General features: G+C 64.1%; 417 protein-coding genes, 5 tRNA genes, 7 pseudogenes and 1 riboswitch (2 of these 430 running past the window's edge). Of the genes and pseudogenes, 194 read left to right on the top strand and 235 right to left on the bottom strand.

Going from position 1 to position 451,442, the window contains the following annotated elements:
* The 4 genes from ACNJX8_RS21935 to ACNJX8_RS21920 form a co-directional block, all read left to right on the top strand.
* Positions 1 to 781: the 3' portion of an ArnT family glycosyltransferase gene (locus ACNJX8_RS21935; protein WP_439356729.1), read on the top strand. The gene continues 962 nt to the left of window position 1, outside the view; only the last 781 of its 1,743 coding nucleotides appear in the window; its start codon lies off the left edge, out of view; the stop codon is at positions 779 to 781.
* A gap of 1 nt (position 782) precedes the next feature.
* On the top strand, positions 783 to 1,628 hold the full coding sequence (locus ACNJX8_RS21930; RefSeq protein WP_439356728.1) for a phosphatase PAP2 family protein: 846 nt from the start codon (positions 783 to 785) through the stop codon (positions 1,626 to 1,628).
* A gap of 64 nt (positions 1,629 to 1,692) precedes the next feature.
* Positions 1,693 to 2,430, top strand: a complete 738-nt coding sequence (locus ACNJX8_RS21925) for a glycosyltransferase family 2 protein (protein WP_438108461.1) — start codon at positions 1,693 to 1,695, stop codon at positions 2,428 to 2,430.
* Positions 2,427 to 2,765 carry a lipid-A-disaccharide synthase N-terminal domain-containing protein gene (locus tag ACNJX8_RS21920; protein ID WP_439356727.1) on the top strand — a complete coding sequence of 113 codons (339 nt, stop codon included), beginning with the start codon at positions 2,427 to 2,429 and terminating at the stop codon, positions 2,763 to 2,765. The genes ACNJX8_RS21925 and ACNJX8_RS21920 overlap by 4 nt, the downstream gene beginning before the upstream one ends.
* Positions 2,766 to 2,775: 10 nt before the next feature.
* On the opposite strand, the gene ACNJX8_RS21915 is transcribed toward ACNJX8_RS21920, so the two are convergent.
* A complete protein-coding gene (locus tag ACNJX8_RS21915; RefSeq protein WP_439356726.1) occupies positions 2,776 to 4,467 on the bottom strand; it encodes a Na/Pi cotransporter family protein in 1,692 nt (563 codons plus the stop codon).
* A gap of 175 nt (positions 4,468 to 4,642) precedes the next feature.
* Positions 4,643 to 5,827, bottom strand: a complete 1,185-nt coding sequence (gene metC, locus ACNJX8_RS21910; RefSeq protein WP_439356725.1) for a cystathionine beta-lyase — start codon at positions 5,825 to 5,827, stop codon at positions 4,643 to 4,645.
* A 397-nt stretch (positions 5,828 to 6,224) separates the two neighbouring features.
* Between metC and ACNJX8_RS21905 the strand changes: the two genes are divergently transcribed.
* The 6 genes from ACNJX8_RS21905 to ACNJX8_RS21880 all read left to right on the top strand — a co-directional run bounded on the left by ACNJX8_RS21905 (position 6,225) and on the right by ACNJX8_RS21880 (position 15,422).
* Positions 6,225 to 7,241: an amino acid ABC transporter substrate-binding protein gene (locus ACNJX8_RS21905; protein ID WP_091894838.1), complete on the top strand. Its 1,017-nt coding sequence runs from the start codon at positions 6,225 to 6,227 to the stop codon at positions 7,239 to 7,241.
* A 24-nt stretch (positions 7,242 to 7,265) separates the two neighbouring features.
* Positions 7,266 to 8,471 (top strand): amino acid ABC transporter permease, encoded by a 1,206-nt coding sequence (locus ACNJX8_RS21900; RefSeq protein ID WP_439356724.1) that lies wholly within the window; start codon positions 7,266 to 7,268, stop codon positions 8,469 to 8,471.
* Positions 8,468 to 9,988, top strand: a complete 1,521-nt coding sequence (locus ACNJX8_RS21895) for an amino acid ABC transporter permease (RefSeq protein WP_439356723.1) — start codon at positions 8,468 to 8,470, stop codon at positions 9,986 to 9,988. The genes ACNJX8_RS21900 and ACNJX8_RS21895 overlap by 4 nt, the downstream gene beginning before the upstream one ends.
* Before the next feature lie 11 nt (positions 9,989 to 9,999).
* On the top strand, positions 10,000 to 10,737 hold the full coding sequence (locus ACNJX8_RS21890) for an amino acid ABC transporter ATP-binding protein (protein WP_091894905.1): 738 nt from the start codon (positions 10,000 to 10,002) through the stop codon (positions 10,735 to 10,737).
* Positions 10,738 to 10,836: 99 nt separating this feature from the next.
* Positions 10,837 to 13,077, top strand: a complete 2,241-nt coding sequence (locus ACNJX8_RS21885; RefSeq protein WP_439356722.1) for an O-linked N-acetylglucosamine transferase family protein — start codon at positions 10,837 to 10,839, stop codon at positions 13,075 to 13,077.
* 101 nt (positions 13,078 to 13,178) lie between these two features.
* Positions 13,179 to 15,422, top strand: a complete 2,244-nt coding sequence (locus tag ACNJX8_RS21880) for an O-linked N-acetylglucosamine transferase family protein (RefSeq protein ID WP_439356721.1) — start codon at positions 13,179 to 13,181, stop codon at positions 15,420 to 15,422.
* A gap of 61 nt (positions 15,423 to 15,483) precedes the next feature.
* Here the strand turns inward: ACNJX8_RS21880 and ACNJX8_RS21875 are convergent, their stop codons facing one another.
* Entirely contained in the window at positions 15,484 to 16,518 is a 1,035-nt protein-coding gene (locus tag ACNJX8_RS21875; protein WP_130214075.1) for a cysteine synthase A, read from the bottom strand.
* A 740-nt stretch (positions 16,519 to 17,258) separates the two neighbouring features.
* On the opposite strand from ACNJX8_RS21875, the gene ACNJX8_RS21870 reads away from it, so the two are divergent.
* From ACNJX8_RS21870 to ACNJX8_RS21840, 7 genes are all read left to right on the top strand, one after another.
* Entirely contained in the window at positions 17,259 to 18,743 is a 1,485-nt protein-coding gene (locus tag ACNJX8_RS21870; RefSeq protein ID WP_439356720.1) for an efflux transporter outer membrane subunit, read from the top strand.
* The gene (locus tag ACNJX8_RS21865; protein ID WP_439356719.1) at positions 18,733 to 20,124 is read left to right on the top strand and encodes an efflux RND transporter periplasmic adaptor subunit; all 1,392 of its coding nucleotides are present in this window, start codon (positions 18,733 to 18,735) and stop codon (positions 20,122 to 20,124) included. The genes ACNJX8_RS21870 and ACNJX8_RS21865 overlap by 11 nt, the downstream gene beginning before the upstream one ends.
* Before the next feature lie 37 nt (positions 20,125 to 20,161).
* Positions 20,162 to 23,311 carry an efflux RND transporter permease subunit gene (locus tag ACNJX8_RS21860; RefSeq protein ID WP_439356718.1) on the top strand — a complete coding sequence of 1,050 codons (3,150 nt, stop codon included), beginning with the start codon at positions 20,162 to 20,164 and terminating at the stop codon, positions 23,309 to 23,311.
* Positions 23,311 to 26,415 (top strand): efflux RND transporter permease subunit, encoded by a 3,105-nt coding sequence (locus ACNJX8_RS21855; RefSeq protein ID WP_439356717.1) that lies wholly within the window; start codon positions 23,311 to 23,313, stop codon positions 26,413 to 26,415. Before ACNJX8_RS21860 ends, ACNJX8_RS21855 begins: the two co-directional genes overlap by 1 nt.
* A gap of 36 nt (positions 26,416 to 26,451) precedes the next feature.
* Entirely contained in the window at positions 26,452 to 27,192 is a 741-nt protein-coding gene (locus ACNJX8_RS21850) for a tRNA-uridine aminocarboxypropyltransferase (RefSeq protein ID WP_439356716.1), read from the top strand.
* A gap of 118 nt (positions 27,193 to 27,310) precedes the next feature.
* Positions 27,311 to 27,384 (top strand) — tRNA-Cys (locus ACNJX8_RS21845).
* Between the two features lie 174 nt (positions 27,385 to 27,558).
* Complete coding sequence (locus ACNJX8_RS21840) at positions 27,559 to 27,705, top strand: hypothetical protein (protein WP_439356715.1); 147 nt, start codon at positions 27,559 to 27,561, stop codon at positions 27,703 to 27,705.
* Between the two features lie 81 nt (positions 27,706 to 27,786).
* Here the strand turns inward: ACNJX8_RS21840 and ACNJX8_RS21835 are convergent, their stop codons facing one another.
* Positions 27,787 to 27,981, bottom strand: coding sequence for a hypothetical protein (locus ACNJX8_RS21835; RefSeq protein WP_128955982.1), 195 nt, complete (start codon positions 27,979 to 27,981; stop codon positions 27,787 to 27,789).
* A gap of 256 nt (positions 27,982 to 28,237) precedes the next feature.
* Between ACNJX8_RS21835 and ACNJX8_RS21830 the strand changes: the two genes are divergently transcribed.
* The 11 genes from ACNJX8_RS21830 to ACNJX8_RS21780 all read left to right on the top strand — a co-directional run bounded on the left by ACNJX8_RS21830 (position 28,238) and on the right by ACNJX8_RS21780 (position 40,456).
* On the top strand, positions 28,238 to 28,498 hold the full coding sequence (locus ACNJX8_RS21830; RefSeq protein WP_439356714.1) for a hypothetical protein: 261 nt from the start codon (positions 28,238 to 28,240) through the stop codon (positions 28,496 to 28,498).
* A gap of 753 nt (positions 28,499 to 29,251) precedes the next feature.
* A complete protein-coding gene (locus tag ACNJX8_RS21825; RefSeq protein ID WP_439356713.1) occupies positions 29,252 to 30,415 on the top strand; it encodes a PspA/IM30 family protein in 1,164 nt (387 codons plus the stop codon).
* 10 nt (positions 30,416 to 30,425) lie between these two features.
* Complete coding sequence (locus tag ACNJX8_RS21820; protein WP_439356712.1) at positions 30,426 to 31,085, top strand: OB-fold-containig protein; 660 nt, start codon at positions 30,426 to 30,428, stop codon at positions 31,083 to 31,085.
* Positions 31,086 to 31,107: 22 nt separating this feature from the next.
* Positions 31,108 to 32,811 (top strand): flotillin family protein, encoded by a 1,704-nt coding sequence (locus ACNJX8_RS21815; RefSeq protein ID WP_128944212.1) that lies wholly within the window; start codon positions 31,108 to 31,110, stop codon positions 32,809 to 32,811.
* Positions 32,812 to 33,022: 211 nt separating this feature from the next.
* Positions 33,023 to 33,391 carry a hypothetical protein gene (locus ACNJX8_RS21810; RefSeq protein ID WP_439356711.1) on the top strand — a complete coding sequence of 123 codons (369 nt, stop codon included), beginning with the start codon at positions 33,023 to 33,025 and terminating at the stop codon, positions 33,389 to 33,391.
* 136 nt (positions 33,392 to 33,527) lie between these two features.
* A tRNA-Asn gene (locus ACNJX8_RS21805) sits at positions 33,528 to 33,602 on the top strand.
* Between the two features lie 212 nt (positions 33,603 to 33,814).
* Positions 33,815 to 33,994: a hypothetical protein gene (locus ACNJX8_RS21800; protein ID WP_128933926.1), complete on the top strand. Its 180-nt coding sequence runs from the start codon at positions 33,815 to 33,817 to the stop codon at positions 33,992 to 33,994.
* 142 nt (positions 33,995 to 34,136) lie between these two features.
* Positions 34,137 to 34,799, top strand: coding sequence for a protein-L-isoaspartate O-methyltransferase family protein (locus ACNJX8_RS21795; RefSeq protein WP_164935016.1), 663 nt, complete (start codon positions 34,137 to 34,139; stop codon positions 34,797 to 34,799).
* Between the two features lie 204 nt (positions 34,800 to 35,003).
* Positions 35,004 to 36,389, top strand: a complete 1,386-nt coding sequence (locus tag ACNJX8_RS21790; protein WP_091894806.1) for a TolC family outer membrane protein — start codon at positions 35,004 to 35,006, stop codon at positions 36,387 to 36,389.
* A 303-nt stretch (positions 36,390 to 36,692) separates the two neighbouring features.
* A complete protein-coding gene (locus ACNJX8_RS21785) occupies positions 36,693 to 37,454 on the top strand; it encodes a PopZ family protein (protein ID WP_439356710.1) in 762 nt (253 codons plus the stop codon).
* A 125-nt stretch (positions 37,455 to 37,579) separates the two neighbouring features.
* Positions 37,580 to 40,456 carry a valine--tRNA ligase gene (locus ACNJX8_RS21780; RefSeq protein ID WP_439356709.1) on the top strand — a complete coding sequence of 959 codons (2,877 nt, stop codon included), beginning with the start codon at positions 37,580 to 37,582 and terminating at the stop codon, positions 40,454 to 40,456.
* A gap of 2 nt (positions 40,457 to 40,458) precedes the next feature.
* Here ACNJX8_RS21780 and ACNJX8_RS21775 read toward each other — a convergent pair whose 3' ends face one another.
* On the bottom strand, positions 40,459 to 41,061 hold the full coding sequence (locus ACNJX8_RS21775) for a DNA-3-methyladenine glycosylase (protein ID WP_439356708.1): 603 nt from the start codon (positions 41,059 to 41,061) through the stop codon (positions 40,459 to 40,461).
* Positions 41,062 to 41,191: 130 nt separating this feature from the next.
* Here ACNJX8_RS21775 and lipA point away from each other — a divergent pair, with 130 nt between their 5' ends.
* The gene (gene lipA / locus ACNJX8_RS21770; RefSeq protein WP_439356707.1) at positions 41,192 to 42,148 is read left to right on the top strand and encodes a lipoyl synthase; all 957 of its coding nucleotides are present in this window, start codon (positions 41,192 to 41,194) and stop codon (positions 42,146 to 42,148) included.
* A gap of 6 nt (positions 42,149 to 42,154) precedes the next feature.
* Positions 42,155 to 42,625 carry a type II toxin-antitoxin system RatA family toxin gene (locus tag ACNJX8_RS21765; protein ID WP_128944206.1) on the top strand — a complete coding sequence of 157 codons (471 nt, stop codon included), beginning with the start codon at positions 42,155 to 42,157 and terminating at the stop codon, positions 42,623 to 42,625.
* A 120-nt stretch (positions 42,626 to 42,745) separates the two neighbouring features.
* Here ACNJX8_RS21765 and ACNJX8_RS21760 read toward each other — a convergent pair whose 3' ends face one another.
* Entirely contained in the window at positions 42,746 to 42,904 is a 159-nt protein-coding gene (locus ACNJX8_RS21760; protein ID WP_439356706.1) for a hypothetical protein, read from the bottom strand.
* A gap of 330 nt (positions 42,905 to 43,234) precedes the next feature.
* On the opposite strand from ACNJX8_RS21760, the gene ACNJX8_RS21755 reads away from it, so the two are divergent.
* Positions 43,235 to 44,011, top strand: a complete 777-nt coding sequence (locus tag ACNJX8_RS21755; RefSeq protein WP_128941666.1) for a mechanosensitive ion channel family protein — start codon at positions 43,235 to 43,237, stop codon at positions 44,009 to 44,011.
* A gap of 8 nt (positions 44,012 to 44,019) precedes the next feature.
* Here the strand turns inward: ACNJX8_RS21755 and ACNJX8_RS21750 are convergent, their stop codons facing one another.
* Complete coding sequence (locus tag ACNJX8_RS21750) at positions 44,020 to 44,628, bottom strand: CinA family protein (protein WP_128933917.1); 609 nt, start codon at positions 44,626 to 44,628, stop codon at positions 44,020 to 44,022.
* 4 nt (positions 44,629 to 44,632) lie between these two features.
* Positions 44,633 to 45,814, bottom strand: coding sequence for a bifunctional 2-C-methyl-D-erythritol 4-phosphate cytidylyltransferase/2-C-methyl-D-erythritol 2,4-cyclodiphosphate synthase (locus tag ACNJX8_RS21745; RefSeq protein WP_249761445.1), 1,182 nt, complete (start codon positions 45,812 to 45,814; stop codon positions 44,633 to 44,635).
* 282 nt (positions 45,815 to 46,096) lie between these two features.
* Here ACNJX8_RS21745 and dusB point away from each other — a divergent pair, with 282 nt between their 5' ends.
* The 3 genes from dusB to ntrC are packed head-to-tail and all read left to right on the top strand — an operon-like array spanning position 46,097 to position 49,716.
* Positions 46,097 to 47,098, top strand: coding sequence for a tRNA dihydrouridine synthase DusB (gene dusB / locus ACNJX8_RS21740; protein WP_439361953.1), 1,002 nt, complete (start codon positions 46,097 to 46,099; stop codon positions 47,096 to 47,098).
* Complete coding sequence (locus tag ACNJX8_RS21735; protein WP_128933915.1) at positions 47,095 to 48,264, top strand: two-component system sensor histidine kinase NtrB; 1,170 nt, start codon at positions 47,095 to 47,097, stop codon at positions 48,262 to 48,264. Before dusB ends, ACNJX8_RS21735 begins: the two co-directional genes overlap by 4 nt.
* A gap of 9 nt (positions 48,265 to 48,273) precedes the next feature.
* The gene (gene ntrC, locus ACNJX8_RS21730; RefSeq protein ID WP_439356705.1) at positions 48,274 to 49,716 is read left to right on the top strand and encodes a nitrogen regulation protein NR(I); all 1,443 of its coding nucleotides are present in this window, start codon (positions 48,274 to 48,276) and stop codon (positions 49,714 to 49,716) included.
* Between the two features lie 168 nt (positions 49,717 to 49,884).
* Here the strand turns inward: ntrC and ACNJX8_RS21725 are convergent, their stop codons facing one another.
* The gene (locus ACNJX8_RS21725; RefSeq protein WP_164935018.1) at positions 49,885 to 50,031 is read right to left on the bottom strand and encodes a hypothetical protein; all 147 of its coding nucleotides are present in this window, start codon (positions 50,029 to 50,031) and stop codon (positions 49,885 to 49,887) included.
* Positions 50,032 to 50,205: 174 nt separating this feature from the next.
* Between ACNJX8_RS21725 and ACNJX8_RS21720 the strand changes: the two genes are divergently transcribed.
* The 4 genes from ACNJX8_RS21720 (at position 50,206) to hflX (ending at position 55,981) form a co-directional block, all read left to right on the top strand.
* Positions 50,206 to 52,623 (top strand): ATP-binding protein, encoded by a 2,418-nt coding sequence (locus ACNJX8_RS21720; protein WP_439356704.1) that lies wholly within the window; start codon positions 50,206 to 50,208, stop codon positions 52,621 to 52,623.
* A gap of 17 nt (positions 52,624 to 52,640) precedes the next feature.
* Entirely contained in the window at positions 52,641 to 54,011 is a 1,371-nt protein-coding gene (ntrX, locus tag ACNJX8_RS21715) for a nitrogen assimilation response regulator NtrX (protein ID WP_027558046.1), read from the top strand.
* A 312-nt stretch (positions 54,012 to 54,323) separates the two neighbouring features.
* A complete protein-coding gene (gene hfq / locus ACNJX8_RS21710; RefSeq protein WP_007591126.1) occupies positions 54,324 to 54,572 on the top strand; it encodes an RNA chaperone Hfq in 249 nt (82 codons plus the stop codon).
* An 11-nt stretch (positions 54,573 to 54,583) separates the two neighbouring features.
* Positions 54,584 to 55,981 carry a GTPase HflX gene (hflX, locus tag ACNJX8_RS21705; protein WP_439356703.1) on the top strand — a complete coding sequence of 466 codons (1,398 nt, stop codon included), beginning with the start codon at positions 54,584 to 54,586 and terminating at the stop codon, positions 55,979 to 55,981.
* Between the two features lie 131 nt (positions 55,982 to 56,112).
* Here hflX and mazG read toward each other — a convergent pair whose 3' ends face one another.
* From mazG to ACNJX8_RS21690, 3 genes and pseudogenes are all read right to left on the bottom strand, one after another.
* Positions 56,113 to 56,961: a nucleoside triphosphate pyrophosphohydrolase gene (gene mazG / locus ACNJX8_RS21700; protein ID WP_439356702.1), complete on the bottom strand. Its 849-nt coding sequence runs from the start codon at positions 56,959 to 56,961 to the stop codon at positions 56,113 to 56,115.
* Between the two features lie 159 nt (positions 56,962 to 57,120).
* Positions 57,121 to 57,462 carry a hypothetical protein gene (locus ACNJX8_RS21695; protein ID WP_439356701.1) on the bottom strand — a complete coding sequence of 114 codons (342 nt, stop codon included), beginning with the start codon at positions 57,460 to 57,462 and terminating at the stop codon, positions 57,121 to 57,123.
* A gap of 89 nt (positions 57,463 to 57,551) precedes the next feature.
* Positions 57,552 to 57,647: pseudogene (locus ACNJX8_RS21690) on the bottom strand (nucleoside triphosphate pyrophosphohydrolase); the annotation flags it as partial.
* Between the two features lie 127 nt (positions 57,648 to 57,774).
* On the opposite strand from ACNJX8_RS21690, the gene queC reads away from it, so the two are divergent.
* The gene (gene queC / locus ACNJX8_RS21685; RefSeq protein WP_439356700.1) at positions 57,775 to 58,488 is read left to right on the top strand and encodes a 7-cyano-7-deazaguanine synthase QueC; all 714 of its coding nucleotides are present in this window, start codon (positions 57,775 to 57,777) and stop codon (positions 58,486 to 58,488) included.
* Between the two features lie 241 nt (positions 58,489 to 58,729).
* On the opposite strand, the gene ACNJX8_RS21680 is transcribed toward queC, so the two are convergent.
* The 3 genes from ACNJX8_RS21680 to nthA are packed head-to-tail and all read right to left on the bottom strand — an operon-like array spanning position 58,730 to position 60,392.
* Positions 58,730 to 59,107: a nitrile hydratase accessory protein gene (locus tag ACNJX8_RS21680; RefSeq protein ID WP_439356699.1), complete on the bottom strand. Its 378-nt coding sequence runs from the start codon at positions 59,105 to 59,107 to the stop codon at positions 58,730 to 58,732.
* The gene (nthB, locus tag ACNJX8_RS21675; protein WP_439356698.1) at positions 59,107 to 59,766 is read right to left on the bottom strand and encodes a nitrile hydratase subunit beta; all 660 of its coding nucleotides are present in this window, start codon (positions 59,764 to 59,766) and stop codon (positions 59,107 to 59,109) included. Before nthB ends, ACNJX8_RS21680 begins: the two co-directional genes overlap by 1 nt.
* Complete coding sequence (gene nthA / locus ACNJX8_RS21670) at positions 59,763 to 60,392, bottom strand: nitrile hydratase subunit alpha (protein WP_439356697.1); 630 nt, start codon at positions 60,390 to 60,392, stop codon at positions 59,763 to 59,765. Before nthA ends, nthB begins: the two co-directional genes overlap by 4 nt.
* A gap of 240 nt (positions 60,393 to 60,632) precedes the next feature.
* On the opposite strand from nthA, the pseudogene ACNJX8_RS21665 reads away from it, so the two are divergent.
* From ACNJX8_RS21665 to ACNJX8_RS21655, 3 genes and pseudogenes are all read left to right on the top strand, one after another.
* Positions 60,633 to 62,104, top strand: a pseudogene (locus ACNJX8_RS21665) (DASS family sodium-coupled anion symporter).
* A 229-nt stretch (positions 62,105 to 62,333) separates the two neighbouring features.
* Positions 62,334 to 63,485 (top strand): methionine ABC transporter ATP-binding protein, encoded by a 1,152-nt coding sequence (locus tag ACNJX8_RS21660; RefSeq protein WP_439356695.1) that lies wholly within the window; start codon positions 62,334 to 62,336, stop codon positions 63,483 to 63,485.
* The gene (locus tag ACNJX8_RS21655) at positions 63,475 to 64,140 is read left to right on the top strand and encodes a methionine ABC transporter permease (protein WP_128944195.1); all 666 of its coding nucleotides are present in this window, start codon (positions 63,475 to 63,477) and stop codon (positions 64,138 to 64,140) included. Before ACNJX8_RS21660 ends, ACNJX8_RS21655 begins: the two co-directional genes overlap by 11 nt.
* Before the next feature lie 151 nt (positions 64,141 to 64,291).
* On the opposite strand, the gene ACNJX8_RS21650 is transcribed toward ACNJX8_RS21655, so the two are convergent.
* Positions 64,292 to 64,510, bottom strand: a complete 219-nt coding sequence (locus ACNJX8_RS21650) for a hypothetical protein (RefSeq protein ID WP_164940832.1) — start codon at positions 64,508 to 64,510, stop codon at positions 64,292 to 64,294.
* A 144-nt stretch (positions 64,511 to 64,654) separates the two neighbouring features.
* Between ACNJX8_RS21650 and ACNJX8_RS21645 the strand changes: the two genes are divergently transcribed.
* From ACNJX8_RS21645 to ACNJX8_RS21605, 9 genes and pseudogenes are all read left to right on the top strand, one after another.
* Complete coding sequence (locus tag ACNJX8_RS21645) at positions 64,655 to 66,643, top strand: TonB-dependent siderophore receptor (protein WP_439356694.1); 1,989 nt, start codon at positions 64,655 to 64,657, stop codon at positions 66,641 to 66,643.
* Between the two features lie 59 nt (positions 66,644 to 66,702).
* Positions 66,703 to 67,995: a siderophore utilization protein FsrB gene (fsrB, locus tag ACNJX8_RS21640; protein ID WP_439356693.1), complete on the top strand. Its 1,293-nt coding sequence runs from the start codon at positions 66,703 to 66,705 to the stop codon at positions 67,993 to 67,995.
* 891 nt (positions 67,996 to 68,886) lie between these two features.
* Positions 68,887 to 70,623: a GAF domain-containing sensor histidine kinase gene (locus ACNJX8_RS21635; RefSeq protein ID WP_439356692.1), complete on the top strand. Its 1,737-nt coding sequence runs from the start codon at positions 68,887 to 68,889 to the stop codon at positions 70,621 to 70,623.
* Positions 70,568 to 70,903 carry a DUF4145 domain-containing protein gene (locus ACNJX8_RS21630; RefSeq protein ID WP_439356691.1) on the top strand — a complete coding sequence of 112 codons (336 nt, stop codon included), beginning with the start codon at positions 70,568 to 70,570 and terminating at the stop codon, positions 70,901 to 70,903. Before ACNJX8_RS21635 ends, ACNJX8_RS21630 begins: the two co-directional genes overlap by 56 nt.
* 222 nt (positions 70,904 to 71,125) lie before the next feature.
* A complete protein-coding gene (locus ACNJX8_RS21625; RefSeq protein WP_439356690.1) occupies positions 71,126 to 71,296 on the top strand; it encodes a Sir2 family NAD-dependent protein deacetylase in 171 nt (56 codons plus the stop codon).
* Positions 71,283 to 71,462, top strand: a pseudogene (locus ACNJX8_RS21620) (Sir2 family NAD-dependent protein deacetylase); the annotation flags it as partial. The gene ACNJX8_RS21625 and the pseudogene ACNJX8_RS21620, both read left to right, overlap by 14 nt.
* Before the next feature lie 860 nt (positions 71,463 to 72,322).
* Positions 72,323 to 73,342: a TRAP transporter substrate-binding protein gene (locus ACNJX8_RS21615; RefSeq protein WP_091895472.1), complete on the top strand. Its 1,020-nt coding sequence runs from the start codon at positions 72,323 to 72,325 to the stop codon at positions 73,340 to 73,342.
* A 15-nt stretch (positions 73,343 to 73,357) separates the two neighbouring features.
* Positions 73,358 to 75,247 (top strand): TRAP transporter large permease, encoded by a 1,890-nt coding sequence (locus ACNJX8_RS21610; protein ID WP_439356689.1) that lies wholly within the window; start codon positions 73,358 to 73,360, stop codon positions 75,245 to 75,247.
* Between the two features lie 20 nt (positions 75,248 to 75,267).
* A complete protein-coding gene (locus ACNJX8_RS21605; RefSeq protein WP_439356688.1) occupies positions 75,268 to 76,917 on the top strand; it encodes an acyl-CoA synthetase in 1,650 nt (549 codons plus the stop codon).
* A gap of 61 nt (positions 76,918 to 76,978) precedes the next feature.
* Here the strand turns inward: ACNJX8_RS21605 and ACNJX8_RS21600 are convergent, their stop codons facing one another.
* The 9 genes from ACNJX8_RS21600 to ACNJX8_RS21560 all read right to left on the bottom strand — a co-directional run bounded on the left by ACNJX8_RS21600 (position 76,979) and on the right by ACNJX8_RS21560 (position 86,725).
* Entirely contained in the window at positions 76,979 to 77,956 is a 978-nt protein-coding gene (locus ACNJX8_RS21600) for a TRAP transporter substrate-binding protein (RefSeq protein WP_439356687.1), read from the bottom strand.
* Positions 77,957 to 77,993: 37 nt separating this feature from the next.
* A complete protein-coding gene (locus ACNJX8_RS21595; RefSeq protein WP_439356686.1) occupies positions 77,994 to 79,307 on the bottom strand; it encodes a TRAP transporter large permease in 1,314 nt (437 codons plus the stop codon).
* 2 nt (positions 79,308 to 79,309) lie between these two features.
* Positions 79,310 to 79,858, bottom strand: a complete 549-nt coding sequence (locus tag ACNJX8_RS21590; RefSeq protein ID WP_245473404.1) for a TRAP transporter small permease — start codon at positions 79,856 to 79,858, stop codon at positions 79,310 to 79,312.
* A 209-nt stretch (positions 79,859 to 80,067) separates the two neighbouring features.
* Positions 80,068 to 80,865, bottom strand: a complete 798-nt coding sequence (locus tag ACNJX8_RS21585; RefSeq protein WP_128941686.1) for an MBL fold metallo-hydrolase — start codon at positions 80,863 to 80,865, stop codon at positions 80,068 to 80,070.
* Complete coding sequence (locus tag ACNJX8_RS21580) at positions 80,862 to 81,650, bottom strand: TatD family hydrolase (protein WP_439356685.1); 789 nt, start codon at positions 81,648 to 81,650, stop codon at positions 80,862 to 80,864. The genes ACNJX8_RS21585 and ACNJX8_RS21580 overlap by 4 nt, the downstream gene beginning before the upstream one ends.
* 13 nt (positions 81,651 to 81,663) lie before the next feature.
* A complete protein-coding gene (gene metG, locus ACNJX8_RS21575) occupies positions 81,664 to 83,631 on the bottom strand; it encodes a methionine--tRNA ligase (protein WP_439356684.1) in 1,968 nt (655 codons plus the stop codon).
* A 99-nt stretch (positions 83,632 to 83,730) separates the two neighbouring features.
* Entirely contained in the window at positions 83,731 to 84,777 is a 1,047-nt protein-coding gene (locus tag ACNJX8_RS21570; protein ID WP_128933890.1) for a DNA polymerase III subunit delta', read from the bottom strand.
* The gene (tmk, locus tag ACNJX8_RS21565; RefSeq protein WP_439356683.1) at positions 84,774 to 85,460 is read right to left on the bottom strand and encodes a dTMP kinase; all 687 of its coding nucleotides are present in this window, start codon (positions 85,458 to 85,460) and stop codon (positions 84,774 to 84,776) included. Before tmk ends, ACNJX8_RS21570 begins: the two co-directional genes overlap by 4 nt.
* A 2-nt stretch (positions 85,461 to 85,462) precedes the next feature.
* Positions 85,463 to 86,725, bottom strand: a complete 1,263-nt coding sequence (locus tag ACNJX8_RS21560) for a D-alanyl-D-alanine carboxypeptidase family protein (protein ID WP_439356682.1) — start codon at positions 86,723 to 86,725, stop codon at positions 85,463 to 85,465.
* Positions 86,726 to 86,879: 154 nt separating this feature from the next.
* On the opposite strand from ACNJX8_RS21560, the gene ACNJX8_RS21555 reads away from it, so the two are divergent.
* Positions 86,880 to 87,836: an alpha/beta fold hydrolase gene (locus ACNJX8_RS21555; protein WP_439356681.1), complete on the top strand. Its 957-nt coding sequence runs from the start codon at positions 86,880 to 86,882 to the stop codon at positions 87,834 to 87,836.
* On the opposite strand, the gene ACNJX8_RS21550 is transcribed toward ACNJX8_RS21555, so the two are convergent.
* Positions 87,830 to 88,768, bottom strand: coding sequence for a septal ring lytic transglycosylase RlpA family protein (locus ACNJX8_RS21550; protein ID WP_439356680.1), 939 nt, complete (start codon positions 88,766 to 88,768; stop codon positions 87,830 to 87,832). The genes ACNJX8_RS21555 and ACNJX8_RS21550 overlap by 7 nt on opposite strands.
* 807 nt (positions 88,769 to 89,575) lie before the next feature.
* On the opposite strand from ACNJX8_RS21550, the gene ACNJX8_RS21545 reads away from it, so the two are divergent.
* Positions 89,576 to 89,704, top strand: coding sequence for a hypothetical protein (locus tag ACNJX8_RS21545; RefSeq protein WP_283810976.1), 129 nt, complete (start codon positions 89,576 to 89,578; stop codon positions 89,702 to 89,704).
* Positions 89,705 to 89,737: 33 nt separating this feature from the next.
* Here the strand turns inward: ACNJX8_RS21545 and ACNJX8_RS21540 are convergent, their stop codons facing one another.
* Complete coding sequence (locus tag ACNJX8_RS21540) at positions 89,738 to 89,971, bottom strand: hypothetical protein (protein ID WP_244551318.1); 234 nt, start codon at positions 89,969 to 89,971, stop codon at positions 89,738 to 89,740.
* Positions 89,972 to 90,193: 222 nt separating this feature from the next.
* On the opposite strand from ACNJX8_RS21540, the gene ACNJX8_RS21535 reads away from it, so the two are divergent.
* On the top strand, positions 90,194 to 90,784 hold the full coding sequence (locus tag ACNJX8_RS21535; protein WP_439356679.1) for a TIGR00645 family protein: 591 nt from the start codon (positions 90,194 to 90,196) through the stop codon (positions 90,782 to 90,784).
* Between the two features lie 19 nt (positions 90,785 to 90,803).
* Here the strand turns inward: ACNJX8_RS21535 and ACNJX8_RS21530 are convergent, their stop codons facing one another.
* From ACNJX8_RS21530 to ACNJX8_RS21515, 4 genes are all read right to left on the bottom strand, one after another.
* On the bottom strand, positions 90,804 to 91,121 hold the full coding sequence (locus tag ACNJX8_RS21530) for a DUF1476 domain-containing protein (RefSeq protein ID WP_164939255.1): 318 nt from the start codon (positions 91,119 to 91,121) through the stop codon (positions 90,804 to 90,806).
* Positions 91,122 to 91,370: 249 nt separating this feature from the next.
* Positions 91,371 to 91,562 carry a hypothetical protein gene (locus ACNJX8_RS21525; RefSeq protein WP_439356678.1) on the bottom strand — a complete coding sequence of 64 codons (192 nt, stop codon included), beginning with the start codon at positions 91,560 to 91,562 and terminating at the stop codon, positions 91,371 to 91,373.
* A gap of 420 nt (positions 91,563 to 91,982) precedes the next feature.
* Positions 91,983 to 92,810, bottom strand: a complete 828-nt coding sequence (locus ACNJX8_RS21520) for a hypothetical protein (RefSeq protein ID WP_128941727.1) — start codon at positions 92,808 to 92,810, stop codon at positions 91,983 to 91,985.
* 91 nt (positions 92,811 to 92,901) lie between these two features.
* Positions 92,902 to 93,948: a helix-turn-helix transcriptional regulator gene (locus tag ACNJX8_RS21515; RefSeq protein WP_128941694.1), complete on the bottom strand. Its 1,047-nt coding sequence runs from the start codon at positions 93,946 to 93,948 to the stop codon at positions 92,902 to 92,904.
* Positions 93,949 to 94,138: 190 nt separating this feature from the next.
* On the opposite strand from ACNJX8_RS21515, the gene ACNJX8_RS21510 reads away from it, so the two are divergent.
* The 5 genes from ACNJX8_RS21510 to ACNJX8_RS21490 all read left to right on the top strand — a co-directional run bounded on the left by ACNJX8_RS21510 (position 94,139) and on the right by ACNJX8_RS21490 (position 98,486).
* Positions 94,139 to 94,534 carry a helix-turn-helix domain-containing protein gene (locus ACNJX8_RS21510; RefSeq protein ID WP_439356677.1) on the top strand — a complete coding sequence of 132 codons (396 nt, stop codon included), beginning with the start codon at positions 94,139 to 94,141 and terminating at the stop codon, positions 94,532 to 94,534.
* A 136-nt stretch (positions 94,535 to 94,670) separates the two neighbouring features.
* Entirely contained in the window at positions 94,671 to 95,339 is a 669-nt protein-coding gene (locus ACNJX8_RS21505) for a hypothetical protein (protein WP_439356676.1), read from the top strand.
* A gap of 146 nt (positions 95,340 to 95,485) precedes the next feature.
* Complete coding sequence (locus ACNJX8_RS21500) at positions 95,486 to 96,916, top strand: DUF1254 domain-containing protein (protein ID WP_439356675.1); 1,431 nt, start codon at positions 95,486 to 95,488, stop codon at positions 96,914 to 96,916.
* A gap of 109 nt (positions 96,917 to 97,025) precedes the next feature.
* Positions 97,026 to 97,310, top strand: coding sequence for a hypothetical protein (locus ACNJX8_RS21495; protein WP_439356674.1), 285 nt, complete (start codon positions 97,026 to 97,028; stop codon positions 97,308 to 97,310).
* Between the two features lie 174 nt (positions 97,311 to 97,484).
* A complete protein-coding gene (locus tag ACNJX8_RS21490; protein WP_439361952.1) occupies positions 97,485 to 98,486 on the top strand; it encodes a SphA family protein in 1,002 nt (333 codons plus the stop codon).
* A gap of 75 nt (positions 98,487 to 98,561) precedes the next feature.
* Here ACNJX8_RS21490 and ACNJX8_RS21485 read toward each other — a convergent pair whose 3' ends face one another.
* Genes ACNJX8_RS21485 through ACNJX8_RS21475 form a run of 3 tightly spaced genes read right to left on the bottom strand, consistent with a single transcriptional unit; the run spans position 98,562 to position 101,268 of the window.
* Positions 98,562 to 99,236, bottom strand: a complete 675-nt coding sequence (locus ACNJX8_RS21485) for an endonuclease/exonuclease/phosphatase family protein (RefSeq protein WP_128941697.1) — start codon at positions 99,234 to 99,236, stop codon at positions 98,562 to 98,564.
* On the bottom strand, positions 99,236 to 100,672 hold the full coding sequence (locus ACNJX8_RS21480; RefSeq protein ID WP_439410282.1) for a VTT domain-containing protein: 1,437 nt from the start codon (positions 100,670 to 100,672) through the stop codon (positions 99,236 to 99,238). The genes ACNJX8_RS21485 and ACNJX8_RS21480 overlap by 1 nt, the downstream gene beginning before the upstream one ends.
* Entirely contained in the window at positions 100,624 to 101,268 is a 645-nt protein-coding gene (locus ACNJX8_RS21475) for a hypothetical protein (RefSeq protein ID WP_439410281.1), read from the bottom strand. The genes ACNJX8_RS21480 and ACNJX8_RS21475 overlap by 49 nt, the downstream gene beginning before the upstream one ends.
* A 462-nt stretch (positions 101,269 to 101,730) precedes the next feature.
* Here ACNJX8_RS21475 and ACNJX8_RS21470 point away from each other — a divergent pair, with 462 nt between their 5' ends.
* Together ACNJX8_RS21470 and ACNJX8_RS21465 are read left to right on the top strand one after the other, a co-directional pair.
* On the top strand, positions 101,731 to 101,937 hold the full coding sequence (locus ACNJX8_RS21470) for a hypothetical protein (RefSeq protein ID WP_091895531.1): 207 nt from the start codon (positions 101,731 to 101,733) through the stop codon (positions 101,935 to 101,937).
* Positions 101,938 to 102,643: 706 nt separating this feature from the next.
* Positions 102,644 to 102,862 carry a DUF6894 family protein gene (locus ACNJX8_RS21465; protein ID WP_091894579.1) on the top strand — a complete coding sequence of 73 codons (219 nt, stop codon included), beginning with the start codon at positions 102,644 to 102,646 and terminating at the stop codon, positions 102,860 to 102,862.
* 866 nt (positions 102,863 to 103,728) lie between these two features.
* Here the strand turns inward: ACNJX8_RS21465 and ACNJX8_RS21460 are convergent.
* The 16 genes from ACNJX8_RS21460 to pncA all read right to left on the bottom strand — a co-directional run bounded on the left by ACNJX8_RS21460 (position 103,729) and on the right by pncA (position 119,538).
* On the bottom strand, positions 103,729 to 103,935 hold the full coding sequence (locus tag ACNJX8_RS21460; protein ID WP_439356672.1) for a hypothetical protein: 207 nt from the start codon (positions 103,933 to 103,935) through the stop codon (positions 103,729 to 103,731).
* Between the two features lie 312 nt (positions 103,936 to 104,247).
* Positions 104,248 to 104,337 (bottom strand) — tRNA-Ser (locus ACNJX8_RS21455).
* Between the two features lie 315 nt (positions 104,338 to 104,652).
* Positions 104,653 to 104,976 (bottom strand): hypothetical protein, encoded by a 324-nt coding sequence (locus tag ACNJX8_RS21450; RefSeq protein ID WP_439361951.1) that lies wholly within the window; start codon positions 104,974 to 104,976, stop codon positions 104,653 to 104,655.
* Positions 104,977 to 105,314: 338 nt separating this feature from the next.
* On the bottom strand, positions 105,315 to 105,632 hold the full coding sequence (locus ACNJX8_RS21445; protein WP_091895569.1) for a hypothetical protein: 318 nt from the start codon (positions 105,630 to 105,632) through the stop codon (positions 105,315 to 105,317).
* A gap of 397 nt (positions 105,633 to 106,029) precedes the next feature.
* Positions 106,030 to 107,880 (bottom strand): dihydroxy-acid dehydratase, encoded by a 1,851-nt coding sequence (ilvD, locus tag ACNJX8_RS21440; RefSeq protein ID WP_128941702.1) that lies wholly within the window; start codon positions 107,878 to 107,880, stop codon positions 106,030 to 106,032.
* Positions 107,881 to 108,231: 351 nt separating this feature from the next.
* The gene (locus ACNJX8_RS21435) at positions 108,232 to 109,194 is read right to left on the bottom strand and encodes an ABC transporter permease (RefSeq protein WP_439356671.1); all 963 of its coding nucleotides are present in this window, start codon (positions 109,192 to 109,194) and stop codon (positions 108,232 to 108,234) included.
* Complete coding sequence (locus ACNJX8_RS21430; RefSeq protein WP_439356670.1) at positions 109,191 to 110,120, bottom strand: ABC transporter permease; 930 nt, start codon at positions 110,118 to 110,120, stop codon at positions 109,191 to 109,193. The genes ACNJX8_RS21435 and ACNJX8_RS21430 overlap by 4 nt, the downstream gene beginning before the upstream one ends.
* Positions 110,120 to 111,106 carry an ABC transporter ATP-binding protein gene (locus tag ACNJX8_RS21425; protein WP_439356669.1) on the bottom strand — a complete coding sequence of 329 codons (987 nt, stop codon included), beginning with the start codon at positions 111,104 to 111,106 and terminating at the stop codon, positions 110,120 to 110,122. The genes ACNJX8_RS21430 and ACNJX8_RS21425 overlap by 1 nt, the downstream gene beginning before the upstream one ends.
* On the bottom strand, positions 111,103 to 112,086 hold the full coding sequence (locus ACNJX8_RS21420; protein WP_439356668.1) for an ABC transporter ATP-binding protein: 984 nt from the start codon (positions 112,084 to 112,086) through the stop codon (positions 111,103 to 111,105). Before ACNJX8_RS21420 ends, ACNJX8_RS21425 begins: the two co-directional genes overlap by 4 nt.
* Before the next feature lies 1 nt (position 112,087).
* The gene (locus ACNJX8_RS21415) at positions 112,088 to 113,725 is read right to left on the bottom strand and encodes an ABC transporter substrate-binding protein (RefSeq protein WP_439356667.1); all 1,638 of its coding nucleotides are present in this window, start codon (positions 113,723 to 113,725) and stop codon (positions 112,088 to 112,090) included.
* 30 nt (positions 113,726 to 113,755) lie between these two features.
* The gene (locus ACNJX8_RS21410; RefSeq protein WP_439356666.1) at positions 113,756 to 114,571 is read right to left on the bottom strand and encodes a sugar phosphate isomerase/epimerase family protein; all 816 of its coding nucleotides are present in this window, start codon (positions 114,569 to 114,571) and stop codon (positions 113,756 to 113,758) included.
* A 38-nt stretch (positions 114,572 to 114,609) separates the two neighbouring features.
* The gene (locus ACNJX8_RS21405) at positions 114,610 to 114,750 is read right to left on the bottom strand and encodes a hypothetical protein (protein ID WP_164935027.1); all 141 of its coding nucleotides are present in this window, start codon (positions 114,748 to 114,750) and stop codon (positions 114,610 to 114,612) included.
* Between the two features lie 411 nt (positions 114,751 to 115,161).
* Entirely contained in the window at positions 115,162 to 115,545 is a 384-nt protein-coding gene (locus ACNJX8_RS21400; protein ID WP_439356665.1) for a GrlR family regulatory protein, read from the bottom strand.
* Positions 115,546 to 115,580: 35 nt separating this feature from the next.
* Positions 115,581 to 117,614, bottom strand: a complete 2,034-nt coding sequence (locus tag ACNJX8_RS21395; protein ID WP_439361950.1) for an NAD(+) synthase — start codon at positions 117,612 to 117,614, stop codon at positions 115,581 to 115,583.
* Positions 117,615 to 117,767: 153 nt separating this feature from the next.
* Entirely contained in the window at positions 117,768 to 118,883 is a 1,116-nt protein-coding gene (locus ACNJX8_RS21390) for an alpha/beta fold hydrolase (RefSeq protein WP_128933869.1), read from the bottom strand.
* A 16-nt stretch (positions 118,884 to 118,899) separates the two neighbouring features.
* The gene (gene pncA / locus ACNJX8_RS21385) at positions 118,900 to 119,538 is read right to left on the bottom strand and encodes a bifunctional nicotinamidase/pyrazinamidase (protein WP_439356664.1); all 639 of its coding nucleotides are present in this window, start codon (positions 119,536 to 119,538) and stop codon (positions 118,900 to 118,902) included.
* A gap of 261 nt (positions 119,539 to 119,799) precedes the next feature.
* On the opposite strand from pncA, the gene glk reads away from it, so the two are divergent.
* From glk to ACNJX8_RS21370, 3 genes are all read left to right on the top strand, one after another.
* A complete protein-coding gene (gene glk / locus ACNJX8_RS21380) occupies positions 119,800 to 120,786 on the top strand; it encodes a glucokinase (RefSeq protein WP_439361949.1) in 987 nt (328 codons plus the stop codon).
* 142 nt (positions 120,787 to 120,928) lie between these two features.
* On the top strand, positions 120,929 to 121,132 hold the full coding sequence (locus ACNJX8_RS21375) for a hypothetical protein (RefSeq protein WP_091894535.1): 204 nt from the start codon (positions 120,929 to 120,931) through the stop codon (positions 121,130 to 121,132).
* Positions 121,133 to 121,276: 144 nt separating this feature from the next.
* Positions 121,277 to 121,432 (top strand): hypothetical protein, encoded by a 156-nt coding sequence (locus ACNJX8_RS21370; protein ID WP_249761480.1) that lies wholly within the window; start codon positions 121,277 to 121,279, stop codon positions 121,430 to 121,432.
* A gap of 107 nt (positions 121,433 to 121,539) precedes the next feature.
* Here ACNJX8_RS21370 and ACNJX8_RS21365 read toward each other — a convergent pair whose 3' ends face one another.
* Both ACNJX8_RS21365 and ACNJX8_RS21360 read right to left on the bottom strand, forming a co-directional pair.
* Positions 121,540 to 121,917 (bottom strand): response regulator, encoded by a 378-nt coding sequence (locus tag ACNJX8_RS21365; RefSeq protein WP_128933867.1) that lies wholly within the window; start codon positions 121,915 to 121,917, stop codon positions 121,540 to 121,542.
* 112 nt (positions 121,918 to 122,029) lie between these two features.
* Positions 122,030 to 122,827, bottom strand: a complete 798-nt coding sequence (locus ACNJX8_RS21360; protein WP_128933866.1) for a Spy/CpxP family protein refolding chaperone — start codon at positions 122,825 to 122,827, stop codon at positions 122,030 to 122,032.
* A gap of 492 nt (positions 122,828 to 123,319) precedes the next feature.
* Between ACNJX8_RS21360 and ACNJX8_RS21355 the strand changes: the two genes are divergently transcribed.
* The 6 genes from ACNJX8_RS21355 (at position 123,320) to ACNJX8_RS21330 (ending at position 129,422) form a co-directional block, all read left to right on the top strand.
* Complete coding sequence (locus ACNJX8_RS21355; protein WP_439356663.1) at positions 123,320 to 124,660, top strand: ABC transporter substrate-binding protein; 1,341 nt, start codon at positions 123,320 to 123,322, stop codon at positions 124,658 to 124,660.
* A gap of 137 nt (positions 124,661 to 124,797) precedes the next feature.
* Entirely contained in the window at positions 124,798 to 125,736 is a 939-nt protein-coding gene (locus ACNJX8_RS21350; RefSeq protein WP_439356662.1) for a carbohydrate ABC transporter permease, read from the top strand.
* Complete coding sequence (locus ACNJX8_RS21345; RefSeq protein ID WP_128941712.1) at positions 125,736 to 126,647, top strand: carbohydrate ABC transporter permease; 912 nt, start codon at positions 125,736 to 125,738, stop codon at positions 126,645 to 126,647. Before ACNJX8_RS21350 ends, ACNJX8_RS21345 begins: the two co-directional genes overlap by 1 nt.
* Positions 126,648 to 126,653: 6 nt before the next feature.
* The gene (locus ACNJX8_RS21340; protein ID WP_128944167.1) at positions 126,654 to 127,754 is read left to right on the top strand and encodes an ABC transporter ATP-binding protein; all 1,101 of its coding nucleotides are present in this window, start codon (positions 126,654 to 126,656) and stop codon (positions 127,752 to 127,754) included.
* A gap of 34 nt (positions 127,755 to 127,788) precedes the next feature.
* Positions 127,789 to 128,778, top strand: a complete 990-nt coding sequence (locus ACNJX8_RS21335; RefSeq protein WP_439356661.1) for a hydroxyacid dehydrogenase — start codon at positions 127,789 to 127,791, stop codon at positions 128,776 to 128,778.
* Between the two features lie 170 nt (positions 128,779 to 128,948).
* Positions 128,949 to 129,422: a hypothetical protein gene (locus ACNJX8_RS21330; protein ID WP_164935029.1), complete on the top strand. Its 474-nt coding sequence runs from the start codon at positions 128,949 to 128,951 to the stop codon at positions 129,420 to 129,422.
* Positions 129,423 to 129,480: 58 nt separating this feature from the next.
* Here ACNJX8_RS21330 and ACNJX8_RS21325 read toward each other — a convergent pair whose 3' ends face one another.
* A complete protein-coding gene (locus tag ACNJX8_RS21325) occupies positions 129,481 to 129,978 on the bottom strand; it encodes a DUF1993 domain-containing protein (protein ID WP_164935033.1) in 498 nt (165 codons plus the stop codon).
* 114 nt (positions 129,979 to 130,092) lie between these two features.
* Here ACNJX8_RS21325 and ACNJX8_RS21320 point away from each other — a divergent pair, with 114 nt between their 5' ends.
* The 3 genes from ACNJX8_RS21320 to ACNJX8_RS21310 all read left to right on the top strand — a co-directional run bounded on the left by ACNJX8_RS21320 (position 130,093) and on the right by ACNJX8_RS21310 (position 132,460).
* A complete protein-coding gene (locus ACNJX8_RS21320; protein WP_128933859.1) occupies positions 130,093 to 130,872 on the top strand; it encodes a transporter substrate-binding domain-containing protein in 780 nt (259 codons plus the stop codon).
* Between the two features lie 171 nt (positions 130,873 to 131,043).
* Positions 131,044 to 131,922: a DUF2147 domain-containing protein gene (locus ACNJX8_RS21315; RefSeq protein ID WP_439356660.1), complete on the top strand. Its 879-nt coding sequence runs from the start codon at positions 131,044 to 131,046 to the stop codon at positions 131,920 to 131,922.
* A gap of 181 nt (positions 131,923 to 132,103) precedes the next feature.
* Positions 132,104 to 132,460: a hypothetical protein gene (locus ACNJX8_RS21310; RefSeq protein WP_439356659.1), complete on the top strand. Its 357-nt coding sequence runs from the start codon at positions 132,104 to 132,106 to the stop codon at positions 132,458 to 132,460.
* A 138-nt stretch (positions 132,461 to 132,598) separates the two neighbouring features.
* Here the strand turns inward: ACNJX8_RS21310 and ACNJX8_RS21305 are convergent, their stop codons facing one another.
* Positions 132,599 to 133,003, bottom strand: coding sequence for a (R)-mandelonitrile lyase (locus ACNJX8_RS21305; protein WP_128933856.1), 405 nt, complete (start codon positions 133,001 to 133,003; stop codon positions 132,599 to 132,601).
* A gap of 24 nt (positions 133,004 to 133,027) precedes the next feature.
* Positions 133,028 to 133,726 carry a ribonuclease activity regulator RraA gene (locus ACNJX8_RS21300; protein WP_027550912.1) on the bottom strand — a complete coding sequence of 233 codons (699 nt, stop codon included), beginning with the start codon at positions 133,724 to 133,726 and terminating at the stop codon, positions 133,028 to 133,030.
* Between the two features lie 249 nt (positions 133,727 to 133,975).
* Here ACNJX8_RS21300 and pxpB point away from each other — a divergent pair, with 249 nt between their 5' ends.
* The 3 genes from pxpB to ACNJX8_RS21285 are packed head-to-tail and all read left to right on the top strand — an operon-like array spanning position 133,976 to position 136,544.
* A complete protein-coding gene (gene pxpB, locus ACNJX8_RS21295; protein WP_439356658.1) occupies positions 133,976 to 134,707 on the top strand; it encodes a 5-oxoprolinase subunit PxpB in 732 nt (243 codons plus the stop codon).
* Positions 134,704 to 135,741: a biotin-dependent carboxyltransferase family protein gene (locus ACNJX8_RS21290; RefSeq protein WP_128933853.1), complete on the top strand. Its 1,038-nt coding sequence runs from the start codon at positions 134,704 to 134,706 to the stop codon at positions 135,739 to 135,741. Before pxpB ends, ACNJX8_RS21290 begins: the two co-directional genes overlap by 4 nt.
* Before the next feature lie 32 nt (positions 135,742 to 135,773).
* Complete coding sequence (locus ACNJX8_RS21285) at positions 135,774 to 136,544, top strand: LamB/YcsF family protein (RefSeq protein ID WP_439356657.1); 771 nt, start codon at positions 135,774 to 135,776, stop codon at positions 136,542 to 136,544.
* A 24-nt stretch (positions 136,545 to 136,568) separates the two neighbouring features.
* Here ACNJX8_RS21285 and ACNJX8_RS21280 read toward each other — a convergent pair whose 3' ends face one another.
* The 6 genes from ACNJX8_RS21280 to ACNJX8_RS21255 all read right to left on the bottom strand — a co-directional run bounded on the left by ACNJX8_RS21280 (position 136,569) and on the right by ACNJX8_RS21255 (position 143,662).
* Entirely contained in the window at positions 136,569 to 137,522 is a 954-nt protein-coding gene (locus tag ACNJX8_RS21280; protein ID WP_439356656.1) for an IS110 family transposase, read from the bottom strand.
* Positions 137,523 to 137,825: 303 nt separating this feature from the next.
* Complete coding sequence (locus tag ACNJX8_RS21275) at positions 137,826 to 137,978, bottom strand: hypothetical protein (protein WP_164934924.1); 153 nt, start codon at positions 137,976 to 137,978, stop codon at positions 137,826 to 137,828.
* A 205-nt stretch (positions 137,979 to 138,183) separates the two neighbouring features.
* The gene (locus ACNJX8_RS21270) at positions 138,184 to 139,794 is read right to left on the bottom strand and encodes a sulfite reductase subunit alpha (protein ID WP_439356655.1); all 1,611 of its coding nucleotides are present in this window, start codon (positions 139,792 to 139,794) and stop codon (positions 138,184 to 138,186) included.
* The gene (locus ACNJX8_RS21265) at positions 139,791 to 141,575 is read right to left on the bottom strand and encodes a NirA family protein (protein WP_439356654.1); all 1,785 of its coding nucleotides are present in this window, start codon (positions 141,573 to 141,575) and stop codon (positions 139,791 to 139,793) included. Before ACNJX8_RS21265 ends, ACNJX8_RS21270 begins: the two co-directional genes overlap by 4 nt.
* 336 nt (positions 141,576 to 141,911) lie before the next feature.
* Entirely contained in the window at positions 141,912 to 143,075 is a 1,164-nt protein-coding gene (locus ACNJX8_RS21260) for a CmpA/NrtA family ABC transporter substrate-binding protein (protein WP_439356653.1), read from the bottom strand.
* Entirely contained in the window at positions 143,072 to 143,662 is a 591-nt protein-coding gene (locus tag ACNJX8_RS21255) for an ANTAR domain-containing response regulator (RefSeq protein ID WP_008564898.1), read from the bottom strand. Before ACNJX8_RS21255 ends, ACNJX8_RS21260 begins: the two co-directional genes overlap by 4 nt.
* A gap of 110 nt (positions 143,663 to 143,772) precedes the next feature.
* On the opposite strand from ACNJX8_RS21255, the gene rimO reads away from it, so the two are divergent.
* On the top strand, positions 143,773 to 145,098 hold the full coding sequence (gene rimO / locus ACNJX8_RS21250; protein ID WP_439356652.1) for a 30S ribosomal protein S12 methylthiotransferase RimO: 1,326 nt from the start codon (positions 143,773 to 143,775) through the stop codon (positions 145,096 to 145,098).
* Between the two features lie 186 nt (positions 145,099 to 145,284).
* Here the strand turns inward: rimO and ACNJX8_RS21245 are convergent, their stop codons facing one another.
* Positions 145,285 to 146,226 (bottom strand): hypothetical protein, encoded by a 942-nt coding sequence (locus ACNJX8_RS21245; protein WP_439356651.1) that lies wholly within the window; start codon positions 146,224 to 146,226, stop codon positions 145,285 to 145,287.
* Positions 146,227 to 146,654: 428 nt separating this feature from the next.
* Here ACNJX8_RS21245 and ACNJX8_RS21240 point away from each other — a divergent pair, with 428 nt between their 5' ends.
* The gene (locus ACNJX8_RS21240) at positions 146,655 to 147,851 is read left to right on the top strand and encodes an acetylornithine transaminase (RefSeq protein WP_439356650.1); all 1,197 of its coding nucleotides are present in this window, start codon (positions 146,655 to 146,657) and stop codon (positions 147,849 to 147,851) included.
* A 170-nt stretch (positions 147,852 to 148,021) separates the two neighbouring features.
* Here the strand turns inward: ACNJX8_RS21240 and ACNJX8_RS21235 are convergent, their stop codons facing one another.
* The 3 genes from ACNJX8_RS21235 to pcsA form a co-directional block, all read right to left on the bottom strand.
* Positions 148,022 to 148,996 (bottom strand): quinone oxidoreductase family protein, encoded by a 975-nt coding sequence (locus ACNJX8_RS21235; protein WP_128933844.1) that lies wholly within the window; start codon positions 148,994 to 148,996, stop codon positions 148,022 to 148,024.
* Positions 148,997 to 149,088: 92 nt separating this feature from the next.
* Positions 149,089 to 149,823 carry a TerC family protein gene (locus tag ACNJX8_RS21230; RefSeq protein ID WP_128941187.1) on the bottom strand — a complete coding sequence of 245 codons (735 nt, stop codon included), beginning with the start codon at positions 149,821 to 149,823 and terminating at the stop codon, positions 149,089 to 149,091.
* The gene (gene pcsA, locus ACNJX8_RS21225) at positions 149,820 to 150,587 is read right to left on the bottom strand and encodes a phosphatidylcholine synthase (RefSeq protein WP_439356649.1); all 768 of its coding nucleotides are present in this window, start codon (positions 150,585 to 150,587) and stop codon (positions 149,820 to 149,822) included. The genes ACNJX8_RS21230 and pcsA overlap by 4 nt, the downstream gene beginning before the upstream one ends.
* 86 nt (positions 150,588 to 150,673) lie before the next feature.
* On the opposite strand from pcsA, the gene ACNJX8_RS21220 reads away from it, so the two are divergent.
* On the top strand, positions 150,674 to 151,858 hold the full coding sequence (locus ACNJX8_RS21220) for a UbiH/UbiF family hydroxylase (RefSeq protein WP_439356648.1): 1,185 nt from the start codon (positions 150,674 to 150,676) through the stop codon (positions 151,856 to 151,858).
* 225 nt (positions 151,859 to 152,083) lie between these two features.
* Here ACNJX8_RS21220 and ACNJX8_RS21215 read toward each other — a convergent pair whose 3' ends face one another.
* Positions 152,084 to 153,037, bottom strand: a complete 954-nt coding sequence (locus tag ACNJX8_RS21215) for an AEC family transporter (RefSeq protein ID WP_128933840.1) — start codon at positions 153,035 to 153,037, stop codon at positions 152,084 to 152,086.
* A 106-nt stretch (positions 153,038 to 153,143) separates the two neighbouring features.
* Between ACNJX8_RS21215 and hspQ the strand changes: the two genes are divergently transcribed.
* The gene (gene hspQ, locus ACNJX8_RS21210) at positions 153,144 to 153,476 is read left to right on the top strand and encodes a heat shock protein HspQ (RefSeq protein ID WP_091894475.1); all 333 of its coding nucleotides are present in this window, start codon (positions 153,144 to 153,146) and stop codon (positions 153,474 to 153,476) included.
* A gap of 77 nt (positions 153,477 to 153,553) precedes the next feature.
* On the opposite strand, the gene ACNJX8_RS21205 is transcribed toward hspQ, so the two are convergent.
* Positions 153,554 to 154,372: an invasion associated locus B family protein gene (locus ACNJX8_RS21205; RefSeq protein ID WP_439356647.1), complete on the bottom strand. Its 819-nt coding sequence runs from the start codon at positions 154,370 to 154,372 to the stop codon at positions 153,554 to 153,556.
* A 260-nt stretch (positions 154,373 to 154,632) separates the two neighbouring features.
* On the opposite strand from ACNJX8_RS21205, the gene ACNJX8_RS21200 reads away from it, so the two are divergent.
* The 3 genes from ACNJX8_RS21200 to ACNJX8_RS21190 all read left to right on the top strand — a co-directional run bounded on the left by ACNJX8_RS21200 (position 154,633) and on the right by ACNJX8_RS21190 (position 159,304).
* Positions 154,633 to 156,489: an extracellular solute-binding protein gene (locus ACNJX8_RS21200; RefSeq protein ID WP_439361948.1), complete on the top strand. Its 1,857-nt coding sequence runs from the start codon at positions 154,633 to 154,635 to the stop codon at positions 156,487 to 156,489.
* A 4-nt stretch (positions 156,490 to 156,493) separates the two neighbouring features.
* Positions 156,494 to 157,996, top strand: coding sequence for an AMP-binding protein (locus tag ACNJX8_RS21195; RefSeq protein WP_439356646.1), 1,503 nt, complete (start codon positions 156,494 to 156,496; stop codon positions 157,994 to 157,996).
* Between the two features lie 84 nt (positions 157,997 to 158,080).
* Positions 158,081 to 159,304 carry a GGDEF domain-containing protein gene (locus ACNJX8_RS21190; protein ID WP_439356645.1) on the top strand — a complete coding sequence of 408 codons (1,224 nt, stop codon included), beginning with the start codon at positions 158,081 to 158,083 and terminating at the stop codon, positions 159,302 to 159,304.
* Between the two features lie 131 nt (positions 159,305 to 159,435).
* Here the strand turns inward: ACNJX8_RS21190 and mfd are convergent, their stop codons facing one another.
* Both mfd and ACNJX8_RS21180 read right to left on the bottom strand, forming a co-directional pair.
* Complete coding sequence (mfd, locus tag ACNJX8_RS21185) at positions 159,436 to 162,954, bottom strand: transcription-repair coupling factor (protein ID WP_439356644.1); 3,519 nt, start codon at positions 162,952 to 162,954, stop codon at positions 159,436 to 159,438.
* On the bottom strand, positions 162,951 to 163,241 hold the full coding sequence (locus tag ACNJX8_RS21180) for a succinate dehydrogenase assembly factor 2 (RefSeq protein WP_128933833.1): 291 nt from the start codon (positions 163,239 to 163,241) through the stop codon (positions 162,951 to 162,953). Before ACNJX8_RS21180 ends, mfd begins: the two co-directional genes overlap by 4 nt.
* Before the next feature lie 199 nt (positions 163,242 to 163,440).
* Between ACNJX8_RS21180 and recG the strand changes: the two genes are divergently transcribed.
* Complete coding sequence (recG, locus tag ACNJX8_RS21175) at positions 163,441 to 165,549, top strand: ATP-dependent DNA helicase RecG (RefSeq protein WP_439356643.1); 2,109 nt, start codon at positions 163,441 to 163,443, stop codon at positions 165,547 to 165,549.
* A gap of 589 nt (positions 165,550 to 166,138) precedes the next feature.
* The gene (locus ACNJX8_RS21170) at positions 166,139 to 166,567 is read left to right on the top strand and encodes a DUF1236 domain-containing protein (protein ID WP_439356642.1); all 429 of its coding nucleotides are present in this window, start codon (positions 166,139 to 166,141) and stop codon (positions 166,565 to 166,567) included.
* 50 nt (positions 166,568 to 166,617) lie between these two features.
* Here ACNJX8_RS21170 and ACNJX8_RS21165 read toward each other — a convergent pair whose 3' ends face one another.
* From ACNJX8_RS21165 to glmS, 3 genes are all read right to left on the bottom strand, one after another.
* Positions 166,618 to 167,472, bottom strand: a complete 855-nt coding sequence (locus ACNJX8_RS21165) for a DUF1932 domain-containing protein (protein WP_439356641.1) — start codon at positions 167,470 to 167,472, stop codon at positions 166,618 to 166,620.
* A gap of 104 nt (positions 167,473 to 167,576) precedes the next feature.
* Positions 167,577 to 168,350: a DUF502 domain-containing protein gene (locus ACNJX8_RS21160; protein WP_439356640.1), complete on the bottom strand. Its 774-nt coding sequence runs from the start codon at positions 168,348 to 168,350 to the stop codon at positions 167,577 to 167,579.
* 84 nt (positions 168,351 to 168,434) lie between these two features.
* Complete coding sequence (glmS, locus tag ACNJX8_RS21155; RefSeq protein WP_439356639.1) at positions 168,435 to 170,261, bottom strand: glutamine--fructose-6-phosphate transaminase (isomerizing); 1,827 nt, start codon at positions 170,259 to 170,261, stop codon at positions 168,435 to 168,437.
* Between the two features lie 218 nt (positions 170,262 to 170,479).
* Between glmS and ACNJX8_RS21150 the strand changes: the two genes are divergently transcribed.
* A complete protein-coding gene (locus ACNJX8_RS21150) occupies positions 170,480 to 170,695 on the top strand; it encodes a hypothetical protein (protein ID WP_128941160.1) in 216 nt (71 codons plus the stop codon).
* Between the two features lie 6 nt (positions 170,696 to 170,701).
* Here ACNJX8_RS21150 and glmU read toward each other — a convergent pair whose 3' ends face one another.
* Positions 170,702 to 172,069 (bottom strand): bifunctional UDP-N-acetylglucosamine diphosphorylase/glucosamine-1-phosphate N-acetyltransferase GlmU, encoded by a 1,368-nt coding sequence (glmU, locus tag ACNJX8_RS21145; RefSeq protein WP_439356638.1) that lies wholly within the window; start codon positions 172,067 to 172,069, stop codon positions 170,702 to 170,704.
* A gap of 172 nt (positions 172,070 to 172,241) precedes the next feature.
* Between glmU and ACNJX8_RS21140 the strand changes: the two genes are divergently transcribed.
* From ACNJX8_RS21140 to ACNJX8_RS21130, 3 genes are all read left to right on the top strand, one after another.
* Positions 172,242 to 173,612 (top strand): hypothetical protein, encoded by a 1,371-nt coding sequence (locus ACNJX8_RS21140; protein ID WP_439356637.1) that lies wholly within the window; start codon positions 172,242 to 172,244, stop codon positions 173,610 to 173,612.
* A 184-nt stretch (positions 173,613 to 173,796) separates the two neighbouring features.
* Positions 173,797 to 174,054, top strand: a complete 258-nt coding sequence (locus ACNJX8_RS21135; RefSeq protein WP_091894444.1) for a hypothetical protein — start codon at positions 173,797 to 173,799, stop codon at positions 174,052 to 174,054.
* Positions 174,055 to 174,482: 428 nt separating this feature from the next.
* The gene (locus tag ACNJX8_RS21130) at positions 174,483 to 174,863 is read left to right on the top strand and encodes a hypothetical protein (protein ID WP_091894442.1); all 381 of its coding nucleotides are present in this window, start codon (positions 174,483 to 174,485) and stop codon (positions 174,861 to 174,863) included.
* Here the strand turns inward: ACNJX8_RS21130 and ACNJX8_RS21125 are convergent.
* Positions 174,823 to 176,382, bottom strand: a complete 1,560-nt coding sequence (locus ACNJX8_RS21125; RefSeq protein ID WP_164934921.1) for a glycoside hydrolase family 17 protein — start codon at positions 176,380 to 176,382, stop codon at positions 174,823 to 174,825. The genes ACNJX8_RS21130 and ACNJX8_RS21125 overlap by 41 nt on opposite strands.
* A 329-nt stretch (positions 176,383 to 176,711) precedes the next feature.
* Between ACNJX8_RS21125 and ACNJX8_RS21120 the strand changes: the two genes are divergently transcribed.
* The 4 genes from ACNJX8_RS21120 to ACNJX8_RS21105 all read left to right on the top strand — a co-directional run bounded on the left by ACNJX8_RS21120 (position 176,712) and on the right by ACNJX8_RS21105 (position 183,084).
* The gene (locus tag ACNJX8_RS21120; protein WP_128937403.1) at positions 176,712 to 177,299 is read left to right on the top strand and encodes a beta-1-3, beta-1-6-glucan biosynthesis protein; all 588 of its coding nucleotides are present in this window, start codon (positions 176,712 to 176,714) and stop codon (positions 177,297 to 177,299) included.
* A gap of 216 nt (positions 177,300 to 177,515) precedes the next feature.
* Positions 177,516 to 180,176 (top strand): glycosyltransferase, encoded by a 2,661-nt coding sequence (locus ACNJX8_RS21115; protein ID WP_439356636.1) that lies wholly within the window; start codon positions 177,516 to 177,518, stop codon positions 180,174 to 180,176.
* A gap of 314 nt (positions 180,177 to 180,490) precedes the next feature.
* Positions 180,491 to 180,566, top strand: a tRNA-Lys gene (locus ACNJX8_RS21110).
* Positions 180,567 to 181,953: 1,387 nt separating this feature from the next.
* Positions 181,954 to 183,084, top strand: coding sequence for an acyltransferase family protein (locus ACNJX8_RS21105; protein WP_439356635.1), 1,131 nt, complete (start codon positions 181,954 to 181,956; stop codon positions 183,082 to 183,084).
* A gap of 157 nt (positions 183,085 to 183,241) precedes the next feature.
* On the opposite strand, the gene ACNJX8_RS21100 is transcribed toward ACNJX8_RS21105, so the two are convergent.
* Complete coding sequence (locus ACNJX8_RS21100) at positions 183,242 to 183,517, bottom strand: hypothetical protein (protein WP_128933669.1); 276 nt, start codon at positions 183,515 to 183,517, stop codon at positions 183,242 to 183,244.
* A 1,116-nt stretch (positions 183,518 to 184,633) separates the two neighbouring features.
* Between ACNJX8_RS21100 and ACNJX8_RS21095 the strand changes: the two genes are divergently transcribed.
* Positions 184,634 to 184,792 (top strand): hypothetical protein, encoded by a 159-nt coding sequence (locus tag ACNJX8_RS21095; RefSeq protein ID WP_164934919.1) that lies wholly within the window; start codon positions 184,634 to 184,636, stop codon positions 184,790 to 184,792.
* A 185-nt stretch (positions 184,793 to 184,977) separates the two neighbouring features.
* On the opposite strand, the gene ACNJX8_RS21090 is transcribed toward ACNJX8_RS21095, so the two are convergent.
* Entirely contained in the window at positions 184,978 to 185,217 is a 240-nt protein-coding gene (locus ACNJX8_RS21090; protein WP_439356634.1) for a hypothetical protein, read from the bottom strand.
* 283 nt (positions 185,218 to 185,500) lie between these two features.
* Between ACNJX8_RS21090 and ACNJX8_RS21085 the strand changes: the two genes are divergently transcribed.
* Positions 185,501 to 185,698: a hypothetical protein gene (locus ACNJX8_RS21085; protein WP_128941150.1), complete on the top strand. Its 198-nt coding sequence runs from the start codon at positions 185,501 to 185,503 to the stop codon at positions 185,696 to 185,698.
* A 116-nt stretch (positions 185,699 to 185,814) separates the two neighbouring features.
* Here ACNJX8_RS21085 and ACNJX8_RS21080 read toward each other — a convergent pair whose 3' ends face one another.
* The 4 genes from ACNJX8_RS21080 to ACNJX8_RS21065 all read right to left on the bottom strand — a co-directional run bounded on the left by ACNJX8_RS21080 (position 185,815) and on the right by ACNJX8_RS21065 (position 192,955).
* Positions 185,815 to 186,483: a hypothetical protein gene (locus tag ACNJX8_RS21080; RefSeq protein ID WP_439361947.1), complete on the bottom strand. Its 669-nt coding sequence runs from the start codon at positions 186,481 to 186,483 to the stop codon at positions 185,815 to 185,817.
* Positions 186,484 to 187,210: 727 nt separating this feature from the next.
* Positions 187,211 to 190,318, bottom strand: a complete 3,108-nt coding sequence (locus tag ACNJX8_RS21075) for a DEAD/DEAH box helicase (RefSeq protein WP_439356633.1) — start codon at positions 190,316 to 190,318, stop codon at positions 187,211 to 187,213.
* Between the two features lie 1,021 nt (positions 190,319 to 191,339).
* Entirely contained in the window at positions 191,340 to 191,729 is a 390-nt protein-coding gene (locus ACNJX8_RS21070) for an NUDIX hydrolase (protein ID WP_439356632.1), read from the bottom strand.
* A 146-nt stretch (positions 191,730 to 191,875) separates the two neighbouring features.
* Entirely contained in the window at positions 191,876 to 192,955 is a 1,080-nt protein-coding gene (locus ACNJX8_RS21065) for an AI-2E family transporter (protein ID WP_439356631.1), read from the bottom strand.
* A gap of 457 nt (positions 192,956 to 193,412) precedes the next feature.
* Between ACNJX8_RS21065 and ACNJX8_RS21060 the strand changes: the two genes are divergently transcribed.
* Positions 193,413 to 193,640 (top strand): hypothetical protein, encoded by a 228-nt coding sequence (locus ACNJX8_RS21060; protein ID WP_128933662.1) that lies wholly within the window; start codon positions 193,413 to 193,415, stop codon positions 193,638 to 193,640.
* 85 nt (positions 193,641 to 193,725) lie between these two features.
* On the opposite strand, the gene ACNJX8_RS21055 is transcribed toward ACNJX8_RS21060, so the two are convergent.
* Positions 193,726 to 193,938, bottom strand: a complete 213-nt coding sequence (locus ACNJX8_RS21055; protein WP_128933661.1) for a hypothetical protein — start codon at positions 193,936 to 193,938, stop codon at positions 193,726 to 193,728.
* Positions 193,939 to 194,127: 189 nt separating this feature from the next.
* Between ACNJX8_RS21055 and ACNJX8_RS21050 the strand changes: the two genes are divergently transcribed.
* On the top strand, positions 194,128 to 194,430 hold the full coding sequence (locus ACNJX8_RS21050; protein ID WP_439356630.1) for a hypothetical protein: 303 nt from the start codon (positions 194,128 to 194,130) through the stop codon (positions 194,428 to 194,430).
* Positions 194,431 to 194,435: 5 nt separating this feature from the next.
* Here the strand turns inward: ACNJX8_RS21050 and ACNJX8_RS21045 are convergent, their stop codons facing one another.
* Complete coding sequence (locus ACNJX8_RS21045) at positions 194,436 to 194,669, bottom strand: hypothetical protein (RefSeq protein WP_128933659.1); 234 nt, start codon at positions 194,667 to 194,669, stop codon at positions 194,436 to 194,438.
* 251 nt (positions 194,670 to 194,920) lie between these two features.
* Between ACNJX8_RS21045 and ACNJX8_RS21040 the strand changes: the two genes are divergently transcribed.
* The 3 genes from ACNJX8_RS21040 to ACNJX8_RS21030 all read left to right on the top strand — a co-directional run bounded on the left by ACNJX8_RS21040 (position 194,921) and on the right by ACNJX8_RS21030 (position 196,521).
* Positions 194,921 to 195,508, top strand: coding sequence for a formyltransferase family protein (locus ACNJX8_RS21040; RefSeq protein ID WP_439356629.1), 588 nt, complete (start codon positions 194,921 to 194,923; stop codon positions 195,506 to 195,508).
* A 172-nt stretch (positions 195,509 to 195,680) separates the two neighbouring features.
* Complete coding sequence (locus tag ACNJX8_RS21035; RefSeq protein ID WP_091897812.1) at positions 195,681 to 196,031, top strand: hypothetical protein; 351 nt, start codon at positions 195,681 to 195,683, stop codon at positions 196,029 to 196,031.
* Positions 195,976 to 196,521, top strand: coding sequence for a hypothetical protein (locus ACNJX8_RS21030; RefSeq protein WP_439356628.1), 546 nt, complete (start codon positions 195,976 to 195,978; stop codon positions 196,519 to 196,521). Before ACNJX8_RS21035 ends, ACNJX8_RS21030 begins: the two co-directional genes overlap by 56 nt.
* Before the next feature lie 49 nt (positions 196,522 to 196,570).
* Here the strand turns inward: ACNJX8_RS21030 and ACNJX8_RS21025 are convergent, their stop codons facing one another.
* Complete coding sequence (locus tag ACNJX8_RS21025; RefSeq protein ID WP_128933656.1) at positions 196,571 to 196,969, bottom strand: RidA family protein; 399 nt, start codon at positions 196,967 to 196,969, stop codon at positions 196,571 to 196,573.
* 149 nt (positions 196,970 to 197,118) lie between these two features.
* Between ACNJX8_RS21025 and ACNJX8_RS21020 the strand changes: the two genes are divergently transcribed.
* Together ACNJX8_RS21020 and ACNJX8_RS21015 are read left to right on the top strand one after the other, a co-directional pair.
* Positions 197,119 to 197,994, top strand: coding sequence for a DMT family transporter (locus tag ACNJX8_RS21020; RefSeq protein WP_439356627.1), 876 nt, complete (start codon positions 197,119 to 197,121; stop codon positions 197,992 to 197,994).
* 202 nt (positions 197,995 to 198,196) lie between these two features.
* On the top strand, positions 198,197 to 199,627 hold the full coding sequence (locus ACNJX8_RS21015; protein ID WP_439356626.1) for a caspase family protein: 1,431 nt from the start codon (positions 198,197 to 198,199) through the stop codon (positions 199,625 to 199,627).
* Positions 199,628 to 199,833: 206 nt separating this feature from the next.
* Here the strand turns inward: ACNJX8_RS21015 and ACNJX8_RS21010 are convergent, their stop codons facing one another.
* Positions 199,834 to 200,076, bottom strand: a complete 243-nt coding sequence (locus ACNJX8_RS21010) for a BrnA antitoxin family protein (RefSeq protein WP_091897797.1) — start codon at positions 200,074 to 200,076, stop codon at positions 199,834 to 199,836.
* 3 nt (positions 200,077 to 200,079) lie between these two features.
* Entirely contained in the window at positions 200,080 to 201,057 is a 978-nt protein-coding gene (gene cysK / locus ACNJX8_RS21005; protein WP_439356625.1) for a cysteine synthase A, read from the bottom strand.
* A gap of 219 nt (positions 201,058 to 201,276) precedes the next feature.
* On the opposite strand from cysK, the gene ACNJX8_RS21000 reads away from it, so the two are divergent.
* A complete protein-coding gene (locus tag ACNJX8_RS21000) occupies positions 201,277 to 201,495 on the top strand; it encodes a hypothetical protein (protein ID WP_128933652.1) in 219 nt (72 codons plus the stop codon).
* Between the two features lie 3 nt (positions 201,496 to 201,498).
* On the opposite strand, the gene tgt is transcribed toward ACNJX8_RS21000, so the two are convergent.
* Complete coding sequence (tgt, locus tag ACNJX8_RS20995) at positions 201,499 to 202,644, bottom strand: tRNA guanosine(34) transglycosylase Tgt (RefSeq protein ID WP_439356624.1); 1,146 nt, start codon at positions 202,642 to 202,644, stop codon at positions 201,499 to 201,501.
* A gap of 215 nt (positions 202,645 to 202,859) precedes the next feature.
* On the opposite strand from tgt, the gene ACNJX8_RS20990 reads away from it, so the two are divergent.
* The 4 genes from ACNJX8_RS20990 (at position 202,860) to ACNJX8_RS20975 (ending at position 207,039) form a co-directional block, all read left to right on the top strand.
* A complete protein-coding gene (locus tag ACNJX8_RS20990; RefSeq protein ID WP_439356623.1) occupies positions 202,860 to 204,038 on the top strand; it encodes a patatin-like phospholipase family protein in 1,179 nt (392 codons plus the stop codon).
* A 135-nt stretch (positions 204,039 to 204,173) separates the two neighbouring features.
* Complete coding sequence (locus ACNJX8_RS20985) at positions 204,174 to 204,917, top strand: TetR/AcrR family transcriptional regulator (RefSeq protein WP_439361946.1); 744 nt, start codon at positions 204,174 to 204,176, stop codon at positions 204,915 to 204,917.
* Between the two features lie 252 nt (positions 204,918 to 205,169).
* Entirely contained in the window at positions 205,170 to 205,772 is a 603-nt protein-coding gene (locus ACNJX8_RS20980) for a PepSY domain-containing protein (RefSeq protein ID WP_249761516.1), read from the top strand.
* Positions 205,773 to 206,001: 229 nt separating this feature from the next.
* The gene (locus ACNJX8_RS20975) at positions 206,002 to 207,039 is read left to right on the top strand and encodes an aspartate-semialdehyde dehydrogenase (protein ID WP_439356622.1); all 1,038 of its coding nucleotides are present in this window, start codon (positions 206,002 to 206,004) and stop codon (positions 207,037 to 207,039) included.
* Between the two features lie 104 nt (positions 207,040 to 207,143).
* Here ACNJX8_RS20975 and queA read toward each other — a convergent pair whose 3' ends face one another.
* From queA to coaD, 5 genes are all read right to left on the bottom strand, one after another.
* Positions 207,144 to 208,217: a tRNA preQ1(34) S-adenosylmethionine ribosyltransferase-isomerase QueA gene (gene queA / locus ACNJX8_RS20970; protein WP_439356621.1), complete on the bottom strand. Its 1,074-nt coding sequence runs from the start codon at positions 208,215 to 208,217 to the stop codon at positions 207,144 to 207,146.
* Between the two features lie 121 nt (positions 208,218 to 208,338).
* Positions 208,339 to 208,803, bottom strand: coding sequence for a peptidylprolyl isomerase (locus ACNJX8_RS20965; RefSeq protein WP_008563933.1), 465 nt, complete (start codon positions 208,801 to 208,803; stop codon positions 208,339 to 208,341).
* Positions 208,800 to 209,210, bottom strand: a complete 411-nt coding sequence (locus tag ACNJX8_RS20960; protein ID WP_128947062.1) for a hypothetical protein — start codon at positions 209,208 to 209,210, stop codon at positions 208,800 to 208,802. Before ACNJX8_RS20960 ends, ACNJX8_RS20965 begins: the two co-directional genes overlap by 4 nt.
* A 9-nt stretch (positions 209,211 to 209,219) precedes the next feature.
* Complete coding sequence (locus ACNJX8_RS20955; protein ID WP_249761519.1) at positions 209,220 to 209,783, bottom strand: peptidylprolyl isomerase; 564 nt, start codon at positions 209,781 to 209,783, stop codon at positions 209,220 to 209,222.
* 38 nt (positions 209,784 to 209,821) lie between these two features.
* Positions 209,822 to 210,316, bottom strand: a complete 495-nt coding sequence (coaD, locus tag ACNJX8_RS20950; RefSeq protein ID WP_091897761.1) for a pantetheine-phosphate adenylyltransferase — start codon at positions 210,314 to 210,316, stop codon at positions 209,822 to 209,824.
* Positions 210,317 to 210,563: 247 nt separating this feature from the next.
* Between coaD and ACNJX8_RS20945 the strand changes: the two genes are divergently transcribed.
* The 6 genes from ACNJX8_RS20945 (at position 210,564) to ACNJX8_RS20920 (ending at position 217,164) form a co-directional block, all read left to right on the top strand.
* Positions 210,564 to 210,821, top strand: coding sequence for a hypothetical protein (locus tag ACNJX8_RS20945; RefSeq protein ID WP_128933644.1), 258 nt, complete (start codon positions 210,564 to 210,566; stop codon positions 210,819 to 210,821).
* A 199-nt stretch (positions 210,822 to 211,020) separates the two neighbouring features.
* Positions 211,021 to 212,874: a potassium transporter Kup gene (locus ACNJX8_RS20940; RefSeq protein ID WP_128937391.1), complete on the top strand. Its 1,854-nt coding sequence runs from the start codon at positions 211,021 to 211,023 to the stop codon at positions 212,872 to 212,874.
* A gap of 86 nt (positions 212,875 to 212,960) precedes the next feature.
* Positions 212,961 to 214,310 (top strand): acyltransferase family protein, encoded by a 1,350-nt coding sequence (locus ACNJX8_RS20935; protein ID WP_439356620.1) that lies wholly within the window; start codon positions 212,961 to 212,963, stop codon positions 214,308 to 214,310.
* Positions 214,311 to 214,320: 10 nt separating this feature from the next.
* Positions 214,321 to 215,454, top strand: coding sequence for an ABC transporter permease (locus ACNJX8_RS20930; RefSeq protein ID WP_128947064.1), 1,134 nt, complete (start codon positions 214,321 to 214,323; stop codon positions 215,452 to 215,454).
* A gap of 59 nt (positions 215,455 to 215,513) precedes the next feature.
* Positions 215,514 to 216,185 (top strand): ABC transporter ATP-binding protein, encoded by a 672-nt coding sequence (locus tag ACNJX8_RS20925; RefSeq protein ID WP_338075881.1) that lies wholly within the window; start codon positions 215,514 to 215,516, stop codon positions 216,183 to 216,185.
* A 31-nt stretch (positions 216,186 to 216,216) separates the two neighbouring features.
* The gene (locus ACNJX8_RS20920) at positions 216,217 to 217,164 is read left to right on the top strand and encodes an alpha/beta hydrolase (protein WP_439356619.1); all 948 of its coding nucleotides are present in this window, start codon (positions 216,217 to 216,219) and stop codon (positions 217,162 to 217,164) included.
* A 70-nt stretch (positions 217,165 to 217,234) separates the two neighbouring features.
* Here the strand turns inward: ACNJX8_RS20920 and gyrA are convergent, their stop codons facing one another.
* Together gyrA and ACNJX8_RS20910 are read right to left on the bottom strand one after the other, a co-directional pair.
* On the bottom strand, positions 217,235 to 219,979 hold the full coding sequence (gyrA, locus tag ACNJX8_RS20915; protein WP_128933639.1) for a DNA gyrase subunit A: 2,745 nt from the start codon (positions 219,977 to 219,979) through the stop codon (positions 217,235 to 217,237).
* A 358-nt stretch (positions 219,980 to 220,337) separates the two neighbouring features.
* On the bottom strand, positions 220,338 to 220,832 hold the full coding sequence (locus tag ACNJX8_RS20910) for a single-stranded DNA-binding protein (protein WP_091897737.1): 495 nt from the start codon (positions 220,830 to 220,832) through the stop codon (positions 220,338 to 220,340).
* Positions 220,833 to 221,282: 450 nt separating this feature from the next.
* Here ACNJX8_RS20910 and ACNJX8_RS20905 point away from each other — a divergent pair, with 450 nt between their 5' ends.
* The 3 genes from ACNJX8_RS20905 (at position 221,283) to uvrA (ending at position 226,226) form a co-directional block, all read left to right on the top strand.
* Positions 221,283 to 222,053 carry an outer membrane protein gene (locus ACNJX8_RS20905; protein WP_128947068.1) on the top strand — a complete coding sequence of 257 codons (771 nt, stop codon included), beginning with the start codon at positions 221,283 to 221,285 and terminating at the stop codon, positions 222,051 to 222,053.
* A gap of 233 nt (positions 222,054 to 222,286) precedes the next feature.
* Positions 222,287 to 222,958, top strand: a complete 672-nt coding sequence (locus ACNJX8_RS20900; protein WP_091897853.1) for an outer membrane protein — start codon at positions 222,287 to 222,289, stop codon at positions 222,956 to 222,958.
* Between the two features lie 286 nt (positions 222,959 to 223,244).
* The gene (gene uvrA / locus ACNJX8_RS20895) at positions 223,245 to 226,226 is read left to right on the top strand and encodes an excinuclease ABC subunit UvrA (protein WP_439356618.1); all 2,982 of its coding nucleotides are present in this window, start codon (positions 223,245 to 223,247) and stop codon (positions 226,224 to 226,226) included.
* Positions 226,227 to 226,250: 24 nt separating this feature from the next.
* Here uvrA and ACNJX8_RS20890 read toward each other — a convergent pair.
* Positions 226,251 to 226,625 (bottom strand): annotated as a pseudogene (locus tag ACNJX8_RS20890) (RNA 2'-phosphotransferase).
* A gap of 51 nt (positions 226,626 to 226,676) precedes the next feature.
* Between ACNJX8_RS20890 and ACNJX8_RS20885 the strand changes: the two are divergent.
* On the top strand, positions 226,677 to 227,021 hold the full coding sequence (locus tag ACNJX8_RS20885) for a hypothetical protein (protein WP_439356617.1): 345 nt from the start codon (positions 226,677 to 226,679) through the stop codon (positions 227,019 to 227,021).
* Positions 227,022 to 227,074: 53 nt separating this feature from the next.
* Here the strand turns inward: ACNJX8_RS20885 and ACNJX8_RS20880 are convergent, their stop codons facing one another.
* Both ACNJX8_RS20880 and ACNJX8_RS20875 read right to left on the bottom strand, forming a co-directional pair.
* A complete protein-coding gene (locus ACNJX8_RS20880) occupies positions 227,075 to 227,263 on the bottom strand; it encodes a DUF5615 family PIN-like protein (protein ID WP_439356616.1) in 189 nt (62 codons plus the stop codon).
* A 122-nt stretch (positions 227,264 to 227,385) separates the two neighbouring features.
* The gene (locus ACNJX8_RS20875; protein WP_439356615.1) at positions 227,386 to 227,607 is read right to left on the bottom strand and encodes a DUF433 domain-containing protein; all 222 of its coding nucleotides are present in this window, start codon (positions 227,605 to 227,607) and stop codon (positions 227,386 to 227,388) included.
* A gap of 70 nt (positions 227,608 to 227,677) precedes the next feature.
* Here ACNJX8_RS20875 and ACNJX8_RS20870 point away from each other — a divergent pair.
* Positions 227,678 to 228,298 (top strand): annotated as a pseudogene (locus tag ACNJX8_RS20870) (HAD family hydrolase); the annotation flags it as partial.
* A 123-nt stretch (positions 228,299 to 228,421) separates the two neighbouring features.
* Here the strand turns inward: ACNJX8_RS20870 and ACNJX8_RS20865 are convergent.
* The 8 genes and pseudogenes from ACNJX8_RS20865 to ACNJX8_RS20830 form a co-directional block, all read right to left on the bottom strand.
* Positions 228,422 to 228,850 (bottom strand): annotated as a pseudogene (locus tag ACNJX8_RS20865) (transposase); the annotation flags it as partial.
* Positions 228,851 to 228,865: 15 nt separating this feature from the next.
* Entirely contained in the window at positions 228,866 to 229,834 is a 969-nt protein-coding gene (locus tag ACNJX8_RS20860) for a cytochrome D1 domain-containing protein (protein ID WP_439356614.1), read from the bottom strand.
* A gap of 2 nt (positions 229,835 to 229,836) precedes the next feature.
* On the bottom strand, positions 229,837 to 230,400 hold the full coding sequence (locus ACNJX8_RS20855) for an SRPBCC family protein (RefSeq protein ID WP_439356613.1): 564 nt from the start codon (positions 230,398 to 230,400) through the stop codon (positions 229,837 to 229,839).
* A gap of 1,086 nt (positions 230,401 to 231,486) precedes the next feature.
* Complete coding sequence (locus ACNJX8_RS20850) at positions 231,487 to 232,284, bottom strand: AAA family ATPase (protein WP_091885450.1); 798 nt, start codon at positions 232,282 to 232,284, stop codon at positions 231,487 to 231,489.
* 117 nt (positions 232,285 to 232,401) lie between these two features.
* On the bottom strand, positions 232,402 to 233,262 hold the full coding sequence (locus tag ACNJX8_RS20845; protein WP_439356612.1) for a PCC domain-containing protein: 861 nt from the start codon (positions 233,260 to 233,262) through the stop codon (positions 232,402 to 232,404).
* Between the two features lie 9 nt (positions 233,263 to 233,271).
* Positions 233,272 to 234,879, bottom strand: coding sequence for an acyl-CoA synthetase (locus ACNJX8_RS20840; RefSeq protein WP_439356611.1), 1,608 nt, complete (start codon positions 234,877 to 234,879; stop codon positions 233,272 to 233,274).
* 105 nt (positions 234,880 to 234,984) lie between these two features.
* A complete protein-coding gene (locus ACNJX8_RS20835) occupies positions 234,985 to 235,200 on the bottom strand; it encodes a hypothetical protein (RefSeq protein ID WP_439356610.1) in 216 nt (71 codons plus the stop codon).
* Entirely contained in the window at positions 235,197 to 235,508 is a 312-nt protein-coding gene (locus ACNJX8_RS20830) for a hypothetical protein (protein WP_439356609.1), read from the bottom strand. Before ACNJX8_RS20830 ends, ACNJX8_RS20835 begins: the two co-directional genes overlap by 4 nt.
* A gap of 67 nt (positions 235,509 to 235,575) precedes the next feature.
* Between ACNJX8_RS20830 and ACNJX8_RS20825 the strand changes: the two genes are divergently transcribed.
* Positions 235,576 to 235,935, top strand: coding sequence for a hypothetical protein (locus ACNJX8_RS20825; RefSeq protein WP_439356608.1), 360 nt, complete (start codon positions 235,576 to 235,578; stop codon positions 235,933 to 235,935).
* 109 nt (positions 235,936 to 236,044) lie between these two features.
* On the opposite strand, the gene ACNJX8_RS20820 is transcribed toward ACNJX8_RS20825, so the two are convergent.
* Complete coding sequence (locus ACNJX8_RS20820; RefSeq protein WP_128933624.1) at positions 236,045 to 236,440, bottom strand: SPW repeat domain-containing protein; 396 nt, start codon at positions 236,438 to 236,440, stop codon at positions 236,045 to 236,047.
* A 318-nt stretch (positions 236,441 to 236,758) separates the two neighbouring features.
* On the opposite strand from ACNJX8_RS20820, the gene ACNJX8_RS20815 reads away from it, so the two are divergent.
* The gene (locus ACNJX8_RS20815; protein WP_128933623.1) at positions 236,759 to 237,034 is read left to right on the top strand and encodes a GNAT family N-acetyltransferase; all 276 of its coding nucleotides are present in this window, start codon (positions 236,759 to 236,761) and stop codon (positions 237,032 to 237,034) included.
* Positions 237,035 to 237,087: 53 nt separating this feature from the next.
* Here the strand turns inward: ACNJX8_RS20815 and ACNJX8_RS20810 are convergent, their stop codons facing one another.
* The gene (locus tag ACNJX8_RS20810; protein ID WP_164934912.1) at positions 237,088 to 237,474 is read right to left on the bottom strand and encodes a DUF3597 domain-containing protein; all 387 of its coding nucleotides are present in this window, start codon (positions 237,472 to 237,474) and stop codon (positions 237,088 to 237,090) included.
* Between the two features lie 316 nt (positions 237,475 to 237,790).
* Between ACNJX8_RS20810 and ACNJX8_RS20805 the strand changes: the two genes are divergently transcribed.
* The 6 genes from ACNJX8_RS20805 (at position 237,791) to ACNJX8_RS20780 (ending at position 243,500) form a co-directional block, all read left to right on the top strand.
* A complete protein-coding gene (locus ACNJX8_RS20805; protein ID WP_439356607.1) occupies positions 237,791 to 238,699 on the top strand; it encodes a DUF2189 domain-containing protein in 909 nt (302 codons plus the stop codon).
* A 126-nt stretch (positions 238,700 to 238,825) separates the two neighbouring features.
* Entirely contained in the window at positions 238,826 to 239,650 is an 825-nt protein-coding gene (locus tag ACNJX8_RS20800) for a lytic murein transglycosylase (RefSeq protein WP_091885472.1), read from the top strand.
* Between the two features lie 402 nt (positions 239,651 to 240,052).
* Entirely contained in the window at positions 240,053 to 240,205 is a 153-nt protein-coding gene (locus ACNJX8_RS20795) for a DUF1127 domain-containing protein (protein ID WP_007590701.1), read from the top strand.
* Positions 240,206 to 240,331: 126 nt separating this feature from the next.
* Positions 240,332 to 241,759 (top strand): methylenetetrahydrofolate--tRNA-(uracil(54)-C(5))-methyltransferase (FADH(2)-oxidizing) TrmFO, encoded by a 1,428-nt coding sequence (gene trmFO / locus ACNJX8_RS20790; RefSeq protein ID WP_439356606.1) that lies wholly within the window; start codon positions 240,332 to 240,334, stop codon positions 241,757 to 241,759.
* A 7-nt stretch (positions 241,760 to 241,766) separates the two neighbouring features.
* Positions 241,767 to 242,861, top strand: coding sequence for a serine/threonine protein kinase (locus ACNJX8_RS20785; protein ID WP_439356605.1), 1,095 nt, complete (start codon positions 241,767 to 241,769; stop codon positions 242,859 to 242,861).
* Positions 242,862 to 242,951: 90 nt separating this feature from the next.
* Positions 242,952 to 243,500, top strand: coding sequence for a CAP domain-containing protein (locus ACNJX8_RS20780; protein WP_439356604.1), 549 nt, complete (start codon positions 242,952 to 242,954; stop codon positions 243,498 to 243,500).
* A 12-nt stretch (positions 243,501 to 243,512) separates the two neighbouring features.
* Here ACNJX8_RS20780 and ACNJX8_RS20775 read toward each other — a convergent pair whose 3' ends face one another.
* Positions 243,513 to 243,986, bottom strand: a complete 474-nt coding sequence (locus ACNJX8_RS20775) for a VOC family protein (RefSeq protein WP_439356603.1) — start codon at positions 243,984 to 243,986, stop codon at positions 243,513 to 243,515.
* Between the two features lie 148 nt (positions 243,987 to 244,134).
* On the opposite strand from ACNJX8_RS20775, the gene ACNJX8_RS20770 reads away from it, so the two are divergent.
* Positions 244,135 to 245,313 carry an aminotransferase class V-fold PLP-dependent enzyme gene (locus tag ACNJX8_RS20770; protein ID WP_439356602.1) on the top strand — a complete coding sequence of 393 codons (1,179 nt, stop codon included), beginning with the start codon at positions 244,135 to 244,137 and terminating at the stop codon, positions 245,311 to 245,313.
* Between the two features lie 7 nt (positions 245,314 to 245,320).
* Here the strand turns inward: ACNJX8_RS20770 and ACNJX8_RS20765 are convergent, their stop codons facing one another.
* The 6 genes from ACNJX8_RS20765 to yajC all read right to left on the bottom strand — a co-directional run bounded on the left by ACNJX8_RS20765 (position 245,321) and on the right by yajC (position 250,966).
* Entirely contained in the window at positions 245,321 to 246,565 is a 1,245-nt protein-coding gene (locus ACNJX8_RS20765) for a threonine ammonia-lyase (protein WP_091885488.1), read from the bottom strand.
* Between the two features lie 45 nt (positions 246,566 to 246,610).
* On the bottom strand, positions 246,611 to 247,474 hold the full coding sequence (locus tag ACNJX8_RS20760) for a phytoene/squalene synthase family protein (RefSeq protein WP_439356601.1): 864 nt from the start codon (positions 247,472 to 247,474) through the stop codon (positions 246,611 to 246,613).
* Positions 247,471 to 247,854: an Mth938-like domain-containing protein gene (locus ACNJX8_RS20755; RefSeq protein ID WP_091885494.1), complete on the bottom strand. Its 384-nt coding sequence runs from the start codon at positions 247,852 to 247,854 to the stop codon at positions 247,471 to 247,473. Before ACNJX8_RS20755 ends, ACNJX8_RS20760 begins: the two co-directional genes overlap by 4 nt.
* Positions 247,855 to 247,904: 50 nt before the next feature.
* Positions 247,905 to 248,924 carry a protein translocase subunit SecF gene (gene secF, locus ACNJX8_RS20750; RefSeq protein ID WP_128933614.1) on the bottom strand — a complete coding sequence of 340 codons (1,020 nt, stop codon included), beginning with the start codon at positions 248,922 to 248,924 and terminating at the stop codon, positions 247,905 to 247,907.
* Positions 248,925 to 248,934: 10 nt separating this feature from the next.
* The gene (secD, locus tag ACNJX8_RS20745; RefSeq protein ID WP_091885500.1) at positions 248,935 to 250,539 is read right to left on the bottom strand and encodes a protein translocase subunit SecD; all 1,605 of its coding nucleotides are present in this window, start codon (positions 250,537 to 250,539) and stop codon (positions 248,935 to 248,937) included.
* A gap of 61 nt (positions 250,540 to 250,600) precedes the next feature.
* On the bottom strand, positions 250,601 to 250,966 hold the full coding sequence (gene yajC, locus ACNJX8_RS20740; protein ID WP_128933613.1) for a preprotein translocase subunit YajC: 366 nt from the start codon (positions 250,964 to 250,966) through the stop codon (positions 250,601 to 250,603).
* Between the two features lie 182 nt (positions 250,967 to 251,148).
* On the opposite strand from yajC, the gene ACNJX8_RS20735 reads away from it, so the two are divergent.
* Positions 251,149 to 252,132, top strand: a complete 984-nt coding sequence (locus ACNJX8_RS20735) for an ATP-binding protein (RefSeq protein ID WP_439356600.1) — start codon at positions 251,149 to 251,151, stop codon at positions 252,130 to 252,132.
* 156 nt (positions 252,133 to 252,288) lie between these two features.
* On the opposite strand, the gene ACNJX8_RS20730 is transcribed toward ACNJX8_RS20735, so the two are convergent.
* The 3 genes from ACNJX8_RS20730 to ACNJX8_RS20720 form a co-directional block, all read right to left on the bottom strand.
* A complete protein-coding gene (locus ACNJX8_RS20730) occupies positions 252,289 to 253,674 on the bottom strand; it encodes a peptidoglycan DD-metalloendopeptidase family protein (RefSeq protein WP_439356599.1) in 1,386 nt (461 codons plus the stop codon).
* A gap of 109 nt (positions 253,675 to 253,783) precedes the next feature.
* Entirely contained in the window at positions 253,784 to 254,434 is a 651-nt protein-coding gene (locus ACNJX8_RS20725) for a protein-L-isoaspartate(D-aspartate) O-methyltransferase (protein WP_439356598.1), read from the bottom strand.
* The gene (locus tag ACNJX8_RS20720) at positions 254,431 to 254,619 is read right to left on the bottom strand and encodes a hypothetical protein (protein WP_128933609.1); all 189 of its coding nucleotides are present in this window, start codon (positions 254,617 to 254,619) and stop codon (positions 254,431 to 254,433) included. Before ACNJX8_RS20720 ends, ACNJX8_RS20725 begins: the two co-directional genes overlap by 4 nt.
* Positions 254,620 to 254,660: 41 nt before the next feature.
* On the opposite strand from ACNJX8_RS20720, the gene ACNJX8_RS20715 reads away from it, so the two are divergent.
* From ACNJX8_RS20715 to ACNJX8_RS20705, 3 genes are all read left to right on the top strand, one after another.
* Positions 254,661 to 255,032, top strand: coding sequence for a response regulator (locus ACNJX8_RS20715; RefSeq protein ID WP_091886060.1), 372 nt, complete (start codon positions 254,661 to 254,663; stop codon positions 255,030 to 255,032).
* Between the two features lie 73 nt (positions 255,033 to 255,105).
* Positions 255,106 to 256,212, top strand: coding sequence for an IS5 family transposase (locus ACNJX8_RS20710; protein ID WP_128937143.1), 1,107 nt, complete (start codon positions 255,106 to 255,108; stop codon positions 256,210 to 256,212).
* Positions 256,209 to 256,523, top strand: coding sequence for a hypothetical protein (locus ACNJX8_RS20705; RefSeq protein ID WP_128931407.1), 315 nt, complete (start codon positions 256,209 to 256,211; stop codon positions 256,521 to 256,523). The genes ACNJX8_RS20710 and ACNJX8_RS20705 overlap by 4 nt, the downstream gene beginning before the upstream one ends.
* A 55-nt stretch (positions 256,524 to 256,578) precedes the next feature.
* Here the strand turns inward: ACNJX8_RS20705 and surE are convergent, their stop codons facing one another.
* The 12 genes from surE to ACNJX8_RS20645 all read right to left on the bottom strand — a co-directional run bounded on the left by surE (position 256,579) and on the right by ACNJX8_RS20645 (position 268,656).
* On the bottom strand, positions 256,579 to 257,346 hold the full coding sequence (gene surE, locus ACNJX8_RS20700; protein WP_128933608.1) for a 5'/3'-nucleotidase SurE: 768 nt from the start codon (positions 257,344 to 257,346) through the stop codon (positions 256,579 to 256,581).
* Between the two features lie 109 nt (positions 257,347 to 257,455).
* Positions 257,456 to 257,818 carry a hypothetical protein gene (locus ACNJX8_RS20695; RefSeq protein ID WP_439356597.1) on the bottom strand — a complete coding sequence of 121 codons (363 nt, stop codon included), beginning with the start codon at positions 257,816 to 257,818 and terminating at the stop codon, positions 257,456 to 257,458.
* A gap of 59 nt (positions 257,819 to 257,877) precedes the next feature.
* Positions 257,878 to 259,209 (bottom strand): serine--tRNA ligase, encoded by a 1,332-nt coding sequence (serS, locus tag ACNJX8_RS20690; protein WP_439356596.1) that lies wholly within the window; start codon positions 259,207 to 259,209, stop codon positions 257,878 to 257,880.
* A gap of 200 nt (positions 259,210 to 259,409) precedes the next feature.
* A complete protein-coding gene (tatC, locus tag ACNJX8_RS20685) occupies positions 259,410 to 260,219 on the bottom strand; it encodes a twin-arginine translocase subunit TatC (protein ID WP_439356595.1) in 810 nt (269 codons plus the stop codon).
* Positions 260,216 to 260,752: a Sec-independent protein translocase protein TatB gene (gene tatB / locus ACNJX8_RS20680; protein WP_439356594.1), complete on the bottom strand. Its 537-nt coding sequence runs from the start codon at positions 260,750 to 260,752 to the stop codon at positions 260,216 to 260,218. Before tatB ends, tatC begins: the two co-directional genes overlap by 4 nt.
* Before the next feature lie 85 nt (positions 260,753 to 260,837).
* Positions 260,838 to 261,074, bottom strand: coding sequence for a twin-arginine translocase TatA/TatE family subunit (locus tag ACNJX8_RS20675; protein WP_091885538.1), 237 nt, complete (start codon positions 261,072 to 261,074; stop codon positions 260,838 to 260,840).
* A 164-nt stretch (positions 261,075 to 261,238) separates the two neighbouring features.
* Entirely contained in the window at positions 261,239 to 261,991 is a 753-nt protein-coding gene (scpB, locus tag ACNJX8_RS20670; RefSeq protein WP_164934908.1) for an SMC-Scp complex subunit ScpB, read from the bottom strand.
* Between the two features lie 21 nt (positions 261,992 to 262,012).
* Positions 262,013 to 262,852: a segregation and condensation protein A gene (locus tag ACNJX8_RS20665; protein ID WP_128933604.1), complete on the bottom strand. Its 840-nt coding sequence runs from the start codon at positions 262,850 to 262,852 to the stop codon at positions 262,013 to 262,015.
* A complete protein-coding gene (gene nagZ, locus ACNJX8_RS20660) occupies positions 262,849 to 263,877 on the bottom strand; it encodes a beta-N-acetylhexosaminidase (protein ID WP_439356593.1) in 1,029 nt (342 codons plus the stop codon). The genes ACNJX8_RS20665 and nagZ overlap by 4 nt, the downstream gene beginning before the upstream one ends.
* 46 nt (positions 263,878 to 263,923) lie before the next feature.
* A complete protein-coding gene (locus ACNJX8_RS20655) occupies positions 263,924 to 265,507 on the bottom strand; it encodes an SPOR domain-containing protein (protein WP_439361945.1) in 1,584 nt (527 codons plus the stop codon).
* Positions 265,508 to 265,647: 140 nt separating this feature from the next.
* The gene (gene argS, locus ACNJX8_RS20650; protein ID WP_439356592.1) at positions 265,648 to 267,438 is read right to left on the bottom strand and encodes an arginine--tRNA ligase; all 1,791 of its coding nucleotides are present in this window, start codon (positions 267,436 to 267,438) and stop codon (positions 265,648 to 265,650) included.
* Positions 267,439 to 267,447: 9 nt separating this feature from the next.
* Positions 267,448 to 268,656, bottom strand: a complete 1,209-nt coding sequence (locus ACNJX8_RS20645; protein ID WP_439356591.1) for a deoxyguanosinetriphosphate triphosphohydrolase — start codon at positions 268,654 to 268,656, stop codon at positions 267,448 to 267,450.
* Positions 268,657 to 268,780: 124 nt separating this feature from the next.
* Here ACNJX8_RS20645 and erpA point away from each other — a divergent pair, with 124 nt between their 5' ends.
* The gene (gene erpA, locus ACNJX8_RS20640; RefSeq protein WP_024342679.1) at positions 268,781 to 269,110 is read left to right on the top strand and encodes an iron-sulfur cluster insertion protein ErpA; all 330 of its coding nucleotides are present in this window, start codon (positions 268,781 to 268,783) and stop codon (positions 269,108 to 269,110) included.
* Positions 269,111 to 269,168: 58 nt separating this feature from the next.
* Here erpA and ACNJX8_RS20635 read toward each other — a convergent pair whose 3' ends face one another.
* Together ACNJX8_RS20635 and ACNJX8_RS20630 are read right to left on the bottom strand one after the other, a co-directional pair.
* The gene (locus tag ACNJX8_RS20635; RefSeq protein ID WP_439356590.1) at positions 269,169 to 269,816 is read right to left on the bottom strand and encodes a DUF4272 domain-containing protein; all 648 of its coding nucleotides are present in this window, start codon (positions 269,814 to 269,816) and stop codon (positions 269,169 to 269,171) included.
* A gap of 302 nt (positions 269,817 to 270,118) precedes the next feature.
* Positions 270,119 to 272,428, bottom strand: a complete 2,310-nt coding sequence (locus ACNJX8_RS20630) for an ATP-binding protein (RefSeq protein WP_439356589.1) — start codon at positions 272,426 to 272,428, stop codon at positions 270,119 to 270,121.
* Positions 272,429 to 272,581: 153 nt separating this feature from the next.
* Between ACNJX8_RS20630 and xth the strand changes: the two genes are divergently transcribed.
* Positions 272,582 to 273,379 (top strand): exodeoxyribonuclease III, encoded by a 798-nt coding sequence (gene xth, locus ACNJX8_RS20625; protein ID WP_128945869.1) that lies wholly within the window; start codon positions 272,582 to 272,584, stop codon positions 273,377 to 273,379.
* A 53-nt stretch (positions 273,380 to 273,432) separates the two neighbouring features.
* On the opposite strand, the gene ACNJX8_RS20620 is transcribed toward xth, so the two are convergent.
* The 9 genes from ACNJX8_RS20620 to ACNJX8_RS20580 form a co-directional block, all read right to left on the bottom strand.
* Positions 273,433 to 274,257 (bottom strand): tetratricopeptide repeat protein, encoded by an 825-nt coding sequence (locus ACNJX8_RS20620; protein ID WP_091885564.1) that lies wholly within the window; start codon positions 274,255 to 274,257, stop codon positions 273,433 to 273,435.
* Positions 274,244 to 275,965: a dihydroxy-acid dehydratase gene (ilvD, locus tag ACNJX8_RS20615; RefSeq protein WP_128933595.1), complete on the bottom strand. Its 1,722-nt coding sequence runs from the start codon at positions 275,963 to 275,965 to the stop codon at positions 274,244 to 274,246. Before ilvD (ACNJX8_RS20615) ends, ACNJX8_RS20620 begins: the two co-directional genes overlap by 14 nt.
* Before the next feature lie 757 nt (positions 275,966 to 276,722).
* Positions 276,723 to 278,084 carry an IS30 family transposase gene (locus tag ACNJX8_RS20610; RefSeq protein WP_439359333.1) on the bottom strand — a complete coding sequence of 454 codons (1,362 nt, stop codon included), beginning with the start codon at positions 278,082 to 278,084 and terminating at the stop codon, positions 276,723 to 276,725.
* A 939-nt stretch (positions 278,085 to 279,023) separates the two neighbouring features.
* The gene (locus tag ACNJX8_RS20605) at positions 279,024 to 279,605 is read right to left on the bottom strand and encodes a hypothetical protein (RefSeq protein WP_439356588.1); all 582 of its coding nucleotides are present in this window, start codon (positions 279,603 to 279,605) and stop codon (positions 279,024 to 279,026) included.
* Positions 279,606 to 279,666: 61 nt separating this feature from the next.
* Positions 279,667 to 281,817 carry a TonB-dependent receptor gene (locus ACNJX8_RS20600; RefSeq protein WP_439361944.1) on the bottom strand — a complete coding sequence of 717 codons (2,151 nt, stop codon included), beginning with the start codon at positions 281,815 to 281,817 and terminating at the stop codon, positions 279,667 to 279,669.
* A 200-nt stretch (positions 281,818 to 282,017) separates the two neighbouring features.
* Positions 282,018 to 282,232, bottom strand: a riboswitch (cobalamin riboswitch).
* An 89-nt stretch (positions 282,233 to 282,321) separates the two neighbouring features.
* Positions 282,322 to 282,579: a hypothetical protein gene (locus tag ACNJX8_RS20595; RefSeq protein ID WP_128933557.1), complete on the bottom strand. Its 258-nt coding sequence runs from the start codon at positions 282,577 to 282,579 to the stop codon at positions 282,322 to 282,324.
* Between the two features lie 132 nt (positions 282,580 to 282,711).
* Entirely contained in the window at positions 282,712 to 282,921 is a 210-nt protein-coding gene (locus tag ACNJX8_RS20590) for a hypothetical protein (RefSeq protein WP_091885589.1), read from the bottom strand.
* A gap of 150 nt (positions 282,922 to 283,071) precedes the next feature.
* On the bottom strand, positions 283,072 to 283,248 hold the full coding sequence (locus ACNJX8_RS20585) for a hypothetical protein (protein ID WP_164934897.1): 177 nt from the start codon (positions 283,246 to 283,248) through the stop codon (positions 283,072 to 283,074).
* A 122-nt stretch (positions 283,249 to 283,370) separates the two neighbouring features.
* A complete protein-coding gene (locus ACNJX8_RS20580) occupies positions 283,371 to 285,107 on the bottom strand; it encodes an adenylate/guanylate cyclase domain-containing protein (RefSeq protein WP_439356587.1) in 1,737 nt (578 codons plus the stop codon).
* A gap of 322 nt (positions 285,108 to 285,429) precedes the next feature.
* On the opposite strand from ACNJX8_RS20580, the gene ACNJX8_RS20575 reads away from it, so the two are divergent.
* Positions 285,430 to 287,619, top strand: coding sequence for a transglycosylase SLT domain-containing protein (locus ACNJX8_RS20575; RefSeq protein WP_439356586.1), 2,190 nt, complete (start codon positions 285,430 to 285,432; stop codon positions 287,617 to 287,619).
* 82 nt (positions 287,620 to 287,701) lie between these two features.
* Here the strand turns inward: ACNJX8_RS20575 and ACNJX8_RS20570 are convergent, their stop codons facing one another.
* From ACNJX8_RS20570 to ACNJX8_RS20560, 3 genes are read right to left on the bottom strand one after another with little or no spacing between them, the layout of a single operon-like run.
* The gene (locus ACNJX8_RS20570; RefSeq protein WP_439356585.1) at positions 287,702 to 288,055 is read right to left on the bottom strand and encodes a hypothetical protein; all 354 of its coding nucleotides are present in this window, start codon (positions 288,053 to 288,055) and stop codon (positions 287,702 to 287,704) included.
* Positions 288,052 to 288,240, bottom strand: coding sequence for a hypothetical protein (locus ACNJX8_RS20565; protein ID WP_128933553.1), 189 nt, complete (start codon positions 288,238 to 288,240; stop codon positions 288,052 to 288,054). Before ACNJX8_RS20565 ends, ACNJX8_RS20570 begins: the two co-directional genes overlap by 4 nt.
* Positions 288,237 to 288,629, bottom strand: a complete 393-nt coding sequence (locus ACNJX8_RS20560; protein ID WP_439356584.1) for a hypothetical protein — start codon at positions 288,627 to 288,629, stop codon at positions 288,237 to 288,239. Before ACNJX8_RS20560 ends, ACNJX8_RS20565 begins: the two co-directional genes overlap by 4 nt.
* A gap of 808 nt (positions 288,630 to 289,437) precedes the next feature.
* Between ACNJX8_RS20560 and ACNJX8_RS20555 the strand changes: the two genes are divergently transcribed.
* The 3 genes from ACNJX8_RS20555 to ACNJX8_RS20545 all read left to right on the top strand — a co-directional run bounded on the left by ACNJX8_RS20555 (position 289,438) and on the right by ACNJX8_RS20545 (position 292,570).
* Positions 289,438 to 291,423, top strand: coding sequence for a PAS domain-containing sensor histidine kinase (locus ACNJX8_RS20555; protein WP_439356583.1), 1,986 nt, complete (start codon positions 289,438 to 289,440; stop codon positions 291,421 to 291,423).
* The gene (locus ACNJX8_RS20550; protein ID WP_439356582.1) at positions 291,420 to 292,088 is read left to right on the top strand and encodes a response regulator transcription factor; all 669 of its coding nucleotides are present in this window, start codon (positions 291,420 to 291,422) and stop codon (positions 292,086 to 292,088) included. Before ACNJX8_RS20555 ends, ACNJX8_RS20550 begins: the two co-directional genes overlap by 4 nt.
* A 95-nt stretch (positions 292,089 to 292,183) precedes the next feature.
* On the top strand, positions 292,184 to 292,570 hold the full coding sequence (locus tag ACNJX8_RS20545; protein WP_164934895.1) for a response regulator transcription factor: 387 nt from the start codon (positions 292,184 to 292,186) through the stop codon (positions 292,568 to 292,570).
* Between the two features lie 48 nt (positions 292,571 to 292,618).
* Here the strand turns inward: ACNJX8_RS20545 and ACNJX8_RS20540 are convergent, their stop codons facing one another.
* From ACNJX8_RS20540 to ACNJX8_RS20470, 15 genes are all read right to left on the bottom strand, one after another.
* A complete protein-coding gene (locus ACNJX8_RS20540; RefSeq protein WP_439356581.1) occupies positions 292,619 to 293,587 on the bottom strand; it encodes a tripartite tricarboxylate transporter substrate binding protein BugD in 969 nt (322 codons plus the stop codon).
* 194 nt (positions 293,588 to 293,781) lie between these two features.
* Positions 293,782 to 295,023, bottom strand: coding sequence for a threonine synthase (locus ACNJX8_RS20535; RefSeq protein WP_128933546.1), 1,242 nt, complete (start codon positions 295,021 to 295,023; stop codon positions 293,782 to 293,784).
* Between the two features lie 219 nt (positions 295,024 to 295,242).
* Positions 295,243 to 296,664: a dihydrolipoyl dehydrogenase gene (gene lpdA, locus ACNJX8_RS20530; RefSeq protein ID WP_439356580.1), complete on the bottom strand. Its 1,422-nt coding sequence runs from the start codon at positions 296,662 to 296,664 to the stop codon at positions 295,243 to 295,245.
* A 17-nt stretch (positions 296,665 to 296,681) separates the two neighbouring features.
* Positions 296,682 to 296,915: a hypothetical protein gene (locus ACNJX8_RS20525; RefSeq protein ID WP_128941005.1), complete on the bottom strand. Its 234-nt coding sequence runs from the start codon at positions 296,913 to 296,915 to the stop codon at positions 296,682 to 296,684.
* Between the two features lie 22 nt (positions 296,916 to 296,937).
* Positions 296,938 to 298,281 carry a pyruvate dehydrogenase complex dihydrolipoamide acetyltransferase gene (locus ACNJX8_RS20520; RefSeq protein ID WP_439356579.1) on the bottom strand — a complete coding sequence of 448 codons (1,344 nt, stop codon included), beginning with the start codon at positions 298,279 to 298,281 and terminating at the stop codon, positions 296,938 to 296,940.
* A 62-nt stretch (positions 298,282 to 298,343) separates the two neighbouring features.
* Positions 298,344 to 298,796: a nucleoside deaminase gene (locus ACNJX8_RS20515; RefSeq protein WP_128945880.1), complete on the bottom strand. Its 453-nt coding sequence runs from the start codon at positions 298,794 to 298,796 to the stop codon at positions 298,344 to 298,346.
* Position 298,797: 1 nt separating this feature from the next.
* A complete protein-coding gene (locus ACNJX8_RS20510) occupies positions 298,798 to 299,100 on the bottom strand; it encodes a DUF5076 domain-containing protein (RefSeq protein WP_027559362.1) in 303 nt (100 codons plus the stop codon).
* A 3-nt stretch (positions 299,101 to 299,103) separates the two neighbouring features.
* Positions 299,104 to 300,495: a pyruvate dehydrogenase complex E1 component subunit beta gene (locus ACNJX8_RS20505; protein WP_439356578.1), complete on the bottom strand. Its 1,392-nt coding sequence runs from the start codon at positions 300,493 to 300,495 to the stop codon at positions 299,104 to 299,106.
* A 29-nt stretch (positions 300,496 to 300,524) separates the two neighbouring features.
* Positions 300,525 to 301,547 (bottom strand): pyruvate dehydrogenase (acetyl-transferring) E1 component subunit alpha, encoded by a 1,023-nt coding sequence (gene pdhA, locus ACNJX8_RS20500; protein ID WP_439356577.1) that lies wholly within the window; start codon positions 301,545 to 301,547, stop codon positions 300,525 to 300,527.
* A gap of 269 nt (positions 301,548 to 301,816) precedes the next feature.
* Positions 301,817 to 303,334: an aldehyde dehydrogenase gene (adh, locus tag ACNJX8_RS20495; RefSeq protein WP_439356576.1), complete on the bottom strand. Its 1,518-nt coding sequence runs from the start codon at positions 303,332 to 303,334 to the stop codon at positions 301,817 to 301,819.
* Between the two features lie 267 nt (positions 303,335 to 303,601).
* Positions 303,602 to 304,561 (bottom strand): GAF domain-containing protein, encoded by a 960-nt coding sequence (locus ACNJX8_RS20490; protein WP_164934893.1) that lies wholly within the window; start codon positions 304,559 to 304,561, stop codon positions 303,602 to 303,604.
* Positions 304,562 to 304,774: 213 nt separating this feature from the next.
* Positions 304,775 to 305,092 carry an FtsB family cell division protein gene (locus ACNJX8_RS20485; RefSeq protein WP_008567889.1) on the bottom strand — a complete coding sequence of 106 codons (318 nt, stop codon included), beginning with the start codon at positions 305,090 to 305,092 and terminating at the stop codon, positions 304,775 to 304,777.
* A gap of 207 nt (positions 305,093 to 305,299) precedes the next feature.
* Complete coding sequence (locus ACNJX8_RS20480; RefSeq protein ID WP_439356575.1) at positions 305,300 to 305,851, bottom strand: NADPH-dependent FMN reductase; 552 nt, start codon at positions 305,849 to 305,851, stop codon at positions 305,300 to 305,302.
* 215 nt (positions 305,852 to 306,066) lie between these two features.
* Positions 306,067 to 307,065, bottom strand: coding sequence for an MBL fold metallo-hydrolase (locus ACNJX8_RS20475; protein ID WP_439356574.1), 999 nt, complete (start codon positions 307,063 to 307,065; stop codon positions 306,067 to 306,069).
* Between the two features lie 114 nt (positions 307,066 to 307,179).
* Positions 307,180 to 308,148 (bottom strand): AraC family transcriptional regulator, encoded by a 969-nt coding sequence (locus ACNJX8_RS20470; RefSeq protein WP_439356573.1) that lies wholly within the window; start codon positions 308,146 to 308,148, stop codon positions 307,180 to 307,182.
* Between the two features lie 98 nt (positions 308,149 to 308,246).
* Here ACNJX8_RS20470 and ACNJX8_RS20465 point away from each other — a divergent pair, with 98 nt between their 5' ends.
* Complete coding sequence (locus ACNJX8_RS20465; protein ID WP_439356572.1) at positions 308,247 to 308,984, top strand: SDR family oxidoreductase; 738 nt, start codon at positions 308,247 to 308,249, stop codon at positions 308,982 to 308,984.
* A 29-nt stretch (positions 308,985 to 309,013) separates the two neighbouring features.
* Here ACNJX8_RS20465 and ACNJX8_RS20460 read toward each other — a convergent pair whose 3' ends face one another.
* Both ACNJX8_RS20460 and eno read right to left on the bottom strand, forming a co-directional pair.
* Entirely contained in the window at positions 309,014 to 310,150 is a 1,137-nt protein-coding gene (locus ACNJX8_RS20460; protein ID WP_439356571.1) for a zinc-binding dehydrogenase, read from the bottom strand.
* A gap of 43 nt (positions 310,151 to 310,193) precedes the next feature.
* Entirely contained in the window at positions 310,194 to 311,477 is a 1,284-nt protein-coding gene (gene eno / locus ACNJX8_RS20455) for a phosphopyruvate hydratase (RefSeq protein ID WP_128945889.1), read from the bottom strand.
* 174 nt (positions 311,478 to 311,651) lie between these two features.
* Here eno and ACNJX8_RS20450 point away from each other — a divergent pair, with 174 nt between their 5' ends.
* Together ACNJX8_RS20450 and queF are read left to right on the top strand one after the other, a co-directional pair.
* Positions 311,652 to 312,629 carry a Vgb family protein gene (locus ACNJX8_RS20450; RefSeq protein ID WP_439356570.1) on the top strand — a complete coding sequence of 326 codons (978 nt, stop codon included), beginning with the start codon at positions 311,652 to 311,654 and terminating at the stop codon, positions 312,627 to 312,629.
* Positions 312,630 to 312,680: 51 nt separating this feature from the next.
* Positions 312,681 to 313,133, top strand: a complete 453-nt coding sequence (queF, locus tag ACNJX8_RS20445; RefSeq protein WP_164940410.1) for a preQ(1) synthase — start codon at positions 312,681 to 312,683, stop codon at positions 313,131 to 313,133.
* Between the two features lie 40 nt (positions 313,134 to 313,173).
* Here queF and ACNJX8_RS20440 read toward each other — a convergent pair whose 3' ends face one another.
* The 3 genes from ACNJX8_RS20440 to ACNJX8_RS20430 all read right to left on the bottom strand — a co-directional run bounded on the left by ACNJX8_RS20440 (position 313,174) and on the right by ACNJX8_RS20430 (position 315,674).
* The gene (locus tag ACNJX8_RS20440) at positions 313,174 to 314,382 is read right to left on the bottom strand and encodes an MFS transporter (RefSeq protein WP_439356569.1); all 1,209 of its coding nucleotides are present in this window, start codon (positions 314,380 to 314,382) and stop codon (positions 313,174 to 313,176) included.
* Positions 314,382 to 315,230 carry a 3-deoxy-8-phosphooctulonate synthase gene (kdsA, locus tag ACNJX8_RS20435; RefSeq protein ID WP_439356568.1) on the bottom strand — a complete coding sequence of 283 codons (849 nt, stop codon included), beginning with the start codon at positions 315,228 to 315,230 and terminating at the stop codon, positions 314,382 to 314,384. Before kdsA ends, ACNJX8_RS20440 begins: the two co-directional genes overlap by 1 nt.
* A 117-nt stretch (positions 315,231 to 315,347) precedes the next feature.
* The gene (locus ACNJX8_RS20430; RefSeq protein WP_128940991.1) at positions 315,348 to 315,674 is read right to left on the bottom strand and encodes an NIPSNAP family protein; all 327 of its coding nucleotides are present in this window, start codon (positions 315,672 to 315,674) and stop codon (positions 315,348 to 315,350) included.
* Positions 315,675 to 315,870: 196 nt separating this feature from the next.
* On the opposite strand from ACNJX8_RS20430, the gene ACNJX8_RS20425 reads away from it, so the two are divergent.
* From ACNJX8_RS20425 to ACNJX8_RS20415, 3 genes are all read left to right on the top strand, one after another.
* The gene (locus tag ACNJX8_RS20425; protein WP_439356567.1) at positions 315,871 to 316,545 is read left to right on the top strand and encodes a response regulator transcription factor; all 675 of its coding nucleotides are present in this window, start codon (positions 315,871 to 315,873) and stop codon (positions 316,543 to 316,545) included.
* Positions 316,542 to 317,918, top strand: coding sequence for a sensor histidine kinase (locus ACNJX8_RS20420; protein WP_439361794.1), 1,377 nt, complete (start codon positions 316,542 to 316,544; stop codon positions 317,916 to 317,918). The genes ACNJX8_RS20425 and ACNJX8_RS20420 overlap by 4 nt, the downstream gene beginning before the upstream one ends.
* A 101-nt stretch (positions 317,919 to 318,019) precedes the next feature.
* Positions 318,020 to 318,682 carry a class I SAM-dependent methyltransferase gene (locus ACNJX8_RS20415; protein WP_439361793.1) on the top strand — a complete coding sequence of 221 codons (663 nt, stop codon included), beginning with the start codon at positions 318,020 to 318,022 and terminating at the stop codon, positions 318,680 to 318,682.
* On the opposite strand, the gene ACNJX8_RS20410 is transcribed toward ACNJX8_RS20415, so the two are convergent.
* The 3 genes from ACNJX8_RS20410 to tpiA all read right to left on the bottom strand — a co-directional run bounded on the left by ACNJX8_RS20410 (position 318,649) and on the right by tpiA (position 321,743).
* Positions 318,649 to 320,280 carry a CTP synthase gene (locus tag ACNJX8_RS20410; RefSeq protein ID WP_439361792.1) on the bottom strand — a complete coding sequence of 544 codons (1,632 nt, stop codon included), beginning with the start codon at positions 320,278 to 320,280 and terminating at the stop codon, positions 318,649 to 318,651. The genes ACNJX8_RS20415 and ACNJX8_RS20410 overlap by 34 nt on opposite strands.
* 166 nt (positions 320,281 to 320,446) lie before the next feature.
* Entirely contained in the window at positions 320,447 to 320,830 is a 384-nt protein-coding gene (gene secG, locus ACNJX8_RS20405) for a preprotein translocase subunit SecG (protein WP_128933523.1), read from the bottom strand.
* Positions 320,831 to 320,987: 157 nt separating this feature from the next.
* The gene (gene tpiA / locus ACNJX8_RS20400; protein WP_439361791.1) at positions 320,988 to 321,743 is read right to left on the bottom strand and encodes a triose-phosphate isomerase; all 756 of its coding nucleotides are present in this window, start codon (positions 321,741 to 321,743) and stop codon (positions 320,988 to 320,990) included.
* 222 nt (positions 321,744 to 321,965) lie between these two features.
* Between tpiA and ACNJX8_RS20395 the strand changes: the two genes are divergently transcribed.
* The 5 genes from ACNJX8_RS20395 (at position 321,966) to ACNJX8_RS20375 (ending at position 329,122) form a co-directional block, all read left to right on the top strand.
* Complete coding sequence (locus ACNJX8_RS20395) at positions 321,966 to 323,864, top strand: SurA N-terminal domain-containing protein (RefSeq protein WP_439361790.1); 1,899 nt, start codon at positions 321,966 to 321,968, stop codon at positions 323,862 to 323,864.
* Between the two features lie 14 nt (positions 323,865 to 323,878).
* Complete coding sequence (trpD, locus tag ACNJX8_RS20390) at positions 323,879 to 324,892, top strand: anthranilate phosphoribosyltransferase (protein WP_128933520.1); 1,014 nt, start codon at positions 323,879 to 323,881, stop codon at positions 324,890 to 324,892.
* 7 nt (positions 324,893 to 324,899) lie between these two features.
* Positions 324,900 to 325,721 carry an indole-3-glycerol phosphate synthase TrpC gene (gene trpC / locus ACNJX8_RS20385; RefSeq protein WP_439361789.1) on the top strand — a complete coding sequence of 274 codons (822 nt, stop codon included), beginning with the start codon at positions 324,900 to 324,902 and terminating at the stop codon, positions 325,719 to 325,721.
* A gap of 1 nt (position 325,722) precedes the next feature.
* Complete coding sequence (gene moaC / locus ACNJX8_RS20380) at positions 325,723 to 326,226, top strand: cyclic pyranopterin monophosphate synthase MoaC (protein ID WP_439361788.1); 504 nt, start codon at positions 325,723 to 325,725, stop codon at positions 326,224 to 326,226.
* A gap of 175 nt (positions 326,227 to 326,401) precedes the next feature.
* Positions 326,402 to 329,122, top strand: a complete 2,721-nt coding sequence (locus ACNJX8_RS20375; protein WP_439361787.1) for a bifunctional diguanylate cyclase/phosphodiesterase — start codon at positions 326,402 to 326,404, stop codon at positions 329,120 to 329,122.
* Between the two features lie 213 nt (positions 329,123 to 329,335).
* On the opposite strand, the gene ACNJX8_RS20370 is transcribed toward ACNJX8_RS20375, so the two are convergent.
* A complete protein-coding gene (locus ACNJX8_RS20370; RefSeq protein WP_128933516.1) occupies positions 329,336 to 330,673 on the bottom strand; it encodes a S41 family peptidase in 1,338 nt (445 codons plus the stop codon).
* 319 nt (positions 330,674 to 330,992) lie between these two features.
* Between ACNJX8_RS20370 and ACNJX8_RS20365 the strand changes: the two genes are divergently transcribed.
* From ACNJX8_RS20365 to ACNJX8_RS20340, 6 genes are all read left to right on the top strand, one after another.
* The gene (locus ACNJX8_RS20365; protein ID WP_128940982.1) at positions 330,993 to 332,126 is read left to right on the top strand and encodes an alpha-hydroxy acid oxidase; all 1,134 of its coding nucleotides are present in this window, start codon (positions 330,993 to 330,995) and stop codon (positions 332,124 to 332,126) included.
* A gap of 14 nt (positions 332,127 to 332,140) precedes the next feature.
* The gene (locus ACNJX8_RS20360) at positions 332,141 to 332,764 is read left to right on the top strand and encodes an HAD family hydrolase (RefSeq protein WP_128940981.1); all 624 of its coding nucleotides are present in this window, start codon (positions 332,141 to 332,143) and stop codon (positions 332,762 to 332,764) included.
* A gap of 161 nt (positions 332,765 to 332,925) precedes the next feature.
* Positions 332,926 to 333,132 (top strand): hypothetical protein, encoded by a 207-nt coding sequence (locus tag ACNJX8_RS20355; protein WP_128933513.1) that lies wholly within the window; start codon positions 332,926 to 332,928, stop codon positions 333,130 to 333,132.
* A 222-nt stretch (positions 333,133 to 333,354) separates the two neighbouring features.
* Positions 333,355 to 334,566, top strand: coding sequence for a molybdopterin molybdotransferase MoeA (locus ACNJX8_RS20350; RefSeq protein ID WP_128933512.1), 1,212 nt, complete (start codon positions 333,355 to 333,357; stop codon positions 334,564 to 334,566).
* 177 nt (positions 334,567 to 334,743) lie between these two features.
* Complete coding sequence (lexA, locus tag ACNJX8_RS20345; protein ID WP_091886069.1) at positions 334,744 to 335,445, top strand: transcriptional repressor LexA; 702 nt, start codon at positions 334,744 to 334,746, stop codon at positions 335,443 to 335,445.
* 578 nt (positions 335,446 to 336,023) lie between these two features.
* On the top strand, positions 336,024 to 336,458 hold the full coding sequence (locus tag ACNJX8_RS20340; protein ID WP_164940408.1) for a hypothetical protein: 435 nt from the start codon (positions 336,024 to 336,026) through the stop codon (positions 336,456 to 336,458).
* A 138-nt stretch (positions 336,459 to 336,596) separates the two neighbouring features.
* Here the strand turns inward: ACNJX8_RS20340 and ACNJX8_RS20335 are convergent, their stop codons facing one another.
* The gene (locus tag ACNJX8_RS20335; RefSeq protein WP_439361786.1) at positions 336,597 to 338,876 is read right to left on the bottom strand and encodes a ComEC/Rec2 family competence protein; all 2,280 of its coding nucleotides are present in this window, start codon (positions 338,874 to 338,876) and stop codon (positions 336,597 to 336,599) included.
* Positions 338,877 to 339,385: 509 nt separating this feature from the next.
* Between ACNJX8_RS20335 and ACNJX8_RS20330 the strand changes: the two genes are divergently transcribed.
* On the top strand, positions 339,386 to 340,708 hold the full coding sequence (locus ACNJX8_RS20330) for an MFS transporter (protein ID WP_439361785.1): 1,323 nt from the start codon (positions 339,386 to 339,388) through the stop codon (positions 340,706 to 340,708).
* Between the two features lie 161 nt (positions 340,709 to 340,869).
* Here the strand turns inward: ACNJX8_RS20330 and ACNJX8_RS20325 are convergent, their stop codons facing one another.
* Complete coding sequence (locus ACNJX8_RS20325; RefSeq protein WP_164935205.1) at positions 340,870 to 341,232, bottom strand: SPW repeat domain-containing protein; 363 nt, start codon at positions 341,230 to 341,232, stop codon at positions 340,870 to 340,872.
* A gap of 238 nt (positions 341,233 to 341,470) precedes the next feature.
* Here ACNJX8_RS20325 and ACNJX8_RS20320 point away from each other — a divergent pair, with 238 nt between their 5' ends.
* From ACNJX8_RS20320 to ACNJX8_RS20295, 6 genes are all read left to right on the top strand, one after another.
* On the top strand, positions 341,471 to 341,653 hold the full coding sequence (locus ACNJX8_RS20320) for a hypothetical protein (RefSeq protein ID WP_164935201.1): 183 nt from the start codon (positions 341,471 to 341,473) through the stop codon (positions 341,651 to 341,653).
* Between the two features lie 168 nt (positions 341,654 to 341,821).
* On the top strand, positions 341,822 to 343,252 hold the full coding sequence (gene glnA / locus ACNJX8_RS20315; protein ID WP_439361784.1) for a type I glutamate--ammonia ligase: 1,431 nt from the start codon (positions 341,822 to 341,824) through the stop codon (positions 343,250 to 343,252).
* Positions 343,253 to 343,402: 150 nt separating this feature from the next.
* Positions 343,403 to 344,419, top strand: a complete 1,017-nt coding sequence (locus tag ACNJX8_RS20310) for a ribonuclease Z (protein ID WP_439361783.1) — start codon at positions 343,403 to 343,405, stop codon at positions 344,417 to 344,419.
* A 24-nt stretch (positions 344,420 to 344,443) separates the two neighbouring features.
* Entirely contained in the window at positions 344,444 to 345,592 is a 1,149-nt protein-coding gene (locus tag ACNJX8_RS20305) for a CapA family protein (RefSeq protein ID WP_439361782.1), read from the top strand.
* A gap of 173 nt (positions 345,593 to 345,765) precedes the next feature.
* A complete protein-coding gene (locus ACNJX8_RS20300) occupies positions 345,766 to 346,431 on the top strand; it encodes a phosphoribosylanthranilate isomerase (protein WP_439361781.1) in 666 nt (221 codons plus the stop codon).
* Between the two features lie 477 nt (positions 346,432 to 346,908).
* Positions 346,909 to 347,394, top strand: a complete 486-nt coding sequence (locus ACNJX8_RS20295) for an adenosine-specific kinase (protein WP_128933503.1) — start codon at positions 346,909 to 346,911, stop codon at positions 347,392 to 347,394.
* A gap of 41 nt (positions 347,395 to 347,435) precedes the next feature.
* Here the strand turns inward: ACNJX8_RS20295 and ACNJX8_RS20290 are convergent, their stop codons facing one another.
* Together ACNJX8_RS20290 and ACNJX8_RS20285 are read right to left on the bottom strand one after the other, a co-directional pair.
* Positions 347,436 to 347,822 (bottom strand): nuclear transport factor 2 family protein, encoded by a 387-nt coding sequence (locus ACNJX8_RS20290; protein ID WP_128933502.1) that lies wholly within the window; start codon positions 347,820 to 347,822, stop codon positions 347,436 to 347,438.
* Between the two features lie 8 nt (positions 347,823 to 347,830).
* Positions 347,831 to 349,507: a glutamine--tRNA ligase/YqeY domain fusion protein gene (locus ACNJX8_RS20285; RefSeq protein WP_439361780.1), complete on the bottom strand. Its 1,677-nt coding sequence runs from the start codon at positions 349,505 to 349,507 to the stop codon at positions 347,831 to 347,833.
* 143 nt (positions 349,508 to 349,650) lie between these two features.
* Between ACNJX8_RS20285 and gltX the strand changes: the two genes are divergently transcribed.
* From gltX to ACNJX8_RS20245, 8 genes are all read left to right on the top strand, one after another.
* Complete coding sequence (gltX, locus tag ACNJX8_RS20280) at positions 349,651 to 351,078, top strand: glutamate--tRNA ligase (RefSeq protein ID WP_128942754.1); 1,428 nt, start codon at positions 349,651 to 349,653, stop codon at positions 351,076 to 351,078.
* Positions 351,079 to 351,226: 148 nt separating this feature from the next.
* Positions 351,227 to 352,528 carry a citrate synthase gene (gltA, locus tag ACNJX8_RS20275; RefSeq protein WP_128933499.1) on the top strand — a complete coding sequence of 434 codons (1,302 nt, stop codon included), beginning with the start codon at positions 351,227 to 351,229 and terminating at the stop codon, positions 352,526 to 352,528.
* Positions 352,529 to 352,882: 354 nt separating this feature from the next.
* A complete protein-coding gene (locus tag ACNJX8_RS20270) occupies positions 352,883 to 354,061 on the top strand; it encodes an ROK family transcriptional regulator (protein WP_439361943.1) in 1,179 nt (392 codons plus the stop codon).
* Positions 354,062 to 354,118: 57 nt separating this feature from the next.
* A complete protein-coding gene (locus ACNJX8_RS20265) occupies positions 354,119 to 355,405 on the top strand; it encodes an ABC transporter substrate-binding protein (RefSeq protein ID WP_439361779.1) in 1,287 nt (428 codons plus the stop codon).
* Positions 355,402 to 356,325 (top strand): carbohydrate ABC transporter permease, encoded by a 924-nt coding sequence (locus ACNJX8_RS20260; protein ID WP_439361778.1) that lies wholly within the window; start codon positions 355,402 to 355,404, stop codon positions 356,323 to 356,325. The genes ACNJX8_RS20265 and ACNJX8_RS20260 overlap by 4 nt, the downstream gene beginning before the upstream one ends.
* Positions 356,318 to 357,175 (top strand): carbohydrate ABC transporter permease, encoded by an 858-nt coding sequence (locus ACNJX8_RS20255; RefSeq protein WP_439361777.1) that lies wholly within the window; start codon positions 356,318 to 356,320, stop codon positions 357,173 to 357,175. Before ACNJX8_RS20260 ends, ACNJX8_RS20255 begins: the two co-directional genes overlap by 8 nt.
* A 10-nt stretch (positions 357,176 to 357,185) precedes the next feature.
* Positions 357,186 to 358,295: an ABC transporter ATP-binding protein gene (locus ACNJX8_RS20250; protein ID WP_439361776.1), complete on the top strand. Its 1,110-nt coding sequence runs from the start codon at positions 357,186 to 357,188 to the stop codon at positions 358,293 to 358,295.
* Complete coding sequence (locus tag ACNJX8_RS20245) at positions 358,292 to 359,059, top strand: SDR family NAD(P)-dependent oxidoreductase (RefSeq protein WP_439361775.1); 768 nt, start codon at positions 358,292 to 358,294, stop codon at positions 359,057 to 359,059. The genes ACNJX8_RS20250 and ACNJX8_RS20245 overlap by 4 nt, the downstream gene beginning before the upstream one ends.
* 103 nt (positions 359,060 to 359,162) lie before the next feature.
* Here ACNJX8_RS20245 and lpxB read toward each other — a convergent pair whose 3' ends face one another.
* The 3 genes from lpxB to lpxA are packed head-to-tail and all read right to left on the bottom strand — an operon-like array spanning position 359,163 to position 362,006.
* Positions 359,163 to 360,341: a lipid-A-disaccharide synthase gene (lpxB, locus tag ACNJX8_RS20240; RefSeq protein ID WP_439361774.1), complete on the bottom strand. Its 1,179-nt coding sequence runs from the start codon at positions 360,339 to 360,341 to the stop codon at positions 359,163 to 359,165.
* Positions 360,338 to 361,195 carry an LpxI family protein gene (locus ACNJX8_RS20235; RefSeq protein ID WP_439361773.1) on the bottom strand — a complete coding sequence of 286 codons (858 nt, stop codon included), beginning with the start codon at positions 361,193 to 361,195 and terminating at the stop codon, positions 360,338 to 360,340. The genes lpxB and ACNJX8_RS20235 overlap by 4 nt, the downstream gene beginning before the upstream one ends.
* 19 nt (positions 361,196 to 361,214) lie before the next feature.
* Positions 361,215 to 362,006: an acyl-ACP--UDP-N-acetylglucosamine O-acyltransferase gene (gene lpxA / locus ACNJX8_RS20230; RefSeq protein ID WP_439361772.1), complete on the bottom strand. Its 792-nt coding sequence runs from the start codon at positions 362,004 to 362,006 to the stop codon at positions 361,215 to 361,217.
* A gap of 177 nt (positions 362,007 to 362,183) precedes the next feature.
* Here lpxA and ACNJX8_RS20225 point away from each other — a divergent pair, with 177 nt between their 5' ends.
* Positions 362,184 to 362,528 (top strand): KTSC domain-containing protein, encoded by a 345-nt coding sequence (locus ACNJX8_RS20225; protein WP_249761808.1) that lies wholly within the window; start codon positions 362,184 to 362,186, stop codon positions 362,526 to 362,528.
* 6 nt (positions 362,529 to 362,534) lie between these two features.
* On the opposite strand, the gene fabZ is transcribed toward ACNJX8_RS20225, so the two are convergent.
* The 15 genes from fabZ to ACNJX8_RS20150 form a co-directional block, all read right to left on the bottom strand.
* Positions 362,535 to 362,996, bottom strand: coding sequence for a 3-hydroxyacyl-ACP dehydratase FabZ (fabZ, locus tag ACNJX8_RS20220; RefSeq protein ID WP_091885814.1), 462 nt, complete (start codon positions 362,994 to 362,996; stop codon positions 362,535 to 362,537).
* On the bottom strand, positions 362,993 to 364,060 hold the full coding sequence (lpxD, locus tag ACNJX8_RS20215) for a UDP-3-O-(3-hydroxymyristoyl)glucosamine N-acyltransferase (RefSeq protein ID WP_439361770.1): 1,068 nt from the start codon (positions 364,058 to 364,060) through the stop codon (positions 362,993 to 362,995). The genes fabZ and lpxD overlap by 4 nt, the downstream gene beginning before the upstream one ends.
* Before the next feature lie 119 nt (positions 364,061 to 364,179).
* Positions 364,180 to 366,702 carry an outer membrane protein assembly factor BamA gene (gene bamA, locus ACNJX8_RS20210; protein ID WP_128933488.1) on the bottom strand — a complete coding sequence of 841 codons (2,523 nt, stop codon included), beginning with the start codon at positions 366,700 to 366,702 and terminating at the stop codon, positions 364,180 to 364,182.
* A 178-nt stretch (positions 366,703 to 366,880) separates the two neighbouring features.
* Positions 366,881 to 368,032 (bottom strand): RIP metalloprotease RseP, encoded by a 1,152-nt coding sequence (rseP, locus tag ACNJX8_RS20205; RefSeq protein WP_128945923.1) that lies wholly within the window; start codon positions 368,030 to 368,032, stop codon positions 366,881 to 366,883.
* A gap of 44 nt (positions 368,033 to 368,076) precedes the next feature.
* Complete coding sequence (gene dxr, locus ACNJX8_RS20200) at positions 368,077 to 369,300, bottom strand: 1-deoxy-D-xylulose-5-phosphate reductoisomerase (protein ID WP_128933486.1); 1,224 nt, start codon at positions 369,298 to 369,300, stop codon at positions 368,077 to 368,079.
* A 4-nt stretch (positions 369,301 to 369,304) separates the two neighbouring features.
* On the bottom strand, positions 369,305 to 370,147 hold the full coding sequence (locus ACNJX8_RS20195) for a phosphatidate cytidylyltransferase (protein WP_128933485.1): 843 nt from the start codon (positions 370,145 to 370,147) through the stop codon (positions 369,305 to 369,307).
* The gene (locus ACNJX8_RS20190) at positions 370,144 to 370,902 is read right to left on the bottom strand and encodes an isoprenyl transferase (protein ID WP_439361768.1); all 759 of its coding nucleotides are present in this window, start codon (positions 370,900 to 370,902) and stop codon (positions 370,144 to 370,146) included. The genes ACNJX8_RS20195 and ACNJX8_RS20190 overlap by 4 nt, the downstream gene beginning before the upstream one ends.
* A gap of 12 nt (positions 370,903 to 370,914) precedes the next feature.
* Positions 370,915 to 371,478, bottom strand: coding sequence for a ribosome recycling factor (frr, locus tag ACNJX8_RS20185; protein ID WP_091885834.1), 564 nt, complete (start codon positions 371,476 to 371,478; stop codon positions 370,915 to 370,917).
* A 66-nt stretch (positions 371,479 to 371,544) separates the two neighbouring features.
* Positions 371,545 to 372,261, bottom strand: coding sequence for a UMP kinase (pyrH, locus tag ACNJX8_RS20180; RefSeq protein WP_370990083.1), 717 nt, complete (start codon positions 372,259 to 372,261; stop codon positions 371,545 to 371,547).
* Positions 372,262 to 372,322: 61 nt separating this feature from the next.
* On the bottom strand, positions 372,323 to 373,246 hold the full coding sequence (gene tsf, locus ACNJX8_RS20175; protein ID WP_438108035.1) for a translation elongation factor Ts: 924 nt from the start codon (positions 373,244 to 373,246) through the stop codon (positions 372,323 to 372,325).
* A 133-nt stretch (positions 373,247 to 373,379) separates the two neighbouring features.
* Positions 373,380 to 374,375: a 30S ribosomal protein S2 gene (locus tag ACNJX8_RS20170; protein ID WP_128933482.1), complete on the bottom strand. Its 996-nt coding sequence runs from the start codon at positions 374,373 to 374,375 to the stop codon at positions 373,380 to 373,382.
* 214 nt (positions 374,376 to 374,589) lie between these two features.
* The gene (locus ACNJX8_RS20165; protein WP_439361767.1) at positions 374,590 to 377,142 is read right to left on the bottom strand and encodes a caspase family protein; all 2,553 of its coding nucleotides are present in this window, start codon (positions 377,140 to 377,142) and stop codon (positions 374,590 to 374,592) included.
* A gap of 222 nt (positions 377,143 to 377,364) precedes the next feature.
* Positions 377,365 to 377,892 (bottom strand): DUF2846 domain-containing protein, encoded by a 528-nt coding sequence (locus ACNJX8_RS20160; protein WP_164940814.1) that lies wholly within the window; start codon positions 377,890 to 377,892, stop codon positions 377,365 to 377,367.
* Between the two features lie 99 nt (positions 377,893 to 377,991).
* A complete protein-coding gene (gene dnaE / locus ACNJX8_RS20155) occupies positions 377,992 to 381,495 on the bottom strand; it encodes a DNA polymerase III subunit alpha (RefSeq protein ID WP_439361766.1) in 3,504 nt (1,167 codons plus the stop codon).
* Positions 381,496 to 381,935: 440 nt separating this feature from the next.
* A complete protein-coding gene (locus tag ACNJX8_RS20150; RefSeq protein WP_091885854.1) occupies positions 381,936 to 382,658 on the bottom strand; it encodes an outer membrane protein in 723 nt (240 codons plus the stop codon).
* Positions 382,659 to 382,910: 252 nt separating this feature from the next.
* Between ACNJX8_RS20150 and ACNJX8_RS20145 the strand changes: the two genes are divergently transcribed.
* Positions 382,911 to 383,231, top strand: coding sequence for a DUF3551 domain-containing protein (locus tag ACNJX8_RS20145; protein ID WP_128956472.1), 321 nt, complete (start codon positions 382,911 to 382,913; stop codon positions 383,229 to 383,231).
* A gap of 1 nt (position 383,232) precedes the next feature.
* A complete protein-coding gene (locus ACNJX8_RS20140) occupies positions 383,233 to 383,490 on the top strand; it encodes a DUF3551 domain-containing protein (RefSeq protein WP_439361765.1) in 258 nt (85 codons plus the stop codon).
* Positions 383,491 to 383,519: 29 nt separating this feature from the next.
* On the opposite strand, the gene ACNJX8_RS20135 is transcribed toward ACNJX8_RS20140, so the two are convergent.
* Positions 383,520 to 384,158, bottom strand: coding sequence for an HD domain-containing protein (locus ACNJX8_RS20135; RefSeq protein WP_249761656.1), 639 nt, complete (start codon positions 384,156 to 384,158; stop codon positions 383,520 to 383,522).
* 43 nt (positions 384,159 to 384,201) lie between these two features.
* Positions 384,202 to 384,663 carry a carboxymuconolactone decarboxylase family protein gene (locus ACNJX8_RS20130; RefSeq protein ID WP_439361764.1) on the bottom strand — a complete coding sequence of 154 codons (462 nt, stop codon included), beginning with the start codon at positions 384,661 to 384,663 and terminating at the stop codon, positions 384,202 to 384,204.
* Positions 384,664 to 384,770: 107 nt separating this feature from the next.
* On the opposite strand from ACNJX8_RS20130, the gene ACNJX8_RS20125 reads away from it, so the two are divergent.
* Positions 384,771 to 386,177: a PLP-dependent aminotransferase family protein gene (locus tag ACNJX8_RS20125; RefSeq protein WP_439361763.1), complete on the top strand. Its 1,407-nt coding sequence runs from the start codon at positions 384,771 to 384,773 to the stop codon at positions 386,175 to 386,177.
* Positions 386,178 to 386,352: 175 nt separating this feature from the next.
* On the opposite strand, the gene ACNJX8_RS20120 is transcribed toward ACNJX8_RS20125, so the two are convergent.
* Together ACNJX8_RS20120 and ACNJX8_RS20115 are read right to left on the bottom strand one after the other, a co-directional pair.
* Positions 386,353 to 387,225, bottom strand: a complete 873-nt coding sequence (locus ACNJX8_RS20120) for a GNAT family N-acetyltransferase (protein ID WP_439361762.1) — start codon at positions 387,223 to 387,225, stop codon at positions 386,353 to 386,355.
* 140 nt (positions 387,226 to 387,365) lie between these two features.
* Positions 387,366 to 388,742, bottom strand: a complete 1,377-nt coding sequence (locus tag ACNJX8_RS20115; protein WP_439361761.1) for an FAD-binding oxidoreductase — start codon at positions 388,740 to 388,742, stop codon at positions 387,366 to 387,368.
* A 107-nt stretch (positions 388,743 to 388,849) separates the two neighbouring features.
* Between ACNJX8_RS20115 and ACNJX8_RS20110 the strand changes: the two genes are divergently transcribed.
* Entirely contained in the window at positions 388,850 to 389,758 is a 909-nt protein-coding gene (locus ACNJX8_RS20110; protein ID WP_128956478.1) for a LysR substrate-binding domain-containing protein, read from the top strand.
* Between the two features lie 101 nt (positions 389,759 to 389,859).
* Here the strand turns inward: ACNJX8_RS20110 and ACNJX8_RS20105 are convergent, their stop codons facing one another.
* On the bottom strand, positions 389,860 to 390,633 hold the full coding sequence (locus ACNJX8_RS20105) for a helix-turn-helix transcriptional regulator (protein WP_439361760.1): 774 nt from the start codon (positions 390,631 to 390,633) through the stop codon (positions 389,860 to 389,862).
* 109 nt (positions 390,634 to 390,742) lie between these two features.
* On the opposite strand from ACNJX8_RS20105, the gene ACNJX8_RS20100 reads away from it, so the two are divergent.
* Positions 390,743 to 391,822 (top strand): zinc-binding dehydrogenase, encoded by a 1,080-nt coding sequence (locus ACNJX8_RS20100; RefSeq protein ID WP_439361942.1) that lies wholly within the window; start codon positions 390,743 to 390,745, stop codon positions 391,820 to 391,822.
* Positions 391,823 to 391,949: 127 nt separating this feature from the next.
* Here the strand turns inward: ACNJX8_RS20100 and ACNJX8_RS20095 are convergent, their stop codons facing one another.
* From ACNJX8_RS20095 to ACNJX8_RS20060, 8 genes are all read right to left on the bottom strand, one after another.
* A complete protein-coding gene (locus ACNJX8_RS20095; RefSeq protein ID WP_128933470.1) occupies positions 391,950 to 392,654 on the bottom strand; it encodes an ABC transporter ATP-binding protein in 705 nt (234 codons plus the stop codon).
* A gap of 7 nt (positions 392,655 to 392,661) precedes the next feature.
* Complete coding sequence (locus ACNJX8_RS20090; protein ID WP_091885894.1) at positions 392,662 to 393,942, bottom strand: lipoprotein-releasing ABC transporter permease subunit; 1,281 nt, start codon at positions 393,940 to 393,942, stop codon at positions 392,662 to 392,664.
* A 90-nt stretch (positions 393,943 to 394,032) separates the two neighbouring features.
* On the bottom strand, positions 394,033 to 395,352 hold the full coding sequence (gene proS / locus ACNJX8_RS20085; RefSeq protein WP_439361759.1) for a proline--tRNA ligase: 1,320 nt from the start codon (positions 395,350 to 395,352) through the stop codon (positions 394,033 to 394,035).
* Between the two features lie 165 nt (positions 395,353 to 395,517).
* On the bottom strand, positions 395,518 to 397,077 hold the full coding sequence (locus tag ACNJX8_RS20080) for a copper resistance CopC/CopD family protein (protein WP_439361758.1): 1,560 nt from the start codon (positions 397,075 to 397,077) through the stop codon (positions 395,518 to 395,520).
* Positions 397,077 to 397,595 carry a YcnI family protein gene (locus tag ACNJX8_RS20075; RefSeq protein WP_439361757.1) on the bottom strand — a complete coding sequence of 173 codons (519 nt, stop codon included), beginning with the start codon at positions 397,593 to 397,595 and terminating at the stop codon, positions 397,077 to 397,079. Before ACNJX8_RS20075 ends, ACNJX8_RS20080 begins: the two co-directional genes overlap by 1 nt.
* A 31-nt stretch (positions 397,596 to 397,626) precedes the next feature.
* Entirely contained in the window at positions 397,627 to 398,160 is a 534-nt protein-coding gene (locus ACNJX8_RS20070; protein ID WP_128933466.1) for a copper chaperone PCu(A)C, read from the bottom strand.
* A gap of 38 nt (positions 398,161 to 398,198) precedes the next feature.
* Positions 398,199 to 400,676 carry a TonB-dependent receptor gene (locus tag ACNJX8_RS20065; RefSeq protein WP_439361756.1) on the bottom strand — a complete coding sequence of 826 codons (2,478 nt, stop codon included), beginning with the start codon at positions 400,674 to 400,676 and terminating at the stop codon, positions 398,199 to 398,201.
* A gap of 84 nt (positions 400,677 to 400,760) precedes the next feature.
* Entirely contained in the window at positions 400,761 to 401,147 is a 387-nt protein-coding gene (locus ACNJX8_RS20060) for a DUF2946 family protein (RefSeq protein WP_128933464.1), read from the bottom strand.
* 471 nt (positions 401,148 to 401,618) lie between these two features.
* Between ACNJX8_RS20060 and ACNJX8_RS20055 the strand changes: the two are divergent.
* From ACNJX8_RS20055 to ACNJX8_RS20040, 4 genes and pseudogenes are all read left to right on the top strand, one after another.
* A pseudogene (locus ACNJX8_RS20055) lies at positions 401,619 to 402,035 on the top strand (globin).
* 142 nt (positions 402,036 to 402,177) lie between these two features.
* The gene (locus ACNJX8_RS20050) at positions 402,178 to 403,200 is read left to right on the top strand and encodes a sugar ABC transporter substrate-binding protein (RefSeq protein WP_091885915.1); all 1,023 of its coding nucleotides are present in this window, start codon (positions 402,178 to 402,180) and stop codon (positions 403,198 to 403,200) included.
* 6 nt (positions 403,201 to 403,206) lie between these two features.
* Positions 403,207 to 404,709 carry a sugar ABC transporter ATP-binding protein gene (locus tag ACNJX8_RS20045; RefSeq protein ID WP_439361755.1) on the top strand — a complete coding sequence of 501 codons (1,503 nt, stop codon included), beginning with the start codon at positions 403,207 to 403,209 and terminating at the stop codon, positions 404,707 to 404,709.
* A 12-nt stretch (positions 404,710 to 404,721) separates the two neighbouring features.
* The gene (locus ACNJX8_RS20040; protein WP_091885921.1) at positions 404,722 to 405,750 is read left to right on the top strand and encodes an ABC transporter permease; all 1,029 of its coding nucleotides are present in this window, start codon (positions 404,722 to 404,724) and stop codon (positions 405,748 to 405,750) included.
* 649 nt (positions 405,751 to 406,399) lie between these two features.
* Here the strand turns inward: ACNJX8_RS20040 and ACNJX8_RS20035 are convergent.
* Complete coding sequence (locus tag ACNJX8_RS20035; RefSeq protein ID WP_439361754.1) at positions 406,400 to 406,786, bottom strand: RidA family protein; 387 nt, start codon at positions 406,784 to 406,786, stop codon at positions 406,400 to 406,402.
* Positions 406,787 to 406,926: 140 nt separating this feature from the next.
* Between ACNJX8_RS20035 and ACNJX8_RS20030 the strand changes: the two genes are divergently transcribed.
* Positions 406,927 to 407,556: a LysR family transcriptional regulator gene (locus ACNJX8_RS20030; protein WP_439361753.1), complete on the top strand. Its 630-nt coding sequence runs from the start codon at positions 406,927 to 406,929 to the stop codon at positions 407,554 to 407,556.
* Here the strand turns inward: ACNJX8_RS20030 and ACNJX8_RS20025 are convergent.
* The 31 genes from ACNJX8_RS20025 to ACNJX8_RS19875 all read right to left on the bottom strand — a co-directional run bounded on the left by ACNJX8_RS20025 (position 407,543) and on the right by ACNJX8_RS19875 (position 438,584).
* Positions 407,543 to 408,586 (bottom strand): ABC transporter ATP-binding protein, encoded by a 1,044-nt coding sequence (locus tag ACNJX8_RS20025; protein WP_439361752.1) that lies wholly within the window; start codon positions 408,584 to 408,586, stop codon positions 407,543 to 407,545. The genes ACNJX8_RS20030 and ACNJX8_RS20025 overlap by 14 nt on opposite strands.
* Positions 408,579 to 409,559, bottom strand: coding sequence for an ABC transporter ATP-binding protein (locus tag ACNJX8_RS20020; protein ID WP_439361751.1), 981 nt, complete (start codon positions 409,557 to 409,559; stop codon positions 408,579 to 408,581). Before ACNJX8_RS20020 ends, ACNJX8_RS20025 begins: the two co-directional genes overlap by 8 nt.
* Positions 409,556 to 410,377, bottom strand: a complete 822-nt coding sequence (locus tag ACNJX8_RS20015; protein WP_439361750.1) for an ABC transporter permease — start codon at positions 410,375 to 410,377, stop codon at positions 409,556 to 409,558. The genes ACNJX8_RS20020 and ACNJX8_RS20015 overlap by 4 nt, the downstream gene beginning before the upstream one ends.
* Complete coding sequence (locus tag ACNJX8_RS20010) at positions 410,374 to 411,309, bottom strand: ABC transporter permease (protein WP_439361749.1); 936 nt, start codon at positions 411,307 to 411,309, stop codon at positions 410,374 to 410,376. The genes ACNJX8_RS20015 and ACNJX8_RS20010 overlap by 4 nt, the downstream gene beginning before the upstream one ends.
* A gap of 60 nt (positions 411,310 to 411,369) precedes the next feature.
* Positions 411,370 to 412,959: an ABC transporter substrate-binding protein gene (locus ACNJX8_RS20005; RefSeq protein WP_439361748.1), complete on the bottom strand. Its 1,590-nt coding sequence runs from the start codon at positions 412,957 to 412,959 to the stop codon at positions 411,370 to 411,372.
* Positions 412,960 to 412,999: 40 nt separating this feature from the next.
* The gene (locus ACNJX8_RS20000; protein WP_439361747.1) at positions 413,000 to 413,185 is read right to left on the bottom strand and encodes a hypothetical protein; all 186 of its coding nucleotides are present in this window, start codon (positions 413,183 to 413,185) and stop codon (positions 413,000 to 413,002) included.
* Between the two features lie 256 nt (positions 413,186 to 413,441).
* Entirely contained in the window at positions 413,442 to 414,728 is a 1,287-nt protein-coding gene (gene mtnK / locus ACNJX8_RS19995) for an S-methyl-5-thioribose kinase (protein ID WP_439361746.1), read from the bottom strand.
* Positions 414,729 to 414,848: 120 nt separating this feature from the next.
* A complete protein-coding gene (locus ACNJX8_RS19990; protein WP_128933454.1) occupies positions 414,849 to 415,196 on the bottom strand; it encodes a hypothetical protein in 348 nt (115 codons plus the stop codon).
* A 35-nt stretch (positions 415,197 to 415,231) separates the two neighbouring features.
* Positions 415,232 to 415,507 (bottom strand): DUF1467 family protein, encoded by a 276-nt coding sequence (locus ACNJX8_RS19985; protein WP_128933453.1) that lies wholly within the window; start codon positions 415,505 to 415,507, stop codon positions 415,232 to 415,234.
* A gap of 10 nt (positions 415,508 to 415,517) precedes the next feature.
* Positions 415,518 to 415,922, bottom strand: a complete 405-nt coding sequence (gene mce / locus ACNJX8_RS19980) for a methylmalonyl-CoA epimerase (protein WP_011087668.1) — start codon at positions 415,920 to 415,922, stop codon at positions 415,518 to 415,520.
* Between the two features lie 42 nt (positions 415,923 to 415,964).
* Positions 415,965 to 417,635 carry a ribonuclease J gene (locus tag ACNJX8_RS19975; RefSeq protein WP_439361745.1) on the bottom strand — a complete coding sequence of 557 codons (1,671 nt, stop codon included), beginning with the start codon at positions 417,633 to 417,635 and terminating at the stop codon, positions 415,965 to 415,967.
* Complete coding sequence (locus ACNJX8_RS19970; RefSeq protein ID WP_439361744.1) at positions 417,635 to 418,441, bottom strand: biotin--[acetyl-CoA-carboxylase] ligase; 807 nt, start codon at positions 418,439 to 418,441, stop codon at positions 417,635 to 417,637. Before ACNJX8_RS19970 ends, ACNJX8_RS19975 begins: the two co-directional genes overlap by 1 nt.
* Position 418,442: 1 nt before the next feature.
* Complete coding sequence (nuoN, locus tag ACNJX8_RS19965; RefSeq protein WP_128933450.1) at positions 418,443 to 419,879, bottom strand: NADH-quinone oxidoreductase subunit NuoN; 1,437 nt, start codon at positions 419,877 to 419,879, stop codon at positions 418,443 to 418,445.
* A gap of 22 nt (positions 419,880 to 419,901) precedes the next feature.
* A complete protein-coding gene (locus ACNJX8_RS19960) occupies positions 419,902 to 421,407 on the bottom strand; it encodes an NADH-quinone oxidoreductase subunit M (protein ID WP_091885968.1) in 1,506 nt (501 codons plus the stop codon).
* On the bottom strand, positions 421,408 to 423,495 hold the full coding sequence (gene nuoL / locus ACNJX8_RS19955) for an NADH-quinone oxidoreductase subunit L (protein ID WP_128933449.1): 2,088 nt from the start codon (positions 423,493 to 423,495) through the stop codon (positions 421,408 to 421,410). It lies immediately after the preceding gene.
* Positions 423,496 to 423,503: 8 nt separating this feature from the next.
* Positions 423,504 to 423,812, bottom strand: a complete 309-nt coding sequence (nuoK, locus tag ACNJX8_RS19950) for an NADH-quinone oxidoreductase subunit NuoK (RefSeq protein ID WP_008547737.1) — start codon at positions 423,810 to 423,812, stop codon at positions 423,504 to 423,506.
* Positions 423,809 to 424,447: an NADH-quinone oxidoreductase subunit J gene (locus tag ACNJX8_RS19945; protein WP_128933448.1), complete on the bottom strand. Its 639-nt coding sequence runs from the start codon at positions 424,445 to 424,447 to the stop codon at positions 423,809 to 423,811. The genes nuoK and ACNJX8_RS19945 overlap by 4 nt, the downstream gene beginning before the upstream one ends.
* Positions 424,448 to 424,456: 9 nt before the next feature.
* Positions 424,457 to 424,951 carry an NADH-quinone oxidoreductase subunit NuoI gene (gene nuoI / locus ACNJX8_RS19940; protein WP_210342510.1) on the bottom strand — a complete coding sequence of 165 codons (495 nt, stop codon included), beginning with the start codon at positions 424,949 to 424,951 and terminating at the stop codon, positions 424,457 to 424,459.
* Positions 424,952 to 424,959: 8 nt separating this feature from the next.
* On the bottom strand, positions 424,960 to 426,027 hold the full coding sequence (gene nuoH / locus ACNJX8_RS19935) for an NADH-quinone oxidoreductase subunit NuoH (protein ID WP_091885977.1): 1,068 nt from the start codon (positions 426,025 to 426,027) through the stop codon (positions 424,960 to 424,962).
* A 10-nt stretch (positions 426,028 to 426,037) separates the two neighbouring features.
* Complete coding sequence (nuoG, locus tag ACNJX8_RS19930; protein ID WP_439361743.1) at positions 426,038 to 428,113, bottom strand: NADH-quinone oxidoreductase subunit NuoG; 2,076 nt, start codon at positions 428,111 to 428,113, stop codon at positions 426,038 to 426,040.
* Positions 428,114 to 428,118: 5 nt separating this feature from the next.
* The gene (nuoF, locus tag ACNJX8_RS19925) at positions 428,119 to 429,444 is read right to left on the bottom strand and encodes an NADH-quinone oxidoreductase subunit NuoF (protein WP_439361742.1); all 1,326 of its coding nucleotides are present in this window, start codon (positions 429,442 to 429,444) and stop codon (positions 428,119 to 428,121) included.
* A 15-nt stretch (positions 429,445 to 429,459) separates the two neighbouring features.
* Positions 429,460 to 429,666 (bottom strand): hypothetical protein, encoded by a 207-nt coding sequence (locus ACNJX8_RS19920; RefSeq protein WP_128933445.1) that lies wholly within the window; start codon positions 429,664 to 429,666, stop codon positions 429,460 to 429,462.
* A complete protein-coding gene (gene nuoE / locus ACNJX8_RS19915) occupies positions 429,666 to 430,277 on the bottom strand; it encodes an NADH-quinone oxidoreductase subunit NuoE (RefSeq protein WP_091885987.1) in 612 nt (203 codons plus the stop codon). The genes ACNJX8_RS19920 and nuoE overlap by 1 nt, the downstream gene beginning before the upstream one ends.
* Before the next feature lie 12 nt (positions 430,278 to 430,289).
* Positions 430,290 to 431,267: an FkbM family methyltransferase gene (locus ACNJX8_RS19910; RefSeq protein WP_164935040.1), complete on the bottom strand. Its 978-nt coding sequence runs from the start codon at positions 431,265 to 431,267 to the stop codon at positions 430,290 to 430,292.
* Positions 431,267 to 432,463 (bottom strand): NADH-quinone oxidoreductase subunit D, encoded by a 1,197-nt coding sequence (locus ACNJX8_RS19905; RefSeq protein ID WP_128946169.1) that lies wholly within the window; start codon positions 432,461 to 432,463, stop codon positions 431,267 to 431,269. The genes ACNJX8_RS19910 and ACNJX8_RS19905 overlap by 1 nt, the downstream gene beginning before the upstream one ends.
* 2 nt (positions 432,464 to 432,465) lie before the next feature.
* A complete protein-coding gene (locus ACNJX8_RS19900; RefSeq protein WP_091885996.1) occupies positions 432,466 to 433,077 on the bottom strand; it encodes an NADH-quinone oxidoreductase subunit C in 612 nt (203 codons plus the stop codon).
* Between the two features lie 11 nt (positions 433,078 to 433,088).
* Complete coding sequence (locus tag ACNJX8_RS19895) at positions 433,089 to 433,679, bottom strand: NuoB/complex I 20 kDa subunit family protein (RefSeq protein WP_164935041.1); 591 nt, start codon at positions 433,677 to 433,679, stop codon at positions 433,089 to 433,091.
* Positions 433,670 to 434,035, bottom strand: coding sequence for an NADH-quinone oxidoreductase subunit A (locus tag ACNJX8_RS19890; protein ID WP_091886001.1), 366 nt, complete (start codon positions 434,033 to 434,035; stop codon positions 433,670 to 433,672). Before ACNJX8_RS19890 ends, ACNJX8_RS19895 begins: the two co-directional genes overlap by 10 nt.
* Before the next feature lie 442 nt (positions 434,036 to 434,477).
* Positions 434,478 to 435,614, bottom strand: coding sequence for a PepSY-associated TM helix domain-containing protein (locus tag ACNJX8_RS19885; RefSeq protein ID WP_439361741.1), 1,137 nt, complete (start codon positions 435,612 to 435,614; stop codon positions 434,478 to 434,480).
* A 22-nt stretch (positions 435,615 to 435,636) separates the two neighbouring features.
* The gene (locus ACNJX8_RS19880) at positions 435,637 to 437,892 is read right to left on the bottom strand and encodes a TonB-dependent siderophore receptor (protein WP_439361740.1); all 2,256 of its coding nucleotides are present in this window, start codon (positions 437,890 to 437,892) and stop codon (positions 435,637 to 435,639) included.
* A 176-nt stretch (positions 437,893 to 438,068) separates the two neighbouring features.
* The gene (locus tag ACNJX8_RS19875; RefSeq protein ID WP_128933439.1) at positions 438,069 to 438,584 is read right to left on the bottom strand and encodes a MarR family winged helix-turn-helix transcriptional regulator; all 516 of its coding nucleotides are present in this window, start codon (positions 438,582 to 438,584) and stop codon (positions 438,069 to 438,071) included.
* Between the two features lie 364 nt (positions 438,585 to 438,948).
* Between ACNJX8_RS19875 and ACNJX8_RS19870 the strand changes: the two genes are divergently transcribed.
* Positions 438,949 to 439,152 (top strand): hypothetical protein, encoded by a 204-nt coding sequence (locus ACNJX8_RS19870; RefSeq protein WP_439361739.1) that lies wholly within the window; start codon positions 438,949 to 438,951, stop codon positions 439,150 to 439,152.
* Positions 439,153 to 439,278: 126 nt separating this feature from the next.
* Here ACNJX8_RS19870 and ACNJX8_RS19865 read toward each other — a convergent pair.
* Positions 439,279 to 439,355, bottom strand: a tRNA-Asp gene (locus tag ACNJX8_RS19865).
* 240 nt (positions 439,356 to 439,595) lie between these two features.
* On the opposite strand from ACNJX8_RS19865, the gene ACNJX8_RS19860 reads away from it, so the two are divergent.
* The 11 genes from ACNJX8_RS19860 to ACNJX8_RS19810 all read left to right on the top strand — a co-directional run bounded on the left by ACNJX8_RS19860 (position 439,596) and on the right by ACNJX8_RS19810 (position 449,425).
* A complete protein-coding gene (locus tag ACNJX8_RS19860; RefSeq protein ID WP_128933437.1) occupies positions 439,596 to 439,895 on the top strand; it encodes an HU family DNA-binding protein in 300 nt (99 codons plus the stop codon).
* Between the two features lie 103 nt (positions 439,896 to 439,998).
* A complete protein-coding gene (gene pepT / locus ACNJX8_RS19855) occupies positions 439,999 to 441,249 on the top strand; it encodes a peptidase T (protein WP_128933436.1) in 1,251 nt (416 codons plus the stop codon).
* A 66-nt stretch (positions 441,250 to 441,315) separates the two neighbouring features.
* On the top strand, positions 441,316 to 441,933 hold the full coding sequence (locus ACNJX8_RS19850; RefSeq protein WP_091886025.1) for a class I SAM-dependent methyltransferase: 618 nt from the start codon (positions 441,316 to 441,318) through the stop codon (positions 441,931 to 441,933).
* Between the two features lie 146 nt (positions 441,934 to 442,079).
* A complete protein-coding gene (locus tag ACNJX8_RS19845; RefSeq protein ID WP_128933435.1) occupies positions 442,080 to 442,307 on the top strand; it encodes a hypothetical protein in 228 nt (75 codons plus the stop codon).
* Between the two features lie 141 nt (positions 442,308 to 442,448).
* Positions 442,449 to 442,823 (top strand): hypothetical protein, encoded by a 375-nt coding sequence (locus ACNJX8_RS19840; RefSeq protein WP_128933434.1) that lies wholly within the window; start codon positions 442,449 to 442,451, stop codon positions 442,821 to 442,823.
* Between the two features lie 132 nt (positions 442,824 to 442,955).
* Positions 442,956 to 443,354, top strand: a complete 399-nt coding sequence (locus ACNJX8_RS19835) for a FixH family protein (RefSeq protein ID WP_128933433.1) — start codon at positions 442,956 to 442,958, stop codon at positions 443,352 to 443,354.
* Positions 443,351 to 444,793, top strand: coding sequence for an efflux RND transporter periplasmic adaptor subunit (locus ACNJX8_RS19830; protein WP_439361738.1), 1,443 nt, complete (start codon positions 443,351 to 443,353; stop codon positions 444,791 to 444,793). The genes ACNJX8_RS19835 and ACNJX8_RS19830 overlap by 4 nt, the downstream gene beginning before the upstream one ends.
* Positions 444,790 to 447,975: an efflux RND transporter permease subunit gene (locus tag ACNJX8_RS19825; protein WP_439361737.1), complete on the top strand. Its 3,186-nt coding sequence runs from the start codon at positions 444,790 to 444,792 to the stop codon at positions 447,973 to 447,975. Before ACNJX8_RS19830 ends, ACNJX8_RS19825 begins: the two co-directional genes overlap by 4 nt.
* Before the next feature lie 8 nt (positions 447,976 to 447,983).
* Entirely contained in the window at positions 447,984 to 448,112 is a 129-nt protein-coding gene (locus ACNJX8_RS19820) for a hypothetical protein (RefSeq protein WP_256477617.1), read from the top strand.
* 2 nt (positions 448,113 to 448,114) lie between these two features.
* A complete protein-coding gene (locus tag ACNJX8_RS19815; RefSeq protein ID WP_128937376.1) occupies positions 448,115 to 448,828 on the top strand; it encodes a c-type cytochrome in 714 nt (237 codons plus the stop codon).
* A 66-nt stretch (positions 448,829 to 448,894) separates the two neighbouring features.
* Positions 448,895 to 449,425, top strand: a complete 531-nt coding sequence (locus ACNJX8_RS19810) for a Spy/CpxP family protein refolding chaperone (protein ID WP_128946177.1) — start codon at positions 448,895 to 448,897, stop codon at positions 449,423 to 449,425.
* Positions 449,426 to 449,484: 59 nt separating this feature from the next.
* Here ACNJX8_RS19810 and ACNJX8_RS19805 read toward each other — a convergent pair whose 3' ends face one another.
* Positions 449,485 to 450,114 (bottom strand): cation transporter, encoded by a 630-nt coding sequence (locus ACNJX8_RS19805; protein WP_439361736.1) that lies wholly within the window; start codon positions 450,112 to 450,114, stop codon positions 449,485 to 449,487.
* Positions 450,115 to 450,320: 206 nt separating this feature from the next.
* On the opposite strand from ACNJX8_RS19805, the gene ACNJX8_RS19800 reads away from it, so the two are divergent.
* Both ACNJX8_RS19800 and ihpA read left to right on the top strand, forming a co-directional pair.
* The gene (locus ACNJX8_RS19800; RefSeq protein WP_128941788.1) at positions 450,321 to 450,626 is read left to right on the top strand and encodes a hypothetical protein; all 306 of its coding nucleotides are present in this window, start codon (positions 450,321 to 450,323) and stop codon (positions 450,624 to 450,626) included.
* Between the two features lie 54 nt (positions 450,627 to 450,680).
* Positions 450,681 to 451,442 carry the 5' portion of a divalent metal ion exporter subunit IhpA gene (ihpA, locus tag ACNJX8_RS19795; RefSeq protein ID WP_439361735.1) on the top strand. 513 nt of this gene lie beyond the right edge of the window, so 762 of the gene's 1,275 nt are visible here — the first part of the coding sequence; it begins with the start codon at positions 450,681 to 450,683; its stop codon lies off the right edge, out of view.

Below are 451,442 nucleotides of genomic sequence, written 5' to 3'. Positions count from 1 at the left end.
CGCGGCTATGGCGGCGCCCGCGGTCTTGCGGGCGCGGCGCGAACCTGGCGCGCAATTCCTGCTGGCCTGGCTGGTCCCGTCGTGGATCGTGTTCGAAGCCGTGCTGACCAAGCTGCCGCACTATGTGCTGCCGTTGTACCCCGCGATCGCGATCCTCACCGCGGGGGCGGTGGAGCGGCGTGTGCTGTCGCGGTCCTGGCTGATGCGCGGCTCGGCCTGGTGGTTCGCGATCCCCGCGGCCGCCTCGATCATCGCGGTGGTCGGCGCGGTGATGCTGACGCGCCAGCCGGCCTTCGTGGCCTGGCCGTTCATCGCGGCATCGCTGATCTTCGGCCTGTTCGCCTGGTGGCTCTACGACAACAATCGCGCCGAGCGCTCGCTGCTGAACGCGCTGGTCGCTGCGCTGATGCTGGCGGTGACGGTCTACGGCATCGTGCTGCCGTCGCTGACCCCGCTGTTTCCGAGCATCGAGATCGCGCGCGCGCTTCGCAACGTCACGTGCGTCGGACCGAAGGCGGCTGCTGCCGGCTATCACGAACCGAGCCTCGTCTTCCTGACGGGCACGCAAACGCTGCTCACCGACGGCTCGGGCGCGGCCGACTTCCTGCGGCAGGGCAGCTGTCGCTTCGCGCTGATCGAGCAACGCTCCGAGCGTAGCTTCGTGCAGCGCGCCGAGGCGATCGGGCTGCGCTACAAGGTCGGTACGCGCATCGAGGGCTATAATTTCTCGCAAGGGCGCGCGATCGCGATCTCGATCTTCCGCTCGGAAGGCACCGAATAGGATGCGGGCCCCGAACGACATTGGGCCGCCTGCAGGCTATCCCGCGCAAGTGCTCGCCGTGTCCTGGCATGCGCTGGCGCAACTCGTGCGCACGCCTTCGCATTCGCGCCGCGCCGAGGCCGCCCGAAAGCTGGCGCGGCATTCGCTCTGGATCAGTGCAGCGGGCGCAGCCCTGGTCATCGTGCTGATGGTCGCGTTCGATCTGACCGAGATCCAGCTGATGCCGGCGCGGGGCACGCCAGGCCTGTGGCCAATCCGCATCCTCACCGATTTCGGCAAGGACGAGTATGTGCTGTCGGTGCTGGGTGCTGCGCTTGTGGCTGTGGCGTTCGTTGCGGCAGGGCTGCACGGGACTCGCCGTGCGCTGCTGCTTGGCCTCGGCACGCGGCTGCAATTCATGTTTCTGTCGGTTGCCGTGTCAGCGTTGGTCGCCGAGATCCTGAAATATCTCATCGGACGCGGACGTCCGTTCGTCGGCGGACAGGCCAATCCGTTCAACTTCATCCCATTCGAGGGAACGGGGGCTTACGCCAGCCTGCCGTCGGGCCACGCAGTGGCAGCGTTCGCCTTGGCGTTTGCTGTATCAGCATTGTGGCCGCGCCTGCGCGTGTTCATGTTCACTTACGCAATCGTGATCCTTTTGACGCGTTTGGTGCTGCTCGCGCACCACCCGAGCGACGTCGTGGCCGGCGCCATGGTCGGCACGGTCGGCGCCTTGGCCGTCCGCTATTGGTTCGCGGCTCGAAGGCTGGGCTTTGCCATCCGCGCGGACGGCACGATCGTGCCGCTTCCCGGGGCGGTATCGAGCCGTCTCAAAAGGGTTGCCCACGGTGCATCCGCCCCATAAAAGCGGCTGCCTGCCGGGGCGCCGGTTCCTTGGAGGCAGGCCAATTCCAACCACGAGCCTTGATTTGTCGACGTCCCAGCCATCGGTTTCCATCGTCGTTCCCGTGCGCAACGAAGCCGACAACATCGCGCCCTTGATCGAGGAGATCACGGCGGCGCTCGATGGCCGCTGGGCCTACGAGATCATCTACGTCAACGACGGCTCGACGGATGCGACCGGCGAGCGGCTTGCCGGCATCATGAAGCAGCGGGACAATCTGCGTCAGCTCCGCCATGCGAGATCGGGCGGCCAATCGGCAGCCGTGCGCAGCGGTGTGCGTGCGGCGCGCGGGGTGATCGTTGCCACGCTCGACGGCGACGGCCAGAACAATCCTGCATTCCTGCCGGACCTGATCGCGGCGGTCGAGAAGGGAGCAGGGCGCGTCGGGCTCGCCGCCGGCCAGCGCATCGGGCGCAAGGACACCGGCTTCAAGAAGTTACAGTCGCGCGTGGCGAACGGCGTTCGCAACGCGATCCTGAAGGATGGCACGCGCGACACCGGCTGCGGCCTGAAGGCGTTCCGGCGCGACGTGTTCCTGATGCTGCCCTATTTCGACGGGCTGCATCGCTTCCTGCCGGCGCTGGTCCGCCGCGAAGGCTACGACATTGCCTATGTCGACGTGATCGACCGGCCGCGCCGTTCCGGCGTGTCGAATTACGGCTTTTTCGACCGGCTGTGGATTGGCATCATGGATCTCGCCGGCGTGTGGTGGCTGATCCGCCGCAAGAAGACGACGCCAGATGTGACCGAGGTGAACGCATGATCATCCAATACGGTCAGGCGCTGAGCAACTATCTCTACGACGTCTTCGTCGCCAAGTTCGATTTCTGGCTCGCGTTCGGCCTCGTCGCACAATTGTTCTTCACCGCGCGCTTCCTGGTGCAGTGGATCGCGAGCGAACGCGCCGGCAACAGCGTGGTGCCGATGGCGTTCTGGTTCTGCTCCATGGGCGGCGGGCTGATGACGCTGATCTACGGCGTGGTGAAGCGCGAGCCGGTCATCATCCTCGGACAGGCGCTCGCGACCATCATCTATATCCGCAACATCATGCTGATCGTGAAGAACCGCGGCAGCGCCTCTAAGACGCTGGACCGCTGACCTGGGAGCGCTAGCGCGGCAACGCCGACGCCGCGCCTGACGCGGGCAGGGCGGCTTGATCGGCCTCGTGCCGGCGATAGGGTTCGCCGGCCGCGTCCAGCACGGGGTAGGCGACCGAGCAGATATGCGAGTGGATGCGGCGCAGATCACGTAGCACGTCCAGATGCAGCGACGTGGTCTCGATGGTCTCGGGGCGGCCCTCGCGCAGCCGATCCAGATGGCGCTCAACGGCGGCAAGCTCGGTATTGCGCAGCGCCGTCTTCTCCACCAGCAGCTTGCGCGCCTCATTGGCGTCACCCGACATGAAGACGCCGAAGGCGATCCGCAGCGAATCCATCGTGCGCTTGTGGAAAGCGGCGAGTTCCTCGGCCCCCTCGGCCGAGAACTGGAAGCGCCGCTTGATCTTCTTGGTGGCGAGCTCGCTCAGGCTCTTGTCGATGATATCGCCGATATGCTCGAGGTTGATGGCGAAGGAGATGATCTCCATCGCGCGCCGCCCTTCGCTCTCGTCGAGGCTGCCCCGCATGAGTTTCGTCACGTAGAGCTTGATGGCCTCGTCGAGACCGTCAACGAGATTGTCCGTTTTCGAGACCTGATCGACCAGCGCGCGGTCGCCCGTCATCATCGCGGCCATCACCTTGCGCAGCATGACCTCGACGAGGTCGCCCATGCGCAAGGTCTCGCGGGCGGCGTCGGCGAGCGCCAGTGACGGCGTCTCCAGCGCGGTCTCGTCGAGATAGCGCGGGCGGGCCGGATCGGCCTCCTTGACGCGATCGGGCAGCAGCCGGGTCAACAGGCGCGACATGATATCGAGCAGGCCGATGAAGAGGACGGCGGTGCCGACGTTGAAGGCGATGTGGAAGGCGGCTGTCATCCGGGCGAGATCGGGCTGCCAGGCGTGCATGTGCTCGGCGATCACGCCCAGGCAGGGCAGGACCAGGGCAATCCCGATCACGCGGTTGACGAGATTGCCGACCGGCAGGCGGTAGCTCGCGGGATCGTCGCGCCTGGCGCCCTCGAACACGGGATTGATGGCGCTGCCGAGATTGGCTCCGAGCACCAGTGCGAGGGCCGCATAAGGCGTCACGAACTGCGAATAGGCCAGCGACATGATCAGCAGGACGCTGGCGACGCTCGAATGCACCGCCCAGGTGATGAGAGCCGCGATGACGATGCACAGAATGGGATCGCCTGTTATGGCCGACATCACGACGCTGACGCCGGGCGCGTTCTCCGCCGGCGCCAGCGTGTCGAGCAGAATGTGCAGCGAGAGCAGCATCAGGCCGAGGCCAATGCAGACGCGGCCGATGTCCTTGATCCGCGATCGCGGGCCTGAGCGGAAGGCGACGAGGCCGAGCACGAACAGCACCGGCGCAACGGCTGCGATGTTGAACGACAGCACCTGCACGATCAGCGTCGTGCCGACATTGGCCCCGAGCATGATGGCGAGCGCGGCGGCTAGGCTGACGAGACCCTCGGCGGCGAACGAGCTCGTGATCAGGGCGGTCGCAGTGCTGCTTTGGAGCAGGGCGGTGAGCCCGAGGCCGGCGGCGAAGGCGCTGACGCGGTTGCTCAGCGCCTTGCTGAGCAGGCGCCGCAGGTCGGGACCGAAGGCGCGCAAGATCCCGCTGTGGACCATGTGCAGGCCCCACAACAACAGCGCAACGCCGCCCATGAGATCAAGCAGAACCAACGTTCCCATGCTCCGTGTCCGGATTGGAGTCGATTGGTGAGGCTAGCGCCAAACGTCGGCGGATCAAATCATTTGTTGGCGCGTCGCCGTTAACGTTTACGGCGCGTGCACGTTCCCGCGGCGCGCGCTTGCGCGTCCGCCGGCGCGATGCCGCGTCCTCGCGCACGATGCCCTGTGAGCAGGCTCACATTGCCGCCTTGAGAGCAGCGAAGCCGCGGTCGAGATCGGCCTTGAGGTCGTCGACGCTCTCGAGCCCGATGTGCAGGCGCAGCGTCGGGCCACCGGGCGCCCACTTGGTCGCGGTGCGATAGGCGTCGCAATCGAAGGGAATCACGAGGCTCTCGAAGCCGCCCCAGGAGAAGCCCATGCCGAATAGCTTGAGCGTGTCGAGCATGGTGTCGACCGCCTTCTGCGGCGCCGGCTTCAGCACGATGCTGAACAGGCCGGACGCGCCCGTGAAGTCACGCTTCCAGATCGCATGGCCGGGATCGGTTTCGAGTGCCGGATGCAATACGCGCGCAACCTCGGGTCTGGCGGCGAGCCAGCGCGCCATGTCGAGCCCCGAACGATGATGCTGCGCCAGCCGCACCGACAGCGTGCGCAGACCGCGCAGCGCCAGGAAGACGTCGTCGGGGCCGGCACAGACGCCGAGCAGGCGGATGCCTTCGGCGACCATCGGCCAAGCCTTGGCGTTGGCCGAGATGGTGCCGAACATGATGTCGGAATGGCCACCGATATATTTGGTGGCCGCCTGCATGCTGATGTCGACGCCCTGTTCGAGCGAGCGGTGATAGAGCGGCGTCGCCCAGGTGTTGTCGTCGATGACGAGCGCGCCGCGACCATGGGCAACCTCGGCGATGGCGCGGATGTCGGGCATCTCGAACGATTGCGAGCCTGGCGCCTCCACCAGGACGGCACGGGTGTTGGGCTTGAACAGCTTGTCGATGCCGGCGCCGATCAGCGGATCGAAATAGGTGGTCTCGATGCCGTAGCGGGTGAGCATGCCGTTGCAGAAATTGCGCGAGGGCCGATAGACGTTGTCGCAGACCAGGAGATGGTCGCCGGCCTTCAGCACCGAGAGCAGGGTGGTCGAGATCGCCGACAGTCCCGACGGCACGATGCCGATGCCGGCGCATTGCGGCCCCTCCAGCGCCATCAGCGTCTCCTGGAAGGCCTTCGTGGTGGGGGAACCGTGGCGGCCATACGTGAACTCGCCGCGATGGGCGTGCAGGTCCTCGGCGGTCGGATAGAGCACGGTCGAGCCGTGAAATACCGGCGGATTGACGAACCCCTTCTGCGCCTTGGTGTCGCGGCCGGAGGTGACCAGCCGGGTCTCGGCCTGCTGCTGGGAGGGGTGCGAGGAATCCATGCGTCTGCTTTCAAAACCGCGTTTCCAGCGGGCGCGACGCGCCCGCGGGCTGACCGAAAGGCCGCCGTCGTTAATAACAGAACACAGAAGAGTCCCGTCAACCCCTTGACCCGGCACGCCAGTCGTTCTGTGATGCGCAGGTGCTATTCAGTCGCCGCATGTTGAGGGGCCTGCCGCGACCTTCGATCCATCGCCTGACCGGACTTTGCGCTACAGCCATAATGGCGGGCGCCTTTCGGCGGGGATGAAGGTATGGCCTCCCGGGATCGGCGGGTGTTCGGCTAGGTTGGCCAGCATGAGTCTTGCAAGGCTAGCCTTGGTACGATTAGCCCTGGCAGAGATGACCCCAAAGACAACGTTCCCGACACTTGAGACGATTTTGAAAGGCCCGAAGCCCATGAAACGCGTAACCCTGGCTCTCACTCTGGCTCTCGCCGCCGGCCTCACCGCGCAGGCCGCCGATGCGCAAACGCTCAAGACCGTCAAGGACCGGGGCATGCTGTCCTGCGGCGTCAGCCAGGGCCTGCCGGGCTTCTCATCGCCCGACGACAAGGGCAACTGGACCGGGCTCGACGTCGACGTCTGCCGCGCCATCGCCGGGGCCATCTTCAACGATCCGACCAAGGTCAAATACGTGCCGCTGTCCGCCAAGGACCGCTTCACGGCGCTGCAATCCGGCGAGATCGACGTGCTCTCGCGCAACACCACCTGGACCATCTCGCGCGACACCTCGCTGGGCGCCAACTTCACCGGCGTGACCTATTATGACGGGCAGGGCTTCATGGTGAAGAAGTCCCTCAAGGTGAACTCCGCGCTCGAGCTCAATAGCGCATCGGTCTGCGTGCAGACCGGCACCACCACCGAGCAAAATCTCGCCGACTACTTCAAGGCCAACAACATGAAGTACGAGGTTATCGCGTTCGGCACCAACGACGAAACGGTCAAGGCCTATGAAGCCGGCCGCTGCGACGTCTTCACCACCGACCAGTCGGGCCTGTACGCCAACCGCCTCAAGCTCGCCAATCCCAACGACCATATGGTGCTCCCCGAAATCATCTCGAAGGAGCCGCTCGGGCCGATGGTGCGCCACGGCGACGACCAGTGGTTCGACATCGTCAAATGGACGCTGTTTGCGATGATCACGGCTGAAGAGCTCGGCGTGACCTCGAAGAACGTCGACGAGAAGGCGAAGCTGGAAAGCCCGGAGTTGAAGCGCGTGCTCGGCAGCGACGGTAATTTCGGCGAACAGCTCGGCCTGACCAAGGACTGGGTGGTACGGATCGTGAAGGCGGTCGGCAACTACGGCGAGGTGTTCGACCGCAACGTCGGCTCAGGCTCGCCGCTGGCCATCAATCGCGGGCTCAACAATCTCTGGAACAAGGGCGGTCTCCAGTACGCGCCGCCGATCCGCTGATCACCCTGATCGCAGCTCGCGGCGATGAGCACCGAGGCCCGTAAACCGCCGCCCCAGATCGCGCTGAAGATCAGGCGTGTGCTGGGCGGCAAGGCAGGCTGGAACGGCATTGCCGTCCAGTTTGCCTTCGCGGCGATCCTGGGCTGGATCGGCTATGAGATCGTCTCCAACGCCCGCGCCAACCTCGAAAACCAGCACATCGCCGCCGGCTTCGGCTTCCTCCGCAACAATGCCGGCTTCGACGTCAATCAGACCCTGATTCCCTACACCGGCTCGGACACGTTCCTGCGCGTGTTCGTAGTCGGGCTCCTGAACACGCTCGTGGTCTCGGTGGTCGGCATCGTCTTCGCCACCGTGATCGGCTTCATCGTCGCGCTGTGCCGGCTGTCGCCGAACTGGCTCTTGTCGCGCGTCGGCGAGATCTATGTCGAGATCATCCGCAACCTGCCGCTGCTATTCCAGATCCTGTTCTGGTACCTCGCGGTGCTGGCGGCGTTGCCCAATCCGCGGCAGAGCATTTCGCTGCTCGGCATTGCCTTCCTCAGCAATCGCGGCCTCGTGGTTCCCAGCCCGATCGGCCAGAGCGGTCTCGAGCCGTTCCTGGCGATGCTGGCGCTCGGCATCGTCGCGGCGCTGGCCTTGCGCATCTATGCGCGGCGCGCGCTGTTTCAGGAAGGGCGGATGATCCGGATCTGGCCCTATGTGCTGGGTCTGCTGTTCGGGCTGCCGCTCGCCACCATCTTGGTGTTCGGTTTACCTTTCACCGTCGAGTTGCCGCAGCTCAAAGGGTTCAATTTCGCCGGCGGCTCGCGCATCATCCCAGAGTTCGTGGCGCTGACCTTGGCGCTATCGACCTATACCGCCGCCTTCATCGCCGAGATCGTGCGCGCCGGCATCCTGTCCGTCCACAGGGGGCAGATGGAGGCGGGGTCCTCGCTGGGCCTGAGCCGCGGCACCACGCTCCGGCTGATCGTCGTGCCGCAGGCCATGCGCGTCATCGTGCCGCCGCTGACCAACCAATACCTCAACCTCACGAAAAATTCCTCGCTCGCGGTCGCGATCGGCTATCCTGACCTGGTGTCGGTATTCGCCGGCACCTCGCTGAGCCAGACCGGCCAGGCGATCGAGATCATCGCCATGACGATGGGCGTCTACCTCCTGATCTCCCTCGTCACCAGCGCGATCATGAGCGTCTACGGTTGGCGCGTCAGCCGGAGCCTCGGCGCATGAGCGATATTGCGACGTCCGCCTTCGTTCGTCGGGACCTGGTCGCCGAGCGTCCCGCGCCGGTCAAGACCACGGGCTTCATCGGCGTGCTGCGAACCCGCCTGTTCAACTCGCCGACCAACATCCTGCTCACGATCGTGGGCGCCCTGCTGCTCTGGTTCACCATCGTTCCCTCCGTCAAATTCCTGATGGTCGATGCGGTCTGGACCGGCAACGATCGCACGGCTTGCCTTGCCGAGAACGCTGGTTTTGCGGTCGGCGCCTGCTGGCCCTACATCCAGGCCAAGCTGCCGCAACTGATCTATGGCTTCTATCCCGAGGCCGAGCGCTGGCGGGTCAATCTCACGTTCGTCTTGGCGGTGGTCCTGCTGGCGCCGCTGCTCATTCCCAGGCTGCCCGCGAAGGGGCTGAATGCCAGCCTGTTCTTCATCGCCCTTCCGGTGGTGGCATTCTTCCTGTTGCACGGCGGCGGCATCAAGGGATTTGGCCTGAGCTGGACGGCCGGCCTGCTGCAACTGTTCGACGAGAGCCTCATCGGCGCCGGGCAGGCGCTGCTCAATCTCAGCAAGACGTCCGCCATCGCACCGCTGCTGTGGGCCGTCGGAAGCCTCATCGTGCTGGTCGGCACGGCGATCTCCTGGCTGATCTTTCCGCTCACCTGGCTGCGCGATCAGATCCAGGAGACGGGGCAGCCGGTCTGGGCCGATTTCGCCATCACGGCCGCGATTGTCTGCCTGATCGCCTTCGTTCTTGGCGGCGGCGTTCGCACCGGCGGGCGGGCTCTGGCATCCAGCATCGCCGCCTTCATTGGCATCGCGATCGTCATCAAGCTGATGGGCCTCGACCGTGGGGGCTTGCCGGTTGTGGCAACGAATTTGTGGGGTGGCCTTCTGGTGACGCTGGTGGTCTCCGTCACCGGCATCGTCACCTCGTTGCCGATCGGTGTCGCGCTGGCGCTCGGCCGCCGTTCCACCATTCCACTGATCCGGATCTTCTCGATCGCCTTCATCGAATTCTGGCGCGGCGTGCCGCTGATCACCGTGCTGTTCTTCGCAACCTATATGCTGCCTTTGTTCCTGCCCGGCAATTTCACCGTCGACGGGCTCGTGCGCGCCTTGATCGGGATTGCGCTGTTCACGGGCGCTTATCAGGCCGAGAACGTCCGCGGCGGCTTAGCCGCGATTCCGCGCGGGCAGGGCGAGGCGGCCGCGGCCCTGGGGCTCTCCTGGTGGAAGACGACCTCGCTGATCGTGTTGCCGCAGGCGCTGCGCCACGTCATTCCGAACCTCGTCAACAGCTTCATCTCGCTGTTCAAGGACACCTCGTTGGTCTCGATCGTGGCGCTGTTCGATCTCCTCGGCTCGCTCCGCGCCTCGTTCTCGGATCCGAAATGGTCGACGCCGTCGACCGCGTTCACCGGCTTTGCCTTTGCCGGCGTGATCTATTTCATCTTCTGCTTTGGAATGTCGCGCTACTCGCTGTTCGTCGAGCACCGCCTCAACGCTCACCGCCGCAACTGATGGAGCTCACCATGTCCGACCCCATCGTCAAGATTTCCGGCCTCAACAAATGGTACGGCGACTTTCACGTCCTGCGCGACATCGACCTCGAGGTCCACAAGGGCGAGCGCATCGTGATCTGCGGGCCCTCGGGCTCGGGCAAGTCGACGCTGATCCGCTGCATCAACGCGCTCGAGGAATTCCAGGAGGGCGAGATCGTCGTCGACGGCATCGAGCTCGGGCCGAACCTCAAGCATATCGATGCGGTGCGACGCGAAGTCGGCATGGTGTTTCAGAGCTTCAATCTGTTCCCGCATCTCACGGTCCTCGATAATTGCACGCTGGCGCCGATCTGGGTGCGCAACATCCCCAAGAAGGATGCCGAGGAGGCCGCCATGAAATTCCTGGAGCGGGTCAAGATCCCGCACCAGGCCAACAAGTTTCCCGGCCAGATGTCCGGCGGCCAGCAGCAGCGCGTCGCGATCGCCCGTGCGCTGACCATGAACCCGAAGGTGATGCTGTTCGACGAGCCAACCTCGGCGCTCGACCCCGAAATGGTCAAGGAGGTGCTCGACACCATGGTCGATCTCGCCGAGGAGGGCATGACCATGCTGGTCGTCACCCACGAGATGGGCTTTGCCCGCGAGGTCGCCAACCGCGTCGTGTTCATGGACGCCGGCCAGATCATCGAGGCCAACACGCCGAAAGAATTCTTCGCCGCCCCGCAGCACGCCCGCACCAAGCTTTTCCTGAGCCAGATCCTGCGCTGAGCCCCGGGAAATCCCGGGGGCGTCTCCGGTCCTGCTGATCGGCCGGCCCTGGCCGCGAATCAGTTAGACTCTTTCCGGGCAATCCTCCGGAGAGACACCTTGCAGGGCAGCGGCGGCGCGCGCGCATTCCAGAACGCGCGATTGCAGAAGAAATTGATGAAGCAGGCGGATGCCATCCTCTCCGCCGCGGCCGCCGCGTATGGCCAGGGCAGATTTGCCGAGACCGAGGCGCTCTGCCGTGAGATCCTGAAAGCGATTCCGGATCATGTCGACGCCATGCACTTGTTCGGTATGTGCGCGCATGACGGCCGGCGCCTGGAGGAGGCGCAACAACTGCTTGAGCGCGTGATCGAGCTCGATCCGCGCCTGCACGATGCCCATAACAATCTCGCCACCGTGCATTTCGACCTCGGCAATTACGAAGAGGCGCGGCGGTGTCAGGAGAGGGCCATCGCGCTGAAGCCGAATTTCGCGGTGGCGCTGACCAACCTCGGCAATACGCTGATGCATTTGGGGCAGTACGGACAGGCGCTCGAGCTGCACGAACGCGCCATCAAGTTGAAGCCGGATTATGCCGATGCGTTCTGCAATCGCGGCATGGTCGAGATCTTGCTTGGACAGGTCACTCGCGCCAAGGAAAGTTTCGATCGCGCCCTGCTGTTTCAGCCGCGTCACGCCGAGGCCATCGTCGGCAGCGGCATGGTCAGCATGGAGCTGCGGCACCACGAGGAGGCGGCAGCCAAGTTTGCCATGGCGCTCGCGATCAAGCCCGGCGCGCCAAGGATCCTGGCCCAACGCGGGCGCCTCAGTTACGACCTGCAGCGCCTGGAGCCCGCGCTTGCGGATTTCGAGGCGGCGCTTGCGATTTCGCCCAAGCTCGAACTGGCGCTCCGGGGCAAGGCGCAGGCCTGCCTCGTCATGGGAAAGACCGCGCAGGCGATGGCGGCCGCGACGACCTTGATCGAGCGAAATCCGCGCTCCGAGATGGGGTTGGCGCTGATGGGCTTCGCTTATTCGAACCAGGGGGACATGGACTCCGCGATCGAATATCTCGATCGTGCGCTTGCGATCCGACCGGACTATGGGGATGCGATCAGGGGCAAGATCTTCTTGCAGGACTACCGCGCCGAAGCCGATTTCGTGGTCCAGCAGGCGGTCCGACGAGACTGGTGGGACTTGATCGGCTCCAAGATGCCGCGAAGGGAGCTGCCGAAGCGCCCGCTTGATCCGGAAAAGCGGATCGTTGTCGGCTATGTCGCTGCCGAATTCCGGCAGCACTCGGCGGGCCTCACTTTGCTGCCGGTGCTGCGCCATCATGATCACGCCCGATTTGAAATCATCTGCTACTACTCTTGGCCGGGAGAGGACGAGTACACCGCCAAGTTCAAGCAAATGGCGGACGTCTGGGTCGACGCCTGGCAGCTATCGGACGACGAACTCGCCGATCGCATTCAGGCCGACAATGTCGACATCCTCATCGACGTTTCGGGCCACACGACCGGTAACAGGCTGCAGGTCTTCGCGCGGAAGCCGGCCCCGATCCAGGCCACCGGCTTCGGACACGCGACGGGCACGGGCATGCAGACCATGGACTATGTGCTCGCGGATCCCATTTTCATTCCGCCATCGGTTCGGCATTTGTTTGCCGAAAAGATCCACGATCTGCCGTGCCTGATCACGATGGAGCCCGTCTCGGATCTGGCGCCTTCCGAGCTGCCGATGCTCCGCAACGGCTACGTCACCTTCGGCGTGTTCAACCGCATCTACAAGATATCGGACGATGCGATCCGTGTGTGGTCGCGCTTGATGCGAGAGCTGCCGGGATCGAAGATCATCCTCAAGCATGGTTTGCTCGATGACCAATTGCTGCGCGATAGCCTGGTCGCGCGCTTCGTGGCGCAGGGCGTTGCCGAGGAGAACATCACCTGCCTGGGCACCACCTCGCGCAACGACCACCTGGCGGCTTTTGCCAAGGTCGATATTTCCCTCGATACGTTCCCGCAAAATGGCGGCATCAGCACCTGGGAATCGCTCTACAAGGGTGTTCCGGTGGTGGCCAAGCTCGGCAACGGGGCGTCGTCGCGTGCCGGTGCTTCCATCGTAGCGGCCGTCGGTCTCGGCGACTGGGTCGCCGAGGACGACGATGGCTATATCGAGATCGCGCGCAAATTTGCGACGCAGCCCGATCATCTCGCGAAGTTGCGCGCGCAGTTGCCGGCTCAGATTGCAGCCTCGCCCGCCGGCAATGTCGAGATCTACACGCGTGAGCTTGAGGCGGGCTACCGCCAGTTCTGGCGCGACTATTGTGCCGCTACCTCGGAAGGCGGTGACGTGACGTAGGCAGGTCGGCTGCGCCCCGGGGCGTTACTGGTCCAGCTGACGGGGCGGCGCCGGATGCGAATCAGTTAGACTCTCTCCGGGCCATCCTCCGGAGAGATACCTTGCAGAGCAGCGGCGCCGGCGCGCGCGCGTTCCAGAACGCGCGATTGCAGAAGAAATTGAAGAAGCAGGCGGACGCCATCATCTCTGCCGCGGCGAGCGCCCATGGCCAGGGACGATATGCGGAGACCGAGGCGCTGTGCCGTCAGGTCCTGCAAGCCATTCCCGATCATTTCGACGCCACGCACCTGCTCGGCCTGTGCGCGCATCAAGGCGGCCGCCTGGGGGAGGCGCAACAGCTGCTCGCGCGCGCGATCGCGCTCGAGCCGCGTTCGCATGAGGCCTATAACAATCTCGCGACCGTACACTCCAGTCTCGGGCAATTTGAGGCCGCCCGCGCATGTCAGGAGAGGGCGATCGCGCTGAAGCCGAATTTTCCGCAGGCCCTGACCAGCCTCGGTAATACCTTGCTCCACATGAACCTGCCCGAACAGGCGATCGAAGCGTACGACCGCGCCATTCGCCTGAAGCCGGACCATGCCGATGCGCTTTGCAATCGTGGCTTGGCGGAGCTGACGCTACGCCAGTTCGACCGCGCCAAGCAAAGTTTCGAGCGCGCATTGGTGTTTCAGTCGCGTCACGTGGAAGCGCTCGTCGGCAAAGGCGTGGTCAGTATCGAGCTCAAGCACTACGATGAGGCGGAAGCCGCGCTCGGCGCGGCGCTGACGATCCGGCCCAATTCGGCGAAGGCTCTGGCACACCGCGGACGGCTCCATCTCGAGCTGTCGCGGTCGGAGCGGGCGGCAGCGGATTTTGATGCAGCACTGGCGCTTTCGCCCAGGCTCGAGGTGGCCTTGCAGGGAAAGGCGCAGGTCGCGCTTGCCATGGGCAACACGGCGCAGGCGATTGCGGCCGTCAAGACCTTGCTCGAGGAAAATCCGCGCTCCGCGATCGCGATGACGCTGCTCAGCGCCTGTTTTGCAAACCAGGGCGAGATCGCATCCGCAATCGAGCATCTCGACGCCGCGCTGGCAATCGCGCCGGACCATGCGGACCTGATTGCGCGGAAGATCCACTTTCTGGACTTTCTTTCCGACGCCGATTTCGCGGTCCAGCAGGCCGCGCGAAAATATTGGTGGGAGGCGATCGGCGGCAGATTGCCGCAAAGGCAGCTCTCACCACGGCAGGCCGATCCTGACAGGCGGATCGTGATCGGTTATGTCGCTGCCGAGTTCTGGTACCATTCGGCGGCGTTCGGCCTGCTGCCGGTGCTGCGCCATCATGATCACGCCAAATTCGAAATCGTCTGCTATTCGTGCTCGCCGTTGCGAGACGAGATGACCGCCGAATTCAAGTCGTTGGCGGATATCTGGGTGGACGCCTGGCAGCTTTCGGATGACGAGCTGGCCGATCGTATCCAGGCGGACAATGTCGATATCCTGATCGACGTGTCCGGGCATTCGACCGGCAACAGGCTGCCCGTATTCGCCCGCAAGCCGGCTCCCATCCAGGTCACGGGCTTCGGCCACGCGACCGGTACGGGCCTTCAGACCATGGACTACGTGCTCGCCGATCCGCTCTTCATTCCGCAATCGGCGCGCCATCTGCTCGCCGAAAAGGTTCACGATCTGCCGTGCCTGATCACGACCGATCCCATCCTGGATGTGCCGCCTTCGGAGCTTCCCATGCTCCGCAACGGCTATGTCACCTTCGGTGTGTTCAACCGCATCTACAAGATCTCGGACCAGGCAATCCGCGTATGGGCGAAAGTGATGCGCGAGGCGACCGGATCGAAGATCATCATCAAGCATACTTTGCTCGATGATTCCTTGCTGCGCGACAATCTGATCGCGCGGTTCGTGGCGCAGGGTATCGCCGAAGAGAACGTGATCTGCATGGGCTCGACCCCACGCCACGAGCACCTGTTGGCCTTCGCGCAGGTCGACATCTCCCTCGATACGTTCCCGCAAAATGGCGGCGTCAGCACCTGGGAATCCCTCTATGCGGGCGTTCCGGTCGTCGCAAAGCTCGGCAATGGCGCCTCGTCGCGCGCCGGTGGCGCCATCGTGGCTGCCGTTGGGCTCAACGACTGGGTCGCCGAGGACGACGAGGGCTACGCCGCAATCGCGTGCAAATATGCGGCACAGCCTGCGCATCTGGCGAAGTTGCGTGCGGAGTTGCCAGCTCGGATCGCAGCCTCGCCGGCCGGCAATGTCGAGATCTATACGCGCAGGGTCGAGGCGGGATATCGCCAGTTCTGGCACGACTATTGTGCCTCGGCCTCGGAACGCGGCGAGGTCGTGTAAACAGCCGGCCGCGCGGGCCCTCTGGGCACGCGCTTTCGGGACGTTAGGAATCCTACCGCTGTCAGACGAACGGCGGCTTGATGTTGCTGCGCTTCTCCAGCCACTCGGGCACCGGAAGGTTTTTGGCGCGCATGAAGTCCGCGTTGAACAGCTTCGACTGATAGCGGCTGCCGGAATCGCAGAGCACGGTGACGATCGTCTTGCCGGGCCCGAGCTGCTTCGCAAGGCGTATCGCGCCGACGATATTGATGCCGGTGGAGCCGCCGAGGCACAGGCCTTCGTGCTGGAGCAGCTCGTAGATCGCGCTGACGGCTTCGGCGTCGGGAATGAGATAGGCGTCATCGACCTTGGCCGTCTCGACGATCGCGGTCGCGCGGTTGAGGCCGATGCCCTCGGTGATCGAGCCGCCGGGCGTGGCCTTGGGATCGCCGGTCCTGAAATATTCGTACATGCCGGCGCCGTGCGGATCGGCGCAGGCGATGCGGATGTTCTTGTTCTTCTCTTTAAGATAGCGGCTGACGCCGGCGAGCGTGCCGCCGCTGCCGACCGAGCAGACGAAGCCGTCGACCTTGCCGCCGGTCTGCTCCCAGATCTCGGGTCCGGTGGATTCGTAATGCGCCTTGGCGTTGTCGAGATTGTTCCACTGGTCGGCGAAGAGCACGCCATTGGGCTCGGTCTTGCGCAGCTCGTCGGCGAGGCGCCGGCCGACATGCTGGTAGCTGTTGGGGTTGGCATAGGGCAGGGCCGGCACCTCGATCAGCTCGGCGCCGCACAGCTTCAAGAAATCCTTCTTCTCCTGGCTCTGCGTCTCCGGGATCACGATCAGGGTGCGGTAGCCGCGCGCGCTCGCAACGACCGCAAGCCCGATGCCGGTATTGCCGGCCGTCGCCTCCACCACGAGCCCGCCGGGCTTTAGTTCGCCGCGCTTCTCGGCCTCCAGGATCATCCATTTTCCGGCGCGGTCCTTCACCGACTGGCCGGGATTCATGAACTCGGCCTTGCCCAGGATGGTGCAGCCGGTCAATTCCGAGGCGCGCTTGAGCTTGATGAGCGGGGTGTTGCCGATGGCTTCGACAACGTCATTCTTGATGGTCATATCGGGGGAAATCACTGGCAAAGGGGTTGATCAGCTTGGCCAGAACCTAGTGCTTGCAAGACAAAAGGGGAAGGCTTTTGCGCTGCGGCGAAACCGGTCGAAGCCCCCGCCGCAGCAGGGATATTTTTGAGAGCACAGACCCGGCGATGATGTGCCGGACCGCGAGGCGGGATATCGGTAGGAGAATATGGGCGATCTTTGTCGGAGCACGGAAGATAACGATCGTCGTGGGCAGTCCTCGCGGCAATCTTCGCCTTCGGCGGGACGGCTCGATGCCGACATGGGTGGAAGGCGCCTGGAAGCTTGAAAGCATATCTGCGTGAGCGAGGCGCATTTGCTTTCGGCAATTGACGATCTCGTGAGAGTCGCCCGACCTCGAGACGGAGCTGAAATCGCGCGGGTGCTGTTGAGCAGTCCGATAAGGATCGAGCCGCGCCGGTGTTGCGGCAATATCACATGAAATCTTAGTAAGCTTGAGCGCGTGACAGGACGGCGCTGAAATGCAAGAAGCCACTGCGAGACAAGGACATCTCGCATTTGCGCGGTCCTGACGTCGGTCCGTTCCGACGCGCCTCTCGCACCTGCGGGACTGTCCCGCAGTTCCGCGCCCAGCTAATATGGGTCTCAGGTTCCGCAGAAAGCATCACAGCTGTGAACGAGTTGTCCAACGCCCCCCGACTGCGCCGCCGCGAATCGGTTAATCCGGCTTCGCGGTGGCGGCTCGACCTGCCCGGCGGGGGGTGGATGTGACACAGGTTGTTCCTGCGATCGCCATGCGGCGGTCTCCAGGGTCTGCGTCCAGGACGCGGCACGCGGCGCGCTGGCTTGCGGCGCTGTGCCTCGCGGCCAGTTCGGGCGCTTGCGTGCTGACGCAGGATCTTCCCGATCCCGCGCTCGATGTTCCCACGCAGTACAAATACGCCGGCAAAGGGGATGCGCCGCCGTCGCTGAATTGGTGGCGCGGCTTCCGCTCCACTGAGCTGACGCAGCTGATGGAGGAGGCGCAGACCGTCAACCTCGACATCGCCGCTGCGGTGGCGCGAATCGTCCAGGCCGACGCCCAGGCGCGGCAGGCGGGCGCGGCGCTGCTGCCGAGCCTGTCCACGGCTGGATCGGAAACCTACTCGCGCACCTCAGGCTCGAGCGCCTCGGGCCTGTCCATCGGCGGGCGCGAAGTCGTCAACTATTCGGCCTCGCTGAGCGCGAGCTACCAGCTCGACTTCTGGGGCCAGAACCGCGACGCGCTGCAAACGGCTGAGGAGACGGCGAACGCCAACCGCTTCGATCGCGACACGGTCGCGCTGACGACGCTTGCAGCCGTCGCCAATGCCTATTTCCAGGTGCTGGCCTCGCAGGACCGCATCAGGACCTCACAGCGCAACATCGCGAGCGCGCAACGCATCCTCGATGCGGTCAAGGAGCGACGTAAGGCCGGCACCGGAAGCGATCTTGACGTCGCCCAGCAGGAGAGCCTGGTCGCGAACCAGAAGGCCTTGGTGCCGCCACTGCGCCAGACGCTCGACCAGAACATCAACGCGCTGGCTGTGTTGGTATCGCGCCCGCCGGAGAGCGTGCGCGTGCTCGGCGGCTCGCTGGACCGGATCGCGATCCCGCGCGTCACGCCCGGCCTGCCGTCCGAGATCCTGACGCAGCGGCCGGACATCCGCCGGCAGGAGGCGCAGCTCGCCTCGGCCACCGCAAACATCGGGAATGCCCGCGCTCAATTCTTTCCGACGATCCAGCTGACCGGCAATGGCGGCTATCAGAGCTCGGCGCTGGTCTCGCTGTTCCAGCCGCATGCCGCCTTCTTCCAGCTCGTCGGCAGTGCCACGCAGCCGATCTTCGACGGCGGCAGGATCCTCGGCAATTTCGAACTTGCCAAGGCGCGTCAGGACGAACTGCTGCAGACCTACCGCAAGACCATCGTCCAGGCCTTTGCCGATGTCGACAACGCGCTGTTCTCGATCAAGCAGACCACGATCAAGCTGCAATTGCAGCGCGATGTCGTCGCCGCCTCGCGCCGCGCCTTCGATCTCTCCGAGCAGCAATTGCGCGCCGGCACTGCCGACATCGTGACCGTCCTCAACACCCAACTGACCCTGTTCCAGGCGGAAGACGCGCTGTCGCAGGCCCAACTCGCGCGGCTTCTCGCCATCGTCAGCCTGTACCAGGCGCTCGGCGGCGGTTGGGAGCCGAGGATGGAGAAACCGGTCAATGCTCTTTAAGCCGGAGACAAAGCAAGGCGCGAAGGAGGGGGCGGCGAAAAAATCGCGCGGCCGCGGCCTGGTCATGACCCTGATCACGCTCGCGATCCTCGGCGGCCTTGGTTATCTCGGCTGGACCGTCACGCATCAGCAGCAGGCGAACAACCGCAACCAGCGGCCCGATCTGCCGGTGCCCGTGCTGGCGGCGAGCCCGCGCGTCCAGGACGTGCCGGTTTATCTCGACGGCGTCGGTGCGATCCGCGCGCTCAATACCGTGACCGTGCGCTCGCAGGTGGACGGCAAGCTGATCGCGGTCAATTTCACCGAAGGTCAGGACGTCAAGAAGGGCGACGTGCTCGGCGAGATCGATCCGGCGATTTATCAGGCGCAGTACGATCAGGCGGTGGCCAAGAAGGCGCAGGATCAGGCCCAACTCGCCAACCAGCGCATTGACCTTACGCGTTACGAGCAGCTCGCCGCCACCAATGCCGGCTCGAAGCAGCAGGCTGACACCCAGCGGGCCCTGGTAGCGCAGACCGAGGCGCTGGTGAAGGCGGATCAGGCCGCGATCGACAATGCCGCGGCGACGCTGAGTTACACCAAGATCGTGGCGCCGCTCTCGGGCCGCGTCGGCCTGCGACAGGTCGACCAGGGCAACATCATCCACGCCTCCGACACCACGGGCCTTGTCGTCATCACGCAGTTGCAGCCGATCGCGGTGTGGTTCAGCCTGCCACAGCAGCAGATCATGCGCGTCAACGCCGCGGCGGCGAAGGGTGCGCTCGCCGTCGACGTGTTCGGCAATGACGGCATCACGGTGATCGATACCGGCAAGCTCACCGGCATCGACAACCAGGTCGACCAGACCACCGGCACGCTCAGGCTCAAGGCGGAATTCCCCAACGCCAACTACCAGCTCTGGCCGGGCCAGTTCGTCAATGTCCGCCTCAAGGTCGAGACCTTGACGCAGGCGCTGGTGGTGCCGACCTCTGCGGTGCAGCGTGGTCCGATCGGGACCTTCAGCTATGTCATCGGCGAGGACAACATCGTCTCGGCCAAGCCCGTGACGGTCACGCAGCAGAACGAGCATGACGCCGTCATCGCCAGCGGCCTGTCGCCGAACGACAAGGTCGTCACCACGGGCTTTGCCAATTTGTCCGACGGCTCCAAGGTGACCGTCGGCCGCGACGACCAGACCCCCTCGGCCGATCTTGCCCCGCGCAAGCGCTCGCGTGGGCCGGACGCTCAGAAGAAGGATGGTGCCAAGGACGGCCAGAAGGACGGACAGGGCAAGGACGGCGAGTTCCGCGCCAAGCGCAAGAGCAGCGAAGGTGACCAGAAGGGACAGACCGGACCGGCACCGGGGCCGGGGGCATCGGGAGGTGGAGCCAAGCAGCCATGATCCCGACAACAGCCGCTTGACGCGGCAGGCGTAACCCATGGGTGTCTCCGAACCCTTCATCCGACGACCGATCGCAACCTCGCTGCTCGGCATCGCGCTGCTGATCGGCGGCGCGCTCGGCTATTTCGCGCTCCCTGTCTCGGCGCTGCCGCAGGTCGATTTCCCGACCGTGCAGGTGACGACGCAGCTTCCGGGTGCGAGCCCCGACGTGATCGCCTCGCTGATCACCGCACCGCTGGAGCGGCAGCTCGGACAGATCCCGTCGCTGTCGGCGATGAACTCGACGAGCTCGTTCGGCGTCAGCCAGATCTCGCTCCAGTTCGACCTCAACCGGGACATCGACGGCGCGACTCAGGACGTGCAGGCTGCGATCAACGCGGCGGCCGGCGTGCTGCCCAAGACGCTGCCTTATCCGCCGACTTACGCCAAGGTGAATCCGGCAGACGCGCCGGTGATGACGCTGGCGCTGCGCTCGGACACCATCTCGCTGCGCGTGATGAGCGACATTGCCGATACCATTCTGGCGCAACGCTTGAGCCAGATCTCCGGCGTCGGACGGGTCTCGGTGCTCGGCGGGCTGAAGCCGGCCGTGCGTATCCAGGCCGATCTGGCGCGGCTCGCCGCCTATGGCATCGCCATGGAGGACCTGCGCACCGCGATCGCCAATGCCAACGTCTCGGGGCCGAAAGGTTCGCTCGACGGCGCGCAGCAATCCTACATCATCGCCGCTAACGACCAGATCGCCGCGGCGGACGCCTACAAGCCTGTCATCATCGCCTACCGCAACGGCTCGCCCGTTACCATTGCCGACGTCGCGCAGATCGTCGACGGTCTCGAGAACGACCGCACCGGCGGCTGGTACCAGGGCACGCCGGCCGTCATCATCGACATCCAGCGCCAGCCCGGCGCCAACGTCATCGACGTCGTCAGCCAAATCCGCGCCGAGATCCCCAAGGTGCAGCGCGCGATTCCGGCCGGCGTGAACCTCACCATCGTCTCCGACCGCACCGTCACCATTCGTGCCTCGGTCCATGACGTCCAGTTCACGCTGATCTTGAGCGTCGTGCTGGTGACCCTGGTGGTGCTGTTGTTCCTGCGTTCGCTGCGCGCCACGCTGATCGCGGGCGTGGCACTGCCGCTGTCGCTGATCACGAGCTTTGGCATCATGTATTTTGCCGGCTTCAGCCTCGACAATCTGTCGCTGATGGCGCTCACGATCGGCACAGGCTTCGTCGTCGACGACGCCATCGTCATGATCGAGAACATCGTCCGCCACATGGAGAATGGCGAGAGTGCGATGGAAGCCTCGCTCAAGGGCGCGAGCGAAATCGGCTTCACCGTGATCTCGCTGACGGTGTCGCTGATCGCGGTTTTCATCCCGCTCTTGTTCATGTCGGGCCTCGTCGGGCGCATGTTCCGCGAATTCGCGTTGACGCTGACCATCGCGGTCGTGACCTCGGCGGTGGTTTCGCTGACGCTGACGCCGATGATGTGCTCGCGGCTGCTCAAGCACGCCCATGAGGAGCTGGCAGTGCCAGGCCTCGCTGCGATCAGCCGCTTCATCGACCGCACCGTCGAGTTCTATCACCGCACGCTTTTGTGGGTGCTGGAGCGTCAGCGCGCCACACTGCTCGTGACCTTCGCCACGCTGGTTGCGACCCTCGTCCTCTATGTCGTCGCGCCAAAAGGCTTCCTGCCGCTCCAGGACACCGCCTCGATCACGGCGGTGACGGAAGCCGGGCCCGATGTGTCGTTCGCGGAGATGCAGAAGCGGCAGGCCGAGGCCGCCGCCGCCATCAAGGCCGACCCCGACGTGGTCGGCGTGGTCTCAGTCATCGGCGCCGGCTCGGTCAACCCGACCACCAATGTCGGGCGCCTCGTCATGACCCTGAAACCTCGAGGCGAACGGCGTGACGATGTCGCGGCAGTCGTGATCCGCCTGAAGGACAGGGTATCAGGCATCCCCGGCATGACCGTCTATTTCCAGCCGGTGCAGGACGTGCAGATCTCGACCCAGTCGAGCCGCTCGCAATACCAGTACACGCTGACCGGCACCGATGCGACGCTGGTCTCGGAATGGGCCGGCAAGCTGGTGGCGGAGATGCGGCGCGACCCGCTGTTCCGCGACGTCTCCTCGGAGGCGCAGGAAGGCGGCCTGCGAGCACAGCTCGATGTCGACCGTACCCGCGCCGGTCAGCTCGGCGTGAGTCTGCAAGGAATTACCGACACGCTGAACGACGCCTTCGCGCAGCGGCAGATCTCGACCATCTACGGCCAGGCCAACCAGTACCGTGTCGTGCTGGAGGCGCTGCCGATGTACCAGCGCGATCCTTCGATCCTGTCGAAGCTCTATCTGCCGGGCGCCGCGAGCAGCACCGTCGGCGCGCCGAGCGCTCAGGTACCGCTGTCGGCCGTGGCGACGCTGAAGCGCACCACGGCGCCGCTCGCGATCTCGCACCAGGCGCAATTCCCCTCCGTGTCGCTCAGCTTCAACCTCGCGCCGGGCGCGGCGCTGGGCGATGCCGTCGAGGCGGTCAAGACGATCGAAACCCGGATCGGCATGCCCAACAGCATCGTCGGTGTCTATGCCGGCGATGCCGCCGAATTCGCCAAGGCGCTGGCCGGCCAGCCCTGGCTGCTGCTCGCCGCCGTCATCACCATCTACATCGTGCTGGGTGTGCTCTATGAGAGCTACATCCACCCGATCACGATCCTGTCGACGCTCCCCTCGGCCGGCGTCGGCGCGATCGTGGCGCTGGTGCTGTGCGGGCAGGATCTCTCGGTGATCGGCCTGATCGGCATCATCCTGCTGATGGGTATCGTCAAGAAAAACGCGATCATGATGATCGACTTCGCGCTCGAGGCCGAGCGCGGGCAGGGCATGTCGCCGAACGAGGCGATCGTGCAGGCCTGCCTATTGCGCTTCCGTCCGATCATGATGACGACGCTGGCGGCCCTGTTCGGCGCGCTGCCGCTCGCGATCGAGAGCGGTACCGGCGCCGAGCTGCGCTTCCCGCTTGGCATCTCCATCATCGGCGGCCTGCTGCTGAGCCAGCTGCTCACGCTCTACACCACGCCCGTGATCTACCTTGCACTCGACCGCATCAACCGCCGCCTCGAGCAGGCGCTGCCGCCGGCTGAATCCGGCGGCCCGCCGGTCGCGGGCGCGACCGAGGGGATGCAGTGATGGCATCGATCTCGGAGCCCTTCATCCGCCGCCCGGTTGCGACCACGCTGCTGTCGATCGGGTTGTTCCTGCTGGGTGTCGTCGCCTACGAGTTCCTTCCCGTCGCCTCCGTCCCGAACGTCGATTTTCCCGCCATCTTCGTCTCGGCCAGCCGGCCCGGCGCCGATCCGTCCGTGATGGCCGCGACGGTCGCCTCGCCGCTGGAGCGGCGGCTCGGGGAGATCGCCGGCATCAACCAGATCACGTCCACGAGTTCGCTCGGCACGACCAACATCCAGCTCCAGTTCGACATCGGCCGCAACATCGACAAGGCCGCCCGCGACGTGCAGGCAGCCATCAACGCCTCGCTCATCGATCTGCCGAGCGACCTGCCGACACTGCCACGCTTTCGCAAAGCCAACACGGCCGGCGCGCCCGTCTTCGTGCTTGCTTTGACCTCGAAGACGCTGTCGGCCAGCGCGATCTACGACGTCGCCGATACGGTCATCGCCCAGCGCATCTCGCAAGTGCCGGGGGTCGGCGACGTCACGGTCTCCGGCGCCGATCAGCCGGCCGTGCGAGTGCAGCTCAATCCAGTCGCGCTGTCGAATGCAGGCATCGCCACCGACGACGTCAGGACCGCGATCATCAACGCCAATCCGCTCGGTCCCGTTGGCATCTTCAACGGCGAGCGCCAGAGCGAGACGCTGGCGCTCAATCGGCAGATGCGCACGGCGAAGGAGTTCCGCGACATCGTCATCAAGAGCTCGAACGGCAATTTCGTGCGGCTCTCCGACGTCGCCGATATCGAGGATTCCGTCCGCAACGCCCGCTCGATCGCCTGGTTCAACAAGCAGCCGGCGGTGCTGATCCAGATCACCAAGCAGGGCGACGCCAACGTCATCGACACCGTCAACAGGGTCAAGGCGCTGATCCCCGCGCTGAAGCAGTGGATCCCGGCCGGCGTCGAGATCTCCACGCTGGTCGATCGCACCGGCACGATCCGCGCCAGTGTCCTAGACATGCAATGGACGTTGCTGGCGACCGCGTTCCTCGTCATGGTCGTGGTGTTCGTGTTCCTGCGGCGGCTGACGCCAACGATCGCGGCGGGCATCTCGGTGCCGCTGGCCTTGGCCGGCACCTGTGCCGGCATGTGGATTGCGGGGTTCTCGATCGACAATCTGTCGCTGATGGCGCTGGCGATCTCCGTCGGCTTCGTGGTCGACGACGCCATCGTCATGATCGAGAACATGTTCCGCAATCTCGAGCACGGCATGCGGCCGTTCCGGGCTGCGCAGGAGGGCGCGAAGCAGATCGGATTCACCGTGGTCTCGATCAGCCTTTCGCTGATCGCGGCGTTCACGCCGCTGATCTTCATGGACGGCATCGTCGGCCGGCTGCTCCGCGAATTCTCGCTGACGCTGACCTTCGCGATCCTGGTCTCGACGCTGGTGTCGCTCACGGTGACGCCGATGATCTGCGCCCATTACATCCGGCACACCACGTCCGGCACCGCGACCTTGTTCGATCGCCTGATCGAGGGCTCGCTGTCGCGCATCGTCGCCTTCTACACCCGCACCCTGCGCACCGCGCTGGAATTCCCGCTGCTGACGTTGCTGGTGTTCTGCGCCACCATCGCTCTCACCGTGACGCTCTACATCAAGGTCCCCAAGGGCTATTTCCCGACCGACGATTCCGGCTTCGTGATCGGTGCGACGCGCGCCTCGGCCGACATCTCGTTTCAGTCGATGCTCGGCCTACAGCAGCGGCTCGCTGACATCGTGATGCAGGATCCGGCCGTGGCCGGCATCGGCTCGACCGTCGGCAGCGGCGTGGGCCCCGGCGGCGCCACCTCGAACCGCGGCACCATGTTCATCAGCCTGAAGCCGCCGGAGGAGCGCGACCACGTCTCGACGCAGGTCGTCATCGACCGTCTCAGGCGCGCATTGTATCCCGTGCCCGGCATCCGCCTCTTCATGTTCGCCGCCCAGGACGTGCGCGCCGGCGGACGACAAAGCGATTCCGACTACCAGTACACGCTGACCAGCACAGATCTCGGCCTGCTGCAGAAATGGGCGCCGATCGTGGCCAAACGCATGGAGAGCGTCGAAGGCATCACCGACATTTCCAGCGATCGCGATCCCGGCGGGCTTCAGCTGACCTTATCGATCGACCGCCAGAAGGCCTCGGCGCTCGGCGTCAAGGTGCAGGACATCGACAATGCGCTGAACAATGCCTTCGCGCAGCGGCAGATCGGAATCATCTACACCCAGCGCAACCAGTACATGACCGTGCTGGAGATCGACCCGAAATTCCAGGTCGATCCCTCCAACCTCGAACGCATTTATGTCGCAGGCGCCAATGACGCGCAGGTACCGCTGTCGGCCGTCGTGCACGCGACGCGCGGGCTCGCGGCGCTCGCCGTCTATCACTCGCAGTCGTTCCCTTCGACCACGGTGTCGTTCAACCTCTTGCCCGACGTGCCGCTCCAGGCCGCGACGCAGAACATCCAGCGTGCGGTCGAGGAATTGCATATGCCCGAGGGCATCCGCGGCAGCTTTGACGGCAATGCCGGCGATTTCGCCAAGACCAGCGGCCGTCAGCCGCTCTTGATCCTCGGCGCGCTGGTCGCGATGTATATCGTGCTCGGCGTGCTCTATGAGAGCCTCGCCCATCCGCTCACGATCATCTCGACGCTGCCTTCGGCCGGTCTCGGCGCGCTGCTTGCGCTTCAATTGACCAACACGCCGCTGACGGTGATCGCCTTCGTCGGCATCATCCTGCTGATCGGCATCGTCAAGAAGAACGGCATCATGATGGTGGACTTTGCGCTCGATGCCGAGCGCCAGCGCGGGCTGTCCTCGGCGGAGGCGATCTTCGAGGCCTGCCAGGCGCGATTCCGCCCGATCCTGATGACGACGATGGCAGCGCTGTTCGCCGGCATTCCGCTGGTGGTCGCGACCGGCCCTGGCACGGAACTGCGCCGACCGCTCGGCATCACCATCATCGGCGGTCTGTTCGTCTCGCAGATCCTGACGCTCTACACGACGCCGGTCATCTACCTCCTGATCGACCGTCTGCGGCGGCGAACCGCGCCGCGCCCGCTGGCCGCGCCGGCGGAATAGGTTGTTGAGGCGCCGCATCGAGCGTATAGCGGCGCCATGTCCAACGCGCCCGATACCGCCGCCGCGCCGGCCGAGCCCATCCCCGAATGCCCGCACTGCCAGAAGCCGATGCCGTTGTGCATCTGCGACAGCGTTACGCCCATTGAAAATCGGCTCTCGCTGCTGATCCTGCAGCACCCGCAGGAGCAGGACCGGGCGCTCGGCACCGCGCGGCTGCTGGCCAGGCATTTCGCCGATGCCACGGTGCGGGTCGGCCTGTCCTGGCCGAGCCTGTCCAAGGCGCTGGGGCGGCCGGTCGAGAATGCCGCGCGCTGGGCCGTGCTCTATCTCGGCTCGGCCCGCGCGGCCGATCTCGAGGCCGAGGGCGAGATCGTGGCGCTGACCCGCAAGGGCGAGGTCGCGGAGAACCAGCGCGCGATCCTCGGCAAGCTCGAAGGCGTCGTTCTGCTCGACGGCACCTGGAGCCAGGCCAAGGCGCTGTGGTGGCGCAATCCCTGGATGCTGAAGTGTCAGCGCGTGATCCTGAACCCGGCGCACCCCTCGCGCTACGGGCGCCTGCGCAAGGAGCCACGCCGCGACGGCCTCTCGACCATCGAGGCGGCGGCGACGATCCTCGCGGGCCTCGAGCGGCGTCCTGATATCGCCGACACCCTGCACGCCAGTTTTGAGCGACTGTTGACGCGTTACCGTGAGGTCCAGGCCGAGATGCCGGAATTGGCGCCCAGACCTGCCCCGAAGCGCGGCCGCCGCGACTTCCGACGTCGCAAACGAGCCTGACAGGCTCGGCAAAAGCATAGCGCTCGAGGTTTCCGTCAAGGCGTTGGAAGTCGCCTGGAAAGTGGGACGAAGGCGGTTGCCTAAACCCTTCATCCCCTATATTGCTCCGGCCTTACGGGGCCACGTGGCGGAGTGGTTACGCAACGGTCTGCAAAACCGTGTACACCAGTTCAATTCTGGTCGTGGCCTCCATCAAGCCTCTGATTCTTCAACATAAACTCACTTCGGCGCAGGTTCCGCGAGCTTTCGCGCGGCTTGCTACCGGGTTTGCCCGGGGGCCGGGTGGAAACTCGCGATTCAGGCCCGTTGGCATAGAATTCGCATCGGTTGGGCGGGATATCTGATCAACCGAGCGTTGGAGAAGCCGTGGGCGACATTGTCCGATTTGTCTCGAAATCCGAGCTGGAGCGGGCTCGCCTCATTCGCGAGGCGCGCGCGATCTATGACAGCATCTTTCCGCCGGCCGCAGCCGACCGGGCGCCGCAGGACGGCGAGGAGCGCGTCAAGACTTGATTCGTCGCTGCGTCGGGTTGTCGGCGCGTGCCTATAGCAAAACGCCCGCGAGGCGGGCGCTTCCTTCTCAGCGAAGGTGGCTCAGCAGGCTGCGTACCAGCCGTCCGGAAAGGGCAGGAGGGGCCAGGCGCCCTCATTGTCATTGGCGGCTTTGGGCGTTGCGGCGTACGACCACGAGCGGGGCACGAATTCCTCCTCCGGCGCGGGCGCAAAATCTTCGTCAATCATGACGTCCCGGACGGCATCCAGCAGCAAGTTGAATTCGGCTTCGCTCATCACACCCTCCGGAACGCGGATGGCGCAATGTCGCAAAGCCGGTTTGTTTCCCGATTGACCCGATCGTTCGCATTTTAACGATCCGGCAATCTGGGCCCGATTGGTTAGCGATTCCTGAAGCTCTTTGGGAACTCTAGGTTCCTCCGCTTGCGAGCACTGTGAATAAAATCACATCCCCGCAGGTTTATTTCTCGCACCGTCTGTTGCGACACCGGTCAACGCAGCCGGGCGGGCAGGGCAGAACGGGAGAGCAGTCATGAAGGCGAGGTTCTTGCGGTTTGCAGGTGTGAAGAACCGGGCGCGCCACGCCTCGACGGCCGGGCTGTTTCTGACGCTGTTTGCCTCCGCCGCCCATGCGCAGGGAACGCCAGAGCAGCGCCGAGCCTGCACGCCCGACGTCTATCGCCTCTGCGCCGGCGAAATCCCCAACGTCCGTGCCATCACAGCGTGCCTGCGGCGCAACCGGGCCAGCCTGAGCGAAGCCTGTCGCAGCGTGTTCGATCAGGCTGGCGGGTAGACTCTGTGGATTTGTGCGCAGCAAGTGGCTTGCGCGCCACGCAAATCCACCGATCCGTGTCTGTGAATATGCTGCGGACAAGCTGTTGAGTGATGGTGCGCGCTCGACGGACGCGACGCCAAGTCTGGCGCTCGCAATTCCGTGACGCGATGCCGTGACAAGGCAAAAATTTACGCAAGTTCTGATCTGTCGCATTGCCGCGCCACCTCATCCCAGTCAGAGGCAAAACCGCGCGGAGGCGCGGCTGTGTCTGCGATTGGAAAAGCTACATGGGTGCTCATTCTCCGTCACTGCGAGCGAAAGCGAAGCAATCCAGAATCCCTCCGCGGAAAGATTCTGGATTGCTTCGTCGCAAGAGCTCCTCGCAATGACGTGGAGAGAGCGGTGTGCCTGAACCTCGATCTCGTGCCCCGGACGCTGCGCAGCACGAAGTGATGCGCAGCCGAGCCGGGGCCCACGCGTCATCGAGCGGCGATCGTCGCCTGGATCCCGGCTCTGCGCCGCAACGCCTTTGGCGTTGCTGCTTGTCCTGAACACGTGAGTGGCGGGGTCGGTTACGGGATGCCGAACGCTCCCCGCATTTCGGCCCAAATCGCAACCCTTGCGTGCATCAAGTCTTGATCGGTTGTGATCTGGAGGTAATCGCCCGGCTTGAACGCGGGCCCGGACCTCGGCGACTAACCGATAGAGTGCCTAGGGATCAGCTGACCGTGATCGCGACTCCGCTTCCTAAAGCACCAAAATGGTGCTTTAGTGCTTTCCATGAGCCCGTCACCCCGAAACGCTCCATCTGCGCTGCGTTACAGGCTTGCCCCCGATCCGGCTGCCAGGGCCGCGCTGGAGGCGACGTTCCAGGCTTATGACCGCATGATGGAGATTCTCGACGAGGTCGCGCGGAGCCATAACATCGGTTCCAACGTGGTCCTGCTCCATGCCCATGCCTATGAGCCGATCCGCAAGCAGACCGCGCTGCCCTCACGCCTGGTGACGCTGGGCCTGCGCGACCGTGCCGACTATCGCGCGGCGCAAGGCCGTCGCCTGCCGCTCGACGACAAGCTCGCCAAGATCAAGGGCCCCGCCACCATTTCCATTGCAACCGTGCAAGGCCGCTTCAGCGTGCCCTTCGACTATGCCGGCTATGCGGAGGGCTGGGGGCAGAGCGTGCCCGCGCACTTGATCCGCACCGACGACGGTTTCGAAGTTCACTACGGCGTCACGCCGAACATTCTGCCAGAGGAGGAGAACGCTATGGATACCATCGCTGCCGCCCCCGACAATTTCCTGTCCCGGGTCGGGCGTCTGATCGCGGGGATCGCCTATGACGCGATCGAGCAGGCGGAAGGCAAGAACAAGCTCAAAGTGGTTGGCCAAGCCATCCGCGAGATCGAGCGCGCCGAGAGCGAGGCGCGCGATGCGCTCGCGGCCGCGCGCGCCGAGGAATACCGCCTCAACGCGCGCCGCACCGAGATCGAGCGCGAGATGGCCGAGCTCGCTCCCAAGATCGAAGGGGCGATCACGGACGGGCGCGACGATCTCGCGCGCGCCGGCATCGCGCGGCAGATGGATCTGGAGGCGCAGTTCGAGGTGCTCTCGCGCGCCATCGACGAGAACAACGAGAAGATCGAGCAATGCGTGACGTCGCTGCGCGCCGTGCTGTCGGCGCTCCAGGACGCCGAGCAGCGCCGCGCCGATCTCGAAAAGAGCGAGGCCGTCGCAGGCCAGCAGGCGTCGACATCACCCCGCAAGCCGGGCGGCGGTTCTGCAGCCGCGAAGGCGCTGCGCGCGGGCAGGGCGGTGGCACGGGTCACCGGCGTGCCGCCGGGCATCCCGTATTCGAGCGACATCGACGAGCTCAGCACGTTGCATCGCGACAAGGAAATTGCAGCGAGGCTGGCCCGGTTGAAGTCGCGTTCCTGAGTGCCGTGTCATGAGCGCTCTGCTCGAACACGTCATGTCGCCGGAGGTCAGGCCGTTCGCGATCGCGGCGGCCATGATCGTCATCGTCGGCTCGATCGAGGTGGTCTCGATGCTGATCGGGGCTTCGCTCAGCGAAATGCTCGGCACCAACATCGATTTCGGCCACCCCAGCGACAATGGCGTGATCAACGCGATCTCATGGATCAATGTCGGTGGCGTGCCGTTGCTGATCTTCCTGCTGCTGTTGCTCGGCGCCTTCTCCATCACGGGCTTCCTGATCCAGGACGTCGCGCGGATGGTGGCCGGTCCGTTGCCGGCGACGCTCGCCTCGATCGGGGCGGTCGCCGTATCGGTTCCGCTGGTCCGCGGCGCAAGCCGTGCGATCGCGCGGGTCATTCCCAAGGACGAGAGCTACGCCGTCGGCCTCGGCGATCTGGTCGGCCGGGTCGGTGAGGTCGTCGTCGGTCCGCTCGACCAGGGGCCGCCTGGCCGCGTCAGCGTCGCCGATGTCCACGGCAACCGTCACTTCGTCTGGGCCGTCGCAGCACCTTCATCATCGCCGCTGCCGCAGGGAACCATGGTCCTTCTGGTCGACCGCGATGGCACCCGCTTCGTGGCGGTCAAGGCCGACGATGAACTCAAACCCTCCAAGCCCACTCTAAGCAGCTAGCACGTCATTATCGGAGAAAGTCATGTTCGACATTGCAGTCCCGGCCATGATCGGCGTCGCGCTGATCGTCGTCCTGGGGATCGTCTTCACCATTCTCTACAAGCGCGCCACCCGCGACGAGGCCTTCGTGCGCACCGGCCTCGGCGGCAAGAAGGTCGTGCTCGACGGCGGCGCCATGATCCTGCCGATCTTCCACTCCTATGCCAGCGTCAATCTGAAGACATTGCGGCTCACCGTCGAGCGCAAGGAGCGGGAATCCCTCATCACCAAGGACCGTCTGCGCGTCGACATCGTCGCCGAGTTCTACGTACGCGTCCGACCCGACGAGGAGAGCATCGCGCTCGCAAGCCAGACGCTGGGCGCGCTGACCAACGATGCCGAGGCGCTGCGCAACCAAGTCGAGGCGAAATTCGTCGACGGCCTGCGCTCGGTGGCCGCGACCATGACCATCCTGGAGCTCCAGGAGAAGCGCTCGGACTTCGTCAAGCACGTGCAGTCCACCGTGGAGTCCGACGTGAAATCGAACGGCCTCGAGCTTGAGTCCGTGTCGCTGACCAAGCTGGACCAGACCGACGTCAAGTTCTTCAATCCGGAAAACTTCTTCGACGCCGAAGGCCTGACCCAACTCAAGACCATTACCGAGACCCGCCGCCGTGACCGCAATGCCATCGTCCGCGACAACGAGGTGGCGATCGCGCAGAAGGATCTCGAAGCACGACAGCAGACCCTGACCATCGAACGCACCAAGAAGGAGGCCGAACTCTCGCAGGAGCGTGACATCGCCAACAAGACCGCGAGCACCCGCGCCGAGGTCGCGACCGCGACACAGACCGCGCGGCTGACCGAGGAGAACGCGCGCATCGACACCGACAGGGCTGTCGCGGAAAAGGAGGCGGGCGCCAAGCAGGTCAAGGAAACCGCGGTGATCGAGTCGGATCTGGCGATCAACAAGCGCAGGACCGACGCGCAGCGCGAAATCCAGATCGCGACCCAGGAGAACGAGATCCAGATCGCCGCCAAGAGCAAGCAGACCTCGGAGGCCGTCGCCGAAGCCAAGACCGCCGAAGCGCTCGCCGTCTCCGCTGAGGAAAAGGTCGTGACCGCGCGCGCCGTCGAGGTCGCCGATCGTGCCCGCCTGACCCAAGTGCTTGCCGCGCGTACCGAGGCCGAGCGCAAATCGACCGAGGTGATCGTGGCGGCTGAAGCGGACAAGAAGGCGGCGCTCGACCGGGCCGAGGCCATCACCACGCTGGCCACCGCCGAAGCCGAGTCCAACAAGATCAAGGCGGTCGGTGTCCGCAACATCGGTGAGGCCGAGGCCGCCGTCATCACCATGAAGAACGAGGCGCAGAACAAGCTCGGCACCAACGTGATCGATTTCGAGATCGCCAAGAAACGGATCGAGACCATGCCGGAAGCGCTCGCCGAGATGGTGAAGCCGATCGCCAACCTCAAGGACGTCCGCATCCTGCATACTGGCGCCGCCTTCGGCGGCAATGGTAACGGCGCCGGCGGCAATGTCGGCTTCGGCGAAGGGCTCGCCGGCGAGCTGCTCAAGGTGCATGCGCTGCGTCCGATGATCGACGAGATCTTACGTCAGAGCGGCTTTGCGCCGGGCGAAGATCCCGTGAAGGCGCTGGTCGGCGCCGTGACGGGGAAGGGAAACGGCGCTGCGGTGCCGGCGGTTGCGCCCGCACCGGAGAAAACAAACTCTGCCGATCTATGAATGCCCGTTCATTGCTGCGGAGAATTCGAAACGATAAGAACAGGCCGTGCGTGTCTCGCGTCGCGCATGTCTTCCGGAGTGCTGGTCGATGGGTGTCTTGAACCCGTCGATTGCGCTCCGGACGGATCTTTCGAGGCAACGTCATTTGTTGCCGCGGCGCCTGCGCCGATCGACGCCAGGCGCCGAGGCCTGTTTCGATCGGGCGTTTTTCATGAAGTATTTTCTGTCTGGACTGGTCGCAATCGGGCTTGCGATCGCCGCCGCGCCGTCGTTCGCGGCTGACGCCCGCAACCTCACCGTCGTCAACGAGACCGGCTATGCCATCAAATTCCTCGGCTTCAATGCGCCTGACGACGGCCTGGACGAATGGGACAACGAGCTCGATAAGGTTTTGCAAAACCAGGCCAGCACCTATGTCGAGTTCGACGAGGACGACGAGGGATGTGTCTGGAACATCCGCGTCGACTGGCAGAACTATGACGAGGCGGTGCTGTGGAAGAACGTCAACCTCTGCAGGATCACCGCGCTGCGGCTGCGCTACGACTCCGGCACCAAGACCACGTCGTTCCTGGCCGAGTAGCTTGACCTGACATGGCTGGAGGAGGGGCCGCTTCCTGACACTTCCTCAGCCGCCTTGCGGAAGATGACGAATTCGTCTTTGCAAGCGCAACCGGCTTTGTTATACGCAGCCGCGCGCGAACGACTGGTTCGCCTTTTCCTCGGTAGCTCAGCGGTAGAGCATCCGACTGTTAATCGGATGGTCGCTGGTTCGAATCCAGCCCGGGGAGCCAACTTTCACTTATATTTCAATACGTTGAGGCTGCATCCTGATGTGGCGCGCGATCCCGTTCGCGCGATCTGCGAGCACCATCAGGTGCCCAATCCCGCGGAATCGGTTCAAGTAGACGTGTCCGGCAGCGCCGTCGCGCCATGAGGACGGCGCCAAATCGACTCAATTCAAATCGAGCCTGGCCAGTGCCGGATCCTTACGGAGCTGATTCCCATGCCAGACATCCAGGTCGACCGTACTCATATGGCCCCCTCGATTCTGCCGGCCGACGTTCCCGAGCTCAGCGACGATGAATGCCTCGCTTGCCTTGCACGTGCGGTGGAGGCGCCCGACTCGGCGCGACTGGACGAGGTCGCCGCTCTGATCGGCCGCCTCGCGGTGGCGATCGAATGATCCGCTCCGCAGCCCTGATGCGGTGAGCTGCGCAAGCCACAGGGCTCATCGCAGCCAACGGCATGTTGCGTTTTGGCCGGGCATGTTCCAAAGATGCCACCAACTCATCTCCGCGGCATCGTCCGCATTTCAGGGTCCGCAAATGTCCGGTTTCTCGACCGCGCGCCAAAAAATGGTCGATGGCCAGGTGCGCACCAATGACGTCACCGACCGTCGTATTCTCGATGCCATGCTCACGGTTCCGCGTGAGGCCTTCGTGCCGGCCAGCCGGCAGGCATTGGCTTATCTCGACCTCGATCTCGACGTGAGCGAGGGCGGCGCCAAGCGGTTCCTGATCAAGCCGCAGCTGACCGGCAAGCTGCTGCAGGCTGCCGAAATCGGCGAAGGCGACAATGTGCTGGTCGTTGGCTGCGCCACGGGCTATCTCGCCGCGCTGGCCGCCAAGCTCGCGGGCCAGGTCACCGCGACCGAATGTGATTCGGCTCTGGCCGCGAAGGCCAAGGACGCCTTCGCCGCTCTGGGGCTCGCCAATGCCACCTGCAAGGTCGCTTCCTGCAGCGAGGGTGATCCCTCCACCGCTCCTTATGACGTGATCATCCTCAACGGCGCTGCCGAAGCAACGCCGGAGGGGTTGCTCGGGCAGCTCAAGGAAGGCGGGCGCCTTGTGGGGGTGTCGGCCGAATCCAAGCCGCCGCGGGCCGTGATCGTGACCCATAGCCACGGTGAATTCGGCCATCGGGCGCTGTTCGATGCCGCCGCCCCAGTCCTTCCCGGGCTGGAACGGGCCGCAGCATTCGTGTTCTGAGGTCCTACAGCCTAAAAATCCCGTTCTGAATCAGAAGTGTGGCCGGGATGCTGCACGTGAAGAGTTTCCACCGTGAACTACCTTGAGGTGGTTCCGTCGCGACAATCCCCGTCCTATGTTGCGGCGGGGCAACGACTCCACTCGGTAGACGGTAACCCAGCTCGCGGGCACGAGCCGGGCGTTAGAATGAACGGAATTTCAGGGATGCATGGGGTGAAGCTCTTCACCGGAGCTGCGGTTTCGGTCCTGCTGCTGTCGCTAGCCGGGCCGATGCCTGCCTTGGCGGATACGATCGAGTCCGCGCTGGTGCGCGCCTATCAGAACAATCCGCAACTCAACGCACAGCGCGCCCAGGTGCGCTCGACCGACGAGAACGTGCCTCAAGCCTTGTCTGGCTATCGCCCCAAGGTCTCGCTGACGGCGAACGGTGGCTATCAATATCAGGATTTGCAGAGTGGCGTGGGGAGTAACTCAATCCATGGAACCACCGTACCTCGCAGCGCTGGAATAACCGCTTCGCAGACGCTCTACAATGGCAACCAGACCGCCAACAGAACGCGGGCGGCGGAGAGTCAGGTGTCCGGTGCCCGCGAAGCGCTGCGCAGCCTCGATCAGAGCGTGTTGCTGCAGGGTGCAACGACCTACATGGACTATCTGCGCGACGCCGCGACGCTCGAAGTCCAGCGCAGCAACGTGCGCGTGCTCGAGCAGACGCTGAAGCAGACCCGTGATCGTTTCAACGTCGGCGAAGTGACGCGCACCGACGTTGCGCAATCGGAAGCGCAACTGGCTGCCGGCAAGACGCAGGCGCTCACTGCCGAAGCGAATCTCACCACGACGCGGGCGAACTTCCGCCGCATCATCGGCAACGAGCCGACGAACCTCGCACCGGGCTCGCCGGTCGACCGGTTCCTGCCGTCAACGCTCGCTTCGGCCGTCGAGCTCAGCCTGGTCGAGCATCCCAACGTCACGGCCGCAATGTACGGCATCGACGTCAATTTCTTGCAGGTCAAAGTCGCCGAAGGTGCGTTGCTGCCGACGGTTACGATCCAGGCATCGGCCACGCAGTCCAACGAACAGTCCTTGATTCAGTTGCGCTCGTTCAACGCATCCGCGATCGCGCAGGTCTCGGTGCCGATTTATCAGGGCGGTGGTGAATATTCGCTGATCCGCCAATCCAAGGAAAACTTGGCGCAGCAGCGTCTGAACCTCGAAACCACGCGCGACCAGACTCGAGCGACCGTCGTGCAGTGGTGGGGTTCGTTGCAGGCCGGCAAGGCGCAGGTGCAATCCGCACAGGCGCAGGTCGCCGCCTCCGAGATCGCGCTGAACGGCGTGCGCGAGGAAGCCAAGGCCGGTCAGCGCACCACCCTCGACGTCCTCAACGCGCAACAGGCCCTGGTCAATGCGCGCGTTGCGCTGGTGACCGCGCAGCACGATCGCGTGGTTGCGTCCTATAACGTCCTCGCGGCCGTTGGCCGCCTGTCGCCGCAGGTGCTCGGTCTTGCGACCACCGTCTATGATCCGAGTGTCCACTACCATCAGGTCCGCGACAGCTGGGCCGGCGTGCGCACGCCCGACGGACGCTGATTTCCGTAAGTGTCCGGTCGGCCTCGCCAATAGCCGAGGCCGACCGGCGCTTTGCTTGCAATCATCAAAATCCCTGACATAGCCTTGCCAAGAAGATGCGGGTCGATTCGCCCGTATCGATGCCGTGTGCGTAAAGCTTGAGTGCCGCGGGCAGGGGCGCACCGCCGCACGTTGAGCCGTGATCTGGGGACAAGTCGGGCTGCCACGACGAAAATGTCGGGCCGCCTGTCCGGAACCGGCCAATCCTGTCGTGCTTGGTGTAAAAACAACGCATGCGAGGGCGTTGATGATGTGGAGTCGGAGATGACGCAGCCTGCAAAGGTCACAGAACCCTCGATGGAGGAGATTCTGGCCTCGATCCGGCGCATCATTGCCGACGATGAGGCCAAGCCGCCGCCGACAGAGGCCGCCAAACCCGAGAAGGCAGCGGCGCCCGCCGCGCCGCCAAAGCCGCAGGCGATGAACGACATTCCGCCATCCAAGGTCGCTCCGCCCAAACCCGCCGCCGAAAAGCCCGCACCGCCGCCGGCTGCAAAGCCGGCGCAGCCGGCGCCCGCACCTGCGGCTGACGCGTCCAACAGCCAGGACGACATCGACGCGCTGCTGGCCGGGCTCGACGCGGCCACGCCTGCGCCGGAGGTCCGCGCTCCCGAACCCGAGCCGGAGCCCGACGTGCTCGAATTGACCGACGAGATGGCGATGGACCCGACACCGCCTCCGCCGCCACCCAGCTTCCACAAGGTCGAGCCGCGCGACGATCTCGAATTCGCCGAATCGCCGCCGCCGCGCACCGCGCCGCCGCCGTCTTACGCGCCGGTGGACTTCGATGCACCGCCGGTGCCGCCGCAGCAGCCGATCCTCGCGCAATCCACGGTCTCCGCGGTCGAATCCGCCTTCAACTCGCTGGCCCACACGGTTCTGAGCAGCAATGCGCGGACGCTGGAGGATCTGGTCAAGGAGATGCTGCTTCCGATGCTGAAGTCCTGGCTCGATGACAACCTGCCGGGCCTGGTTGAACGCATTGTGAAGGCCGAAATCGAGCGGGTCTCGCGCGGCGGCCGCTGAGACCGGCCGTGCGGCCCCGATAAAGCCCTGCTCCTGCGTCATATTCGGCCTGCGGCCCGGGCCGAAAACGCTCGCCGTTGAGCTTCCCGTTGACTTGAACCGCGCGCGCGGCTTTCTAGCAGCCCATGATCGAGAAAAATTACCAGCCCACCGATATCGAAACCCGCATGTCCGTGGTGTGGGAGGACAGCCTTGCCTTCAAGGCCGGCCGCCCCGACCGCCGCGACGCGGTGCCGTTCACCATCGTGATCCCGCCGCCGAACGTGACGGGCTCGCTGCACATGGGCCACGCCCTGAACAATACGCTTCAGGACATCCTGTGCCGTTTCGAGCGCATGCGCGGTCGCGACGTGCTGTGGCAGCCCGGCACCGACCACGCCGGCATCGCGACGCAGATGGTGGTCGAGCGCCAGCTGATGGAGCGCCAGCAGCCCAGCCGCCGCGAGATGGGCCGCGAGAAATTTCTGGAGCGGGTCTGGCAGTGGAAGGCCGAGAGCGGCGACACCATCATCAACCAGCTCAAGCGCCTCGGCGCCTCCTGCGACTGGTCGCGCGAGCGCTTCACCATGGACGAGGGCTTGTCGAAGGCCGTCGTCAAGGTGTTCGTCGAGTTGCACCGCGATGGGCTGATCTACAAGGACAAGCGGCTGGTGAACTGGGACACCAAGCTGCTGACCGCGATCTCCGATCTCGAAGTGCAGCAGGTCGAGGTCAAGGGCAGCCTCTGGTATCTGCGCTATCCGATCGAGGGCAAGACGTTCAGCCCCGAAGATCCCTCGAGCTTCATCGTCGTCGCCACCACGCGCCCCGAGACCATGCTCGGCGACACCGGCGTTGCCGTGCATCCCGATGACGAGCGTTATCAGAAGCTGATCGGCAAGAACGTCATCCTGCCGCTGGTCGGCCGCAAGATTGCGATTGTCGCCGACGAGTATTCCGACCCGGACAAGGGCTCGGGCGCGGTGAAGGTGACGCCGGCGCACGACTTCAACGATTTCGAGGTCGGCAATCGTCACGGCCTGCGCAGGATCAGCGTTCTCGACAGGGAAGGCTGCCTCGATCTGCTCGGCAACGAGGACTATCTGCGCGACCTGCCCGAAGGCGCCTCGCAGTTCGCCGAAGAGTTCAACAAGGTCGACCGCTTCGTCGCGCGCAAGCGCATCGTCGAGCGGCTTGAATCGTTCGGCTTCGTCGAGCGGATCGAGCCGCACACGCACATGGTCCCGCATGGCGATCGCTCGAACAGCGTGATCGAGCCGTATCTGACGGACCAGTGGTACGTCGACGCCAAGACGCTGGCCAAGCCGGCGATCGCGGCGGTGCGGTCGGGCGAAACCAATTTCGTGCCGAAAAACTGGGAAAAGACCTATTTCGACTGGATGGAGAACATCCAGCCCTGGTGCATCTCGCGTCAGCTCTGGTGGGGCCACCAGATCCCGGCTTGGTACGGTCCGGATGGCAAGGTGTTCGTCGCCGAGACCGAGGAGGAGGCGATCAGCCACGCGCTCGGCTACTACGTCGAGCAGGAGGTCATCACGGCCGAGCAGGGGCGCGAGATGGCGCTCGACCGCAACAAGCGCGAAGGCTTCATCACCCGCGACGAGGACGTGCTCGACACCTGGTTCTCCTCGGCGCTGTGGCCGTTCTCGACGCTCGGCTGGCCCGAAGATGCGCCGGAGGTGCAGCGCTACTATCCGACCAATGCGCTGGTGACCGGCTTCGACATCATCTTCTTCTGGGTCGCTCGCATGATGATGATGGGCCTGCACTTCATGAAGGAGGTGCCGTTCTCGACCATCTACATCCACGCCCTCGTCCGCGACGAGAAGGGCGCCAAGATGTCGAAGTCGAAGGGCAACGTCATCGATCCCCTGAATCTGATCGACGAATACGGTGCCGACGCGCTGCGCTTCACGCTGGCCGCGATGGCGGCGCAGGGGCGCGACATCAAGCTCGCCACCAGCCGCGTCGAGGGCTACCGCAATTTCGCGACAAAGCTCTGGAACGCTTGTCGCTTCGCCGAGATGAACCATTGCGCCGTGCCCGAAGGTTTCGAGCCGGCGAAGGCGAAGGAAACGCTGAACCGCTGGATCGCGCATGAGAGCGCGCACACCACGCGCGAGGTGACCGAGGCGATCGAAGCCTATCGCTTCAATGACGCTGCAGGCAGCATCTACCGCTTCGTCTGGAACGTCTATTGCGACTGGTACGTCGAGCTCGCAAAGCCCGTGCTGCTTGGTCCGGACAGTCCCGCCAAGGACGAGACCCGCGCCATGGTGGCCTGGGCGCGCGACGAGATCCTCAAGCTGCTGCACCCCTTCATGCCCTTCATCACCGAAGAGCTGTGGGAGGTGACGGCGAAGCGCGACGGCCTGCTCGCATTGGCGCCGTGGCCACTGAAGCCGGCGCAGCCGACGCCGGAGCAGCTCGCGATGCTTGCGGCGACGGCAGGGCCGACAGATCCGCTCGTCTCGCCGGCCTGGGTGCTGCCCATGTTCGACCATGCCGACTTCACCGATCCGGCGGCCGAGGCCGAGATCGGCTGGGTGATCGACCTCGTCACGCAAATCCGCTCGGTACGCGCCGAGATGAACATCCCGCCGGCAACGCTGACGGCGCTGGTGCTCGCCGGCGCCTCGGCCGAGACCAAGGAGCGCGCGCCGCGCTGGACTGATGTCATCAAGCGCATGGCGCGGCTGTCGGATATCTCCTTCGCCGATCGCGCGCCTGACGGTGCGGTTCAGCTGCTGGTGCGCGGCGAGGTGGCTGCGCTGCCGCTGAAGGGCGTGATCGACGTCGCCGCCGAGCGCACGCGCCTCGACAAGGAGATCGGCAAGGCCGACGCCGACATCAAGCGCGCCGAGTCCAAGCTGGCAAATGAGAAATTCGTTGCCAACGCGGCCGAGGAGGTCGTCGAGGAGGAGCGCGAAAAGCGCGAGGCGGCACTCGCGCGCAAGGCCAAGCTGCTCGAAGCACTGGAGCGGCTGAAGCAGGCATCGTAGCCCTATTTCGGAAACGGCTTGCTCAGAAACTTCGAGCCCTTGATGCCGTAGCGCCAGGGCAGCTCCACCGCCTTGGTGATACCGATCCGGATGCCGGCAGCGACCTCGACATCCTCCGTCCGCGCATGCAGTGCGATCGGTGGCCGGTCGAGGGGCACGGCGTTGTGCGCGATGGTGATGCCGAGCGCCTCGGTCAGTTTGCCCGGGCCCGAGCACAGCGCGTGCATGTCCTGAAGATGGCGGCGGCGTCGCATCGCAGCCAAGCCATGGGTCGGCTCCAGCGCGCGGATCAGCACGGCGCTGGCCGAGCCTTCCTCCTCGCAGACGAAGTTCACGCACCAGTGGATGCCGTAGGAACGGTAGACATAGGCATAGCCGGGCGGACCGAACATCACCTGGTTCCGCTGCGTCGGCCCGCGATAGGAATGCGCGGCCGGGTCGGTATGATGATAGGCCTCGACCTCGACGATGATTCCGCCGACGCCATCGACCAGCATGGTGGCACCGATCAGGTCCGGCGCGACCTCGTGGACGCTGCGGCCGAAAAAGGTCCGCTTCAGCGGCTTGCCAAGCCGCAATGGAGAGGCATTCGATCTTGGAGCCATTCGAGGTGAGAATCGCCTGAGAACAGAGCAGGATATTGCCCATATCTGCCATGTTCTCTGAAGCGGGGCGAGCCGGGTTGCGATGCTTGGCCAGACCGACTAGGTAGGACCAGAACAGACCGGACACCCCATGGTCGTTATTGTCGATACCATCTCGAACCCGCTGCGCCCGCGCCACCCCGAAAAGGTGAACCGGCCCGATTCCGCTTCGCCGCCGAAGCCGGACTGGATCCGCGTGCGCGCGCCCAATACCCGCGGCTATGCTGACACCCGCAACATCGTACGGGCCAACGGCCTGCACACGGTGTGCGAGGAGGCGGGCTGCCCAAATATCGGCGAGTGCTGGGACAAAAAGCACGCGACCTTCATGATCATGGGTGACACCTGCACCCGTGCCTGCGCCTTCTGCAACGTCAAGACCGGCCTGCCCAACGCGCTCGATGCGTCCGAGCCGCAGCACGTCGCGGAAGCAACCGCCAAGCTGGGGCTGGCACACGTCGTCATCACTTCGGTCGACCGCGATGACCTCGCCGACGGCGGCGCCGAGCATTTTGCCCAGACCATCCGTGCGATCCGGGCCGCGTGTCCTTCGACCACGATCGAGATCCTGACACCCGACTTCCTGCGCAAGGAGAGGGCACTCGAGGTCGTCGTCGCGGCGAAGCCGGACGTGTTCAACCACAATCTCGAGACCGTGCCCTCGCGCTATCTCACGGTGCGGCCGGGCGCGCGCTACTTCCACTCGATCCGGCTGCTGCAGCGGGTCAAGGAGCTCGATCCCGCCATCTTCACCAAGTCCGGCATCATGGTCGGCCTCGGCGAGGAGCGTCACGAGGTGCTGCAGGTGATGGACGATCTGCGCTCGGCGGACGTCGATTTCCTCACCGTCGGGCAATATCTCCAGCCGACCCGCAAGCACCACGCGGTGATGCGCTACGTGCCGCCGGACGAGTTCAGCTCTTACGAGAAGGTCGCCTACACCAAGGGGTTCCTGATGGTGTCAGCGAGCCCGCTCACCCGCTCGTCGCATCATGCCGGCGAGGATTTCGCGAGACTGAAGGCTGTGCGGGCAGCTCACGCCCGCTGACGTACCATGCATCGAGTTTCGAGCAAGCACCGTGTCAACCACAGCGCGTCCGAGATGTTTGATCTGGTCGCCGATGTCGAGCGCTACCCGGAATTCGTGCCGCTGTGCAGCGCGCTGAAGGTGCGTCAGCGCATGGCGAAGCCTGACGGCACCGAGGTGCTGGTCGCGGACATGACGGTGTCGTTCAAGCTGGTCAAGGAATCCTTCACCAGCCGGGTGACGCTCGACCGCGCCAATTTGAAGATTCTCGTCGAATATCTGCAAGGTCCCTTCAGCAATCTCGAAAACCGCTGGACATTCGAGCCCAAAGGCGAGCGCGTCTGCGACGTCGGGTTCTTCCTCGCCTACGAGTTCAAGAGCCGCATGCTGGCAATGCTGATGGGCTCGATGTTCGACGCTGCATTCGCGCGATTCTCCACTGCGTTCGAAAAGCGGGCCGACGCGATCTACGGCCGGCCGAAGCTGGCGTCGTCCTAGTCTTCCCGGCGGGCACCGCTCTCTCCGCCGTCATTGCGAGGAGCTCTTGCGACGAAGCAATCCAGAGTGTGTCCGCGGCGGCAGTCTGGATTGCTTCGCTGCGCTCGCAATGACGAGGCTTCAATCCACCGCCTTCACCACATCCGGCGGCTGCGAGGCGTAGACACGGTTTTGCCGTACGCTGGTCGCACCTGTCGTCTGCGCGAAGGCCTCGCTCACGGTCTCCCGCCCAACGATTGCCTCATCGCGCCGGTGCTGCCAGCGTCCACCACGGCTCATCCCACGTTTCGTGACGATCGCGATACGCCCCTCTGAACTGGGGATGAGGTGGCGCGACAATGCGACAAATCAGAAATTCTGTAAAGACGAATATTTTCACTTGTTACGATTGACCCGTCGGTTGTGTATTTTGCCCGACGGGCAACGCAACGGATTGTAGCCCGGATGGAGCGAAAGCGTAATCAGGGACCCCTGTGTCCGCAGAGCGAATCCCGGATTGCGCTGCGCTCCATCCGGGCTACACGACTACGGCACCCGTTCCCCCGACATCCGCCGGGATCATTTCGCGCCGTCGCGGGTTCTCAACGGATTGTCCGGGTTGGAGCCGCCATGACCATCAATGTTGACACGCTGAAAGCATCGCTCGTCCTGTATGGCTTGAACGCGATTTACGCGATGCTTCTGCTCGCGGTCGGCTGGTATCTGTCCGGCGCACTGCAGCGTTTCGTCACGCGCGTATTGAGCGTCACGCACCGCGTCGATCCGCTGGTGACCTTGTTCGTTGCCAGCGTAGCTCGCTATGCCGTGCTCGCGGTCGTCGGCATCGCAGTGCTTCAGCTCTTCGGCATCCAGACCGCGAGCCTCGTTGCCGTGCTGGGCGCGACTTCACTCGCCATCGGCCTTGCGCTTCAAGGCACGCTCTCCAATCTCGCCGCCGGCGTCATGCTGCTGCTGTTCCGTCCCTTCCATATCGGCGATGACGTCGAGGTCGCCGGCAAGGCGGGCAAGGTGAAGTCGTTGTCGCTGTTCATGACCGAGCTGGTCGCGCCCGACAACACGCAGATCCTCTTGCCGAACGGGCAGGTGTGGGGCGCGGCCATCATCAACCACAGCGCCTATCCCGGTACGGGCGAGATCAAGGTGGCGTTTCCGGTCAGGGCAGGGGCGGCCAATGCGTTGGCCGACCAGATCCTGAAGGAGCTGCGCGACGATCCCCGCATCGACGACAGGACCGCCCCCTCGGTCAATGTAACAAAGGTGATCGCTGCCGATCCCGCAGCGCCCGTCGTGGAATTGACGGTGAGCGCAAAGGTGAAGCCGTCAGATGCCGATGCCATCAAGCAGCGGGTGCTCGATCATGCGAGTGCGCTGCTGGCGGCGGCCTGAGAGCGCCTTTAGCCCCGCGGCGAGCGCGGCGGCCTGCGCTTCACCGCATGCCGGCGCGGCGAGCGGGTGACGCGGGGACGAAGGCGGCTTGCGGCTGCGGGGCGCGGCTTGGCCTGGGCTTGCGGGCCGCGGGCGAGGTCCATCAGCATGCGCAGTGCCTCGACCACGGAGCGGGCGCGCACGGCACTGCGGCCGATCGCGCCGAAGCGATGCTCGCGATGGATGATGCGGCCGTCGCGCGCCGCAGCGGCAAAGTGCACGAGGCCGACCGGCTTGCCGGGTGTGGCGCCGCCGGGGCCGGCAATGCCGGTGATGGCGACCGCGAGATCGACATCGGCGCGCTCGAGGGCGCCGATCGCCATCGCGGTTGCGGTCTCCTTGCTGACCGCGCCGAAATTGGTGAGCGTGCTCGCCTCGACCCCGAGCATCGCGCGCTTGGCGTCGTTGGAATAGGTGACGAAGCCGCGGTCGATGACGTCAGAGGAGCCGGGAATATCGGTCAGCGCGCCGGCAACGAGGCCGCCGGTGCAGGATTCGGCCGTCGCGATCGTCAGCTTGCGCATCCGGCACAGATCGAGCAGCGAGCGGGAGAGGGCGCGTGCGTCGCTGCCGCCCATGATCTTACACGCTCCAGGGAAGACGGATGGTGGCGCTCGCGGTGGCCGCGATGCCTTCCTCACGGCCGGTGAAGCCGAGCCGCTCGCTGGTGGTCGCCTTCACCGCGACGCGCGAAATGTCGACGCCGGAGATCTCGGCGATGCGGGCGCGCATGGTGTCGCGCAACGGGCCGATCTTCGGCCGCTCGCAGATCAGCGTCACTTCGAGATTGGCGACGCGGCCGCCGCGCGCCGTGACGCGCTCGATTGCGTATTTCAGGAACTGATCGGAGGAAGCACCCTTCCACTTCGCATCGCTCGGCGGGAAGTGCGAGCCGATGTCACCGTCGGCAAGCGCGCCGAGAATGGCGTCGACCAGCGCATGCAGGCCGACATCGCCGTCGGAATGGGCGAGGAAGCCTTTCGTATGGGGGACGCGCACGCCGCAGATCATGACGTGGTCGCCGTCGCCGAAGGCGTGCACGTCATAGCCCGTGCCGGTCCTGATGTCGCCGAGCTGGGCGGCCAGGCGTGCTTCCTCGCGCACGAAATCCTCGGGAGTGGTGAGCTTCATATTGGCAACATCGCCTTCAAAGGTTGCAACCGTCAATCCTGCCCATTCGGCAATGGCGGCATCGTCGGTGAAATCCGAGCGTCCGTCCTTCGCCGCGCGACGATGCGCCTCGAGGATGACGTCGAAACGAAAGGATTGCGGCGTCTGCGCGATTCGCAGACGCGCGCGGTCCGGCGTGTCCTCGATATGACCGCTCTCGCCGGTGAGCTTGATGGTGTCGGTGACGGGGACGACCGGGATCGCAGCGCCAGTGCGGCTCGCCGCCTCGATCGCACGGGAGATCACGCCTGCCGAGACGAAGGGGCGGGCGGCATCGTGGATCAGGACGATATCGGGCTTGTGCTTTGCGAGCGCTTCCAGACCTGCAAGGACCGAGGCTTGGCGGGTGGCGCCGCCATTGGCCGGCGGCTCGTGCTTGAGGCCGGCGACCGCCGCCGTGAACATCGCGCTGTCGTCGGGGTTCACCACCGGTTGCACCGCCGACACCTCGGGGTGACGGCTGAAGGCTTCCATGGCGCGATAGATCACGGGCACACCGCCGATCTCGCGATATTGCTTCGGCCCGCCGGCACCGGCGCGCAAGCCCCGACCGGCTGCGACGAGGACGACCGCAGTGCGTTGTGATTTCGCCATAGGACTCAAATACTCAGTTGGTGATGAAGAGTCGGGGAGTGGGGTGATTTGACGGCATGCCTCTAGCACGGCAGGCCCGCAAAAAAAGGGGGTTTCCCCGCTTTGTGGGAAACAGCATTTTGCTGCACTGCACTTGAAAGATCTGCAGAACTGTCTAAACTGTAGGCATGACGCTTGACTGCACAAGAATTGTGCGCAAGATAGATCATGGCAGGCGCGATGAGGCCCTGTCCAGTCAACGAGACCCCTGTGACCGGCCCGGCAGTATCCGGCTCTAAGCCGTTGAAAATAGGCGATATTGATGTCGCCACCCCGGTCTTCCTGGCGCCGATGTCGGGGGTGACTGACTCGCCCGTTCGGCGGCTGGCCGCCGAGCTGGGGGCAGGTCTCGTCGTGTCGGAAATGACCGCCAGCGATGAGCTCGCCAACGGCCACCGGATGTCGCGGTTGCGCTGCGAAGCTACGGGGATCGGTCCGCACGTGGTCCAGCTCGCCGGCTGCGAGGCGCATTGGATGGCCGAAGGGGCCCGGATCGCCGAAGCCGAAGGCGCCGACATCATCGACATCAACATGGGCTGCCCGGCCCGCCACGTCACCGGCGGCCAGTCTGGCTCGGCCCTGATGCGCGATCTCGACTACGCCGTCAGCCTGATCGATGCGACGATTGCGGCGGTGAAGGTGCCGGTGACACTGAAGATGCGGCTCGGCTGGGACGACCGCAGCCGCAACGCGCCGGAACTGGCGCGGCGCGCCGAAGCATCAGGCATCAATCTCGTCACCGTGCATGGCCGCACCCGCTGCCAGTTTTACAAGGGCGATGCCGATTGGGATGCGATCCGCGCCGTGCGCGAGGCCATCTCCATTCCGCTCGTCGTCAATGGCGACATCACCACTTATGACAAGGCGCTCGCGGCGCTCGACGCCTCCGGCGCCGACGCCGTGATGATCGGCCGTGGCGCGCAGGGCCAGCCTTGGCTGCCCGGCCAGATCGGCCGCCGCCTGAGGGGCGGGGCAGAGGAAGCAACGCCGGCGCTCGAGACGCAGCTGCATTATATCCGCACGCTCTATGAGGGCGTCTGCGCGCTGTACGGTCTGCGCATTGGCCTTCGGCACGCGCGCAAGCATCTCGGCTGGGCGCTCGATATCGCGGCAGATGCGAGCGGCGCTTCAGTCGAGAAGCTGAAGGGGTGGCGTCAGAAGATTCTGACCTCCGAGGATCCGCGCCTGGTCCACCGATCGCTGCAAGACGCCTTCGACGACTTCGCATGGAGCGCTGCTGCATGAACTCAGCCGCCGAACAGCGCCGGCCGTCCGACAGCGACGCGATCCTGGATGCGCTTCCCAATCCCGTGCTGATGATCGGACCGGACGGCAAGATCGTCGCCGCCAACATCGCAACCGAAGCCTTCTTCGAAATCTCGACGCAGTTCCTGAAGCGGCAGTCGCTGAAGGAACTGGTGCCGTTCGGCAGCCCCTTGCTGGCACTGATCGACCAGGTGCGCTCGTCGAACTCTCCGGTCAACGAATACAAGGTTGATCTCGGCACGCCGCGCATGGGCGGCGATCGCCAGGTCGATCTGCATGTCGCCCCGCTCACGGAGCGGCCTGGCCATATCGTGGTGATGCTCCAGGAGCGCACCATCGCCGACAAGATGGATCGTCAGCTCACCCATCGCAGCGCCGCGCGCTCGGTGATCGCGCTCGCCGCGATGCTGGCGCACGAGATCAAGAACCCGCTCTCCGGCATCCGCGGCGCGGCGCAGCTCCTGGAGCAGCAGGCTTCCTCCGAGGACCGCATGCTGACGCGCCTGATCTGCGACGAGGCCGACCGCATCGTGACGCTGGTGGACCGCATGGAGGTGTTCGGCGACGAGCGCCCCGTGGTGCGCGGCCCCGTCAACATCCACTCGGTGCTCGATCACGTGAAGCGGCTGGCGCAGTCCGGCTTTGCCCGCAACATCCGCTTCATCGAGGATTACGATCCCTCGCTGCCGCCGGTGCTGGCGAACCAGGACCAGCTCATCCAGGTGTTCCTCAATCTCGTGAAGAACGCCGCCGAAGCCCTGATCGACGTGCCCGACGCCGAGATCCAGCTCACCACCGCGTTCCGCCCCGGCGTGCGCCTGTCAGTCCCCGGTCAAAAATCCCGGGTATCCCTGCCGCTCGAATTCTGCGTGAGAGACAACGGACCAGGCGTGCCGGACGACCTTCTGCCCAACCTATTCGATCCCTTCGTGACCACCAAGCAGACCGGCTCGGGTCTGGGCCTCGCGCTGGTCGCAAAGATCGTCGGCGATCACGGGGGCATCATCGAATGCGAATCTCAGCCGCGCAAGACCACCTTCCGCGTGCTGATGCCGATGTATTCCACATCGGTGAAACATGCCGATCAAAGCAGTCGCGCCGACTTTGCCGGGAAGCCGTCGCCTGCATCACAGGGGGCAAAATGAGGATTAGCGATGCCCGCAGGTAGCATTCTCGTAGCTGATGACGACACCGCCATCCGCACCGTTCTCAATCAGGCACTTTCCCGGGCCGGCTATGAGGTCAGGCTGACAGGCAACGCCGCAACGCTGTGGCGTTGGGTCAGCCAGGGGGAGGGCGATCTCGTCATCACCGACGTGGTGATGCCCGACGAGAACGCTTTCGACCTGCTGCCGCGGATCAAGAAGATGCGGCCGAATCTGCCAGTCATCGTCATGAGCGCGCAGAACACGTTCATGACGGCGATCCGTGCCTCCGAGCGCGGCGCCTATGAATATCTGCCAAAGCCCTTCGACCTGAAGGAGCTGATCGCCATCGTCGGTCGCGCGCTCTCCGAGCCGAAGGAGCGGGTCTCGACGCCGGACGAGGACGCCGAGATGGAGGCGATCCCGCTGGTCGGCCGCTCGCCGGCGATGCAGGAGATCTACCGCGTGCTGGCGCGTCTGATGCAGACCGACCTCACCGTGATGATCACGGGCGAGTCCGGCACTGGCAAGGAGCTGGTGGCACGCGCGCTGCACGATTACGGCAAGCGCCGCAACGGGCCGTTCGTCGCGGTCAACATGGCAGCGATTCCACGGGACCTCATCGAATCCGAGCTGTTCGGCCATGAGCGCGGCGCCTTCACCGGTGCCAACACTCGCGCCTCCGGCCGGTTCGAGCAGGCCGAGGGCGGCACGCTGTTCCTCGACGAGATCGGCGACATGCCGATGGAGGCGCAGACCCGTCTCTTACGCGTGCTGCAGCAGGGCGAATACACCACCGTCGGCGGCCGCACCCCGATCAAGACCGACGTGCGCATCGTCGCGGCCTCCAACAAGGATCTGCGCGTCCTGATCCAGCAGGGCCTGTTCCGCGAAGACCTGTTCTTCCGCCTCAACGTCGTGCCGCTGCGGCTGCCGCCGCTGCGCGAGCGCATCGAGGACCTGCCGGATCTGGTGCGGCACTTCTTCACGCTGGCCGAGAAGGATGGCTTGCCGCCGAAGAAGCTCGACACACTGGCGCTGGAGCGGATGAAGCAGCACCGCTGGCCGGGCAACGTGCGCGAGCTCGAAAACCTCGCCCGGCGCCTCGCCGCGCTCTATCCGCAGGACGTGATCACGTCCTCGGTCATCGACGGCGAGCTCGCGCCGCCCTCGGTCAGCCCGGGCGCGGCGGTCCAGCAGGGCGTCGACAATCTCGGCGGCGCGGTGGAGGCCTATCTGTCCTCGCACTTCCAGGGCTTCCCGAACGGCATGCCGCCGCCGGGCCTCTATCACCGCATCCTCAAGGAGATCGAGGTGCCGCTGCTCACGGCTGCACTCGCCGCCACCCGCGGCAACCAGATCCGCGCCGCGGACCTGCTCGGCCTCAACCGCAACACGCTGCGCAAGAAGATCCGGGACCTGGATATCCAGGTGTATCGGAGCGGGGGCTAGGCTTTCAGAACGGACGGTGGCTCAGCTCCCCCACCCAAGGCGGAGCTGAGCCTGTCCGGATCGCGTTGGCCGTTGTGGCTGACGCGGTGAGCAGAAGTCCGGATCGGACCGAAATGTTCCGCTCGCACATTCAAATTGGTCATTCGGCCGCAAGGCGCGGCATCACATCTATCTGACAAGCCGGCCGGGTGCCGGCGTCACGCTGGCGACATTCACCGGCGGCTGCTGGAGACCCAGGCCGTTGACCAGGAGGTCGGCGGCCACGATCAGCAGAAGAACGGCCGAAACCATCGTCGCGAGAAAAAATCTATCCATCCCCGTCAAGCCGGGATGGCGGGAATCCGTTCCCGTCCAACCGGCATGTCTTGTGGATGGGCGCGGCGGTCGCGGCGGAGACGCCGCGGAATTGTCGCAATTCGGCAACAATGTGGTACGAATACATCAGTATCCGCGCGCCCGCGGACCCGTTTTTCAGCACCCATTGCCGGAATGATCAGCGCAGATACCTCGGCCGCATCCTTTGACACGGCCCCAGCCGAAGAGCCCAAGCGCTGGTCGCTGCGGCGCTGGCTGGCACCCTTTGCCGTGGCCCTGGCGCTGCTGTCGGCCTTCCTCACGTTCCTGGTTCTGACCGGCCTCACCAAGATCGAGCCGACGCCAGAGGTGGTCCGCTCGTTCTATCTGATCAATGCGGCCACGATCCTGCTCCTGGTCGGGATCATCATCCGGGAACTCTGGCAGCTGATCCTGGCCCGACGGCGGGGCCGGGCGGCCGCGCGCCTCCATGTCCAGATCGTCAGCCTGTTCTCGATCGTGGCGGTACTGCCGGCGGTGCTGGTCGCCGTCGTCGCCAACGTCACCATCGAGCGCGGCCTCGACCGGCTGTTCTCGGGCCCGACCAAGGAGGTGATCCAGAATTCGCTGACGATCGCGCGGGCCTACATGCAGGACCATGCGCAGCTGATCCGCGGCGACATTCTCGGCATGGCCAACGACATCGCGCACGCCCGGCCGCTCTACGACCAGGACCGCCGCTCGTTCCGGGAGATGCTGACCGCCAGCGCCGGCTCCCGCAATTTGCCGGGCGCGATGATCATCGACAAGAACACCAACATCCTGGAATCCGCCGACACCGGCATGCGGCTGGCCTATTCGCCGCCCGCGCCGGACTTCCTCAGCAACGTGAACGAGAACGAACCCGAAATCGCGGTGCTACCGGATGCGAGCTTCGTCGCCGCGGTGATCCGCCTGCGTGCCTTCAACGACACCTTCCTCTACGTCGCCCGGCCACTCGATCCGAACGTCGTCAACCAGCTCAAGCAGACCGAGGTCAGCGTCGCCGAATACGCCCAGATCGAGTCGCGCCGGCTCGGCATCCAGGTCGCCTTCGCGCTGATGTTCGCGGTGATCGCGCTGACCATCCTGATGGCTTCGGTGCTGATCGGCCTCAACTTCGCCAACTCGCTGGTCTCGCCGATCCGGCGGCTGATGAATGCGGCCCACACGGTCTCGACCGGCGACCTGCATGTTCAGGTGGCCGTGCACCAGTCCGAAGGCGACCTTGCCCAGCTTGGTGAGACCTTCAACAAGATGACGCAGGAATTGCGCAGCCAGCGCGACGAGCTCGTCAACGCCAGCGACCTCATCGACAGCCGCCGCCGCTTCATCGAGGCCGTGCTGTCGTCGGCGAGCGCCGGCATCATCGGCGTCGACGCGTCCGGCAGCGTCGGAATCCTCAACCGCTCCGCCGAGAAGCTGATCGGACACTCCGAAGCGGAGACGCTCGGCCACCCGCTCTCGGACGTGCTGCCTGAGCTCGACGAGATGATGAAGGCGGCGCGGGAAGGGACCCAGCGCCTGGTGCAGGGCCAGATCACGATCACCCGCGACGGCACCGAGCGCAATCTCTCGGTCCGCGTCAGCGCCGAGAAGACCAGCCAACCGCGCGACAGCTACATTATCACGCTCGACGACATCACCGAGCTGGTCTCCGCGCAGCGCACCTCGGCATGGGGCGACGTGGCGCGCCGCATCGCCCACGAGATCAAGAATCCGCTGACGCCGATCCAGCTCTCGGCCGAGCGCATCCGCCGCAAGTTCGGCAAGACCATCACCGAGGACAAGGACAAGCAGATCTTCGACCAGTGCACCGACACCATCGTGCGCCAGGTCGACGACATCAGGCGCATGGTCGATGAGTTCTCCCGTTTCGCACGCATGCCGAAACCGGTGATGGAGGGCGAGGACGTCGCGGACACCGTGCGGCAGGCGGTGTTCCTGATGAAAGTCGCCCATCCCGAGATCGACATCGAGGCCGAGTTCAAAGAGGATCCGCTGCGCGCCCAGTTCGACCGGCGACTGATCTCCCAGGCCGTCACCAACATCGTCAAGAACGCCACCGAGGCGATCGAGCAGGTCCCGCCGGAGGAGCTCGGCCGGGAAAACGGAAAAGGCCGCATCGACGTCGTGGTGTCGCGCGAAGGTGAGGACGTGCTGATCGACGTGGTCGACAACGGCATCGGCCTGCCCAAGGTCGCGCGCTCGCGGCTGCTTGAGCCCTACGTCACAACGCGCGCCAAGGGCACCGGCTTGGGGCTGGCGATCGTCGGCCGCGTGCTGGAAGACCATGGCGGACGCATCGAGCTGAAGGACGCCTCGGACTTCCGCGAAGGCCAGCGCGGCGCCTGGATGCGGATGCGCTTTGCGATCTCCGGGCAACCCGCGAAGTCCGAGGGAGCCGAGCCGGCGCCCCCGGAAGCAACCAAGCCGGGCAACAAGAAAACGGTTGCGGATTCCGTCAAGGAATCCAGGCCGGACTCGGAAACAAAAGAGCCGGCCGCCGAAACCAAAGAGCCGACTGAAAAGACCAATGATTCAACGAAAATCGAAGCCTCAACAGGTAACTGACAAGGCAGGCGCGACCCATGGCTAGTGAAATTCTGATTGTCGATGATGAGGCCGATATTCGGGATCTCGTTGCGGGCATTCTCGAAGATGAGGGGTTCGTCACAAGGACGGCACGCGACAGCGATACGGCCCTGGCCGAGATCGCCAATCGCAGGCCGCATCTGGTGTTCCTCGACATCTGGCTCCAGGGCTCCAAGCTCGACGGCTTGCAGCTCCTGGAGCAGGTCAAGAAGGACAACGCCGATCTGCCGGTCGTGATGATCTCCGGCCACGGCAACATCGAGACCGCGGTCGCCGCGATCAAGCGCGGCGCCTACGACTTCATCGAGAAGCCGTTCAAGGCCGACCGGCTGATCCTGGTCGCGACCCGAGCGCTGGAGAACTCGCGGCTCAAGCGCGAGGTCAAGGAGCTGAAGCAGCTCGCGCCGAGCGCCAGCCAGCTCGTCGGCCGCTCGCCCAGCATGAACCAGCTGCGCCAGACCATCGAGCGCGCGGCCAAGGCCAACAGCCGTATCCTGATCGTCGGCCCCGCCGGCGCCGGCAAGGAGCTGACGGCGCGCACGCTGCACACCGCCTCGGGCCGGGCGGACGGCCCCTTCGTCGTCATCAACGCAGCCGCGATCACGCCCGAGCGGATGGAGCATGAGCTGTTCGGCGTCGAGCAGTCCAACGGCGAACAGCCGCGCAAGCCCGGTGCGCTCGAGGAAGCCCATGGCGGCACGCTGTTCATCGACGAGATCGCGGACATGCCGCGCGAGACCCAGAACAAGATTCTGCGCGTGCTGGTCGAGCAGTCGTTCCAGCGCGTCGGCGGCACCGCCAAGGTGCAGGTGGACGTCCGCATCATCTCCTCCACCGCGCGCAATCTCGAAGAGGAGATCGCGGCCGGCCATTTCCGCGAGGACCTCTATCATCGGCTCTCGGTGGTGCCGATCCGCGTGCCTGCGCTGTCGGAGCGGCGCGAGGACATTCCGGAATTGATCGACTACTTCATGGAGCAGATCTCGGCCGGCAGCGGCCTGCCCAAGCGGCAGATCGGGCAGGACGCGATGGCGGTGCTGCAATCGCACGTCTGGCCGGGCAATGTGCGCCAGCTCCGCAACAACGTTGAGAGAGTCATGATTCTGGCTGCGGGCGGGCCCGAGGTCATCATCACGGCCGACATGTTGCCGCAGGACGTCGGCTCCATGGTGCCGGCGATGCCGACCAGCAACAATGGCGAGCACATCATGGGCCTGCCGCTGCGCGAAGCGCGCGAAGTATTCGAGCGCGACTATTTGATTGCACAGATCAGCCGTTTCTCAGGAAATATTTCTCGCACGGCCGAGTTTGTTGGCATGGAACGTTCGGCGCTGCATCGGAAGCTGAAGGCGCTCGGTGTCGGCTAAAGCGTTTTCGAGCGAAGTGGGTACCGGTTCGCGTAAAGAAAACGCGTCAAAACAAGATGTCGCGCCGCGACGTTGCGGTGAGACATCAGGGATAAGCGAGGAAAATCATCGATTTCCGTAGTTTTTCGGGGCAAGACGGCGAGGGCTGGCGCGTGAAGCGGCTTGCCTAATAACTCCACCTGTCCTCTAATCGCACAGCTGTTCCTTCCGAGGGGGATCTCATGAGGGACGGCAACCGGGAAAGGCCCCGCATCAACCAAAACAGGGGCGCAACCGGCGCAATAAAAAGAAACTCAAAGCGAGAAAAAAACAATGGCGGCAGACCGCGCACAAAACCTACAGGACACCTTCCTTAATCACGTTCGCAAAACCAAGACGCCACTAACGATCTTTCTGGTCAACGGAGTGAAGCTCCAGGGCATCGTGACCTGGTTCGACAATTTCTGTCTGCTGCTTCGGCGCGACGGTCATTCGCAGCTCGTCTACAAGCATGCGATCTCGACCATCATGCCGGGCGCTCCGATCCAGTTGTTCGAAGGCGGCGAGGATCAGCCGGCTTGAGAGTGCTCTGATTGGAACCCCGGAATTTCGACGGGGACGCCGACCGTCCGCGGTCGGCAGGGGCTAAGCAGACGGGGCGGGTGCTGGTCATCGGCCCCTACTTGCGAGTGCGTGCGGGCAGTGCCGACGCGCAATCGGAAAGCCATGGCTTGTCCAACCAAGTCCAGCGCGACGCCGAGGCCCGGCTCGATGAAGCCGTGGGCCTCGCGCGCGCGATCGATCTCGTCATTGCCGATGCCATCATCGCGCCGGTCAGCCAGATCCGCCCTGCCACTTACATCGGCAAGGGCAAGGTCGAGGAGATCGCCGCGCTGGCCAAGAGCCTCGATGTCGAGTTGGTGGTGATGGATTGTGCGCTGGCGCCGATCCAGCAGCGCAATCTCGAGAAGCAGTTGCACGCCAAGGTGCTCGACCGCACCGGGCTCATTCTGGAAATCTTCGGCCGCCGCGCCAAGACCAGGGAAGGCTCGCTCCAGGTCGAGCTCGCCCATCTCAATTATCAGCGCTCGCGCCTGGTGCGCTCCTGGACCCACCTCGAACGCCAGCGCGGCGGTTTCGGATTCATGGGCGGTCCCGGCGAGACGCAGATCGAAGCCGACCGCCGCCTGATCCAGGAGCGCATCTCCAAGCTCGAGGGTGAGCTGAAGAAGGTGCAGGCGACGCGGCGGCTGCATCGTGCGGGACGCCAGCGCGTGCCGTACCGCGTCGTGGCGCTGGTCGGCTACACCAATGCCGGCAAGTCGACGCTGTTCAACCGCCTGACGCGCGCCGACGTGCAGGCGGCCGACATGCTGTTCGCGACTCTCGATCCGACCCTGCGCGCACTCAACCTGCCGCACGGCGGCAAGGCGATGCTGTCCGACACCGTCGGCTTCATCTCCAACCTGCCGACCCAGCTCGTTGCCGCCTTCCGCGCCACGCTGGAGGAGGTGCTGGAGGCGGACGTCATCCTGCATGTGCGCGACATCTCGCATGAGGACGCCGAGGCGCAGCAGAGCGATGTCGACGCCGTGCTGCGCCAGCTCGGCATCAATCCCGACGATTCCGGCCGCATCATCGAGGTCTGGAACAAGATCGACCGTTTCGACCCCGAGCAGCGCGAAGAGCTGCTCAATATCGCCGCGCGCAGGCCGGAGGATCATCCGGCGATGCTGGTGTCAGCCGTATCAGGCGAGGGCATCGACGCACTGCTGGCCGCGATCGAGGAACGGCTCGCCGCCAAACGCACCACGCTCGATCTCTCCATCGACGCGGCCGATGGCGCCGGCATCAGCTGGCTGCACCGCAATGCCGAGGTGCTGGCGAAAGAGCTGCACGACGGCCGCTTCGACATGACGGTGCGGGTCGACGAGACCAAGCGGGAGATCGTGGTGAACCGGTTCGACGCCGTGCCGCATCACGCGACGTAGACGGTGACATCCCGGCGAGGGAGTTACGCCAACCTCAACCACACTGTCGTCCCGGACAAGCGCGCCCCAAGCGCGCGCAGATCGGGGACCCATACTCCCAGGGAGGACGACGGCGGAGTTCGCCGCGGGCTTTATTGCTTGTTCAGCAAGCGTGACCCAGGCTGCTCCTCATTCTTCGCCGCATTCCACAGCGCATCCATCTCCGCCAGCGATGCCTGCTCCAGCGTCCGCCCCTGTGCCTCCAGCGCGCGCTCGATATAGGCGAAGCGCCGCTCGAATTTCGCATTCGTCGCGCGCAGCGCGGCTTCCGGATCGGCGTCGACATGGCGGGCGAGGTTGACGAGGGCGAACATCAGGTCGCCAGTCTCTTCCGCAACCTCCTGCTTGTCGTTGCGGTCCAATGCCGCCTCGATCTCGTCGACCTCCTCGCGAATCTTGTGCAGCACCGCGCGCGGGTCGTTCCAGTCGAAACCGACGGTCGAAGCCTTGCGTTGCAGCTCCATCGCGCGCGTCAGTGCCGGCTGGCCGGCCTTCACGCCCGCGAGCAATGACTTATGCGCCGGCGGTTCTTCCGGCGGCCGGCGTGCAGCGCGTTCGGTTTTCTCCTCGGTCTTGATGCGGTCCCAGACTTCCTTGACGTGGTGCGGGGCGAGATTGCCGTCCTTGTCGGCAAAGACATGGGGATGACGCCGGATCATTTTTCGGGTGATGGCCTCGACCACCTCCCCAAAATCGAACGCGTTCTGCTCCGACGCCATCTGGGCGTGGAACACGACCTGGAGCAGGAGGTCGCCGAGCTCCTCTCTGAGATCGTCTAGGTCGCCGCGGGTGATGGCGTCCACGACCTCATAGGCCTCCTCGATCGTGTAGGGTGCGATCGTCGCAAAGTTCTGCTCGAGGTCCCAGGGGCAGCCGGTTCCGGGAGACCTCAAAGCGGCCATGATCTCGATGAGGCGGGAGATGTTGCGGGAAGGCTTCATGTCGTGCAATTCCAAAAACCAGCTTAATCAGCGTAATGACAGCATGGACGAAGGCTATCAGCCTTTCCTTCTGCGGAAATGACTTGAGCCCCGTGACGCGGTACCCAAGTTACAAGAGCGGATATCCGCCAGCCAGCAGGATGGGCCAGAAAAAAAAGTTCAGCGCTTGCCAGCAAACAATCGTCGCTGGGCAGGATTGATAGCGTCTTCGTCCCAGTCAACTTCTCGCTTCGTTGCTGGCAGATGCTGCCGTCGATGCTCGTAGTCGTAATACAGCGTCCCGTGGATGCCGTTTGCATCCCGCTTTAGGATGGGACGCTCCCACACTTGCCTCAAAATAAGTCCGGCCTGATCGTCTCCGCCGCACCGTGCGATAAAGTCTTCGATAAATTCGATGTCTTGACCGTCCGCCGGAAAGATCGCCGAGAACTCCTCATCGGTGACTTGAAAGACACTGAAGGTTGCATTCTCCGCTCGATCGATGATCTGTATATTTTTCAACGCTTGATCTCCTCCGTATCGGCGAATTTAACTTGCATAGCCTGACGACAGCCGCCCTTTGGCGGCTATTTGGGCCGGCTTGAGTCTCAAAATGTATATTGGTTGTCCCAGGGACAGCCGGTCACCGGCGTGCGCAGCGCCGCCATGATCTCGATCAGGCGGGAAATGTCGCGGGAAGGGGGCATTGCGGGGCAGTCTCCCAGGCTCCAAGGCCTTATGCCAAAAGCGGGCCGCCGTTCCCAGCGGGGCGCGGCGGAACAGGCCGATTTCCACCGATTGGCGGGCGGTCTGCGCAGTGCTAAAGCGCGGGCCATGAGCGACGCATTTTCATCACAGACCGCCTTGGTGCTGTTTTCCGGCGGCCAGGATTCCACCACCTGCCTCGCCTGGGCGCTCAGCCGTTTCGCCCGCGTGGAGACGCTGGGGTTCGAGTACGGCCAACGCCATGCCATTGAGCTGGCCTGCCGTGACCGCCTGTTCGAGGGCATCAAGGGCCTGCGCGCGGATTGGGCCGCAAAGCTCGGCGAGAGCCACACGCTGTCGATCCCGACGTTGGCGGCCGTGTCCGAGACGGCGCTGACCCGCGACGTCGCGATCGCGATGGGCGCCGACGGCCTGCCCAACACCTTCGTGCCCGGCCGCAATCTGGTGTTTCTGACCTTCGCCGCGGCGCTGGCCTACCGGCGCGGCATCACCCATATCGTCGGCGGCATGTGCGAGACCGACTATTCCGGCTATCCCGATTGCCGCGACGAGACCATCCGCGCCATGCAGGCCGCGCTCTCGCTCGGCATGGCGAGATCCTTCGAGCTGCATACGCCGCTGATGTGGATCGACAAGGCGGCGACGTGGAAGCTCGCGCATGATCTCGGCGGCGACGGTCTGGTCGATCTCATCCGCGAGCAGTCCCACACCTGCTATCTCGGCGAACGCGGCGCGCAGCACGATTGGGGCTATGGCTGCGGCGAGTGCCCGGCGTGCAGCCTGCGGGCAAAGGGGTGGCGGGAGTTTGTGGCGGGTCGCTGAGGCTACAAATTCGGGTCATCGCCCGCGAAAGCGGGTGATCCAGTGTCCCAGAGACCGTGCTTGAGCCGAGAGGCCGCGGCGTAATGGGTCGCCCGGTCAAGCCGGGCGACGACAGGCGGAGAGAACCCGCGCTCTCTCCGCCGTCATTGCGAGGAGCTCTTGCGACGAAGCAATCCAGACTGCCGCCGCGGAGGGATTCTGGATTGCTTCGCTGCGCTCGCAATGACGAACTCAGCGAGACCTACCGAAAATCCTCCGGCCGCAGCTCGATCGGCTTGCCATGCGGCGTGCGGTCGGCGGCGTGGTCCCAGGCGTCGCGGTAGCGGTGCAGCGTCTCCGTCGAAGCGACGCCCTTGCGTGCGACGAGGCCTTCCAGCGTGGCGAGCCAGTGCAGGTAGTAGGTCTCGCCCGTATCCGGATCGCCGGCCGCCTGGGCGCGCTTGATCTCGTCGGCGAGCGCTGCGGCCCATTCCGGCCAGGTGAACACACCGCGTTCGTGCAGGCTCAACGCCATCGCAAACGCGTGCGCCTCCCAGGGCGCGCGGAACACCGGGCCGTCGTCGTCGCGAGGAATGCTCGGGATCGCTGCCGTCGCGGCGGCAGCGGCGCTACCACTCATCACACCGGCTCCAGATAGGGTTCGAACGCGTCGATCGAAACCTTCAACGTGGGATCACCATCCTCGCCCCAGAGATCGCGGCCCTCGAACACGACGGTGTAGAGCCATTGCGGATTTTCGCCTTGCTCCATCGCGGCCGTGTCAGGAAACACGTGGCAGCCATGGTTGAGCTCGACGACGCCGACATGGCCGCGCACATAGCGCGGCAGCCGCGTATGCGTCGCCGGATGGATGTTCTTGGCGCGTACACGGTCGCCGATCGCAAATTTCGCAGGGGCCGGGGCAGGGCGAGCGAACTTGCCGCGCACCATCACGCGCTCGACATTGGCGAGATCGAACTTGCCGTGCTTGAGCGCCTTTCCTGGCTGCATCGCGTGGCCGGCGGCGACCTCCTCCCGTGTGAGATAGCCCTTCTCGACCAGCATCTCCTCGAGACCGAGGAACCATTTCTTGTAATAGGAGCTCGAGAGATAGACATGCGGCGGGAGCGTTTCGCGATAGAAGCGCGAGGTGTCGATGTTGAAGGCGCCGGCCGCACCCATCGCGCGCACCATGGCGAGGACACGCGCTTCCCATTCCGCGTGGAACATCGGCTCGTTCGGCTCGGGCTCGACCTTGCCGAACCCGTCCATGCCGCCCATGTCGTGCACGCCGTTCACGACGGTGCTCCCGGCGTCTTGGGAAAGCCGGTGCCGATCATGGAGTCGCGGGTGACGAGCTCGGCAAGCCGCTCCTCGCTCCAGCCCTCGGTGCCTTCGGGCCGCATCGGCAGCACCAGGAAGCGCGTCTCCGCGGTGGAATCCCACACTCTTATTTCCATGTCCTTTGGCAACGTGACGCCGAAATCGGCGAGCACGCCGCGTGGATCCTTGACCGCACGCGAGCGGTAGGGCGCGGCCTTGTACCAGACCGGCGGCAGCCCGAGCATTTCCCAGGGGTAGCAGGAGCACAGCGTGCACACGACCATGTTGTGGCGCTCAGGCGTGTTCTCGATCACGACGAGATGATCGCCGACGCGGCTGACATGGCCGAGCGTGCCGATGGCCTTGCTGCCGTCCTCCAGCAGCGCCTTCTTGAACGCCGGATCGGTCCAGGCCTTGGCGACGACGCGCGCGCCATTATGCGGGCCGATCTTGGTCTCATAGGCCTGAATGATGGCATCGAGCGCAGCCGGCTCGACATAGCCTTTTTCGGTCAGGATCGTCTCGAGCGCGCGCACGCGCAGCTCGGTCTCCGACAGTTCGGAATGGTCGTGATCGTGGTGATGGTCATGATCGTGGCTCATGAGACAAAGGATAGGCGCAATGGTCCGTTTCTGTCGAGCGTTCGTTGCAGTGCAATCCGGCCACGTGTTCGTGACGCCGTTGGCGCGCTGGCATCGCCGGTGACATGACGAAAACCGCTTTCAAACCGGCCCTAGACAGCCATTGATATCGTCGTGGACAGTCCGTATACGCCGCGCTGGGACAAAAGCGGGTCCGGTCAACGGGCCGCACGGCGCGACGACAATCGAGGGGGAAGGCCCATGACCGCTAGCTCACAGGCGTCTGAGGCGAACGGGTTTCGCTGGAAGCTGATCGCGCCACTTGCGGTGTGGCTGGCGATCTATTTGTGGCCCGTGCCCACAGGGCTCAATGTCAATCAGTGGCACTATTTTGCCGTGTTCGCGGCGGTCATCACCGGGCTCATCCTGGAATCGATGCCCGTCGGTGCAGTCGGGTTCATCGGTCTCACGGTCGCGGGCGTCGCCGGCTATATCGATGCCGATCCCACGAAATCGCTGCGCTGGATGCTGGCGGGATTTGCCGAGAGCACTGTGTGGCTGATCGTCGGCGCCTTCGTGTTCTCGATCGGGTATCGCAAGAGCCAGCTCGGCCGGCGCATTGCGCTGGTGCTGGTGCAGCGGCTCGGCCGCAACACGCTTGGCCTCGGCTATGCGGTCGCGATGTCGGACTTCCTGCTCGCGCCGGCGACTCCCTCGAACACCGCGCGCAGCGGCGGCATCGTCTATCCCATCACCAGCAACATCCCGCGCATCTATGGCTCCGAGCCGGGACCGACCGCCGGCAGGATCGGCACCTATGTGATGTGGACCGCCTTTGCGGCGACCGCGATCACGAGCTCGCTGTTCTTCACCGCGCTCGCACCCAATGCGGCAGCGCTTGCGATCGCCAAGAAGACGGTAGGAATCGAGGTGAGCTGGGGCCAGTGGTTCGTCGGCTTTGCGCCGCTCGGCATCCTCCTGATGGTGCTCGTGCCGCTGCTCAGCTATCTGGTGTGCCGTCCCGAGGTGAAGCGCAGCCCGGAAATCTCGGAATGGGCGGCGAAGGAGCTCAGCGCGATGGGCCCGATGTCGCGCAACGAATGGATCATGCTCGGCCTGATCGTGCTGGCGATGTTCCTGTGGATCGCGGGCTCGAGCCCGGACATCCACGTCCCCGTGCTCGGCTCGAACTTCGTCAACGCCACCACCGTCGTGTTCATCGTGATCTCCTGATGCTGGTGACCGGCGTGATCGAGTTTGCCGACATCGTCGGCGAGAAGAGCGCCTGGGAAGTGTTCTTCTATTTCACCTCGCTGCTGACGCTGGCCTCGGGCCTCAACGAGATCGGCTTCATCAAATGGTTCGCGAGCGAGTACGCCAAGCCGCTCGCCGGGCTGTCGCCATCGACCGCGATGCTGCTGCTGGTCGCGCTGTTCTTCTGGATCCACTATTTCTTCTCGAGCATCACCTCGCATGCGGCCGCCGTGCTGCCGGTGGTGCTGGCGGTCGGATCCGGCATCACTGATCTGCCGGTCACGACGCTCGCCATGCTCTGCATGTATTCGCTCGGCCTGATGGGCGTGATCTCGCCTTATGCGACGGGACCTGCGCCGATGTATTTCGGCAGCGGTTACATCGGCAAAGGCCAGTTCTGGGGCTTTGGCCTGATCTTCGGCCTGCTCTATTTCGCCGGCCTCCTGCTGATCGTGCTGCCCTGGTTGCAGGTCCGCTGAGCCGGGCTGGAGGCAGATAGCCTGGCAGATGAATTTTCTCCTCTGGGGCGGGATTTGGAAAACTTCGTCCAACTCCCGCAGATATCTGACATTGCAAGACGGACCTGAAAGGGCGATGGTGCGTGCTGCGGTGCAGCGCGCTTTCCGAGCCCTCATCGCGGTTCCAATCCCGTCGCATGATTGCGACCAGGCTTCCCCGCGGATTTTGCGGGCAAGCGAACCATTGTGCATGAAGGCCACCACCATGAACGCCCACCAATCGCTTGCGATCGGACAGCCGATCCAGACGCCTGAAGCGATTTCGCCTGCCGCGACCGAGCTGGACGCGATGGTCCGTTTCGTCGGCATCTCAAAGACCTATCCAGCCTATCGCGGCAAGCCCGGCGTCAACGCTCTGCAAGACATCGACTTCGCGATTCCGCGCGGTTCCATCACCGGCGTGATCGGCCGCTCCGGCGCCGGCAAGTCGAGCCTGGTCCGGCTGATCAACGGGCTGGAGAAGCCGACCACGGGCTGCGTCATCGTCGACAACAGGGACATCTCGGCGCTCGCAGGGCGCGAATTGCGGCTGGCGCAGCGCTCGATCGGCATGATCTTCCAGCACTTCAACCTGCTGTCGTCGCGCACGGCGGCTGACAACATCGCGCTGCCGCTCGAGATCGCCGGGTGGGGGAAGGCCGACATCAAGGCCCGTGTCGCCGAGCTGCTCGCGCTGGTCGGCATCGCCGACAAGCACGACCGCTATCCCTCGGAACTCTCCGGCGGCCAGAAGCAGCGCGTCGGCATCGCGCGGGCGCTGGCGACGCGGCCGAGCGTGCTGCTGTCGGACGAGGCGACCTCCGCGCTCGATCCGCAGACCACACGCGCGATCCTCGATCTGCTCGCCAATATCAACCGCGAGCTCGGGGTGACCATCGTGCTGATCACCCACGAAATGTCGGTAGTGCGTCAGCTCGCGAAGGAGGTCGTGGTGCTTGATGCCGGCCGCGTGGTCGAGAGCGGCGATGTCGCCGACATCTTCACCCATCCCAGGCACCCGATCACGCAGTCCTTCCTGGCGGAGGTGATCGGCGACAGCCTGCCGGTGTCGCTGGCGAGCCGCATTGTTTCGGAGCCGGTCGCGGGTGGACAGGTCGTAATCCGCGTCCAGGTCCGCGGCGCCGGCGCCAGCGATACGCTGGTGGCGCGGCTCGCCCGTGAGCTCGGCCTCGACGTTGCACTGCTCTCGGCGCGCATCGACGAGATCAGCGGCCAGCACGTCGGCTCGCTCGTTCTCGGCATTCCTTTTGGCATGTCTGGCGGAGAGGACGCGGCGACGCGGACGCTCGCCTGGTTGTCTCAATATCAATTCCCGGCGGAGCGTCTCGGCCATGTCGCCTGAACTCATCAACCTGATCGCCCAGGCCACGGGCGAAACCCTGTTCATGGTCGGCATCGCGGCGCTGCTCGGCACCGTCTTCGGTCTGCCGCTCGGCGTCTTTCTTGCGACCAGCCGGAAGGGGGAGCTGTTCGCCGCACCTGCCATCAACGGCGTGCTCGGCGTCATCGTCAACGCGACGCGGTCCACGCCCTTCATCATCCTGGTCGTCGCCATCATCCCGTTCACGCGCCTCGTCGCCGGCACCTCGATCGGATCGACGGCGGCGATCGTCCCCCTGACGATTGCGTCGACACCGTTCATCGCGCGCCTCGTCGAAGCTGCGATCCGTGAGGTCGACGCCGGCCTCATTGAAACGGCGTCCTCGTTCGGGGCCTCGCCGATTCAGATCGTGCTCAAAGTGCTGATCCCCGAGGCGTTGCCGGGCCTCGTGCTGGCGCTGACGCTCGCAGTCGTCAGCCTGCTCGGCTATTCCGCCATGGTCGGCGCCGTCGGCGGCGGCGGCCTCGGTGATCTCGGCATCCGCTACGGTTATCAGCGCTTCATGCCGGAGATGATGCTGGCCGTCGTCGTCGTGCTGATCGCGCTGGTGCAGCTCGTGCAGAGCGCGGGCGATTATCTGGCGCGTCGCGTCAACCGCCGGCTGCGGCACCGCTGATATCGTTTCCAGATGTTGCGGACGGGCAGATTCTCGTCCGTCTGGAAACATTCCAAAATCGAAACGCGACTGGGCGCATTCGCCGCACATGCTGCGCACACGTCTGGAGGGATTCTAACCGCGTTCCTATCGCACTCCGAAACCGCCTGAGTTAGGGCGGGGCATCAAAAATGATACCGGCAAAGCCGGCAGTGCGTGGGGCTTCCAAGACGTGACCGACTTCCAACTTTCTTCGCGTGATGACACGCGTCGCCGACAGATTCATCTTCTCTTCTTCGGTGCGGTCAGCACATTTGCTCTCTCCGTGCCGCTCGGTGACGTGCAAGCCCAGACGCAAATTCCCGCTGTCACCGTCGACGCGCCAGCCCAACGCGCTCGCCCCGCGGCGATTGCATCGTCACGCAGATCGGCGGCGACACGCGCTTCTCGCGCCAATCGTCGCGCTCCGGCGCAGCAGGCTGCGCCAGCCCAGTCGGCATCGAGCGGCGCCGCCGGCGAACGCGCCAATGGTCCGGTGCGCGGTTTCGTCGCCACCAGGAGCGGCACCGCCACCAAGACGGATACAGCGCTGATCGAAACGCCGCAGTCGGTGTCCGTGGTCACCACCGACCAGGTCAGGAACCAGGGCGCGGTCTCGATCGGCGAGGCGCTGCGCTACACGGCCGGCGTCAGCGGCGACGTCAATGGCGGCTCGGACACCCGCTTCGGCGCCCTTCAGATCCGCGGCTTCGACACGACCATGTCGGGCCTCTACGTTGACGGCTTGCGGATTCCGTCCAGCAGCTACGTGCACTTCAATGGGCTCGATCCTTACGGGGCCGAGCGTATCGAGATACTCAAGGGCCCGTCCTCGGCGATGTATGGCGGCAGCGGCACCGGCGGCATCCTCAACTACGTGACAAAACTGCCGACGGCGCAGCAGTTCGGCGAGGTCTCGATCTCCGGCGGCAGCTTCAACCGCTATCAGGGCCAGTTCGACATGGGCGGGCCCGCCAACAAGGAAGGCACCGTGCTGTGGCGCCTCACCGGCGTGGTGCGCGACGGCGAGACTCAGGTCGACTTCACCAAGGACAACCGCGTCTTCATCGCGCCCGCCGTCACCTTCAAGCCGAACGAGGACACCACCATCACCTTGCTCGCCAACTACCAGCGCGACAGGGCAGGGTGGGGCCTCCAGTTCCTGCCGGCCTCGGGCACGGTGTGGCCGAACAACGGCCGCACCATCCCGGTCTCGTTCTTCGCGGGCGTACCGAGCTTCAACGCGTTCAACACCGAGATCGCGACCGCCGGCTACCAGCTCTCGCACGATTTCACCGACAACATCACGTTCCGGCAGAACCTGCGTTACGCCTATCAGCACAACGAGGAAAAGACCTTCTACGGCACGGGATATACCGACGAGGCGGCGGGGCAGCTGGGGCGTTTCGGCAGCTACAGCAACTCGTACATCAACTCCTTCGCGGTGGATAACCAGCTCCAGGGCAAGTTCAGCACCGGCATCCTTGGCCATACCACCCTGGTCGGGATCGACTATCGCAACACCGCGTTTCGCGACACCGCCTTTAGCGTTACGACGTCGTCGCCGGAGATCAACGTGTTCAACCCGGTCTACAGCTACGACTGGACCATCGACGCGATGAACGACAACACCGGCGTGAAGCAGTCGCAGCTCGGCCTCTACGCGCAGGACCAGATCAAGCTCGGCCGGCTGTCGTTCCAGCTCGGTGGCCGCCAGGATTTCGTGACGACGCAGCTCGACAGCGGCATCTCCAATACGTCTGTCTCGAAGGATGCCTCGGCGTTCACCGGCCGCGCCGCCGTGATGTACAATTTCGACAACGGCATCGCGCCCTATTTCAGCTACTCGGAATCGTTCCTGCCGGTGCTCGCCACTGGACCGGGCGGCCAGATGCTCAATCCCGAGACCGGCGTGCAGTACGAGGTCGGCGTCAAGTACCAGCCGCTCGGCTGGAATGCGCTGTTCACCTTCGCCGCCTTCGACCTGACGCGCGACAACGTCGCTGTGTACGTACCTGCAATGACCTTTTACGAACAGATCGGGCAGGTGAAGTCGCGCGGCATCGAGCTCGAAGGCACGATGTCGCTCGCCGACGGCTGGAATCTGCGCGCGGCCTATGCCTATGTCGATGCCATGGTCACGCAGGATCCCGTGAATGTCGGCAAAGCGCCGGTCACCGTGCCGCTCAACCGCGCCTCGCTGTGGAGCGACTACACGCTCCAGTACGGACCGCTCGCAGGCTTGCAGTTCGGCGGCGGCATCCGTTATGTCGGCGCGACCTGGGGTGATGATGCCAACACATTCAAGGTGGGATCCTCGACCGTGCTGGATGCGCTTTTGGCCTACACCAGGGACAATTGGCGGCTGTCGCTGAACGTCACCAACCTCGCCGACACACGCTACGTCGCCGCCTGCTACGGCCTGTCGGGCTGCATGTATGCCGAGGGACGCAAGGCGATCGGCAAGCTGACCTACCGCTGGTGAGTTCACTTAAAGTCGGTTCGGCAATGGCGGCCGGGTCTGCTGGATGAGAGTGGAAGACCATGAGAGCGATATTCGGACGGCTGCATCGCTGGGCGGGACTGCTGACCGCCGGCTTCCTGTTCTTCTCCGGCATCACCGGGGCGATCATCTCTTGGGATCACGAGATCGACGACGTCCTGAACAGCCATTTGTTCGACGTCAGCACCAAGGGTCCGGCGATTCCGTCGATCGAGCTCGCGAAGACGATCGAGCAGCGCAATCCTCGCGCGCGCGTCGTCTATCTCTTCATGACGCCGGAGGAGGGCCACTCGCTGTGGTTCTTCGTCATGCCGCGGATCGATCCCGCAACCGGCAAGCGGTACGCCCTCGACTACAATCAAGTCTTCCTCGATCCCAACACCGGCGCGGAGCTCGGCCGGCGCTATTGGGGCGCGGTGTGGCCGGTGACGAGAGAAAACTTCGTCTCGTTCCTCTACAAGCTGCACTACACCATGCACATTCCGGAGTTCTGGGGCAGCGACCGCTGGGGCATGCGCGTGCTCGGCGTGATCGCCATCATCTGGACCATCGATTGCTTCGTCGGCTTCTATCTGACGCTGCCCGCACGCCGGCGCGCCAAGACGGCGCGGGCGCCTGAGGTTACGCGCCAGCTCCAGCGCGGCTTCTGGGCGCGGTGGGCGCCGGCCTGGACCATCAAGACCTCGGGCAGTGCCTACCGGATCAATTTCGACATCCATCGTGCCTTCAGCCTGTGGACCTGGGGCGTGCTGTTCGTCATCGCCTTCACGGCGTTCTCGCTGAACCTCTATTTCGAGGTGTTCTCGCCGCTGATGAAGATGGTCTCGAACTACACCCCGACGCCCTATGAGCAGCGGCCCTATCGCGATCTCGACAACCCCATCGAGCCCAAGGTCAGCTTTGCCGACATCGCGGCGCGCGCGGCGGCCGACGGCAAGGGGCGAGGGTGGACCACCCCGGTCGGCGCGATCAGCTACGGCCCGGCCCATGGCGTCTATGCCGCCGCCTTCTTTCATCCCGGCGAAGACCACGGCGCCGGCGGCGTCGGCCCGGCGCAGCTCTATTACGACAGCGAGGACGGCCGTCCCATTGGCGAGCGGCTGCCCTGGGTCGGCACCGCCGCCGACATCTTCGTGCAGGCGCAATTCCCGCTGCATTCGGGCCGCATCGTCGGGCTGTTCGGCCGCATCCTGATCTCGATGATGGGGCTGGTGGTGGCCGCGCTCTCGGTCACTGGCGTCGTGATCTGGTGGCGCAAGCGCCGCGCCCGCCTCCGCGTGCGCGAGACCGCGGCGATGCGCCTCGGCCGGCAGCAATTCACGCCGGCAGAGTAGGGCACGCGCATTCCGTCAAAGGATGAACCTTCATCGCCGGCACCGGCACAAAGACTGAAGATCGCCGTGCTGCCTGCTCGTCGATGCAGTCGAGCTTTGCGGCGGCAGATCACTCGGCGGCTGCCGCCCACCACGAACACTTTGTACCGCATGATGGTAGTCCGATCCCAAAAAGGGGACCGTCATCGCAATCGAATGTCCGTCCAAGTCAGGGAGAAACTCTGTGGCGGTGCGCGGAACCTTTGTACGTGGTCAGGTCAGCGGTGTAGCGCGCTTCAGTGGCGCAATCTCACTGCCTGCCGAAGCGTGCGACTCGAGCTTACTCGCTTCCAGTGGTCCGCGAGCTCTTTCTTGGAAGGAACAACCGCTTCGGGAAGTAGCTGGAGGATGTTTTCCTTTGGGCACGCCGAGCATCGGCCGCCCGACGGAGGAGGGCACCAGCCGGGGCGCTTTCACTTTCTGCAGCGCGAGATCGTCCGGAAGGCCTTTGAAGACCGCTTCGCGGAGTAGGCAGTCGTCTGTTAACGTGCGACACTCCACCTCGATATTCAGGGTCGGTTCGACCCCAAGTCGCCTTCGGCTTCCTGATCCGGACATCGAGCGGTATGATCTCGCGCAGCGTCGACATCCTGGTCGAGGCTGTGATAAGCTGCTTTTTAGCGCGCCTTGGCGGCCGGACGAAGATCGGCGTCCCTCTCAGTGGCTTGCTGACGGCGGAGTCCAGCAATTTGGCCCGTCTTTTCGGCTCGGCGCTGTAGCGATAGTGGCTTCCAGGTCCAGCGGGCATGTCGAGCAAGACTTCTGCCCGAAATGGCGTTTGGCGCGCCGATGGCAAGCGAAAGGCTATCCTGGCCGCGTTCTCCGCGGCGGGCCATTCGGTGAGGTCATTCGTTGCTCTACAGCTCTATCCAAGTACCTTCTGAAATCATCCACAAGTGGCAAGAGGTCGTGGATGTGCTTGCCGAGATCATGCACGTCCCCTCAGCTTTGATCATGCGGGTAGAGCCGCCCAACATCAAAGTTTTCGTATCCAGCGAGTCCAAAGGGAACCCCTACGAACCGGACGAGATCGCTCCCCTTGACACGGGGCTTTATTGCGAAACCGTGATGAAGACGTGCCAACCTCTGCTCGTTCCAGACGCCCTTCGCGATGAAGCGTGGAAATCAAACCCCGACATCAAGCTGGGGATGATTTCCTACCTTGGCGTACCCATCAGTTGGCCCGATGGCGAGGTGTTCGGAACGATTTGCGTTCTCGACAACAAAAGGAACGAGTACAGCAAGCCCTACCTCAGACTGCTGCATCAGTTGCGTGACGCGGTCCAGATTGATTTGCAAAGGTTAGCGGCACAGCACAGACAGCTCGAAGAACGTGAGACGAAGATCCGGCGTCTGGTCGATGCCAACATCATCGGGATCTACATCTGGGAGCTCGATGGTCGGCTCCTTGAGGCCAATGATACGTTTCTTCGTATGGTGGGATACGATCGCGAGGATCTTATCTCGGGTCGCGTGCGCTGGACGGACCTTACGCCGCTGGAATGGCGCGATCGCACCGCACGCGCCCAGGAAGAATTAAAGCGGACTGGCGCGGTGCAACCCTTTGAGAAGGAGTACGTTCGCAAGGACGGCAGCCGCGTGCCCGTGCTGATCGGCTCGGCGGCGTTCGATGAACGGCGAGACCAAGGCGTCGCGTTCGTGCTTGATCTGACCGCGCGCAAGCGGGCGGAAGCGGAAGCCCGCGAAAGCGAGCGGCGCTATCGCGAAGCGCTGATGGAGCTCGCGCATGCCAATCGCGTCACTACAATGGGGCAACTGACGGCTTCGATTTCACATGAAATGAAGCAGCCGATCGGGGCGGTTGTCGCCAACGCAGAGGCCGGATTGAACTGGCTTGACGCTCAACCGCCAGAACTGAATCGCGTCCGACAGACGCTTGGTTGGATAATAAGTGATGGCCTGCGAGCCGGCGAGATCATTGGTCGGATCCAGGGGCTTATCAAGAAGGCGCCTCCGCGGCCAGAGGAGCTGGAGATCAACGCGGCAGTGCTTGAGGTCATAGCTCTGACGCATGGCGAAGCGGTAAAGAACGGCGTCTCGGTGCGGACGCAACTCGCGGACGGCTTGCCGCTCATTCGAGTAGATCGGGTCCAACTGCAACAAGTGGTCCTCAACTTGATCGTCAACGCCGTCGAAGCGATGAGCGCCGTCCGACAGGAGCCACGTGAGTTGCTGATCAGCACTGACAGAGATGCCCTGAATGGCGTGCTCGTCAGCTTGCGAGATTCGGGACCGGGATTGGATCCGGCGAGCCTTGAGCACGTCTTCGACCCATTTTACACGACCAAGCCCAATGGCATGGGCATGGGATTATCAATTTGCCGTTCGATCGTCGAAGCGCACGGGGGACGGATATGGGCGGGCGCGAATGAAACTCGAGGCGCGGTCTTTCAATTCAGACTGCCTCTAGAGCGCGACGAGACCATTTCCGCTGAATGCGCTGGCCAAAGCCGGCGGCCCGAGAAAGCGGATACGGAGAGCGAAAACGAGAGCCCGTTCTCCGCGACGGCAGATGTCTCAACCGAGATCGGCCGCCGCGCGCTGGCGCACGCTGCGCCGCAAGGTTAGGCCACCTGAGAAGACACCTGAGTTGGTCGCACAGGAGCTGCAGACCTCGTTTCAGCACTACTGGAGCGACCTGGGGAGCTGCGCCTCCCGCATGCGCACGAGCGTCGAAAGACTGATGGACCATTTCGGTGTTCCGAAGAGCACTCTGGTCAAAAGGGCAGGCGGCGGCCGTCGGCGCCAGCGAATTGACCTCTACGTGAGGATTGAGAAGTTCTGTGCCGCTGCAAAGAATCTGGTGCACCAGGATAGCCTGCATGCAATCAGGACCGTAGGAATCTAGGCACTCATGGCGAGGATACATCGGCTGAGTTGGTCCTGGATGCCTACGAGGTGTACGAGCACGCGCTGAACGAACTCATTGGGCGACGCACCGCTCAAATTAAAGCATTGGCGAAGAAGCTGAAGAACGCGAAGTAGATTCTTTCTTGTCACTTGCATCGCCCGGACGGCGGACGCCATATGTGAATTGACTCACATTCAGACTGGAAATTGGGGATTCGGTATGGGTCGGAGCCAGGTGTTGCTCACCCAGAACGTAGACCGGCTGCATCAGGCCGCGAGGAGCAGGGTGGTGATAGACCTTCACGGGCGGCTCGCTCTCGGCTGCTGCATGGCCCGCTCCGATGTCCCTTCGCCACACCGACTTTCAGGACGATCTGGCCCAGCCCAATGATGCGCATCACGCCCTCGCCAAGCTCGAAACTAGAGGCCAGTGCCAGCTTCTCCTCACCCAGAATGTCGACCGCTTGCACCAGGCACCCGGGAGCAGGGCGGTTGTCGATCCCCACGGGCGTCTTGACCTTGTCAAGGCTGCCTGGGCAGATTGGACGCCGCCGCGCTGCCAGACGGTATGGTCTATTCGGGCTCCCGCTTCGCCCAGGCAGCCGCAAGCCGTGGCGTCCCGATCGCGGCCGTCAACCTCGGTCGGACGCGCACCGACGCTGTCGACGCGTTGGCGGTCGCTGCCGACAACCTTGACCCGAAATGCTGTCCATCAATTCAGGTGCCTCGGAGGGCATTTCCGGCCAGACCGGTTTCGATCAATGCGGCAATCCAGCGAGGCCCGAGAGATCAAAGCTGTCGCCGACCGCCACAGGCCCCGTGATCGAGGATGCGGATCTGGGTTTGGGCAGGCCGTCGTCGATCAGGCCACGTTGCAAGGCCCGATCTGGGATCGGGAAGATCATCGCGCACGGCTTGCAGGAGCTTGTCGAGCCGCCAACGGTCCGCAGCTCATCGGCGATACCGGCTCGCAGCGAGGATACGTTTGGGCCGGGAAGCGGTCCGGGAGCCGCCAGTGCCAAAGTTGAGTCCAGCCAGTGCCAAATTCCAACGCGGAGCACACAGACCAAGGAGGGTTCCGTCTGCACACCCATATCCGTAATTCGCATAAGGTATATTATGGAATATATTTATGTACAATTAGATCAGACATTTAGATGGAATTCCTGCCACCGCACCTTCGCTCCAGGCCATTTGCGGGCTGGCGCTGGGCGGCTCTCCCAGCTCGTTGACGGCTACTGTGCATGGGGTTGTTTTCGCATTTTTTGTCGGCCCATCTCTCCGAAAGCCGATATTGCCGTGACCTTGTCCGGCTGCAATAAGCGAGGCCTCGCGAGATCGCAGATGACCTTCTGACCTGACGTCCGTATAGGTTTGCATCTCAGAACAACAACAAACCTTCCGAGGAAGCAGACCCATGAGCTTTTCCCGACGCACACTTCTCAAGGCCTCCGCCGCGACCGCGGTTCTGGGCGGCCTCGGTGCGCCCCATGTTGCCCGCGCCCAGAGCGCCGAGTTCACCTACAAATACGCCAACAACCTGCCGGACACTCATCCGCTGAACGTGCGCGCCAAGGAGATGGCGGCCGCGATCAAGAGCGAGACCAACGGCAAGTTCGACCTCCAGATCTTCCCGAACAACCAGCTCGGCTCCGACACCGACATGCTGAGCCAGATCCGCTCCGGCGGCGTCGAGTTCTTCACGCTGTCAGGCCTGATCCTGTCGACCCTGGTGCCGGCGGCGTCCATCAACGGCATCGGCTTCGCGTTCCCGGACTACGACACGGTCTGGAAGGCCATGGACGGCGATCTCGGCGCCCATGTCCGCGGCGAGATCAAGAAGGCCGGCCTCGAGGTCATGGATAAGATCTGGGACAACGGCTTCCGCCAGACCACGTCGTCGACCAAGCCGATCACCGGTCCGGACGATCTCAAGGGCTTCAAGATCCGCGTGCCGGTGTCGCCGCTGTGGACCTCGATGTTCAAGGCGTTCGATGCGGCGCCCGCCTCGATCAATTTCAGCGAGGTCTATTCAGCGCTCCAGACCAAGATCGTCGAGGGCCAGGAGAATCCGCTGGCGATCATCTCGACCGCAAAGCTCTACGAGGTGCAAAAGTACTGCTCGCTGACCAACCACATGTGGGACGGCTTCTGGTTCCTGGCCAACCGCAGAGCCTGGGAAAAGCTGCCACAGGACGTGCGCACCATCGTCGCCAAGAACATCAACGCCGCCGCGGTCAACGAGCGCGCGGATACCGCCAAGCTCAACGCCAACCTCCAGCAGGAGCTCGCGACCAAGGGCCTGACCTTCAACCAGCCGGCCGTGGCGCCGTTCCGCGACAAGCTGCGGTCCGCCGGCTTCTATGCCGAGTGGAAGGGCAAATACGGCGATCAGGCCTGGGACCTCCTGGAAAAGGCGGTGGGCAAGCTGTCGTAACGTGTTGGGGCCGTCATGGCTCATGTCGAGGTCGAGGTGATCGAAGTGGCGGGCGAGGCGACTGTTCAGTCCCCTCGCCGACCTTCATTGCTGACCTCAACGGAGCGCGCACTCGGCCTCCTCGTGGAGATCCCGGCGGCGATCCTGGTCGTCGCCGAGATCATGATCCTGTTTGCCGGCGTGGTTGCGCGCTACGGCTTGCACCGGCCGCTGATCTGGTCGGACGAACTCGCCTCGATCCTGTTCCTGTGGCTCGCCATGCTGGGTGCGGCGGTCGCGTTTCGCCGCTCCGAGCACATGCGCATGACTGCGGTGGTGGCCAGCGCCACGCCGGCGATGCGGGCCTATCTCGATCTGGTCGCAACCTGCGCGGCGCTGGCGTTCCTGGCGCTGATCGTCTGGCCGTCCTGCGACTATGCCTACGAAGAGAGCTACATCACCACACCGGCGCTGCAGATCTCAAATATGTGGCGCGCTGCCGCGCTGCCGGCCGGCATCAGCCTGATGGCGGCGTTCGCCTTGCTGCGGCTGCTGCGCGCCGCCGATTACCGGATGGTTGCGGCCGCCGTGCTGTCCGTTGCGGTCCTGATCGGCGCATTCTGGCTGGCGGAGCCGTCGCTGCGGCCGCTCGGCAATCTCAACCTCGTCATCTTCTTCGTCGGCGTCGCCGGCTTCTGCGTCTTTGCCGGCGTTCCCATTGCGTTCGGCTTTGGCCTCGCGATCTTCGGCTATCTGGCGCTGACCACGCGAACGCCCGTGATGGTGCTGGTCGGGCGGATGGACGAGGGCATGAGCCACCTCATCCTGCTCTCGGTGCCGCTGTTCGTGTTCCTGGGGCTTCTGATCGAGATGACCGGCATGGCGCGGGCCATGGTGGCTTTCCTGGCGAGCCTGCTCGGGCATGTCCGCGGCGGCCTGCATTACGTGCTGGTCGGCGCCATGTACCTGGTCTCCGGCATCTCCGGCGCCAAGGCCGCCGACATGGCGGCGGTCGCGCCGGTGCTGTTCCCGGAGATGAAGCAGCGCGGCGCCAAGCCCGGCGATCTCGTCGCGCTCCTTGCGGCGACGGGTGCTCAAACCGAGACCATTCCGCCGAGCCTCGTGCTGATCACGATCGGCTCGGTCACGGGCGTGTCGATCGCAGCGCTATTCACCGGGGGCTTATTGCCCGGCGTGGTGCTCGCGATCACGCTGTGCATGCTGGTGTGGTGGCGCTACCGCCACGAGGACATGAGCCACGTCCGCCGCGCCACGGCATCCGAGATCGGCAAGACCTTCATCGTCGCCCTGCCTGCGCTCGCGCTGCCCTTCGTGATCCGCTACGCCGTGGTCGAGGGCATCGCGACCGCCACCGAAGTCTCCACCATCGGCATCGTCTATGGCGCCCTGGTCGGCCTCCTCGTCTACCGCCGCTTCGACTGGCGGCGGCTGTTTCCGATGCTGGTCGAGACCGCAGCGCTGTCGGGCGCTATCCTGCTTATTATCGGCACCGCCACCGGCATGGCCTGGGGCCTGACGCAATCAGGTTTCTCGCGCTCGCTGGCGGCGGCCATGACAGGGTTGCCCGGGGGAGCCGCAACCTTCATCGCCGTCTCGATCCTGGCCTTCACCATTCTCGGCAGCGTGCTCGAGGGCATTCCGGCGATCGTGCTGTTCGGGCCGCTGCTGTTTCCGATCGCCCGTGCCGTCGGCGTGCACGAGGTGCACTACGCCATGGTGATCATTCTGGCCATGGGTATCGGGCTATTCGCCCCACCCTTCGGCGTCGGCTATTATGCCGCCTGCGCCATCGGACGCGTCGATCCGGCCGAAGGCATCAGGCCGATCTGGGGCTATCTGCTGGCGCTGCTGGTGGGATTGATCATCGTCGCGATCTTCCCCTGGATTTCGATCGGATTCCTTTGAGGCGTTTTCAGGAGGTGTCGATGAGTGAGCGGCAGAACCAGTACAATATCGGCCTCGACAAGACCCCCGCCAACTATGTGCCGCTGAGCCCGCTGAGCTTCCTCGCGCGCAGCGCCGCCGTCTATCCCGATCTTGTCAGCACGGTCTATGAGGGCCGCAGCTTCACCTGGGCGCAGACTCACGAGCGCTGCCGCCGCTTTGCCTCTTATCTGGCGGGCAAGGGTATCGGCGTCGGTGACACCGTGGCGGCGATGCTGCCGAACATTCCGGCGATGAACGAGGCGCACTTCGCCGTCCCCATGACGGGCGCCGTGCTCAACGCGCTCAACATCCGCCTGGATGCGCCCTCGATCGCATTCCAGCTCGACCATGGCGGGGCCAAGATCATCCTGGTCGATCCGGAATTCTCCGGCGTCATCACCGACGCACTGGCACAGATGACCGGGCCAAAGCCGTTCGTGATCGACGTCGACGATGCCGCCTTCAAGGGCGGCAAGCGCATCGGCGAGATCGAATATGAGGCGGCGCTCGCGCTAGGAGACCCGAGCTTCACCGCGGTCCTGCCTGCGGACGAATGGGACGCGATCGCGCTGAGCTACACCTCGGGCACCACAGGAAATCCCAAGGGCGTCGTCACTCATCATCGCGGCGCCTATCTCAACGCCGTCAGCAACATCCTCGCCGGCAATCTCGGTCAGCATCCGGTCTATCTCTGGACGCTGCCGATGTTCCACTGCAACGGCTGGTGCTTCCCCTGGACTGTTGCGGCAGCCGCCGGCACCAACGTGTGCCTGCGCAAGGTCGAGCCGACCAAAATCTTCGAGCTGATCAGACAGCACGGCGTCACCCACATGTGCGGCGCACCGATCGTCTACAATACGCTGATCAACGCGCCCGATGCGCCCAAAGGCAACGCTGCCCGTCGCGTCGTCGGTCTGATCGCAGGCGCCGCGCCGCCGGTCGCCGTGCTCGAAGGCGCCGAAAGCATCGGCATCAAGCTGACGCATGTCTACGGGCTGACCGAAGTCTACGGCCCCGCCTCCGTCTGCGCCGAGCAGCCCGGATGGGACGAGCTTCCGCCCGCCGAACGCGCGCGCATGAAGCGCCGGCAGGGCGTGCCCTACCCGCTCGAGGAAGGCGTCACCGTCATCAATCCGCAGACGATGCAAGAGGTGCCGCGCGACGGCGAGACCATCGGCGAGGTCATGTTCCGCGGCAACATCGTGATGAAGGGCTATCTCAGAAACGAGAAAGCGACCAAGGAAGCCTTCGAGGGCGGCTGGTTTCACACCGGCGACCTCGGCGTGCTCGACGAGCACGGCTACGTCATCATCAAGGACCGCTCCAAGGACATCATCATTTCCGGCGGCGAGAACATCTCCTCCGTCGAGGTCGAGGACATCCTCTACAAGCATCCGGCCGTGCTGTTCGCCGCCGTGGTCGCCAAGCCCGATCCGAAATGGGGCGAGGTGCCCTGCGCCTTCGTCGAGCTGAAGGACGGCGCCAGCGCAACCGAGGCTGAGATCATCGCGTTCTGCCGATCGCAGATGAGCGGCTTCAAGACGCCCAAGGCGGTCGTGTTCGGGCCGATCCCGAAGACGTCCACGGGCAAGATCCAGAAATTCCTGCTGCGTAACGAAGTCGGCTCGGTGAAGGCGATTTCGGCCTGAGAGCCGTCTGGAGAGCCTTCCGCCCGCACGCCCGAGCACGGCGAGCGGAAGACCTCCGTCCTCACATCTTCTTGTAAGCGTCGAACACGGCCTGGCCGTCGGCCCCCGCCTTCTTGAGCCAGTCGGCGGTGAGCTGCTCACCGATCTTCTGGAAGCCGGCCTTCAGCGCGGGGCTCGGCGGCTCCACCGTCATGCCCTTGGCCTTGAGCTGTTCGATGTACCAGGTGCTCTTGTCTTGCCAGGCCTTCCAGCCGCGCGTTTCCGCCGTCGCGGCTGCTTTGAGGATGGCCTCCTGCGTCGGCTTGTCGAGTGCCTCGAACGCGGCCTTGTTGACGAAGGTGTAGTCCTTCGGAATCCAGGCCTGCACGTCATAGAAGTATTTGAGCGACTCCCAGGCCTTCGCATCATAGCCCGTGCCGCCCGACGACATGAAGGAGTTCACGACGCCGGTCGCAAGCGCCTGCGGCAGTTCGGCAGCCTGGATCGTGACCGATTGCGCGCCGACCAGCTCGCCGATGCGCGCGGTCCCGACATTGTAGGCGCGCCACTTCAAGCCCTTCATGTCTTCGATCGTCGCCAGCGGCTTGTTGACGTAGACGCCCTGCGGCGCCCACGGCACGACGAACAGCAGCTTGAGACCCTGCGCATCGAGCTTCTTGGCGATCGCAGGCTTGGAGGCCTGATACAGCTTCATCGCGTCGGGGAAGCTGGTCGCGAGGAACGGCACGACGTCGACGCCGAAGAGCGGGTCCTCGTTCTCGTGGATCGACAGCAGCACCTCGCCCATCTGCGCCTGCCCGGTCACCACCGCGCGCTTGATGTCGGGCGCCTTGAACAGCGAGGCGCCCGGATGAACCGTGATCTGGAGCTTGCCGGACGTGGCGGCCTCGACGTCCTTGGCGAAGGCGACCAGATTTTCGGAGTGCGGATTGTCGGCAGGATACGCTGCCGGCAAATTCCATTTGGTCTGGGCCAAAGCAGGTGTCGCGGCCATCACGACGCCAGCGATCAAGGATGCGCGGACTAAACGAGAGATCATCGGGCTTCTCCTCACAGTCAATTTGAAAAGCGGTACGTCAGTCTGGGAAAGCAAGCTTGGGCAAGAACATCACGATCTGCGGATACTCCGTGATGATGAACACGGCAGCCAGCAGCAGAATGAAGAATGGAAATGCCGCCCGCGCGACGGTGAACGTATCGCGGCCGCTCATGTTCTGAAGCACGAACAGGTTGAAACCGACCGGCGGCGTGATTTGCGCCATCTCGACGTGAATGATGAGATAGACGCCGAACCAGACCAGATCGAGGCCGGCCTGCTTGACCATGGGCAGCACGATGACGGCGGTCAGGACGATCATCGAGATGCCGTCGATCAGGCATCCCAGGATGATGTACATGATGCTGAGATAGAGGGCGAGCATGCTTGGTGTGAGCTGCTGCCCCTGGACCCATGTGGCGAGCGCCGCAGGGATACCCGTATAGGCCATCGCAGCCGTGGTGTAGGCCGCGCCTGCCAGGATCAGCATGATCATGCAGGTCAGGCGCGTCGCGCTCATGATGCTCTCGAGGAAGTTCTTGCGCGTGAGCGTGCCGCTCCACCACGCCAGCAGCAGCGCGCCCGAGACACCCCATGCGGCGCATTCGGTCGCTGTCGCAAAGCCGAGAACGAGCGAAAGGAAGACCGCCAGGATCAATAGCAGGCAGGGCGCGAGCTTGCCCGACTCGCGGAGCTTCTGCCGGAATGGCATCGGCGGATCGCGCGGCGGAATCTTCTTCGGGTTGAGCAGCGACCAGATGATGATGTAGCCGGAATAGAGCACAATCACGAGCACGCCCGGCAGGAAGCCGCCGAGAAACACTTGAAGCACGGAGACATTCGCCGTGACCGCATAGACCACCATCGGGATCGAGGGCGGAATCAAGAGGCCGAGAGTGCCGGAACCCGCGAGCGAGCCGAGGCTCAGGCCCTTGTCATAGCCACGCTTGTCGAGTTCCGGCAGCGCGATCTTGCCGATGGTCGCACAAGTCGCGGCCGACGAGCCCGACACCGCCGCAAAGATGCCGCAGCCGATCACATTCACATGCGTCAACCGCCCCGGCAGCCACTGCACCCAGGGCGACAGACCGCGGAACATTTCCTCCGACAATTTGGTGCGGAAAAGAATCTCTCCCATCCAGATGAACAACGGCAGCGCGGCCAGCGTCCAGGACGAGCTCGCGCTCCAGGTGGTGGTCGCAAGCACCGAGCCGAGTGGCAGGCTCGTGGTCAGCGCCATCGCCACGAAGCCGACCAGCCCGAGCGAGACCGCGATCCAGACGCCGCTGCCTAGCAGCAGGATCATGACGCCGAGCAGGATGAACGACAGCTCGATCATGCCGAGATTGGCCATGGTCAACCTCCGCCGCCCTGCGAGATGCGCTCGATGAACTCGTCGGGCGTCTCGTCCGGCGAGCCCTTCTCGTAGCTCGGCCGGTTGCCGCCGACGACATTGACCATTTCATCGATCAGCGCGATCGACAGGATCGCAAGGCCGCCGGCAAAGCCGAGCTGCGGAATCCAGAGTGGAAGCGCGACGACGCCCTGCGCCACGTCGTTGAAGCGCCAGGAATCGTAGGTCATCTGCACGGCATGCCGGGTGAAGTAGAGGATGAATGCGGTGGCGATGCCCAGCGCGACTATCTCCGCGACCTGCTTGGTCCGCCCGTGCAGATGCTCCAGCAGCAGGCCGACGCGGATCATCTCTCCGCGCTTGAAGGTGTGCGCGAGACCGAGGAAAGCCATTGCAGCCATGCACCAGGACGCGAAATCGTCACCTGCGGGAATGTTGATCGCAAACTGACGCCCGACCGACATGACCATCATGATTGCAAAGATCGCAACCAGGAAGACCCCCGCGGCGTAGCCCGCGCCGAGATAGAGGAGATCCAGAGCGCGTCGCACCAGTCCCTGAGCCGCTACATCGTCGCCTGCCAAACGCAATCCCCATCCTCGCACGAGGCGATTCAACCGACCCGGCGATTGCACATCAGGTGCCGGTCCTGCTTGAATATCGCCCTGTCAAACGCCTGTCTTTCAGACGTTAGATCAACATGATGGGGCCGGCGCAAGCAAGGAGTATGCCGCCTGGCAGGAGAATTTCCACCGCGGGTTTAGTGCGTCTCCAGCCGCAGCCCGTCATAGGCCGGTACCACGCCCGTAGGCAGCGACTGCCTGATGACCTCGTAATCGACGTCGGCGGTCATGTTGGTAATGACCGCACGCTTCGGCTTGAAACGCTCGATCCACGACAGCGCATCGTTGATGCTGAAATGGCTGACATGACTGGTGTAGCGCAGGCCGTCGACGATCCAGAGGTCCAGATTCTCCAATGCCCCCCAGCTCTCGCGCGGGATGTCGTTGAGGTCTGGTGTGTAGGCGGCATCCCCGATGCGGTAGCCGAGCGCGGGAATGTTGCCGTGCTGCACCAGGAAGGCGGCCATCGTCACCGCGCCGCCCTTCCCCAGGATGGTTTGGCTTTCGCCCGCCTCGATCGAATGCCGCGTCAGGATCGGCGGATAGTCGCTGCCCTCCGGCGAGATGAAGCAGTAGGAGAACCGCGCCATGATGTCCTTGGCGGTCGACAGGTTGAAGTAGGTCGGGATGCGGCGTCGCATATGCATGACGACCGAGCGCAGGTCGTCCATGCCATGGGTCTGATCGGCGTGCTCGTGGGTCAGGAACACCGCGTCGATGTGGTCGACATTGGTCGAAAGCAACTGCTCGCGCAGGTCCGGCGACGTGTCGATCACGATGCGTGTGGTGCCGTGCTCGGATTTTCGTTCGACCAGCAGGGAGCAGCGACGACGGCGATTCTTGGGATTGTTGGGATCGCAGGCGCCCCAGCCGAGCGCCGGGCGCGGCACGCCGGCGGATGAGCCGCAGCCCAGGATCGTCAGCGTCAGCGTCATGCGTCTCCTGAAGCCTTCACCTTTGAGAACAGACGAAAGAAATTTTCGGTGGTCTGGCGCGAGATCTCATCCAACGACACGCCGCGCGCCTCAGCGAGCACCTTTGCGACCTCGACCACATAGGCCGGCTCGTTGCGTTTGCCGCGGAATTTTCCGGGCGCAAGATAGGGCGAGTCTGTTTCAACCAGAATACGGTCCGACGGCAGTTCGGCCGCAAGCGCGCGCAGGGACTCCGACTTCTTGAAGGTCAGGATACCCGTGAAGCCGATATACAGCCCAAGCGAAACCGCCTTCAGCGCCAGCTCACGCCCGCCGGTGTAACAATGCAGCACCGCGCGAAACGATCCGCGTCCGACCTCCTCTTCCAGGATACGGGCACAATCCTCGTCCGCTTCGCGGGTGTGGATCACCAGCGGCAGGCCCGTGGCACGGGCGGCGGCGATGTGGGCGCGAAAGCCCCTCGCCTGCGCCTCCGGCGAGCCGTTGTCGTAGAAATAATCGAGCCCGGCTTCGCCGAGCGCGACGACCTTGGGATGCTGCGTCAGCGCGATCAGCTCATCCGGCGCGATGCCGTCCTCCTCATCCGCGTTGTGCGGATGAGTGCCTACCGAACAATAGACATCCTCATAACGCTCGGCGATCCTGACGAGATCGTTCAGCTTCCGCACCCGCGTCGAGATCGTGACCATGCGCTTGACGCCGGCCGCACGCGCACGCGACACGATCCCGTCGAGATCTTCCGCGAAGTCTGGAAAATCCAGGTGGCAGTGACTGTCGACCAGCATCGCGCGACCGCCTTCAGGCCGCCGGCTCGATGTAGCGCGGGAACGCCGGTTTCGGCGCCGGCAGCGTCGAGCCCGGAGCGATGCGCGAGGTGCCACCGAGCGCAGCGAAGTTGCGCTCGGCTGCGGGGATGCCGAGGCTGTCGAGCAGCAATCCCGAGGCGGTCGGCATCGCCGGCTGGGCCAGGATCGCGATCTGGCGCACGACTTCGGCGGTGACATAGAGCACCGTCTTCTGCCTGACAGGATCGGTCTTGGCGAGCGCCCACGGCGCCTCGCCCGCGAAATAGCGGTTGGCCTCCGCGACCACGGCCCACACGGCGTTGAGCCAGTGATGGATCTGCTGCGTCGCCATTGCTTCGCGTGACGTGGCGATCATGCCGTCGGCCATCGCAAGGATCGCCTTGTCGTTGTCGCTGAACTCGCCGGGCTCCGGCAGCACGCCGCCGAGCTGCTTGGCGATCATCGACAACGAGCGTTGCGCAAGGTTGCCGAGATCGTTGGCGAGATCGGCATTGATGCGCGCGACAATGGCCTCGTGGTTGTAATTGCCGTCCTGGCCGAACGGCACCTCGCGCAGGAAGAAATAGCGCATCTGGTCGACGCCATACTGGTCGGCGAGGTTGAAGGGGTCGACGACATTGCCGACCGACTTCGACATCTTCTCGCCCCTGTTGAACAGAAAGCCGTGGGCATAGACCCGCTTCGGCAGCGGAATGCCTGCCGACATCAGGAACGCCGGCCAATACACCGCATGGAAACGGATGATGTCCTTGCCGATGATGTGCACGTCGGCCGGCCAATAGCGCCAGCTGTTGTCGCTCTCGTCGGGGAAGCCGACCCCGGTGATGTAGTTGGTCAGCGCGTCGACCCAGACATACATCACGTGCTCTTCGTCGCCGGGCACCTTCACGCCCCAATCGAAGGTGGTGCGCGAGATCGAGAGATCGCGCAGGCCCCCTCTGACGAAGCTTACCACCTCGTTCTTGCGGGAGTCCGGCCCGATGAAATCGGGATGATCCGCATAAAGCTTGAGCAGCTTGTCCTGGTACGCCGACAGGCGGAAGAAATAGCTCTTTTCCTCGACCCACTCGACCGGCGTACCCTGCGGTCCGAGCCGTACGCCGTCATCGTTCAGGCGCGTCTCGTCCTCGGCGTAATACGCCTCGTCACGGACCGAGTACCAGCCCGAATAGATGTCGGCATAGATGTCGCCATTCGCTTCCATGCGTCGCCAGATCTCCTGGCTGGAGCGATGATGCTGCTCTTCGGTGGTGCGGATGAAGCGGTCGAACGACACGTTCAGACGCTCGTCCATCTCCTTGAAGCGGCCGGCATTGCGCGCCGCGAGCGCGGAGACGGACATGTTCTCACCGGCGGCCGTCTGAACCATTTTTTGACCGTGCTCGTCGGTGCCGGTCAGGAAGAATACGTCCTTGCCGTCGAGCCGCGCGAAGCGCGCCAGCACGTCGGTCGCGATCGCTTCATAGGCGTGGCCGATATGCGGGCTGCCATTGGGATAAGCGATCGCCGTCGTGATGTAGAAGACGTTGTCGCGCGCGGGGGCGGCGACCGGAGCAGTGGCCTGCGGAGCGGCGACTATGGCGGGCTTCGGGGCACGCGGCGCCTTTTTCGATTCCTTGGGCTTCGCAGCCTTCGGTGGCGCGACGACAGGAGCCGGCGCTGCGATCGCAGCAGGCGCAGTCACCTTCGCCTTCTTGGCCACGTTCTTCGCTGGAGCCTTGGCTGGCTTCACTGGAACCGTGGCTGGCTTTTTGGCCGCTTTCTTCACCGCCTTCTTGGCGACGACCTGCTTCTTGGTAGCCTTCTTGCCAGCCCGTTTTGCCGTCTTCGCAGCGCTCTTCTTCACGCCCTTCTTCGCGGCGGCCTTCTTGGTCTTTTTGGCAGCTTTGCGCGCAAGCACCTTTGCAGCCTTCTTCTTGCTGCTCTTGCCCTTGGCGGTTTTCTTAGCTCGCGTTGCCACGACGAATTCCTTTACCGGCTTCTCAAAATTTGGAAACGAACCTGCGTCAGGTTGCATGATCCTTTCGGAAAACCGCTCCGCACTTTTCCGGATCATGCTCTAGCGCGTTGCGTCCGCCAGCCAGCCGAACACCGAGAAAACCAAGGGCTTGCGCTCCAGATTGTAGGTTTCGGTGTCGCGCGCGGCGCGGACGATCTTTTCCCATACCTCAGCTAGCCGCGCAAGGCGCGGCAGGTTCTGGTTGGCATTGGCTTCATCCGCATGCAGGCGCTCGGCGATCCAGCGGTCGATGCCGTCGATGAAGGCGGCAAGCGCGACGCGGTCGCTGGTGCCAAGCGAATCGCCGAGCGTGTGCAATTCGCGCGGATCGACCTGCGGCAAACGCGCGAGCATTGCTGCCGTGCGCTGCTGGAGCTTGAGCGCATCACCGCCGAGCAGCGTCAGCGCCCGCGCTACACTGCCCTCGGAGGCCTCCGCCGCTTCGCGCAGGGCGGGATCGTTCGGGTCGAGGTCGGCCGCCGAAGCCGCAGCACCGATCACGTCGTCCGTGACGAGCGGACGCAGGCGCAGCTTGCGGCAGCGCGACTGGATCGTGGCGAGCACGCGTGCGGGTGCGTGGCTCACCAGCAGGAACAGCGATTGCTGCGGCGGTTCTTCGAGGATTTTCAGCAGCGCGTTGGCCGCGTTTGGATTGAGCTCGTCGACGGTATCGACGATGCAGACGCGCCAACCTTCGGCGGCGGCCGTCGAGCCGAAGAAGCCGATCGTCTCGCGCGTCTCGTCGACGGTGATCACGGTGCGCATCACGCCGCGGTCGTTCGCGGTGCGCTCCAGCGTCAACAGGCCGCCATGCGAGCTCGCCGCAACCTGCCGCGCCACAGCGTCCTCGGGATCGATCGCAAGGTCTTGGGCGTGCTGCACGGACGGCGCCAGCGGCTGGCCATGGGCGAGCACGAAGCGCGCCATGCGGTAGGCCAGCGTTGCCTTGCCGATCCCTTGCGGCCCGCCGATCAGCCAGGCATGCGGGATGCGCCCGCTGCGATAGGCAGTCAGCAGCGCCGTCTCGGCGTCGCGATGCCCGAACAGCCTCGACGTCTCGCGCGGATGAGCAATGGCGGTTTCGCGCTCGGTCTGACGCGGGCTCATGCGGAAATCACCGAAGAGGGCGTGGGAAGGAGACGTTCCCGCAGCGCCGTCCAGACACGCCCGGCAACCGTATCGGGATCGGAATTGGCGTCGATCAGCGCGCAACGCGCGGGATCTTCCGCGGCGATCTTGAGATAGGCGTCGCGCAGGTCCTCGTGGAACTTGAGATCCTCGCCCTCGAACCTGTCGGGCGTGGCGCTGCCGCGGCGCGCGGCGGCGCGCTGCAGGCCGATCTCGACCGGCAGGTCGAGGATGATGGTGAGATCCGGCTTGAGATCGCCGATCGTGACCCGCTGCATCGCGTTGATCAGGCCGTCTGGCACGCGGCCGAGGCTGCCCTGATAGGCCCGCGTCGAGTCGGCGAAGCGGTCGCACAGCACCCAGATGCCTTGGCTGAGCGCGGGCTGGATAACGGTGCGGACGTGATCGTCGCGGGCAGCAGCGAACAGCAGCGTCTCGGCTTCGGGTCCAAGCAGCTTGCCCATGCCTGACAGCACCAGATGACGCATGATCTCGGCGCCCGGCGAGCCGCCTGGCTCGCGCGTGACAAGGATGCGCATCCTTGCCGCCTTGAGACGGTCGGCCAGCTTCTTGATCTGGGTCGACTTGCCGGCCCCCTCGCCACCTTCAAAGGTGATGAAGCGTCCGCGTCCAGACGGCCACCGTACCGGGCTTTTACTCATGGTCAGAGCTTCTCGGCGCCCGCGCGGAACATGCCGATCACGAGCTCGCTGGCGCCGTCGATCGCGCGGCGCATGGTCGAGCCGGTGCCGATCGCTTCGGCGGCATAGACCGGTGTCTCCACCGCGATGTTGCCGCTGCGCCAGACCTTGACCACGCCGACCCTCTGGCCGGCTTCGACCGGCGCGCGCACCGGGCCGCTATAGATGATGCGGGCGATCAGCTTGTCGCTGCCGTTCCTGTGCACCATCACCTTCACGGGCGTCTTGGCCATGAGCTTGACCGAGCGGCTCTCGCCGCCGAACACCTTGGCGTAGCCGACGGGTTGCTCGGCCGCGATCAGCACGCGGCTCTCGAAATTGCGGAAGCCCCATTCCAGCATCTTCTTGGCTTCCGTGGCGCGGTCTTCGGGATCGTCGAGCCCGTTGACCACGACGATCAGGCGCGTGCCGTTTTGCACGGCCGAGCCCACCATACCGTAGCCGCCTTCCTTGGTGTAGCCGGTCTTGAGACCGTCAGCGCCTTCCATCGAATTGAGCAGCGGATTGCGGTTGGGCTGGCGGATCTTGTTCCAGGTAAACTCCTTCTCGCCGAACAGTTTGTAGAACTCGGGGAAGTCCAGGATGATGTGGCGGGCGAGGATGCCGAGCTCGCGCACTGTCATCTTGTTGCCGGGATCGGGCAAGCCGTTGGAGTTGGCGAAGGTCGATCTGGTGAGGCCGAGCTCGCGCGCGCGCTTGGTCATGAAGTCGGCCGCGAAAATCCGCTCGTTGCCCGCCATGGCTTCGGCGAGCGCGATGCAGGCATCGTTGCCGCTCTGGATGATCGCCCCATGCAGGAGATCGTCGACCGAGACCTTGCTGTTGATGGCGGCGAACATGGTCGAGCCGCCCGAGGGCGCGCCGCCCCTGCGCCAGGCATTCTCGCTGATCCGGTACTCGTCGGTCAGCTTGATGTCGCCCTTCTTGATGGCGTTGAAGACGACCTCCGCGGTCATCAGCTTCATCATGCTGGAGGGCGCGCGCAGCTCGTCGGCGTTCTTCTCGAACAGCACGCTGCCCGAGGAGGCCTCGATCAGGATCGCAGTCGGGGCGTCGCCGTCGAAGCCCGTGTCTTCCGCCTTCTTGGCGCCCTGCACGCTCTGGTTGGCGGCGTAGAGCGCCCCGCCCCAGCCGATGGCCGCGGCCAGAACCGCCGCGATCAGCCCGCGCGCCAGCGCACCGGCGGTGAACCGGGAGCGACGAAGCAAAGAAGGACGAAATGCCATGGCCAAGCCCTGAGAGCGGCGTTCTAGCAGTTGGAACAGATGCGAACAACACGGAGCTGGACGCTTGTCCCTGAGATTGCACGATTCTCCTCGCGCCCCTATCGTGGCATCTTATATTTCCCGACCAAACCCCTGAAACAAGGCGGAAAAGCGAATGTCCTCAACCCGGATGATCAAGGCCAACGGGGTCGAGCTCTTCATCCGCGAGGCCGGCCAGGGGCCGCTGGTGGTGCTGTGCCATGGCTGGCCGGAACTGTCCTATTCCTGGCGTCACCAGATCCCGGCGTTGGCAGAGGCCGGGTTTCACGTCGTCGCCCCCGACATGCGCGGCTATGGCCAGAGCGCGGCGCCGGCTGATGTTGTCGCCTACTCCATCTTCGACACGGTCGGCGATGTCGTCGGCCTCGTCCAGGCGCTGGGCGAGAGCAAGGCGATGGTGGTCGGCCACGACTGGGGTGCACCGGTCGCCTGGCACGCGGCGCTGTTCCGCCCAGATATCTTCACGGCGGTCGCCGGCCTGAGCGTGCCGCCGCCGTTCCGAGGCCGCGGCAAGCCGCTCGATTTGCTGCGCCAGGGCGGCATCACCAATTTCTACTGGCAGTATTTCCAGACGCCCGGCGTCGCCGAAGCCGAGCTCGAGCGCGACGTCGCCCGCACCATGCGCATCGTGCTTGGCGGCCGCGGCCTCGCCGATCCCTCGGCAGCCATGTTCGTGCAGGAGGGCAAGGGCTTTCTCGGCCATGCGGGCGCCGAGGGGCCGCTGCCCGGCTGGCTGAACGAGGCTGATCTCGCCTATTTCACCGAGTGCTTCCGCAAGTCCGGTTTCCGCGGCGGGTTGAATTGGTACCGCAACATCGACCGCAATTGGGAGCTGACGGCCCCCTGGCAGGATGCGCAGATCCATCAGCCCTCGCTGTTCATCGCCGGCTCCAAAGACGCCGTCATCACCGGCCTGATCGGGGCCAAGCGCGTCAACGAGCTCGAGCGCGTGCTGCCCAATCTGAAGCGCAAGCTGATCCTGGAAGGCGCCGGCCATTGGGTACAGCAGGAGCGGCCCGAGGAGGTGAACGCGGAGCTGGTGACGTTCTTGAAGGAAAGCGCGTCTCAGTAGAGACCGCGACCGCTCAGGATGCTGCGGGCCTCGGCCGCGCCGTCCGAGGTATAGGCGGCAGACGGAGTAGCGCTCTCGGTCGCGTAGCGGCCGTCCTCGTCATAGGACACGGCCCGCGCGTTGTGTAGCGCCCGGCCCCGGCTGCGGCTCGAGGCCGACATTTCCGAGGTCGCATTGAGCGAAGCCATATCCGCCGAGCTGTTGCCGAGGTTGTAGGGCCGCCCCTCCGGCATCGGAACCTCGCCGCGAATGGCACCGCGGCTCGGTGCGGGCAATTCCGGCACGAAAGGCTTGGCCGAAGCGACCCGGACCATCGAGGGCGTCGGCGCCGGAATGCCGGTGCGCAAGGTCGCCATCAGCTGGCGGTCGTCGGAGCCTTCGAGCGGCGCCCGGCCGACATATTCGACCCGGACCTTGGCGACGCCATTGCCTTTGAATTCAAGGAGTTCGGCGGCCTTGTTCGAGACGTCGATGAGCCGGTTGCCGTGATAGGGCCCGCGGTCATTGACGCGGACGATCAGCGACTTGCCGTTCGAGATATTGGTCACCCGCGCGTAGGACGGCATCGGCAGGGTCGGATGCGCCGCGGTCAGCGAGGCCATGTCGAACACTTCGCCATTGGCGGTCAGGCGGCCGTGGAAATCATCGCCATACCACGACGCCATGCCCTCGGCGCGGTAGTTGACATCCTCCTCCGGCACATAGGTCCGGCCCGCCACGACATAGGGCTTGCCGACGCGGTAGGTGCCGCCCCCCTTCGGGACCGGGTCGCCCCAGGCCACGACCCGGGGGCTCGAGGACACCCCGTATTTCGGATCGACGCGGCTGGCGAACTTGTTCGAGGAGGCGCAATTGGCGAGCGCAAGGCAGGTCGCGACCGCCGCAACACCGCGCGCGGCCCGCAAAACCGAATCTGACCGTCGGATCCCCATTCGCCCCAAATACCATTTCGCCGGGCGCGTACCCATCCCGCTTTAGCCGCGGGGAGCGCCGTCCGGTCCTTGTAATCCGAGGCGGCCCACCACCGCATCGGAAGCGGTAACGATAACGCAACCCGAACACGGCGGAAATGGGGAGCCCACGGCGATCACGCCGGGATGGTAAACGGGACGTTCGCTCGCCTCCGTTGATCTACGGAGCGCGGGGGCCCTGCTCTGTGCCAAGGCTGGACATTCTGTTGCGCCAAATCCTCACTCCACCCCCATTGTCACGCCGCTCACCGAAATTCTTTTGACTGTGCAAGGCCGCACGCGTTCTCTCGAATGCAAGGGCGGGATGTGGAATTTAACGATGATCGAGACGGTTTCGGCACTGATGGGTCTGGTAAGCGCGGGGATCTTCCTGGCCCATGCGTTTGAAGGTTACCGCACGAGGGCCTGAAGGCACTCGCGCGGGGCGGCAAGCATCACCTCTTTCAAGGCGGCACGTTCGGACAATTTTAATGGATCCGATCGAGCATCGAGGACGAGAGCGGCAGGTGTCCCATGCGCAACCATGACCTCGTATCCGATGGCTTCCTGGCATTGACCGCAGGCGGCTTGGTCCTGCTCTGCTCGGGCCTTGTGGCCCTGGCCTTCGGCTGATCTCGGACGAGATCTTCGCACTTTCCCGACGACGACCATGCCGTGCTGCAAACAGGTGTTTGCCCGGATTGTCCCGCTCCCGTTTAGTTGATTGAATTTCCGCCTTCGGCGCCTCGACTTATTTTCAAGAGGCCATCACCGACGAGGGTGACTCACATGCTTGCCGAGAAGTTCTTCCTGGTTCTCGAATCCCTGATCCGCGGCGATCGCACCTATCCCGACGGAAGTCCCCGGGTCATCAGCACCTCCGCGCACGTGCCGGTGAAGCTGCCGAGCCGGAAATAGCCGGCTCACCTTTGAGCCCCGGCGACGCGCCGCTCAGCGCAGACCCAACAGCGAGCGGCGATAGCGGCCGTCGCGGGCCTCGCTCAGACAGACGAAGCTGCCGTCAAAGCCCTGGCGATATCGCTTCTGACCCCTGGTGTAGTAGACGCCCTTCCTGAAATCGAGCCAGACCACCTGATCGTGCGGACAATGGCGCTGCGCCTGAGCCTCGTAGCGGAACGGGGTCAGCGGCGTTGCCGAGACTTCTGTGCCGCCGGAGCCGGCCATGATCGCGGCAACGAGCGCGATCCCGCCCGCCCATTTCCTGCTGCGAAACACGCCCCGCCTCCGGTCTTGATCCCGATCCTGGCCGCCCGCGCGACGGCCGACCGGCACCGTAGCACGAAATGGCGCGATCCCTGGATAGCGAGTAGCGCGCCCCGTCTGCCGCCGGCCATCTTGCCGGGCTACATGGCAGCGAGATCATCTCGATGCGAGGATGCCGCCTGGATGTCGGTTGAGACTGGATTCCAATCCGAACTGCGCACCGAAGCCCGTCCGCCCTCGCCGCGCCTGGGCCCGCTGCCGATGATCATCTTCGGCTCGCGCTGGCTGCAGCTGCCGCTCTATCTCGGACTGATCGTGGCGCAGTGCGTCTACATCGCGCTGTTCCTCAAGGAGCTCTGGCATCTGTCCTGGCACGCGCTCGACCTCACCGAGCAGCAGATCATGATGAGCGTGCTGGCGCTGATCGACGTCGTGATGATCTCCAACCTGCTGGTGATGGTGATCGTCGGCGGCTACGAGACCTTCGTCTCGCGGCTCGACCTCCAGGGTCATCCCGACGAGCCGGAATGGCTCGGCCACGTCAATGCCAGTGTGCTGAAGATCAAGCTCGCCATGGCCATCATCGGCATCTCCTCGATCGCGCTGCTGCGCACCTTCATCGAGGCCGGCAATCTCGGCTCGAACCGGGCCACCTACACCGAGAACGGCGTGATGTGGCAGGTGCTGATCCATATCACTTTCATTGTCTCGGCGCTCGGCATCGCCTACGTCGACAAGCTCGGTGATTCCGGCGCGCGCAAGCACGCCGAATGAGGCGCAACGACCGAATTTGCTATTTGTCGGCTTCGAGCTGCTGCATGACCTGGCGGAGGTACTCCAGAAGCTTCTGCGCCACCTGCTCGCGCGCAACGCCCTTGGCGGCGAGATCGCCTGACACCTTGCTCACGATGTCGTCGATCGTCTGCCTCTCCAGATTGTCCGTGACCAGCGCAGTTGCGTAGCTTGCCGCCTGGTCGGCGCTGAGGCCGAGCTGGCTTGCGGCCCAGAGCCCGAGCAGCCTGTTGGACCGGGCCGTCGCCTTGAACATCAGCTCCTCGTCGTGGACGAACTTTGCTTCAAAGCCCTGCTCGCGCTTGTCGAACGTGGTCATGGTCAGCTCCATTCTCGCTTTCGCTGAAGGGGTCGGACTGGCTGGGAGCGAACGTCTCCGTCATTCAAGTCAATTGAGGATCATTCGAAGCTTCCTCCCGAAACGCAAACGCCGTCAAGCCCGCCGATGGGCGCGCGACCGGGCGCGCTCAAGCTGGTCTTGAGCGCGACGGGAACACCCAATCGGCATGGCGTGCCGGCTTCGGTCGAAAGATCGATCTAGGAGATTGTCAGCGCCGACCGCGTTTGGTCAGCCCTTCGCCGCGGCCGCCTCGCGCGCGAGGCGTTCGGCTTTCAGCCGCTCCTTGTTGGCGTAAAACGCCTTCTGCGCCTCTTCATGATCGCGCATGGCCTTTTCGGCCTCGATCCGGCGCGCCGCATCGCGCGCCTGGCGCTGCTCGGGGGTCAGGGGTTTGCGTCGGAAGGAAAGCTCTTCACCCATGGCGACACAACGTGGCGACGAGGAAAAAGTTCCGCATGGTCGAGCTGAAGTGTAGGCGCTGACCACTAAGATTTGCGAAAACAACCCCATGCACAGTAGCTAAGTGTTGTTGGCACAACGACTTTTGCATTCGCGCAAAAGCCGGTTGACCCGTCGGGCAAAACAGTGGCATTCTGGCCATCTTCGGAAAATCGAAATATGAGCTGATGAGGCTGCTAGACGTTGCACGCGCCGGAACCTCAGGACGTTATTGCTTCACGGCGCCAGGACGAGAGACGAGCGAGCGAAGATCGTCTCGTCGGAGGAAAATACCATGGTGGGTGGTCGCGATGCGGCCGAAACTGAAATTTGGCGTCAAGCTGTAGACGCGCTGCGCGTTGATCCAGCAAAAAGCCCGGGATATCTGGGATCAAGGCGCGCCTAATTGCGAACCGCATACAACGGCGTTCTAACCGTCAGCTGATACGCGGGCTTCGGTACCCACATGATTTCGGCCGTGACACCAAACAAGCGATTGTCGTTATCGTCCATGCGATCGAGATCGAGCCGCACAATCGCTTGTGTGTAGGGCTGAATCGACGCAAGGCTAACAAGCTGCGCACCTTGGAAGGATTGCACGCCCACTCGCCCGGTGAACTTCCAATTGTTCGGCCATTGATAGTAGCCGCCGATATAGGCGATCGTGTTTGGGTTGATTTTCACCAGCTTGTCGGCAACGTCAGTGCGCGTGTATTGGAATCCAGCGAGCAACCCTCTGGTCTCGTCGGAATCGAGGGCGTAATCGAATTCGAGAATGTTGTTGAAGGACGTCGTGGTGAGCGGGCCGTTGGGGATCGACTGTGTGAAGGTCGATTGCAGCGTCACGGTAGGAAAGAGCCCGCCGTTCTGCTGATAAACATCCGCCTGGATACCGATGTTCCAGCTCGTGATTTGAAAGGACGACCACCCGGCGCCTCCGAACTCCGTCGAATTGCCGGAGACGCCGGTATATAACGAGACGCTGTCGGTGACGTCGACCGTTAGGGGAAAATCCACGTTGAGAGATTTCGCCGCTGGCAGGCTGGTCGGAAATGCCGCATCAAACGTTCGCAACGCATTGAACAGCGTTGGATGGCCAAAGCCGAATGCAAGCGACCCTGCTGGAACCTGCGCATAGATCGTTCTTAGGTCGAGATAGATCGCTGGCACCGGTGCTTTGATAGCGACGTCGTCATCGTTTGCGCTAAGGGCCGTCCCAGTCGGGAACATCAATGTCGCGGACAGTCCGGCTCCCAAAATCGATCTGAAGCCCGAAAACTCTGCGCCTCTACGGAGAGAGGCGCGCAAGCGCGACTCTTCTCTAGAGACGATCATCGTTCGATCGCGTGGAGTTGTGATCGATCTCAGCTTGTCCGCTTCTTGCTCTCTCGCGAAACTCGCGTGGGGTGCAGCCGGAGATTCGACGGAAAGCACGGGCAAAATGGGCAGGATCGGCGTAGCCCGACGAAAATGCCACGTCGATGATCTTGGTTTCGGTACTGCTCAGGAGCTTGACGGCATTGTTGAAGCGGACCTGCTCTAGCAGGCCGGAGTATGTGAGCCCCGCCAAGGCAAGCTTCCTCTGGAGGCTCCTGACGCTCAAGGCAGCCATTTCGGCCGCCTGGGCTATCGTCGGGCCGCCCTCGTCAAGGTAGGACGGCAGAGCCAACCTGAGAACGCTGACGATGTCATCACCGAATGGCTGCCTCTCGGTTTCCGGTAACTTCGATCGGGCGGCATCCCCATTCGGAAGGCTCAAAAACTGCAACGGCACCTCGATCCATGACGCCTTCTGTCCCGACATGAAGCGCGTGTGCGGCCAAAGCGATTGAACCTCAATGCTCGGTTTATAATTTGCTTCAAACGCGATCACTTTGGGCATCCAGTTCGCGCCAGCGAACTGGCGGACGATGTGCAGGACGAATACGTTCTGAAGCCATTGGGATATCTCAAGATCGGAGATCCCTTGCGTTCCAGCGATCCTGCTGCAAATTTTCACGCTTGCGTCGCATGGCTCCAGCCATAGCTGAAGACTTGTATCTTCAACCGGCGCCCATTTGCACATCTGCTCAAGAGCGGCCAACAAGGTCGGTGAATGACGGATTCGAACGCGCATCGCGTCGCTCAGATGATCGAATGAAAGCCTCTGGGCTGCTCGAAAGGCGATCTCCGACAATCCCTGCTTTTGCTGCGCAGCCGTCGCGAAGCGAACGGCTGGCAGCAGCGGCACGTAGTGGTCTGCCTTTTCCTGCAGCGACGTCGGCAACTTAAACTTGGCGAGAAGGGTCGCAGTGGGCCCGCCGATCTCTGAATGAATCTCGGCAAATGGAATGAGAAATTGACAACGGGTCAATGGAATTGCGGTCATTGCTGCCTGCCCAACAAGCTTGCCGTGATCGCAGCCTAGCGGAGCAACGACCTCCCCGCCCCTGTCCTTTAGGACAGGCCTGCTCACGCTCCCGACCAAATTCATTTGAATGAGAAACTTTGGCGGCTGATGGCCAGATTCGTCGTCGGCACGCCTTTAGAATTAATGCAGCGCTTTCTCTTGCAGGAGCATGGGCTTCGCGGCGATGAGAGCTGTTCGGTTACCTTCTTTCCAAGCGGTCCGCGCCGCCATTGACGCGTCACTGCGACACGGTGACGCAACCCTCGATAGTACCGCTCGCTCTCTCAAAATCAGCTCGCGCACGTTGCAGCGTCACCTTGGGCGTATGGGCACAAGTCACAGCGAGATACTTGCAGAGGTTCGCCTGAACATCGCTTGCCACTTGCTCGTCGACTCACGCAAGCCCCTGTCGGATATCGCTAAATTTCTCGGGTATCGCAACGCGAGCAGCTTCAGCCGCACCTTTGTACGTTTGATGAAAATCCAACCTGTCATTTACAGGCAGCAGCAACTCGTACGTAAGGGAAAGAGTGGGATGCCAGCGCAGAAAATCTGGCGTGATTGATCGCTGAACTATTCACGATGTTTGGCGCGAAATGGCAAGACGCGCGATCTGGATTGGCGCGAAATGCGTAGCGAAGCTGCTTCCTGAATTGAAGCTCATCGAAGAAGGACAGCCAGCCTGCAAGGAGGGCACTAACATGACGCTTCGCTTGGCTCTGATCGCGGTTTGCGCCGCCGGGCTGTTGGCCTTTCCCCAAAAGCTTTTTGCTCAATCCGCACCTGAGAACAAGCCGCATATTCCGCTCGAGAAATCTATAGGTCAGGCGAAGCCTGAAGTCGTCCCGTCCCTCTTTGTTCTGAACTCGCGCGGCGCGAGCCTGAAGGACGGCAAGCTCGTGCTGATGGGAATTTCGCCGAATGCAATTGTATTTGCCGATCGACCTGTTCGGGCGGCCGGGCACGATCTTACGTCACGAATTGTCGAGGATTGGGGCAACGGCAACGACAACTTCGCGAAAGATCCGCCGAACGCTACCGTGTCCGGGTTCAGGAAAGATGGGTCGTCGGTGGCCGATGCCGTCGTGGTGCTCAAATCGCCAAAACTGGAGGCCGACAAGCTGACGTTCGATGTCGACGTGCTCGAAGGCGATCTTGCGGGCGCCGACGGACCGGCTTCGGTCTTCATCGACATCATCGGCCGGCCGTTCACACCGCTGTCGTTTGCCGGTGTCGCGCGCCGGACGGCTTGGCGCGGCGCGTTCTACCGTGGCGCCGCCTATGCGGGAGCGGCCGCCGCGGTTGGAGCTGCGGCCTATCCCTACTACGCACCGCGATGCGGGTACTATCCCTATCCGCCTTGCTATTGAGCCAACGGAGATTGACGGCATCGAAGCCGGTTCAGCAATGCACAGTCCTTCGGGGCGACCTTCGTCACGCGATATTGCCGTCGTCTTTCCGTCAACTCTGAAAGTTGCTGCCCCTGAGTTGTGAATTATTTTGAAAGGGAAACACCATGGATATCACTCGTCGATCCCTCGCATTTGGCGGAATGGGGCTGCTGGCAGGAGCGGCCTCTGCACGATCGGCACTCGCCCAGGACTCGTTTCTTGGCGTCGGGGAAGGCTTGGAGGATTTCTGGTTCGCGAGCGACGCCTACATTTTCGGCTATCCCCTGGTGACGATGGAGATGACGCGCCGGATCATCACCAACGTTGCCGAACCGGTGGGAACGCGGGGGCCGATGGGCCACATTATCAAGCTGCGCCAATATCCTGACGCATCCTTCCGGGACGTCACCGCGCCGAACGCCGATACCCTGTATACGACGTCCTTCTTCGATGTCGGGAAAGAACCCTGGGTCCTCAGTATCCCCGACATGAAGGGGCGCTACTTCCTGATGCCGATGCTGGACGGCTGGACGACGGTGTTCCAGGTCCCGGGCAAGCGCACCACCGGCACCGGTGCGCAGACCTATGCGATCACTGGGCCAGGATGGAAAGGCACGCTGCCGGCCGGCGTGAAGGAGTACAAATCGCCCACGAGCATCGTGTGGCTGCTCGGCCGCATCTATTGCACCGGCACACCGGAAGATTACGCCGCCGTGCACAAGCTGCAGGATGAGTGCAAGCTCGTTCCGCTCAGCGCCTATGGTAAACCGTACACGCCACCGCCCGGAAAGGTCGATCCGTCGATCGACATGAAGACGGCGGTGCGCGAGCAAGTCAATCGCATGGATGCGGTCTCGTACTTTAAGCTGCTGTGCGAGTTGATGAAGACCAACCCGCCGAGCGCTGCGGACGCACCCCAGCTTGCAAAATTTGCCCGCATCGGCATCATCCCCGGACAGGATTTCGACGAGAAGAAGCTGAATGCGGATTTTCTGCGGCGCGTCCCTGAGGTGTCGTTCGACAGGATCATGCTTCAGTTCAAGGTCAACAAGGCGATCACGGACGAGAACGGCTTCGCGTTCACGACGAAAACCGGTATCTATGGCACCGATTATCTGGTGCGGGCGCTGGTGACCGCGATTGGACTTGGCGCCAACCGTCCGCAGGATGCGGTCTACCCGACCTCGCAAAAGGATGCGGACGGTCGCAAATACAATGGCGCCAACAAGTACGTCATGCGGTTTCCCAAGGGCCACCTGCCTCCTGCGGAAGGGTTTTGGTCGCTGACCATGTACGACAGCGGCTACTTCTTCGTGAAGAATCCGATCAACCGCTACTCAATCAGCGCTCGCGAAGATCTGAAGAAAAACGCTGACGGCTCGACCGATCTTTATATCCAGAAGGACTCCCCGGGCAAGGACAAGGAATCAAATTGGCTGCCGGCGCCCGAGGGGGATTTCATACTCATGCTGCGCATGTATTGGCCGAGGGAAACGAACCCTTCCATCATCAACGGCACATGGAAGGTCCCTGCCGCTAGGAAAGTCGGGGCTTGAGAATATGAACCCATGCCGGCGGTCTGTTTGTCAGAGCGAATAGACCGCCGTTGGCCCGTTCTCGCCGAACGGATTCCAGACGATCAAGCCCGGTGCCGCAGCCAAGCTGGTGTTCGACAACGATCCTGGCCGCATTCACCATGCGACGGTCACCGGAATCCCGCAGGGTATCGGACAAGGGGAGATTGCGGTTTCAGGCACGCTGGCGAAGGTCGGCTCGATCGGCGGTGTCAAAGCCTATCCGGCGGCTATTTCAGTGCCGAAGGACATCGACCGCAGTCAGTTAAGGCTCGGGATGCCCGGGACGGCCACGATATTTGCGGAGAACGCCGGCGTCACCGGCCTGATCATGTCGATTCTGGTCTGGGTCAGGTCTTATACGGCATATCTGTGAACCCAATGGTCATCAGCAAATGAAGAGCATCCGAGCAATGTCCAAAGCAGGGCAAACACGGCGGACAAGCTTGCAGCTCGCGACCAACGCGTGGAGGGCGATCAGATGAAGCACATGTTCGAAGGAATATTCGGTTGTCGGCTCATCAAGCAGACGACCACCATAGCGTTGGTAATGTGTGGATGCCTCCCTGGCGCCGCCTACGCCGACGAAGGTGGCGTTTCGTACTGGCTTCCCGGCCGCTTCAGCAGTCTTGCGGCAACCCCTCAAGTCCCCGGCTGGTCGATGGCAGCGGTTTACTATCACACCAGCGTCAGCGCCTTTGGCACGGCAGCTGCCGCCAGGGAGATCCATGTCGGCCGAATACCCGCCAACGTAAACGTCGACCTGAACCTGCGCCTGAATGCGCAGGCCGATCTAATGCTGCTCAATCCCACCTACACCTTCGCGACGCCGGTGCTGGGCGGACAACTCGCCATCGGCGTAACCGGACTGTTCGGGCGATCGAGCGCCGATCTTGCCGGAACGCTGACGACCGCCGTCGGCCCATTCGCGGTAACGCGTACGGGCAGTTTCGGCGACTCGATCACATCGGTGGGTGATCTCTACCCGCAGGCGATGCTCAAATGGAACGCCGGCGTCCATAACTTCATGACGTATGTGACTGGAGACATCCCGGTCGGTGCATATAGTTCGACGCGCCTCGCCAATCTCGGCATCGGTCACGGCGCGATCGATGCCGGCGGCGGATACACATATTTCGACCCGCAGGCAGGTCATGAATTTTCTGCGGTCGCAGGCTTCACCTACAATTTCAAGAATACAGACACCCAGTACCAAAATGGTGTCGACTTTCACATCGACTGGGGCGTCTCCCAGTTTCTGTCCAAGCAGGTTTTTGTTGGCCTCGTCGGTTATGCGTATCAGCAGATCACCGACGACTCCGGTCAGCATCCGGTGCTGGGTGGCTTCCGGTGCCGCGTGCTAGGCGTCGGCCCGCAAGTAGGCGTGCTGTTTCCCGTGGGGGACATGCAGGGATATTTGAACCTGAAAGGGTACGGCGAGTTTGCCGCCGAGAACCGCCCCGCCGGTTGGAACACGTGGCTGACGTTCTCGCTCTCTCCGATGGCGCCCGCCAGCACGCTGACGCCGGCGCGGCGACTGACGACGAAATAGCCACGGTCACCGGCAACGAGGCGAGTCAAATCTTACCGACATACATCATGGCAACCCTGTTAATGAGGGCACGCCCTAGATCTCGATGTCCGCAATCACGGGCAAATGGTCTGAATAGGCTGTTGCCTCTCCGTCGGTCCAAACTCTCCCAAACCGGCTATCGGGCGTGGCATAGATCCTATCGAGGCGGAGAACGGGCAAACGCGCCGGGAAAGTCCGCAAGCGTGTACGGTTGGGGCAGACCTGCGCGAGCACGCGCCGCACCGATTTCACCCAAAACCAGTCATTGAAATCGCCGAGGACAACGGTCCTTCCAGGTCGCACCAAGCTTACCAGGGCCTGAGCTTGCGCATAGCGCTCGTGGATACTCAGGCCGAGATGAGTGGCCACTACGCGCACATCGCCGACCGGTGTCAGCAGTCCCGTGGCAATCGCTCTGCGTGGCTCCCGCTCTCGATACGACACATCGAGGATCTCGGGCACGCCGGAGAGCGGAAAGCGGCTCAGGAGCATCTGACCGTAGTCGCCATCCTCGGCGACAATCGACTTGGCGTGAACCCCGTGATCGCCGACAACACTCGCCAACTTCGCAAATGGATCGTCTGACCGCGATCGCGAATCCACCTCCTGAAGCGCGACGACATCGGGGGCCCACTTGCGAACGATCGAGCAAACACCCTTCAAATCGAACTTCGGATTGAGATTGAACGTGCCATGCACATTCCATGTCATGAAGCGCATCGCCGCCATCAGCGCCTCCCGGCGAGCCAGGTCGCAACGAATTGTGCGCCTGCGCAGATTCCCAGCCAGCCCAAGAACGCCAGAGCCAACAGCAATATGTTGCTCCAGGACGCATTCCTGGCGAAGTCTGCGATTTGAGCCCCCAGAACTGCCATGGCGAGAATACCGGGCATCATGCCCAGCAGAGTTCCAACCATGAAGTCACGTAGAGGCAGCGTGCTCGCACCAGCCACGACATTCACCACCGAGAACGGTGCTATGGGAACCATCCGGATGACGACGACGGCTAGAATCCCCTTGCCCACGACGCGTTCTTGGATGCGCGCTGCACGTCGGCCGAGCAACTGCTGGAGGCGTTGTCGGCCGAGTCCCCGTCCGATCGCAAAAAGGATGAAGGCGCTGAGCAAGACGCCCGCCATGGCGGTGATGAAGCCTAGCCAGGGCCCAAGTGCGGCAGCAGTGGCTGCAATGAGCACGAGAACCGGAAACACGACCAGCCCGCCAACGACGAAAGCTGCGATAGCGAATAGTGGCCCCCAGATGGACTGCGAGTAGGCAGACAGTAACGCCGAAATATGAGGCGCGTCGGTAAAATCGCTCAACGGCGTGTACGACCAAGCCATCGTCAGTCCAAAAAGCGCCACCGTTATCGACGCGATCCCCATTAGTGTCTTCGTGCTCCACATGCGAGATGCCGCCCGCTCCAGATGAAGCGGCCGCTCCGGGTCTGCTACCGGCTGAACCATTGTGGCCAGCGTACTGGTCAGGACCGAGGACCCCACTTCCCGCAGCGTCTTCGCCCCATCAGTTCCCGCCACGTCGTCCAGGAGCGCAAAAAGATGATCCTCGTTTTGCGTTATGGTCAGTTCGTCGAGACCGCAGAAATGTGCGATCAGGCGACGGCGGACCGAAGCGATGAAATTCCGATGCTGGTCGGATGCCGCTTCAAAGATCAGGTCACATTCGCTATCGGCGCCCATCGAGCGATTGTTCAGGTTAGCCGAGCCGACCCTCAAGATCCGATCATCCACGATCATGAGCTTGCTGTGCACCATCACGGCAGCTTCGGCATCCTCGCTGCGTGAGACCGGGTAGACGAAGCGGATGCGATCTGCGACTCCAGCCTCACTGAAGCAGTCGATGAAGGCACCACGGCCATTTTGCATGGCTTGTGATTCCAACCACGATGAATGCAATTTGGGAGTGACGACCAGAACCCGAAGCGAAGGCACGCGAAGCATCTGCTGCGCCAATTCACGCGCAATCTTGGTCGCGCTGGTAAACTGATTTTCGATGTAAACGAAGCTGGTCGCCGACCGGATCGCTGCAGTCAATGAGCGCTCGACTTCCTTGATGGTCGAGCCTGCAGGACAGACCACCTCGGTCCTCGCGATACCTACCGGCAAGTGCTCGGCCTCCACCGGTACATTGGCCGGCCACCGCATGTTCCTAGCCGGCGCCGATGATGGGCCTGTTGACCTGAAGCACGCCAGCGTTCCTCGGCGAGGTCGAACAGCCACGCCGCTGCATCCCCATCGACCATGCATTGAACATCATGGAAGGGTGGGTATGGCTTGCCCTCAGGGTCGCGGCGCAATGGATGCTCGGCACGATGATCACTGGTGTCCCAGCGCCTGATTGTCAGATCGAGCCCGCCGACGAACGCCAGTGAACCGTCGATACAGACCATCTTCTGGTGTTGGGCCGAACCAAACGGAAGCGTGCAATCGAGACAAAACCGGACGCGGCCAGATGTTTCGGCAGTAAATTTTGCCGCGGAATTCCATTCTCTTTCGGAGGCGTAAAAGGAGACAAAGTCCCAGACAAGGATGTCGATCCGCAAGGTCGGGCGGCGTCGGATGAGCGCGCGTAGCAATGGGCCAAGCTGTTCCGGCAAACCATCATCCGCTCGTCCGGAAGCTCCGACCAGCCTGGTTGCACTATGGATGTCCCATCCGATGATGTAGACCTGTTCTTGCGCCTCCAGCAGCGCTTGCCGCAGGGCCGCGAAAAACGCGGCAGCATCGTTCAGAACCGTCACGCGCCGCGCTTCGCACCGCCTCCAGACGGTGTCTCCGGGGATCAGGGTCGATGAACTCTGAAGCAGATGGACCTCGCAAATCGCATTCGCGTCTCAACGTCCTGAATGCTTAGGGGGTTCCACGTCCTCTGGGCATAGGGTTACAAAGACGCAGGTGATCTGTTGATACCACGCGCCTGGGTTCAGAACCGGAGTATCCCGAACAGGAAGAGCAGCGCCACGGTGACCAAGCCGGAGATCAGCAGCGAGCCGAGACACCCCACCCGGTTCGAGAAAAAGAAGAACATGCGTGCTCGCCGTGAAGCTTCCTGCCGGGCTAATTTTTCAAATTCGATAGCGTTCCGGATGCGCTCTCGTTTGTCCTGACCGTCGAGCGGTCTGACTCTACAGACAGCTTGGTTGACTGGTGTTCCTGGAAACGAGGGGTAAGAACCAATCTCTGGACGAGACGTTGAATCTCCGATGTCCGACGCTTTTGACTATTTCCGAGCGCACGCGGTCCGAGCCCTTTGCAAGGCCCGGGCGATGCCCCGCGGACGAATGAAGCATCTCCAATTGGTGGCGGCCCGGATCTACCATCTGCTCACCAAGGAGGCCGCGTACGGCCCGAACCTGCAGCATCTGGATGACTTCCGGGCAGCTCAGAAGCTGGAGCGGTCGATTGATTGATGCGGATCAAGCAGCCCGGTCGACCGCGACGTTGGTGCAACGCTCGCTGGGCTTTCGCGTCTTCTGAAAGAAGAGACGTGCCTATGCTTCCAGCCACGCCCCCGAGCCCCACCCTATTCCGCTGCCCCAAATGCGGCGAACCACTCAGTCTGGCGGAAAAGCTATGGGACATGAAGACAGCCCGCTTCATCCGGGTGTACAAATGCCGGTGCGGTGAACTGCTCTGGGATGATCAATCGTCCGCGGAACGCAGCTAAGGCACACCAAGCCGCCTCGATTGGAATTGCCACCGATCTCGAGCGTCGCGGCGCCCTCGACGGGTCAACAGTCACTTCAGCCGGTCGGCGATTGTGCCCTCAATATCGAGCTCAGCTGACCACGGCAACGAAGCCGCATTGTGGCTGAATTGGGCGCATACCACATCCGAAATCGGGCCGGACTGGATTCGTGAGGTGAAACACGACGCTACCGGATGCTGGTCATCCGGGAGGACAAGAGTGTGCGCCTGCTCTCGCGCAACGGCCTCTTATTTGCGCGACCTGCCCAACATTTGCGCGGTACACGAGGCGTCATGATGGCGTTCTGATAACTGCGGGTCCTTGGTGCGACACCTAGGTTTTCCCTAGCCTCGAACCATCCATCCGCGAGTCCCCGCCTTCCTAACGCTGGCGGGGGCTTCGCTTGGCACGAACCCAGGCAATATTCGATGCCTCTCTTTTCCTTCAAGCTCATCGATTCCCAGTTGGTCTCGGATTTCGGCGTGCATGACCTGCCGGGCGAGGCGGAGGCGCGGACAGAAGCTATCAAGCTCGCTCGATCGCTGCGCGAAACGAGACCGCAACTGATCGGCAAAAAGTATGCAATCTTCGTTATCGACGAGGATGGTGCCGCCGTTTGCAGCGTCCCGCTGGATGTCGTGTCGTGACCGGAATCCTGACTGAAACGGCCACCCCGCATCGCGATCGGCCGTACCGAGGCGGTCGGCAGAAGCACTGGATCAAGGTGAAGAACCGGAGCCATCCCGCGATGGCACGCGAGCTCTGACGAAAAATGGCCCCGGCCATGGGGTGGGCGTGGGAGGCCGGGGCCGTTGGGGTGCTTGGACCTTGGGGAAGTTCAAGCGACTGCGAGCTTACTCACAGCTCGGAGCTTCGTTCTGTTCGTTTCCGAACATTGTCAGTACTCTTCCGGACAGCGCCGGTTTCGCGCGTGCGGCCCGCCAGCGTGAACCGGCGGGCTCTCGGTCCTCACTTCTTCAGGCACAGACCGATCGTCGGCGAGGCCCCGCACTTCATACCGTCCGCTGCCCCTCCGCTCGGGCAGAACACGGACACGAGCGTTTCGCTGGTGTCGCAATTGACGGCGCCATCCGCTTGTACCGCGCGGATATTTACGGACGCCGGATCTCCCTTGTCTCCCTTGTCGCCTTTTTGCCCTTGCGGCCCCTGAGGCCCTTGTGCGCCGGCTGGCCCCTGAGGACCGGGGACGCCCTGAATACCTTGGGCACCCTGGGGACCGGCCGGCCCTTGAGGGCCGGGATCGCCCTTTGGCCCGGGCTCTCTTCCGCAGCCCGCTAGCGCGAGTGCGGCGGTTAATGCAGCAGCGGCAATCAATTTTTGCATTGCGACTTCTCCCTATGACCGCGCCATTAAAATGATCGCGGGAAGCTGCCGCAATAGTGAGAAGGCCGCCGAAAGGAGATCCGGCGGCCTCGTATTCATCGCTTCAACCGGCGGGCGTGGGCAGCCAGACGCTGCCGTTCGCGCTTTTTGTGGGCTCGGCGCCGCCGGTTCATGCCAAGCCGCTCTGCTGTAGGCGGTCCCGGAGCGCGTGCGCATGATCCGAGATGATCTGCGTGACGCGGTGCATCCCATCGATGGCCGTCTCCGCATCGGGCTGAGCCAACAACACGACGAGCATATCAATCAGCAGAACGATGTTTTGGATGTCCTCGTTCTCGAAGCGATCGGACAGCTGTAGCTCAACGACTTTGCTCATTGCTGCGGCCTCCCGCTGTGCTGCACGGCAAGCTCGAACAACTCCGCAAGGAGGAGGCGTGCGGCCGCTACGCCTTTCCAGAGTATGGCGCCCTCGTCGAGCAAGGCATCGACCCGGAGCGGTTCGCCCTTCTGGAGTTTCCCCGCGACTGTCACCGGCCGAGCGAAACCGTCCTCCGAACCACGGGCAAAATCTACGGTTCTTGCTCGAATTACCGAGAACACTTGCGAACAAGCGTGTACAGCTTTTCGAAGCAATCCTTTGATTTTACTGTGAATTCCGAACGTTCGCGAACAGTGGCGAACAATATACTGGCGGAAGGGGTGGGATTCGAACCCACGGTACCCTTGCGGGCACGCCGGTTTTCAAGACCGGTGCCTTAAACCACTCGGCCACCCTTCCAAGCGTTGGAATGGGTGTCGCTTAACGCAGTCGACCGCGCAAGGCAACGCGAAGTTGGTGGCGTGCCCCACACTCTTCTGCTGTCCCGATCTGTCAGGCGAGCGTCAGCCTGTTCCTCTAGCTTGACCAATACGCTCGGCAGCCCACCGCCGCCGCACCGTCAGCAATCCCGGATACTGGCGACATCTCCCAGGGCGTCGCTGGTTGCGAGGCCCGGTTGGATTCGTCTCCATGTCCGGGCCTCGTTTGCTGGTGCGGAAAAGAAAGCGGCGCCCCGTAAGGCGCCGCGCCAGATCTTCGTAACTGCGTCGGACGTCAATACCCGCAGGAGGCGCAGCCCATCTGCACCGGGGCGTAATAGGAATAGCTCGGCGAGACCATCTCGACACGCTGGCGTGTGGCGTATTGCGGGGGGATGCGCTCGTACTGGACACTGGGCGGGGCCACCATCACGGTCTGCGGCACCATCACGGTGCGGTACTGCGCCGGCGTGCGATGCGCGACCACGGAGCCGGGAGACACCATCACGGTCTCGTCGACGGTGCGGTATTGCGGCGCGACGTATTGCTGCTGATAGCAGGTCGTGCACGGCGGCGGCGCGTAGCAATTGTAGCAGCCGGCGGAGGCTGCGTCCGTCATGGCAATCGCGGCGACGGCGGTGGAGAAAACGACGGCGAGAGTACGAGACATTGCGGTGGTTGCCCAGTTGCCAGAAATAGATTTTGCAAAGGTCGAACGCAGTATATGCAGCAAAATCCTGGGGTGCCGAACTTCGTCGGGGCATCCTTAATGCGAACGGCTGATCACCGCCGAGCGGTAAGAACTCATTGACCACGCGCGTTAACGCGCGATGCGCACTGGCCCCGGAGTCCGCATGACATGCGAGAGCGTGATTGCTGCGCCGATGGGACACCGCCGCGGGTGCTCCGTTCGAGCGCTGTTCCGAAAGCGTTCATCCGCCTCCGACGGGTCGAGCCTTAGCGCCTCACTGCTCTTTCCAAAAACTCCAGCAGGGAGGGATCGGTCTCCTCGAATTCGACGAAGCGGCGGCGCAGCTCGTCGGCGATTTCCGCGGTGGCATCCCGCGACCATCCCTCCGCGGTATTGAAGGCCACGATGCGTGCGGGATGGAGATATTGCCCTTCGACGAGATGTCTGAGCAGGGTCGCGCGATTGGCGTCCTCCTCGGCCGTCTCACACCAGGCGCGGCCCAGTCGCCGGCCGAAGTCATCGAGCACGAGATAAACGTCCCGGTCTGTCGTAATGTGCGGCACGAGCGATGGAGAAGGACTCATGGCTTACTCCGCTACTGGCAATCCGAACAGTTGCGGACAGATCGGGATAAGGCGATTTGCCCCTGACCGGATTCGGAAAAATGGATTCCAGGTATTTTTCCTAGGATCACCTCCCGATTAAATCACAAAAAAACAGAAATAAATAAAATTAAATAGCAAAGCGCGGTGAAATCCACTAAGTTGATTGCGCCTGGCGGGCAAGCCCGCACGTCGGGCAACCACCTCGCAAACGGCTCCCGCGTCCACCCCCAATAGCCCACACCCCAGGACGCGGGGGCCGTTTCTTTACGGACCTCGGCCCGGGCTCCACGGTTCTGTCATGCAACGGCGCGCTCGCGCGGAGACCGCGAGTCGTCCCGGAGGGATCGATTTAGCCAGCGGCGCGCCGATCAGGCGCCTATCTCGGGCGACGCTTCACCTCGCGCACCGCGCCGCGCGCCGCGCTGGTGGTGAGCGCGGCGTAAGCCTGCAGCGCGGTCGAGACGTTGCGCTTGCGGTTCTGCGGCTGCCAGGCGGCATCGCCCTTCGCCTCCTCCGCGGCGCGGCGCTTGGCCAGCTCCTCGTCGGAGACCTCGAGGCTGATGCTGCGGTTCGGGATATCGATGGCGATGCGGTCGCCGGTGCGCACCAGACCGATGTTGCCGCCTTCGGCCGCTTCCGGCGACAGATGGCCGATCGACAGGCCGGACGAGCCGCCAGAGAAACGGCCGTCGGTGACGAGCGCGCAGGCTTTGCCGAGGCCCATCGATTTCAGGTAGCTGGTCGGATACAGCATCTCCTGCATGCCGGGGCCGCCGCGCGGACCTTCGTAGATGATGACCACGATCTCGCCGGCAACGACCTTGCCGCCCAGAATGCCCTCGACCGCAGCGTCCTGGCTTTCGAACACGTGCGCGGGGCCGGAGAATTTCAGGATCGAAGCATCGACGCCCGCGGTCTTCACGATGCAGCCGTCCTGCGCGAGGTTGCCGTAGAGCACGGCGAGACCGCCGTCCTTGCTGAAGGCATGTTCGAGATCACGCACGACGCCCTTCTCGCGATCGGCATCGAGCTCGTCATAGCGGCGCTCCTGGCTGAAGGCGACCTGGGTCGGGATGCCGCCGGGCGAGGCGCGATAGAAGGTGCGCACTGTCTCGCTCTTGGAGCGCTTGATGTCCCAGCGCTCCAGCGCATCGCCCATGGTCGGCGCATGCACGGTCGAGACCGAGGTGTCGATCAGGCCGGCGCGGTCGAGCTCGCCCAAAATGCCCATGATGCCGCCGGCGCGGTGCACGTCCTCGACATGCACGTCGGCGACGGATGGTGCGACCTTGCAGAGCACGGGCACACGGCGCGAGAGCCGGTCGATGTCGCGCATGGTGAACTCCACCTGCCCTTCATGGGCGGCGGCGAGCAGATGCAGCACCGTATTGGTCGAGCCGCCCATGGCGATGTCGAGCGTCATGGCGTTCTCGAACGCCTTGAAGTTCGCGATATTGCGCGGCAGCACGCTGGCGTCGTCCTGCTCGTAGTAGCGGCGAACGAGATCGACGATGGTGTGGCCGGACTCGACGAACAGGCGCTTGCGGTCGGCATGGGTCGCCACCACCGAGCCGTTGCCGGGCAGCGCCAGGCCAAGCGCCTCGGTGAGGCAGTTCATGGAGTTGGCGGTGAACATGCCCGAGCAGGAGCCGCAGGTCGGGCACGCCGAGCGCTCGATCACCTTGACGTCGTCGTCGCTGACCTTGGAGTCGGCCGCCGCCACCATGGCGTCGATGAGGTCGACGGCCTTGGTCTTGCCCTCGAGCTTGACCTTGCCGGCCTCCATCGGTCCGCCCGAGACGAACACGGCGGGGATGTTGAGCCGCAATGCCGCCATCAGCATGCCGGGCGTGATCTTGTCGCAGTTGGAGATGCAGACGAGGCCGTCGGCGCAGTGCGCGTTGGCCATGTACTCGACGCTGTCGGCGATCAATTCGCGCGACGGCAGGCTGTAGAGCATACCGTCATGCCCCATGGCGATGCCGTCATCGACCGCGATGGTGTTGAACTCCTTGGCGACGCCGCCGGCCTGCTCGATCTCGCGGGCCACGAGCTGGCCGAGATCCTTGAGGTGGACGTGGCCGGGCACGAACTGGGTGAAGGAGTTGACGACCGCGATGATCGGCTTGCCGAAATCGGCGTCCTTCATGCCGGTCGCGCGCCAGAGGCCGCGGGCACCCGCCATGTTGCGGCCGTGGGTGGTGGTGCGGGAGCGATAGGCTGGCATGGCGGTTTCCGTCCTCGGGTTGGCTTGGGCCGGGCGGAAAAATGGAAGCCGCCTCAGGCCTTTCCGGCCGGATAGCGCACGGGCTGGCGAGGTGCAACGGGAACTTGGTCCGGACAGGCCTCCCCTGCTCCCGGCGCGGGCTACTGCCGCGCCCCCAACCGTCGTCCCGGACAAGCGCGCCTTAAAGCGCGCGCCGATCCGGGACCCATGGATGGTTGTGGCGCGAAGCTGACAACTCCGAGTCTCCGTAATCACGTCCGCCGGTGGTTATGGGTCCCGGATCTGCGCTTGCGCTTGTCCGGGACGACGCCGGAGGACGTCGCACGGGCCTGTAACCGCCGGGCCCGTTGCCTATTGCAGCGTCGGATCAAGCCGGTCGCGCAGCCAGTCGCCGATCATGGAGACCGCCAGCGTCGTGACCACGATCGTGGTGGCCGGCGCCAGCATGATCCAGGGCGCCCGGGTCAGGTACTCCCGGCCATAGCCGACCATGTTGCCGAGGCTGGTCATCGGCGGCTGCACGCCGAGTCCAAGGAAGGACAGGCCGGATTCCATCAGGATCACCTCGGGAAAGACCAGCGTGGTCGAGACGATCAGGGTCGAGGCGATGTTGGGCAGGATGTGCCGGAGATAGATCCGCGACGACGTCGCACCCAACTGGCGGACCGCGGCGGCGTAGCCCTGTGCATTGGCCGAGATGGCCAATCCCCGCGCGATGCGGGCGTAGCGCTCCCAGCCGAACAGGCCCATCAGGCCGATCAAGAGCGGCAGCGAGTTGCCGAAGAAGGCGAGCACTGCGAGCGCCATGATCAGGAAGGGCATGCTGGCCTGGAAGTCGGTCAGCATCAGCACGAGCTGTTCGACGGCCCCGCGGAAATGCGCGGCCAGGAAGCCGAGCGTGGTGCCGACCACGGCCGAGATCGCGGTGGCGCCGAACGCGATCAGCAGCGAAATGCGGATCGAGACGAGGAGCCGCGATAGCACGTCGCGGCCGAGCTCGTCGGTGCCGAGCCAATGCGCGGCATTGCCGGGCGCGGCCAGGCGATTGCGCAGATCAAGCTGGGTGAAGCCGTAGGGTGCGATCTTCTCGGCGAAGGCGGCGATCACCAGCATGGCGATGATCCAGATGATCGCGAGCGCGACCGAGACCGGGATCGCCGGCAGGCCGATGCGGCGGCGGACCCTAGAGCCCTTTCCGTTCCGATGAAATCGGAACGGGGCTCTAGATTCTGGTTTTGACGCGTTTTCTTCACGCGAACCGGTATCCACTTCGCTTGAAAACGCTTCAGTATCCTTCAGCGTCGCGTCGGTCATGCGTGCGCCCCTTTGGCGCGCAGGCGCGGGTCGAGGAAGCCGTAGAGGAAATCGACGATCAGGTTGGACGTGACCATCGTCATCGCCACCAGCAGCAGGATGCATTGCACGACGGCGAGGTCGCGGTTGGCGACGGCGACGACGAGCAGGCGCCCTACTCCCGGCCAGGCAAACACACTCTCCACCACGACTGCGCCGGCGATCAGCGTGCCCACCATGAAGCCCAGAATGGTCACGGTGGGGATAGCCGCGTTCGGCAGCGCATGCGACGTCACCACCTTGCGCCATGGCACGCCCTTGGCCGAGGCGGTGCGGATATAGGGCTGGCCCAGCACCTCCAGCATTGCGCTGCGGGTGAAGCGCGCGAGCACCGCGGCGCCGCCGAGGCCGAGCGTCGCAATGGGCAGGACCGCGTGCCGCCAGCTCTCCTGCCCGCCCGAGGGCAGCCAACCGAGCTGTACGGCGAAGACCAGAACCAGCACCAGCGCAAGCACGAAACTCGGGACGGTGAAGCCCGCGACCGCCGTCATCATCACGGCGCGGTCGATTCCCGAGCCCCGATGCAGCGCGCCGTAGATGCCGGCGGGAATGCCGAGCGCCACCTTGAAGGCAAAGGCCGGCAGCGTCAGCGCCAGCGTCGCCGGAATCCGCTCCAGCACGAGCTCGATTGCGGGCCTTCCGTCGCGCATGGAGCGGCCGAGCTCGCCCTTGGCGATGGCGCCGAAATAATCGAGATACTGAAACCAAATGGGATCATCGAGGCCCCAGGCCTTGCGGAACGCCGCGAGCACCTCAGGTGGCGCCTCCGGTCCCAAGATCATCAGCGCGGGATCGCCCGATAGCCGCAGCACGACGAAGGCGAAGGTGACGACGAGCACAATGGTGAGCGCCGCGCGTCCGATGCGAATGGCGAAATAGCGGCCCATCACGCCGCGTCCCGCGTTTCGGCGCCCGTGACCAGATGACAGGCGACCTGCCTGTTGCTGCCCACAGCCGAGAGCACCGGCACCTCGCTCGCACAGCGCCCGATCGCGCGCGGGCAGCGCGGGTGGAAGGCGCAGCCTTGCGGACGCGCGGCAGGGTTCGGCGGATCGCCCGCCAGCACGATGCGGCCGGCGCTGCGGCGGCCGGGCGCCGGCGAAGCCGAGACCAGGGCCTGCGTATACGGATGCTCGGGCCGCGCAAACAGATCATCGGCGCTGCCGATCTCGACGATGCGGCCGAGATACATCACGGCGACGATCGTGCTGATCTGCCTGACGACACGCAGATCGTGGCTGATGAACAGCAACGTCAGCGACAGCTGCGCCTGGAGATCGGCGAGCAGGTTCACCACCTGCGCCTGGATCGAGACGTCGAGCGCGCTGACCGGCTCGTCGCAGACCAGGAAATCAGGTTTCGTCGCCAGCGCCCGCGCCAGCACGATCCGCTGGCGCTGTCCGCCCGAGAGCGCGCCGGGATAGCGCGCACCATGCGCCGGCGTCAGCTCGACCGCGCGCAGCAGTTCGCGGACGCGATCTTCGCGCTCGGCAGGCGTGCCGAGATCGTGGATGTCCAGGGGCTCGCGGATCTGCGCAGCGACCGGCAGCCGCCGGTCCAACGCGCCCAGCGGATCCTGGAAGATCATCTGCATGCGTGCCCGCTGCGCGCGCCATGCGGCCGTTGCCGGCGCGGCCATCGGCTTGCCGTCGAACCGCACCTCGCCGCTGTCGGGCGGCTCCAGCCCGAGCACGATGCGGCCTGTTGTCGATTTTCCCGAGCCGGACTCGCCGACGAGGCCCAACGTCTCGCCCTTGGCAATCGTCAGCGACATGCCATCGACCGCATGCACGGCCGTAGCTCGGCCGAACATCCCGGAGCGCATCGCGTAGCTGCGCGCGATCGCGGACACCTCGACGAGCGGCGCGCTCATTCGGCCGCGATCCCGAGCAACGCGCGGCGCGAAGCCTCGGCGCGGATGCAGGCGACAGCGCGATCATCCGCGATCGGCGCCAAGCTCGGCGAAGCACGCCCGCACGGCTCGGCCGCCAGCGTGCAGCGTGGCGCGAAGGCGCAACCGTCAGGCATCCGCGCGGGATCGGGCACGGTGCCGGGAATGGCCGTCAGACGCCGCCGCGGCCCGTCGAGCGGCGGCAGCGCGCCAATCAGGCCCTGCGCGTAAGGATGCACGGGATCGGCGAAGAGCTGATTGCTGGGTGCCTCCTCGACGATGCGGCCGGCATACATCACCGCGACGCGGTCGCAGTTCTCGGCGACGACGCCGAGATCGTGACTGATCAGGACCATCGCCATGCCGATCTCGCGGCGGACCGTGGAGAGCAGCTCCAGAATCTGGGCTTGAATGGTGGCATCGAGCGCGGTCGTCGGCTCGTCCGCGATCAGCAGGTCGGGATTTCCGGCGAGCGCCATCGCGATCATGATGCGCTGGACCTGGCCGCCGGAGAATTCGTGCGGATAGGCCGACAGCCGCCGCGCCGCATCGGGAATGCCGACAAGATCGAGCAGCCGCCGGGCCTCCGCTTTCACCGCCTCGCCCGAGAGGTCGCGATGCAGCGCCAGCGCTTCGCAGAGCTGCCTGCGGATGGTCAGCACCGGATTGAGCGCGCTCGCAGGATCCTGGAAGATCATGGCGACCCGCCCGCCTCTGACATGGTCGAACTCGGCGGCGGGCGCGCCAAGGATCTCACGGCCGTCGAGCAGCACCGAGCCCGAAATCCGCGCGTGACGCGGCAGCAGGCCCAAGGCGGCGAGCCAAGTCACCGACTTGCCCGATCCGGACTCGCCGACGAGGCCGAGCGCCTCGCCCTTCTGCAAGCTGACGTCGACGCCACGCAGGACCGGCACGCCGTTGAAGGCGACCCGCAGGTCCCGGATGCTGACCAGCGGCGCCACCTCAAGCCTCGAAATTGCCGGCGCGGAAATCCATCGCGAAGGCGGGCGCTGCCTTCCACTTGATCGATTTCGGCTTGGCCGTGAACGTCGCGTTCTGGTGCAGCACCGTGTAGGCAGGGTCCTCGCGCTCGGCGATCTCCAGCATGCGGCGGAACGCCTTCTTGCGGGCCGCGCGATCGGTCGAGGTCTCCAGGAACTCCGAGAGCTTGTTCAGCTCGGTGTTGGTCCATTCGCCGATCTGCTGCTGCTGGCCGTTCGGCCCGTGCTGGGCGACCAGCGACGACACTGGATCGTTGAAGGCGGCCGAGTTCGACCAGTCGCGCACGGCGCGGGTCGGCGCGCGCTCCATGATCTGCGACCAGTTCTCCTTGGTCTCGATCTGCACGTTGAGGCCGACCGACTTCCACATCTCGACCAGCACCTGCGCGGTCGCGACCTGGTTGGTGTAGTAATTGTTGAGCAGGCGGTAGGGGATCGGATCGCCCTTGTAATTGGCCTGCTTCAACAGATCCTGCGCGAGCTTGGGATCATAGGCCGGCACGCTCCAGTCGGCGTTGAACATGTCGCCGTAGAATTCCCATTGCAGGCCTTTCGGCACGCGGGTGCGGCCGGCCCACAGGCTGTCGACGATCGCCTGGCGGTCGATCGCATGGGTGAAGGCGCGCCTGACAAGCGGATTGGCGAGCTGGGCGTGGTTCTTATCGAACACGGTGAGGCGGTGGTTGAGGATGGTGCCGCCCTGCACTTCGAACGCCGAATTCTTCTCGATGCCGGCGATCTGGTCCGGCGGGATGTCGCAGGCGAACTGATATTCGCCCGAGAGCAGCCCGTTGATGCGGCTCGCGACTTCAGGCACTTCTAGGAAGCGGATGCGCTTGAGCGGCGGACGGCCGCCCCAATATTCGTCATGGGCTTCGAGCGTCAGCGAGACGTCGGGCTTGAGCTCGACGACCTTGTAGGGACCGGTCGTGACGGGTTTGCGCGCCCAGTCGAGATAGCTCGCGGATTCTTCCCAGGCCCGACGGTTCATGATGTCGGAGCCGTAACGCGACAGCCGGCCTTCGATCGTGACGTCGGGTGTCGCGTTGTAGAAGCGCACCGTATATTTGTCCACGGCATCGACGCGCACGAGGTCCGGCCAGATGCGGCGGGCAACGGCGGGCACATCAGGCGGCAGTTCTTTTCCCGGACGCGGCGTCGGGATCTTCTCGAAGGCCTGGATGGTGGTGCGGCTCTTGGCCTCGGTCTCGCCGAACATGCGCTCGCGGCTGAAGGAGAAGAGGACGTCTTCGGCAGTGAGCTCGTCGCCATTGTGGAACTTGACGCCCTGGCGCAGCTTCACCTCGACGGTCTGGTCGTCGATGCGGCGCCATTCGGTGGCAAGTCCCGGCACGGCCTCGAGATTGCCGCGCCAGTTCTTGGAGATCAGACCTTCCCAGATCGAGGAGAAGAACACGCGCTCGCCGACATTGGACTGCTCGCGCAGCACGTCGAGCACGTTCGCATTCGTGACCTTCTGCACGGCGATCGTCACCGACGGACGGTTGTCGCCTTGCGCGATCGCAAACCGCGGCAAAAGGAGTGCGCTTACGGCAGCGCCGCCGGATTTCAGGATGGTGCGACGGCTGAGCTTGCTCATGATGGTGACCCCTGCCCTTTGTGATGTCGGTTATTCGGCAAGCCCGAGCGCGGCGAGATGGGCTGCGCCAGCGCGGACGTCGTCGTGGTTGCGGAGTTCGAGGATCAGGCGCGGGTTGGACGTCAGCCGTCCCAGTGCGCGGAACACGGCGACCCACGGGATGTTGCCTTCGCCCGGCGCCCAGTGCCGGTCGGCAAAGCCGTCGGTGTCCTGGAGATGCACATGCGTCAGCATGTCGCCGGCGGTCTCGATGTAGTAATCGACCGGCGGCGCGCCGGTGGAGATGTGGGCATAATTGGCGTGTCCGGTATCGAGCGAGACGCGGACCTTGCTGCTTTCGAGCGCCTTGGCGAGACGGACGCGGTCGCGTGGATCCTTGTCCTCGATGTTCTCGATCACGATCTCGCAGCCGATGGTCTCGGCACGCGCGATCACTTCGGCCAGCGTCGCCTTGACGCGCTCGATCAGATTGCCGCGATTGTCCGGATAGAGATCGAGATTGTTGTGGTCCCAGGTCGTGAACGGCGAATGGATCACCATCTGCGTCGCGCCGAGAAACTCGGCGGCATCGAGACCCTGAAGCAGGCGCTTGGTCACGGCCTGACGGATCATGGGATCGTGGCTGTCGATCTTGAAGCCCCAGAACGGGCCGTGAATGCCAAGCCGCCCGGTGTGGCCCGCAAGCATCTGCTTGATCTCGCCGGCGGTCGTGCGCCAGTCACTATCGAGCAGATCGGCGCGGAAAAAATCCTGGACCTCGAGATCGCGCTGCCGTTCCAGAAGCCAGTCGCGATGCGCAGGGATCGATTTGATGGACAATGCGGCGCCCAGCACCGGCTTCGACATGGCTTGCTCCTTGGCCGTCAGCGATGACGGGAGCAGCGCTAGACCAGTTCAATGACAGGCCGGTGAAACGCAGGTTCTTCAACGTAAGGAGATGTGGACATCCTGCCGCCGCCCGCTGCGGATTCAGGAAACAAGATCGCAGCACCGATGCCGAACGAACACACGGCAAGCGTATTCATGTCCGTAGTGATCCGGAATGGAGTCCCAACCATAGTTCGCGTACATCGCCGGACATCGATCGGCGGCCACTCGGGCATCACCTCTGATCGCGCAACATGGGGTTGGGGAACCACATGGGGCGGGAGATTGAAGGCTGGGGCAAGGTGACGAGGTCCGGACTCCTAGGCACTCCGGACCTCGAAACTTTTCAGATTGAACACGATTTCGCGCCGTCCGGCTGTTCAGCCGGGCGGCGCGTTGTCGTTTCAGCGTCGTCTTCCGGTCTGGCACCTAAAGGATATTGTTTGAAACCGCTGCACACTTTTCCGGATCATGCTCTAGCGCGTCTGCGGCTCGATCGTCAGCGAACATTCTGTTCATGCTCCTGAGTGGGAAAGAGGAGCAAGCCCATGGGGCAGATCATGCCGGGCTCACATCACCTCCTTGAGCGTGAGGCGGGCCGTGAATGTCACGGTGGTCTTCCCAACCAGCGCCATGCCTTCGACCTCGGCGCCGCCGGCCGAGTAACCGCCCGAGAAACCGCAAGTGACCTCCCTGCCGCCGAACGCGAGCGTCTTGCCAACGGCTTCGGTATGCTGATTGACGATCATGTCGCCCCGCCACTTGCCGTTCCGGTACGTGTAGCTGCCGGTGTAATAGAAATAGCTGTCGCCGCCCATGATGCGTCCGTCGCATAGCACGACCACGCCCCTGGCCTGGCCGCGCTTGCCGTCGCGCATCTCGATGTCGAAAATGTAGAGGCCGTTGACGACCCTGGCCTCCTCGCCCGCCTCTGTCCCATCTCCGGCCGACATCCAGTCGTCTCCCCTATGTCGATCCGCCACACCGATCAGTTCGGCACGTTCCTTTCGAGATCCTCGAGCCATGCCGCCGCGCTCGCGTCCGACGGCGCGCGCCAGTCGCCGCGCGGTGACAGTGAGCCGCCGGCCGAGACCTTCGGTCCGTTCGGCATGGCCGAGCGCTTGAACTGGCTGAAAGCGAAGAAGCGGCGCAGGAACACCTCGAGCCAGCGCCGGATCTCAGGAAGATCGTAGGCCTTGCGCCGATCGCTTGGGAATGCCGGCGGCCACTCGCCCTTGGCGACATCCTTCCAGGCGTGCTGCGCCAGGAAGGCGATCTTGGAGGGACGCATGCCGAAGCGCAGCGTGTAGAACAGGTTGAAATCCTGCAGCTCGTAGGGGCCGACGGACGCTTCCGTGCTCTGCGGCTTCTCGCCGGGCTGTACCGGCACGAGCTCCGGGGAGATTTCGGCAGCCAGGATCGCGCCTAGCGTCCGGTTGACGTTGTCGCTGAACTGCTTCGAGGAGATCACCCAGCGGATCAGGTGCTGGATCAGCGTCTTCGGCACGCCGGCATTGACGTTGTAATGCGCCATCTGGTCGCCGACGCCATAGGTGCACCAGCCGAGCGCGAGCTCGGAGAGATCGCCGGTGCCGATGACGATGCCCCCGTGATGGTTGGCGAGCCGGAACAGATAGTCCGTGCGCAGGCCAGCCTGAACGTTCTCGAAGGTGACGTCGTAAACCTTCTCGCCCTTGCCAAAGGGATGGCCGATATCCTTCAGCATCTGTGTTGCCGTGGTGCGGATGTCGAGCTCCTGCCAAGTCGTCTGCAGCGCCTGCATCAACGCCAGCGCGTTGGTCTTGCTCTCGCTGCCGGTGGCAAAGCCCGGCATGGTGAAGGCGAGGATGTTTTGGCGCGGCAGGCCGAGCAGATCGACCGCCTTGGCGGCGACGATCAATGCATGGGTGGAATCGAGCCCGCCCGAGACGCCGATCACGACACGCTTGGTGCCGGTGGCGCGCATGCGCTGCACGAGACCGGCGACCTGGATGTTGTAGGCCTCATAGCAATCCTGCTCGAGCAGGCTCTCGTCGCTCGGCACGAAGGGAAAGCGCTCGACCTTGCGCAGGAAGCCGATGTCGGCGGCCGGCGGCTTCAGCGCGAATGTCACCTTGCGGAAAAACGCCTCGCGCTGGCGACGGTTGTCGTCGAACGTGCCCATCAGCGCGCGTTCCTGCCTGAGCAGGTCGAGATCGACGTCGGCATACGTGATCTGGCCGCCCTGGCGGAACCGCTCGCCCTCGGCCAGCAGCACGCCGTTCTCGTAGATCGAGGTCTGGCCATCCCAGGCGAGATCGGTGGTCGATTCTCCTGCTCCGGCGGCGGAATAGACGTAGGCTGCGAGGCAGCGCGCCGATGTCGATTGGCACAGCAGCGCGCGCGAGCGCGCCCGGCCGATCGTGATCGGGCTGCCCGAGAGATTGATCAGCACGCTGGCGCCCGCGAGCGCGAGCTCGGAAGCCGGCGTCACCGGGATCCACATGTCCTCGCAGATCTCAACGCCGATGGTCAGGCCCGGGACGTCCTCGGCCGAGAACAGAAGGTCGACACCGAACGGCGCATGCAGCCCGCCAAAGGAGATCGTCTCGCCGGCGATGCCGGCGCCGGAGGCGAAATGCCGTCCCTCGTAGAATTCGCGATAGGTCGGCAGGTAGCTTTTGGGCACGACGCCGAGGATGTTGCCGCGATGAATGACGACGGCGCAATTGTAGATGCGATTGCCAAAGCGCAGCGGCGCGCCGACGATCAGGACGGTCATCAGCGTTGAGGAGGCCTTGACGATCGTCACAAGCCCGCGCTCGACCGCATCGAGCAGCGGGTCCTGCTTGACCAAATCCTCGATCGCATAGCCGGACAGGCACAGCTCGGGAAACACGGCAGCCGCCACCGACTGTTCGTGGCAGGCATTGGCCGCGGCCAGAATGGCCTTCGCATTGGCCGAGGGATCGGCCACGTGGGAGGTGGTGACGCAGGCCGCCACGCGCGCAAATCCGTGGGCGTAGATCGAGTGGAACGTCATCGAGCGCTGTACCTTCAATCCCTTGCAATCTCTTGCGCCGCCGGCCGCAGCCGTCAGCTCCACATCATATGTAGCCCATCGACCGGGGCCGGTGCAGGCCATCCGCCGTCATGCATAACGGATTTGCATATCGGCCGGTCGGCGCCCGCGACGTCAGGCGCTGCGGGCCAAGACGCCGGACAGATCGTTGCGCAGCCACTCGGCGATCCGGGGCCAGGCATGGACGTGGGTCCGCGCCCCCATGAACAGGCCGAGATGATTGCTCGGCTCGGAGGCTGCCGCAATGAACGCCGGCGGCGTGCCGACGAGACCCGCGGTGGCGAGCGCCTGCACAGCCGGAACGACATCGTCGTCCAGCCCGGCCAGCAGGAAAACCGGCGCCTTGACGTCCTTCAGGTCAACCGGGCGGCCGAGCGCAACGAATTGGCCGCCGGCAATCCGGTTCTCCCGGAAAATCCAGTTGACGATCTGAAGGTAGTAGGTGCCCGGCAAATCGAGCGTCTCGGTGTTCCAGCGATCGAAGCGCGCGAGCAGGCTCGCGCCTTCCTCGTCCGAAAGCCTCCTCTGCAACGCCACTTCGATACCGTCGCTGTCAGGTGATTTGGACCAGAAGCGCAGCATCTCCTCGCCGCTGACATTGCCGCCGCCGCGTGCGACGAGCTGGTCGTAAACCAGCTCGGGCGCGTTGCGGGCGAGCCGCGACAGCGCCGAGTCGATGGACAGATCGACGGGAGCGCCGACCAGGACCAGCCGACGCACCTTGGCCGGAAAGCGTGCCGCATAGAGCAGCGACAGCCAGCCGCCCTGGCACAGCCCGACGAGATCGACCGGCGCGCCGATCTCGTCAATGGCGACGTTGAGATCGGTAAGATAGCTGTCGATCGAGAGATAGCGCATCTCCGGCGTGGCTGACTGCCAGTCGGTGAGGTAGACGCGGTCGATGCCGCCGTTTTGCAGCGACTGCACCACGCTGTGGCCGGGCGCAAAGTCGGCGATCAGGGCCCGATGCAGCGCATAGGGCGCGCAGACCAGCGCCGGCTGGCCGGACCGCGTCTGCGTGAAATCGCGCAGGCGCATCGTCACAAGCTCCAGCGCAACCGTGCTGGGCGTCGTCCAGGGCAGGCTGCTTTCGCCCTGCTCCGCAGCTCCGCGCTCCAGCCACCAGAAGCAGGCGTCCATGGCGAGCTGCGCCGCCGCAAACGGCCACAGCAAGGGATCATCCGGCGCATGCCCTGGTCCGCGTGGCTGTTTGCCGGTCTTCTCCACCATGGCTATCTCAATATCCTCACAGGAACGCCTCGAGGCTCACGACCGAGATGCCGCGATCCCTAAAACTCCGATGGGTCGCGGCCACGGAGCCGTCGAGATCGATGCCGCGACAGGCATCCTCGACGACGGCGACCTCGAAACCTGCCTGGCGGGCATCCTCAGCCGAGAAGCGAACACAGAAATCCAGCGCGAGACCAGCGACGAAGACGGTCTTCAGCTTGCGCTCGCGCAAATAACCGAGCAGTCCGGTCGGCGTCTTATGGTCGTTCTCGAACAGCGCCGAATAGGAATCGATGCCGCCGCGAAAGCCCTTGCGCACCACCAGGCTCGCCCTGACAACGTCGAGCTCGCGGTGGAATTCAGCCCCCGCCGTCCCCTGCACGCAATGAGAGGGCCAAAGCACCTGGGTGCCGTAGTCGAGCTCGATGGTCTCAAACGGCTGCTTGCCGGCATGGTTCGTCGCGAATGACACGTGATCACGCGGATGCCAGTCCTGGGTCAGCACCACATTGGCGAATTTTTGGGCAACTCGGTTGATGGCGGGGACGACCTTTTCACCGCCGGGAACGGCGAGCGCTCCGCCGGTGCAGAAGTCGTTCTGCACGTCAATCGCCAGCAGCACGTCACGGTCGGAGATCTTCATGCAAGGCCTCATTCCAGCCGTCCGGGGACTGTAGGCACCGAGACGCTCGTCTCCAATGTCGATCTTCCCGCGCGGCTTCGCAACCATCGTGCGCGGGGGTGCGGCTTGTAAGAATGGACCGATCGTTCCTGAAATGAAACGGTTTGGGCTGGTCCGTGTTGACTAGCGGCACCCAAGGGCGGATTCTCGGGCATCCGCACCCATGTGGACTGCGTCGACAGCGTGGAGGAGAAGGGTTCCCGTGGCCTGCACGGCCGCGGCAGCCATATGGTCATGACGATCGGCAAGACAGGACAGATTCTTCTCGCCGATATCGGCGGCACCAACGCGCGCTTCGCGCTGAGCCAGGCCGAATCCAGCGACGGCGATCCGGCCGGACCGATCGACTATGTGAAGGTCGCCGACTTCCCAACCGTCCGGGAGGCCATCGTCGATGTTCTCGGACGCCAGTCCAGCGGCGAGCAGCCCCGAAGAGCCGTGCTGGCGGTGGCGGGCCCCGTGACCAACAATCGCTGCGTCATGACCAACAGTCCCTGGGTCATCGATGGCAACGAGCTGCAACCCGCGCTCGGCTTTGACAGCGTCCACGTGCTTAACGACTTCGAAGTGATGGCCTGGTCCCTTCCCGCCTTGCAGCCTGCCGACCTGATCCCGCTTGGCGGACAGGATGGCCTGCCCGGAGAGCCGTTGCTGGTGATCGGGCCCGGAACCGGTTTTGGCGTCTCCTGTCTGGTCGAGCGCCATGGCGCACGGCTGGCGGTCGTGACCGAGGCCGGTCACGCCACCCTGCCGGCCGAGAACGAGCGCGAGGAACGCGTGATCGCCTGTCTGCGCAAGCGCCTTGGCCATGTCTCCATCGAGCGCGGCGCGCTCTCGGGTTCCGGCCTGCAAAGCCTCTATGAGGCCCTGGCGGAGGTCGACGGCGCCCAAGTGCCGCATCGCGATCCTGCCGCCATCACCAAAGCCGCGCTGGAGGGCCATTGTCCCGTCAGCCGCGCGACGCTCGACATGTTTTGCGCCATCCTCGGCTCGGTCGCGGGCAATCTCGCGGTGACGTTCGGCGCCCGCGGCGGCGTCTATATCGCCGGCGGAATCGTGCCGCGTTTTCCGGAATTCCTCGCGGCGTCCGCATTCCGGGCACGCTTCGAGGCCAAGGGACGCTTCCAGGATTACTTGCGCAACATCCCGACCAGGCTGGTGATCAAGCCTGATGCGAGCTTCGTCGGCCTCAAAATGTTCGCCGAGCACAATCCAAATTGAGGGACGGAGCGTCCTTCTCGCGGGTTCCAGTAATTCACAGCTGATTGCAGCGGACAGGCGATTCTACGCAGGATCGTGCTTGCCTGCGCGTCTCCGATACGAAACAATCCTACCGTGTGTGGCGTAGTTGCGGGGGCGTGGCATGCGTAAACAGGATTTGGGTTTCGACTATCACCGCTACCACCGCCTGCTGCGCGAGGCGGATAACGAAGACAAGCGGCTGGCCTTGATCGAGCTCTTGATCGAGGAAAAGGCAAGAGACCGGCTGGCTGCCCAGCGCGCCTCGGATCGCGCGGCCATGACGGCCCGCACCATTGCCACGGTGCTGAGGAACGGCCGCAACTGAGACGCGCGATCTCGCTCATGCGCGGGAGTGCGAGAGTCGATTGCGACTTCGTTAACGATGCCTCGCAATCTGACGTCAAACTTTTTGCTCTAAGAGTTCCCTCACCTGAGGCAAATCAGGGTCAACAAAAGGGGGGAAGTGAACATGAGCATGATTTCGCTCGCCGTGATGCCGGCCGCCGTCGAAACGCGGTTCGCCGATTCTTCGTTCAAGACCATCTGGCTGTTCTGCTGCACGGGCCTGGCCGTCTCGTTCGGCCTGATCGCGCGTGGCGTCGATCTCAGCGCCGGTCTGATCTGACAGCGCACGGAACTCTTCGGCAAATGGCCGCCCCGACGGGCGGCCATTTTCGTTGGCGATCTCAGTGCGGCATCTTCGCCGTTACCGAGTGCGCATCTTCGCCGTCACTAGTGCGGCGTCTTCTTTGTGGCTTCCGGAAACATCGAATCGATCATCGCCTTGAGCTGATCCATTGCGATCGGCTTGCGCAGGATCGGCCTGCGCCGGAGCAAGGACGGCAGCAGCTCCGGCCCGTAGCCCGTCGCGAACAGGAACGGTTTTCCACGGCGCTCGATCAGGTCGGCGACGGGATCGACGTAAACGCCCATGAGATTGATGTCGAGGATGGCCAGATCGTATTGCGCGGTCATGGCAAAGGCGCTGGCGTCGCGGACATTGTCCGCTTCCGCGACGACGTGGTGGCCGAGTTCCTCCACCATGTCCGCGATCATCATCCGGATCAACGCCTCGTCTTCGACCAGGAAAACGGAGAGTCCGTCCGCCATATCAACCCCGCAGTCAGCCTTACGAAGCTAACCATAACCGAATTGCGGAGAGGATTCACGAATTCGTGGCAGGCGCCGTTAATTCAGGCGCGCCTGATCCGATTCAACTTGATCAATCCAGTCCCCGCTCGTGGCTCAGGCGCACCATCTCCTGAATGAAGACCTGCTTCTGCTTGTCATCGAGGCTCGAATAGAGCGGCTCGGCGGCGTCGGCGACATTGCGCTGGTCGGCGGCCCGGTCGATCAGGAACTGCGCCTCGTTGCGCATCTGCTCGATGATGTCGTCTGGCGGATCGCGCTTGGCGCGGGCAACCCGAAGGTTGAGCCGCTCTGCACCATTATGCCCGAGGTAGTGCATGGCGCTTGAGAAACCGTACCAATGCTTCTCCTGATCAGGCGTAAGGTTCAGTTCGGTCTTGATCCGCTCGATGTAGGAATCGCTGTTGGCGACGATCTGCTCCGCGGTTTGCTGCGGTGCGCCGCTCTGGGTCAGAACCGTAACATCCTTATTGTCCTTGTTGTCCGTGCCATTCGGCGCGGCGTTCTTCGCCTCCTTGCTCGCTTTGGCGCCCTTGCCCGCCTTGGCGGTCTTGGCATCCTTGTCCTTGCCCGGCTGCTTGGAATCCTTGCTCGCGTCCTTGCTGGCGTCCTTGGGCGGCGGCGCCTGATTGCCATTGTTGCCGACGCCGAGCACGCCGGTGAAGACGCCCACCACGCCGCCGATGGCGCCGCCGAGCACGCCGCCGACCGGACCTGCCGCCTTGTTTCCGGCCGCGGCTCCCTCCTGAACGCCTTTGACCAGACCTTGAGCATTCGCCACCGCGGCTGCGCCGAGCAGCAGCGCGAGCACGGACCCCAGCGCAAACCATCGTCGCAGGTGAAGCCGCGCTGGCAGCGCCGGTTTGATCATTCTCGTCTCCATCGTCGATCTGCTGGCCTGTCGGGCGAGAGCCACCCGCCAATTGCAACTCTATCGTTTCCGCCGCGCCGAGGTCCAGACGCGGACATTTGCTGTCCACGTCCGAAAAGTCTTTCGCGCGAAGCGGTTATGCAGGCTTATTCGAAACTGCGGCGTAATTGCGCACGGATCATTCGAGCTCGATCGCTCAAAGTGTGCGTCGCAAAATGAACGCCCGCGGTTCGCCTGTAACCCATGGTCGTGAATGCGATCGAGGTGCCGGGCACACCCTTAGTTCTATACTAGAAGCCGTTCGGCTTTCTCGACAGACGCGATCAATCATGATCTGATCGCGCTACCAATTTGCTGCGACCTGCGTAAATTGCCGACGCGGGCCGGCGGACCAGGACGGCACTAATAACTAATAAGAAAATCCAACAAGAACTCGAAGAAAGAAGTCTCTCAGAGGAAACTCCAACAACAACACCCAGGCGAGGAAACGAGATGTCACGCAAGACACTGACGCGACGTCAATTTGTGGCTGCCACTGCAATGTCCTCCGCGGCGCTGATCACGGCGCCCTATGTCCGGGGCGCTTACGCCGCCGGCAAGCTCTCGATCGGCTTCTGGGACCATTGGGTGCCGGGCGCCAACAAGGCCTCGACCGATCTCGTCAACGAATGGGCCGCGAAGGAGAAGGTCGAAGTCTCCATCGACTACATCACCAGCAACAACAAGAAGATCGAGCTGACCGCCGCGGCCGAAGCCCAGGCCAAGTCGGGTCATGACATTCTGCAGATGCCGAGCTGGTGGCCGCAGGCCTATGCCGAGAATCTCGAGCCGCTCAATGACGTCATGGAGCCGCTCCTCAAGCAGAATGGCGAGGTCAACGGCACCGTCAAATATCTTGGGCAGTCGGGCGGCAAATGGCTCGCGGTGCCCGCGACCCCCGGCAGCCAGATCAAGGGCCCCTGCTCCCGCATCGATCTGATGAAGCAGCACGCCGGCATCGACGTGCAGGAGATGTACCCGGCCGGCGGCCCGCCCAAGGTCGAAAACTGGACCATGGAGACCTTCCTGAAGGCGGCCGAGGCTTGCCACAAGGCGGGCTTCGCATTCGGCATCGGCCTCGGCGAGACCACCGACAGCGTGGATACCGCCGGCGCAATTTTCCAGTCGTTCGGCGCCGAACTCGTCAACGCCAAGGGCGATGTCACGGTGAAGAGCGATCAGGTTCGCCAGGCGATGGAGTTCTACAAGAAGCTGATCGCCTTCCTGCCGCCGGATGCACCGTCCTGGGATGACGCCTCGAACAACAAATGGCTGATCTCGGGCCGCGGCGCGATGATCCTGAATCCGCCGAGCGCCTGGGCCGTTGCCAAGCGCGATGCGCCACAGGTCGCCGAACAGTGCTGGACGCACGGTTTCCCGTCCGGTCCGAAGGGCCGGTTTGCGCCGTACCTGCCTTACTTCTGGGGCGTCTGGAGCTTCGGCAAGAACAAGGAGGCCGCCAAGAGCCTGCTCGTTCACCTGTCCGCGCCATCATCGATCGAGAAGTTCGTCGCAGTGAGCGGCGGCTATGACCTGCCGGCTTACGCGAACATGACCAAGTTCAAGACCTGGGCGGAAGAAGGGCCGCCGAAGGGAACGCTCTTTCACTATCCGGACCCGTACAAGCATCAGACGCTGTCGATCGCGGCGTCGCCGGCGCCGCCCAAGGTCGCACAGCAGATCTACTTCCAGGCGACGCTGACCAAGATGGCGCTGCGTTATGCGCGCGGCGAGACGATGGAGCAGGCGCTCGCCTGGGCCGAGGGCGAGTGCGAAGGCTTCATGCGGAGCTAGGCCGGGGAGTGACAGGGCGGCTCGCGCCATGTGCGTGAGCCGCCCGGGCTCCGCGGTCCAATCCGCCCGACCGTGAAACCGCATGGCCGGCTTCCCGGTTGGACAGCAGACAAGAAGACTGACCCAAGGACTCTGTCATGGCCGATGTCGTCGTTGAGCGAGCTCGCGTTGCCCGTGGGGCTGGCGCCCGCAGGGGATCGAGCCTGCGCAATGCGCTCGGGCGAAAATCGACGGTTGCGTTCTTCCTGACGCTGCCGCTGATCCTCCTGATCGCGCTGCTCGTGCTCTACCCCGCCTTCTACTCCGTTCATCTGGCGACGCTGAACAAGTCGATGACGAAATTCGTCGGCTTCAGCAACTTCACCTTCCTGTTCAAGCGCGAGACGTTCTGGATGGTGGTGGAGCAGTCCTGCATCTTCGCGATCACGGCCGTGATCTTCAAGGCGCTGATCGGCTTCATCGTCGCGCATTTCGTCCACAACATTCCCGCCAAGGGCCAGCGCAAATGGCGCGGCATGCTGCTGGTGCCCTGGGTGATCCCGCCGGCGATGAGCACGCTGGCCTGGCTGTGGCTGTTCGACCCTTCCTACAGCGCCTTCAACTATACGCTGTCCTTCTTCGGCGTCGGCCCGATCCCCTGGCTCGGCGACACTTTCTGGGCACGGTTCTCCGTCATCCTCGTCAACGTCTGGTACGGCGCGCCGTTCTTCATGATCATGTATCTGGCCGCGCTGAAATCCGTCCCCGATCAGCTCTATGAGGCCGCGGCGATCGACGGCGCCAATTGGTGGCAGCGGATCTGGTACGTCACCTTGCCGATGATGCGTAATATCATCGCAATCACCACCCTGTTCTCGCTGATCGTCACCTTCGCCAATTTCGACATCGTGCGCATCCTGACCTCAGGCGGTCCGCTGGATACGACGCATCTGTTCGCCACCTGGGCGTTCCAAGTCGGCATCCAGAGCAACGATATTCCGCTCGGCGCGTGCGTCTCGCTGTTCATGGTGCCGATCCTTGCCGTCGCAGCGATCTTCATCCTGCGCGATGTCTCCAAACGCGGGAACGAAGCCTGATGAGCTCACTTGCAATCGACAAGGCCGGCCCCACCCGCAAGGTCAAGTATGGCAGCATGAGCCGCGACCGCGCCTGGGCGCTGCGCTGGTCTTATTTCTTCCTCGTGCTGTTTGCGATCTTCTTCCTGACGCCGCCGGTCTACATGCTGATCACCTCGCTCAAGAGCAGTGCGGAGATCTCGGCGGCGACGAACCCCTGGTGGGTGTTCCATCCGACACTGTCGAACTATGTCGAACTCCTGACATCGAACCAGTTTCTGCGCTTCTTCTGGAATTCGTCGATCGTGGCGATCGCGGTCGTGATCATCACGATGCTGATCAGCATCCCCGCGGCCTTCGCGCTGGCGCGGATGAAGTTCTGGGGCTCGGCGACGCTAGCCACGGGCGTCTTCCTCACCTACCTGATCCCGGACAGCCTTTTGTTCATTCCGCTGTTCAAGATGCTCGCGGTCTTTCAGGACTATACCGGCATCACGCTGCTCAACAGATGGTACGTCCTGCTGTTCATCTATCCGACTCTGACCGTGCCGTTCTGCACCTGGATCATGATCGGCTATTTCGCCTCGATCCCGAAGGAGCTCGATGAGGCCGCCCTCATCGACGGAGCCTCCTGGCTCCAGACCCTGACGCGGATCTTCATTCCCGTCGCCCTGCCCGGCCTGATCGCCGCGACGATCTTCGCCTTCACCGTCTCCTGGGCACAGTTCCTCTACCCCCTGGTGTTCACGACGTCGGTGGACCAGTTCGTGCTGCCTGTCGGCATCACCACCACGCTGATCAAGGGCGACGTGTTCAACTGGGGGCAGATCATGACCGGCGCGCTGCTCGGCGCCGCGCCACCGTTGATCATCTACGCATTCCTGATGGACTACTACATTGCCGGCCTGACCGCCGGTGCGACAAAGGGTTGATGACTCATGGCTGACGTTGCTTTGCGGAAGGTAGTTAAACGTTACGACGATGTCGAAGCCGTGCGCGGCATCGACCTCGATATCGCCGATCATGAGTTCATCGTGCTGGTCGGCCCCTCCGGCTGCGGCAAGTCGACCACGCTACGCATGATCGCAGGGCTCGAGGACATCAGCGACGGCGACATCATGATCGGGGGCGACGTCGTCAACGACGTGCCGCCAAAGGACCGCGACATCGCCATGGTGTTCCAGAATTACGCGCTCTACCCGCACATGACGGTCGCGGAGAACATGTCGTTCGGCCTGCGCCTCAAGCACTATCCCAAGGCCGAGATCAAGGCGCGGGTGACCGAAGCCGCCCGGCTCCTCGACATCACCGACCTGATCGACCGCAAGCCGAAACAGCTCTCCGGCGGCCAGCGCCAGCGCGTCGCGATGGGCCGGGCCATCGTGCGCAACCCGAAAGTGTTCCTGTTCGACGAGCCGCTGTCCAATCTCGACGCCAAGCTGCGCGTACAGATGCGGATCGAGATCAAGAAGGTCCACCAGAAGGTGCGCACCACCACGGTCTACGTCACCCACGATCAGGTCGAGGCGATGACGCTGGCCGACCGCGTCGTGGTGATGAACAAGGGCCGCATCGAGCAGATCGGCACGCCGAACGAGCTCTATCACAAGCCGGCGACACGCTTCGTCGCGGGCTTCATCGGCTCGCCCGCGATGAACTTCATCCCGTGCCGGCTCGAGGATGTCGGCGGCACGCTTCAGATCCGTCTCACCGACCGCATCGCTTTCCCGCTGCCGCCGGCCCGCGCCGCACGCTACAACGCTCTGCCGCGCACCGAGAAGCTGCTGCTGGGCCTTCGCCCCGAGCATCTCACCGAGTCGCATGCGCATCTGGAGCCCGGCGTCGAAACCTTCGAGACCGTGCTCGACGTGACCGAACCGATGGGGATGGAGACGCTGGTCTATTTCGGGCTCGACGGCACGCCGGTCTGCGGCCGCGTCAATCCCAATGCCGGTGCCAAGGACGGGGCACCCATGCGTTTGGCGGTGGACCTCAACAACATGCACCTGCTAAACGAGGCGTCCGGCGTCGTATTGTGACGGCCGGACAAGAAACTCGCGCAGGCAGGGGACGATGGCGACCAACAAGAAGAAGATTTTCGTTACACAAACTTTGTCGCAAGGGGCACGCGCCCTCCTCACCCAGCGGGACGATATCGAGCTCGTCGAGTTTTCGAACCTGATCTCGGCGAAGGACTTCGAAGCCTTGCTCAAGAGCCATGCGCCGGTCCACGGCGTCGCGCTCGGTGCCACTGCCTTCGGCGAGACCGAGCTGGAGGCGTCCGGCCACATGAAGGTGGTGACCCGCATCGGCGTCGGCTACGACGCCGTCGACGTGCCCGCCCTCTCCCGCCGCAAGGTGCCGTTGATGGTCGCAGGCAGCGCGAACTCGCCCTCGGTCGCGGAAGCGGCGCTGTTCATGATGCTGACGCTGGCCAAGCGCGCGCAGGAGATGCACGCCTGCGTCAAGGACGGCAAATGGGCCGACCGGCTCGGCATGCTGCCGTTCGATCTCTACGGCAAGACCGTGCTGATCGTCGGCTTCGGCCGGATCGGCAGTCGCACCGCCAAGCGCTGCCTGGCGATGGAAATGAACGTCCAGGTCTACGATCCCTACAAGGGAGCCGCCGAGATCAAGGCCGCGGGCTGCGAGCCCGTCGCCGATCTCGATGCCGCGCTGCCTCACGCCGATTTCGTCACCATCCACTGCCCGAAGACGCCGGAAACCACCGGCCTGTTCGATGCGGCGCGGATCGGCCGGATGAAGCCGAGATCCTATCTCATCAACACCGCGCGCGGCGGAATCGTGAAAGAGGCCGCGCTCTATGACGCGCTCACTTCCGGAAAGATCGCCGGGGCCGGCATCGACGTGTTCGAGGTGGAGCCGCCGCCGCTCAGCAACGCATTGTTCGCGCTGCCCAACGTCATCATGGCTCCGCATGTGGCCGGCGTCACCGTCGAGGCCGTTCAGCGCATGAGCGAGCAGACCGCGCGCAACATCCTGAGTGCGCTGGACGGCGATCCCATCCGGCAGAACGTCATCAATCAGGACGTGCTGGGCTGAGTGAGCCAATGGTCGGGCGGCCCGTCCCCCCCGCCTTCGGAAGGCCAGGAAGCGTCCCATTTTGGTGCAGATCAAGCCCCAACTCAGCCTTAATCAAACGCGCGTAATGAGAGGGAAGCGCGGCGGTGGCGGGACAGACTGGCCGGCGCGTCGAGCTGGAGGATGGACCCTTGGCAGAGATCGACCCGACTGACCACGCGCTGGCGACCATCGCCAGCATTCTGGAGCACCCCGAGCACGTTCTGGTCGTTCGCGAGACCGAGACCGAAATGGTCGTCGCCGGAGAGCGTGAGCACATGGCCAACGACGAGCAGCCAGCTGTGGACGAGCATCCGGTGGTCGAGGAGCAGCCGCTGGTGCCGGAGCACACCGATGCCGACGGCTACAGCAAGATCGGCCCCGGCCCGATGGTCGCGATCCGCCTGAAATGGACGGTCCATCGCGGCGATGACGGCCAGTACTACGTCCATGAGACCATCGGCGAGCAGTCCGCCCCCGTGGTCAGCGGCCCGATGACGAGCGAGGCCGCCGTGCATTTCGTCGATGCGCAGGAGCACGAAGCGCATCGGCGCTTCGAAGAGCTGCGCAGCGAGATCGCCGGCCGCAGCTCGCTTGCCGACTATGAGCGCAAGGGCGAAGCTTAAGGCAGCTTGCAGACCGGATGTCTCTGCACCTCTCCCCGTCGGGGAGAGGTGAACATGCCTACCTGCGCCCGAGATAATCCTTCTTCACGAGCTCGACGCCGGCGTGCCGCAACAGGTCGTAGGCCGTCGTCACGTGAAAGAAGAACTGAGGGACGCTGAACGTCAGCAGCAGCGTCCGCCCGGTGAAGGGCAGCTCGGTGCCGTTCTTCAGCTTGAAGAAGACATTGCGTTCCGCCGCGGCGTCGATCGCAGCGCGCGGCAGGCTCTCGACGAATTCGATCGACGTCGCGATGCGCGCCTGAAGCCCGGCCATGTCGTGCTCCAGCACCGGCAGCGTGACCGGCTCGCGCTCGGCCAGCAAGGCCGGGGCGACCACGGCATGGCGGCAAGCCTCACCGACCTGCTGCGCCAGATCGTACATGTTCGGCGCAAGGCGCATACCGAGCAGAACCGTCGGATTGAACTTGCGGGTCTCGGCATAGGCGACGCCCTTGTCGAGCAATCCGGACAGGTTGCGCAAGTTAGGCACGAAGAGGCCGACGGAGGCCTCGTACATCGAGATCGTCACCTCTGAATTCCCTTCAATTCTGCCTCGCCAGCGACGGACATCTGGTCTAAATCCACGCCTCAAGAGCTGCACAATGACAGCTCGGGCATGGGTGGAAAAGAGATGATCGTTCGAATCTGGGCGGCTTTGGCCGTGGCGTTGCTGGTGAATGTCTCGGCGCATGCGCAGCAGGCGCCCTCGCGCCTCGACGAGATCGTCAAGCGCGGCACATTGCGCGTCGGCATGACCGGCGACTACAAGCCCTTCACCTATCTGGACAAGACCACGCAGCAGTTCAGCGGCTTCGACGTCGACATGGCGCAGGCCCTTGGCAAGGCGCTCGGCGTCAAGGTCGAATTCGTGCCGACGGCCTGGCCGAAGCTGATGAAGGATTTCGAGGCCGACCAGTTCGACATCGCCATGGGCGGCGTCTCGGTCACGCTCGACCGGCAGAGGAAGGGCTTCTTCTCCACGCCGATCATGCGCGAGGGCAAGACGCCGATCGCGCGCTGCGCCGACGTCGGCAAGTACCAGAGCATCGCCGACATCGACAAGAAGGGCACCCGCGTCATCGTCAATCCCGGCGGCACCAACGAGCGCTTCGCCCGTGCCAACATCAAGGATGCCGAGATCACCGTCTTCGCCGACAACACGGTGATCTTCGACGAGATAGCCAAGGGCAATGCCGACCTGATGATGACGGATGCCTCCGAGACGCGCTACCAGCAGAAGCAGCATGCCGGCGTGCTCTGCGCGGTGCATCCGGAAAAGCCGTTTGACTTCTCCGAGAAGGCCTACTGGCTCCAGCGCGACATGGCGCTGAAGGCCTTCGTTGACCAATGGCTGCATATTTCCATGGAGGACGGCAGCTACAGGAAGATCTACGCGACCTGGTTCGACTAGACCGCGTCGTCCTGTCGCTCGCTTCGGCCAAACTGTGGACGGGTTCCGGGCGTATTGAACCCGAACGCACCGCAGCACGACTCATACGGATGAAAGTGATCTAGGTCACTTTTTGCGATCGAACCGGAGCGTATGCGTCGGTCCGGGGACCATCTGTTCAGGAGATGCGAAATGAGGAAGCTGTTGGCCACGGCCGCATTCCTATTGGCGAGCACCGCTGCTCAGGCACAGTACACCTTCGAATATGGCGGGCGCACCATCCGGATCGATCCGGACCGCGGCACGGTGCAGATTCCCGGCGTGTACGACAACACCGGCCAGGGCAAGGCCAAGAAGGCCAAGAAGAACGAGCAGGCGCCGCAGCAAGCCACGGTCGATCCGCAAGCGCCTGCGGCTGCTCCGGCACCGGCTCTCGCTCCCGCCGCCGCGCCCCCCGCAGCCGCCGTGCAGGCGCCTGCGCCCGCAGCAGCAGCGGCGCCGCCTCCTGCTCCGCCACCACCGGCCCCGCAGCCGGCCGTCACTGCCAACAACACGCCGGCCGCCACGGCCTTGGTGCCGCCGCCTGCGCCGCCTCCGGCCCCTGCTCCGGTCGAGCAGCAGGCAGCGCCCGCTGCGACCCCGCCGCCCGCCCCGACCGTGGCTGCCGCACCACCGGCGCCGCCTCCGCCACCCGCCCCGGCGCCTGCGCCCGCTTCCGTTCAGGCGGCTGCAGCCACGCCTGCTCCGGCAGCCGCGCCCACGCGCGATCTGAATTCGCCGCTGGGCGTCTGGCTCACCGAGGAGAAGGAAGGCAAGGTCCGCATCGAGCAATGCGGCGCCAATCTCTGCGGCTATTCGGTCGACTCCAAATCGAACCAGAACGGCGAGCAGGTCCTGATCAACATGAAGCCCGGCAAGGACCAGAAATGGTCAGGCCGCATCCTCGATCCCAACTCCGGCTCGACCTACGATTCGACGATCGCGATGAAAGGCACCGACCGGTTGCGCGTGCAGGGCTGCGCCTTCGGCGGCATGTTCTGCGGCGGCCAAACCTGGACGCGCGTGAACTGAGTTTGGCTTCGATGCTCTGATCAGAACGAGGGGCCCGTGATCCGGGCCCCTTTGCGTTGTCCGAGGTGTGATGGCGAGGTGAGCCACCTCACAGAGCCTGCTGCAGGCGTGAGCCCCCTCACATCGCCGGTTCTGCGAGCCGTGCCACGTTCCCCTGCATGGTCAACCACAGGGGCGTGCCATGAACGGCATTCGCACAGGACTCTTCGTTACGCTTGTCGCCATTGCCTTTCCGCTGACACAGGCCGGTCCCACGACAAGCACTTTCGACGGCACATGGAATGTCCGCATCTCGTCATCGAGCGAGACCTGCGGCAACGGCGCGACCGTCGCGATCGGCATCAACAATGGTCAGATCGCATCGAGCAGCGCCGCGGTGACGGCGTCGGGCCGGGTCGCCGATGCCGGCAGCATCAATGTCACCTTAAGCACCGGCATCAAGCGCGCCGTCGGCTTCGGCCGGCTCAGCGGCACGTCAGGCTCCGGCACATGGCGCGGCGCCATGTGCACGGGGACGTGGACGGCGGAGCGGATGTAGGTCTTGTGTCCCGGACCCGGCGCGGCGCGAAGCGCCGTGACGCTGAGCCGGGACCCAGCAGTGTCAATCCCTCGGAAGAGTCTGGGCCCCGGCTCGGCGACGCATCGCAGGGCGATGCGTTTCGTCCGGGGCACGGGACTAGCCGACCGCCGCCCCATACTCCGCGTCGGTCACCGGCTCCAGCCAAGTCGAGTAGACACCGTCGAGCGCTTCCTGCATGGCGATGTGGCACATGCCGTTGCCCGGCGACGCGCCGTGCCAATGCAATTCGCCCGGCGGAATCCAGACGGTGTCGCCCGGGCGGATCTCGCGGATCGGGCCGCCCTTGGACTGGACGCGGCCGACGCCGGAGATCACGTAGAGCGTTTGGCCGAGCGGATGGTGATGCCAGTTGGTGCGCGCGCCCGGCTCGAACGCGACGCGCGAGCAGTTCAGCCGTGCCGGCGCGGGCGCCATGATGACGGGGTCCTGCCACACGGTGCCGGTGAAGTGTTCATTGGGCGCGCGGCGGGTCGGCCGCGTGCCTGCAACAGTGATTTCCATTGGGATTACCTCGCTGCTTCCCGATTACTTCTTGCTGGCGGCGTAGCGCGCCTTGGTCTCGGCGTTCATGGGATAGAGGCCCGGCAGCACGGCGCCGTTGTTCACCTCGTTGACGATCCAGGCCTCCATGCGCTCCTGCTCGACGCCCTCGGCGAGCACGTGATCGAGCATCGCCTGCGGGATCAGCACGCAGCCGTCCTGGTCGGCGACCACGATGTCGTTCGGGAAAACGGCGACGCCGCCGCAGCCGATCGGCTCGCCCCAGCCGACGAAGGTCAGGCCCGCGACTGAAGGCGGCGCGGCATAGCCGTCGCACCAGACCGGAAGATTGGTGCCGAGCACGCCCTCGACGTCACGCACCACGCCGTCGGTGACCAGCGCAGTCACGCCGCGCTTGACCATGCGCGCGCAGAGGATGTCACCGAAGATGCCGGCATCGGTGATGCCCATGGCATCGACCACGGCGATGCAGCCTTCGGGCATTGCCTCGATCGCGGTGCGGGTCGAGATCGGCGACGACCAGGATTCCGGCGTCGCCAGATCCTCGCGCGCGGGCACGAAGCGCAGGGTGAAGGCCGGTCCCACGAGGCGCGGCAGGCCCGGGCGCAGCGGCCGCGCGCCGCGCATCCACACATTGCGCAGGCCCTTCTTCAGCAGGACCGTGGTGATGGTGGCGGTGGTGATGCCGGCGAGGGTCTTGCGGGCTTCGGGGGACAGCGACATGGAAACAGACGAGCTCCGGATGGGCGGGAAAGAACGCGCGCATCTTGCGAGCCGCAGCCCTTGCGTCAAGGGCCAAGAGGCTAGCAATAACGCAGGGCCGCTGGGCTATTATGCGACGCGATAACAAGGCCTTATCGCTTCCCCCAGCATTAATTTATTGGACTTGCGAGCGCATTTACGCGAAGCAGGAAGAAGCGGAACTCGAACGCCCGGGGGCCGCATTCTTCAGAAGCCCGATTTCGACAGCTCATGGCCGCGACGCTTCCCCCGCCCCGCCTTCTGCCCAGTGGCGACAGCGCCGTCACGGTCGAGTTCAGCCGCACCATAGATGACGATGCCAATCAGCGCGTGCTTGCGCTCGACAAGGCGCTTGCAGCAAGCCCGATCGACGGCATCACTGAGGCCGTGCCGACCTATCGCTCGCTGCTGGTGCACTATGATCCCAGCAAAATCGGCTTCGATGCGCTCGGCGACAAGCTGATCGCGCTCGCCAGCCAGAAGTTGCCGCCGGCGACAAAGGCGCGCCGCTGGCGCATTCCCGTCGCCTATGGCGGCGAGCACGGCATCGATCTCGAGGATGTCGCCAAGGCGCTGAGCACCACGCCGGACGACATTGTCGCCCGCCACGTTGCCGGCGACTACAAGGTCGCCATGATCGGCTTCACGCCGGGCTGGTCCTACCTCAGCGGCCTCGACAAATCCCTCCACATGTCGCGGCGGCAGAATCCGCGAGTGCTGACGCCCGCCGGCACGATCTCGATCGGCGGCGTCCAGGCCGGGATCCAATGCCTGGCCGCCCCGAGCGGCTGGCACCTTTTGGGCCGCACGCCGGTGCGGACCTATCAGCTCCACCGCAATCCGACCTTCCTCACCGAACCCGGTGATCGCGTGACGTTTTTCGCCATCGACCACAAGACGTTCGAGGAATTGGACCGCGCTGCGGAAGCTGGCGAGATCATCGCCGAGCAGGTGGTCGCATGAGCCGGCTCGTCGTCGCCAGCATCGGCCCTGCAAGCTCGGTCCAGGATGGCGGCCGCCACGGCGCGCAGCGCTACGGCCTGACGGTGAGCGGAGCGATGGACCGGCTGTCGCTTGCTGCGGCAAACACGCTTGTCGGCAACGGGCCGTTTGCGGCCGCAGTCGAGATCGGTCCATTCGGCGCCTCCTTCACCGCCCGTGATGGTGCCGTGCGCGTCGCGATTTCAGGCGCGCCGCGCAATGCGGATATCGCCGGAAATCCGATCGCGATGGACACATCGGTGACCTTGAAGGATGGCGAGACGCTGACGCTGGGCTTTGCCCGCGGCGGCGCCTTCACCTATCTCGCCATCGAAGGCGCCATCAAGGGCGAGGCGGTGTTCGGCAGCCTCGCCGTGAATGCGCGCGCGGGCCTCGGCAGCCCCTACCCGCGCCCGCTCCAGGCCGGCGACGAGTTCAGCGTCGATGCCGCCAGCGGCGCGAGCGAAGTGCGGATCGAATTGCCGAAGCCCGTGGGCGGCCCGATCCGTGTTCTGCTGGGTCCGCAGGACGACGAGTTCGACGATGCCAACAAGGCGCTGTTCCTGGACAGCGAGTGGAAGATCTCGGCGACCTCCGACCGCATGGGCTACCGGCTCGAGGGCCCCGTGATCAAGCATCTGCACGGCCATAACATCGTGTCCGACGGCACCGTCAACGGCAGCATCCAGGTGCCCGGCAACGGTGCGCCGATCGTGCTGATGATGGACCGCGGCACCTCCGGCGGCTATCCGAAGATCGCAACCGTGATCACGGCCGATGTTGGCCGGCTGGCGCAGACCTCGGCGGGAACCGCATTCCGCTTCAAGGCCGTCAGTATGGCCGAGGCGCAGGACGAGGCGCGCAAATTCGCGCAACTGATCCGCAGCCTGCCCGATCGCCTGCGCTCTGCCGACACCGTCGCGCTCAACATCGAGGCGCTCAGCGATGCTAACGTTGCGGGCTATGCCGTGAGCGCCGTCGACGCAGGGACGTGGCAGGTCGCGGCGGAACCGTAAACGGCAACAAAGACCAGAGGCGGAGAGCACCCATGAAGACGATCGATCTCAATTGCGACCTCGGCGAAGGTTTTGGCGCGTGGGAGATGGGCAATGACGCCGCCATGATCGAGCTGGCGAGCTCGGTCAACGTCGCCTGCGGCTTCCACGCCGGCGATCCTGATATCATGCGCCGGACGGTGGAGCTCGCGAAGGCGCGCGGCGTCTCGGTCGGCGCCCATCCTGGCTACCGCGACCTGCACGGCTTTGGCCGGCATCCGATCGCGGGCCTGAAGGCCTCCCAGATCGAGAACCTGGTCGCCTACCAGATCGGCGCGCTGCAGGCGATCGCGACTGCGGCCGGGCACAAGGTGACGCATGTGAAGGCGCATGGCGCGCTCTCCAACGTCGCCTGCGAGGACGACATGACGGCGAAGGCGATCGCCGCCGGCATCAAGGCGGTCGATCCCAGCCTGATCTTCGTCGTGCTCGCCAATTCGAAGCTGGTGAAGGCCGGTGAAGCGGCCAATCTGCCGATGGTGCACGAGGTGTTCGCCGACCGCGCCTATGAGGACGACGGCAACCTCGTTTCGCGCAAGAAGCCCGGCGCGGTGCTGCACGATGCCAACGCGATCGCCGAGCGCGTCGTACGCATGGTGCAGGACGGCGCGGTGGTCTCGGTGACGGGCAAGGTCATCAAGATGCGCACCGATACGGTCTGCATCCACGGCGACACGCACGGCGCGGTCGAGATCGCGCGCAGTGTGCGTCAGGCGTTGAAGGAAGCGGGAATCGAGGTCGCGCCGTTCAAGCGCGGGGCGTGAGGCACGGCGGTGCCGTAGCAACCATTAAACGCCGAGGAGTTTTTCAGTCCACGGCGTTCCGCGTTGCACGACGGTGTTGGCATAGATGAGCAGCTTGCGCGCGCATGCGATGAGAGCGGCATTGTGAGCCTTTCCGGCCGCAGTCAGGCGGGCATAGAGGGCCATGACGGCCTTATTCCAGCGGAAGGCCGCAGGCAGGGCTGCCGCAAACAGAGAGCGACGCAGGCGAGCGCGGCCGCCGGCGATACGGCGTTGGCCCTTGTACTGCCCGCTATCGTTGTCGAAGGGAGCCAGCCCGGCAAGGGCTGCGACTTCCTCCCGGCTGACACGGCCGAGTTCAGGCATGCGGACCAGGAGGGCCAGTGCCGTGCGCTCACCGATCCCGGGAATGCTCATCACGAGGGCAAGGCGGACAGCGAGATCGTGGTGAGCGCGTAGTTGCTTGGCGATGTGACGGATTTGGGAGAGCCGCCTTGCCTTCAACCGGGCAATGTCATCCAGCACGATGCGGCGTGGCCCAGGCTTATCGAGATGCTCGAGCCGGGTCTTGAAGCGCTTGATGTCCTCCTCGATCTGCTCGAGGAAGGTGAGCTGCTCGGCGAGCTCCGCCAAGCGCGGATCCGGCGCACTCCTCACCTCTTCGAGCGATGCCGCGCAGGCCGCAATCAGCGCGGCATCCAGCGTATCGTTCTTGGCGCGACGCAATCGGGAGCGGCCGAACGCCTTGACCTGGATCGGCTGCAGCACCAGCACGATGACGCCGGCCGCACGCAAATGCTCCACTACCCCACGCTCGTAACCGCCGGTCGCTTCGATCCCGACTCGCTTGACGCCAGCTTTGGTCAGCAGTTGCACCAGCTTCCGCCAACCGGGAAGGTCGTTGGCGACCTCCCAACCCTCGTCTCGACCATGAACTACAATGTCGAGCTTCGCCTTGGACGTATCGATTCCCGCTGTCGTCGTGCTAGTCTGTGCCATCTTCGTCGACCCTGCCTTGTGAAGCGAACCTGATTGTTCCGGCAACCATCCGGGTCCGATGAAGGTGCTGGCGCGATCCTGCTACGGGGCAGCCACAAACTGCTCAGGGTGGGCGCGATCCGATCGCCAGCGGCCTGCCGCGGGTTGCAGCCGCGGCAGGCCATTCCTCACGGAACACGCCGACAATATCTGATTGCGCTATTACAAGGGTGGGCAAAGCGGAGCGTGCCCACCAAGCCGATGTCGCATGTTCAGAGATGGTGGGCACGGCGCTGCGCGCCTTTGCCCACCCTACGAAGTCCATCAGAACGGATGCACCGAGAGCGTGCCGAACACGATCGCCGCGATGACGGCAAACGCGCTATAGAGCGCGGCATGATGCATGCTCGCCCCGGTCCGCCGCGAGAGCGAGCGCGCGTAGAAATGCAGCCTGGCTTCCGCCGATAGTTCGCGCATGGTCGATCTCCAACGCCCCATTTGTGGGATTATGAAGGATCAACCCTGGCGGGAGGCAAGACAGCAGCGCAAATAGCGATGCGCCTTCTCTGACGACGCCACATCGCAGATGCAAATTCTCTCTACGTGCGGGTTCCGAGAATCTTATTCGTTCAAATCCGAGCCAGTTGGAACCGGCCCGGATGACGGTGTGGTGACAGCAGGCTTAGTAGACGTCAGCCTGGAAGCGGCCGGTCTTCTTGAGCTCGGCGACGAAACTGACGGCTTCGTCGGTCGAACGCGCGCCGAACTGGGCGACGATGTCGACCAGCGCGCGCTCGACGTCCTTGGCCATGCGCTTGGCATCGCCGCAGATGTAGAGATGCGCGCCTTCGGCAAGCCACGTCCACAGCTCACGGCCGACCTCGCGCATGCGGTCCTGCACATAGAACTTCTTCTCGCCATCGCGCGACCAGGCCAGCGACAGGCGCGTGAGCAGACCCGACGTCTTCATCGCGTTGAGCTCCTCCTGGTAGAAGAAGTCGCAATCGCTGCGCTGATGGCCGAAGAACAGCCAGTTCTTGCCGGGCGCGCCGGTCGCCTTGCGATCGAGCAGGAAGGCGCGGAACGGCGCGATGCCGGTGCCGGGGCCGATCATGATCACAGGCGTCTTCGGATCCTGCGGCAGGCCGAAGGCATGTGCCTTCTGCACATAGACGTTGAGCTTCTCGCCTTCGGCAATGCGATCGCCGAGGAAGGTCGAGGCGACGCCGAGGCGCTTGCGCTTGCCAATCACGTAGCGGACAGAGTCTACCGTCAGCGACAGCTTGCCGGGCGTCGCGTTGTGCGAGGACGAGATCGAGTAGAGCCGTGGCTGGAGCGGCTCCAGCGCCTCGACGAAGGCCTCCGGGTGCGGCCGCGTGCCCGAAAACTTCTGCAAGGCCGCCATGACGTCGAGGGTGGCGGCATCGCCATCGGGATCCTCGCCCTGCGCCAGCGCCCGCGCCTTCTCGCGCTGCGCGCCGCCGGTGATGAAGGAGATCAATTCGAACAGCGTGTCGGGCGCCGGCGACAGCGAGACGTCGTCGATCAGCACCTCGCGCAGCGTCTTGCCGCTGACTTTAGTGGTGTGGGAGGCGCCGAGCAGCGCGATGATCTGGTCGACGAGGCCGACATCGTTGCGCGCGAACACGCCAAAACTGTCGCCGACGACGTAGTCGAGCTTGCTCTCGGAGAGATCGAACTCGATGTGATAGGTTTCCTTCTCAGACTTCCCCTTGTTGAGCAGGCGGCGCGACAGGAAGGTTGCGGCAACAGGGTTGTCGCGTGAGCGGCCCGGCTCTGCGATCGTCACGGTCACGGCCGGCGCCGGAGCGTCCGCCTTGTCCGCCGCTTTGGCCACTGGCGCCTTGTCGAGCTCCTCGTACAGGGACTTCAGCATCCGCGCGGTTTCCTTGCCGCCGGGGACGCAGAGGTTGAGCCGTGCTTCGCTGCGGCTCGCGATCGCCTCCGAATAGTCGTGGCAATTGTAGCCGCACTGGCCGCAATCCTGCTGCGCCATCGCCGCCATCATCTTGCGGCGCACGGGACGGCCCTCGGCGAGCTTCATCCGCTCTGCGATCGGCATGGTCTGGTCGTGCCACGGCGCTTCGCCGTCGTCGCCGTCACCGGCTGCGCCTTGCATGACGGCAGCGCCCTGCTCGGCCGACAGCGGCGCGGCCACGTCAGGCGACAATAGCCCGGCGAAGAATCCGTTTAGCCAGGAGCGCTGCGCATCGGAGAACGGCGCGCTAGCGGGAATGATGTCGAGTTTCGGCGGAGGCGTGATCTGGTTCATGCGGACACCTGTGCATCGGCAAGCTTGCGCAGCGTTTCGCCGTCATGGCGGCGCGCAAAGGACAGGAAGGTTTCTTCGGGAGACGAGCGATGGGCGATATAGGCCTTGAGCAGTGCTTCGACCGTCTTCGGCACGTCGTCGGCTTTGAGGTCGTGATAGACCTCCTGCCCGACGTCGGCGTCGGGGCCGAACCCGCCGCCGGTGAAGAGGTGATAGCCCTCGACCGTGTCCTCCTCGTTCACGGGCACGCGCGCGCCGATCAACCCGATGTCGCTGATGTAATGCTGCGCGCAGGAATGGTGGCAGCCGGTGACGTGGATGTTGACCGGCTTGTCCATCGCGACGCGCGGCTCGCACCAGTCACCGATCTCGGCAGCGTGGCGCTTGGTGTTCGCGGCGGCGAAGCGGCAGCCGGCATTGCCGGTGCAGGCGATCAGGCCGGCGCGGATGTGTGAAGCCTCGACCGCGAGCCCGATCTGCTTGATCGCGGCGGTGGCAAGCTCGACATTCTCGTCGCGCACGCCCGAGATCAGCAGGTTCTGCCAAACCGTCAGGCGAATCTCGCCGTCGCCGAGGTCACGCGCAATCTTGGCGAGACCGCGCATCTGATCAGAGGTTAGCTTGCCGAGCGTCAGCGACACGCCGATCCAGTTGAGGCCGTCCTGCTTCTGCTTGTGCACTCCGACATGCGCCATGCGGTCCGCGGCCGGCCGCGGCGCAAACGCCTGTTCGGGCACGCGGGTGAACGGCGTCTTCAACCGCTCCTCGACCAGCTTGAGGAAGCCGTCATGGCCCATGCTGTCGAGCACGTATTTCAGCCGCGCCTTGTTGCGGTTGGTGCGGTCGCCATGGTCGATGAACACGCGCACGATTGCGTCCGCGACAGCGGTCGCCTGCTCCGGCTTGACGATGATGCCGGAATATTTGGCGAAATCCTTATGGCCGGTGATGCCGCCGAGGCCGAGCCGGAACCAGACCCCGGGCTCGACGCCGAAGCCGTCCTTCACCTCGTAAGCCGTGAACGCGATGTCGTTGGTCTCCTCGAGCACCGCGATCCTGCCGGCGCCGTCGAAGGCGACGTTGAACTTGCGCGGTAAGCCGTAGAGCGAGCGATCATTGAGGATGTGATAGTGCCACTCGCGCGCATAGGGCCGCGTGTCGATCAGCTCCTGCGAATCGATGCCGGCCGTCGGCGTTCCCGTCACGTTGCGGATGTTATCGGCGCCGGAGCCGCGCGAGCATAGTCCGAGATCCTGGATGCCCTCGATCAGCTTCACCGCATGCTTCGGTGGGATCTCGCGGAGCTGGAGATTGGCGCGCGTCGTGACGTGGCTGTAGGGACCGCAGAGTTCGTCGGCGAGATCGGCAAGGCCGGACAGCTGCCAGTGCTTCATGATGCCGTTGGGGATCCGCAGGCGGCTCATGTAGGAGTCCTGCGTCGGCGCGACATAGAAGATGCCGTAATAGCGCCAGCGGAAATTGTCCGCCGGGCTCGGCGGCGCGTTGTCGAGCGCCTGCTGGCGCAGCCGCGGATAGGCATCGAAGGGATGCTCGTCGCGCTTGAACTTCTCCTGGTCGGCGAGCTTCTTGCCCGCGGCGATGACCTTGTCCTGCGCCTTGATGTGCACGGCATCGGGGCCGGTGGGCTCGGCGTTCACCTTGCCGGCACCGCTGCCGCCGAGACCGCGACCGACCCGGCTGATCTGCAGACCGGTCGTGAAGCCTTCGAGATAGCGTTTCTGCTCGTCGGTAAAGTCGACTGCGAGCGTATCGATTTTCATGGTCGGTAACGAAGCTCCTGCGGCCACCGAGGTGGCATCGACGGAAATTGGCGCGACCCGAAAGGCACCTTGCTGGCTTGAGAGCCGGCCTAGCTACCCAACGGTCCGATCAGCTTCGTTGCTGCGGGACTTGGCTCAGCAGTCACCTGTGACAAGCTGGCCGCAGTGCAACATTCAAGTTGCGTGCCAGCTTCGGCGAAATGAAAGATGTCGTGATTTCAAGAAATTAGCGGAGATCCCGGAACATTCCGATCCCGGAGTGGCTCATGAAATTCGAGCACTCGGCTCAAAACTTAGTCGATGCGCCAAATTGCCTAAAGTTTATGCAGCAGCGAATCAGGCCTTCCAACGTCCCACTTCGAAGGCCTCAAGGTGCCCCAAAATGTTGTTGGCATCGAATACAGGCCCGGCGAAGGCCCCAAATGCCGCCGGGGCTTCCTGGGGCGGGCGGCGGCCCAGGGCCGCGTCGTAAAGTTCGGGCCTGAACACCGCCATGGCGGTCTTAACGCCATCGGGGCTCAAGGCCGCCTGCCCCCACCGCACCATCTGCGCATAGAGCCAGGCGGCCTGGACCGGATCGGGGCGCCCTGCCTCCTCGCGTCCGACCAGGAGATAGCGGCCGCTCTCGCGGAAGGTACCATCAGGCGAAATCTTCAGGCGTCCCGTGAGGGTGCGCTGGATGACTTCGGCATCGACGCCGATCCGCTCGGGTTGCGCCAGAATCCGCGCCGCTTCGATCCGGTTTTCCGGATGCTCGATGAACTCGGCCGCCTTCACCGCCGCGCGCACGAGGCTAGCGACCACGTCCGGATGCTTGTCGGCCCAGACCTGGCGGACGGCCAGGACCTTCTCCGCCGCGCGCGCCAGGATGTCGGAGACGAAATGCAGGATGTGGCCGATGCCAAGATCGACCGCGATCGAGTTCCAGGGTGCACCGACGCAGAATGCGTCGACATGGCCGCTCTTGAGACTGTCCACCATGTAGGGCGGCGGCAGCACCACCAGGCGGACGTCCTCGTCCGGATCGACGCCGGCCGCCGCCATCCAGAACCGCAGCTGGTAATTGTGGGTCGAGAACGGAAAGGTCATGCCGAAGGTCAAAGGCTCCGCGCCGGCCTTGCGGCGCTTGGCGACCACCTTCGCCAGCGCCTTCGCGGTGACCATCGGATCGAAGCGGTCGCCGTCGATCTCCTCCATCAGCGCGGCATGCAGCGCCGGCGACACCGTGATCGCATTGCCGTTGATGCCGAGATTGAAGGGCGCCGCGATCGGCACCTTGACGTGGCCGAGCCCGAGCGAGGATGCGATCGCGACGGGCGCGAGCAGATGCGCGGCGTCGAACAGGCCGATATTGAGCTTGTCGCGGACGTTGGACCAGGACACCTCGCGCACCAGCTCGACCTCGAGCCCTTCGGCGGCGGTGAATCCCTTGTCGACGGCGACGATCAGGGCTGCGGCATCGACCAGCGGGATGAACCCGATACGGAGCGGTCCAGTCATTTCAGCATCTCCGATGCGGTGATGATCGACTGGGCGATCTCGCCGATTTTCTTCTTCTCGCGCATCGCAGTCGAGCGCAGCAGCACATAGGCCTCGTCCTCGGTGAGGCCCTTCACCTTCATCAGGATGCCCTTGGCGCGCTCGATGATCTTGCGATCCTCGAGCTGCGACTTGGTGCGCTCGAGCTCCTCCTGGAGTTTCGCGAAGGCATTGAAACGGGACACGCAGAGGTCGAGGATCGGCTTGATGCGCTCCTTCTTCAGCCCGTCGACGATGTAGGCCGATACCCCCGCCTCGACCGAGGCCTGGATCGAGGCTGAATCGCTCTGGTCAACGAACATCGCGATCGGCCGCTTCACGGCGCGGCTGACCTGGAACATCGCCTCCAGCACGTCGCGGCTGGGGTTTTCCAGATCGATCAGGATGATGTCGGGGTCCACCGCATAAATACGGGCAAGCAGGCTCTGCATCTCGCGGATATGGACGACCTGCGTGAATCCGGCCTCCCGCAATCCTTCCTCCAGGATTGCAGCCCGGATCGGGCTTTCGTCGACGATCACGATTTTGGGCGACTGTTCGGCGCTCATAGCTCACTCACCACCAGTGATTCATCCATAGCACGCCGGAACGCCCTGCAAAGGGTTGTAATTGTGGGCAATTGGGACTAGCTCAGGCCGTCAATCAGGCAGTTTTAGATATGGATCAGACGGCTGCGCCCAAGGTCAGCTTCGTATCGCTCGGGTGTCCCAAGGCATTGGTGGATTCCGAGCGGATCATCACGCGCCTGCGCGCCGAGGGCTATGAGCTCGCCCGCAAGCATGATGGGGCCGACATCGTCATCGTCAACACCTGCGGCTTCCTCGACAGCGCCAAGCAGGAATCGCTCTCGGCGATCGGCGAAGCCATGGCCGAGAACGGCAAGGTGATCGTAACAGGTTGCATGGGTGCGGAACCGGAAGCGATCGAGCAGGCCTATCCTGGCGTGCTCTCCATCACCGGCCCGCAACAATATGAGAGCGTGCTGGATGCCGTGCACCGCGCCCTGCCGCCGGCCCACAATCCGCATCTCGACCTGGTGCCGCCGCAGGGCATCAAGCTGACGCCGCGCCATTACGCGTACTTGAAGATCTCCGAGGGCTGCAACAATCGCTGCACCTTCTGCATCATCCCGAAGCTGCGCGGCGACCTCGTCTCGCGCCCCGCCAATGACGTGCTGCGCGAGGCCGAGCGCTTGGTCGGTGCCGGCGTCAAGGAATTGCTGGTGATCTCGCAGGACACCTCGGCCTATGGTGTCGATCTCAAATACGCCGAGAGCCCGTGGAGGGATCGCCAGGTCCGCGCCAAATTCCTGGACCTCGCGCGCGAGCTCGGCGAGTTAGGGGCCTGGGTCCGGCTGCAATATGTCTACCCCTACCCCCATGTCGACGAAGTCATCGCGCTGATGAATGAGGGCAAGGTGCTGCCCTATCTCGACATCCCGTTCCAGCATGCGAGCCCCGAGGTGCTGAAGGCGATGAAGCGCCCCGCAGCACAGGACAAGACGCTGGCGCGCATCAAGCGCTGGCGCGAGGAATGTCCAGATCTCGCTCTGCGCTCCACATTCATCGTCGGCTTTCCCGGCGAGACCGATGCCGATTTCGCCTATCTGCTCGACTGGCTGGATGAGGCCGAGATCGACCGCGTCGGCTGCTTCAAATACGAGCCGGTTGCGGGCGCGACGTCGAATGCGATCGAGAACCCCGTGCCCGAAGAGGTCAAGCAAGAGCGCTACAACGCACTGATGGCCCGCCAGCAGAAGATCTCTGCGCGCAGGCTGAAGCGCAAGGTCGGCACGCGCCAGCAGATCATCATCGACGAGGTCGGCCCGACGGTGGCCAAGGGCCGCTCCAAGGCCGATGCGCCGGAGATCGACGGCGCGGTCTATCTCTCCAGCCGCCGCCCCTTGCGCATCGGCGAGATCGTGACGGCCAAGATCGAGCGCGCCGACGCATACGACCTGCACGGCAGCGTCGCGGGGTTCTGACGGCGTTTCGCTGTTGCGATCGGTCTAGCCGCGGGCTCGCTGCAACCTCTCCCGCTTGCGGGAGAGGTCGGCGAAGCGCCGGGTGAGGCTTTCTCCTCGTTGGTGTCTCTCTGCAGAGGCCCCCTCTCCCCGGCCCTCTCCCGCAAGCGGGAGAGGGAGCGGACCGTCGCCGGGGCTGCAGCCCCATCAAACCAGCCATTTCGGCACCCAGCGCTCCGGACGCGGTGCCCGCGCAAGATCAGCCTGTGCCTCGGATAATTTCGCCGGCTCACCCTCGATCGTCGGGCGCACATCGTATTCGAAATTCGGCATGATCCGGCCGTCGGCATAGAGCCCGAAATGCATCGCGTACCACAGCCCGAGCTCGGGCTGCGCGCGGCGCATCTGCTCGCGCAAATCGCGCAGAAGGGATTCGATCGAGGCCGCTTCCTCGAATGGCTGCGGCCCGCGCGAAAGGACGCGCGCCTCGTACTGCTTGCCGACGATCGCAACCTCGAAGCGCGTCTGATCCCAGGGCTTCTTGCCCTTCGGCAGATGCGCCGCCAGCCGCCAGCCGAGCTCGGCCATCAGCCGGTGATTGGCCCAGTAGTCTTCGCGATCCCGGCTCCACTTCTCCACGAAGCCGCGAAAGTCGGGCAGCTCCGAAGATGCATCCTCGGGCGCCGCTATTTCGCTTAACGGCCGGCCAGCGAGCCACTGCGCGAGTTCGATCGTCTGGCACTCGACCTCGTCATGCGGCTTCAGATCGCTCCAGGCGTTGTCGAATTGCTGCGACGTCAGTTTTGCAAGCAGCCCGTCGAGGCTCGGCGCCAGCAATTCGTAGTCGCCCTCCGATCCCAGCCCCACGATCGGCGGATTGTCGCGGTCGAGACCGGCGCCATACCAGCCGCCGACTGCCGAGCCATCCGGCAACCGCATGAACAGCGAGAACCTGTCGCGCAAGGGACTGCCGTCGACGATCGGCGCATGATCGGAGAACTGGCCCTGCAGCGAGAAGCAGCCGACGCTGCCCCAGGGCCGCCCCTTCAGCCAACCGGCGAAGTCGAGCAACAGGGATGGCGCCTCGATGCCCGGCGGAAACGCGCCGCGGACGCTGTCGAGGTCGATCGGGTAAGGCGTGTCGGACAAGGCTGAATACTGTCTCGTTGGTCCCGGCCCCTCTTGGTCTGAGCCGCGGTGCGTCCGGTTCGAACCAATTCGCGTCCTTCAATCACAAACGCGCCAGCGGCGCGATGGTTGCTGGCCGGGCTATCGATGAGCTGCGAGTGACGTCCGGCTCTTCGCGCCGTTCCGACACACGCCGGGCGAGTGTTTCGCAAACCGTCCGCTTGACAAGCCTTGCCGTTCGGCTGTAGGGACGCGCCCATGATCAACTCTCGGACCCACCGCCGCGCAGCTTTCCGTCGTCGCACCCGCGACGATGATGGGTTGCGCCATGTCCGACGACGCCGCTGATCGCCTGAATTCAGCAGAGTTTTCGAGAAGGCCGCACCCGCAAAGTGCGGCCTTCTTGCTTTTTCGCGCGTCTTTTCCACCCGCCTCCAGAGGAGTTCGACATGACCACCGCCACCCATCCGTATGATGCGCTGATGGACATCACTGCACGGCCCAAGGCCGTGTTCGTCCGCGGCGCCGGCTCCTACCTCTGGGACGACAGCCGCAAGCGCTATCTCGATTTCGTGCAGGGCTGGGCCGTGAACTGCCTCGGCCATTCGCCACCTGCGATCGCCGATGCGCTGGCCGCGCAGGCCAAGCGGCTGCTGACGCCGAGCCCGGCCTTCTACAACGAGCCGAGCCTGAAGCTTGCCGAGGCGCTGGTCGATGGCAGCGCGTTCGATCAGGTGTTCTTTGCCAACTCGGGCGCGGAAGCCAATGAGGGCGCGATCAAGCTGGCGCGCAAATACGGCAGCCTGCACAGGAACGGCGCGTTCGAGATCATCAGCTTCGAGGGCGGCTTCCACGGAAGGACGCTGGCGACGATGTCGGCCTCTGGCAAGAAGGCGTTCGAGCCGCTGTTCGAGCCCAAGGTCGCCGGCTTCAAGAAGGCCAAACTCAACGACATCGCCTCGGTGGAGAAGCTGATCAACGACAACACCGTCGCCGTGATGCTCGAGCCGATCCAGGGCGAGTCCGGCGTGTGGCCGGCGACCGATCAGTTCCTGCAAGAGCTGCGCGCGCTCACCGCGGCGCACGGCCTGTTACTGATCTTCGACGAGATCCAGACCGGCATGGGCCGGACCGGAAAGCTCTTTCACTACGAGCACACGGGGATTTCGCCTGATATCATGACGCTCGGCAAGGGCATCGGCGGCGGCGTGCCGCTCGCCGCTCTGCTTGCGACCGAACGCGCCTCCTGCTTCGCGCACGGCGATCAGGGCGGCACGTTCAACGGCAACCCGATCATGTGCGCGGCAGGGCTTGCGGTGCTTCAGGAGGTCAGCAAGCCCGCCTTCCTGAAGGCGGTGACCGAGACCGGTCTCCTGCTCGAAAGCGAGCTGCAAAAGGTCTCGGCCCGGCACGGTCTCGGCGGCGTGCGGGGACGCGGGCTCCTGCTCGCGCTCGACCTCAAGCTGCCGATGGCGCCCGGCATCGTCGCGCAAGCGTTCGAAGCCGGCGTGCTCCTCAACGCGCCACAGGTCGACACGCTGCGGTTCATGCCGTCGCTGAACGTCACGAAGGGAGAGATCGCCGAGATGATCGATTGTCTCGACGGGATTTTGACTAAGGCGGGTGCAGCAAGACGGGTGGCCTAGGATCTGTCTCGTGCCCCGGACGCAGCGCAGCGCCCCTTCGGCGGTGCGCTGCAGAGCCGGGGCCCATCTCTCCGCAGCGTCCCGCGCCGCCTTCTAGGTCCCGGCTCTGCGCAGCAGCGTAAGAACGCTGCAGCGCGTCCGGGACACGAGAGCGGATGATGACGGAAGAACTACGGCTTCAAGATCGACGCGCCCGTCGTCTTGCGGCTTTCCAGATCGATATGCGCCTTCGCGGCGTCCTTGAGCGCGTAGGCGTGGTTGATCGGCACATGCAGCTTGCCGTTGATGACGGCGGCGAACAGCGTGTCGGCGCCTTCCAGCAATTCCGAGCGCTTGCCGACATAGTCGTTGAGCTTCGGCCGCGTCGCAAACAGCGAGCCGTGATTGTTGAGCTCGGCGATCGAGAACGGCGGCACGGGACCGGAGGCATTGCCAAAAGAAACAAACATGCCGCGCGGCTTCAGGCAGGACAGCGAGCCCGGGAAGGTGGCCTTGCCGACGCCGTCATAGACGACGTCGCAACCCTCGTTGCGGCTGATCTGCTTGACGCGCGCGACGAAGTCTTCCTCGTTGTAGAGGATGACGTGATCGCAGCCATTGGCCTCCGCAAGCTCGGCCTTCTCGCGCGAGCCGACGGTGCCGATGACGTGGGCCCCGAGCGCGCTCGCCCATTGGCAGGCCAAGAGGCCGATGCCGCCGGCGGCGGCGTGGATCAGCACGCGATGATGCGGCTCGACCTTGAAGGTCTTGTGCAGGAGATACCAGACCGTGAGCCCCTTCAGCATCAGCACGGCGCCCTGCTCGTGGGTGATGTGGTCGGGCAGCTTGACCAGCTTCTCCCAGGGGATGTTGCGCTCGCCGGTATAGGCACCGAGATTGTGGTAGTAGGCGACGCGGTCGCCGGGATGGAAATGCGTCACGCCGGGCCCGACCGCCATGACCTCGCCCGAGGCCTCGTTGCCGGCGATGAAGGGCAGTCCCGGCGCCTTGTAGAGGCCGGTGCGGTAATAGACGTCGATGAAGTTCAGACCAACCGCGTGCTGGCGGATGCGCACTTCGCCCGGGCCCGGCGCCGGCACGTCGACGCTCTCATAGACCAGGGCTTCAGGGCCTCCGACCTGGTGCACACGGACGGCTTTGGTCATCACCTGACCTCCTCGTTGTCTTGCTCTCGGCCTACTCGCGAACAAGCGAAAGACATCGCGCCCGCCTTGTCAACTCGACGCAATTGGAACGGCTAGACCGACGGCGCGCCGGCTTTCCTGCGGTTGCGCTTGGCCAGCACGTTGAAGAATTCGACCGCCGCCGAGAACGCAATCGCGAAATAGATATAGCCGCGCGGAATGTGGAATTGGAATCCGTCCGCGACCAGCGCGACGCCGATCAGCACCAGGAACGCCAGCGCCAGCATCTTGGTGGTCGGATGCTCCGCGACGAATCGTGAGACCGGGCCCGACGAAATGTACATGATCAGGCAGGCGATCACGACGGCCGCGATCATGATCTCGATGTCCTGCGCCATGCCGATCGCGGTGATGATCGAATCCAGCGAAAACACGATGTCGATGATCACGATCTGGACGATCACCCAGAAGAAGGCGTTGCCGGCGGACTTCTCGTCGCCCTCGCCGTCGTCGGCTTCGACCTCGCCGTGGATCTCGTGCGTCGCCTTGGCGATCAGGAACAGGCCACCGCCGATCAGGATGAGGTCGCGCCAGGAGAAGCCGTAGCCGGCGAACGAGAACACCGGCGCGGTCAGGCCGATCAGCCAGACCAGGAGGCTGAGCAGGATGATGCGGAACACCAGCGCCAGCGCGAGCCCGATCTGGCGGGCGCGGTGCGCCTGCTTCTCCGGAATGCGCGAGACGATCACCGACAGGAAGATGACGTTGTCGATGCCGAGCACGATCTCGAGCGACGTCAACGTCAGCAGCGCGGCCCAGGCTTCGGGGCTGGTGAGGAGATGCATCATGCGAAGGATTTTACCAATCGTATCAGAGCATCGCTGAAGCTGATCCAGAGCGCGATGGCGCAGAGCACCACGGTCACGCCGGTGCCGACGCGGAAATCCATCTGCAGCACGTAGAGGCCGAGCAGCGCCCAGATCGCGATCAGCGACATCGTCAGCCAGCGCAGCCGCACGACGCGGACCGGATGCAGCACGTGGAACGGCACGAAGGTCAGCACGACGAGCGCGGCGACCAGCAGCGTCGACCAGAGCGGCGGCCAGTGCAGCAGGAACAAATAGAACGCTGCCGCATTCCACAGCGCCGGGAAGCCGCGGAAATGATTGTCGTCCGCCTTCATGCGCAGATCGGCGAAATATAATGCGCTGGTGACGATGATGGCGACGCCGAGCAAGGGAGCTGCGACCGGCAGCAACAGCCCGCTGGCCACGATCGCGTAAGCCGGCACGAAGACATAGGTGACGAAGTCGACCACGAGATCGAGCACGTCGCCCGACCAGTTCGGCTGCACGTTCTTGACGTCGAGCCGGCGCGCGATCGGACCATCGATCGCATCGATGATCAGAGCGACGCCCAGCCACTGAAACATCGCCGCCCAGTGCTCGCGCACGGCCTCCAGCATCGCCAGCAGCGCGACCGCCGCACCGAACGCGGTGAAGATGTGCACCGAGAACGCCGCAGCGCGGATCGCGGGGGTGGGCTTCAGGGAATCCTCTTGGCTGTCCATGACTTCTGCTACCAGAATGACACCGATTTGCACATCCGCCATTGCGACGCGCGGCCGCGCAATTCGTCATAAAATCAAGCAAAATCAGCGGGCTTGAATTTGCCGCGGGCCATGTCAAATGTCGTTCCATGACAGACGCATCGACACTCCATGACACCGCCGTGGTCGGCGGCGGTCCGGCGGGACTTGCAGCAGCGATCGCATTGGCGCAGGCGGGTGCGCGGACCGCGCTGGTGGCGCGGCGCGTGCCCTATGCCGACAACCGCACCACCGCACTGCTCGGTGCCTCCGTCGATCTCCTGGAGAGCCTCGACGTCTGGTCGCGCTGCAAGGACAAGGCGGCCGCGCTCGAGGTCATGCGGCTCGTCGACGACACCGGCCGGCTGTTCCGTGCCCCGGAGGTCCGGTTCTCCTGTCACGAAATCGGTCTCGACACGTTCGGCTACAACATCGACAACCGTTCGCTGATGCTGGCACTCGAAGAACGCGCGGCCGAATTCCCCCAGCTCGTCCGTTTCGACGACGAGGCGGAAAGCATCTTGATCGAGGCCGGCGACGTCGCCATCCGCACGGCCTCGGCACAATTCCTCTCGGCCCGGCTCGTGGTCGGCGCCGACGGTCGGCACTCGCTGTGCCGCGAGGCGGCCGGCATCGCCGTGACGCGGCGCGAGCTGACGCAGACCGCGCTGACCTTCAACGTCGGCCATGCGCGGCCGCACCGCAATGTCTCGACCGAGTTCCACACGCCGCATGGTCCCTGCGTGTTCGTCCCCCTGCCCGGCGACCGCTCCAGCATCGTCTGGGTCGCAGCGCCCGCGGAGGCCGAACGGCTGCGCGGCCTGAGCGACGAGGAGCTATCCGCCGCGATCGAGAAGCAGTCGCATTCGATTCTGGGACGCATGACGGTCGAGCCCGGCCGCAACCTGTTCCCGCTGGCGATCGAACGTCCAAAATCCTTTGGCCGTGACCGTGTCGCGCTCGTCGGGGAAGCGGCCCATGTGGTGCCCCCGATCGGCGCCCAGGGCCTCAATCTCGGCCTGCGCGATGCCGCCGACATCGCCCGGCTCGCGGGCGAAGCCGTCGCAGCGGGCCAGGATCCCGGCGCGTCCGACGTGCTCAAGCGCTACGACCGGGCGCGGCGTCCGGACATTTTGAGCCGCACCTTTGCGATCGACATCGCCAATCGCTCGCTGCTCAACGATTTCCTGCCGCTCCAGCCGGTCCGCGCCGTCGGCATGCACCTGCTCGGCGCCATCGGCCCGCTCCGGCGTTTTGCGATGCGCGAGGGCCTGACGCCGACGTGGCGGCGATAGGGAGTTTACCAAGCCTGAATGGCGTGAGGGTGGATTCACGGCGGGCTCGGTGCACCTCTCCCGCTTGCGGGAGAGGTCGGTGCGTAGCACCGGGTGAGGGTTTTCGCCGCGTCGGATTTTCTCCGCCCTCTTCGGACAATCCCAACGCGGAGACATCCCCTCCCCAACCCTCCCCCGCGAGCGGGAGAGGGAGCGCACCGTTCGTGTTGACAGCAGTTCCGCCGCTTACGGAAACATCAGCCGCCCGCTCTGGATCGCCCACATCACGCTGGTCAGCGTGACCACGGATGCGAAGGTGCCGAGCAGCACCGCGACGGATGCGGATTCGATCCACGCATCGTTCTGGCGGGCGATCACGAACACATTCAGCGCTGGCGGCAATGAGGCCATCAGCATCGCAGTCGCGGCCCAAGGCTGCGCGAACGGGCCGAACGCCAGCATCAGGCCGAACGCCGTGAGCGGATGGATCAGCAGCTTGACCGCGATCACGCCCGGCACCTCCCACGGCACCCGGTCGAACGGACGCAGCGCCACGGTCACGCCGAGCACGAACAGCGCAGTCGGGGCAGCAGCGTTCTGGAGGAAGGTGATGGTGCGATCGAGCGCGACCGGCAGCTCGATATGCAGCGCCGCCACCGCCGCGCCAAAACAGGCCGACATAATCAGCGGGTTGAGCACGATCTGCTTCAGCACCACGCCGAAGGCGTGCACGAGCGAGGGATGGTCACGGTCGGACAGCTCGATCAACAGCGGCACGATCGTGAACAGGAAGATGCTGTCGCAGCAGAAGATCAGCGCGGTCGGCGCCGACGCCTTCGGCCCGAGCACCGCGAGCGCCAGGCCCGGCCCCATATAGCCGATATTGCCGTAGCCGCCCGAGAGGCCGGCGAGCGTCGCCTCGCGCAGCGACAGCCGGCCGAGCATCTTGCCGACCACCAGCGCCAGCGTGAACGCCGCAACCGTCGACAGCGTGGTTGCGACCAGGAACGGAGGATTGTTCAATTCCGCAAACGGCGTCTTCGACATGATTGCGAACAACAGCGCCGGGAGCGAGACGTAGAGCAGGAAGAAGTTCATCCAGGCGAGGCCCGATTCCGGCAGGGATTTGGTCTTGCCGCAGGCGAATCCGACGAAGATCAAGCCGAAATAGGGTAGAGCCAGATTGAGGATATCGACCATTATTGAAGTGTTTTCTGAAGACTTGGGGGCTATGCGCCCCTGACGCGAAGGTTAATTCCGGATAAGGCCACTAGCATCGGCCACAATCCTGGTCTATCGACGGGGGATGATTAAAGCGCGGACAGCCAAATTCCAGATCGGACAGGTCGTGCGCCACCGGATCTTCTCGTTCCGGGGCGTGATCTTCGACATCGATCCGGAATTCAACAACACCGAGGAGTGGTGGCTGTCGATTCCCGAGGAGGCGCGGCCCCACAAGGACCAGCCGTTCTACCACCTGCTCGCGGAGAACGCGGAGTCGGAATACGTAGCCTATGTCTCGGAGCAGAATCTGTTGCCCGACGATTCCGGCGAGCCGGTCCGGCATTCACAGGTCGCCGAGATCTTCATCAAGGATAAGGCCGGCGGCTATCGCCCGCGCAACCCGTCGCTGAACTGAAATTCGCCGCCAGCAAGCGGCCAGTAAAAAAGGCGCTCGAAACGAGCGCCTTTTTCATGTTCGGGATGTGATCCCGATTACTTCTGACCAGCCGCAGCTGTGCCGGGAGGCGTGCCCTGCTGCTCGAGCTTCTTGCGCTGCTCCTCGGCCTTCTTCTGAAGCTCTTCCTGGAGCTTCTTCTGGGTTTCCTCGAACACCTTCGGATCGGTCGGCGGACCGTCATAGGCCTTCTGGAATTCGCCGGCGAGCGGCAGCGGCAGCGTCAGCGGCGCGCCGTTGGCGTTGATCGCCTGGACAACGAGATTCTGGCCCTTCTTCATGCTGTTGATGAGCTCGGGCGTGGCCTCGTAGTCCGACATGCAGCCGTTCTGGAAGCAGATCACATACGGTTGCTGCAGCGGCGCGTTGCTGTCCACGATGATGCGGGTGCCGTGCACGAGCTGCATGCCGAGCGGCAGCGTCACGCGCAGGATCTTCTTGGGCTCGCCTTCCGGCTCGATGATCACGGCGGCAATGACCGGCTGGCCCGACTCGATGCGACCATCCTTGCCGGTGAAGCAGACCTGCTTGGCGTTGGCGTCCTGGCCCTTCAGGCAGAACTTGGTCCAGGGAGCATAGATCAGCTGGATCTGCTGATCAGCCGGCTGGGCTGCGCCCTGCTGCGCCGGAGCACCCTGAGCGGGAGCCTGCTGGGCCTGCGGAGACGCTGCGGGCGCCGGAGCCTTGGGGGCAGCCTTCGGAGCGGCTTTTGGGGCCGGAGCCGCCTTGGGGGCACCTGGGGCCGGCGCCGGGGTCTGGGCCTCGGCGGCAACCGGAACGGCCAACGCCGTCGCCGTCAACAAGGCGAGAAGTCGCCCGCGCGGCCGGACGGACGCGGCCAAGTAACGAAAATTCATTGCGGAAAACCCTTTCTGAACGGGAAGTGCCCGAACCGCTCCGAAGCGCCGAACCTGGCCGCCTTGGGCGCGGCTCTCTCCCCGTCAATTGAGGCGGATAAGTGACGGGCTCGGCGCTCTTGCGCGATTGACCGCCTTCTTAACGTGGCCGACGAAAAGATCAATGCCGACAAGCGTCTTTGGCCACATCCACAGCTGCACCCAGTGAAATTCCCTGTGATAGGATTCAGGCCCGCCGGTCCTCGAATCAACGTGTGCCGATGTTCATGTTCCAGCGCCTCTTCGAGGGCCCCGGACGCCGCCTTTGCCGTCTCGCCCCGGCCCTCGTTTTGGCCCTCTCCGTCGGGCTGTCGGCAGGCGGCGCGCGTGCTGAGGAAGCCCATGCCATCGCCATGCACGGCAAGCCGGCGATGCCTGCCGATTTCACCCACGTGCCCTACGCCAATCCGGATGCCCCGAAAGGCGGACGCTTGACGTGGGGCGTTCTCGGCACCTTCGACAGCCTCAATCCCTTCATCGCGAGAGGGTTGGCCGTGCAGCAGGTGCGGAGCTACGTGGTCGAGAGCCTGCTCGCGCGCGGGCAGGACGAGCCGTTCACACTTTATGGTCTGCTCGCCAGGACCGTCGAAACCAACGACGACCGGACCTTTGTCACGTTCCACCTCGATCCGCGCGCCCGCTTCTCCGACGGCAAACCCGTGCTCGCCGAAGACGTGCTGTTCTCCTGGCAGCTCTTGCGCGATCACGGCCGTCCCAATCACCGCCAGTATTACGCCAAGGTCGCGAAGGCCGAGGCTCCCGATCCCCTCACCGTTCGCTTCGACCTCACCGATGCCAATGACCGCGAGCTGCCGCTGATCCTCGGCCTGATGCCGATCCTGCCGAAGCATGCAGTCGACGTCGCCAGCTTCGAGGAGACGACACTGACGGGCCCGGTCGGCTCCGGTCCCTATCGTGTCACGGCGGTGAAGCCAGGCGCCAGCGTGACGCTGACCCGCAATCCCGACTATTGGGGCCGTGATTTGCCGATCAATCGCGGGCTCTACAATTTCGACGAGATCAGGCTCGACTATTTTCGCGAGGCCAACGGCCAGTTCGAGGCGTTCAAGCGCGGTCTCTATGATTTCCGTGTCGAACACGAGCCCCTGCGCTGGCACGACGGCTATGATTTTCCGGCCGCCAGAAGCGGCGAAGTGATCCGCGACACCATCAAGCCGGGGGTGCCGCAGCCTTCGGAATTCCTGGTGTTCAACACCCGCCGTCCGGTCTTCGCCGACATCCGTGTGCGCAAGGCGCTGACGCTGCTGTTCGATTTCGAGCTGGTCAACCGCAACTATTTCTTCGGGCTCTATTCGCGCGTCGCCGGCTATTTCGCCGGCTCGGAACTATCAGCCTACGGCCGCCCTGCGGATGCGCGGGAGCGTGTGCTGCTGAAACCCTTCGCCGCGCAGATCCCGCCCGACATCATGGACGGCAGCTACCGCCTGCCGGTCACCGACGGCTCGGGACGCGACCGCACCACGCTGCGCGCCGCGCTGAAGCTGTTGTCCGAGGCCGGCTACGATCTCGACGGCGGCGTGATGCGCAACCGCGCGACCAAGGCGCCCTTCACCTTCGAGATCATGGTCACGACCCGCGACCAGGAGCGCGTCGCGCTCGCCTTCCAGCGCGACCTCAAGCGCGCCGGCATCGAGACGACCGTTCGTTCGGTCGATCCCGTACAGTTCGATCAGCGCCGGCTCGCTTACGAGTTCGACATGATCCAGAATCGCTGGGACCAGTCGCTGTCGCCCGGCAATGAGCAGTATTTCTATTGGGGCAGCGCAGCCGCCGACAATCCGGGGACCCGCAACTACATGGGCGCCAGGGATCCCGCCGTCGATGCCATGATCGCCGCCCTGCTGGAGGCCCGTGAACATACGGATTTCGTCTCGGCGGTGCGCGCGCTCGACCGCGCCCTGATCGCGGGCTTCTACACAATCCCCCTGTTTAACGTATCCGAGCAATGGATCGCGCGCTGGAATCGGATAGAACGGCCCAAGGCCACTTCGCTGTCCGGCTATTTGCCGGAGACCTGGTGGTCGAAGGGGCAGCCGCAAGCTCATCAAGCAAAGTGACGCCGTGAACCAGCCAGCAACATCGCCGACGCTCGACACGCTGTTTCAGCGCACGCTGACCCGGCAGCCGCACGCGCCCGCTTTGCTCGATCCCCTCAACAAGGCGCGCGTGACCGGGCACCAGCCGCGGCGGATGACCTACGCCGAGGCCGATACGGCGATCGAGGCACTGTCGGCGTATTTCGTGGAATCCGGCCTGCCGGCCAATTCCGTCATCGCGATCCAGCTGCCCAACACGGTCGAGTTCGTGCTGACGGTGCTCGCCGCCCATCGCGCCGGCCTCGTCGTCGCCGTGCTGCCGCTGCTGTGGCGGCACGCGGAACTGACCGCCGCGCTCAACCGCACCGCCGCGCGCGCCATCGTTACCATGAGCACGGTCGACGGCGTCAGCTATGCCGACCTTGCGATGCATGCGGCGGCCGAAGCCTTCTCGATCCGTCACGTCTGCGGCTTCGGCACCGATCTGCCCGAAGGCATGGCTTCGCTCGACGGCGTGCTGGCCCGCCCGCCCGGCACCACGCGCACCGTGATCCAGGACGGCCGCAAGGCGGCGATGATTTCCTTCGACGTCACCGCGGAAGGTTTTCGCCCGGTGCCGCGGCCGCATTTCAGCCTGATCGCCGGCGGGTTGGCGATGTCGCTCGAAGCCGACGTCAAGCAGGGCGCGACCGTGATGGCGGCGTTCGCGCCGATGTCGTTCGCGGGGCTGGCCTCTTCGCTCGCAGTGTGGCTGCTCTCGGGCGGCACGCTGGCGCTGCATCATCCCTTCGAGAGCGAAGTGCTGGAGCAGCAGATCAACCAGCACGAATGCGAGGTGCTGATCGCACCTGCCCAGCTCGCGCTCCGCCTCGGCGATTCCGATCTCGCGGCGCGGATGCCCACCTTACGCAACGTCATCGGCCTCTGGCGCGCGCCCGAGCAGGTCGCCGCAAGCGATGCCTGGATCGCGCCGCATGCGCCGCTCACGGATGTCTATCTGTTCGGCGAGGCCGGCCTGTTCGGCGCCCGCCGCGGCGAGGACGGCATGCCTGTCGCGGTGATGCCGGGGCCGCATGGCGCCCCGCGCGAGCAGTCCGGCTCCTCCATCGCCGGCGAGATCGTGCTGACCCCGAAGGGGACGCTCGGCCTGCGCGGGCCGATGGTGCCGATCGCGGCCTACGCGCCGCTGCAGCCGGTCGGCGAGACGTTGATCGCGCAGCCGCCGCGCGACTATGTCGACACCGGCTATGCCGCCCGGCTCGACCGTCCGAGCGGCGCGATCTGCATCACCGCGCCGCCCTCCGGCATCATGGCCGTCGGCGGCTACCGGTTCCTCTCCAACGATCTCCAGGAATGGGCCCGCCGGCTCGGCCAGGGTGCCCTGCTCACCGCGCTGCCCGACCGTCTCTCCGGCCACCGGCTGGCGGGCCGGACCCAGGACAATACCCGCGCCCGCGAGGCGCTCAGCGAGCTCGGGCTTAACCCCCTGATGGTCGAGGCTTTTCGCGACCGCTCGGGGCCGGTCTAGGCCCAGTTTCACCCGTTCCGTTGACGCCGCATTAAGGCGGCCAAACTAGATTGCGCGGCACCTGTTGCGTGATCAGAGTTTGCAATGTCCCAGGCGGGCCCGATCCTGTTTGTGTCCAATGTCGAACGGCCGCCCTTCATTGCGGCGCTGGACGAGGCCAGGCTCTTTCTGGTGGTCGACACCGACTGGTCTAGCGCCGCACGCGCGGTCGAGCAGGTGCAGCCGGCCGCGGTTCTCGCGGCGATGCATGCCGGACACGAGCCGCACATCGCGCCGCTCGCGAAGAAGATCGCCAGCCAATCGCCCTACCTTCCCTTCGTGGCCATGGATGCCGCGGGCACGCTGCCTCCCAACGCCCTGCCCTTCGCCTCACGCAGCGGCAACCCCGACCGCCTGATCGCGCGGCTCCGCGCCGCGCTGCGCGTGCGCACCCTTCATGCCACCGTGCTGCGCCGGCTGCCGGAGGCGACGGTCTCGCTGCCTGAGGCCGATCCCGCACGCGATGCCACCGTGCTCCTGATCGGCCGTGGCGAGACCTATCCTGCGCTCTCGGTCGCGCTCGGCGAACGCGTCGGCGTCATCGGCGCGCTCTCGATCGAAGCCGCTGCCAAGCATCTCAACACGCGCGACCTCGACGGCGTCGTGCTCGCCGAAGGCTTTACAGCGCGCGTCGCCGATGCCTTCCTGACGGTGCTCGCCGAGGATACCCGCTTCCGCAACCTGCCCGTCGTCGTCACCGCACACCAGCTTGCGCAGAGCTACGATCTGCCCAATCTCGAGCTGATCTCCGGCGAGCCCGTGAAAGTCGCCGCCAATGCACTGCCGCTGATCCGCCAGCATGCGATGGAAGCGCAGCTGAGCCGCACGCTGCGCTCGATCGACGCCGGCGGCTGGCTCGACCCGCGCAGCGGCCTGCTCACGGTGGAAGCCTTCGCCCGCGATTTTGCCAAGGCGGTGGAGCAGACGCTGGCCCGCGGCGGCGGCCTCTCCGTCGCCCGCTTCGCCTTCGATCCCAATAACCCCCGCGCCCAGTTAGATGCCGCGCGCATCCTCAGCCGCCTGATGCGGCAGATGGATTTTGGCGCGGCACAGAAGGACGGCTCGGTGATCGTGGTGTTCGCGGAGACCGACTTCCGCACGGCGCACATGATTGCGCGCCGGCTGTCCGCGGTGATGCGGCATACGTCGAACGGCAAGCACGAGATGCGCAGCGATCCCGTGGTCAGCGTGGACTCGCTGTCGCCGTCGGATACGGCACGGTCGCTGCTGGCGCGGCTGTCGGCCGAAGCGTCGCGCGCGGCGTCGTAGTTTTCTCGCCGGCTGGCGCAACAAGCACCGTCATTGCGAGCGAAGCGAAGCAATCCAGGCTCTCTCCGCGGAAAGATTTTGGATTGCTTCGTCGCAAGGCCTCCTCGCAATGACGTGGTGAGACCGGAGCCTCACGCCGCCTTCTTGCTCTCGGCGAGGTGCGCCAGTTGCCGCATGATCTCCGTGGTACCGGCGAGACGCTCTTCCGGGGTCTCCCAGTCCTGGAGGAACACCACCTTCATGTCGGGGCGCACCTTGGCGGCCTGGCCGTGGCTGCGGATGAACGTCACCAGGCGCTCGGGATAGGCGAACGAATTGTCGCGGAAGACGATGACGGCGCCCTTCGGGCCCGCGTCGATCTTCTCGACATTGGCCCTGCGGCAGAACGCCTTGATCGCGGCGACCTTGAACAGATAGCGCACCTCGTCCGGCAGCACGCCAAAGCGGTCGCGCATCTCGGCGCCAAAATTCTCGATCTCCTCCTCGGTGTCGAGATCGGCGAGGCGCCGGTACAGCGATAGCCGCACCGAGAGGTCGCCGACATAGTCCTCGGGAATGAGCACGGGCATGCCGATCGTGATCGATGGCGACCAGCGGTCGGCGGCCGGCTCCGAGACGCCGGCCTTGAGGTTGACGATCGCCTCCTCCAGCATCGATTGATAGAGCTCGAAGCCGACCTCCTTGATGTGGCCGGACTGCTCCTCGCCGAGCAGATTGCCGGCGCCGCGGATGTCGAGGTCGTGAGAGGCAAGCTGGAAGCCCGCGCCGAGCGTCTCCAGCGACTGCAGCACGGTGAGCCGACGCTCGGCCTGCGCCGTGATCTTCTGCTGCGCCGGCAGCGTGAACAGCGCGTACGCCCGCAGCTTGGAGCGGCCGACGCGGCCGCGGAGCTGATAGAGCTGGGCGAGGCCAAACATGTCGGCGCGATGCACGATCAGCGTGTTGGCGTTGGGAATGTCGAGGCCGGATTCCACGATCGTGGTCGACAGCAGGATGTCGAACTTGCCGTCGTAGAACGCCGTCATGATGTCCTCGATCACGGCGGGCGGCATCTGACCGTGCGCGACCGCGACCTTCATCTCCGGCACGTTCTTGTCGAGGAAATCCTTGACCTCGGCGAGGTCGTCGATGCGCGGCACCACGTAGAATGCCTGGCCGCCGCGATAGCGCTCGCGCAACAGCGCCTCGCGGATCATCAGCGGATCGTGCGGGGCAACGAAGGTGCGGACCGCAAGGCGGTCGACCGGGGGCGAGGCAATGATCGAGAGTTCGCGCACGCCGGTGAGCGCAAGCTGGAGCGTGCGCGGGATCGGGGTTGCCGACAGCGTCAGCACGTGCACCTCGGAGCGCAACGCCTTCAGCCGCTCCTTGTGCGTGACGCCAAAATGCTGCTCCTCATCGACGATGACGAGGCCGAGCTCGCGGAACTTGATCGCCTTGCCGAGCAGCGCGTGGGTGCCGACGACGATGTCGACCGAACCGTCGGCGATGCCCTTCTTGACCAGGTTGAGCTCCTTGGTCGCGACCAGGCGCGAGGCCTGCGCCACGTTGACCGGAAAGCCCTTGAAACGCTCGGTGAAGGTCCTTGCGTGCTGGCGCGCGAGTAGCGTGGTCGGCACCACGACAGCGACCTGCTTGCCTTCGAGCGCGACGGCAAAGGCCGCGCGCAACGCCACCTCGGTCTTGCCGAAACCGACATCGCCGCAGATCAACCGGTCCATCGGACGGCCGAGCTCGAGGTCCTTCAGGGTGGATTCGATCGCACCCAGTTGGTCCTCGGTCTCGTCATAGGGGAAGCGCGCACAGAACTCGTCGTAGAGGCCCGGTTGCACCGGTAGCTTTGGCGCCTCGTGCAGATGGCGCGCGGCAGCGATCTTGATCAATTCGCCCGCGATCTCGCGAATGCGGTTCTTGAGTTTTGCCTTCCGGGTCTGCCAGCCGCCTCCACCGAGGCGGTCGAGTTCGACCGTGGCCTGGTCGGAGCCGTAGCGGGATAACAGCTCGATGTTCTCGACCGGGAGGAACAGCTTCGTCTCGGCCGCATAATGCAGTTCGAGGCAGTCATGCGGCGCACCGGCGACATCGAGGGTCTGCAGGCCGATGAAGCGGCCGATGCCGTGGTCGACGTGGACGACGATGTCGCCGGCAGTGAGGCTCGTCACCTCCGAGATGAAATTGTCGAGCTTGCGGCTCGCCTTGCGCGGCCGCACCAGGCGGTCGCCGAGGATGTCCTGCTCGCTGATCAGTGCGATCTCGTCGGTCTCGAAGCCGCTTTCGAGGCCGAGCACGGCGAGCATGGTCTCGTTGCGCGGCGTCGCCTGCACCGTCCGCCAGCTGTTGACGCTGGTGGTGTGGGCCAGCTTGTGGTCGCGCAGCATCGAAGTCATGCGGTCGCGCGAGCCTTCGGTCCAGAGCGCGATCACGACTTTCTTGCGCTGGGCCTGCAGTGCCATCACATGCGCGACCACGGATTCGAACACGTTGACGGTGGTGTCGTTGCGCTCCGGCGCGAAGTCACGGCCCTTGCGCGCACCGGCATCGATGACACTCGTGCCATCGGCCGGCACGGAGAACTGCGTCAACCGCGCCAGCGGGATATCACCGAGGCGCCTGCCCCATTCCTCCTCGGTCAAATAAAGCCTGTCAGGCGGCAACGGCTTGTAGATGGCACCGCCGCCGGGATGCTCCATCGCCTCGCGCCGGGCCTCGTAATAGTCGAGGATCTGCTTGAAGCGCTCGCGCACGGCGTCCTCGGCCTGCGGCTCGATCGCGACGGCTGCCCCTCGCAGATAGTCGAACAGCGTGTCCATCCGGTCCTGGAACAGCGGCAGCCAGTGCTCCATGCCGGGATGACGGCGGCCTTCGCTGACAGCTTCGTACAGCGCGTCGTCGCGCTCGGGCGCACCGAATTCGGCGACATAGCCCATGCGGAAACGGCGGATGGTGTCGGTGACGAGCTGAAATTCCGAGACCGGAACGAGGTCGAGCGCACGCATGTCGAGCAGCGTGCGCTGGGTCTCGGCGTCGAAGGAGCGGATCGACTCCAGGCTGTCGCCGAAGAAGTCGAAGCGCACGGGCTGATCGAGACCGGCCGGAAACAGGTCCAGGATGCCGCCGCGCACGGCATATTCGCCGGGCTCGCGCACGGTCGAGGAGCGGTTGTAGCCGTTATGCTCCAGCCAGGCGACGATGGTGTCCATCGGCACTACGTTGCCCGGGGCAACCGACAGCGCCTGCGCCGCGACGAGCTCGCGCGCAGGCACGCGCTGAACCACGGCATTCACCGTGGTCAGCACGATCAACGGCTTGTCGCTGCCCGTCAGGGACGCAAGTCGTGCCAACGTCGTCAGGCGTTGCGCCAAAATGCCGCCATGCGGCGAGACGCGGTCATAGGGCTGGCAGTCCCAGGCCGGGAAGATCAACACCGGCAGATCGGGCGCGAAGAATTGCAGCGCGCGTTCGAGCTGCTGCATCCGCGGACCGTCGCGGCACACCACCGCAAGACTGACCGCCGGCTTCTTCGGCCGCGCCGCGATGGCCCGGGCGAGATCGGAGACGACGAGGCCTTCGGCGCCCTCGGCGACATTGGCGAGCGTTAAGGCGCGGCCGGGCGTCAGCAGATCGGCCGGTGATTTCATACCCTGCTTCATGCGTCGCGGTCCGCGATCGGATACGCCTTGATGCGGGCAAACAGCGCGCCGGTGACGTCGGCCGGAAGCACCTTGTCGCCGGTGATGGCGGCATAGAGATCGGGATCGTTGACCTCGAGCAGGCGCTCGAGCTCGATCAATTCAGGCTCGGACAAATTGCCGATCTCGGCATCCGCAAAGTGGCCGAGGATCAGGTCCATCTCGCGCGTGCCGCGGTGCCAGCAGCGGAACAGAAGCCGCTTGCGGCGGTCGTCCAGCCCGCTGCTCGATCGTGTCGTTCCCGTCATGTCTCAAATCCAGTCAAACGCAGAAAGCCCGGACGTGCCGGGCGGGGTGGATATAGCCACTCGGACCGGCCGTGTCAGCCCTTTGTTGTGACAGTCCGCCCATCCGGTGCGTCATGGTCAGTCGGGCTCCGAAAAAAAAGACGTGGATGCCCGGCATAAAGCCGGGCATGACGGCGAGGAACGATCTTAGATTCCACGAATGCGCCCCAGCCTGCTCAACCCGCTGTTTGCTCCCGTGACCAGCCTGTCCGGCGTCGGTCCGAAGCAGGACAAGCTGTTGCAATACCTGCTCAGCCGCAACGAGACGCCGCGGCTGGTCGACCTGCTGCTGCATCTGCCGAGCCAGGTCATCGACCGCCGGGCCCGGCCAAAAATCCGCGACGCCGTCCAGGGAACCATGGTGACACTGGAGGTCACCGTCGATCGCCATCGTCCGCCCCCGCCGCGCAACGCGCGCGCGCCATATCTCGTCTATGCCAGCGATGACACCGGGGACGTCGTGCTGACGTTCTTCCGCGCCAAGCCCGGCTATGTCGAGAAGCTGTTGCCGATGGGCGCGAAGCGTTACGTCTCCGGCACGCTGCAGATGTATGACGGCATCCCGCAGATCGTGCATCCCGATCGCGTGCTTGACGAGGAGGCGATTGCAAAGCTCTCCGGCATCGATCCGGTCTATCCGCTGACCGAGGGCCTCGCGCTCGGCTCGCTGCGCCGTGCGATCGCGCAGGCGCTGCAAAAACTGCCGGCCCTGCCCGAATGGATCAGCCCGGAGGTGATGCGTCGCTGCCACTTCCCGCCAATTGCCGATGCGCTCAATCGCGTGCATCAGCCGGTCGAGCTCACGGACATCCTGCCGGATCAGCCGTTCTGGTCGCGCCTCGCCTTCGACGAATTGCTCGCCGGCCAGCTCGCGCTCGCCCTGATCCGTGCGCAATTGCGCCGCCCCGCCGGCGTGCGCAACGCCGGCGACGGACACCTGCGTAACAAGATCATCGACGCCCTGCCCTATGCGCTGACGCCCTCGCAACGCAGCGCTGCCGCGGCCATCGCCGAGGACCTGAAACAGCCCGTGCGCATGCTGCGCCTGCTCCAGGGCGACGTCGGCTCCGGCAAGACGGTGGTGGCGCTGCTCGCTGCCGCGGCGGTTGCCGAGGTCGGCAAGCAGGCCGCGCTGATGGCTCCGACCGAAATCCTGGCGCGCCAGCACATCAAGACCATCGCCCCGCTCGCCGAGCGCGCCGGCATGCAGGTCGCGATCCTCACCGGCCGCGAAAAGGGCAAGGAGCGGCGCGAGCTCTTGGCGCAGCTTGAAGCCGGCGAGATCGACCTGCTCGTCGGCACCCATGCGCTGATCCAGGATGACGTGATCTTCCATGATCTCGCGCTTGCCATCGTCGACGAGCAGCACCGTTTTGGCGTGCGCGAGCGCCTCGCGCTGACGTCGAAGGGCGAATCCGTCGATGTCCTGGTGCTCAGCGCAACGCCGATCCCGCGCACGCTGGTGCTCACCTATTTCGGCGACATGGACATCTCCGAGCTGCGCGAAAAGCCTGCCGGCCGCCAGCCGATCGACACCCGCGCGGTGCCGATGAGCCGCATCAGCGAGGTCATGGAGGGCGTCGGTCGCGCGCTGCAATCGGGTAAGCTGGTCTACTGGATCTGCCCACTGGTCGAGGAATCCGAGGCCGAGGGCACCGAGCACCTCACCAATGCGACCAAGCGGTTCGAGAGCCTGCAAAAGCGCTTCGGCGAGCGCGTCGGCCTCGTCCACGGCCAGATGAAAGGCGCCGAGAAGGACCATGTCATGGGCCAGTTCGCCGCCCACGAGATCGGCCTACTCGTAGCGACCACCGTGGTCGAGGTCGGCGTCGACGTGCCGGCCGCGACCATCATGGTGATCGAGAATGCCGAGCGTTTTGGTCTCGCCCAGCTGCACCAGCTGCGCGGCCGCATCGGACGTGGCTCGGAAGCCTCGACCTGCATTCTGCTCTATGGCGAGCCGCTTGGGGAGATGTCGAAGGCACGGTTGAAAGTGATCCGTGAGACCACCGACGGCTTCCGCATCGCCGAGGAGGACCTGAAGCTGCGCGGCGAAGGCGATGTGTTGGGCGTGCGCCAGAGCGGCCTGCCCGGCTACCGCATCGCGCGCCCGGAGGTGCACGGCCAGCTCATCGCCCAGGCCCGCGACGAGGCGCTGCGCATCCTGAAGGACGATCCGAAGCTGAAGGGCGAGCGCGGCGAAGCGCTGCGGTGCCTGCTCTATCTGTACGAACGGGACGAAGCGATCCCGTTGATCGGTGCGGGCTGAAGCGTTCTCGTGCGCCCGAGGCAAGGACAATGCAATTGCCCCAATGAAGGGTAAGGTTTTCCTTGTTTCATTGCGAACTGGCTCACATTCAGGGACGGATCACTCGTGCTAAAGGTATATTGGAACTGTCCCCACATCCCTGCTGGAGGTAGATCATGCAGTTCATCTCCACCGAATGGCAGTCCACTTCGACGGCTCCCTTAGACGGGGATCTCGAAATCTGCGCGCTGGACTTTGATGGTATCGTCCACTCGCTTCCCTTTCCCTGTCACAAGGATGGATCCAATTGGGTCGATCGATCGGGCAAAACGCACGCCGACATTCAGCCTACCCATTGGCGCATATGGGGTCATCCACGCTGATCCGTCGCCGGCGCAATGCCTCCGGGAAAGCGATGCTCGGGCAAGATGGTACATTCCCGTCATTGCCTGCCTTGAGCGCACGCACGGAACTCTTGCCGTAGCCTGATCCCGGGGCATGATTACCCGTAGGACAGGCAAAGGCGCGCTCGTCGGGCCCCGCCGCGGAACGGAACGCACGATCGGCCCGTTAATCGCTCAAGGGCGGCGCAGACAGGAAGGAGCAGACCATGAGGGCTCCCACCACCATCGCCGCGCTCGCGATCTTACTCGGCGCGCCCGCAATATCGCTCGCGCAACCGGGTGGGCAAGGTGCGGTTGAATTGAGCGATGGCACAACGATATCGCAACATCCGTCCCTGCCGAAACTCAGCCTCACCAACGCTCAGCGCGAGCAGATCCGCAAGACCGTGCTGACCGAGCATAACGAGATCCAATTCCGGCTGAAGACCACCCAGCCAGCCAAGGACTTTACCCCTGCCGTTGGCGCAACACTTCCAAAAGGCGTAAAGGCTCAAGGACTGCCAGCACAGGTGCTCACGCAATTGCCAGAGCTGCGCGATTATATGTACGTCAAGATGAAGGATCAGGTGCTGATCGTGGACGGCATGACCAACAAGATTGTCGATATGTTCTCGGAGATGCAACCACTGTCTTAGCCCAAGGTCTTGGCGCAAGACATTCGACGGATCGGGCATGCAGGTAGATTCTAGTCCTTCTTCGGGACATTCGCCGCGAACGCCTTCATCAGCGCGGCATCCATCGCCTTCCCCTTGGCATCCTCGGCGAGATGCTCGAACCACTTCGCAAAGCCTTCATAGATCTGGCTGGCCGGATGATCCGGACCCAAGAATCCCGAAATCTCCCGCATCTCGGCGACCCAGCGATACGCCTTCGGGATCATGTCCGGCAGCGCCACTTCGAGGCGCGCCAGAATTGCAGGCTGGCTGAGCGCGAGCTCGTCGCGCAGCGCGTCGGCCGCGCCGGCTTTCGTGGCCGCGACCACCATGGCCGAGCCGATGCCGGCGAGGCCTTTGACGATGCCGGCGTAGGACATCTTGAGTGCAGAGGCTGCGCCGATCGGGCCTTCGACGATCCGCACGTCGAGGCCCAGCTCTTTCAGCACGGCGACGTCCTTGGCGTGCTCGCCGGACATGTAGAAGGCCGGGCTCTTGCCACCACGCTGCGGCGGAAAGCCGATGATGCCGGCATCGACGAAAGGCGCCTGCGCCGAGCCGATGATCTCCTCGATCCTTTGCACGGTGTCGACATTGACGGCGTTGCAGTCGACCACGACCGGCTTCTTCTCGCGTCGGACGATCAGCGCGGCCAGCCGTTCAGCCAGCGCCACGGCTTCGCCCGGCGGCACGATCGAGAGGATGATGTCGGCTTCGGCGAGCGCGTCGTCCTCGGCGCCGATCATGCCGGCGTCCGCCGCCCGTTTCAGCGTCGCCTCGCTCCGCCCCTTCAGTGACGTCAGCACCCGTGCGCCATTCTCGCTGAGGCGGCGAGCCACGGCGCTGCCCATGGCACCGGGCGCGAGGATCGCAATGGTTTTGGACATCATGCACTCCAGGTCGAATTCCGAACGATACGATCAGTTCAACCGGAGACTAGCAGAGGACGCGAACGCCTGCGTGAACGCGGCCATCCCGCGCGGGAATGGCCCTACTCCACTTTCGCAGGCTGCTGGGGTTGGAGCGCAGACGTGTTGGCGATGCGTGCGGCGTTCGCCACGCCCGCGAGCGCGGCGGCCTTCTTCGGATCTGGTGCCGAGCCAGGCTGCACCACGCCGGCCGACATGATCAACGTCGCGGCATCCTCGGCGCTGAGGTCGACCTCAATGATCTTGCTCTTCGGGACATAGAAGAAGAAGCCGGTGGTCGGGTTCGGCGAGCACGGCAGGAACACCGAGACGTGCTCCTCCTGTCCCGGCAGGTTGCGCGCAATGTCCTCGTTCGGCGATTGCGAGATCAGCACGATCGACCACATGCCGGGCGAGGGAAACTCGACCAGGCCCACTTTCCGGAAGCTCGAACCCTTGCCCGAGAACAACGTCTCGAACACCTGCTTGAGGCCGCGATAGATCGCGCGCACCGCCGGAATCCGGCCGAGAAAGGTCTCGCCGACGTCGACCAGCGTCCGGCCGATCAGGTTGGCCGCGAGGAAGCCGACCAGCGTCAGCGTGAAGAATGCGACAATCAGTCCCCAGCCGGGAACACCATAGGGAAGATAGGTTTCGGGTCGATAGGCCAGCGGCACGAACGGTCGCACCACGCCGTCGACCCAGGTGACGAACCACCAGACCAGATAAAGCGTGATCGCGATCGGCCCCGTCACGACGAGGCCGGTCAGGAAATAATTGCGAAAACGGCCCATTAGGCCGGTATGTGGTTCCGGGACGGGATCAAGAGGCGCAGGCGCGTCGTCGCGGGGGGTCATTCGGGTTCCAGATCGGTCGCAGCACACAAGCTAGGGTCTTCTAGCAGGTTTTGGAAGGCTGCGACCAACCGATATCCCTTGTGCCTATTCCACGGTCACCGATTTCGCGAGGTTGCGCGGCTGGTCCACGTCGGTGCCCATCACCACGGCCGTGTGATAGGCGAGCAGCTGCACGGGAACGGCATAGACCATCGGCGTGAACGCCCCCGCCATGTCGGGCATCACGATGGTGACGAGAGAATCGACCGTCGCCTCCTCCGCGCCCTTGGCATCGGTCATCAGAATGATTTTGCCGCCGCGGGCGGCGACCTCCTGCATGTTCGAGACGGTCTTTTCGAACACCCGGTCATAGGGCGCAATGACGACGACGGGCATGGTCTCGTCGATCAGCGCGATGGGTCCGTGCTTCAGCTCGCCGGCAGCGTACCCTTCGGCGTGGATGTAGGATATCTCCTTCAGCTTCAGCGCGCCTTCGAGCGCCAGTGGAAAACTGGTGCCGCGGCCAAGATAGAGCACGTCGCGCGACTTTGCGATCTCGCGCGCCAAACGCTCGATCTCAACCTCGGTGGTGAGCGCATCCGACATCAAGCGCGGGATCTCGACGAGGCCATGGACGAGCCTGGTCTCATCCTCGTCTGACAATTCGCCGCGGGCCTTGCCGGCCGCAATTGCAAGATTTGCGAGCACCATCAGCTGGCAGGTGAAGGCCTTGGTCGAGGCGACACCGATCTCGGGTCCCGCCAGCGTTTGCAGCACGGTCTCGCTTTCGCGCGCGATCGTCGAGGTCGCCACGTTGACGACGGCGACCGTGTGCACGCCCCCGGCCTTGGCATAGCGCAGCGCCGCCAGCGTGTCTGCGGTCTCGCCGGACTGCGAGATGAAGATGGCGAGATCACCCTTGCGCAGGGGCGCTTCGCGGTAGCGGAATTCGGAGGCGACGTCGACCTCGACCGGCACACGCGCAAAACGCTCGAACCAGTACTTTGCAACGAAGCCGGCATAGCTCGCTGTGCCGCAGGCCGTAATGTTGATGCGCTGGATGGTCTTGAAGTCGAATGGCAGCTTGACCGGCAGGGAGACGCGCTCGGTCGCCATATCGACATAACGCGCGAGCGTGTGACCGACCACTTCCGGCTGCTCGTGGATCTCCTTCGCCATGAAGTGGCGGTAGTTGGCCTTGTCGACCAGCGAGGTCGAGGCCGCGTGCCTGATCTTGTCGCGCTGGACGGCGTGGCCGTCCTTGTCGAAGATCGTTGCGCTGTTGCGGGTGAGCACGACCCAGTCGCCGTCCTCGAGATAGCTGATCGTCTCGGTGAAGGGGCCGAGCGCGATGGCGTCGGAGCCGAGATACATCTCGCCGTCGCCATAGCCGATCGCGAGCGGCGGGCCGTTGCGGGCGCCGATCATGAGGTCGTCGTCGCCGGCGAAGATGAAGCCGAGGGCGAAGGCGCCGCGTAAGCGCGCCAGCGTCAGCTTGACGGCCTCGACCGGCTTGTTGCCGCGCGCGAGCAGATCGTCGACGAGGTGCACCACGATCTCCGTGTCGGTCTCGGTGTGGAACACCGTGCCCTTCGTCTCGAGTTCCTCGCGCAGCTCGCGGAAATTCTCGATGATGCCGTTGTGGACCACGGCGACGCGCTCGGTCGCGTGCGGATGGGCGTTGTTGACGGTCGGCTTGCCGTGGGTGGCCCAGCGGGTGTGACCGATGCCGGTGGTGCCCTTCAACGGCTCCGCCTCGAGCCGCTTCTCCAGGTTCTTCAGCTTGCCCTCGGCGCGGCGGCGCTCCAGATGCGTGCCCTCGAGTGTGGCGACGCCCGCGGAATCGTAGCCGCGATATTCGAGACGTTTGAGCGAATCCACCAATTGCTCTGCAACCGGCTCGCGCCCGAGAATGCCGACAATCCCGCACATGCGGATCACTATCCCCCAAATCGCCGAAAAATCGCCTAAACGACGCGGTCGGTTTTAGCGAAACTCCTACGGAACCAGATACTCAATAATTATTGCTGATTGAGACAGCGCCAGATCACACCGAGCCTCGCCTGCGTCGATTTGGCCGGCCTTTAACCCCGCACGTTAACTCACTGTCAACATGTTTGGCCAACGATTCCCACCCAGGAGAGACGGCCATGAGAAGCTCATCCGACCGCAAAGGCCTGTCGTCGATGTATCTGCGCGCCAGCGAGACCTCGGGCACGCACCTTGCGCATTGGCCGCCGCCCCTGCGGGGCAAGGAAAACAAGCCCCTCTTCATCAAGCATCCCGAAGGCGAGCCGGCCAAGCGTGCCAAGCCGCGCGGCTGGCGCCTGACCCGCGCGATCTTCTCCGAATTCGCGGACGAATAGCCTCGCTCACTTCTCCGGCTTCTTTTCGAGAGTCTTGCCGCCCGTCTTCATCTCGCGATAGCGCGCAGCACCGCCTTCCCGGATGGTCTGCTGGTTGCGCTCCAGCGCCATCGCATCATCGGGCACATCGCGGGTGATCACCGAGCCGGAGCCGATATAGGCGCCGTTGCCGATCTTGACGGGGGCGACCAGCGAGGAGTTGGTGCCCACGAACGCACCCTGCCCGATCACCGTCTTGTGCTTCCCAAAGCCGTCGTAGTTGCAGGTGATGGTGCCTGCACCGATGTTGGACTTGGCGCCGACGATCGCATCACCGATGTAGGCGAGATGATTAGCCTTCGCTCCCGCCTCGAGCGTCGCGGCCTTGGTCTCCACGAAGTTGCCGATCTTGGCACCTTCGCCGAGCGAGCTGCCCGGCCTCATGCGCGAGAACGGACCGACAGATGCGTTCTTGCCAATCGAACTCTGCACGATGTGCGAGAAGGAATGGATCACCGCGCCGTCAGCGATCGAGATGCCCGGGCCGATGACCACGAACGGCTCGATGGTCACGTCCTTGCCGAACACGGTGTCGGCGGACAGGAACACCGTCTCCGGCGCGACCAGCGTGACGCCGGCCTCCATCGCCGCTTTGCGTAAGCGCGCCTGCATCACGCTTTCCGCTTCGGCGAGTTGCGCCTTGGTGTTGATGCCACGCACTTCGTCTTCACTGGTCTCGATCACGACCGACTCCCATCCCTTTTTGCGGACGATGCCGACTGCGTCCGTCAGATAATATTCGCTCTTGGAATTGGCATTGCCGATCTGCCCGAGAATTTCGAGCGCGCGGCGACCGTCGATCGCCATCAGGCCGGCGTTGCACAGATCGATCTTGCGCTCCGCTTCACTGGCATCGGCCTCTTCGCGGATCGCGACCAGGCGGTCACCCTCGACGATGAAGCGGCCATAGCCCGAAGGATCGGCGGCGCGAAAACCGAGCCCGGCGATCGCGGCGCCCCTGGCGAGCGGTTCGCGCAGCCGCGCGAAGGTTTCGGCCGAGATCAGCGGCGTGTCGCCGAATGCGATCAAGAGATCGTCGACGCCCCGTGCAATCGCCTCGCGCGCCGCCAGCGCCGCATGCGCGGTGCCGAGCCGCTCGGCTTGCACGAAGGTGAGCGCATCGGGGCGGCTGCGCCTCGCTTCCTCCGCGACCGCCTGATGATGGGGACCGATCACGACTGCGAGCGACGTGCCGGTTCCCTTTGGCGCGGCGGCGAGCACATGGGCGAGCAGCGTCTGATGTGCGACGGGATGCAGCACTTTCGGCAGGCTCGATCGCATGCGCGTGCCTTCGCCGGCGGCGAGCACGATCGTGAGGCTGGAACGGGCGGTCATCGAAATCCTGTCAGATACGGCCGAATCAATTGGTGCGGCGGACGGCAGGCCGCCCTGATGCCATCGCCTTGCTACCCCCGCAAACGCCCGGAATTCAAGTGCGAGGCGTATTTCCTGTTAATGTTCCCTGATTGATTCGGGGAAGCCGGACAGGGCTGGGCACTTAACGTTCATGGCAAAGGATTCCGACCCACTGGCGGATGCCTTCGGCACCAAGGAGACCGGCGGGCTGTTCTCCGGACTTTTGGCCGAGGAAAGCGCATTCGACCGGCGCATGATGTGGCGGCTGGGCTCGTGGGGCGTCGCGGCCGTGGGGGCCGTCGTCATCGCCGTGATGGCCAATCAGGCCCAGCTCAGCTGGCGGCGCGACCAGGTCGCCTCCGCCGATCTCGCGCGCCAGGCCGACCGGCTCCAGATGCTGACCAAGGAGAGCCAGAACGAGGCTCGCCGGCTCGCCGCCGCCATCGAGACGCTGAACGGCGATCGCGACCGGCTCTATTCGCGCGTCACGGTGCTGGAGCAGGGCCTCGATTCCGTCACCGGTGCCATCGCCAAGCAGAGCGCCGCGCCGCCGCAAGGCGCCAAGCCGCAGGATGTCGCGCCAGCGACCGCAGCTCCCAGCGTGGCGCCGGTCGCCTCGACGCCAGCTCCGGCGAGCGAGAAGCCGCGCACTGAAGCCGCCAAGGATAATCAGAAGGATACTCACAAGGAGCCTGTGAAGGAGCCCTCGAGCCCACCGCCGCAGACCGCGGCTGCCGCCTCGCTCGTGCAGCAGTCGCCGACCATTCCGCTGGTGCCGTCCAAGTCGATCATGGCGCCGCCGGATCCGGCCGCGTCCAAACTGATTCAGCCCGAGGCAGCTGAGAAGGCCGCCGAGAAGAAGGCCGAGCCGGCTGCTGCTCCAACCGAGGTCGTCGCGGCAGCAACGAAGCCGCCGGAAGCAGCCGAGACCGAAGCCCCCGCGATCGCAGTCCAGCAGACGCGCTTTGCAATCGACCTCGGCGGCGCCAACTCGATCGACGGCCTGCGCGCGCTCTGGCGCGGCGTGACCAAATCCAATCCGGAAGTCGGCGCACTGCGGCCGATCATCATGATCAAGGAGGGCGCCACCGGCCTCGGCATGCAGCTCCGCTTGGGTGCCGGTCCCCTGATCAACGCCGCCGCCGCCGCAAAACTCTGCGCCAGCCTCACCGAGAACGATCGCCATTGCGAGACCACCGTGTTCGATGGCCAGCGCCTGTCGATGCGCGGCGGCCAAGAAAAGGCGCAAGAGAAGGCGCAAGACAAGAGACAAGAAAAGACTCAGGACAGGGTTCAGGAGAAGAGCTCCGAGAACAACCAGGACGCGGTACCGCAAGCCGAAGCCGCGCCCGCGCCCAGCGCCAAGCCCGAGAAGCCGCAGCGCCGCCGCAGCTACTCCTCGAAGCGCTCGTCAAAGCATGAGGAGCCCGCGCCTGCACCCGCGGCTCAGCCGGCACCGGCGAAGCCGGAGACGGCATCAGCGTCTGCGGGATCGACGCTGTCGTCGTTCTTCCGGCGGTAGGTCAGAATCTGCTTCCACCTGAACGCGCGGTGAATGCCGTCGTGTTCCTGCGCGCGGAGATGGACTTAAATTTCGGTCCGCCACCGAAACCAGCCACCGGCCGCCAAGTTATCCCGGTCCTGAACCGGAGCGGCCGACACGCGACATCGCTCGTGCCCGCGTCCATGACCAAGGAGAAGTACACGTGAAGAAATTGATTATCGCGACGGCCGTCGTTCTGGCGGCATCCTCGGCGCTCGCGCAAACGACGAAATCGCCGGGCGCTTCGAGCAACGCGCCCGGTCAGCAGATGCAGAACACGACGAAGCCTTCGACAGCTCCCGGCGCTTCCGAATACGCGCCCGGTCACCAGACCAATACCACCGCGGGACCAGGCCACTCGGAAAGCGCGCCCGGACAGAAGATGCAGAACACGACGGGCTCGAGCACCAAGAAGAAGTGAGGCTGCGCCTCGCCTTTGTAACTTCGATAACCGGCGCCTGATCAAAGGATCAGGCGCCGGTCTGCATTTGGAAACAGAGCCGGAAGACGCAAGGTCGAATTTGATGGCTCTTTGCGCACGCAATGATTTACTCGATGCGCGCCTTTTCCTTCAGATCCCGAATGCGCATCTCCGCTTCATCCCTGGACTGGACGATTTCCGACCAATCCTCCACCCGCGCCTCCTTGCTCAACCTCTTGAGCTCGTTCAGCTACTCCTGAGTTGGCTTGTCCATGCTCACTCCTTGAAGGCAACATGCGTTGGACGTCATAACATTCAGAACTCAGCCCGCCCCTCGCGTGTTCCCAAAGGCTGCCTGGGCGAGCCAAACCAACAGAAACACCGCCTGCCCTGTTGCCTGCCCGCGCCATCCCGACCATATTGCCTCCATGAGAAAAAAGCCCTTCCGCCTCACGCCCTACCAGGTGCAGTTCCTGATCGTCGTCGGCTTCGTTTCCGTCGGCTATGCGCTCTATCTGCGCTACCTCGCGATCGAGCTGTCGCAAGTCGCGCTCGCCTGCGATGCCGGACTTCAGACGCTGATCTGCAAGGCGCGCTCGGTCTCGACCGTGCTGTTCAAGAATTCGGTGTTCGGCATCGTCGCGCTGGTGGTTGCGACGCTTAACCTGATGCGGCCGTCGATCGTGCTGCTCACCGTCGGCGTCATCGCCGCCGGCCTCGGCATCGTGCTCTACAATGTTGTGCTGTCGGGCCTTGCGATCGGCCTGTTCATTCTTGGATTTGCTCGGCCCGCGCCCGCCACAGCGTGAGCGCAAACAAAAGGTAGATCGCGCAGGTCCACAGCGACTGCCAATTCTCGCGGCCCTCGTTGAAGAGCACAAAGACGGCCGACAGCGCCAGCACGCCTGCGAACACCGCCTCCGCGATCGGACGCTGGCCGATCTGCGGCCGGTTCAACATCAAGAGCGCGAACGGCACCACCGCCATCGTCAGCGCGGCGTAGGGAAAATCCTTGTAGCGCGGGTCGAACACGAAACCGAGCGCGGTCTGCGCCGCGATCACCGCGGTCACGGCCAGCGTCAGGCCGAGCACGGCGGTGAGCTTCGACCATTTCCGGCCCTCGCGCGGACCGAGCAGATCGAGGAAGGTCGGGAGGCTGCGGCCGATCACCATCGCCTGCGCGCAGAAGATCGGCGACAGGATGCCGGCGAGCAACAGCGCGCCCCAGAGCAGCCAGCCACCGATGCCGTAGCTCTCGTAATACATCTTGTCGGCGCCGATCCCGAGCAGGATGCCCGCCGTCGTCGCCGAGATGCCGACACCGAGCCAGGCCGAGAAGCGCGGCGTCCAGGGCCGCCGGCGCAGCGTGAGACCGGCCACCGCGAACACCAGCACGCTGAGGCCCATGCCGGCGCCCATGTACCATTTCCAGTATGGGAAATTGCTGATCGGCTCACCCGGCGGATATTTCAGGCTCCGGCGCACCGAGTCATACAGGCCCCAATAGCCGCCGACGGTGCCTTCCAGCTTGCGCTTCCACGGCTGGTCATAGGACTCGATCAGGTTGACGCGGAACTTCTGCGCCTTCGCAAGGCTCAGGATTTCCGAGACGACGCGCGCCTGGTTGGTGCGCGACGGCAGCGCGCCGTCGCGCATGCGCCCCTCACTCGGCCAGCCGGTTTCGCCGATCAGGATCTCCTTGCCCGGAAACGCCACCGCCATGCGCTCGCGGATCGCCTCGACATGGCTTGCTGCGAATTTCGCCCGCACCGGGAAATCCTCCCAATAGGGCAGGATATGGATCGTGACGAAGTCGATGGCGTCATAGACCTCGCGATTCTTCAGCCAGTACTCCCAGACGTCGGCATAGGTGACGGGCACACTGACCTGCGCCTTGACCGAGCGGATGATGGAGACGAGGTCGGCCGTGGTCATCTCGCCGCGGAGCAGCACCTCGTTGCCGACGATCAACGCGGTGATGATGGACGGGAATTCCTTGGTGAGGCGAACCGCGAGCGCGGCCTGCTCGAAATTCTTGGCGCGGTTGCTGGAGAGCCAGATGCCCTGGAGCACTTTCAGCCCGCCGACCTTGGCGGCGATCGCCGGCACCTGGTCGAGCCCGTTCTCCATCGAATAGGTGCGGACGCAATCGGTGATCTGCTTGAGCTGGCGCAGGTCCTGCTCGATCTGGTCGGCGTCGATATGCGTCCACGCATCCAGCGGCGACTGCTCGCCGCGGAACGGTGCGTAGGAGACGCATTGGACCTTCTCGGCGGGATCGATCGGGGCGCGCGCGAGCGTGATCGGCGTCGCCAACCACCACCACACGGCAGCAATCGCACCCAGTGAAACGAGCAGAAGCGCCAGTGGCGTACGAAGAGAAATCGGTTCCGTCCTCCGCGAAGGGCCCGTCGATTACCTGCTTGCACGCCGTCTGCCAAGGGGGTGCCCGGGTGTGGATCAGTTCCTCCCCCCGCGGATTTTGGCTGCGGCCGTTCGACCGGGGCCTAGCATCGTGACTTTGCTGGACAAAATTCCAAATACAGGTCATGGACTCCCAAGGACTTTTCCGCCGCATTGGAGACCCATTTGGACGCCATCACCGGCGCGTCCGCGAGGTCGGGATGCGGACGGTCAGCGGACATATTGGGGAATTCATGCGGCAACGGGTGTTCGAGTTACGAAATGCGGTCCTGCGGCAGTTCGCCGCCACCTTGGCAGTCTCCTGCCTTCTCGTTCTCGCCGGTCTCGGCGGCGCCTACGCCCAGAGCGGCTCGCCCGCCCCCGACCAGAGCAAGGCCGCCGCCCAACCCGCCGACGCCGCCAAGGACGCCGCCCAGAACCAGCGCCGCACCGACGAATTCGCGGAAGCGGCCCAGGTCATCAACGGCCCCGCCGGCAATCCCGAATGCGTCTGGCTCGGCCGGCGCGTGGTACGGCTGATGTGGCGGGATGATCTCGATACCGCGTTCCGCCATCTCGACCTCTACGACCGTTTCGGCTGCCCCGGCGGCCACATCCAGGCCGCCTTCCGCTGCCTGACCCGCTTCGGCGGGCAGATCGACCCCAAGGTCGCCGAGACCCTGGACAGCCGCGTGCACGCTTGCTGGATCAACCCGGCCTCCCAGCCGCAGCAAGCGAGCGCCTCGCAAGCCGCAGCGCCGGCTTCGGGCACTTCGCAAGCTCCCCAGCCGGCCGCCAGCCCCTCGCCTGCGCCAAGCCCAACGCCCGCGCCCCAGAAATAGCCGCGATCGTTTCAGCTGTCGTTCAGGAACGATCGGCCATAGACACGGTTGGCACTGCCACGCGTCGTTCGAAAAGGCCATGCCCTCATAAGGACATGAGGCCATGACAGTTGTGAAACCGCACGGCAGAGGTATGCTCCCTTTGCCGCGGACTCGGTCGGATCTCGGGGTCGGATCCGCTGCCCTGCCACCTCAGCCCCTTTTGGTTTAGCCGCGATGCGCGTTGTCGCCGCCGTTCTGTTGCTTGTGTCCGCGCTCCACGCCGGCCTCTGGGGAATCCTGCGCGACAAGGAACCCGCGCCTGATTTCAAGGGCCTGTTCCCGAGTCTGTCTTATACGCCGTTCGAACCGGGACACGTCGTCGACATCAACGTCGACACCGACAAGATTCGCGCGGACATGAAGAAGCTCTCGACCCTCACGCGAGCGATCCGGTCCTACTCCGCGACGGAAGGCAACGAACTGGTGCCGCCGATCGCCGCCGAGTTCGGCCTCAAGGTCACGGTCGGCGCCTGGATCGACAAGGACGAGGATCGCAACGAGCGCGAGATCAAAGCGGCGATCGAGCTCGCCCGCAAGAACAGCAACGTGATCGGCATCGTGGTCGGCAACGAGGTGATCTTCCGCGGCGAGCAGAAGGTCGAAGACCTCATCAACAAGATCAAGAAGGTCAAGGGATCGGTCCGCGTTCCCGTCACGACGGGCGAGATCTGGAACATCTGGCGCGATTTTCCGGACCTTGCCTCCAGCGTCGATTTCATCGCCGCGCACGTGCTGCCCTATTGGGAAAACTTCCGATCGGACCAGGCGGTCGACCAGGCCGTCGACCGCTACAACCTCCTGCGCAATCTCTTTCCCGGCAAGCGCATCGTGATCGCCGAGTTCGGCTGGCCGAGTGCCGGCTACAATTTGCGCAACGCCGATCCGGGCCCGTTCCAGCAGGCGCTGATCCTGCGCAACTTCGTCAGCCGCGCCGAAGCTCTCGGCATGGAATACAACCTCGTCGAGGCGATCGATCAGCCCTGGAAATTCTTCGAAGGCGGCGTCGGTCCTTACTGGGGCATTCTCAACGCCAATCGCGAGCCGAAATTCGCCTGGACCGGTCCGGTCGAGAATTCCGACTATTGGAAGCTGATGGGCATCGCGCTGCTGGTCGGCATCCTGCTGTCATTGCCGATCATGCGGCTGTCGCAGCCGACCGCCGCGCAGGCATTCCTGCTCTCGGTCACCGCCAACGGCGTCGGCGCCTGGGCTGCGACCGTGTTCGCCTATTGGAACGGCCACTACTTCCTGTTCGGCTCGGCCTTCGCGCTGACGCTGGGCATGATCCTGCTCGTTCCGCTCGTACTCATCGCGATGGCGCGCATCGACGAGATCGCCGCGGTCGCTTTCGGCCGGCCGCCGCAGCGGCTGATCACGAAGGGCAAGCCGGTCGAGAACGTGCCGGAGAATTACTACCCGAAGGTCTCGATCCACATCCCGGCGTACTTCGAGCCGGTCGAGATGCTCAAGCAGACGCTCGATGCGCTGTCGCGGCTGAACTATCCGAACTACGAATGCGTCGTCATCATCAACAACACGCCGGATCCCGCCTTCTGGCAACCGATCCAGGACCATTGCCGCGCGCTCGGTGAACGCTTCAAGTTCATCAACGCCGAGAAGGTGCAGGGCTTCAAGGCCGGCGCGCTGCGCATCGCCATGGACCGCACCGCGGCGGATGCCGAGATCATCGGCATCCTCGATGCCGATTATGTCGTCGATCCCGACTGGCTGAAGGACCTCGTGCCGGCGTTCGCCGATCCGCGCGTCGGCCTCGTGCAGGCGCCGCAGGAGCATCGCGATGGCGGCCTGTCGATCATGCACTACATCATGAACGGCGAATATGCCGGCTTCTTCGACATCGGCATGGTCCAGCGCAATGAGCTCAACGCCGTCATCGTGCACGGCACGATGTGCCTGATCCGCCGCGCCGCAATGGACATGGCCGGCGGCTGGTCGTCGGATACGATCTGCGAGGACAGCGATCTCGGCCTTGCGATCCAGGAGCTCGGCTGGACCACCCATTACACCAACCACCGCTACGGCCAGGGCCTGCTCCCTGACACCTACGAAGCCTTCAAGAAGCAGCGTCACCGCTGGGCCTATGGCGGCCTCCAGATCGTGAAGAAGCACTGGCGGCAATTCCTGCCCGGCCGGAGCCGGCTGACGCCCGACCAGAAGCGCGAATATGGCCTCGGCTGGCTGAACTGGCTGGGCGCCGAAAGCCTCGGCGTGGTCGTGGCGCTGCTCAACCTCGTCTGGGTGCCGATCGTCGCCTTCGCCGACATCGCCATCCCCGACAAGATCCTGACGCTGCCGATCATCGGCGCCTTCATCGTGTCGCTGGTGCACTTCCTGTCGATGTATCGCGCCCGCGTCGCGATCAAGCCCGGCCAGATGCTGGGCGCCATGATCGCGGCGATGAGCGTGCAATGGACGGTGTCGCGCGCGGTCGCGCAGGGCCTCATCACCGAGCACATCGCCTTCGCCCGCACCTCCAAGGGCGGCCTTAGCAGGATGTCGATCGAGTTCCAGGCGTTCTGGGAGGCCGTGATCGGCGCGCTGCTGGTGATCGGTGCCGGCGTGCTGATCGCCAGCAACAGCTTCCGGCAGATCACCGAGATTTACGTCTTCGCCGGCGTCCTGGTGTTGCAAAGCCTGCCGTTCCTGGCCGCGGTCGCGATCGCGATCCTCGAGCTCAGCCGCATCAACTCGTTCCAGTTCTGGCGCGACAGCGCGATCCGCTCCGCCGAGCTGATCGGCCTGCGACCGGTCGCCCTGCCGAACCCCGGTACGCCGCAGCCGGTGCCGAATGAGGTCCGGCGCGAGGCGAACTGACGGGCGCCCCAACCCGGGCGCCCGGACCCCGTGATTAAAAGTCACGTGCTCTTCGGCGTGGATGACCGCCCGCCAATCAGGTTGAAAATCCCAAGCTAAGCCGTGGGAATACCGGTGGAATCCCCGCCCCTGCCAAGAACTTCGGCAGCCACCCGCACTATTGACCTCCGCAGCCACTCCCCCTACACAGCGCGGAAGCATGATCCGGAAACAGCCGGTTTTCCCCGCAACGCAAGTCGAGCGTGGCGGCAAGACATGCTTCTCGAAATGACCGAACACGATGGCGATCCTCTTCAAGCCATCAGCGGCCATGGGAGCGCGTAGCTCAGCCGGTAGAGCACGTGACTTTTAATCACGGGGTCCTGGGTTCGAGCCCCAGCGCGCTCACCAAGCCAAATCAAATATTTAGCCCGGAATACGAGCCGACCTAAAAAGTGCTCTGTGGGCACCGTGTTGGCAAATCGACTGCTGCGCTCAGCGCGGGTGAGTCAATTTGACTCAACGACACCGCGAGCCCGCCAATTCCATCCTGCCCTGGGTTGGCAGAGGGCTGGTTATGGATGCGGTGTCGACGGTGGGCTGGGTCGTTCTGGTCGTCGTGTTTGTGGGGGTGGCAACTATAGCGAGCGGTCGCCCCTAAATGCAGCGGCCAGGGTGAACCGCCGGCGCCTGTCCCGTCGGCTGCCTGACGTATTCCCCTATTACCGGACACGGCGCCGATCTGACCACCACCCGTGAGGCCTTCGCGCGGTGGATTTTGCTTTTTGATCGGCCGCCACCGCTCAGTATGATGCCCGAGTAGCCAGTCACAGTTTACCGTGGAGTGGCACAATGACGCATAACCTCGTAGCCGTGTGTGTCGTCGTGGCCTTAATTATCATGGCCTCGATTGGCTTCGCCCAAAAGCACCATCAATGTTGGAACGGGCACGTGCTCAAAAATTGGCGGCACGGGCACGTGCTCATAACCCGTGAGCCCTGCGGATCCGTTGGCCCCTCCATATAGAACCGCCGCCCCTCGCAGCTTTTCCCCACCCACGACGCGCAGTCGCTCGCGCGACGGATGAGCCCTAAGGGATTGATAATTTGCGAGCTACTTACAATGCCGCTTTGATCGCGGCATGCCTCGCCCTGCACGCCGCCACACTCTTACGCACGCCGACGGCCGGCGCAGTAGACCAGGACCCCGCGCATGCCCATCTCGCGCATCTGGCCGAAGGTGATCTTGAGCGGTCATTGCAGCCATCACGTGGCTCTGAACGCCGATCGCTGGCCTGACGATGTTCACTTGTCTGATATCGAGCCGCGTTTCGTCTGCGGCGAATGCGGTAGCCGCAGAGCTGAGGTCAGGCCCATTACGACCATTACGGTGACAGTGCACTTAATGTGCCACGGAACGGGTGCCCCTTAGTTAAGTGCACTGTCACCGTATTTCCTAGGTTCGAGCCCCAGCGCGCTCACCAATCAGCTCCAATAACGTCGCGAATGGCCAACCAGCAAAGCTCGTGGGCATTGTGCTGGCAAATCGACCATCGGCTGCGGCGATCTCGGGCTCGCTCGACGATTCTGTTCGTGACGGAGACCAAGCCATCACGATTGAACTGGGGCAGCGTGCTCACTTGCCAGTTCCAATCATTCTGCTGCCCAGGCCGACTGCGCCGTCGTAGAACTTGGAAACACATAGACACATATTGCAATAGTTCAACTAATCGTCGAGATTGACGCCATATGCATCTGAACTGATCGCGAGACAAGAATTGAGCTGTAGTCAGTTTACGTTGGATGGATCAAAGAACGACACGTCGTTAGCCCTGGATGCACTGCGCGCCATCGCAGCCCAGATGGTCTGCATCGGTCATGGCATCTCGTTCTTCCTGCCAGAACTCCGCCAGTCCGGGCTCCCTCTGCCCCAGAATGTCGGCGTGTTACTGTTCTTCGTGCTTTCTGGATTCCTGATTAGTTATACGCTGCTCGAGAAATCGAGAAACCCCAGCTACACTTTCTTGCAGTTCTTCATTGATAGAGCCGCCCGCATCTACTCTGCCCTAGTGCCATGCCTTCTGCTTGTGGTCCTCGTCGACACGGGGACCATTTGGCTCATTGGCGATCGCGTCCTGGAGGGTAGTCGAAGTCCGACGATCTTTCTCGCCAATTTGCTGATGATCGAAACCTACCGCGGTCCGCTTGAGCACCTGAGCCTGCTGCGATGGCCGATCATTGGTTCTGCCAGCCCGCTCTGGACACTGGTGATCGAGTGGCACATCTATCTGTTCGTTGGCGCGCTGTTTTTCATTGGGGCGACGCCTGCCCGGGCGACTATGCTGATACCGATAGCCGTCATTTTCGGTCAGATCCCCCTCCACTACATGTTTGGGGCTCTTCAAGAGGACAACGGTCTCGGTCGATCGCTTTTTGCCCTGTGGCTGGCAGGCGCTTACAGTTATGTCGTCCTGAGGTCCGTTGCCTTGCAAAGCAGGACGCTTGGCGCCGTGCTGGCCGTCGGCTCGATCGTCGCCTATGTGGCGACGACCCGCGCATATCTCGAATACAAGCCCGTAACCTACCCCCTGCTCGTACTCTTTGTTCTAGGGGTCGTCGTGGCAACGCAGGCAGGACGGATCGCCGCCTCTCCGTGGCCTGCAAAGATCATCCGGTTTTTCGCCGGCTATTCCTTCACCCTCTACCTCATTCATCACACCCTGATGTATCCGGCCTTCCTGCTCTGGAAGGACGCCGGATGGCTGGTCTTTATCCCGGCCGTCTTGGTAGCGAACGTTGTCGCTGCGGTCGTTGCCACGTATACCGAAAAGCGGCACAAGCAGCTTGCGCAATGGCTCCGGCGTAGGATCTCACGTAACCAGTTCTTTGTCCGCGGCGAGCCAGGCATCCGGATCCGCGATGCCCAATGAGCGCGATACTGTGGAAGCACTTGCGACCATATTACGGTGACAGTGCTGTCACCGTAATTTGGAGCGGTTCGCATGTTCAAGTGCGAGTGCGGCGAGCAGACTTGGACCGAGGATCTTGGACCGAGGATAAAGAGTGAGGCCGCCAACTGAGGCGGCCTTAATTCATTTTGCGGCGGAGCTTCTTGGCTAGCTTCCTTTGGTCGTCGCCGTACTCTTTGGCAGCTTGCCGCGCTTGCTTGGTGCGATCTCGGAAAGTGTTTGGAGGAGGCATCTTTGCTATCGCTTCTTCCAGTTCGACCGCGATAGCCCTGTAGCGCGCGAGCAGCGTTGCGAACACGTTGCGCTGGAGCTGACTCTTTGCGGCCTTCTGCATGCGCTCGCATTCTGCGATTTGCCCGCGAAGTAGTTCTAAGTGGGCTTGCATGCCTTTCATGACATCATCGCGGGCGAAGGGTCACGGTCCTGGAGCGCCCCTCCCCAATCGTCGTGCGTGAACAGAGCTTGTGAATGTTGTCAGTACTGAGAATGAATTAGGACACTCCCAAAATCAAGTTAGGACACTGAGGGTTAGATACGGACGGCAGCCGACCGCGCATGAGAACTATACGATGGACCAGAACAAAGGCCCGCCCGTAGCTGGCGGGCCGTGTCACACACCTGTGGCATGGTCGTTGCACAGTCGAAACCAACTGGGATTTCAGTGCTCAGTTTGAGAATGAAACGCTGCCGGGACATGTATTTCGAGCCCGGCAGCGTCGTGTTTTAGGACGAGTGGGACAGCCGCCAGCGTGAACCGGCGAACCGTCCGAAGATGTCCCGTTCGATTTGCCTAGATTTGCTTTCCGCGCATGCAATTGATCACAAACTCTCGCTTTGCGCGACCTGTCCTTTCATGATCCCACCCGCACTCGAGAAACCACGTTCGCTAGCGAGCTGCTTGCATCTTTCCAAACTTTGGGGGGAGCCTCCGCGAGGCGTGCTCTGCTGCGCCTGTCCAGCGCCGGTGGTCAGAGCCAGAGTGAGGGAAGCAATTGAAATCAGCCTAATCATTAAACAACTCCCTACATGAAGGATGATCTAATCATTGCAAGGAAAAGATCGGGATGCTTCGCGCCGGAGCCAGTAATGCAAAAGTGGCGGACGCTCGGCACCACGGCGCCAGGGTACTTACGTTTGTCGATAGCCAGCTCAATTGTCGGCGATCGACGCGATGGTGGCGGCTCCCGATCGCTTGTGGATTGTAGCACAGAGGCCCGCCGGCGTGAACCAGCGAGCCTCCACACGCCATAGAGCTTGGCCAGCAGGAGGCTTCCCTTAATCGCCCAACAGGCGAGCCGAATTCTTCACGTCGACCCGCTCGTCCGTGATGCTCCGTCGCAGGGAAAGGAGCACCATTGAATCCTGCTGCGGTAGCGCTGCATTTTGCTGCGCTGAGTCATTGCTCTCCTTCAGCAAGGCAGTCTGGTGCCGGATATTCGGCATAGGAACGTTTCGACCGGCAGGGAATCTTACAGGCGCAATCCATCCAGTGTTCCCTGTGGATCAAACGATGGAAAAAGCGCTCGCATACGCCATCTCGGTGGCTCTCGTCGGCTTCGGTGTCTTGATCTTTTTCGCCGGCCTGTCCTCCAGTTCGCCTGCCCTATGGACAATCGTTGCGCTGGTCCCGATCACCATCGGGCTCGTAAGCGCCTTTGGCCCCATGTGACTGGACGTGGAAACAGGCTTCAGATCAACACATCTGTGTTTTCCGGCAACTCGTGTTCGCTCTCGTCGTAGTTTCAGACGCTGGTAGGCGCGCATGAGCCATTTCGTCTCGGCCGCGCTGGAATGCTGATGTCGGCTTGCCTATGTCCGACCGGCATTGGCATTGCCGGAAGCCAGCGTCCGACGTCATTGCTCGACGCTGGGCGGCCGCGCCATGCGCTTCTTTGGGCGATCGGGTTTTGCCGATGATGATTTGGGTTTAGCACTCAGGCGAGTTGCTGCGGCCGGTTTGCGGTCGACGCTATGCCCCTGTTGCATGTGCTCGGCTGCGATGACGCGGGATCGCAAATTTTCCAACTCGGAAAGCCCGGAAACAAGCTCGTCGACACGCTGCTTCAGAACAGCGGTGCGATCACAAGCGCCCATTAAACGCCCCCACGACACCCTAAGACCCGACCGGACAACCGGGACAATTATGCAATCAACAAATGCGGTGGCGAGGCGACGGTTCCTATTGAAAGTGCTGCACGGTAGTGACGGCCCCGGCCGTGGGGGCTTTTGGGTGGGTCGAGGCCGGGGCCGCTGGAGGTGCTTTGGACCTTTGGGGAAGGCCAAAGCCCACCGAACTCTAGGAAAAAGCGGCAACCACGTCTGTTCGCTTTCGTACATTGCCTGTACCGTTCCATTACGGGGAACGGAGTCATTGCAAATGAAGGACTATCCGGCCCCGCTCGAGAAACTCCGGAAAGATGCGGCCAAATGCGCCCTGATCCGCGATCTGGCAACCGAACCCGCCAAGCGCGAACTGTTCGATCGGCTTGCGAGCCACCTCACAGTCCTGGCTGACCAAGTTGAAATGGCGATGCTTGAGCGGAAGACCGGGACCGGTCCTCCTGACCGTCCATGAGGCATGCGGTCATGGACTTGATGTCGGCGGCGATCAGTCGCCAGCGTACGAGCATAGGCCCGTTCGCTTACTGGGTTCGCGCGGAGATGGCCCCAAATGATCCGCTTGACGTGCGTTCAGCTTTCCGGGGCTGAAACTGTAGCGGGCATGCTCAGCGGCGCTCCTCCAACCGAAACGGGCCCGACAGGTTTCGATTCCCGAGCGATCCGTTTGCGCATCACTGCGGACAGTCCATAGCGAGCCTGCGCCCTTCGAATGGAGGACGTGACGTCCGACATCAATGCACTTTGCAGCGTGTCGACCTTCGCGATCAGCGTCGACAGCTGCGAAGATATCTTCCTCACGTCGACCCGTTCATCCGTGATGCTCTGTCGCAGGGAAAGCAGCACCAATGAATCCTGCTGCAGCAGAGCTGCATTCTGCTGCGCTGAATCATTGTTCTCCTTCAGCAAGGCAGTCTGTCGCTGCTGGGCCGACTGAATGTCCTTCAAGGCAGCGACGACCGGATCCGGTTTTGGCGCGGAAGCCTTTTGGCGCGGAAGCAGTTCAGCCAAGTTGCCGACATTCAACGACGGAAAACCAGACGGCAACGTATAGATCGCCGCCGAGCCATTGATGGCCAAGGCACACACGGACAGGGCCAGGACCGATTTCCGGCTGGACCGCTTGATCGGCACTGGAGCTTCCGCGGCTGCGGGTTCGTGTGCTGCTGCGGCGGCTGCAAGTGCTGCAGGGTCGAGCTCTTCGGCGAAGCCTTCCGTTTCGAAAGTCGTGGTCACGTGCATTGACCCCAATGAGCGAGCAAAAGGAAGCCGCCCCTGGAACGTCCTCACGACGACTCCTTTACGCAGCACCCATACACAACTGTCTAAAATTGTGGGCTTTTTGGATTAATTCCACGTTAGCGGCCTGGCCGGCTGACGGGCTCAGCGACTCCGGCCAATTACGGGGGTTAAGCCCCTCACCCCATGGCCAGCAGCAGTTTTCCGCAGCGGATTTTCCGAAGAATGGCAGAATGCCACTGTTTTGCCCGACGCGTCAACTGGATTTCGCGACGAATGCAGAAGACATTGTATCAGCAGCACTTAGCTACTGTGCATGGGGTTGTTTTTACGTTTTTGGCTAGTCGCTCAATCGAGAGATGAGCTCGGGTACCAAACTCCTTCACCAATCAATCCGCAGTGGCCGACCGGTTAGGCGGATTCCAGACTCCGCTGAGACAGATTCAACTGTTGTGCGCAGCCAATTTGGCCCCATGGCGAAACGGGACCGGGGCGAGATGATCCATTGCGCCGATCGTGTCTCTTCGCCGCTTCGCTCGCGGACTACAAACCTGGCCCTGTCGGGCTCGGAACGCGTCTGGGCGACACAGTTGTTCGTCGCTCGACCTGCGCGTTGGCGTCCAGCACCTTGTCGCCAGCTCGTGCGGCTCGCGGCCGGCTGATCTGGTCTGCGCGGACGCGTGATCCGCGTTGGAAATGACGTCAAGCTGCTGACGAAGGCGCGAGCGCCCTACCCCTCATCCAGCAGCTCGAACAGCTCCTCCACCCGCTCAAACGGCGCATCTCGCATTGGGCTGTGATAGACGACGCGATCGCCGTCGCGTTGCAACGACTTGCCCCGCGACTTCCGCAAGCGCCCCGGCAGGAACGTTGCGGCGACCGCTCCGGGACCGACGTCGAGGCGGATGATGCCCCTACGCTTGCATTCGATCCTGAGCCAGGCTGCGGCGAAGAAGTCGCGCGCCACTTTCGGCAGCGGGCCGAAGCGGCGGGAGGTTTCTTCCTCGAGGTCGTCGAGGTCGTCCTCGTCATTGCATCGTGCTGCACGCGCATAGAGTTCGAGCCGCACGGGCTCGGACTGCACGTAGGTATCGGGCAGCATGTCCCCGACCGGCAGATTGAGGTCTGGCACCCACACTGCGGCCCGGCCCTCGTCGACCTTCTCCGAGGCCATTTTCAAGAGGTGACTGTAGAGCACGGGCCCGAACACCTGGACGTGGCCGGATTGCTGCTCCGAGAACAGGTCTCCCGCGCCTCTGAGATCGAGATCGCGCTCGCTGATGGCAAAGCCGGCGCCGGGTCGGCTGAACTCCTCGAGCACCGCCAGCCGCTTCTCGGACTGCCCGGACTCCGTCTCGGTCAGCAGATGGGCGAAGGCGCGGATGCCGCCACGGCCGACCCGCCCGCGGAGCTGGTGCAGCTGGGCGAGGCCGAACTTTTCGGGCCAACAGACCACGATGGTGTTGGCACGGGGAATGTCGAGGCCGCTCTCCACGATGTTGGTCGCGAGCAGGACGTCGGCCCTACCCTCGACGAAATTCATCATGCGGTCGTCGATTTCGTCGGCCGCCAGTCTGCCGTGCAGACAAACGATGCGCAGGTCGGGAGCCACCGCCTGCACCCGCGCCAGCATGGGATCGAGATCCTGGATGCGCGGACAGATCAGAAAACTCTGGCCGTGCCGCCGCTGTTCGCGCAGCAGCGCGGAGGCGATGGCGGCGTCCGACAGCGGTGCGATCCGGGTTGCGACTGGAAGCCGGTGCACCGGCGGCGAAGCGATCACGCTGAGGTCGCGGAAGCCGGCAAGGCCGGCGGCGAGCGTCCGCGGGATCGGCGTCGCGCTCATCATCAGCACGTGGACGTTCTTGGCGAGCCCGGAGAGCTTGGCCTTTTCGGCCGCGCCGAAATGCTGCTCCTCGTCAATGATGACGAGGCCGAGATCGTCGAACTTGACGTCCTTGCCGGTGAGCGCCTGCGTGCCGATCACGACCTTGATCCAGCCGCTGCGCAATCCCTCCTTGGTCTCGCGCAGCTCCGCGCCGGATGTTGCCCGCGACAGGTTGCCCACCTCGATGCCGAACGGAGCGAAGCGCTTCTGAAACGTTGCGACATGCTGCCGTGCCAAGACCGTCGTCGGCACCGCGACCGCCACCTGCTTGCCCGACAGCACCACGGCGGCCGCCGCGCGCAGCGCCACCTCGGTCTTGCCAAAACCGACGTCGCCGCAGATCACCCGGTCCATGGGGTGACCGGACGCGAGATCATCCAGCACGTCGGCGATCGCCTTGGCCTGGTCGCTCGTCGTGAAATAAGGGAAGCGCGCCACGAACTTCTCGTAGCCCGATCCCGGCGGAACCAGCTTTTCGGCGCGCCGCCGCCGGCGCTGGCTGATGTGCTTGGCCAGAACCTTGCCCGCGATCTGGATTTCGCGTTCGGCTGAGGTGCGGCGTGCCCACCATGTGCTGCCGTCCGCCCTGTCGAGCGCGAGCTTGCCGAGCTCGGCTGAGTAAGGCCACATCAAAGCGAGATCGGGCGGCGGCACCAGCACCGCGTTGTCGCCTGCGAACTTCAGGCGGATCATCTCCCGCAGCGCGCCGCCGCCGGTGTTCACCGTCTGCAAGCCGTCGAGCACGCCAAGGCCGCGCTGGAGATGGACGACCACCGTGCCCTGCTCGGGCACGTCGGCATGATCGAAAGCCGCACTCCAGGCGCGCGCCATCGGCTGAGGATGATGCGCCCGGCTGCCGAGCACGTCGGACGCCGTGACGATGGCAAGAGGTTTTTTCCCCGGCAGAACGAAGCCCGCATCGAGATCGGCGAGCAGCGCCGCCTCGCCGTTCCGCCCGCTCGTCACCTCGTCCCAGTCTTCGCAGCGCTGCGCCCTGACGCCGCTCATCCGCTCCATCACGCGCAGATCATCCTCCTGCGCTGCGACGAGGATCAGGCGCGAACCGGCCCGTCGCGTCTCCTCGACGAATGCCCGGAGCGCCTTCCTTGCGGATGTCAGCTTCGAAAATTCCGGCGTGGTCTGGAGCGGCGCCGTCCGCGGCAACGTCTTCATGCCCTTGGCGAGCCGTTTCCAGTCAGCCCGCCCGAGATATTCGCGCTCCCGCTCGGCACGGGGCGCGGCTTCCTCGATCGTGCTCAGCCACGCGTCGGCGTGCAACGGCACACCTGCATCGGCGATCCATTTGGCGCGCCCGCAATAATCGAACAGGCTCGCGCGCTTGCCGCGTTTGCCGGCAAAGGCAAGCCGCTCGGACATGGGATCGACCAGAAGCTCGCTGGTCTCGAAGATGATGTCGTGCTCTTTCGGATCGAACGCCACGATCCGTCTTATCGCGCGATCCGAATGCTCGATCCGGAACGGCCCCAGCGCGCCTGCGGGAAATATCTCGAAGGTCTGACCATGAAACAGCGCCCCGCCCGGATAGTCCGGCTCGTCGTCGAGATCATATCCGAGAGCTTCGAGGCGCGCCTCGAGGTCCCGCTCGGAGAACGCGCCGCCCACCTTCAAGCTCACGCTCAGGCGCGACAGGCTCGCAGGCGGCGGCAGGCGCTCCATCACGGCTTCCGCCGTCGAAACGAGAAAGAGCGGCTTCTTGGATCTTGCGAGGCGTCTCAGGACCGAGGCTCGGCGCCCCGCGAGTTCGTGGGATGGCTCCAGCTGATCGAACGGCAAGGTGTTCAATCGCGGAAACACCAAGACCTCGCAGGAAGGGTCGAACGCGTGAATGACACTGCCCAGCCGCTCGGCCCTGTTCTCACTCTCGGCAAGAAAAACCAGACCGCTGCGTCCGGACTGCTTCCATTGTGCAAGCAGATGGAGAGCCATCATTCCGAGGGGCGACGAAGATGAGATCGTTGCGCGCTGCGACCCCTTGCTCTTCTTGGGCGACTTCTTGGTGGCCCGCGCGTTTTTGGAAAGCCTCACTTGAATCCGTCTCTGGTCGTAAACCGCCGGCAACTGAACGCGAGCCGCTCTCATCCTGATTCGGCTGCTCGGCGCCATGCATATGGGATTTGCCCGGCGAACGCACGCTCGTGGGCAACGTCCGGGATGCCATCGCGATCCCGGCAGTTTGGCCGTTGATCGCCCAGCAGATCGGAACTGGCTCCGTTCCGACGCGTGAAATGCGGTCCATGCTCTCGACGCGAAAGTCAATACAATCGAGACGCTCTACTCACTGGCAGGCACGAAAAAGCCCCAGCGCTTGGAGCCACGCTGGGGCGTTCGTTTAAAATGAAGCGGTTAAGCAATGACGTCTTCATAGCAGCGATCTCGCCGAGCGTTTGTGAACTGGTTCACACGATTTGCGCCAAAACGACCTCAGTGCGAAGGCGCTGAGGTCGCCAACCTTTGTGGGGAAGGTTTTCTCGCGGCCCGGGGGGCTTTTGGGGTTGGGGATGGGCCGTGAGCCTAGAATCTACGCGCGCCGAGCGAAGTCGTTCCAAGAAAGTGGGCCAGATATCTGCCGGCGCGGTCGGCGCACTGATGGTCCGACCTGCCGGAACTGGGTACCGCATCCTTCCGGTTTGAGCGCCCACGCGCCGCGCGCTAGGATTTCTCTCATAAGTTTCGTCCAGATTCCGTGCACGCGCTATAAGGGCGTGTTTCGCGATCGCGCCGGCCGGTTGCAGGACGGCTATTCCAGGCAATGTCCGAGCTGCGAAGTGGTGCTGTTCTTCGCAGAGGATTCCCCAACACCCCTTCATCAAACGCGCGATGCGCAATGCGCGCACGGCCCGCAAGGAGCAGCGCAAGGTCGAGGCCGTCCGGCTCGCTGCGCCGGAGCCGCGCGCGGCCCGGTCGAGGGCATTCGCCGGGCGGACGCGATCGGCGCGGCGAGAGGATTAGCTCACCGCCGCGGCTTTCGTGGAAACAGGCGGTCGCGGATGTAGCGCGAGGTCGGCGTCAGGCGGATGCCGCGGGGCTTCTGCCAGGCGGCGCGGTCGATCTCCTTCTTGTCGCCGATCGCCAGCCTGCCCTTGGCGCCCTTAGCGATGAAGATCGCATCGCTCATCTTGCGGCCGGAGCGCTTGTTCCTCGCCTTCACTTCCTTCCAGAGGCTGATCCGGCCGAGCTTCAGCTTGGGCAGCTCTTCCTTGATCTCCCGCCGCAGGCAGTCCTTCGCGGATTCGCGCGCTTGCTTGCGGCCGCCTGGGAACATCCAGAGGCCGTCCGACCGGCGTCTGACCAACAATACCTTGCCGCGTCTCGCGGCAACCAGTTTGGAAGACTTCGCCATTACTGCTGTAGATCAAGACCAGAATCGTCCAGATCGTAACTTGTCTAGTCGAACAGACAAGTTCGGGGCGCATTTTGATCGCAGGCCACGGAGCCGCGCGCTCCTGGTGCGACATGGCGGACCGAGCGCGCCGTCGAGGCGCGAGATCAGCCCTCGCTCACCTTCGGCCGGTCCTCCGTCCTGATCCAGGCCATCATCATCTCCCAAGCCACCGACAGGATGATCGGCCCGATGAATAGGCCGACGATGCCATGGGCGAGCGTGCCACCGATCACGCCGACGAAGATCACGATGGTCGGCGTGGTCAGGCCGCGCCCCATGACGAGCGGCTTCAGCATGGTGTCGATGAAGCCGACCAGGACGAGAAACACCGTGAGCAGCAACGCCGTGGTGACGTCCTTGGCGGTCCAGATCCAGACGATCACCGGCAGCAGCACGAGGAAGGCGCCGATCTGCACGATCGAGAGCAGCAGCACGATGAAGGCGAGAAGGCCTGCGCTCGGCACCGCCGCGAGCTTGAAGCCGAAGCCGGCGAGCAGCGCCTGCACCACCGCGACGCCGATCACGCCTTGCGCCACGGCGCGGATGGTCGCGCCCGCAAGCTCCAGGAAATGCTCGCTCTGCTCGGGCACGATCCGGAACAGGAAGCTGCGGCCGGCTGCAACCAGCCGCGGCCCGTGCGGAAACAGGAAGCCGGCGACGAACACGGACAGCAGGAACTGGACCGTTCCGAGACCGGCATCGCCCGCGAGCGACAGCAGCGGTCCCGCCAGCGGCTGGAGATACGGCGCCACCTCGCGCAGCACCGCGCGGATATTGGTGTAGGCCTGGTCCCAGAGCTCATAGAGCCAGGGGCCGACCACTGGCCACGATTTGAGCTGCACCGGTGCCGACTGCAGCGCGAGGTCGCCGGTGCTAAGCTGGTGCGCCAGCTCCCGCACACCGTCGACGGCGCTGAGGCCGAGCCAGGTCGCAGGGCCGATGACGATGCCAAGCGTGATCAGGGTCAGGATCGCTGCCGCGGTCTTCGGCCGGCCGCCGAGGATTTTGGCGACCCAGCTGAAGGCCGGATAGAACGCGACCGCGAGCACGCCGCTCCAGGCCAGGATCGGCACGAAGGGGCGGATGATCAGGAAGGTCCAGATGATCAGCAGGCCGAGCAGGCCGAGCCGGATCACGAGCTGGATGATATCCTCACCCGTCAAGAGCTGACGGAGACTTTTCACGGCTACAGCTTTCCTTGCGACATGAACGCAACTTCCGGCGCTTGCGAGGCCTAGCCGTTATTGCCAGCAACAAGCCGGGCGTCAAGGCGACCGGTTCCCGCAAGATCCGCCGACTAGGAACGCATCGGACCAATCGGCATTTTGAGGACGATGACGGCCGGACCCAGAGAGCTTGATGCACATGCGGGAATTCACCGCGGCGTCCGCTATTCGTTGAAGCGGAATGCCGCGCCGGGCTACTGGCGCTATGCCTATGCGATCGGCGACAGGGTCCGCTCCGGGCGGGTGCAAGGCAAGCTCCCGCTGCTCGCCATCAGGCGCGTGCAGATGCGCATTGACCGGGACTTGCGGCCTGGCTTGGCTAACGCCCGTTAAGTGGATTTCTCTGGGCCAGTTTACGCCGCTGCAAAGGCCCGTGGCTACCGTGGGTTGAGGTCCCCAAAAAACATTCTGTGCAATGGCCAACAGCATCTGGACGATCGAAGAATTCACCTGCCCGGGTTGCAGCATGAGCTACACCGCGACAAGGGAGGAACATGCCGAAGCGCATTCCGGCAGCTTCAAGTGCAGCATCTGTAGCAGTGTGGTGCATAGCTGGTCCGGCAAGCATCACTTCTTCGGCTGGGAAGCGGTGAAGACCAAGCCGCCCGTGTTCGGACGGCGCTGGGCGGGCGTTGGATGGTAGGGCCGAGGCATCGGTTCGCGCTCGCCGTCGTTGCCCAGCGAAAGCCGGGTATCCCCTCGCCCATCGACCGCATTGTGAGCCGCGATCAGCCGCCGCCGAAATTGGAGGGATCGAGATTCCTGTTCTCCGACGGCGGGATCGGCGGATGACCGGGAAACCTGTACCAGCCGGGCGGCACGACCGCGCGCGTGTCGGGGCGGACCACGACATGGTGCCGCGGACGCGCGTAATGCCTCGGCGCTGCGGCAGCCGAGGCGCACGCTGACATCAGAACAAGTAAAGCCAAGACAGAGCGCATGGCACGGGCTCCTGACGTCCCCGCCGATCATGTGGTCAGCAGAACCTGCTCGCACCATTCATCTGCGCGTCACAACCGGTCACATCGGCGAGATCGCCGGAAAATCTGCCCAATTGCGCCGCAGGCGTTTGGACTCCGTTCACCGATCGCCGCTAGATCAGGGCGGATCCTCCGCGCCGAACATCAGCCATGGCCGACCTCAACGCCGTCCTCACCAGGCTCAACGACCGTCTGCTCCGCCTCGAGGGCGAGCTGTTCGTGCTGCGCTCGCTGGCACGCGCGACGCTGACGGCAGGCGATGATCACGCGGCGCGCATGCGCAAGCTGGTCGAGGCCGCGAAAGTCGCGCTTGACGACGAGGCCAAGCGTCCGCTCGACAAGCCGACGCGCAAATATGTCGATGCGGCAACCGCACTGGTGGAAGAGCTCCTGGTCGAGCCGACCACGGCGCGGCCGCTGTTCACGGTCATTGACGGTGGCAGGCGCGACTGAACGGTTCAGACAGGAGAAGATGGACCGAGACCCGCGCTTTCGGCCTTCAGCCGGCTGAGGCCTGCCTCGATGATCGCGATCTCCTCGTCGATCTGGCCGATTGGCAGGCTGAAATCATAGCCCGACCTGCTCTTCAGATCGACGGCGAGCCGCTGCCGGTGCATCATCAGCTCGTCGAGGCCACGCCGGTTCTTCAGTCGGACATAGGTGTCGACGATCTGCTCAATCGCGCTGGGCATGAAATCGGTCCCGGCCAAAAAGGCCCGCGCGGCGCACCCACGCCGGCGGGACATTCTCAGGTCGCGGTACGCAATACAAATCCGCGACGGATTCGTCGATACGCCAGGCTGGTTGAGAACGTATTACCATCAGATGATTTCGTGATGCGCTGTGCATTGTTGATAACCCGCGCAAACGCAGCGCGGGTGGTGACAGGACGTCCGGACGTGATATCGGGGGATGACGCAGCTGCGAGACAGATCGGACATCCATGCGCATTACCCTCGTCGGCTCCCGCCATTTCGGCGTGACCACCCTGAACATGCTCCGGGAGCACAGCGTCTCGATCGTGCGAGTCGTGGTGGCCGATGCCGAGGATCGCCTCGCCGCGGCCACCAGGGCGGCCGGCATCGAGGTGGTGGTCCAGGCCAATCCGAAGCTGGTGGTGGCTTCCGAGATTGGCCCCGATACGGATCTGATCATCACGGCGCATAGCCACGCCCGGATCGGCAAGGACGCGCTCGCCGCCGCCAAGTATGGCGGGATCGGCTATCACCCTTCGCTATTGCCGCGCCACCGCGGCAAGGCGGCCGTGGAATGGACCATCAAGGAAGGCGATCCGGTCGCCGGCGGCACGATCTACCACCTCGCCGACCGCATGGACGCGGGCGCCATCGCCGCCCAGGACTGGTGCTTCGTCAAGAAGGGCGAGACGGCGCGGGAGCTCTGGGAGCGCGCGTTGGCGCCTCTCGGCCTTAAGCTGCTGGCCGACGTGATCGACTACATCAAGGTTCACAAGGCGCTGCCGGCCAAAGTTCAGGACGAGCAGTTCGCGACCTCGGCGCCGAGTCTCTCCTGACGTTTACCCTTAACGTGAACCCGCGTTGATTCTGCTTCGAAAATCGGAGCCAAGAACCCAAATAAACCATTGTTCCCACAGGAACAATTTTCGATTTGGCATTGCAACAAATTTCCGTCACATTTCGTCCGAATAAACGTCAGCATATCAGACAAGTTCAAGGACGGAATTCATGCGTTTTGGTCGCATTGCGGTGTTCTGTGCCGCCTCAGTTTTCGCCGGCACCCTCGCCGCTCCCGCCTTCGCCCAGGGTCCCTATGACGGCAATTGGCAGGTCACGATCGTGACCAAGAGCGGCTCCTGCGAACCGACCGCAAGCTCCATGCTGACGGTTGCCGACGGCAAGATCACCGCGCCCGGCGCTAACGTTTCCGGCACCATCGGCCGTGAGGGACTTGTGAAAGTTTCGATCAATGGTGCATATGCCAACGGTCAACTCAACGGCAACGCCGGATCGGGGAAGTGGAATGGAGCATCTGCAGGCATACCGTGCAGCGGGCGGTGGGAAGCATCGCGCCAATAAACCAACTGAGGCTCGCGCTGGAGGCCGGCGGCTGCTGATCGCGGCCGCCGTTTTGTTTGCGGCGGCTATCGCCCACACTGAAAGCAAAGCCCAGGCCGGCCCATTTGCCCCGATGGCAGGCAGCTGGAGCGGCGGCGGTACTGTCATCCTCGATGACGGCTCGACCGAGCGGATCCGCTGCCGGGCCAAATACGCCCCGATCGGTCCGACCATGGAAATGTCGCTGACCTGCGCCAGCGACGCCTACAAGTTCAATCTCGGGGCGAGCGTCAAGGCAGAGGGCAGCGCCATCACCGGCAACTGGTCCGAGGCCAGCCGCAATATTAGCGGCTCGCTCCAGGGCCGCGGCGGTGGCGGAAATTTCGAGGTGGTCGCCTCCGCCGCCGGCTTCAACGCCAATATCGCGTTGAGGACGAGCGGCAACAAGCAGACCGTCACGCTGCGCGCCGACAGCCAATTCCGCGGCGCCAACATCTCGATGACGCGCTGAGCCAGATCAGTTTCAAGACCATCGACCCGGCGACCTCGCCGGGTCTTTTTTATGCATTCGGCACGAACGCCGTGACCTCGATCTCGACCTTGGCCCGCTCGTCCACGAGACCGCCGATGTAGAGCAGCGTCGAGGGCGGGAAATTGCGTCCCAGCGTTTCCTTCCAGGCCGCGCCGATGCCGGCCCCGGCGGCCTCATACTCGCTGCGGCTGGTCAGGTACCAGGTCAGGCGGACGATGTGCTCGGGGCCCGCGCCGGCCTCGCCCAGAAGCTTGATGATCCGCTTCAGCGCGGTCGCAACTTGCGCCGCCATGTCGGGCGCGTAGTTGCCGCTCTCGTCGCCGCCGGTCTGCCCGGCCAGCACCACCCAACGCCCCGGCCCGTCGACCACCACGCCATGGGAAAAGCCGCGCGGTTTTTTCCACTCGGCCGGCTGCAAGATGCGCATGAGCGAAGACCTCCCGATTTTCTCGTTGTTCGCTGACGCCTTAGCACACCGAGCTGCATCGCTGCATCCGCAGATTTGACCGTTGCAAACGGCAGCGATGTCGCTGATACCGGCTTTCCCCTGACGTACGATTTCCCGCACTCACACCTATGACCGCGACACCGTCCAAATCGATGGCTGCACTTTGGATGGCCGGCTGGCTCGCGCTGATGCTGGTCATGGCGGTTGCCGGCCGCGAGACCACGAGCGAGCTCAACGTCTTCCAAATCATGGAAGTGCGATCTGTGATCGGGTTGTTTCTGCTTCTGCCGATCATCTACCGCGCCGGCGGCTTCAAGGCCGTCGCGACCAAACGCCTGCCGCAGCACCTCGCGCGCAACGGAGTCCACTATTTCGCGCAGCTCGGCTGGTTCTACGCGCTGGCGCTGATCGGTATCGGCCAGGTCGTCGCAATCGAATTCACCATGCCGATCTGGACGGCACTGCTGGCCGCAACTTTCCTGTCCGAGCGCATGACCGTCTGGAAGATCGCCGCCGTCGTACTCGGCATCGTCGGCGTCGTCATGATCGTGCGGCCCGCCACCGGCGAGATCAATCCGGGCCAGCTGATCGCGCTTGGGGCCGCGATTGGCTTCAGCATCTCCATGATATTGGCGAAGTCGCTGACCCGGACCGAAAGCGCATTGTCGATCCTGTTCTGGATGATCGTCGTACAGATGGTCGTCGGCCTGCTACCTACGCTCTACGTCTGGACTTGGCCGTCGGCCTCCATGTGGGGTTGGCTCTTCGTCATCGGGGTCTGCGGCACATTTTCGCACTACTGCCTCGCCAGCGCGCTCCGGTACGCGGATGCGACCATCGTGGTGCCGATGGACTTCCTGCGGGTTCCGCTCACGGCAACCGTCGGCTGGCTGTTGTATTCGGAGCGTCTCGACACCTTGACCGTACTGGGCGCGGCGCTGATCCTGTGCGGTAATCTCCTCAATTTAAGGCCCCCATCAGCGGTTCCAGCCCGCGCGCGGTGAACCTCGCGCCGCCTCGCGCGACAAAACGAAGTGGCCGTGTGATTTGGATCACGTTGGAGAAGGATTCCGTCGTGCACATTCGGCCACACAGCAGCGGGTTGAACGCAGCGGACCGCCGTTTTGGTGGCGCGAAGTCGGGCACTTCGTGTAGGTTCGTTGCCAATTTGTTGCTGCCTGCAATTCGATTCTGGGGGATTTCAGAATGCGCTATCTCACCCTCCTCGCTTCGCTGATGTGCATGGCACTGTCGATCAGTGCTGCCAAGGCTGACCGCCGCGTCGCCTTTGTCGTCGGCAACGGCTCCTACAAGAACGTCGCGCAATTGCCGAACCCGCCGATCGACGCCAAGGCGATGGCGGCGACGCTGCGCAATGTCGGCTTCGAGGTGATCGAAGGGTCCAATCTCAGCCGCGACCAGATGACGGAGAAGCTGCTCGATTTCGGCCGCAAGGCGCAGGGCTCCGACATCGCGCTGTTCTATTATGCCGGCCACGGCATTGCCGTCAGCGGCACCAACTATCTCCTGCCTGTCGACGCCGACATCAAGTCGGAGATGGACGTCAAGCTAGGGGCCGCCATCAACATCGACCTGACGCTCGAGCAGACCATGGGCGACGCCAAGGTCAAGCTCGTCTTCCTCGATGCCTGCCGCGACAATCCGTTCGCCGCCAAGATCAAGTCGAACTCGGCGACCCGCAGCGTCAACGTCCAAAGCGGTCTCGCCGAGATGAAGTCCGGCGAAGGCACGCTGATCGCGTTCGCCACCGGCCCTGGCCAGACCGCGCTCGACGGCCAGGAGGGCAACAACAGCCCGTTCACCCGTGCGCTGATCGACAACATCACCAAGCCCGGCGTCGAGATTCAGCAGGCGATGACGTCGGTGCGCGCCCAGGTCAATGAAGAGACCCGCAAGGGCCAACTGCCCTGGGGCCACACCAACCTGACCGGCTCGGTCTACCTCAACCAGGCCCCGGCAACGCAAGTCGCCAACGCGGCGCCGACCGCGGCCGGCACCGTGCCGGCGGCAACCGGCGGCGGCTCGGACGGGGTCGAGCTCGAATATTGGCGCTCGGTGAAGGAGTCCAATAAGCCGGAAGAGCTCAACGCCTATCTCGCCGCCTATCCGAACGGTCAGTTCAAGGCGCTGGCGCTGGCACGCCTTGCCGCGATCAAGAGCGGCCCCTCGACCGCGACCCGCACGCTCAACGCTGGCATCGATCCCGCGACCTTTACCGACGAGGCCACTCAGCTCACCGAAGACCAGATCGGCCTCGACAAGAACCAGCGCCGCGACGTGCAGCGTCGCCTCACCGGCCTCGGCTTCGACACCAAGCAGACCGGCGTGTTCAGCGACGAGACCCGCTCCGTGCTCAAGCGCTGGCAAGCAGCGCGCGGCTATCCTTCGTCCGGCTACCTCAATAAGCACCAGCACAAGGCCCTGCTCTCGGAGATCGTAGCCGCACCGCCGACCGCCAGCGATAACAGCCAGAAAGCGGCTCGGCGCGCCAGCGCCCCGCCACCCAGCAGCGCGCCAGCACCGGCTCCCCAGCGTAGCAGCCCCGGCGATGCTGCCGGCGCAGCCTTCGTGGGTGGCGTCGTCGGCGGTATGATGGGCGGCATGTTCCGCCGCTGAGGCAGGACTGCAGCTTCAAAAAAAGCCCGGCTCGCGCCGGGCTTTTTCTTTGGTACGACGGTGTCGCAGCATGCTCCGTCATTGCGAGGAGCCCTTGCGACGAAGCAATCCAGGCTGTCACCGTGGAAAGATTCTGGATCGCGTCGCGGAGCCTGTCATCGGGCCGCGCTTCGCGCGGACCCGTTGGCTCGCGATGACGACGTTGGCTACGACTTCCCCGCAGCCTTCCGCAGCGCTTCGTTGATGCGGTCCTGCCAACCCGGTCCGCCCTCCTGGAAGAACTCCAGCACGTCCTGGTCGATACGCAGCGTGACCTGCTCCTTGATGCCGGGAACGGCGGTTTGCTTGGGCGGCGCCACGGCGACCTTGGCCGTCACCTTCTTGAATGCCGCCTCGGCTTCCGTTCTGGCATCGCCCAGCGTACGCGGCCGCCTCGGTTGATCCGCCATGTCCTAGATTCCCTCAAATAGAGCCGTGGAAAGATACCGCTCGGAGAAGGACGGCACCACCGCCAGGATGGTTTTTCCCGCAGCTTCTGGCCGCTTGCCGATCTGGAGTGCCGCCGCGATCGCGGCGCCCGAAGAGATGCCGCCCGGAATGCCCTCATGCCGCGCCAGCGCGCGCGAGGCCTCGATTGCCGTCGTCGAATTGATCTTCACGATCTCGTCGATCACGGAGCGATCGAGGATGTCGGGAACGAAGCCGGCGCCGATGCCCTGGATCTTGTGCGGGGTGTGCTGGCCGCCTGAGAGCACCGGGCTCTCCTCCGGCTCGACCGCCACTACCCGCAAGGAAGGTTTGCGCGGCTTCAGCACCTGGCCGACACCTGTGATGGTGCCTCCGGTGCCGACACCGGCGACGAAGACGTCGATGTTGCCGGCCGTGTCATTCCAGATCTCTTCCGCTGTGGTGCGGCGGTGCACCTCGGGGTTGGCGAGATTCTTGAACTGCTGCGGCATCACCGAGTTCGGCGTCGTCTTCAACAGTTCTTCCGCGGCGGCAATGGCGCCGTTCATGCCTTGGGCTGCCGGCGTCAGCACCAGTTCCGCACCGAGAAAGGCCAACATCTTGCGCCGCTCGATCGACATCGACTCCGGCATCACCAGTTTGAGCCGGTAGCCGCGCGAGGCCGCGACGAAGGCAAGCGCGATTCCGGTATTGCCGGAGGTCGGCTCGATCAGCACGGTGTCGGGTTTGATGATGCCCGCCTTCTCCATGGCGATGATCATGGCCGCACCGATGCGGTCCTTCACGCTCGCGGCCGGATTGAAATATTCAAGTTTTGCCAAAATGGTCGCGTTCACGCCGTGCATGCCGGGCAGTCGTTGCAACCGCACGATCGGCGTGTCGCCAAAAGCCTCGACGATCGAGTCATAGATCCGGCCGCGGCCGGGTTGGTGCGCTGCACTCGTCTTGGACGACGCGTCCATGATGAACTCCCTGTGGCAACAATCTGCGCTTTCACAGTCTCGCGCAGTTACGGACAGCTTGCAGCGACACGCAAGCGACAATGCGGCACATGTTAAATACGCTGCATCGCAAAATCGCATGAGCTGCAAATATCAGAAAACCAACGCATTTGTGTTGCGACCTCGTCAACTGATTCTCCTTATGTTAGACTTAGGTCTCAAAGCAGGGAGGTCACCACGATGTCAGCAGTTGCTGAAGTGTTGTCGACCGTCGCGCTGAACCGCTATCCGCGTTGCAGCGAGTTGCCTACCTGTCCGGTCTGCGCCGACTCCATGGTCGCCGCCGAAGCATCTGCCTACATCTCCGACCACGTGATCAGCTATCTCTGGACCTGTGACAATTGCGGCTATGGCTTCGTGACCAAGCATGCCGTCAAGCAGCGCTTCGTCTGCAATTAATATCTAGCGCGGGGCTATGTCGCCCCTCGTCCAGTCCTCGCGCGTACGCTGATAGAACTCCTCGAACCTTCCCTGTGCGACCGCGTCCCTGATGCCCTGCATCAGGGATTGGTAATAGGCGACATTGATCTCGGACAGCAGCATCGCCCCCAGCGTCTCGCCCGCCTTGACGAGATGATGCAGATAGGCGCGCGCGCAGCTCCGCGTCGACGGCCATGAGCTCTCTTCATCGAGCGGACGCGGATCGTCGGCGTGGCGCGCGTTGCGCAAATTGACCTGGCCGAAGCGCGTGAAGGCGACGCCGTGACGGCCGTTGCGGGTTGGCATCACGCAATCGAACATGTCGACGCCGCGCTTGACTGCCTCGAGGATGTCGTCGGGCGTGCCGACGCCCATGAGGTAACGCGGCCGCTCTCTCGGCAGCAATGGTGCGGTCTCGTCAATCATCGCCAGCATCACCGCCTGCGGCTCGCCGACGGCAAGGCCGCCGATCGCATAGCCGTGGAAGCCGATCTCGACCAGCCCTTGCGCGCTGGCATGACGAAGCTGCGGTACGTCGCCACCCTGCACGATGCCGAACAGCATGTAACCGGCGGGCGCGCTCGTGAAGGCCCGCTTGCTGCGCTCGGCCCAGCGCAGCGACAGGCGCATCGCCCGCTCGATGTCGTCACGCTCAGCCGGCAGCCGGACGCATTCGTCCATCTGCATGGCGATATCGGAGCCGAGGAAGCGCTGCACCTCGATCGAGCGCTCCGGCGACAGCTCGACCTTGGCGCCGTCGATATGCGAGCGGAAGGTGACGGCGTGCTCGCTGACCTTGCGCAGATCCGCCAGCGACATCACCTGGAAGCCGCCGGAATCCGTCAGCATCGGCCCGTTCCAACCGGTGAATGTCTGCAAGCCACCAAGCGCCGCAATCCGCTCGGCCCCGGGGCGCAGCATCAGATGGTAGGTGTTGCCGAGCACGATATCGGCGCCGGCGTCGCGCACCTCGCGCCAGTGCATGCCCTTCATGGCGCCCGCGGTGCCGACCGGCATGAACGCCGGCGTCCTGACCACGCCATGCGGCGTGGTCAGGCGCCCGGTGCGCGCGGCGCCATCGGTGGCGAGCAATTCAAAGTGATTTGGAAGATCATTGTCGGGATTCATGGCGGTGCTTATTGCGTGTCGGAGAAGGCCGATCAACCCGCGCGAACCACGCCAAGGCTGGCTTGTGCCTCAGACTGGGACACAATTGGAGCGGATATTGGTGCCCTGCTCTTGTTAAACAAAACGATACAGTGTAGTTTTATCTTGGGGGCTGGACGAGATTGCCGCGGCGAATTTGCCGGCGGCGGTATAAGCGTGATCGCCAGCCACCGACGATGCCCCTCCCTTCAAGTTCGACCGATATTCCCGGCCTCTCGCAGGGCTGGATAAGGCGGATAGGCGCCCGCCTGGCCGGAGTCCTGGTCCTGACGTGCAACCTGGCGCTCGGTGCCTGCACGTCCCTGCCCCGCACGCCCTATACGGCCGCCGAAGCCAGCACATCGCGTGTGCTCGATATCGATGGCCTCCGGCGCTACGCCGACGAGCCGGTCACGAAATTCAGCTTCGAGAAGGACACCGCGGCCAAAACCTATCTGGCGCTATCCGGCGGCGGTGCCGACGGCGCGTATGGCGTCGGCGTGCTGAACGGCTGGACCGCAGCCAGAACCCGTCCCACCTTCTCGGTCGTCTCGGGTGTCAGCACCGGCGGCCTGATCGCGCCGTTTGCGTTCCTCGGCTCGCAATATGACGACACGCTGAAGGAGGTCTACACCAGCGGCATCGCGGAGAGTCTGCTGAACGATCCCAGCATCATGCGGGTGCTGTTCGGATCCGGCCTGTTCGGCAACACGCGGCTGCGCGAGCTCGTCGCCCGCTATGTCGGGCCCGAGATCATGGCGCAAGTCGCGCGCGAAAATGCCAAGGGCCGGAAGCTATTGGTGGTGACGACCGATCTCGACACCCAGCGGACCGCGATCTGGGACATGGGCAAGATCGCCGCGGTCGGAACGCCCGAGGCGCTAAAACTGTTTCGCGACGTGATGGCGGCTTCCGCCAGCATTCCCCTGGTGTTTCCGCCGATCATGATCGACGCCGAAGGCCAGGGCCGCAGGTTTCAGGAGATGCATGTCGATGGCGGCGTGACGGCGCCGGTGCTGACGCTGCCGGAAGCCCTGCTCTTCCAGGGCAGCCGCCTGCCGGGCAACGCGAAGATGGACATCTACATCCTCGTCAACAAGAAGATCGAACGCAATTTCGAGCTCGTCTCCAACAGCACCATCGACGTCGCCTCGCGCAGCCTGTCGTCGATCACCCAGTCGCAGACGCGCTCGATCATCTTCTCGACCTATGATTTCGCCAAGCGCAACCGCCTGGGCTTCCATCTCTCCTACATCGCGCGCGACTATCCGGCGGCGCCCTCGGAAGGGTTCGATACTGCCTATATGCGGGCGCTGTATCAGTACGGATATGACAAGGCGGCGTCCGGCCAGGCCTGGACATCGACGCTTCCGTGATTCCTCGTGACGGAACGAGGCCATACGGAAACCGTTGACGATACGGCCAATTCGGCCAGATTCGCGATGACGCCCCCGCTCCTGCGCGATATAGAGCGAATGACTGATATCACGACCGCGCAGGAATCATTGGGCATGGGATTGACTGCGACCAAGACAAGAACCGCCGCGCCACGGCGCGAGGTGCCGAAATCGCGCGGCGGCCGGCCGACGAAGACCGCCGCCATCGAGCGCGACCAGCGGCTGATCGAGGTCGCTACCCGCCTGTTCCTGGATCGCGGCTTCGATGCAACCTCGCTCGACGCGGTTGCGGAAGCGGCCCGGGTCAGCAAGCCCACCGTTTATTCCCGCTATGGCGACAAGCGCGGCCTGTTTGCGGCCGTGCTGAGGCGCGAGATCGCGCGCTGGCTTGCGCCGCTGTCGGCTGCGGCAGAGACGCAGCTCTCCAGCGCCGCGAACATCTCGGTCGAGCAGCGGCTGGTCGAGATCGGGCGCGAGATGCTGACGTTCACCTGCGGTCCCGACGCCGTCGCCTTCAGCCGCATGATGACGTCACAGGCCATCAACTTCCCTGACGTCGCCAAGCTCGGCAAGGAGGAGGGCTGGCTCAAGGCCGTCGCCACCACGGCGCGCTTCTTCGACCACCTGGTGGCACAAGGCGCACTCGATGTCGAAGACACCACCATTGCAGCCGAGGTGTTTCTCGACGTGGTCGTCGGTCACACCCACCGCATGGCGACGTTCGGAACGGCGCTGGAGATGAAGGCCGCGGAAAAGCGGATGCGGGCGGCGATCAAGCTGTTCCTGGCCGGCGCGTTGGGACCCGCCGACCGCATCCAGAGCGCCGCAAAGAGCACGCAGCGGCGCCCGTCCCGCTGACAATTCCGTGAGCGCGCGATCTATCCCCCGGGGAAACACGGCCTCGCCATTGACCAAAATAAAACGATACGGTATGGTTTAGTTACAAGGTGAGGCGGACCGCTTTTTTCACCAGCCCCAAAGAGGTCCGTCCCGCTTCGATCGTCGTGCCGGGTACAGCCCGATGCGGCGTTCCGCGGCCGACCGATGCCCAAGGTCGGCCGCGAATTCTTTACGATCATCCGGCACACTCGCTGGCCGAGGGTTTCGAGCATGACGACAGCCAAACGATGGACCTCGCAACTGCTTGCGATCGCCTTGCCCGCGCTGCTCCTCGCCGCACCGGCACAGGCGATTGTGACCGCGGGCACGCCGACCGCGCTTCACAGCGACACAGATAGTGATGCCGAAGCGGACCGCCAGGCAGTCAGCCGCGAGATTGAGCGCTTTCGCAGCTCGTCGATCTCGATCAGCCAGGCCATGGCAATCGCGGAAGGCCGGCACGCCGGCGCCACGACGGCGGATGTGAGTTTTGACGGAGCCTCCGGTGTGCCGGTCTACCGCGTGAAGACCCTGCACAACGACCGGATCTGGCGCCACACCATCAATGCTTCGACCGGCGAGCTCGTCGGCGGCGAAGCCGCCCTCCCCCTCGCCGAGCTCGACCTTGAGGACCGCAGCAACCTCGCAGCGCTCGGTGCGATCAGGCACCGCCTCGCGGATGCCGTGCGCGTCGCCGAACGCGCGGCCTCGGGCAAGGCGATCAGCGGCGGGCTGGTGCGCGAACGCGGCCGGCTCAATTTCGCGATTGTCGTGATCAGTGGCGACGACCTCAAGGAAGTCATCCTGGAGCCGCCGGGCGCACGGGCCAAATAGCGACGGGCCCCGGCATCGACCGGAGGCGAAAAGCCATTGACGGCTGCAAGACTCTCCCGCATAAGTCGCCGCCATGTTCACGACCACCAAACGCACGACCAAAACCACCACGGCCTCAGGGGCCCGGGGAGGCGTGCGCGCGTAGGTCGTCGACTTAAACGCATCAGCTCTACCGAAGCCCCGCCCTCGATGGTCCGGGGCTTTTTTGTTGTCTAAATTCTCAATGCAAATGGAGGACAAAGTGAGTAACGATCCCGTCGTCGCGATTGTCGGCGTCACCGGTGCGGTGGGCGCCGAATTCATCGCCACCATGGACAAGCGCGGCTTTCGCGCCGGTAAGCTCAGGGCGCTGGCGAGTGCCCGCTCGGCCGGCAAGACGGTGTCCTTCCGCGGGCAACAGGTCGTCATCGAGGAATTGACCGAGCGTTCCTTCGAGGGCGTCGACATCGCCCTGTTCTCCGCCGGCGGCAGCATCTCCAAGAAGTTCGCACCGATCGCGGTCAAGGCCGGCGCGGTCGTGGTCGACAACTCCTCCGCCTTCCGCATGGACCCGAACGTGCCGCTGGTGATCCCCGAGATCAACGCGAACCGCATCCGCGATCACAAGGGCATCATCGCCAACCCGAACTGCGCCGCGATCACCGCGCTGGTGCCGCTGTGGCCGATCCACCAGAAGAACCGCATCAAGCGCGTCATCATCGCGACCTACCAGGCGGCCAGCGGCGCCGGGGCTGCGGCGATGGAGGAGCTGGTCGAATCCACCCGCGCCAATCTCAATGGGCAGGTCTATACGCCCAAGGTGATGCCGCACCCCTACGCCTTCAACCTCTTCAACCACAACACGGCGGTCGACCCTGACACCGGCTACAACGACGAAGAGACCAAGGTCATCAAGGAGACCCGCAAGATTTTCGAGGACGAAACCATTGCAGTCGGCGTCACCTGCGTGCGCGTGCCGGTGCTGCGCGCTCATTGCGAGGCCATCACCTTCGAATGCGAGAAGCCGATCACCGAGGACCAGGTCCGCGCCATCATGGCGCAGGCGCCCGGCGTCAAGGTCGTCGACGACCGCGCCAAGAACTACTTCCCGATGCCGATCGATGCTTCGGGCCAGGACGACGTCTTGGTCGGCCGCATCCGCAAGGATCTCAGCGACGCCAGCGGCCATTCGATCTCGATGTTCGTTGCGGCTGATCAGCTCCTGAAGGGCGCGGCACTCAACGCGGTGCAGATCGCCGAGCTCTTGCCGCAGCAGCTGATGGCGTAACCGGTATCGTAGGGTGGGCAAAGGCGCGCAAGCGCCGTGCCCACCACTTCCCCCGCGCAATCAGGAAAGATGGTGGGCTACGCTTCGCTTTGCCCACCCTACGGCTACGGCTCTGCCCGAAACAACAAGCATGCATCCCCGTACGAATAAAACCGGTAGCCAGTCGCGATGGCGTGCGCATACGCTCGCTTCATCGTCACCAGGCCCGAGAACGCCGACACCAGCATAAACAGCGTCGACCGCGGCAAATGGAAATTGGTCAGCAGGATATCGACCGCGCGGAAGCGATAGCCGGGGGTGATGAAGATCGACGTGTCCGCCGCAAACGGCTGGATGCTGCCGTCCTCCGCGGCGGCGCTTTCCAGCAGCCGCAGTGACGTGGTGCCGACGGCGATGATGCGGCCGCCGTTCTTGCGCGCGGTGTTGAGCCGCTCTGCCGTCTCGGCCGAGATCGTGCCCCACTCGGGGTGCATCTTGTGGCCTTCGGTATCGTCCACCTTGACCGGCAGGAAGGTCCCTGCCCCGACATGCAGCGTGAGCCGGTTGATGCCGACGCCGTGGTCGCGCAGCGCCTGCTCCAGCGCCGGGGTGAAATGCAGCCCAGCCGTCGGCGCGGCGACGGCGCCTTCGTTCGCCGCGAACATAGTCTGGTAGTCGATGAGATCCTGGTCGTCAGGCGTGCGCTTGGAGGCGATATAGGGCGGCAGCGGCGGGCTGCCGAGATCGGCGATGGCCTGGTCGAGCGCGGGACCGTGGAACGAGAACGATAGCGTCACTTCGCCTTCACCGCCCTTGGCTTCGACCTCGGCGTCGAGATGGCCGAGCAGGCAGACCTTGCCTTCATTGCCAAAGCGGATGCGGTCGCCGGCTGTGAGCTTCTTCGCCGGCTTCACCAACGCCTGCCAGCGCGAGCCGTCGAGGCGCTTGATCAGTGTCGCCTCGATCCTCGGCTCGGTCTCACGCCCGATGCGACGGCCCCTCAGCTGCGCCGCGATCACCTTGGTGTCGTTGACGACGAGCTGGTCGCCTGGCTTCAGCCATTGCGGCAGGTCGGAAATGGTCTGATCGCGCAACGCGCCATTCTCGACGACCAGCATCTTCGCGGAGTCGCGCGGGCTCGCCGGGCGCAACGCGATGCGCTCGGGCGGCAGGTCGAAATCGAAGAGGTCGGTGCGCATGTCTCAGAACTTGTCATCGCCCGCGCAGGCGGGCGATCCAGTACTCCCGATCGTAGCCGTAATCGCCGCTGGTGATTACTGGATGCCCCGCCTGCGCGGGGCATGACACCGACAAATCCGCTTACTCCTTATCCGCCGCCATCCGCGCCTTGACGATCTTGTCGGGGTTCTGCACGGGCTCGCCGCGCTTGATCTTGTCGACGTTCTCCATGCCCTCGGTGACCTTGCCCCACACCGTGTACTGGTTGTCGAGGAAGCGGGCGTCGTCGAAGCAGATGAAGAACTGGCTGTCGCCGGAGTCGGGGTTGGCGGCGCGCGCCATCGAGGCGGTGCCGCGCACATGCGGCTCCTTGTTGAACTCGGCCTTCAACTTCTTGCCGGAGCCGCCGGTGCCGGTGCCCTGCGGGCAGCCGGTCTGCGCCATGAAGCCGTCGATCACGCGATGGAACACGATGCCGTCGTAAAAGCCCTCGCGGACCAGCTCCTTGATGCGCGCGACATGGCCGGGCGCCAGATCAGGCCGCATCTCGATGGTGACGGGGCCCTGCGTGGTCTCGAGGATCAGGGTGTTTTCGGTGACGCTCATGCTCGTCTCTCTTGCGTTGGGGGTGAAGTCTTCCGAGTGCGGAACTGGATCGCGAATGGACGCCCCGCGGCGGCGCCAGCCATTGCATCGGTAAATGGCACCGGCGTGCAGCGTTGCAACGTTTCCATCACCGCGATCCGGTATTGCAGCCGGTCATTGTCGGAGGCCTCCGCGGATTCGTAGGTAATCCGCGGATGGCCCAGAATGTTTCCGGCCCGGTTAAAGCTCACGACGACGGTAATGTCGAGGGGGCGCGCCTTGGCCGGCGGCGGCGGCTTCCAGCAGGTGCGCAGATGCCGGAAAATGTCCTGGATGGTGTTGACCTGCGCGTTTTCGGCGGCCGCACTGGGGATGCCGAGCAGCAGCATCGCGGCAACCAGCAGGAGCTTGCCACCGCGGCGCGCCATCGTCCTCTCCTACTTGATGTCGGATGCGACTTGCACCTTCACCATCTTGTCGGGATCGGTGACGGTGCCGCCGGCCGAGCCGGGCGGTGCCTTCTTCAGCTTGTCGACGACGTCCATGCCCTGCACGACCTCGCCAATCACCGTGTACTGGTTATCGAGGCTGCCGCCGTCGGCGAACATGATGAAGAACTGCGAGTTGGCGCTGTCGACGCTGTCACCGCGCCGCGCCATCCCGACGATGCCGCGTGCAAAGTGCACCTTGGAGAATTCCTGCTTCAGGTTCGGATATTTCGAGCCGCCGGTGCCGTTGCCGTTCTGGCCGTCGCCGGTCTGCGCCATGAAGCCGTCCATCACGCGGTGAAACGGCACGTTGTTGTAGAAGCCCTCACGTGCGAGCTGCTTGATGCGCTCGGCGTGCTGGGGCGCGATGTCGGTCCTGAGCTTGATGACGATGCGGCCCTTGGTGCTGTCGATGACGATGGCGTTGGCCTTGTCGAGGTTCGCCGGCAATTGCTGCGCCACCGCCGGCACCGCGAACACAAGCGCGGCAAGAACTGCGAGAATTCGGATCATGACAACTCCGGTCAGATGAGGGAGGAAGCGCGCCGTTATCAGGCGAATTTTGCCTTGAGCTGTGCCGCAACCAGCGGCGGGACGAAGGCCGAGACGTCTCCGCCCATGCCGGCGATCTGGCGCACCAAAGTGGCGGTGATCGGGCGAACCATGGGAGAGGCCGGCAGGAAGACCGTATGCACCTCCGGCGCCATGGCCTCGTTCATGCCGGCAAGCTGCATCTCGTAATCGAGGTCGCTGCCGTCGCGCAGGCCCCGGATCATGATGGTCGCGCCGTGCTTGCGCGCCGAGGTGACTGACAGATCGTCAAAGGTCACCGCTTCGAACACGCAACCGGCCTGGGCCGCCACCGGCCCGCAGACGTCGTGCAGCATCTTCAGCCGCTCCTCGGTCGAGAACAGCGGCTTCTTGCCGGGGTGGACCCCGATCGCGACAACCAGCCTGTCGCACAGCGAAACGCTGTGCCGGACCACGTCCAGATGGCCGTTGGTGATGGGGTCGAAGGAACCGGGATAGAAGGCGATGCGCGGCATGACCTCCTCCTACCGCGCCCGGCCCGGGCCGGCAAGCCGGGCGGGTTCCCTGCCGGTTTTTCCGCAAAACCATGTCGGAATCCCCCGAATTGTTTCGTCCTGAGGGCGGCCACGAAACAAACGGCGCAGCAACGAAACCATTTTCCGCTCCGGCGAAGACGTCTCGAAACTGGCCATGGTTACTTATCCAGCCAACGAATGACGGGCCGCACACAAGGCGCAGCGGCCGCATCACAGGGGACTGTCAATGATCAAGGCTCTTTCGGCGATCGCCATCTCTGCATGTGTTGCTGCCGCCCTCACCCTCCTGCCCGGCTTCGCCCCGACGGTCGAAGCCAGCGTGCCGCAGCCGCTGGCCAAGAGCGACCGGCTCGACATCCGCAGCATCGGCAAGGACTGCTCGCAGCAGGCCTGGCCGAACTTCGAAGCCTCGTGCCTGCGCCGCGCCGGCACCAAGGCCGATGTCCGTGAGGCCCGCCTCGTGACCGCCGATCGGACCCCGTAGTCGGATCTGTCAGCTTCGCGTCAGCCAGTCCGCTATAGACCCAACACAACCCCATGGATATTTGCGACGTCTCGTCGCAGACTGCATGACGCTCGCGCCCGTCGGAATGGCCCGCCGGGCGCGTTTCCATCGGGGGTCGCCATTGTCCAGTACGCCCGCACTCGCCTCCGGCCACCATCCCGATCCGCTGCCGCTTGCCATGACCATGGGCGCCCTCGGGGTGGTCTATGGCGATATCGGCACCAGCCCCCTCTATGCCCTGAAGGAAGCCGCCAAGGCGGCTGCCCATGGCGGCACATTAAGTCACGATGCTGTCCTGGGGGTTGCCTCGCTGATCCTCTGGGCGCTGCTGCTGATCATCTCGCTGAAATACGCGCTGCTGATCCTGCGCGCGGACAACCGCGGCGAAGGCGGCATCGTCGCGCTGCTGGCGCTGCTGCATGCCCGTAACGCCCAGCCCGGCACCTGGCGGGCGCATCTGCTGGTCGTCGGCCTCGTCGGCGCCGCCTTGCTCTACGGCGACGGCGCGATCACACCCGCGATCTCCGTGCTCAGCGCCATCGAAGGCCTCAAGGTCGACGCCCCCTCGCTTGCGCCCGTCGTCGTACCCGTGACCATCGCCATCCTGATCGGCCTGTTCATGATGCAGAAGCAGGGCACCGGCTTCATCGGCCGCATCTTCGGCCCGGTGATGCTGACCTGGTTCGTCGTGCTTGCCGCGCTTGGCATCCACGGCATCGTCAAGGCTCCGGCGGTGCTGGCGGCGCTGAGCCCGTTCTATGCCTTCGATTTCCTGATCCACCAGGATTTCCATGTCTCCTTCGGAATTCTCGGCGCGGCCTTCCTGGCGGTGACCGGGGGCGAAGCCATGTATGCCGACATGGGGCATTTCGGCCGTTTCCCGATCCGGCTCGCCTGGTTCGCGGTGTGCCTGCCCGCGCTGGTGCTGAACTATTTCGGCCAGGCCGCGCTCTTGATCACCGATCCCGCCATGATCGAGAACCCGTTCTTCCAGCTCTGCCCCGACGCCCTGCACTATCCGCTCGTCGCCTTCTCGGCGGTCGCCACCGTGATCGCTTCGCAGGCGATCATCTCCGGCGTGTTCTCGTTGACCCAGCAATCGATCCAGCTCGGCTTCCTGCCGCGCATGCTGATCCGTCACACCACGAGCGCTGCGATCGGACAGATCTATGTGCCGCTGGTGAATTGGCTGCTCGCCGCCGCGACGCTGGGAGCGGTCCTGAGCTTCGGCACGTCCGACGCGCTCGCCGGCGCCTACGGCATCGCGGTGTCGCTGCTGATGGCGATCACCACGCTGCTCGCAGCTCTGGTGGCGATCCAATGGGGCTATTCGCCCTGGCTCGTGGTGGCCGTGAACGGCGCCTTCTTCGTGATCGACGTGATCTTCTTCTCGGCCAATTCGATCAAGTTGTTCGAGGGCGGCTGGTTTCCGCTGCTGCTCGCCGGCCTCGTCGCGTTCCTGATGCTGACTTGGCGCGCCGGCGTGAAGCTGGTCGAGGCGGCCCGCGCGCGGCTGCGCCAGCCCGAGGAGGACCTGATCGAGACGGCCATCAACAAATGCCGCGCCAGGCTGCCCGGGACCGCCGTGTTCCTGGCCTCCGCGCAGCGCGGCGTGCCGCTGGCGCTGACCCAGTTCGTCAAGCACAACCGCGTGCTGCACGAACGCGTGCTGCTGGTCACCGTGCTGATCGAGGAGTCTCCGCACATTCCCGACGACGAACGCGCCGAGATCATCGACATCATCCCCGGCATCACCCGCGTGATCCTGCATTATGGCTTCATGCAGAACCCCACGATCTATGAGGGACTGAAGCTTACTTGCCGCCAGGGCAAGCTGCCCGGCATCGACCTCTCCGACATTACCTACTACGTCGGCCGCGAGACCATTATCCCGAGCGAGGACATCCCGGGCATGTGGGTCTGGCGCGAAGGCGTGTTCGCCTTCCTCCAGCGCAACGCCGAACGCTCCGCCGCGTTCTTCGGCGTGCCGACCAAGCAGGTGGTGGAGTTCGGCACGGAGCTCGAGATTTAGCCGATGCGCTGCGCGCATCGCGTGGCGAGAATGCGCGCAGCGATGCCCCACCGGCACTGGCTGCGACAAGACCCGCGCTGACGAACATGCCGGCGCGCCGGGCGCTGGAGGCGTTGGCTTCAGCAAAACAGCGTCCGCTGCCCGGCGAATTGGAACTAGGTGGATCGCCTTCGGTTGGTTCCGGCGAGATCAATCCTGGGCCGGTGCTCCCCATGAACTCTGGCGCCAACGTCACATTCAGCAACTTGCGCGCTGTCGTCATCCTGATCGTGGTCGCCTTCCATTCGGCCCTTCCCTACCTCGCCTCTCAGCCGCCGCATCCGTTCGCCTTCGACGCGCCGCCCTATCGGTGGATCGCGTTTCCGATCATCGACCGCGAGCGCTGGTTCGGGCTGGACCTGTTCTGCGCATGGCAGGACGTCAGCTTGATGTCCCTGATGTTCCTTTTGGCGGGCCTGTTCACCCCGCACGGCCTCATCCGCAAGGGCACTGCCGCCTATCTCGCGGAGCGGTGGTGGCGAATTGGATTGCCCTTCGTCCTGGCGGTCGCCCTTCTCAGTCCGGTGGCGTACTACGCCTCATATCTGACGACCGCGACCGACCCATCGCCTGCGGCATTTTGGCAGCACTGGCGCGCTTTGCCGATGTGGCCCGCGGGCCCGCAATGGTTCTTGTGGCAGCTTCTGTTGCTCAGCGGCCTGGCTGCTGCACTGCATGAACTGATGCCATCATGGCCACGGGCTGCGAGCCTGATCGTCGCCCGGTGCGACGATCGTCCGCTGCTGTTCTTTGCATGCCTCACAATTCTGTCGGCACTGGCCTATGTCCCCCTCGCAATGATCTTCACGCCCTGGGAATGGACCTTTCTCGGCCCATTGTCTTTCCAGCTAAGCCGCCCGCTGCACTATCTTCTCTATTTCGCTGCGGGACTCGCCATCGGCGGCTACGGCTGCGATCGAAGTATCTTCCGCATCGACGGCCCACTCGCGCGCCACTGGCCCACCTGGGTTGCCGCAGCATGTGCCTGCTTTGCACTGTGGGGCGGGCTGACCTCGCTGACGATGCCGGATTGGAATGCCAGCCCGCCCGCATACCGTCTCGCCGCGGCTTTCGCCTTTCCCCCTGCATGCGCAACAGGCGTGATCGCTTTCGTGGCCAGTTCGCTGGCATTGTTGCGTCGCCGCTCGGCGCTCGCCGATAGTCTTTCGACCAATGCCTACGGCATCTACCTCACGCATTACCCGTTCGTGCTGTGGCTGCAATATGCGCTGCTCGGCACGAGACTGAATGCCGTCGCCAAAGCCGCGTTCGTCCTCATCGTGGCACTGGCTCTGAGCTGGGCCGCGAGCGGATTCCTCGCCGCAGGCGTCAGACTGCTGGTGCACCGGCATTCCGGACTCCCGGGCAAGGGCGCTATCTCAGATCAACCTCGATGACGGAACGTCCATGTCACTGGTCCCGACGCTCGCGGCCCGCAATCTCTTCCACGATCGCCTGCGTTTTGCCGCGACACTCGTAGGCATCGTATTTTCGGTCGTCCTGGTGATGATCCAGATGGGCCTGTTCCTGGGCTTCGGTCGCATGGTGACAACGATGATCGACCATACGTCAGCCGATCTCTGGGTGCTGCCGAAGGGAGCGAAATGCTTTGAGGATCCTTCGCTGCTGGATGCGAAGCTGCGCGACAAGGTCGCATCCGTCGATGGCGTCGCCTCGGTGGTCCCGCTGGTCATCGGCTTCTCGGACTGGCGCCTCGAGAGCGGCGAGATGACACCCATCTTTGTTGTCGGCGCCGATTTGCGTGATGGAAGCCTGAGACCATGGAACGTGGTCGAGGGTGACGTTCGCGCGCTGTCGCAAAATGGAGCCGTGGTCGTCGACCGCTCCTACTACGATCGCCTCGGCGTCTCAAAAATCGGATCAACGGCCGAGATCCGCGGCCGCCGCGTGAAGGTCGTGGCCTTGACCGATGGCATCCGCTCATTCACCACGACGCCCTATGTCTTCGTCGACCTGAAAAACGCTCGCACCTACACCGGAGCCTTTCCCGATCGCGCCAGCAACCTCCTGGTTCGCCTCAAGCCCGACGCCGACCGCGACACGGTTCTTAAGGCCGTTCGAGCTCAGGTTGGTGAACACGAGGTGCTTACGACGGATGAATTCCGCAGCCGTAGCCGCTCGTTCTGGCTGTTCGGGACCGGCGCCGGCGCTGCGCTGTTTGCCGGCGCATTGCTGGGAGTAATCGTCGGCACCGTCATCGTCGCGCAAACACTCTATTCGAGCACCAAGGATCACCTCAGTGAATTCGCCACCCTGCGCGCAATGGGTTCGTCGAATGGATATATCTACAGGGTCATCATCTATCAGGCGCTCCTCAACGCGATCATCGGCTTCATCATTGCGACCGCGATCGGCGCTGTCGTTGTGGAGATGACTGCCAAGAGCGCGTTGCCCATCGTCATCACGCCGTGGCTGATTGCAGCCCTGTTCGTGCTGACGGTCGTGATGTGCGTAGCGTCGGCGATCGGCGCAATCGTGCGTGTGGTGCGGATCGATCCAGCAACGGTATTCATGCGATGAACGAAATCATCATTGAGGCCACCGCGATCAAGAAAACGCTTGGGCGGGGCGCTGGCGAGGTGAAGGCGCTGCGCGGGATCGACCTCACGCTGCGACGCGGCGAGTTCACACTGCTGATGGGGCCGTCGGGCAGCGGCAAGACGACGCTGCTGCTCGTGCTCGGATGCATGCTGGCACCAAGTTCGGGCGCGCTCACCGTGTGCGGTACGCCCACGTCGGGCGTCGACAAGGAGGGACTGGCCAGAATCAGGCGCGACCATATCGGCTTTGTGTTCCAGTCCTATCATCTGTTTCCGACGCTCACCGCTGCACAGAACGTGCAACTCGCCCTCGACATCCGTCATGAACGTGGAGGCAAGGCCAGGAAACGGGCGCAGGAAGCACTGAACCTGGTTGGTCTGGAGCAGAAGGCCGATACCTTGCCGGGCGAGCTCAGCGGCGGTGAGCAGCAGAGGGTCGCGATCGCGCGAGCCTTTGTCGCCAATCCCTCGGTCATTCTCGCCGACGAGCCAACTGCTGCGCTCGACGGCAATAACGGGCGAAGCATCATGCGGATTCTCGCCGATGCAGCCCATCAGCGCGAGCGCGCCGTGCTCGTCGTGACGCATGATCCGCGGGTCATTCCCTTTGCGGATCGCATCGTCGAGATCGAGGATGGCCTGCTGGTCGACACCGGATCCGGCGAACCCGAGCGGCTGCACCTGCCAAAGGCGGCCGCATTCAGGCCGTAAGACCCAAGCGAATGAAGCAAGAGGACGCACCATGAGCTTGCGCGCGGAAATGCTGCGTCTCGGCATCCGCATGTTCCTGAAACGGCACCGTCAGCCATTCGATGTCGGGACGTGGCGGGCCAACATGCATCGCATGGAGCGATGGGTGCCTCGTCCGCCACGCAGCACAAAGACAAGCGTCGTGCAGGCCAGTCACCTCAGACTACACCGGATCGCCACCCCGGCGTCGCACCCGGGACGCAACGTGCTCTATCTTCATGGCGGCGCCTATGTCTCGGGCGCGCCGATCTACTACCGGCATTTTACCTGGCGCATTGCCAATGTGACCAAATCGACGGTCTGGGCCCTTGAATATCGCCTCGCACCCGAACATCCGTTTCCGGCCGCACTGGACGACGCCGTAGCGGGTTTTCTCTGGCTCGCCGGCGAGACAGGCGATCCAGGCGAACTCTTCGTGATGGGTGATTCAGCCGGTGGAGGATTGGCCCTGTGCCTTCTCATGAGGCTGCGTGACGAGCGCAAGCCGCTTCCTGCGGCCGCCGTTGCCATGTCACCCTGGACCGATCTCGCGCTCACCGCGCCCTCGTTGATCGAGAATGCCGCCTCAGATCCGATGTTGAACGTGCACGATGTTCCGGAATTCGTGCGTTGCTATCTGGCAGGCGCCGACCCGTATAACCCCCATGCCTCGCCGCTCTATGGCGATGCGTTCGGCCTTCCGCCGGTGCTGATCCATGTCGGCAGCGACGAGATCCTGCGGGATGACGCTGTCCGCATGGCCGACAAGCTGAAACAAGGTAATCCGAGGAGCCGCCTGGAGGTCTGGCCGCGCATGCCGCACGTCTTCCAGCTCTTCGTTCCGGTGCTGCCGGAAGCCCATGCGGCCATCGCTCAGATCGGAGAATTCATCTCCAACCTGCGTTGCGATACAGCTTCGTCAGCTCCCGGGCCAGCGAAAAGCGCGATGAGATCAGGATGAATCGTCATCGCGCTTATTGTTTGAGCATGATCTTTTCGGAAAACCGCTGCGCGCTTTTCCGGATCATGCGCTAGGCTCCACCGCCGTTGCCGTTCTCTCCATTACCGCTCTCGGCCTCTTCCGTGATGTGCTCGACCGAGACGACGTGCTCGTCCTCGGCCGTATCGAACACGATCACGCCCTGCGTCGAGCGGCCGGCGATGCGGATGCCTTCGACCGGGCAGCGGATCAGCTGGCCCTTGTCGGTGACCAGCATGATCTGGTCGGCATCTTCCACCGGGAATGAGGCCACGAGGTTGCCGTTGCGGTTGTTGACGCTCATGGCGACGATACCTTTGCCGCCGCGGCCCGTGGTGCGGTACTCGTAGGACGAGGTGCGCTTGCCATAGCCGTTGACCGACACGGTGAGCACGACCTGCTCCTGCGCCGACATCTCGGCGTAACGCTCCTGGGCCAGCTGGAAGCTGCCGGAGGCCTCCTCGGCCTCGCCGTCCGCGGCGGTCTCCTCAGTCGCAGCTTCGCCGGCGACCGCACGGCGCATCTTCAGGTAGGCCGAGCGCTCGTCCGAGGTGGTCTCGACATGGCGCAGGATCGCCAGCGAAATCACCTTGTCGCCCTCGCCAAGCGCGACGCCGCGCACGCCCATCGAGGTGCGCCCGGTGAACACGCGCACGTCGGTGACGGGGAAGCGGATGCACTGGCCGCCGGCCGCCGTCAGCAGCACGTCATCGCGCTCGGTGCAGATCTGCACGTCGACGATCGCCTCGTTGTCGTCGAGCTTCATCGCGATGATGCCGGAACGGCGGACGTCGACGAAGTCGGACAGCTTGTTGCGCCGCACGTTGCCGCCTGTCGTGGCGAACATCACGTCGAGGTTGCCCCAGGTCGATTCATCCTCGGGCAGCGGCATGATGGTGGTGATGCGCTCGCCCTGCTCCAGCGGCAGGATGTTGATCAGCGCCTTGCCGCGCGCGTTCGGCGCGGCCATCGGCAAGCGCCAGACCTTTTCCTTGTAGACCTGGCCGCGCGAGGAGAAGAACAGCACCGGCGTGTGCGTGGAGGCCACGAACAGGCGGCTGACGAAATCCTCGTCACGGGTCTGCATGCCGGCGCGGCCCTTGCCGCCGCGGCGCTGCGCCCGGTAGGCCGACAGCGGCACGCGCTTGACGTAGCCGGCGTGGGAGACGGTGACGACCATGTCCTCGCGCTGGATCAGGTCCTCGTCCTCGACCTCGCCTTCCTGCTCCATGATCACGGTGCGGCGCGGCGTGGCGAACTCGGCCTTCACCTCGGCGAGCTCGGTCTTGATAATCTCGAGAATGCGGGCGCGCGAGCGCAGGATATCGAGATAGTCGCCGATCTCGCCGGCGAGTTTTGATAGCTCGTCGCCGATCTCGTCGCGGCCGAGTGCAGTGAGACGTGCCAGGCGCAGTTCCAGGATGGCCTTGGCCTGATCCAGCGACAGGCGGATGGTGCCGTCCGCGTTGATGCGGTGGCGCGGATCGTCGATCAGCGTGATGATGTCCTCGACGTCGCGCGCCGGCCAGTCGCGCGTCATCAGGGTGTCGCGCGCAGCCGCCGGCGTCGGCGAAGTGCGGATCACCTTGATGATCTCGTCGATGTTGGCGACCGCGATGGCGAGGCCGACCTGCTCATGCGCGCGCTCGCGCGCCTTGCGCAGCTTGTACTTGGTCCGGCGCGTGACGACCTGCTCGCGGAAGCCGACGAAGATCGTCAGCATATCCTTTAGGTTCATCGTCTGCGGACGGCCGGAATCGAGCGCGACGGCGTTGACGCCGAAACTCGTCTGCAGCGGCGTGAACTTGTAGAGCTGATTCAGCACCACGTCGGGCACGGCATCGCGCTTGAGCTCGATGACGACGCGATAGCCCTCGCGGTCGGACTCGTCACGCAGATCGGAGATGCCCTCGATCTTCTTTTCCTTGTAGAGCTCGGCGATGCGCTCGACCATCGTCGCCTTGTTCACCTGATACGGGATCTCGGTGATGACGATCGCCTCGCGCTCCTTGCGGATCGTCTCGAACGTGACCTTGCCGCGCATCACGATGGAGCCGCGGCCGAGATGGTAGGCGCTGCGGATGCCCTGGCGGCCCAGGATGATGCCGCCGGTCGGGAAATCCGGGCCCGGGATGATGTTGTTGAGCTCGTCGATGGTCAGCGACGGATTGTCGATCAACGCCAGGCAGGCATCAATGACCTCGCCGAGATTGTGCGGCGGGATGTTGGTGGCCATGCCGACCGCGATGCCGCCGGCGCCGTTGACCAGCAGGTTCGGGAACCGCGCCGGCAGGACCACCGGTTCCTTGGTCGAGCCGTCGTAATTGTCCTGGAAGTCGACGGTCTCGTTGTCGATGTCGTCGAGCAGCTTCAGCGCGATCTTGGTCAGGCGCGACTCGGTGTAGCGCATCGCCGCCGGCGGATCGCCGTCGACCGAGCCGAAATTGCCCTGCCCGTCCACCAGCAGTTCGCGCATCGAGAAAGGCTGCGCCATGCGCACCAGCGCGTCGTAGATCGCCTGGTCGCCATGCGGATGGTATTGGCCCATGACGTCGCCGACGATACCGGCCGACTTCTTGTGCTTCTTGTCCGGCGTGTAGCCTTCCTCGTTCATCGAGAACAGGATGCGGCGATGCACCGGCTTCAGGCCGTCGCGCGCATCGGGCAGCGCGCGCGACACGATTACGCTCATGGCGTAATCGAGATAGGACTTCTTCATCTCGTCGAGGATGGAGACGGGGCGAATGTCCGAGGGTTGCGCCGGCTGGTCGCCGGGCTTGTTGTCGTCGTCAGCCAAGGGGAAATCCGGTGAGGTTTATCTGGGAATCATATAGCGCATCGGGGGTCGGATAACCACCCTCGCGAAGGCCCTGGCAAGCGATTTTTCCGCCTATTTTTCCAACAACTTAAGCCCTTCTGAGCACTGCTTCCGAGAGGCCCGGAATCGCCCCTCCAAAATGACCTCTCACGCCTGGAAAACCGCGCCGCGAGCGGGCCCTGTCGGACGGTTTGCCCATGTGAAATCCGAGCTCACGTCGAACTCGAAGCGGGCCCGGAAAATCCGAGCCCGCCCCGCCGATTAGTAGGAATTGCTGACACGACACACCCGGCGCGGCGCGATCAGGCGATGCGCCTTGGCCGCGCGATCCGTGTTCTCAGAACGGGATATCGTCGTCCATGTCGCTGTTGCGACCGCCGCCGGCCGCAACAGGACGGCGCGGTGCGCTGCTGACGGGACCGGAGGAGCCGAAATCGCCGCCCGGCTCATCACCGAAGCTGCCGCCTCCTCCACCGCCACCGCGGCCGTCGAGCATCGTCAGCGTCGAGTTGAAGCCCTGGAGCACGACCTCGGTCGAGTATTTCTCGACGCCGCTCTGGTCGGTCCATTTGCGGGTCTGGAGCGCGCCCTCGATGTAAACCTTGGCGCCCTTCTTCAGGTACTGCTCGGCGACCTTGCACAACCCTTCATTGAAGATCACGACGCGATGCCACTCGGTCTTTTCCTTGCGCTCGCCGGTATTCTTGTCGCGCCAGGTATCCGAGGTGGCGATGCTCAAATTCGCGATCGGCCGCCCGTCCTGGGTGCGGCGGATTTCGGGATCCTTGCCGAGATTTCCAACCAGAATGACCTTGTTGACGCTTCCCGCCATCGCCGCTCTCCACTCCAATGCCACTGAATTTCAAAGGCGAAAGTCCGCTCCCCGCGTTCCTCCGCCGCCCTGTTAAGGCGACCTATACGCTTACGGACGCCGCTCAGCCCATCACCCCCAAGGTTATCCCCACATATAGCATCGCCATCCGCTTCGTTCCAGATTTGTTCTTTGTGGCAATCGGGCGGATATCGGGCCGAGTCCCGATCACGATTGGCGATGAAAAAGGCAGCCTCCGGATGGAACTTTTTGGGTTCCCGAGAAAGGGTAAAAACTACTTAACATTCATCAAGTTGCACTTGGTTCAATCGGTTCGCGAGTGTGGCATTTCGGAGACGGACTTTGCCCACTCCCTAGGCTACGGTTGAGTCGGACTTAGTTCATATGGGCGTCGCGCCTGATCAACCGCTTCGGGGAGTTCGAGAAGCGGACGAAACTGGGGAGACTGCAATGAATAAGCTTCTGTTTGGTGCAATCGGTGCAATCGCGTTGGGCCTGTCGGCTCCTGCAAGTGCGGCAGATCTCGCTGCGCGTCCCTACACCAAAGCTCCGCCGCCGATGGTCGCCGCCATCTACGACTGGAGCGGCTTCTACATCGGTATCAACGGCGGCGGCGGCACCAGCCACAAGTGCTGGGACTTCGTGACGCCTGTGACCGGCACTCTGGTCGGCGAAGGCTGCCACAACGCGACGGGCGGCACGGTCGGTGGCCAGGTTGGCTATCGCTGGCAGTCGGCCAATTGGGTGTTCGGCGTCGAGGGCCAGGGCAACTGGGCCGACTTTTCTGGCGACAATGTCAGCGCACTGTTCGCCCTTCGCAACCGCTCGAAGATCGACTCGTTCGGTTTGATCACTGGCCAGGTCGGCTACGCCTGGAACAACGTGCTGCTCTACGTGAAGGGCGGCGGCGCCGTTGTCGGTGATCGCTATCGGACCTACGATTTGGCGACAGGCCTCGAGTTCGACCGGGCCAACGAGACCCGTTGGGGCGGCACGGTGGGCGCGGGTATCGAGTTCGGATTCGCGCCGAACTGGTCGGTCGGCTTCGAGTACGATCACATCTTCCTCGGCAACCGCACGATCAACTTCACCGGGTCCGGCAATTTTGTCACTGCCCCGCTCGGTGTCGTCACACGCTCCGAGCGCATCAGCCAGGATGTCGATATCGGCTTGATCCGCGTGAACTACCGTTGGGGCGGTCCGCTCATCGCAAAATACTGATATCTACCTGATATCACTGAGAGATTGAAGGCCGGCCTCGCGCCGGCCTTTTGCTTGCGTGCTCTCCGGAACAATAGGTCGGCACTTGCCACGTTTTGGGGGCTGTTGTGGCTTTTCGGAGACACAACTTGCGGCTTTAGTGGTGTAAGCACGGCATTAGTTGGGCCGTTGAGTCCGCTGCCCTTCCGGCATGGAAGGCAACAACAGAAACTGGGACTGGGATTAGATTGAAGATGAAGAAGGTTTTGTTGGCTTCGGCCTGTTTGTTCGCTCTCGCTGCTCCGGCTTCGGCCGCTGATCTCGCAGCCCGCCCCTACACCAAGGCGCCGATCGCTCCGGTTGCTGTTTACAACTGGACCGGCTTCTATCTCGGTGTCGTCGGCGGCGGCGCTTGGGAAGCTACTTCGACCGACCCGAAGATGCAGGGCGGCTTCGTCGGCGGCACCGCCGGCTACAACTGGCAGACCGGCAACGTCGTGTTCGGCATCGAGGCGGATGGCGCCTGGGCTGACGTCAACGCTTCGGCGACCGCGCTTGGCATCACCGTGGCTTCCAAGACCGATGCGCTGGGCACCGTGCGTGGCCGTATCGGCTGGGCCGTCAATAACTTCCTGTTCTACGGGACCGGTGGTTACGCCTGGATCGACAACAAGATCACGCTCAGCGCGCTGGGCGTGAGCGTCTCCGACAGCAAGTGGCACTCCGGCTGGACCGTCGGTGCGGGCGTCGAAGCGTTCTTCGCTCCGCAGTGGTCGGTCAAGGGCGAGTACCTCTATCGCAGCCTCGGCAGCGAGAACTACTTCTCCAACCTCGGCACTCCGCTGGCGTCCGGCACGATCAACTTCCACACCGTGCAGGTTGGCGTGAACTATCACTTCGGCGGCCCGGTCGTCGCCAAGTACTGATCTGAAGTACTGATCTTCGCGACCGACGTCACATCGTCACGAGAGGCCGGCCTCGCGCCGGCCTTTTTGTTTGTAGGAGCCGTTCCCCGCAGTTCCGCCGCTCCTGCTGCCAGATGCCGCCAGCGCGCCAACAATCCGTTGACGATTCGCAAAGGCCACTGGAAATCCGCGCCCGTTCTTCCTACGTTCGCTGCCATACCCAGCGGCGCCGATCCCGGTTCCGGGCGAAGCGCGCCTTTTGCATTGGCGCGATCGCGCGTCTTTGGATTCCTTGAGGACCACCGGGATGGACGAAGTGATCAAGGCCAAGCGCCAACAACAGAACGCGGGCTCAAGCCTGCGCGCAATTACGATCCGTGGCGCGCGCGAGCACAACCTCAAGAACATCGACGTCGAGATTCCCCGCGACAAGCTGGTGGTGTTCACGGGCCTGTCAGGCTCCGGCAAATCCTCGCTCGCCTTCGACACCATCTATGCCGAGGGCCAGCGCCGCTACGTCGAATCGCTGTCGGCCTATGCGCGGCAATTCCTGGAGATGATGCAAAAGCCTGACGTCGACCAGATCGACGGGCTATCGCCGGCCATCTCGATCGAGCAGAAGACGACCTCGAAGAACCCGCGCTCCACCGTCGGCACCGTCACCGAGATCTACGACTATATGCGCCTGCTCTGGGCGCGCGTCGGCGTGCCCTATTCACCGGCCACGGGCCTGCCGATCGAGAGCCAGACCGTCTCGCAGATGGTCGACCGCGTGCTGGCGCTGCCGGAAGGCACCCGCCTCTATCTGCTCGCTCCGGTCGTGCGCGGCCGCAAGGGCGAGTACCGCAAAGAGCTCGCCGAATGGCTCAAGAAGGGCTTTCAGCGCGTCAAGATCGACGGCAGCTTCTACGAGCTCGCGGAAGCGCCGACGCTCGACAAGAAATTCCCACACGACATCGACGTCGTGGTCGACCGCATCGTGGTGCGCCCCGACATCGGCCAGCGCCTCGCCGAGAGTTTTGAGACCGCGCTGAAGCTCGCCGAAGGCCTCGCCGTCGTCGAGTTCGCCGACGCGCCCGCAGCCGCGCCTGCGGAAGAGAAAGAGAAAAAGAAAACCGCGAAAATCCACGACAAGAGCGGGCCCGAGCGCATCCTGTTCTCGGAAAAGTTCGCCTGCCCGGTCTCCGGCTTCACCATCCCCGAGATCGAGCCCAGACTGTTTTCGTTCAACAATCCCTATGGTGCCTGTCCCGCCTGCGGCGGCCTCGGCGTCGAGCAGCATGTCGACGAGGATCTCGTGATCCCCGACAAGGAGCTGTCCTTGCGCAAGGGCGCGATCGCGCCCTGGGCCAAATCGTCGTCGCCCTATTACGAGCAGACGCTGACCGCGCTCGGCAAGCACTACAAGTTCACCCTCGACACCAAGTGGAAGGACCTCGCCAAGAAGACGAAGGACGCGATCCTCTACGGCTCCGGCGACGACGAGATCAAGTTCTCCTATCAGGACGGGGTGCGCTCCTACGACACCAAGAAGCCGTTCGAGGGCGTCATCACCAATATCAACCGCCGCTATCGCGAGACGGAAAGCGAGTGGGCCCGCGAGGAGCTGGCGAAGTACTTCCACGACGTGCCCTGCGAGGGCTGTAATGGCTTCCGCCTGAAGCCCGAGGCGCTTTGCGTCAAGGTCGGCGGCAAGCATATCGGCGAGATCTCGGAGCTGTCGGTGAAGAAGGCCGGCGAATGGTTCGCGAGCGTGCCGGAGGCGCTGAACAAGCAGCAGAACGAGATCGCCGGCCGCATCCTGAAGGAGATCCGCGAGCGCCTCACCTTCCTGCTCGACGTCGGCCTCAACTATCTCACGCTGTCGCGCTCCTCCGGCACGCTGTCCGGCGGCGAGAGCCAGCGCATCCGCCTCGCCTCGCAGATCGGCTCCGGCCTGACGGGCGTGCTCTACGTGCTCGACGAGCCCTCGATCGGCCTGCACCAGCGCGACAACGCCCGCCTGCTCGATACGCTGAAGCGGCTGCGCGACCTCGGCAACACCGTGGTCGTGGTCGAGCACGACGAGGACGCCATTCGCCTCGCCGACTACGTGCTCGACATCGGTCCCGGCGCCGGCATGCATGGCGGCAACATCGTCGCCGAAGGCACCCCCGCCGACATCATGCGCAACCCGAAATCGCTCACCGGCAAGTATCTCACCGGCGAGCTCGAGGTCGAGGTCCCGGAGCGGCGTCCGCCGAACCATCGCCGCACCATCAAGGTGGTGAACGCGCGCGGCAATAACCTCAAGAACGTCACGGCGGAGATTCCGCTCGGCCTGTTCACGTGCGTCACCGGCGTCTCCGGCGGCGGCAAGTCGACGCTCTTGATCGACACGCTCTACCGCGCCATCGCCCGCAAGCTGAACAATGCCAGCGAAGGCGCCGCGCCGCACGATCGCATCGAGGGCCTGGAGCACATCGACAAGATCATCGATATCGACCAGTCGCCGATCGGCCGCACGCCGCGCTCCAATCCCGCGACCTACACCGGCGCCTTCACGCCGATCCGCGAATGGTTCGCCGGCCTGCCGGAAGCCAAGGCGCGCGGCTACGAGCCCGGCCGCTTCTCCTTCAACGTCAAGGGCGGCCGCTGCGAGGCCTGCCAGGGCGATGGCGTCATCAAGATCGAGATGCACTTTCTGCCCGACGTCTACGTCACCTGCGACGTCTGCAAGGGCAAGCGTTACAACCGCGAGACGCTGGAAGTTCTGTTCAAGGGCAAGAGCATCGCCGACGTGCTCGACATGACCGTCGAGGAGGCCGCCGAGTTCTTCAAGGCGGTACCGCGCGTGCGCGAGACGTTCCAGACCCTGCACCGCGTCGGCCTCGACTACATCCATGTCGGCCAGCAGGCGACGACCCTCTCGGGCGGCGAAGCCCAGCGCGTCAAGCTGGCCAAGGAGCTGTCCAAGCGCGCCACCGGCCGCACGCTCTACATCCTGGACGAGCCGACCACCGGCCTGCACTTCCACGACGTCAAGAAGCTGCTGGAGGTGCTGCACGAACTAGTCGCGCAGGGCAACACGGTCGTCGTCATCGAGCACAACCTCGAAGTCATCAAGACCGCCGATTGGGTCATCGACCTCGGCCCCGAAGGCGGCGACGGCGGCGGCGAGATCGTCGCCTGGGGCCCGCCGGAAGACATCGCGAAAGCGCCGCGGAGCTATACGGGCAAGTTTTTGGAGCCGGTGCTGAAGAAGGCGCGCAAGCCGAAGCGCGGGAGGACAAGCGAGGCGGCGGAGTGAAGCCACCTCCGCTACCTCTTCGCGTTATTCGTTCGTAACCGGCACCAGGTACTCTGGTGGGACGGTATCGGTTAGCCATCCTCCATTGTCAGCGCGACAAAACTTGAAACCGCGCGCGTGCATGACGGCAGCATCGACCTTGAAGATATGAGGCTTTCCATGGCGCTGCCCCGCAGCACGAATGCAGTCGGCATCTGGTGACAGAGAAAATCGCTTTTTGTCGCTCTCTGCGACGATGCGCAGCAGATCCTCACGGCCAAACTTCGTGCCAGCGGCATTCGCCTTGACGATTGGGTCGTCGATACCGGCCCATCCCTGCGAATCCAAGCCCGATCACATCAGGCTTATGGCGCAGGACGAGCTCAGAAACTTGCTGAGCTGGACGTCATCGATCGGCATGGCTTCCCTTCCAATCCCCTACCTCTAAATTTAAGTGTTCGACAAGACCAGATGATCGATCTGGAGGAAGCGATGCCTAACCAAACCTACACGCTCTTCCGCAACGCCATCCTTGCGGAACAGCAGGTGACCTGCGTCTACGAGGGGCGATACCGCGAGCTCTGTCCGCATATCATCGGCACCAACAAACGCGGTGAAGAAACTGTGCTGGCTTGGCAGTTTTCTGGCGAAAGCAGCGGGCCGCTGCCGCAATGGCGCTGCCTGAAGCTGGCCAATGTCAGCGGTGCCCGAGCGCGCGACGGCCATTGGCACGAGGGCGGCTCACATCGGACCACTCAGACTTGCGTCAGCAACATCGATATCGATATCAATGTTCATGTCCGCAAATTGCGGTGACTCACTCCCGGTGCGGCACTACAGTGGACGGGATCGAAAACGAACCTCATCAATCACGACATAGCGCCGAAGAGCCCTTGGCCGAACTTGTCGACGGCCTCCAGCAGCCGCTTCCGTACCAGCGGCCCATTCTCCGGATGCAACAGGATAAGACCTGGAACGGCTTGGCCGCGACGAAAGACAAGCTCGCCGAAATCTTTGTCAGCTGTGAGGAGAAGACGCCCTTCCCGCGACGCCAGCACGATGACTCCACGTCGCTCAGACTGGCAGCAAATTCGGCGACGTAAAGCACGTCGTGACCGGCGCCGCGCAGTTCTCGAACCAGAGAGACCGTGACGCACTCGTCCGCGAGCCAGAGAACGGTTCAGCGATAAATGATGTCTTCGTCAGCCAAATAGTCGGCTGCGAACGCCTGGGCCGCCCGGATATCATCAGGCGTAAGCCGCGGGTGCTCCGCGATGATGGCCTCAGTGGTCATACCCGCACCCAGCTCGCGCAACACCAGTTCGAGCGGCACACGCGTCCCGCGGATCACGGGCTTGCCGTCCATGACGGCCGGGTTGATTTCAATCCGCTCGTGCCGCATGGCTGTCCTCGAAATTTTGCCGAATAATAGCACGTCACATCTTGCCTGTCAGCGAACTCCAGAACCCACAATGCCCCACTCCCTCGCCATCTTCGACCTCGACGGCACGCTGGCCGACAGCTTTCCGTGGTTCCTGCGCACCATCAACGACATCGCCGACCGCTTCGGCTTCCGCCGCGTCGCGGATGAGGACATCGAAGAGCTGCGGCATGCGTCGAGCCGCGAGATTCTCGCCCAGCTCGAGGTGCCCTTGTGGAAGCTGCCGGCGATCGCGCGGCATGCGCGGCGGTTGAAGGCGGAGGCAACGGCGGAGATTTCGCTGTTCGCCGGTGTCGAGGCGATGCTGCGGACGCTGGCTGAAGGTGACGTGCAGCTGGCGCTGGTGACCTCCGACAGCGAGGCCAATGCGCGTGAGAAGCTTGGCGAGGCCGCGGCGCTGTTTTCGCATTTTGACTGTGCCGCGTCGTTGTTCGGTAAGCCCGCGAAATTCCGCCGGGTTGTTAGGTGCGCCGGCGTCGAGCTGAGCCAGGTCATCGCGATCGGCGACGAAGTCCGCGACATCGAGGCGGCGCGGTCCGTCGGCATTGCCTGTGGCGCGGTGTGCTGGGGCTATGCGGCACCGGCGGCGCTGCGGGCGCTGGGGCCAGACCACGTATTTGAGCGGATGGACGACATTGCGGAAGCGGTGTGCTCGGATCGCGGAATCCGTAGAGCCTGTGAGCCAATTCGTTTGTTTCGGCATGGACCTCAAGGGGCGTTAGCGTCCCTTGAGGTCGAAGCCGGCGGCGTCAGGCCGTCGGTATGCTGCTGCGGTCTATGCCTTTACGAGACGGTGTCCCTGCAGGATGTTGTTGGTGAGGGCGTACCAGAGCACAACGGCACGGACCTTCGCGATACCGCGCACGGTTAATTGCCTGAGGTCCCAGTTCCGCCATCGGGCATGGATGCATTCGCAGATTGTGCGGGCTTGGTACTGTGCCTTGCCGGCTTCGCTGGCCATGCGAGCACGCCAGGCCGCTACGCCAGGACCGTCGTTGCTCCGGGGTAAAAAGGGATCGACACCGCTCCTGGATTTGGGAGGAGGACAGTAAACCTCGATACCTTCGCCATGCGCCCATTCGATGTCCTCGCCACTGCAAAACCCGCCATCGGCGAGGTAGCGGCGTGGCAAGCGCTTCAGCCGAGCGCGCGTTCGCTCCAGCATCGGTCGCATCAAGCCGCGATCTGAGCCGCTGTTGTCGACACCCTACGCAATCCCCTACTCCGTCCTCCGCAAGAACGCCCCGAACGCCCGTGGGCCGTCGCCGGTCTTGACCTCGCCGATCACCTTGAGATCAGTGGCATCGATGATATCGAGCACGTTGCTCTCCCAGCACGCGACGATGATGCGCTTGCCGTCGGCAGTGACGGCAATGCCTTCGGGATAGTCGCCGACATTGATGCGCTTGATTGGCTTCAGCGTCGCCAGATCGAACACGCTGACGGTGCCGCCATACTGATCGGTGACGAAGCCGCGCCCCTGCGTCAACGCCACCGCATAGGGCCGCATCCCGACCGGCACGCGGCCGATCTCGCGGCCTTCGGCGATGTCGATCACGGAGACATCGTCGGAGCCGACATTGGCGGTGTAGGCGCGCTTGCTATCGGCATCGATGGTAACGCCGAACGGACGCGTGCCGACCTTGATCATTGCTTTGCGCTGACGCGTCGCGGTGTCCACCACCGAGACGCTGTCGTCGTCGCGGTCGGCCGAGAGCAGCAGCTTGCCGTCCGGCGTCACCGCAAGGCCCGATGGCGAAGCGCCGACCGCGATGCTGGCCGTGACGCTGCGCGAGGCCGTATCGATCGCCCGCACCGCGGCGGCATACCAGTCGGCGACATAGACGGTGCGGCCATCGGGCGCGACGGCAATGCCGAGCGGCCCGCCGCCGACCTCGATCCGCCCCGCAACCTGCCGCGCGGCCGCGTCCACCACCGTCACCGCCTTGGCGTCCGGGCTCGTCACATAGGCAAAGCGCCCGTCCGCGCTGACGGCGACGCCCGCCGGCTTGCCGCCGATCGGGATGGTCGCAACGCTGCGCGCAGTGGCGAGGTCCACGACCATCAGATCGTCGCTGAGCTGGTTGGTGACGAACGCCTCTTCGGCGGACGCGCTGCCAGGCCCCACTATACCGAGACTGGCACCGCAAAGGCTGGCGGCCAAGGCCGCCAGGACCAGCGCTCGCACGATCAGCTACCGCTCTCGATCTTCTTCTTGAGCGCCTCGAGCCCGGTCTTGTACAGCCCGCTCACCGCCTTCACCGCGGCCTCGTCGCTCAGCTCCGGTGGCGGATCGTTGTTGGGATAACCACGATAGAACGCGCCGGCCCATTCGAGCTTCGCCTTGCCATCAGGCGCGGGCGACACCGTCAAGGTCGAGGAGTAATTGGTCACCGGCAGCACCTTCACATCGACCTTGGTGATCCGGTACGAATAGCTCAGCATCTCGGGCTCGTATTTGTAGAGCTCCTCCTCGACCGTCGGGCCGCCCGTCAGGGTCAGCGTCCGCGTCGCGCCGATCTCGTTGCCCTTCTGGCCCTCGGTCTTGGTGACGGGCGGGAGCCAGCTCATGTCCTGGAAATTGCCGATCGCGGCCCAGACCTTGGCCGGTGGCGCGCTGATCTCGATCGATTCCCGCACCTTCTGCCGGGTCGGCCCATGGGCCGAGACCGGCTCAAAAGCCGCCGTCAGAGCCGTCCCCACCACCGCCAGCGCCGCCACCCCGGCGATCGCCGTTCCCATCGTCATCCTCATACCGTTTCCTCATTCATCAATCTGCGCGACTTGAGGCGCGCTGAGATCATCGTAACGCATATTTGGACCATGGGGAGACCTGTTCGTGGCGCGGCTGTGGCAAGGGTCGGTGCCCGTATTCCACACCATCCCTTGCGTTGCCCGACGGGCAAAACACACGAGGCCAGGGTCAATGCGTCCAGATCAAAACAATTCGCTTTACTCGAATTCGGAATTATCGCATGTTTCGGTCACCCCAACCCGGGCCGAGGGGCGGATCGCGATCGTCACGAACGCGGGATGGGATGTGGTGGACGCGGGCAGTGCCGCGCGCGGGTCGGTTTGCAGGGCGGGTCACTCCGTGAGCAAACGCCGCGCGCACACGACGGGTGCAGCCTGCGTACGGCAAAATCGTGTGGTCCTGGCGCCCGGGGTCTGTGCGCCAAGTGTTGCGGTGATGCATGCGGCCCGACCGGGCCCGCAACATCAGTCATCCGCAAGGCGACGGGGGCAATAGTGCATCGCTCCCCGGGGAGATCACGACATAAGCCGTAAAACCACTGCGCAGGGAAGGCCAGGATGTCCAGGCTGCCCTGTATGCCGCTGTGCATTTGTTTCCAGCGTATTTGCGCACAGCGGACCGCGGGTGCCAGCCGGCGCCCGGCCTTCCCTGCGCCCTCGGCATCTTCGAGGGCGATGATCGAAGCAAAGCTCGGGCAGATGTGCCGCGAGAACGGGAAACCGTGTGTGCGATCTGGATAGGAATGCGAGATGGATTCGTCTCTCGTGCCCCGGACGCAGCGCAGCGCCCCCCCTTGGCGATGCGCTGCAGAGCCGGGGCCCCATGCAGCAGCGCACCGCGCGGCCTCCTGGGGCCCGGCTCCGCGCCGCAACGCTCACGCGTTGCAGCTTGTCCGGGACACGAGAGTAGGTGCGCTGTTGCCTTCCACGCCGTCATTGCGAGCCAATGGGTCCGCGCGAAGCGCGGCCCGATGACAGGCTCCGCGAAGCAATCCAGACTGCCACCGTGGAGAGACTCTGGATTGCTTCGTCGCAAGCGCTCCTCGCAATGACGACGGAGAGAACGGTGTCTGCCACATCCCTCAATCACTCCCCCAGCGTCGCCTCCACGAATCCGCGCGGATCGTCGCAGAATTCGCGCATCACCCGATAATGATCGGTCTGCTCCACCGTAACAGGCTCCAGGCCATATTTTCCCAGCCGCAGCAGCTGCGCATTGGGATAGGCCATCAGCAGAGGCGCGTGGGTCGCCATGATCACCTGGCAATTGCCGGAGAGATCCATGCGATGCAGGAGCTTGAGGAAGTCCATCTGGCGCGCCGGCGACAGCGCCGATTCCGGCTCGTCGAAGATGTAGATGCCCTGCTTCTGGCAGCGCTCCTCGAAGAAGACCAGAAAGCCCTCGCCATGGGAAAAGGAGAGATAGTCTGGCGCCTCCTGAACGCTTGCACCAAACACGCCCTCCATGGCTTGCGCGGCGCTCACGGCCGAGCGGTCGAGATAGCGCGCAACCGAAAAGAATGTCTCCGCCCGGAAGAACCAGCCGTCGGTCACCTTCGGGACCCACGCGGCCCGCAAGGCAGACGACAGCTCTTCGCCAGTGATTTCGATGCCGCCGCCGTCGATCTCCTGAAAGCCCTTGCGGCCGCCGGTGCTGGCAAAGCCGGCCATCCCCGCGATGCCTTCGAGAATGGTCGACTTCCCGGTTCCGTTCTCGCCGACGATGATCGTGACAGCGGACTCGAAGCTGTGATCGAACTCATCCCTGAAGACGGGAAGGCAGAACGGATAAGCCTCCCAGTCCTCGACCCGCGAGCGATCGAGCCAGACACGCCTGAGATAGGGCGCGCGCAGTGTGGTCTGTCGACGTCGTGTCCGGCTCATGCCCCTGCCCCGCTCCGTCCCCGCCGAAATCTTCAAAGGAACATACCAGGAACACAAACTGCAGGGAAGTGGCATCTGCGGAAGGTCGCAAGCTTCGGTCGTGCCTTAGCCCAAGGATCAGCCCATGGGCACCAGCACCAGCTCCATGGTCATCAGCACGGGATTGTCGCCGCGCACCAGGCGGCCCTCGGCGAGGCCGCCGGTGTAGTCGATCAGGGCGACGTCGAGTGCGGCTTCGAGCGCGCCGGACGAACCGGCCTCGATCACGCCGGACGTTATTGCCAGCTCAGTGGCGAACGGTTCGGTCGCGCCGCCATGGGTGAAGCGCGCGCCGATGGTCGAGCCGACGCCGCCGTGGAGCTTGGCCCGGGCAATGCCGTGCGCGCGACAGAATGCTTCGAGACAACCCGCAAAATCCTGGTTCGGCCGCAGCCGCATCGCAAACGCTCGGCTCGTCGCCTGCGCATCGGTGCTCGCCGCCGCCACCGGACCGAACAGCTTGAAATTCGTCTCAGGATCAGGCTCGGCCGTGAACATCGCACCATCGAGACCGAACGCTTCGACGGCAAACGGCTCGGCGACAACAGTCTCGTCCGGCAGCATGTGGCCGCCGCTGGCGCGGCCATCGGCCTCGGTCCACAGCCCGTGGCAATGAAAGAACGGCGCGCCGTCACGCATGCCCAGCGTCATGCTGCCGAGCTTCGTGCGCGTCACGCCCTTGGGCCGGAACGTATCGCTGTAGAACGCAGCGTTCTCGCCAGTCTTCGACAGCGCCGGCATCACATAGGCGAACGGCCCCAGCGCGCCAGCACCAAAATTGAGCACGCCTCCGGCAAAACCCTCCGCGGCAAAACCGCGGCGCGCGGCTTCCAGCAGCGGCAGGCCGGCTTCAAGCGTGAACGCGAAGGCGCGTCCCCTCGCCTCCACCCATTGGATGCGTTCTGCGCTAGGTGCGCCCGGCTGCTTGATGCTGCGCATGACGCCCGCTCAGCCTGCCTTCGTCTTGTCGAGATCGAGCAGGCCTCGCGCCTCGAGCTCATCACGCACCATGCGCTTTGGAATCTTGCCGTAGCCGGATTTCGGCAGCGCCTCCCAGAAGAAGAACCGCTTCGGCATCTTGTAGCGCGGCACCTTCGGCGCGAGGAACGCCGCCATCTCCGCTTCACTCACCGGCGTCGCGCCCTCGCGCGCGACGCAGACGGCAACGCCGACCTCACCCCAGGTCGCATCGGGCACGCCGAGCACGGCAACCTCGCCGACGGCCGGATGCGTCAAGATCTTCTCCTCGATCTCGCGCGGATAGATGTTGGAGCCGCCGGAGATGTACATGTCGGAAGCCCGTCCCGTGATGTAGACAAAACCCTCCTCGTCCATGTGACCGAGATCACCGGTGCGGAACCAGCCGTTGCGAAACGCCTTCGCATTGGCTTCAGGGTTGTCGTAATAGCCGGCGAACACCGCGGGCCCGATCACGCAGATCTCGCCGCTCTGGTTGGCGGCAAGCTCGCGGCCGTCGTCGTCCTGAATCGAGACCTGCATGCCGGTGCGCTCGAAGCCGCACGTGCCGATCTTCGCATGCGGGCCGTCCTCGGGATCGTGCAGCGCGGCCGGCAGCACGGTGATGTTGCCGGTGACCTCGCCAAGGCCAAAATACTGCACGATCACCTTGCCGAGCTTCTTCAGCGCCGCCTTCTGGTCCTCGCGATACATCGGCGCGCCGGCATAGATGACCTGGCGCAGCGAGGAATGATCGTATTTGTCGGCGGCGGGATGCTCGACCATCATCTTCAGGATCGTCGGCACCGTGAAGAGATTGCTGACGCGATGCGCCTCGATCAGTCGGAACGCTTCGTTGATGTCGAACTTTTCGGTCGGCAGCAGCACGGTGCGCGCACCGCGCGCGGATTGCATCAGCTGATGCACGCCGGCACCGTGCGACAACGGCGCCACCACCAGCGAGGCATCCTGCTCCGTCGTGCCGGGCGTCAGATCGGCGAGATGATTGGTGACGACGAATCCCATCTGGCCGTGGGTCAGCACGGCGGCCTTGGAGCGGCCGGTGGTGCCGGAGGTGAAGAAGAACCAGCAGGGATCGTCGTGCTCGACCGCGACGTTCTCCACGGCAGCACCGGTTTGCGAGGCGACCGCGTCAGCCACCGAGCGCTCGCCGAACGCAGCCTTGCCTTCGATGCTCCAGGTGAATTCCAGTGCGCCGCCCTTCACCGCCGCAGCGTGCTCGGGAAAATCGATGTGGCACAGAAACGCCTTGGCGCCGGAGGCCTGCGCGAGATAGCTGACCTCATCCGGCATCAGGCGGAAATTGGTGGGGACCCAGACCGCACCGAGCCGGAACGCGGCGAACATCGAAAAGAACATCTCGTCGCCGTTCTTGGAATGGACGAGGATGCGGTCGCCCTTCGCGATGCCGCGTGCGGCGAGCGCGGCCGCCAGCGCCGAGACCTGTGCATCGATCTCGCGCCAGGTCCAGGACTTGTCACCCCAGACAAAGCCAGCTCGCGATCCATGCCGCCGCGTATTCTGGGTCAGCATGTAGGCGAGATTCATGACGCGGCGGGACATGCGCAGGGGCTGCATCGGGCTTCCTCTTCAAGCGCGGACAGGACGTTAGCTGCCCGCTCATTGCAGCCCATTTATCGCCATCGCCAGCGCCCCTGCAAGGCCGCCGGCCGCGTACCTGCCCTACGGCTCCCTGAATGCGAACGGCTTCGTCGTGATGGCCCTCTCCTTCACACAGGTCTGCGCACCAAAGCCGCCGCAATAGCTGCCATGCAGATCGAAGCGGATGACGCGCGAAGCGCCGTGCCTGGTCGATTTCGGCTTGATCTCGTAGCTGCGGCCACGACCGTCGAAGACGAGACGCACATCCCCACCCGGCAACGCCACCAGGATGTTCATGGTGCAGCCCCGGTTCCGCAATAGATGGTCTCGCGCTCGCCGCATTTGGTGCCGCTGAAATCGACTATGCAGTCGTCACGGCCGTCGCCGATCAGGTCGATCTTGCGCACAGTGTCCAGCGCGAAGGTCACGGTGCCACCGTCCTGGCTGACGCATTCCTCATTGGTGTAGCGTAGCGCCTTCTGCACGCCGGGCGGATAGTCGGACGGATTGAAGGGTCTTGTGCCTTCGGCGCGCGCGGCGGAAGCGAAGAGAACGAGCAGGAGGATCAGATAGCGCGTACGCCTCTGTCGCCGGCGCGGACGCAATCGTTCAGGGAATTTTAAACATGACCGGCGCAACCTCGCTCAGTTCTTGCGTTCAGAGTGTCACATCATGGTCAAAGCGCCCGCCGTCCTCCTGCTTACGCTGGCGCTTGCCGGATGTGCCGTGGGCCCGCAAGCGCATCTGGCCTCAGATCCCGCCTTCAAGCCCGCGCGCTATGCCTGGGACGGCGCCGGCGAAGATCCCAACCGGCCGCACGCAGCGTCCGGACCTGCGCGCACCGCAGCCCGATCCGAGCACGACCGATCGCACGGCGAACTTCAGACCTCTTCGAAGGAATGGTGGCAGGCGCAGGACGGCACCGACGCCGAGCACGACGCCAGGGTCAGTCGCTCCCTGGTCATCTGTCAGGGTTGCCTCCGCCCGCAGCCGCAGCCCGAAGATTCCAGGCTCGCCAAAGCCACCGATTGAACCGAACCGCCGTCGCGGATCGAGCGGCGCCCGGGCTACTCAGATCTCGTCACGCGCCAAGGACACAGGCCCGCCACCCGCGGCCGGCGGGCCTGCCGATATCTACGGCCTATTGTCCGTGCCTGAGCATGTCCTGGTCATTCAGATCCCAGTCCTGCCACAACTGCAGTACGCCGAGCAGCACCACCACCGCACCGAGGCTCGTGTGGTAGATGCGGAGAAAGCCTTCACCGGAATAGCCGATCACGTAAGGCGAGGCGATGAGCCACAGTCCGACCAGGATCGTCGTCACCTCCTGCCAGCGCTGCAAGGCAACATATTCGAGCTGGCTGATGCCAAACACGACCAGACCGACCGCGACGGCATTCAGGATCATCGTTTCGTGTCCGGTGACCGGCTGATCCTGGATGGGAAACCACGGCGAAGCCACGATCAGCGCGCCGAGCAGCATACCGCACCAGTCTTCCCATGTTCGATGAGTACCCAAGAAACCAAAATCCGACATCGTACCCTCCTACAAGAGGCATACGTCTGCGGCTGGCAATCATGACACTCCGAATGTCTAGCGACCCTGCCGGCCGCATTCGGGCGTATGTCCTCTCAAGGACGTGGGAACCGTCGCGGACCTTGCAAGGGCAATATCGGGGATTATTTGCGGTCGCTGCGTCATGCTCGCAGAGCGAGACTTCCATACTGCACTGCGGCCGCAGGGACGCGCGTTTGCGGATATCTCCCCTGCGGCAATCTCCCTTGGTCGCACCTTGGCAAGGGCGGGCTCAGCCTCCTAGATCAGGACGCAATCTGCACTTCGGAAGGATCCCGCATGGCGGCTTCGGTACGCGACAACAAGGACAGGAGCCGCTTCGAGCTCGATGTCGGCGGCGGCATCGCCTTCGCCAATTACCGGCTGACGCCGTCGGCCGTGATCATCACCCATACCGAAACGCCGCGCGCCCTGCGCGGCCGCGGTATCGGGTCCGAACTGGTCAAGGGCGCGCTGGACTTGATCCGCCGCGACGGCAAGAAGGTGATCGCGGGCTGCGGCTTCGTCGTCGACTATCTCGACAGGCATCCGGAAGATGCGGATCTCCTCGCCTGAACGCAAAAGGGCCCGCGAGATCGCGGGCCCTTGCGCTACGACCGAGCGATCGGTCAGTGCTTGATCTCAGGCGGCAGCTTGCCGCCATTGGCGGCGAGCTTGGACATCACCTGCTTGTGGAGCCAGACGTTCATGCTCGCCGAGTCGTTCATATCGCCGGTGTAGCCCAGTTCCTTGGCGAGATCCTTGCGCGCAGCAAGGCTGGAATCGATGTCGAGCGCCTTCATGAGATCGACGATGGAGGTGCGCCATTCCAGCTTCTCGCCCTTGTGCGCAGCCACCGCCTTATCGACGATCGCGGCGACGTCGACGGCTGCCATGGGCGCGGCAGCCGGCGCCGATGTGCCCGGCGCGGCCCCTGCGGGCGCGCTGCCGCCAGGCGCGACAGCAGCCGGATGGCTGCCGAAGATCGCGCTCATGATTTTCCCGAAAATGCTCATGTCTGCTCCCCGAAAAGGATCCGTTGGAAGGGCCTTGAGTGGCACTATAGACGATGTTCGTGCGTTACGCCCGCGAAGTTCTGCGAAGCAGCACGCAGCATCAGCTTATCTGCGGCGAAATGACGACCGAATGACATCGGCGAGGTTTGCACTGCGTCATCGAAATTCGCCCCAGGCGTGAGGGACAGGACTCGGAATTGGGAGTACGCTTGCGGTTCAGCTCGCGATGCCATCGGAATCGCGATCGTTCAAAGAAGGCGACCACTTGCGCCGTTGCCGGCGCGAGATCGACCGCATGGCAAGGGAGCAACCGACCATGGCCACACTCTACCAGGGCAATGTCCCCAGCATGGCCCGGACCGCGGAAGCGGCCGGACCGGTGATCCGAACCATCCAACTGTCCGACCTGCACGACGCGCTGAAGCGCGGCTGGGAGGACTTCAAGGCCGTTCCGAGCCACGCCATCATCCTCTGCGTGATCTATCCGGTGCTCGGCCTCGTGCTCGCCCGCGTGGTGATGGGCTATTCGGTGCTGCCGCTGCTGTTTCCGCTGGCCGCCGGCTTCGCCTTGATCGGGCCCTTCGCCGCGCTCGGTCTCTACGAGCTTTCCAGCCGGCGCGAACGCCATGAAGAGGCCACCGCCTGGGACGCCATGGAGGTGCTCCGCTCGCCCTCCTTCGGTGCGATGCTCGGCCTAGGCACGCTGCTGCTCGCTCTGTTCGTGACCTGGGTCGCGACCGCACAGGCGATCTATGTTGCGGCGTTCGGCTATGAGGGCGTGACCGGTATCTCAGATTTCATCACACGCGTGCTGACGACGCGGCAGGGCTGGTGGCTTATCGTGGTCGGCTGCGGCACCGGCTTCCTGTTCGCGCTCGCCGCGCTCTGCATCAGTGCCGTGTCGTTCCCCTTGATGCTGGACCGCCATGCCGGTGCGTTCGAGGCGATGGTCACCTCGCTGCGCGTCGTCGCAAAGAACCCGGCGCCGATGGCGGCCTGGGGCCTGATCGTGGCGGTGCTGCTGGCGCTCGGCACGATCCCGGCGTTCCTCGGCCTCGCCGTGGTGATCCCCCTGCTCGGCCATGCCACGTGGCACCTCTACCGCAAGGTGATCGTGTCCGATCCAGGTGCACGTCCAGTACCGCCTCCGCCGCATCGTCCGCGCAAGCCGGCCGCCGACTTCCCCGCCAACCTCTTCCCCTGGAGGAACAACACGGACGCCTGACGATATCGTGACATGCGATCCTGCCCGGCTCGGGCAGGGTCGCGCTGTCACAGCCTTGCTTTGGCCGCGGTTACAACCGAGATTATGCTCGCCGGTCAGATCACTTCACGGAATCCATTTCATCTGATGACCACGACGATTTCTCGTCTCGCTCTTGCAGCCCTCGCCCTCTCCGCGTCCATCCTGTCAGTCCAGCCAGCGCTCGCCGCTGTTGCCTGCGGCTCGGGCAATTTCGACGCCTGGCTTGCGGATTTCAAAACCGACGCTGCGGCCAAGGGCATCTCGCAACAAGCCATTGCATCGGGGCTCGCCGGTGTGACGCTCGATCAGGGCGTGCTCAACCGCGACCGGTCGCAAAAGGTCTTCACCCAGACCTTCGAGGAGTTTTCCGGCCGCATGGTGCCGCCGCGCCTGCAGCGCGGCTCCAACATGATGAAGCAATATGGCTCGGTGCTGTCGCGCATCGAGCAGGCCTATGGCGTCCCCGGCGAGGTGCTGGTCGCGATCTGGGGGCTCGAGACCGATTTCGGCGTCAACACCGGCAAGTTCGCCACCATCCGTTCACTGGCGACACTGGCCTATGACTGTCGGCGCGCCGAGCAGTTTCGCGGCGAGCTGATGGACGCATTGCGCATCGTCCAGCGCGGCGATCTCGCACCCGCCGACATGAAGGGCGCCTGGGCCGGCGAGCTTGGCCAAACCCAGTTCATGCCGTCATCCTGGATGAAGTACGCGGTCGATTTCGACGGCAACGGCAAGCGCGATCTCCTGCACAACGCGCCGGATGTGCTGGCCTCCACTGCCAATTATCTCGCCGGCTATGGCTGGCAGCGCGGCAAGGATTGGCAGCCGGGCGGTCCGAACTTCGCGGTGCTCCAGCAGTGGAACAAGAGCGAGGTCTATTCCAAGACCGTCGCCTATTTCGCCACCCAGCTCGCCCGCGCGCCTTAAGACCCTCGTTTTGCCGTTCAGCCGATTTCCGAAGCGAATCGGCAGATCTTATTATGAATTGATATTCATTTTTATGCCAAGTCGTGCATGCGATTCGCGCATATCTAGCTTGGGTCCAGACGCTGGATGAACCCCTTGCAGGTATGAGGAACTCCATCATGTATTAAACTGCATGATCCGCAATAACCCCGTGAATTCACGGGAATTTGTGGCACCAAATTGCTTGTCTTGCCCGTGGCTTGAGCGGGAATGCCGTCGGGTTAATCGTCCGTTATCAGTGCTATGCGTTCCTCGCCTAGCTGCATCGCAACATCGGAACTTTCGCACTGCACCACTCTCACCTATATTCATTTCAACGATGAGGCCCGGGCAAGGGCTGAATCGAACTACAGGAGACTACCAATGCTGCTCTCGCTCATCCGCATGATCCAGGCTTTCCGGGATTATCAGCGCAATGTTGCCGAGCTGTCCCAGCTCAGCGATCGCGAACTGGCCGATATCGGCCTCGATCGCTCGGACATCCCGCGCGTTGCCGCCGGCCAGTATCAGGGCTGATATCGTTCAGCCCTTCACCGGACGAACCGATAGCGCCCGCCTCGTGCGGGCGTTGTCGTATCTGTTGGCAGAAAACTCGATCTCGGCGATTCCACTGGACGCTGAAAAGCGCTACCTGTCCGCCCCATGACAGGATCCCAATCCAACATCGTGCACGTGATCGGCGCCGGCCTTGCCGGTTCCGAAGCCGCCTGGCAGGTGGCCAAATCCGGCGTGGCCGTGGTGCTGCACGAAATGCGGCCGACCCGCATGACCGAGGCGCACCGCACCGACGGGCTCGCCGAGCTCGTCTGCTCCAATTCGTTTCGCTCGGACGACGCCGCCAACAACGCCGTCGGCCTGCTGCATGCGGAGATGCGCCGGCTCGACTCGCTAATCATGCGCGCCGCCGATGCCAACCAGGTACCCGCCGGCGGCGCCTTGGCCGTCGACCGCGAGGGCTTCTCAGCGGCCGTCACCAAGGCGCTGAACGACCATCCCCTGATCGAGATCGCCCGCGGTGAGGTCGCCGGCCTGCCGCCAGCCGACTGGAGCAACGTCATCGTTGCGACCGGCCCCCTCACCTCTGCGCCGCTGGCTGATGCCATCCGCGAGCTGACGGACGAGAATGCGCTTGCCTTCTTCGATGCGATCGCGCCGATCGTGCATCGCGAGTCCATCGACATGTCGGTGGCCTGGTTCCAGTCGCGCTACGACAAGGTCGGTCCTGGCGGCAACGGCGCCGACTACATCAACTGCCCGATGACGAAGGAGCAGTATGATGGGTTCGTCGCGGCACTGATCGCCGGTGAGAAGACCGAGTTCAAGGCGTGGGAGACCAACACGCCCTATTTCGACGGTTGCCTGCCGATCGAGGTCATGGCGGAACGCGGCCTCGAGACGCTGCGCCACGGTCCGATGAAGCCGGTCGGCCTCACCAATCCGAACGATCCGGCCACAAAGCCTTACGCGATCGTGCAGCTGCGCCAGGACAACAAGCTCGGCACGCTCTACAACATCGTCGGCTTCCAGACGAAGCTGAAATACGGCGAGCAGCAGCGCATCTTCCGCACCATTCCGGGATTGGAGAAGGCCGAATTCGCCCGCCTCGGCGGCCTGCATCGCAACACCTTCCTCAATTCGCCAAAACTGCTCGATGGCCAGTTGCGCCTGCGGGCGCAGCCGCGGCTGCGCTTTGCTGGCCAGATGACGGGCTGCGAAGGCTATGTGGAATCCGCCAGCGTCGGCCTGATCGCCGGCCTCTATGCGGCCGCCGATGCGTGCGGCGAGACGCTCGCGGGTCCGCCGGGCACGACGGCGCTGGGATCGCTGCTCGGCCACATCACCGGCGGCCATATCGAAACCATCGAGCCCGGCTCGCGCTCGTTCCAGCCGATGAACATCAATTTCGGCCTATTCCCGCCGCTCGCGACCGTGCCGACCAAGAAGCCCGACGGCACGCGGCTGCGCGGCAACGAGAAGACGGTGGCCAAGAAGCAGGCGATGAGCGCACGCGCGCTCGCCGATCTCGATCGCTGGATCGCCGATCACCTGCGCATTGCCGCCGCGGCGTGAGTTTTCGATGAGCCTCCCCCAAGACGACGCCGCGACACTCTCGGCGCGCTGGACCGAGGGCGTGCTGCTCAAGCGCGACGTGTTCTCAACCGTCGAGCGCGGCCGCTTCCGCAGCGAGAACGGCGAGGTCGACGCGGTGCTGCGCCGGCTCGACGAGGTGCCGTGGTGGTCGTTCCTGCTGGCACGCCACCTGTTCGCCCGCGAGAAGCGCGCGCTGGCGCTCGCCAAAGGCCTCAACGTCGGTCCGAAGCTGCTGTGGGCTGGACGCCGCGCGCTCGTGCGCGGCTTCGTTGATGGCGTCGCGCTGCATCTGGCCAAGCCGCACGGCGACCTCGCTTATTTCCGCTCGGCCAAGGCCGCGCTGCGGCGGCTTCGCCGCGCCGGCATCTGCCACAACGATCTCGCCAAGGAGCAGAACTGGCTGGTCGGCCGCGACGGCCGCGCCTACGTCACCGACTTCCAGCTCGCCGCCTGCTTTGCGCGGCGCGGCCGGCTCTACCGCATCCTCGCCTATGAAGACCTCCGGCATCTGCTCAAGCACAAGCGCTCCTATGCGCCGGACGCACTGACGCCGCGCGAGCGGAAAATCCTCGCGAAAAAATCGTTTGCCGCGAGCCTGTGGCTTGTCACCGGCAAGAAGGTCTATCGCGCCATCACCCGCGGCCTGTTCAACTTCACTGATCGCGAGGGTGGCGGCCGCCGGCTCGTCAACGACGCGCCGGTGCTGGCGGCACTGATCCGCAAGAACCCGGCCGTGCGCGACACCGCCATCGTCGCCTTTGCGGACCGCCGCTCCGGCGTCGGTCTCTATGCCTTCGTCGAAGCCGACCGGGCCGTGCTCGAAGGCGAGCTGCGCAACGAGCTTGCGGCCGCCAAGGGTCCGAAGCCGCCGGAGCACATCCAGGTCGTCCACGCCCTGCCCCGCGACACTAGCGGCAAACCGCGCACCGAGATCCTGCAACTGGTCGCCATGAACCAGCTCGACCTGATCGAGCCGATGATGAAGAACGATCAGGACCGCGCCTTCCTCAAGGACATCCTCGAGCAGCGCAAGAACCTGCGCGATCGCTTCAATTTCGAGGCGGATCTGCCAACGAGCTAGGGCCTGACGCGCCTTGAAGCGTCCACATTGGCGATAGAGAAGCGTCGGATCATTCGGGCTTGGCGGGTTATGGGCATTCGGGGGACGATGATGCATCGTGTGGTTGGCGGCCTGATCGCCGGCTTGCTTTTGGCCATCACACCCGCAATGGCCGAGTCCCCCGCCGAGCTGATCTCGAGCTTCCGCCTCAAGCACGGCGAAGTCCGTGTCGTCCGCGATTCAACCCTTGACCGCATCGCCATGGACCAGGCCCGCGCGATGGCGGCCAAGGACGATCTCAGCCACGACGCACTCGGCCCGTTCAACCGCCGTGTGGCGCCAGCCGGCGCGGGCCGTGCCGCCGAGAACATCGCCTACGGCTACGACAATTTCGAGAAGACCCTGGGACAGTGGATCGACTCCTCCGGACACCGCAAGAACCTGTTGCTGCACAACGCCTCCCGCGTCGGCATCGCGAGCGCCAAGAATGCCAGCGGCAAGCGCACCTATTGGGCGATGGTGATTGCCGGCGACTATGGGCCGAAGGGCAAGAGAAAGAAGGACAAGGAGCCGCTGGTTGCCGTGAAGCGCGAGGCCGTGCCCGCGAGCAAGCCCAAATCCAGCGGCTGCCACATCAAGCTGCTCAGCCTCTGCATCTGAGGCCTAACAATTTCAGCCGCGCCGCGCCGCCTCGATCGCGGCCACGTCGATCTTGGTCATCCCCATCATTGCGTCGAAGGCGCGCTTGGCTTCAGGGCCGCCGGCCGCCAGCGCCTCGATCAATACGCGCGGCGTGATCTGCCAGGAAACGCCCCATCTGTCCTTGCACCAGCCGCAGGCACTTTCCTGCCCGCCATTGCCGACGATGGCGTTCCAATAACGGTCTGTCTCCTCCTGATCGTCGGTAGCGATCTGAAACGAGAAGGCCTCGTTGTGTTTGAACATGGGCCCGCCGTTAAGTCCGAGACAAGCAACGCCAGCCACGGTGAATTCGACCGTCAGCACATCGCCGGCCTTGCCGGACGGGTAATCGCTGGGCGCGCGTTGAACGGCACTTACGAAGCTATCGGGGAACGTCTCGGCGTAGAAGCGGGCCGCCGCCTCGGCGTCCTTGTCGTACCAGAGGCAAATCGTGTTCTTCGCCATCGCGGGTCCTTTCAAATCACCACCAAATCACGCCCTCTATCATCATAGCATCCGGATCGGCATGCTCCAGCCGCGGCATCCATTGTCCGATCTTGCTCGCGTGCGTCAGTGTGTCAAATTCAGGGACCCCTAATGCAGAGGCTCACACTTGATCGACATCGACCGGATACGCACCGACACACCTGGCGCCTCCCGGCTTGCGTATCTCCACAATGCGGGTGCTGCCCTCATGCCAACGCCCGTTGCCACAGCGATGAAGCGACACATCGACTTCGAAAGCGAGATCGGAGGTTATGCCGCCGCTGATCGCGAGTCCGTCCGGCTCGACACGGTCTACGGTTCGGTGGCGCGGCTACTGAATGCCGCGCCCGACGAGATTGCCCTCATGGAGAACGCGACGGTTGCCTGGCAGATGGCGTTTTATTCGCTTCCGTTTGCCCAGGGCGATCGCATCCTGACCGCCGAGGCAGAGTACGCCGCCAACTATGTCGCGTTTCTGCAGGTGGCCAAGCGTACAGGCGCGATCATCGACGTCGTGCCGAGCGACTCGACGGGCGAACTCGATGTCGCTGCGCTCGAACGCATGATCGATGACCGCGTGAAGCTCATCGCCATCACCTGGGTTCCGACCAATGGCGGGCTGGTCAATCCCGCGGCGGCGATCGGCAGGATCGCGCGAGCGCACGGCATTCCCTATTTGCTCGATGCCTGCCAGGCGGTCGGCCAGATGGTGGTCGATGTCGAAACCATCGGCTGTGACATGCTGTCCGCCACGGGGCGCAAATTCCTGCGCGGGCCGCGCGGTACCGGCTTTCTCTACGTCCGCCGAGCGATGCTGCAGCGGCTCGAGCCGCCGATGATCGACCATTTCGCCGCGCCCTGGGTCTCGCGCGATGAGTATCAGCTCCGCGATGATGCGCGCCGTTTCGAGACTTGGGAGAACAACTACGCCGCCCGGCTTGGATTGGGGGCTGCCGTCGATTATGCCCTCGCGATCGGCCTTGGTCCTATTGAGCAGCGCTGCCGCTTGCTTGCGGACCGCCTTCGCAGCGGCCTCGCCTCCATTCGCGGAATCCAAATACGCGACCTCGGCCGCGCGCCGGGCGCGATCGTCAGCTTCACGGTGGACGGATATGACGCGAACGCCATTGTCAGCAGTGCCGCTGCGGCGGGCATCACCATCGGCGCTTCGGATCCGTCGAGCACCCGCATCGATGCAGAACTTCGCGCGCTACCGCCAGTCGTGCGCGCCTCGCCGCACTACTACAATACGGAAGCCGAGATCGATCGGCTGATCGGTCACCTCGCGGGTTTAACACCGCGATAGGACGCGCTCACGTGCAGCGCGCCGTCAACCCGGATGCACTGAGCCTTGCCATCACCTCGTCGAGATGGGCGCTGTCGCGGGTCTCGATGACCAGTTGCAGCAGCGTCGCCTTGGCCGGCAAGTCGGAGAAGGTCCGCTGGTGCGAGACCTCGATGATGTTGGCGCCGGCTTCGGCCAAAAGCGCCGCGACCGCGGCCAATTGCCCGGGGCGGTCAGGAATATCGAGCGAGAGTTGGGTCAGTCGCCCCTCGCGTGCCAGCTCGCGGGTCAGGACCGAGGCGATCAGTCTCGTATCGATGTTGCCGCCGCTCAGCACCAGGCCCACTTTCTGGCCGGCGAAGCGAGATGGATCGGACATCAGCGCGGCAAGGCCGGCGGCACCGGCGCCCTCGACCACCGTCTTCTCGATCGAGATCAGGGTCGCAACCGCACGCTCGAGCTCGGCTTCGTTCACGAGCGCGATGTCATCGACGAGGCGGCGGACGATTTCGGTGGTGATCTTGCCGGGCGATTTGACCGCGATGCCTTCGGCGAGCGTGTCACCGCGCGCCGGCAGATTCCCGTCATGGATGGCATTGTACATCGAGGGATAGAGCCAGGCCTCGACGCCGAGCATCCGTAGCGACGGTTTGATCGACTTGGCGGCAATAGCGATGCCGCTGATCAGCCCGCCGCCGCCGATCGGGACGACCAACGTATCGAGCTCCGGCACCGCCTTCAGCATCTCCAGTCCGACGGTACCCTGCCCGGCGATCACCAGCGGATCGTCGTAGGGATGGACGAAGATCATGCCGCGAGCCTCACCGTGGCTCCGCGCGAACGCGGCCGCCTCCTCCAGCGTCGCGCCCGTAACCACCACCTCCGCGCCGTGATGCCTGGTGTTCTCGATCTTCACCATGGGCGTGCCGACCGGCATGACGATGGTGGCGGGAATGTTGAGCCTTCTCGCGTGATAGGCGACGCCCTGTGCGTGGTTACCTGCCGACATCGCGATGACGCCGCGCGCACGCTCCTCCGGCGTCAGCGCGGTCAGCCTATTGAGGGCGCCGCGTTCCTTGAACGAGGAGGTGAACTGGAGGTTCTCGAATTTCAGCCAGATGTCGCAACCGCAGATGCTGCTCAGCGTCCGGCTGTAGCTACAAGGCGTTTCGACGACGGCACCCCGGATGGTCTCGGCGGCCGCATGGATGTCGCTTGGTGCGACCGGGAAGTCGCCGAGATCGGAGGTCGCGCTTTGGGACAAGTCGGCCATAGGCCAGCATAGAGCATTTGGCCGCCTCAGGCGATAAGCCGACCCCTATTTGGTAAATTCCCTGGAGCGTGAAGCCCGCCACAGCGTCCACAGCGTGCGCAGCCGCGAGGCCGGCTGCGGCGCGAACGGATTGCGGCCAGGTTTCGACACGCGCTTCAGATCGGCCCGGGTCTGGCTCAGCAGCAGAAACGCAGGCCGCACGGATGGCGGCACCTGCGGCAGCAGCGAGGAGGCCGTGGTCAGATGCTGCCGCGCTTCGCCCGCGAGCTGGTCCAGTACGGCGCGCAGGCTCGGCGTCTCCTTGCCGGCGAACACATCCTCCATATTGCAGTTGTGGCTCGCCAGCACTTGCTGCGGCAGGAACAATTGCCGGTGCGCCGCATCACGCGGCAGGTTGGCAACGACCTGGACGATTCCCTGGGCAAGCCCAGCATGACGGGCGAGATGCTCGGCCGCCTCCGACGGCGGCGCCATGATCCGGGCTGCAAGGGCAAACAACGCCGATGAGGTGGCCGCCAGATAGCCTTCCAGTGCCGCCATGGTCGGCATCGGATCGTTGTAGAGATCGAACTGGTGCTCGTCGGCGAGCAGCGACAGCGGCTCGACCGGCAGGTCGTAATCGCGGATCGCGCGGAGCAGCTCCGCCGCCACCGGATTGCCCTCGGCGCTGCCATGGACATGGCCTGACAGCATGTCGGTCCACCATTGCAGGCGAATCTCGCCGGGCAAGGGCTGGCTCACCTGGTCGCGAACGCGCACGATCTCTGCATTGAAGGCATAGAGCGCCAGCAGCGCGCGGCGCTCTGCGGCGGGTACGAACAGCGTCGCGACGTAACGCGGAAAGTCGTGGCTGCGCACGAGATCGGCGCAGAAGGTAGCCGAATCGGGGGGCGGCGCGGTGCTGCTCATGGCACCGCGATCAGCGCGGCCGCGACGCGGCGTCGCTCGCCGATCATGATGTTGTAGGTGCGCACGGCGGGGCCGGTCTGCATCGTGTCCAGCACTACTCTCACCGCCTTCAAGGCCTGGCGCAGTTCCGGCGGCGGAAGCCAAACCCCGGTTCCAGTGCCGACCAGAAGCGTGTCGATGCTGTTGGCGGCCGTGAACACGCGATCGAGCGAGTAGCGGTCGATCTTGGTGGGGTCCGTCACGTCCCAGGCCCAGATCGCGTCGGGCAGGCACAGCAACGATCCTCGATGCGACATGCCAGCGAAGGCGAAGCCGCCCTTGCCATAGGCTTCGATCGGCGCCGAGCGCGGGAAATGGGGTGCGTTGGGGTCGCCAGCCATGAGCCAGGTCCGAATGAGCTTACTACCCCCGCAAACGCATGCGGTTCGGATCATGCCTTGTTTTTCTTCGCCGGCGTAGCCGTATCCGGCGCATCTTCGCGATGCTCGCCGACGCCGAGATAGATCAGGATCGGCGCCGCGATGAAGATCGAGGTGTAGGTGCCGACCAGCACCACGCCGAACATCATCACTGCTGTGAAGCTGTGGATGGCGTGTCCGCCGAACAGCAGCAGCGCGAGCAGTGCCAGCGTCACCGTGACGTGGGTGATGATGGAGCGCGACAGCGTCGAGTTGATGGACTCGTTGAGCAGCTGCGGCATCGGCATCTTCTTGTAGCGCCGCAGCATTTCGCGGATACGGTCGTAGATGACGACGGTGTCGTTGAGCGAATAGCCGAGAATCGTCAGCAGCGCGGCGATGCTGGTCAGGTCGAAATCGACCTGGCTGATCGACATGAAGCCGATCGTGAGCACGATGTCGTGCACGTTGGCGATCATGGCGCCGAGCGCGAACTGCCATTCGAAGCGGAACCAGAGATAGATCAGGATCGCCACGATCGCGAGCATCAGGCCGAGCATGCCGTAGGCCAAGAGCTCACCGGAGACGCGCGGGCCGACCACCTCGACACGGCGATATTCGACGGAATCGCCAAGCGCTGCGCGGACCTTCTGCACGGCCTCCTGCTGCGCGGCGTCGCCGCCGGGCTGCTCCGCGACGCGGATCAGGACGTCCGCGGGGCCGCCGAACTGCTGGAGCTGGACTTCGCCGAGACGCAGAGAATCCAACGTCGTGCGCATCGCCGCGATGTCGGCGGTGCCGGACTTGGCCTGCACCTCGAGCAAGGTGCCGCCGCGGAAGTCGATGCCGAAATTCAGCCCGTGGGTGAAGAACAGCGTGATCGCGACGATCGACAGCGCCGCCGAAATCGGGAAGCTGATGCGGCGAAAGCGCGTGAAGTCGAAATGCGTATTGTCCGGGACGATACGCAGCGACGGCAAGAGGCCGAGGGCCGCGACTACGGTGAGAATGGCGATGAGGACGCCGAGCCCGATGAGAACGGTGTGAGTCACGATCAGGCTCCTAGATCGGCACGCTCTGCGGCCGCTTCCACCGCACCCACCCGGCGACGATCAGCCGCGTTAGGGTGAAGGCGGTGAACACCGTGGTGATGATGCCGATGCCGAGCGTCACGGCAAAGCCGCGCACCGGGCCGGTGCCGATGTAGAACAGCACGGCGGCAGCAATGAAGGTGGTGATGTTGGAATCGAGGATCGTCGCCAGCGCCCGCTTGAAGCCGGCGTCGATCGCCGAGATCGCGTTGCGGCCGCCGCGCAGCTCCTCGCGGATGCGCTCGTAGATCAGCACGTTGGAATCGACCGCGATGCCAACGGTGAGCACGATGCCGGCGATGCCGGGCAGCGTCAGCGTGGCATTGAGCAGCGACAACAGGCCGAAGATCATCGCGACGTTGATCGCCACCGCGACGTTCGCGAACACGCCGAACAGCCGGTAGGTCGCGAGCATGAACACGATGACGAGGATCGAGCCCACATAGGCCGCAAGCTCGCCCTTCTCGATCGAATCCTGGCCGAGACCCGGACCGACGGTGCGTTCCTCGACCACCGTGAGCGGCGCCGGCAGCGCGCCGGCGCGCAGGAGGATCGCGAGATCGTTGGCCGATTGCACGGTGAAATTCCCGGAGATCTGGCCTTGGCCGCCGGTGATCGGCTCGCGGATGACGGGCGCCGAGATCACCTTGTTGTCGAGCACGATCGCGAACGGCAGTCCCACATTCTCTTGCGTCGCCTGCGAGAATTTGCGCGCGCCCGACGTATTGAACTTGAAGCTGACGACCGGCTCACCCGTGCGCTGGTCGAAGCTCGCCTGGGCGTCGGTCAGATCGCCGCCGGCGACCAGCACCTGCTTCTTGACCACGTAAGGTGTCGGGGGCGGCGAGGCGCTCATCAAGAGTTCGGATTCCGGCGGCAACCTGCCCTGCTGCGCCTGATCCGGCGGCACGGAGGTATCGACCATGCGGAATTCCATCTTCGCGGTCTTGCCCAGGAGTTCCTTCAGGCGCGTCGGGTCCTGGAGGCCGGGGACCTGCACCAGGATGCGGTCGTTGCCCTGGCGCTGAATCACGGGCTCGACGGTGCCGAGCTCGTTGACGCGGCGTTCGACGATCTGGATCGACTGCTCGATGGTCTTGCGCATGCGGTCGAGCATCGCGGCCTGCGGGATGCTCAGACGGATCACACCGCCACCGGCATCGGTGACTTCAAGGTCGCGCTGACCGCCGGATCCCATGAGGCCGCCCAGCGGCTGCGACAGCTCGCGCAGCTTGGCGAGTGCGGCCTGCGCATCGGATTCCTTGCTGATGCGAACTTCGACCGCGTCGTTGCGCACGGTAACGCCACCGGTGAAACCGATCTTGGCATCGCGCAGCGTCCGGCGAACGTCGTCGCGGATCTGGTCGAGCCTCTCCTTCCTCACATAGGCGGAATCGACCTCAAGCAGCAGATAGGATCCGCCCTGCAGGTCGAGGCCGAGCACGAGCCGGCGCTGCGCCCAGGCCGGCCAGGTCTTGACCTGCGCCTCGGGGAAGAAGTTGGGGACCGCGCAGAGGCACACGATCAGCGCCGTCAGGATAATCCCGAGCGCCCTCCACCGCGTGAAATACAACATCGACTAGACCTGTCAGATCAGGAGACTTGCAGGAGACTTATAGTGACTCGCGGGGGAGCACTCACTTCGCCGCGGTGTCGTCCTTGGCGCTTTCCTTGGATTCTTTGGCCGGTTCGCCCTTGGCGCGCACGCCTGAGATCATCTGGCGCATCTGCCGCACGCGCACACCGTCGGATATCTCGAACTCGATCTGGTCGTCGTCGACGACCTTGGTGACCTTGCCGACGAGGCCGCCCGAAGTCACCACCGTGTCGCCGCGGCGGATGTTCTTCACGAGGTCGGCATGATCGCGGACCTTCTTCTGCTGCGGACGCAGAATCAGGAAGTACATGATCACAAAGATCAGGGCGAACGGCAGCAGCGACATCAACATGCTGTTGGTGTCGCCGGCGCCCGCGGCCTGGGCATACGCAGGGGTAATCAGCATTCGGACGATCCTCGTGACAACGGGGGAAAGCCGGTCAGGCCCTCAAAGGCGACCGGTTCGGTCAAATTCGCGCGGACTATAGCGGCCATTGCCCCAATTGCAACGCTGCCAGACCGCCCTTTTGGCCCACCTTGCGGCGCGTCCTCAGGCCCGATAAGGCTGCGTTCTCAGGAACTTCGGACATGCCCAAAAAACCCAGCAAAAGCCCGGCCGGCAAAGGCCCCAATACCCCTGCCAAGAAGCCCGCCGGCGTCGCGGCAAAACGTCCCAAGGGCGCCGTTAAGGCAGCCCCGGTCGATCCCTCCCAGGAGCGCATCGTCCGCGCGCTGGAGACCATTGCAGCGCACCTCTCGGCCCAGAGCAACCCGACCCTCGAACCCGAGTCGTTCGAACGGGCCGACGCGTTCGTCTGGCACCCGGACGGCCGCCTTGCGGCAGTGGCGCGGGTCAGCCGCGTCGAGCTATTCCTACTGAAGGGCGTCGACCGGATGCGCGACATCCTAATGGAGAACACCGAGCGCTTCGCCAATGGCCTGCCCGCCAACAACGCCCTGCTCTGGGGCGCGCGTGGCATGGGCAAGTCATCGCTGGTGAAGGCGGCGCATGCCAGCCTCAACGCGGAGCGCAACCCGACCGACAAGCTGAAGCTGATCGAGATCCATCGCGAGGACATCGAAAGCCTGCCCGCGCTGATGGAGTGCTTGCGCGCCTCCTCCTTCCGCTTCATCGTGTTCTGCGACGATCTCTCCTTCGACGGCAATGATGCGTCCTACAAGTCGCTCAAGGCCGTGCTCGAAGGCGGCATCGAAGGCCGGCCCGAGAACGTCATCCTCTACGCCACCTCCAACCGCCGCCATCTGCTCGCGCGCGAGATGATCGAGAACGAGCGTTCTACCGCGATCAATCCCGGCGAAGCGGTCGAGGAGAAGGTCTCACTGTCGGATCGCTTCGGCCTCTGGCTCGGCTTCCACCGCTGCAGCCAGGACGAGTATCTCGCCATGGTGCGCGGCTATTGCAGCCATTTCGGCATCAAGATCGACGACGAGGCGCTGGAGCGCGAGGCGCTGGAATGGTCGACCACGCGCGGCTCCCGCTCAGGCCGCGTCGCCTGGCAGTTCGTGCAGGAGCTGGCGGGACGGCTGGGTGTGAAGCTGACGATGATGTAGCGGACAGTTTCGCCTCACCTACACCTGTCATTCCCCGCGCAGGCAGTACGCCGCGGCCTATCGGCTGAACAATTGCTGTCTCTGGAATACTGGATCGTCCGCCTTCGCGGACGATGACAGTGAGCGCGCGGTGTGAACCCGGCTGAAGCGTCCGCCTCACGCTCCATTCAGGAATTGAAGCGGGTCAACCGGGCTCGATCCCTTACGGATCTCGAAGTGGAGCTGCGGCGACGCCACTTCCCCGGATTGACCCGACTTGGCAATGACCTGACCGCGCTTGATGGTATCGCCGCGCTTCACCAACAGCTCACTCGCATGGGCATATGCGGTGACGTAGCCGTTGGAGTGCCGAACCAGGACCAGATTGCCGTAACCTTTCAGCTCGTTGCCGGAATAGGCGACGACGCCGTCTTCAGCCGCCTTGACCGGCGTCCCCTCGGGCACCGCGAGATTGATGCCGTCATTGGACTTGCCGTTGGTCTTGGCGCCGTAGCTCGTGACCACCTTGCCGCGCACCGGCCAGCGGAAGGTCGGCAGCGCGCCAGTGGCCTCCGGGGCCTTCGCCGGCGTCTCGGCGGGCTTCTCTTCGACATTGGCCGTGGCTTGGGCCAGACGCGCGCTCTGCACCGGCGCGGCGGCAGCGGCCATCTTGGTAGCAGGCGCCGGAGCGGCCGCCACGGGCTGGAGCGTTCCCACAACCGGAGCAGCCGCGACCGGAGCCGGAGCAACCGGCACCGCGACGGCGGCGGTCCTGGCACCGGGCACGGTCAGCTTAGTGCCGAGCTTGAGCTTGGCTGAGGGGGCGAGGCCATTGGCACGGGCCAACTCGGCCGCCGAGATGTGGTTCTTGCGCGCGATGCTGGCGAGCGTGTCGCCACGGTTGACGAAGTGCGTGCTCGGCGGCGCAGCGACGGCTGCAACCGGCTTCGCCGCAGGCACAGCCGCGACGGGAGCCATCGCCGGCGCGGGCGCAGCGGCCGTGGCCGGATGCGGGATGATGAGCTGCTGGCCGGGCGAGAGCGTGCGCGGGCCCTTGTAGCCGTTGGCGGCTAGGATCGCCTGCGGCGTGACATGATAGCGCTTGGCGAGCACGTCGAGCGTGTCGCTGGTGCCGACGATGATCTTGGTGCCGCCCGCTGGCTGGGCTGCAGCAACCGAGCGCGGCGGTACGGTCGCCGTGGTCTCGAGGTGCGGCTGCGCCGGGGGCGCGTAGGAGCCGACGCCGCGCCCGCCACCGGACACTCCGCCGCCAGAGGCAACGGGATAGGATTGCGGGGTGGACACGGCGGGCGGAGGCAGGGGCTGGGACTGATAGGAACCAGGCTGCGTCTGCGGCCGCGCATATTGCGGCAGCTCACGCTGCGGCGGTGGCGCCTGCTGCACCGAACCGGTGGATTCCGAGGCGAAGGGATTGGAGAAATTCGACTGGGACAGTCGCGACGACATGTCGGCGCTGCACCCCGCAAAACTGAAGGAGATCAGCGCCAGCACCGCGACTTGCGGCACGCGGCGCGAGTAAAGCAACTCGGCGACAGCGGACATGGTTACTCACTCGTACGCAACAGAACTGGTGTTTTAAGTAAACACGCGCCGAGTAAATAACGGCTTAACCCTCCCAATAAGATGTTGGCGGCACAGCCAATCCGGAATTCTACAGCTCCCGCGCCACGCCAGGCAGCGCCGGCACGAAGCGGACATCGACGAGTTCCTTGCGCTCGATCCCCGCCTCGGTGCGCTTGAGGCGGGTCAGCGTCTGCACGCCCTGATGCGGGCCGACCGGTGCGATCAGGATGCCCCCGATCTCGAGCCGTTCGATCAGGTTCTCTGGAATCTGCTCCATCGCGGCGGTGACGATGATGCGGTCGAACGGGCCGATATTGGCCGGCAGATTGAGGCCATCGCCCAGCATCACCTCGACATTGTGGCAGCCGAGCTCTTCGAGCCTGGCGCGTGCGGTGTCCGCGAGCTTGCGGTAGCGCTCGACCGTGAGCACCTGGCCTGCGAGCCGCGACAGCACGGCGGCCTGATAACCGGAGCCGGTGCCGATCTCGAGCACGCGGTGCCGCTTCTGGAGCTGGAGCTGCTCGGTCATGTAGGCGACGACAAAGGGCTGGCTGATGGTCTGCCCGCAGGCGATCGGCAGCGCACTGTCGCGATAGGCGCCGTCGCGGTTTGCGTCGTCGACGAACAGCTCGCGCGGCACCTCCTCCATCGTCCGCAGCACGGCCTGATCGCTAATGCCCCGACGCCTCAGCGTGAGCTGAAACATCATCTTTTCGGGCGGGGGTTGATGGGAGGTCATTGCTGCCAATGCTGTGTTGTCAGGCCCGTTAAGTCGCCAACCCGGGCGCGAGAATCTTGTTCCTTGGTCGGGAACCCATGATACCATTCGGCTGGATATTTGAGCACAGATTGGCGTGCAACAGGCCAGTCGTGATCGCCATTTTCAGGCAGCCGTTCGTCAAAACGCGCATTGCGTCGATTCATGTTATCTGCGAACGTTTTTGGGAATGGGCAAGGACTCGATCATGACCGCGACGGGGCTTTCCGGCCGCTCTGTATTCCTCGTCGAAGACGAGGTGATGATCAGAATGATGGTTGCGGACATGCTCGAAGAGCTCGGCTACAAGGTCGCTGCCGAGGCCGGCGACATCACCGAGGCCATGCGGCTCGCCCAGGCGACCGAGTTCGACATCGCCATTCTCGACGTCAACGTCAACGGCAAGGTCATCTCGCCGGTGGCCGATGTTATCAGGGCGAAAGGCTGCCCCTTCATCTTCGCCACCGGCTACGGCTCCTCCGGCCTGCCCGAACAGTACCGCGATCGGCCGGCGCTCCAGAAGCCGTTCCAGCTCGACGCACTCGGCAAGACCATCGAAGCCGCGCTTCGCAGCGGCTAGCAGGCTGTTGAAGAAGTCTCTGGCGGGATGGCAGTGGACGTGATTCTCTCGATAGTTGAATCGGGAGGCCATGATGCGGGGATCGGACGAGCGGTCTGGATCGCTCTTCAGTTACGTGGATCTTGAAGCGCGGGTTCGCCCGGATCACGCCTTACGGAAGATCCGGGAGATTGTGAACGCTGCGCTGGACGATCTATCGAAGGCATTTGCGGGGCTTTACACGGACTTTGGCCGACCCTCGATTGCACCGGAGAGGCTGCTTCGGGCGATGTTGTTGCAGGCGTTCTATGGCATCCGCTCGGAACGACAATTGATGGAGCGGCTGGAGTTCGACCTGTTGTTCCGCTGGTTTGTCGGTCTTGGCGTGGACGATCCGGTGTGGGACCACTCGACCTTTTCCAAGAACCGCGACCGGCTGCTAGAGGGTGAGATCGCCGCTAAGTTCCTCTCCGCGGTAATGGCTCAGCCGAAAGTGAAGCGGCTATTGTCGAGCGACCACTTCTCGGTGGACGGCACGCTGATTGAGGCGTGGGCTTCGATCAAGAGCTTCCGCAGAAGGGATGGAGGCGACAACGACAGTGGGGGGCCGGGACGTAACGCTGAGCGCAGCTTCCACAAGGAGAAGCGTTCAAACAAGACGCACCAAAGCACCACCGATCCGGAGGCTCGGCTGTACAAGAAGGGCGATGGGCAGCCGGCCAAGCTCTGCTACATGGGGCATGCTCTGATGGAAAATCGCCATGGTTTGGCGGTCGGCGGCATTGTCAGCCAGGCCACCGGTACGGCCGAACGAGAGACAGCGCTGGCGTTGATTGATAATTGCCATCCCAGAGGCCGGCGGGTCACGCTCGGCGCGGACAAGGCTTATGACGTTACGCAGTTCGTGCACGACTTGAGAGAACGATCGGTGACGCCGCACATCGCAATCGACGGACACCTCAGCAAGACAGGCGTCCCGCGCAAGACGGCGGTCGATGCCCGCTCCACCCGCCATGCCGGCTACGAGATCAGCCAACGCTGCCGCAAGCGGATTGAGGAAGTGTTCGGATGGATCAAGAGTTCCGCCGGTCTGGCCAAGGTAAAGCTGCGAGGGCGCGAGCGTGTGGACGCCGTCTTTACGTTGGCGCTTGCCGCCTACAATCTGATCCGCCTGCCCAAGCTGCTGGCGGTGCAGCTATGAGCGTGCGGGGCAAATGGCGCGTCGTGGAAACGCCCGATCACGACATGGCCGGGTCGGGCTCTTACATCCTGTTCACAAACGACGGTGGCGAGTTCGCCCTGGATTGTCTCACCGGGGCAATATACGGCCGTTGCGAAGGCGATGCCGTCGAGTTCACATGGGATGGCAACGACGAGATGGAGCCCGCAAAAGGCCGTGGTTGGGCAGAAGAGCTCGCCGATGGCTCGCTCGAAGGTAAGATATGCCTCGAAGGCGGCGACGACATTCCTTTTATCGCCCGCCGATTGGCTACTTCTTCAACAGCCTGCTAAAGCGTTTTCGAAGGCTTCGGCTCTGATTCAATCAGAACCGATAATGCTCTAGGCGCTACTTCAGCGTCGCGCTCAATTCTTCTGAAAACGCTTCATTGGTGCGGTCGAGCCTGAGCGGCGTCACCGAGACATAGCGCTCGCGAAGCGCCGCGAGATCGGTGCCGTCGGTGGGCGTGTCCATCATCGCCGTGCGCTCGAACCCGATCCAGAAATAGGGATTGCCGCGGCCGTCCCTGCGCTCGTCGATCCTGAGGAAGCCGAGATTGCGCTTGCCTTGGCGCGTGACGCGGATGCCGAGCACATCCTCCGGCGCACACGACGGGAAGTTGATGTTGATCACCGTGTCTTTCGGGACGCCGGCGGCGATCACCTTGCGCAGGATGTCAGGCCCAAACTTGCGCGCGGTGTCCCACGGCGGCCGCTCGCGGGTCTCGACGCTGAACTCCTGCGACAGCGCGAACGACGGCAGCCCCAGGATGGTGCCTTCCAGCGCGCCAGCGATGGTGCCGGAATAAACCACGTCCTCGGCGACGTTGCGCCCCTTGTTGACGCCGGACAGCACGACATCAGGCAGCTTGGGCCCGAGGATGTGGCGCGCGCCCATGATGACGCAGTCGGTCGGCGTGCCGCGCACGGCGAAGTGCCGCGGGCCGACCTCGCGCAGGCGCAACGGATCGTTCAGCGACAGCGAATGCGACACGCCGGACTGGTCGAGCTCCGGCGCCACCACCCAGACGTCGTCGGACAAGGCGCGCGCGATCTCCTCCACGACCTTGAGGCCGGGGGCGTGGATGCCGTCGTCATTGGTGCAGAGAATACGCATGCGAAAGGTCGATACCAGAAAGCGGGTCTGAGCCGTCTTATCCGGCTCTGCCCAATCAGGCAAACCGGCCGATTGGGTCGCGGCGGCCAGGTTCCCGGCCTGGATCCTACTACCGGCGGATGCGCCATTGCGGCAGGAAGCGCGCCAGCCGACCCTCGGCATGCAGTTGCATCGCCGGCACGACCGGACCCTCGACGGGATTTTCGATCACGCCGAGGGCCTCCAGCTGCGCGACGAACGGGTCGGACACCGGCGCCTGCGGGAAGCGTTCGCGCGCGACCGTCAGCGCCTTGTCGAAATCCGCTGCATTGACTCCGGGCTTTGCCCGCCGGCTCCGCACGAGATCATCGTCCCAGAGCCGCGCGATCTCGATGTCGAGCACGCCGCGCAGGCGCTGATCGACGGCCTGGATGCCGGCACCCGTCACCGCCCATTGTCGGCCGACCCAGAAGATGTCGCGGTGCAAGGCCATGAATGGTGGGTTCGCGTTGAGGGGCCGGCAGGATAGCCTGCCGCCCGATCTTCGCAACCCTACTCGCGCGCGATCACCTTCAGCCCGCCCATATAGGGCTGGAGCACGCTGGGGACCGCGATCGAGCCGTCCTCCTGCTGGTAGGTCTCCATCACCGCGATCAGCGCGCGGCCGACCGCGGTGCCGGAGCCGTTCAGCGTGTGCACGAAGCGCGGCTTGCCGTCCGGCCCGCGCGAGCGCGCATCCATACGTCGCGCCTGGAAGTCGCCGCAGACCGAGCAGCTCGAGATCTCCCGGAACATGCCGCCGTCACCCTGCCCGGGCATCCAGACCTCGATGTCGTAGGTTTTTTGCGACGAGAAACCCATATCCCCTGCGCAGAGCGTCATCACGCGGTAGTGCAGGTCGAGCTTCTGAAGCACCTGCTCGGCGCAGGACAGCATCCGCTCCAGCTCGTCCTTGCTCGCTTCTGGCGTCGTGATCGAGACCAGCTCGACCTTGGTGAACTGGTGCTGGCGGATCATGCCGCGGGTGTCGCGGCCCGCGGCGCCGGCCTCGGCGCGGAAACACGGCGTCAGCGCGGTAAGGCGCATCGGCAATTGCTTCTCGTCGAGAATGGATTCGCGCGCGAGGTTGGTGAGCGACACTTCTGCGGTCGGGATCAAGCCGAGGCGCTCGGACTTTAGCCGCTCATGGTCGGGCGCAGCCAGCAGTTCGCCCTTGATCGCCCAGAACTGGTCGTCCTCGAATTTCGGCAGTTGCCCCGTACCGAACATCACCTCGTTGCGTACGAGCAGCGGCGGATTGATTTCGGTGTAGCCGTGCTCGGTGGTGTGCAGGTCGAGCATGAACTGACCGATGGCGCGCTCGAGCCGCGCCAGCCCCTTCTTCAGCACGACAAAGCGAGCACCGGAGAGCTTTGCCGCCGCCTCGAAATCCATGTAGCCGAGCGCGGTGCCGAGATCGTCATGCAACTTCGGCGCAAAGCTGTAGTTGCGCTTGTTGCCGAACACGTGGTGCTGCACGTTACCGTGCTCGTCGACGCCGTCGGGCACTTCGTCGAACGGAATGTTTGGGATCGCGGACAGCTCTTTCGTCAACTCCTCGTCGGCGGCCTTCGCGGCAGCTTCGAGCTGCGGCATCGTGGTCTTCAATTCGGCGACCTCGGCCATCAGCTTGGCGGCGCGTGCCTCGTCCTTGGCCTTCTTGGCATCGCCGATTTCTTTCGATGCCGCATTGCGCCGCGCCTGCGCCTGCTCGGAGGCCAGAATCGCCGCACGCCGCTTCTCGTCGATCGCGAGCAGCGAGGCCGACATCGGCTTCAGGCCGCGCCGCGTGAGGCCGGCGTCGAAGGCTTGCGGATTGTCGCGGATCGATTTGATGTCGTGCATGGCTGTGGTCCTGGGGCAGCGCGTAAACATGCAACATCGAACGTTGCCCGTTTACATTAGCGCGTCTCCTAGCACGGCTGTCATCATCCGCGAAGGCGGATGATCCAGTATTCCAGAGACGTCCGTGATTCCCCGATAGGCCCCGGCGTACTGGATTCCCCGCCTTCGCGGGGAATGACACTGAGGATTTGGCCCGCCCTCTACTCCGCAGGCTTGGCCGGCGTCGACACGTCGGTACCGGTGGCCTGTGAGGCCGCCGCCTTCTTCTCCACCATCGCCACCGCGATGATCGAACCCTCGTAGAGCGCCAGCAAGGGAATCGCCAGGGAGCACTGGCTGAGCACGTCAGGCGGCGTCAGCACGGCCGCGATGACGAAGGCAATCACAATGAAATAGCGGCGCTTCTCGCGCAGCATCTTCGATGTGATGATGCCGACGCGTCCGAGCAGCGTCAGGATCACCGGAAGCTGGAAGGCGATGCCGAAGGCGAAGATCAGCGACATCATCAGCGACAAATATTCGCCGACCTTGGGCAAGAGCTGGATCTGCGCGGTCTCGTCGCTGCCAGCCTGCTGCATGCCGAGCGAGAAGCGGACCAGCATCGGCAACACGACGAAATAAACCAGCGCCGCGCCCAGCACGAAGAAGAACGGGGTCGCGACCAGGTACGGCAGGAAGGCCTGCTTCTCGTGCTTGTAGAGACCGGGCGCCACGAACTTGTAGATTTGCGTCGCGACGATCGGGAACGAGATGAAGCCGGCGCCGAACAGCGCGAGCTTCAGCTGGGTGATGAAATATTCCAGCAGTGCCGTGTAGATGAACTTGGAATTCTCAGGACCCGCGACCCACACGAACGGCCAGACCAGCACGTTGTAGATCTGCTTGGCGAAAAAGAAGCAGAAGATGAAGGCGACGCCAAAGCCGAGCAGCGCCTTGATCAGCCGCGACCGCAGCTCGATCAAATGGTCCATCAAGGGGGCTTTGCTGGCCTCGATATCGGCGTCGGTCATGACGCTTTGACGTCCTTGATCGCTTCGGATGGCGCGGTGTCTTGCGTGACGTGGGCCTGCTCGACCTCACGGGTGATCGCGAGCGGCTCGTTCGCTGCCGCATGCGCCTCGGCTTCCATGAAGGTCGCGGGCGTCGGGGCTTCCGGAGTCGTTGGCGTTACCGGCGCTTCATTTGAAGTCGCCGGTGCTTCGCTTGAAGTCGCCGACGGTTCGGCGGCGCTGGCGGCTGGCGTCTCTGCCGGCTTGTCGAGCGCATCGACGCGGAGCGCGTTGCTGACGTCCTTCTGAAGCGAGGTCAGCGGATTGAAGCCGGTCGCGGCTTCCTTGACCTCGTCAAAGCTCTTCTTGAGGTCGGCCATCTCGGCCTCGCGCATCGCTTCCTGGAACTGGCCCTGGAATTCGGCGGCCATCTTGCGGGCCTTGCCCATCCACTGTCCGACCATGCGTAGCACGCCGGGCAGCTCCTTCGGGCCGATGGCGATGAGGGCCACGACCCCGATGAGGACCAGTTCACTCCAGCCGATGTCGAACATGAGGTCTTCCGTTCACGCCAGCCGCAACCGGCCCAATCCCTCGCGCGCAGGATCGGGGCTACCCGCGTCTCGCATGCTCTCTGGCTCAGACGGCCTTGCTGCCGACGTCGGACCGTGCCGCGGTCGGCGCGGCGTTGTTGTGCTCGATGGACTTGTTCGGCTCGGGCTTTTCAGCGGGCTTGTCGTCGTCCTGCATGCCCTTCTTGAACGCCTTGATGCCCTGCGCCACGTCGCCCATCAGATCCGAAATCTTGCCGCGGCCGAACAGCAGCAGGACCACTGCGATCACCAAGATCCAGTGCCAAATGCTGAGTGAACCCATCCTGCAACCCTCCAAACGCGCATGGCCGGGGACCCGGCCGATCTTTACCGAAACCTAGGCTTGGCGGGTCTCAAAAACAAGGACCAAGGCAGCGCCAATTCGCTGTTGGCACTACGCAATCTTGCTAGTGTTAACTGGTCGCAGGGCCCGTGAACGGACCGGCGTCACTCTTCAGTGCCGCCTTCGCTGCCACCCTCATTGCCGCCTTCCGGCGCCTCGGGCTCGACCGCGGGCGCCAGCGCCAGATCGAGGTCTTCGCCCGGTTCCAACGGATCCTCGTCTTCACGCAGCGCCGGGTCATCCGACGGCGTCGGCACGGTGAATCCGGTCGGCAGGCGCGAATCCAACAGACCCGTGCCCTTCAGCTCTTCGAGGCCCGGCAAGTCGCCGAGCTGTTCCAGGGTGAACTGCGACAGGAAGTCCTCAGTGGTTCCGAAGGTCAATGGGCGCCCGGGCGTCTTGCGGCGTCCGCGCGGCTTGATCCAGCCGGTCTCCAGCAGCACGTCCAGTGTGCCCTTCGAGGTGACGACGCCGCGGATCTCCTCGATCTCGGCGCGTGTCACCGGCTGGTGATAGGCGATGATCGCCAGCACCTCGATCGCGGCACGCGACAGGCGGCGGGTCTCGGTACTCTCCCGCGTCATCAGCCAGGCGAGATCGCCGGCGGTGCGGAAGGTCCATTTGTTGGCGACGCGCACGAGGTTCACGCCGCGCGAGGCATAGTCGGCCTGCAGCTGCTCGAGCGCCGCCTTGACGTCGACGCCATCCGGCATCCGCTTGGCCAGCGTCGCGGTATCCAGCGGTTCACTCGAAGCGAACAGCAGCGCTTCCAGCAGCCGCAATTCCTCGGGACGTGCCTGGGATTCATTGTCCATCGGCTCGGCCTCTTCTACCCGCACTTCAGCCAGGCTTGCCATGGCAGATTCTCCTTCTTGCACTTAACCGACCGGCGCATCGGGCGCAGGAGCTGCGTCCGGAACCGGTTTAGGACGCCCCTTCCGGAAATAGATGGGCGCAAACGCCTCTTTCTGGTTCAGCTCGAGCTGGCCTTCGCGCACCAGTTCGAGCGCGGCGGCAAAGCTAGAGGCGAACACCGTCGCGCGCTGCGTCGGATCGGCGACGTGCCGGATTAGGAAGTCGTCGAGAACGCCCCAGTCGTCCTGTTCACTGATGCTGCCGACCAGCCGCTCCAGCGTGGCGCGCGCCTCGGCGAGCGACCACACCGTGCGCTTGGCCAGATGCACGCTCGCCAGCACGCGCGACTGGCGCTGCGCAGCATAGGCGGTGAGCAGGTCGTACAGCGTCGCCGTGTATTTCGGATGCTTGATCTCGGCGATTTGCTCGGGCTCGCCGCGCGGGAAGATGTCGCGCTGCAATTGCGGCCTGTTCATCAGCCGATTGGCGGCTTCGCGAATGGCTTCCAGCCGGCGCAGACGGTTGGCGAGCGCGGTCGCCATCTGCTCGGCGCTCGGGCCTTCCGCGCTCGGCGGCTCCGGCAGCAGCAGGCGCGATTTCAGGAAGGCGAGCCAGGCCGCCATCACGAGGTAATCAGCAGCGAGTTCCAGCCGGATCTTCCGCGCAGCTTCGATGAAGTGGAGATACTGGTCCGCCAGCGCCAGGATCGAAATCTTGGCAAGGTCGACCTTCTGCTGCCGTGCCAGTGCGAGCAACAGGTCGAGCGGGCCCTCATAGCCCTCGACGTCCACGACCAACGCCGGCTCGCCCTCGGCGAGCTCTGCGGGCCGCCCGGTTTCGAACGATAGGATTTCTGCGGTCATGCCGATGCCGTGTTTGCCCGTGCGATCAATGCGTCCAGTTCCGCGCGTGTGGCCGCCCGGTCGAACGGCTGCGGCGGCTTGCGTGCGGCGAGCGCGGCTTTCGCCCGCTCCAGTGCCCTGCCAGACAGTTCGGGTGTCTGAGCGGCGACGTCGCGCATCTCCTCGATGTTGCCGTTGCAATGCAGGACCACGTCGCAACCGGCCGCAAAGATAGCGCGGGTCCGCTCGGCGATATTCCCCGACAGCGCGTTCATCGACACGTCATCACTCATTAATAAACCTTGGAACCCGATTGCGCCGCGAATCACGTCAGCAATCATTGTCGCAGATGTCGTCGCCGGATGGGCGGGGTCGACCGCGCTAAACACAACATGTGCAGTCATGGCCATCGGCAGGTCCGAAAGCGGCTTGAACGCGGCGAAATCGGTCCGCTCCAGCTCGTCCCGGGGCGTGTCGACCGTCGGCAGCTTGAAATGGGTGTCGGCAGTGGCCCGGCCATGACCAGGGATGTGCTTGAGGACCGGCAACACGCCGCCCTGTTCCAGGCCTTCGGTGATCGCACGGGCAATCGCCGCGACCTTGCCCGGCTCAGTGCCGTAGGCCCGGTTGCCGATGACGGCATCGGCACCCGGCACCGGCACGTCAGCGAGCGGCAGGCAATCCACGGTAATGCCGAGATCGGCGAGATCGGCCGCGATCAGGCGGGCACTCAAGCGCGCCGCAGTGAGCCCGAGCACCGAATCAGTGTCGTACAAAGTCGCGAATACGGCCCCCGGCGGATAGACCGGCCAGTGCGGCGGCCCCAGCCGCTGCACCCGCCCACCCTCTTGATCAATCAGGACCGGTGCCTCGGCAGCATTCGCAACCGTCCGCAATTCCGCAACCAATGTAGCAACTTGCGCCGGTGTCGCGACATTGCGCTTGAACAGGATGAAGCCCCATGGGCGTTCGGCACGGATAAACTCCCGCTCGGCGGCGGTCAGTTCCGTTCCGGATACGCCGGTAATGAAGGCCCGCGTGCTCATAACGGCCGATTAACCCTGCCCCGCGAGGGGGTCAAGGAAACGGCCGTTAATTCCTCTGGACGAAGCAGGCAGACAGGCCTGCGGACTTGAGGCTGTTGCATGCCTGCGTCGCCTCCTCTGCCGAACCATAGGGACCGGCGAAGGCGCGGTAGACGATGCCCTTGCCCTTGTCGGTGAGGTCGACGCGCTTGATCACCGGCGAGCGCGATCCGAGCACGCTGCCATACTTGCTCTGAAGCACCCGATAGGATGCGGCGGCGCTGTCCTCGCTCTGCTGCGAGGAGACCTGCACGATGTAGCCGCCGCTGCTGGTGGGGGCGAGTTGCGTCGGATTGGTCGCAGCCATCCGCTGCGGAGGCTCGGCCGTCGGTCCCGATTGCGGCGCGAGCGACATAGGCTGGTTGGCGCTGGCATTGGCCGAGGTCGGCGGATTGCGCGACGCGATTGGTGCAGGCGGCGCGACAACAGGCTTTGGCGCAGCTGCCGGCTTCGCAGCGGCGGATTGCGGTGTGGCGCTATCGGTCTGATCGCCCTTCACGGCCACCGTCCTGATCGAACGCGGCGAATTGTTCGGCAGTGTGCCGTTGCTCGGAGTCGGCCCTGCGCTCGGCGGCGGCACCATCGACGGCGACACACTCGCCACCGACGGCGGGTTCGCATTCTGGTTCAGCGGTGGGAACACCACGCGGGGTCCACCCGCCCTGGCGTTGACGTCGACAGGCGCCTCCTCGCGCGGCACGATCTTCTCGGTGCCGTCACCGCTCACCATGCGATCCGGTACCTTAGCCGAGGAGTCCGTCGGCGCCGGCACGATCTTGGTCGGCGAGTTGTCGGCCTTGATGATCGGCGGCTCGCCGCTGCGGGGCGAGCCCACATAGGTCTTGTAGGCAAAGGCAGCGCCAGTCCCGACCACGGCAAGGGCCAGGATCGCCGCGACCGTCATCATGCCGCCGCGCCGCTTCTTCGGCTCGTCAAGTTCGGCCTCGGGATAGTCGTTCTGGTACGCGTAGGGATCGTCGGGATAGGCCGGATCGCGCTGATAGTCCTGCTCGCCTGCCTCGAGCCGGCCATAGAGCGCATCATCGTAGCGCGACGGATCGGGCTGCGCGTACGGCTCCTGATAGGCCTGCTCCTGATAGGCCTGCTCCTGATAGGCCTGCCCGTGCTGCTGGTAGGCCTGATCCTGATACGCTTGAGCTTGATAAGCGTGATCCTGGTGGGTCTGCGGCTGATGAAAATCCGGCTCTGGGGCAGGCGCAGTCGGCTGGGCCGAATAGCGATGCAACGGATGAATCGGGTTTACGGAGACGGGATAGTCAGGCTCCGGCGCGGGTGCCGGCTGCGGCTGCACGTTGGCGCGCCGCATCCATGAGGGCGGCCCGGGCGGCGGCGGAGGTTGCTCGGCGTAATCCTGCTGATCATCGTCCTGGCGATAGTCGTCTTCCCGATAGCTCTGGGCAGGCGCCGCTTTCGGGCGGACAGTGGGCCGCGACTGCGCTGCGAACGGATCGGTCTGTCCGATCAGACGGGCGAGCTCGGCCAAGGGATCATTTTCCGCCTTCCCATGCTGATCGCTACCGCGACCATAGTCATCGGAGGGAAACGGTCTGTCCTGATATCGTTCGGCCATCGTGATGATGCGTCCCTTCGGGAAAGCCGCGCGCCCCTCGACCAAGGCACGGCTTTCGACCCACAAGGCTTTCAACCAAGTCTAAGCGATCCGGCTTCTGCCGGTTACCCCCCAATTCCCATTAGGTAGTTCGCCCCAAACTACCGCATCTCGTCCGGGGCATGGACGCCGAGGATGGCGAGGCCCGATGCCAGGACAGAGACGACGCCCTGGACCATGGCCAGTCGCGCTTTTGTAAGATCTGCATCATTATTGATAATGAAGCGTAAATAGGGCAAATCGCGCCCTTTCGTCCAAAGCGCATGAAATTCGCTGGCTAAATCATAGAGATAAAAGGCAATTCGGTGCGGCTCGTGCGCCGCGGCGGCAGCTTCCATCACCCGCGGATAAATTGCGAGGCGCTTGAGAAGATCGAGTTCGACCGGATCCGACAACCGTTCCATGGCCGACTCACTCAGCCAGGCGATCCGCTTGGCGGTATCCCGGGGCAGTTCCGGGAATACCTCGGCCCGCGCGTTGCGGAAGATCGAGTGACCGCGGGCGTGACCATACTGGACGTAGAACACCGGGTTGTCGCGCGACTGCTCCACGACCTTGGCGAGGTCGAAATCGAGCACCGCATCGTTCTTGCGATAGAGCATCATGAAGCGGACGGCGTCCTGGCCGACCTCATCCACCACCTCACGCAAGGTGACGAAGTCCCCGCTCCGCTTCGACATTTTCACCGGCTCGCCATTGCGCAGCAACTTCACGAGCTGCACGATCTTGACGTCGAGAGCGCCCTTGCCTGATGTCGTCGCCTTCACCGCCGCCTGCATGCGCTTGATGTAGCCGCCATGGTCGGCGCCCCAGACGTCGATCATCTCCGCAAAACCACGGTCGTACTTGTTCTTGTGGTAGGCGATGTCGGAGGCGAAGTAGGTGTAAGAATTGTCCGACTTGATCAGCGGTCGATCAACGTCGTCGCCGTAAGCGGTCGCCTTGAACAGCAGCTGCTCGCGGTCTTCCCAATCCTCGACCGGCGCGCCCTTTGGCGGCGGCAGGCGACCCTCGTAGATGTCGCCTTTGGCCTGTAGGAAATCGATGGTCTCGGCAACCTTGTTGTTGCCGTTCTCGATCAGCGAGCGCTCGGAGAAGAACACGTCGTGGCGAATGTTGAGGGCGGCGAGATCGTCCTTGATCTCGTCCATCATCATCGCGATCGCTTTGGCGCGCACCGTCGGCAGCCACTCGGCCTCGCTCACCCCGCGGAGCTTGTCGCCATGCTCCTTGGCCAGCGCCGCGCCGACGGGCTTGAGGTAGTCACCGGGATAGAGTCCTTCCGGAATCGCGCCGATGTCCTCGCCGAGCGCCTCGCGATACCTGAGGAAGGCGGAGCGCGCGAGCACGTCGACCTGGGCGCCGGCATCGTTGATGTAGTATTCGCGCGTGACGTCGTGGCCCGCGAACTGAAGTAGGCTTGCCAACGCGTCGCCGAACACGGCGCCGCGACAGTGACCGACATGCATCGGCCCGGTCGGATTGGCCGAGACGTATTCGACATTGACCTTGGAGCCGCCGCGGACGCGACCGTAATCGGCGCCCTCGCGCAGCACCGTGCGCAAAGCCTCCGCCCAGGCAGCCGGCTTCAGCGTCAGGTTGATGAAGCCGGGGCCGGCGACATCGACCTTGGCGATCAGCGCATCCGTGCGCAGCCGCTCGGCGATCTGCTCGGCGAGATCGCGGGGCTTTGCCTTTGCCTCTTTCGCAAGCACCATGGCGGCGTTAGTCGCCATGTCGCCATGGGAGGCATCGCGCGGCGGCTCAACCACCACACGCGAGAAATCGATGCCCTCAGGCCAGTTGGCGTCCACGGCCAGCGTACGGCAGGCGGCGTGCACACGCGCGAGCACGTCGGCGAAGAGGTGCAGGGATGAGGATGTGTCGGGCATGGCCGCCGCCTAACGCAAATCCGGGGTCGAGTCAAAGAGCCGCTGGTGCTCGGTCAGGGCGAAACGATCGGTCATTCCGGCAATGAAATTGCCGATCCGGCGGGCCCGGTCACCCTCATTGTCCGCCTCCGCCCCCAACAGCCATTCCGGCGGCAGTTCAGATGGCTCCTTCAGGTACTTTGCGAACAGCTCGAACAGGATCTGCTCCGCCTCCCCCATCACCCGCATCACCCGCTTGTGGCGGTACATGTGCTGATACAGGAAGCGCTTGATGGCGGCCTCTTCCTCGGCGACCTCGGCAGGGAACGCGATCAGCGCCCGGCTCTGCTGGCGCACGTCCTGAGCCGATTGCGGCTTGACCGACGCAAGGTTCTTCTGCGCCTCCGCGAACACCGCACCGATCAGGTGCGAGATCAGCTCGCGCACCAGCTCTGCGCCGCGCCTGACATCTTCGAGATCAGGATATTGCGCCGAGGTCTCGGCGATGATCTCCGCGGTCAGCGGTATCACCTTGAGATCGTCGAGGTGGAACAGGCCGGCGCGCAGGCCGTCATCGATGTCGTGGGCATCATAGGCGATGTCGTCGGCGATCGCGGCGACCTGCGCCTCGATCGAGGCAAAGCTCCATAATTCGAGGTCATAGGTCTTGATATAGTCGGCGATGCCGACGGGAACACCGTGCTCGCGGTAGCGCTCGGTCGGCGCGCCGCTGCGATCGGTCAACGGGCCGTTGTGCTTGACGATGCCCTCCAGCGATTCCCAGGTCAGGTTCAGCCCATCGAACTCGGGATAGCGGTGCTCCAGCGCGGTGACGACGCGTAGCGTCTGGGCGTTGTGGTCGAAGCCGCCAAACTCCTTCAGGCAGGCGTCCAGCGCCCGCTCGCCGGCATGGCCGAACGGCGGATGACCGAGATCATGGGCGAGCGCCAGCGTTTCGGTGAGATCCTCGTCCAGCCCGAGCTGCCGGGCCAGCGCGCGGGCGATCTGCGCCACCTCCAGCGAATGGGTCAGCCGGGTGCGGTAGTGGTCCCCCTCGTGGAACACGAACACCTGGGTCTTGTACTTCAGGCGGCGGAACGCGGTGGAATGGATCACGCGGTCGCAATCGCGCCGGAACGGGCTGCGGGTCCGGCTCGGGGGCTCGGCGACCAGCCGGCCGCGGCTGCGATCGGGGTCGCAGGCATAGGGCGCGCGGGGGGCAGCCATTCCGACGGACACGGCGAATTTAGTCCCTATCCATTTGATTCTGCGTATGGTGGCACTTAACTATGTCGGACGCGGGATACCAAATGAATTGGGCAAATGAATTTGGTATGACCGCGGGGACTATTGGAGACCAGTAATGACGACTGCCGTGACCATCAGCGACCGGGCCGCACGCCGGATTGGGGAGATCCTCAAGGGCGAAGGTTCTGGCGCGATGCTGCGTATCTCGGTCGAGGGCGGCGGCTGCTCCGGCTTCCAGTACAAGTTCGACATCGACCGTGCCCGCACCGACGACGACCTCGTGATCGAGCAGGACAACGCGGTGGTGCTGGTCGATTCCGCCTCGCAGCCGTTCCTGGCGGGCTCGCAGGTCGATTTCGTCGACGATCTGATCGGCGCCTCGTTCCGCGTCAACAATCCCAATGCGACGGCGTCCTGCGGCTGCGGGACGAGCTTCTCGGTCTAGCCGACAGCGGCATTGCTCAACGTCAAAGTGAGAGCCGCCCGCACACCGCGCTGACGTGTTAGGTGTCCGTTGTGACCTGATCCCACGCTTGTTCGTTGTATCCGATGAGCCAGTTCAAAGCGTAGTGTCGCTCTTCCGTCACGCCCGGATGGAGAGCGGCCGGTAGCTGCTGTCCTTTCATGCGGGCGTTTCTAACAGTCCAATGGTACCTGTAGATCAGATCGGCCTGATCGAGAATGTCAGCGATCGGACGAAGTTCAGAGTCTTCGATGAACTGAGGGGTTGTCCTTTCGATCATTGTCCTCGCGGCGAATTCCACGTCGCAAATCTGAGCTGGCTTGCCGAGTTGGGCCACGAAGCCCAGTGCCCAGAGCAAAGTCCAGGCGGCTTCGTGCCTCCAAGTGAATTGAATGCGGTGATGCTCCGAGGGCGAATGGTCGAACACGAATGCGAGTTCTTTCGCAGTCAGATGGGGCCGGAGTTCGTGGAATTCCAGAACCCCTTCAACTATTTCTTGACCAAGTCCTTCGCCTTTCGCAGCAACGAGAAGGAGACAAAGCATCCGCAGCGCGACATCTTCTTTCGACCGCTTCAGCGCCTCACCCGTCGTCTCGATAACCGGTAATGCAGCAAGGAAGGGCACGCCCTCGGCTCGAAGCGTCCTTTCTGATCTGAGCTTTCTATCAATCGCTTCCGCTGTCCCCATCTCCCTGCCCCTCCCATTCTCGTCGCGCCAATCCCCAGACTCTTTTCAATAGACAATATCACGCGCCTGATCGGCAGCGACAAGATCGACCATGTCAATCGTGTCTATCCGACCGCCAACCTGCGAGCGGTTGGGCGACTGCAAATGGCTTCACGTCCGCAGCTCCCGATCACTTCCTCGACAAGCGTACGCTACGGGTCCAGCGCACCCGTGCGGACAGTGGTGGCGACGCCAACAGCATGATCGGAGCGGTGGTCGCGGTGTCACGTGACACCGTCATCAGCATGATCTGACCGGCAGTTTTAAGTGCCGGTCATCTGCCTTTCCTCGTCCGTCCACTCGACATCGACCGGCACCAGCTCCGGCTGGAGCGGCGCGTCCTCCGAAATGGTGTAGCCGTCGAGCGCGCGCAGCAGGGCCGCGACCAGCGCGGGCTTGCGCAGCGGCTTGGCGAGGAAATCCGACATGCCCGCCTCGCGGCAGATCTTGACGTCTTCGGGGAACGCGTTGGCGGTGAGCGCGACGATCGGCAAGGCCTCGAAGCGGCCGCCTTGCGCGCGGATCGCGCGGGTTGCGGCAAGGCCGTCCATATCGGGCATGCGCACGTCCATCAGCACGACGTCGTAGTCGACTTCGGAGGCCGCCGTGACCGCTTCGCCGCCGTCGGTGACGACGCGCAGCTCGATCTCGAAGGCCCCCAGCATCTTGCTCACGACCATGCGGTTGACGGCATCGTCCTCCGCGACCAGCACCTTCAGCGGCCGGTCGAGGCCGGCGATGCGGGCTTTCAGCTCCTCTGCCTCATCGCGCTCAGCCGTCGCATCGGAGACTTGGGCCTGGCTCCAGGGCAGCACCAGCGTGAAGCGGAAGGTCGAGCCCTTGCCTGGGATCGAGCTGACGCCGATGGTGCCCCCCATCTGCTCGATGATGCGCCGGGAGATCGCAAGACCGAGGCCAGTGCCGCCGAAGCGGCGGCTGATCGAGGCGTCGGCCTGGGCGAAGTCGCTGAAGAGCTGGCCGAGCTTTTCGGGGGCGATGCCGATGCCGCTATCGGTCACCGTCCATTCCACGGTCGCCAGCAGATCGCGCCGCGCCTGGCAGGTGGCCGAAATCGTCACCTCGCCTTCGTCGGTGAACTTCACCGCATTGGATACGAGGTTGAGCAGCACCTGGCGGATGCGGGCGACGTCGCCGCGCAGCGTCGGCGGCAGGTTCGGATCGAGTTCGACCTTGACCGCAAGTCCCTTGCTCTTGGCACTCGCGCGCCCCACGGTCGCGGCGGTCTCGACCAGCGCCTGCGGCGCAAAGTCGATCGCCTCGAACGCGAAGCGGCCGGCCTCGAGCTTGGACAGGTCGAGAATGTCGTTGAGGATGCGCTGGAGATTGTCGCCGGACTCCCGGATTGTGGTGACGGCCTCGCGCTGCTCCGGATCGAGTTTTGTCTCCAGCAGCATGCTGGCGAGCCCGAGCACGCCGTTCATGGGCGTGCGGATCTCGTGGCTCATCACCGCGAGGAAGTCGGACTTGGCGCGGCTCTCGGCCTCGGCCTTTTCCGCGCGCCAGCGCTCGGTCACGTCGCGGCCGAAGCCGCGATAGCCGAGGAACTGGCCGTCGCGATCGTAGGCCGGCTTCGCCGTCAGCGACCACAGCCGCGCCTCCCCGCCGGCGACGACCTTGATATTCATCTCGTGCAGAGGCTCGGCCTGCTCCATCAGGCCGACAATGTTGTAGGCCGCGCTCTTGTCCTCGGGGCAGAGCATGTCGAGCACGTCGGCGAAGTGCGATCCCGTCAGCAGCGGAAGCGGCAGCTGAGCGACGTCGGCGAAGCGCTGGGGCACGTCGACCAGATGCCCCTCGGCGTCGGTCTGCCACAGCCAATCGCTGGCGTTCTCCTGAAAGTCCTTCAGCAGCAGCGAGATGATCTCGGTCTGGCGCTCGAGCTCGAGCTGGGCCTTGAGATTGCCGAGGAACAGGTTGCCCTGGGAGACGATGTTGCGCGCCATGAAGAATGCGAACAGCAGCAGGAATACCGCCGTCACCAGATACGGCCCGGTGCCGCACAAGAGCAGCGCGCCGACGCAGGCAATCGTCATGGTGGCGAGATAGACGAGGCCGGCACGAGGGAAGGTCGACAGCGTGAACGCTCCGCCCGACATCATGCCGACCATCAGGCAGGCCAGGATGAGCTGGCTGGTTGGTCCGATGCGGCTGAACAGCGCCAGCGGCAGCATGCCCCAGATCGCGGCGAGGAAGAACGCCTGTCGCAGCACCTGCCGCGCGGCGCGGCTTGAGGCCTCCTGCAGCGGATTTCGATGCGACCGCCGCCACGAACGCACCGCGAGCAAGGCGGTAGCGGCGAACGCCATGCCCCAGATCGCGAGGAAATCGTTCCAGCCCCTGCCCCAGAACAGGATCAGCACGATGGCGACGTTGAGCATGGTCACGGCCATCGTCACCGGGATCAGCCGCGTCACCGCGTCGATCTGCTTGGCGCGGATGCGCCGCAGCGCCCGCTCGCTGAGATCGGCGGTCAGGCCGTCCTCGATCTCGAAGCCGCCGAGCCAGTACAGGAACGCGCCCATCACGCCATCGCGCGGCTCAGTTCGCTTCATGGATTTGTCCGGCCATCCCGTCAGAGGAACCTTTTGGGCATCAATGACCCGACGCGCGCTTAAGCCGGGTTAATTTTGTGGGAGATTCTGCGGCCGCCTTGACGGGTGCGTTTGCATTTTGTTCTAACGGTGGCTCCCGCCTGGAGCCCTCCAATGCCCATCAGAGTAGCCACCTGGAACGTGAACTCGGTCAGGCAGCGCATCGACCTGCTACTGACCTGGCTGAAGGAGTGCCAGCCGGACATCGTTTGCCTTCAGGAGATCAAGTGCGTCGACGAAGCCTTCCCGCGGCTGGAGATCGAGGCGCTCGGCTACAACGTGGTCACGCACGGGCAGAAGACGTTCAACGGCGTCGCCCTGCTCTCCAAGCTCCGGTTCGACGAGACCAAGTCGGGCCTCGCCGGCGACGACGAGGATGCGCATGCCCGCTTCCTCGAAGGCGTGGTGACGCTCAAGCAGGGGGTGTTGCGCATTGCCTGCCTCTATCTGCCCAACGGCAATCCGGTCGGCACCGACAAATATCCCTACAAGCTCAAATGGATGTCGCGGCTTCTTGAGTATTCGAAGGAGCGCCTCAAGGAGGAGGTCCCGCTGATCCTGGCCGGTGATTTCAACGTCATCCCGCATGGGCGCGACGTGCACAATCCCGCCGCCTGGACCGAGGACGCCCTGTTCAAGGCCGAGACGCGGGAGAGCTTTCAGTCCCTTCTCGGGATCGGCCTGACCGACGCCTTGCGGGCGGTCACGGATGAGGGAGGGCTCTACACCTTCTGGGATTATCAGGCCGGGGCCTGGCAGAAGAACCAGGGCCTGCGCATCGACCATTTGCTGCTGTCGCCGCAGGCCAGTGACAGGCTCGCCAATGTCGGTATCGACAGCTATGTGCGCGGCTGGGAGAAGCCGTCGGACCATGTACCGGTGTGGGCGGATCTCGATCTCGAGGCGGCGTAAGCGCCGATCAGGTGGTGGGCACGCTGTGCTTTGCCCGCCCTTACGGGACCGAGCTATTCCCGGCGGCCCTGCACCCACTGCTCCAGCATTTGCAGGCACATGGCGCGGTCGTCGTCGGAGGCCTTGGCGAAGGCGCGGTTGTAGCTTTCCTTGATCCAGGTCTCCTCGGCCCCGGCGCTGTCCCGGGCCAGCGTCAGCCACATCAGGCCGCGCGCGGCCTGTCGCGGCAGGCGGTCGCCGTTGAACAGCATCTGGCCGAGTAGCGCCTGGGCCTGATGCTGGCCCTTCTGCGCGGCGAGGCCGAGCCAGCGCGCGCCATAACGGAAATCCTCGCGCGAGGCGTCCGGCGTCTTCAGGTACAGGCGGGCCAGATCGTACTGCGCGTCCGCGTTGCCGAAATAGGACGCGGCATAGGAGAACATCTCCCGCGCCCGCTCCGGATCCGACTTGATCTTCGAGTTCGGGATGCCGCTGAGATAGTAGCGGCCGAGCGCGACGAAGGCGTTGGCCACGATCTGCGCTTGCGGCGCCGAGGGGCTGTCCTCGGCATGCGCGTTGGCGATGCGGCTGAAATATTCGAAGGCGCGCAGATCGTCCTGGGCGACGCCGTCGCCATTGGCGTACATGCGGCCGAGCTTCCACTGCGCGATGGGGTGACCGCCCTCGGCGGCATATTGCAGGGCGCTGAGCGAGGTTTCCTGGGATGCGACCGCCGGCGGAACTCTGGTGCGAACCGTATTCGCAGCCCCTGGCAAGGTGGTCACGACCGGGATGGTCGCATCCTTGTTGACCGGCGCGCCGTCAAAGGCGAGCGCCGGCGCGGCCAGCGCAGCAGCCCCCAACATAAACGCAACTATCGCACGCCTAGATGTCCGCATAGCACTGTTTCTCGTGCGCGCCGCCCGGATGGGTCACCGCCCCCCCGAGCGCTGGTCCAACCTGCTGAGCATACTTCCAGAGCGCACCCGACGTGTGGTTAGTCGCGCGAGCCGCCCATTTGGTCTTGCGCTGGGCGAGCTCCTGGTCGCTCAATTTTACGTTAAGGGTACCGGCGACGGCGTCGATCTCGATGATGTCGCCGTCCTCGAGCAGCCCGATCGGGCCGCCAATTGCGGCCTCGGGCCCGACATGGCCGATGCAGAAGCCGCGGGTGGCGCCGGAGAAGCGGCCGTCGGTGATGAGCGCGATCTTGCCGCCCATGCCCTGGCCGGTCAGCGCCGCGGTGGTCTGGAGCATCTCCCGCATGCCCGGGCCGCCCTTCGGCCCCTCGTAGCGGATCACGATGACTTCGCCTTCGCGGTAGGTGCGCTTCTGAACCGCCTCGAAAGCGTCCTCCTCACGGTCAAAGCACCTGGCCGGACCGGTAAACCTGAGGTTGGACATTCCCGCGACTTTCACGATCGCACCTTCTGGCGCCAAATTGCCCTTCAGACCGACCACACCGCCCGTGACGGTGATGGGTTTGTCTGCCGGGTGCACCACGTCTTGGTGCGGATTCCACTTCACGCTCTTGAGGTTTTCGGCGATCGTGCGGCCCGTGACGGTAATGCAATCACCGTGCAGGAAGCCGTTGTCGAGCAGCGTCTTCATCAGAAGCGGTATGCCACCTACTTCAAACATGTCTTTGGCGACATAACGGCCGCCCGGCTTCAAATCAGCGATATATGGTGTCTTTTTGAAGATTTCGGCGACGTCGAATAAGTCAAACTTAATGCCCGCCTCGTGCGCGATCGCCGGCAGGTGCAGCGCAGCATTGGTCGAGCCGCCGGATGCGGCGACCACGGCAGCGGCATTCTCCAACGCCTTGCGGGTGACGATGTCGCGCGGCCGGATGTTGGAGGCGATCAGGTCCATCACCTTCTCGCCCGCGGTCATGCAGAAGGCGTCGCGGATTTCATAAGGTGCGGGGGCACCGGCCGAGTAAGGCAGCGCAAGGCCGATCGCCTCGGAGACGGTCGCCATGGTGTTGGCGGTGAACTGCGCGCCGCAGGCGCCCGCCGAGGGGCAGGCCACGCGCTCGATCTCGTCGAGATCCTCGTCCGACATGGCGCCCACCGAATGCTTGCCGACCGCCTCGAACATGTCCTGCACGGTGACCTGTTGCCCGCGGAAATTGCCGGGCAGGATCGAGCCGCCGTAAATGAAAATCGACGGCACGTTGAGACGGACCATCGCCATCATCATGCCCGGCAGCGACTTGTCGCAGCCGGCCAGGCCGACCAGGGCGTCGTAGGCGTGACCGCGGACCGTCAGCTCGACCGAGTCGGCGATGCATTCGCGCGACGGCAGCGAGGAGCGCATGCCGTCATGGCCCATGGCGATGCCGTCGGTGACGGTGATGGTGCAGAATTCGCGGGGGGTCCCGCCGGCCGACGCCACACCTTTCTTCACCGCCTGCGCCTGGCGCATCAGGGCGATGTTGCAGGGGGCGGCTTCATTCCAGCACGAGGCGACGCCGACGAAGGGCTGGTGGATCTGCTCGGTGGTCAGACCCATGGCGTAGAAGTAGGACCGATGCGGCGCGCGCGCAGGGCCTTCCGTCACGTGACGGCTCGGCAGCCTCTGCTTGTCGATCTTCGCGCTCATCGCAAACCAGTTTCCCCGGTCAACCCTTTCAGACCCGAAAAATCAGAGCCAAGATTTGAATCGACCTTGGGATTTCCCGTCGCCGTCGAAGACTGCCGCTGCCCTTAAATCATTAGAGTGATTTTATTCATGTTCGGGTGTGGCCAAAAAGCGGCGCTGATGCGAACGGCCGGTGATGAGGGTCAAAACACCAATCACTGTTGCTTGAACACAACAATCGTGGCGTGGAAGACACGGATTGTCCTACCAAGATACCCTCGCAGGGATGATGATCCACAACTTCCGATTTCACGGCACGGGCAGCGCGCCCCCGTTTGACGATGAGGCGGCTGGGCTGAGTCGGCGCCCTGCTGCACCACCGAGCCCCTCTCATGTCCCGGTCGCGCAGCGGTTGCGGCGCAGAGCCGGGATCCAGGGCCACACGGTACGACGCAGCGACATGGGCCCCGGCTCTGCAGCGCATCGTCGCTGGACGATGCTTCGCATCGCCAGGGTGACTCTGCGCTGCGTCCGGGGCACGAGAGCGCAGTGTGGCGCACGCCGCCTCCACATCGTCATTGCGAGCGCAGCGAAGCAATCCAGAATCAGTCCGCGGCAAGACTCTGGATTGCTTCGTCGCAAGGGCTCCTCGCAATGACGGAGCAAGGGGCACTGCCGCCGTTCTCCAAATGACGCTGTCATTCCCCGCGAAGGCGGGGAATCCAGTACGCCGCGGCCTCTCGGTTCAATCACAAGTGTCTCGGAGTACTGGGCGGATTCAACCGCTCGTCGCAACACTCCGTGTATCGCTCACCCGTAACAATTGGTCGAGAGTTTCGGCGGGTGTTTTCCAGCCGAGCGTCTTTCTGGGCCTGGTATTGAGTGCGAGAGCCACGGCCTCGAGGTCCTCGGCATTGTGCATGCTGAGATCGGTCCCTTTTGGAAAGTACTGACGCAGCAACCCATTCGTGTTCTCGTTGGTGCCGCGCTGCCATGGGCTATGAGGGTCGCAGAAGTAGACCTGTACGCCTGCATCGATCCTCAGACGTGCATGCTGTGCCAGCTCGGCTCCTTGATCCCAAGTCAGTGACCGACGCAGTTGCTCTGGCATGGTGACGATTGCGCGGGTGATGGCATCGCGCACGGCCTCAGCGCCATGTCCGGCGAGTGCTTTCTTCACCCCAGCTTCCTGTTCCTGGCCCGTCATGCGCGGTAGATGCAGCAGAATGGTAAAACGGGTCGTGCGCTCCACCAGAGTGCCGATCGCGGAGCTTCCAAGGCCCATAATGAGGTCACCTTCCCAGTGGCCCGGCACAGCTCGATCGGCGGCCTCCGCCGGACGCTGACTGATCATGATCTCGGAAGGAATAAAGCTTCGGCCTTTACGCGCGCGCGCCCTTGGCATCCGCAACGCCCGCCCGGTGCGCAAGCAGGCCGTCAGTTCGCGACGCAAAGCCCCTCGTCCCTGCACATAAAGCGCCTGATAGATCGCCTCGTGACTGATGCGCATCGTCTCATCCTCGGGGAAGTCGAGCCGAAGTCGCCGCGAAATCTGTTCCGGGCTCCATGCCGTCGCCCAGCGCCGGTTTTGCCGATGTACAGCCCGGCGCCCCTTCCACACCACCTTCGGGCCAGGGAGGGGCTTCCCGTCCGGCTTGGCGATCATACCGGCAAGCCGGTCTTGCACATAATCCCGCAGGGCCGGATTGATTGCCAACTTCGCCAATTTGGGTCGTCGGGCGGATCGATCAGCGCGCCATTGTGCCGTGGTCGCGCGGTACTCTGCAGCGCCGTGGCGACGCGCCACATTGCGTCGGAGCTCACGAGAGATCGTGCATGGCGGCCGATCGAGCTGGCGAGCTATGGCTCGCACCCCATGCCCCTGCGCGCGCAAGATGGCGATCTCCTCACGCTCGGCGAACGAGAGGTAGCGCCCTGATGAGGGTTTTGACGACCGCGACAAATGTGTTGGCGGCATACCGCCCGCCCTCCGGAACCAGCGCACTCCGACCGCCGGCGACACCCCGGCCTCAATCGAAGCATCCTCGCTCGATCGCCCCGAGGCAATCGCGACCCAGAACGGTCTGTAATGCTCTCGCAGGGCCTTCTGAGCACGACCCACCCGCACACAGCTCTCCATCGCAACCTCCTTGCTGGAGTGTTGCGACGAGCGGTTGAATCCGCCCTGGATCGCCCGGTCGAGCCGGGCGATGACAGCGAGTGTGTGGCGCGCGTGCCACAGGCTCGTCATTGCGAGCGCAAGCGAAGCAATCCAGAATCCCTCCGCGGCAAGATTCTGGATTGCTTCGTCGCAAGGGCTCCTCGCAATGACGGAGCAAGGGGCAATGGCGTCGCTCTCCAATCCGCATCTGCGTCGCAGACACGCCTTCGCATTCTCGCGGCGGATTTCGCCCGAGCTTTGCTTGATCTCTCCCCCTCTAAAGCCAAGAGGGCGCAGGGAAGGCCGGGTGCCGGCGGCACCCGCGGTCCGCTGCGCGAAAAGCACACGCAGAGAAGACCGCACAGCAGCATACAGGTGAAGCCCAACACACGGCCTTCCCTGCGCAGTGGTTTGACGGCTTATGCCGCGCTCTCCCGGGAGCCGAGTTCCTTCTGGCCTCCCTCGCCCTCGTAGAAGTCACGGACACCGCGCCGGTTGACGCCAATGCCGCCTCCGCCAGGGCTTGACCGTAGCAACGACGGCCAGGACCACACGGTTTTGCCGTACGCGCGGTTCGCCTGCGCCACAGGGTTCGACGGCGTTGTGCACGTTGCCATCGAAATGCTGACGCGACGAACCTGACAGCGCCGTCCGTCCGCGCGAAGCCTTAGGGCTCACGGAGAGCAATCCGCCCTGCCCGCAGCTCTCGCGCCCGACGCTGCCGCGTCCACCGCAAGCCCGGCTCTACGATCATCACGACACATGATCGCCCCTCAAGGGTGAGCCGGGATGGGCGACACATACGTCAATTCCGAATTTCGGTAAAGCGGAATCTTTTTGCGCGGGCGGGTTGACAGTCCGGCGACACAGCAAGATCCCGTGGCCCCGATGGCGCCACGACGTCGAACGCAGCGGCGCTCAGGCCGACATCGCTCGCTTGCGCCCGAACGGATCGAGCAGGCGGACGATCTCGCAGGCGGCGACGAGACCGGCGAGCCAGGCGGCGCTGGTCAGCCCAAGGCGCATCACGATGGCTGCGGTGAAGGCGCCCTCTCCCCCCAGGAACGGCGTCGCGGCCAGCAGCGCGAGCTCATAGGCCGCATAGGCGGCGACGAGCGTGACGGCCAGCACCAGCGGCGTGCGGCCCTGCGGCAGCGTACGCAGCACCGCGGACGAAATGGCGGTCGAGAGCAGCGCGGCCGCGCCGATCGCAAAACCCCAGGCGATGGTGCTGCCATCGATGGGATAGTGCAGCGCGCCGAAGCCGATGGTCTGGTTGACGAGCCAGGCGCCGGTGACGACGAGCAGCGCCGGGCGCAGCGGCAGCATCGCGGCCGCGACGACGGCAAAGGCCGCGAACGGTGTTGCACAGGCGAGCGCGAAGCTCGCGAGCGCGCATGACGCCGTCAGCAGCCCAAAGCAGAACATCGGCGCAAGGCGCGGCGTCACCGGATGAAGCCGCAGACTGTCGGCGTGAGAGGGCTGGATGCTGAGAGCCATAAGTGATCTCCTTCTATTCGAATTCTAGTCCATTTGGGGACGTGTGACAGCCCTATCGACGTCAGAACGTTGCGCCGGCTTTGAGCAGATAGCTGCGGCCGGGCAGCGGATAGGCGCTGAAGCGACCGTCGGTAAAGGTGCTTGCGACTGCATAGTCGTAGTAGAGCGCGTTCAGCAAATTGTTGACGCTGAGCGACCAGAAGTACCGCTCATATTGACCACTGAGCTTGAGGTCGATCGTGCCATTAGCAGGGATCGGCTTCTGCGTTCCGGCCTGGTCGTTGTCCATGCGACGCTCGCTCCAGAACCGTGCGGTGGTGTCGAGCACGACATAGTTCTGCCAGATGTTCCAGGTGACACCCGCACTCGCGGTGTAGCGCGAGACCAGCGGCACGTCGTTGCCGGCCCAGACGCCCTCTCGGAAGACAGCCCTCGTATAAGCCATGCCGGAGCGCAAGAGCAGCGCGTCGTTGACGCGATAGGAGACACTGGTCTCCGAGCCGTAACGGCGGGTCGGATCGAGATTGGTATTGTAGAACAGGATTGGATTGAAATGGATCTCGTTGGTGAGGTCCATCAGATAGAGACTGCTCTGCATCTGAAGACCGCCTCCCTTGATACGCAGCCCAGCCTCGACATCCTGCGAGGTCTGGGTCTTGAGCAGGAACGTTTGCGGCAGTGGATTGAAGAAGGGATCGAATGAGGGTCCAGACGACACCCGCTCGTCGACGTCAGGCGTGCGAAACGCCCGCGCGGCGCGGCCGAACAGCGAGATCATGTCGTTGAGGCGATGCTCGGCACCGAGGTGCAGCGCATATTGGGTCTCGTCGCTCCTGAGCGGGAGCGCGCCGATGTCGGCGTTGAACGGAGCCGCCGGATCAAAATTGTCACGTGCCGACAGACTGATGGTCTGCACCCGCGCCCCATAGGAAACGTCGGTCGTGGGCGTGACACCCAATGTGTGCTGAAAATAGCCCGCAACGGTCTGCTGCCTGAGGTCGTAATTGTGCCAGGCGGCGAGACCCTGGCCGGCGCCGCGGTTCTGCTGAAAGCTCGCATCGTAATAGTCGATGCCGGTCAAGAGCTGCGACGGCATTCCGAGCAGAAGGCTCTTCACGCTGAGGCGCGGCGTGATCGACCATGTCGTCAGATCAGCGTCGACATAGGTCGAGGTGAAAAAGGCGGGCACCGGCGTCGGACTGGAGAAGAATGCACTCTGCTGCCTCTTGTCGCGCATGCCGCCGTCGACGATGAGATCGACACCGTTCACCAGGGTTTTTGTGAAACCCGCTGTCGCGCCAAAACCTTGCTGGTTGGCATAGTTGAAGGGCGTGCTGGTCCCCTTCCGGTTGGTCGCGAGTTCGTCGAGGCCGATCGAGGGATCGACGGTGCGGCCGCCCGGCAGTCGCAGTTCCTGATTGTCGCCGGTCACGGTCAGGAAAGCAGTCAACCCCGGCGTCGTGTAGTTCAGATTGCCGACGCCGTTCTCCTGGGAATAACGATTGTTGTCACGATAGCCATCGGTCTTGACGGTGTTGCCGTAAAACGAGGTCGACCACGGACCGGAATTGAGCCACGTCGAGACGTTGGCGAGCCTGGTGTTGAACGAGCCGAAGCCGGCCTCGATGCCCGCGGCCATGGGTGGTCCGCCGACGCCGTTCTTGGTGACGATGTTGATGACGCCGCCGACCGCGTTGTCCCCATAGAGCACCGCACCGGAATTGCCGCGCGTGATCTCGATGCGCTCGATGGAATTGAGCGGGATGGTGGCAAGGTCCACCTGCGCCATGTCGATGTCGTTCAGCCGCCGTCCGTTGACCAGCACCAGCGTGTTGGCGGTTGCGAACGCGCCGAAGCCGCGCAGGTCGACACTGGTCTTGGCGCCGATCGGACCGCCATAGAACGTCGTGATCTGGGCGCCCGATACTTGCGTCGAGATGATCTCGGCAAGCGTCTGCGACGGCGAATGGGCGACGTCCGCGGCGGTGATGACGGTCGTGGCGGCGTCGACGATGCCTCCATTGTTGCTGGCCGCCTCACCGCCAAAGCCGGCCGAGCCGGTCCCTGTCGGCGCGCCGTTCGGCGTCGCACGGCGTCTCCCCATGTCGCCATCGCTGCTCGCCCTGGCACGCGTGCGGTTCTGATCGTCGGCCCTGGTCACTTCGACCGGCGGCAACTGCTCGGCGGCAGTCTGGGCGCGGACGCCCCTCATATTGAGGACAAGAACGGGAATGATGAAGCTGGACGCCAGCCAGGCCGTGCGACGGCACCGGATTGCGGCGGAAACGGAAGACATGCGAACAAAACCTCGGCAGGACGTCAGTGGCACGTCACAGCGAACGAGGTTTCACGACGAAGCGATCAATCGCTCCGGTGAAGCTAATGTCTGTACTCCCCGACCGACATCTTCGCGTGTGACCACGGCTGACGGCAGGTCTCCTGGCTCGCGGGTCGTTACCTCTCCGTCGCCTTCCCAGGACCGAGATTCCCAGTGGCATAGGACGAGAGATTCGCCGCTTACAGTTGCGGGGGCAGCCATGGCATTGAGAAGATTCCGGCGTTGGGAAAATCTCGCACCACGTTCCCTTTTGATCTCCGTGAGGAGAACCGTCGCGGATCTTTTACGAGTCGTGCAGCCCGGGAGTCAATCGGCTGGTTGCATCTGGCAGCGACCACTCGCCGCTGCCGGTGCGTCCCGCAAGCAGAGGCCCGGCAGCTACGTCCGCCCTCGCGGGCGCTGGGCCTGCGCCCAAGCGATGGCGACGTCGCGTGGCGGAACATCGATGCGCTTGATCGGCGTCAGTTCGCCGGAGGCAGAGACAATCGCGGTCTCCTCGCGGCGGCAGCGCCGACACACGAAACGGACCTCACGCGGGAATGCCGACCAGCTTGAACGTTTGACGTTGGCAGCCATCGGCCAAGCGTCGCAATGCGAGCACGACACTAGGAACCGGCCGGGATCGAGCATACCCATTCAATCGGACTCCATGCGTCCTGCCCGCCTCCTTCAATGATTAATCCAAGTGAATCGTTCCGGTGCCTGGGCACCGCCGACAGCCTCCTGTCTTTTGGCGCGCCGGCGATTTTGGCCACAAGCATCAAGAACTCAGCGAGCCCCCTTGAGGGTGCAGGAGGTCGTGCAGGTGACCGTGGTGCCGTGATCGCATGACTTGCAGGCGCTGACGCACTGGTTCATGTCGCGAGGATTGTAGCTGTAGTTTCGCATCGGGCAGGTCGACGTCGAGCCGGTGATGTCCTGCTCCTGATCGCAGGCCGCCGTCATGAGCGCGAATATGATCACTGCAACGAGACGCATGGGATTGCCCGTCAAACATGGCAAGTGACACTCGCGAGGCGCTGCATTGCAACGAACCCCGGCCTTCCCACTACGAGCCATCGCCAATCAGCGACGCCCGCATGCGCCTCAGAATGCGCGCCAAATGTTAAGAACGGATTGCAATCGGCCTCAAGCAGCAGCGCTGGTCGCGATCGCCTGCCGCATATCCACTGCCAGCTGGCGGTACTGCTCGGCGAGCTTCAGATAGAACTCGCGCTTGGTGCTGTCGGTGGCGAGCTTGGCAATCAGCTCGCACTCGGCGGAGAGCGTCTCGAACCGTTCGAGCCTGTCCTCAAGGTGTGTCATCGGCGTGTCCCCATCTGACGCCTCAGGGACGTCGAGCCTAAGCCCGGGAAATAGGTCACGGCGAACATCGTTATGGAGTAGAATCGTTTTTTCCAGTCGGCGACGCCGGACGGCAGGCAATGCTATTTCTGCTCCAACCGCCAGGCGCCGTCCCAACCCACGTCCGGCGGGTTGACCTCGAACTGCGCGATGCGGCCGAGCAGCGTGCGCGAGGGACCGTCGCCGGGGACCGCTTCGAGCGCGGCGTTGAAGGCGGCGCGGGCGTCGTCGAAGTGCCCGGCGCGATAGGCGGCAAGGCCTTCGGCATAGTGCGTGCGCAGGCGCGCTTGCGCATCGGTGAGTGCGCCGGCCTTGCCCATCACCTCGAAGACGGCCTGCGGTGCGCGCTGCCCCGCGACCGCGACGCGATCAATCTCACGCAGTTCGAGCTGTGAGCCGATCGCATCCGCCGTTGCTTGCGAGACCAGGACGCGGGTGCCGTAGGCCTTGTTGGCGGCCTCCAGCCGCGAGGCGAGGTTCACGGCGTCGCCCATCACGGTAAAGCTCATCATCAGGTCGGAGCCGATGCTGCCGGTCAGGACCTCGCCGGTGGCGATGCCGATGCGCAGATCGCACGGCGCCGGCATGGCGCGGATGCCGAGCAGATCCGGCAGCTGCTTCTGGAGCGCGGGCACCTGATCGGCCATCTCGATGGCGGCAAGGCCGGCGAGCATCGCCTGCTCGTCCTCCTCGATGAAGGGCGGGCCCCAATAGCACATGATGGCATCGCCGATATATTTGTCGATGATGCCGCGATTGCTGCGGATGGGGCCGGACATCACCGTGAAGTAGTGGTTCATCACCTTGACGAGGCCGCGCGGGGTCACGCCCTCGCTCATCGAGGTGAAGCCGCTCATATCGCAGAACATGATGGTCATGACCCGGCGCTGGCCGTCGATGGCGACCTCCGGCCGGTCAATCAGGCCCTGCACCACTTTCGGGTCGATGTAGCGGCCGAAGGTCTCACGGATGCGCTCGTTGTGCCGGAGCTGCTCGATCATGCGGTTGAAGGCCGCGGCAAGCTCGCCGATCTCATCCTGGGTGGAGACGGTAATGGGCTTGTCGAACCGGCCCGCCTCGACCTCGCGGGTGCCGGCGAGCAGCAGCCGCACCGGGCGCGTGATGCCGCTACTCACCAGGAGCGCAAAGGCAAATCCAACGATCGCTGCGAGCAAGGTCACGATGCCCGATACGATGATCGCCTGGTGCTGATGGCTAATCACCTGCGACGTGCTGAAGAAAACCTGCGCCAGCATGTCGGCGCGGATCGCATCGATCTTCTGATTGAACTGGTCGCGCAGCACGTCGATGTGCTCCAGCGTGCCGCGGGCCTCCGCCATCTGCCTGGCATCGACCTGCTTGGCCAGCTTTGCGTGGTCCTCGGTCAGATCGCGGCGCAGCTCAGTGACGGCGGTCTCGATGCGGAGCTCGATCCGCGCCAGCGCGGCATTGTCGGACGGTGTCCTGGGATCGTTGATGATGGCGTTGATGAGCGTGCGTGCGCTCTCGGCCTCCTCTTCGATCCTGCGGTCGGTCTGCTCGAACTCGCGCACCCGCGCCGCGTAGGCCTCCTCGTCCGACGGCGACTGCATCTTGGTCATGACCATGCGCCGCAGCGCCAGCGCCCGCTCCAGCGAGCGGATGTTGGCGCGCGCCAGATGGCCGTAGGCCGGGATGTAGCGGTTGGTCAGCTCGTCCAGGAGAACGCCGACCTTGCTCGACATCACCATCGACAGGATCGAGGTGACCAGCATCAGGACGATCAATCCGAGGGCGATACCGACGATCTTGCGCCGGATCGACTGGTTGAAAATCGGCATAGGTGCAGGCAAAGGCTGAAAGGATGAAGCGAGGGAACTCAATACACCGGATTTAGCGGTGGGAACACGCGCAATCTCGCCTTTCTGACGCGGTGAACCGTACGCAACCGTCGCGCGAGCCAATCGTTAACAAAGGTTAAACATGCTGCCTTTTCCGCTATTTCGGAAGTTCCCGAGTTCCCATCCGTATTTTGCCGCATTGTTGCGAGAGCGTGAGGAATGCGAAACGATGTCATGACATCGTTTGGTGTCGTCTCTTGATTCTCAAGCCGCATGTCATCGCGGACCTTGGTTTGTAGTGGTTTCGCAGGGGGACCATGGAATGAACCAGTGCCTACGCTCGCTCGCGTGTGTCGTTGCCGTGGCCACGATGGCCCTCCTTCCCACCGAGTTGGCGGCGAAGAGCAATCATAAATCATCCGCGCCGAAGAAGACGCATGAGGCGAAAGCCGGCAAGCAGCGCCATGCCTCGGCCGGCAAAGCGCGGCACGGCAAGCACGCCGAGGCCAAGCGCAAGCCGAAGAAAGCGGTCGACGAGCCCTCGGACAAGCCGGCCCCGCCGCCGCTGACCGGCGATCTCGCCGCGCTGAAGGATGCGATCGACCTCGCGCGCAAGGGCAAGACCGAAGATGCGGGCGCCGCGCGCGACCGCATCACTGACCCCGCCGGACAGAGGCTTGCGGACTGGTTCATGCTGCGCCACTCCGAGAGCATGGCGAATTTCAAGCGCTACGCCGCCTTCCTCGCCGCCAATCCGGACTGGCCGAGCAGCGCCCTGCTCCGCCGCCGCGCCGAGGCGCGGCTGTGGCAGGAGAAGAGTGACGCGGCCATTGTGCACAAATTCACCATGGACCGGCCGACCAGCGCCAAGGGCAAGTTCGCGCTGGCCCGCGTACTGCTCACTGAAGGCGAGACCGACAGGGCTGCGCGTCTCGTGCGCGAGGCCTGGCGCACGGACGAATTGTCCGAGCGGAGCGAAGAAGATTCCTACGCGGCGTTCAGCGATCTTCTATCCGCCGACGATCACCGCGCGCGCATGGACAAGCGCCTCGGCGCCAAGGACTACGCAGGCGCAAGGCGCGCGGCCAAACGTCTCGGCGAGGATGCGCTCGCGATCGTGAAGGCCTGCGCCGCCGTCACCGGCAAAGCGAGCAAGGCCAAGGACTATCTCGAGGACGTCTCGACCGAGGCGCGGCGCGATCTCGGCTATGTGCTGTGCCGCGCCCAGTGGCATCTTCAGAACGACCGCATCGACGACGCAGCCGAGGTGATCCTCGCCGCCCGACCCGACACGATGGCCGCGCAGGACACCGATGCCTGGTGGCGCGAGCGCCGCCTGCTGGCGCGCAAGCTGCTCGACCAGGGCAAGTTCAAGACCGCCTATGACGTAGTGCGCACGGCCGCGGTGCCGGAGAAAGAAGTCTACCGCGTCGACTACCACTTCATGTGCGGCTGGATCGCGCTGCGCTATCTCGACGATCCCAGGACGGCGATGGTGCACTTCGCCGCGATCGACGAGGGATCGGCCAATCCGATCGCGCTGTCGCGCGCCCATTACTGGCGCGGCCGCGCCGCCGAGGCGATGGGTGCTACAGCCGACGCGCGCATGAGCTATCGGGCGGCGGCGCGCTATCAGACCGCCTATTACGGTCAGCTCGCCCGCGCAAAGCTCGGCCTGGACCGGATCGAGCTGCGCGCGCCCTCGCCCGTGTTGGCCGCCGCCGACACGCAGTTGGCGGACGAGCGCGTGCGCGCAGCCAACATGCTATACGATATCGGCGAGCGCGACGTCGTGTTCTATTATGCCGAGGATTTTGCCAAGGAGAGCACCGACGCCGCGGCGCTCGAAGCGCTCGCCGCGCTCGCCGGACAGCGCAATGACGCACGCGTGATGCTGGAGGTCGGCAAGTCGGCCCTGGCGCGCGGGCTCGCGCTCGACCACTACGCCTTCCCCACCATCGGCATTCCCGAGCACAAACAGGTCGCACCCGCGATCGAGACCAGCGTGATCTATTCGGTGGCGCGCACCGAAAGCTCGTTCGACCAGCGCGACAAGTCGCCTGCCAATGCGGTCGGGCTGATGCAGGTGACGCCGGAAGCGGGCCGCGACACCGCCAAACGCTTCGGCCTGACCTATGACTGGGACAGGATGGTCTCCGATCCCGTCTACAACACCCAGATGGGCGCGGCCGAGCTCAGCGCGCTCTTCTCGGAATATCGCGGCAACCAGATCATGACCTTCGCCGGCTACAATGCCGGCCGCGGCCGTGTGCGCGAATGGGTGCAGGCGCGTGGCGATCCCAGAGATCCCAAGGTCGATCCGGTCGACTGGGTGGAGCGCATCCCGCTGTCGGAGACGCGCAACTACGTCCAGCGCGTGATCGAGAACGTCCTTGTCTACCGTGCGCGGTTCGAAGACAGCAGCATGATCGCCGGCAAGAGCGACCAGCGCGTCGTCACGCACGAGGTCAGCGCAACCGCACCCGTGGCGGCCGCAGCACCCGCTCCCTAGTCAACGCCGCCGGGGCTGGACGCGGCGCCTGCGGGGTCACGGTGCTGCGGCTTCCACGCGCGTATAGTCGCGCAGCCAGGTGTCACCTCCTTCCATCGATCAGATCGCCACCGCCCAAATATGCGCCGGTCAACGCTCTTGCGAAGGTCCAGGCGTGTATCGTGCAGCTCCAGCACGAGACGGCACTCAGGACCGCCAACATCTCGATCATGTTGCCAGCGGCGAGCTCGACGTTACCCGCGGCCGGTTCTGTGCGCCCGGGCATCGACCATTGCATGAAGAACGTGGCGAGTTCGCCGCGACGGTAGCAATCGGTGTCACAGTAACAGCGTTGTGTCCGCACATGCCGGACATAGCCGATCCCGATTGACCGCGAGCATGCGCTGCACGTGGCGGCGCGCAACGGGGGCTCGTGATTGACCACCACGAATTTCATGAAGCCGCCCTCACGCGATCTTTCGCGAGCGCCTCGCAGAACAATGCGTAACACTGATAATCGCAGTAAGGCAGACGGGTCGCGATCTCGCGGAGATAGCTGCCGCCGATCGGCTCGCAGCACTGCATGCACCAGGTTTGCCGGAACGGGGTCCGACCGTTCACGAGGACAAACGCGAATCTCATGTGGCACCTCCCAAAGCGAAGCAGTAAACGCTGTCCATCGGAGACAGTGCGGGCGGTGGAGCGCAAAGATGATTTCGGCCGTCCGGATTATCCCTGTTTCGCTCCACTTTTTGCGGTGGGATCAGAATGAATCTCCCGTCCTCCCTGCGCCGTGCATACAGCCGGCCGTCGATGTACTTGATGTCGGTCGGATAGCAGTCCGCGTTGCTGCAGCAACTGAGGCTCGGATTGTCCGGCATGTGCCAGGTCGAATAGAATTTTTCGTGCAGCGCCTGGTCCTGGGGTGGGTGCTGGCGATGAACGGTGCCGTGTCCCGTCTCCTGCGCCTGGGCCGTCGCAGCGGCGCCGAGGAGAACCACCGCGCACAAGAGCTTGCATGAACGGATCAACGCACGGGCTCCCGGATTAGATGTCAGCTCTCCAATTCAGTCCTCACGCGACCTGCGCCCGAAACAGCCACCGGCGGTCGCGTTCGCGGCGTGTGCGGAAGCGATCAACGCATTTCTTGGAGCAGAGCGCAGTGCGCCAGGAATAGTAGCGGATCAGACCAAACTTGCCGCCACACACCGCACAGCCCTTGATCGAAGGGCAACGTTCGGACTCGGATAGGCGACGCTCAGGAAGTTGCGACGTATCGCACATTGTTCTCTCCCTCTTTCGGCTGCTTGCGCTCTTGCCTATTGGTTTCCTTCGAATTCACGCGGGTCGTGAGTTGCGGAGATCGCGGCTGCGTGTCGAGAAATGCAGCTGCCTCGTCGCTGGTCGCCTGCCCGTGTCGGTGAAAGCGCCCGGGGCTATACGCTTCAGACCCGGTTCTCGTGCGAACACTGCGATTGGCTGGTCGACACTCCCGATTGGCCGTGAGACTAGTCCCCCCAGAACAAGACGCTCAATTGTACGGAGGTAATTGGCCGACATGACTAGGAATGGAGGAGCTATACTTAGGTTTGTCCCGTAGTCGCCCGGGACTCTCGCGATGGCCCATGTTCAACGAGACGGCGAACGACGCACAAGCTGCACGGCGACCGTGAAAAACTTGCCCGGCACGACGTGCTTGATGCGCTGCGGCGAACAGGGCGGCGAGCAGCCAATTCCAAGGCCAATGTCGCAGTCGCCATCCGACTTTGGCCGGAATTGCTCCTCCGGCGGCAACGTGCTCTACTTGCGTTCACGCAGAGAGCGCCGGGAGCGTCTGCGATGAAGCCGGGCCGGGCAGCCACGTTCGGGAAGTCAGCCGCGCAATTCCTCGCCGGCTGCGTCAAGCAAGTTGTCACCCCCAAGCCGCGCACTGAGACCGGTGACGCCGGTCTGCTGGAGGCGGTCAAGCAGTGGCAGCAAGTCTTCGAGCACAACCCGGTCATGTATTTCATGGTCGACCCGAGCGGAACCGTCATCAACGTGAACACGTTCGGCGCGGCGCAGCTGGGCTATACGGCCGCGGAGTTGATCGGCCGATCAGTGCTGGATGTCTTTTTCGAGGAAGACCGCGACTTCGTCCGCGCGTGTGTCGCACTGTGCCTTGAGACCATCGATCAGTCGCACACCTGGGAGATTCGGAAGGTTCGCAAGGACGGCTCGGTGCTATGGGTGCGCGAGAACGCCAAGACCATGCTGCGGGCCAATGGCGGGCCAATCGTGCTGGTCGCCTGCGAGAACATCACCGAGCGCAAAGAAGCGGAGAATGCGCTGCGACAGAGCGAAGCTTACCTCGCCCAGGCGCAGGAATTGAGCCACACCGGCAGTTTCGGCTGGAGGGCCGCAACCGGCGAGATCACCTGGTCCAAGGAGACCTATCGCATCTTCCAATGCGACGAAGGGACCAAGCCAGAGATCCCGTTCATGCTCCAGCGGATCCATCCGGAGGACCGGCTCGCAGTGCAGAAGACCACGGGCCGGGCGGCGCGCGAGGGGAAAGACTACGATCACGAATACCGGCTGGTGATGCCCGACGGTTCCATCAAGTACGTCCGAGCGGTCGCCCGGGCGACGCGAGATACCGGCGGTCACGTGGAGTTCGTGGGATCGGTGACCGACATCACGGCGACCAAGGAGGCAGAACGCAGGCTTCGTGACAGCGAGCAGCGCTTTCGCGACTATGCCGAAACTGCCTCCGACTGGTTCTGGGAGACGGGGCCAGACCATCGCGTCACCCAAGTATCGGAACATTCAGATACCGTCGCCGCCCCCGCAGGCCTGATCGGGCTCACGCGTTGGGACATTGCTCCGGACTCCGATCTCGAGCCCGAAAAATGGCGACAACATCGGGCGGCGCTCGACGCCCACATTCCGTTCCGCGATCTCGTGTACCGCAGCAGGGACCGCAACGGACACCCGATCTATGTCCGGACCAGCGGCAAGCCATTTTTCGACGCCAACGGGGCCTTTTTGGGTTATCGGGGCGTCTGCACCGACGTGACCGCGGCCATCCGGGCCGATCAGGCCGAAGACGCGCTGCGCAAGGCCCAAGCCGAGCTCGCCCATGTCACGCGCGTCACGACACTGGGCGAGCTGACCGCTTCAATCGCCCATGAAATCAACCAGCCGCTCGCCGCCGTGATCGCAAACGCCGACGCCTGCGTCGCCTGGCTGCAACGCAGTCCGCCCGACCTCAAGGCAGCGCGCCGCTCCGTGGAGTGGATCATCGAGGACGGCAAGCGTGCCAGCGACGTGATCCGTCACGTTCGGGCGCTCGCCAAGCGTTCCGAAATCGAGATGGCTCCGCTCGACGTCAGCGTGGTCGTGCGCGAGGCCGTCGCGCTCGTTCAGCGCGAGATGGCCAGCCATGCCGTGTCGGTCCGAATGGAGCTGTCGTCGGCACTGCCCAGGATCGTTGGCGATCGCATTCAATTGCAGCAGGTCCTGATCAACCTGATCAAGAACGGGATCGAGGCCATGGAAGGCATCCATGATCGCCCGCGCGAGCTGGCGATCCGTTCAGCGGCCGACGAGGATGGCGCGGTGCTGGTGAGCGTATCCGACTGCGGCGTCGGCATCTGCGAACAGGCAATGGACCGCCTGTTCATGCCGTTCTTTACCACGAAGTCCTCCGGCATGGGCATGGGCCTGTCGATCTGCCGCTCCATTATCGAGGCTCATGGCGGACGACTTTCCGCCATACCGAACCGGGAGCATGGCGCGACTTTTCAGATCACGCTGCCACTCCATCGAGAGGACGCATTGTGACCGAGCGCGCGGGGCCTTCGCCCAAGGAGGACGGCGATCAGCCAATCGTCTTCATCGTCGACGACGACGCGTCCATGCGCCGTGCGCTCACCAATCTGTTCGAGTCGGTCGGCCTCAAGGTCGAAGCATTCGGCTCGGCGCCGCAACTCCTGCAGGCCAAGCCGCCAGAAGTCCCCAGTTGCCTGGTGCTCGACATCCGCCTGCCCGGAACAAGCGGCCTCGAGCTGCAGACCGATCTTGCCAAGGCAAATATCCATACGCCCATCATCTTCATCACCGGTCATGGTGATATTCCCATGACTGTTCGGGCCATGAAGAGCGGCGCGATCGACTTCCTGACCAAGCCGGTTCGCGACCAGGACATCCTGGACGCGGTCCAGGCCGCGATCGAGCGAGACCGCAAGCGCCGCGATCTTAACAAGACGGTCTCGAACGTCAGATCACGCTTCGAGTCACTCAGCTCGCGGGAGCGGGACGTCTTGTCACTGGTGACGTCGGGCCTGATGAACAAGCAAGTGGCCGCCCAGCTCGGTCTGGCGGAAATCACCGTCAAGATCTATCGCGGCCAGATCATGCGGAAAATGGGCGCGAAGTCGCTGGCCGACCTCGTGAGGATGAGCGAGGCGCTCGGGATTCGACCCAGCAAGCCCGACGTACAAACCTAAGTATGAGTTTCCAATGGTGGCTGGCAGGTCCACCTTGCACGTTTAGGTGTGGCCGTGGCGACGGCAAGCGTAATCCCGAGCGAGGAGCGGACGTCTTGTCAGTGGCTTCGGTCATTTCGGTGCTTGATGATGATCCCTACGTGCGGGCCGCGATCAACAATCTCCTGCAATCCCGCGGATACATCGTCCACACATTCGCCTCCGCCGAGGAATTTTTGCGGTCGGCCGATTCGACCGACACCTCGTGCGTGATCGCGGACGTGCAGATGCCGTCGGTCACTGGAATCGATCTGCTGACGCAGATGCGCGCGCAGGGGTCGGCGACGCCATTCATCTTCATCACTGCTTTTCCGGATGAGAGCGTGCGTGTGCGTGCGCTTAAAGCGGGGGCAAGTTGTTTCCTCGGTAAGCCGTTCGCCGCCTCGGATCTGATGCAATGCCTGGAGGTAGCGCTGGCAGCAGGTGGCGAAACCATGAAGTGATTGTCCGGCGGTCAGCGAAGGCGACACGCTGACAACAGCACCGCCGCCTCAATCCACCTTGATGTTGGCCGCCTTGATGATCGGCCACCATTTTGCGATCTCGGCCTTCTGGCGGGTGCCGAGCGCTTCTGGCGTGAGCTGATCCTTGGGCGTCATCTCCAGGCCCTGGCTTTCGAGTTGCTTCTTCACTCCGGGATCGCTCAGCGCTTCCACGGTCGCCGCATTGAGCTTGGTCACGATCTCCTTCGGCGTCCCTTTCGGCACCCACATGCCCGACCACAGCGTCATGTTGAAACCCTTGAGACCCGCCTCCGCCGCGGTTGGAATCTCCGGCGCCGACGGCAGGCGTTTGTCGTCGGTGATGGCGTAGGCGCGAATGGTGCCGGCGCGGACTTGGTTGATGGAGTTCGAGGTCTGGTCGACGATGAGATCGATCTGGCCGGCGATGAGATCGTTGAGGGCGTGCGCGGTGCCGCGATACGGCACGTATTGCAGCTTGATGCCGGAGACGCTCTCGAAATAGACGCCGGCGATGTGGCTGCCGGAGCCCGCGCCGGCGGTGCCTGCGGTGGGCGGCGACGGCCGCGACTTTAGCCACTCAATGAACTCTTTCAGCGAGGCCGCGGGCACCGCGTTCTTGCTCACAATGATCATCGGATTGCTCGGCAACAGCACCACCGGCTCGAGGTCGGCGACGAGGTCGTATTTGAGCTTGTAGACGGCACCGTTGGCGACGTGGGTGCCGAGATGGCCGAATGAGATGGTGTAGCCGTCCGGCGGTGACTGCACGGCGCGGCCGACGCCGATCGAGCCGCCCGCACCGGTGACGTTCTCGATCACCACGGGCTGGCCAAGCGAGACCCGCATGCGTTCCGCAAGCACCCGCGCCATTGCATCCGACGGCCCGCCGGCCGCGAATGGCACGATGATTGTGATGGGACGCGTGGGATAATCGTCGGCGCGCGCGGCGCCTGCAACAGCGAGAATGGCAATCAGCGCAGCCCAAGCGGCCTTCATGGTCCTCTCCCCAGCAAATGTCTTTATTATTTTTGTCGCTCTGCCCGCGTACGGGAAGAGGGATCAATCGTGGCGTATTGCCGCGCTAATCTAAAGCGCGATGAGATTAGGATGAATCGTTATCGCGCTCTAGGTTATCGTTTGAGCAAGATCTTTTCGGAAAACCGTTGCAGCACACTTTTCCGGACCATACTCTAGAACTGCGTGTAGTCGATCGGCTTGTGACGATCGAGCGTGCGGGTGACCGGCGGCAGTGGATATTTCAGGCCGGTCGCACAGTTGAACAGCATCACGCGGTCGGTCTTGCTGACGCGGCCGTCGGCGAGGCTCTGTTTGTAGGCGGCGTAGGTGGCGGCGCCCTCGGGGCACAGCAGCAGCCCCTCCTCGCGCGCAACCTCGCTCAGCGCCGACGAGATCTTGTCGTCGTCGACCGCGATGGCAAAACCCTTGCTCTGTCGCACTGCGCGCAGGATCAGGAAATCGCCGATCGCCTGCGGAACGCGAATGCCGGAAGCGATGGTGTGCGCATCCTCCCAGCGCGTCGCATGCTCGGTGCCGGCGTCATAGGCCCGCACCATCGGCGCGCAGCCCGAGGCCTGCACCGCGACCATGCGCGGACGCTTCGAGCCGATGAAGCCGATCTTCTCGAGCTCGTCGAACGCCTTCCACATGCCGATCAGGCCGGTGCCGCCACCGGTCGGATAGAAGATCACGTCGGGCACGTCCCAGCCGAGCTGCTCGGCCAGCTCGAGGCCCATCGTCTTCTTGCCCTCGATGCGGTACGGCTCCTTCAGCGTCGACGTGTCGAACCACCCGACTTTTGCTTTGCCCTCGCCGACGATCTTGCCGCAATCGTCGATATAGCCGTTGACACGATAGACGGTGGCGCCCTGGAGCTCGATCTCGCTGACATTCACCTCGGGCGTATCGGCTGGGCAGAAGATCGTAGTCTTGATGCCGCACGACGTCGCATAGGCCGCGAGCGCCGCGCCGGCGTTGCCGTTGGTCGGCATCGCCATGTGCTTGATGCCGAGCGCCTTGCCCATCGACACCGCCATCACGAGGCCGCGCGCCTTGAACGAGCCGGTCGGCAGCCGCCCTTCGTCCTTCACGATGATCTCGCCGCCGCCGAGTTTGGCGCCGAGCTTCGGCAGCCGGATCAGCGGCGTCGTGACCTCGCCGAGGGAGACGATGTCCTTGCATTTGCGCACCGGCAGCAGCTCGCGGTAGCGCCACATGTCGCCGGGACGCTGGGCCAAAGCGTCCTTGGTCAGCGCCTTCTTCACCCCGGTGAGGTCGTAGCGCACCAGGAGCGGCTTGCCGGCCTTGGAGAGGTTATGGACCTGGTCGGCGGGGTAATGATCGCCCTCCATCGCGCATTCGAGATGCGTGACGAAGGTCGGACGTTCGATGGTCAGGTTGTCGTTGTCGTGCATGGGTTCATTCCCTCTTCTTGTTTTCGTATTTCTCTATCAGACCCGTCACCCTAAGGTGCTCTCCATGCGGCGCCACGCGCCGGATGGAGAGCCTCGAAGGGCGACGAGCCCGGCTGCTGCATCTCGGCCGTTCATCCTTCGAGGCTCGCCCAACGGTGCTCTGCACCGCTGGCCTCGCACCTCAGGATGACGGAGCCGAGAGACGCGAAGCCCAGCCCGTCAAATATTCAGCACCCGTCCATAAGCATCCAGCACGGCTTCCTTCATCATCTCCGACAGCGTCGGATGCGGGAACACGGTGTGCATCAGTTCTTCTTCCGTGGTCTCAAGATTCATGGCGACGACATAGCCCTGGATCAGTTCGGTGACTTCAGCGCCGACCATGTGAGCGCCGAGAAGCTGGCCGGTCTTCTTGTCGAAGATCACCTTGACCAGACCCTGGTCCTCGCCGAGCGCGATCGCCTTGCCGTTGCCGACGAAGGGGAAGCGGCCGACTCGGATCTCGCGGCCATTCTCCTTGGCCTTGGCTTCGGTGAGACCGACCGAGGCGACCTGCGGATGACAATAGGTGCAGCCCGGGATCATGTTCTTGTCCATGGGGTGCGGATTGAGGCCCTTGATCGCCTCGACGCAGATCACACCCTCATGCTCGGCCTTGTGCGCGAGCATCGGGGGACCAGCGACGTCGCCGATGGCGTAGATCCCGGGGACATTGGTCTTGCCGTGGCCGTCGGCCACTATGATGCCGCGGTCGGTTTTGACGCCGAGCTTTTCGAGGCCGAGATTCTCGATGTTGCCGACGACGCCGACCGCCGAGATCACCCGCTCGAACTCGGTCGTGGCAGGCTTGCCCTTGCCGTCGTCAATGGTGGCGACGACGCTATGGGCCTTCTTCTCGAGTTTTGTGACTTTGGTCGAGGACATGATTTTCATGCCCATCTTCTCAAAGCGTTTCCGCGCGAGCCCTGCGATCTCCGCGTCCTCCACGGGAAGGATCTGCGGCAGCACCTCGACCACGGTGACGTCAGAGCCCATGGTGTGGAAGAACGAGGCGAACTCGATGCCGATCGCGCCGGAGCCGACCACCAGCAGCGACTTCGGAATCCGGTCCGGCACCATCGCCTCGAAATAGGTCCAGATCAGCTTCTGGTCGGGCTCGAGCCCCGGCAGCACGCGCGGCCGCGCGCCGGTCGCGATGATGATGTGCTTGGCCTGGTAGGTCCCCTCGCCCAGCGAGCCCTTCGGCGCCTCGACATCGGACTTTTTCACGGTGACCTTGCCGGGTGCGTCGATCGAGGCCGCGCCCCAGATCACGCTGACCTTGTTCTTCTTCATCAGGAAGCCGACGCCCGTGTTCAACTGCTTCGAGACGCCACGCGAGCGCTGCACCACGGCTTTCGGATCGAACGACACCTTTTCGGCCGAGAGGCCGTAATCCTTGGCGTGCTGCATGTAGTGATAGATCTCGGCCGAACGCAGCAGCGCCTTGGTCGGGATGCAGCCCCAGTTCAGGCAGATACCGCCAAGATACGACTTCTCGACGATCGCCGTCTTGAAGCCGAGCTGGGCGGCGCGTATCGCGGTGACATAGCCGCCGGGACCGGAGCCAATGATGATGACGTCGAAGGATGTATCGGCCATGGCGGCTCCCGTTCAACTCAAGAAGCACCGCGGGCGCGGCGCTTGAAGACAACAAACCTGACCAGCCATTCGATGATCCCGACCAGGACCAGAATGGCCAGCGCGCTCAACACAATGGGTTGAGCGATGTTTCGCGACAGTTGCTCTCCCGACAGGAAGGCGGAGTGAAGAAAATCGAGTCCGATCGGATTGAGCGCGACAACGGCTCCGAGCAGCAGCGATATCCATGGCCAGCGGGTGCGGACATGCAAGGTTGCCCCCTCTGCCGCCGCGTCAGACCATCATCATCACGGGATTTTCGATCAGCTGCTTGAACGCACCGATCAGCTCGGCGCCGAGCGCGCCGTCGATGGCGCGGTGATCGCAGGACAAGGTCACGCTCATCATGTTCGCGATCTCGATCTTGCCGCCGCGCACGACGGGACGCTCTTCGCTGGTGCCCACGGCCAGAATGGTCGCGTGCGGCGGATTGATCACGGCGGTGAAGTGGCTGATGCCGTACATGCCGAGGTTGGAGACGGCAGTGGTGCCGCCCTGGTATTCCTCAGGCTTCAGCTTGCGCGAGCGGGCGCGCGCGGCAAAATCCTTCATCTCGTTGGAGATGGTGGAGAGCGTCTTGGTCTCCGCCTTGCGGATGATCGGCGTGATCAAGCCGCCCGGCATCGCGACGGCAACGCCGACGTCGGAATGGTGGTGCTTGACCATGCCGCTTTCGGTCCAGCTGACATTGCAGTTCGGGATCTTCTGCAGCGCGACCGCCATTGCCTTGATGACGAAGTCGTTGACCGAGATCTTGTAGAGCGGCTTCTTCTCCTTGTCCTTCGGTGCGGCGGCGTTGATCTCCTCGCGCGCGATCAGCAGCTTGCCGATGTCGCAGTCGATGGTGAGATAGAAGTGCGGGACGTTCTGGATCGACGCGGTCAGGCGCTGCGCGATGGTGCGGCGCATGCCGTCATGCGGGACGATGTCGTAGGTATCAGGCTCGAACAGCGCCAGGATCTGCTTGTCCGACATGGTCGGCGCGATTGCCGGCGCCCCGGACGGGGCCGCCGCGGGCGCCTTGAGGCCCTTGCCGGACTTGGCCTGCTCGACGTCGCGCGCGACCACGCGGCCGTGCGGGCCGGTGCCCGTGACCATCGCAACATCGATGCCGGCTTCCTTGGCGATACGGCGCGCCAGCGGCGATGAGAACACACGGCCGCCATGGCCGTTGCCGTGCGCGGCGGGAGCTGCAGCCTGCGCCGCCGGTGCCGGCGCCGCCTTCGGTGCGGCCGGAGCAGGTGCCGGTGCCGGCGCAGCAGCAGGTGCCTCAGCGGCCTTTGGCGGTGCAGCCGAGGCGGTCGGCTTCGCAGCGCCCGCGGCCTTCACGTCCTCGCCCTCGCCGGCCAGCACCGCGATCACGTCGTTGACCGGGACGTCCTGCGTGCCCTCGGGCACCAGGATCTTGGCGATCGTGCCCTCGTCGATCGCCTCGACCTCCATGGTCGCCTTGTCGGTCTCGATCTCGGCGATGACGTCGCCGGATTTGACCTTGTCGCCTTCCTTCTTCAGCCACTTGGCGAGGTTGCCCTTCTCCATTGTCGGCGAGAGAGCGGGCATCAGGATGTTGATGGGCATGCTGACCTCACGAAGAACTTCTCAAAACGTCGCCTTCGACAGCGAAGACGAACAGACCAGGTTTAGTTGCCGATGTCGCCCTGCCACAGGCGCTCATTGGCGGGATTGGAACGCCACGTCTTCATCATGGTGATGGAGCGGTCGTCGGCAAGATCGATCCAGGGGATGCCGAACTTGTCGAGGATGTCCTTGGACCCTGGGAAGGTGACGGATTCTCCGATCACCACCAGCTTGACCTTGAACAGCGCCAGCGCGCCGGCGCACATCGAGCAAGGCGACAGCGTGGTGTACATGATTGTGTCGTGGAACGTGATTGCGCCCGCCTCGCGCAGGCAGCTCATCTCGCCGTGCAGGATCACGTTGTTCTCCTGCACGCGGTTGTTATGGCCGCGGGCGATGATCTTGTTGTCGCGCGTCAGCACCGCGCCGATCGGCAGGCCACCTTGCGCGATTGAGGCTTCCGCCTCGCGGATCGCCTCCAGCATGAAATCGTAGTGATAGGATTCGATCGCCACGTCAGTGCCCCTTGCCGCGCGGCGTCGTCGTGCCGGTGTCGGTGGGACGCTCGATCTCGGCCTGGAACATGTCCAGAATCCGGTTCAAGGCGTCCTCTTCGGTATATTCGCTCTCGCGCGCATAGGCGCGCGCGGCATGACGGGCGAGATCGACGAGCAGCAGGCCCCACATGTCGGGCTCCTCGAAGGCGCGCTGGAACGCCATCGACAGCCCGCCGTCCAGCACGAACACGCGCAGGATCTCGACCGCGTCCTCGCGGGTCATGACGTCGGGCGGCAGTGGCTGCTCCTTCGGACCCGCCATGGTCTACCTGTAGCAGACGGCTTTGGCGGCCTCGACGACTTCCGCCGCCGAGGGCAGCGCGAGCTTCTCCAGGTTCGCGGCATAGGGCATCGGCACGTCCTTGCCGGAGACGCGCGTAACCGGCGCGTCGAGATAATCGAAGGCATTCTCCATGATGCGCGCGGCGATCTCGGCGCCGACGCCGCTCTGGGCCCAGCCCTCCTCTACCGTCACCGCACGGCCCGTCTTCTTGACCGAGTTGATGATGGTCTCGGTATCCATCGGGCGCAGCGTGCGCAGGTCGATCACCTCGGCCTCGATGCCGTCCTTGGCGAGCTCGTCGGCGGCCTTGAGCGCATAGGTCATGCCGTTCGACCAGGAGATGATGGTGACGTGGCTGCCGGAGCGCACGATGCGCGCCTTGCCGATCGGAATCACGAAATCGTCGAGCTTGGGCACTTGCCCGGTGTGACCGTAGAGCACCTCATTCTCGAGGAAGATCACCGGATTGGGATCGCGGATCGCGGCCTTGAGCAGACCCTTGGCATCGGCCGCGGAATACGGCGCGACCACCTTGAGACCGGGAATGTGCGAGTACCAGGCCGAATAGTCCTGGCTGTGCTGGGCGGCGACGCGCGCAGCCGCGCCGTTGGGCCCGCGGAACACGATCGAGCAGCCCATCTGGCCGCCGGACATGTACAGCGTCTTGGCCGCGGAGTTGATGATCTGGTCGATCGCCTGCATGGCGAAGTTGAAGGTCATGAACTCGACGATCGGCTTGAGGCCGGTCATCGCGGCACCGACGCCGACGCCGGCAAAACCGTGCTCGGTGATCGGGGTGTCGATGACGCGCCTGGCGCCGAACTCCTGGAGCAGGCCCTGGGTGACCTTGTAGGCGCCCTGATATTCGGCGACCTCTTCACCCATCACGAAGACATCGGCGTCGCGGCGCATCTCTTCGGCCATGGCGTCGCGCAAGGCTTCGCGGATGGTCTGCGTCACCATCTCCGTGCCGGCGGGTACTTCGGGATCGGGCTCGGCCACGGCCTGCGGCGCGGCTGGCGCGGCCTTCGGCTGAGGCGCTTCGGCCTTGGCAGCGGTGGGCGGAGCGGACTCCGCAGCCTTCTCCTGCTTGGACGGTGCGGGTGCTTTCGCGAGATCGGCGGCGCTCTCGCCGTCGGCGAGAATGGTCGCGATCGGCGTGTTCACCGCAACATCGGCAGTGCCCTCGGGGATCAGGATCTTGCCGAGCGTGCCCTCGTCGGTCGCCTCGACCTCCATCGTCGCCTTGTCGGTCTCGATCTCGGCGATGACGTCGCCCGACTTGATCGGCTCGCCCTCTTTCTTCAGCCATTTGGCGAGGTTGCCCTTCTCCATCGTGGGCGACAACGCGGGCATCAGCACTTGAATTGGCATATCGACTCCAAAAGAAAGCTTGCGCGCGTTCAGCGGTAAACGTCGGTCCAGAGCTCGGCGGCATCCGGCTCGGGATCATGTTGGGCGAAATCGGCGGATGCGTTGACGATGTCGCGCACCTCGGCGTCGATCGCCTTCAGATCCTGCTCGGTGACCTTGGCCGCCAAGAGGCGGTTACGCACCTGTTCGATCGGGTCCTGGTCGTGGCGGACCTTCTCGACCTCCTCGCGCGTGCGATATTTTGCAGGATCGGACATCGAGTGGCCGCGGTAGCGGTATGTCTGCATCTCCAGGATGTAGGGACCCTTGCCGGCACGGCACCAGGCCGCCGCCTCCTCGCCCGCAGCCTTCACGGCGCGGACATCCATACCGTCGACCTGCTTGCCGGGAATGTTGAAGGACGCGCCGCGCTTGGAAAAATCCTGCTGCGCCGAGGCGCGCGAGACCGAGGTGCCCATAGCGTAGCGGTTGTTCTCGATGACAAAGATCACCGGCAGCTTCCAGAGCTCCGCCATGTTGAAGCTCTCATAGACCTGGCCCTGGTTGGCCGCGCCGTCGCCGAAATAGGTGACGCTGACATTGCCGTTGCCACGATAGTGATTGGCAAAGGCGAGACCCGTGCCGAGCGAGACCTGCGCGCCGACGATGCCGTGGCCGCCGTAAAAGTGCTTCTCCTTGCTGAACATGTGCATGGAGCCGCCCTTGCCCTTGGAATAGCCGCCCCGGCGGCCCGTGAGCTCGGCCATGACGCCGTTGGCGTCCATGCCGGTGGCGAGCATGTGGCCGTGATCGCGATAGCCGGTGATGACCTGATCGCCCTCCTTCAGGGCCATCTGCATGCCAACCACCACGGCTTCCTGGCCGATATAGAGGTGGCAGAAGCCGCCGATTGCGCCCATGCCGTAGAGCTGGCCAGCCTTCTCCTCGAAGCGCCGGATCAGGAGCATATCGCGGAGCGCCTTGAGCTCCTGCTCCCTGGTGAATTCCGGGGGCGAACCGCCGTCGGTCTTGTCCTGTGGAGTGCTTGCGGCGGCTTTCTTGGGTGCGGCCATGGGAATTCCGGGTCAGAGAAAACTTTCGCCCTCTCTAACCCAAGTCAAACACCGTTGGAAAGCACCGCGGCGGCATGGCACGATTTTCGTTATGCCGCACTGCAACGTGATCGTAATATTGGAAAATCTTTGGCGCCGATCGGGCAACAAATCGATGCAAGGCTGCCGCACGCTCAGATTCGTGACCGCGTCAAGAAGCGTTGAGGCGACCGGGACCTGACATTCGGAATGGGCGGCGCCGAAACGACGCCGCCCTCTCCGCCGACCGATCAGAAGAAGCCAAGCTTCTTCGGGCTGTAGCTGACCAGGAGGTTCTTGGTCTGCTGGTAGTGATCGAGCATCATCTTGTGGGTTTCACGCCCGACGCCCGACTGCTTGTAGCCGCCGAAGGCCGCATGCGCGGGATAGGCATGGTAGCAGTTGGTCCAGACCCGGCCGGCCTGGATCGCCCGGCCGAAGCGGTAGCAGCGGTTGGCATCGCGGCTCCAGACGCCGGCTCCGAGGCCGTAGAGCGTGTCATTGGCGATCGCGAGCGCCTCCTCGTCGGTCTTGAAGGTCGTGACCGAGACCACAGGGCCGAAGATCTCCTCCTGGAAGATCCGCATCTTGTTGTGGCCCTCGAACACGGTCGGCTGCACGTAGAAGCCGCCGGCGAGATCGCCCGCAAGCTCGGCACGTCCGCCGCCGGCCAGCACCTTCGCGCCCTCCTGCTTGCCGATGTCGATATAGGAGAGGATCTTGGACAGCTGCTCGCCCGAGGCCTGCGCGCCGATCATGGTGGTGGCGTCGCGCGGATCGCCCTGCTTGATCGCGGCGACGCGCTTCAGCGCCCGCTCCATGAAGCGGTCATAGATATCCGCGTGCACCAGCGCCCGGCTCGGACAGGTGCAGACCTCGCCCTGGTTCAGCGCGAACATGACGAAGCCTTCGATCGCCTTGTCGAAGAAGTCGTCGTCTTCCGCGGTGACGTCGTTGAAGAAGATGTTCGGCGACTTGCCGCCGAGCTCCAGCGTGACGGGAATGAGGTTCTGGCTGGCATATTGCATGATCAGCCGGCCCGTCGTGGTCTCGCCGGTAAAGGCGATCTTGGCGATGCGCGGGCTGGAAGCGAGCGGCTTGCCGGCTTCCAGGCCAAATCCGTTGACGATGTTGAGGACGCCCGGCGGCAGGATGTCGGCGATGATCTCGGCCCAGACCATGATCGAAGCCGGCGTCTGCTCGGCGGGCTTGAGCACGACGCAATTGCCGGCGGCCAGCGCGGGCGCAAGCTTCCAGCAGGCCATCAGCAGCGGGAAGTTCCAGGGAATGATCTGGCCGACCACGCCGAGCGGCTCGTGGAAATGATAGGCGATGGTGTCGTGGTCGATCTCGCCGATCGAGCCTTCCTGGGCGCGCACGACGCCGGCGAAGTAGCGGAAGTGATCGATGGCGAGCGGCAGGTCGGCGGCGCGGGTCTCGCGGATCGGCTTGCCATTGTCCCAGGTCTCGGCGATGGCGAGATGCTCGAGGTTCTCCTCCATGCGGTCGGCGATCCGGTTCAGGATCGCGGCGCGCTCGGCGACGCTGGTGCGGCCCCACGCGGCCTTCGCCGCATGCGCCGCATCGAGGGCCGCCTCGACGTCCTGCGCGTCGGAGCGCGCGATCTTGCAGACGACCTGGCCCGTGACCGGCGAGGCATTGTCGAAATATTTGCCCGAGATCGGCGCGACGAATTTGCCGCCGATGAAATTGTCATAGCGTTCGGCGAAGGGAACTTTGGTGACGCTGAGGAATTCCACCTTGTTCATTGATCACTCCCGATGTTTGCTGTTCGCGCAATTCGTCGCGTGGTCGCGACTTGCGCCGACGATGATGCGGGAGGTGTTTTCTGTCAGCCCGGACGGGAGCGATGATGGCGCCGACCTGTCGCAGTTCTGCGACAGTCGTGGGCGAGGCAAGATGGGGTGCTCGTGGCCTCCACATCGTCATTGCGAGCGAAGCGAAGCAATCCAGACTGTCCCCGCGGAGGGATTCTGGATTGTTTCGCTTCGCTCGCAATGACGGAAATAGAAAGCTCAGTGATTCAGCTCGAACCGCTTCAGCTTCCGATGCAGCGTGGCGCGGCTGACGCCGAGGGCCTTGGCGGCCGCCGAAACGTTGCCACCCGCGCGGAGCATCGCCCGCTGCAACACCGCGCGCTGACCGCCGGCAAGGTGGTCGTGTGCAGTGTCGCCGCCGAGGAGATCGGCCGCGGGCACCGGCTGCAGTGCCCGGCCGAGGGCGATCCCGAGTCCGATCCGGGCAGAGCGGGTTGCGCCGATCACGAGATCGTCCGTATCAACGGCGATGAGGCCGCCGCAACTACCGTCCGGGCCCTGCGTCAGAACGATGCGGGCGTGGCTGAAGGCCCTGCGAAACAGGTCGGCCTCGATACGCTTGGCCGCCTCGCCCGCCGCCAGCGCGATCAGACTGGAGAACGCGTCGGTGCGGTCGGCGCGGCAGGACGAGACGTCGAGCACGCCTGCAAGCGCCGCCTCGTGGTCATAGATCGGAACGGCGGTACAGCTCAAAAGCGTGTTGCGGGCGAAGAAGTGCTGGTCGCGATCGATCGTCAGCGGACGCTGCTCGACGAGGCAGGTGCCGATGCCGTTGGTGCCCTCGTGCTCCTCGCTCCAGAGCGCGCCGGTCCACAGGCCCCAGGATTGAAACGTCGCATCGTCCCCCGGCGTGCCACGGCGATCGACCGGAACGCCCTCGCCGTCCGCGAGCAACACGCAACAGCCGCTCGCGCCGACGGCCTGATACAGCCGGTCCATCGCACCTTGCGCGGCCGCCAGCAGCGGCGCGATGCGCTCGCGGGCCTGATCCAGCTCGGCTTCGGTGAGCCGCATCGGTGAGCTGCGGCCGGCGGGATCGAGATGATGCAATCGGGACGAACGGCGCCACGAGGCCACGAGCGCGGACCGGGCCGCCTGGCCTGACGCGATAGCGGCCTCGACGCGGGCCGCGTGATGCGGGGGCATTGACCCATTCATCACTTGTTTCCTCCGGAAGGCAGTCTAGGCATTACCGGCACGGCCCGGTTGATCTGCGTCAATCTTGGGCGACTGCGAGGCATGAGCCCCCTTGCTGTGGCGCCGTCAAGGCAGCCGACCGCTTCTTGGCCTACGACTTTCGGTACAGTTGAGGGCTGAATTGGCGGCGATCGGCAGCCGCTTTCGTTGCCGGTTTCGAATGCAGCGAAAACGCTATTTCGCCGGGATCATCCGAACGAGATCGTGCGGATTGACATAGTCGAGCTGGTAGCGCGCCCGCTCGTCCAGCATATCAGGATCGATCCTGGACGTGCGTAGCAACGAGACGCGCTGCTCGCTCCTGGCGCGCTCGCGCTTGAGCTGTGCCAGCTCGCTGGTCAGCGCGATGATCTCCTGGTCCAGTTCCTGGCGGGCGTTGAGGCCGTATTTGCCGGTGTAGGCGTTGACGCCGAAATAGCCGACGATGGCCGCCGCCATCGCATAGAGGGCAAGGCCGGTCAGGATCGATTTCAGGCGCGCGCGAGAGACCATCTTGGGAAGATGGGACAGGTTGGTTAAGGGAGTACTAATGCGCCCGGCCCGCGCCACGGACTTCGAGACCCTCATGGTGAGGAGGCCGCGCACCGGCGGTCTCGAACCATGAAGGCCTGGATGTCGCCCGCGGCCATCCTTCGAGACGGCGCCAGCGCGCCTCCTCTCAGGATGAGGACTTCCGGTATCGCCGCGGGGTATTCGGCCTCAGCCGTGATGCTTCGCGACGTGGGTCGCGAAGGCGTCGATATAGGCCTGGAGCACAGGCTTCAGCGACTCCTTGACCAGATTGCCCTCGGCATCAAAGGCGTCGCCAATGGCGTTCAGATAGGTCTCCGGCTGTTGCATGATCGGACCGCTAATACCAGGCAGGATGGTTTGCAAATGCTTGGCCGCGCTGACCCCGCCGAGCGGGCCCGGCGAATTGGAGATGATGCCGACCGGCTTGCCATTGAGCGAGCTCTTGCCATAGGGCCGCGAGGCGACGTCGATGGCGTTCTTCAGCGCGCCAGGGATGGAGCGGTTGTATTCGGGCGTGACGAAGATGACGCCGTCCGACTTCTGAAGCTTATCGCGGAACGCCAGCCAGTCCGCGGGTGGCGCACTCTCGAGGTCCTGATTGAAGAACGAGATGCCCGCCGGCGTGATCACCTCGAGCTTGAGCGAGCTAGGTGCGAGCTTGGCGAGCGCATTGGCGATCTTGAGCGAAAAGCCGGCCTTGCGCACGCTGCCGGCGATTACGACGATATTGTAGGCCATGGAATGTCCTTCGAACTTGAGCGGGAGTGCCGGGGGCGCACTTAAACGATCCGGACCGATGGATGCAAGTGCATGAACCGGCTCGATTTGGAAACGCTGCGTTTCTCGAACGTACCCTTGGCTTCTCCGGGCGACATCGCGCCCTTTGACTGTTGGCCAAAACATTCGGGCCGCCAAGCGGCGGCCCGATCTCTCGCCCAAACGTCTAAGTCAGGTCAGATTGTCGGATTCCAGGCCGACGGGATCAGGCGATATTTGGCGCCGTCCTTCACGACATGCCCGACCGACGGGAAGATGAAGTGGAAGCCGATCACGGTCGCCTTCTCGGCCGCAGCCATGTCATAGAATTTGTGACGGGTCGCTTGCGCCATCGCGGCATCAGCGTCGAACATCACATGCCAGTCCGGATTGCGCAGGAAGAATTCGGGAATGTTGGTGACATCGGACTGGATCAGCACCTTGGCATCGCCCGATGCGACCGCGAACGAGGTGTGGCCAGGCGTGTGGCCCGGCGTCGCGATCGAGGTGATGCCGGGTGCGACCTCCTTGCCCCACTCGTACTTGGTGACCTTGGATTCGAGGCCGGCAAAGGTCTTCTTCACGTTGGCGAAATAGTTCTTCATCATCGGGTTGGACTCGGCCTTGGCGGCGTTGTCCTCGCTGGTCCAGAACTCCCAGTCCTTGCCCGGCACCATGATCTCCGCATTCGGGAAGGCGAGCGCGCCATCGGCGAGACGGAGGCCGTTAGTGTGATCAGGATGCAGATGCGACAGCAGCACGACGTCGATGTTCTTGGGATCGACGCCAGCGGCCTGGAGATTTTGCAGGGTGCGGCCGACCGCGCCCTTGCTCGGCTCGAGATTGGCGACGCCGTTGCCGGTATCGATCAGCACGAGCTTGGAGCCGGTGTTGATGAGCTGCGGATTGAACGGCACCGTGACCATGCCCTTCGGCATGTAGGCCGCCTCGCCCGCGGCCAGCGCCTCATCCTTCGGTATGTTGACGACGAACTTCTCCGGCATCGGGAAGGTGCGCGCACCGTCGTTGATCGAGGTGCACTCGTAGCTGCCGACCTTGTAGCGGTAGAAGCCCGGCGCCTGCGTCCCAGCCGGCGGCACTGAGGCATTGGCGGTGGTCGGTCCAAGCCCGGTAACGGCGGCCGCACTGAGGGCGGCGGCACCTGCGAGCAGGTGACGGCGATTGAGGTCGGTCATGCAGAGGTCCCCTTCTGAACGCCTTGCGGTTTTTCCGCTTTCAACGGCGGCGGGAATAATCCCCCGCTTCGCTCAGAAGGCAAGTCCCTTCTTCCGGTGACGTGCCGTCGCACATCACGATAATTTATTCGGGTTGATGGGGAATTTTTCGGCGATCGCCTGTCTGCGCCAGTATCGCTTCGGTGCATTGCCGTAGACTCGCTTGAAGGCGTGTCCGAAGGCGCTCTCCGACGAGTATCCAAGCTGCGCGGCCGTTGCCGAAACGGTCGCTCCACGTCGAAGAAGATCGCGTGCAAGTCGCATTCGCCATCGAAGCAGGTAGTCGAGCGGCGCCAGCCCCACCAGGGACTTGAACCGCTTCGAAAACGCGGATCGCGACATGGCGATCGCTTCGGACAATGCTTCCAGGGTCCAGTGGTGAGCGGCGTCTTCGTGCATCAGCCTGATGACCTTGCCGATCCTGGCGTCGACCAGTGCGTTGATCCATCCCAAACCCTCGCCGGCATCCTGATCCAGCGCCGCGCGGAGCACCTGGACGAGCAGGACGTCGGCAAGCCTGTCGGTGAGTACGGCCGCTCCGATTCCCGTCCCCCTGATTTCAAGGTCGAGAATCTCGAGCGTGGAATGAATGACGGCTGCCGATGGACTGCGCGACGGGATGAGCAGAAAGCGAGGGAGCGCATCGAGCAGCAATCCGGCGTCCGACGCTTCGAAACCGAAACTGCCGGCAAGCAGAACGGTATCGCGGCCCGCGTGACGCGCGACATCCGACTGCGTCCAATCGAACGCCGCTATACCGTCTTCGGGAGCAAGGCGTTGGTCGTTGGCCAGAACATAGGCTGGTGCATTGGCCAGAAGAAAGCAGTCGCCGGAGACAAGCCGATGATGGGCTTCGTCGCCGAAATCGATCCAGCAATCACCTCGGATGACCGCGCCGAACTTAAGGGCGGGTTTGGCCGGGAACCGATACGACCAATTGCCGCCCGCCTCGAACCTCGTGCAACGCGCAGCGCGAACGTTCAGGAGCGAGAAGACCTGAGACAGCGGGTCCGGGGTCTTATGCCTATCCGAGGGTTTGTCCAAGCCTTGATCCGATCTCGACGATTTTCGAGCACTTCGAGCATAGATCAACCTCGATTCCGATGCGAAGTTCATCTCGCAACGAATTGCGTGGAACATCTATGACAGGCATCGCAGGCAAGGTCATCGCCATCACGGGCGCCAGCAGCGGAATTGGCGAAGCCGCCGCCCGGCATCTCGCAGAACGTGGCGCCATCATGATCCTCGGCGCACGGCGCGCCGACCGGCTGCAGATTCTGGCCGCGAGCATCGCCTCAAAGGGCGGAAAGGCGTCGTACCTCGTCACCGACGTCAGGCAACGCGAGGATGTCGCCAGGCTCGTCGGACTTGCCACGGACCGATACGGGAAGCTGGACGTCCTGATCAACAATGCGGGGATTGCCCCGATTTCGCGCCTTGACGACCTGAGGGTCGACGACTGGGCCGACATGATCGACGTGAATGTGAAAGGCGTGCTCTACGGAATCGCCGCCGCCCTGCCCGTCTTCCGACGTCAGGGCTTCGGTCATTTCATCAACACCCTGTCGACCGCCGGCATCAAGATCGTTCCGACAATGGCGGTCTACGCGGGATCGAAGAATGCCGTCAGGGCGATTTCCGAAGGGCTTCGTCAGGAGGCCGGCCCCTCGCTTCGGGTGACAACCATCTCACCCGGTTATGTCGACACCGAACTGCCGTCCTCCATGACGGATTCCGCGTTGCGGGAGCAAGGGCGGGCAAGCATGAAGGCGATGGCCATTCCGGCGAGCGCAATCGCGGAGGCGATGGCCTTCGCGATTGCGCAGCCGGATAGCGTGGACGTCGGCGAGATCGTCATTCGCCCCACGGCTCAGGCATAAATTCGAACAGGCCTGGACGCCGTTGCGCGTCACGACTTATTCGGGTTGATGAGGAATTTTTCGCCGGTGGCCCGTTTGGCGTACACCGCGATGTTGGCTAGATCGAGCGCCTCCGCAAGCGAGACCACCTTGGTGTAGTGGCTGGCGAAGGTGGTCTTGAGCTCGGACGCGACGCGCTGGCGCAGGCGACCGATTTCGGCCGGACCGATCTTCTGGAGGAACGGCGTGAGCAGCCAGCCGCCGACGCCCCAGCTCAGGCCAAACGAGCGGTTCAGCTCGGTCGGGCGCGTGTCGAGGCTGCCGTAGATATAGACCTGCTTGTAGACGTTGGAGCCGTAGCGGCTGTATTCCTTCGCGGTCTTGTTGGCCGCGATCTCCATGGCGGTCAGGATCTGGCTCGCCAGCTTGCCGCCGCCGATGGCGTCGAAGGCAATCGTGGCGCCGGTCTCGACCAGCGCGTTGGTGAGGTCGTCCATGAAGCTCGCCGCGCTGGAATCCACGACATGCTTGGCGCCGATCTTGTGCAGGATGTCGGCCTGCTCCTTGCTGCGCACGATGTTGACGAGGCCAATGCCGTCCTTGATGCAGATCTTGTTGAGCATCTGGCCGAGATTGGAGGCGGCGGCCGTGTGCACCAGCGCCTTGTGGTTCTCGCGCCGCATCGTCTCGGTCATGCCGAGCGCGGTCAGCGGATTGACGAACCAGGAGGCACCGTCGGCCGCCGTGGTGCCTGCCGGCAGCTCCATGACGTCGCGGACCTTCAGCACGCGATATTGCGTGTACATGGCGCCGCCGATCATCGACACCGTCTTGCCCATCAGCGCCTTCGCCGCATCCGATGATCCGGTCCGGATCACCGTGCCGGCGCCCTCGTTGCCGACCGGCAATGACTGATCGAACCTGGCCGCCATCATCCGCATCGCGCTCTCAGGCATCTTCGCGGTGATCACCGGTGCGTCCTTGGTGCCGGAAACCTGGGCCGCCGACATGTCGGCGGCCCCGATCAGGAGCCCGAGGTCGGAGGGGTTGATCGGCGTGGCTTCGACGCGGACCACGACCTCATCGTCGGCCGGCTCCGGTGTCGGGACATTCACGAGGGACAATTCCAGCTCGCCGCTCTTCTTCAGCAGCGAACGCAGTTGCAGTCCGGTCTTGCCGTCGCTCATGTCGATCCTCCCCTGTCCTCTTTTCGCGAGTCGAAGCGCCGGCTTATGCCAGCGCCTTCAGTGCCGCCTTGCCGCCATAGAGCGCCTGCTTGCCGAGCTGCTGCTCGATGCGCAGGAGCTGGTTGTATTTGGCGGTGCGGTCGGACCGCGCAAGGGAGCCGGTCTTGATCTGACCGCAATTGGTGGCGACCGCGAGATCGGCAATGGTGGAATCCTCAGTCTCGCCGGAGCGGTGCGACATGACAGAGGTGTAGCCGGCCTTGTGCGCCATCTCGACGGCGGCGAGCGTCTCGGTCAGCGTGCCGATCTGGTTGACCTTGATCAGGATCGAGTTGGCTCGGCCCGCTTTGATGCCTTCGGCGAGGCGCTTGACGTTGGTGACGAAGAGATCGTCGCCGACGAGCTGGCACTTCTTGCCGATGAGGTCGGTGAGCTCCTTCCAGCCGTCCATGTCGTCTTCCGACATGCCGTCCTCGATCGTCACGATCGGATAGCGCGCGACGAGGTCCGCAAGGTACTTGGCCTGCTCGGAGATCGAGCGGGACTTGCCCTCGCCTTCATAGACGTACTTGCCGTCCCTAAAGAACTCGGTCGAGGCGCAGTCGAGCCCGAGCACGATGTCGGAGCCCGCCTTGAAGCCGGCCTTGCCGATCGCGTTCATGACGAAGTCGAGCGCCGCGTCCGCTGACGGCAGGTTCGGGGCGAAGCCGCCCTCGTCGCCGACATTGGTGTTGTGGCCGGCCTTCTTCAGCTCGGACTTCAGCGTGTGGAAGACTTCCGCGCCGTAGCGCAGGCCCTCGGCAAAGCTCGACGCGCCGACCGGCAGGATCATGAATTCCTGGAAGTCGATCGGGTTGTCGGCATGCACGCCGCCATTGATGATGTTCATCATCGGCACCGGCAGGAGCCGCGCCGAGGTGCCGCCGACATAACGATAGAGCGGCATGTCGAGCGAGTTCGCGGCCGCCTTGGCGCAGGCCAGCGACACACCGAGGATCGCGTTGGCGCCCAGCCGGCTCTTGTTCGGCGTGCCGTCGAGGTCGATCATGATCTGGTCGATCTGGGCCTGCTGCTCGACATCGAGGCCGCTCAGGGCCTCGAAGATCTCGCCATTGACGGCGCTGACTGCCTTGGAGACGCCCTTGCCGAGATAGCGGGCCTTGTCACCGTCGCGCAGTTCCACTGCCTCATGGGCGCCAGTCGAGGCTCCCGACGGCACCGCGGCGCGGCCGAGCGCGCCGTCTTCCAGCACGACATCAACCTCGACGGTGGGATTGCCCCGGCTATCGAGGATTTCGCGGCCAATGATGTCGATGATGGCGGTCATGATGTGCACTTCCGTTCGTTAGGGCTGATCGGTGTCGCGGGTCTTACACGGGCCGCAAGCAAATGTGAACGCTTGGACGAGCCGCGTCGACTGACGCGTGAAGAACCTCAGATTATGCTCGACGACATCTGCTCCGCGCGTCCATCCTCAATCCTAGACAGTCGGGGTAACGCCATGAATCGCCGCCAGTTTCTTGCCTCGAGCGCCGCCCTCCTCGCCGCCCGCCCAAGCTTTGCGCAGGAAGGCCCGTTCCGGACAAAATACTTCCCGATCAGCCCAGGCATCGGCCTGCACGATCTCACGCCCGCTCCTGACGGCACCGTGTGGTTCACGGCGCAGGGCAAGGGCCTGCTCGGCAGACTCGATCCAAAGGATGGCACCTTCAAGACGGTCAGCCTCGGCCAGGGCGCCGCCCCGCATGGCGTGACCATCGGCCCCGACGGCGCGCCATGGATCACCGAAGGCGGCCAGAACGCGATCGCGCGGGTCGACCCCGGCGATCTCAAGGTCACGCTGTTCCACCTGCCGGAAAAGTTCGCCTCCGCCAATCTCAACACCGGCGTGTTCGATAAGGCCGGCACGTATTGGTTCACCGGCCAGTCCGGCTACTACGGCCGGCTCACGCCGAAGTCGGGCGAGATGACGGTCTTCAAGGCACCAAAAGGCATCGGGCCTTACGGCATCACCGTCACGCCCAAGGGCGACATCTGGTACGCCTCCCTCGCCGGCAGCTACATCGCCAAAGTCGATCTTGCAAACGGCAATGCCCGCGTCGTGCAGCCGCCGACACCGAATGCGGGCTCACGGCGCGTCTGGTCGGATTCAACGAGCCGGATCTGGGTCAGCGAGTGGAATAGCGGGCATGTCTCAGTGCACGATCCCGCCGACGGCTCGTGGAAGACGTGGAAGCTGCCGGGCGAACGTCCCCGCGCCTATGCCGTCTATGTCGACGACAAGGACAAGGTCTGGCTGAGCGATTTCTCCGCCAACGCCATCGTCCGTTTCGATCCCACGACCGAGCGCTTCAACGTCTTCGCCAGCGACAAGGCCAATGCCAATGTGCGCCAGCTCGACGGCAGGCCGGGCGAGCTGTGGGGTTGCGAATCCGGCAACGACCGGATCGTCATGATCCAGACGATCGCGGCCGGTTGACGGCCGCGCCATTTGCGTCCATCCCGGCATCCGAAACAGGATGTGACGACGATGGCGAAGAAATCCCTCCAGCTCGGTCGTGCGGTCGAGTGGCCGCACACACCGGAAGAAGCCCAGCTCGACCGCGTGCCCAATCCGCAAAAGGGCACCGACTACCTGGTGCGCTTCACCGTGCCGGAATTCACCTCACTCTGCCCGGTCACGGGACAGCCGGATTTCGCGCATCTGGTGATCGACTACGCGCCGGGTGCGTGGCTGCTGGAGTCGAAATCGCTGAAACTTTACATCGCGAGCTTCCGCAATCACGGCGCCTTCCACGAGGACTGCACCGTGATGATCGGCAAGCGTATCGCGAGCGAGATCAAGCCGAAATGGCTGCGCATCGGCGGCTACTGGTATCCGCGCGGCGGCATCCCGATCGACGTGTTCTGGCAGACCGGCCGTGTGCCGAAGGGCCTGTGGGCGCCGGAGCAAGGCGTCGCGCCCTATCGCGGTCGGGGATAGCTCGCTGTTGTCCCACTTGGCGCGGCATTGACCGACGTGCTCAGGCCCGCGCGTCTGACGGCGCCCGCTGCTTGAGCAGCCGGGCGCAGACGAAGCCCAGCACCACCATGATCACGGCGCTCGCGAACAGGGTCGGCATCTTGCCGGCGTGCTGGAGGCCGAAGCCATAGGCGAGCGGCCCCACGGTCTGCCCCATGAAGAAGAAGAACGAATGCAGCGACAGCGCGGTGGCGCGTGCCTCGACCGAGAGTTCGCTGGCGAAGACCTGCAGACAGCCGTGGGCGATGTAGAAGCCCCATCCCATCACGATGAGATTCAGGGCCTGCACCTCCCAGCGTGGCCCGAAGGCGACGGCAATGAGCTGTGAGGCAACCAACGTCATGCCCGCGATCATCATGCCCTTCATGCCTAGCCACGGCAGCAGGCGCGACACCGTCAGTGTGTAGAACAAGCCGCCAACCGCAAAGCCCGCGATGACGATACCGGCGATCGAGAGCGAGGTCTGCCCGAGCTCGAACAGGAACGAGGCGATGTAGGGAAACAGGCCGAGCACGCAACAGCCCTCGATGAACACGGCCGAGTAGCAGACATAGGCGTTCGGATTGGTGAAGATGGTGCGATAGCCGGCCTTCAGCGCCGATAGGCTGGTCTTCGGTGGATGCTTTACCTTGGCGCCGTGAAAGCCGGCGGCAACCGCGATCGAGGCGACGATCACGAGCACGCCGAGCACTGCGAGCACGCCGCGCCAGCCGAGAAAATCGCCGATCAGTCCGGAGGCCGAGGCGCCGAGCAGATTGCCGGTCATCGCGCCGGCGAGCGTGCGGCTGATCGCAACTTGGCGTTTCTCCGGCCCAACGAGATCGCTGGTCAGGCTCAGCGCCACCGGAAACACGCCGCCGGAGCCGATGCCGGCGAGAATGCGGGTCGCAAACAAAACCGAGAACGAGGTCGAGAGCGCGCCGAGGATGTTGGCAAGGCCGAGCAGCGCGAGGCAGCCGATCATCAGCCGCGTCTTGCCGAACAGATCGGCGGCAGCGCCAATTATGGGCTGGATGATCGAGAAGGTGAAGGCGAACACCGCGGCAAAGCCCGCGGCGGTCGCGATGCTGACGCCAAAGTCCTCGGCGACATGCGGCAGCACCGGATCGAGCGCGCGTGCCGAGAGCGCTGCGGCGAAGCTTGCGCCTGATATGACGTAGAGCGCTGTCGGCAAGCCGTGATCGTGCGGCCGCGCCTCGCCGTGCTGCATCAGCGCGGATTCTTTGCGAGCGCGTCGAACGCCATCAGTCTAGCGATCAGCCCCTCGAACTGGCGCAGCGGCACCATGTTGGGGCCATCGGAGGGCGCGCGATCAGGATCGGGATGGGTCTCGATGAAAACGCCAGCCACGCCAACGGCTACAGCCGCGCGTGCCAGCACCGGCACGAATTCGCGCTCGCCGCCCGACGACGTCCCCTTCCCGCCCGGCTGCTGCACTGAATGGGTGGCATCGAAGATGACAGGGGCGCCGGTGGTGCGCGCCAGGATCGGCAGCGCGCGCATGTCGGAGACCAACGTGTTGTAGCCGAAGGAGGCGCCGCGCTCGGTGACGAGCACGTTGGGATTGTTCGCGCTGGTGATCTTGGTGACGACATTGGCCATGTCCCAGGGCGCCAGGAACTGGCCCTTCTTGACGTTCACGACCCTTCCGGTCGCGGCCGCAGCGAGAAGGAGATCGGTCTGCCGGCACAGGAAGGCCGGGATCTGCAAGACGTCGACGGCCTGCGCCACCTCGGCGCATTGCGTGGCCTCGTGCACGTCCGTCAGCACCGGCAAGCCAAGCGAGGAACGGATCTCCGCGAAGATCGGTAGCGACTGCGCGAGGCCCAGCCCGCGCGCCGCGGATGCGCTGGTGCGGTTGGCCTTGTCGAACGAGGTCTTGTAGACGAGGCCGATGTTCAGCCGCGCCGCGATCTCCTTCAGCGCGGAAGCCACCTCCAGCGCATGCTGGCGGCTCTCGAGCTGGCATGGCCCGGCAATGACCGAGATCGGCAGGTTATTGCCGAATTTGACCGTGCCAATGGTGACGACCGGCGCCGCTGACGTCGAAGAGCTCAAGGCAAATCCCTCGTTTCGGCGCGACCATAGCCGTGATGAGGGTCGGATCAACCCTATTCGGCCAGGGCCGTCAGAATATCAGGGTTGCGCCAGGGTTCCTCGCCACGCGAGGGATCGCTACTTGACCACTGAGAAGGCGGTCGGCGCCAGGATCTGGCTGACGATGTTGGCGACGATCTGGCCGTCGGCCTCGGACTTCGCCCGCGCCTCGAGCCAGTCCGGATCGGTCGTGAACTTGCCCCACTTCGTCTCGCGCTCGGCCAGTGACTCCCAGGCCAGGAAATAGGTCAGCTCCTGGTGGGATTCGCCGATCAGCGTGGTGAAGAACCCGGCCTGCTTGATGCCGTGCTTCTCCCAAATTTTCAGCGTGGCGGTCTCGAACCGCTTGAGCAGTGCCGGCAGGCGGCCGGGCACGCAGCGATACTGGCGCATTTCGTAGATCATTCATGTTCCTCCCTGACAGGTCCGGCGGTTATAGCGGCTGGTCCCGACGGTGTCGTGAGCCCCGCCCGGTTGCCCCTGTGGCGTTCTGCGCATGGCTTGAGGTCGATCGGGGCCACTCCGCCGCAGCCGGTTCCCGCAATGCTGCCGCAATGATGCGGCCGCTAGAATGCCGCGGTTGAGATTGAGGTGGCCGATCATGCGGATTTTACTCGTCGAGGACGAGGCCGAAATGGCTGATGCACTGGCGTCGGCGCTGAAGCGCTACGACATGGTGGTGGACCATGCCTCCTCGCTCGCCGAGGCCGAAGAGGCCATTTCTGCCGATGTCCACGCCGCCGTCCTGCTCGATCGCCAGCTTCCCGATGGCGACGGTCTCGCTTTGATCCCGAAACTGAGGGCGCGCGCCGACGGCGTACCGATCATCGTGTTGACGGCGCGCGGCGAGCTCGCCGACCGGGTTGCCGGGCTCGACTGCGGGGCGGATGATTATCTGGCAAAACCGTTCGCGGTGGAGGAATTGCTGGCGCGTCTGCGCGCCGTGCTGCGCCGGCCCGGCCGGCTGCAACCCGACATCATGCGCGCCGGCCGCCTCGCGTTCGACTTCGGCCATCGCGAGGCAACCGTCGGCGGGGCTCCGCTCGAGCTGCCGCGGCGCGAGCTCCTGGTGCTGGAAGCCCTGGTCCGCCGCATGGGCCGGACGGTGCTGCGCTCGGCGCTGGAAGAAGCCGTCTACAGTTTCGACGACGAGATCCAGTCGAATGCGCTCGATACGCACGTGTCGCGGCTGCGCCGCAAATTGTCCGAGGCCGATGCGCGCGTGGAGATCCACGGCATCCGCGGCGTCGGCTATCTCCTGAAGAAGCTGCCGTGAGCCGGCACAACGACCCATACTGCCTGCGCTCGCGGCTGAGCTGGCGGCTGCTTTCACTGCAGACCGCGCTGCTCGTCGCTCTCGTCGCCATCGTCGTCGGCGCGCTCTGCGCCTCGGGCTTCGTGCTGACCCAGCGGGACGAGGACCGCGTGATCGACATCGTGCAGCATGCGCTCGCGCGCGATGCCCAGGGTGGCCTCACACTGCGACCGACCGACGAGCTGAAACAGTTGCGCGCAGAGACCCCCGACCTCTGGTTGCTGGTTCGCGACAGGCAGGGGCGTTCCCTCAGTGAGGGCCCCGTCCCGGCCGAATTCGCCGCCATCGGCGGCGCCCTCGACCAGATCAGCCAGGCGCGGCTCGGCTGGCAGCTCTTCGAGGACGATCCGCGCAAGCCGCCGGCACGGCTGAAGCGCATCGACACCGGGGCCGGCAATGTGCAGGTCATCACGGCGACGCAGGGAAAACTGACCAGTGCCAAGGCCGTGTTCACGACGTCGCTCGTGTTGCTCGGCATCGCACTTCCCGGCCTGCTGTTGATGGGGACCGCGACCTTCATCGCAACACCGATGATCTTGCGGCGCGCGTTCAGGGGACTGGATACGACCGCGGACCAGGCGCGGCGGATCGATATTCACCAGCGCGGCGCGCGATTGTCGGCGGATTACATTCCGCTGGAGGTCGTGCCGCTCGTGACTGCGATCAACGACGCGCTGGCGCGGCTCGACGAAGGCTATGCCCGCCACAAGCGCTTCGTCGCCGATGCCGCACACGAACTGCGCACGCCGATCGCGATCCTGAACACGCGTCTGGAGTCACTTCCGCCGGGACCCTACAAGACCCGCCTGATCGAGGATGCCGCGCGGCTCGCCACGCTCGCCGAGCAATTGCTCGACATCCAGCGACTCGACCGCTGCGGACATCCTTTCGCGCGGGTCGACCTCGTCGCAATCGCCCAGGGTGTCGCCGCCGAGCTTGCCCCGCTTGCCATCGCTGCGGGTTACGAGCTGGCGCTCGACGCACCGGAAACACCGATCGAGACACTCGGCGACACGGCCGCGCTCGAACGCGCGCTGACCAACCTCGTGCAGAATGCCATCCAGCACGGCCCGCGCCGCGGCACGATCGGCATCCGCGTCAGCGAGCCCGCATGCATCGAAGTCACCGACGAGGGCGCGGGCATTCCGCCCGATCAACACGAGCTGATCTTCGAGCCGTTCTATCGGCTCACGCCGCTCGATCGCGGTGCCGGCCTCGGCCTCAACATGGTTCGCGAGATCGTGCAGCTGCATCGCGGCCACGTCTCGGTGCTGGATGGAGCGAACGGCGGCGCATGCTTCCGGATCACATTGCCGCCGATTCGCGCCAATTGATCTTGGTCCGCATCGCCTCCGCAATGCTGTCGCAATGCATTCCCGTGAGATTGCGTGCCGCCTCTGATTTGCGAGGCGCGAAGCAAAATACCGGAGTGCGCATGCCCAACGATTTCCTCTCGTTCTTCCTCGCCTGGATGTCTGCCCCGCGTCAGGTCGGAGCGATCGCGCCGTCGAGCGCGGCACTGGCCGATCTCATCACGCGCGAGATCGACGCATCGACTGGCCCGATCCTCGAGCTCGGCCCCGGCACCGGCGCATTCACCTACAAGCTTTTGAAGCGCGGCGTGCGCCAGGAAGACCTCACGCTGGTCGAGTACGGCTCCGATTTCATGAAGCTGCTGCAGATGCGTTTTCCCGGGGCTCGCGTGTTGTGGATGGATGCTGCCCGGCTCACCACGCATCGCCTTTATGAAGGCGCGCCGGTCGGCGCCGTGATCAGCGGATTGCCGCTGCTCAACATGTCAATGCGCAAGGTCGTCTCGATCGTCAGTGGCGCATTCAGCTACATCCGCCCGGGCGGCGCGTTCTATCAGTTCACCTATGGCATGAGCTGCCCGGTGCCGCGCCCGGTGCTCGACCGGCTGGGCCTGCGCGCCAAGCTGGTGGATCGGGCGATGCTGAACGTGCCACCCGCTGCCGTCTACAGGCTGACGCGGCGGCCGCGGGTCAAGGTCGTCACGGGATCGCATTCGTCGCGAGAGGCTTCACGGCCGATCAAGCCGGATGATCAAACCAGCCGGCTCTGCACCATCGCCGCCTGAATGAAGGACGCGAACAGCGGGTGCGGCTCGAAGGGCCGCGACTTCAGCTCGGGGTGGAACTGGACGCCGATGAACCAGGGATGATCCTCGTACTCGACGATCTCCGGCAGCACGCCGTCGGGCGACAACCCTGAGAATTTCAGACCGTGCTGCTCGAGGCGGTCCTTGTAGGCCGTGTTGACCTCGTAGCGATGGCGGTGGCGCTCGGAGATTTCCGTCGCGCCGCCATAGACCTCTGAGACGCGGCTGCCACGATTGAGCGTTGCCGGATAGGCCCCTAGCCGCATCGTGCCGCCGAGATCGCCGGCCTGCGAGCGCTTCTCGAGCTCGTTGCCGCGCAGCCATTCCGTCATCAGGCCAACCAGGGGCTCCTTGGTCGGGCCAAACTCGGTGGAGTTGGCCTCCTCGATGCCGACGAGGTTTCGCGCGGCCTCGATCACCGCCATCTGCATACCGAAACAGATGCCGAAATACGGCACGTCGCGCTCGCGCGCGAACTGCGCCGCCTTGATCTTTCCCTCCGCGCCGCGCTGGCCGAAGCCACCGGGCACCAGGATGCCGTTGACGTGCTCGAGGAAGGGCGCGGGATCTTCCTTCTCGAAGATCTCGCTCTCGATCCAGTCGAGATTGACCTTCACCTTGTTGGCGATGCCGCCATGCGACAGCGCCTCGATCAGCGACTTATACGCATCTTTCATGCCGGTGTACTTGCCGACGATGGCGATGGTGACGTTGCCTTCGGGATTGCGCACTCGCTCGTTGATCTCTTGCCAGCTCCGCAGCTCCGGCGGAATCCGCGAGCCGATGCCGAAGGCGGCGAGCACTTCATCGTCGAGGCCCGCATTGTGATAGGCCTCAGGGACAGCGTAGATGTTGTCGACGTCGCGCGCCTCGATCACGGCGCTTTCACGCACGTTGCAGAACAGCCCCAGCTTGCGCCGCTCCTCTTTCGGGATCGCGCGATCGGTGCGGCAGAGCAGGATGTCCGGCTGGATGCCGATCGAGCGCAGCTCCTTCACCGAGTGTTGCGTCGGCTTGGTCTTGAGCTCGCCGGCGCTGGGGATGTAGGGCAGCAGCGTCAGATGGATGTAGACGGCGTGATCGCGCGGCAGCTCGTTCTTGAGCTGGCGGATCGCCTCGAAGAACGGCAGGCCCTCGATGTCGCCGATGGTGCCGCCAATCTCGACCAGCACGAAGTCGTAATCGTCATTGCCGTCGAGGACGAATTCCTTGATGGCGTTGGTGACGTGCGGAACCACCTGGATGGTCGCGCCGAGATAATCGCCGCGGCGCTCCTTGGAGATGATGTCCTGGTAGATGCGCCCCGTGGTGATGTTGTCAGCCTTGGTCGCCGGCCTGCCGGTGAAGCGCTCGTAGTGACCGAGATCGAGATCAGTCTCCGCGCCGTCATCGGTCACGAACACTTCGCCGTGCTGATACGGCGACATCGTGCCGGGATCGAGGTTGAGATAAGGGTCGAGCTTGCGGAGGCGGACCTTGTAGCCCCGGGCTTGCAACAGCGCACCGAGTGCCGCCGAAGCCAGACCCTTGCCGAGCGAAGAAACCACGCCGCCGGTGATGAATATGTACCGCGCCATGGGACTTAACCTCTAATCCCTCGAATTCGATTCGCCAAAGCGATTCGTATTCCGCCCCAAAGATTCTGCGGGCCTGTGGGTGATCCAGAACTGAAAGTGGTGACAGTGCCTTGATGGGGATTTTTGCTGCAAGACGGTAGAAGCCACCCTGCATGGCCCCCCTGCTTTATTGCGAGCGCGGCACCTGCGGGCCGGCGGGCGCTTGGTTCTGCTGCTGCTCGTCGGCCTTCTTCAGCGAATCCAGGATGCCGCCCGAGGTCGGCGGCGCGATCGGCGCCCCACCGGCCGGCTGGGTCTGCGACGGCTGGCCGATGATCGACGACGGCTTGCGGTCGTAGCCGGCGTACCAGGACAGGAACAGGCTGGTGAGGAAGAAGCCAACGGCCAAAACCGCAGTGGTCCGCGTCAAAAGGTTCGCCGTGCCGCGGCTCGACATGAAGCCCGCGCCTCCGCCCATGCCGAGGCCGCCGCCTTCCGACTTCTGGAGCAGGACGGCGCCGATCATGACGGCGACGATCATGAGGTGGATGACGATGACAACGGTCTGCATAGTATCCTTCCGTCACAAGCGGGCGGCGCCTGACGGCGGCCGATCGCGCTTCGCGGGTTTTCCTGAAGTTGCGCGGTGTTACACGATCGGAGGGGGTATTGCCACCCCCGATCGGGTCCGGACCAACGGTTTGAATGAGCTAGGGACAGCCCTTTAGCTAGGGACAGCCCTTGGCGATCGCAAGGAAATCGGTCGCCTTCAGGCTGGCGCCGCCGACCAGCGCGCCATTGACGTTTTTCACCGCCATCAGCTCGGCCGCATTCGAGGGCTTGACCGAGCCGCCGTAAAGGATCCGCATCTTGGCACCGTCGGTTTTGAACCGGGAACTCAGGAATTCCCGGATAAACCCATGAATCTGCTCGACGTCCTTGGCCGTGGGCGTCAGCCCGGTGCCGATGGCCCAAACCGGCTCATAGGCCACGACCAGATTGGCCGCGGTGGAGCCGTCCGGCAGCGAGCCGTCGAGCTGGCCACGCAGGATATCCAGGGTCTGGCCGGCGTCGCGCTGGCCTTGCGTCTCGCCGATGCAGACGATCGCCGCCGCCCCGGCGCGCCAGGCCGCCTCGGCCTTGTGTCGGACCAGGGCATCGCCCTCGCCGTGGTCGGCGCGCCGCTCGGAATGGCCGACGATGATGGCAGTTGCGCCGGCATCCACCAGCATTTCGGCGGCAACATCGCCGGTATGGGCGCCTGAGGCCTTGGGATGGCAGTCCTGGGCCCCCAACGCGACCTTCTTGCCCCGTGCCTTGTCGGCGAAGGCGGCGATCAGGGTTGCAGGCGGGCAGACCAGCAGATCGGCCTTGGCAGCCACGTCCGCCGCGCCGTTGAGCATGGCGTCGAATTCGGCAACCTGGGCCTTCAGGCCGTTCATCTTCCAATTGCCGGCGATCAGCGGTCGGATGGCGTCGGTCATGTCAATGTCCAGCAAAATGAGGTTTGTGCATGCGCTAGCAGAGCTGTCGCCGCAGTTCCAGAGACCAGGGGCTTTTAACCGCAGCTTCGAGGCGTCGCATGAGGCGAGGTTGCGGGGGGAAAGCCGCCACTTTATGATGATCTATCAATTTGGTGACGCGCTTTTGCGGAATCTGCATTAAGACGCGCTCCCGTTCCCCTCCTGCCAAACAAGTTGGACCAAATGCTCCGAGGAATGCGCAAGGCCTCATCAAACTGGCTCGGCAAGACCATTATGGCCGTGGTGATGGGCGTGTTGATTGTCAGTTTCGGCATTTGGGGCATCGCCGACATCTTCCGCGGCTTCGGACAGTCCACGGTGGCCAAGATCGGCAGCACCGAGATTTCGCTCAACGAGTTCCGCCAGATCTACACCGACCGCTTGCAACAGATCAGTCGCCAGTTCGGCCGTCCGCTGACGCCCGATCAGGCGCGTGCCTTCGGCCTCGACCGCCAGGTGCTCCAGCAGACCATCGCCGAAGCCGCCATCGACGAAGAGGCGCGCCGGCTCGGGCTCGGCCAGTCCGACGACCAGATCCGCCAGGTCATCATGAATGACCCCAACTTCAAGGGCGTCGGCGGCAACTTCGATGCGAATCGCTTCCAGGCCGTGATCCGCAATTTCGGCTATACCGAGCAGCGCTACGTCGCCGAGCAGCGCAAAGTGTCGCTGCGCCGGCAGATCACCGGCACGATCGGCGCCGGCCTCGAGCCGCCGAAAACCATGCTCGACGCGCTGACGCGCTTCCAGAGCGAGCAGCGCGCCATCGAGTTCGTCAGGCTCGACGCCGCGCAGGCAGGCCAGATCGAGGCGCCCTCGCCCGAGACGCTCGCCGCCTATTTCGAGGATCACAAGGTCCAGTTCCGCGCGCCCGAATATCGCAAGATCGCCTTCGTCGTGGTCTCGCCGGAGGAGATCGGCAAGTGGTCCGAGGTGTCGGACGAGGACGCCAAGAAGGTGTTCGACCAGCGCAAGGACCGGCTCGGCACGCCGGAGAAGCGCCAGATCCAGCAGATCGTATTTCCGAACGTGGCGGAGGCGCAGACCGCACGCGAGCGCCTCGTCGGCGGCATGACGTTCGAGGATCTCGGCAAGGAGCGCGGGCTGAGCGCCTCCGACGTCGATCTCGGGCTTGTGACCAAGTCTTCGCTCGATCCGGCCGTTGGCGATGCCGCCTTCGCGCTTCCTGCCGGCGAGATCAGCCAGCCGGTCCAGGGCGGGCTTGGCGTCGCGATCGTCAAGGTCGACAAGATCGAGCCGGGCAAAGAGGCGGACTACGCCAGCGTTGCGGGTGACATCAAGCGCGAGATCGCGACCGAGCGCGCGCGCGTCAAGGTCGCCGATCTCCGCGACAAGATGGAGGACGAGCGCGGCGGCGGCTCCAGCGTGATCGACGCGGCGCAGAAGCTCGGGCTCACGGCGGTGACCATCGACGCCGTCGACCGTTCCGGCCGCGCCCCGAACGGCCAGCCGGTCGCCAACATTCCGCAGGGGCTCGACGTGGTGTCGCAGGCCTTCAACACCGACGTCGGCGTCGACAACGACTCGATCTCGTTCAAGGGCGGCTATGTCTGGTACGACGTCATCGCGATCACGCCCTCGCGCGACCGCAATCTCGACGAGGTCCGCGACCAGGTCGAGGCGCGCTGGCGCCAGGACCAGGTCGCGGCCAAGCTGAAGACCAAGGCGACCGAGATGGTGCAGAAGCTCGAATCCGGCAGCAAGCTCGCCGATGAAGCTGCTGCGATCGGCGCCAAGGTCGAGACCGCGACCGGCTTCAAGCGCGATGACTCGCCTGCCGTCGTACCCGCAACCGTCGTATCGGCCGCCTTCCGCACCGCCAAGGACGGCGTCGGACAGACCCCCGTGAGCGGCGGCAGCGAAGTGATCATCTTCCGCGTCACCGACATCGTCGAACCCGTGGTCGACGCCGCTTCCGACGCGGTGAAGAAGCTGAAGGACAGCCTCGACCGCGCGCAGACCGAGGAGCAGGTCGCTTCCTACGTCAACAAGCTTGAAACCGACATCGGGACCACCATTAATCAGGCCGCCTTCGCGCAGGTGACCGGCGCGAACCAGTGAGTTGAAAGCACGCGATGGACGACCTGAAATCGATCATTGGAAAAGTGGCGACCGGCGCCAGCCTGTCGCGTGACGAAGCCGCCTCCGCCTTCGACGCCATGATGTCGGGCGAAGCCACGCCCTCACAGATGGGCGGCCTGTTGATGGCGCTCAGGGTGCGCGGCGAGACCGTGGACGAGATCACCGGCGCCGTTACGGCGATGCGCTCCAAGATGCTGGCCGTGACAGCGCCGCCTGACGCCGTCGACATCGTCGGCACCGGCGGCGACGGCTCCGGCTCGGTCAATGTCTCGACCTGCGCGTCCTTCATCGTCTCGGGCGCCGGCGTGCCGGTGGCCAAGCACGGCAACCGCGCGCTGTCCTCGCGCTCGGGCGCCGCCGACGTGCTGGCCTCGCTCGGCGTGAAGATCGACCTCAGGCCCGAGCAGGTCGGACATTGCGTGCGCGAATGCGGCATCGGCTTCATGTTCGCCCCCGCCCACCATCCCGCCATGAAGAACGTCGGCCCGACCCGGGTCGAGCTTGCCACGCGCACGATCTTCAACCTGCTCGGCCCCCTGTCCAATCCGGCCGGCGTCAAGCGGCAGATGGTCGGCGTATTCTCGCGGCAATGGGTGCAACCGCTGGCGCAGGTGCTCAAGAACCTCGGCTCGGAATCCGCCTGGGTCGTGCACGGCTCCGATGGCCTCGACGAGATCACCCTGACCGGCCCGACCTTCGTCTCCGCGCTCCACAATGGCGAGATCCGGAATTTCGAGGTGACGCCTGAGGAGGCCGGCCTGTCGCGCTGCGAGACCGGCGCACTCAAAGGAGGCGACGCCGAGGCTAATGCGATCGCGCTGCAAGGCGTGCTCGACGGCAAGCCGAGCCCCTACCGCGACGTCGCGCTGATCAACGCTGCCGCCGCGCTGGTCGTGGCCGGACGCGCCAAGGATCTCAAGGAGGGCGTTGCGATCGGCGCGAAGTCGCTCGACAGCGGCGCCGCAAGCGCGCGGCTGAAACATCTGATCGCGGTCTCGAACGGCTGAGCCTGACATGTCGGATATCCTGACCAAGATCGAAGCTTACAAGCGCGAGGATATTGCCGCGGCCAAGCGCGCGCAGCCGCTCTCGATAGTCGAGGCACAGGCCAAGGCGCAAGCCGCACCGCGCGGCTTCATGCGCGCGATCAAGGCGAAGCACGCCAATGGCGACTATGCGCTGATTGCCGAGATCAAGAAGGCCTCGCCGTCGAAGGGACTGATCCGCGCCGATTTCGATCCGCCCCAGCTTGGCAGAGCCTATGAGGCCGGCGGCGCCGCCTGCCTTTCGGTGCTGACCGATACGCCGTCGTTCCAGGGCCATCTCGACTTCATGGTGGCGGCGCGCGCGGCAACCTCATTGCCGGTGCTACGCAAGGATTTCATGTTCGATACCTATCAGGTGGCGGAGGCTCGCGCGCATGGCGCCGATTGCATCCTGATCATCATGGCCGCGCTCGACGATGCGACCGCCAGGGATCTCGAAGATGCCGCCTTCGCCTACGGCATGGATGTGCTGATCGAAATCCACGACCGTGCCGAGCTCGACCGCGCGCTGAAACTTCGCTCGCCCATGATCGGCGTCAACAACCGCAATTTGCGCACCTTCGAGACCACGCTTGCGACCAGCGAGGCGCTGGCGCCGTTGATCCCCGCGGACCGGCTGATGGTCGGTGAGAGCGGCATCTTCACAGCCGCAGACCTTGCGCGGCTCGAGCGCGTCGGTATGTCGACCTTCCTGGTCGGCGAGAGCTTGATGCGGCAGGCCGACGTCACCGCCGCCACGCGCACGCTACTCGCGCGCGAGACGGCACCGCGCGCGACGGGCACGCGCTGACATGGCGCGCAAGCCTTCCAAGTCCAAGGCCGGCCCTGCCCTTACCCATATCGGCGCCTCCGGCGAAGCGCGGATGGTGGACGTGTCGGACAAGCCCGCGACCGAGCGGCTTGCGGTGGCGGAAGGCCGCGTCATCATGACCAAGGCGACGCTCGATCTGATCGTGTCCGGCAACGCCAAGAAGGGTGACGTGCTCGGCACCGCGCGCATCGCCGGCATCATGGCCGCCAAGCGCACCTCCGAGCTGATCCCGCTCTGCCATCCGCTCGCGCTGTCGAAGGTCACGGTCGAGATCGAGCCCGATGCGAAACTGCCGGGCTGCCTCGTCCGCGCCAGCGTCAAGGTCACTGGTCCCACCGGCGTCGAGATGGAGGCGCTCACGGCGGTCTCGGTCGCCTGCCTCACCATCTACGACATGATCAAGGCGGTGGAGCGTGGCGTGCGCATCGAGGGCATCCATCTCGTCGAGAAGCTCGGCGGCAAGTCCGGCCATTACCGCGCCTGAAGCGCGTATTTCAGCGACCGACCTCCTGCGTCGCGCGCATCGGTTGTCTTTGTGCCCGGCCGTTCATATCGCGTTAACCGCGCTTCCTAACTTCGCCTCCACACCGTTCCCGTAAACCAACGGATGTTTCCGGGGCCAAGAATTGATCCTGGCGTGTGCACGGCAATGATCCAGCATGATGACGAGATTCGGCAGTCGCCTCTTTGACCAGGCCTTCGTGCGCAGCGGACCGATCCGCTGGCTGGTGGTGGGCGGCATGCTGCTAATCGCGGCGATCGCCGTCGGCGCGACGCTGATGGCACAGAATTTCCGCGAACGCGCGCTGCGCAACTCCGGCCGCGAGCTCGAAAACACCGTGCTGATGCTCGCCCATCATTTCGACCAGCAATTGCAGGATTTCGCAGTCATCCAGAAGGATTTCGTCGACCACGTCCGCGCAACCGGCATCAATAATGTGGAGGATTATCGCAAGCGCCTCGCGGGGCAGGACATCCACCGCATGCTGCGCTCGAAGATCGAGGCGCTGCCCTACATGGGCGGCGTCAATGTCATCGACGCCGAAGGGAATCTGGTCAACTCGTCGACGGCATGGCCGGCCCCGAACGTGAACGTTGCCGATCGCGCCTATTTCCGCACCTTCAAATACGATCCCTATTCGCCTGACGTGCTGATCGAGCCGCTGCACAGCCGCATCTCGGGCGCCTGGACCATCCTGATCGTCCGCAAGATCCTTGGACCGAACGGCGAGTTCCTGGGCGTCGTCGGGCGCGGCATCGAGCCCGCCAATTTCGAGAAGTTCTTCGCTTCCGTCGTGCTCGGTGAAGGCGCGTCGATCTCGATGCTGCATCGAGACGGCACGCTGCTCGCCCGCTATCCCCTTTCCAGCGAATTGATGGGGCGGAATTTCAAGACCGGCCCGTTCTCGCATCAGAGGGTTTTCGGGCTCGATCACTTCGCCGGTCGCTTCGTGAGCCCGATCGATGGCGACGACCGGCTGATCTCCTCGCGCGCCCTGCCCCACTTTCCGATCCTGATCATGGCCACCATGACGCGCGCGGCGGCCCTGGCGGACTGGCGCGAGCAGATCGGCATCCTGATCTCGGTCGCCGCCTCTTCCGCGCTCGCCATCGCCGGCGTGCTGATCGCGATCGTGCGCAAGCTGCTGGAGCAGCACCGCCTCTCGCGGGAACGGCTGACGCTGGAAAAGCAGCGTCTCGACCGCGCCGTCAACAACATGACGCAGGGCCTCCTGCTGTTCGATGCCGAGCGGCGGCTCGTGATCTGCAACCAGCGCTACATCGAGATGTACGGACTGTCGGTCGAGACCGTGAAGCCCGGTTGCAGCTTCCACGACATCATCGCCCACCGCAAGGCGACGGGCTCGTTCACCGGCAATGTCGACGACTACGTTGCGCGCGTGCTGCGCGACATCCACCTGCGCAACTCCATGGTGGTCGACACCTCCGACGGCCGCTCGATCCAGATCGTCAACGAACCGCTCGCGGACGGCGGTTGGGTCGCAACGCATGAGGACATCACCGAGCGTCGGCGGACCGAGGAACGCATCACCCACCTCGCCCATTACGACGCGCTGACCGACCTGCCCAACCGCGCCATGTTCCACGAGCATCTGCGCGAAGAGCTGGGTACCATCGCCGACGGCGAAGAGATCGCGGTGCACTACATCGACATCGACGAGTTCAAGGGCGTCAACGACGCACTCGGTCATCTCGTCGGCGACGAGCTGTTGAAATCGGTCGCACAGAGCCTTCGCCGCTGCGCAGGTCCGATGGACTTCGTGGCACGGCTCGGCGGCGATGAATTCGCGATCGTACAGAGCGCAGTAACATCGCTGGAGGAGGTCAACGAACTCGTCGCGCGGGTGTTCGAGACCATTAGAATGCCGTTCGACTGCATGGGCCATCATCTCACCACGGACGCCAGCATAGGCATCGCGCTTGCACCGAGACACGGGACCGCGCTGGACCAGATCCTGAAGAATGCCGATATGGCGATGTATGCGGCCAAAGCCGCCGGCCGCCGCACCTATCGCTTCTTCGAACCGGAGATGGACGCCAAGGTCCGCGAGCGGCGGCAACTCGAGATCGACCTGCGCCACGCCATCGCTCATGGCGGCCTCGAGGTCTATTACCAGCCTTGCCTCGGCCTGAAGGACGACCGCATCACGGGATGCGAGGCGCTGGTACGCTGGCGCCATCCCGAGCGCGGCATGGTCTCACCGGCCGAATTCATCCCGATCGCCGAAGATACCGGCCTGATCAACGAGATCGGCGAATGGGTGCTGGCGACCGCCTGTAGGGATGCAGCAAACTGGCCCGACGACATTCGCCTCGCCGTCAACGTCTCGCCGGTGCAGTTCAAGAGCGGTACGCTGGCGCTGAAGATCATGGCCGCGCTCGCCGCCTCCAATTTGCCGGCGAGCCGGCTCGAGCTCGAAATCACCGAGGCCGTGCTGATCCGCGACGACGACGCAGCGCTCGCGATCCTGCACCAGCTTCGCGCCATCGGCGTGCGCATCGCGCTGGACGATTTCGGCACCGGCTACTCGTCGCTGAGCTATCTGCACCGCTTCCCCTTCGACAAGATCAAGATCGACCGCTGCTTCGTCGACGACATCGCCGGTCCCGACGGCTCCGCCAGCATCGTCCAGGCCGTCGTCAACCTCGCGGCCGCCCGCCGCATGACCACCACGGCCGAGGGCGTCGAGACCGAAGAGCAGCAGCGCCTGCTCCGCGCGCTTGGCTGTTCCGAGATGCAGGGCTATCTGTTCAGCGCCGCGAAACCCGCCGACAAGATGCTGGAGTTGTTCGCACTGCATCGCAGCCGTCTCGCCCAGGCCGGTGGCGAGGAAATTCGCCGCCGCGAGGCAGGCTAGGTCTTCGGCCGAACGGGCTGATCCCTCCGGGTTGACGGCTTCATTCCCGCGATGAAGTGCTGTAGAGCGCGACCGCGCTCGCCGCTCGGCCGAGCGCGACAGCCGCTACGAAGCAACGTTTGCCGCCATGAACCCGACCTGAGACGGCGGCCCCAAAACGAAATCGCCCGGGAGCGGTGATCCACTCCCGGGCGAGTCCGGACGTCGCAAGAATTAGTTCGGCACCGCCGCCTTCGACCCGGGCTTCGAGGCAACCGCATTCGCGGTGACGCCGTGCAAGAAGTCGAAAGCCGTATGCAGGGCTTTGTCGTCCTTCTCTTCCGGCGGGACGTAGGATTGTGATCCGGTCTGCTCGGTGCCGTCGGCGGCCGACAGATGCCCGCGCATCTGGGATTCCGCCATGGTGTCCATCCGGCCCTTCAGCTCGGGCGGCACGTCCTGGAGGATCTCGATGTCCGGCGCGATGCCCTGGGCCTGGATCGAGCGGCCCGACGGCGTGTAGTAGCGCGCCGTGGTCAGCGCCAGCGCACCGTTGCCGGCGCCGAGCGGAATGATCGTCTGCACCGAGCCCTTGCCGAACGACCGCGTACCGATCAGCGTCGCACGCTTGTGGTCATGCAGCGCACCGGAGACGATCTCCGAGGCCGAGGCCGAACCGCCGTTGATCAGCACGACCAGCGGCTTGCCCTTGGTGAGATCGCCGCCATGCGCCGTGAAGCGCTGAGTCTCTTCTGGATTGCGCCCGCGGGTCGAGACGACCTCGCCGCGTTGAAGGAATGCGCTCGACACCGAGACAGCCTGGTCGAGCAGACCGCCTGGATTGTTGCGCAGGTCCATCACATAGCCTGCGAGCTTCTCCGACGGGACCTGTTTGGAGATCGACGCGATCGCCTTCTTCAGGCCGTCGGTGGTCTGCTCGTTGAACGAGGTGATGCGGATATAGCCGATGTCGCCGTTCTCGACGTGGAAGCGCACCGGGCGCACATGGATGATCTCGCGGGTGATCGCGACGTCGAGCGGCGCGTCGGCCCCCTTTCGCACGATGGTGAGCTTGGTCTTGGTGTCGACCGGGCCCTTCATCTTGTTGACGGCCTGCTCGAGCGTCATGCCCTGCACGGCCTCGCCGTCGATCTTGCTGATGAGGTCGCCGGACATGATGCCGGCCTTCGAGGCCGGTGTATCGTCGATCGGCGAGACGACCTTGACGAGGCCATCCTCCATCGTGACCTCGATGCCGAGCCCGCCGAACTCGCCGGAGGTGGTCTCCTGCATCTCGGTCCAGGCCTTGGCGTTCATGTAGCGCGAATGCGGATCGAGCGAGGTCACCATGCCCGTAACCGCGCCTTCGATCAGCTTGGCATTGTCGGGCTTCTCGACATAGTTCGCCTTGACCCGCTCGAACACCGCGCCAAACAAGTTGAGCTGGGAATAGGCATCATCCGCGCTCGCCGCCGCCCGTGCCGCCCACACGCCGCCGTGGGGACTGGCTACCAGAAGGGTCAGACACGCTCCCGTGAGCGCGCCCAGGGGGAACAGCAGGTTTTTCCGCATGGATTGACTGGCCTTTTGCTTAGCGGTTCTCTTGAGGGGCTTGTCTCTCGGGCTTGGAAGCCGCCATGCAAATGGCGATCCAAGTCACGTCTCACAACACCATTCTGGTTTCTTCAAGGCCGGCCTGCCGTGCCGGCGGTACGGCGAAGAAATCCCTTCGCCGTGGCTTAAACTTTTGGCAACGTTCCGAAACCACTTTGTGCAAAGCGGACATCGGTCGGCCGCCCACGCCTCGCAGCTATGCGATTTTAGGATGGTTTTGGAGGGCCGGACGCGATAGGCGATGGCGATAAGACTTCAAATTCTCGGGAGGACAACAATGAACGACGCGCCCCGCATCCGGCCGGAAAGGAACGTCGAACTCGGCGCCAGCAACGAGCCGTTCCAGAACCTGCACGAATTCATCCGGAAAGCGCGCGCCAATCTCAACCAGAATGCCTGGGACTACATCGTCGGCGCTGCCGAGACCGAGACCACGATGCGCCGGAACCGGATGGCGCTGGACGAGATCGCCTTCCGCCCCCGCGTGCTGCGCGATGTTCGCAAGGTCGACGGCTCGGTCGAGCAACTCGGCCGCAGGATGCGGCTGCCGGTGGTGCTCGCCCCGGTCGGTGCGCTCGAAATCTTCGATCCCGATGGTGCGGCAAGCGTAGCCCGCGCCGCCGGCACCTTCGGTGCGGCGCACATGTTGAGCTCCGTGTCCGAGCCCGGCCTGGAAAAGACTGCCGAGGCCGCGCCCGACGCGCTGCGGCTCTATCAGCTCTATGTCCGCGGCGACGATGCCTTCGTCGCGGATGTCGTCAGCCGCTCCGAAAAGAACGGCTATGCCGCATTCTGCCTGACCGTCGACACCGCCCATTACAGCCGTCGCGAACGTGACATCGCCAAGCGCTACGTTCGCGAAAGCCGCCTGCGCGCCACCGGCGGCGATTTCCAGAAAGGCCTGGAGTGGCGGACCGTGAAGATGATCAAGGACAAATTCAGGATCCCGCTGATCCTGAAGGGCATTGCCACGGCCGAGGATGCCCAGATCGCGATCGATCACGGTGTCGAGTGGATCTACGTCTCCAACCATGGCGGCCGTCAGCTCGATCACGGCCGCGGCGCCATGCATGTGCTGCCTGAAATCGTCGAGGCGGTGAAGGGCCGCGCCAAGATCATGGTCGATGGCGGCTTTTGCCGCGGCACCGACATCGTCAAGGCGATCGCGGCGGGCGCCGACATCGTCGGCATCGGCCGGCTGCAATGCTGGGCGCTGGCGGCGGCCGGCGAAGCCGGCGTGATGCGGATGCTGGAACTGCTGGAGGACGAAGTGCTGCGCTGCCTCGGCCTCTTGGGTGCCACCTCGTTCGCCGAGGTCGACAAGTCCTGCCTGCATCAGGCGACTGCAACGAATGCGCCGAGCGTGTTCAGCGCGTTCCCGCTGTTCGACCACGATCCCTATCGATACTGAAGTGAAAGGACACGATGACCTCGCTCTCTCCCGGCAGCGCCGATGCGCTCCTGTTCGACCTCGGACGCGTGGTGCTCGATATCGACTTCTCCAAGGCGATCGCCTGCTGGGCGGGACATGCCGGCTGCCAGCCCGAGGCCATCGTTGCGCGCTATGTGCGTGACGAGGCCTACCGGCTGCACGAGGTCGGCAAGATCAGCGACGAGGATTATTTCCAATCGCTGCGTTCATCGCTCGGGATCGACATTTCCGATGCGCAGTTTCTGGAGGGATGGAACGCGATCTTCGCCGGCGAGATGCCCGATATCGCCGAGCTCTTGCCGCGCGCTGCCAAGCAGATGCCGCTCTATGTCTTCTCCAATACCAACCGGCCGCATGTCGACTATTTCTCGAAGGAATATGCCGGCGTGCTCGGCCATTTCCGCGAGCTCTATTTGTCGTCCAGCATCGGCCTGCGCAAACCGGATGCGGAGGCGTTCGACCATGTCGTGACGTCGATCGGCGTGCCGGCCAGCCGAATCGTGTTCTTCGACGACCTTGCCGAGAACGTCGAAGGGGCGCGGGCGCGCGGATTGACGGCGGTGCATGTCACCTCGCCCAGTGATGTCGGCAACGCCTTGCGAGCGTTGGGAATTTGACTGCCGACGCCCCGGCTGATCTGGTTGGGTTCCGAGGACCAAATCTGCTTGGGAATGCGGAACCAAATCACCTTGTGCATTTTTGTACAGAGTTCCGGGAACGGAAATACTTCCTCCGGACTCTATGAGTCCGTTGGGACTTCTACATCGGACTTATTCTCGTGCTGGGCAAAGCCTACCTCACAAAGCAAGCTTCTCTGCTGCTCGAATTCGCCAGAACCACCTCGGATTCGCGCCTCTCCGCCAAGCTCATCAGCAAGGCCGCCGACCTGAAATCTCAGGCCGATCCGCTGCCGGACAAGGATCAGGGCCCCAAAGCTCCGGACGTGACGCCTAGCGTCAGTTCGGGCGAACAGACGCAGAGTTGATCGATGCTGGCCGTGGCTCTCGTCATTCTCGTCCTAGCCATGGCCACTCTGGTACCAATCTGCCTCGTCCTGGAGATCATGTCCCGCCCGGCCTGACATCGCCTTCGTTGCCTGCGAATGCGTCGTCGGGATGATCATTCCGCTCGGCTGCTCTTTTGCCTCTGCGCTCGCGCTCGGCTAGAAGGCTTCCTGCCAATTCGTCCGCGAGCAGGAGTTTTCGCCGTGGCTCTCATGCCGGTTTCCGATGCGCTTGCCGCCGTGCTTGCCGGCGCGGAGCCTCTGGCCGAGGAAATGGTTGCTCTCGACGCAGCCTTCCACCGTGTGCTCGCCCGCGACGTGGCGGCGCTGCGCACGCAGCCGCCGGAAGCGATGTCGGCGATGGATGGCTATGCCGTGCGCGCGGCCGACGCGGGGGCGATCGATTCCCGACTGACGGTGATTGGCGAGGTAGCGGCGGGTCGTCCGTTCGCGGGAACGGTCGGCGCCGGCGAAGCCGTGCGGATCTTCACCGGCGGCGTCGTTCCCAACGGTGCCGACGCGGTCGTGATCCAGGAGGATACGGTCGCGGACGGCACGCGCATCACGATCAAGGAAGCCGCGATTCCCGGTCGGCACATCCGCCCCGCAGGCGTTGACTTCGCCGAAGGCGACGTGCTCCTGCGCAAGGGAACCCGTCTCACCGAGCGCGACCTCGCGCTCGCCGCCGCCATGAATCACCCGCAGCTTGCCGTCTGCCGCCGCCCGAAGGTCGCGATCCTCGCCACCGGCGACGAACTGGTGATGCCAGGCGCCGCGCCCGGCCGCGGCCAGATCGTCTATTCCAACGGCTATGCCCTGCACGCGCTCGCCCGCAGCGAGGGGGCCGAGACCATCGACCTCGGCATCGCCGCCGACACGCTGGAGGCCACCACCGCCGGCATCCGCCGCGCCCGCGAGAGCGGCGCCGACATCCTGGTCACGACCGGCGGCGCATCGGTCGGCGACCACGATCTGGTCCAGCAGGCGCTGAGGGACGAAGGTATCTCGATGGCGTTCTGGAAGATTGCGATGCGCCCGGGCAAGCCGATGATGCATGGGCGGCTCGGCGCGATGCGCGTGATCGGCCTGCCGGGTAATCCCGTCTCCTCCTATGTGTGCGCCTTCCTGTTCATGGTCCCGCTGATTCGTGCGGTGTCGGGTCGATCCGTGATTCATCACCGCCATGAGCGCGCCGTGCTCGGCCGCGATGTGGGCGCAAACGATATGCGCGCGGATTATCTTCGCGCACGTCTGGAACAGCGCGACGACGGCACGCTGGTGGCCGTTCCCGTCCATCACCAGGATTCCTCGCTGCTTGCGAATCTCGCTGCGGCACAGGCACTTCTCGTGCGCGCACCGTTCGCGCCGAAGGCCGGAGCTGGCTCGCCTTGCGAGGTGCTGCGCCTGCCCGTCTGAGCGCATCCACCACACGTGTTCCGCGAACTTTGTCGTGTTCACGCAAAATTAAGCAGTTGCGGAACACATATCGAACATATAGTGTCCGTTCATGATTTGTTTCGAGGATGTAGCGGTTCGCCGCTCCAATTCAGCGTCTCGGAATCGAACGACATCAACCGGGGGACTTTGGTCGAGATGTTAACGCGCAAACAATACGAGCTTCTGCGGTTCATCAGCGAACGTCTGAAGGAAAGCGGCGTGCCGCCCTCCTTCGACGAGATGAAGGATGCGCTCGACCTGCGCTCGAAATCGGGCATCCATCGCCTGATCACCGCGCTGGAGGAGCGCGGCTTCATCCGTCGCCTGCCCAACCGCGCCCGTGCCATCGAGGTGATCAAGCTGCCTGAGCTCCAGGCCGCCGCCGGCAACCGCCGCGGCTTCACGCCAAGCGTCATCGAGGGCAATCTCGGCAAGGTGCGCGCGAGCTCCAGCCCACCCGCCGACGAGGGCGAGCGTCCCGTTGCGGTGCCGGTGATGGGTCGCATCGCAGCCGGTACGCCGATCGAAGCGTTGCAGACCCGCAGTCACACCATCAGCGTACCGCCCGACATGCTCGGCTCGGGCGAACATTATGCGCTCGAAGTGCGCGGTGATTCGATGGTCGAGGCCGGCATCCTTGACGGCGACATGGCGCTGATCCAGCGCAACGAGAGCGCCGATACCGGCGACATCGTGGTGGCGCTGATCGACGACGAGGAAGCGACGCTCAAGCGCTTCCGCCGCCGCGGCGCGTCGATCGCGCTCGAGCCCGCCAACGCCGCCTACGAGGTGCGCATCCTGCCGCCGAACCGGGTGAAGATTCAGGGCAAGCTGATCGGACTGTACCGCAAGTACTGAGAAGACTCAGTGGTCATTCGATACCGATGATTCCGATTGGAGCGGACGGATTGTCCGCTTCAGCTGGATAGTCTTTCTGGTCTTGGGCAGATTATCTGGCCCCTTTCCAAGCGCTACGTCCTCGGCATGCCGCCCGAAGCACTCATCGCTTTGCGGCTCAAGAGATCGAGGAGACAACGATGCGTAGGATCGTTTTGAGCGCCTTCGCAACTGTGCTGATCGCTGCATCGGCAGCGCAAGCATTCGCAGCACAATCGCAGCACCATCCCCGCAAGTCGGCGCATGCGACAACGAGTGAGCAATTCCGCAGCGCCCGAAGTGCCGTCGCGCGACAGCCACAGCCGAGTTGGCCATATTCCGGATGGTCGGCGCCCGCAGGCCGCTGACGCTCGCATCCGCCAAATGCACTGAAGCGAGCTTTGTTCCTATTGGATTCGGGAAAGATAATGTGATCGCATCCGGCTGACGCCAGCCGCAGATTCGCCCACAAGCAAGCAGAATGTTACGTGCTTCCACTCTGATAGAGGCTTGCGCCTCCGAAAGAGGCGCGGGTTGCTATCTTCGAATAGGAGCACCCGATGTGTGACTACAGTCTGCATGCCGTTGCATCGCGCCCCGCCGAAGTCGGCGAGACGATCGTGTCGACAACGTTCCGCGGCACCTCGACGCGCGGCTTCGCTTCCGCGGCCGACCCGACCGTGGCCGTCTGCCTGCTGCCGGGAACGGAGCTCGCCTTCGCCGACAACGTCCGTTACGACAATCGTTGGATCTGGACGCGCACGATCAACTCCCGCGTCGGCAAGTTCGGCAAGATCGATCCGCACATTCCCGATCGCCATCATGACGCGATCGAATTCCCCGACGGCAAATACGTGCTGGTGACGCAGCTCGTCGAAGGCCAGCACGCAACCGTGCTGCAACTGCCGGTGACGCAGCCGGTCAGCGAGCGTGAGCACAAGCCGCAGATCGATGCCGACAGCCGGCCGACGATCACGCGTCTGCCGATCGGCTGAGCCGTCCCTGGCCACCAGGTCGGGCCAGGATTGAAAATGCCATCGCCGGCCGAGGCCGGCGAGATGGTATGATTTATGTTCTGCGGAAGTCCGGCTGGACCCGGACCAGCTCCTGCATTTGTTCTTAATCGTCTGGCCTTAATCGTCGGCCTGCAAGTCGGTCTCCGCCGGAATCGCGTCCCGGTTGCGGGCCGTAGCCGCCTTCGGCGCGAGGCTTCCGTCGAAATCACCCTCGCCGGCGCCGGCCGGGAGCCAAGGGCGGCTTGTGCCTCTTGCTCTCACAGCCTGAACCGCAAAACCGTCACCACGCTGCGTCAACGCCAGCGCGCCTTGGCTGGTGAGACGCTGCCGATCGACCACCATCGCCGCGCAATCGGGCGGTGCGGGCCGCCGCGTCACTACCAGCGCGGCGCGGCTGCAATCATCAGCCAGCGCGTCGATCCGCAAGGAAAGCGCAACCAGCCTCCCGTCGGCGAGCGGCGTCACGCAGCCGGCCTCGTCGCACGACACGCCGTCGGCCAGCGAGCTACTCCCGGCGTCGCGCGGATCGGCGTCGGCAGCTAACCACTCCCTAAGCAGAAAGCCGTCCTTGCTCGTCCGGATCACATGCAGGTGTCCGTCGCGGCCGCGCACCGCGACGCTCGCGCCGTCTCCGGCAATCAGGATATCGGGCTGCCGCACCGACAGCCCCCAGGCAATGGAAGCCAGTAGCAGCAGGGCACCAGACCAGCGCAAGGGGGTGCGCAACAGGCCCATCACGATGATCCCGAGGCTTGCCGCGACCAGCGGCGCGATGCCGAAGGCGGGGATGCGGCCGACTGCGCCCGGCAGTGCCGCCACCCAGCGCGATACCGCGACCATCCAGTCGATCCCGATCCCCATTAGCCACCAGAACACGCCGTCGAGCCCGAAGGGAGCCGCGAGCAATCCCAGCAGCCCCGCCGGCATCACCAGCGCCGAAACCACCGGCATCGCGCCAAGATTGGCGAGTACGCCAAACGGCGTGACACGGTGAAAATGGAAGGCGGCATAGGGCGTGGTCGCAAGCCCCGCGATCAGCGAGGCCAGGAACAGCATCGCGATCTCGCGGCCGCCCCATAGCGCGATGCGCGCTGTCGCCGAATGATCGGGCGAAGCAAACAGGTTCGGCATGCCGATCTGTACCAGCGCGACCAGCCCGAGCGTCGCGGCGAAGGACATTTGAAAACTCGGATGCACCAGCGCTTCGGGCGCGACCGCGAGCACGATCAGCGCGGCCACCGCCAGCGTGCGGAAGGTGATGGCGCGGCGATCGACCATGACCGCGATCAGCACCACCGCCGTCATGAAAAACGATCTTTGCGTCGCGACCTCCGCGCCTGACAGCAGCAGATAGAACGCGGCCGCCACCAGCGCTGCGGCTGCCGACCATTTCTTGATGGCAAAGCCCGCCGCCAGCCCCGGGATCAGTGCCAGTAGCGCACGCACCGCGAAGAACACGACACCGGCGACAACCGCCATGTGATAGCCGGAGATCGACAGCACATGGCCGAGCCCCGAGATGAACATGGCGTCGTTGACGGGCGTGGTGATCGCATCGCGCCGTCCGGTGAGCAGCGCGGTCGCGATCGCACGGTTGTCGCCCTCGAGCGTCGCACGGATGCGCGCGTCGATCGCATCGCGCAGGCCCTGCATGAAGGCCGCGTAGCGCAGCCGCAGACCACCGGCATCCGGCGGCACTGAAGCGGTGATCGCGCCCATCACGAAGCCGGAGGCGCCGATGCCCTGGAAGAACATGTCGCGGGAGAAATCGTAGCTGCCCGGGCGCACGGGAGAGATCGGCGGCATCAGGCGCGCCTTCAGCTGCACGAAGCTGCCGACCTCCGGCGCCGTCCCCTTGCGTACCGACAGGCGCACGCGCTCCAGCCTGACGTCGCTGCGCTGCGCCTCCATCGCGGTAACGCGCAGCACGAAGCGATCGGTGCGCTCGCGGATGTCGCGGGTCTCGACGAAGCCCGACAGCGACACCGAATAGAGCGGCTTGGCCAGCACGGGATGGGCGATGCGCGCCGTCTTCCACGTCGCCATGGCAAAACCCGCCGCCACCGCCGCGATCATGATCGCGGGCGCGAACAGCCGGCTCCGCCGCAACAGGACGGCGCCGAGCATGAGCGCGGCCGCCGTCGCGGCAACGACCCACAGCACGGGCTCGTGATCGGCGGCGAAATAGAGCGCGATGCCGGTACCGAAGGCGACGGGCACCCAGGGCAATAGCCGCCCGGCGCCGGCCTCAGCGCGCGCCCATTCGCGCAGCGTCTCGACGGTCGCGGGCCACGCACCAAAGCCCGCCGGCGCAAAGCCGCCGGCCGATGTGGCGCGGCCAACCGGCCACGTTCCAGCGACTCCCTGGGAGCGTACTGGCTGCACCGGCTCCGCCATTCCCCTGCACCTTACGCTACGCGACGGGTGCAGAGGCTACCGGAACGTGCGGCTGCGCGAATAGCGGTACGGATCAGGAACGAACGCGGCGAGACCCTACTTTTCCCCTCCATCGTCACGGCGAGCGCCGCCTTGGCATCTCTTCTGGATTCCTCGCAACGCCTGAGACGTCTTTGACCAGAAGTCGCGAAGTATTCGAGCCCTTGCGATCTCGTTCGCAAAGCGTCCTGCGACAGATCGATTGAGCCGAAAGTCTCATAAGTTGCCGGCCCGAGGTGGGATTACACTACGGTTCCCCGCCTTCCCGACGGACGGGCAAGGCAGTGGTGGCTCGCGGTTCTAAGGCCGCCGGAGCTCTTCTCAGGTGGCGCGAAAGTGCGCCTGAAGTCAGACGTTGCCGACGCAACTCTTTGAATTGGCGCCTGCGACGCCGCGCATCACGCTCTCCCCGCGAGAAGATCGATCGCTGAAACAAGCGAGGAGACGTCTTGAAACCATAGGAGTCGCACATGCAGGTACCGAGTGATTTTCGCCGCGTGATCATCGCTGCATCGGTGGGAAACATCATCGAATGGTATGATTTCTACATCTTTGGCAGCCTGGCCGCAGTTCTATCGGTCAAGTTCTTTGAGCAATCCCACCCGGTTGCCGCCCTCCTCAGCACGATCGCGCTCTTCACGGCAGGATTTCTCATCCGTCCGCTGGGTGCCTTCCTGTTCGGATGGATGGGTGACCGGGTCGGCCGCAAATACACCTTTCTCATTACGCTCAGCGGAATGGGACTCGGCACGGGAGCGATCGGGTTGATCCCGACCTACCAGTCGATTGGTCTGACGGCGGCGTTCGTTCTCTTCGGCCTGCGCATGATCCAAGGCCTGTGCCTGGGCGGCGAATATGGTGGCGCCATCACCTACGTCGCCGAACATGTGCCGGACGATCGACGCGGCTATTATACCGGCTGGCTGCAGACCTCGCCTACTCTCGGAATCGTGGTGTCGCTGGCCGTCATCATCCTCACGCGGACATATGCCGGCAACCAGGCCTTCGACGAATGGGCTTGGCGCGTTCCGTTCCTGCTGTCCTTCCTGCTGGTGGCGATTGCGATCTACATCCGGCTCCAGCTCCAGGAAACGCCGATCTTCCAGGAGATCAGGTCCCGCGGCCAGATGACGAGGAATCCTTGGAAGGAGGCTTTCCTCAGCTCCAACATCAAATACATCGGGATCGCAATTGTGGTCCTGATCGGACAGGGCGTGGTCTGGTACAGCGGTCAGTTCTGGGCGCTGTACTTCCTGCAGCAGGTCTCCAAGGTGGACCCGCTGACCTCCGCCTACATCGTGGGCGCCGCACTGCTCATTGCCACGCCGAGCCTGATCTTCTTTGGCTGGCTGTCGGATCTGATTGGCCGCAAGCCGGTGATCCTCGGCGGCATGCTGCTCGCCGCGATCACGTACTATCCGCTGTATCTGTGGCTGGGGACTGTCACGCAGCCCGGAAACGTCAACTATCCGGTCGCGACCTTCATCATCTTCATCCTGGTTTGCTATGTCGGGATGGTATACGGGCCGGTCGGCGCGTTTCTGGCGGAATTCTTTCCTGCCAGGATCAGGTATACGTCAGTCTCAGTGCCGTACCACATCGGCAATGGCTGGGGTGGCGGATTGGTGCCGTTCATCACGTCGGCGGCATTCGCCGCGACCGGCAGCATCGGCTATGCGCTGATTTATCCGATCGTGGTCCCCGCGGTGTGCTTCGTGCTTGCCGTCTTCCTGATGCCGGAAACGCGCAAGATCAGCATCTGGGAGCCGATCGAGCCGAGAGCTGCATTGTGATGGGTTGATGATCCCGGTGCAGGACCGCGGGGCCCTGCGCCAGGGTTCGTCTCGAGGCGCAGTGACGATCGTTCCCCTCGGCACCGCGCCCGAGCGAGCCGATCTCGAACTCCCGGCCGCCAGCAAATGGCGGTCGGCAAGCGCCCGACTAGCACCGCTTCTCAGCCGGCCAGGCGATGCCAACGATCGTGCCACCAGGTGCTGAAGTCGCGATCGGTCATCAGCTCCCAGACAGCGAGTAGGATCACCAGTGTGCCGGAGAGCACGCTGCTCACCGTGGCCGATACCGGCTCATAGCCGATGGTCCAAGGTGCCAGTAGCAGAGCCAGGCCCAGCAGCATTTCTCCCCATTCTTCCAGATAGGACGGGATGAAAAGTGCCTCGATGGCAAACAGCATGACGCCGAGCCCGAGCGCGATGGAGACCCAGACAGGCGCCCCGGACAAGCCCAGGATAAAGGACGAAAGAACCAGCCACAGGCCAACCAGGAGGCTGGCAGCGTCTTGCCAATGTTGGATGCGCATAATGCTCACCTCCCTTCTCCCGGTTAGATGGTGGCGCAGCTGAGAAAATGCATCCCTCCGACCTCCGCCGTGTTGCCGCACAGAAGCCGCATCTAATCCTCGCGGCCCATGCCCCGGAAAGGGCCCTTGCGAGGGCCTGCACCAGGATGCAGACTAGCCGCGCTTGACAGGTGTCGACGTCTATCGTCCCGGCCGCACCTCGTTCGCGTTGCGCCCGGGACAAGAGGGAGGTGACGCCATGCGAGAAATCGAAATCCACGACTATGCGCGGCAGTTGCTGGAAGCACATGGCCCCAAGGCCATTGCGGAAGCCGCCCAGAACGCCATCGATCTCGAGTCGAAGGGCGAACTTGAGCTCGCCAAGACCTGGCGGCATATCGAAGACGCCATGAAGCTGATGCGCGGGCCTCACCAAAGCTGAAGCAGCCGGCGTGCGTAGCCGCCTGACCGCAAATGCCGCCAAGCCGGATTGAGGCTGGAGGGGCGGCAACACAGAGTATGGACCACAATCCGTCGCAAGCCGTTCGGCTGCGGCTGAACGGCAACGCGACCCGCAAGACGCGCATCTCCACGATGCTGGGAGCGAGCCATGTTTCCAAAATGTGCGACGGCCGAAGATCTCGTGAAGGCGATCAAGGACGAGAAGGTCCAGATGATCGATCTGCGGTTCACTGACCTTCCGGGGGTATGGCAGCATTTTTCCGTCCCGCCGAGCGCAGTGCGCGTCGATGCGCTCGAGGAGGGCATCGGGTTCGACGGCTCATCGATCCGCGGCTTCCAGGAGATTCAGGAGAGCGACATGCTGGTCGTCGCCGATCCGACGACGGCCTTCGTCGACCCCTATAGTCCGGCAACGACGCTGGTCCTCATCTGCAACATCCGCGACCCCGTGACCGGTCAATCCTATAGCCGCGATCCACGCTACATCGCCCAGAAGGCTGAAACCTATCTCAAGGGCACTGGTCGCGCCGATACGAGTTACTTCGGCCCGGAAGCGGAGTTCTTCGTCTTCGACGACGTCCGCTACGGTCAAGGCATCAATTACGCCATGCACGAGATCGATTCCAGCGAAGGCAGCTGGAACACCGGCGCGGAGGAAGCGCCGAATCTGGGGCACAAGCCGCGCCCTAAGGAGGGATATTTTCCCGTTCCTCCGACCGACAGCATGCAGGCGCTACGCACCGAAATGGTGCTGACCATGGAGCAGCTGGGAATCCAGATCGAAGCTCATCACCACGAGGTCGCAACCGGCGGCCAGAACGAAATCGACATGCGCTTCACAACCCTGACCCGCATGGCCGACAATTTGATGATCTACAAATATGTGGTGAAGAATACCGCGCATGCGCACGGCAAGACAGCGACCTTCATGCCGAAACCGCTGTTCGAGGACAACGCTTCGGGCATGCATGTGCACCAGTCGCTGTGGAATGGCGAGACCAACCTGTTCTACGACCAGGGCGACTATGCCGAATTGAGCCAGCTCGGCCGCTACTACATCGGCGGCCTCCTGACCCACGCCTGGGCATTGTGCGGGCTTTGCGCCCCGACGACCAACTCCTATCGGCGCCTGGTGCCGGGCTATGAGGCCCCGATCAACCTCGTCTACTCCCAACGCAATCGTTCGGCCTGCTGCCGAATTCCCATGTACTCGCCGAATCCACGCGCAAAGCGCGTCGAGTTTCGTTCACCCGACCCCTCCTGCAATCCCTACCTGGCTTTTGCCGCAATGCTGATGGCGGGCCTCGACGGTATCGACAACCGGATCGATCCCGGCAGTCCCATCGACAAGAACCTTTACGACCTGCCACCGGCCGAAGCGAAGCAAGTGAAGTCGACACCGGGATCGCTGGATCAGGCGCTGGACGCACTCCAGCGCGACCACGCATTCCTGCTGCGCGGCGACGTCTTCACGGCCGACCTGATCGAGACCTGGCTCGACTACAAGCGAAAAAAGGAGGTCGATGCGATCCGGCTGCGACCGCATCCCTATGAATTCCACCTCTACTACGACATCTGACAGCGGTCCTCACTGCGGAATCGTCCGCGGCTGACCAAAATCGCGTCGTGGCCCCTGTCGGCACCATCGGCGAAGGCGCTTGAAATGAGTTTCATGGCTCTCTCCTCGGGCTGAAATCCATCGGGCGCTGTTGCAGCAGAATAGTTTGCCATGCGACCACTTTTCCATCCGAGCCTGGTCAACGGTCGCTACGGCGACCCGACGGTCTATGTCGAAACGCTGTTCGAAAAGCGAAGTCTGCTGTTCGATGTCGGAGAGATTGCTTCACTAGCGCCGCGGAGGATACGGCGCGTCGACCAGATCTTTGTCTCGCATGCACATATTGATCATTTCGTGGGCTTCGACCATCTGCTTCGCTTGCTCGTCGGGCATGAGAAATCGGTGCAGCTGTTCGGTCCGTCCGGCTTTGCCGAGCACGTCTTTCACAAGCTTCAGGCCTATTGCTGGAACCTGGTCGAAACCTATCCCTGCGATCTCGTATTTGATGTAACCGAACTCGGAACGGCGGATTCCATCTCGACCACGCGGTTCCACCTGAGGAAGGCGTTCGCAGCAGAGCCATCAGTCTCTCGCAAGACCTTTGGCGGCGTACTCTGCGATGAACCGACCCATCGCGTGTCCGCCGCGATCCTTGAACATGGCACGCCCTGCCTCGCCTTTGCGCTGCAGGAGGCAGCGCATGTCAACGTATGGAAGAACCGGCTGCTGGAGCGCGGACTGCCCGTCGGTCCCTGGTTGCTGTCGCTGAAGAAGGCCATCGTCGAGCGTCGCGCCGACGATCATTTGATCCGCATCGATGAAACGGCAACGTCAGATCGCCTCGTTCCGCTCGTCAGCCTGCGCGATCTCGTGACGGTCACTGCGGGCCAGAAAATTGCCTATGTAACCGATGTTGCCGACACGCCGGCCAATCGCGCCGCCATCGTGGCGCTGATTCAGAATGCAGACATCCTCTTCATCGAGGCGGCGTTTGCGGGGGCCGACGCCGCATTGGCGAGTGAGCGGGCTCATCTTACAACCACGGCTGCCGGAGAAATCGCACGGGAAGCCAATGTGCGCCGCGTCGAGCCCTTCCACTTCTCTCCGCGCTATGCGGGAGAGCAGGAGCGGATGCTGGCCGAGGTGATGGCGGCGTTCAGGCATCTCGCACCTGACGCAAAGAGCTAAGCGGCAGGACCGGAGTGGAAAGTCATGTCCGAGGAACGACATCTGCCAGCGGTGTGTCGGAAACCGGTGCGGCTCTTCCTATGCGGAGATGTCATGTGCGGCCGCGGCATCGACCAGGTGCTGGCGCACCCCTGTAGCCCCGAGATTTACGAGGATTACATGCGATCGGCGTCTGGCTACGTGCAGCTCGCCGAGCAGGCGAACGGGCCTATTCCGCGGCGCAATGGATCGTCCTACGTCTGGGGCGCTGCACTGGACCAATTCGAGTCCATGCAGCCGGACGCGCGGATCATCAATCTCGAAACGGCTGTGACGGGCAGCAACGACCGCGCGAATAAGGGCATCAACTACCGCATGAGCCCCGAGAACGCAGAGTGTCTCGCGGCCGCGGGGATCGACTGCTGTCTATTGGCCAACAACCATGTGCTCGATTGGGGTCGCGCCGGCCTAGTAGAGACGCTGACGACATTGCAGAAGCTCAACATCAAGGTGGCGGGCGCAGGCCGCAATGATCGGGAAGCGCGCGCACCCGCAGTGCTGAGCCTTGCCGACGCGCGGCTCCTGGTCTTTGCGTTCGGATCGACATCGAGCGGAATCCCGTTCAAGTGGGTTGCAATGTCAGACACTCCGGGCGTCAACCTGCTGCCTGACCTCAGCGGGGCGAGCGCGTTCGAGGTCGCTGACCAGGTCATGGCGGCCAGAAGGCCGGGCGATCTCACGGTGGTGTCGATCCATTGGGGATCCAATTGGGGATATGACATTCCCGATGAGCAGAGGATTTTTGCCCGGGCCCTGGTCGACAAGGCAGGCGTGTCGATCGTTCACGGGCATTCTTCGCACCATCCGAGAGCGATCGAAATCTATCGAGACCGCCTTATACTCTATGGCTGCGGTGATTTTCTGAACGACTATGAGGGGATCCGTGGTTACGAGCGCTACCGCGACGACCTGGCGTTGATGTATTTCGTCGACCTGGATCCAACCAGCGGAAGACTCCATGCGCTCAAACTGGTTCCCATGCAGATCAAGAACTTTCGTCTCTCCATTCCATCGCGGCGCGACATTGAATGGATCCGGCAAACCCTGGATAGGGAATGCCGGCCGTTCGGAACGAGGGTCATTTTTGAATCCGAACAGCAGCTTGCATGTGTCGCGCAGAGGGCAACGACCTGACTCTCGTAACAAGCACTCCCCGATAGAATTGGCGGGCCGGCGCGACCGGGACTGCGTCCCCGCCGGGCAGCTGACCTAATCTTCGACTCCCGCTAGCCGACGAAGGCTGTGGCTTTGCCAAACGCCGCCTTCGGATGTTTTATGCTCAATGTCCGCCGCGGAGGTTACGCGCGATGTTGACCCAGATTTATGAAATCTCGACCATCGAAGAGGCGTCCGCTGTTTCAGCCATTGGCATCGATCATGTCGGTGTGCTCGTCGGAGACGGTCGATTTCCGCGCGAGCTGCCGATCTCAGGAGCTTCCGAAATCGCCGCGGCGACTGTACCACCATCGAAGTTCTCAGCACTGTTTCTGACCTGCGATCTCTCCTTGATTGCCTCATGGGCGCGCGAACTCACCCCCGCGATCGTCCATTTGGGAGCCAGCGCCGAATTGCTTTCGCCGCAAGACGTTGCTTCCCTCAAACGCATGTTGCCCGGGATGGTCGTGATGAGGAGCATACCGGTGTTCGGCGAGGAGAGCATCGCGATTGCCCGCAGCTACGTTGGCATTGCAGACTTTCTGCTTCTCGACAGCTATCGAGCCACGGACGAGCAGATCGGCGCGCTCGGCGTGACGCATGACTGGGGTATCAGCCGCCGGATCGTGGACCTCGCCCCCGTTCCTGTTGTCCTTGCCGGTGGTCTCGGACCGGACAACGTCGCAGAGGCGATCCGCACCGTCCGTCCAGCCGGTGTTGATTCCAAGACGAGAACGGATCAGGACGGATCGCATGCCAAGGACCTGGATCGAGTCCGCCGCTTCCACGAAGCGGCTCGGGCGGCGGCGCCGTCATAGTGTGGAGCAGCTGACATCATGATTGTTTTGTTCACGGATTTCGGATTGCACGGCCCCTAGACGGGCCAGATGAAGGCATGGCGCCTGGCATACCCGCTATTGACCTCTTCACCGATGCGCCCATCGGGAATCCCAGGGCCGTGCGGACCGCGATCTTGGCCTTTCGACCGGCAGCCCGGTTGAGATTCGTCCCTTAGATGGTTATGTCGATGGTTATGTCGCAACGTGGTCTGCAGTTATGCGCACGCCAAGAAAGCAGAGCTCAGGAACGGATTGGCCAAAGCCGAAGACGCGCCACGCCAGGCGGCCGACGACTGGTAACAAGCGGCTGGCCGATCAGACCCGCAAGATTCTCGGCAAGCACTACGCGAGCAAATATCGGGTGCGGTAATCGCGATCGTTGCGCGGCCGGCTGTACGGCTTGCAATCACCTTCCGGCGGCCTAACATGTGGAACTCTGCCGATAGGAGCGTGGCCATGGAACTCACCGTGGTGCCCATCGTCAAACCGGACGCGGCCAACTTCATCTTTGGCCAGTCGCATTTCATCAAGACCGTGGAAGACCTCCACGAGGCGCTGGTAGGCGCGGTCCCGGGCATCCGCTTCGGGTTGGCCTTCTGCGAGGCTTCCGGCAAGCGGCTGGTGCGCTGGTCAGGTAATGACGAAGCCGCCCTCTCTCTCGCACGCGACAATGCATCGGCCATCGGCGCCGGCCACACTTTCCTGATCTTCCTGGGCGACGGGTTCTTTCCCGTCAACGTGCTGGCTGCCGTGCGCGCGGTGCCGGAGGTCTGCCGCATCTACTGCGCGACGGCCAACCCCACGCAGGTGATCGTCGCGCAAACGGAGCTTGGCCGCGGCGTGCTCGGCGTAGTGGATGGCGCCTCACCGCTGGGTATCGAGACCGACGCTGACATTGCGTGGCGGAAGGACCTCCTGAGAAAGATCGGCTACAAGCTGTAGCGGCCCGATGAAGCCGGATGCGATGAAGAACGCCCCCGGCGTTAGATCAGTGCAACCCTGGACGACACGTGGTGGCTCGCGATCTTCCAGTCGCCGCCTTCACACACGATTGCCCAGGTAAGTTTGACCGACAGCGGCGCGGCCTCCTCGCCGAGGTCGAACGAGGCGATCGCGGCCATGTTGATCACTTTGGGCGCGACCTGCGCCGCGGCCACCTCGGAAAAGCGGACGCTCGGCGAGCGCCAGCGCGGCAGGCCATTGAAATAGGCCGCTACTCCGTCCCTGCCACGATATAGCGTCGGGTTGGAGCCGAAGAAGAACGCATTCTTCGAATAGAGCGACGACAGCGCGGCCGCGTCGAGCGTCGCGAAGCCGGCGCACCATTTCGCGATGATGGCGGAAACGATGGCGTCGGCCTCATTGTTCATGTCGTATCTCAGCCTTTCGCGACTTCCTTCGCAAACGTGTCGCGCAGGCCGATGGTGCGCGAAAACACCGGCTTGCCCGGCGTCGAATCCGTGTCACGCACGAAATAGCCCTGCCGCTCGAACTGCATCGGCTCCATCGAATTGCTTTCCGCAACCGATGCCTCGACACGGGCATCAGCCAGGATCTCCAGCGATTGCGGATTGAGATCGGCGGCGAAGTTCGAGGCATCAGGGTTCGGATTGGAGAACAGCTGGTTGTAGATGCGGATCTCCGCTGGCTCGGATGCCGCTGCCGGCAGCCAGTGCATGGTCGCCTTGACCTTGCGGCCGTCGGGCGCGTTGCCGCCCTTGGTCGCGGGGTCGTAGGTGCAGCGCAGCTCCACCACCTCACCCGCCTCGTTCTTGATCACGCCGGTGCACTTGACGAAATAGGCATAGCGCAGCCGCACCTCGTTGCCCGGTGACAGGCGGAAGAATTTCTTCGGCGGATTCTCCATGAAGTCGTCGCGCTCGATATAGAGCTCGCGGCCGAAATTGATCTTGCGCGTGCCGGCGCTGGGATCGTCGGGATGGTTGATCGCCTCGAGCTCCTCGACCTGCCCTTCCGGATAGTTCTCGATCACCACTTTCAGCGGCTTCAGCACCGCCATGCGGCGCTGAGCCGTGCGGTTCAGTTCCTCACGGATGCAGAACTCGAGCATGCCGACATCGACCACGCTGTTGGCCTTGGCGACGCCGATACGCTTGACGAATTCGCGCAGCGCGGCCGGCGGCACGCCGCGGCGGCGCATCCCCGCGATGGTCGGCATGCGCGGATCGTCCCAGCCCGCGACATGGCCCTCGCGAACAAGCTGGGTCAGCACACGCTTCGAGAGCAGCGTGTAAGTCAGGTTCAGCCGCGCGAACTCGTACTGGTGCGGCTCTGACGGCACCGGCAGCTTCTCGATGAACCAGTCATAGAGCGGCCGATGGTCCTCGAACTCCAGCGTGCAGATCGAGTGCGTGATGCCCTCGATCGCGTCCGACTGGCCGTGGGCATAATCGTAGCTCGGATAGATGCTCCATTTGGTGCCGGTGCGCGGATGATGCGCATGCAGGATGCGATACAGCACGGGGTCGCGCAGGTTGATGTTGCCCGCGGCCATGTCGATCTTGGCCCGCAGCACGCGCGCCCCGTTCGGGAATTCGCCGGCCTTCATTCGGCGGAACAGGTCGAGATTTTCCTCCACCGAGCGGTCGCGGAACGGCGAGTTCCTGCCGGGCTCGGTCAGCGAGCCGCGCGAAGTGCGGATCTCCTCCTGGGTCTGGTCATCGACATAGGCGAGCCCGTCGCGGATCAGTTGCTCCGCCCATTCATAGAGGCGATCGAAATAGTCCGAGGCGAAGAACAGGTTCTTGCCCCAGTCGAAGCCGAGCCAGCGCACGTCGGCCTGGATGGAATCGATATATTCCTGCTCTTCCTTGATCGGGTTGGTGTCGTCGAAGCGCAGATGGCAGCGGCCCGGAAACTCCTGGGCGATGCCGAAGTTGAGTGCGATCGACTTGGCGTGGCCGATATGCAAATAGCCGTTCGGCTCCGGCGGGAACCGGGTCACGATCTCCTTGTATTTGCCCTGATCGAGATCGGCCTGGATGATGTCACGAATGAAATCGCGCCCAACCTCAGTCGCCACCGGTTCTGTCATTACGAAAATCCTGTAGGGAAATCAGCGGTCCTTCTGCCAAATTCGCTGGGCCGCGCCAAGCCTTAGCAGGTCCGCTCTCGGGCTTTAGTTATGCTCCGGTCCTGATATATACCACCGCCTCCAATGCATAGGCCCTGCCAAGAATGACCGATTCCGTCGTCACGCGCTTCGCTCCCTCGCCGACCGGCTTCCTCCATATCGGAGGCGCCCGCACGGCGCTGTTCAACTGGCTCTATGCGAAGAAGCACGGCGGCAAGATGCTGCTGCGGATCGAGGATACCGACCGGGAGCGCTCCACCGAGGCCGCCATCGCCGCCATCCTCGACGGCCTCAAATGGCTGGAGCTCGGCTGGGACGGCGAGGTCATCTACCAGTTCGCCCGCGCCGCCCGCCATCGCGAGGTCGCCGAGCAGCTGCTCGCCGACGGCAAGGCCTATCGCTGCTACGCCACCGCCGAGGAGCTTGCCGCCATGCGCGAGAAGGCGCGCGCCGAAGGCCGCACCCGCCTCTATGACGGCATGTGGCGCGACCGCGATCCCGCGACCGCCCCGGCCGACGTGAAGCCCACCATTCGCCTGCGCGCGCCGCAGACCGGTGAGACCGTAATCGAGGACCAGGTCCAGGGCCGCGTGGTCTGGCAGAACGAGAACCTCGACGACCTCGTCCTGCTGCGTGGCGATGGCAACCCGACCTACATGCTCGCGGTGGTGGTGGATGACCACGACATGGGCGTGACCCATGTCATTCGCGGCGACGATCATCTGATCAACGCCGCCCGCCAGAAGCAGATCTACGATGCAATGGGCTGGGCGCTGCCGAGCATGTCCCACATCCCCCTGATCCACGGCCCGGACGGCTCGAAGCTGTCGAAGCGCCACGGCGCACTCGGCGTCGATGCCTACCGCGCCATGGGGTACCTCCCGGCGGCGCTGCGCAACTATCTCGTCCGGCTCGGCTGGAGCCATGGCGACCAGGAGATCTTCTCGACCGAGGAGATGATCGCCGCGTTCGATCTCGGCAGCGTCGGCCGTGCCGCCGCCCGCTTCGATTTCGCCAAGCTGGAGAATCTCAACGGCCACTACATCCGCAACGCCGACGATCAATCACTCGTGAAGATGTTCGAGGATGTGCTCGACCACGTCGTGCCCAGCCGCGACGACATTAAGGCCAAGTTAAACGACACCACGCGGGCGCAGCTCCTGAAGGCCATGCCGGCCCTGAAGGAGCGCGCCAAGACGCTGATCGAGCTGATCGACGGCGCCTACTTCATCTTCGCCGACCGGCCGCTGCAGCTCGATGCCAAGGCGCAGGCGCTGCTGACAGCTGAGAACCGCAAGCTGATCGGCCAGCTTCATTCCGCGCTGGGGAAAGTCGAGACATGGAGCGGTGCCAGCACGGAAGCCGCGCTGCGCACCTTTGCCGAGGAAAATAGTCTCAAGCTAGGCGCGGTCGCCCAGCCCTTGCGGGCCGCGCTGACCGGACGGACGACGTCGCCTGGTATATTTGAGGTTTTGGACGTCCTGGGACGCCAGGAAAGCCTGGGCCGGCTTCAAGATCAATCTACGACGTAAGTCGACCATGCGTGGGGGTGATCTTGCAGCGCACACAGCAATAATATACCCATCTCCCCCGTACATTCTGGAACATCCGGCCTGCCCCCAACGATCTCCTCAGGGGCCTCCGGCTCCGGCCCGTTTCACCACACATCGGGGACCTACGATGGACGCAAAACCAAGCAACAAGACCGCCACGCTGACGGTCGGAAACAAGAATTACGATCTTCCGATCCTCAGCGGCAGCGTCGGGCCCGATGTGATCGATATCGGCAAGCTCTACGGCCAGTCCGGCCTGTTCACCTACGATCCGGGCTTCACCTCGACCGCGAGCTGCCAGTCCAAGATCACCTATATCGACGGTGACGCGGGCGTGCTGGAATACCGCGGCTACCCGATCGAGCAGCTCGCCGAGCACGGCGACTTCCTGGAGACCTGCTATCTCCTGCTCTACGGGAATCTCCCCACCGCCGCGCAGAAGAAGGATTTCGACTATCGCGTGACCCATCACACGATGGTGCACGAGCAGATGGCTCGCTTCTTCCAGGGCTTCCGCCGCGACGCCCATCCGATGGCGATCATGGTGGCGGCCGTTGGCGCGCTGGCCGCATTCTATCACGATAGCACCGACATCAACGATCCCAAGCAGCGCATGGTCGCCTCCATGCGCATGATCGCCAAGATCCCGACGCTGGCGGCGATGGCCTACAAGTACACCGTTGGCCAGCCCTTCGTTTATCCGAAGAACTCGCTGCGCTTTGCCGAGAACTTCCTGAACATGTGCTTCGCGGTGCCCTGCGAGGATTACAAGGTCAGCCCAGTTCTCGCCGACGCACTGGAGAAGATCTTCATCCTGCACGCCGACCACGAGCAGAACGCTTCGACCTCGACGGTGCGCATCGCCGGCTCCTCCGGCGCCAACCCGTTCGCCTGCATCGCGGCGGGCATCGCCTGCCTCTGGGGCCCGGCGCATGGCGGCGCCAACGAAGCCGCGCTCAATATGCTCTACGACATCGGCTCGGTCGACAAGATCCCCGAGTTCATCGCCAAGGTGAAGGACAAGAACTCTGAAGTCCGCCTGATGGGCTTCGGGCACCGCGTCTACAAGAACTACGATCCGCGCGCCAAGATCATGCAGAAGATGTGTCACGCCGTGCTCAAGGAGACCGGCCATGGCAACGATCCGATGCTGAACGTGGCGATGGAGCTCGAGAAGATCGCGCTCAGCGATCAGTACTTCATCGACCGCAAGCTCTACCCGAACGTCGACTTCTATTCGGGCATCACGCTGAAGGCGATGGGCTTCCCGGTCTCGATGTTCACCGTGCTGTTCGCGGTCGCCCGCACCGTCGGCTGGATCAGCCAGTGGAGCGAGATGATCGAGGATCCCCACCAGAAGATCGGCCGTCCGCGCCAGCTCTACACCGGCGTCGCCAAGCGCGACTACGTGCCGATCGACAAGCGGTAACGTCGGCCGTCACGGCTTTTGAAACGGCGCCATCTCATGATGGCGCCGTTTTTGTTTTAAGCAGATGCCGTAGGGTGGGCAAAGCGCAGCGTGCCCACCACCTGTCCGCGACAGATACGAAGTCGTGGGCACGCTTCGCTTTGCCCACCCTACGAGACTTCGTTCGGCCAGTGCAGAAGCATGGTGGGTTACGCCTTGCAGGTGCGCTTCGCGCATCTGCAAGGCTAACCCACCCTACAAACACCGCTGTTGCTGCCGCGCACAACAACAAGTCGGCGCATCGGACCGGCAAACACTTGACAGCTGAAACGCTCCGCGCGCAAATTCTTACACTAAGTAAGAATGACGACAGGGATGGAAATGCCGGAGCAGCCGAGAAGTCGGCGGCAGACGCGCGCTGCCATTTTGACTCATTTGCTCCAGTCGGGCGGCTCGTTTCGGCCGCCGCTGGCGAAGGCGGTGCGCCTGTCCGAGGCGAGCCTGTCGCGCATCCTATTCGACCTGAAGGCCGAGGGCCTGATCGAGGAAGTGCGGCGCCCTGCCCCTTACGTCGGCGGCCCGACGGGTCTCGTGTCGCTCGACAGCTCCGTGGCGCTCGCAGCCGTCGAGCTGTCCGCTCAATGGCTCAGCGTCGGCGTCGGTGGTCTGTCGGGCGAGCTGCACTATACCGAGCGTCTGCCGTTGCCCAAGGCGCCAACCGTCGAGACGGTCGGCCGCGTGTTCCGCGAAGCGATGACATTGCTACGCGACTGGACACGCCGCCGCCACATCACGCTCTCACAGATCGGCGTCTCCATTCCGGGGCTTGGCCGGTTGACCATATCTGGCAATCCGATCATCCCCTGCGACGTCGGGCGCATCAGCGCCATGATCGGCGAGATGTTTGCCGACGTGCCATTGGAATTCACCAATTCGGTGGTGGCGCACGCCACCTTTCACCGCTGCCGCATGCAAAACTATCCATTCAGCGGCACGCATCTGTTCGTCTTTGTCAGCCATGGCGTTGCCGGCGCCTGGATGGATGACCCGTCTGAAGCCGATGCACTCCAGCCGGTCGAACTGGGCCACATGGTATTTCGACCCGAGGGACCGCGCTGCCGCTGCGGCCATCTCGGCTGCGTCGAGGCCTATACCTCGCTCGCCGCTTTGGCCGAGCTCCTCGGCGTCTCCGATACCGAATTGCTCCAGCTCGGCAGCGAATGGGTGCACGCGATCCCGCTCTCGACGCGCGTTCGGCAGGAGTTGCGGCGGCGGCTGTTCCGGCTTGGCCTTGCGATCGGCAACACGCTGAATGTGAAGCCATGCGGTGGCGTCGCCATCAGCGGCTGGCCATCGCTGCTCTCCGATGACGATCGCAACGCCGTGGTCGAGGGGATCGACGCCTGCCTACTGGGCGGCCGGACATTGGCGCAAGTGTCCATCGCCTTCGTGCCACCCTCCACCGGCAACGATCCGCAGGCTGCCCTGGCCTTCGCCGCCTTCTGCCTGGCCAGCCGCGGCGGCATGCCCGCCACATCGACGGAGGCCGCCTGACATGCCCTGAACCGTGCGGCCTCAACGCACAAAGCACTCAACACGGGAGGAACTGCCATGCCGATCACAACAACAAGGCGCCGTCTGCTCGCTGGATCTGCTGCCGCACTCGCGCTGCCGGCATTTGCCCGCGCCCAAGGCGCGGTCAAGCCGCGCCTGACCGCGATCTCTCAATGGTCCGCGGGCAGCGACGGGGCGGCCATCACGGCGCTCGGTAAGAAATTCGAGGAGAAGGGAGGGGTCTGGCAGCACTCGCCCGTCCCCGGCTTCACCACCGAGATGATGAACAAGCTGCGCGCTCAGATCATGGCCGGAGATCCTCCGGCCTGCTCGCAACTCAAAGGTCCCGAGATTGCAGCCTGGTCGAAGATCGCCCCGACCGTCGATCTTGACGCCGTCGTCGCTGCCGCCGGCTACGAGAAGGTCGTCGCTCCAGATCTTGCACGATTGCATAAGCCGGCAGGCAAGTGGATCGCACTGCCGTTGCAGATCTACAGCACCAACATGCTGTTCCTGTCCAGACGCGCGATGGACAAGGCCAAGGCCGACAAGATCCCCATCACCTGGGCAGACTTCAATGACCTTGCCGAAAAGATGAAAGCGGGCGGTGTCCCCTATCCCATCGCCAACGGTGGTACCCGCCCGGACGACGGACAAAAATTCGAGGCTTCTCTGGCCGGCATCAGTCCAACCGCATACCGCGCCGCCATCATGAATCTCGACAAGAAAGCTCTGGAGGGTCCCGAGCTCAAGGCCGCGTTCGCACAGGTGCGCAGGATCGCCGACTGGATGGATCCCAACGTCGGCGCCCAACACTTTTCGACCAACCTAAAACGCTTCGTCGACGGCGACATGGGCATGATGATCATGGGCGGATGGGCGCAGGGCGTGTTGCGCAACGCCGGTTTCAAGTTCGACGACTTCATGATCGCGCCGGGCCCCAGCGACAATGGCAAGCCGGTGTTCCTGTTGAACGCTGATGCATTCATCTTCTGGCAGCGCAAGGAGCCCGACCTCCAGGCCGGTCAGATGCTGATGGCTCAGCTCGTCATGGATCCCGCTATCCAGACGATGTATTCGCAGATTACAGGATCAATACCCGTGCGCACCGATGTCGATCTTTCCGGTGAAGGCTGGTCGGACGGTCAACGGCGGACCGCAGCCGCCCTGAAAGACGCTATTGCCAGCAATCAGGCGGTTCTGAGCCTTGCGCACAATATGGCTCAGGAAAACGGAATGACCGCAGCGATGATCGACGTGATCACGGAATACGTGAAGAACAAGACGATCAAGCCGGAGCAAGCCGTCACCCGCCTTGGCGATGCAGTCGAGAGCGCACGTTGACCCAAATCGTCGCGACAAGACCGGGCCGGCCGGCGCCTTCGGACGTGGTGCGCCGGCTGCCCGAATATCTGATGATCTGGGTGCCGCTGCTGCTGTCCGCCGCGCACCTCGTGTCCTTCTCGCTGTGGACGATCTGGATATCGTTCACGCCATCCACTCTGGTGCCGGTCTCGGGCTGGGTGGGGTTGCGCAACTACACGGCGGTCGCGGCATCGCGGAACTGGCAGATCGCCTTTGACAATTTGCTGCTGTTTGGCAGCGCTTTCGTGCTGCTGAGCGCGGTGACCGGCCTCATCCTTGCGATCCTGCTCGATCAGCGCATTCGCGGCGAGAACCTGCTCCGATCCATCTTCCTCTACCCCCTCGCGGTGTCGTTCGTGGTCACCGGCACGGTCTGGAGTTGGCTGCTCAATCCTGGCCTTGGGATCCAGAAGCTGGTCCATGACCTCGGCTGGACCTCCTTCAAGTTCGACTGGCTGATCGACCGCGACATGGCCATCTGGACCATTGTTATCGCTGCCATCTGGCAATCCTCGGGCTTCGCCATGGCGCTCTTCCTTGCCGGCCTTCGGTCGGTCGACGCCGACCTCATCAAAGCTGCGCAGATCGACGGCGCGGGACCGGTCCGAATGTACCGGCGCATCATTCTGCCGACGCTTTGGCCGATCACCATCACCGTCGTCGTGATCCAGTTGCAGTTCGCGATTTCGGCTTTCGACCTCGTCCGCGCGCTCACCAACGGCGGGCCGGGAATCGCGACCCAGCTGCCGGCACTTGTTGTCTACGACCTGATGTTCCAGCGCAGCCTGCTCGGCCGGGGGGCCGCGGCGGCGGTGCTCATGCTGCTTATTCTTCTCGCGGTCCTGCTGCCGTATGCAGCGTGGCGTTATCTTCAGCGGCGGCGGGCGGCCCATGCGTGACCGAACCTTCGCACCAAGCCGGATTTTGATCTATCTCATCGTTTCATTGATCGCCGCGGCCTGGCTCGCGCCATTGGCCGTTGTCGTGCTGAACTCGCTCCGCACCAACGAGGAGATCGCGCAGGCCTCGATGATCGGCTGGCCGCAGCAATGGGCCTGGAGCAACTACGTCGCTGCCTGGAGCGGCTTCTGCGTCGCCGAGACCTGCGCCGGCATCCGACCGTACATGCTGAACTCCGCGCTCGTCACGATTCCTGCGACGATTTTCTCGACCATGCTCGGTGCGATCGCCGGTTATGCCGTGTCGCTCTGGCGTTTTCGCGGCGACAACTGGATCTACGGCATCGTGACCCTCGGCCTGTTCCTTCCCCAGCAGATGCGCTTGCTTCCCTGGACCATCGTGCTGCGGGACATCGGTCTCATCAACACGCTGGCGGGCCTCGTGTTGATTCACACCATCCAGGGGCTCTCCTTCACCACGCTGTTCTGCCGAAACTACTATGTCGCCATTCCCCATGAATTGATCAGGGCCGCGCGCATCGATGGCGCCGGGTTCTTTCGTATTTTCTGGCGCATCATTCTGCCGCTCTCGCCTCCCATCCTGATCGTCACCGTGATCTGGCAGTTCACGCATATCTGGAACGAATTCCTCTATGGCGTGACGTTCACGAGCGGCCAACAGCAGCCCGTCACGGCTGCTCTCATCGCGCTATCTGCTGCAGTTGCGGATATCCCGCAGCATGGCGTGCAGAGCGCAGCGGTGATCATCGCAGCGCTGCCCACTTTGTTGATCTATCTCCTCGGCGGCAGGTACTTCGTGCGCGGCCTTACCGCCGGCGCAGTGAAATGATGGATTTGTCATGGCAGCACTAAGCATTCGCGCCCTGTCCAAGCGCTACGCCAATCTGGAGGTGCTGAAGGGCATCGATCTCGACATCGAGAGCGGGGAGTTCACCGTGTTGGTCGGACCGTCCGGCTGCGGCAAGTCCACGCTGCTCAACATCGTTGCCGGGCTCGACCGGCCGAGCGCGGGGACGATCGAGATCGGCGGACGCGTCGTCAACGACATCCCGCCCAAGGACCGCGACATCGCCATGGTGTTCCAGTCCTACGCACTCTATCCCTCGATGACCGTGCGCCAGAACATCACCTTCGGCATGGAATGCCGCCATGTGCCGAAGGCCGAGCAGGAGAAGTCGGTCGCGAATGTGGCCAAGCTGCTCCAGATCGAGCCGCTGCTCGGCCGCAAGCCGTCGCAATTGTCCGGCGGCCAGCGCCAGCGTGTGGCGATGGGGCGCGCGCTGGTGCGCAATCCCCTGCTCTTCCTGTTCGATGAGCCGCTGTCCAATCTCGACGCCAAGCTGCGCGTCGAGATGCGGATGGAGATCAAGCGGCTGCACCAGCGTATCGGCGCCACCATCGTCTATGTCACCCACGACCAGATCGAGGCCATGACGATGGCGACACGGATCGCGGTGATGCATCAGGGCAGTGTGCAGCAATTCGCCGATCCCGATACCGTGTACCGCTACCCGGCCAATCTGTTCGTGGCGCGTTTCATGGGCTCGCCGCCGATGAACACCATGCCGGCGCGGCTCGAGACCGGGAATGACGGGCCGGTGGTCGTGATCGGCGCCGGGCGGCCGGACGAGGTTCGTCTGCGCCTGAGAGAATATGACGCCGCAGCATCCTTCGTCGGTCGCGAGGTGGTGTTCGGGATCAGGCCGGAATGCATTGCCGAAGGCAGCCGCGCGTTCTCCGGCGATGCACCTGTCCTCGTCAACGCGCCGGTGGAAATGGTCGAGCCGACCGGTGCCGAGACGATGGTGTTGCTGCGGCTCGGGGGCGAGCCTGCGATGGCGCGAATCTCGCCCGATATCCGCCCCACGCTCGGCGCGTCCGCCTCTTTCGCGCTCGACACGCGGCGCATTTGCCTGTTCGACCCCGAGACGGAGCGACTGATCGCATGACGAAGACCACCTATTCAGGCCTTGCGGACCGCGTGGTGTTGATCACCGGCGGCGCCAGCGGCATCGGGGCTGCCCTTGTACGGGCGTTCGCGACCCAGGGCGCCCGCATCGCCTTCCTCGACATCGACACGAATGCCGGTGAAACGCTGGTGCGGGAGGTGGCGGCAGCGGGCGGGACCGCCCCGCTGTTCGTGCCCTGCGATCTCCTGGACATCGACGCCTTGCGCACCGCGATGGCGGAGGTCCACCGTTCGCTCGGCGATGCCGCCGTTCTCGTCAACAACGCCGCCAACGATCAACGCCAGGTTCTCTCCGAGGTGACGCCGGCCGATTTCGACTGGATGATCGGCGTCAACCTCAAGCACGTCTTCTTCGCGGCGCAGGCGGTGGTGCCGCAGATGCAGGCGCGCGGCGGCGGCTCGATCATCAACATGTCGTCGATCGCCTGGATGCGTGGCGCGCCGGCGCTGCCGGTCTATGCTGCCGCGAAAGCGGCGATCGTCGGCTTCACCAACTCGCTGGCTAGGCTGGTCGGTCCCGACCGCATTCGCGTCAACGCGATTGCGCCAGGCATGGTGATCACCGAGCGCCAGCGCCAGCTGTGGTATCCGAACGAGCAGACCATCGCCGAGATGCGCGCGCGTCAGGCCGTTCCCGATGCGGTGACACCCGACGACATCGCCAACATGGCGCTGTTCCTCGCCTCCGACGAGAGCCAGCGCATCACGCGCCAATGCTTTCAGGTCGATGGCGGTCTCGGCTAGTCCTGTAGGGTGGGCGAAGCGCAGCGTGCCCACCGTCTCTCTACGCAATTAAGGAGGAGAAATGGTGGGCACGCTTTCGCTTTGTCCACCCTACGAATCCGTCTTACCGCCTGCCCTTGCGCATCGTCGCGAGCACGATATCGGCCGAGAGCACGCTCGGCGATTTGTTGCCGGTCGACATGATCTGGTCGAGCTGGGCGAATGCCTCGACCTGCTCTCGCCGCAGCGGCGAATCCGTCAGCAATTCGGCGAGCGCCGGTGCCAGCTTCTCGGGCGTGCAGTCCTCCTGCAAGAACTCCGGAATGACGTCCTTGCCGATCACGAGATTGGCAAGGATCACCGAGGAGACGCGGATCGCGCGGCGCAGGATGAAGGCCTCGATGGCGCCGACGCGATAGGCCGTCACCATCGGAATGCCCGACAGCGCGAGCTCCAGCGTTACCGTGCCGGATTTCGCCAGCGCCGCGTGGGCAATGCGGAAGGCGGCGCGCTTGTCGTTCTCGCCGATCACGATTTGCGGCTTGACCGGCCAATTCGCGATGCCCTCGCGGATTGTCGCTTCGAGATGCGGCATGGTCGGCAGCATCAATTCGAACGCGCGCCCCTCCGCCTGCAAGCGGCCGAGCGCCGCGCCGAACACCTCGAGGTGATGCCGGATCTCGCTGCGGCGGCTGCCGGGCAGCACCAGGAGCACCGGCGGCTCACTGTTGCGGCGCTTCTGTTCCTCCGCATTCGGCCGCAGCGAGCCCAATTGCTCGACCAGGGGATGGCCGACATAGCTGCATGGCGGCCCGCCCAGCTTGCGGTATTCCTCCGGCTCGAACGGCAAGAGGCCGAGCACATGGTCGACATAACCGAGCATGGTCCGCGCCCGTCCCGGCCGCCACGCCCAGAGCTGCGGCGACACGTAATCGACGATCGGAATCGCCGGACTGCGCGAGCGCACGCGGCGGGCGACGCGATGGGTGAAATCGGGGCTGTCGATGATGACGAGCGCGTCGGGCGCGGCCTCGGTCACGGCGTCGACCGTCTTACGGATCAGCCGCAGGATTTTCGGCAATTGCTGAATGACGGCGGCGAAGCCGACGATCGACAGCTCCTCGATTGGAAACAGGGTCTCGAGCCCCTCGCGCGCCATGGTGCGGCCGCCGACGCCTTCGAACTGCACACCGTCGCCGAGGCGCTGACGCAGCACCTTCATCAAGGCACTGCCGAGCCTGTCGCCGGATTCCTCCGTGGCGATCAGGAAGATCTTGCGCTTGGGATCGCGGCCCTGCATCACGCCGGCAGGCCGATGACGAAGAGGTATTTGGCGTCGGCGAGCGCGATCATCGCCTGCGGCTCGGCCGCAATCGTGTTGCCGGCGATGACGGCGATGCCGGCAAGGCCCGCCCTTGCGACGCCCTCGATGGTGCGCGGGCCGATCGTCGGCAGGTCGAAGCGCAGATCCTGGCCGCTCTTCGGCGCCTTCACCAGCACGCCGCGGCCCATGGCCGCGCGAATACGGCCCTCCTCGCGCAGCCGCGCGACGCGCGCAAGCAGCGCGTCGGTGCCCTCGATATCCTCGACCGCCACGACATGACCGTCGATCACGACCGCGGCCTGGCCGATGTCGAACGGACCAAGCGCGGTCAGCACCGCCCGGCCGCGCTCGATGTCGGTCTTGCCAGTGTCGCTCGGCCAGGCGCGGCTGATGCAGCCCTCGGGCATCAGCAGATCGGGCGCGACGTCCTTGATGCCGACCATGCGGAAGCCGTCCTGCTCGAGGATGCGGCCGACGCCGGACAACAGATGATCGTCGCCGCCGCGGAAGGCGCGGATGACGTTTCCGAGCAGGCGCAGCGTCTTGACGTCGAAGCGGATCTCCGAGAGCGAGGGGCGCACCAATGTGCCGATGAAGATCAGGTCGCGGCAGCCTTCTTCGCGAAACAGCCGCATCGCGCGGCCGAGCTGGCCGACCGAGATCCAGCGGTGGCGGAATTTCTCCACCCGCGCCGGATCGCAGGCCCCGCGCAGCGGAAACAGCACCGGCGTGATGCCGCGCGCGGCGAGCGATTCGGCGACCGCGAACGGCATCGCGCCGCCGCCGGCGACCACGCCGACAGGTGAGGAAATCTCCGCAGCCGCCGATGTCATGCCCGCGGCCATCCTACGATCACTTCGCGATGGCGGGAAGACAGAGCGGGCGCTTGCCCTTGCCGATGAAGTCGAGGATTTCGGCGATCGCAGGGTCTTCGCCCGCGAGCGGCCGCGCGGCCTCCAGCCGCTCGGCGAAAGTGCCGGGACCATGGAAGAGTTTTTGGTAGAACCCGCGCACGGTCGCAAGCCGCTGCTTGGTGAACTTGCGCCGCTTCATGCCGATCAGATTGAGGCCTTCCAGCACCGCATACTGGCCGTTGACGAGGCCGAACGGGATAATGTCGTCGCGCACGCCGCACACACCGCCGACCATGACCTGCGGGCCGATGCGCGTGAACTGGTGCACCGCCGACAGGCCGCCGATGTACACGGCGTCGCCGATCTCGCAATGACCGCCGAGCGTCGCCGAGGTCGCGAAGATCACGTTGTCGCCAACCATGCAGTCATGGCCGACATGGCTGTTGTTCATGAAATAGCCGCCATTGCCGACGCGCGTCAGCCCTCCACCCTTGATGGTGCCGACATTCATCGTCGCGCCTTCCCGGATGGTGCAGCCGGAACCGATCTCGAGTTTCGTCGGCTCGCCCTTGTAGCTGAGATCCTGCGGGGCGCCGCCCAGCACTGCGAACGGCGAAACGACGCAGCCTTCGCCGAGCGAGGTATGGCCGATGACGGTGACGTGTCCGATCAGCTTGCAGTTCGCGCCGATCACGACGTTCGGGCCGATGATGCAATAGGGGCCGATCTCGGTGCCCTCGCCGATCACGGCGCCGTCCGCGACCCGTGCGGTGGGATCAATCTTGCTCATCAAGCCAATCTTACTCGTCAAGAAGGTCTGGTTATGTATTGAAGTCGCTTGGTTTTCGGCTGGTTAGCGCGACTATGCCCGATCTGTCCAGTGACGTATCATCTCGGCGTGTTTCATGTGCCGGATGAGGTGGCCTTCCCGGCCCATCAACAGGTTCATGTGAAGCTTGAGGTGATCGTGGTCAGGACCCTGGCACTTCTGCTCGCCCAGCTCGCGACGGCTCCGATCGTGTCCGAGACGGTCGAGACCGGCGAACGCCACCTCGTCGATCTCGGGTCATTTGAATGCCGGGACATCACCCGCAGCACGGTGCTTCAGCGGGTCTGTTACGATCGCAAGCAGCAGGATCTGATTGTCGCGAACAACGGAGCCTATGACCGCTATTGCGGCGTGACGCCCGATACAGTCGAGCGTCTCCTCGGCGCGCCCTCCATGGGGCAGTTCTTCAACCAAAATATCAAGCCCGAGGCGACCACCGGGAGCTACGCGTGCCGGACACGCGAGCCGGTCCGCAAGGGCTGATTTCGCTCAGTCCGTCAGCATGGCGCCGACGTCGGCTTCCGCAACGATCTGCCCATTGACCTTGGCATCGCCGTGAAACCACCACATGGCCTTGCGGCGGCCGAGCGAGCGCATGTGATACTCGATGGTATCGCCGGGCAGCACGGGCTTGCGGAACTTGCACTTGTCGATGGTCAGGAAATAGACCGCGCGCGGCTTCTCGGTGCCCTCGACCGACTTGATGCCGATCACGCCCGCGGTCTGCGCCATCGCCTCGATCATCATGACGCCGGGATAGACCGGGCGCTCGGGAAAGTGCCCTTGGAAGGCCGGCTCGTTGAAGGTGACGTTCTTGATGCCGATGCCGCTGTAATCGGCGCGGATGTTGATCACGCGGTCGATCAAGAGCATCGGAAAGCGGTGCGGCAGGGTCTGGAGGATCGCGTTGATATCCACCAGTTCGAACTTAACAGGTGATTCCACCGTCATTCCCGTCCCTCGTCCTTCGCATCGGCCTTGCTGTCGCGCACCAGGCGCTCCACCGCGATGATCTCCTTGAACCATTGTTTGGTCGGCTTGGCGAAATGCCCGCCCCAGCGTCCGCCCGGCGGAATGTCGTCCTTGACGGCACTCATGGCGGTCACCTGAGCTCCGTCGCCGATCTTGAGGTGGTTGTTGATGCCAACCTTCGCTCCCAGCGCCACGTTGTCGCCGATGGTCAGGCTGCCGGCGAGGCCGATCTGGGCCGCCAGCAGGCAGTGCCGCCCGATGGTCACATTGTGGCCGATCTGGACCTGATTGTCGATTTTGGTCCCTTCGCCGATCACGGTGTCGCGCAAGGAGCCGCGGTCGATCGTGGTGTTGGCGCCGACCTCGACGTCTTTCTGGATCAACACCCGCCCGGTCTGCGGCACCTTCAGATGGCCCTCGGGGCCGAAGAAGATGAAGCCGTAGCCGTCCTGGCCGATCGAGCAGCCCGGATGGATCAGCACGTTGTTGCCGATCAGGGCGCACTGGATGGCCGTGCGGGCACCGACATTGCAGTCCCGGCCGATCTTGACGCCGGGGCCGATCACCGCGCCGACGCCGATCACGGTGCCGCTACCGATCTCGACGTCCGCGCCGATCACGGCCAGGGGATCGACGATCACGCCATCCTCGAGCCGGGCCGTGGGATCGATGATGGCGGTCGGCGCGATGCCGTCATTGCCGACCCAGGATTGCGGCCTGAGCGCGTCTCCGTGCCATTCCCGCGCGATCCTGACGAAGGCACGGAACGGCTGCGCCACCCGCAGCACGGCCACATGCGCGGGCACCTCGGCCTCGAAGCGCGGGCTGACGAGGCAGGCCCCGGCCCGGGTCGCCTTGAGCTGATCGGCATATTTCAGGTTGTCGAAGAACGCCAGATGCATCGGGCCGGCTTCGTCGAGCGAAGCAAGGCCCGTGATGATCCGGCCGCCCCTTTCGGGGTCGACGAGCTGCGCCTTGGTCAGCGCGGCAATGTCAGCCAACGCTGAGGCAGGCGGTTTTGTGAAGAAGGTCGGCTGCGCCATTCCACCCCGTCGCGGTCCGGCTTCGGCATGAAGCGGTCAGGCCGCATCATGCCTCATCTGCAGGATTGGCACGATCCCTTTCGGAAACCGGCTCCAGTGATCGTGCCGTGCTGATCGAATTAGAACGTGGTGCCGCCGCCGAACCGGAACTCCTGCGTGCGGTCGTACTTGCCCTTAGTGAGCGGCACGGCGTAGTCGAAGCGCAGCGGACCGAACGGCGACTGCCAGATCAGGCCGACACCGACCGACGTGCGGACCACCTTGCTGTCGTCGTAAACGAGGCCAGTACAGGTTCCGGTGCTCGTCGGATTGATGGTCGACGGGATACAGCCCGGCACATTGACCTCGTTGGTAGCGGTCCAACTCGTCGGTCCCTTATAGTCGTAGAGACCGCCGGCGTCGGCATAGACTGCGCCCTTCAGACCCACTTCCTTGGGCAGGAACCAGAACGGCATCTGCAATTCGAGCGAAGCGCCCCAATACTTGGTGCCGCCGAGCGCGTCCTGCGTACCGAAAGGATTCAGGTCGCGCGGGCCGATGCCGTTCGGCGCGAAGCCACGGACGAGGTTCGGGCCCATCTGGAAGTGGTCGAGCATCCGCAGATCATCGTTGATCTTGGTCAGAATACCGCCCTGAAGACGGACGATGCCGACGATGTCAGACACCAGCGGAGCGTAGTACTTTCCGTCCGCAACGGTCTTCAGATAGCTGACGTCGCCGCCGACGCCGGCGAAATCCTGCCGGAAGTCGATGAGCAGACCGTCGGTGGGGTTCTTGTTGTTGTCCAGCGTGTTGTAGGTCAGCGTGTAGCCGAGCGCCGAGGTCAGGGTCTTGCCGTTGGCAAGTTCCTTGCGCACCGGCAACGAGGCTTCACCGTCGCTGTAGCAACCGAGGCCGTTGGTCGAGCTCAGGTCGATGCCGTTCACGGCGGCGAAGGCCGGGCTCGGGTTGAAGGCCGACGTTCCCAGATTGTTGTTACAGTTTGCCAGATAGTACGGCAGCGTGATTTCCTGCTGGTAGATCGAGTAGCGCAGCTGGAGCGCTAGGTCTTCACGCAAGGAGAAGCCGAGGCGCGGCGAGAAGCCGAGCGTCTTGGTGCCGTAAGAGATGTAGCTGTTGGCCAGCTGCTGGCGCTGATAGAGGTCGAGGCCGAGCGCGACGCGGTAGTCGAGCAGATAGGGCTCGACGAACGACAGCGAGTAACCGCGCGCATACTGGCCATAGGTCACCGACGCCTTGGCGAACAGGCCGCGGCCGAGCAGATTGCGCTCGGAGATCGAGACTTCGGCCAGCGCGCCGTCGGTCGTGGAGTAGCCGCCCGAGATCGAGAAGTCGCCGGTCGATTTCTCTTCCATGTCGACGATCAGGATCACGCGGTCGCTCGACGAGCCGGGTTCGGTCGTGATCTTAACGCTCTTGAAGTAGTCGAGGTTCTTCAGCCGCCGCTCGGCCCGATCGACCAGCGCGCGGTTGTAGGCATCACCTTCCGAGATGTCGAACTCGCGGCGGATCACGTAGTCGCGCGTGCGGGTGTTGCCGCGCAGGTTGATGCGCTCGATATAGGTGCGCGGGCCCTCGTCGACATTGAACACGACGGAGACGGTATGGGCCTCGAAATTGCGGTCGCCGCCGGGACGAACCACGGCGAAGGCATAACCGCGGCGCGAGGCCTCGATCTGCATCTCCTCGACCGACTTCTCGACCGATTCGACGTTGTAGAGCGAGCCGACGCTGACGCGCGAATACCCGCGCAGCGACGAGGGATCGAAATTCGGAATGCTGGAGCGGAAGTCGACCGCGCCGACGCGGTATTGCGCGCCTTCCTCGATCTTGAAGGTGACGTTGAAGCCCTTCTTCTCCGGATCGTATTCGGTGAGCGCGGCCACGACCTGGACGTCGGCGAAGCCGTGCTTGAGATAGAAGCGACGGATCAGGTCGCGGTCGGCCTCGACGCGATCGGGATCGTAGATGTCACCGCTGGCGAGGAAGCTCAGCAGGTTCGATTCGCGCGTCTTGATGACGTCGCGCAGGCGATAAGACGAGAACGCATTGTTGCCGACGAACTCGATCGACTTGACGCCGGTCTTGGCGCCCTCCTCGATCGTGAAAATCAGGTCGACGCGATTGTTCGGCTGCTCGATGATTTCAGGCGTGACGCGCACGTCATAGCGGCCGGACCGGCGATAGATCTCGGCGATTCGCAATGTGTCGGACTGCACCATGGCGCGGGAGAAGGTGCCCCGTGCCTTGGACTGGACCTCAGCGGTGAGCTGCTCGTCCTTGATCTTCTTGTTGCCCTCGAAGGCGATGCGCCCGATCACCGGGTTTTCCACCACGGAGACGATGATCTGGCCGCCGGGGCCGCGATTGATCCTGACGTCCTGGAACAGGCCAGTCTCGATCAACGCCTTCAGGCCGTCGTCGATGGCGCCTTGATCCAGGCGGCCGCCCGGGCCCGGCTTGAAATAGGAGCGGATCGTCTCCACCTCGACACGGCGATTTCCTTGGACGGAAATCGACTGGACCGTCTGAGCGAGTGCAGACGAAGACACGAAAACAGCCCCAACCGGGGCAACCACCGGCGCGCCGAACATGATCAGGGTTGCGAGCAAGCCCCCCCGGAGTCGCAGTCCAAACTTCATCGCGCAACGCGCCCTTATCATTCCGTACCAGACCCAACCCCAACGCCGATCTGGAAAGATTCCCCAAGTTCAGGCCGCTTGTAGCCAATTTCACCGACGCCGCAAACGGTCGAGCGCGCCGCAATTTCAATTTCATTCCAAGACGTTGCTCAACAGCAACGCCACAAAAAAGCCCCTATCAGGAAGCCGCCATCCGAAGGATGTCGTTGTAGGTCGCAAACACCATCAACATCAGCACCAAACCGAGCCCGATTCGGAACCCCATCTCCTGAGTCCGTTCGGACAGAGGCCGGCCGCGGACCACTTCCGCCGCATAGAACATAAGGTGACCGCCATCGAGCAGCGGGATCGGGAACAGGTTCAACAGGCCGATCGACACCGACAGCACTGCGCACAGATTGATCACGAACTGGAATCCGGCGCTGGCCGCCTGCCCCGACATCTTCGCGATTCCCAGGACGCCGCTGACCTCGTTGGGATTGCCGTTTCCGACGAACAACGAGCCCAGGAACTTGAAGGTGCTGGTGATGATGAACCAGACCTGCTCGACGCCGATCTTGAGCGCTTCGCCGATGCCCACTGGAGCGGTCGAGGCCTCACCGGCCTGCGACTTATGCTCGACACCGAGCACGCCGACACGATGACGGTTGCCGAAGGGATCCTTGCGCTCGAGCAGTGCGGGGGTTGCAGTCAGCGACACGATGGCGCCGTCGCGCTTCACCTGGAACGCAAGCGCTGAACCTGCGCTCATCGCAACGATTCGCTGCATGTCGGCAAAGCTCTCGATCGGCTTGCCGTCGATCTGGACGACGACGTCCCCGATCTTGAAGCCCGCCGCGGCCGCAGCGCCGTCGGCGACGACGCCGTCCACGCGCGCGATCGTGCTCGGCTTGCCGTAGTACAGCGCCATGGCGGCGAAGATCAGCGCGCCCAGGATGAAATTAGCGATCGGTCCGGCGGCGACGATGGCGGCGCGCGGGCCGACCTTCTTGTGATGGAAGCTGCCGGCGCGCTCCTCGGCCGTCATGGCCGCTAGCGTCTCGGCCGACGGGGTCGAGGCCTCGCTCTCGTCGCCGAAGAACTTGACGTAGCCGCCAAGCGGAATCGCCGAGATTTTCCAGCGGGTCCCGTGACGGTCGTTGAAACCGACCAGCTCAGGCCCGAAACCGAGTGAAAAGGTCAAAACGCGAACGCCCGCCCAGCGCGCGACCAGGAAATGGCCGAGCTCGTGGAAGAACACGACGATGGTCAGGACGAACAGGAAGGGGATCACGTAACCGAGGAGCCCATGGCTCAACGTATTGAAACTATGGACAAAAAAGTCGATCATCGAATTCCCTCATCCAGCGCCGCAAGGCCCTGGCCCCGAACCATCTAGGATGCCTTTAAGGCAATTTGAGGCAATAGGGCGGCAGCTCTATTTCGAGCAACATGGTCAACGGAGATTGCATCATCGGCCGAGGTCATCGGAGCCTGGTTCCCGCTGCGGACCCAGTCATCCAGCGTCGCCTCGACCAGGCGCGCGATCGCACCAAACCGGATCTTGCCGGCGATGAAGGCGGCGACGGCGACCTCGTTGGCAGCATTGTAGACCGTGGTCGCTCCCTTCCCGGTCCGGAGCGAATCGAAGGCCAGGCGCAGGCCCGGGAACCGCTCGAAATCCGGCGCCTCGAAGGTCAGTTGGCCGATCTTGGCCAGGTCGAGCTTGGCCGCCGGACCCTTGATACGGTCGGGCCACCCGAGACAATGCGCGATCGGCGTCCGCATGTCGGGCGCGCCGAGCTGGGCCACGACGGAGCAATCGGAAAACTCGACCATGCCGTGGATGATCGACTGCGGATGAACGAGCACGTCGATCTCGTCGGGCGCGAGCGCGAACAGATAGGACGCCTCGATCACCTCGAGCCCCTTGTTCATCATCGAGGCGGAATCGATCGTGATCTTTTGGCCCATGCTCCAGTTGGGGTGCTTCAGGGCCTGCTCGAGCGTGGCCTGCTCGATGTCGGCAGGCTTCCAGGTCCGGAACGGGCCGCCGGAGGCCGTGATGATGACGCGGACGAGCTCGTCGCGATTGCCTGAGCTCAGCGCCTGGAACAGAGCATTGTGCTCGGAATCGGCCGGCAGGATGCAGGCGCCGGCTTTTGCCGCGCGCTGCATGAAGAAATCGCCGGCGCAGACCAGGCATTCCTTGTTGGCGAGCGCGACATGCGCGCCGCGATCAACCGCGGCCAGGGCCGGCTTCAGTCCGGCGGCGCCGCTCACGGCCGCCATCACCCAATCGGCAGGACGCGCACCCGCCTCGATCACCGCGCTTTCGCCGGCGCCGCATTCGGTGCTGGTCCCGGCCAACGCGGCCTTCAGCTCGGCGAGCTTGGAGGTGTCGGCGATCGCGACGTAGCGCGCGGAGAATTCCTTCGCGAGCTTGGCCAGCGCTTCGACATTGCCGTTCGCCGTCAGCGCCTCGACGCGATAGCGTTCGGGCGAGGCGCGCAGCAAATCCATCGTGCTGTCGCCGATCGAGCCGGTGGCACCGAGTACCGTGACGCTGCGGACGGCAGACGCAGCAAGCCTGTTGTTACGCAATGGGACCGCGCTCATATCCTCACCAAACCATAAGACCGCTTCCGGCGCTATGCACACCATGGCGGAGAAAGCCGATAATCCATGCCGCCAGGATGGCGGCAACAAAGCCGTCCAGGCGGTCCATAAGTCCGCCATGGCCGGGAATTAAGTGACTGGAATCCTTGACGCCGAAGCGCCGCTTCACTGCGGATTCGAACAGATCGCCCAGCGCCGATACCACCGACAGGATGGCGCTGACGAGCAGCAATGGCGCCATCTTTCCGAGCCCGCAAGCCGCGAAGCCCACCGCAACCAAGAGGCTTGCGACAAAGCCGCCGAGAGCGCCCGCCCAGGTCTTCTTGGGACTCACGCGTGGCCACAGCTTCGGTCCACCGATGCTGCGGCCGGCGAAATAGCCGCCGATATCGGTCGCCCACACCACGAGCAGCACGAACATCAGGGCAGCGAACCCGTTTAAGAGATCCTGCCGCACCAGGATCGAGGCCAGCAGCGCCGCCGATGCATAGGCGAATCCGATAGCCGCCCAGACGAACTTGCCCCGCGCGATCAGCGTCACGATCGCACCGCCGATGAAGCCGGCGATGACAGCCGTCTTGAGCGCGCCGAAGGCAACGCAAAATCCCATGATGGCGATGACGATAGTCCCCGTCCCAGTCAGCGCGACCGAGCCCGCGCCCACCACCATCAGCCATTCCGCGAACAGTCCGATCGACACCAGGGTGACAAGAAGTGCCCACAGCCAGCCGCCGGCGTAGGCGAGCGCAATGGCGAGCGGCGCCAGCACGAGCGCGGCGAGGATCCGCAGCACGAGATTGCTCGGGGCAGGCGCAGAGCCCGCCGGTGCGGCGTCGGGTTCGCTCACGAGGCGGTTTTCGCGACCAGGCCGCCAAAACGGCGCTCGCGCCTGGCAAATTCGGCGATCGCGCTTTCCAGCGCCGCCTTGTCGAAATCGGGCCAGTGGATCGGCACGAAGACGAGCTCGCTATAGGCGGCCTGCCACATCAGAAAGTTGGACAGGCGCTGCTCGCCGCTGGTGCGGATGATGAGATCGGGATCGGGAATGTCGGGCGCATCGAGATGCGCGCCGAGCGTCTCGGCGTCGATCGTGGCGGGATCCCGCCTGCCCTCTGTGACCTCGCGCGCGAGCTTCTGCGCGGCCTTCGCGATCTCCTGCCGCGAGCCGTAGTTGAAGGCGACGACGAGCGTGAGGCGCGTGTTGTCGCGCGTCAGCTCCTCCGCCTCGTTGAGGAGCGCGCAGATATCGCTCTCGAGCCCTTCGCGCTCGCCGATGATGCGGACCTTGACGCCGTCGCGATGCAGGCTCGCCAGATCGTTGCGGATGAAGCGCCGCAGCAGGCCGAAGAGATCGCCGATCTCGCTCGCCGGGCGCGACCAGTTCTCCGAGGAGAACGAGAAGATGGTGAGATAGCGAATGCCGAGCTCGTGCGAGGCGCGCACCACGCGGCGCAGCGCGTCCACGCCACGGCGATGCCCTTCCGCACGCGGCAAGCCGCGCGCAGCCGCCCAACGCCCGTTGCCATCCATGATGATGGCGACATGCGCAGGCGCGTCGGACCGGTCAGGTCCTTCGGTTGCGGGCGCGGCGGCGTTGGACATGAAGGCGATGCCTTAAACGGTGAGGATTTCTTTTTCCTTGGCGGCCAGCAGCTGGTCGATCTCGGTGATCGTGCCGTCGGTCGCCTTCTGCACCTCGTCGGCGTGACGCTTCTGGTCGTCCTCCGACATCTCGTGATTCTTCTCGAGCTTCTTGAGCACGTCGAGACCGTCGCGACGGACATGGCGCGCAGCGACCTTGGCGGCCTCCGCGTATTTGTGCGCGACCTTCACCAGCTCCTTGCGGCGCTCCTCGTTGAGCTCGGGAATACGCAGGCGCAGCACCTGGCCTTCGGTCGCGGGCGACAGGCCGAGGTTGGAATCGACGATCGCCTTCTCCACGGCCTTGACCATCGACTTGTCCCAGACCTGCACCGAGATCAGGCGCGGCTCCGGCACGCTGACGGTGGCGAGCTGATTGAGTGGCATGTGAGTGCCATAAGCGTCGACCTGCACCGGATCGAGCATCGAGGCGGAGGCGCGCCCCGTCCGCAGGCCGCCAAGCTCGTGCTTGAGGGACTGGACGGCGCCCTGCATGCGGCGCTTCACTTCGTTGAGGTCGAAACTACCCGTGGCCATCACGTTTCTCCTTCAAAATCCCGGCGACCGCTCTGCGCCCTTCTCTCGGGGCGCGACGACGAGCCGTCAGCCGGCGACAATGGTTCCGTGGCCGGCACCACGCAGAATCGCACCGATCGAACCCGACTGCGCGATCGAGAATACAATGATAGGCAGCGACGTCTCGCGGGCAAGCGCGAAGGCGGTGGCATCCATCACCTTGTAGTCGCCCTCGATGGCCTGCGAATGCGTCAGCCGGTCGAACCGCGTGGCGGTCGGATCCTTCTTCGGGTCGGCCGAGTAGACGCCGTCGACATTGGTCGCCTTCAGCACCGCCTGGGCGCCGATCTCGGCGGCACGCAGCACCGCGGTCGTGTCGGTGGTGAAGAACGGATTGCCGGTTCCGCCGCCGAGCAGCACGATCCGGCCCTCGGCGAGGTATTTGTGCGCCGCGGTGCGGGTGAACAGCTCGGAAATCTCCGGCATGACGAAGGCCGACAGCGTGCGCGCCGGCGTGCCCTTGCGCTCGATCGCCGCTTCCAGCGCGAGGCAGTTCATCATGGTGGCGAGCATGCCCATGGTGTCGCCGGTCGGGCGCGATACGCCGCGGGATGACACCTCGACACCACGCACGATATTGCCGCCGCCGATCACGACCGCGACCTCGGTGCCGAGCTTGCGGGCGGCAATCAGATCATCCGCAACCCGGTCCACGGTCGGCTGGTCGATACCAAAGCCCTGCTGTCCCGCGAGGTATTCGCCGGACAGCTTGATCACGACGCGACGATAGACCGGATCAGTCATGAGCACTTTCCTTGTCCGGGCGCCGCTTCCGGCGGCACGCCGGAAGGAGGTGTTCCGGCGCTTACTTCTTGCCGCTGGCCGCCGCGACCTCGGCTGCGAAGTCGCTTTCCTGCTTCTCGATTCCCTCACCGAGAGCATAGCGCACAAAGCCCGCGATCTTCACAGGCCCGCCGACCTTGCCCTCGGCCTCCTTCACTGCCTGCGCCACCGACTTGCCGGTGTCGTGGATGAAGGCCTGCTCGAGCAGGCAGACTTCCTTGTAATAGGTCTTGAGGCCGGACTCGACGATCTTCTCGATCACGTTCTCGGGCTTGCCCTGCTGGCGGTATTTGTCGGCGAGCACGTCCTTCTCGCGCTTGACGACCGCCGGATCCAGGCCGGACGGATCGAGCGCCAGCGGGTTGGTGGCGGCGACATGCATCGCGATCTGGCGACCGAGCGTTGCGAGCTCGTCGGCCTTGCCCGGCGATTCCAGCGCCACGATCACGCCCATCTTGCCGGCGCCGTCGACGACGGCCCCGTGGACATAGCTCGACACCACGCCCTGGCTGACTTCGAGCTGGGCAGCGCGGCGCAGCGTCATGTTCTCGCCGATGGTGGCGATCGCGTCATTGATCGCGGTCTCGATCGTGACGTCGCCGACCTTGGCGGCCTTGATCTTCTCGACATCGGCGCCGACGTCGAACGCGACCTGGGCGATCATCTTGACCAGCCCCTGGAACTGGCCGTTGCGCGCCACGAAATCGGTCTCGGAGTTGACCTCGACCACGACGCCCTTGGTGCCCTTGGTGAGCGCGCCAATCAGGCCCTCGGCCGCGACGCGGCCCGACTTCTTGGCGGCCTTCGACAGGCCCTTCTTGCGCAGCCAGTCCTGCGCGGCTTCCATGTTGCCGTCGTTTTCGGTCAGGGCGGCCTTGCAGTCCATCATGCCTGCGCCGGTCGACTCGCGCAGGTCCTTGACCATCGCAGCTGTGATCGTTGCCATCGTTGAAAATCCTTTGTGCCTGCCGGTTTGCCGCGGCGCGGCATCGAAGCACCCCGCCGCGGTCCATCTCAGGAATTCGCGTCAACTGAAATGGTGGCCGGATCCTATCCGGCCAACCCATCGCTCTTTTTGACTATTCCGCTTCCGCGGTCAGCGCCTTGGCCTTGGCCACCCAGGCATCCGCACGGCTCGGCAGACCGACTTCTTCGCCGATCGTGTGCGCGGTGTCGTGGTCGAGCTCGGCGAGCTGCCAGTAGTGGAAGATGCCGAGATCGTTGAACTTCTTCTCGATCGCACCCGACACGCCCGGCAGCTTCTTGAGGTCGTCCGCGGTGCCGCGGGGACCTGCAAGACCCTGGAAACCGCTCGACGAGGGCGCCGGCAGCTCTTCAGCGAGCGGCTGGGCCGAGGCGCCGATGTCGATGCCCGAATCGCCTTGGGCGCGCGAAATGCCATCGATCGCCGCACGCGCAATGAGATCGCAGTACAGCGAAATGGCGCGACCGGCGTCGTCATTGCCCGGCACCACATAGGTGATGCCCTTGGGGTCCGAATTGGTGTCGACGATCGCCGCGACCGGGATGTTGAGTCGCTGGGCTTCCTGGATCGCGATGTCTTCCTTGTTGGTGTCGATCACGAAGATCAGGTCGGGCAGACCGCCCATGTCCTTGATGCCGCCGAGCGAGCGGTCGAGCTTGTCGCGCTCGCGCTGCAGCGTCAGGCGCTCCTTCTTCGTGTAGGAATTGGCTTCGCCGCCCGAGAGCACATCATCGAGGTGACGCAGGCGCTTGATCGAGGCCGAGATCGTCTTCCAGTTGGTCAGCGTGCCGCCGAGCCAGCGCGAATTGACGAAATACTGCGCGCAGCGCTTGGCCGCGTCGGCAACGCCGTCCTGCGCCTGGCGCTTGGTGCCGACGAACAGGATGCGGCCGCCCTTGGCAACCGTGTCGCTGACGGCCTGGAGGGCCTGGTGCAGCATCGGCACGGTCTGGGCGAGGTCGACGATGTGGATGTTGTTGCGGGTGCCGAAAATGAACGGTGCCATTTTCGGATTCCAGCGGTGAGACTGGTGACCAAAGTGCACGCCAGCTTCGAGCAGCTGACGCATGGTGAAATCAGGTAGCGCCATCGTTCTAATTCTCCGGTTGGTTCCTCCGGAAACGTGTGAGCAAAACGGAGCGTTCTCGCCCCGGTTGCCACCGGACGGCCTTGTGAGCCATGTTTCCGTGTGAGATGGCGCGCTATATAGCGCCATTTCGGCCAGAAGCAAGGAAATAAGGGCCTTTCGGGGGGCGGTTTTCGCCCGCGAGAGGCCCCTTTTTTTAGAGAGATCGGGCCGTGCCTTAGCACTTCGGCTGGTTCGGCGGGCACTTCTTTGCCGCCGGCGGCGGAGCCGCGGGGTGTGGCGGAGGCGCTGCCGGGCGCGGCGGCGGCGGAGGCGCGACGGCCATCCGGGGCGGCGGCGGTGGCGGTGCCGCCGGCCGAGCCACCGGCGGCGGCGGCGCGGGCCGTGCCATCGGCGGCGGCGCTGGCCTTGTGACCGGCGGCGGCGGCGCCGGCCGCGCAGCCGCCACGGGCGGAGCCACCCGTGCCGGTGGAGGCGATGCGACATGCGGCGGAGGCGGCGGTGCCGGGCGCGCGACGGCGGCCGGCGGCGGAGGCGTCGGTCGTGCCACGGCTTGCGGCCGCGGTGGCGGTGCGGACGGCCGGGCAGCCTGCGCCGGCGCAGCCGACGGATGATTCGGCGGCTTGATCGGCTCGCGCGCGGCCGAGGGTGGCGGCGTGACCGGTCTGCCGGCGGTGGTCGGAGGCGTGCCGTGCCCACCCGCCGCTGGCGGCGGCAAGCTGGCCGGCTCGCGGGTCGCGGATTTGGCGTGATCCGCAGGGCCGGCCCCGGGTGGGGTCTGCGCCACCGGCGGCTTCGGCGGTTGGCCGGGTCCGGCGGCCGGGCTCGTCGCGGTGGGCGCAGCCGTCCCTGGCGCGGCAGCCGTTGGGGCGCCGGAATGAGCCGGCGGTGTTGTGCCGGGGACAGCAGTCGTCGGCGCCCCCGGATGGGTCGGCGACGGCGCACCGGGTGCAGTCGCCGTCGGCGGCACGGGCCTTCCGCCCGGCAGAGGCCCTGCCCCCGCGGGCGGCGCCGGCGGGCCGCCGTGAGCGCCGGGGACCGGCAGCGTGTTGGCCTGCGGCAGCCTGGTCGGTGGCGCAGCGGTTGGCGCAACAGTCGGAGCGACATTCGCCGGCGTCGCGGCAGGCGCTCCAGGTCTAGCCGTAGGTCTAGCCGTCGGCTGGATGGTCGCACTCGGCGGCATCGGCGCCTTGCCCTGCTGGATCAGGGCAGCGCGCTGGACGACGGCCTGTGGCACCGCTGGACCTGCCGGATTGGCGCGTCCGGCAACGGCTGGCGCCAGATTGCCCAGCGCGGGCGCCGCGCCCGTCGGCGCGGCCGGCGGACGGTTGATCACGGTATTGATGACCGTGGTGTTGTGGATGTTCTGGTAGATGATGTTGTTCGGCGGCGGCGCGACATAGACCGGCGGCTGGACGAACGCCGGGATCGGCACGAACACCGGCTGGGGCAGCACGAACAGGCCGACCACGGGCAGCGGCGGCGGCAGCACGACGAAATCCGGCGGCGGCGGCGGCAGATAGTAGACCGGGGGCGGCGGTGGCGGCGCGAAGCCAAAATCGGGGTCGCTGAAATACAGCACGGGGCGATCGACATAGACCACCTCCTCCGGCGGCGGTGGCGGCACGTCGTAATCGATCATCGCAAAGCTCGGCGGCGGCTCGGCCGGCGCGGTGAGGATCGCAAGGCGCCGGCGCGCATCCGCCGCATGCGGTCCGCGCGGATAGCGGCGCAGATACGACCAGTACGCTTCGGGCGTGTCGGTTCGGTAGGTCCGCCGCCAGGTGATGGCTTCGCGGCGCGCCGCGACGATCGCCATCACGCGCTTTGCGAGCGGATCGTTCGGATAGGCCGCGAGAAATTCCTCATAGGCCGGCAGCGTGTCGCGCTCGAGCGCCGCGGCATAGGCATCCTGCACGCCGAGATCGCGGATCGGCTTGCTGCGGATCGCGGCAACCTGGTCGGGCGCGGCCTCCGGCGGTGGCGCGTCCGGCCCACGCTCGAAGAACGAAAATGGGGCGGTAATCTTTTGCTCGTTCCAGGGCACCTGCGCGCCCTTGCTGGCCTCGTTGACGCGCAGGCGGACGCGATCGAACACCTCGGGCAGCGGCAGGCCGCCGGTGCGGATCATCTCGGCCAGCGACTGCGCATAGATGCCGTAGGGGCCCGGCTCCTCCGGCGCCACCGTGCCGGGCGCCGCATTGAAGGCGATCAGCATGTTCGGCTCGGGCTCAACCAGCGCGAGGCCACTCGCGATCGGCTGGCCACCTTCGATGAAGGGCTGCGCGCGGGCCGCATCGAGCACGACGATGTTGGCCTTGAGCGGAATGGCGGCGAGCTGGCGGACATAGTCGCTGACGCGCAAGGCCTCGGTCGGAATGTCGGTGTCGCGGGTGATGTTGGAATCGACCGGGATGAAATAATTCTCGCCGGCAAGCTGCACGCCATAGCCGGCGAGATAAATCATCGCGACGGTGCCGGGGCCTGAGGCCTGCGCCTTCTGGATGAAATCGCGAAAACTCTTGCGCAGCGTGTCGCCGTCGAGATCGCGCGCACCGACGACGTCGAAGCCCGCCGCTTGCAGCGTTTGCGCGATCAGGCCGGCATCGTTCGCGGTGGTCGCCAGCGGCGATTTGGCATAGGCGCCGTTGCCGACCACGAGCGCGATGCGCTTCTCCTGCTGCTGGGCGCGCACGGGTCCCGGCGCGCCGGCGGCAAGGGCCACGATCGGCAGGAGAAGGCAAATGAAGACTTTGAGCGTCCCACGCATGGCTTGCTTGCCCGCTATTGTTGTTGAGGTGCCACCACGCATGAAGCGCGCAGCCGGCTGAACGGCGGTTGAACGAAAAGCTCGGATTGAGGCGATGGCATGGCCACGCCGCTGCTGCCGTCAGCTCCAGATCACCCTCAAGTCAGCCTCAAGTCAGCTCGAAACGGCGCAAGGCTCCTTCAAGTCGCTACCCTGTGCGATCGGATCGTCGTGCAGCGCACCTCACTCCACAGCTTGCAGCTCGGCGAGCTTCGTCCGCGCGGTCGCCTCGTCCAGCGCAACGAGTTCGGCCGGCCCGGGATTGGCGTCTCCCGCCGTCGCCACGGAAACGACGGCAAGCCCGGCCAAGCCGCCGACGATCGCACCGCCGGTCGCGGCATCGTGCCTGGGGCTGCTCTTGATGAGGTAAAAGTGCGTCCGGCCGGCCTCCATCACGATCTCGCGCTTGGTGTCGCCCGGAAACATCAGCTCCGTCACCAGCAATTCGTGGCGACCCGCCGGCCGATCGGCATAGGCGTATTTCCCAGCCACGACTTTGCCGAGCGGCGCACCGTCGAGCCTCACCTCACAGGCGCAGATCGCCATGCTGAGGCCATTCCTCTTGTCCTGGAGCAGGACGACGCGCGAGTGCCCGGCGCGCGGAGGCCCGACCTTTTTCGACACAGAGGCAAAGTCGGTTCCGACCTGATCGCTGACACAGCTCACCAGCATCGCACCGACGGCCAACAACAACGCGCCCCGTCGCAGCATCGCACACCCCAGCCCATTCCCCGGGGGCATGCTAGCTGGAATCAGCGACAGGTTGCAACCACATCCCACGACCACTGTGTGGATCGCGCAGACCGGGTCTTAGAGCTGCTGCACGTCGACCACGCCTGCGACCGCCTTGATCGCGCCGGCAATCTGCGGCGAGACCTTGAAGCGGCCGGGCAGCTTCATCTCCACCTCGGTCTCGAGATCGAGCATCATCACCAGCGAGACCTCGCCGTCGCCGTTGGAGCGCGGCGCGATGCCGGGACTGCCGATCTTCGGCGCGGCACCGTTCGCTGGCGCCATCTCGGGTCCGGCGAGACGCTTGGCGATCGATTCCAGCGGCTTGGTGTCGCGCAGGAAGATGCGCAAGCCCTTTTGCGTCTTGGCCGCGGCGTCATCCAGCGGCTCGGCATGCAGCACGCGGGCGCGGACGTCCTCGCCCTGGAGCTCGGCGCCGAGCTGGAGCAGCACGGCGGCGCCCGGCTCCAGCACGTCGCGATATTGCGCGAGGCCTTCGGAGAACAGCACCGCCTCGAAATGGCCGGTCGGATCGGACAGGCCCATGATGCCCATCTTGTTGCCGGTCTTGGTGCGCCGCTCCATGCGCGAGACCACGGTGGCCGCGACCTTGCCGGCAGTGGCGCCGGTCTTCACCGCGCGCGAGAACTCGGCCCAGCTCTGCACCCGCAGACGCTTCAGCACGGTGGCGTAATCATCGAGCGGATGTCCCGACAGGAAGAAGCCGATCGCGTCGTATTCGCGGCGCAGCCGCTCGGCCGGCAGCCACGGCTCGACCTGCGGCAGCATGATGCTGGGCGCATCCGCCGAACCGCCGAACATGTCGTTCTGGCCGATGGTGGCGGCCTCGTGCGCGCGCTGGCAGGCGGCCAGAATCGAGTCCGCGCCGGCGAAGACACGCGCCCGGTTCGGCTCCAGCGTGTCGAAGGCGCCGGCGGCGGCGAGGCTCTCGATGATGCGCTTGTTGATCGCGCGCGGATTGACCCGCGCGGCGAAGTCGGCGAGCGAGGTGAAGAGCCCGTTCTTCGTGCGCTCCTCGATGATCTGGTCGATCGCCTGGATGCCGACGCCCTTCAGCGCGGCAAGCGCGTAGTAGATCGTCTTCTCGCCGACCTCGAAGGTCGCGCCCGAGCGATTGATGTTCGGCGGCTCGACCTTGATGCCGAGGCGCTGCGCCTCGGAGCGGAATTCGGAAAGCTTATCGGTGTTGTTGAGATCGAGCGTCATCGACGCCGCGATGAACTCCACCGGATAATGCGCCTTCATGTAGGCGGTGTGGTAGGACACCAGCGCATAGGCCGCCGCGTGGCTCTTGTTGAAGCCGTAATCGGCGAACTTCGCCAGCAGCTCGAAGATGGTCTCGGCCTGCCCTTTCGGCACGCCGTTCTTCACCGCGCCCGCGACGAAGATGTCGCGCTGCTTGTCCATCTCGGCGCGGATCTTCTTGCCCATGGCGCGGCGCAACAGGTCGGCGTCGCCAAGCGAATAGCCCGACATCACCTGCGCGATCTGCATCACCTGTTCCTGGTAGATGATGACGCCGAAGGTCTCTTTCAGGATCGGCTCCAGCACGGGGTGCAGATATTCAGGCTCCTCGTCGCCGTGCTTGCGCGCGCAATAGGTCGGAATGTTCGCCATCGGACCCGGGCGATAGAGCGCCACCAGCGCGATGATGTCCTCGAAACGGTCGGGACGCATGTCGATCAGCGCGCGCCGCATGCCCTGGCTTTCAACCTGGAACACACCGACCACGTCGCCGCGCGCCAGCATCTGGTAGCTCTCGGCATCGTCGATCGGCAGCGTCGCGAGATCGACGTGGATGTTGCGCGGCTTGAGCAGCTTGCAAGCAACGTCGAGCACGGTCAGCGTCTTCAGGCCGAGAAAGTCGAACTTCACGAGGCCCGCCGGCTCGACCCATTTCATGTTGAACTGGGTCACCGGCATGTCGGATTTGGGATCGCGGTAGAGCGGCACGAGTTCGCTCAAGGGGCGATCGCCGATCACGATGCCGGCCGCATGCGTCGAGGCGTGACGGGTGAGGCCTTCGAGGCGCTGGGCGATGTCGAAGGCGCGCGCCACCACCGGGTCTTCGTCGCGGAACGCCTGGAGCTTCGGCTCGCTCTCGATCGCAGCCGCCAACGTCACCGGCGCAGCCGGATTCTGCGGCACCAGTTTTGTGAGTTTGTCGACTTGGCCGTACGGCATCTGCAGCACGCGGCCGACGTCGCGCAACACGCCGCGCGCCTGCAGCGTACCGAAGGTGATGATCTGCGCGACCTGGTCGCGGCCGTAGCGCTGCTGCACGTACTGGATCACCTCGCCGCGGCGATCCTGGCAGAAGTCGATGTCGAAGTCCGGCATCGAGACGCGCTCGGGATTGAGGAAGCGCTCGAACAGCAGGCCGAACTTGATCGGGTCGAGGTCGGTGATGGTCAGCGCCCACGCCACCAGCGATCCTGCGCCGGAGCCGCGGCCCGGCCCGACCGGAATGCCCTGCGACTTCGCCCATTTGATGAAGTCCGACACGATCAGGAAGTAGCCCGCGTATTTCATGCGCATGATGACGTCGAGCTCGAAGGCAAGCCGTTTGGCGTATGTCTCCTCCGTCGTGCCCTGCGACAGGCCGTGGACGCGCAGGCGGTTGGCGAGCCCCTCCTCCGCCTGGCGCTTCAATTCGGCGGCCTCGACCGCGGCCGCATCCGAGCTCGATGCGGCGCCGACGGTGAAGAACGGCAGGATCGGCTTGCGCGTCATCGGTCGGAACGAGCAGCGCTCGGCGATCTCCACCGTCGAGGCCAGCGCCTCCGGAATGTCGGCGAACAGCACCGCCATCTCGGCGCGGGTCTTGAAGCGGTGATCAGGCGTGAGCTGCTCGCGCTCGGTCTCGGCGATCAGCCGCCCGCCGGCGATGCACAAGAGCGCGTCGTGCGCCTCGTAATCGTCGGTCGCGGCGAAATATGGCTCGTTGGTCGCGACCAGCGGCAGGCCTTTGGCATAGGCGATGTCGATCAGGCCGCTCTCGACGCGCCGTTCCTTGTCGGTGTTGTGGCGCTGCAATTCGATGTAGAGGCGGTCGCCGAACAGGCTGGCGAGACGCTCGCACCGCAACGCCGCAATTTCGGTCTGCCCGGTGGCAAGCGCCAGCGAGATCGGTCCGTCCGGACCGCCGGTGAGCGCGATCAGGCCCTCGGTCTCGCCTTCGAGCCAGTCGAACTTGATGTGGGAGGCATGGGTGTCGGGCGTCTCCAGGAACGCTCGCGAATTCAGCCGCATCAGGCTGCGATAGCCGCGCTCCTGCGCCGCCAGCAGCACCACGCGCGACGGCCCCAGCGCGTTGCGCGCGTTCGGATCCTGGTCGCCGAAGTCGATCGCCAGTTCGCAGCCGACGATCGGCTGGATGCCGGAACCCGCCATCTTGTCGGAGAATTCCAGCGCACCGAACATGTTGTCGGTGTCGGTCAGCGCTAGGGCCGGCTGGTGGTCCTTCTTGGCGAGCTCGGCAAGCTTGGCGATCTTGATCGAGCCCTTGAGCAGCGAATAGGCCGAGTGAACGTGAAGGTGGACAAATCCGGCGCTCGGCATGGTCGCGTAACGGCCTCTTGCAGATGAAGTGGAGCGGTCGCCAGCTCCTCAAGGCATTATGCACTCGCCCGGCCGACTCGCCTCCCGATGGTGGGGTGTGGCGCCGCGAGAGTCCACGCCGGAGCGGCCAATCCGCCGCGTCGTCCCGCTTTTCCCCAACCGCGCCTCCTCAGAGTTGCGGAATCACCTGGGCCCAGATGGCGATCATCCCGACGAACAGCGTGATTGACGCCAGTGCAGCCGCTTCTTCCACGAAAACCCTGAACATGTCTCGCTCCCTTGCCTAGAACGTATGAAGAACATTGTTCTCATTTCGTTCTCAGGAGTCAAGCCGTCTGAGCCATTCCGCAAGGGCATGGTTAACTTGTTGAACTCGAACAATAAAAAAGCCCCGGCGCAAGGCCGGGGCTTTCGACGACGCTCGAATTGAGCGCTCAGCCTCAGTAGCGCGCGATAGGCATGCCGCCGAACTTGTAGTTCAGGCGGACGAGGCCCATGTCGACGTCCTGACGGATGCGCTCCGTGCCAGCGAAGCCGGCGAACGTCACGTCCTTGTCGGCCAGGAAGATGTGGTTGTACTCGACGCCAACCGACCAGTTCGGCGCGAAGCCGTACTCGAGGCCGGCACCAACAGTACCACCCCAGCGCGTGTCGCTGGTCGACGCGAGCAGCCCGCCGCCGAGGTCGGAGATCTCGTACTTGTCGCTGACCACAGCCGCACCGCCCTTGACGTAGAGCAGCACGTTGTTCCAGGCATAACCGACCTGGCCGGTGATCAGGCCGAACGCATCGATCTTGGTGCGGTTGCGGGTGGCGAACAGCGCGCTGACATTGTCGCCGGAGAAGTCGGCCCAGTTGCCCTGGCCTTCCACGCCGAACACGAACTGGCCGGACTGCCAGCGATAGCCGATCTGACCACCGACCGTGCCGCCGGTCGCATCGTGCGAGCCTTCGCGGCCGACGCCAACGAAATCCCAGGTGGTGCGAGCCGAACCGCCGCCGCCGTTGATGCCGATGTAGAAGCCGCTCCAGTCGTAGACCGCAGCGATCGCCGCAGGCGGAGCCTTGGTGTAGGGCCGCGCCGCGAGGTCAGCAGCCACCGCCGGCGCAGCCGCGCTGAGCGCGATCAGGCTGACAGCGGCAAGCAACAAATTCTTCTTCATTTGATTCCCGTTCCAGTTTCTTCAGTAGGCCCCCGGGCCGTGGGTCGTCATATCAGCGATCGACGGAATTGCTGTAACTTCGACGCAACAGTTAGAGCCAAAGGGCCGCGCTTCATTAATGAACGTTTAGCAGAGCGCGTGGGAAACCCTTTGAAACAAGTGTTTTCTGTAGTTCCAATGTCGACAACACGACATAAACTGCATGCGCGCGTAACAACGTCGCGCGCACATTCGCGTGATTGGAGAATCCAGATGCGAGCCCGAGTTACTCTCCCCATTGTCGCCACATTTTCGCTCGCTCTCGCCACATTTGCGCTCGCGCTCAACGCCAGCACGCCGGCGCGCGCCTTCGGCAAGAATCATCCATTCTGTCTCACCGGCGACGAATGGCCGGGGCTGAGCAATTGCAGGTTCGATAGCTACGCGCAGTGTCAGGCGAGCGCATCGGGGCGCGCGCTGACCTGCATCGCCAATCCGTTCTTCGCAGGCCAGAGCGATGATCCCTACGCGTATCAAAATCGTCCGCGCGCGCAGACGCCAGGCTATTCATCAGGCTATTTCCTGTCGCGCTGAGATGCGCCGCGCGTGGCCTGCGCTGATGGCAGCCGGCATGCTCCTTGCGAGCGCGCCTGCGCACGCGCAGACTTATGATCCGCGCTATCCGGTCTGCATGCAGATCTACGGTCCCGTCGGCTATTTCGACTGCCGCTATGGCTCGCTTGAGCAGTGCAGATATCTCGCCGTCGGGCGTTCGGCGAGCTGCGTCGTGAACCCGTATTTCCCATCAAGGACACCGACGCCCCCTCGCCGATCGAGCCCTGCCGCCGAATGATCCCAACGATCCGGCGGCCTGGCGTCTCCTTAGCTTTGCCAGGGCGTGTTGCGGATGCGCGTGCACGCGTTTGGCTTGCGGAAGCTGGGGTCGTGATCTTCGATGTAGTCGAAATTGACCGTCCCGAAGGTCGTCTGCGGCTTCTTCAGGGCTGAGCAGGTCTGCACCTTCAGGAACTCGTTCTTGAAGTCACCACGCGGAAACGCAGTGATCACCTGGTCGCGCTGCTCCGGTGTGTAGTCGTCATATCCAACACCGACGACGTCCACCAGAACGCCTGCGTTGGTGAGAGCGATCTCCGGCCTCATATATTGCGGAATGCCGGGGGTGGTGTGCAGCGCGATCGCTTCCCACACCAGATCGGCCTGCGGCTCGGCGATGCCGCGCGCCTGCAGAAAGTCGCGCGCGGCGTCTGCACCGTCGACCTCAAATCGCTTGGTCTCGGTGTGGTAGTGATCAACGAGGCCGAGGTCGTGAAACAGCGCTGCGACATAGAGCAGCTCGGAATCGAACTTCAGCTTCTGACGCAGCCCTTTGATCGCGCCGAACACATAGACGCGAACCGAATGGTTGAACAACATCTCGTCTTCGTAACTGCGCACCAGCTCGGTGGCTTCGCGCGCCAGCTTGCTGTCAGGAATTTCGACACCGGAGATCACACTCGTCATTTTCAGGCTCCTGGTTTCTGTTTCGGCTGGATGCCCTTCGCGATCAGGCTGCATTCTCGAGCGCAGCCTGTGGCGTCTTTCGGAAGCTGATCGACATGCGATTGTACGCATTCATCAAGCTGATCGCGATCGTGAGATCGACCAGCTCGCGCTCGCTAAAGACCGCGCGGGCGGCTTGATACGCCTCATCCGGAACGTTGGCCTCGGCGACGCGGGTCACCGTCTCGGCCCAGGCGAGCGCCGCGCGCTCGCGTTCGTCGAAGAGATTGCCGGCCTCGGTCCATGCCTGCAGCAACGCGAGCTTTTCGATCTTCACGCCGCTCTTGAGCAGGTCGCGGGTGTGCATGTCCAAGCAATAGGCGCAGTTGTTGATCTGCGAAACGCGGAGATAGACGAGGGTGACCAGTGTCGCAGGCAGTCCGCTCTGCATGACGTAGCCGTAGACGCCGCCCAGTGCCTTCGCGCCTGCCGGCGCGATGTGGTTGTAGTTGAGACGTTCACTCATCTGCTTTCTCCTTGATGGATCAGGGGATGAACCTTCGCCCCTTAGGTGCCCCTGCACTAGTCCACAAAAAAGTACCAAAAACCTACAAAACTCGTGTACCAAGGTGCATGACCAAATCGCTGCGGCTGGAGCTCGATCGATCCGCGAAGACGCCACTGGCGGAGCAGATCCACAGGGGGATCAGAGCTGCCATCGAGAGCGGTGTGCTCGCCCCGGGCGCTCGCCTGCCCTCATGGCAGGATTTGGCGGCCCAGCTCGGCGTCGCGCGCGGCACCGTGCGTTCGGCGTACGAAAAGCTCTCATCCGCCCAACTGATCGTTGCAGCCCGCGCCACAGGCACGCATGTCGTGGACCGGCCGTCCTTCCCCGTTCGGCGGGACAAAGCCCCCGCCCCCGGCTCATTCATGGAGATGTACCAGGAACTCACCGCAGGGCCGGCGATCTTCCAGATGGGCGTGCCTGCGCAGGAGACCCTTCCTGCGACGCTGCTGGCGAGGATGCGCGCGCAGGCGGTTCGCGTTGAGGTGAGCGCGCCGGCGATTTACCGTGACCCGCGCGGCGAGTTGGAGTTGCGGCGCGAGATCGCGGCCTACCTTGCGCTGGCGCGCGGGATCGAATGCGCGCCGTCCCAGATCATCATCACCAGCGGCTTCAGCGGCGGGCTTGGTCTGGCGCTCCGTGTCCTTGGTCTCGAGCAGAAGAAAGTCTGGGTGGAGAATCCCGGCTTTCCCTTTACGCGGCGCGGCCTCGAGCTTGCGAGATTGTCGATCGCGCCGATCCCGGTTGACGCTGACGGCATCGATGTCGACTTCGGCTTGAAACATGCGCCTGATGCGGCACTGGTTGTGGTGACGCCAGGGCAGCAGGCGCCGCTCGGATTCACGCTGTCGCTGGCAAGACGCTCACGCCTGCTCGAATGGGCGACCCAAAACAAGGCGTGGGTGATCGAAGATGATTATCTGAGCGAGCTTCAGCTCAAGGGCCGGGCCACGCCGGCGCTCGCTTCCCTCGATCGCGCCGGCCGCGTCATTCACATCGGCTCCTTCAGCAAGACCATAACCCCTGCCTTGCGGCTCGGCTTTGTGGTTGCACCGGCCGCACTGGCGTCGCGGTTTGCCGAAACTGCGGCGTGCCTCGCGCCGGCGCCCGGGCCAGCGGTGCAGCTCGCGACCGCCGATTTCATGCGCGACGGCCATTATCTCCGGCATCTTCGGCGCACGAAGCGGGTCTACGCAGCGCAAGGCGATGCATTGCTGAAATACCTTCGCCCGCGCACTGCAAATGTTGCGATTGCCGGATTGGCGGCTGTCCTGCGGTTGCCGAAGGGAGCAGCCGATCTTGCCATCGCCAGGGAAGCAGCACCGCTTGGACTGGCGCCCACGCCGCTATCGCTCTGGTATGCATCGAGGGCTTCGGCGCGCCCGGGACTGTTGCTGGGCGTCGCGACGTCTCCGCTAAAGAGGATCGAGGCGTCCTGTGATCGGCTGCTTCAGATCATCGACCGTATTACGTGATCAGATTCCGAGTTCGGTGACCTTCACCCACCAGCGTGACGATCAAAGCCCCGCTTCGGGTGGCGATCACGGCGTGATCGCACTGAACGGTCGGCGCCAAGCTGCGCAGGATCGATGAGCCCCTGTATCCATCCGGTGAGGCCGCCACCCACGACGCCACGTTCAATGCATTGACCTACATGAAACCCGGATTGCGCGGGAGGTAGCTGCCCCAATCTCCGAACTGCCGGTTCGACATCAGCAGCATCGGGAACGTCAGGCGCATCCCGTGGTCGGTCGCCGCCTTGAGCGCTGGCTCGCTCGCGCCCGGCACGAAGGCCGAAATGGTCGGAACATCGCTCTGCGCCGCGAACGATAACGCAGCAGCAAGCGCCGAGCCCATGAGATCTGGCCGACGGACGGCAAGCGGGCCAATGTGTCCATCCGAAATATAGACATACCCGACGCACTCGCTGCCGGCGTGGATGGTGAACCCGCTCGTCTGGCTGTCGCCCAGGAGATATCGATGATGCTTCTCCCTGGAAACACCGAGTGCACTGACATCAATGGGCGCCAGCTCATCCAACCCGGCCGTCTTGGCCGTGAGAGATTCAAGACGAAGCCGCGGCTCAGCCAACCGCGACGCCAGCCGGTCACGAGGCACGCTGACCATGTAGATCGGAGAGCGCGGGAATAGCCCGTGGCGGATGTAGAGGCCCTGAGACACGTTGTTGAACGTGAAGGTGATCAGCGCTTTGACGGATGCTCCGCGCTTCTCTGCGTGAGCAAACATCTTGCTGATGAGTTGATTGCCAATGCCGTCGCTCTGGCGATCCGGGGTCACGAACAGCTGCGCCAGAAACCAAAGCTCGCCACAAACCCAACTCCACGCGAAGCCGACGAGTTCTCCGTCATCATCGGCGACCCATAAACCTTCGGGATCGTCCGTGAGCGAGAAGGCCTGAAAATTCTGCGGGCGGGAGGATGCCATTTTTCCAAAGCCCCGCCTCTCAGTGAGTTCGTTGATGCTGGCGACCACGATCTCGTCGGCTCTCGCCAAGTCGTCCATGCGAGCCGGTCGGCACACGACAGCCATTCTCGAATCCTCCCCGGGATCAGCACGCCCGGCCAACCGCAGTCGGGCCGGAGCGTAGCGCCTTCGACTGACATCCTGAACAGGATGAGAGCGACGAAATCCTCAGCCGGGAATCAGGCCAGCGGCCGGATGTTCTGGTTCATGCGGAAGAAGTTCGTCGGGTCGTATTTCGCCTTGATCCGCTGCAGGCGCCGGTAGTTCGGTCCATAGGCAGCAGCGACGGGATCGCCTGTCTCGTCATCATCGAGATAATTGACATAGCGGCCGGAGGCAAAGAAGGGCCGCATCCTCTCATGGGTTTCGCGCGCCCAGGAGATGCAGCGGCTCGTATCGCTAGCCTGCGTCCACTGCGCGAGGATCAAGAAATTGTAGCCCTCCTGCCGATGCGGAAATGCCGTGTCCCCGGCATCGATACGGGCCGCCGCACCGTGGATGTGCTCAAGAAGCAGCTGCCCCATGGGAGTCGGACAGCGCGCGAAACATTCGATCATGGTCCCAATCGCACCATCACTCAGCTCCCTCAGGAAGTTCGATTTCCAATAGTTGAAAGCGCCTTTCGGATAGTTGGCGTCGAGCATGCGGTTGAGCTCGCAATAGGGCATCGGCCCGACTGCATCCAGGATCGGAGCCCCGAACTGTTTCAGCGGCCGCATCGCTCGTTCGGCCTCCGCCACCGGACCGCAATGGCTGGTGACCAGGACCGCGACCTCCGTGCCGGACCCATCGGGCGCATGGGTCAGGGATGCGAATAACATGTGCTCGTCCGCGAGCGAGCGCGTGCTGGCCCGGAAGAATTCCAGCACGTCACGGGAGCGCTCGATGGGGTGGATGATCGGACCGCCGGTGATGATCGGCCCGACCGTATGAAGATCATATTCGAGACTGGTGGCGATCCCGAAGTTTCCGCCGCCGCCGCGGATCGCCCAGAACAGATCAGGCCCGTCTTGCTTGCTGACCCGCAAAACCTTGCCGTCGGCGGTAACAAGTTCGACGGCCCGCAAATTGTCCAGTGCGAGGCCGTACTTGCCCATCAGCCAGCCCAGTCCTCCGCCGAGCGTCAGCCCGGCGATCCCGGTGGTCGAGATCACGCCCCCGGTGACCGCAAGCCCGTGAAGTTGTGTTTCGCGATTAAGCTCGCCCCAGGTGACCCCGCCCTGCGCCCACACCGTCTTGCCGACAGGGTCGACCCGGACGCCCTTCATGGGCGAGAGGTCGATCATGATACCGCCGTCGATGGTCGCACGACCTGCTACATTATGGCCGCCGCCGCGAACCGCGACCTCGAGGCCGAGCTTGGTCGCAAGAACGACGGCATCCACGACATCGGACACACTGTGGCACCTGGCGATCAATGCCGGCCGTTTGTCGACCAGCCCGTTGTGGATCTTTCGCGCCTCCTCGTAGCCCTCGTCCCCCGGCTTGAGGAGTTGTCCTCCGAACGAGGCGTTGAGATCGGCGGCAGCGCTGGCGACAGATGCGATGGACGACATGACATGGTCTCCTCAGCTTGACCCGTCATATCCTCGATCGTGGGCTGTCTTGGAGCAAATCCGAAGATTTCAGGTGACGATGAATTGATTTCACCTAGACTGGCGGCATGTACAAGCTGCCGCCCCTGATCGAGCTGCGTGCTTTCGAAGCTGCCGCCCGCCATCTGAGCTTCAAGAAAGCGGCGGCAGAACTCGGCGTCACGCCAACTGCGATCAGCCACCAGATCGGGTTGCTCGAGCAGTATTGTGGTCGCGCGCTGTTCCGCCGCAGACCACGGCCTCTCTCGTTGACCGATGCTGGAGCGCGGCTTTTCCCCGCCATTCGTGGCGGCCTTGAGGTGTTTGCCGCTGCCATTGCGGCCGTCAGGCACGAAGGCGACCAACAGCCTCTCCGGGTGACGACAACCAATGCTTTTGCCAGCCGCTGGCTCGTGCCCCGCCTGCCCCTGTGGCGGAAGCTGCATCCCGATGTGCCACTGGAAGTCATCGGCACTGACTCGGTGCTCGACTTGCAGGCCGGAGATGGCGATGTCGCCATTCGCTATGCGACTAGCCGGGCACGGCCGACAGACGGAATCGTCGATGATCTCTTCAGCGATACATTCTGGCCGGTTTGCAGTCCGCGTTTGCTTGCAACGGAGCGCCTGAAGAGACCAGTCGACCTTGCAAACCACGTTCTGATTCACTCCTATTGGTCGCCGGCCGATCGTGAGCCGCCGACATGGCAGAGATGGCTCGCCGCGGCTCAGCGCAGGTGGCGCGAGGTGCCCCAGTTCAAGGACATGCAGCACCTGAGTTTCCGGGAGGAACTGCACGCCATCGAGGCGGTGATCGCCGGGCAAGGAGTCGGGGTTTTCAGTGATGTGCTCGTGGCACACGACCTCGCGGCTGGTACGCTCGTGAAGGCGTTCAAGTTGAGCTTGCCTGGCTACGGCTTCCATGTGGTCAGTAAGCCAGGCCATCCGCGCGCGCGAACCATCCGGGCCTTCTCGGAGTGGTTACGTTCAAGTCCTTGATCCGCTTCTCCGTCTCCCCGTTACTGCGGTTCAGTCCAAATTGACCAGCAACGTCTCCGGCCATTCGAAAGAAGACGCGCTGGCCTTGGTGTCTCCGTGTCCTACACCGGTGTATAAATCACGAGCTTCAGCGCGGGATCGTCGTTGGCCTGAAAACTCGTGTGCTCGAACCGGAGCACGCCCTTGGTCGGATGGTTCATGGTCTTCAGGCCCGAGGCCGTGCTGCGGATCTCGTGCGCCTCCCACCAGTTGACGAATTCCGGACTGCCCTGGCGCAGTCGCGTGAGCAGCTCGGTGAAGGCGGGATCGCCGGCCCAGACGTCGTGGGTGGCGCGGAACATCGCGACCATGCTCTTGGCGACCTCGGTCCAGCCCGCGCCGTAGAATTTTCGCGTCTGCTTGTTCGTCAGCACCAGCAGCAGCGTGTTGCGATCCTGCTCCGGCAGCTGTCCGAAGCCAAAGACCTCCTCGGCCGCCGGGTTCCAGGCCAGCACGTCCCAGCGCCGGCCGGTGATGTAGGCCGGCTGCGTCAGGCTCTCGATCATCCGCCGGATGGGCGGCGGCACGATCTCGGGCACGAAGGCGGCCCTCGCGCCGTCGCGCGCCAGCGCCTTCAGATGGGCGTGCTCGGTCTTGCTGAGCCGCAGCGCACGGGCCAGTGCGTCGACGGTGGTGACCGAGGGGCTGACGGTGCGGCCCTGTTCGAGGCGGATGTACCAGTCGACGCCGATACCAGCGAGCTGCGCGACCTCCTCACGCCGCAGCCCCGCGGTGCGCCGCCGGCGGCCCGCCGGAAGGCCCACGGATTTCGGCGACAGCTTTTCGCGGCGGGACCTGAGGAAATCGCCGAATTCGACGCGGCGTGGGTCGGCCATTGCTGTCGCTCCCGCGATGGAGGGTCTCTAGAATACTAGGATAATACCAGGCCTTCATGTCCCCTCCAAGGCGGCGCATATGCGCTTCACCGACTTTGAGGTGAACATCATGAAAGCTGCCGTGCTCAAATCTTTCGGTTCGTCGCTGGTGATCGAGAACGCCCCCGAACCGGTGCTCGGCACCGGCGAGGTCATCGTCGACGTCGTCGCCACGCGCGTGCTGTCCTACATGAACGAGGTCTTCGACGGGACGCGCAATTATGCGCTCGACCTGCCGATCATCCCCGGACCCGGCGGCATCGGCAGGGTGCGCGCGATCGGCCCGGACGCAACCAAGCTTGCCATCGGCGACTGGGTGTTCTGCGACCCGACGGTGCGTTCGCGCGACGACGCCGTTGCACCCGACATCGCCTTGCAAGGACTCACCGCCGCCGGCCCCGGCGGCCTGCGCCTGCAAAAGCATTTTCGCCACGGCTCGTTTGCCGAGCAGATGCGCCTGCCGACCGAGAACGTCACACGCCTCGGCGCGATCGCGCCGGAGGAAGCGACGCAATGGTGCGCCCTTGGCACGCTCCTGGTGCCCTATGGCGGTTTCCTCGCTGCGAACCTGCGACCAGGCGAGACCGTCCTGGTGAGCGGGGCCACCGGCAATTTCGGCAGCGCCGCCGTCTCGGTCGCGCTGGCAATGGGCGCCGCCTGCGTGGTCACTCCCGGCCGCAACGAGAAGATCCTGGCCGACCTCGTCCGCCGCTTCGGCGCGCGGGTCAAGCCGGTCAAGCTCACCGGCGTGGAGGACGACGACCGCGAGAGCATGAAGCGCGCCGCACCAGGCCCGATCGACTGCGTGTTCGATATCATGCCGCCCTCGGTCAGCACGAATGTGGTGCGCGCGGCGATCATGGCGGTGCGCGCTTACGGCCGTGTCGTGTTGATGGGCGGCGTCGGCATGGCGGGCGGCGCGGGGCTCGAGTTGCCCTACCCCTGGATCATGCGCAACTGCATCACCATCCACGGCGTCTGGATGTACCCGCCGGACGCCGCCAGCCGCCTGATCGCGCTGGTGCGCGCCGGGCTGCTCAGGCTCGCCGAGTACGAGGTGACGGCGTTCGATCTCGACCACGCCAACGAGGCGGTGGCACACGCCGCGGCCAATAGCGGGCCGTTCAAATTGACCGTGATCCGGCCGTAACGGCGGCGCGCCGCTGCGATGCGCCGTCGCAGCCGATTTGCTGGATATATCAAACAGCTGGAATGCATGACCCCGATCGTGGCCGGCAGCAGCCGGCTACTGTGCATGGGGTTGTTTTCGCGTTTTTTTAATCGAGCTCGACGACCTGGCCGTTCGACAGCGAGACTCGCCGGTCCATGCGGCTGGCGAGCTCCATGTTGTGGGTGGCGATCAGCATCGACACCTGGGTCGCCTTGACCAGCTGCATCAGGGCCTGAAAGACGTGGTCCGCGGTATGCGGATCGAGATTGCCGGTCGGCTCGTCCGCAAACAGCACGCGTGGCGCATTGGCGACCGCTCGCGCGATCGCGACGCGCTGCTGCTCGCCGCCGGACAGCTCGGCCGGGCGATGGGTGATGCGGTCGCCGAGGCCGAGATAGCCCAGGATATCCTTGGCGCGTTTGACGCTCTCGGACTTCTTCAGGCCGCGGATCATCTGCGGCAGCATGACGTTTTCCAGCGCCGAGAACTCCGGCAGCAGCCGGTGCGACTGGTAAACGAAGCCGATATCGGTGCGGCGCAGCTGCGTGCGCTCGATGTCAGGCAGCTGCGAGGTCGGCGCGCCCGAGACATAGACCTCCCCGGAATCCGGCGCCTCGAGCAGCCCCGCGATGTGCAGCAGCGTCGACTTGCCCGAGCCCGACGGCGCCACCAGCGCGACCGACTGCCCGCGCCACAACGCCAGCTTGGCGCCGTCGAGGATCGTCAGCGGCACCTCGCCCTGCAAGTACTGCCGCTTTATCTCGTGGAGATAAATGACCGGTACATCTTCCGCCCCCTGCTGCTGCTCCATCAGCCCCTCACTCGTACCGGAGCGCTTCGACAGGATCGAGGCGCGCGGCGCGCCACGACGGGTACAGCGTCGCCAGGAACGACAGCGTCAGCGCCATGACGACCACCGCCGTGGTCTCGCCGATGTCGATCTCGGCGGGCAGCTTCGACAGGAAATAGAGTTCCGGCGAGAACAGCTCGGTGCTGGTGAGCCAGGACAGGAATTGCCTGATGGATTCGATGTTGAGGCAGATCACGAGACCGACGAAGAAGCCGACCAGCGTGCCGACCACGCCGATCGAGGCGCCCGTGATCAGGAAGATGCGCATGATCGAGCCCTGCGAGGCGCCCATGGTGCGCAGGATCGCGATGTCGCTGCCCTTGTCCTTCACCAGCATGATCAGGCCGGAGACGATGTTCAGGGCCGCGACCAGCACGATCATGGTCAGGATCAGGAACATCACATTGCGCTCGACCTGGAGCGCGTTGAAGAAGGTCGAGTTGCGCTGCCGCCAGTCGACCAGGAACACAGGGCGGCCCGCGGCCTCCGTCACTGCCTTGCGGAAGGCGTCGATCTTGTCGGGATTGGTGGTGAACACCTCGATCGAGGTGACGTCGTTGCTGCGGTTGAAATAGGCCTGTGCCTCCGCCAGCGGCATGAACACGAAGCCGAGATCGTATTCGGACATGCCGATCTCGAACACGGCCACGATCTTGTACGGCTTGATGCGCGGCGTCGTGCCCATCGGGGTGACCGCGCCCTTCGGCGCCACTAGCGTCACGCTGTCGCCGGCATGCAGCGACAGCTGGTCGGCGAGGCGGCGGCCGATCGCGACGCCCTGCCCCTCGTCAAAGCCTTCGAGCGAGCCCTGCTTGATGTTCTTGGCGATCGAGGTGAGGTTGTTGAGGTCGTCGGAGCGGATGCCGCGCACCAGGACGCCCGAAGCGTTCCATGGCGAAGACGCCAGCGCCTGACCATCCACCACGGGAGCAGCGAGCCGGATGCCCTCGACCTGGCTGAGGCGGTCCGCGACGTCCTTCCAGTCGGTCAGCGGCGATTCCAGCGGCTGGACCAGGATATGGCCGTTGAGACCCAAGATCTTGTCGAGCAGCTCCTTGCGGAAGCCGTTCATGACGGCCATGACGATGATCAGCGTCGCCACGCCCAACATGATGCCGAGAAAGGAGAACCCGGCGATGACCGAGATGAATCCCTCCTTGCGGCGCGCCCGCAAATAGCGCCCCGACAGCATCCACTCGAATGGCGCAAAAGGCGCGGTCTGCACGGTTTCGGTCATGGTCTCATCCATCGCTCGATAATCCCATGATTCGGGGTCAATTGTGGCCGGATTGGCGGCCGCGATATCGCGCGATGAACAATATTCAGCCAACCAGCCTTATCAGCCCACAAGTCTTGCGACCGCGTCCGCAGGCGACATGGTCTCTCGGGCACCGTCGCTGCGCCGCTTGATCTCGACCTTGCCGTCGGCGAGCCCCTTCGGCCCGATCATGATCTGCCAGGGGATGCCGATCAGGTCGGCGGCGGCGAATTTGGCGCCGGCGCGCTGGTCGGTGTCGTCGTAGAGCACGTCGACGCCCTTGGCCGTGAGCTCGGCATAAAGCTTCTCGCAGGCCGCATCGACGGCCGCATCGCCCTGCTTGAGGTTGAGAATCGAGACGCGGAACGGCGCGACGGCCTCCGGCCATTTGATGCCGGCGTCGTCGTGACAGGCCTCGATGATGGCGCCAAGCAGGCGCGAGACGCCGACACCGTAGGAGCCGCCATGGATCGGCACGTCGACGCCGTCGGGGCCGGCCACCAGCGCCTTCATCGGCTCAGAGTATTTCGTACCGAAATAGAAGATCTGGCCGACCTCGATGCCGCGGGTGTTCACCCGCTTGTCCGCAGGCACCTCCTGCTCGAACCGCGCGGAATCGTGAACGTCCTCGGTCGCAGCGTACAGCGAGGTCCACTGCTTGATGATCGGTGTCAGGTCACCCTCATAATTGACGTCCTCGCCCGGCACCGGCAGGTCCAGCACGTCGCGATTGATGAACACGCCGGATTCGCCGGTCTCTGCCAGCACGATGAACTCGTGGCTGAGATCGCCGCCGATCGGGCCGGTCTCGGCGCGCATCGGAATCGCCTTCAGTCCCATCCGTGCGAAGGTGCGCAAATAGGCGACGAACATCTTGTTGTAGGCGACCCGCGCCGCCGCCTCGTTGAGGTCGAACGAATAGGCGTCCTTCATCAGGAACTCGCGGCCGCGCATCACGCCGAACCGCGGACGCTGTTCGTCGCGGAATTTCCATTGAATATGATAGAGATTGAGCGGCAGGTTCTTGTAGGACTTCACATAGGCGCGGAAGATCTCAGTGATCATTTCCTCGTTGGTCGGTCCGTACAGCAGCTCGCGCTTGTGGCGGTCGGCGATGCGCAGCATCTCCGGGCCATAGGCATCGTAGCGGCCGCTCTCGCGCCAGAGATCGGCAAGCTGCAAGGTCGGCATCAATACCTCGATCGCGCCGGAGCGGTCCTGCTCCTCGCGCACGATCTGCTCGATCTTCTTGAGCACGCGGAAGCCGAGCGGCAGCCAGGCATAGATGCCGGCGGCCTCCTGCCGGATCATGCCGGCGCGCAGCATCAGCCGATGCGAGACGATCTCCGCCTCTTTCGGATTTTCCTTCAGGATGGGCAGAAAGAATCGCGACAACCGCATGGCAACACTCTAGGAATCAGTGACGGGTTGCAGTGAAACCGGATTGGGAGCGAAAACACAAGACCGAGAATGAGGAAAAGCCGCTAACGCGGCGGAATTCCTGTCATTTTTCGGTCGACTTCAGGTTTGACTTGAGCAGCAGCATGCCCTGCAAAGCCGGCGAGCCTAGGGCGACGCCACCTCCAGTTCATCCTCCAGCGTGATCCTCTCGAAGTCGGTCACCAGCGCGTCGATCCGCACGTGCCAGCGGCCGGCGAAGGGCAACTCGACCTTGCGGACATGCCAGTAGCCGTCCGGCCCCAACGAGGCATCCCGTTCCATCGGCTCGATGCCGCGCTCAGGCAGACTCAGCGTCAATGTCACCTCCTTGGCCGCGAGCGGCGTCCCCTCTCCGGTCATGAGCTGAAGCACGAAATCGTCGACGCCGGCCTTCCCAGGAGACACCAGCACCTGGAACATTGCCTTGTCGCTGTGAATATGGATCGCCAAGGGCGTCTCCGGAACGATGCTCCGCGGCGGCGGCGTGAAGCGCCAGCCGGCGACGACCGCGAAGATGATGAGTGCGATCGCGCATTCGAACAGGATCGAGCGCTTGAGGGACGCGGCCTCGTGATCCCTTGCCAGCGTCGGGGTCAGGTGAAAGCGGTTGAGCGCGGCGAGTGCGAGCAACACGAGGACCAGCGCGAGCTTGATGGAAAGGATGAGGCCGTAGCGGGTCTCGACCAGCGCCGATGGCTTTTCGAGCTGGACGATGGCGAGCACAAGGCCGGTCAATGCCAGCGTGGCGACGACCGGCACGGCGGTGCGGGAGAAGCGGTTTACGACAGGCAAGGCCATGGCCACCGGCTTCGACACCAGCGCAACGAGGGGCGCCAGCGCCCCGATCCAGAACGCGACGCCAAGGCCATGGAGGAAAATCGCCGGCCGCGTCAACATTTCGGGCGGAGCCGTGGCCGCGTGCCCGGTCATGGCCAGCGACAGGCCGACGCCGATGAACGCGATGAACGCAAGACCGCGCGGGTACCACGCGCTGCGCAGCGCCACCAACGCAAGCAGCATCGCGGCGATGGCGATCAGCGATGCGGGACCCGCGCTCGTCGCGAACGCCACCATCCAGGGGGCCATGGTCGCAAGAGCCACTGGCGGCAAGCCGAGGAGATCGAGGCCCAACGCACCAAGGGACACCACCGCGCTCGGAAGGCCGACCGCGAGTGCCACACGCGGCACGGTCGCGCCCGTCATCGACCACGCGATCCAACGCGCAAACCATACGCCGCCGACGCCGACAAACAGCCCGAGGTAAAGGCCGACCCGCGCCAGCCAGATGAGCGCGCTCAACCCGCCTTCTGTATTCGCGGGAGGCTTCGTCCCTGTCGGCACGCCGATCGAGAAGACCACCGATCCCGCGATGGGATGGCCGTCCTGCGAAATCACGCGATAGCTGACGACCGCCGTGCCCTGCGGCAGGTCCGGCGGCACCGCAACCGAAATCGTTTCGCCCGACGCGTTGATGCGCACACCGTCCCGCGCCCTGCCCGTGCCATCAATCAGCTGGACCGCGCCCGGTGTCACCGCCTCGTTGAAGCGCAGCACCACGGCCTTCGGCGCGCGCGCAAGCATGCTGCCGCTGGCCGGCTCGACCGCGACCAGCGCCGCATGCGCGGACGCGCCGGTCGCGAAGCCGACAACGATGAGTAGCGTCGCAAGCGCGGCGAGCAGGCGCATCACGGTTTCGGCAGTAGCTTCACCCCGGGCGCCGGCGACTTGCCCTCGTGTGAATGCCCTGCCCCCTCTGCCGGGATTTCGATCCAGCGGCTGACGCCGGTCTCGCATTCCTGGACGACGGGGAAGTACAGGGTCGTGTTTGGCTTTAGCGAGCCAGTCAGGACCGTGTGAATGACGAACTCGTCATAGTTCTTGTCCGGCAGCTTGCCGCCGGACCACATCACCTCCTTGACGCCGGAAGAGAGCTTGTTGCCGTGATAGTCGTATTCCCCGGCATATTTGCCCTCGACGACATCGACGTTCCAGCCCGCCTTCGGCATCGGCTTGACAGCGATCACCCCTTCAGGGATCTGCACGCGGATCTTCACCGTGGGCGAGCCCGCACAGCCGTGCGGTACGGTAAACACAGCCTTGTACGACGCGCCGACCGTGGCTTGCTTCGTCTCGAGCGACACGTGCGCCGCCGCCGGCGAGATCGCGAACGCAGCAATCAGGATCGGGCAGGATCGCTTCAACATATTCGGTCTCCCGGAGGCCAGATCAGCCTCATCACATCTTCATTCCCGAGTGATCCGGCATTTTCTTCATGTCCATATGGCCGGAGTGCCCGGCGCCGCCGGGCGCCGGCGCGCCAACAGCCTGGACGTCGAGAGAGACGGCGACTTTGCCGGCCTTCTCGAACTGAAGTGTCAGCGGCACCTTGTCGCCCTGCTTGAACGGGCCCTTCAGCTCCTGGAGCATCAAATGATTGCCGCCGGGCGCAAGCTTCACGGTCTTGCCGGGATCAATGACGAGCCCCTTGTCGAGCGGGCGCATCTTCATCACGCCATTGTCCATCGCCATCTCGTGAATCTCGGCCTTCCCCGCGATGTCGGCGGAAACGCTGACCAGCCTGTCCGCCGCCGACCCCTTGTTCTCGATGGTGAGATAGCCGCCCGCGACCTTGGCGCCGCCCGGCGTCGCCCGGCTCCAGGCCTGCGAGATGACGAGATCGCCGGCCTTGACGTCGTCGGCGCGCACGGGGGCGGCGAACATTGCGGCGGAAAGCGCTGCGAGCGCGAGGATGCGTGAGAGCTTGGTCATGTCGTTTGCCTTTCTTGTCGTAAACATCACTCCACCCCTCAGAACGTGTACTTGCCGGCGACAATGAAGGTTCGCCCCGGGAACGGATGGAACAGGAAGTACTGCTCGTTGAAGAGATTATCGATGCCGAAGTCGAATCCGAAGTTCTTCGTCGCGTTATAGTGCACCTTCAAGTCCACAACGAAGAAGTTATCGAACGCGCCATAGACGTGGGAGACGCGATCCGTGTTGTCCAGCGTCGAGTACTGCTTGCCGCTGTAGCGTGCAGCAACCGTGTAGGCCCAGCTATCGTTCGGCCGGTAGGTCACGCCGAACTTAGCGCGCCAGTCGGGCACGTAAGGCACGCGCTTGCCGACCACAGTCGTGGGCAGATTCGTCAGAGGATCAATTCCGGCCCAGCCCGCGTCGGCCAGGATTCGCGAGTCGACATAAGTTACGCTGCCGAACAGCTGCAGACCACTGACGAGAACGTTGTCCTTGTCGGCGGACAACTCGATACCCTGCAACCTGATCGCATCGACATTGCTGATCACGGTCGTCGGCGTTTGCACCTTCGTGATCGGATTGGTGACGAGGTTGGTCTGGGAGATGATCGCATCATCGGTGTGCTCCCGGAACAGGGTCAAGCGGATGCGGCCGTCGCTCCATCTGCGCTCGATGTTCAGCTCACCTGTCAGATCCTGTTCGGAGAACAGGTTGGGATTGGCGATCGTCGCTACGCCGCCGACTGTCAGGTTCTGATAGAGCTCCATGACGGTCGGATAGCGATAGGCCTGCCCGAAGTTTGCCGTGATATTCCAGTCCTTGTTCTGATCAAAGGACAGCGACGCCTTCGGTGAAAAATTCGTCGAGGCGAGTTGCGATTGTTGAACCGCAGCGATCGATGTAATCGCGCCGGCAGCGTTCGTCGCGGTGCTGATATTGAAACCATCCTGGGCTCGCCAGGTTTCGAACCGACCACCGAGCGTGAGCTTCAGATTGGGAAGGATCCTCCAGGCATCCTGAAGCCAAATCGCACCGGTCCGGGTCTCACCCTGCCCCTGCGAGTAGAGCGTGCCCGTCCCGGTGTCTCCCGTCGTATTCCAAACGGATGACGCATAAACGGGACTTTCCAGGCGATAACGATCACCATGCATGCCGAAACTGACCTCGTGCGGTCCGCCATAACCATACGGCCGCCAGATCCCCTGGGCATCGGCATTCTGCCAGTTGGTGCCGTCCATCCTCGTGATCTTCCCGTTCTGGGAATAGCCGACGCCTGTGGGCGTGATCGTGAATGGATTGAGCTGGATGTCCTGGAGATAGTTGTAGCTCGACGCCGAAAGGTCGAAATCGTAGGTGCCCTTGGTGTCGCTCTTGATCGCAACGGCGTTGCTGACATGGGTCTGGTCCCAGACATATTTGCCCGTGGCAAATCCGGACAGGCCCGCGAATGTGGGCGCACCCGTCGCTGCTGATTTCAAGTAGGTCTGGGGATCGGAGACCTGGTGGTTATTCCAGATCCCAAACGAATAGGTCGCCTGCACCTGCGCCGTCACGTCATAGGAAAGGCGGATGTTACCGGACGTCTGCTGCGAATGCGCGAGGATGCCCGTGCCCACCACGTTTGCCGCAACGCCCTGCTTGTTGAGCGCCGAAAACGCACCGGTCGTACCGGCCGGGATGCTGCCGCTCGTCGTGTAGGTCAGGGGCTGCTGGTAGCTATCGAGATAGTTGGCGCTGACGAGCCAGGACAGTTTGCCGTCGCGATTGCCCGCAGCGGCGCTGGTCTGGCTGGTCACATAGGTGTCCTTGGTGCCGTATTGATTCCAGGGCATCACGGACACGGTTTCCTTGGCGACTGCAAACGGCTTGTCCGGCATCTTTGACGAGATCAGCAGCACGCCGCCGATCGAGTTGCCGGGATAGGCGGCCGCGAACGGCCCGTTGAGATAGTCGACCCGACCGATCGCTTCCGGCGAGATCAGGTTCCACTTCGGCGAGGCATTCGTGTTGTTGTTGCCGATCAGCGCCGAGATCAGGAGATCGTCGTAGTAGATTAACGTCCGCGAGCTCGAATTGAGGCCCCAGCTTCGCGTCGCGAGCACAGCATTGTTGTCCCCGTCGTTGCGCTTCCGCACGAACAGGCTCGGCATATATTTGACGGCGTCCTCGGGGTCCTTGAGGTTGATAGTCTCGTCGACCTCTTTCGCCGTGACGCTGAAGGAGCGCTGCGGCAATTGATAACGTGCCACGGCGGCCGGCGGCTCGAGTGACACGCGGGCACTGCCTGCACCTTGCTCGGCCGCGACGGCGGGGGCGGCCCGCTCGGTGGCGGGCTTTGCCGACCGGTTCTGGACGGCGACCGTACGCGCCGCCGGCTTGCGCGGCTTGGGCTTCACTACCGCGGGGGCATCGACGGTGACCGGCGGCAGCACGACGTTACTGCTCTGAGCGAAAACTCCGCTCGACGACGCCAGCAGCGCGGCCTGAATGGCAACGATGCTCACGCCGCGGCGGGCATGACAACGTAACATGGGGCATTCCTGACGCCGGCTTTCTTCCCGGCTGTTCGACAGCATCAATCGCCAGCGGACGAGCCGCGGCGACGGTGGAGGTCGTCAGGAAATTCGAGGAGGCGCGCGCGCCTGGGTACTTGAGCCCTTGTGGGTGAAAACGGCAGATACATCCGCCGCGTGCCACACTACGCTTTCGACGTGGCGGGAGGGAATCGCGAACGCCGGCTGCGGCGGCGAATCGAGCGATGCGCCCGCCTGCGCCAGGCAACACAGCGCGCACGCACCGGCGTGTGCGCTGGGGCCGCCGGTTTGATCGTTCAGGCCCCCCTGCTCACCCCCGCTGTGGCAGATGACGCCGGCGGACAGCGGATCGACACCGGCCTGACCGGCCGCCAGACAGGCGGCAATCGGCGCCAGCACCTGCATCGCCAAGGCGAGCAGGACAACGGGTAGGAATTTTTGCAGCCGCGCGTGCATCCGCCGAACCATTCGTTCGCCTGCTAACTAAACATCGTGCCTGCCCCAAGTCGAGGTCAGTTCCACCGTCTGCTTGCCCCGGCGCAAATTTCTCGAAAAACTGTGGTCGGAGCCCCCTACCCAAGGTCGGAGGGCCGGCATTTGAGACAAGTCAAAGGCCCCCACGGTCCACAGATTTCTTATATTTGTCATATACTTATAAAGCCGCAAACCCGATCATTTCGTCAGCTGCTCTTATTTTGAACAATCGTTGCCGAAAATGATGACAAGTGAGAAAAGTTGATCTAGCATTCTCTTGCTCAGGCGCTGACCGCGAGGTCGTGGCCTGGTGGTCCAAGTCTCGGGAGGAGCCCCTGGCGCGCAAAACGCAGCGTCGCCCCGTCAATCAAGAGCAAATCTTAGAATCGGGGATAATAGGGTCGACACAATTTTTGAGCGGGGCCAGGGCCCCGCTCTTTTTTTGCCTGCATGGCTGAAGCGCCGATGAAGGCTCCTCCCAATCCGATCGAACGCAGTTTTGAGCTGGCGGCCTCGCGCTGCGCCGATCTGACGGGCGAGGGTCTATCAGCGCCTGTTCGAAGAGCATCCGGAAACCCGGATGATGTTTCGCTCGCAAGGCAGCGAGCTCGTGATGGGATCGATGCTCGCGCTGGCCATCGAGGCGGTCCTCGACTTCGCCGATGAGCGCCGCGGGCATTTCCGGCTGATCGCCTGCGAGGCCGCCTCGCACGAGGCTTACGGCACGTCACGCGACCTCTTCATTGCCTTCTTTGCGATCATCAGGGAGACGCTCCGCGATCTGCTCGGTGATGAATGGTCACCGGACATTGCAGAGGCAGAGGCAGAGGCCTGGGATGCATGCGCGTGGCGATCGACGCATTCGCCGGCGTGCCGGCCTGACGCTTTGCGCTGCACCAAGGGTGGCTTGCTGCGATCGCGCGATTGATTGCAGATTGAGTGACGTCAGCTCTTGTGAGACACTTTCGGACATCGGTCGCGCAAGCAATGACGCGCCGACGATAAAATTTTACGGGAGCGAGCGATGTCCGGGACGAAAGATTTCTCGACGACGAGGCGCGATCTTCTTCAGGCGGCAGCGACCGCCGGCGCCGCGACTGCCATCCTCGGCAGCATGGGCATAAATCCAGCACTTGCGGCCGAAGTCGGACGATCCGAGAAGCCGCTGAAAGCGGCCTTCTCCAACGCAGGCCTCCAGGCCACCTGGTGCGCGCAGGGCAAGCAGGCCGCGGAATTCTGGGGCAAGCTATTCAATGTCGAGGTGACCTGGTTCGATGGTCAGCTCGACGCGGTGAAGCAGCGCGCCGCGATCGACAACATGGCCTCGCAGAAATGGGATTTCGTCGCGATCCAGGCTTTCGGCATCGGCACCCTCACCCAGCCCGTGCAGAAGATGATCGACGCCGGCACGCCCGTGATCGACATGGATACGCTGATCGCGCCGCTCGACCAGATCAATGTCCATTCCTTCCTTGCCCCCGACAACGAGTTCATGGGCGCCTCGGTGACGCAGGCGCTGTGCAACGCCATGGGCGGCAAGGGCAAGATCATCATGACGCAAGGCGCGCTCGGCCACACCGGCGCGCAAGGACGCGCCAAGGGCTTCAACTCGGTGGTCAAACAATTCCCCGGCATTGAGGTGCTCGACACCCAGCCGGCCGACTGGGACGTCTCCAAGACCGCCCGCCTCTGGGAGACCTATCTCACGAAATATCCGCAGATCGACGCGGCGTTCTTCCACAATGACGACATGGCGCTCGCCGCCTACAACATCATGAAGGCACGCAACCGCACCAACATCCTGATTGGCGGTGTCGATGCCATGCCGCCGGCGATCCAGGCGGTGAGCGAGGGCCGCATGTTCGCGACCGTGCGCAATCCGTCCTGCCGCATCCATGGCGGCGCCATCATTGCAGGCGTGTCGGCCGTGGTCGGCGGCGAGAAGAGCGGACAGGGCATCCCGAAAAACGTCGTCACCGACGGCCCGGTCGTGACCAAGGCAAATGCCCCCGGCATGCAGTGGATGGAAGACCATTTCCTGATTTAGTCCTCCATGCCAGAGGTTCGTTCGCCCATCCTGGAACTGAAGGGCATCACGAAGAGCTTCGGCGGCGTCGAAGCGCTTCGTGGTGTCGACTTCGCGCTTCTTCCCGGCGAGATCCACGGTCTCGTCGGCGAGAACGGCGCCGGAAAAAGCACGTTGATGAAGATCATCGCCGGCGTGCATGCCGAATTCTCCGGCCGCTTCCTGATCGACGGGGTGGAGACGCATTTCCGCTCGGCGCGCGATGCGCATGCGGCCGGCATCGCCATGGTGCACCAAGAGCTCTCTGTCGCGCCCGACCTCACCGTCGCGGAGAACGTCTTCCTGGGCAACCAGCCGACCAACCGGCTCGGCCTCGTGCAGTGGCGGCGGATGGCGCGCGAAGCCGGCGAGCAGCTCGCTCGCTTCGGCATCGACGTCGACCCGATGAGCAGGCTCGGCGACCTCCCGATCGGGCTTCAGCAGCTGATCGAGATCGCCCGCGTGCTGTTCTCCGGCGCGCGCATCGTCATCCTGGACGAGCCGACCTCCGCCCTCTCCCCACCCGAGGTCGAGCGCCTCTTCGCAACGCTCAGGCGCCTGCGCGAGGAAGGCACTGCGATCGTCTTCATCTCGCATTTCATCGAGGACATTCTTCGCGTGTCGGACACTGTCACCGTGTTCCGCAACGGACGGAAAGTCGCGGAGACGGCGAGCGCCGCGACCAGCAAGGGCGCGCTGATCGAGGCCATGATCGGCCGCGGCGGCGAGGTGCTCGAGCACAGCTACACCGACGATTTGATGCTGCCGCGGCCGAGCGGCAGTCCGGTGGTCCTGAAGGTCGACCAGCTATCCCTCGCCCGCAGCCTTCAGGATGTCTCGTTCGAGGCCCGCGCCGGCGAGGTGCTCGGCATCTACGGCTTCATGGGCTGCGGCCAGCAGGAGCTGTCGCGCATCCTGTTCGGCAAGCTGAAGCCGGACAGCGGCACGCTCGCCGTCGAGGGCACGCCAAAGACCTTCGCCAGCACGGCGGCGGCGCGGCGGGCGGGCGTGGCGCTGGTGCCCGAGAGCCGGCGCGACATGCTGTTTCACCAGGAGCCGGTCTACAAGAACATCTCGATCAGCATTTTGGATCGCATCTCGTCCCTGCTGCTCAAGCCGGCACAGGAGCGCGATATCGCCAAGCGCCAGGTCGATCAGTTGCAGATCCGGCCGCCCGTGGTCGGCCTCGACCTCGGCATGCTCTCGGGCGGCAACCAGCAGAAGGTCGCGCTGGCAAAGTGGCTGACCTATCCGCCCAAGCTTCTGGTGTTGTGCGAGCCGACCCGTGGCATGGATGTCGGCGCCAAGAACGACGTCATCAACATCGTCCGCGACCTCCGCGCCAGGGGGCTTGCCATCATCGTGCTGTCGACCGAGCCGGAAACGGTGCTGTCGCTGGCCGACCGCATCCTCGTGCTCAAGCGCGGCGCACTGGTGCGGGAATTCAGGAACGAGCCGGTCAGCAAGGACCGCCTGCTGGAAGCGGCGTGACGGAGCAGCACCATGACGAGCAGTGAAACGGTTCCGGCGGCGGCTGCGCGAGCGCGGGGCGTTGCGCCCTTCCTGCGCTCGCAGATGCGCAACATCGCGCCGTTCCTCACCCTGATCTTCCTGTCCGGCTTCTTCGCCTTCGCCAGCCCCTCCTTCGCGACGCTCGACAATCTCGGCAACATCCTGACCCAGGTGTCAGTGACAGGCATCATCGCCGTCGGCCTCACCTTCGTGATCCTCTGCGCCGAAATCGACCTGTCGATCGCCAGCATCGCCAACGTCACCGGCATCGCCGTCGCCTATTTCACGCTCCAGGAATCCTACGTCAACATCGCCAATGTGCCGCTGCCGGGCGCGGTCGCGATCATCCTGTCGATCCTGCTCTGTGCGCTGCTCGGCCTCGTCAATGCGCTGGGGCTGACCGTGATCGGCATCCCCTCCTTCATCATGACGCTGGCGATGATGCAGATCGCGGCCGGCATCTCGGCGCTGCTGGTGCGCGGCCAGATCGCCTACAAGGTGCCGAGCCTGATCACGACGCTCGGCTCCGGCTCGATCGGCGGCATTCCCTGGATCGTCATCGTTGCCGCCATCATGCTGCTCGGCGGGCATCTGGTGCTGACCTACACGCGCTTCGGCCGCTACATCTACATGGTCGGGGGCAATCGCGAGGCGGCGGAATATTCCGGCCTCAACGTCAAGCTCATCCTCGGCGCGGTGATGGTGATCTCGGCGGTCTGCTCCGGCATCGGCGGCATGCTCGGCGTCGCCCATTTCGGCAGCGCGCAGCAGAACGAGTTCGACACCTACCTGCTCGACTCCATCGCCGCCGTCGTGGTCGGCGGCACCAGCCTGTTCGGCGGCCGCGGCGGCATCGGCAACACCATCGTCGGCCTGTTCGTGCTCGGCGTCCTCAACAACGGCCTCGACCACGTCAACATCGACAGCTTCCTGAAGATCCTGATCCGCGGCCTGATCCTCTTGGCGGCGCTGGTCATCAACGTCTACGCCCAGCGGCTGAGAGAAAAAGCGGCGGAGTAGACGGCGCTCAAACAAATAAGTGCAAAAACAACCCCATGCACAGTAGCCGGGGCTAGCGGAATCAATGGCTTGCCGGTGATGCGGTACAATTGCGGATTTCACGAAATCCATTTGACACGTCGGGCAAAACAGGAGCAGGATGGCACCATAGCGATGTCTCGGCCCGAGGCAGCGCTGCCTGAACGCTCTGACGTTCAGCGCAAACAAATATCCCGTCATCCTGAGGTGCGGGGCAAGCGATGCGAACGCATCGCATGCGGAGCCTCGAAGGATGAACGGCCGAGATGTGCAGCCGGGCCGTCGCCCTTCGAGGCCTCCGCTACGCTCCGGCACCTCAGGATGACGGACATAGAGCGACGCTCGCTGTACCAGTCTCGTCATTGCGAGCGCAGCGAAGCAATCCAGAGTCTTTCCGCGGATACATTTCTGGATTGCTTCGCTGCGCTCGCAATGACGATGTGGTGGCAGAGAGCTCGACCACGTGCACGGCGGAGTCTGAGAACGCCGCTACCTTCCAGCCTGATGGCTTTTGTGCCGCCTGCTGCAGCCTGCTCGCGAGGTAACGTCTGGTCCTCCGAGGACATGAATGACGCCCCGCGGCGAGACGTTCCATTTCGGGCGCCGTGAGCAATTACCCCTCGGATCCGCTTCACTCCACGGCGATCGCCTCGATCTCCAGCAGCCATTTGCTGTCGACGGTTTCAGCGATCATGACCGTCAGCGCGGGTTCGTGTCCTTCAAGCATCTTGCGGCGAACGGCACGATTGGGCACGACCTGACTGATGTCGGTCAGGAACGTCGTGACCTTGACCAGATGCGTGACGCCGAGGCCGGCGGCGGCGAGCACCTCGATCACATTGCGCCAGGCTTGCTCGCATTGCGCTTCGAAACCTTCGGGCACGCTGCCATCGGATTTCTCGGGCACCTGGCCGCTGATGAACAGCAGGCGGCGATGCTGACTGAATTCAAGTCCCATGCTGTAACCACCGGCGGGAGCATGGACCGATGGTGGATTATGACTGACGATTTGAGCCATGTCAGATTGTCTCCTGTTCGCTTTTGCGATCGATCGACCCTAACCGGCTGCATTGCGCCGGCGCAAAGCAATGTTGCTGCGGTTCAGCGCAAGAAAATCTATTGCAAGCGCGCGGCCATTCAGTGACAAACTAGGCAGCGATGACCTACATCCTTCCTCTGCTGAATGCGCTCCGCGCATTCGAAGCCGCGGCGCGGCATCTCAGCTTCAAGCTGGCCGCGCACGAGCTGCACGTAACGCCCGCTGCCGTGGGGCAGCAGGTGAAGGCGCTGGAGGCGCGCCTCGGCGTGCGCCTGTTCGAGCGGCTGCATAAGCAGCTCATCCTGACCGCGGCCGGTCAGGCCTATCTGCCCGCGATATCCGAAGGCTTTCGTCACATTGCGGAGGCGACCTCGCAATTGAGGCCGTCAGGTGCGGTGCTGCTGCAATTGGGGGTCCATGGCAGCGTCGACCTGCGCCGTCTCGAACTGGCGGAGTTTCGCAGCGCGCATCCAGACATCGGTCTGCGGGTGCTGCAGCCCGCCGGCCTGCACGAGCTGGTCGAGGGCAAGGTCGACCTGCTGATCGCCCGCGGTCTTGGCCACCATCCGGGCTATCGCTGCGACCGGCTCAATGATGGATCGGGTTTGGGTGATTGGCTGGTTGCGCCTGAAGGCACCGCGGATTGCCCTGAGGTCGTCAGCTTCCGCGAATGGCTGCGCGCCTTCCTCGCCGACAACCCGCGCACAAACAACCGCCGCCCTCGCCTGGTCGGCATCAGCGGACGTTGAGGCGGCCCTCTGTCGTTGCCAATCCCGCCTGCGCCGCAATCTCGTCGCTTCGCCAGCACCGGACCGCATGCCCGTCGCGGCGCGTTTCAAGCACCGGCCCAGGCTCGCGGCGACACAGGGCTTCGGCGTGGCGGCAGCGCGGGCTGAACGCGCATCCGTTTGGGGGATTGAGCGGATTGGGCAGGTCGCCCCCCGTCGTCGCTAACGGTGCGTGGCGTAAGGGATCGGGGATGGCGGCGATCAGGGCTTGGGTATAGGGGTGCGCAGGTCGTTCGAAGATCTCGCGCCAGTGGCCATTCTCGACGATGCGGCCGAGATACATCACGGCGACCCTGTCGCTCATGTGCTCGACGACGCCGAGGTCGTGGCTGATCATGATGAATGAGAGGCCGAGCGTATCCTTCAATTCCAACAGCAGGTTGATGATCTGGGCACGGATCGAGACATCGAGCGCCGAGACCGGTTCGTCGCAGATGACGATCTTGGGATTGAGGATCAGCGCACGCGCAATGCCGATGCGCTGGCGCTGGCCACCGGAGAATTCATGCGGGTAGCGGCCCGACTGTTCGGGCCGCAGGCCCACATGCCGCAGCATCGTCGCAACGCGGTCCTCGATCTCGCTTTTCGCGGTCACGCCGTGCACACGCAGCGGATCTTCCAGCGTGCGGCGAACGGTCTGGCGCGGATTGAGCGAGGCGTAGGGATCCTGAAACACCATCTGCACGATGCGGGCCAAGGCCTTCCGATCGCCGGATTGCCGGTTTGTGACGACCTGTCCGTCCACCACGATGCGGCCGCGCGTCGGCGTCAGGAGACCAAGGATCGACAATGCGACCGTCGACTTGCCCGAGCCGGACTCGCCGACGAGGCCGAGGCATTCGCCGCGCCTCAAGCTGAGATCGACGCCGTCGACGGCACGGAGCAGCCGCTTCTCGCGACCCAGCAAGCCACCCCCGAGCGGAAAATGAACCGCGAGATCCTCGATGCTGAGGATGACGTCGCCATCCGCTCTCCCCTGCGGTTCATGCATGGTGGTGGCACCTGACAAGACCGCCTGCTTCCAGCAAATCCGTCTCCGGCACGACGGTCCGGCAAATATCGGTCGCCTGCGCGCAACGCGGATTGAACCGGCAGCCGTCTGGGAAGCTCGTGATGGCCGGAACGACGCCCGCGATCTCCTTCAGTCTGCTACGGCCAAGCGCGGCGCGGCTGCCAAGCCGCGGCAGCGAGGCGACGAGGCCCTGCGTATAGGGGTGCGAAGGCGTTCGGAAGATATCGGCCGAGCCGCGCTCCTCGACGATGCGGCCGGCATACATGACGGCGACGCGGCGGCAGACATTGGCGACCAGGCCGAGATCGTGGCTGATCATTAGGATCGCCGTCCCTCTCTCGGCGCACAGATTGCGCATCAGCTCGATGATTTCCGCCTGCACGGTCACATCGAGCGCGGTGGTCGGCTCGTCTGCGATCAGGAGATCCGGACCGCATGCCAGCGCGATGGCGATCATCACGCGTTGACGCATGCCGCCCGAGAGCTGATGCGGGTAATCCTTCACGCGCCGCTCGGGCGCGGGGACGCGGACGCTCGCCAGCGCCTCGACCGCCAATTGGTTGGCTTCCCGCCAGCTCTTGCCCTTGTGCAGCACGAACATCTCGGCGATCTGCCGTCCCACCGGCGAGACCGGGTTCAGGGCCGTCATCGGCTCCTGGAAGATCATCGCGATGCGGTTGCCCCGCAGCTCCCGCTGCCCGGCGGCGGAAAGTCTCTGGATCTCCTGCCCCTCGAAGCGGATGACGCCACCGCCGATCGACAACGGCGGCCGCAGCAGTCCGATCAAGGCGAGCGCCGTGATGCTCTTGCCGCAGCCGGATTCGCCGACCAAGCCGAACGTCTCGCCACGATCGATGCGGAACGAAACGTTCTCGACGGCGGGCACCTTGCGGGATCCGTCGTCGAGATCGATGCGCAGATCCTCGACTTCGATCAGCGGCGAGCCCGTCATGTGCGCCGGCTCCGCGATTGTGGATCGAGAATGTCGCGCAGGCCGTCGCCGAGCAGGTTGAGGCCGAGCACCGTCAGGAAGATGGCAAGGCCGGGAAAAACCGAGAGCCACGGCGCCGTCGTGATCTGGTCGCGGGCTTCCGACAACATGCTGCCCCAGCTCGGAAACGGCGGGCGGACGCCGAGGCCGAGGAACGATAATGCGGCTTCGGACAGGACCGCGCTGCCCATGCCGAGCGTGCCGATGACGACGATCGGTCCGAGCATGTTGGGCAGCAGCTGCGTGATCATGATGCGCAGATCGCCATAGCCGAGCACGGTTGCGGCCTGCACATAGCCCTGGCTCTTCAGCGACAGAGCCGAGGCCCGTGCGATCCGGCAGGTGAAGGACCAGTTGGTCAAGCCGAGCGCGATGAGCAGGCTGGTCAGGCCGGGCCCAAGCACCGCCATGATGGCCAGCGCGAAGATCAGGGAGGGGATCGCCAGCATGAGATTGGTCAGGGCGTTGACGACATCGTCCCACCAGCCGCCCAAGTACCCGGCGCTCAGGCCCAGTGCCACGCCGATGATGCTGTTGATGAGCTGGGAGACGATACCGACCGTCAGCGAGACGCGCGCGCCGTAGACGACGCGGGAATAGATGTCGCGGCCCTGCCCGTCGGTGCCGAACCACCAGGTCCAGTTCGGCGCCTCCTCCGCGTTCATGAGGTTGGCGTCCATGACGGGATCGGTGTGCGCCAGCCACGGCGCGAGCAGGCCGACCAGGATCGCAAGCGCGAACAATACGCCACCGATGATGAGATTGGCGCGGAGCTTCATGCGTATCTGATCCTGGGATCGATCACGCCGTAGAGCACGTCGATCAGCAAATTGATCGCGAGAAAGGCCAGCACCACCACGAGAATGGAGCCCTGAACGGCGGGAATGTCGCGCTGGAGGACACTGTCGACGAGCAGCGAGCCGATGCCCGGCCACGAGAACAATTTCTCGACGACGACCGCCTGTCCCATCAATGCACCGAATTGCAGGCCCATTGTCGTGAGGATCAGGACGAGCGCGTTGCGCATCACGTGCCACTTCACGACACGCATCTCGCTCATGCCCTTGGAGCGCGCCGTGCGGACAAAATCGGCGGTCATGATCTCGAGCACCGCGGCGCGCGTCGTCCGAGCCAGCAGCGCCATCGGCGAGACGCCGAGTGTCACCGCCGGCAGGATCAAATATTTGAGGCCGCCGTCGCCATAGCCGAAGCTCGGCAGCCAGCCGAGCTTCAACGCGAACAGGTACATCAGCAGCAGCCCGAGCCAGAATTTGGCCATTGACAGGCCCGACACCGCGACAACCATGGAGACGATGTCGACGATGCCGCCCGGTCGCAATGCTGCGACGAAGCCGAGCGGAACGCCAATCGCAATCGCAAACGTCAAGGCTGCGAATATCAATTGCAGCGTCGGCCACATCCGTTTTGCGATCATGATGGTCACCGGCTCACGGGTCCGGAACGACGTCCCCAGATCACCGGTCGCAAGCTTGGCGATGTAGGAGCCAAAGCGCATGTAAACGGGATCGTCGAGGCCGAGCTGTTTTCTCATGCGCTCCACGACCTGCGGGTCCGCTGCGCCTCGGCCGTCATCGCTCATGCCCGAGACGATGCTGCCCGGGACCACGCTGAACAGCACGAAGACCACCAGCACCACGGCCAGCACGGTCGGAACGGTTTGCAGGATTCGACGGGTCAGGAAGGCGAGCATTGCAACTGTTCCTCCCTCCCTTCATCGCTTGCTACGATGGAGGGAGGGTGAGAGCGCGTGTCACTTGGCGGGCGACGACTCGTCCACCCAGAGGTCCTCGACGTTTTGATGGGTCAGTTCCGTCGCATTCAACTGAATCCCCTTCAGCCACGGCTGCACCGCCATGACCGCCTTGTTGTAGTTGAAGAACCAGACCGGTGCCTCTTCATAGAGCAGCGCATTGGCCTTCTGCAGCAATTGGTCGCGTTTTGCAGCGTCGTCGGTCTGCCCGGCTTCGTCGATTAACTTGTCGAAATCCGCGTTCTTGAAGGAGGTGTAATTGCAGGCTGATTGCGGCGTCGACGAGTAGAAGCATTTCAGCGCCGCCTGAGGATCCGGCCCTGTCGCCATGGAATAGACATAGGCCTGGAAGTCGCCTTTCTTAATGACCTCCGCCAGCACCGCGGTCTCGACCTGCTTGACCTTCACCTTGATGCCCACGCGGTCCAGCATCGGGATGATGGCCTCGACGATCGGCAGACCCCAGCTTTCATTCTGACTGGTCGTCCATTCGAATTCGAAGCCCGTGGGATAGCCGGCCTCCGCAAGCAGCTGCTTTGCTTTCGCGGGATCGAAGGCGTAGGGCTTCATTGTCTTGTCGTAGATTGGCGAGGTCAGAGGCAGCCAGCTGGTGGCGCGATAGGCCTTGCCTTTGACCAGCTTTTTGATGATCAGGTCAGTATCGATCGCGTGGTTGATCGCCTGCCGGACGCGCTTGTCGGCAAACGGCTTGAATGCCGGATTCATCCCCATGTGACGCGTGAAGACCTCGGCGACTTCGACGATGGTGCCCTTGAGGTCAGGGTCGGTCTGATAGGCGACATATTGTGCAGGCCCGAGCACCGAGGTGTCGATCTCCTTGTTGCGGAAGGCGACATCGCGGGCCGCGGCCTCGCCCATGACCGACACGATGAGCTTGTCGGCATAGGGCTTGCCGGGCTTGTAGAACCGGTCCCAACGTTCCAGGACGATGCGCGATCCCGGCACGTGCTCGACGAACTTGAACGGGCCGAGGCCGATCGGCTTCTGGATGAAGCTTTCCTTTGCACCTTCGTCTGCGGGATAGATCGAGGTCAGCGCGTTGAAGAAATAGAAGCCCGGATCGACCTTCTCGGTCAGCTTCATCTCAACGGTAAAGTCGTCGATCTTCTTCAGGCCGGAGATCTCCTTGGCCTGGCCCTTCTCCACTGCGGCCGCGCCCTCGATCACCCGGACGAAACGCGCGCCGGGATAGGCCTTGGTGCCGTCCATGATGCGATTGTACGACCAGATGACGTCGTCAGCCGTCATCTTGCGGCCGTTGTGAAAATAGGCATCGTCTCGCAGCTTGAAGGTGTGAACCAGGCCTCCGCCCGAGACCACGTCCTCCTTGGCAAGCTCCAGGACCGGCTTGCCTTCCGCGGAATTCCAGATGTAGAGCGACCGATGCAGGGCCTTGGCGTAGATCTCGTCCTGGGCGCGCTGCGTCGTATGAATGTCCAGACTGGAGAAGCTCGAGCCATAGGGCGCGGTCATGCGGATGGTTCCGCCCTTGCGCGGGGTCTGGGCCTCTGCCGTGGTGACCAGCGCCAGACCCAAACCAGCGACGACCGCAATCATCCTGAACATCATGTGTCCCCCAACAACGCAGGTATTCCGATCAGGGATTTGATCATTCGTCGCCGGTCGAAAGCAAGCTTCGTTTTTGGTGACAACCGATGCCGGTTCCGGATAGCAGCCCTTCGACGGAGAGCTCGGTCTCAGGTTGTATCCCCCGGGCGATGCAAGCCGCCAATTGACGCGATGCGTCATCGAGCGACCCGAACCAGTGAACATTCTTCGCGATCAACGCGACCAAGCTCAGGATCGTTATCTGAGCCCGAGGGATCGCGCACACCGTCCTGCTCCCGGTGCGGCTTTGTTGACGTCCCGCGACAACCCCTCCCCGTCATTGCGAGCGCAGCTCTCTCCACCGTCATTGCGAGGAGCCCTTGCGACGAAGCAATCCAGAGTCTTTCCGGAGAGGGACTCTGGATTGCTTCGCGGAGCCTGTCATCGGGCCGCGCTTCGCGCGAACCCGTTGGTCGCAATGACGGAGTGCTCTCGCGAGGTCCTCAGTTTGACAATTCCGGCGTCCAATCCCGCAATTTACGCGCGGCGCCGGTGACGTCAGCGATCGTCCGAAACGCCGCCGCCTCCACCATCATCGCCCTTGCCAGACGGACGGCACGCGCCTCGCTAACTGCTCGCCTCCGTGGGTCCTCGATCAGCTCGAAGTCGATGTTGTGAGCGAGACCGAAGATGCGGCGGATGGTTTTTGCGGCTGCGAAGCCGACCGTATCAGTGAACAGGCGCTGCATGTAGGCCTGCCGCTCGGCCTCAAGACGTGCGACACCCCTCTCGCCGGCAAAGAGTGAGACCGGATAGGCATCGCCGCTGGCCTCCGACCGCCAGAGGTCGAGGAATTTTCGCGCGAATTCGTTCCAGACCTGCTCGACGGTCTCCAGCACCCAGCCCTCGAATGCGGCCCGCTCGGCCGGCGAGCGCTCGTGGCCGGCGGAGGCGAAATAGGACATCAGCAGGTTGGCCAGCACGGCGCCGACGTCGAATCCCATCGGGCCGTAAAACGCGAATTCCGGGTCGATCACCCGCGTCTCGCTCTCCGTGACCATGATCGAGCCGGTGTGGAGGTCGCCGTGGATCAGCGCCTCGGGGCTTGCCATGAACTTCAGCTTTAGCCGGGAGATCGCGACATGCATGTCCATGTCGTCGCGCAGGCTCGCGGCCAAGCCATCGAGGTAAGGCGCGGTCCAGCGGTTCTGTTCGGCGATGCGGTAGGGATCGGTGAAGATCAGGTCCTCGGTGATCTTGCACAGCGCGTGATTGCCGGCGAAGGCGGCGATGCCCTGCTTCTTCTCGGCCGCGGGAAGCGAGAGATCGGAGGTGAAGAACAACGTCCGCGCCATGAAGGTGCTGATGTCGTCGACAAAGCGCTGATATTGCGTTGCCGCAACCAGCCCCTTGCGCATGATGATGTGGGGCTCGAGCAGCTCCATCACCGTCAGCGCCAAGGCTTCGTTGTGATGCAACAGCGCTGGCACAAGGCCGGGTGCGAGCTGGGCCTGCGTCGACAACGCCAGATATTCGTAATGGGCCCGCGACAGCGGCAGCGGCCAGCTCTCGCCGACGAGGCGGACATAGGGCAGTGCCTGCTTCACCGCGATGCCGCCGCGCCCACCTTTGACGATGAAGACGAGATTGAGATTGCCGTCGCCGACTTCGGTGATCGCCCAGGATAGTGGCTCACCGCCAAGGAGTGCGGCGATTTCAGGCAGGCCTGCGAGATAATCCCGCAAGGCACCCTCATGCAGAATCCGGTAGTCCCCCTGCTCCTGCGCCATGACGATCCCATCCCATGCTAAAGCGCGATGAGATCGCGCTTTAGATTATTATTTGAGCATGATCTTCTCGGAAAACCGCTTCGCACTTTTCCGGATCATGCTCTTGACATGGCCGGATCGTTACTCCCGCTCCAGGAAGCTCGAGCCGATCCCGGCCTTTCTTTTGATCGGATCGTAATCACAATAGACGCTGTCCGCCACCAGCGTGTAGCTGGCACTGACGGTGTATTTGTCCAGCTTGACCGAGTTCAGGCCGATCACCGAGGTGCTCTTGCCGCCGTTCCATTTGAACGGCGTCGAGCTCTTGGCCTGCTCGCAGGCCATCACCGCCTCGTTGAAGACGTAGCCCTCGACGAATGCCTTCAGGGTGCGCACCTGCACCGCCATCTTCCATTCGACGTAGCCGATCGCGCCAAGGCCGGCGACGATCAGCACCAGAAGCGCGATGACGATGCGCTGAAAAGTCATTCGTTCCCCCCAAAACAATAATCAGCAAAAAACGTCTAGAACGGCATTCCCATCATCTTCGACAGGCGTTCGATCGAGAGATAGCCGGCGTGATAAGCGGCCATGCCGAGGCCGTAGATGATCGCCGAGATGATCGTGGTCCAGATCAGCTTGCGCCCCATCCGCGTCAGGATCGGCGCGCCGGGGTCGGTGCCGGGCGCGCCGACGCCGTCCTCGTGCTGGCTGCGCACGCCGAACGGCAGCGTCAGGAACAGCGCGATCCACCAGATGACGAAGTAGATCGCGATCGCCGTTGAGATCTGGATGGCCATGGGGGCGGCCTTATGCCTGCTCGATCTCGACCAGAGCGCCGGAAAAATCCTTGGGGTGCAGGAACAGCACCGGCTTGCCGTGGGCGCCGATCTTGGGCACGCCGTCGCCGAGCACGCGCGCGCCCTCCTTCACCAGCGTGTCGCGCGAGGCGATGATGTCGACGACCTCGTAGCAGACGTGGTGGATGCCGCCGTCGGCATTGCGCTCGAGGAACTTTGCGATCGGCGAGGCTTCGCCGAGCGGCTCGATGAACTCGATCTTGGTGTTGGGCAGCGTCGCGAACACGGTGGTGACGCCATGCTCGGGCAGCGCCACGGCTTCCGAAATCTGCGCTCCGAACGCGGCGCCATAGATCTTTGCAGCCTTGACGGCGTCCTTGGTCGCGATCGCGACATGATTGAGCCGACCCAGCATGTTTCTTCTCCCTCACAGCGTGATCCGGAGACCACGCCTAGTCTACACTGTCAGCACGTGTACCAGACAGGGGGGCTTTTTGCCCCAATGTTCGTTGATCACGGCCCGGACAGCGCGTCGCACTGACTCGGCCAGCGCATCCGGATCGCGGCGGCGGGGCCGCGGCAAGCCTTCGATGGTGGAGACAACGGCATCGAAGACGATGTCGTCGAAGGCCTCACCCGCCCTGTTCTTGTCGGGGATACCGACGAGATCGACCTCGGGATCGTCGGCGAGCTCGCCCTGCTCCGTCATGGCGATGGCGACGAAGGCGCAGCCGGAGAACGCCATGCGGCGGCGTTCGACCACCGCGCGGGATTTTGCGTCCTCCAGGATCATGCCGTCCTTGTAGAGACGGCCCGACGGCACCTCGCCGACGATGCCGGGATCGCCGGGACCGAGCTTGACGAGATCGCCGTTGCGGCAGACCAGCACGCGCGGCACGCCGGCGGCGCGCGCGAGTTTTGCGTGCTCGTGCAGGTGCAGGGCCTCGCCATGGACGGGGATCAGAAGCTGCGGCTTCACCCAGGAAATCAGATCGCGCAGCTCGTCGCGGCGCGGGTGGCCGGAGACGTGGACCAGATGGTCGCGGTCGGTGATGATCTCGACACCCTGGAGCACCAGATTGTTGATGATCGAGCCGACGGCCTTCTCGTTGCCGGGAATGGTGCGCGAGGAGAAGATGACGCTGTCGCCGCGATTGAGCGTGATCTCGGGATGGTCGTCATTGGCGATGCGCGCCAGCGCCGCGCGCGGCTCGCCCTGGCTGCCGGTGCACAGCGCCAGCACCTTGTCCTGCGGCAGATGGCCGTAGACCTCGGGCGAGCGGAAACTCTGCACGCCGTCGAGATAACCGGTCTCGCGCGCGACCTGCACCACGCGCTCCATCGCGCGGCCGACCACGACGACCTCGCGGTCGGCGGCTTTCGCAGCCTCGGCCACCGCCTTGATGCGGGCGACGTTGGAGGCGAAGGTCGTGACGGCGACGCGGCCCTTGGCGGCCTTCACGAGATCAATGATGGTCCGGGCGACCTCGGCCTCCGACGGCGAGCGGCCGTCGCGCACCGCGTTGGTGGAATCGCCGATCAAGGCGAGCACGCCCTGCTCGCCCAGCTCGCGCAGGCGCCTCTCGTCAGTCGGGGCCCCCAGCGTCGGAGTCGGGTCGATCTTCCAGTCGCCGGTGTGCAGCACCGTGCCGGCTTCGGTGTGGATCGCCAGCGCATGCGCTTCCGGAATCGAATGCGCGACCGGGATGAACTCGACGTTGAACGGCCCGACATCGACGCGCCCCCCGGACGGGACCACCGTCACCGGAATGTTGGGCGCACCGCGCTCGGCGGCGCATTTGGCCTCGAACAGCGCCGCGCTGAACTTGGTCGCGTAGATCGGGCATTGCAGCTTCGGCCAGAGATCGATGATGGCGCCGAAATGGTCCTCGTGGGCATGGGTGAGCACCAGGCCCATCAGGTTCTTGCGTTCCTTCTCCAGGAAAGAGATGTCCGGCATGATCAGGTCGATACCTGGAAGATGCTCCTCGTCACCGAAGGAGACGCCGAGATCGACCGCGAGCCAGGCGCGCTGGTGGCGGTTGCCGAGGCCGTAAATCGACAGGTTCATGCCGATCTCGCCGACGCCGCCGAGCGGCGCAAACACCAGTTCGTCGGGCCTCGCCATCACGCAGCTCCCACGGAGGCGGCCGGGCCGAAGAACACCTCGCCCGCCGCGACCGGCACCCGCCGCCCTTCCGCGGTGCGGACGATCAGACAGCCTGTGTCGTCGATGGTGTCAAAAATGCCTTCCAGCGTCATCGTTCCCGTGTGGATTGCGACCTTCTCGCCGAGGCCGGCGGCGCGCTCCAGCCAGAGCTTTCGGATCTCTGCAAAGCCGCGGCCGTTGTCCCAGATGCCGCGGAACTCGACCCAGGCGTCGGACAGCGCCGCAAACAAATCCTCCGCGCTGATCTGGACGCCGAGGGCGGCGAGCGAGACCGCCGGCGTCGGCGTGCCCTCCGGCGCTGCGACGACATTGGTTCCGATGCCGACGACGACGGCAAGACGATCGCCAATGGCCTCGGCCTCGAGCGCAATGCCGACGAGCTTCTTGCCGCCGGCAAGCACATCGTTCGGCCATTTCAGGGCGTAGCGGGGACGGCCCTCGCCGAGGCGGAGCGCAGCCTCCAGGCTGACCTTCTCCAGCGCGGCCTCTTCCGCCAGCCCGGCGGCAAAGCCGAGCGTCGCGGCGACCGCCGGGGCTACGTCCATGACTTCGAGGATGCTGGCTGCGAGATTGCCCGGTGGCGCGATCCAGGCGCGCTGGCGCCGGCCGCGGCCGGCAGTCTGCTCGGACGTCACGAACCACATCGGGCCGCGTTCGCCGGCGCGGGCGTGCTCGATCGCGTCGGTATTGGTCGAGCCGGTCCGTTCAAAAGCCGCGAGCTTGAAGCCCGCGGCCTGTGCGCGAGGACCGAGCGCGAACCCCATCCTAGAACAGCGACTTTGCCGCTGCGGAGGCCACGCTCACCACCGGGCCTGCGAACAGCGCAAACAGGATGTTGAACAGACCCGCGACCGCCAGAACCGTCCGCACCTCAACGCGCACCGGATCGACCTGGCCGGCCGGTTCGTCGAAATACATCGTCTTGACGACGGCGAGATAGTAGTAGGCGCCCACCACGCTGGTCAGCACGCCGATGACGGCGAGCGTGAACAGGTTGGCCTTGATCGCGGCGACGAAGACGTACCACTTGGCAAAGAAGCCGGCGAGCGGCGGAACGCCCGCGAGCGAGAACAGCAGCATCGCGAAAAAGAAGGCAAGCAGCGGATTGGTCCGCGACAGACCGGCGAAATCGCTGATCTGCTCGACCGCCTGGCCGTTGCGTTTCATGGCGAGGATGACCGAGAACGCGCCGAGCGTCATCGTCACATAGATCACGATGTACATCAGTACGCCCTGCGCACCCTCGACGGTGCCGGAGGCAAGCCCGACCAGGGCAAAACCCATATGGCCGATCGAGGAATAGGCCATCAGGCGCTTAATGTTGCTCTGGCCGATTGCCGCGAAGGCGCCGAGCGCCATCGAGGCGATCGACACGAACACCAGGATCTGCTGCCACTGCGGCACGATGCCGGGGAATGCGGTCAGCGTCGCGCGGGTGAAGACGGCGAGCGCGGCGACCTTCGGCGCAGAGGCGAAGAAGGCCGTGACCGGCGTCGGCGCGCCCTCATAGACGTCGGGCGTCCACATGTGGAACGGTACCACCGAGATCTTGAAGCAGAGGCCGGCAAGCAGGAAGACGAGGCCGAACACCAGGCCGACATTCGCTGATGTCGCGGCGGTAGCGATGCCGGTGAAGCTGACGGTGCCGGTGAAGCCGTAGATCAGCGAGGCGCCGTACAGCAGCATGCCCGAGGACAGCGCGCCCAGCACGAAGTACTTCAGGCCCGCCTCGTTCGACTTGGCATTGTCCCGGTTCGAGGCCGCCACGACGTAGAGCGCCAGCGACATCAATTCGAGGCCGAGATAGAGCGAGATCAGATCGCCGGCCGAGATCAGCACCATCATGCCGAGCGTCGAGAGCAGCACCAGGATCGAATATTCGAAGATCCGCCGCGACGGGTCGGACAGGAACTCGGTCGACAGCACCAGTGTCACTGCCGAGCCGATCAGGGCCAGGATCTTCATGAAGCGGGCGAAATCGTCGACAATGAAGCTGCCACCGAAGGTGACCTGCTTGCCCGCGGGCTGCATGTAGACGAGCGCGCCGACCACGATCAGCAGCACCACCGCCAGCGAGGTGACGGTCTTGGTCGTCTCCTGCCCGCGATAGGCTCCCAGCATCAGAAGCGCCATCGCGCCGACCGCGAGCAAGAGCTCGGGCAGCACCGGCGCCAGTTGATATCCTGCAGTCTCAAAGCTCATGGCGATGTCCTGACCTGCCCGCTCACTGGAGCAGTGCGGCGGCCTTCACGGCCGTCACAGCGGTGTTGTAATTGTTGACGAGTTGCTGGACCGAGGCGGCCGACATGTCGAGCACCGGCTGCGGATAGACGCCGAACAGGATCGTCAGCGCGATCAGCGGGAACAGCGTCAGGCACTCCCGGAAGGTGAGGTCCTTGATGGTCATCAGCGACGGCTTTACCAAGGATCCGAACACGACCTTGCGGTATAGCCAGAGCGCATAGCACGCCGACAGGATGACGCCTGATGTGGCGAAGAACGCGGTCGGGATCGAGGTCTTGAAGGTACCGAGCAGCGTCATGAACTCGCCGACGAAGCCGGAGGTACCCGGCAGGCCGACATTGGCCATGGTGAAGACCATGAAGGTCATGGCGTAGAGCGGCATCCGGTTGACGATGCCGCCATAGGCCGCGATCTCGCGGGTGTGCATGCGGTCGTAGACGATGCCGACGCAGAGGAACAGCGCGCCGGAGACGATGCCGTGCGAGATCATCTGGAACACGCCGCCGGCGACACCCTGCATGGTGCCGGCGAAAATGCCCATGGTGACGAAGCCCATATGCGCGACCGAGGAGTACGCGATCAGCTTCTTCATGTCCTCCTGCATCATCGCCACCAGCGAGGTGTAGATGATGGCGATGGTGGACAGGGTGAAGATCAGCGGCGCGAAGTCATGCGAGGCCAGCGGGAACATCGGCAGCGAGAAGCGCAGGAAGCCGTAGCCGCCCATCTTCAGGAGGATCGCCGCCAGGATCACCGAGCCGGCGGTCGGCGCTTCGACGTGTGCGTCCGGGAGCCAGGTGTGCACCGGCCACATCGGCATCTTCACCGCGAAGGAGGCGAAGAAGGCCAGCCACGCCCAGGTCTGCAAGGACCGCGGCACGGCCGTGTGCATCAGGGTCGGAATGTCGGTGGTGTTGCCGTTCCAGTACAGCGCCATGATGGCGAGCAGCATCAGGACCGAGCCGAGCAGCGTGTAGAGGAAGAACTTGAACGAGGCATAGACCCGGCGCGGACCGCCCCACACGCCGATGATCAGGAACATCGGGATCAGGCCGCCCTCGAAGAACAGGTAGAACAGCACGAGGTCGAGCGCCGAGAAGGTGCCGACCATCAGCGTTTCCAGGATCAGGAACGCCATCATGTATTCGCGCACCCGGCTCGTAACCTTCCAGCTCGCGATGATGCAGAACGGCATCAAGGCGGTGGTCAGGATCACGAAGGGCAGCGAAATGCCGTCCACGCCCATGTGGTAGGTGATGCCGGTGGCGAGCCAGTTCGCCTTCTCGACGAACTGGAAGTCGGCGGTCGAGGAATCGAAGCGCGCTACCAGGATCAGTGACACCGCGAAGGTGATCAGCGTGGTCCACAGCGCGATCCAGCGCGAGTTGCGCTGCGCGGCCTCGTCGTCGCCGCGGCTGAGATAGACGATCAGCGTCCCGACCAGCGGCAGGAAGGTGGTGACGGAAAGAATGGGCCAGGTTGTCATTTACTGGCCTCCAAAGCCGAACATGAACCAGGTGATCAGGCCGGCGACGCCGATCAGCATGGCGAATGCGTAGTGATAGAGATAGCCGGTCTGGATCTTCACGACGTTACGGGTGACGTCCAGCACGCGCGCCGAGACGCCGTCGGGACCGAGCCCGTCGATGATGAAGCCGTCGCCCTTCTTCCAGAGCTGATAGCCGATCCACTTCGCCGGACGGACGAAGATGACGTCGTAGAGTTCGTCGAAGTACCACTTGTTCAGCAGGAACTGGTACAGCATCGGCTGCGTCTTCGCCAGCTCGACCGGCAGATACGGCCGGCGGATGTAGAACAGGTACGACACCAGGAAGCCCAGCACCATCATCACCGTCGGCAGGAAGGCGATGGTCTCGGGGATGTGGTGCATCTCCTCGATGATGTGCGGGTTCATCTTCACGGATTCGCGGAAGAACTCCTCGATGCCGTGACCGGCGAACAGCTCCTTGAACGGAAGGCCCGCGACGAACGAGCCGACCGCGAGCACGCCGATCGGGATCAGCATCCAGATCGGGGCCTCGTGTGCGGCCTCGTAGTGATGCTCGTCATGCGGCTCGCCATGGAAGGTCTTGAAGATCAGGCGCCAGGAGTAGAACGAGGTCAGGCCGGCGGCGATGACCGTCATCAGGAAGCCGTAGACCGCGAACGGATTGTGCGCGGCGTAGGCGGACTCGATGATCGCGTCCTTGGAGAAGTAGCCGGCGGTGAGCGGGAAGCCGGTCAGGGCCAGCGTGCCGACCACCATCACCGCGTAGGTATAAGGGATCTTGCGCCAGAGGCCGCCCATATGGCGGATGTCCTGCTCGTGGTGCATCGCGTAGATCACCGAGCCGGAGCCCAAGAACAGCAGCGCCTTGAAGAAGGCGTGCGTGAACAGGTGGAACATGCCGACCGAATAGGCCCCTGCCCCCATTGCCACGAACATGTAGCCGAGCTGCGAACAGGTCGAATAGGCGACGATGCGCTTGATGTCGTTCTGGACGAGGCCGATGGTCGCCGCGAAGAACGCCGTGGTCGCGCCAAAGAACATCACGACGGCCTGCGCGTTAGGGGCGAGTTCGAACAGCGGCGACAGCCGCGCCACCATGAACACGCCGGCGGTGACCATGGTCGCGGCGTGGATCAGCGCGGAGACCGGGGTCGGGCCTTCCATCGCGTCCGGCAACCAGGTGTGCAGCAGGAACTGCGCCGACTTGCCCATCGCGCCCATGAACAGGAGGAGACAGGTCAGGGTCAGCGCGTCGGCGTGCCAGCCGAGGAAGTTGATGGTCTTGCCGGTGAGGCCAGGCGCGGCATGGAAGATGGTCTCGAAATCGGTCGAGCCGGCCAGCATGAAGATCGCGAAGATGCCGAGCGCGAAGCCGAAATCGCCGACGCGGTTGACCACGAAGGCCTTGATCGCCGCCGCATTCGCCGACGGCCTCTGGTACCAGAAGCCGATCAGGAGGTAGCTGGCGAGACCCACGCCTTCCCACCCGAAGAACAGCTGCACGAGGTTGTCCGCGGTGACCAGCATCAGCATCGCGAAGGTGAACAGCGACAGATAGCCGAAGAAGCGCGGCCGGTTCGGGTCCTGATCCATGTAGCCGATGGAATAGAGGTGCACGAGCGAGGAAACCGTCGTCACCACCACCAGCATCACGGCCGTGAGCGTGTCCACGCGCAGCGTCCACCAGACCTGGAGGTCGCCGGAGAAGATCCAGGGCAGCAGCTGGATCCGCGCGTCGTGATGCATGAAGCCGACGTCAACCAGCGTGAACCAGGACAGCGCCGCCGACACGAACAGCAGTCCCGTCGTGATCAGCTCGGCCGCGCGAGAACCAGCCGCTGGCGGCTCGTGGTCGCCCGGCTCGTCATGGGTCTCATGAATGACGCTCCCCTCCTCCTTGATGGAGGCAGCGGAGACATGACCGTTATTCGCACCATTACCGTGCGCCTCGTCGTGATGCTCGACCGTGTCGCCTGAGGGATTGCGGGCATGCGCGCCGACCAGCGAGATCAGGCCGGCGAGAATAGCGCCCAGCAGAGGCAGAAAGACAATTGCCTGAACCATGACTGAGCTCAGCCCTTCATCAGATTGACGTCCTCAACCGCGATCGAGCCGCGGTTGCGGAAATAGACCACCAGGATGGCGAGACCGATCGCGGCTTCGGCGGCGGCGACCGTCAGCACCAAGAGAGCGAAGACCTGGCCGACGATGTCGCCGAGGAAGGTCGAGAACGCCACGAGGTTGATGTTGACCGAGAGCAGGATCAGCTCGATCGACATCAGGATGACGATGATGTTCTTGCGGTTCAGGAAGATGCCGAGGATCCCGAGCGTGAACAGGATCGCGCCGACCGCCAGATAGTGTCCGAGCCCGATCGTCATTTCACCCACTCCGCCGCATCGGCATCCGAGAGCCCCTGCCCTGACGCCACCTTGCGCATCGCCATCGCCATTTCCGGCGTGCGCGCGTTCTGCACGTTGATATCCTGCCGCTTCACGCTCGCCTTGTGGCGCAGCGTCAGCACGATGGCGCCGATCATGGCGACCAACAGCACCATGCCCGCGAGCTGGAAGTAGTGGATGTACTTCGTATAGAGCACGAGGCCGAGTGCTTCGGTGTTGCTGACATTGGCCGGGATCGCCGCCGTGATGGTCTTGGAGACGCCGGGGTTGATGACCCAGAAGCCGACGGTGAGCAGCAGCTCGAACATGAAGATGCCGCCGATCACCAGCCCAACCGGCAGGTACTCGATGAAGCCCTCGCGCAGCTCGAGGAAGTCGACGTCGAGCATCATGATCACGAACAGGAACAGCACCGCGACCGCGCCGACATAGACGACGATCAGGATCATCGCCAGGAATTCGGCGCCCATCAGCACGAACAGGCCGGAGGCGTTGACGAAGGCCAGGATCAGGTACAGCACGGAGTGCACGGGATTGCGCGAGACAATCACCATCACGGCCGAAGCGACGCAGACGCCGGCGAACAGGTAGAAGAACAGCGCGGGAAGGATCATGCCCTCACCTCACCGGTACGGCGCGTCGAGCTCGATCGCTTTCGCGATCTCGCGTTCCCAGCGGTCGCCGTTGGCGAGCAGCTTGGCCTTGTCATAATAGAGTTCCTCGCGGGTCTCGGTCGCGAACTCGAAGTTCGGGCCTTCGACAATGGCGTCAACCGGACAGGCCTCCTGGCAGAGGCCGCAATAGATGCATTTCACCATGTCGATGTCGTAGCGCACGGTACGGCGGGTGCCGTCGTTGCGGCGCGGGCCGGCCTCGATGGTGATGGCCTGCGCCGGGCAGATGGCCTCGCACAGCTTGCAGGCGATGCAGCGCTCTTCGCCGTTCGGATAGCGGCGCAGGGCATGCTCGCCGCGGAAGCGCGGCGAGATCGGGTTCTTCTCGAACGGATAGTTGATGGTCGGCTTCGGCTGGAAGAAATAGCGCATGGCGAGGAAGAACGCCGAGACGAATTCCGACAGCAGAAGCGAGCGTGCAGTGGCGTTGACGTTGATACCCATGGCGGACCTCACTTCGGCGCGATGCCGGCGAAATGCAGCACACCGGCCACCACGATCACCATCGCCAGCGAGATCGGCAGGAACACCTTCCAGCCGAGGCGCATCAATTGGTCGTAGCGGTAGCGCGGCACGATCGCCTTGGCCATCGCGAACAGGAAGAACATGAAGAACAGTTTCAGCGAGAACCAGATGATCCCCGGCACCCAGTTGAAGGGCGGCAGGTCGACCGGCGGCAGCCAGCCTCCGAGGAACAGGATCGTCGCCAACGCGCACATCGTGACGATCGCGACATACTCGCCGAGCATGAACAAGAGGTACGGCGTCGAGCCGTATTCGACCATGAAGCCGGCGACGAGCTCGGATTCGGCCTCCACGAGATCGAACGGCGGACGGTTGGTTTCCGCCAGTGCCGAGACGTAGAACACCACGAACATCGGGAACAGCGGCCAGACGTACCAGTTCAGGATGGTGAGCTGCGGCAGCCCGATCAGGCTGGCAAGACCGCGCGCATGCTGGGCCTCGACCACGGCAGTGAGGTTCAGCGTGCCGGCGCAGAGCAGCACCGTGATGATGACGAAGCCGATCGAGACTTCGTAGGACACCATCTGCGCCGCCGAGCGCAACGCGGCCAGGAACGGGTATTTCGAGTTCGACGACCAGCCGGCCATGATGATGCCGTAGATCGACAGCGACGAGATAGCGAAGATGAAGAGGATGCCGACATTGATGTCGGAGATCACCCAGCCGAGATTGGTCGGGATCACCGCCCAGGCGGCGAGCGCGAGCACGCAGGACACCAGCGGCGCCAGCAGGAACACGCCCTTGTTGGCGCCGGCCGGGATGATCGGCTCCTTCAGCACGAACTTAAGCAAGTCCGCGAAGGACTGCAGCAGGCCCCAGGGGCCGACCACGTTCGGGCCGCGCCGGATCTGCACCGCCGCCCAGATCTTGCGGTCGGCGAGCAGGATGTAGGCGATCGCGACCAAGAGGACGACAAGCACCAGGACGCTCTCCGCGACCATGATGATCAGCGGCCAGAGGAACCCGGTCCAGAATGCGCTTTCGAAGAATTCCATCAGATCACGCTCACTCCGCTGCGGTCAGCATGTGCCCGGAGGCGAGGCGCGAGCATTCCGCCATCACGGCGGACGCACGCGCGATTGGGTTGGTCAGGTAGAAGTCCTCGACCAGAGGCTTGAACGGCGCCTTCTCCGGCGAGCCGCCCTTCCCCGCCAGCTTCTTGATCTGGTCGGCGGCGCCGGCCTCGATCTGGTCGAGACGGATCAGATGCGGCACGGCCTTGAAGATCGCCTGACGCAGGGCAGCAAGCGAGTCATAGCCGAGCTTCTTACCGAGCGCTTCCGACAGCGCGCGGATGATCGCCCAGTCCTCGCGGGCTTCGCCCGGCGGGAACGCGGCACGGCCGGTCATCTGCACGCGGCCTTCGGTATTGACGTAGATTGCGGACTTCTCGGTGTAGGCGGCCGCCGGCAGGATCACGTCGGCGCGGTGCGCGCCGCGGTCACCATGGGTACCGATATAGACGACGAAGGTGCCATCCGGCGCCTTGATCTCATCGGCCCCTAACAGGAACAACAGGTCCAGCGTTCCGAACGTCGTCATCTGGGCCGCGTTCAGCCCACCCGCGCTGGCGGAGAAGCCGATGTCGAGCGCGCCGACGCGCGAGGCGGTCTCGTGCAGCACGCCAAAACCGTTCCAACCCTCCTTCACCGCACCGACATCGAGCGCGAGCTTGGCACTTGCGGCAAGGATGGCGGCACCGTCGTGACGCGAGGCCGCGCCCGCGCCGACCAGGATGATCGGGTGCTTGGCGTTCTTCAGCACCTCCATGAAGGAGTGCTTGCCCGCCGCGAGCTCGCCGAGCGTCTCGGTGCCCGCGCCGAGATGGTCATAATCGTAGGTCAGGTCGACCTTGGCGCCGATCACACCGATCTTGAAGCCGCCAGCGCGCCAGCGCTTGCGGATGCGGGCGTTGAACACGGCCGCCTCGTTGCGCGGATTGGCGCCAATGATGAGCAGCGCGTCGGCCTGCTCCACGCCTACCAGCGTCGGGTTGAAGATGTAGGAGCCGCGGCCGAGCGCGGGGTCGAAGGCGTCGCCGCCCTGCACCGCCAGATTGCCCGAGCCATATTTGGCGAGCAGGTCCTTCAGCGCGAACATCTCCTCGACACCGGCGAGGTCACCGGCGATCGCACCGATGCGCTTGCCGTCGGTGCGCGCCGCCTTGGCCGCGATCGCGGCGAAGGCCTCGGGCCAGCTCGCCGCACGCAGCTTGCCGGCTTCGCGGATATAGGGCCGGTCGAGGCGCTGGGTGCGCAGGCCGTCGACGATGTGGCGGGTCTTGTCGGAGATCCATTCCTCGTTCACGGCCTCATTGATGCGCGGCAACACACGCATCACCTCACGGCCGCGCGTGTCGACGCGGATCGCCGATCCCAGGCCATCCATCACGTCGATCGACTGGGTCTTGCCGAGCTCCCAGGGGCGCGCCGCAAACGCATAAGGCTTCGAGGTCAGCGCGCCGACCGGGCAGATATCGACGAGATTGCCCTGCAATTCCGACGTCAGCGCGTGCTCGAGATAGGTCGTGATCTCCATGTCCTCGCCGCGGCCGGTCGCACCCATCTCGGGCGCGCCGGCGACTTCCGCCGAGAAGCGGACGCAGCGCGTGCACTGGATGCAGCGGTTCATCGAGGTCTTGACCAGCGCGCCGAGATATTTGTCCTCGACCGCGCGCTTGTTCTCGGCGAAGCGGCTGGTGTCGACACCGTAGCCCATCGCCTGGTCCTGCAGGTCGCACTCGCCACCCTGGTCGCAGATCGGGCAGTCCAGCGGATGGTTGATGAGAAGGAATTCCATCACGCCTTCGCGCGCCTTCTTCACCATCGGCGAACGCGTGGAGATCTCCGGCGGCTCGCCCTTGGGGCCCGGACGGCAGTCGCGCACGCCCCAGGCGCAGCTTGCGACAGGCTTCGGGCCGCCCTTCACTTCGACGAGGCACATCCGGCAATTGCCGGCGATCGACAGCCGCTCGTGATAGCAGAAGCGCGGAATTTCGGCGCCCGCGGCCTCGCACGCCTGGAGCAGCGTGTACTCGGCGGGCACATCGATCTCTTTGCCGTCGATGATGAGCTTTGTCATTTATCCTACTCCGCCGCGACCATGTTCACGGGATCGCGGACGCCGATATCGTCGATATCGGCCCTGTGCGAATACTGGTCGATGCGCGCTTCGATCTCGTGACGGAAATGGGCGATCAGGCCCTGGATCGGCCAGGCCGCCGCATCGCCGAGCGCGCAGATGGTGTGGCCTTCGACCTGTTTCGTCACTTCAAGCAGCATGTCGATCTCGCGCTTGTGGGCGCGGCCTTCGGCCATGCGGGTGAGCACGCGCCACATCCACCCCGTGCCCTCGCGGCACGGCGTGCACTGTCCGCAGCTCTCATGCTTGTAGAAATAGGAGATGCGGGCGATCGCACGGATCAGGTCGGTCGACTTGTCCATTACGATGACGGCCGCGGTGCCGAGGCCCGAGCGCAGCTTGCTCAAGCTGTCGAAATCCATCGGCGTGTCGATGACCTGCTCGGCCGGCACCATGCGCACGGAGGAGCCGCCCGGGATCACCGCCTTGAGGTTGTCCCAGCCGCCGCGGATGCCACCGCAATGCTTGTCGATCAGTTCACGGAACGGGATGCCCATGGCCTCTTCGACGTTGCAGGGCCGCTCGACATGGCCGGAGATGCAGAAGAGTTTGGTGCCGACATTGTTCGGACGGCCAATGCCGGCGAACCACGCCGCGCCACGGCGCAGGATGTCCGGCGCAACCGCGATGGACTCGACGTTGTTGACGGTGGTCGGGCAGCCGAACAGGCCGACATTGGCCGGGAATGGCGGCTTCAGCCGCGGCTGGCCCTTCTTGCCTTCGAGGCTTTCGAGCAGCGCGGTCTCTTCGCCGCAGATATAGGCGCCGGCGCCGTGGGCGACGTAAAGGTCGAACGGCCAGCCGTTGACGTTGTCCTTGCCGATCAGCTTGGCCTCATAGGCCTGGTCGATCGCGGCCTGAAGGCGCTCGCGCTCGCGGATGAATTCACCGCGGACGTAGATGTAGCAGGCATGCGCGTTCATCGCGAAGCTCGCGATCAGGCAGCCCTCGACCAGGAGATGCGGATCGTGCCGCATGATCTCGCGGTCCTTGCAGGTGCCGGGCTCGGATTCGTCGGCATTGACGACGAGGTAGCTCGGCCGGCCGTCGGTCGATTCCTTCGGCATGAACGACCATTTCAGGCCGGTCGGGAAGCCTGCGCCGCCGCGGCCGCGCAGGCCCGACGCCTTCATCTCGTTGATGATCCAGTCGCGGCCCTTGTCGATGATGGCCTTGGTGCCATCCCAGGCGCCGCGGCGCCGCGCACCCTCGAGCCCCCAATCGTGGAGGCCGTAGAGGTTTTTGAAGATGCGGTCCTTGTCCTCGAGCATATCAGTGCTTTCCGATCAACGATTGGACTGCCTGTAGGCAAGTCCGGCGGCGCAGACGGCAAAGGTCAGCGCCCAGAGCAGACTGGTTTCCAGCGACGCGTTCAGGCTGAAACGCTGCAGCAGGAAAATGAACGTGGCCGCCACGGCGGCGTGCATCGCGATGAAGCCCCACTTCTTCATGGCACCGCTCCCCTGCACTGAAGGTGACGAGAGATCACGCATCAGGTGATCTCCTTCAGCGTGGTCGGCCCGGTGATCGGCGCCGAGAACTGGCGGCCGTTCTGCGGGCCGGGCTTGGGCGGATTGCCCGATGCAAAACCGTCGAGCACCTTGCCAAAGCTCTCCTTGGTCAGGTCCTCATAGGTGTCCTTGCCGATCAGCACCATCGGCGCGTTCACGCAGGCGCCCAGGCACTCCACCTCCTCCCAGCTGAAATTGCCGTCCTTGGACAGATGGAAGGGTTCGTGATGGATGCGGTGCTCGCAGACGTGGATCAGATCCTCGGCGCCGCGCAGGCGGCACGGCGTGGTGCCGCAGACCTGGACGTGGGCCTTCTTGCCGACGGGGGCGAGCTGGAACATCGTGTAGAAGGTCGCAACTTCCAGCACGCGGATATAGGGCATATCGAGCATGTCGGCGATGACGCGGATCGCAGCTTCCGACACCCAACCCTCGTTCTGCTCCTGCGCGCGCCAGAGGATGGCGATGACAGCGGAGGCCTGGCGTCCGGCCGGATATTTCGCGATCTGCTGCCGCGCGAATGCGAGGTTCTCCTCCGTGAACGCAAAGCTCGCGGGCTGGACTTCCTTCGGTGCTAGTCGGCGAACGGACATCTCTTCAATCTCTCACTGCATGCGGCGCGCGGACTTGGCATTCAGATTCTTGGCATTCAGGGCATCGATCCTGTCCTGCCAGAATGCGCTTGCGGTGCCGAAAACGTTGTAGCCGACGTGGGTCGAGACCTTGATGCGGTCGAGGATCGACAGCTCGGTCACGGTCTCCATCCGGTTGCTGCGCGGATCGAACACGATCAGCTTCAGCGGGGTCTGCTCGAGAATGTAGCGCGACACCGCATGAGAGCGGTCGCTGCCGTGCTCCTCGCACATGATGACGCTATCGGCCTGGAGCAGCCGCGCTCCGCCCTTGATCGCCTCGATCTCGACGCCCTCGACGTCGAGCTTGATCAGATACTTGCCGCTGGAGGCAACCTTGCCATCGTCGATCAGGTTGTCGAGCGCGATGACAGGCACCTCCTCGCCGCCCACTGAGGGATCGCCGGCGATGCTGAAGGCTTCATGCTTGGTGCCGGACAAGCGCGCGGTGCCGCGCGATGCACCGATCGCGCATTTCATCGTCTCGAAGCGGCCCTCGTTGATGCGGGCATTGTTGGCGAGCTTCGGATAGTTCTGGCCCGACGGCTCGATCGCGATCGCCTTGTGCGAACCGAACGGCCTGCTCGACACCAGCACCGACCAGTAGCCGTAATTGGCGCCGCAATCGAGCAGCGTGTAGTCGACGTCGACGGAGTCGGAAAACAGCAGCTCGAGCTCGTCTTCGTAATTGTAGGAGCGGTTGAGCAGCTTGCTCCAATAGCCGTCGCCGTAGGGGAACTCGAACACGGCGTCGGGATTGAGCCTGATCGCGATGTTGCGCTTGGGCAGCGTCTTCGCCAGCAAATTGGCGCAGGCGATGTAGCCCATATGCGAGAAGTGCGAGGAGATCTTCGATCCCGTCACCAGCGCCAAGGCAGCCGTCCGCTCCCACAGGTTGGCCCCTTCAAGGGCCCCCGAGGCACGGTCAAACTGGATTGGCGCCTGCGCCATCACCGATCGACCTCTCCGAACACGATGTCGAGCGAGCCGAGGATCGCCGAGACGTCGGCGAGCAGATGGCCGCGGCAGACGTGGTCCATGGCCTGGAGATGGGCAAAGCCCGGCGCGCGGATCTTGCACTTGTAGGGCTTGTTGGTGCCGTCGGAGACCAGGTAGACGCCGAACTCGCCCTTGGGCGCCTCGACCGCGGCGTAGACTTCGCCGGCCGGCACGTGGACGCCCTCGGTGTAGAGCTTGAAGTGGTGGATCAGCGCTTCCATCGAGCGCTTCATCTCGCCACGGCGCGGCGGCGCGACCTTGTTGTCGGCGACGACGACCGGGCCCTTGCCCTCGGGCGCGTTCAGCTTCTGGATGCACTGCTTCATGATGCGCACGGACTGGCGCATCTCTTCCATGCGGATCAGATAGCGGTCGTAGCAGTCGCCGTTCTTGCCGATCGGGATGTCGAAATCCATCTCGGCGTAGCACTCATAAGGCTGCGACTTTCGCAGGTCCCAGGCCGCGCCCGAGCCGCGCACCATCACGCCCGAGAAACCCCACTGCCAGGCCTCCTTGAGCGACACGACGCCGATGTCGACGTTGCGCTGCTTGAAGATGCGGTTGGCGGTGAGCAGACGGTCGAGGTCGTCGACCACCTTCAGGAACGGGTCGCACCAAGCCTCGATGTCGTCGACCAGCTTCTGCGGCAGGTCCTGATGCACGCCGCCGACGCGGAAGAAGGCCGCATGCATGCGGCTGCCCGAAGCGCGCTCGTAGAACACCATCAGCTTCTCGCGCTCTTCGAAACCCCACAGCGGCGGCGTCAGCGCGCCGACGTCCATCGCCTGCGTGGTGACGTTGAGCAGATGCGACAGGATGCGGCCGATCTCGCAATAGAGCACGCGGATGAGCTGGCCGCGGCGCGGCACCTCGATGCCGAGCAGCTTTTCGGCAGCTAAGCAGAAGGCATGCTCCTGGTTCATCGGCGCGACGTAGTCGAGCCGGTCGAAATAGGGAATCGCCTGGAGATAGGTCTTCTGTTCGATCAGCTTTTCGGTGCCGCGGTGAAGCAGGCCGATATGCGGATCGACGCGCTCGACGACTTCGCCGTCGAGCTCCAGCACCAGCCGCAACACGCCGTGCGCCGCCGGATGCTGCGGGCCGAAATTGATGGTGAAGTTACGGAGATTCTGCGGTTGCTCGTTCATGATCAGCTCTTCGGCCCCGCTTTTTCATCCCCCGGCAACGGATAGTCCGCTCCTTCCCATGGCGAGAGGAAATCGAACTTGCGGAACTCCTGGTTGAGCCTGACAGGCTCGTACACCACCCGCTTCTCCTGGTCGTCGTAGCGGACCTCGACGAAACCGGTCAGCGGGAAATCCTTGCGCAGCGGATGGCCCTCGAAACCGTAATCGGTGAGGATGCGGCGCATGTCGGGATGGCCGACGAAGAACACGCCGTAGAGGTCGTAGGCCTCGCGCTCGAACCAATCGGCGCCGGGGAATTCGTCGATCAGCGACGGCACCTGCGTGGTCTCGTCGGCCTGGGCCTTGAGCCGGATCCGCGTGTTCAGCGTCGGGGACAGGAAGTGATAGATCACGTCGAAACGCTTCTCGCGATCCGGATAGTCCACCGCCGTGATGTCGGTGATGTTGACGAAGCGGCAGTTCGGATCGTCGCGCAGGTACTTGACCACCTCGACGATCTTGGCGGCCTCGACGTCCACCGTGAGCTGGTTGAAGGCCACCGAGTGACCGGTAGCGGCGCCCGGAAGCGCGCTAACGATCGTCTGCCCAAGGGCGTCGAGCTTGGCGTCGTCCATGACGTAAAACCTTAGCGTTCGATGGTGCCGGTGCGGCGGATCTTCTTCTGCAGCAGCAGCACGCCGTAGAGCAGCGCTTCCGCCGTAGGCGGGCAGCCCGGCACATAGATGTCGATCGGCACGATGCGGTCGCAGCCGCGCACGACCGAGTAGGAATAATGATAGTAGCCCCCGCCATTGGCGCAGGAGCCCATCGAGATGACGTAGCGCGGCTCGGGCATCTGGTCGTAGACCTTGCGCAGCGCCGGTGCCATCTTGTTGGTCAGGGTGCCCGCGACGATCATGACGTCGGACTGGCGCGGCGAGGCACGCGGCGCGAAGCCGAAGCGCTCGACGTCGTAGCGCGGCATCGAGACCTGCATCATCTCGACCGCGCAGCAGGCGAGACCAAAGGTCATCCACATCAAGGAGCCGGTGCGCGCCCAGGTGATGAGATCATCGGTGGCCGCGACGAAGAAGCCCTTGTCGGACAGTTCGTGCTTGACCTCCAGGAAGAACGGATCATTGGCCCCGACCGGCTTGCCGGTTGACGGATCCAGGATGCCCTTGGGGGCCGGCGCGACGACCGGAGCCAAGGACTGAGTAGGAGGGTTCAATCCCATTCGAGTGCCCCTTTTTTCCATTCATAGGCGAACCCGACCGTCAGCACGGCGAGGAACACCACCATGGACCAGAAGCCGGTCGCGCCAAGCTTGCCGAACGCCACCGCCCACGGAAACAGGAACGCCACCTCGAGGTCGAAGATGATGAAGAGGATGGCGACCAGGTAGAAGCGGACGTCGAACTTCATGCGGGCGTCGTCGAAGGCGTTGAAACCGCACTCATATGCCGACAGTTTTTCCGGGTCCGGCTGCTGGAACGCCACGATGAAGGGCGCGATCAGCAGCACGAGGCCGATGAGGCCCGCGACCCCTATAAAGACAACGAGTGGAAGATAGTTCTCTAGAATGCCGCTCATCGACGAGCCCTTTTTCCCGCAGCCTCGGGACAGCCACGGATTCGTCCGATTTGGAATTATTCTGAGCCTTAGCGCAGTGCACCAATGGGCGCAAGACACGCTCTTTTCAGGCCCTTTGCCGCTCCCAGAACGGTGGAAATCCCGGAATCACCCCGCGCTGGTATGGAGCAGAACAGCTGCCCCAGCAAGGGCGATCCCGATCAGTCCACGCGCGCTCGGCCGTGACGTCCTCGGTTGGGAAGGCGCACTTTATCTAGGCTGGGGCGCAGCAAAGTCCAGACTACAACCAGGACAGGCGCTCCCACCGTCACCCAGGCGACATATTGGCCGGCCTCGCCCCAAAGCAACGCGGCCAGCAAGCCGGTGATGGTGGCGGCCGCCAGCAGGATAGGTGCAGCAAAGACACGTATCCACAGCCGCGAGCGGTCGGGCGAGCCATGCATCACGACGGGACCGGAACTCGTCTGGCGAATGCGTCGGCGCGGGCGGAGGACCGCTTCCGCCGCCGCGCCAGCCAGAGATAGAGGCCGCTGCCGATCACGACGATCGTGAGCACGTCGAGCGCGGCCCAGATCACCTTGAGCGGCATGCCGCCGTAGTCGCCGAAATGCAGCGGCTGCGAGATCAAGAGCGCCTGCAGATAGAGCGGCAGCGCCCGGCTGTCGGCGACCTCCCCGCTTTCGCCGTCCAGCAGGACAGGCTTGAGCAGCCGCGCCGTCAGCGCCGTATCGCCCCGCATGAAGGCAGCGAAATGATGCGAGGACGTGAACGGCGTGCCCGGAAACGCGATGAAGGCGATCTCCATGCCGGGAGCCGCCCGCTTCGCGCGCGCGACGACATCATCGAGTGAGGCCAGATGCGCTGGCGGCGGCTTGCCGGCATAGGGTGCGACCATGCTGGCGAGCTCGGTCGCCTTCCACTGGTTCAGCATCAGCTCGGCCCAGGTGTTGACGACGCCGGTCAGCCCGACCACCAGCGCCCAGGCCACCGTCACCACGCCGATCAGGTTGTGCCAGTCGAGCCAGCGCACGCGACGGGAGGCATGATCGCGGATGGTGGCAAAGCGCAGGCGGCGGGTGAACGGCCAATACAGCACCACGCCCGAGACGATGGCGACGGCGAACAAGAACCCCATCGCACCGAGGAACAGTTTTCCGGCCTGGCCGGCGAACATGTCGGTGTGCAGCTTGAGCACGATCAGCATCGGCCCGACCCCGACAGGCCCGAGCAGCTTGGCCGAGACGGCGTCGAACGCTCGTACCGTCGCATTGTCGGGAACCCCGTCAGGAGCGCTGTTGGTGAAGGCCATCACGATCCCGGGCTCGTCCTTGTCCCAGGAGATATATTGCATCACCCGGCCGGGATCGGCGGCGAGCGCGGCCTCGGCGACGGCTTGCGGCGTCGCGCGCGCCGCGCCCGCATGAGCTTCGGGCTGGGGGGCGTAGCCCAGGAGCTCATCGATCTCGTGGTGGAACACCAGCGGCAGGCCGGTGAGGCAGAGCAGCAGCAGGAACACGGTCGAGATCAGGCTGGTCCAGGTGTGAACCACGGACCAGAGCCTGACCGTGCGCGCCCTCACGACAGCCTCTCCTCGCCTGCGCTTACCATTTGTAGGACACGCTGGCGGTCACGCGCCGGCGGTCGCCGTAGAAGCAGGACGTGGCCGACGCGCAGCTCGCGACGTACATCTTGTCGGTCACGTTGATCACGTTGAGCGCCGTCCGCCAGTTTTGCCATTCGTAGTGAACCGCGAGATCGCCGAGCACCACTGCGGGAACCTCGAGAGTGTTGGCCGCATCGGCCCAGGAGGAGCCGACGTAGCGCACGCCGCCGCCGAAACCAAATCCTTCCAGCGGTCCGTCCTTGAAGGTGTAGTCGGCCCAGCCCGAGACCAGGAGCTCAGGCGTGTTGGTCGGCGTCTTGCCGACCAGCGCCGGATCGAGATCCTTGCTGTTGAAGAGATGATAGGCCGTGAAGGAGCCGATCAGCTTCAGCTCCCGTGTGGCATTGGCCACCGCTTCGAGCTCGATGCCGCGCGAGGTCACCTCGCCGGTCTGGTTTTGCAACACGGGTACGCTGCCCGGCAATGTCGTCGCGACATTCTGCCGGACCAGATCGAAAGCCGAGACCGTGAAATAGCCATCGAAGCCTTTTGGCGCGACCTTCACGCCGATTTCGGCCTGCTTGCCGGTCTCCGGCAGAAACAGCTGGTTCTGGGCGTTGAGGCCGATGATCGGATTGTAGCTCGTCGAATAGGAGACGTAGGGCGCGATGCCATTGTCGAAATTGTAGATCAGCCCGGCGCGGCCGCTGAACCTGCTGTCGTCGCGGCTAGCGACTAGAGCGCCGGTGTCGCGCGCTTCCTGCGTCGTCTCGACCCAGTCATTGCGGCCACTCAGCACCAGCGTGAAGTTGCCGAGCTTCATCTGGTCCTGAAGATAAGTGCCGGCCTGCTTCTGCGTGATCAGGAAGTTCCGGAACGGAGCGCTCGGTAATGGAACCTCGGCCGATCCATAGACGGGATTGAAGACGTTGATCGCGGGCACGCCGAACCCGAAGGCCTGATAGTCGTCGATCTGGTAGCCCCTCAGGTCGACCCCGAACAGCATCGTATGCCTGACCGGGCCGGTGTCGAAGCGGTACTCAAGCTGGTTGTCGAGATTGGCCTGATTGGCCGTGTTCTTCGCATACCAATTGTACCGATTGAGAGTGGCCGTGTTGATGTCGGCCCAACCGTTGCCGACATAGCCGCGGTAGGTGATGTCGACATGTGCAAAGCGGGCGTTCTGACGGAACGTCAGGTCGTCGGTGAGATTGCGCTCGAACTGGTAGCCGAGCATCTCCTGCTCGCGCGTGAACTTGTCGACGCTGGGATCGCCGACGAAGAAGCTGGTGGGGATCTTGCCGAACGATGCGCTGGTCACCGTGCCCTGGTAAGGCAGGAAGTTGATGCCGCGGGTGTCCTGCTTCGAGGCCGAGGCCAGCACCGTCAAGGTCGTTTCGGCATCCGGCTTCCAGGTGACTGACGGCGCGATGAAGTAGTTGTTGTCGGGCGTGAAGTTGACCTGCGTGGGGCCGTTCTGAACCTGGCCGACCACGCGTGCGAACAGCTTGCCGTTCTCGGGGCTCGTCGCGACCGGTCCGCCAAAATCGAAGCCGACATAGGCATTGCCGAAATTGTTGACCCCGGTCTCGACGTAACGGATCGGCTCGGCCGGCGGCATCTTGCTGATGACGTTGACGATGCCGCTCGGGCTCGATCCACCATACAGCACCGCCGACGGACCGCGCAGCACCTCGACGCGCTCCATGTTGGGCGTCTGCAGCTTCCAGCTCGCATAGGACGTGTAGAACAGCTGCATGCCGTCGAGGAACAGTCCGATGTCCTCGGACTTGAAGCCGCGGATCAGCCACCAGTCGTTGCGGGTATCTGTGCCAAACGTTCCGGCGCGCACGCCGGCGGTGTAGCGCAGCACCTCGTCGAGCTTGTTCGGCTTCTGGTCGCGGATCTGCTCGGCACCGATCACCGACACCGACTGCGGCGTCTCCATGATCGGCGTGTTGGTCTTGGTGCCGGACGAGCTGCGGCCGGCGACGTAGCCGTTCACCGGACCGCGCGGCGTCTCGACGAAGCCGACATTGCGCTGCGGCTGCGGCTTGTTCCTGTTGGCGGTCTGCTCCGACGACCGCGGCGCACGACGCTGAGGGGTCGCCGCTGCGCGGCGGCGCGCCTCCGGCGCCGTGACCGTCACCGACGGAATGTTCTGCGCGCCACTCTGCGCGGAAGATTGTGCGAGCGATGCCTGCGGCATCAAGACCCAAGCGGATGCGGTCGCCCACACGGCCGACCGCAGCATTCCAAGACTGTTCAACGCGCCACCCCAAGCTGCATGTTTTGATGCGTCATGCCGCCAGTCCCCGCGGCGACATGCGCTGCGGTGACGCTTATGTGAGGGCGCGCGAATTGCCTAATTGAAAACTTCTTAGAAGAATTCTTAGAAGCGCTCCAATATTTCCAGAGATTGCCGAGACATCAGCGCGAATTCTTCTCGCTCTCGAGCATCTCGGCGGCGATCGCCGTGAGCTGATCGACCTGCCGCAGCAGCGTGTGGAACTCGGCTTCGCTCAAATGTTGCAGCAGGCGCCGATTGCGTTCCTGCGCGCCATCGACGATCGCATCATGCGCGGCGAGGCCCGTCGCAGTCAGCGAGATCAGCACCTCGCGGCTGTCCTTCGGGTTTGCCGTTTTCGCGATCAGCTTGCGCGACAAGAGGTTTGCCAGCGCACGGCTGATCTGTCCCTTGTCTTGGCCGACGGCCTCGGCGAGGCGCGCCACGCTCATGGGCGGCCGCCGCCCAAGCGAGGCGACAAGACCGAACTCGACCGAGTTCAGTCCTGTGAGACGCTTGTAGCGCAGGATGGCGCCGCGCTTGAGCAGGTTGGCGAGCACCATCAGCCGCGACGACAGCATCGCGGTGACCGGCGCCGCCGGCGCGCTCTCGTCCGTTTCGGACGACGTCGACCCGCCCCTGCTCTCCGTCTCGCTCATGATTCCACCTCTGCCAAGAAAGCCGGGGCGTGCCAAGCCCGGGTCACGGCGGCCTCCCCGACTTGATCCGTCCAAGAGGCATTCGGATGCGCCCACTGACAGTCGACGTGTTCAACGACGCGCTCAAGGGCAGCTATGGCGCGGACGTTGTGCGCTACTCCTGCTCTCGGCCGCGCTCACCACCACGGCGTCCTGCTGATATCGGCCGGGCCGCCGCTTGAGACCGGCCTTCCCTGGCCCGCCCGCAGAAACCTGCCTGATGGCGAGATGAAACCATTTTGCGGAACCCGCGAAACCATCCGGAAACAGAGAGTGCCTAGAAGAAGAGCCCATAGACGGCGGCAAAGCCCGTCGGGAGGCTCAGATGAACTACTCAATTCACTCTGCTGATCGTGCGACCCACCTCAAGATCGTGGTGGTGGCGCTGGTGGCCGGCATTGCGGTGGCCGGCTTCGGGATCGCGGCCCGCCCCCATGCCGATTACGCCCAGACCGCCCAGTCCACCCACGTGATGAAGGCCGGCAAGCCAGTGGTGGTGACCAGCGCGGGCACGTCGGAGATTCGCTGAGACGAAAGGTCCGATTTGATGCCAAACGGCCGCCCTCGGGCGGCCTTTTTGATGTCCAGCGACAGGTAAAGACAAGCCGCCAAACCATTGATTTTATGAGATCGAGGGGTGTATTCCGCCATGAAATGGCGCGAGAGACGGGGCTCGAACCCGCGACCTCCGGCGTGACAGGCCGGCGCTCTAACCAACTGAGCTACTCCCGCGTGACACGCAAATGTCTGCGGAACGAGGGGGGACTTAAAGGCCGGACTTGGTGAAGTCAAGGACGTTGCGTCGTTAGCCGCAACGCCCGCATTTCCTACCAAGCACCGCGTGCAGACAATGCTTAACAGGCCGCGCAGACGCGTAGTCAGTCCATTCCCGAATCGTCTACGCCTCGCGGAACCTCCGGAGTTCCCAGACCATCTTCCTAGAGGACTCCGGCCAGAATCGAGGAGGCAGACATGGCGAAGAAAGCAGCCGCTCCCGCCACCATCACACTCAAGCACCTCGCCGCTGACATCGCGGAGAGCCAGGACCTGTCGAAAAAGCGCGCCGAAGCCGTCCTGACCGACATGGTCGACCTGATCACCAAGCACCTGAAGAAGGGCGACCGCGTCCGGATCGTCGGTCTCGGCATCCTGCAGGTCCGCAAGCGCGCCGCCCGAACCGGCCGCAATCCTGCCACCGGCGAGCCGATCCACATCAAGGCCAGCTGGAAGGTCGCATTCCGCCCGGTCAAGGAACTGAAAGAGGCGATCTAGCAATTACTTTTCCTTAAGCCCGATCCGACCTCGTTCCGGCCGCAACGCGGCCCGCTTTTCTGGTATATCGCCTTGCTCATCTGACCCGGCGGTTTGACCAGAAATGTCCTCCCTCACCTTTTCGCATACCGTGACCGAGCGCTTCCTGCGCTACGTCACCATCGACACCCAGTCCGATCCGGATTCCCCGGCCTCGCCCTCGACCGAGAAGCAGAAGGATCTCGGCCGCGTGCTCGCCGCCGAGCTGAAGGCCATGGGCGTTGAGGATGCGCATCTCGACGACTACGGCTATGTCTATGGAACGATCCCCGCCAACACACCTAAGAAGGTGCCGGTGATCTGCTTCTGCTCGCACATGGACACCTCGCCCGACGTCACCGGCAAGGACGTCAAGCCGCAGGTGGTGACGAACTATCGCGGCGGCGACATCGTGCTGCCTCGCGACACCAGCCAGGTGATCCGATTCGCCGAGCACCCTGCGCTGAAGAGCCAGATCGGCAACGACATCATCACGACCGACGGCACCACGCTGCTGGGGGCCGACAACAAGGCCGGCGTTGCCGAGATCATGGATGCCGCGCATTTCTTCATCAACAATCCCGATGTGAAGCACGGCACCATCAAGATCCTGTTCACCCCGGATGAAGAGATCGGCCGCGGCGTCGACAACGTCGATTTGAAGAAGCTCGGAGCCGATTTCGCTTACACCATGGACGGCGAGAGCGCCGGCTGCGTCGAGGACGAGACGTTCTCGGCCGATGGGGCCACCATCACCATCAACGGCGTCAGCGCCCATCCCGGCTATGCCAAGGGCAAGATGGAGCACGCGATCAAGATCGCAGCCGCCATCGTCGAGCGCCTGCCCAAGGAAGGTTGCTCGCCGGAGACGACCTCGGGCAAGCAGGGCTTTCTGCACCCGGTCGGCATCGAGGGCGCGCTGGAACAGGCGACGCTCTCCTTCATCGTCCGCGACTTCACCGAGGAAGGGCTGAAGGAAAAGGAGGTCCTGCTCGAGACCATCGTCAAGGACGTGATGAAGGATTATCCGCGCTCGACCTACACGTTCGAGGTGCGCGAGCAGTACCGCAACATGAAGCAGGTGATCGACCGTCACCCGCACGTGCTCGAATACGCCATCGAGGCAATCCGCCGCGCCGGCCTGCGCCCGATGCGCACCGCGATCCGCGGCGGCACAGACGGCTCGCGCCTGTCCTTCATGGGTCTGCCCTGCCCCAACATCTTCGCCGGCGAGCACGCGTTTCATTCGCGGCTGGAATGGGTCAGCCGGCAGGACATGGAGAAGGCGGTGCAGACTATCGTCCACCTTGCGATGATCTGGGAAGAGCGGGCGTAAGGCCACCGCGACAGGACGCGGGGCCAGCACGGCCCCGCGAGACAGATACGATGTCCGAGGAGTCGCATGAGCTTCTATCAGGACAGGATCTTGCCTTGGCTGACGCAGCTCGCCATGCGCCAAGCCCAGCTCGTGCCTTATCGTACCCGGGTCGCATCCGCCGCAACGGGGCGCGTCCTTGAGCTCGGCATTGGTCCTGGGCTCAATCTCGGATTCTACGGGCCGAGCGTGACGCAAATCATCGGCATTGATCCATCACCCAAGCTGCTGGAGGTCGCGCGCAACGCCGGTCGGCAGCATGCGAGCCGGCTCGATCTGATCGAAGGCTCCGCGGAAGCCATTCCGCTGGAGAGTTCGAGCGTGGACACCGTCGTGACGACGTGGACGATGTGCAGCATCCCCAACGTCAATCGCGCGCTCTCGGAGGCTCGACGTATCCTGAAGCCGGGCGGACAGCTTCTGTTCGTCGAGCATGGCCGCGCGCCCGAGCCCAGCGTGCAATGGTGGCAGGATCGTTTGACCCCGCCCTGGAAGGTCATCGCGGGCGGCTGCCATCTCAACCGCGCCATCGCAGACCTGATCCGCACCAACGGCTTCGCCGTCCAAGATCTCAATGTCGGCTATATGCGGGGACCAAAGCCGATGACGTTCATGTATGAAGGTCGAGCCCTCCCGCGTTCGTAATGACCGCAGTTGCCGCGCCCGCGATGCCGACGTCGGCGGGAACAAACATTCGCGAGTTTTGCGGCGCGTCACATGTCCTATGTTAACGACGTCCATTACGCGATGCATCAAAGATGCGGTCGGGGCGGAAAACTCGGGAGAGCCGCGTGGACCGCAGAACCGCTTGCCTGAAGCAGGCAGACGCATTTCGGGAAAAGGCCATCGCCGATCCGGCGCACCATGACGAATGGATCGACGAGGCCATCAAGTGGTTGGAGCGGGCAATGGAGGCGAGCCGCCGCGTCGCGGTCACGATCGAAGCCAAAGAAGATTGGCTCCTTCAAGATGCGGCAGCTGAAGCGTTGTTGTCGCAACGCCCCGAGCGCAGTGCCTGATCGCACGCTCCTCCAAAAATTCAGAATTTGCTTAACGCGAATTATATTGCCCCACGCGCAAGATGCCGCCGCGTCCGCCTCTGGCCAAATCGTGATGTCGGGCCGGTTTACAGGTTCCGTCGTGCCATGCGACAATGAGGCATGCACCTGAATAGGTTCGCCAAGGCTGTCGTGATGCTGCTCGTGGCGGTCGGGCTCCTGCTCGCACCGCTGGCGACGCCGGCATCTGCCATGGCGGTATCGGGTGCAGGAAGCAGCATGACGGCGATGTCGGACGACACGCAAGGCATGTCCGAAGACATGCCCTGCTGCCCGGATCAGACCAAGAGCAAGACCTGCGATTCCTGTCCGCTCGTCGCGGTGTGCATGCTGGGCCTGTCGCTCTCCACTCCTTCCGGAGCGAGCACGGTGATCGAGCGGCAGCCGCAGAAGAGCGCGCTCGCGCCGGGCAATGACCGCCTGCGCGACGGCCTCGCGGCAAAACCTCCCGACCATCCTCCTCGAACCCGGGCCTGATCGGCGCTGACGCGCCTGATGATCGTGCGCGCCGACATCGGCGTGCGCGCCATTGCCTGCCGCTTGGCTGCATGTCGGCTTGCCGCGAGCAGCTCCGGCGGCTCCATCAGACCCATCGAGGAACTATAAATTATGACGACCACCAAGCTCGCGCGCGCCGCCATCGCCGCGCTGATCGGCGCTGCGTTCACGGGGAGCGCGCACGCCGAAATCAAGAACTACGAATTCCAGCTGGCTCAACCGACCATCAAGACCGGGGCCGATCGCATCGTGACCGTGCGGCTGGTCGACAAGACCAGCGGCAAGGCGATACCCGATGCGGTGATCTTCGCCAGCCGGCTCGACATGGCGCCTGACGGCATGCAGGAGATGGTCACCAAGGTCACGCCGATGCCGGGCACCGAACCCGGGACCTATCGTTTCAAGGCCAATTTCAGCATGGCCGGACGCTGGCAACTCTCGCTCGGCGCCAAGGTGCAGGGTGAGACCGGCACGGTCGAAAGCAAGCTCGTCGTCACGGCCGAGAAATGACCCGCCTCGCCATTGCAGGCACTGCCGCTGCGATTTTCGCGGCGGCAGGTGTCGCGCTGATTGGCGGCCGCGCCATGCAGCCTCAGTCGGATTCAAGCTCGCTGACTTTCGCCGCGCATGCGGCTGACGCGGGCACACCGATCTATTTCCGGGATCCGGACGGCCGGCCGTTCTACTCCCTCACCCCGAAGAAGACCGCCGACGGCCGCGACTATCGCGCCGTGCGGGCGAACGAGGACATCGCCTTCGAGGAAGCTGACGAAGCGCCCGCCGTCATGGCAACCGACGCCAAGGGCGATCGCAAGATCAAATATTACCGCCACCCGATGGGCCTGCCGGACACCTCGCCGGTGCCGAAGAAGGACTCGATGGGGATGGATTACATCCCCGTCTACGAAGGCGAGGACAGCGACGACGGGTCGGTGAAACTGTCGCCCGGCAAGATCCAGCGCAGCGGCGTCAAATCCGAACCGGCCGAGCTGCGCCGGATCAGAACGCTGGTGCGTGCGCCCGGCACGATTCAGCTCGATGAACGCCGGGTCTCGGTGGTCGCGATGCGCGCCGACAGTTTTGTGCAGAAGGTCGCCGACGTCACCACCGGCACCCGCGTGACCAGGGGCCAGCCGCTGATGGAGATCTACAGCCCCGCCGTCTCGTCAGCGGCCGCCGAATATCTCGCGACGATCACCTCGAAGACGACGGCGGGTATCGAGCCCTATGGCCGCGGCTCCCGGCAGCGCCTGATCAATCTCGACGTCCCCGAACCCGTCATCGCCGAAATGGAGAAGAACCACGCCCTGCCAATCGCCATTCAGTGGTCGTCGCCGCGCGACGGCATCGTGCTCCAGCGCAACGCCATCGAGGGCATGCGCGCCCAGCCCGGCGACGTGTTGTTCCGCATCGCCGACATCTCGCAGGTCTGGGCGACGGTGGACGTGGCCGAGCGCGATCTCGGCAATGTCGCTGTCGGCCAGCCCGTGATGGTGCGGGCCCGCAGCTATCCCGGCCGCGACTTCAAGGGCCTGATCAGCGTGATCTATCCGCAGGTGAACAAGGAGACGCGCACGGCGCGGGTGCGAATTGAGCTGGCGAATGCCGACCTCGCTTTGCTCCCCGACATGTATGTCGATGCCGAGATCGACACTGGCACGCCGGTGCCGGTGCTCAGCGTCGCCGAGAGCGCGCTGCTGGACACCGGCAGCCGGCAGGCCGTGCTGGTCGACAAGGGCCAGGGGCGTTTCGAGCCGCGCGAGGTCAAGCCCGGACGGCGCGGCGACGGCTATGTCGAAATCCGCGACGGCCTTGCCGAGGGCGACGCCGTCGTCACCTCCGCCAACTTCCTGATCGACGCCGAGAGCAATCTGAAGGCCGCGCTGAAAGGTTTCGCCGAGACCGGCACGGCGCAAGGCGGCGACAAGGCGATGGGAGCCAAGCCATGATCGCGCGCCTCATCGCATGGTCGGCACGCAACCTGCTGCTGGTGCTGTTCGGCACCGGCTTTGCGGCTGCCGCCGGAATCTACGCCCTCGTCCATCTGCCGCTGGACGCCATTCCTGATCTCTCCGACACCCAGGTCATCGTCTACACCGAATATCAGGGACAGGCGCCACAGGTGATCGAGGACCAGGTCACCTATCCCCTCACCACGGCGATGCTGACGGTGCCGAAATCGAAGGTGGTGCGCGGGTTCTCGTTCTTCGGCGTCTCCTTCGTCTACGTCATCTTCGAGGACGGCACGGACATCTACTGGGCGCGCTCGCGCGTGCTCGAATTCCTCAACGGCGCGGCATCACGGCTGCCGGCCGGCGTGACGCCGACGATCGGCCCGGACGCCACCGGCGTCGGCTGGGTCTACCAATACGCCATCATGTCGAAGGAGCTGAACCTCGCGGAGACCAGGACGATCCAGGACTGGAACCTGAAATTCGCCCTGGCCAAGGCCGAAGGCGTTGCGGAGGTTGCCGGCGTCGGCGGCTTCGTCAAGCAGTACAATGTCATCCTCGACCCGCAGCGCATGCGCGACCTCGGCATCACCATGCAGAAGATGCGCGAGGCGATCCGTGCCAGCAATGCCGATGTCGGCGGCCGCACCGTCGAGCTGTCCGAGTTCGAATATGTCATCCGCGGCAAGGGCTATCTCAGGAGCATCGAGGATCTCGGCAACATCGTGCTGAAGACCAGCGACGGCACTCCGGTCAAGCTGCGCGACGTCGCCCGCATCGAGCTCGGTCCCGACGAGCGGCGCGGCATCGCCGAGCTCAATGGCGAGGGCGAGGTCGCGAGCGGCATCGTGCTCCAACGTTTTGGCGTGAACGCGCTCGACGTGATCGAGAACGTCAAGAAGCGCTTCAGGGAGATCGCGACAAGCCTGCCGAAATCGGTCGAGATCATTCCGGTCTATGACCGCTCGAACCTGATCTACGCGGCGATCGATACGCTGAAGCATACGCTGGTCGAGGAGAGCATCGTCGTCGCCCTCGTCTGCATCGTGTTCCTGTTGCATGTCCGCAGCGCGCTGGTCGCGATCCTGATGCTTCCCGTGGGCGTTCTCATGGCCTTTGGCGCCATGAAGCTGCTCGGGATCGGCTCCAACATCATGAGTCTCGGCGGCATTGCGATCGCAATCGGCGCCATGATCGACGCCGCCATCGTCATGATCGAGAACGCCCACAAGCATCTCGAACGCGCCGATCCCGGCCGATCGCGGGTCAAGATCCTGATCGAGGCCGCCGCGGAAGTCGGCCCTGCCCTGTTCTTCAGCCTCCTCATCATCACCGTGTCGTTCATGCCGATCTTCACGCTGGAGTCTCAGGAAGGACGGCTGTTCAGCCCGCTCGCCTTCACCAAGACCTTTGCGATGGCGGCAGCGGCACTGCTGTCGGTGACATTGGTCCCGGCGCTGATGGTGATCTTCGTCCGCGGCAAGATCATTCCCGAGCACAAGAATCCGATCAACCGCTTCCTGATCTGGATCTACCGCCCGGTGATCTCTGGCGTGCTGCGCGCCAAGATCCCGGTGATCCTGCTCGCGCTCGGCGTGCTCGCCGTTTCGGTCTGGCCGGCCGGGCGGCTCGGCACCGAGTTCATGCCGAACCTCAACGAAGGCACCCTGCTCTACATGCCGACGACGCTGCCCGGCATTTCCGTGACCAAGGCCGCCGAGCTGATGCAGATCCAGGACCGCATCATCCGCTCCTTCCCGGAGGTTGCCTCGGTCTACGGCAAGGCCGGCCGCGCCGCGACTGCAACTGACCCTGCACCGTCGGAGATGTTCGAGACCATCGTCAATCTGAAGCCGACGACCGAGTGGCGCGCCGGCGTGACCGTCGACAGCCTGATCGCCGAGATGGACAAGGCATTGCAATTTCCTGGCGTCTCCAACGCCTGGACCATGCCGATCAAGGCTCGTATCGACATGCTCTCAACCGGCATCCGAACGCCCGTCGGCGTCAAGGTCATCGGCACCGATCTCGCCGGAATCGACAAGCTTGCAAAGCAGGTCGAGCAGGTGCTCAAGGCGGTCCCAGGCACCTCCTCGGCCTATGCCGAGCGCGGCCTCGGTGGTTACTACCTCGAGATCACGCCGAACCGCGAGGCGCTGTCGCGCTACGGCATCATGATACAGGACGTGCAGGACACGATCGCGACCGCACTCGGCGGCCAGACCGTGACGACGACGGTGGAGGGACGTCAGCGCTTCACCGTCAATATGCGCTACCCGCGCGACTTGCGCGACAATCCGAAGGCGATCAGCAGCGACATCCTAGTGCCTATGCCATCAGGCGGCGCCGTCCCTCTCGGTGAGGTCGCAAGCGTGACGCCGGCACGCGGGCCGACCTCGATCCGAACCGAAAACGGCCAGCTTGCCACCTACATCTATGTCGACATTCGCGACCGCGACCTCGGCGGCTACGTCGCCGATGCGCAGCACGCCGTTCAGGCAAGCATCGAATTCCCGCCCGGCTACTATCTGGTCTGGAGCGGGCAGTACGAATATCTCGAACGCGCCACCGCGCGGCTCAAGATCGTGGTGCCGGTGACGCTGCTAATCATCTTCCTCCTGCTCTATCTCAACTTCCGCTCGGTCACCGAGACCATGATCGTCATGCTCTCGCTGCCCTTCGCTCTGGTCGGCGGCCTCTGGCTGATGTGGTGGCTCGGGTTCAACCTGTCGGTCGCCGTCGCCGTCGGGTTCATCGCACTGGCGGGCGTGGCAGCCGAAACCGGCGTCGTGATGCTGATCTATCTCAACCACGCGCTCGCCGAGACCAAGGCGCGCTGCGTGCTCGCGGGCCGCCCGCTGACCCGCGAGGATCTCTATGCTGCCATCATGGAGGGCGCCGTCGAGCGCGTCCGCCCGAAGATGATGACGGTGGTCGCGATCATGGCCGGCCTGCTGCCGATCATGTGGAGCACCGGCACCGGCTCGGAGATCATGCAGCGCATCGCCGTGCCCATGATCGGAGGCATGATCTCCTCGACGTTGCTGACGCTGATCGTGATCCCCGCGATCTTCGGCATCGTGAAGGGCTTGCATTTGCCTTCTGCGGGCAAGCCACAACCTCCGAGAAAACCGAAAGCGATCGTTGCAAAGTCGCGAATCCAGGAGCCAGCCGAATGAGGTGAGCCATGATGCAGGACATGATGTCGGGAATGATGGGCGGCATGGAGCTGATCGCGGTTCTAGTCGTTGTCGTGCTCGCGCTGGGGGCGGCAGCGCTGGTCAAGTATCTCTTCTTCTCAAATCGGGGAGATTGAACATGGATCGCCTTCTCTTCGTGGCATTCGCGGCCGTCCTCGTCTCCTCGCCGGCCGGCGCGCAGCAGGACAGCGTGGCTCGGGGCGAACGCAATTTTCGCGTCTGCGCGGCATGTCACTCGCTCGAGCCCGACCGCAACATGACGGGGCCGAGTCTTGCAAATCTCTGGGGGAGGAAGGCCGCCAGCTTGCCGAGTTTCGACCGCTACTCCGACGCGCTGAAAGCTTCGGGAATCATCTGGGACGACCGCTCGCTGGACGCCTGGTTGACCGATCCTGCGCGCATGGTGCCGCACAACGAGATGCCGTTCGAGGGGATCGATGACTCACGCGTTCGCGCGGATCTGTTGGCATTCCTTAAGGAGGCCACCAAGCCGGGGGCCGCGCCGGAGCGAACGGCCGAAAACCGCATGAATGGGGGCGGCATGATGGGAGGGATGATGGGTAGCGGCCGCGCCCCCAATCTGAAGAATCTGAATCCCGCGCAGCGCGTCACCGGCATGACCCACTGTCGGGACACCTACCGGGTGACAACTGCCGACGGCAAGACGCGCCCCTTCTGGGAGCGCAATCTGCGTCTGAAGACGGATTCCAGCGAAGACGGACCGCAGAGCGGCGCGCCCGCTATCGTGTCGGCCGGCATGATGGGTGACCGGGCGGACGTGATTTTCGCCGCCCCGAACGAAATCTCCAAAACGATAGAAGATCACTGCTGAGGTCTTGGCTGGTCTCGACCACGAATTACACCCTACAGACAGTCTAACATTGGAAGGACATCCCCCATGAAGTTCATCGCTGCGACAGTCATTTTCCTTGTCTCGGCATCCCTGTGGGCGCAGACGCCTTATGCAGGGATGCAGCTCCGCCAGATAAAAGCGCTCTCGGATCAGGAGATCGCAGACCTGCGCGCGGGGCGCGGTATGGGATTGGCGCTCGCTGCCGAGATCAACGGCTATCCGGGACCTTCCCACGTTCTTGAGCTTGGGGACCGATTGGGGTTGACCTCCGAGCAGCGGGGCAAGGTGCAGGAGATGTTTGCCGCCATGAAGTCCGAAGCGATCCCTCTCGGGACCCGGCTGATCAACAAGGAAGCCGAGTTAGACCAGCAATTCGCCAGCGGAAGCGTAACCCCCGAAAGCCTCAGAGCGGCAACGGCCGCAATCTCGGTCATTCAGGGCGAGCTCCGAGACGCGCATCTCAAGTACCATCTGCTCACGCGGGCCGTTCTCGATAAGGCTCAATTGGATAAATACGCCGCGTTGCGCGGCTACACGGGTGGCGCATCGATGCACCGCCACCAACACGAGAAATAACGAACCCGAGGAGCCTATCAGACGTTGCTATCCGGCGGCGCGACTTGCGGCATCGCGTTCTAGGCCGGAGCAACCTTCAGCTCAATTCGGGAGTGCCGTACCACGACAACCGCTCCCTGAAGCGCGAGGCCGGCCATGATTGCGGCCACGATGATATCGGGCCAGCCCGTGCCGGTCCCGAACACGCCGAGGGCGGCCAACAGCACGGCGATGTTTCCAAGCACGTCATTGCGGGTGCATATCCAGGCCGAGCGCATGTTGGAGTCGCCCTTGCGATGGGCCCACAACAGCCCGAAGGAGGCGACGTTCGCGGCAAGCGCCGCGACACCAACCGCCCCCATGGTGAAAGCGCTCGGCAGCGTGCCATGGGCTGCGTGCCAGACCACCGTGCCGACGACCCAAAGGCCAAGGGCGCCCATCGTCAGCCCCTTCGCCAGGGCCGCGGTAGCGCGATAGCGCAGCGTCATGCCGACCACCAGAAGGCTGATGGCGTAGTTCGCGGCGTCTCCGAGAAAATCGAGCGCGTCAGCCTGGAGCGACGCCGATCCGGCAGCAAGGCCCGCGCCGATCTCGGCGAGGAACATGACGGCATTGACGGCGAGCACCGCCCATAGCACGCGACGATACGCCTTGTTGTCGCGATGACGATCGAGATTGAGCGGCGGCGGTGAGCAGCATGCATCAGCCATGCTCACAAGATAGAGCGGTTGCACGCGCCGGACAATCACGGCGGGGCCCGCCCCCGCGACATCAAGTTCCCCACACGTAACACTGTTGCGGGTCGACACTGTTCCCGTCGCCGTGCTAGGCCAGCCTGACTGTCAGGATGAGTAAATTCGTGGTCTTGAACCGCCGGCCGTTTAGTCTCAGGCGCACGCGCAATTGGCGTGGACTCATGGCTGTGTTTGTTGCGGTCATGTACCTGCTGTCGGGCGCGCTCCACGGCACTCATGACATCGATGTGACCAGCCCGTCCGGCGGCTCGGAAATCGCTTCGATCCTCGATGGCTCCACGGGCCACGGCGACCACAAGGCGATCGGCGGCCATCATTGCCATGGCTGCTTCTCGGTGACGGTGGCGCAGCCGGCGCTATCCGCCACATCGGTCGCGCTCGTGTCTGCATCGCGCCCGCAACGCGCACCCCAGCTCGCCGGAATTATTCCCGATACCGACTCCCCGCCTCCCAAACCTATTGCCTGAACGGATTGGTCGGGCCCCCGCGCCCATTAGGTTCATCCTTCACAGGTCGGTTTCATGTTTTGCAGGGGAATGGCCGCGCGCCTCGCGTGCGCGGCGGCGTGTCTGCTTGTCGGATTGGCGCTTGCACCGTCTCACGCCCAGACTTTGACGATGCGGAGCGCGCTGTCGCGCGCGCTGGCCGCGAGTCCGCGCCTGACGGCGGCGGAGCGCGACGTCGGCATTGCCACGGGTCAGCGCATCCAGGCGGGCGCACTGCTCAATCCGGAACTGTCCTACGAGCAGGACGATTCATTCGGCTCTGGCAGATATCGCGGCACGCGATCGGCCGAGACCACGCTCCAGATCAGCCAGGCTTTCGAGCTGTTCGGCAAACGGGAGGCGCGGATTGCCGCGGGCGCAGCCGGCATCGAGGTCGCCGCCATTCAGCGCAAGGCCGTCAGGCTGGAGGTGCTGTCGGAGACAGCGATCGCTTTCCTCAGCGTGCTCGGCGCGCAGCGGCGCATCCAAATCCTGGACGAACAGATCGCCGCGATCGACCGCCTGACGCCGCTTCTCCGCCGCCGCGTCGAGGCCGGCGCCTCCTCCCCGGCCGAGACCGGCCGCGCCGAAGTCGCCTCCGCCCTGGTGAAGGCGGACCGCGAGCGCTTCAAGGCGACGCTGGCCAGCGCCCGGCGCGAGCTGGCGGTGCTGATGGGAGATCCTGCCGCGAAATTCGGCGAGGTCTCCGGCCGGCTCGATATCACGGGACGCCCGCCGACGTTCCAATCGGTCGTCGCCGCGATCGATGCCAATCCGCAGCTGGTGCGCTGGACCGCG

Origin of the sequence: Bradyrhizobium sp. SPXBL-04 (genome assembly GCF_051853035.1) — a bacterium.
GTDB classification, from domain to species: domain Bacteria; phylum Pseudomonadota; class Alphaproteobacteria; order Rhizobiales; family Xanthobacteraceae; genus Bradyrhizobium; species Bradyrhizobium zhanjiangense.
The sequence above is the reverse complement of the archived record's forward strand: the minus strand, read 5'-3'. Positions and strand labels throughout refer to the sequence as shown.

Excerpts from the sequence above, each read along its gene's own strand:
- ACNJX8_RS21930 (WP_439356728.1), top strand. The coding sequence starts at position 783 with ATGCGGGCCCCGAACGACATTGGGCCGCCTGCAGGCTATCCCGCGCAA.
- ACNJX8_RS21920 (WP_439356727.1), top strand. The coding sequence starts at position 2,427 with ATGATCATCCAATACGGTCAGGCGCTGAGCAACTATCTCTACGACGTC.
- ACNJX8_RS21915 (WP_439356726.1), bottom strand. The coding sequence starts at position 4,467 with ATGGGAACGTTGGTTCTGCTTGATCTCATGGGCGGCGTTGCGCTGTTG.
- metC (WP_439356725.1), bottom strand. The coding sequence starts at position 5,827 with ATGGATTCCTCGCACCCCTCCCAGCAGCAGGCCGAGACCCGGCTGGTC.
- ACNJX8_RS21905 (WP_091894838.1), top strand. The coding sequence starts at position 6,225 with ATGAAACGCGTAACCCTGGCTCTCACTCTGGCTCTCGCCGCCGGCCTC.
- ACNJX8_RS21900 (WP_439356724.1), top strand. The coding sequence starts at position 7,266 with ATGAGCACCGAGGCCCGTAAACCGCCGCCCCAGATCGCGCTGAAGATC.
- ACNJX8_RS21895 (WP_439356723.1), top strand. The coding sequence starts at position 8,468 with ATGAGCGATATTGCGACGTCCGCCTTCGTTCGTCGGGACCTGGTCGCC.
- ACNJX8_RS21890 (WP_091894905.1), top strand. The coding sequence starts at position 10,000 with ATGTCCGACCCCATCGTCAAGATTTCCGGCCTCAACAAATGGTACGGC.
- ACNJX8_RS21875 (WP_130214075.1), bottom strand. The coding sequence starts at position 16,518 with ATGACCATCAAGAATGACGTTGTCGAAGCCATCGGCAACACCCCGCTC.
- ACNJX8_RS21865 (WP_439356719.1), top strand. The coding sequence starts at position 18,733 with ATGCTCTTTAAGCCGGAGACAAAGCAAGGCGCGAAGGAGGGGGCGGCG.
- ACNJX8_RS21860 (WP_439356718.1), top strand. The coding sequence starts at position 20,162 with ATGGGTGTCTCCGAACCCTTCATCCGACGACCGATCGCAACCTCGCTG.
- ACNJX8_RS21855 (WP_439356717.1), top strand. The coding sequence starts at position 23,311 with ATGGCATCGATCTCGGAGCCCTTCATCCGCCGCCCGGTTGCGACCACG.
- ACNJX8_RS21850 (WP_439356716.1), top strand. The coding sequence starts at position 26,452 with ATGTCCAACGCGCCCGATACCGCCGCCGCGCCGGCCGAGCCCATCCCC.
- ACNJX8_RS21835 (WP_128955982.1), bottom strand. The coding sequence starts at position 27,981 with ATGAGCGAAGCCGAATTCAACTTGCTGCTGGATGCCGTCCGGGACGTC.
- ACNJX8_RS21830 (WP_439356714.1), top strand. The coding sequence starts at position 28,238 with ATGAAGGCGAGGTTCTTGCGGTTTGCAGGTGTGAAGAACCGGGCGCGC.
- ACNJX8_RS21820 (WP_439356712.1), top strand. The coding sequence starts at position 30,426 with ATGAGCGCTCTGCTCGAACACGTCATGTCGCCGGAGGTCAGGCCGTTC.
- ACNJX8_RS21815 (WP_128944212.1), top strand. The coding sequence starts at position 31,108 with ATGTTCGACATTGCAGTCCCGGCCATGATCGGCGTCGCGCTGATCGTC.
- ACNJX8_RS21810 (WP_439356711.1), top strand. The coding sequence starts at position 33,023 with ATGAAGTATTTTCTGTCTGGACTGGTCGCAATCGGGCTTGCGATCGCC.
- ACNJX8_RS21800 (WP_128933926.1), top strand. The coding sequence starts at position 33,815 with ATGCCAGACATCCAGGTCGACCGTACTCATATGGCCCCCTCGATTCTG.
- ACNJX8_RS21795 (WP_164935016.1), top strand. The coding sequence starts at position 34,137 with ATGTCCGGTTTCTCGACCGCGCGCCAAAAAATGGTCGATGGCCAGGTG.
- ACNJX8_RS21790 (WP_091894806.1), top strand. The coding sequence starts at position 35,004 with ATGCATGGGGTGAAGCTCTTCACCGGAGCTGCGGTTTCGGTCCTGCTG.
- ACNJX8_RS21785 (WP_439356710.1), top strand. The coding sequence starts at position 36,693 with ATGACGCAGCCTGCAAAGGTCACAGAACCCTCGATGGAGGAGATTCTG.
- ACNJX8_RS21780 (WP_439356709.1), top strand. The coding sequence starts at position 37,580 with ATGATCGAGAAAAATTACCAGCCCACCGATATCGAAACCCGCATGTCC.
- ACNJX8_RS21775 (WP_439356708.1), bottom strand. The coding sequence starts at position 41,061 with ATGGCTCCAAGATCGAATGCCTCTCCATTGCGGCTTGGCAAGCCGCTG.
- lipA (WP_439356707.1), top strand. The coding sequence starts at position 41,192 with ATGGTCGTTATTGTCGATACCATCTCGAACCCGCTGCGCCCGCGCCAC.
- ACNJX8_RS21765 (WP_128944206.1), top strand. The coding sequence starts at position 42,155 with ATGCATCGAGTTTCGAGCAAGCACCGTGTCAACCACAGCGCGTCCGAG.
- ACNJX8_RS21760 (WP_439356706.1), bottom strand. The coding sequence starts at position 42,904 with ATGAGCCGTGGTGGACGCTGGCAGCACCGGCGCGATGAGGCAATCGTT.
- ACNJX8_RS21755 (WP_128941666.1), top strand. The coding sequence starts at position 43,235 with ATGACCATCAATGTTGACACGCTGAAAGCATCGCTCGTCCTGTATGGC.
- ACNJX8_RS21750 (WP_128933917.1), bottom strand. The coding sequence starts at position 44,628 with ATGGGCGGCAGCGACGCACGCGCCCTCTCCCGCTCGCTGCTCGATCTG.
- ACNJX8_RS21745 (WP_249761445.1), bottom strand. The coding sequence starts at position 45,814 with ATGGCGAAATCACAACGCACTGCGGTCGTCCTCGTCGCAGCCGGTCGG.
- ACNJX8_RS21735 (WP_128933915.1), top strand. The coding sequence starts at position 47,095 with ATGAACTCAGCCGCCGAACAGCGCCGGCCGTCCGACAGCGACGCGATC.
- ntrC (WP_439356705.1), top strand. The coding sequence starts at position 48,274 with ATGCCCGCAGGTAGCATTCTCGTAGCTGATGACGACACCGCCATCCGC.
- ACNJX8_RS21725 (WP_164935018.1), bottom strand. The coding sequence starts at position 50,031 with ATGGATAGATTTTTTCTCGCGACGATGGTTTCGGCCGTTCTTCTGCTG.
- ACNJX8_RS21720 (WP_439356704.1), top strand. The coding sequence starts at position 50,206 with ATGATCAGCGCAGATACCTCGGCCGCATCCTTTGACACGGCCCCAGCC.
- ntrX (WP_027558046.1), top strand. The coding sequence starts at position 52,641 with ATGGCTAGTGAAATTCTGATTGTCGATGATGAGGCCGATATTCGGGAT.
- hfq (WP_007591126.1), top strand. The coding sequence starts at position 54,324 with ATGGCGGCAGACCGCGCACAAAACCTACAGGACACCTTCCTTAATCAC.
- mazG (WP_439356702.1), bottom strand. The coding sequence starts at position 56,961 with ATGAAGCCTTCCCGCAACATCTCCCGCCTCATCGAGATCATGGCCGCT.
- queC (WP_439356700.1), top strand. The coding sequence starts at position 57,775 with ATGAGCGACGCATTTTCATCACAGACCGCCTTGGTGCTGTTTTCCGGC.
- ACNJX8_RS21680 (WP_439356699.1), bottom strand. The coding sequence starts at position 59,107 with ATGAGTGGTAGCGCCGCTGCCGCCGCGACGGCAGCGATCCCGAGCATT.
- nthA (WP_439356697.1), bottom strand. The coding sequence starts at position 60,392 with ATGAGCCACGATCATGACCATCACCACGATCACGACCATTCCGAACTG.
- ACNJX8_RS21660 (WP_439356695.1), top strand. The coding sequence starts at position 62,334 with ATGAAGGCCACCACCATGAACGCCCACCAATCGCTTGCGATCGGACAG.
- ACNJX8_RS21655 (WP_128944195.1), top strand. The coding sequence starts at position 63,475 with ATGTCGCCTGAACTCATCAACCTGATCGCCCAGGCCACGGGCGAAACC.
- fsrB (WP_439356693.1), top strand. The coding sequence starts at position 66,703 with ATGAGAGCGATATTCGGACGGCTGCATCGCTGGGCGGGACTGCTGACC.
- ACNJX8_RS21630 (WP_439356691.1), top strand. The coding sequence starts at position 70,568 with ATGTCTCAACCGAGATCGGCCGCCGCGCGCTGGCGCACGCTGCGCCGC.
- ACNJX8_RS21625 (WP_439356690.1), top strand. The coding sequence starts at position 71,126 with ATGGGTCGGAGCCAGGTGTTGCTCACCCAGAACGTAGACCGGCTGCAT.
- ACNJX8_RS21615 (WP_091895472.1), top strand. The coding sequence starts at position 72,323 with ATGAGCTTTTCCCGACGCACACTTCTCAAGGCCTCCGCCGCGACCGCG.
- ACNJX8_RS21610 (WP_439356689.1), top strand. The coding sequence starts at position 73,358 with ATGGCTCATGTCGAGGTCGAGGTGATCGAAGTGGCGGGCGAGGCGACT.
- ACNJX8_RS21605 (WP_439356688.1), top strand. The coding sequence starts at position 75,268 with ATGAGTGAGCGGCAGAACCAGTACAATATCGGCCTCGACAAGACCCCC.
- ACNJX8_RS21600 (WP_439356687.1), bottom strand. The coding sequence starts at position 77,956 with ATGATCTCTCGTTTAGTCCGCGCATCCTTGATCGCTGGCGTCGTGATG.
- ACNJX8_RS21595 (WP_439356686.1), bottom strand. The coding sequence starts at position 79,307 with ATGGCCAATCTCGGCATGATCGAGCTGTCGTTCATCCTGCTCGGCGTC.
- ACNJX8_RS21585 (WP_128941686.1), bottom strand. The coding sequence starts at position 80,865 with ATGACGCTGACGCTGACGATCCTGGGCTGCGGCTCATCCGCCGGCGTG.
- ACNJX8_RS21580 (WP_439356685.1), bottom strand. The coding sequence starts at position 81,650 with ATGCTGGTCGACAGTCACTGCCACCTGGATTTTCCAGACTTCGCGGAA.
- ACNJX8_RS21570 (WP_128933890.1), bottom strand. The coding sequence starts at position 84,777 with ATGAGCCCGCGTCAGACCGAGCGCGAAACCGCCATTGCTCATCCGCGC.
- tmk (WP_439356683.1), bottom strand. The coding sequence starts at position 85,460 with ATGAGTAAAAGCCCGGTACGGTGGCCGTCTGGACGCGGACGCTTCATC.
- ACNJX8_RS21560 (WP_439356682.1), bottom strand. The coding sequence starts at position 86,725 with ATGGCATTTCGTCCTTCTTTGCTTCGTCGCTCCCGGTTCACCGCCGGT.
- ACNJX8_RS21555 (WP_439356681.1), top strand. The coding sequence starts at position 86,880 with ATGTCCTCAACCCGGATGATCAAGGCCAACGGGGTCGAGCTCTTCATC.
- ACNJX8_RS21550 (WP_439356680.1), bottom strand. The coding sequence starts at position 88,768 with ATGGGGATCCGACGGTCAGATTCGGTTTTGCGGGCCGCGCGCGGTGTT.
- ACNJX8_RS21545 (WP_283810976.1), top strand. The coding sequence starts at position 89,576 with ATGCTTGCCGAGAAGTTCTTCCTGGTTCTCGAATCCCTGATCCGCGGC.
- ACNJX8_RS21540 (WP_244551318.1), bottom strand. The coding sequence starts at position 89,971 with ATGGCCGGCTCCGGCGGCACAGAAGTCTCGGCAACGCCGCTGACCCCG.
- ACNJX8_RS21535 (WP_439356679.1), top strand. The coding sequence starts at position 90,194 with ATGTCGGTTGAGACTGGATTCCAATCCGAACTGCGCACCGAAGCCCGT.
- ACNJX8_RS21530 (WP_164939255.1), bottom strand. The coding sequence starts at position 91,121 with ATGACCACGTTCGACAAGCGCGAGCAGGGCTTTGAAGCAAAGTTCGTC.
- ACNJX8_RS21525 (WP_439356678.1), bottom strand. The coding sequence starts at position 91,562 with ATGGGTGAAGAGCTTTCCTTCCGACGCAAACCCCTGACCCCCGAGCAG.
- ACNJX8_RS21520 (WP_128941727.1), bottom strand. The coding sequence starts at position 92,810 with ATGTTCCCGACTGGGACGGCCCTTAGCGCAAACGATGACGACGTCGCT.
- ACNJX8_RS21515 (WP_128941694.1), bottom strand. The coding sequence starts at position 93,948 with ATGACCGCAATTCCATTGACCCGTTGTCAATTTCTCATTCCATTTGCC.
- ACNJX8_RS21510 (WP_439356677.1), top strand. The coding sequence starts at position 94,139 with ATGGGCTTCGCGGCGATGAGAGCTGTTCGGTTACCTTCTTTCCAAGCG.
- ACNJX8_RS21505 (WP_439356676.1), top strand. The coding sequence starts at position 94,671 with ATGACGCTTCGCTTGGCTCTGATCGCGGTTTGCGCCGCCGGGCTGTTG.
- ACNJX8_RS21500 (WP_439356675.1), top strand. The coding sequence starts at position 95,486 with ATGGATATCACTCGTCGATCCCTCGCATTTGGCGGAATGGGGCTGCTG.
- ACNJX8_RS21490 (WP_439361952.1), top strand. The coding sequence starts at position 97,485 with ATGTGTGGATGCCTCCCTGGCGCCGCCTACGCCGACGAAGGTGGCGTT.
- ACNJX8_RS21485 (WP_128941697.1), bottom strand. The coding sequence starts at position 99,236 with ATGGCGGCGATGCGCTTCATGACATGGAATGTGCATGGCACGTTCAAT.
- ACNJX8_RS21480 (WP_439410282.1), bottom strand. The coding sequence starts at position 100,672 with ATGCGGTGGCCGGCCAATGTACCGGTGGAGGCCGAGCACTTGCCGGTA.
- ACNJX8_RS21470 (WP_091895531.1), top strand. The coding sequence starts at position 101,731 with ATGTCCGACGCTTTTGACTATTTCCGAGCGCACGCGGTCCGAGCCCTT.
- ACNJX8_RS21465 (WP_091894579.1), top strand. The coding sequence starts at position 102,644 with ATGCCTCTCTTTTCCTTCAAGCTCATCGATTCCCAGTTGGTCTCGGAT.
- ACNJX8_RS21460 (WP_439356672.1), bottom strand. The coding sequence starts at position 103,935 with ATGAGCAAAGTCGTTGAGCTACAGCTGTCCGATCGCTTCGAGAACGAG.
- ACNJX8_RS21450 (WP_439361951.1), bottom strand. The coding sequence starts at position 104,976 with ATGACGGACGCAGCCTCCGCCGGCTGCTACAATTGCTACGCGCCGCCG.
- ACNJX8_RS21445 (WP_091895569.1), bottom strand. The coding sequence starts at position 105,632 with ATGAGTCCTTCTCCATCGCTCGTGCCGCACATTACGACAGACCGGGAC.
- ilvD (WP_128941702.1), bottom strand. The coding sequence starts at position 107,880 with ATGCCAGCCTATCGCTCCCGCACCACCACCCACGGCCGCAACATGGCG.
- ACNJX8_RS21435 (WP_439356671.1), bottom strand. The coding sequence starts at position 109,194 with ATGACCGACGCGACGCTGAAGGATACTGAAGCGTTTTCAAGCGAAGTG.
- ACNJX8_RS21430 (WP_439356670.1), bottom strand. The coding sequence starts at position 110,120 with ATGGGCCGCTATTTCGCCATTCGCATCGGACGCGCGGCGCTCACCATT.
- ACNJX8_RS21425 (WP_439356669.1), bottom strand. The coding sequence starts at position 111,106 with ATGAGCGCGCCGCTCGTCGAGGTGTCCGCGATCGCGCGCAGCTACGCG.
- ACNJX8_RS21415 (WP_439356667.1), bottom strand. The coding sequence starts at position 113,725 with ATGAGCAAGCTCAGCCGTCGCACCATCCTGAAATCCGGCGGCGCTGCC.
- ACNJX8_RS21410 (WP_439356666.1), bottom strand. The coding sequence starts at position 114,571 with ATGTCGAAGCCGGTGCTGGGCGCCGCATTGTCCATCAAATCGATCCCT.
- ACNJX8_RS21405 (WP_164935027.1), bottom strand. The coding sequence starts at position 114,750 with ATGAATACGCTTGCCGTGTGTTCGTTCGGCATCGGTGCTGCGATCTTG.
- ACNJX8_RS21400 (WP_439356665.1), bottom strand. The coding sequence starts at position 115,545 with ATGTCGGCCGGAGATGGGACAGAGGCGGGCGAGGAGGCCAGGGTCGTC.
- ACNJX8_RS21395 (WP_439361950.1), bottom strand. The coding sequence starts at position 117,614 with ATGACGTTCCACTCGATCTACGCCCACGGATTTGCGCGCGTGGCGGCC.
- ACNJX8_RS21390 (WP_128933869.1), bottom strand. The coding sequence starts at position 118,883 with ATGGTGGAGAAGACCGGCAAACAGCCACGCGGACCAGGGCATGCGCCG.
- pncA (WP_439356664.1), bottom strand. The coding sequence starts at position 119,538 with ATGAGGCCTTGCATGAAGATCTCCGACCGTGACGTGCTGCTGGCGATT.
- glk (WP_439361949.1), top strand. The coding sequence starts at position 119,800 with ATGACGATCGGCAAGACAGGACAGATTCTTCTCGCCGATATCGGCGGC.
- ACNJX8_RS21375 (WP_091894535.1), top strand. The coding sequence starts at position 120,929 with ATGCGTAAACAGGATTTGGGTTTCGACTATCACCGCTACCACCGCCTG.
- ACNJX8_RS21370 (WP_249761480.1), top strand. The coding sequence starts at position 121,277 with ATGAGCATGATTTCGCTCGCCGTGATGCCGGCCGCCGTCGAAACGCGG.
- ACNJX8_RS21365 (WP_128933867.1), bottom strand. The coding sequence starts at position 121,917 with ATGGCGGACGGACTCTCCGTTTTCCTGGTCGAAGACGAGGCGTTGATC.
- ACNJX8_RS21360 (WP_128933866.1), bottom strand. The coding sequence starts at position 122,827 with ATGATCAAACCGGCGCTGCCAGCGCGGCTTCACCTGCGACGATGGTTT.
- ACNJX8_RS21355 (WP_439356663.1), top strand. The coding sequence starts at position 123,320 with ATGTCACGCAAGACACTGACGCGACGTCAATTTGTGGCTGCCACTGCA.
- ACNJX8_RS21350 (WP_439356662.1), top strand. The coding sequence starts at position 124,798 with ATGGCCGATGTCGTCGTTGAGCGAGCTCGCGTTGCCCGTGGGGCTGGC.
- ACNJX8_RS21345 (WP_128941712.1), top strand. The coding sequence starts at position 125,736 with ATGAGCTCACTTGCAATCGACAAGGCCGGCCCCACCCGCAAGGTCAAG.
- ACNJX8_RS21340 (WP_128944167.1), top strand. The coding sequence starts at position 126,654 with ATGGCTGACGTTGCTTTGCGGAAGGTAGTTAAACGTTACGACGATGTC.
- ACNJX8_RS21335 (WP_439356661.1), top strand. The coding sequence starts at position 127,789 with ATGGCGACCAACAAGAAGAAGATTTTCGTTACACAAACTTTGTCGCAA.
- ACNJX8_RS21325 (WP_164935033.1), bottom strand. The coding sequence starts at position 129,978 with ATGTACGAGGCCTCCGTCGGCCTCTTCGTGCCTAACTTGCGCAACCTG.
- ACNJX8_RS21320 (WP_128933859.1), top strand. The coding sequence starts at position 130,093 with ATGATCGTTCGAATCTGGGCGGCTTTGGCCGTGGCGTTGCTGGTGAAT.
- ACNJX8_RS21315 (WP_439356660.1), top strand. The coding sequence starts at position 131,044 with ATGAGGAAGCTGTTGGCCACGGCCGCATTCCTATTGGCGAGCACCGCT.
- ACNJX8_RS21310 (WP_439356659.1), top strand. The coding sequence starts at position 132,104 with ATGAACGGCATTCGCACAGGACTCTTCGTTACGCTTGTCGCCATTGCC.
- ACNJX8_RS21305 (WP_128933856.1), bottom strand. The coding sequence starts at position 133,003 with ATGGAAATCACTGTTGCAGGCACGCGGCCGACCCGCCGCGCGCCCAAT.
- ACNJX8_RS21300 (WP_027550912.1), bottom strand. The coding sequence starts at position 133,726 with ATGTCGCTGTCCCCCGAAGCCCGCAAGACCCTCGCCGGCATCACCACC.
- pxpB (WP_439356658.1), top strand. The coding sequence starts at position 133,976 with ATGGCCGCGACGCTTCCCCCGCCCCGCCTTCTGCCCAGTGGCGACAGC.
- ACNJX8_RS21290 (WP_128933853.1), top strand. The coding sequence starts at position 134,704 with ATGAGCCGGCTCGTCGTCGCCAGCATCGGCCCTGCAAGCTCGGTCCAG.
- ACNJX8_RS21285 (WP_439356657.1), top strand. The coding sequence starts at position 135,774 with ATGAAGACGATCGATCTCAATTGCGACCTCGGCGAAGGTTTTGGCGCG.
- ACNJX8_RS21280 (WP_439356656.1), bottom strand. The coding sequence starts at position 137,522 with ATGGCACAGACTAGCACGACGACAGCGGGAATCGATACGTCCAAGGCG.
- ACNJX8_RS21275 (WP_164934924.1), bottom strand. The coding sequence starts at position 137,978 with ATGCGCGAACTATCGGCGGAAGCCAGGCTGCATTTCTACGCGCGCTCG.
- ACNJX8_RS21270 (WP_439356655.1), bottom strand. The coding sequence starts at position 139,794 with ATGAACCAGATCACGCCTCCGCCGAAACTCGACATCATTCCCGCTAGC.
- ACNJX8_RS21265 (WP_439356654.1), bottom strand. The coding sequence starts at position 141,575 with ATGAAAATCGATACGCTCGCAGTCGACTTTACCGACGAGCAGAAACGC.
- ACNJX8_RS21260 (WP_439356653.1), bottom strand. The coding sequence starts at position 143,075 with ATGACTGGACCGCTCCGTATCGGGTTCATCCCGCTGGTCGATGCCGCA.
- ACNJX8_RS21255 (WP_008564898.1), bottom strand. The coding sequence starts at position 143,662 with ATGAGCGCCGAACAGTCGCCCAAAATCGTGATCGTCGACGAAAGCCCG.
- rimO (WP_439356652.1), top strand. The coding sequence starts at position 143,773 with ATGGATCAGACGGCTGCGCCCAAGGTCAGCTTCGTATCGCTCGGGTGT.
- ACNJX8_RS21240 (WP_439356650.1), top strand. The coding sequence starts at position 146,655 with ATGACCACCGCCACCCATCCGTATGATGCGCTGATGGACATCACTGCA.
- ACNJX8_RS21235 (WP_128933844.1), bottom strand. The coding sequence starts at position 148,996 with ATGACCAAAGCCGTCCGTGTGCACCAGGTCGGAGGCCCTGAAGCCCTG.
- ACNJX8_RS21230 (WP_128941187.1), bottom strand. The coding sequence starts at position 149,823 with ATGATGCATCTCCTCACCAGCCCCGAAGCCTGGGCCGCGCTGCTGACG.
- pcsA (WP_439356649.1), bottom strand. The coding sequence starts at position 150,587 with ATGGCGGATGTGCAAATCGGTGTCATTCTGGTAGCAGAAGTCATGGAC.
- ACNJX8_RS21220 (WP_439356648.1), top strand. The coding sequence starts at position 150,674 with ATGACAGACGCATCGACACTCCATGACACCGCCGTGGTCGGCGGCGGT.
- ACNJX8_RS21215 (WP_128933840.1), bottom strand. The coding sequence starts at position 153,037 with ATGGTCGATATCCTCAATCTGGCTCTACCCTATTTCGGCTTGATCTTC.
- hspQ (WP_091894475.1), top strand. The coding sequence starts at position 153,144 with ATGATTAAAGCGCGGACAGCCAAATTCCAGATCGGACAGGTCGTGCGC.
- ACNJX8_RS21205 (WP_439356647.1), bottom strand. The coding sequence starts at position 154,372 with ATGAATTTTCGTTACTTGGCCGCGTCCGTCCGGCCGCGCGGGCGACTT.
- ACNJX8_RS21200 (WP_439361948.1), top strand. The coding sequence starts at position 154,633 with ATGTTCATGTTCCAGCGCCTCTTCGAGGGCCCCGGACGCCGCCTTTGC.
- ACNJX8_RS21190 (WP_439356645.1), top strand. The coding sequence starts at position 158,081 with ATGTCCCAGGCGGGCCCGATCCTGTTTGTGTCCAATGTCGAACGGCCG.
- mfd (WP_439356644.1), bottom strand. The coding sequence starts at position 162,954 with ATGAAGCAGGGTATGAAATCACCGGCCGATCTGCTGACGCCCGGCCGC.
- ACNJX8_RS21180 (WP_128933833.1), bottom strand. The coding sequence starts at position 163,241 with ATGACGGGAACGACACGATCGAGCAGCGGGCTGGACGACCGCCGCAAG.
- recG (WP_439356643.1), top strand. The coding sequence starts at position 163,441 with ATGCGCCCCAGCCTGCTCAACCCGCTGTTTGCTCCCGTGACCAGCCTG.
- ACNJX8_RS21170 (WP_439356642.1), top strand. The coding sequence starts at position 166,139 with ATGAGGGCTCCCACCACCATCGCCGCGCTCGCGATCTTACTCGGCGCG.
- ACNJX8_RS21165 (WP_439356641.1), bottom strand. The coding sequence starts at position 167,472 with ATGTCCAAAACCATTGCGATCCTCGCGCCCGGTGCCATGGGCAGCGCC.
- ACNJX8_RS21160 (WP_439356640.1), bottom strand. The coding sequence starts at position 168,350 with ATGACCCCCCGCGACGACGCGCCTGCGCCTCTTGATCCCGTCCCGGAA.
- glmS (WP_439356639.1), bottom strand. The coding sequence starts at position 170,261 with ATGTGCGGGATTGTCGGCATTCTCGGGCGCGAGCCGGTTGCAGAGCAA.
- ACNJX8_RS21150 (WP_128941160.1), top strand. The coding sequence starts at position 170,480 with ATGAGAAGCTCATCCGACCGCAAAGGCCTGTCGTCGATGTATCTGCGC.
- glmU (WP_439356638.1), bottom strand. The coding sequence starts at position 172,069 with ATGACCGCCCGTTCCAGCCTCACGATCGTGCTCGCCGCCGGCGAAGGC.
- ACNJX8_RS21140 (WP_439356637.1), top strand. The coding sequence starts at position 172,242 with ATGGCAAAGGATTCCGACCCACTGGCGGATGCCTTCGGCACCAAGGAG.
- ACNJX8_RS21130 (WP_091894442.1), top strand. The coding sequence starts at position 174,483 with ATGAGAAAAAAGCCCTTCCGCCTCACGCCCTACCAGGTGCAGTTCCTG.
- ACNJX8_RS21120 (WP_128937403.1), top strand. The coding sequence starts at position 176,712 with ATGCGGCAACGGGTGTTCGAGTTACGAAATGCGGTCCTGCGGCAGTTC.
- ACNJX8_RS21115 (WP_439356636.1), top strand. The coding sequence starts at position 177,516 with ATGCGCGTTGTCGCCGCCGTTCTGTTGCTTGTGTCCGCGCTCCACGCC.
- ACNJX8_RS21100 (WP_128933669.1), bottom strand. The coding sequence starts at position 183,517 with ATGAAAGGCATGCAAGCCCACTTAGAACTACTTCGCGGGCAAATCGCA.
- ACNJX8_RS21095 (WP_164934919.1), top strand. The coding sequence starts at position 184,634 with ATGGAAAAAGCGCTCGCATACGCCATCTCGGTGGCTCTCGTCGGCTTC.
- ACNJX8_RS21090 (WP_439356634.1), bottom strand. The coding sequence starts at position 185,217 with ATGGGCGCTTGTGATCGCACCGCTGTTCTGAAGCAGCGTGTCGACGAG.
- ACNJX8_RS21085 (WP_128941150.1), top strand. The coding sequence starts at position 185,501 with ATGAAGGACTATCCGGCCCCGCTCGAGAAACTCCGGAAAGATGCGGCC.
- ACNJX8_RS21080 (WP_439361947.1), bottom strand. The coding sequence starts at position 186,483 with ATGCACGTGACCACGACTTTCGAAACGGAAGGCTTCGCCGAAGAGCTC.
- ACNJX8_RS21075 (WP_439356633.1), bottom strand. The coding sequence starts at position 190,318 with ATGATGGCTCTCCATCTGCTTGCACAATGGAAGCAGTCCGGACGCAGC.
- ACNJX8_RS21070 (WP_439356632.1), bottom strand. The coding sequence starts at position 191,729 with ATGGCGAAGTCTTCCAAACTGGTTGCCGCGAGACGCGGCAAGGTATTG.
- ACNJX8_RS21060 (WP_128933662.1), top strand. The coding sequence starts at position 193,413 with ATGGCCAACAGCATCTGGACGATCGAAGAATTCACCTGCCCGGGTTGC.
- ACNJX8_RS21055 (WP_128933661.1), bottom strand. The coding sequence starts at position 193,938 with ATGCGCTCTGTCTTGGCTTTACTTGTTCTGATGTCAGCGTGCGCCTCG.
- ACNJX8_RS21050 (WP_439356630.1), top strand. The coding sequence starts at position 194,128 with ATGGCCGACCTCAACGCCGTCCTCACCAGGCTCAACGACCGTCTGCTC.
- ACNJX8_RS21045 (WP_128933659.1), bottom strand. The coding sequence starts at position 194,669 with ATGCCCAGCGCGATTGAGCAGATCGTCGACACCTATGTCCGACTGAAG.
- ACNJX8_RS21040 (WP_439356629.1), top strand. The coding sequence starts at position 194,921 with ATGCGCATTACCCTCGTCGGCTCCCGCCATTTCGGCGTGACCACCCTG.
- ACNJX8_RS21035 (WP_091897812.1), top strand. The coding sequence starts at position 195,681 with ATGCGTTTTGGTCGCATTGCGGTGTTCTGTGCCGCCTCAGTTTTCGCC.
- ACNJX8_RS21030 (WP_439356628.1), top strand. The coding sequence starts at position 195,976 with ATGGAGCATCTGCAGGCATACCGTGCAGCGGGCGGTGGGAAGCATCGC.
- ACNJX8_RS21025 (WP_128933656.1), bottom strand. The coding sequence starts at position 196,969 with ATGCGCATCTTGCAGCCGGCCGAGTGGAAAAAACCGCGCGGCTTTTCC.
- ACNJX8_RS21020 (WP_439356627.1), top strand. The coding sequence starts at position 197,119 with ATGACCGCGACACCGTCCAAATCGATGGCTGCACTTTGGATGGCCGGC.
- ACNJX8_RS21015 (WP_439356626.1), top strand. The coding sequence starts at position 198,197 with ATGCGCTATCTCACCCTCCTCGCTTCGCTGATGTGCATGGCACTGTCG.
- ACNJX8_RS21010 (WP_091897797.1), bottom strand. The coding sequence starts at position 200,076 with ATGGCGGATCAACCGAGGCGGCCGCGTACGCTGGGCGATGCCAGAACG.
- cysK (WP_439356625.1), bottom strand. The coding sequence starts at position 201,057 with ATGGACGCGTCGTCCAAGACGAGTGCAGCGCACCAACCCGGCCGCGGC.
- ACNJX8_RS21000 (WP_128933652.1), top strand. The coding sequence starts at position 201,277 with ATGTCAGCAGTTGCTGAAGTGTTGTCGACCGTCGCGCTGAACCGCTAT.
- tgt (WP_439356624.1), bottom strand. The coding sequence starts at position 202,644 with ATGAATCCCGACAATGATCTTCCAAATCACTTTGAATTGCTCGCCACC.
- ACNJX8_RS20990 (WP_439356623.1), top strand. The coding sequence starts at position 202,860 with ATGCCCCTCCCTTCAAGTTCGACCGATATTCCCGGCCTCTCGCAGGGC.
- ACNJX8_RS20985 (WP_439361946.1), top strand. The coding sequence starts at position 204,174 with ATGGGATTGACTGCGACCAAGACAAGAACCGCCGCGCCACGGCGCGAG.
- ACNJX8_RS20980 (WP_249761516.1), top strand. The coding sequence starts at position 205,170 with ATGACGACAGCCAAACGATGGACCTCGCAACTGCTTGCGATCGCCTTG.
- ACNJX8_RS20975 (WP_439356622.1), top strand. The coding sequence starts at position 206,002 with ATGGAGGACAAAGTGAGTAACGATCCCGTCGTCGCGATTGTCGGCGTC.
- queA (WP_439356621.1), bottom strand. The coding sequence starts at position 208,217 with ATGCGCACCGACCTCTTCGATTTCGACCTGCCGCCCGAGCGCATCGCG.
- ACNJX8_RS20965 (WP_008563933.1), bottom strand. The coding sequence starts at position 208,803 with ATGAGCGTCACCGAAAACACCCTGATCCTCGAGACCACGCAGGGCCCC.
- ACNJX8_RS20960 (WP_128947062.1), bottom strand. The coding sequence starts at position 209,210 with ATGGCGCGCCGCGGTGGCAAGCTCCTGCTGGTTGCCGCGATGCTGCTG.
- ACNJX8_RS20955 (WP_249761519.1), bottom strand. The coding sequence starts at position 209,783 with ATGATCCGAATTCTCGCAGTTCTTGCCGCGCTTGTGTTCGCGGTGCCG.
- coaD (WP_091897761.1), bottom strand. The coding sequence starts at position 210,316 with ATGCCGCGCATCGCCTTCTATCCCGGTTCCTTCGACCCCATCACCAAC.
- ACNJX8_RS20945 (WP_128933644.1), top strand. The coding sequence starts at position 210,564 with ATGATCAAGGCTCTTTCGGCGATCGCCATCTCTGCATGTGTTGCTGCC.
- ACNJX8_RS20940 (WP_128937391.1), top strand. The coding sequence starts at position 211,021 with ATGACCATGGGCGCCCTCGGGGTGGTCTATGGCGATATCGGCACCAGC.
- ACNJX8_RS20935 (WP_439356620.1), top strand. The coding sequence starts at position 212,961 with ATGCCGGCGCGCCGGGCGCTGGAGGCGTTGGCTTCAGCAAAACAGCGT.
- ACNJX8_RS20930 (WP_128947064.1), top strand. The coding sequence starts at position 214,321 with ATGTCACTGGTCCCGACGCTCGCGGCCCGCAATCTCTTCCACGATCGC.
- ACNJX8_RS20920 (WP_439356619.1), top strand. The coding sequence starts at position 216,217 with ATGAGCTTGCGCGCGGAAATGCTGCGTCTCGGCATCCGCATGTTCCTG.
- ACNJX8_RS20910 (WP_091897737.1), bottom strand. The coding sequence starts at position 220,832 with ATGGCGGGAAGCGTCAACAAGGTCATTCTGGTTGGAAATCTCGGCAAG.
- ACNJX8_RS20905 (WP_128947068.1), top strand. The coding sequence starts at position 221,283 with ATGAATAAGCTTCTGTTTGGTGCAATCGGTGCAATCGCGTTGGGCCTG.
- ACNJX8_RS20900 (WP_091897853.1), top strand. The coding sequence starts at position 222,287 with ATGAAGAAGGTTTTGTTGGCTTCGGCCTGTTTGTTCGCTCTCGCTGCT.
- uvrA (WP_439356618.1), top strand. The coding sequence starts at position 223,245 with ATGGACGAAGTGATCAAGGCCAAGCGCCAACAACAGAACGCGGGCTCA.
- ACNJX8_RS20885 (WP_439356617.1), top strand. The coding sequence starts at position 226,677 with ATGATCGATCTGGAGGAAGCGATGCCTAACCAAACCTACACGCTCTTC.
- ACNJX8_RS20875 (WP_439356615.1), bottom strand. The coding sequence starts at position 227,607 with ATGCGGCACGAGCGGATTGAAATCAACCCGGCCGTCATGGACGGCAAG.
- ACNJX8_RS20855 (WP_439356613.1), bottom strand. The coding sequence starts at position 230,400 with ATGAGGATGACGATGGGAACGGCGATCGCCGGGGTGGCGGCGCTGGCG.
- ACNJX8_RS20850 (WP_091885450.1), bottom strand. The coding sequence starts at position 232,284 with ATGAGCCGGACACGACGTCGACAGACCACACTGCGCGCGCCCTATCTC.
- ACNJX8_RS20845 (WP_439356612.1), bottom strand. The coding sequence starts at position 233,262 with ATGCGCAGCATCAAGCAGCCGGGCGCACCTAGCGCAGAACGCATCCAA.
- ACNJX8_RS20840 (WP_439356611.1), bottom strand. The coding sequence starts at position 234,879 with ATGCAGCCCCTGCGCATGTCCCGCCGCGTCATGAATCTCGCCTACATG.
- ACNJX8_RS20835 (WP_439356610.1), bottom strand. The coding sequence starts at position 235,200 with ATGAACATCCTGGTGGCGTTGCCGGGTGGGGATGTGCGTCTCGTCTTC.
- ACNJX8_RS20825 (WP_439356608.1), top strand. The coding sequence starts at position 235,576 with ATGGTCAAAGCGCCCGCCGTCCTCCTGCTTACGCTGGCGCTTGCCGGA.
- ACNJX8_RS20820 (WP_128933624.1), bottom strand. The coding sequence starts at position 236,440 with ATGTCGGATTTTGGTTTCTTGGGTACTCATCGAACATGGGAAGACTGG.
- ACNJX8_RS20815 (WP_128933623.1), top strand. The coding sequence starts at position 236,759 with ATGGCGGCTTCGGTACGCGACAACAAGGACAGGAGCCGCTTCGAGCTC.
- ACNJX8_RS20810 (WP_164934912.1), bottom strand. The coding sequence starts at position 237,474 with ATGAGCATTTTCGGGAAAATCATGAGCGCGATCTTCGGCAGCCATCCG.
- ACNJX8_RS20805 (WP_439356607.1), top strand. The coding sequence starts at position 237,791 with ATGGCCACACTCTACCAGGGCAATGTCCCCAGCATGGCCCGGACCGCG.
- ACNJX8_RS20800 (WP_091885472.1), top strand. The coding sequence starts at position 238,826 with ATGACCACGACGATTTCTCGTCTCGCTCTTGCAGCCCTCGCCCTCTCC.
- ACNJX8_RS20795 (WP_007590701.1), top strand. The coding sequence starts at position 240,053 with ATGCTGCTCTCGCTCATCCGCATGATCCAGGCTTTCCGGGATTATCAG.
- trmFO (WP_439356606.1), top strand. The coding sequence starts at position 240,332 with ATGACAGGATCCCAATCCAACATCGTGCACGTGATCGGCGCCGGCCTT.
- ACNJX8_RS20785 (WP_439356605.1), top strand. The coding sequence starts at position 241,767 with ATGAGCCTCCCCCAAGACGACGCCGCGACACTCTCGGCGCGCTGGACC.
- ACNJX8_RS20780 (WP_439356604.1), top strand. The coding sequence starts at position 242,952 with ATGCATCGTGTGGTTGGCGGCCTGATCGCCGGCTTGCTTTTGGCCATC.
- ACNJX8_RS20775 (WP_439356603.1), bottom strand. The coding sequence starts at position 243,986 with ATGGCGAAGAACACGATTTGCCTCTGGTACGACAAGGACGCCGAGGCG.
- ACNJX8_RS20765 (WP_091885488.1), bottom strand. The coding sequence starts at position 246,565 with ATGGCCGACTTGTCCCAAAGCGCGACCTCCGATCTCGGCGACTTCCCG.
- ACNJX8_RS20760 (WP_439356601.1), bottom strand. The coding sequence starts at position 247,474 with ATGAGCAGCACCGCGCCGCCCCCCGATTCGGCTACCTTCTGCGCCGAT.
- ACNJX8_RS20755 (WP_091885494.1), bottom strand. The coding sequence starts at position 247,854 with ATGGCTGGCGACCCCAACGCACCCCATTTCCCGCGCTCGGCGCCGATC.
- secD (WP_091885500.1), bottom strand. The coding sequence starts at position 250,539 with ATGTTGTATTTCACGCGGTGGAGGGCGCTCGGGATTATCCTGACGGCG.
- yajC (WP_128933613.1), bottom strand. The coding sequence starts at position 250,966 with ATGCTGATTACCCCTGCGTATGCCCAGGCCGCGGGCGCCGGCGACACC.
- ACNJX8_RS20735 (WP_439356600.1), top strand. The coding sequence starts at position 251,149 with ATGCCCAAAAAACCCAGCAAAAGCCCGGCCGGCAAAGGCCCCAATACC.
- ACNJX8_RS20730 (WP_439356599.1), bottom strand. The coding sequence starts at position 253,674 with ATGTCCGCTGTCGCCGAGTTGCTTTACTCGCGCCGCGTGCCGCAAGTC.
- ACNJX8_RS20725 (WP_439356598.1), bottom strand. The coding sequence starts at position 254,434 with ATGACCTCCCATCAACCCCCGCCCGAAAAGATGATGTTTCAGCTCACG.
- ACNJX8_RS20720 (WP_128933609.1), bottom strand. The coding sequence starts at position 254,619 with ATGAATCGACGCAATGCGCGTTTTGACGAACGGCTGCCTGAAAATGGC.
- ACNJX8_RS20715 (WP_091886060.1), top strand. The coding sequence starts at position 254,661 with ATGACCGCGACGGGGCTTTCCGGCCGCTCTGTATTCCTCGTCGAAGAC.
- ACNJX8_RS20710 (WP_128937143.1), top strand. The coding sequence starts at position 255,106 with ATGCGGGGATCGGACGAGCGGTCTGGATCGCTCTTCAGTTACGTGGAT.
- ACNJX8_RS20705 (WP_128931407.1), top strand. The coding sequence starts at position 256,209 with ATGAGCGTGCGGGGCAAATGGCGCGTCGTGGAAACGCCCGATCACGAC.
- surE (WP_128933608.1), bottom strand. The coding sequence starts at position 257,346 with ATGCGTATTCTCTGCACCAATGACGACGGCATCCACGCCCCCGGCCTC.
- ACNJX8_RS20695 (WP_439356597.1), bottom strand. The coding sequence starts at position 257,818 with ATGGCCTTGCACCGCGACATCTTCTGGGTCGGCCGACAATGGGCGGTG.
- serS (WP_439356596.1), bottom strand. The coding sequence starts at position 259,209 with ATGCACGACATCAAATCGATCCGCGACAATCCGCAAGCCTTCGACGCC.
- tatC (WP_439356595.1), bottom strand. The coding sequence starts at position 260,219 with ATGACCGACGCCGATATCGAGGCCAGCAAAGCCCCCTTGATGGACCAT.
- tatB (WP_439356594.1), bottom strand. The coding sequence starts at position 260,752 with ATGTTCGACATCGGCTGGAGTGAACTGGTCCTCATCGGGGTCGTGGCC.
- ACNJX8_RS20675 (WP_091885538.1), bottom strand. The coding sequence starts at position 261,074 with ATGGGTTCACTCAGCATTTGGCACTGGATCTTGGTGATCGCAGTGGTC.
- scpB (WP_164934908.1), bottom strand. The coding sequence starts at position 261,991 with ATGGCAAGCCTGGCTGAAGTGCGGGTAGAAGAGGCCGAGCCGATGGAC.
- ACNJX8_RS20665 (WP_128933604.1), bottom strand. The coding sequence starts at position 262,852 with ATGACCGCAGAAATCCTATCGTTCGAAACCGGGCGGCCCGCAGAGCTC.
- nagZ (WP_439356593.1), bottom strand. The coding sequence starts at position 263,877 with ATGAGCACGCGGGCCTTCATTACCGGCGTATCCGGAACGGAACTGACC.
- ACNJX8_RS20655 (WP_439361945.1), bottom strand. The coding sequence starts at position 265,507 with ATGGCCGAACGATATCAGGACAGACCGTTTCCCTCCGATGACTATGGT.
- argS (WP_439356592.1), bottom strand. The coding sequence starts at position 267,438 with ATGCCCGACACATCCTCATCCCTGCACCTCTTCGCCGACGTGCTCGCG.
- erpA (WP_024342679.1), top strand. The coding sequence starts at position 268,781 with ATGACGACTGCCGTGACCATCAGCGACCGGGCCGCACGCCGGATTGGG.
- ACNJX8_RS20635 (WP_439356590.1), bottom strand. The coding sequence starts at position 269,816 with ATGGGGACAGCGGAAGCGATTGATAGAAAGCTCAGATCAGAAAGGACG.
- ACNJX8_RS20630 (WP_439356589.1), bottom strand. The coding sequence starts at position 272,428 with ATGAAGCGAACTGAGCCGCGCGATGGCGTGATGGGCGCGTTCCTGTAC.
- xth (WP_128945869.1), top strand. The coding sequence starts at position 272,582 with ATGCCCATCAGAGTAGCCACCTGGAACGTGAACTCGGTCAGGCAGCGC.
- ACNJX8_RS20620 (WP_091885564.1), bottom strand. The coding sequence starts at position 274,257 with ATGCGGACATCTAGGCGTGCGATAGTTGCGTTTATGTTGGGGGCTGCT.
- ilvD (WP_128933595.1), bottom strand. The coding sequence starts at position 275,965 with ATGAGCGCGAAGATCGACAAGCAGAGGCTGCCGAGCCGTCACGTGACG.
- ACNJX8_RS20610 (WP_439359333.1), bottom strand. The coding sequence starts at position 278,084 with ATGGAGAGCTGTGTGCGGGTGGGTCGTGCTCAGAAGGCCCTGCGAGAG.
- ACNJX8_RS20605 (WP_439356588.1), bottom strand. The coding sequence starts at position 279,605 with ATGGCTCTCAGCATCCAGCCCTCTCACGCCGACAGTCTGCGGCTTCAT.
- ACNJX8_RS20600 (WP_439361944.1), bottom strand. The coding sequence starts at position 281,817 with ATGAGGGGCGTCCGCGCCCAGACTGCCGCCGAGCAGTTGCCGCCGGTC.
- ACNJX8_RS20595 (WP_128933557.1), bottom strand. The coding sequence starts at position 282,579 with ATGGGTATGCTCGATCCCGGCCGGTTCCTAGTGTCGTGCTCGCATTGC.
- ACNJX8_RS20590 (WP_091885589.1), bottom strand. The coding sequence starts at position 282,921 with ATGCGTCTCGTTGCAGTGATCATATTCGCGCTCATGACGGCGGCCTGC.
- ACNJX8_RS20585 (WP_164934897.1), bottom strand. The coding sequence starts at position 283,248 with ATGACACACCTTGAGGACAGGCTCGAACGGTTCGAGACGCTCTCCGCC.
- ACNJX8_RS20580 (WP_439356587.1), bottom strand. The coding sequence starts at position 285,107 with ATGCCGATTTTCAACCAGTCGATCCGGCGCAAGATCGTCGGTATCGCC.
- ACNJX8_RS20575 (WP_439356586.1), top strand. The coding sequence starts at position 285,430 with ATGAACCAGTGCCTACGCTCGCTCGCGTGTGTCGTTGCCGTGGCCACG.
- ACNJX8_RS20570 (WP_439356585.1), bottom strand. The coding sequence starts at position 288,055 with ATGAAATTCGTGGTGGTCAATCACGAGCCCCCGTTGCGCGCCGCCACG.
- ACNJX8_RS20565 (WP_128933553.1), bottom strand. The coding sequence starts at position 288,240 with ATGAGATTCGCGTTTGTCCTCGTGAACGGTCGGACCCCGTTCCGGCAA.
- ACNJX8_RS20555 (WP_439356583.1), top strand. The coding sequence starts at position 289,438 with ATGAAGCCGGGCCGGGCAGCCACGTTCGGGAAGTCAGCCGCGCAATTC.
- ACNJX8_RS20540 (WP_439356581.1), bottom strand. The coding sequence starts at position 293,587 with ATGAAGGCCGCTTGGGCTGCGCTGATTGCCATTCTCGCTGTTGCAGGC.
- ACNJX8_RS20535 (WP_128933546.1), bottom strand. The coding sequence starts at position 295,023 with ATGCACGACAACGACAACCTGACCATCGAACGTCCGACCTTCGTCACG.
- lpdA (WP_439356580.1), bottom strand. The coding sequence starts at position 296,664 with ATGGCCGATACATCCTTCGACGTCATCATCATTGGCTCCGGTCCCGGC.
- ACNJX8_RS20520 (WP_439356579.1), bottom strand. The coding sequence starts at position 298,281 with ATGCCCATCAACATCCTGATGCCCGCTCTCTCGCCGACAATGGAGAAG.
- ACNJX8_RS20510 (WP_027559362.1), bottom strand. The coding sequence starts at position 299,100 with ATGGCGGGTCCGAAGGAGCAGCCACTGCCGCCCGACGTCATGACCCGC.
- ACNJX8_RS20505 (WP_439356578.1), bottom strand. The coding sequence starts at position 300,495 with ATGCCAATTCAAGTGCTGATGCCCGCGTTGTCGCCCACGATGGAGAAG.
- pdhA (WP_439356577.1), bottom strand. The coding sequence starts at position 301,547 with ATGGCCGCACCCAAGAAAGCCGCCGCAAGCACTCCACAGGACAAGACC.
- adh (WP_439356576.1), bottom strand. The coding sequence starts at position 303,334 with ATGAACAAGGTGGAATTCCTCAGCGTCACCAAAGTTCCCTTCGCCGAA.
- ACNJX8_RS20490 (WP_164934893.1), bottom strand. The coding sequence starts at position 304,561 with ATGAATGGGTCAATGCCCCCGCATCACGCGGCCCGCGTCGAGGCCGCT.
- ACNJX8_RS20485 (WP_008567889.1), bottom strand. The coding sequence starts at position 305,092 with ATGGTCTCTCGCGCGCGCCTGAAATCGATCCTGACCGGCCTTGCCCTC.
- ACNJX8_RS20480 (WP_439356575.1), bottom strand. The coding sequence starts at position 305,851 with ATGGCCTACAATATCGTCGTAATCGCCGGCAGCGTGCGCAAGGCCGGC.
- ACNJX8_RS20475 (WP_439356574.1), bottom strand. The coding sequence starts at position 307,065 with ATGACCGACCTCAATCGCCGTCACCTGCTCGCAGGTGCCGCCGCCCTC.
- ACNJX8_RS20465 (WP_439356572.1), top strand. The coding sequence starts at position 308,247 with ATGACAGGCATCGCAGGCAAGGTCATCGCCATCACGGGCGCCAGCAGC.
- ACNJX8_RS20460 (WP_439356571.1), bottom strand. The coding sequence starts at position 310,150 with ATGAGCGACGGCAAGACCGGACTGCAACTGCGTTCGCTGCTGAAGAAG.
- eno (WP_128945889.1), bottom strand. The coding sequence starts at position 311,477 with ATGACCGCCATCATCGACATCATTGGCCGCGAAATCCTCGATAGCCGG.
- ACNJX8_RS20450 (WP_439356570.1), top strand. The coding sequence starts at position 311,652 with ATGAATCGCCGCCAGTTTCTTGCCTCGAGCGCCGCCCTCCTCGCCGCC.
- queF (WP_164940410.1), top strand. The coding sequence starts at position 312,681 with ATGGCGAAGAAATCCCTCCAGCTCGGTCGTGCGGTCGAGTGGCCGCAC.
- ACNJX8_RS20440 (WP_439356569.1), bottom strand. The coding sequence starts at position 314,382 with ATGCAGCACGGCGAGGCGCGGCCGCACGATCACGGCTTGCCGACAGCG.
- ACNJX8_RS20430 (WP_128940991.1), bottom strand. The coding sequence starts at position 315,674 with ATGATCTACGAAATGCGCCAGTATCGCTGCGTGCCCGGCCGCCTGCCG.
- ACNJX8_RS20425 (WP_439356567.1), top strand. The coding sequence starts at position 315,871 with ATGCGGATTTTACTCGTCGAGGACGAGGCCGAAATGGCTGATGCACTG.
- ACNJX8_RS20415 (WP_439361793.1), top strand. The coding sequence starts at position 318,020 with ATGCCCAACGATTTCCTCTCGTTCTTCCTCGCCTGGATGTCTGCCCCG.
- ACNJX8_RS20410 (WP_439361792.1), bottom strand. The coding sequence starts at position 320,280 with ATGGCGCGGTACATATTCATCACCGGCGGCGTGGTTTCTTCGCTCGGC.
- secG (WP_128933523.1), bottom strand. The coding sequence starts at position 320,830 with ATGCAGACCGTTGTCATCGTCATCCACCTCATGATCGTCGCCGTCATG.
- tpiA (WP_439361791.1), bottom strand. The coding sequence starts at position 321,743 with ATGACCGACGCCATCCGACCGCTGATCGCCGGCAATTGGAAGATGAAC.
- ACNJX8_RS20395 (WP_439361790.1), top strand. The coding sequence starts at position 321,966 with ATGCTCCGAGGAATGCGCAAGGCCTCATCAAACTGGCTCGGCAAGACC.
- trpD (WP_128933520.1), top strand. The coding sequence starts at position 323,879 with ATGGACGACCTGAAATCGATCATTGGAAAAGTGGCGACCGGCGCCAGC.
- trpC (WP_439361789.1), top strand. The coding sequence starts at position 324,900 with ATGTCGGATATCCTGACCAAGATCGAAGCTTACAAGCGCGAGGATATT.
- moaC (WP_439361788.1), top strand. The coding sequence starts at position 325,723 with ATGGCGCGCAAGCCTTCCAAGTCCAAGGCCGGCCCTGCCCTTACCCAT.
- ACNJX8_RS20375 (WP_439361787.1), top strand. The coding sequence starts at position 326,402 with ATGATGACGAGATTCGGCAGTCGCCTCTTTGACCAGGCCTTCGTGCGC.
- ACNJX8_RS20370 (WP_128933516.1), bottom strand. The coding sequence starts at position 330,673 with ATGCGGAAAAACCTGCTGTTCCCCCTGGGCGCGCTCACGGGAGCGTGT.
- ACNJX8_RS20365 (WP_128940982.1), top strand. The coding sequence starts at position 330,993 with ATGAACGACGCGCCCCGCATCCGGCCGGAAAGGAACGTCGAACTCGGC.
- ACNJX8_RS20360 (WP_128940981.1), top strand. The coding sequence starts at position 332,141 with ATGACCTCGCTCTCTCCCGGCAGCGCCGATGCGCTCCTGTTCGACCTC.
- lexA (WP_091886069.1), top strand. The coding sequence starts at position 334,744 with ATGTTAACGCGCAAACAATACGAGCTTCTGCGGTTCATCAGCGAACGT.
- ACNJX8_RS20340 (WP_164940408.1), top strand. The coding sequence starts at position 336,024 with ATGTGTGACTACAGTCTGCATGCCGTTGCATCGCGCCCCGCCGAAGTC.
- ACNJX8_RS20335 (WP_439361786.1), bottom strand. The coding sequence starts at position 338,876 with ATGGCGGAGCCGGTGCAGCCAGTACGCTCCCAGGGAGTCGCTGGAACG.
- ACNJX8_RS20330 (WP_439361785.1), top strand. The coding sequence starts at position 339,386 with ATGCAGGTACCGAGTGATTTTCGCCGCGTGATCATCGCTGCATCGGTG.
- ACNJX8_RS20325 (WP_164935205.1), bottom strand. The coding sequence starts at position 341,232 with ATGCGCATCCAACATTGGCAAGACGCTGCCAGCCTCCTGGTTGGCCTG.
- ACNJX8_RS20320 (WP_164935201.1), top strand. The coding sequence starts at position 341,471 with ATGCGAGAAATCGAAATCCACGACTATGCGCGGCAGTTGCTGGAAGCA.
- glnA (WP_439361784.1), top strand. The coding sequence starts at position 341,822 with ATGTTTCCAAAATGTGCGACGGCCGAAGATCTCGTGAAGGCGATCAAG.
- ACNJX8_RS20310 (WP_439361783.1), top strand. The coding sequence starts at position 343,403 with ATGCGACCACTTTTCCATCCGAGCCTGGTCAACGGTCGCTACGGCGAC.
- ACNJX8_RS20305 (WP_439361782.1), top strand. The coding sequence starts at position 344,444 with ATGTCCGAGGAACGACATCTGCCAGCGGTGTGTCGGAAACCGGTGCGG.
- ACNJX8_RS20300 (WP_439361781.1), top strand. The coding sequence starts at position 345,766 with ATGTTGACCCAGATTTATGAAATCTCGACCATCGAAGAGGCGTCCGCT.
- ACNJX8_RS20295 (WP_128933503.1), top strand. The coding sequence starts at position 346,909 with ATGGAACTCACCGTGGTGCCCATCGTCAAACCGGACGCGGCCAACTTC.
- ACNJX8_RS20290 (WP_128933502.1), bottom strand. The coding sequence starts at position 347,822 with ATGAACAATGAGGCCGACGCCATCGTTTCCGCCATCATCGCGAAATGG.
- ACNJX8_RS20285 (WP_439361780.1), bottom strand. The coding sequence starts at position 349,507 with ATGACAGAACCGGTGGCGACTGAGGTTGGGCGCGATTTCATTCGTGAC.
- gltX (WP_128942754.1), top strand. The coding sequence starts at position 349,651 with ATGACCGATTCCGTCGTCACGCGCTTCGCTCCCTCGCCGACCGGCTTC.
- gltA (WP_128933499.1), top strand. The coding sequence starts at position 351,227 with ATGGACGCAAAACCAAGCAACAAGACCGCCACGCTGACGGTCGGAAAC.
- ACNJX8_RS20270 (WP_439361943.1), top strand. The coding sequence starts at position 352,883 with ATGGAAATGCCGGAGCAGCCGAGAAGTCGGCGGCAGACGCGCGCTGCC.
- ACNJX8_RS20265 (WP_439361779.1), top strand. The coding sequence starts at position 354,119 with ATGCCGATCACAACAACAAGGCGCCGTCTGCTCGCTGGATCTGCTGCC.
- ACNJX8_RS20255 (WP_439361777.1), top strand. The coding sequence starts at position 356,318 with ATGCGTGACCGAACCTTCGCACCAAGCCGGATTTTGATCTATCTCATC.
- ACNJX8_RS20250 (WP_439361776.1), top strand. The coding sequence starts at position 357,186 with ATGGCAGCACTAAGCATTCGCGCCCTGTCCAAGCGCTACGCCAATCTG.
- ACNJX8_RS20245 (WP_439361775.1), top strand. The coding sequence starts at position 358,292 with ATGACGAAGACCACCTATTCAGGCCTTGCGGACCGCGTGGTGTTGATC.
- ACNJX8_RS20235 (WP_439361773.1), bottom strand. The coding sequence starts at position 361,195 with ATGACATCGGCGGCTGCGGAGATTTCCTCACCTGTCGGCGTGGTCGCC.
- lpxA (WP_439361772.1), bottom strand. The coding sequence starts at position 362,006 with ATGAGCAAGATTGATCCCACCGCACGGGTCGCGGACGGCGCCGTGATC.
- fabZ (WP_091885814.1), bottom strand. The coding sequence starts at position 362,996 with ATGACGGTGGAATCACCTGTTAAGTTCGAACTGGTGGATATCAACGCG.
- lpxD (WP_439361770.1), bottom strand. The coding sequence starts at position 364,060 with ATGGCGCAGCCGACCTTCTTCACAAAACCGCCTGCCTCAGCGTTGGCT.
- bamA (WP_128933488.1), bottom strand. The coding sequence starts at position 366,702 with ATGAAGTTTGGACTGCGACTCCGGGGGGGCTTGCTCGCAACCCTGATC.
- rseP (WP_128945923.1), bottom strand. The coding sequence starts at position 368,032 with ATGATCGACTTTTTTGTCCATAGTTTCAATACGTTGAGCCATGGGCTC.
- dxr (WP_128933486.1), bottom strand. The coding sequence starts at position 369,300 with ATGAGCGCGGTCCCATTGCGTAACAACAGGCTTGCTGCGTCTGCCGTC.
- ACNJX8_RS20190 (WP_439361768.1), bottom strand. The coding sequence starts at position 370,902 with ATGTCCAACGCCGCCGCGCCCGCAACCGAAGGACCTGACCGGTCCGAC.
- frr (WP_091885834.1), bottom strand. The coding sequence starts at position 371,478 with ATGGCCACGGGTAGTTTCGACCTCAACGAAGTGAAGCGCCGCATGCAG.
- pyrH (WP_370990083.1), bottom strand. The coding sequence starts at position 372,261 with ATGACTGATCCGGTCTATCGTCGCGTCGTGATCAAGCTGTCCGGCGAA.
- tsf (WP_438108035.1), bottom strand. The coding sequence starts at position 373,246 with ATGGCAACGATCACAGCTGCGATGGTCAAGGACCTGCGCGAGTCGACC.
- ACNJX8_RS20170 (WP_128933482.1), bottom strand. The coding sequence starts at position 374,375 with ATGGCGCTACCTGATTTCACCATGCGTCAGCTGCTCGAAGCTGGCGTG.
- ACNJX8_RS20165 (WP_439361767.1), bottom strand. The coding sequence starts at position 377,142 with ATGCGTGGGACGCTCAAAGTCTTCATTTGCCTTCTCCTGCCGATCGTG.
- ACNJX8_RS20160 (WP_164940814.1), bottom strand. The coding sequence starts at position 377,892 with ATGCTGCGACGGGGCGCGTTGTTGTTGGCCGTCGGTGCGATGCTGGTG.
- dnaE (WP_439361766.1), bottom strand. The coding sequence starts at position 381,495 with ATGCCGAGCGCCGGATTTGTCCACCTTCACGTTCACTCGGCCTATTCG.
- ACNJX8_RS20150 (WP_091885854.1), bottom strand. The coding sequence starts at position 382,658 with ATGAAGAAGAATTTGTTGCTTGCCGCTGTCAGCCTGATCGCGCTCAGC.
- ACNJX8_RS20145 (WP_128956472.1), top strand. The coding sequence starts at position 382,911 with ATGCGAGCCCGAGTTACTCTCCCCATTGTCGCCACATTTTCGCTCGCT.
- ACNJX8_RS20140 (WP_439361765.1), top strand. The coding sequence starts at position 383,233 with ATGCGCCGCGCGTGGCCTGCGCTGATGGCAGCCGGCATGCTCCTTGCG.
- ACNJX8_RS20135 (WP_249761656.1), bottom strand. The coding sequence starts at position 384,158 with ATGACGAGTGTGATCTCCGGTGTCGAAATTCCTGACAGCAAGCTGGCG.
- ACNJX8_RS20130 (WP_439361764.1), bottom strand. The coding sequence starts at position 384,663 with ATGAGTGAACGTCTCAACTACAACCACATCGCGCCGGCAGGCGCGAAG.
- ACNJX8_RS20125 (WP_439361763.1), top strand. The coding sequence starts at position 384,771 with ATGACCAAATCGCTGCGGCTGGAGCTCGATCGATCCGCGAAGACGCCA.
- ACNJX8_RS20120 (WP_439361762.1), bottom strand. The coding sequence starts at position 387,225 with ATGGACGACTTGGCGAGAGCCGACGAGATCGTGGTCGCCAGCATCAAC.
- ACNJX8_RS20115 (WP_439361761.1), bottom strand. The coding sequence starts at position 388,742 with ATGTCGTCCATCGCATCTGTCGCCAGCGCTGCCGCCGATCTCAACGCC.
- ACNJX8_RS20110 (WP_128956478.1), top strand. The coding sequence starts at position 388,850 with ATGTACAAGCTGCCGCCCCTGATCGAGCTGCGTGCTTTCGAAGCTGCC.
- ACNJX8_RS20105 (WP_439361760.1), bottom strand. The coding sequence starts at position 390,633 with ATGGCCGACCCACGCCGCGTCGAATTCGGCGATTTCCTCAGGTCCCGC.
- ACNJX8_RS20100 (WP_439361942.1), top strand. The coding sequence starts at position 390,743 with ATGAAAGCTGCCGTGCTCAAATCTTTCGGTTCGTCGCTGGTGATCGAG.
- ACNJX8_RS20095 (WP_128933470.1), bottom strand. The coding sequence starts at position 392,654 with ATGGAGCAGCAGCAGGGGGCGGAAGATGTACCGGTCATTTATCTCCAC.
- ACNJX8_RS20090 (WP_091885894.1), bottom strand. The coding sequence starts at position 393,942 with ATGGATGAGACCATGACCGAAACCGTGCAGACCGCGCCTTTTGCGCCA.
- proS (WP_439361759.1), bottom strand. The coding sequence starts at position 395,352 with ATGCGGTTGTCGCGATTCTTTCTGCCCATCCTGAAGGAAAATCCGAAA.
- ACNJX8_RS20080 (WP_439361758.1), bottom strand. The coding sequence starts at position 397,077 with ATGCGCCTGCTCGCCGCGCTTGCGACGCTACTCATCGTTGTCGGCTTC.
- ACNJX8_RS20075 (WP_439361757.1), bottom strand. The coding sequence starts at position 397,595 with ATGTTGAAGCGATCCTGCCCGATCCTGATTGCTGCGTTCGCGATCTCG.
- ACNJX8_RS20070 (WP_128933466.1), bottom strand. The coding sequence starts at position 398,160 with ATGACCAAGCTCTCACGCATCCTCGCGCTCGCAGCGCTTTCCGCCGCA.
- ACNJX8_RS20065 (WP_439361756.1), bottom strand. The coding sequence starts at position 400,676 with ATGTTACGTTGTCATGCCCGCCGCGGCGTGAGCATCGTTGCCATTCAG.
- ACNJX8_RS20060 (WP_128933464.1), bottom strand. The coding sequence starts at position 401,147 with ATGGTTCGGCGGATGCACGCGCGGCTGCAAAAATTCCTACCCGTTGTC.
- ACNJX8_RS20050 (WP_091885915.1), top strand. The coding sequence starts at position 402,178 with ATGTCCGGGACGAAAGATTTCTCGACGACGAGGCGCGATCTTCTTCAG.
- ACNJX8_RS20045 (WP_439361755.1), top strand. The coding sequence starts at position 403,207 with ATGCCAGAGGTTCGTTCGCCCATCCTGGAACTGAAGGGCATCACGAAG.
- ACNJX8_RS20040 (WP_091885921.1), top strand. The coding sequence starts at position 404,722 with ATGACGAGCAGTGAAACGGTTCCGGCGGCGGCTGCGCGAGCGCGGGGC.
- ACNJX8_RS20035 (WP_439361754.1), bottom strand. The coding sequence starts at position 406,786 with ATGGCTCAAATCGTCAGTCATAATCCACCATCGGTCCATGCTCCCGCC.
- ACNJX8_RS20030 (WP_439361753.1), top strand. The coding sequence starts at position 406,927 with ATGACCTACATCCTTCCTCTGCTGAATGCGCTCCGCGCATTCGAAGCC.
- ACNJX8_RS20025 (WP_439361752.1), bottom strand. The coding sequence starts at position 408,586 with ATGCATGAACCGCAGGGGAGAGCGGATGGCGACGTCATCCTCAGCATC.
- ACNJX8_RS20020 (WP_439361751.1), bottom strand. The coding sequence starts at position 409,559 with ATGACGGGCTCGCCGCTGATCGAAGTCGAGGATCTGCGCATCGATCTC.
- ACNJX8_RS20015 (WP_439361750.1), bottom strand. The coding sequence starts at position 410,377 with ATGAAGCTCCGCGCCAATCTCATCATCGGTGGCGTATTGTTCGCGCTT.
- ACNJX8_RS20010 (WP_439361749.1), bottom strand. The coding sequence starts at position 411,309 with ATGCTCGCCTTCCTGACCCGTCGAATCCTGCAAACCGTTCCGACCGTG.
- ACNJX8_RS20005 (WP_439361748.1), bottom strand. The coding sequence starts at position 412,959 with ATGATGTTCAGGATGATTGCGGTCGTCGCTGGTTTGGGTCTGGCGCTG.
- mtnK (WP_439361746.1), bottom strand. The coding sequence starts at position 414,728 with ATGGCGCAGGAGCAGGGGGACTACCGGATTCTGCATGAGGGTGCCTTG.
- ACNJX8_RS19990 (WP_128933454.1), bottom strand. The coding sequence starts at position 415,196 with ATGACTTTTCAGCGCATCGTCATCGCGCTTCTGGTGCTGATCGTCGCC.
- ACNJX8_RS19985 (WP_128933453.1), bottom strand. The coding sequence starts at position 415,507 with ATGGCCATCCAGATCTCAACGGCGATCGCGATCTACTTCGTCATCTGG.
- mce (WP_011087668.1), bottom strand. The coding sequence starts at position 415,922 with ATGCTGGGTCGGCTCAATCATGTCGCGATCGCGACCAAGGACGCCGTC.
- ACNJX8_RS19975 (WP_439361745.1), bottom strand. The coding sequence starts at position 417,635 with ATGGCGAGGCCCGACGAACTGGTGTTTGCGCCGCTCGGCGGCGTCGGC.
- ACNJX8_RS19970 (WP_439361744.1), bottom strand. The coding sequence starts at position 418,441 with ATGGGGTTCGCGCTCGGTCCTCGCGCACAGGCCGCGGGCTTCAAGCTC.
- nuoN (WP_128933450.1), bottom strand. The coding sequence starts at position 419,879 with ATGAGCTTTGAGACTGCAGGATATCAACTGGCGCCGGTGCTGCCCGAG.
- ACNJX8_RS19960 (WP_091885968.1), bottom strand. The coding sequence starts at position 421,407 with ATGACAACCTGGCCCATTCTTTCCGTCACCACCTTCCTGCCGCTGGTC.
- nuoL (WP_128933449.1), bottom strand. The coding sequence starts at position 423,495 with ATGGTTCAGGCAATTGTCTTTCTGCCTCTGCTGGGCGCTATTCTCGCC.
- nuoK (WP_008547737.1), bottom strand. The coding sequence starts at position 423,812 with ATGACGATCGGGCTCGGACACTATCTGGCGGTCGGCGCGATCCTGTTC.
- ACNJX8_RS19945 (WP_128933448.1), bottom strand. The coding sequence starts at position 424,447 with ATGATCCTTCCCGCGCTGTTCTTCTACCTGTTCGCCGGCGTCTGCGTC.
- nuoI (WP_210342510.1), bottom strand. The coding sequence starts at position 424,951 with ATGGGTATCAACGTCAACGCCACTGCACGCTCGCTTCTGCTGTCGGAA.
- nuoH (WP_091885977.1), bottom strand. The coding sequence starts at position 426,027 with ATGGAATTCTTCGAAAGCGCATTCTGGACCGGGTTCCTCTGGCCGCTG.
- nuoG (WP_439361743.1), bottom strand. The coding sequence starts at position 428,113 with ATGACAAAGCTCATCATCGACGGCAAAGAGATCGATGTGCCCGCCGAG.
- nuoF (WP_439361742.1), bottom strand. The coding sequence starts at position 429,444 with ATGCTCGAGGACAAGGACCGCATCTTCAAAAACCTCTACGGCCTCCAC.
- ACNJX8_RS19920 (WP_128933445.1), bottom strand. The coding sequence starts at position 429,666 with ATGCGTGATCTCTCGTCACCTTCAGTGCAGGGGAGCGGTGCCATGAAG.
- nuoE (WP_091885987.1), bottom strand. The coding sequence starts at position 430,277 with ATGTCCGTTCGCCGACTAGCACCGAAGGAAGTCCAGCCCGCGAGCTTT.
- ACNJX8_RS19910 (WP_164935040.1), bottom strand. The coding sequence starts at position 431,267 with ATGGCGCAGGCGCCAATCCAGTTTGACCGTGCCTCGGGGGCCCTTGAA.
- ACNJX8_RS19905 (WP_128946169.1), bottom strand. The coding sequence starts at position 432,463 with ATGAACGAGCAACCGCAGAATCTCCGTAACTTCACCATCAATTTCGGC.
- ACNJX8_RS19900 (WP_091885996.1), bottom strand. The coding sequence starts at position 433,077 with ATGGACGACGCCAAGCTCGACGCCCTTGGGCAGACGATCGTTAGCGCG.
- ACNJX8_RS19895 (WP_164935041.1), bottom strand. The coding sequence starts at position 433,679 with ATGGGATTGAACCCTCCTACTCAGTCCTTGGCTCCGGTCGTCGCGCCG.
- ACNJX8_RS19890 (WP_091886001.1), bottom strand. The coding sequence starts at position 434,035 with ATGAGCGGCATTCTAGAGAACTATCTTCCACTCGTTGTCTTTATAGGG.
- ACNJX8_RS19880 (WP_439361740.1), bottom strand. The coding sequence starts at position 437,892 with ATGCTGCGGTCGGCCGTGTGGGCGACCGCATCCGCTTGGGTCTTGATG.
- ACNJX8_RS19875 (WP_128933439.1), bottom strand. The coding sequence starts at position 438,584 with ATGAGCGAGACGGAGAGCAGGGGCGGGTCGACGTCGTCCGAAACGGAC.
- ACNJX8_RS19870 (WP_439361739.1), top strand. The coding sequence starts at position 438,949 with ATGAACTACTCAATTCACTCTGCTGATCGTGCGACCCACCTCAAGATC.
- ACNJX8_RS19860 (WP_128933437.1), top strand. The coding sequence starts at position 439,596 with ATGGCGAAGAAAGCAGCCGCTCCCGCCACCATCACACTCAAGCACCTC.
- pepT (WP_128933436.1), top strand. The coding sequence starts at position 439,999 with ATGTCCTCCCTCACCTTTTCGCATACCGTGACCGAGCGCTTCCTGCGC.
- ACNJX8_RS19850 (WP_091886025.1), top strand. The coding sequence starts at position 441,316 with ATGAGCTTCTATCAGGACAGGATCTTGCCTTGGCTGACGCAGCTCGCC.
- ACNJX8_RS19840 (WP_128933434.1), top strand. The coding sequence starts at position 442,449 with ATGCACCTGAATAGGTTCGCCAAGGCTGTCGTGATGCTGCTCGTGGCG.
- ACNJX8_RS19835 (WP_128933433.1), top strand. The coding sequence starts at position 442,956 with ATGACGACCACCAAGCTCGCGCGCGCCGCCATCGCCGCGCTGATCGGC.
- ACNJX8_RS19830 (WP_439361738.1), top strand. The coding sequence starts at position 443,351 with ATGACCCGCCTCGCCATTGCAGGCACTGCCGCTGCGATTTTCGCGGCG.
- ACNJX8_RS19825 (WP_439361737.1), top strand. The coding sequence starts at position 444,790 with ATGATCGCGCGCCTCATCGCATGGTCGGCACGCAACCTGCTGCTGGTG.
- ACNJX8_RS19820 (WP_256477617.1), top strand. The coding sequence starts at position 447,984 with ATGATGCAGGACATGATGTCGGGAATGATGGGCGGCATGGAGCTGATC.
- ACNJX8_RS19815 (WP_128937376.1), top strand. The coding sequence starts at position 448,115 with ATGGATCGCCTTCTCTTCGTGGCATTCGCGGCCGTCCTCGTCTCCTCG.
- ACNJX8_RS19810 (WP_128946177.1), top strand. The coding sequence starts at position 448,895 with ATGAAGTTCATCGCTGCGACAGTCATTTTCCTTGTCTCGGCATCCCTG.
- ACNJX8_RS19805 (WP_439361736.1), bottom strand. The coding sequence starts at position 450,114 with ATGGCTGATGCATGCTGCTCACCGCCGCCGCTCAATCTCGATCGTCAT.
- ACNJX8_RS19800 (WP_128941788.1), top strand. The coding sequence starts at position 450,321 with ATGGCTGTGTTTGTTGCGGTCATGTACCTGCTGTCGGGCGCGCTCCAC.